The 452,873-nt window shown below is 70.7% G+C and carries 424 protein-coding genes, 1 tRNA gene, 2 pseudogenes and 2 riboswitches (2 of these 429 cut by a window edge); of the genes and pseudogenes, 250 read left to right on the top strand and 177 right to left on the bottom strand.

Annotated features, from left to right (window positions below; translation table 11 throughout):
* From ACWPQI_RS22160 to ACWPQI_RS22145, 4 genes are all read right to left on the bottom strand, one after another.
* Positions 1–922 carry the 5' portion of a bifunctional 3'-5' exonuclease/DNA polymerase gene (locus ACWPQI_RS22160; RefSeq protein ID WP_029540140.1) on the bottom strand. It extends 623 nt beyond the left edge of the window, so the window shows 922 of its 1,545 coding nt (coding positions 1–922); it begins with the start codon at positions 920–922; the stop codon falls past the left edge of the window.
* Between the two features lie 259 nt (positions 923–1,181).
* Positions 1,182–2,048 carry a 3-hydroxyacyl-CoA dehydrogenase gene (locus ACWPQI_RS22155; protein ID WP_017679708.1) on the bottom strand — a complete coding sequence of 289 codons (867 nt, stop codon included), beginning with the start codon at positions 2,046–2,048 and terminating at the stop codon, positions 1,182–1,184.
* On the bottom strand, positions 2,045–2,710 hold the full coding sequence (locus ACWPQI_RS22150; RefSeq protein WP_017679707.1) for a TetR/AcrR family transcriptional regulator: 666 nt from the start codon (positions 2,708–2,710) through the stop codon (positions 2,045–2,047). Before ACWPQI_RS22150 ends, ACWPQI_RS22155 begins: the two co-directional genes overlap by 4 nt.
* A 266-nt stretch (positions 2,711–2,976) precedes the next feature.
* Positions 2,977–4,311 carry a YhgE/Pip domain-containing protein gene (locus tag ACWPQI_RS22145; protein WP_048771577.1) on the bottom strand — a complete coding sequence of 445 codons (1,335 nt, stop codon included), beginning with the start codon at positions 4,309–4,311 and terminating at the stop codon, positions 2,977–2,979.
* 180 nt (positions 4,312–4,491) lie between these two features.
* Here ACWPQI_RS22145 and ACWPQI_RS22140 point away from each other — a divergent pair, with 180 nt between their 5' ends.
* From ACWPQI_RS22140 to fahA, 5 genes are all read left to right on the top strand, one after another.
* A complete protein-coding gene (locus ACWPQI_RS22140; RefSeq protein WP_010595649.1) occupies positions 4,492–4,920 on the top strand; it encodes a DUF4247 domain-containing protein in 429 nt (142 codons plus the stop codon).
* A 158-nt stretch (positions 4,921–5,078) separates the two neighbouring features.
* Positions 5,079–5,612 carry a MarR family winged helix-turn-helix transcriptional regulator gene (locus ACWPQI_RS22135; RefSeq protein ID WP_010595648.1) on the top strand — a complete coding sequence of 178 codons (534 nt, stop codon included), beginning with the start codon at positions 5,079–5,081 and terminating at the stop codon, positions 5,610–5,612.
* Positions 5,613–5,723: 111 nt separating this feature from the next.
* Positions 5,724–6,920, top strand: a complete 1,197-nt coding sequence (locus ACWPQI_RS22130) for a homogentisate 1,2-dioxygenase (RefSeq protein WP_010595647.1) — start codon at positions 5,724–5,726, stop codon at positions 6,918–6,920.
* A complete protein-coding gene (locus ACWPQI_RS22125; RefSeq protein ID WP_010595646.1) occupies positions 6,917–7,801 on the top strand; it encodes a hypothetical protein in 885 nt (294 codons plus the stop codon). The genes ACWPQI_RS22130 and ACWPQI_RS22125 overlap by 4 nt, the downstream gene beginning before the upstream one ends.
* A complete protein-coding gene (fahA, locus tag ACWPQI_RS22120) occupies positions 7,798–8,985 on the top strand; it encodes a fumarylacetoacetase (RefSeq protein ID WP_059174828.1) in 1,188 nt (395 codons plus the stop codon). Before ACWPQI_RS22125 ends, fahA begins: the two co-directional genes overlap by 4 nt.
* A gap of 80 nt (positions 8,986–9,065) precedes the next feature.
* Here fahA and ACWPQI_RS22115 read toward each other — a convergent pair whose 3' ends face one another.
* On the bottom strand, positions 9,066–9,791 hold the full coding sequence (locus ACWPQI_RS22115) for an MOSC domain-containing protein (RefSeq protein WP_040274702.1): 726 nt from the start codon (positions 9,789–9,791) through the stop codon (positions 9,066–9,068).
* Between the two features lie 84 nt (positions 9,792–9,875).
* Between ACWPQI_RS22115 and ACWPQI_RS22110 the strand changes: the two genes are divergently transcribed.
* From ACWPQI_RS22110 to ACWPQI_RS22090, 5 genes are all read left to right on the top strand, one after another.
* Positions 9,876–10,850 carry an LLM class F420-dependent oxidoreductase gene (locus tag ACWPQI_RS22110; protein ID WP_017679700.1) on the top strand — a complete coding sequence of 325 codons (975 nt, stop codon included), beginning with the start codon at positions 9,876–9,878 and terminating at the stop codon, positions 10,848–10,850.
* Positions 10,851–10,959: 109 nt separating this feature from the next.
* Positions 10,960–11,847: an alpha/beta fold hydrolase gene (locus ACWPQI_RS22105; protein WP_010595642.1), complete on the top strand. Its 888-nt coding sequence runs from the start codon at positions 10,960–10,962 to the stop codon at positions 11,845–11,847.
* Between the two features lie 10 nt (positions 11,848–11,857).
* Entirely contained in the window at positions 11,858–12,658 is an 801-nt protein-coding gene (locus tag ACWPQI_RS22100) for an enoyl-CoA hydratase (protein ID WP_010595641.1), read from the top strand.
* Positions 12,659–12,713: 55 nt separating this feature from the next.
* On the top strand, positions 12,714–14,231 hold the full coding sequence (locus tag ACWPQI_RS22095) for an acyl-CoA synthetase (RefSeq protein WP_210063084.1): 1,518 nt from the start codon (positions 12,714–12,716) through the stop codon (positions 14,229–14,231).
* A gap of 77 nt (positions 14,232–14,308) precedes the next feature.
* Positions 14,309–15,460, top strand: coding sequence for an acyl-CoA dehydrogenase family protein (locus ACWPQI_RS22090; RefSeq protein WP_210063083.1), 1,152 nt, complete (start codon positions 14,309–14,311; stop codon positions 15,458–15,460).
* Here the strand turns inward: ACWPQI_RS22090 and ACWPQI_RS22085 are convergent.
* Complete coding sequence (locus ACWPQI_RS22085; protein WP_119700107.1) at positions 15,441–15,953, bottom strand: MarR family winged helix-turn-helix transcriptional regulator; 513 nt, start codon at positions 15,951–15,953, stop codon at positions 15,441–15,443. The two genes, ACWPQI_RS22090 and ACWPQI_RS22085, sit on opposite strands and share 20 nt — an antisense overlap.
* 123 nt (positions 15,954–16,076) lie before the next feature.
* The gene (locus tag ACWPQI_RS22080) at positions 16,077–17,015 is read right to left on the bottom strand and encodes a DNA-3-methyladenine glycosylase family protein (RefSeq protein WP_140188966.1); all 939 of its coding nucleotides are present in this window, start codon (positions 17,013–17,015) and stop codon (positions 16,077–16,079) included.
* Between the two features lie 189 nt (positions 17,016–17,204).
* Here ACWPQI_RS22080 and ACWPQI_RS22075 point away from each other — a divergent pair, with 189 nt between their 5' ends.
* Positions 17,205–17,792, top strand: coding sequence for a ribonuclease H family protein (locus ACWPQI_RS22075; RefSeq protein WP_010595636.1), 588 nt, complete (start codon positions 17,205–17,207; stop codon positions 17,790–17,792).
* A 7-nt stretch (positions 17,793–17,799) separates the two neighbouring features.
* Here ACWPQI_RS22075 and ACWPQI_RS22070 read toward each other — a convergent pair whose 3' ends face one another.
* Both ACWPQI_RS22070 and ACWPQI_RS22065 read right to left on the bottom strand, forming a co-directional pair.
* Positions 17,800–18,804 (bottom strand): acrylyl-CoA reductase family protein, encoded by a 1,005-nt coding sequence (locus tag ACWPQI_RS22070; RefSeq protein WP_017679692.1) that lies wholly within the window; start codon positions 18,802–18,804, stop codon positions 17,800–17,802.
* Between the two features lie 145 nt (positions 18,805–18,949).
* On the bottom strand, positions 18,950–19,090 hold the full coding sequence (locus tag ACWPQI_RS22065) for a hypothetical protein (RefSeq protein WP_234420128.1): 141 nt from the start codon (positions 19,088–19,090) through the stop codon (positions 18,950–18,952).
* Here ACWPQI_RS22065 and ACWPQI_RS22060 point away from each other — a divergent pair.
* From ACWPQI_RS22060 to ACWPQI_RS22040, 5 genes are all read left to right on the top strand, one after another.
* Complete coding sequence (locus ACWPQI_RS22060; protein ID WP_234574863.1) at positions 19,083–19,940, top strand: siderophore ABC transporter substrate-binding protein; 858 nt, start codon at positions 19,083–19,085, stop codon at positions 19,938–19,940. The genes ACWPQI_RS22065 and ACWPQI_RS22060 overlap by 8 nt on opposite strands.
* A gap of 13 nt (positions 19,941–19,953) precedes the next feature.
* Positions 19,954–20,982, top strand: a complete 1,029-nt coding sequence (locus ACWPQI_RS22055; RefSeq protein ID WP_010595633.1) for an ABC transporter permease — start codon at positions 19,954–19,956, stop codon at positions 20,980–20,982.
* Entirely contained in the window at positions 20,979–21,965 is a 987-nt protein-coding gene (locus ACWPQI_RS22050; RefSeq protein ID WP_234420126.1) for an iron chelate uptake ABC transporter family permease subunit, read from the top strand. The genes ACWPQI_RS22055 and ACWPQI_RS22050 overlap by 4 nt, the downstream gene beginning before the upstream one ends.
* A complete protein-coding gene (locus ACWPQI_RS22045; RefSeq protein ID WP_010595631.1) occupies positions 21,962–22,717 on the top strand; it encodes an iron ABC transporter ATP-binding protein in 756 nt (251 codons plus the stop codon). The genes ACWPQI_RS22050 and ACWPQI_RS22045 overlap by 4 nt, the downstream gene beginning before the upstream one ends.
* An 83-nt stretch (positions 22,718–22,800) precedes the next feature.
* The gene (locus ACWPQI_RS22040) at positions 22,801–23,676 is read left to right on the top strand and encodes an amidohydrolase family protein (RefSeq protein ID WP_102031673.1); all 876 of its coding nucleotides are present in this window, start codon (positions 22,801–22,803) and stop codon (positions 23,674–23,676) included.
* A gap of 66 nt (positions 23,677–23,742) precedes the next feature.
* Here the strand turns inward: ACWPQI_RS22040 and ACWPQI_RS22035 are convergent, their stop codons facing one another.
* Complete coding sequence (locus ACWPQI_RS22035; protein WP_302070017.1) at positions 23,743–24,102, bottom strand: Rv2640c family ArsR-like transcriptional regulator; 360 nt, start codon at positions 24,100–24,102, stop codon at positions 23,743–23,745.
* A 91-nt stretch (positions 24,103–24,193) separates the two neighbouring features.
* Between ACWPQI_RS22035 and ACWPQI_RS22030 the strand changes: the two genes are divergently transcribed.
* The 4 genes from ACWPQI_RS22030 to ACWPQI_RS22015 all read left to right on the top strand — a co-directional run bounded on the left by ACWPQI_RS22030 (position 24,194) and on the right by ACWPQI_RS22015 (position 31,073).
* On the top strand, positions 24,194–24,694 hold the full coding sequence (locus ACWPQI_RS22030; protein ID WP_010595628.1) for an ArsI/CadI family heavy metal resistance metalloenzyme: 501 nt from the start codon (positions 24,194–24,196) through the stop codon (positions 24,692–24,694).
* A gap of 123 nt (positions 24,695–24,817) precedes the next feature.
* Positions 24,818–26,494: an NAD(P)-binding protein gene (locus ACWPQI_RS22025; RefSeq protein WP_302070014.1), complete on the top strand. Its 1,677-nt coding sequence runs from the start codon at positions 24,818–24,820 to the stop codon at positions 26,492–26,494.
* Positions 26,491–30,063, top strand: a complete 3,573-nt coding sequence (nifJ, locus tag ACWPQI_RS22020) for a pyruvate:ferredoxin (flavodoxin) oxidoreductase (protein ID WP_474738502.1) — start codon at positions 26,491–26,493, stop codon at positions 30,061–30,063. The genes ACWPQI_RS22025 and nifJ overlap by 4 nt, the downstream gene beginning before the upstream one ends.
* On the top strand, positions 30,063–31,073 hold the full coding sequence (locus ACWPQI_RS22015) for a dihydroorotate dehydrogenase-like protein (RefSeq protein WP_461872794.1): 1,011 nt from the start codon (positions 30,063–30,065) through the stop codon (positions 31,071–31,073). Before nifJ ends, ACWPQI_RS22015 begins: the two co-directional genes overlap by 1 nt.
* Positions 31,074–31,135: 62 nt before the next feature.
* Here the strand turns inward: ACWPQI_RS22015 and ACWPQI_RS22010 are convergent, their stop codons facing one another.
* From ACWPQI_RS22010 to ACWPQI_RS21985, 6 genes are all read right to left on the bottom strand, one after another.
* The gene (locus tag ACWPQI_RS22010; RefSeq protein WP_474738501.1) at positions 31,136–32,197 is read right to left on the bottom strand and encodes an ArsO family NAD(P)H-dependent flavin-containing monooxygenase; all 1,062 of its coding nucleotides are present in this window, start codon (positions 32,195–32,197) and stop codon (positions 31,136–31,138) included.
* 43 nt (positions 32,198–32,240) lie between these two features.
* Complete coding sequence (locus tag ACWPQI_RS22005; RefSeq protein WP_017679685.1) at positions 32,241–32,642, bottom strand: DUF2703 domain-containing protein; 402 nt, start codon at positions 32,640–32,642, stop codon at positions 32,241–32,243.
* Positions 32,643–32,760: 118 nt separating this feature from the next.
* Positions 32,761–33,177: an arsenate reductase ArsC gene (locus tag ACWPQI_RS22000; protein ID WP_006945074.1), complete on the bottom strand. Its 417-nt coding sequence runs from the start codon at positions 33,175–33,177 to the stop codon at positions 32,761–32,763.
* Positions 33,178–33,196: 19 nt separating this feature from the next.
* Positions 33,197–33,856: an arsenate reductase ArsC gene (locus tag ACWPQI_RS21995; protein ID WP_059174837.1), complete on the bottom strand. Its 660-nt coding sequence runs from the start codon at positions 33,854–33,856 to the stop codon at positions 33,197–33,199.
* 23 nt (positions 33,857–33,879) lie between these two features.
* On the bottom strand, positions 33,880–34,959 hold the full coding sequence (gene arsB, locus ACWPQI_RS21990; protein ID WP_140188962.1) for an ACR3 family arsenite efflux transporter: 1,080 nt from the start codon (positions 34,957–34,959) through the stop codon (positions 33,880–33,882).
* Positions 34,956–35,357: an ArsR/SmtB family transcription factor gene (locus ACWPQI_RS21985; RefSeq protein WP_029540137.1), complete on the bottom strand. Its 402-nt coding sequence runs from the start codon at positions 35,355–35,357 to the stop codon at positions 34,956–34,958. The genes arsB and ACWPQI_RS21985 overlap by 4 nt, the downstream gene beginning before the upstream one ends.
* A 71-nt stretch (positions 35,358–35,428) precedes the next feature.
* Between ACWPQI_RS21985 and ACWPQI_RS21980 the strand changes: the two genes are divergently transcribed.
* From ACWPQI_RS21980 to arsA, 3 genes are read left to right on the top strand one after another with little or no spacing between them, the layout of a single operon-like run.
* The gene (locus tag ACWPQI_RS21980) at positions 35,429–35,845 is read left to right on the top strand and encodes an arsenate-mycothiol transferase ArsC (RefSeq protein WP_474738500.1); all 417 of its coding nucleotides are present in this window, start codon (positions 35,429–35,431) and stop codon (positions 35,843–35,845) included.
* Between the two features lie 17 nt (positions 35,846–35,862).
* Positions 35,863–36,249, top strand: coding sequence for an arsenite efflux transporter metallochaperone ArsD (gene arsD / locus ACWPQI_RS21975; protein ID WP_010595618.1), 387 nt, complete (start codon positions 35,863–35,865; stop codon positions 36,247–36,249).
* Between the two features lie 26 nt (positions 36,250–36,275).
* The gene (arsA, locus tag ACWPQI_RS21970) at positions 36,276–38,066 is read left to right on the top strand and encodes an arsenical pump-driving ATPase (protein WP_210063079.1); all 1,791 of its coding nucleotides are present in this window, start codon (positions 36,276–36,278) and stop codon (positions 38,064–38,066) included.
* Positions 38,067–38,132: 66 nt separating this feature from the next.
* On the opposite strand, the gene ACWPQI_RS21965 is transcribed toward arsA, so the two are convergent.
* The 3 genes from ACWPQI_RS21965 to ACWPQI_RS21955 form a co-directional block, all read right to left on the bottom strand.
* On the bottom strand, positions 38,133–39,455 hold the full coding sequence (locus ACWPQI_RS21965; RefSeq protein ID WP_040274731.1) for a bifunctional o-acetylhomoserine/o-acetylserine sulfhydrylase: 1,323 nt from the start codon (positions 39,453–39,455) through the stop codon (positions 38,133–38,135).
* A 275-nt stretch (positions 39,456–39,730) separates the two neighbouring features.
* Positions 39,731–40,243 (bottom strand): OsmC family protein, encoded by a 513-nt coding sequence (locus ACWPQI_RS21960; protein WP_010593711.1) that lies wholly within the window; start codon positions 40,241–40,243, stop codon positions 39,731–39,733.
* A 174-nt stretch (positions 40,244–40,417) separates the two neighbouring features.
* Positions 40,418–41,530 (bottom strand): carboxylate-amine ligase, encoded by a 1,113-nt coding sequence (locus ACWPQI_RS21955; protein WP_040274733.1) that lies wholly within the window; start codon positions 41,528–41,530, stop codon positions 40,418–40,420.
* 260 nt (positions 41,531–41,790) lie between these two features.
* On the opposite strand from ACWPQI_RS21955, the gene ACWPQI_RS21950 reads away from it, so the two are divergent.
* A complete protein-coding gene (locus ACWPQI_RS21950) occupies positions 41,791–42,633 on the top strand; it encodes a DUF5996 family protein (RefSeq protein ID WP_234420220.1) in 843 nt (280 codons plus the stop codon).
* Positions 42,634–42,708: 75 nt separating this feature from the next.
* Here the strand turns inward: ACWPQI_RS21950 and ACWPQI_RS21945 are convergent, their stop codons facing one another.
* Positions 42,709–43,650 carry an AurF N-oxygenase family protein gene (locus ACWPQI_RS21945; RefSeq protein WP_064066806.1) on the bottom strand — a complete coding sequence of 314 codons (942 nt, stop codon included), beginning with the start codon at positions 43,648–43,650 and terminating at the stop codon, positions 42,709–42,711.
* A 159-nt stretch (positions 43,651–43,809) separates the two neighbouring features.
* Positions 43,810–44,844: an adenylate/guanylate cyclase domain-containing protein gene (locus ACWPQI_RS21940; RefSeq protein WP_210063077.1), complete on the bottom strand. Its 1,035-nt coding sequence runs from the start codon at positions 44,842–44,844 to the stop codon at positions 43,810–43,812.
* Positions 44,845–44,987: 143 nt separating this feature from the next.
* Here ACWPQI_RS21940 and ACWPQI_RS21935 point away from each other — a divergent pair, with 143 nt between their 5' ends.
* Together ACWPQI_RS21935 and ACWPQI_RS21930 are read left to right on the top strand one after the other, a co-directional pair.
* Positions 44,988–45,776: a DUF6319 family protein gene (locus tag ACWPQI_RS21935; RefSeq protein WP_010593706.1), complete on the top strand. Its 789-nt coding sequence runs from the start codon at positions 44,988–44,990 to the stop codon at positions 45,774–45,776.
* A gap of 44 nt (positions 45,777–45,820) precedes the next feature.
* Positions 45,821–46,483, top strand: coding sequence for a chymotrypsin family serine protease (locus tag ACWPQI_RS21930; protein WP_010593705.1), 663 nt, complete (start codon positions 45,821–45,823; stop codon positions 46,481–46,483).
* Positions 46,484–46,505: 22 nt separating this feature from the next.
* Here ACWPQI_RS21930 and ACWPQI_RS21925 read toward each other — a convergent pair whose 3' ends face one another.
* The 5 genes from ACWPQI_RS21925 to ACWPQI_RS21905 form a co-directional block, all read right to left on the bottom strand.
* Entirely contained in the window at positions 46,506–47,642 is a 1,137-nt protein-coding gene (locus ACWPQI_RS21925; RefSeq protein ID WP_017680821.1) for an Mrp/NBP35 family ATP-binding protein, read from the bottom strand.
* The gene (locus tag ACWPQI_RS21920) at positions 47,639–50,527 is read right to left on the bottom strand and encodes a molybdopterin-dependent oxidoreductase (RefSeq protein WP_474738499.1); all 2,889 of its coding nucleotides are present in this window, start codon (positions 50,525–50,527) and stop codon (positions 47,639–47,641) included. Before ACWPQI_RS21920 ends, ACWPQI_RS21925 begins: the two co-directional genes overlap by 4 nt.
* Positions 50,528–50,570: 43 nt before the next feature.
* Positions 50,571–52,091 carry a 4Fe-4S dicluster domain-containing protein gene (locus ACWPQI_RS21915; protein ID WP_474738498.1) on the bottom strand — a complete coding sequence of 507 codons (1,521 nt, stop codon included), beginning with the start codon at positions 52,089–52,091 and terminating at the stop codon, positions 50,571–50,573.
* Between the two features lie 82 nt (positions 52,092–52,173).
* On the bottom strand, positions 52,174–52,329 hold the full coding sequence (locus tag ACWPQI_RS21910; RefSeq protein WP_474738497.1) for a sulfurtransferase TusA family protein: 156 nt from the start codon (positions 52,327–52,329) through the stop codon (positions 52,174–52,176).
* Positions 52,330–52,354: 25 nt separating this feature from the next.
* Positions 52,355–52,858 carry a DsrE/DsrF/DrsH-like family protein gene (locus ACWPQI_RS21905; RefSeq protein ID WP_010593700.1) on the bottom strand — a complete coding sequence of 168 codons (504 nt, stop codon included), beginning with the start codon at positions 52,856–52,858 and terminating at the stop codon, positions 52,355–52,357.
* A gap of 170 nt (positions 52,859–53,028) precedes the next feature.
* Between ACWPQI_RS21905 and ACWPQI_RS21900 the strand changes: the two genes are divergently transcribed.
* Positions 53,029–54,174: an MBL fold metallo-hydrolase gene (locus ACWPQI_RS21900; RefSeq protein WP_474738496.1), complete on the top strand. Its 1,146-nt coding sequence runs from the start codon at positions 53,029–53,031 to the stop codon at positions 54,172–54,174.
* A 119-nt stretch (positions 54,175–54,293) separates the two neighbouring features.
* Positions 54,294–54,656, top strand: coding sequence for an ArsR/SmtB family transcription factor (locus tag ACWPQI_RS21895; RefSeq protein WP_026137777.1), 363 nt, complete (start codon positions 54,294–54,296; stop codon positions 54,654–54,656).
* Positions 54,657–54,709: 53 nt separating this feature from the next.
* On the opposite strand, the gene ilvD is transcribed toward ACWPQI_RS21895, so the two are convergent.
* Positions 54,710–56,404: a dihydroxy-acid dehydratase gene (ilvD, locus tag ACWPQI_RS21890; protein ID WP_040274818.1), complete on the bottom strand. Its 1,695-nt coding sequence runs from the start codon at positions 56,402–56,404 to the stop codon at positions 54,710–54,712.
* Positions 56,405–56,601: 197 nt separating this feature from the next.
* Positions 56,602–57,174, bottom strand: a complete 573-nt coding sequence (locus ACWPQI_RS21885; RefSeq protein ID WP_010593696.1) for a TIGR03086 family metal-binding protein — start codon at positions 57,172–57,174, stop codon at positions 56,602–56,604.
* 130 nt (positions 57,175–57,304) lie between these two features.
* Here ACWPQI_RS21885 and ACWPQI_RS21880 point away from each other — a divergent pair, with 130 nt between their 5' ends.
* Genes ACWPQI_RS21880 through ACWPQI_RS21870 form a run of 3 tightly spaced genes read left to right on the top strand, consistent with a single transcriptional unit; the run spans position 57,305 to position 60,254 of the window.
* Entirely contained in the window at positions 57,305–58,300 is a 996-nt protein-coding gene (locus ACWPQI_RS21880; protein WP_301914059.1) for an aldo/keto reductase, read from the top strand.
* A gap of 42 nt (positions 58,301–58,342) precedes the next feature.
* Positions 58,343–59,677: an MFS transporter gene (locus ACWPQI_RS21875; RefSeq protein WP_017680814.1), complete on the top strand. Its 1,335-nt coding sequence runs from the start codon at positions 58,343–58,345 to the stop codon at positions 59,675–59,677.
* Positions 59,649–60,254: a GTP pyrophosphokinase gene (locus ACWPQI_RS21870; protein WP_059174304.1), complete on the top strand. Its 606-nt coding sequence runs from the start codon at positions 59,649–59,651 to the stop codon at positions 60,252–60,254. Before ACWPQI_RS21875 ends, ACWPQI_RS21870 begins: the two co-directional genes overlap by 29 nt.
* A gap of 133 nt (positions 60,255–60,387) precedes the next feature.
* On the opposite strand, the gene ACWPQI_RS21865 is transcribed toward ACWPQI_RS21870, so the two are convergent.
* From ACWPQI_RS21865 to ACWPQI_RS21850, 4 genes are all read right to left on the bottom strand, one after another.
* Positions 60,388–61,236, bottom strand: coding sequence for a 3-hydroxybutyryl-CoA dehydrogenase (locus tag ACWPQI_RS21865; protein ID WP_010593692.1), 849 nt, complete (start codon positions 61,234–61,236; stop codon positions 60,388–60,390).
* A gap of 60 nt (positions 61,237–61,296) precedes the next feature.
* Positions 61,297–62,454 carry an acyl-CoA dehydrogenase gene (locus ACWPQI_RS21860; RefSeq protein ID WP_010593691.1) on the bottom strand — a complete coding sequence of 386 codons (1,158 nt, stop codon included), beginning with the start codon at positions 62,452–62,454 and terminating at the stop codon, positions 61,297–61,299.
* A 158-nt stretch (positions 62,455–62,612) separates the two neighbouring features.
* Positions 62,613–63,350, bottom strand: coding sequence for a TetR family transcriptional regulator (locus tag ACWPQI_RS21855; protein ID WP_040274761.1), 738 nt, complete (start codon positions 63,348–63,350; stop codon positions 62,613–62,615).
* Between the two features lie 72 nt (positions 63,351–63,422).
* Positions 63,423–65,066 (bottom strand): acyl--CoA ligase family protein, encoded by a 1,644-nt coding sequence (locus ACWPQI_RS21850; protein ID WP_474738495.1) that lies wholly within the window; start codon positions 65,064–65,066, stop codon positions 63,423–63,425.
* A gap of 149 nt (positions 65,067–65,215) precedes the next feature.
* Between ACWPQI_RS21850 and ACWPQI_RS21845 the strand changes: the two genes are divergently transcribed.
* The 3 genes from ACWPQI_RS21845 (at position 65,216) to ACWPQI_RS21835 (ending at position 68,561) form a co-directional block, all read left to right on the top strand.
* Positions 65,216–66,106 carry a helix-turn-helix transcriptional regulator gene (locus ACWPQI_RS21845; RefSeq protein WP_082061355.1) on the top strand — a complete coding sequence of 297 codons (891 nt, stop codon included), beginning with the start codon at positions 65,216–65,218 and terminating at the stop codon, positions 66,104–66,106.
* Between the two features lie 221 nt (positions 66,107–66,327).
* Positions 66,328–67,020, top strand: coding sequence for an ATP-binding cassette domain-containing protein (locus ACWPQI_RS21840; RefSeq protein WP_228287123.1), 693 nt, complete (start codon positions 66,328–66,330; stop codon positions 67,018–67,020).
* Positions 67,017–68,561: an ABC transporter permease gene (locus ACWPQI_RS21835; protein WP_010593686.1), complete on the top strand. Its 1,545-nt coding sequence runs from the start codon at positions 67,017–67,019 to the stop codon at positions 68,559–68,561. The genes ACWPQI_RS21840 and ACWPQI_RS21835 overlap by 4 nt, the downstream gene beginning before the upstream one ends.
* Before the next feature lie 13 nt (positions 68,562–68,574).
* On the opposite strand, the gene ACWPQI_RS21830 is transcribed toward ACWPQI_RS21835, so the two are convergent.
* The 3 genes from ACWPQI_RS21830 to ACWPQI_RS21820 are packed head-to-tail and all read right to left on the bottom strand — an operon-like array spanning position 68,575 to position 70,813.
* Positions 68,575–68,904: a cupin domain-containing protein gene (locus ACWPQI_RS21830; RefSeq protein ID WP_010593685.1), complete on the bottom strand. Its 330-nt coding sequence runs from the start codon at positions 68,902–68,904 to the stop codon at positions 68,575–68,577.
* Entirely contained in the window at positions 68,901–70,115 is a 1,215-nt protein-coding gene (locus ACWPQI_RS21825) for a sensor histidine kinase (RefSeq protein ID WP_010593684.1), read from the bottom strand. The genes ACWPQI_RS21830 and ACWPQI_RS21825 overlap by 4 nt, the downstream gene beginning before the upstream one ends.
* Positions 70,112–70,813, bottom strand: coding sequence for a response regulator transcription factor (locus ACWPQI_RS21820; RefSeq protein WP_026137774.1), 702 nt, complete (start codon positions 70,811–70,813; stop codon positions 70,112–70,114). The genes ACWPQI_RS21825 and ACWPQI_RS21820 overlap by 4 nt, the downstream gene beginning before the upstream one ends.
* A 205-nt stretch (positions 70,814–71,018) precedes the next feature.
* Between ACWPQI_RS21820 and ACWPQI_RS21815 the strand changes: the two genes are divergently transcribed.
* From ACWPQI_RS21815 to ACWPQI_RS21785, 7 genes are all read left to right on the top strand, one after another.
* On the top strand, positions 71,019–71,249 hold the full coding sequence (locus ACWPQI_RS21815; protein WP_010593682.1) for an SHOCT domain-containing protein: 231 nt from the start codon (positions 71,019–71,021) through the stop codon (positions 71,247–71,249).
* A 57-nt stretch (positions 71,250–71,306) separates the two neighbouring features.
* On the top strand, positions 71,307–72,836 hold the full coding sequence (locus tag ACWPQI_RS21810; protein WP_010593681.1) for a multicopper oxidase family protein: 1,530 nt from the start codon (positions 71,307–71,309) through the stop codon (positions 72,834–72,836).
* Positions 72,837–72,866: 30 nt separating this feature from the next.
* The gene (locus ACWPQI_RS21805; RefSeq protein ID WP_010593680.1) at positions 72,867–73,316 is read left to right on the top strand and encodes a hypothetical protein; all 450 of its coding nucleotides are present in this window, start codon (positions 72,867–72,869) and stop codon (positions 73,314–73,316) included.
* A gap of 171 nt (positions 73,317–73,487) precedes the next feature.
* Positions 73,488–73,694 carry a YgaP family membrane protein gene (locus ACWPQI_RS21800; RefSeq protein ID WP_010593679.1) on the top strand — a complete coding sequence of 69 codons (207 nt, stop codon included), beginning with the start codon at positions 73,488–73,490 and terminating at the stop codon, positions 73,692–73,694.
* Complete coding sequence (locus tag ACWPQI_RS21795; protein ID WP_010593678.1) at positions 73,691–73,942, top strand: hypothetical protein; 252 nt, start codon at positions 73,691–73,693, stop codon at positions 73,940–73,942. The genes ACWPQI_RS21800 and ACWPQI_RS21795 overlap by 4 nt, the downstream gene beginning before the upstream one ends.
* Positions 73,943–74,041: 99 nt before the next feature.
* Positions 74,042–75,160 (top strand): YVTN family beta-propeller repeat protein, encoded by a 1,119-nt coding sequence (locus ACWPQI_RS21790; RefSeq protein ID WP_010593677.1) that lies wholly within the window; start codon positions 74,042–74,044, stop codon positions 75,158–75,160.
* Between the two features lie 191 nt (positions 75,161–75,351).
* Positions 75,352–77,790, top strand: coding sequence for a heavy metal translocating P-type ATPase (locus tag ACWPQI_RS21785; protein ID WP_010593676.1), 2,439 nt, complete (start codon positions 75,352–75,354; stop codon positions 77,788–77,790).
* A 278-nt stretch (positions 77,791–78,068) separates the two neighbouring features.
* On the opposite strand, the gene ACWPQI_RS21780 is transcribed toward ACWPQI_RS21785, so the two are convergent.
* Positions 78,069–78,335, bottom strand: a complete 267-nt coding sequence (locus ACWPQI_RS21780; protein WP_010593674.1) for an SHOCT domain-containing protein — start codon at positions 78,333–78,335, stop codon at positions 78,069–78,071.
* 444 nt (positions 78,336–78,779) lie between these two features.
* Here ACWPQI_RS21780 and ACWPQI_RS21775 point away from each other — a divergent pair, with 444 nt between their 5' ends.
* A complete protein-coding gene (locus ACWPQI_RS21775; protein ID WP_017680803.1) occupies positions 78,780–79,493 on the top strand; it encodes a DUF305 domain-containing protein in 714 nt (237 codons plus the stop codon).
* Positions 79,494–79,595: 102 nt separating this feature from the next.
* On the opposite strand, the gene ACWPQI_RS21770 is transcribed toward ACWPQI_RS21775, so the two are convergent.
* The 4 genes from ACWPQI_RS21770 to lpqS all read right to left on the bottom strand — a co-directional run bounded on the left by ACWPQI_RS21770 (position 79,596) and on the right by lpqS (position 83,384).
* Positions 79,596–80,426, bottom strand: a complete 831-nt coding sequence (locus tag ACWPQI_RS21770; protein ID WP_010593672.1) for a F510_1955 family glycosylhydrolase — start codon at positions 80,424–80,426, stop codon at positions 79,596–79,598.
* 48 nt (positions 80,427–80,474) lie between these two features.
* Entirely contained in the window at positions 80,475–81,752 is a 1,278-nt protein-coding gene (locus ACWPQI_RS21765) for an MFS transporter (RefSeq protein WP_228287229.1), read from the bottom strand.
* An 8-nt stretch (positions 81,753–81,760) separates the two neighbouring features.
* Positions 81,761–82,876, bottom strand: coding sequence for a PLP-dependent cysteine synthase family protein (locus ACWPQI_RS21760; RefSeq protein ID WP_026137770.1), 1,116 nt, complete (start codon positions 82,874–82,876; stop codon positions 81,761–81,763).
* 97 nt (positions 82,877–82,973) lie between these two features.
* Positions 82,974–83,384 (bottom strand): putative copper homeostasis (lipo)protein LpqS, encoded by a 411-nt coding sequence (gene lpqS / locus ACWPQI_RS21755; protein ID WP_228287122.1) that lies wholly within the window; start codon positions 83,382–83,384, stop codon positions 82,974–82,976.
* A 221-nt stretch (positions 83,385–83,605) separates the two neighbouring features.
* Here lpqS and ACWPQI_RS21750 point away from each other — a divergent pair, with 221 nt between their 5' ends.
* Positions 83,606–84,616 carry a M23 family metallopeptidase gene (locus ACWPQI_RS21750; protein WP_474738494.1) on the top strand — a complete coding sequence of 337 codons (1,011 nt, stop codon included), beginning with the start codon at positions 83,606–83,608 and terminating at the stop codon, positions 84,614–84,616.
* Positions 84,617–85,047: 431 nt separating this feature from the next.
* Here the strand turns inward: ACWPQI_RS21750 and ACWPQI_RS21745 are convergent, their stop codons facing one another.
* Positions 85,048–85,464 carry an archease gene (locus ACWPQI_RS21745; RefSeq protein WP_010593667.1) on the bottom strand — a complete coding sequence of 139 codons (417 nt, stop codon included), beginning with the start codon at positions 85,462–85,464 and terminating at the stop codon, positions 85,048–85,050.
* A gap of 86 nt (positions 85,465–85,550) precedes the next feature.
* On the opposite strand from ACWPQI_RS21745, the gene ACWPQI_RS21740 reads away from it, so the two are divergent.
* Positions 85,551–86,972 (top strand): RtcB family protein, encoded by a 1,422-nt coding sequence (locus tag ACWPQI_RS21740; protein ID WP_010593666.1) that lies wholly within the window; start codon positions 85,551–85,553, stop codon positions 86,970–86,972.
* Positions 86,973–87,094: 122 nt separating this feature from the next.
* Here ACWPQI_RS21740 and ACWPQI_RS21735 read toward each other — a convergent pair whose 3' ends face one another.
* Positions 87,095–87,775, bottom strand: a complete 681-nt coding sequence (locus ACWPQI_RS21735; protein ID WP_474738493.1) for an exonuclease domain-containing protein — start codon at positions 87,773–87,775, stop codon at positions 87,095–87,097.
* Between the two features lie 324 nt (positions 87,776–88,099).
* Here ACWPQI_RS21735 and corA point away from each other — a divergent pair, with 324 nt between their 5' ends.
* Entirely contained in the window at positions 88,100–89,257 is a 1,158-nt protein-coding gene (gene corA / locus ACWPQI_RS21730) for a magnesium/cobalt transporter CorA (RefSeq protein ID WP_474738492.1), read from the top strand.
* A gap of 22 nt (positions 89,258–89,279) precedes the next feature.
* Here corA and lppU read toward each other — a convergent pair whose 3' ends face one another.
* Positions 89,280–89,888: an LppU family putative lipoprotein gene (lppU, locus tag ACWPQI_RS21725; RefSeq protein ID WP_010593663.1), complete on the bottom strand. Its 609-nt coding sequence runs from the start codon at positions 89,886–89,888 to the stop codon at positions 89,280–89,282.
* A 99-nt stretch (positions 89,889–89,987) separates the two neighbouring features.
* On the opposite strand from lppU, the gene ACWPQI_RS21720 reads away from it, so the two are divergent.
* The 11 genes from ACWPQI_RS21720 to ACWPQI_RS21670 all read left to right on the top strand — a co-directional run bounded on the left by ACWPQI_RS21720 (position 89,988) and on the right by ACWPQI_RS21670 (position 101,718).
* Positions 89,988–91,055, top strand: coding sequence for an ATP-dependent DNA ligase (locus tag ACWPQI_RS21720; protein WP_040274780.1), 1,068 nt, complete (start codon positions 89,988–89,990; stop codon positions 91,053–91,055).
* A gap of 33 nt (positions 91,056–91,088) precedes the next feature.
* Entirely contained in the window at positions 91,089–92,114 is a 1,026-nt protein-coding gene (locus ACWPQI_RS21715) for a DNA polymerase domain-containing protein (protein WP_040274821.1), read from the top strand.
* A 144-nt stretch (positions 92,115–92,258) separates the two neighbouring features.
* Positions 92,259–92,786: a DUF6764 family protein gene (locus ACWPQI_RS21710; protein WP_010593659.1), complete on the top strand. Its 528-nt coding sequence runs from the start codon at positions 92,259–92,261 to the stop codon at positions 92,784–92,786.
* A gap of 82 nt (positions 92,787–92,868) precedes the next feature.
* The gene (locus ACWPQI_RS21705) at positions 92,869–94,077 is read left to right on the top strand and encodes a serine hydrolase domain-containing protein (RefSeq protein WP_010593658.1); all 1,209 of its coding nucleotides are present in this window, start codon (positions 92,869–92,871) and stop codon (positions 94,075–94,077) included.
* 50 nt (positions 94,078–94,127) lie between these two features.
* The gene (locus tag ACWPQI_RS21700; protein WP_010593657.1) at positions 94,128–94,343 is read left to right on the top strand and encodes a dodecin; all 216 of its coding nucleotides are present in this window, start codon (positions 94,128–94,130) and stop codon (positions 94,341–94,343) included.
* A 121-nt stretch (positions 94,344–94,464) separates the two neighbouring features.
* Positions 94,465–96,144: an FAD-dependent oxidoreductase gene (locus ACWPQI_RS21695; RefSeq protein WP_210063069.1), complete on the top strand. Its 1,680-nt coding sequence runs from the start codon at positions 94,465–94,467 to the stop codon at positions 96,142–96,144.
* Positions 96,145–96,288: 144 nt separating this feature from the next.
* Positions 96,289–97,197, top strand: a complete 909-nt coding sequence (locus ACWPQI_RS21690; RefSeq protein WP_040274784.1) for a L,D-transpeptidase — start codon at positions 96,289–96,291, stop codon at positions 97,195–97,197.
* Between the two features lie 112 nt (positions 97,198–97,309).
* Positions 97,310–98,368 (top strand): carbohydrate ABC transporter permease, encoded by a 1,059-nt coding sequence (locus ACWPQI_RS21685; RefSeq protein WP_040274786.1) that lies wholly within the window; start codon positions 97,310–97,312, stop codon positions 98,366–98,368.
* Positions 98,365–99,252, top strand: a complete 888-nt coding sequence (locus tag ACWPQI_RS21680) for a carbohydrate ABC transporter permease (protein ID WP_040274788.1) — start codon at positions 98,365–98,367, stop codon at positions 99,250–99,252. The genes ACWPQI_RS21685 and ACWPQI_RS21680 overlap by 4 nt, the downstream gene beginning before the upstream one ends.
* A gap of 19 nt (positions 99,253–99,271) precedes the next feature.
* A complete protein-coding gene (locus ACWPQI_RS21675) occupies positions 99,272–100,579 on the top strand; it encodes an ABC transporter substrate-binding protein (protein ID WP_010593652.1) in 1,308 nt (435 codons plus the stop codon).
* An 8-nt stretch (positions 100,580–100,587) separates the two neighbouring features.
* The gene (locus ACWPQI_RS21670) at positions 100,588–101,718 is read left to right on the top strand and encodes an ABC transporter ATP-binding protein (protein WP_010593651.1); all 1,131 of its coding nucleotides are present in this window, start codon (positions 100,588–100,590) and stop codon (positions 101,716–101,718) included.
* A gap of 111 nt (positions 101,719–101,829) precedes the next feature.
* On the opposite strand, the gene ACWPQI_RS21665 is transcribed toward ACWPQI_RS21670, so the two are convergent.
* Positions 101,830–102,444: a flavodoxin family protein gene (locus tag ACWPQI_RS21665; protein WP_048773707.1), complete on the bottom strand. Its 615-nt coding sequence runs from the start codon at positions 102,442–102,444 to the stop codon at positions 101,830–101,832.
* 142 nt (positions 102,445–102,586) lie between these two features.
* On the opposite strand from ACWPQI_RS21665, the gene ACWPQI_RS21660 reads away from it, so the two are divergent.
* Complete coding sequence (locus ACWPQI_RS21660) at positions 102,587–102,991, top strand: OsmC family protein (protein WP_017680791.1); 405 nt, start codon at positions 102,587–102,589, stop codon at positions 102,989–102,991.
* A gap of 86 nt (positions 102,992–103,077) precedes the next feature.
* Here the strand turns inward: ACWPQI_RS21660 and ACWPQI_RS21655 are convergent, their stop codons facing one another.
* The 3 genes from ACWPQI_RS21655 to ACWPQI_RS21645 form a co-directional block, all read right to left on the bottom strand.
* The gene (locus ACWPQI_RS21655; RefSeq protein WP_474738491.1) at positions 103,078–104,490 is read right to left on the bottom strand and encodes a serine/threonine-protein kinase; all 1,413 of its coding nucleotides are present in this window, start codon (positions 104,488–104,490) and stop codon (positions 103,078–103,080) included.
* A 154-nt stretch (positions 104,491–104,644) separates the two neighbouring features.
* On the bottom strand, positions 104,645–106,132 hold the full coding sequence (locus ACWPQI_RS21650; protein WP_017680789.1) for a flavin-containing monooxygenase: 1,488 nt from the start codon (positions 106,130–106,132) through the stop codon (positions 104,645–104,647).
* Between the two features lie 532 nt (positions 106,133–106,664).
* Positions 106,665–107,885: a glycosyltransferase gene (locus ACWPQI_RS21645; RefSeq protein ID WP_010593646.1), complete on the bottom strand. Its 1,221-nt coding sequence runs from the start codon at positions 107,883–107,885 to the stop codon at positions 106,665–106,667.
* Positions 107,886–108,234: 349 nt separating this feature from the next.
* Between ACWPQI_RS21645 and ACWPQI_RS21640 the strand changes: the two genes are divergently transcribed.
* Positions 108,235–109,326: an Rv2629 family ribosome hibernation factor gene (locus tag ACWPQI_RS21640; RefSeq protein ID WP_017680786.1), complete on the top strand. Its 1,092-nt coding sequence runs from the start codon at positions 108,235–108,237 to the stop codon at positions 109,324–109,326.
* 9 nt (positions 109,327–109,335) lie between these two features.
* Here ACWPQI_RS21640 and ACWPQI_RS21635 read toward each other — a convergent pair whose 3' ends face one another.
* On the bottom strand, positions 109,336–109,710 hold the full coding sequence (locus ACWPQI_RS21635; RefSeq protein WP_010593643.1) for a DUF1330 domain-containing protein: 375 nt from the start codon (positions 109,708–109,710) through the stop codon (positions 109,336–109,338).
* A 145-nt stretch (positions 109,711–109,855) separates the two neighbouring features.
* Here ACWPQI_RS21635 and ACWPQI_RS21630 point away from each other — a divergent pair, with 145 nt between their 5' ends.
* From ACWPQI_RS21630 to ACWPQI_RS21620, 3 genes are read left to right on the top strand one after another with little or no spacing between them, the layout of a single operon-like run.
* The gene (locus ACWPQI_RS21630) at positions 109,856–110,299 is read left to right on the top strand and encodes a response regulator (protein WP_017680784.1); all 444 of its coding nucleotides are present in this window, start codon (positions 109,856–109,858) and stop codon (positions 110,297–110,299) included.
* Between the two features lie 51 nt (positions 110,300–110,350).
* A complete protein-coding gene (locus ACWPQI_RS21625) occupies positions 110,351–112,819 on the top strand; it encodes a molybdopterin oxidoreductase family protein (protein WP_040274801.1) in 2,469 nt (822 codons plus the stop codon).
* Entirely contained in the window at positions 112,816–113,304 is a 489-nt protein-coding gene (locus ACWPQI_RS21620) for a hypothetical protein (protein WP_010593640.1), read from the top strand. The genes ACWPQI_RS21625 and ACWPQI_RS21620 overlap by 4 nt, the downstream gene beginning before the upstream one ends.
* Before the next feature lie 57 nt (positions 113,305–113,361).
* Here the strand turns inward: ACWPQI_RS21620 and ACWPQI_RS21615 are convergent, their stop codons facing one another.
* Both ACWPQI_RS21615 and ACWPQI_RS21610 read right to left on the bottom strand, forming a co-directional pair.
* Positions 113,362–114,549, bottom strand: coding sequence for a flavin reductase family protein (locus tag ACWPQI_RS21615; RefSeq protein ID WP_010593639.1), 1,188 nt, complete (start codon positions 114,547–114,549; stop codon positions 113,362–113,364).
* 56 nt (positions 114,550–114,605) lie between these two features.
* Positions 114,606–116,036 carry an MFS transporter gene (locus ACWPQI_RS21610; RefSeq protein WP_040274803.1) on the bottom strand — a complete coding sequence of 477 codons (1,431 nt, stop codon included), beginning with the start codon at positions 116,034–116,036 and terminating at the stop codon, positions 114,606–114,608.
* Between the two features lie 165 nt (positions 116,037–116,201).
* Here ACWPQI_RS21610 and ACWPQI_RS21605 point away from each other — a divergent pair, with 165 nt between their 5' ends.
* The 3 genes from ACWPQI_RS21605 to ACWPQI_RS21595 all read left to right on the top strand — a co-directional run bounded on the left by ACWPQI_RS21605 (position 116,202) and on the right by ACWPQI_RS21595 (position 118,635).
* A complete protein-coding gene (locus tag ACWPQI_RS21605) occupies positions 116,202–117,500 on the top strand; it encodes an amidase (protein ID WP_010593637.1) in 1,299 nt (432 codons plus the stop codon).
* 99 nt (positions 117,501–117,599) lie between these two features.
* On the top strand, positions 117,600–117,896 hold the full coding sequence (locus tag ACWPQI_RS21600; protein ID WP_040274806.1) for a hypothetical protein: 297 nt from the start codon (positions 117,600–117,602) through the stop codon (positions 117,894–117,896).
* Positions 117,897–117,984: 88 nt separating this feature from the next.
* The gene (locus ACWPQI_RS21595; RefSeq protein WP_102031656.1) at positions 117,985–118,635 is read left to right on the top strand and encodes a response regulator transcription factor; all 651 of its coding nucleotides are present in this window, start codon (positions 117,985–117,987) and stop codon (positions 118,633–118,635) included.
* Here the strand turns inward: ACWPQI_RS21595 and ACWPQI_RS21590 are convergent.
* The 7 genes from ACWPQI_RS21590 to ACWPQI_RS21560 form a co-directional block, all read right to left on the bottom strand.
* A complete protein-coding gene (locus tag ACWPQI_RS21590; RefSeq protein ID WP_017680778.1) occupies positions 118,629–119,579 on the bottom strand; it encodes a PDR/VanB family oxidoreductase in 951 nt (316 codons plus the stop codon). The two genes, ACWPQI_RS21595 and ACWPQI_RS21590, sit on opposite strands and share 7 nt — an antisense overlap.
* A gap of 70 nt (positions 119,580–119,649) precedes the next feature.
* The gene (locus ACWPQI_RS21585; protein ID WP_082061354.1) at positions 119,650–120,408 is read right to left on the bottom strand and encodes an SDR family NAD(P)-dependent oxidoreductase; all 759 of its coding nucleotides are present in this window, start codon (positions 120,406–120,408) and stop codon (positions 119,650–119,652) included.
* 9 nt (positions 120,409–120,417) lie between these two features.
* A complete protein-coding gene (locus ACWPQI_RS21580) occupies positions 120,418–120,921 on the bottom strand; it encodes an aromatic-ring-hydroxylating dioxygenase subunit beta (protein WP_010593632.1) in 504 nt (167 codons plus the stop codon).
* Positions 120,914–122,194 (bottom strand): aromatic ring-hydroxylating oxygenase subunit alpha, encoded by a 1,281-nt coding sequence (locus ACWPQI_RS21575; RefSeq protein WP_010593631.1) that lies wholly within the window; start codon positions 122,192–122,194, stop codon positions 120,914–120,916. The genes ACWPQI_RS21580 and ACWPQI_RS21575 overlap by 8 nt, the downstream gene beginning before the upstream one ends.
* On the bottom strand, positions 122,191–122,727 hold the full coding sequence (locus ACWPQI_RS21570) for a nuclear transport factor 2 family protein (RefSeq protein ID WP_017680775.1): 537 nt from the start codon (positions 122,725–122,727) through the stop codon (positions 122,191–122,193). The genes ACWPQI_RS21575 and ACWPQI_RS21570 overlap by 4 nt, the downstream gene beginning before the upstream one ends.
* 3 nt (positions 122,728–122,730) lie before the next feature.
* Positions 122,731–123,093, bottom strand: coding sequence for a hypothetical protein (locus ACWPQI_RS21565; RefSeq protein WP_010593629.1), 363 nt, complete (start codon positions 123,091–123,093; stop codon positions 122,731–122,733).
* Between the two features lie 53 nt (positions 123,094–123,146).
* Complete coding sequence (locus ACWPQI_RS21560; protein ID WP_010593628.1) at positions 123,147–124,331, bottom strand: acyl-CoA dehydrogenase family protein; 1,185 nt, start codon at positions 124,329–124,331, stop codon at positions 123,147–123,149.
* A 154-nt stretch (positions 124,332–124,485) separates the two neighbouring features.
* Between ACWPQI_RS21560 and ACWPQI_RS21555 the strand changes: the two genes are divergently transcribed.
* The 5 genes and pseudogenes from ACWPQI_RS21555 to ACWPQI_RS21535 all read left to right on the top strand — a co-directional run bounded on the left by ACWPQI_RS21555 (position 124,486) and on the right by ACWPQI_RS21535 (position 130,195).
* Positions 124,486–125,967, top strand: a complete 1,482-nt coding sequence (locus tag ACWPQI_RS21555; protein ID WP_010593627.1) for a PAS domain S-box protein — start codon at positions 124,486–124,488, stop codon at positions 125,965–125,967.
* Positions 125,968–125,997: 30 nt separating this feature from the next.
* Positions 125,998–127,231, top strand: a pseudogene (locus tag ACWPQI_RS21550) (cation:proton antiporter domain-containing protein).
* 133 nt (positions 127,232–127,364) lie between these two features.
* Positions 127,365–128,750, top strand: a complete 1,386-nt coding sequence (locus tag ACWPQI_RS21545) for a DUF2254 domain-containing protein (RefSeq protein ID WP_017680771.1) — start codon at positions 127,365–127,367, stop codon at positions 128,748–128,750.
* A complete protein-coding gene (locus tag ACWPQI_RS21540; protein ID WP_234574855.1) occupies positions 128,735–129,634 on the top strand; it encodes a potassium channel family protein in 900 nt (299 codons plus the stop codon). Before ACWPQI_RS21545 ends, ACWPQI_RS21540 begins: the two co-directional genes overlap by 16 nt.
* A 153-nt stretch (positions 129,635–129,787) precedes the next feature.
* On the top strand, positions 129,788–130,195 hold the full coding sequence (locus ACWPQI_RS21535; RefSeq protein WP_026137764.1) for a four-helix bundle copper-binding protein: 408 nt from the start codon (positions 129,788–129,790) through the stop codon (positions 130,193–130,195).
* A 76-nt stretch (positions 130,196–130,271) separates the two neighbouring features.
* On the opposite strand, the gene ACWPQI_RS21530 is transcribed toward ACWPQI_RS21535, so the two are convergent.
* Positions 130,272–131,615, bottom strand: a complete 1,344-nt coding sequence (locus ACWPQI_RS21530) for an APC family permease (protein ID WP_052455352.1) — start codon at positions 131,613–131,615, stop codon at positions 130,272–130,274.
* A gap of 238 nt (positions 131,616–131,853) precedes the next feature.
* On the opposite strand from ACWPQI_RS21530, the gene ACWPQI_RS21525 reads away from it, so the two are divergent.
* Both ACWPQI_RS21525 and ACWPQI_RS21520 read left to right on the top strand, forming a co-directional pair.
* A complete protein-coding gene (locus tag ACWPQI_RS21525; RefSeq protein WP_010593620.1) occupies positions 131,854–132,552 on the top strand; it encodes a response regulator transcription factor in 699 nt (232 codons plus the stop codon).
* Positions 132,549–133,676 carry a sensor histidine kinase gene (locus ACWPQI_RS21520; protein ID WP_302069272.1) on the top strand — a complete coding sequence of 376 codons (1,128 nt, stop codon included), beginning with the start codon at positions 132,549–132,551 and terminating at the stop codon, positions 133,674–133,676. Before ACWPQI_RS21525 ends, ACWPQI_RS21520 begins: the two co-directional genes overlap by 4 nt.
* An 84-nt stretch (positions 133,677–133,760) precedes the next feature.
* Here the strand turns inward: ACWPQI_RS21520 and ACWPQI_RS21515 are convergent, their stop codons facing one another.
* Positions 133,761–134,444: a ferritin-like domain-containing protein gene (locus tag ACWPQI_RS21515; protein WP_302069273.1), complete on the bottom strand. Its 684-nt coding sequence runs from the start codon at positions 134,442–134,444 to the stop codon at positions 133,761–133,763.
* A 283-nt stretch (positions 134,445–134,727) separates the two neighbouring features.
* On the opposite strand from ACWPQI_RS21515, the gene ACWPQI_RS21510 reads away from it, so the two are divergent.
* Entirely contained in the window at positions 134,728–136,149 is a 1,422-nt protein-coding gene (locus ACWPQI_RS21510; RefSeq protein ID WP_017680767.1) for a DUF1254 domain-containing protein, read from the top strand.
* Between the two features lie 2 nt (positions 136,150–136,151).
* Here the strand turns inward: ACWPQI_RS21510 and ACWPQI_RS21505 are convergent, their stop codons facing one another.
* Positions 136,152–136,949 carry an SDR family oxidoreductase gene (locus ACWPQI_RS21505; protein ID WP_010593616.1) on the bottom strand — a complete coding sequence of 266 codons (798 nt, stop codon included), beginning with the start codon at positions 136,947–136,949 and terminating at the stop codon, positions 136,152–136,154.
* Positions 136,950–137,047: 98 nt separating this feature from the next.
* Here ACWPQI_RS21505 and ACWPQI_RS21500 point away from each other — a divergent pair, with 98 nt between their 5' ends.
* Positions 137,048–137,335 (top strand): hypothetical protein, encoded by a 288-nt coding sequence (locus ACWPQI_RS21500; protein ID WP_474738490.1) that lies wholly within the window; start codon positions 137,048–137,050, stop codon positions 137,333–137,335.
* Here ACWPQI_RS21500 and phoU read toward each other — a convergent pair.
* Entirely contained in the window at positions 137,286–137,957 is a 672-nt protein-coding gene (phoU, locus tag ACWPQI_RS21495; protein WP_102031651.1) for a phosphate signaling complex protein PhoU, read from the bottom strand. The genes ACWPQI_RS21500 and phoU overlap by 50 nt on opposite strands.
* Before the next feature lie 197 nt (positions 137,958–138,154).
* Between phoU and ACWPQI_RS21490 the strand changes: the two genes are divergently transcribed.
* Together ACWPQI_RS21490 and ACWPQI_RS21485 are read left to right on the top strand one after the other, a co-directional pair.
* Positions 138,155–139,441, top strand: coding sequence for an ATP-grasp domain-containing protein (locus ACWPQI_RS21490; protein WP_010593613.1), 1,287 nt, complete (start codon positions 138,155–138,157; stop codon positions 139,439–139,441).
* The gene (locus ACWPQI_RS21485) at positions 139,441–141,492 is read left to right on the top strand and encodes a CocE/NonD family hydrolase (protein ID WP_474738489.1); all 2,052 of its coding nucleotides are present in this window, start codon (positions 139,441–139,443) and stop codon (positions 141,490–141,492) included. The genes ACWPQI_RS21490 and ACWPQI_RS21485 overlap by 1 nt, the downstream gene beginning before the upstream one ends.
* A 57-nt stretch (positions 141,493–141,549) precedes the next feature.
* On the opposite strand, the gene ACWPQI_RS21480 is transcribed toward ACWPQI_RS21485, so the two are convergent.
* Positions 141,550–143,316: a thiamine pyrophosphate-requiring protein gene (locus tag ACWPQI_RS21480; RefSeq protein WP_450152247.1), complete on the bottom strand. Its 1,767-nt coding sequence runs from the start codon at positions 143,314–143,316 to the stop codon at positions 141,550–141,552.
* Positions 143,317–143,454: 138 nt separating this feature from the next.
* On the opposite strand from ACWPQI_RS21480, the gene ACWPQI_RS21475 reads away from it, so the two are divergent.
* The 4 genes from ACWPQI_RS21475 (at position 143,455) to ACWPQI_RS21460 (ending at position 148,084) form a co-directional block, all read left to right on the top strand.
* Complete coding sequence (locus tag ACWPQI_RS21475; protein WP_010593610.1) at positions 143,455–143,946, top strand: metallophosphoesterase family protein; 492 nt, start codon at positions 143,455–143,457, stop codon at positions 143,944–143,946.
* 71 nt (positions 143,947–144,017) lie between these two features.
* A complete protein-coding gene (locus ACWPQI_RS21470; protein WP_102031649.1) occupies positions 144,018–145,316 on the top strand; it encodes an alpha/beta hydrolase family protein in 1,299 nt (432 codons plus the stop codon).
* A gap of 139 nt (positions 145,317–145,455) precedes the next feature.
* Positions 145,456–147,045 carry a transposase gene (locus ACWPQI_RS21465; RefSeq protein WP_064066684.1) on the top strand — a complete coding sequence of 530 codons (1,590 nt, stop codon included), beginning with the start codon at positions 145,456–145,458 and terminating at the stop codon, positions 147,043–147,045.
* Positions 147,046–147,373: 328 nt separating this feature from the next.
* Positions 147,374–148,084, top strand: a complete 711-nt coding sequence (locus ACWPQI_RS21460) for a M23 family metallopeptidase (protein WP_010593608.1) — start codon at positions 147,374–147,376, stop codon at positions 148,082–148,084.
* A 52-nt stretch (positions 148,085–148,136) separates the two neighbouring features.
* On the opposite strand, the gene ACWPQI_RS21455 is transcribed toward ACWPQI_RS21460, so the two are convergent.
* Positions 148,137–150,110: a M13 family metallopeptidase gene (locus ACWPQI_RS21455; protein ID WP_237211325.1), complete on the bottom strand. Its 1,974-nt coding sequence runs from the start codon at positions 150,108–150,110 to the stop codon at positions 148,137–148,139.
* Positions 150,111–150,246: 136 nt separating this feature from the next.
* On the opposite strand from ACWPQI_RS21455, the gene ACWPQI_RS21450 reads away from it, so the two are divergent.
* On the top strand, positions 150,247–151,641 hold the full coding sequence (locus ACWPQI_RS21450) for a WS/DGAT/MGAT family O-acyltransferase (RefSeq protein ID WP_064066685.1): 1,395 nt from the start codon (positions 150,247–150,249) through the stop codon (positions 151,639–151,641).
* The gene (locus tag ACWPQI_RS21445; RefSeq protein WP_268965763.1) at positions 151,641–152,849 is read left to right on the top strand and encodes a serine hydrolase domain-containing protein; all 1,209 of its coding nucleotides are present in this window, start codon (positions 151,641–151,643) and stop codon (positions 152,847–152,849) included. Before ACWPQI_RS21450 ends, ACWPQI_RS21445 begins: the two co-directional genes overlap by 1 nt.
* Positions 152,850–152,905: 56 nt before the next feature.
* On the opposite strand, the gene ACWPQI_RS21440 is transcribed toward ACWPQI_RS21445, so the two are convergent.
* The 3 genes from ACWPQI_RS21440 to ACWPQI_RS21430 all read right to left on the bottom strand — a co-directional run bounded on the left by ACWPQI_RS21440 (position 152,906) and on the right by ACWPQI_RS21430 (position 155,694).
* Positions 152,906–153,814 carry a PaaI family thioesterase gene (locus ACWPQI_RS21440; RefSeq protein ID WP_017681966.1) on the bottom strand — a complete coding sequence of 303 codons (909 nt, stop codon included), beginning with the start codon at positions 153,812–153,814 and terminating at the stop codon, positions 152,906–152,908.
* 82 nt (positions 153,815–153,896) lie between these two features.
* A complete protein-coding gene (locus ACWPQI_RS21435; RefSeq protein ID WP_017681965.1) occupies positions 153,897–154,670 on the bottom strand; it encodes a pirin family protein in 774 nt (257 codons plus the stop codon).
* A 55-nt stretch (positions 154,671–154,725) separates the two neighbouring features.
* Complete coding sequence (locus ACWPQI_RS21430) at positions 154,726–155,694, bottom strand: pirin family protein (protein WP_474738861.1); 969 nt, start codon at positions 155,692–155,694, stop codon at positions 154,726–154,728.
* A 445-nt stretch (positions 155,695–156,139) separates the two neighbouring features.
* On the opposite strand from ACWPQI_RS21430, the gene ACWPQI_RS21425 reads away from it, so the two are divergent.
* Positions 156,140–156,592, top strand: a complete 453-nt coding sequence (locus ACWPQI_RS21425; protein WP_474738488.1) for a VOC family protein — start codon at positions 156,140–156,142, stop codon at positions 156,590–156,592.
* A 9-nt stretch (positions 156,593–156,601) separates the two neighbouring features.
* Here the strand turns inward: ACWPQI_RS21425 and ACWPQI_RS21420 are convergent, their stop codons facing one another.
* On the bottom strand, positions 156,602–157,597 hold the full coding sequence (locus ACWPQI_RS21420) for a sigma-70 family RNA polymerase sigma factor (protein ID WP_010593599.1): 996 nt from the start codon (positions 157,595–157,597) through the stop codon (positions 156,602–156,604).
* 167 nt (positions 157,598–157,764) lie between these two features.
* On the opposite strand from ACWPQI_RS21420, the gene ACWPQI_RS21415 reads away from it, so the two are divergent.
* A complete protein-coding gene (locus ACWPQI_RS21415; RefSeq protein ID WP_010593598.1) occupies positions 157,765–159,165 on the top strand; it encodes an ABC1 kinase family protein in 1,401 nt (466 codons plus the stop codon).
* 116 nt (positions 159,166–159,281) lie between these two features.
* Here the strand turns inward: ACWPQI_RS21415 and ACWPQI_RS21410 are convergent, their stop codons facing one another.
* Together ACWPQI_RS21410 and thiD are read right to left on the bottom strand one after the other, a co-directional pair.
* On the bottom strand, positions 159,282–159,980 hold the full coding sequence (locus ACWPQI_RS21410) for an SDR family NAD(P)-dependent oxidoreductase (protein WP_017681964.1): 699 nt from the start codon (positions 159,978–159,980) through the stop codon (positions 159,282–159,284).
* A gap of 178 nt (positions 159,981–160,158) precedes the next feature.
* Positions 160,159–160,971 (bottom strand): bifunctional hydroxymethylpyrimidine kinase/phosphomethylpyrimidine kinase, encoded by an 813-nt coding sequence (gene thiD / locus ACWPQI_RS21405; RefSeq protein WP_017681963.1) that lies wholly within the window; start codon positions 160,969–160,971, stop codon positions 160,159–160,161.
* Between the two features lie 247 nt (positions 160,972–161,218).
* Here thiD and ACWPQI_RS21400 point away from each other — a divergent pair, with 247 nt between their 5' ends.
* Both ACWPQI_RS21400 and ACWPQI_RS21395 read left to right on the top strand, forming a co-directional pair.
* Entirely contained in the window at positions 161,219–161,926 is a 708-nt protein-coding gene (locus tag ACWPQI_RS21400) for an SOS response-associated peptidase (RefSeq protein WP_010593595.1), read from the top strand.
* A gap of 62 nt (positions 161,927–161,988) precedes the next feature.
* Complete coding sequence (locus tag ACWPQI_RS21395) at positions 161,989–162,777, top strand: alpha/beta fold hydrolase (RefSeq protein WP_268965761.1); 789 nt, start codon at positions 161,989–161,991, stop codon at positions 162,775–162,777.
* Between the two features lie 16 nt (positions 162,778–162,793).
* On the opposite strand, the gene ACWPQI_RS21390 is transcribed toward ACWPQI_RS21395, so the two are convergent.
* Both ACWPQI_RS21390 and ACWPQI_RS21385 read right to left on the bottom strand, forming a co-directional pair.
* On the bottom strand, positions 162,794–163,255 hold the full coding sequence (locus ACWPQI_RS21390) for an acyl transferase (RefSeq protein ID WP_474738487.1): 462 nt from the start codon (positions 163,253–163,255) through the stop codon (positions 162,794–162,796).
* A gap of 81 nt (positions 163,256–163,336) precedes the next feature.
* Positions 163,337–163,579 (bottom strand): DUF2630 family protein, encoded by a 243-nt coding sequence (locus tag ACWPQI_RS21385; protein WP_010593592.1) that lies wholly within the window; start codon positions 163,577–163,579, stop codon positions 163,337–163,339.
* A gap of 101 nt (positions 163,580–163,680) precedes the next feature.
* Between ACWPQI_RS21385 and ACWPQI_RS21380 the strand changes: the two genes are divergently transcribed.
* From ACWPQI_RS21380 to ACWPQI_RS21305, 16 genes are all read left to right on the top strand, one after another.
* Positions 163,681–164,106 (top strand): hypothetical protein, encoded by a 426-nt coding sequence (locus ACWPQI_RS21380; RefSeq protein WP_395705095.1) that lies wholly within the window; start codon positions 163,681–163,683, stop codon positions 164,104–164,106.
* 93 nt (positions 164,107–164,199) lie between these two features.
* Complete coding sequence (locus ACWPQI_RS21375) at positions 164,200–164,451, top strand: hypothetical protein (protein ID WP_040274862.1); 252 nt, start codon at positions 164,200–164,202, stop codon at positions 164,449–164,451.
* A 214-nt stretch (positions 164,452–164,665) separates the two neighbouring features.
* Positions 164,666–165,022, top strand: coding sequence for a PadR family transcriptional regulator (locus ACWPQI_RS21370; protein ID WP_010593589.1), 357 nt, complete (start codon positions 164,666–164,668; stop codon positions 165,020–165,022).
* On the top strand, positions 165,022–166,362 hold the full coding sequence (locus tag ACWPQI_RS21365) for a permease prefix domain 1-containing protein (RefSeq protein WP_203011142.1): 1,341 nt from the start codon (positions 165,022–165,024) through the stop codon (positions 166,360–166,362). Before ACWPQI_RS21370 ends, ACWPQI_RS21365 begins: the two co-directional genes overlap by 1 nt.
* 145 nt (positions 166,363–166,507) lie before the next feature.
* Complete coding sequence (locus tag ACWPQI_RS21360; protein WP_010593587.1) at positions 166,508–167,317, top strand: crotonase/enoyl-CoA hydratase family protein; 810 nt, start codon at positions 166,508–166,510, stop codon at positions 167,315–167,317.
* A 47-nt stretch (positions 167,318–167,364) separates the two neighbouring features.
* Positions 167,365–168,522, top strand: coding sequence for an acyl-CoA dehydrogenase family protein (locus ACWPQI_RS21355; RefSeq protein WP_010593586.1), 1,158 nt, complete (start codon positions 167,365–167,367; stop codon positions 168,520–168,522).
* A gap of 32 nt (positions 168,523–168,554) precedes the next feature.
* Positions 168,555–170,105: an acyl-CoA synthetase gene (locus ACWPQI_RS21350; RefSeq protein ID WP_048773751.1), complete on the top strand. Its 1,551-nt coding sequence runs from the start codon at positions 168,555–168,557 to the stop codon at positions 170,103–170,105.
* Positions 170,102–170,725, top strand: a complete 624-nt coding sequence (locus ACWPQI_RS21345) for a TetR/AcrR family transcriptional regulator (protein ID WP_048773753.1) — start codon at positions 170,102–170,104, stop codon at positions 170,723–170,725. Before ACWPQI_RS21350 ends, ACWPQI_RS21345 begins: the two co-directional genes overlap by 4 nt.
* Before the next feature lie 23 nt (positions 170,726–170,748).
* A complete protein-coding gene (locus ACWPQI_RS21340; protein ID WP_026138049.1) occupies positions 170,749–171,897 on the top strand; it encodes an acyl-CoA dehydrogenase family protein in 1,149 nt (382 codons plus the stop codon).
* The gene (locus ACWPQI_RS21335) at positions 171,897–172,961 is read left to right on the top strand and encodes an acyl-CoA dehydrogenase family protein (protein WP_026138048.1); all 1,065 of its coding nucleotides are present in this window, start codon (positions 171,897–171,899) and stop codon (positions 172,959–172,961) included. The genes ACWPQI_RS21340 and ACWPQI_RS21335 overlap by 1 nt, the downstream gene beginning before the upstream one ends.
* An 89-nt stretch (positions 172,962–173,050) precedes the next feature.
* Positions 173,051–173,818 (top strand): tyrosine-protein phosphatase, encoded by a 768-nt coding sequence (locus ACWPQI_RS21330; protein WP_048773755.1) that lies wholly within the window; start codon positions 173,051–173,053, stop codon positions 173,816–173,818.
* Positions 173,815–175,032, top strand: a complete 1,218-nt coding sequence (locus tag ACWPQI_RS21325; RefSeq protein ID WP_064065888.1) for a CaiB/BaiF CoA transferase family protein — start codon at positions 173,815–173,817, stop codon at positions 175,030–175,032. The genes ACWPQI_RS21330 and ACWPQI_RS21325 overlap by 4 nt, the downstream gene beginning before the upstream one ends.
* A 94-nt stretch (positions 175,033–175,126) precedes the next feature.
* Entirely contained in the window at positions 175,127–175,771 is a 645-nt protein-coding gene (locus ACWPQI_RS21320; RefSeq protein WP_268965758.1) for an FMN-dependent NADH-azoreductase, read from the top strand.
* Positions 175,772–176,038: 267 nt separating this feature from the next.
* Positions 176,039–176,182 carry a hypothetical protein gene (locus tag ACWPQI_RS21315; RefSeq protein ID WP_302069281.1) on the top strand — a complete coding sequence of 48 codons (144 nt, stop codon included), beginning with the start codon at positions 176,039–176,041 and terminating at the stop codon, positions 176,180–176,182.
* A 1-nt stretch (position 176,183) separates the two neighbouring features.
* Positions 176,184–177,110 carry an ATP-binding cassette domain-containing protein gene (locus tag ACWPQI_RS21310; RefSeq protein ID WP_474738486.1) on the top strand — a complete coding sequence of 309 codons (927 nt, stop codon included), beginning with the start codon at positions 176,184–176,186 and terminating at the stop codon, positions 177,108–177,110.
* Positions 177,107–177,919 (top strand): ABC transporter permease, encoded by an 813-nt coding sequence (locus ACWPQI_RS21305; protein ID WP_010593577.1) that lies wholly within the window; start codon positions 177,107–177,109, stop codon positions 177,917–177,919. The genes ACWPQI_RS21310 and ACWPQI_RS21305 overlap by 4 nt, the downstream gene beginning before the upstream one ends.
* 253 nt (positions 177,920–178,172) lie before the next feature.
* Here ACWPQI_RS21305 and ACWPQI_RS21300 read toward each other — a convergent pair whose 3' ends face one another.
* The 3 genes from ACWPQI_RS21300 to ACWPQI_RS21290 are packed head-to-tail and all read right to left on the bottom strand — an operon-like array spanning position 178,173 to position 180,337.
* The gene (locus ACWPQI_RS21300) at positions 178,173–178,487 is read right to left on the bottom strand and encodes a WhiB family transcriptional regulator (RefSeq protein WP_010593576.1); all 315 of its coding nucleotides are present in this window, start codon (positions 178,485–178,487) and stop codon (positions 178,173–178,175) included.
* A gap of 13 nt (positions 178,488–178,500) precedes the next feature.
* Positions 178,501–179,508: a MaoC family dehydratase gene (locus ACWPQI_RS21295; RefSeq protein WP_010593575.1), complete on the bottom strand. Its 1,008-nt coding sequence runs from the start codon at positions 179,506–179,508 to the stop codon at positions 178,501–178,503.
* A 1-nt stretch (position 179,509) separates the two neighbouring features.
* Complete coding sequence (locus tag ACWPQI_RS21290) at positions 179,510–180,337, bottom strand: HpcH/HpaI aldolase/citrate lyase family protein (RefSeq protein ID WP_010593574.1); 828 nt, start codon at positions 180,335–180,337, stop codon at positions 179,510–179,512.
* A 260-nt stretch (positions 180,338–180,597) separates the two neighbouring features.
* On the opposite strand from ACWPQI_RS21290, the gene ACWPQI_RS21285 reads away from it, so the two are divergent.
* From ACWPQI_RS21285 to ACWPQI_RS21275, 3 genes are read left to right on the top strand one after another with little or no spacing between them, the layout of a single operon-like run.
* A complete protein-coding gene (locus tag ACWPQI_RS21285) occupies positions 180,598–181,749 on the top strand; it encodes an acyl-CoA dehydrogenase family protein (RefSeq protein WP_010593573.1) in 1,152 nt (383 codons plus the stop codon).
* Between the two features lie 28 nt (positions 181,750–181,777).
* On the top strand, positions 181,778–182,533 hold the full coding sequence (locus tag ACWPQI_RS21280) for a GntR family transcriptional regulator (protein ID WP_040274957.1): 756 nt from the start codon (positions 181,778–181,780) through the stop codon (positions 182,531–182,533).
* A gap of 17 nt (positions 182,534–182,550) precedes the next feature.
* A complete protein-coding gene (locus ACWPQI_RS21275; protein ID WP_010593571.1) occupies positions 182,551–183,003 on the top strand; it encodes a MaoC family dehydratase in 453 nt (150 codons plus the stop codon).
* Here ACWPQI_RS21275 and ACWPQI_RS21270 read toward each other — a convergent pair.
* Positions 182,931–183,626, bottom strand: coding sequence for a pyridoxamine 5'-phosphate oxidase family protein (locus ACWPQI_RS21270; protein WP_010593570.1), 696 nt, complete (start codon positions 183,624–183,626; stop codon positions 182,931–182,933). The two genes, ACWPQI_RS21275 and ACWPQI_RS21270, sit on opposite strands and share 73 nt — an antisense overlap.
* Before the next feature lie 79 nt (positions 183,627–183,705).
* Between ACWPQI_RS21270 and pdxR the strand changes: the two genes are divergently transcribed.
* The gene (gene pdxR / locus ACWPQI_RS21265; RefSeq protein ID WP_017682373.1) at positions 183,706–185,148 is read left to right on the top strand and encodes a MocR-like pyridoxine biosynthesis transcription factor PdxR; all 1,443 of its coding nucleotides are present in this window, start codon (positions 183,706–183,708) and stop codon (positions 185,146–185,148) included.
* A 39-nt stretch (positions 185,149–185,187) separates the two neighbouring features.
* On the opposite strand, the gene ACWPQI_RS21260 is transcribed toward pdxR, so the two are convergent.
* Complete coding sequence (locus ACWPQI_RS21260) at positions 185,188–186,258, bottom strand: alanine racemase (protein WP_010593568.1); 1,071 nt, start codon at positions 186,256–186,258, stop codon at positions 185,188–185,190.
* Between the two features lie 117 nt (positions 186,259–186,375).
* Between ACWPQI_RS21260 and ACWPQI_RS21255 the strand changes: the two genes are divergently transcribed.
* Genes ACWPQI_RS21255 through ACWPQI_RS21240 form a run of 4 tightly spaced genes read left to right on the top strand, consistent with a single transcriptional unit; the run spans position 186,376 to position 190,251 of the window.
* Positions 186,376–188,274 carry an N-acyl-D-amino-acid deacylase family protein gene (locus ACWPQI_RS21255; protein ID WP_102031638.1) on the top strand — a complete coding sequence of 633 codons (1,899 nt, stop codon included), beginning with the start codon at positions 186,376–186,378 and terminating at the stop codon, positions 188,272–188,274.
* Positions 188,271–188,906, top strand: a complete 636-nt coding sequence (locus ACWPQI_RS21250) for a TetR/AcrR family transcriptional regulator (RefSeq protein ID WP_010593566.1) — start codon at positions 188,271–188,273, stop codon at positions 188,904–188,906. Before ACWPQI_RS21255 ends, ACWPQI_RS21250 begins: the two co-directional genes overlap by 4 nt.
* The gene (locus ACWPQI_RS21245; protein WP_017681947.1) at positions 188,906–189,784 is read left to right on the top strand and encodes an alpha/beta fold hydrolase; all 879 of its coding nucleotides are present in this window, start codon (positions 188,906–188,908) and stop codon (positions 189,782–189,784) included. The genes ACWPQI_RS21250 and ACWPQI_RS21245 overlap by 1 nt, the downstream gene beginning before the upstream one ends.
* Complete coding sequence (locus ACWPQI_RS21240; protein ID WP_010593564.1) at positions 189,769–190,251, top strand: nitroreductase/quinone reductase family protein; 483 nt, start codon at positions 189,769–189,771, stop codon at positions 190,249–190,251. Before ACWPQI_RS21245 ends, ACWPQI_RS21240 begins: the two co-directional genes overlap by 16 nt.
* A gap of 145 nt (positions 190,252–190,396) precedes the next feature.
* Here the strand turns inward: ACWPQI_RS21240 and ACWPQI_RS21235 are convergent, their stop codons facing one another.
* Positions 190,397–190,780 (bottom strand): DUF5313 family protein, encoded by a 384-nt coding sequence (locus tag ACWPQI_RS21235; protein ID WP_010593563.1) that lies wholly within the window; start codon positions 190,778–190,780, stop codon positions 190,397–190,399.
* Positions 190,781–190,928: 148 nt separating this feature from the next.
* Between ACWPQI_RS21235 and ACWPQI_RS21230 the strand changes: the two genes are divergently transcribed.
* From ACWPQI_RS21230 to ACWPQI_RS21220, 3 genes are all read left to right on the top strand, one after another.
* The gene (locus ACWPQI_RS21230; protein ID WP_026138044.1) at positions 190,929–192,155 is read left to right on the top strand and encodes an acyl-CoA dehydrogenase family protein; all 1,227 of its coding nucleotides are present in this window, start codon (positions 190,929–190,931) and stop codon (positions 192,153–192,155) included.
* A gap of 83 nt (positions 192,156–192,238) precedes the next feature.
* Positions 192,239–193,141 (top strand): alpha/beta hydrolase fold domain-containing protein, encoded by a 903-nt coding sequence (locus ACWPQI_RS21225; protein ID WP_017681945.1) that lies wholly within the window; start codon positions 192,239–192,241, stop codon positions 193,139–193,141.
* A 108-nt stretch (positions 193,142–193,249) separates the two neighbouring features.
* Entirely contained in the window at positions 193,250–193,966 is a 717-nt protein-coding gene (locus ACWPQI_RS21220; protein ID WP_017681944.1) for a TetR/AcrR family transcriptional regulator, read from the top strand.
* A 6-nt stretch (positions 193,967–193,972) separates the two neighbouring features.
* Here the strand turns inward: ACWPQI_RS21220 and ACWPQI_RS21215 are convergent, their stop codons facing one another.
* A complete protein-coding gene (locus ACWPQI_RS21215) occupies positions 193,973–195,043 on the bottom strand; it encodes a class I SAM-dependent methyltransferase (protein WP_010593559.1) in 1,071 nt (356 codons plus the stop codon).
* A gap of 203 nt (positions 195,044–195,246) precedes the next feature.
* On the opposite strand from ACWPQI_RS21215, the gene ACWPQI_RS21210 reads away from it, so the two are divergent.
* Positions 195,247–195,645, top strand: a complete 399-nt coding sequence (locus ACWPQI_RS21210; protein ID WP_026138043.1) for a VOC family protein — start codon at positions 195,247–195,249, stop codon at positions 195,643–195,645.
* Here ACWPQI_RS21210 and ACWPQI_RS21205 read toward each other — a convergent pair.
* Both ACWPQI_RS21205 and ACWPQI_RS21200 read right to left on the bottom strand, forming a co-directional pair.
* Positions 195,642–196,463 (bottom strand): alpha/beta fold hydrolase, encoded by an 822-nt coding sequence (locus ACWPQI_RS21205; RefSeq protein ID WP_010593557.1) that lies wholly within the window; start codon positions 196,461–196,463, stop codon positions 195,642–195,644. The genes ACWPQI_RS21210 and ACWPQI_RS21205 overlap by 4 nt on opposite strands.
* Positions 196,460–197,995 carry an ABC-F family ATP-binding cassette domain-containing protein gene (locus ACWPQI_RS21200; protein ID WP_140188928.1) on the bottom strand — a complete coding sequence of 512 codons (1,536 nt, stop codon included), beginning with the start codon at positions 197,993–197,995 and terminating at the stop codon, positions 196,460–196,462. Before ACWPQI_RS21200 ends, ACWPQI_RS21205 begins: the two co-directional genes overlap by 4 nt.
* A 236-nt stretch (positions 197,996–198,231) precedes the next feature.
* On the opposite strand from ACWPQI_RS21200, the gene ACWPQI_RS21195 reads away from it, so the two are divergent.
* From ACWPQI_RS21195 to ACWPQI_RS21185, 3 genes are all read left to right on the top strand, one after another.
* Positions 198,232–200,022, top strand: a complete 1,791-nt coding sequence (locus tag ACWPQI_RS21195) for a penicillin-binding transpeptidase domain-containing protein (RefSeq protein ID WP_010593555.1) — start codon at positions 198,232–198,234, stop codon at positions 200,020–200,022.
* An 83-nt stretch (positions 200,023–200,105) separates the two neighbouring features.
* Positions 200,106–201,782, top strand: coding sequence for an NTF2-like N-terminal transpeptidase domain-containing protein (locus ACWPQI_RS21190; protein ID WP_048773127.1), 1,677 nt, complete (start codon positions 200,106–200,108; stop codon positions 201,780–201,782).
* Between the two features lie 54 nt (positions 201,783–201,836).
* Positions 201,837–202,574 (top strand): sulfite exporter TauE/SafE family protein, encoded by a 738-nt coding sequence (locus ACWPQI_RS21185; RefSeq protein ID WP_040274960.1) that lies wholly within the window; start codon positions 201,837–201,839, stop codon positions 202,572–202,574.
* A gap of 74 nt (positions 202,575–202,648) precedes the next feature.
* Here ACWPQI_RS21185 and ACWPQI_RS21180 read toward each other — a convergent pair whose 3' ends face one another.
* The 5 genes from ACWPQI_RS21180 to ACWPQI_RS21160 form a co-directional block, all read right to left on the bottom strand.
* Positions 202,649–204,115, bottom strand: a complete 1,467-nt coding sequence (locus ACWPQI_RS21180) for a peptide MFS transporter (protein WP_010593552.1) — start codon at positions 204,113–204,115, stop codon at positions 202,649–202,651.
* A 93-nt stretch (positions 204,116–204,208) separates the two neighbouring features.
* A complete protein-coding gene (locus ACWPQI_RS21175; RefSeq protein ID WP_010593551.1) occupies positions 204,209–204,586 on the bottom strand; it encodes a DUF3054 domain-containing protein in 378 nt (125 codons plus the stop codon).
* A gap of 73 nt (positions 204,587–204,659) precedes the next feature.
* Entirely contained in the window at positions 204,660–205,220 is a 561-nt protein-coding gene (locus tag ACWPQI_RS21170; RefSeq protein ID WP_010593550.1) for a YceI family protein, read from the bottom strand.
* 105 nt (positions 205,221–205,325) lie between these two features.
* Complete coding sequence (locus ACWPQI_RS21165) at positions 205,326–206,459, bottom strand: lysylphosphatidylglycerol synthase transmembrane domain-containing protein (protein WP_040274897.1); 1,134 nt, start codon at positions 206,457–206,459, stop codon at positions 205,326–205,328.
* A gap of 70 nt (positions 206,460–206,529) precedes the next feature.
* Positions 206,530–207,999 (bottom strand): adenylate/guanylate cyclase domain-containing protein, encoded by a 1,470-nt coding sequence (locus tag ACWPQI_RS21160; protein WP_010593548.1) that lies wholly within the window; start codon positions 207,997–207,999, stop codon positions 206,530–206,532.
* 168 nt (positions 208,000–208,167) lie between these two features.
* Here ACWPQI_RS21160 and macS point away from each other — a divergent pair, with 168 nt between their 5' ends.
* From macS to ACWPQI_RS21130, 6 genes are all read left to right on the top strand, one after another.
* A complete protein-coding gene (gene macS / locus ACWPQI_RS21155) occupies positions 208,168–209,376 on the top strand; it encodes a MacS family sensor histidine kinase (RefSeq protein ID WP_010593547.1) in 1,209 nt (402 codons plus the stop codon).
* A gap of 31 nt (positions 209,377–209,407) precedes the next feature.
* Positions 209,408–210,061, top strand: coding sequence for a LuxR C-terminal-related transcriptional regulator (locus tag ACWPQI_RS21150; RefSeq protein ID WP_225223230.1), 654 nt, complete (start codon positions 209,408–209,410; stop codon positions 210,059–210,061).
* Between the two features lie 89 nt (positions 210,062–210,150).
* Positions 210,151–213,021: an AfsR/SARP family transcriptional regulator gene (locus ACWPQI_RS21145; RefSeq protein ID WP_234574850.1), complete on the top strand. Its 2,871-nt coding sequence runs from the start codon at positions 210,151–210,153 to the stop codon at positions 213,019–213,021.
* Between the two features lie 53 nt (positions 213,022–213,074).
* On the top strand, positions 213,075–214,484 hold the full coding sequence (locus tag ACWPQI_RS21140; protein WP_302069287.1) for an FAD-binding oxidoreductase: 1,410 nt from the start codon (positions 213,075–213,077) through the stop codon (positions 214,482–214,484).
* 61 nt (positions 214,485–214,545) lie between these two features.
* On the top strand, positions 214,546–215,220 hold the full coding sequence (locus ACWPQI_RS21135) for a DUF1707 SHOCT-like domain-containing protein (RefSeq protein ID WP_017681937.1): 675 nt from the start codon (positions 214,546–214,548) through the stop codon (positions 215,218–215,220).
* A gap of 73 nt (positions 215,221–215,293) precedes the next feature.
* Entirely contained in the window at positions 215,294–217,141 is a 1,848-nt protein-coding gene (locus ACWPQI_RS21130; RefSeq protein WP_048773134.1) for a DUF2339 domain-containing protein, read from the top strand.
* Positions 217,142–217,193: 52 nt separating this feature from the next.
* Here ACWPQI_RS21130 and ACWPQI_RS21125 read toward each other — a convergent pair whose 3' ends face one another.
* From ACWPQI_RS21125 to trmB, 3 genes are read right to left on the bottom strand one after another with little or no spacing between them, the layout of a single operon-like run.
* Complete coding sequence (locus tag ACWPQI_RS21125; RefSeq protein ID WP_237211332.1) at positions 217,194–220,328, bottom strand: MMPL family transporter; 3,135 nt, start codon at positions 220,326–220,328, stop codon at positions 217,194–217,196.
* A gap of 9 nt (positions 220,329–220,337) precedes the next feature.
* The gene (locus ACWPQI_RS21120) at positions 220,338–221,030 is read right to left on the bottom strand and encodes an NYN domain-containing protein (protein WP_010593540.1); all 693 of its coding nucleotides are present in this window, start codon (positions 221,028–221,030) and stop codon (positions 220,338–220,340) included.
* Positions 221,027–221,809, bottom strand: coding sequence for a tRNA (guanosine(46)-N7)-methyltransferase TrmB (gene trmB / locus ACWPQI_RS21115; protein ID WP_172603663.1), 783 nt, complete (start codon positions 221,807–221,809; stop codon positions 221,027–221,029). The genes ACWPQI_RS21120 and trmB overlap by 4 nt, the downstream gene beginning before the upstream one ends.
* A gap of 144 nt (positions 221,810–221,953) precedes the next feature.
* On the opposite strand from trmB, the gene ACWPQI_RS21110 reads away from it, so the two are divergent.
* The 4 genes from ACWPQI_RS21110 to ACWPQI_RS21095 all read left to right on the top strand — a co-directional run bounded on the left by ACWPQI_RS21110 (position 221,954) and on the right by ACWPQI_RS21095 (position 226,515).
* Positions 221,954–222,613: a hypothetical protein gene (locus tag ACWPQI_RS21110; protein ID WP_082170390.1), complete on the top strand. Its 660-nt coding sequence runs from the start codon at positions 221,954–221,956 to the stop codon at positions 222,611–222,613.
* The gene (locus ACWPQI_RS21105) at positions 222,613–224,052 is read left to right on the top strand and encodes a hypothetical protein (RefSeq protein WP_010593537.1); all 1,440 of its coding nucleotides are present in this window, start codon (positions 222,613–222,615) and stop codon (positions 224,050–224,052) included. Before ACWPQI_RS21110 ends, ACWPQI_RS21105 begins: the two co-directional genes overlap by 1 nt.
* A 10-nt stretch (positions 224,053–224,062) precedes the next feature.
* Positions 224,063–224,407 (top strand): DUF6802 family protein, encoded by a 345-nt coding sequence (locus ACWPQI_RS21100; RefSeq protein WP_010593536.1) that lies wholly within the window; start codon positions 224,063–224,065, stop codon positions 224,405–224,407.
* A 278-nt stretch (positions 224,408–224,685) separates the two neighbouring features.
* Complete coding sequence (locus ACWPQI_RS21095) at positions 224,686–226,515, top strand: phosphoenolpyruvate carboxykinase (GTP) (RefSeq protein ID WP_010593535.1); 1,830 nt, start codon at positions 224,686–224,688, stop codon at positions 226,513–226,515.
* Between the two features lie 90 nt (positions 226,516–226,605).
* Here the strand turns inward: ACWPQI_RS21095 and ACWPQI_RS21090 are convergent, their stop codons facing one another.
* Entirely contained in the window at positions 226,606–227,082 is a 477-nt protein-coding gene (locus ACWPQI_RS21090) for a VOC family protein (protein ID WP_064066765.1), read from the bottom strand.
* A 251-nt stretch (positions 227,083–227,333) separates the two neighbouring features.
* On the opposite strand from ACWPQI_RS21090, the gene cysK reads away from it, so the two are divergent.
* A complete protein-coding gene (gene cysK, locus ACWPQI_RS21085) occupies positions 227,334–228,269 on the top strand; it encodes a cysteine synthase A (protein WP_003939081.1) in 936 nt (311 codons plus the stop codon).
* A gap of 7 nt (positions 228,270–228,276) precedes the next feature.
* Complete coding sequence (epsC, locus tag ACWPQI_RS21080; RefSeq protein WP_010593533.1) at positions 228,277–228,855, top strand: serine O-acetyltransferase EpsC; 579 nt, start codon at positions 228,277–228,279, stop codon at positions 228,853–228,855.
* 87 nt (positions 228,856–228,942) lie between these two features.
* Here epsC and ACWPQI_RS21075 read toward each other — a convergent pair whose 3' ends face one another.
* From ACWPQI_RS21075 to ACWPQI_RS21050, 6 genes are all read right to left on the bottom strand, one after another.
* The gene (locus ACWPQI_RS21075) at positions 228,943–230,391 is read right to left on the bottom strand and encodes an aldehyde dehydrogenase (RefSeq protein WP_474738485.1); all 1,449 of its coding nucleotides are present in this window, start codon (positions 230,389–230,391) and stop codon (positions 228,943–228,945) included.
* A gap of 29 nt (positions 230,392–230,420) precedes the next feature.
* Positions 230,421–231,560 carry an Rv3169 family protein gene (locus ACWPQI_RS21070; protein ID WP_301914017.1) on the bottom strand — a complete coding sequence of 380 codons (1,140 nt, stop codon included), beginning with the start codon at positions 231,558–231,560 and terminating at the stop codon, positions 230,421–230,423.
* Positions 231,557–232,702: a phosphotransferase family protein gene (locus ACWPQI_RS21065; RefSeq protein WP_017682248.1), complete on the bottom strand. Its 1,146-nt coding sequence runs from the start codon at positions 232,700–232,702 to the stop codon at positions 231,557–231,559. The genes ACWPQI_RS21070 and ACWPQI_RS21065 overlap by 4 nt, the downstream gene beginning before the upstream one ends.
* Before the next feature lie 69 nt (positions 232,703–232,771).
* On the bottom strand, positions 232,772–233,686 hold the full coding sequence (locus ACWPQI_RS21060) for a dienelactone hydrolase family protein (RefSeq protein WP_010593529.1): 915 nt from the start codon (positions 233,684–233,686) through the stop codon (positions 232,772–232,774).
* A 79-nt stretch (positions 233,687–233,765) separates the two neighbouring features.
* Positions 233,766–234,650 (bottom strand): ROK family protein, encoded by an 885-nt coding sequence (locus tag ACWPQI_RS21055; protein WP_301914015.1) that lies wholly within the window; start codon positions 234,648–234,650, stop codon positions 233,766–233,768.
* Positions 234,650–235,405 (bottom strand): class I SAM-dependent methyltransferase, encoded by a 756-nt coding sequence (locus ACWPQI_RS21050; protein ID WP_029539964.1) that lies wholly within the window; start codon positions 235,403–235,405, stop codon positions 234,650–234,652. The genes ACWPQI_RS21055 and ACWPQI_RS21050 overlap by 1 nt, the downstream gene beginning before the upstream one ends.
* A gap of 155 nt (positions 235,406–235,560) precedes the next feature.
* Between ACWPQI_RS21050 and ACWPQI_RS21045 the strand changes: the two genes are divergently transcribed.
* A complete protein-coding gene (locus tag ACWPQI_RS21045; protein WP_140188924.1) occupies positions 235,561–236,796 on the top strand; it encodes a glycosyltransferase family 4 protein in 1,236 nt (411 codons plus the stop codon).
* Here the strand turns inward: ACWPQI_RS21045 and ACWPQI_RS21040 are convergent.
* Positions 236,701–238,458 (bottom strand): MmpA family trehalose lipid delivery protein, encoded by a 1,758-nt coding sequence (locus tag ACWPQI_RS21040; protein ID WP_474738484.1) that lies wholly within the window; start codon positions 238,456–238,458, stop codon positions 236,701–236,703. The genes ACWPQI_RS21045 and ACWPQI_RS21040 overlap by 96 nt on opposite strands.
* A gap of 89 nt (positions 238,459–238,547) precedes the next feature.
* Here ACWPQI_RS21040 and ACWPQI_RS21035 point away from each other — a divergent pair, with 89 nt between their 5' ends.
* Positions 238,548–239,774: a polysaccharide biosynthesis protein gene (locus ACWPQI_RS21035; protein ID WP_048773155.1), complete on the top strand. Its 1,227-nt coding sequence runs from the start codon at positions 238,548–238,550 to the stop codon at positions 239,772–239,774.
* Between the two features lie 125 nt (positions 239,775–239,899).
* On the opposite strand, the gene pgfA is transcribed toward ACWPQI_RS21035, so the two are convergent.
* Complete coding sequence (gene pgfA / locus ACWPQI_RS21030) at positions 239,900–241,120, bottom strand: cell envelope lipid trafficking protein PgfA (RefSeq protein ID WP_029539962.1); 1,221 nt, start codon at positions 241,118–241,120, stop codon at positions 239,900–239,902.
* 191 nt (positions 241,121–241,311) lie between these two features.
* Between pgfA and ACWPQI_RS21025 the strand changes: the two genes are divergently transcribed.
* Complete coding sequence (locus tag ACWPQI_RS21025) at positions 241,312–242,481, top strand: acyltransferase family protein (protein ID WP_010593522.1); 1,170 nt, start codon at positions 241,312–241,314, stop codon at positions 242,479–242,481.
* Here the strand turns inward: ACWPQI_RS21025 and ACWPQI_RS21020 are convergent.
* The 4 genes from ACWPQI_RS21020 to ACWPQI_RS21005 all read right to left on the bottom strand — a co-directional run bounded on the left by ACWPQI_RS21020 (position 242,417) and on the right by ACWPQI_RS21005 (position 248,676).
* Entirely contained in the window at positions 242,417–246,649 is a 4,233-nt protein-coding gene (locus ACWPQI_RS21020) for an alpha-(1->3)-arabinofuranosyltransferase domain-containing protein (protein WP_395705423.1), read from the bottom strand. The two genes, ACWPQI_RS21025 and ACWPQI_RS21020, sit on opposite strands and share 65 nt — an antisense overlap.
* 109 nt (positions 246,650–246,758) lie before the next feature.
* Complete coding sequence (locus ACWPQI_RS21015) at positions 246,759–246,932, bottom strand: DUF2613 domain-containing protein (protein ID WP_003939230.1); 174 nt, start codon at positions 246,930–246,932, stop codon at positions 246,759–246,761.
* A gap of 149 nt (positions 246,933–247,081) precedes the next feature.
* Positions 247,082–248,164 (bottom strand): isochorismate synthase, encoded by a 1,083-nt coding sequence (locus ACWPQI_RS21010; RefSeq protein WP_010593520.1) that lies wholly within the window; start codon positions 248,162–248,164, stop codon positions 247,082–247,084.
* Between the two features lie 44 nt (positions 248,165–248,208).
* Positions 248,209–248,676: a universal stress protein gene (locus ACWPQI_RS21005; RefSeq protein ID WP_010593519.1), complete on the bottom strand. Its 468-nt coding sequence runs from the start codon at positions 248,674–248,676 to the stop codon at positions 248,209–248,211.
* 203 nt (positions 248,677–248,879) lie between these two features.
* On the opposite strand from ACWPQI_RS21005, the gene ACWPQI_RS21000 reads away from it, so the two are divergent.
* Entirely contained in the window at positions 248,880–250,061 is a 1,182-nt protein-coding gene (locus ACWPQI_RS21000; RefSeq protein WP_010593518.1) for a glycoside hydrolase family 3 N-terminal domain-containing protein, read from the top strand.
* A 65-nt stretch (positions 250,062–250,126) separates the two neighbouring features.
* Positions 250,127–250,735: a TetR/AcrR family transcriptional regulator gene (locus tag ACWPQI_RS20995; protein WP_010593517.1), complete on the top strand. Its 609-nt coding sequence runs from the start codon at positions 250,127–250,129 to the stop codon at positions 250,733–250,735.
* A gap of 102 nt (positions 250,736–250,837) precedes the next feature.
* On the opposite strand, the gene ACWPQI_RS20990 is transcribed toward ACWPQI_RS20995, so the two are convergent.
* From ACWPQI_RS20990 to ACWPQI_RS20965, 6 genes are all read right to left on the bottom strand, one after another.
* Positions 250,838–252,076: an NAD(P)/FAD-dependent oxidoreductase gene (locus ACWPQI_RS20990; RefSeq protein WP_010593516.1), complete on the bottom strand. Its 1,239-nt coding sequence runs from the start codon at positions 252,074–252,076 to the stop codon at positions 250,838–250,840.
* Positions 252,073–252,258 (bottom strand): rubredoxin, encoded by a 186-nt coding sequence (locus tag ACWPQI_RS20985; protein ID WP_003939212.1) that lies wholly within the window; start codon positions 252,256–252,258, stop codon positions 252,073–252,075. Before ACWPQI_RS20985 ends, ACWPQI_RS20990 begins: the two co-directional genes overlap by 4 nt.
* A gap of 1 nt (position 252,259) precedes the next feature.
* Entirely contained in the window at positions 252,260–252,421 is a 162-nt protein-coding gene (locus ACWPQI_RS20980) for a rubredoxin (RefSeq protein WP_003939211.1), read from the bottom strand.
* Positions 252,421–253,644, bottom strand: a complete 1,224-nt coding sequence (locus ACWPQI_RS20975; protein WP_119700082.1) for an alkane 1-monooxygenase — start codon at positions 253,642–253,644, stop codon at positions 252,421–252,423. The genes ACWPQI_RS20980 and ACWPQI_RS20975 overlap by 1 nt, the downstream gene beginning before the upstream one ends.
* 272 nt (positions 253,645–253,916) lie before the next feature.
* Positions 253,917–254,774, bottom strand: coding sequence for a MaoC family dehydratase (locus ACWPQI_RS20970; RefSeq protein ID WP_040274936.1), 858 nt, complete (start codon positions 254,772–254,774; stop codon positions 253,917–253,919).
* Positions 254,774–256,120, bottom strand: coding sequence for a 3-oxoacyl-ACP reductase (locus tag ACWPQI_RS20965; RefSeq protein WP_040274939.1), 1,347 nt, complete (start codon positions 256,118–256,120; stop codon positions 254,774–254,776). Before ACWPQI_RS20965 ends, ACWPQI_RS20970 begins: the two co-directional genes overlap by 1 nt.
* Before the next feature lie 143 nt (positions 256,121–256,263).
* On the opposite strand from ACWPQI_RS20965, the gene ACWPQI_RS20960 reads away from it, so the two are divergent.
* Positions 256,264–257,577 carry an acetyl-CoA C-acetyltransferase gene (locus ACWPQI_RS20960; protein WP_301914005.1) on the top strand — a complete coding sequence of 438 codons (1,314 nt, stop codon included), beginning with the start codon at positions 256,264–256,266 and terminating at the stop codon, positions 257,575–257,577.
* 244 nt (positions 257,578–257,821) lie between these two features.
* On the top strand, positions 257,822–260,365 hold the full coding sequence (locus tag ACWPQI_RS20955) for a VanW family protein (protein WP_474738483.1): 2,544 nt from the start codon (positions 257,822–257,824) through the stop codon (positions 260,363–260,365).
* A 98-nt stretch (positions 260,366–260,463) separates the two neighbouring features.
* Here the strand turns inward: ACWPQI_RS20955 and ACWPQI_RS20950 are convergent, their stop codons facing one another.
* From ACWPQI_RS20950 to ACWPQI_RS20940, 3 genes are all read right to left on the bottom strand, one after another.
* Entirely contained in the window at positions 260,464–262,299 is a 1,836-nt protein-coding gene (locus ACWPQI_RS20950) for an acyl-CoA dehydrogenase (RefSeq protein WP_017679808.1), read from the bottom strand.
* A 101-nt stretch (positions 262,300–262,400) separates the two neighbouring features.
* Positions 262,401–263,009, bottom strand: a complete 609-nt coding sequence (locus tag ACWPQI_RS20945) for a class I SAM-dependent methyltransferase (RefSeq protein WP_210063039.1) — start codon at positions 263,007–263,009, stop codon at positions 262,401–262,403.
* Between the two features lie 30 nt (positions 263,010–263,039).
* Positions 263,040–264,098: a DUF4185 domain-containing protein gene (locus ACWPQI_RS20940; RefSeq protein WP_225222666.1), complete on the bottom strand. Its 1,059-nt coding sequence runs from the start codon at positions 264,096–264,098 to the stop codon at positions 263,040–263,042.
* Between the two features lie 262 nt (positions 264,099–264,360).
* On the opposite strand from ACWPQI_RS20940, the gene ACWPQI_RS20935 reads away from it, so the two are divergent.
* Positions 264,361–265,383: a beta-ketoacyl-ACP synthase III gene (locus tag ACWPQI_RS20935; RefSeq protein WP_010593505.1), complete on the top strand. Its 1,023-nt coding sequence runs from the start codon at positions 264,361–264,363 to the stop codon at positions 265,381–265,383.
* Positions 265,383–266,114, top strand: a complete 732-nt coding sequence (locus ACWPQI_RS20930) for an HNH endonuclease family protein (protein ID WP_010593504.1) — start codon at positions 265,383–265,385, stop codon at positions 266,112–266,114. Before ACWPQI_RS20935 ends, ACWPQI_RS20930 begins: the two co-directional genes overlap by 1 nt.
* Positions 266,115–266,120: 6 nt before the next feature.
* On the opposite strand, the gene ACWPQI_RS20925 is transcribed toward ACWPQI_RS20930, so the two are convergent.
* Positions 266,121–267,095, bottom strand: coding sequence for an HAAS signaling domain-containing protein (locus ACWPQI_RS20925; RefSeq protein ID WP_010593503.1), 975 nt, complete (start codon positions 267,093–267,095; stop codon positions 266,121–266,123).
* Positions 267,096–267,223: 128 nt separating this feature from the next.
* Between ACWPQI_RS20925 and ACWPQI_RS20920 the strand changes: the two genes are divergently transcribed.
* Together ACWPQI_RS20920 and ACWPQI_RS20915 are read left to right on the top strand one after the other, a co-directional pair.
* Positions 267,224–269,332, top strand: coding sequence for a thiamine pyrophosphate-dependent enzyme (locus tag ACWPQI_RS20920; protein WP_202637489.1), 2,109 nt, complete (start codon positions 267,224–267,226; stop codon positions 269,330–269,332).
* Positions 269,333–269,583: 251 nt separating this feature from the next.
* Positions 269,584–270,801 (top strand): NAD(P)/FAD-dependent oxidoreductase, encoded by a 1,218-nt coding sequence (locus tag ACWPQI_RS20915; protein WP_010593501.1) that lies wholly within the window; start codon positions 269,584–269,586, stop codon positions 270,799–270,801.
* Positions 270,802–270,816: 15 nt separating this feature from the next.
* On the opposite strand, the gene ACWPQI_RS20910 is transcribed toward ACWPQI_RS20915, so the two are convergent.
* Entirely contained in the window at positions 270,817–272,166 is a 1,350-nt protein-coding gene (locus tag ACWPQI_RS20910; protein WP_017679813.1) for a cytochrome P450, read from the bottom strand.
* 92 nt (positions 272,167–272,258) lie between these two features.
* Between ACWPQI_RS20910 and ACWPQI_RS20905 the strand changes: the two genes are divergently transcribed.
* Positions 272,259–272,876: a TetR/AcrR family transcriptional regulator gene (locus tag ACWPQI_RS20905; RefSeq protein WP_010593499.1), complete on the top strand. Its 618-nt coding sequence runs from the start codon at positions 272,259–272,261 to the stop codon at positions 272,874–272,876.
* On the opposite strand, the gene ACWPQI_RS20900 is transcribed toward ACWPQI_RS20905, so the two are convergent.
* On the bottom strand, positions 272,860–273,924 hold the full coding sequence (locus ACWPQI_RS20900) for a TerC family protein (RefSeq protein WP_026137555.1): 1,065 nt from the start codon (positions 273,922–273,924) through the stop codon (positions 272,860–272,862). The two genes, ACWPQI_RS20905 and ACWPQI_RS20900, sit on opposite strands and share 17 nt — an antisense overlap.
* Positions 273,925–274,142: 218 nt before the next feature.
* Between ACWPQI_RS20900 and ACWPQI_RS20895 the strand changes: the two genes are divergently transcribed.
* Together ACWPQI_RS20895 and ACWPQI_RS20890 are read left to right on the top strand one after the other, a co-directional pair.
* Positions 274,143–274,463: a helix-turn-helix transcriptional regulator gene (locus ACWPQI_RS20895; RefSeq protein ID WP_017679815.1), complete on the top strand. Its 321-nt coding sequence runs from the start codon at positions 274,143–274,145 to the stop codon at positions 274,461–274,463.
* A gap of 79 nt (positions 274,464–274,542) precedes the next feature.
* Entirely contained in the window at positions 274,543–275,451 is a 909-nt protein-coding gene (locus ACWPQI_RS20890; protein ID WP_371851044.1) for an alpha/beta fold hydrolase, read from the top strand.
* A gap of 112 nt (positions 275,452–275,563) precedes the next feature.
* Here the strand turns inward: ACWPQI_RS20890 and ACWPQI_RS20885 are convergent, their stop codons facing one another.
* On the bottom strand, positions 275,564–275,887 hold the full coding sequence (locus tag ACWPQI_RS20885) for a hypothetical protein (RefSeq protein WP_010593495.1): 324 nt from the start codon (positions 275,885–275,887) through the stop codon (positions 275,564–275,566).
* Between the two features lie 94 nt (positions 275,888–275,981).
* Here ACWPQI_RS20885 and ACWPQI_RS20880 point away from each other — a divergent pair, with 94 nt between their 5' ends.
* Complete coding sequence (locus ACWPQI_RS20880) at positions 275,982–277,592, top strand: hypothetical protein (protein ID WP_043822247.1); 1,611 nt, start codon at positions 275,982–275,984, stop codon at positions 277,590–277,592.
* On the opposite strand, the gene ACWPQI_RS20875 is transcribed toward ACWPQI_RS20880, so the two are convergent.
* From ACWPQI_RS20875 to ACWPQI_RS20855, 5 genes are all read right to left on the bottom strand, one after another.
* On the bottom strand, positions 277,593–277,886 hold the full coding sequence (locus ACWPQI_RS20875; RefSeq protein ID WP_010593493.1) for an ANTAR domain-containing protein: 294 nt from the start codon (positions 277,884–277,886) through the stop codon (positions 277,593–277,595).
* A 250-nt stretch (positions 277,887–278,136) separates the two neighbouring features.
* The gene (locus ACWPQI_RS20870; RefSeq protein WP_010593492.1) at positions 278,137–278,775 is read right to left on the bottom strand and encodes a dienelactone hydrolase family protein; all 639 of its coding nucleotides are present in this window, start codon (positions 278,773–278,775) and stop codon (positions 278,137–278,139) included.
* Positions 278,776–278,785: 10 nt separating this feature from the next.
* Entirely contained in the window at positions 278,786–279,166 is a 381-nt protein-coding gene (locus ACWPQI_RS20865; RefSeq protein WP_003939188.1) for a hypothetical protein, read from the bottom strand.
* Positions 279,167–279,239: 73 nt separating this feature from the next.
* Positions 279,240–279,986, bottom strand: coding sequence for a pentapeptide repeat-containing protein (locus ACWPQI_RS20860; protein WP_010593490.1), 747 nt, complete (start codon positions 279,984–279,986; stop codon positions 279,240–279,242).
* 121 nt (positions 279,987–280,107) lie between these two features.
* Positions 280,108–280,725: a TIGR03086 family metal-binding protein gene (locus tag ACWPQI_RS20855; RefSeq protein ID WP_010593489.1), complete on the bottom strand. Its 618-nt coding sequence runs from the start codon at positions 280,723–280,725 to the stop codon at positions 280,108–280,110.
* 436 nt (positions 280,726–281,161) lie between these two features.
* On the opposite strand from ACWPQI_RS20855, the gene ACWPQI_RS20850 reads away from it, so the two are divergent.
* The gene (locus ACWPQI_RS20850; protein WP_010593488.1) at positions 281,162–281,476 is read left to right on the top strand and encodes a helix-turn-helix domain-containing protein; all 315 of its coding nucleotides are present in this window, start codon (positions 281,162–281,164) and stop codon (positions 281,474–281,476) included.
* 382 nt (positions 281,477–281,858) lie between these two features.
* On the top strand, positions 281,859–282,797 hold the full coding sequence (locus tag ACWPQI_RS20845; RefSeq protein ID WP_010593487.1) for a ScbA/BarX family gamma-butyrolactone biosynthesis protein: 939 nt from the start codon (positions 281,859–281,861) through the stop codon (positions 282,795–282,797).
* Between the two features lie 17 nt (positions 282,798–282,814).
* Here ACWPQI_RS20845 and ACWPQI_RS20840 read toward each other — a convergent pair whose 3' ends face one another.
* A complete protein-coding gene (locus ACWPQI_RS20840) occupies positions 282,815–283,459 on the bottom strand; it encodes a ScbR family autoregulator-binding transcription factor (protein ID WP_026137557.1) in 645 nt (214 codons plus the stop codon).
* Between the two features lie 44 nt (positions 283,460–283,503).
* On the opposite strand from ACWPQI_RS20840, the gene ACWPQI_RS20835 reads away from it, so the two are divergent.
* The 4 genes from ACWPQI_RS20835 (at position 283,504) to ACWPQI_RS20820 (ending at position 287,032) form a co-directional block, all read left to right on the top strand.
* Positions 283,504–284,472 carry an NAD-dependent epimerase/dehydratase family protein gene (locus ACWPQI_RS20835; RefSeq protein WP_268965743.1) on the top strand — a complete coding sequence of 323 codons (969 nt, stop codon included), beginning with the start codon at positions 283,504–283,506 and terminating at the stop codon, positions 284,470–284,472.
* A gap of 77 nt (positions 284,473–284,549) precedes the next feature.
* Complete coding sequence (locus ACWPQI_RS20830) at positions 284,550–285,371, top strand: SDR family NAD(P)-dependent oxidoreductase (RefSeq protein ID WP_017679820.1); 822 nt, start codon at positions 284,550–284,552, stop codon at positions 285,369–285,371.
* Positions 285,372–285,396: 25 nt separating this feature from the next.
* On the top strand, positions 285,397–286,311 hold the full coding sequence (locus ACWPQI_RS20825) for a TIGR03619 family F420-dependent LLM class oxidoreductase (protein ID WP_017679821.1): 915 nt from the start codon (positions 285,397–285,399) through the stop codon (positions 286,309–286,311).
* 46 nt (positions 286,312–286,357) lie between these two features.
* Positions 286,358–287,032 (top strand): hypothetical protein, encoded by a 675-nt coding sequence (locus tag ACWPQI_RS20820; protein ID WP_237211341.1) that lies wholly within the window; start codon positions 286,358–286,360, stop codon positions 287,030–287,032.
* Between the two features lie 38 nt (positions 287,033–287,070).
* Here the strand turns inward: ACWPQI_RS20820 and ACWPQI_RS20815 are convergent, their stop codons facing one another.
* Positions 287,071–287,910 carry a class I SAM-dependent methyltransferase gene (locus tag ACWPQI_RS20815; protein WP_010593481.1) on the bottom strand — a complete coding sequence of 280 codons (840 nt, stop codon included), beginning with the start codon at positions 287,908–287,910 and terminating at the stop codon, positions 287,071–287,073.
* Between the two features lie 49 nt (positions 287,911–287,959).
* Between ACWPQI_RS20815 and ACWPQI_RS20810 the strand changes: the two genes are divergently transcribed.
* Entirely contained in the window at positions 287,960–288,544 is a 585-nt protein-coding gene (locus ACWPQI_RS20810) for a helix-turn-helix domain-containing protein (protein ID WP_010593480.1), read from the top strand.
* A gap of 87 nt (positions 288,545–288,631) precedes the next feature.
* Here the strand turns inward: ACWPQI_RS20810 and ACWPQI_RS20805 are convergent, their stop codons facing one another.
* Together ACWPQI_RS20805 and ACWPQI_RS20800 are read right to left on the bottom strand one after the other, a co-directional pair.
* On the bottom strand, positions 288,632–290,314 hold the full coding sequence (locus ACWPQI_RS20805; protein ID WP_140188911.1) for a PHA/PHB synthase family protein: 1,683 nt from the start codon (positions 290,312–290,314) through the stop codon (positions 288,632–288,634).
* A gap of 296 nt (positions 290,315–290,610) precedes the next feature.
* A complete protein-coding gene (locus ACWPQI_RS20800) occupies positions 290,611–291,108 on the bottom strand; it encodes a GNAT family N-acetyltransferase (RefSeq protein WP_230831744.1) in 498 nt (165 codons plus the stop codon).
* 425 nt (positions 291,109–291,533) lie between these two features.
* Here ACWPQI_RS20800 and ACWPQI_RS20795 point away from each other — a divergent pair, with 425 nt between their 5' ends.
* The 5 genes from ACWPQI_RS20795 to ACWPQI_RS20775 all read left to right on the top strand — a co-directional run bounded on the left by ACWPQI_RS20795 (position 291,534) and on the right by ACWPQI_RS20775 (position 294,978).
* On the top strand, positions 291,534–292,190 hold the full coding sequence (locus ACWPQI_RS20795) for a TetR/AcrR family transcriptional regulator (RefSeq protein ID WP_017679826.1): 657 nt from the start codon (positions 291,534–291,536) through the stop codon (positions 292,188–292,190).
* Positions 292,191–292,257: 67 nt separating this feature from the next.
* The gene (locus ACWPQI_RS20790; protein ID WP_407041093.1) at positions 292,258–293,412 is read left to right on the top strand and encodes a hemerythrin domain-containing protein; all 1,155 of its coding nucleotides are present in this window, start codon (positions 292,258–292,260) and stop codon (positions 293,410–293,412) included.
* Between the two features lie 122 nt (positions 293,413–293,534).
* Positions 293,535–293,699, top strand: coding sequence for a hypothetical protein (locus ACWPQI_RS20785; protein ID WP_234574845.1), 165 nt, complete (start codon positions 293,535–293,537; stop codon positions 293,697–293,699).
* Positions 293,700–293,886: 187 nt separating this feature from the next.
* Positions 293,887–294,564 carry a hypothetical protein gene (locus ACWPQI_RS20780; RefSeq protein ID WP_225222675.1) on the top strand — a complete coding sequence of 226 codons (678 nt, stop codon included), beginning with the start codon at positions 293,887–293,889 and terminating at the stop codon, positions 294,562–294,564.
* A gap of 36 nt (positions 294,565–294,600) precedes the next feature.
* The gene (locus tag ACWPQI_RS20775; RefSeq protein WP_192811065.1) at positions 294,601–294,978 is read left to right on the top strand and encodes a hypothetical protein; all 378 of its coding nucleotides are present in this window, start codon (positions 294,601–294,603) and stop codon (positions 294,976–294,978) included.
* 329 nt (positions 294,979–295,307) lie between these two features.
* Here the strand turns inward: ACWPQI_RS20775 and ACWPQI_RS20770 are convergent, their stop codons facing one another.
* From ACWPQI_RS20770 to ACWPQI_RS20745, 6 genes are all read right to left on the bottom strand, one after another.
* Positions 295,308–295,835 (bottom strand): nuclear transport factor 2 family protein, encoded by a 528-nt coding sequence (locus ACWPQI_RS20770; RefSeq protein ID WP_010593472.1) that lies wholly within the window; start codon positions 295,833–295,835, stop codon positions 295,308–295,310.
* Positions 295,836–295,848: 13 nt separating this feature from the next.
* Positions 295,849–296,307 (bottom strand): nuclear transport factor 2 family protein, encoded by a 459-nt coding sequence (locus ACWPQI_RS20765; protein WP_010593471.1) that lies wholly within the window; start codon positions 296,305–296,307, stop codon positions 295,849–295,851.
* Positions 296,304–297,182, bottom strand: a complete 879-nt coding sequence (locus ACWPQI_RS20760) for an aldehyde dehydrogenase family protein (protein WP_191902475.1) — start codon at positions 297,180–297,182, stop codon at positions 296,304–296,306. Before ACWPQI_RS20760 ends, ACWPQI_RS20765 begins: the two co-directional genes overlap by 4 nt.
* A gap of 43 nt (positions 297,183–297,225) precedes the next feature.
* Positions 297,226–298,365 carry an oxidoreductase gene (locus ACWPQI_RS20755; protein ID WP_017679832.1) on the bottom strand — a complete coding sequence of 380 codons (1,140 nt, stop codon included), beginning with the start codon at positions 298,363–298,365 and terminating at the stop codon, positions 297,226–297,228.
* A gap of 188 nt (positions 298,366–298,553) precedes the next feature.
* Positions 298,554–299,306, bottom strand: a complete 753-nt coding sequence (locus ACWPQI_RS20750) for an SDR family NAD(P)-dependent oxidoreductase (RefSeq protein ID WP_026137560.1) — start codon at positions 299,304–299,306, stop codon at positions 298,554–298,556.
* Between the two features lie 17 nt (positions 299,307–299,323).
* On the bottom strand, positions 299,324–300,262 hold the full coding sequence (locus ACWPQI_RS20745; protein ID WP_010593466.1) for a 3-oxoacyl-ACP reductase: 939 nt from the start codon (positions 300,260–300,262) through the stop codon (positions 299,324–299,326).
* 282 nt (positions 300,263–300,544) lie between these two features.
* On the opposite strand from ACWPQI_RS20745, the gene ACWPQI_RS20740 reads away from it, so the two are divergent.
* The gene (locus tag ACWPQI_RS20740; protein ID WP_040275002.1) at positions 300,545–302,167 is read left to right on the top strand and encodes an acyl-CoA synthetase; all 1,623 of its coding nucleotides are present in this window, start codon (positions 300,545–300,547) and stop codon (positions 302,165–302,167) included.
* Between the two features lie 65 nt (positions 302,168–302,232).
* On the opposite strand, the gene ACWPQI_RS20735 is transcribed toward ACWPQI_RS20740, so the two are convergent.
* Both ACWPQI_RS20735 and ACWPQI_RS20730 read right to left on the bottom strand, forming a co-directional pair.
* Positions 302,233–302,727 carry a nuclear transport factor 2 family protein gene (locus tag ACWPQI_RS20735; protein ID WP_010593464.1) on the bottom strand — a complete coding sequence of 165 codons (495 nt, stop codon included), beginning with the start codon at positions 302,725–302,727 and terminating at the stop codon, positions 302,233–302,235.
* Positions 302,724–303,623 (bottom strand): TIGR03619 family F420-dependent LLM class oxidoreductase, encoded by a 900-nt coding sequence (locus tag ACWPQI_RS20730; RefSeq protein ID WP_040275007.1) that lies wholly within the window; start codon positions 303,621–303,623, stop codon positions 302,724–302,726. The genes ACWPQI_RS20735 and ACWPQI_RS20730 overlap by 4 nt, the downstream gene beginning before the upstream one ends.
* Before the next feature lie 245 nt (positions 303,624–303,868).
* Between ACWPQI_RS20730 and ACWPQI_RS20725 the strand changes: the two genes are divergently transcribed.
* The 10 genes and pseudogenes from ACWPQI_RS20725 (at position 303,869) to ACWPQI_RS20680 (ending at position 313,548) form a co-directional block, all read left to right on the top strand.
* Positions 303,869–304,762, top strand: coding sequence for an IclR family transcriptional regulator (locus ACWPQI_RS20725; RefSeq protein ID WP_010593462.1), 894 nt, complete (start codon positions 303,869–303,871; stop codon positions 304,760–304,762).
* A gap of 253 nt (positions 304,763–305,015) precedes the next feature.
* Positions 305,016–305,144, top strand: a pseudogene (locus tag ACWPQI_RS20720) (zinc transporter permease); the annotation flags it as partial.
* A gap of 76 nt (positions 305,145–305,220) precedes the next feature.
* On the top strand, positions 305,221–305,430 hold the full coding sequence (locus ACWPQI_RS20715; RefSeq protein ID WP_010593460.1) for a hypothetical protein: 210 nt from the start codon (positions 305,221–305,223) through the stop codon (positions 305,428–305,430).
* A 248-nt stretch (positions 305,431–305,678) separates the two neighbouring features.
* On the top strand, positions 305,679–306,644 hold the full coding sequence (locus ACWPQI_RS20710) for a GTP-binding protein (protein WP_474738482.1): 966 nt from the start codon (positions 305,679–305,681) through the stop codon (positions 306,642–306,644).
* A 554-nt stretch (positions 306,645–307,198) separates the two neighbouring features.
* A complete protein-coding gene (locus ACWPQI_RS20705; RefSeq protein WP_010593458.1) occupies positions 307,199–308,164 on the top strand; it encodes a thiamine pyrophosphate-dependent dehydrogenase E1 component subunit alpha in 966 nt (321 codons plus the stop codon).
* A gap of 14 nt (positions 308,165–308,178) precedes the next feature.
* Complete coding sequence (locus ACWPQI_RS20700; protein ID WP_010593457.1) at positions 308,179–309,210, top strand: alpha-ketoacid dehydrogenase subunit beta; 1,032 nt, start codon at positions 308,179–308,181, stop codon at positions 309,208–309,210.
* Position 309,211: 1 nt separating this feature from the next.
* Complete coding sequence (locus ACWPQI_RS20695) at positions 309,212–310,762, top strand: 2-oxo acid dehydrogenase subunit E2 (RefSeq protein WP_474738481.1); 1,551 nt, start codon at positions 309,212–309,214, stop codon at positions 310,760–310,762.
* A 10-nt stretch (positions 310,763–310,772) separates the two neighbouring features.
* Entirely contained in the window at positions 310,773–312,173 is a 1,401-nt protein-coding gene (gene lpdA / locus ACWPQI_RS20690) for a dihydrolipoyl dehydrogenase (protein ID WP_048773193.1), read from the top strand.
* Between the two features lie 75 nt (positions 312,174–312,248).
* Positions 312,249–313,253 carry a lipoyl synthase gene (gene lipA, locus ACWPQI_RS20685; protein WP_474738480.1) on the top strand — a complete coding sequence of 335 codons (1,005 nt, stop codon included), beginning with the start codon at positions 312,249–312,251 and terminating at the stop codon, positions 313,251–313,253.
* A 4-nt stretch (positions 313,254–313,257) separates the two neighbouring features.
* The gene (locus tag ACWPQI_RS20680; RefSeq protein WP_124258348.1) at positions 313,258–313,548 is read left to right on the top strand and encodes a DUF3263 domain-containing protein; all 291 of its coding nucleotides are present in this window, start codon (positions 313,258–313,260) and stop codon (positions 313,546–313,548) included.
* Between the two features lie 92 nt (positions 313,549–313,640).
* Here the strand turns inward: ACWPQI_RS20680 and ACWPQI_RS20675 are convergent, their stop codons facing one another.
* Positions 313,641–314,768, bottom strand: coding sequence for a GAF domain-containing protein (locus ACWPQI_RS20675; protein WP_010593452.1), 1,128 nt, complete (start codon positions 314,766–314,768; stop codon positions 313,641–313,643).
* Positions 314,769–315,144: 376 nt separating this feature from the next.
* Positions 315,145–315,239: riboswitch (TPP riboswitch) on the top strand.
* A gap of 200 nt (positions 315,240–315,439) precedes the next feature.
* A riboswitch (TPP riboswitch) is annotated at positions 315,440–315,532 on the top strand.
* Between the two features lie 54 nt (positions 315,533–315,586).
* Between ACWPQI_RS20675 and ACWPQI_RS20670 the strand changes: the two genes are divergently transcribed.
* Complete coding sequence (locus ACWPQI_RS20670; protein WP_040274193.1) at positions 315,587–316,351, top strand: 3-oxoacyl-ACP reductase; 765 nt, start codon at positions 315,587–315,589, stop codon at positions 316,349–316,351.
* On the top strand, positions 316,351–317,658 hold the full coding sequence (locus ACWPQI_RS20665; protein ID WP_010593450.1) for an LLM class flavin-dependent oxidoreductase: 1,308 nt from the start codon (positions 316,351–316,353) through the stop codon (positions 317,656–317,658). The genes ACWPQI_RS20670 and ACWPQI_RS20665 overlap by 1 nt, the downstream gene beginning before the upstream one ends.
* 43 nt (positions 317,659–317,701) lie before the next feature.
* On the opposite strand, the gene ACWPQI_RS20660 is transcribed toward ACWPQI_RS20665, so the two are convergent.
* The gene (locus tag ACWPQI_RS20660) at positions 317,702–318,205 is read right to left on the bottom strand and encodes an FBP domain-containing protein (RefSeq protein ID WP_395705388.1); all 504 of its coding nucleotides are present in this window, start codon (positions 318,203–318,205) and stop codon (positions 317,702–317,704) included.
* A 27-nt stretch (positions 318,206–318,232) separates the two neighbouring features.
* Here ACWPQI_RS20660 and ACWPQI_RS20655 point away from each other — a divergent pair, with 27 nt between their 5' ends.
* The 12 genes from ACWPQI_RS20655 to ACWPQI_RS20600 all read left to right on the top strand — a co-directional run bounded on the left by ACWPQI_RS20655 (position 318,233) and on the right by ACWPQI_RS20600 (position 331,646).
* Positions 318,233–318,934 carry a TetR family transcriptional regulator gene (locus ACWPQI_RS20655; RefSeq protein WP_432794381.1) on the top strand — a complete coding sequence of 234 codons (702 nt, stop codon included), beginning with the start codon at positions 318,233–318,235 and terminating at the stop codon, positions 318,932–318,934.
* Positions 318,935–319,188: 254 nt separating this feature from the next.
* Positions 319,189–320,478: an ATP-grasp domain-containing protein gene (locus ACWPQI_RS20650; protein ID WP_010593448.1), complete on the top strand. Its 1,290-nt coding sequence runs from the start codon at positions 319,189–319,191 to the stop codon at positions 320,476–320,478.
* Complete coding sequence (locus ACWPQI_RS20645; RefSeq protein ID WP_010593447.1) at positions 320,475–321,323, top strand: hypothetical protein; 849 nt, start codon at positions 320,475–320,477, stop codon at positions 321,321–321,323. The genes ACWPQI_RS20650 and ACWPQI_RS20645 overlap by 4 nt, the downstream gene beginning before the upstream one ends.
* The gene (locus ACWPQI_RS20640) at positions 321,320–322,393 is read left to right on the top strand and encodes a PLP-dependent cysteine synthase family protein (RefSeq protein ID WP_010593446.1); all 1,074 of its coding nucleotides are present in this window, start codon (positions 321,320–321,322) and stop codon (positions 322,391–322,393) included. Before ACWPQI_RS20645 ends, ACWPQI_RS20640 begins: the two co-directional genes overlap by 4 nt.
* A complete protein-coding gene (locus tag ACWPQI_RS20635; protein WP_026137564.1) occupies positions 322,390–323,418 on the top strand; it encodes an enolase C-terminal domain-like protein in 1,029 nt (342 codons plus the stop codon). Before ACWPQI_RS20640 ends, ACWPQI_RS20635 begins: the two co-directional genes overlap by 4 nt.
* Positions 323,415–324,671, top strand: a complete 1,257-nt coding sequence (locus tag ACWPQI_RS20630) for an MFS transporter (RefSeq protein WP_010593443.1) — start codon at positions 323,415–323,417, stop codon at positions 324,669–324,671. The genes ACWPQI_RS20635 and ACWPQI_RS20630 overlap by 4 nt, the downstream gene beginning before the upstream one ends.
* Positions 324,668–325,492: a class I SAM-dependent methyltransferase gene (locus ACWPQI_RS20625; protein WP_026137565.1), complete on the top strand. Its 825-nt coding sequence runs from the start codon at positions 324,668–324,670 to the stop codon at positions 325,490–325,492. The genes ACWPQI_RS20630 and ACWPQI_RS20625 overlap by 4 nt, the downstream gene beginning before the upstream one ends.
* A gap of 56 nt (positions 325,493–325,548) precedes the next feature.
* Positions 325,549–327,117, top strand: coding sequence for an ABC transporter substrate-binding protein (locus ACWPQI_RS20620; protein WP_474738479.1), 1,569 nt, complete (start codon positions 325,549–325,551; stop codon positions 327,115–327,117).
* Positions 327,117–328,064 (top strand): ABC transporter permease, encoded by a 948-nt coding sequence (locus ACWPQI_RS20615; protein ID WP_458603298.1) that lies wholly within the window; start codon positions 327,117–327,119, stop codon positions 328,062–328,064. Before ACWPQI_RS20620 ends, ACWPQI_RS20615 begins: the two co-directional genes overlap by 1 nt.
* Positions 328,061–328,897 (top strand): ABC transporter permease subunit, encoded by an 837-nt coding sequence (locus ACWPQI_RS20610; protein WP_474738478.1) that lies wholly within the window; start codon positions 328,061–328,063, stop codon positions 328,895–328,897. The genes ACWPQI_RS20615 and ACWPQI_RS20610 overlap by 4 nt, the downstream gene beginning before the upstream one ends.
* Positions 328,894–330,333, top strand: a complete 1,440-nt coding sequence (locus ACWPQI_RS20605) for an ABC transporter ATP-binding protein (RefSeq protein WP_043822259.1) — start codon at positions 328,894–328,896, stop codon at positions 330,331–330,333. The genes ACWPQI_RS20610 and ACWPQI_RS20605 overlap by 4 nt, the downstream gene beginning before the upstream one ends.
* A gap of 107 nt (positions 330,334–330,440) precedes the next feature.
* A complete protein-coding gene (locus tag ACWPQI_RS20600) occupies positions 330,441–331,646 on the top strand; it encodes an enhanced intracellular survival protein Eis (protein WP_040274217.1) in 1,206 nt (401 codons plus the stop codon).
* A gap of 56 nt (positions 331,647–331,702) precedes the next feature.
* On the opposite strand, the gene ACWPQI_RS20595 is transcribed toward ACWPQI_RS20600, so the two are convergent.
* The 6 genes from ACWPQI_RS20595 to ACWPQI_RS20570 all read right to left on the bottom strand — a co-directional run bounded on the left by ACWPQI_RS20595 (position 331,703) and on the right by ACWPQI_RS20570 (position 335,721).
* Complete coding sequence (locus ACWPQI_RS20595) at positions 331,703–331,918, bottom strand: hypothetical protein (RefSeq protein WP_225222681.1); 216 nt, start codon at positions 331,916–331,918, stop codon at positions 331,703–331,705.
* Between the two features lie 100 nt (positions 331,919–332,018).
* Positions 332,019–332,486, bottom strand: a complete 468-nt coding sequence (locus ACWPQI_RS20590) for a hypothetical protein (protein ID WP_040274224.1) — start codon at positions 332,484–332,486, stop codon at positions 332,019–332,021.
* Positions 332,487–332,505: 19 nt separating this feature from the next.
* Positions 332,506–333,648 (bottom strand): DUF6745 domain-containing protein, encoded by a 1,143-nt coding sequence (locus tag ACWPQI_RS20585; protein WP_040274226.1) that lies wholly within the window; start codon positions 333,646–333,648, stop codon positions 332,506–332,508.
* A gap of 241 nt (positions 333,649–333,889) precedes the next feature.
* Positions 333,890–334,330, bottom strand: coding sequence for a VOC family protein (locus ACWPQI_RS20580; RefSeq protein ID WP_017679858.1), 441 nt, complete (start codon positions 334,328–334,330; stop codon positions 333,890–333,892).
* A 273-nt stretch (positions 334,331–334,603) separates the two neighbouring features.
* Positions 334,604–335,113, bottom strand: a complete 510-nt coding sequence (locus ACWPQI_RS20575) for a ClbS/DfsB family four-helix bundle protein (RefSeq protein WP_026137567.1) — start codon at positions 335,111–335,113, stop codon at positions 334,604–334,606.
* Between the two features lie 80 nt (positions 335,114–335,193).
* Positions 335,194–335,721: a flavin reductase family protein gene (locus ACWPQI_RS20570; RefSeq protein ID WP_040274228.1), complete on the bottom strand. Its 528-nt coding sequence runs from the start codon at positions 335,719–335,721 to the stop codon at positions 335,194–335,196.
* Between the two features lie 241 nt (positions 335,722–335,962).
* On the opposite strand from ACWPQI_RS20570, the gene ACWPQI_RS20565 reads away from it, so the two are divergent.
* The 7 genes from ACWPQI_RS20565 (at position 335,963) to ACWPQI_RS20535 (ending at position 342,067) form a co-directional block, all read left to right on the top strand.
* Positions 335,963–336,832: an alpha/beta fold hydrolase gene (locus ACWPQI_RS20565; protein WP_017679861.1), complete on the top strand. Its 870-nt coding sequence runs from the start codon at positions 335,963–335,965 to the stop codon at positions 336,830–336,832.
* A gap of 116 nt (positions 336,833–336,948) precedes the next feature.
* Positions 336,949–337,734, top strand: coding sequence for a 2-keto-4-pentenoate hydratase (locus ACWPQI_RS20560; RefSeq protein ID WP_017679862.1), 786 nt, complete (start codon positions 336,949–336,951; stop codon positions 337,732–337,734).
* 66 nt (positions 337,735–337,800) lie between these two features.
* Positions 337,801–338,649 carry an acetaldehyde dehydrogenase (acetylating) gene (locus ACWPQI_RS20555; RefSeq protein WP_474738860.1) on the top strand — a complete coding sequence of 283 codons (849 nt, stop codon included), beginning with the start codon at positions 337,801–337,803 and terminating at the stop codon, positions 338,647–338,649.
* A 39-nt stretch (positions 338,650–338,688) separates the two neighbouring features.
* Positions 338,689–339,711, top strand: a complete 1,023-nt coding sequence (dmpG, locus tag ACWPQI_RS20550; protein WP_017679864.1) for a 4-hydroxy-2-oxovalerate aldolase — start codon at positions 338,689–338,691, stop codon at positions 339,709–339,711.
* Between the two features lie 32 nt (positions 339,712–339,743).
* On the top strand, positions 339,744–340,922 hold the full coding sequence (locus ACWPQI_RS20545; protein WP_124258337.1) for an acyl-CoA dehydrogenase family protein: 1,179 nt from the start codon (positions 339,744–339,746) through the stop codon (positions 340,920–340,922).
* Positions 340,923–340,953: 31 nt separating this feature from the next.
* On the top strand, positions 340,954–341,865 hold the full coding sequence (gene bphC / locus ACWPQI_RS20540) for a biphenyl-2,3-diol 1,2-dioxygenase (RefSeq protein WP_017679866.1): 912 nt from the start codon (positions 340,954–340,956) through the stop codon (positions 341,863–341,865).
* A gap of 70 nt (positions 341,866–341,935) precedes the next feature.
* A complete protein-coding gene (locus ACWPQI_RS20535) occupies positions 341,936–342,067 on the top strand; it encodes a hypothetical protein (RefSeq protein WP_017679867.1) in 132 nt (43 codons plus the stop codon).
* Between the two features lie 352 nt (positions 342,068–342,419).
* On the opposite strand, the gene ACWPQI_RS20530 is transcribed toward ACWPQI_RS20535, so the two are convergent.
* The 3 genes from ACWPQI_RS20530 to ACWPQI_RS20520 are packed head-to-tail and all read right to left on the bottom strand — an operon-like array spanning position 342,420 to position 344,643.
* Positions 342,420–343,211 (bottom strand): SDR family NAD(P)-dependent oxidoreductase, encoded by a 792-nt coding sequence (locus tag ACWPQI_RS20530; protein WP_474738477.1) that lies wholly within the window; start codon positions 343,209–343,211, stop codon positions 342,420–342,422.
* Positions 343,212–343,232: 21 nt separating this feature from the next.
* A complete protein-coding gene (locus ACWPQI_RS20525) occupies positions 343,233–343,490 on the bottom strand; it encodes a hypothetical protein (protein ID WP_017679868.1) in 258 nt (85 codons plus the stop codon).
* On the bottom strand, positions 343,468–344,643 hold the full coding sequence (locus ACWPQI_RS20520; protein WP_003934712.1) for a 3-ketosteroid-9-alpha-monooxygenase, oxygenase component: 1,176 nt from the start codon (positions 344,641–344,643) through the stop codon (positions 343,468–343,470). The genes ACWPQI_RS20525 and ACWPQI_RS20520 overlap by 23 nt, the downstream gene beginning before the upstream one ends.
* A 231-nt stretch (positions 344,644–344,874) precedes the next feature.
* Here ACWPQI_RS20520 and hsaA point away from each other — a divergent pair, with 231 nt between their 5' ends.
* From hsaA to ACWPQI_RS20475, 9 genes are all read left to right on the top strand, one after another.
* Positions 344,875–346,041, top strand: a complete 1,167-nt coding sequence (hsaA, locus tag ACWPQI_RS20515) for a 3-hydroxy-9,10-secoandrosta-1,3,5(10)-triene-9,17-dione monooxygenase oxygenase subunit (protein ID WP_017679869.1) — start codon at positions 344,875–344,877, stop codon at positions 346,039–346,041.
* Between the two features lie 170 nt (positions 346,042–346,211).
* Complete coding sequence (locus ACWPQI_RS20510) at positions 346,212–346,856, top strand: TetR/AcrR family transcriptional regulator (RefSeq protein WP_010596079.1); 645 nt, start codon at positions 346,212–346,214, stop codon at positions 346,854–346,856.
* Positions 346,857–347,076: 220 nt separating this feature from the next.
* Positions 347,077–348,237, top strand: a complete 1,161-nt coding sequence (locus tag ACWPQI_RS20505) for a steroid 3-ketoacyl-CoA thiolase (RefSeq protein WP_474738476.1) — start codon at positions 347,077–347,079, stop codon at positions 348,235–348,237.
* 28 nt (positions 348,238–348,265) lie between these two features.
* Positions 348,266–350,458, top strand: coding sequence for an acyl-CoA dehydrogenase family protein (locus ACWPQI_RS20500; RefSeq protein ID WP_040270143.1), 2,193 nt, complete (start codon positions 348,266–348,268; stop codon positions 350,456–350,458).
* A gap of 56 nt (positions 350,459–350,514) precedes the next feature.
* Positions 350,515–351,705 carry a lipid-transfer protein gene (locus ACWPQI_RS20495; RefSeq protein WP_052455247.1) on the top strand — a complete coding sequence of 397 codons (1,191 nt, stop codon included), beginning with the start codon at positions 350,515–350,517 and terminating at the stop codon, positions 351,703–351,705.
* Positions 351,706–351,707: 2 nt separating this feature from the next.
* Positions 351,708–352,580: a MaoC/PaaZ C-terminal domain-containing protein gene (locus ACWPQI_RS20490; RefSeq protein ID WP_040270147.1), complete on the top strand. Its 873-nt coding sequence runs from the start codon at positions 351,708–351,710 to the stop codon at positions 352,578–352,580.
* Positions 352,577–353,227 (top strand): PaaI family thioesterase, encoded by a 651-nt coding sequence (locus tag ACWPQI_RS20485; protein ID WP_010596073.1) that lies wholly within the window; start codon positions 352,577–352,579, stop codon positions 353,225–353,227. Before ACWPQI_RS20490 ends, ACWPQI_RS20485 begins: the two co-directional genes overlap by 4 nt.
* 10 nt (positions 353,228–353,237) lie before the next feature.
* The gene (locus ACWPQI_RS20480) at positions 353,238–354,026 is read left to right on the top strand and encodes an SDR family NAD(P)-dependent oxidoreductase (protein ID WP_040270149.1); all 789 of its coding nucleotides are present in this window, start codon (positions 353,238–353,240) and stop codon (positions 354,024–354,026) included.
* A 128-nt stretch (positions 354,027–354,154) separates the two neighbouring features.
* Positions 354,155–355,309 (top strand): biosynthetic peptidoglycan transglycosylase, encoded by a 1,155-nt coding sequence (locus tag ACWPQI_RS20475; RefSeq protein ID WP_432375187.1) that lies wholly within the window; start codon positions 354,155–354,157, stop codon positions 355,307–355,309.
* Positions 355,310–355,377: 68 nt separating this feature from the next.
* On the opposite strand, the gene casG is transcribed toward ACWPQI_RS20475, so the two are convergent.
* A complete protein-coding gene (gene casG, locus ACWPQI_RS20470; protein ID WP_040270152.1) occupies positions 355,378–357,042 on the bottom strand; it encodes a steroid-24-oyl-CoA synthetase in 1,665 nt (554 codons plus the stop codon).
* Positions 357,043–357,259: 217 nt separating this feature from the next.
* Here casG and ACWPQI_RS20465 point away from each other — a divergent pair, with 217 nt between their 5' ends.
* The 10 genes from ACWPQI_RS20465 to ACWPQI_RS20420 all read left to right on the top strand — a co-directional run bounded on the left by ACWPQI_RS20465 (position 357,260) and on the right by ACWPQI_RS20420 (position 367,729).
* A complete protein-coding gene (locus ACWPQI_RS20465) occupies positions 357,260–358,453 on the top strand; it encodes an NADH:flavin oxidoreductase (RefSeq protein ID WP_010596069.1) in 1,194 nt (397 codons plus the stop codon).
* Positions 358,454–358,467: 14 nt separating this feature from the next.
* Entirely contained in the window at positions 358,468–360,165 is a 1,698-nt protein-coding gene (gene casI, locus ACWPQI_RS20460; RefSeq protein ID WP_304433722.1) for a steroid-22-oyl-CoA synthetase, read from the top strand.
* 3 nt (positions 360,166–360,168) lie between these two features.
* Positions 360,169–361,035 (top strand): SDR family NAD(P)-dependent oxidoreductase, encoded by an 867-nt coding sequence (locus ACWPQI_RS20455; RefSeq protein WP_048773239.1) that lies wholly within the window; start codon positions 360,169–360,171, stop codon positions 361,033–361,035.
* Complete coding sequence (locus ACWPQI_RS20450) at positions 361,032–361,916, top strand: LLM class F420-dependent oxidoreductase (RefSeq protein WP_017679879.1); 885 nt, start codon at positions 361,032–361,034, stop codon at positions 361,914–361,916. Before ACWPQI_RS20455 ends, ACWPQI_RS20450 begins: the two co-directional genes overlap by 4 nt.
* A 99-nt stretch (positions 361,917–362,015) precedes the next feature.
* Positions 362,016–363,182 (top strand): acyl-CoA dehydrogenase family protein, encoded by a 1,167-nt coding sequence (locus tag ACWPQI_RS20445; RefSeq protein WP_017679880.1) that lies wholly within the window; start codon positions 362,016–362,018, stop codon positions 363,180–363,182.
* Positions 363,179–364,177: a bifunctional MaoC family dehydratase N-terminal/OB-fold nucleic acid binding domain-containing protein gene (locus tag ACWPQI_RS20440; RefSeq protein ID WP_048773243.1), complete on the top strand. Its 999-nt coding sequence runs from the start codon at positions 363,179–363,181 to the stop codon at positions 364,175–364,177. The genes ACWPQI_RS20445 and ACWPQI_RS20440 overlap by 4 nt, the downstream gene beginning before the upstream one ends.
* A complete protein-coding gene (locus ACWPQI_RS20435; protein ID WP_010596063.1) occupies positions 364,178–365,290 on the top strand; it encodes an acyl-CoA dehydrogenase family protein in 1,113 nt (370 codons plus the stop codon).
* Positions 365,287–365,727: a MaoC family dehydratase gene (locus ACWPQI_RS20430; protein ID WP_010596062.1), complete on the top strand. Its 441-nt coding sequence runs from the start codon at positions 365,287–365,289 to the stop codon at positions 365,725–365,727. Before ACWPQI_RS20435 ends, ACWPQI_RS20430 begins: the two co-directional genes overlap by 4 nt.
* Positions 365,724–366,899: a lipid-transfer protein gene (locus ACWPQI_RS20425; protein ID WP_302069321.1), complete on the top strand. Its 1,176-nt coding sequence runs from the start codon at positions 365,724–365,726 to the stop codon at positions 366,897–366,899. The genes ACWPQI_RS20430 and ACWPQI_RS20425 overlap by 4 nt, the downstream gene beginning before the upstream one ends.
* Before the next feature lie 17 nt (positions 366,900–366,916).
* A complete protein-coding gene (locus ACWPQI_RS20420) occupies positions 366,917–367,729 on the top strand; it encodes a MaoC/PaaZ C-terminal domain-containing protein (RefSeq protein ID WP_010596060.1) in 813 nt (270 codons plus the stop codon).
* Positions 367,730–367,770: 41 nt separating this feature from the next.
* Here the strand turns inward: ACWPQI_RS20420 and ACWPQI_RS20415 are convergent, their stop codons facing one another.
* The gene (locus tag ACWPQI_RS20415) at positions 367,771–368,547 is read right to left on the bottom strand and encodes an SDR family oxidoreductase (RefSeq protein WP_119700054.1); all 777 of its coding nucleotides are present in this window, start codon (positions 368,545–368,547) and stop codon (positions 367,771–367,773) included.
* 173 nt (positions 368,548–368,720) lie between these two features.
* On the opposite strand from ACWPQI_RS20415, the gene ACWPQI_RS20410 reads away from it, so the two are divergent.
* Positions 368,721–369,482 (top strand): SDR family NAD(P)-dependent oxidoreductase, encoded by a 762-nt coding sequence (locus ACWPQI_RS20410; protein WP_010596058.1) that lies wholly within the window; start codon positions 368,721–368,723, stop codon positions 369,480–369,482.
* Positions 369,483–369,545: 63 nt separating this feature from the next.
* Here ACWPQI_RS20410 and ACWPQI_RS20405 read toward each other — a convergent pair whose 3' ends face one another.
* The 3 genes from ACWPQI_RS20405 to ACWPQI_RS20395 form a co-directional block, all read right to left on the bottom strand.
* The gene (locus ACWPQI_RS20405) at positions 369,546–370,382 is read right to left on the bottom strand and encodes a mycofactocin-coupled SDR family oxidoreductase (protein ID WP_048773248.1); all 837 of its coding nucleotides are present in this window, start codon (positions 370,380–370,382) and stop codon (positions 369,546–369,548) included.
* Between the two features lie 104 nt (positions 370,383–370,486).
* Positions 370,487–370,837: a hypothetical protein gene (locus ACWPQI_RS20400; protein ID WP_017679884.1), complete on the bottom strand. Its 351-nt coding sequence runs from the start codon at positions 370,835–370,837 to the stop codon at positions 370,487–370,489.
* 97 nt (positions 370,838–370,934) lie between these two features.
* Positions 370,935–372,242: a type I glutamate--ammonia ligase gene (locus tag ACWPQI_RS20395; protein WP_301913981.1), complete on the bottom strand. Its 1,308-nt coding sequence runs from the start codon at positions 372,240–372,242 to the stop codon at positions 370,935–370,937.
* A gap of 311 nt (positions 372,243–372,553) precedes the next feature.
* On the opposite strand from ACWPQI_RS20395, the gene ACWPQI_RS20390 reads away from it, so the two are divergent.
* Positions 372,554–373,825, top strand: coding sequence for an NADH:flavin oxidoreductase (locus tag ACWPQI_RS20390; RefSeq protein ID WP_474738475.1), 1,272 nt, complete (start codon positions 372,554–372,556; stop codon positions 373,823–373,825).
* Positions 373,826–373,913: 88 nt separating this feature from the next.
* On the opposite strand, the gene ACWPQI_RS20385 is transcribed toward ACWPQI_RS20390, so the two are convergent.
* Complete coding sequence (locus tag ACWPQI_RS20385) at positions 373,914–374,930, bottom strand: agmatine deiminase family protein (protein ID WP_017679887.1); 1,017 nt, start codon at positions 374,928–374,930, stop codon at positions 373,914–373,916.
* A complete protein-coding gene (locus tag ACWPQI_RS20380) occupies positions 374,927–375,892 on the bottom strand; it encodes a nitrilase-related carbon-nitrogen hydrolase (RefSeq protein WP_017679888.1) in 966 nt (321 codons plus the stop codon). Before ACWPQI_RS20380 ends, ACWPQI_RS20385 begins: the two co-directional genes overlap by 4 nt.
* A gap of 107 nt (positions 375,893–375,999) precedes the next feature.
* Between ACWPQI_RS20380 and ACWPQI_RS20375 the strand changes: the two genes are divergently transcribed.
* Positions 376,000–376,611: a TetR/AcrR family transcriptional regulator C-terminal domain-containing protein gene (locus tag ACWPQI_RS20375; RefSeq protein WP_017679889.1), complete on the top strand. Its 612-nt coding sequence runs from the start codon at positions 376,000–376,002 to the stop codon at positions 376,609–376,611.
* A gap of 35 nt (positions 376,612–376,646) precedes the next feature.
* Here the strand turns inward: ACWPQI_RS20375 and ACWPQI_RS20370 are convergent, their stop codons facing one another.
* From ACWPQI_RS20370 to ACWPQI_RS20355, 4 genes are all read right to left on the bottom strand, one after another.
* Positions 376,647–378,188, bottom strand: coding sequence for an APC family permease (locus ACWPQI_RS20370; RefSeq protein ID WP_304563469.1), 1,542 nt, complete (start codon positions 378,186–378,188; stop codon positions 376,647–376,649).
* A 52-nt stretch (positions 378,189–378,240) separates the two neighbouring features.
* Positions 378,241–379,131 (bottom strand): universal stress protein, encoded by an 891-nt coding sequence (locus tag ACWPQI_RS20365; RefSeq protein WP_268965710.1) that lies wholly within the window; start codon positions 379,129–379,131, stop codon positions 378,241–378,243.
* Between the two features lie 78 nt (positions 379,132–379,209).
* On the bottom strand, positions 379,210–380,637 hold the full coding sequence (locus ACWPQI_RS20360) for a gamma-aminobutyraldehyde dehydrogenase (protein ID WP_474738474.1): 1,428 nt from the start codon (positions 380,635–380,637) through the stop codon (positions 379,210–379,212).
* Positions 380,638–380,904: 267 nt separating this feature from the next.
* Entirely contained in the window at positions 380,905–382,317 is a 1,413-nt protein-coding gene (locus tag ACWPQI_RS20355) for a flavin monoamine oxidase family protein (RefSeq protein WP_124258867.1), read from the bottom strand.
* Between the two features lie 128 nt (positions 382,318–382,445).
* Between ACWPQI_RS20355 and ACWPQI_RS20350 the strand changes: the two genes are divergently transcribed.
* The gene (locus tag ACWPQI_RS20350) at positions 382,446–383,111 is read left to right on the top strand and encodes a TetR family transcriptional regulator (protein ID WP_228287100.1); all 666 of its coding nucleotides are present in this window, start codon (positions 382,446–382,448) and stop codon (positions 383,109–383,111) included.
* 84 nt (positions 383,112–383,195) lie between these two features.
* On the opposite strand, the gene ACWPQI_RS20345 is transcribed toward ACWPQI_RS20350, so the two are convergent.
* On the bottom strand, positions 383,196–384,641 hold the full coding sequence (locus ACWPQI_RS20345) for an NAD-dependent succinate-semialdehyde dehydrogenase (RefSeq protein WP_017679895.1): 1,446 nt from the start codon (positions 384,639–384,641) through the stop codon (positions 383,196–383,198).
* Entirely contained in the window at positions 384,638–386,026 is a 1,389-nt protein-coding gene (gene gabT / locus ACWPQI_RS20340; RefSeq protein ID WP_048773259.1) for a 4-aminobutyrate--2-oxoglutarate transaminase, read from the bottom strand. The genes ACWPQI_RS20345 and gabT overlap by 4 nt, the downstream gene beginning before the upstream one ends.
* Before the next feature lie 134 nt (positions 386,027–386,160).
* Here gabT and ACWPQI_RS20335 point away from each other — a divergent pair, with 134 nt between their 5' ends.
* The 3 genes from ACWPQI_RS20335 to ACWPQI_RS20325 all read left to right on the top strand — a co-directional run bounded on the left by ACWPQI_RS20335 (position 386,161) and on the right by ACWPQI_RS20325 (position 389,302).
* On the top strand, positions 386,161–387,663 hold the full coding sequence (locus ACWPQI_RS20335) for a PucR family transcriptional regulator (protein WP_474738473.1): 1,503 nt from the start codon (positions 386,161–386,163) through the stop codon (positions 387,661–387,663).
* Between the two features lie 434 nt (positions 387,664–388,097).
* The gene (locus ACWPQI_RS20330; RefSeq protein ID WP_108754953.1) at positions 388,098–388,607 is read left to right on the top strand and encodes a helix-turn-helix domain-containing protein; all 510 of its coding nucleotides are present in this window, start codon (positions 388,098–388,100) and stop codon (positions 388,605–388,607) included.
* Positions 388,608–388,831: 224 nt separating this feature from the next.
* Entirely contained in the window at positions 388,832–389,302 is a 471-nt protein-coding gene (locus ACWPQI_RS20325) for an RES domain-containing protein (protein WP_474738472.1), read from the top strand.
* 328 nt (positions 389,303–389,630) lie between these two features.
* Here ACWPQI_RS20325 and ACWPQI_RS20320 read toward each other — a convergent pair whose 3' ends face one another.
* Positions 389,631–392,666 carry an NAD-glutamate dehydrogenase domain-containing protein gene (locus tag ACWPQI_RS20320; protein ID WP_474738471.1) on the bottom strand — a complete coding sequence of 1,012 codons (3,036 nt, stop codon included), beginning with the start codon at positions 392,664–392,666 and terminating at the stop codon, positions 389,631–389,633.
* Between the two features lie 122 nt (positions 392,667–392,788).
* The gene (locus tag ACWPQI_RS20315; protein WP_474738470.1) at positions 392,789–393,748 is read right to left on the bottom strand and encodes an intradiol ring-cleavage dioxygenase; all 960 of its coding nucleotides are present in this window, start codon (positions 393,746–393,748) and stop codon (positions 392,789–392,791) included.
* Positions 393,749–393,958: 210 nt separating this feature from the next.
* Here ACWPQI_RS20315 and ACWPQI_RS20310 point away from each other — a divergent pair, with 210 nt between their 5' ends.
* The gene (locus ACWPQI_RS20310; protein WP_006935226.1) at positions 393,959–394,156 is read left to right on the top strand and encodes a DUF4177 domain-containing protein; all 198 of its coding nucleotides are present in this window, start codon (positions 393,959–393,961) and stop codon (positions 394,154–394,156) included.
* Positions 394,157–394,166: 10 nt separating this feature from the next.
* On the opposite strand, the gene ACWPQI_RS20305 is transcribed toward ACWPQI_RS20310, so the two are convergent.
* The gene (locus ACWPQI_RS20305; RefSeq protein WP_017679902.1) at positions 394,167–394,772 is read right to left on the bottom strand and encodes a TetR/AcrR family transcriptional regulator; all 606 of its coding nucleotides are present in this window, start codon (positions 394,770–394,772) and stop codon (positions 394,167–394,169) included.
* A 189-nt stretch (positions 394,773–394,961) separates the two neighbouring features.
* Between ACWPQI_RS20305 and ACWPQI_RS20300 the strand changes: the two genes are divergently transcribed.
* From ACWPQI_RS20300 to ACWPQI_RS20270, 7 genes are all read left to right on the top strand, one after another.
* A complete protein-coding gene (locus ACWPQI_RS20300) occupies positions 394,962–396,326 on the top strand; it encodes a flavin-containing monooxygenase (protein ID WP_017679903.1) in 1,365 nt (454 codons plus the stop codon).
* Entirely contained in the window at positions 396,323–397,246 is a 924-nt protein-coding gene (locus ACWPQI_RS20295) for an alpha/beta hydrolase (RefSeq protein ID WP_064065702.1), read from the top strand. Before ACWPQI_RS20300 ends, ACWPQI_RS20295 begins: the two co-directional genes overlap by 4 nt.
* 4 nt (positions 397,247–397,250) lie before the next feature.
* Positions 397,251–398,849, top strand: coding sequence for a fatty-acid--CoA ligase FadD1 (gene fadD1 / locus ACWPQI_RS20290; RefSeq protein WP_124258862.1), 1,599 nt, complete (start codon positions 397,251–397,253; stop codon positions 398,847–398,849).
* A 68-nt stretch (positions 398,850–398,917) separates the two neighbouring features.
* Positions 398,918–400,342 carry an aldehyde dehydrogenase family protein gene (locus ACWPQI_RS20285; protein WP_017679906.1) on the top strand — a complete coding sequence of 475 codons (1,425 nt, stop codon included), beginning with the start codon at positions 398,918–398,920 and terminating at the stop codon, positions 400,340–400,342.
* 46 nt (positions 400,343–400,388) lie between these two features.
* Positions 400,389–401,504 carry an NDMA-dependent alcohol dehydrogenase gene (locus ACWPQI_RS20280; RefSeq protein ID WP_010596031.1) on the top strand — a complete coding sequence of 372 codons (1,116 nt, stop codon included), beginning with the start codon at positions 400,389–400,391 and terminating at the stop codon, positions 401,502–401,504.
* A gap of 19 nt (positions 401,505–401,523) precedes the next feature.
* A complete protein-coding gene (locus ACWPQI_RS20275; protein WP_017679907.1) occupies positions 401,524–402,573 on the top strand; it encodes a TIGR03617 family F420-dependent LLM class oxidoreductase in 1,050 nt (349 codons plus the stop codon).
* Between the two features lie 111 nt (positions 402,574–402,684).
* On the top strand, positions 402,685–404,064 hold the full coding sequence (locus ACWPQI_RS20270) for a hypothetical protein (RefSeq protein WP_308072019.1): 1,380 nt from the start codon (positions 402,685–402,687) through the stop codon (positions 404,062–404,064).
* 9 nt (positions 404,065–404,073) lie between these two features.
* Here ACWPQI_RS20270 and ACWPQI_RS20265 read toward each other — a convergent pair whose 3' ends face one another.
* Entirely contained in the window at positions 404,074–404,406 is a 333-nt protein-coding gene (locus tag ACWPQI_RS20265; RefSeq protein ID WP_010596027.1) for a hypothetical protein, read from the bottom strand.
* A gap of 190 nt (positions 404,407–404,596) precedes the next feature.
* Here ACWPQI_RS20265 and ACWPQI_RS20260 point away from each other — a divergent pair, with 190 nt between their 5' ends.
* The 5 genes from ACWPQI_RS20260 to ACWPQI_RS20240 all read left to right on the top strand — a co-directional run bounded on the left by ACWPQI_RS20260 (position 404,597) and on the right by ACWPQI_RS20240 (position 409,568).
* On the top strand, positions 404,597–404,836 hold the full coding sequence (locus tag ACWPQI_RS20260; protein ID WP_010596026.1) for a hypothetical protein: 240 nt from the start codon (positions 404,597–404,599) through the stop codon (positions 404,834–404,836).
* Positions 404,837–404,937: 101 nt separating this feature from the next.
* A complete protein-coding gene (locus tag ACWPQI_RS20255) occupies positions 404,938–405,978 on the top strand; it encodes a HoxN/HupN/NixA family nickel/cobalt transporter (protein WP_010596025.1) in 1,041 nt (346 codons plus the stop codon).
* An 84-nt stretch (positions 405,979–406,062) separates the two neighbouring features.
* Positions 406,063–407,379, top strand: a complete 1,317-nt coding sequence (locus ACWPQI_RS20250; protein WP_102031562.1) for an MFS transporter — start codon at positions 406,063–406,065, stop codon at positions 407,377–407,379.
* Complete coding sequence (locus tag ACWPQI_RS20245) at positions 407,372–408,037, top strand: ArsR/SmtB family transcription factor (RefSeq protein ID WP_102031561.1); 666 nt, start codon at positions 407,372–407,374, stop codon at positions 408,035–408,037. Before ACWPQI_RS20250 ends, ACWPQI_RS20245 begins: the two co-directional genes overlap by 8 nt.
* A gap of 118 nt (positions 408,038–408,155) precedes the next feature.
* A complete protein-coding gene (locus ACWPQI_RS20240) occupies positions 408,156–409,568 on the top strand; it encodes an alkaline phosphatase PhoX (protein ID WP_010596022.1) in 1,413 nt (470 codons plus the stop codon).
* On the opposite strand, the gene ACWPQI_RS20235 is transcribed toward ACWPQI_RS20240, so the two are convergent.
* From ACWPQI_RS20235 to ACWPQI_RS20205, 7 genes are all read right to left on the bottom strand, one after another.
* Positions 409,515–409,976 (bottom strand): TIGR03668 family PPOX class F420-dependent oxidoreductase, encoded by a 462-nt coding sequence (locus ACWPQI_RS20235; protein ID WP_040270206.1) that lies wholly within the window; start codon positions 409,974–409,976, stop codon positions 409,515–409,517. The genes ACWPQI_RS20240 and ACWPQI_RS20235 overlap by 54 nt on opposite strands.
* A 28-nt stretch (positions 409,977–410,004) precedes the next feature.
* A complete protein-coding gene (locus tag ACWPQI_RS20230) occupies positions 410,005–410,271 on the bottom strand; it encodes a hypothetical protein (RefSeq protein ID WP_010596020.1) in 267 nt (88 codons plus the stop codon).
* Positions 410,272–410,354: 83 nt separating this feature from the next.
* Positions 410,355–412,175 carry an ATP-dependent zinc metalloprotease FtsH gene (gene ftsH / locus ACWPQI_RS20225; protein ID WP_102031980.1) on the bottom strand — a complete coding sequence of 607 codons (1,821 nt, stop codon included), beginning with the start codon at positions 412,173–412,175 and terminating at the stop codon, positions 410,355–410,357.
* Between the two features lie 292 nt (positions 412,176–412,467).
* Complete coding sequence (locus ACWPQI_RS20220) at positions 412,468–412,842, bottom strand: hypothetical protein (protein ID WP_228287096.1); 375 nt, start codon at positions 412,840–412,842, stop codon at positions 412,468–412,470.
* Between the two features lie 656 nt (positions 412,843–413,498).
* The gene (locus tag ACWPQI_RS20215; RefSeq protein ID WP_102031560.1) at positions 413,499–414,854 is read right to left on the bottom strand and encodes an MFS transporter; all 1,356 of its coding nucleotides are present in this window, start codon (positions 414,852–414,854) and stop codon (positions 413,499–413,501) included.
* A 139-nt stretch (positions 414,855–414,993) separates the two neighbouring features.
* The gene (locus ACWPQI_RS20210) at positions 414,994–416,046 is read right to left on the bottom strand and encodes a beta-keto acid cleavage family enzyme (RefSeq protein WP_010596804.1); all 1,053 of its coding nucleotides are present in this window, start codon (positions 416,044–416,046) and stop codon (positions 414,994–414,996) included.
* 52 nt (positions 416,047–416,098) lie between these two features.
* The gene (locus ACWPQI_RS20205) at positions 416,099–416,995 is read right to left on the bottom strand and encodes a TauD/TfdA dioxygenase family protein (protein WP_102031559.1); all 897 of its coding nucleotides are present in this window, start codon (positions 416,993–416,995) and stop codon (positions 416,099–416,101) included.
* 678 nt (positions 416,996–417,673) lie between these two features.
* On the opposite strand from ACWPQI_RS20205, the gene ACWPQI_RS20200 reads away from it, so the two are divergent.
* The 7 genes from ACWPQI_RS20200 (at position 417,674) to ACWPQI_RS20170 (ending at position 426,321) form a co-directional block, all read left to right on the top strand.
* On the top strand, positions 417,674–418,819 hold the full coding sequence (locus ACWPQI_RS20200) for an acyl-CoA dehydrogenase family protein (RefSeq protein WP_010596806.1): 1,146 nt from the start codon (positions 417,674–417,676) through the stop codon (positions 418,817–418,819).
* Positions 418,820–419,039: 220 nt separating this feature from the next.
* Positions 419,040–420,560, top strand: coding sequence for a long-chain-fatty-acid--CoA ligase (locus tag ACWPQI_RS20195; protein WP_040270209.1), 1,521 nt, complete (start codon positions 419,040–419,042; stop codon positions 420,558–420,560).
* Complete coding sequence (locus ACWPQI_RS20190) at positions 420,557–422,266, top strand: PHA/PHB synthase family protein (RefSeq protein ID WP_432375234.1); 1,710 nt, start codon at positions 420,557–420,559, stop codon at positions 422,264–422,266. Before ACWPQI_RS20195 ends, ACWPQI_RS20190 begins: the two co-directional genes overlap by 4 nt.
* A gap of 17 nt (positions 422,267–422,283) precedes the next feature.
* Complete coding sequence (locus ACWPQI_RS20185; protein ID WP_010596809.1) at positions 422,284–422,736, top strand: MaoC family dehydratase; 453 nt, start codon at positions 422,284–422,286, stop codon at positions 422,734–422,736.
* On the top strand, positions 422,733–423,557 hold the full coding sequence (gene phaZ / locus ACWPQI_RS20180) for a poly(3-hydroxyalkanoate) depolymerase (RefSeq protein WP_474738469.1): 825 nt from the start codon (positions 422,733–422,735) through the stop codon (positions 423,555–423,557). The genes ACWPQI_RS20185 and phaZ overlap by 4 nt, the downstream gene beginning before the upstream one ends.
* Positions 423,558–423,653: 96 nt before the next feature.
* The gene (locus ACWPQI_RS20175; protein ID WP_010596811.1) at positions 423,654–424,688 is read left to right on the top strand and encodes an AraC family transcriptional regulator; all 1,035 of its coding nucleotides are present in this window, start codon (positions 423,654–423,656) and stop codon (positions 424,686–424,688) included.
* A 631-nt stretch (positions 424,689–425,319) separates the two neighbouring features.
* Positions 425,320–426,321 carry a YeiH family protein gene (locus ACWPQI_RS20170; RefSeq protein ID WP_059175000.1) on the top strand — a complete coding sequence of 334 codons (1,002 nt, stop codon included), beginning with the start codon at positions 425,320–425,322 and terminating at the stop codon, positions 426,319–426,321.
* Between the two features lie 97 nt (positions 426,322–426,418).
* On the opposite strand, the gene ACWPQI_RS20165 is transcribed toward ACWPQI_RS20170, so the two are convergent.
* Positions 426,419–426,489 (bottom strand) — tRNA-Gly (locus tag ACWPQI_RS20165).
* 232 nt (positions 426,490–426,721) lie between these two features.
* Here ACWPQI_RS20165 and ACWPQI_RS20160 point away from each other — a divergent pair.
* Positions 426,722–427,999 (top strand): esterase/lipase family protein, encoded by a 1,278-nt coding sequence (locus ACWPQI_RS20160; RefSeq protein WP_124258840.1) that lies wholly within the window; start codon positions 426,722–426,724, stop codon positions 427,997–427,999.
* On the opposite strand, the gene ACWPQI_RS20155 is transcribed toward ACWPQI_RS20160, so the two are convergent.
* Complete coding sequence (locus tag ACWPQI_RS20155) at positions 427,950–428,771, bottom strand: oxygenase MpaB family protein (RefSeq protein ID WP_048773280.1); 822 nt, start codon at positions 428,769–428,771, stop codon at positions 427,950–427,952. The two genes, ACWPQI_RS20160 and ACWPQI_RS20155, sit on opposite strands and share 50 nt — an antisense overlap.
* A 90-nt stretch (positions 428,772–428,861) precedes the next feature.
* On the opposite strand from ACWPQI_RS20155, the gene ACWPQI_RS20150 reads away from it, so the two are divergent.
* Positions 428,862–429,479 (top strand): TetR/AcrR family transcriptional regulator, encoded by a 618-nt coding sequence (locus tag ACWPQI_RS20150; RefSeq protein ID WP_010596815.1) that lies wholly within the window; start codon positions 428,862–428,864, stop codon positions 429,477–429,479.
* A 26-nt stretch (positions 429,480–429,505) separates the two neighbouring features.
* Here ACWPQI_RS20150 and ACWPQI_RS20145 read toward each other — a convergent pair whose 3' ends face one another.
* Entirely contained in the window at positions 429,506–431,047 is a 1,542-nt protein-coding gene (locus ACWPQI_RS20145; protein WP_064065711.1) for a SulP family inorganic anion transporter, read from the bottom strand.
* Between the two features lie 204 nt (positions 431,048–431,251).
* Here ACWPQI_RS20145 and ACWPQI_RS20140 point away from each other — a divergent pair, with 204 nt between their 5' ends.
* Positions 431,252–431,629: a MerR family transcriptional regulator gene (locus ACWPQI_RS20140; RefSeq protein WP_064065712.1), complete on the top strand. Its 378-nt coding sequence runs from the start codon at positions 431,252–431,254 to the stop codon at positions 431,627–431,629.
* 40 nt (positions 431,630–431,669) lie between these two features.
* Here the strand turns inward: ACWPQI_RS20140 and ACWPQI_RS20135 are convergent, their stop codons facing one another.
* Positions 431,670–432,833 carry an alpha/beta fold hydrolase gene (locus tag ACWPQI_RS20135; RefSeq protein ID WP_040270216.1) on the bottom strand — a complete coding sequence of 388 codons (1,164 nt, stop codon included), beginning with the start codon at positions 432,831–432,833 and terminating at the stop codon, positions 431,670–431,672.
* Between the two features lie 94 nt (positions 432,834–432,927).
* Between ACWPQI_RS20135 and dcd the strand changes: the two genes are divergently transcribed.
* The gene (gene dcd / locus ACWPQI_RS20130) at positions 432,928–433,518 is read left to right on the top strand and encodes a dCTP deaminase (protein WP_003934612.1); all 591 of its coding nucleotides are present in this window, start codon (positions 432,928–432,930) and stop codon (positions 433,516–433,518) included.
* Positions 433,519–433,548: 30 nt separating this feature from the next.
* Here dcd and ACWPQI_RS20125 read toward each other — a convergent pair whose 3' ends face one another.
* A complete protein-coding gene (locus tag ACWPQI_RS20125; protein ID WP_017679926.1) occupies positions 433,549–433,803 on the bottom strand; it encodes a hypothetical protein in 255 nt (84 codons plus the stop codon).
* Between the two features lie 358 nt (positions 433,804–434,161).
* Here ACWPQI_RS20125 and ACWPQI_RS20120 point away from each other — a divergent pair, with 358 nt between their 5' ends.
* The 9 genes from ACWPQI_RS20120 to ACWPQI_RS20080 all read left to right on the top strand — a co-directional run bounded on the left by ACWPQI_RS20120 (position 434,162) and on the right by ACWPQI_RS20080 (position 444,252).
* Complete coding sequence (locus tag ACWPQI_RS20120) at positions 434,162–435,193, top strand: patatin-like phospholipase family protein (RefSeq protein WP_474738468.1); 1,032 nt, start codon at positions 434,162–434,164, stop codon at positions 435,191–435,193.
* Positions 435,194–435,197: 4 nt separating this feature from the next.
* Positions 435,198–435,629 carry a PPOX class F420-dependent oxidoreductase gene (locus ACWPQI_RS20115; protein WP_048773289.1) on the top strand — a complete coding sequence of 144 codons (432 nt, stop codon included), beginning with the start codon at positions 435,198–435,200 and terminating at the stop codon, positions 435,627–435,629.
* Positions 435,630–435,650: 21 nt separating this feature from the next.
* Positions 435,651–436,526, top strand: coding sequence for an alpha/beta fold hydrolase (locus tag ACWPQI_RS20110; protein ID WP_017679929.1), 876 nt, complete (start codon positions 435,651–435,653; stop codon positions 436,524–436,526).
* Between the two features lie 147 nt (positions 436,527–436,673).
* Complete coding sequence (locus tag ACWPQI_RS20105; RefSeq protein WP_474738467.1) at positions 436,674–438,218, top strand: ABC transporter substrate-binding protein; 1,545 nt, start codon at positions 436,674–436,676, stop codon at positions 438,216–438,218.
* Between the two features lie 50 nt (positions 438,219–438,268).
* Positions 438,269–439,792 (top strand): ABC transporter substrate-binding protein, encoded by a 1,524-nt coding sequence (locus tag ACWPQI_RS20100; protein ID WP_102031481.1) that lies wholly within the window; start codon positions 438,269–438,271, stop codon positions 439,790–439,792.
* A 38-nt stretch (positions 439,793–439,830) separates the two neighbouring features.
* Positions 439,831–441,366: an ABC transporter substrate-binding protein gene (locus ACWPQI_RS20095; RefSeq protein ID WP_040270226.1), complete on the top strand. Its 1,536-nt coding sequence runs from the start codon at positions 439,831–439,833 to the stop codon at positions 441,364–441,366.
* Positions 441,367–441,419: 53 nt separating this feature from the next.
* Complete coding sequence (locus ACWPQI_RS20090; RefSeq protein ID WP_026137578.1) at positions 441,420–442,367, top strand: ABC transporter permease; 948 nt, start codon at positions 441,420–441,422, stop codon at positions 442,365–442,367.
* Positions 442,364–443,269: an ABC transporter permease gene (locus ACWPQI_RS20085; RefSeq protein ID WP_017679934.1), complete on the top strand. Its 906-nt coding sequence runs from the start codon at positions 442,364–442,366 to the stop codon at positions 443,267–443,269. Before ACWPQI_RS20090 ends, ACWPQI_RS20085 begins: the two co-directional genes overlap by 4 nt.
* Positions 443,266–444,252, top strand: a complete 987-nt coding sequence (locus ACWPQI_RS20080; protein WP_237210661.1) for an ABC transporter ATP-binding protein — start codon at positions 443,266–443,268, stop codon at positions 444,250–444,252. Before ACWPQI_RS20085 ends, ACWPQI_RS20080 begins: the two co-directional genes overlap by 4 nt.
* Positions 444,253–444,287: 35 nt before the next feature.
* Here ACWPQI_RS20080 and ACWPQI_RS20075 read toward each other — a convergent pair whose 3' ends face one another.
* The gene (locus tag ACWPQI_RS20075) at positions 444,288–445,451 is read right to left on the bottom strand and encodes an RNA-guided endonuclease InsQ/TnpB family protein (RefSeq protein ID WP_474738466.1); all 1,164 of its coding nucleotides are present in this window, start codon (positions 445,449–445,451) and stop codon (positions 444,288–444,290) included.
* A gap of 115 nt (positions 445,452–445,566) precedes the next feature.
* On the opposite strand from ACWPQI_RS20075, the gene ACWPQI_RS20070 reads away from it, so the two are divergent.
* Complete coding sequence (locus ACWPQI_RS20070) at positions 445,567–446,556, top strand: ABC transporter ATP-binding protein (RefSeq protein WP_474738465.1); 990 nt, start codon at positions 445,567–445,569, stop codon at positions 446,554–446,556.
* 20 nt (positions 446,557–446,576) lie between these two features.
* Here ACWPQI_RS20070 and ACWPQI_RS20065 read toward each other — a convergent pair whose 3' ends face one another.
* From ACWPQI_RS20065 to ACWPQI_RS20055, 3 genes are all read right to left on the bottom strand, one after another.
* Complete coding sequence (locus ACWPQI_RS20065) at positions 446,577–447,638, bottom strand: bifunctional alpha/beta hydrolase/OsmC family protein (protein WP_010596831.1); 1,062 nt, start codon at positions 447,636–447,638, stop codon at positions 446,577–446,579.
* A gap of 79 nt (positions 447,639–447,717) precedes the next feature.
* Positions 447,718–448,548, bottom strand: coding sequence for an SDR family NAD(P)-dependent oxidoreductase (locus ACWPQI_RS20060; RefSeq protein WP_210063009.1), 831 nt, complete (start codon positions 448,546–448,548; stop codon positions 447,718–447,720).
* Positions 448,549–448,561: 13 nt separating this feature from the next.
* Positions 448,562–449,041 (bottom strand): nuclear transport factor 2 family protein, encoded by a 480-nt coding sequence (locus ACWPQI_RS20055; protein ID WP_474738464.1) that lies wholly within the window; start codon positions 449,039–449,041, stop codon positions 448,562–448,564.
* A gap of 171 nt (positions 449,042–449,212) precedes the next feature.
* Here ACWPQI_RS20055 and ACWPQI_RS20050 point away from each other — a divergent pair, with 171 nt between their 5' ends.
* The 3 genes from ACWPQI_RS20050 to ACWPQI_RS20040 all read left to right on the top strand — a co-directional run bounded on the left by ACWPQI_RS20050 (position 449,213) and on the right by ACWPQI_RS20040 (position 451,581).
* Positions 449,213–450,469: a lipase family protein gene (locus tag ACWPQI_RS20050; protein WP_010593417.1), complete on the top strand. Its 1,257-nt coding sequence runs from the start codon at positions 449,213–449,215 to the stop codon at positions 450,467–450,469.
* 61 nt (positions 450,470–450,530) lie between these two features.
* Positions 450,531–451,013 carry a nucleoside deaminase gene (locus ACWPQI_RS20045; protein ID WP_040270242.1) on the top strand — a complete coding sequence of 161 codons (483 nt, stop codon included), beginning with the start codon at positions 450,531–450,533 and terminating at the stop codon, positions 451,011–451,013.
* A gap of 151 nt (positions 451,014–451,164) precedes the next feature.
* Positions 451,165–451,581 (top strand): hypothetical protein, encoded by a 417-nt coding sequence (locus tag ACWPQI_RS20040; RefSeq protein WP_010593415.1) that lies wholly within the window; start codon positions 451,165–451,167, stop codon positions 451,579–451,581.
* 168 nt (positions 451,582–451,749) lie between these two features.
* Here ACWPQI_RS20040 and ACWPQI_RS20035 read toward each other — a convergent pair whose 3' ends face one another.
* The gene (locus ACWPQI_RS20035) at positions 451,750–452,583 is read right to left on the bottom strand and encodes an alpha/beta fold hydrolase (RefSeq protein ID WP_474738463.1); all 834 of its coding nucleotides are present in this window, start codon (positions 452,581–452,583) and stop codon (positions 451,750–451,752) included.
* A protein-coding gene (locus tag ACWPQI_RS20030; protein ID WP_010593413.1) for a DODA-type extradiol aromatic ring-opening family dioxygenase crosses the window boundary here: on the bottom strand, positions 452,580–452,873 show its 3' portion. It continues 828 nt past the right edge of the window; the window shows 294 of its 1,122 coding nt (coding positions 829–1,122); its start codon lies beyond the right edge, outside the window; the stop codon is at positions 452,580–452,582. Before ACWPQI_RS20030 ends, ACWPQI_RS20035 begins: the two co-directional genes overlap by 4 nt.

Below are 452,873 nucleotides of genomic sequence, written 5' to 3'. Positions count from 1 at the left end.
CGGCGATCACGAAAACGTGGCCGGGCTCGGCGATCACGCTCGACCGCAACGCCTTCGGAATCTGCAGGGCCCCACCGCCGCGGCTCGCCCAGCGCCCGGACACCACGGCACCGGGCACATAGACCGGGCGGAACCGGCCGTCGCGCACCCAGGTGTCGAGCCAGTGCCAGCCGTTGGTGCTGTGCAGCTTCGACAGATCGCGGTGCTGCAGGAGCAGCGGCACCGCCGGATGGTCGAGTTCGCGCAGTACCCATTTGCGGGTGGACGGCACCTCGATGCCTTCCCGCCGGAACGCGTCGAGCACCTCGGTGTGCGAGGCCGGGTTGAGCGCACGACCGAAAACCGCACCGATCCGGGCGTTCAGTTCGGTTATCCGAGGCGGCAATCCGTCGTCGGTGGGGCGCGGGCCGAGGGTGCGCTCGAGCACCCGCCGGTGGGCGTCGGCGGAGAAGGGCAGCCCGTCGAAGCTCATCTCGGCGGCGGCCAGCGTGCCCGCCGATTCGGCGGCGACGAGCAGTTCGAGCCGGGCGCGGCCACCGAGTTCGGCCCGCTGCCGGGCGAACTCGGCGAGCACCGAGTCGAGGTCGGCGGTGGGAGCGACGTCGAACAGTCCCGGTCGCTGGTCGATCGGCTGTCCCGGCGGCGCGGGAATCCCGGCGCGTACGTTGAGGATTGCGCGGGTGGAGGCGAGGTCGTGGCATCGGCGCACGCGGGCCCCGCCGCGCAGCAGTGCGGGGTAGACGGAGGCGGTGCCGGTCCAGATCCAGCGCGGCGGGTTCGTCGCCTCGCACGTCCGCACGAATGTCGTCAGGTCGTCGTGGTGCTCGGCAGCGGCGAGCGGTCGTCCGTCGGGGTCGACCGGAACGGTCCACCCGCCGGGCGACTGCCCGCCGGCGGTGTCGGGAACCAGCACGGTGCGCACCGGTCCAGTCTGCACCGCCGTGCCGACACCGCCGGCGGACGGTCCCGTCCACGTCCGGCTCCGCACCCGCACGGCGGAGCCGGACGTCGCTCTCGGGGAAGTCCGTGATCGGGAAGGCGGCTCCGGACGGGGAGGCGAGCCCGGCCCGGGGAACCATGCGCTGTTCTCGTCCACCCGTGGGGGCTTACGGGGCCGTGCGCATGCTTCGTGGTTCCACTGCCGTCGTACCCGAGTCGCCGCCCTGTCGCGGCATCTGCCTCTACCGGCCGTCGGAGTAGGAGTAGAACCCTTCGCCGGTCGCCACGCCGAGCTTGCCGGCGTCGATGTAGTTCGCCTTCAACCACGCGGCGATCTTCCGGTCCTTCTCGTCGCCGTGGGACAGGATGTTGTACGGCGTGGTGAGTCCGATGACGTCGTAGATCTGGAAGGGGCCCATGGGTGCCCCGGTGGCGATCCGCCACACCTTGTCGACGTCCTCGGGGGCGGCGAAGCCGCCCGCGGCGAGCTCACCGGCGGCGTTGAGGAACGGCACCAGCAGCGAGTTCAGGACGTAGCCGGCCTTCTCCTTGTGGATCGGGATGGGGACCATGCCGATGGCCGCGGCGAAGTCGACGACCCGGTCGAATACCGCGGGGTCGGTGTCGTCGGTGCCCATGACCTCGGCCGTGTTGAACTTCCACACTTGGTTGGCGAAGTGCAGCGCGAGGAACTTGTCGGGACGGCCGGTGAAGTCCTTGATGTCGCTGGGCAGGAGCGTGGAGGAGTTGGTGGCGAAGATCGTCTCCGCGGGTGCGACGGCGCCCAGCTTCGTGTAGGTGTCCCGCTTGATGTCGAGGACCTCGGGTACGGCCTCGACGACGAGGTCTGCGTCCCGGACGGCGTCCGCGAGGTCGGAGGACAGGCGGATGCCGGTCGCAGCCGCCTCCGCCTTCCCGTCGCCGGCACCGGGAACCTCACGCTTGTACGTCTCGGCGAGCTCGCCGAAGCGCTTCTGCGCGTTGGTCAGGGCGTCGTCGCTGATGTCGTAGGCGGTGACGTCGAACCCGCTGTAGGCGGACTGGAACGCGATCTGCGCACCGAGGACACCGGTCCCGAGGACCGTCACCTTGCTGATCCGGCTGGTCATGATTCCTTCTTTCGTTGGGGTGAGGACGTGCCCGGTTGCGGCGTGCCGCGGGCCGGGCGGTCGTCGTCGAGTGCTGCGAAGAAGCCCGTGACGATCTGGTCGATCTGGGCGTGCAGGTCGGCTTCGGGGTCGTTGTGTGGATGCGCACCGGTGAACGCGCGCGCAAGGATCAGGTGCAGGATCGCGAAGATGCTCCGGCCGGCGTGCCGGGCCCGGTCCTCCGCCTGCCTCTCGTCCAGCCCGCGGTTGCGCGCGGCCTCGACGAGCCGGCACGCGACCGTCTCCTCGAAGAGGGCGACGAGATCGAGTCCCTCGGAACGGTATTTCTCGCTTGCGGAGCCGAACAGCAGCTCGCGTTGGTAATTCACCGTGTTCTCGACGTTGCTGTCGGCCGCCTCGAGAATGGGCCGGACGAGGGCCAGTACGGCGTCCACCGGGTCGCGCCGCGAGCGTGACTCGCGCTCGCCGATGCTCAGGGCCGCCCGGAACTGCTGGTTGTAGACCATCATCAGCAGTTCGCCCTTGGACGTCGCGTAGCGGAACAACGTTCCGGCCGCGACGTCCGCGCGTTCGGAGATCTGCTGTGTCGTGACCCCCGCGAAGCCCTTCTCCGCGAACAACGATGAGGCGGCAGCGAAGATTCGGCTCTGCTTGTCACGCATGTTCCGGTCTCGGCGACCCGGCGCTCCCGCCGATTCGACCATTTCGCGCCTCCCGGAATGAGTGGACTCATTAATGAGCATACTCCGCTATCGGTCCGCGGGCATCCGCTGGCCCGCTCGGTCACGCTGCTGCCGGCGACGCCGCAGCCGGGGACAGTTTCATCCCCCGTTTCACCCCGGCGCGGCTGGGCCGGGCGGAATCGGAACGCTACCTTCGAGACCCGGGACCCCGCTGCTCTGCCCTCGAGGAGCAGCGGGGTCCTGTCTCACGTGTCCTGCGCCGGAACGAGTGCGGGGTCGGCGTCGCTGCGGCGGTGGAACCCGCGCACGTCGTAGATCCGAGTCACCACCGCCCCGAGCGCGAGGCCGATCCCGAGACCCAGCAGGGTCATCAGGGCGCCGCGGGTCAGCCCCGCGGGGCCACTGCCGTCGAAGTACAGGATGGCCCGGGTCGCGATGTACACCTGATGCATCGGTTCGAAGGTCGACAGCCACGTGTACAGCGGGGGCATCGCCTCGAGCGGCACGGTCCCGCCCGACGACGGCAGGCCCAGGATGATGAAGATCAACAGGTTCACCAGCAGTCCGGCGGAACCGAACACGGCCATCACCGAGATCGAGGTGACGCCCACGGCCGTGATCGCGAGGGCCCCGTACTCCCACAGCAGCAGGGCGCGGGTCACGGGCATGCCGAGCAGGGTGGCGATCCACAGGTAGAGCGCCGACACGATCAGCCCCAGGATCACCATGATCGCCCACTTCACGAGCAGCACCCGGAACCGCGACAGATGCGCAGTCTTCCGGTCGACGTACCACGGCCCGTACTCGGTGGGGACGAAACCGAGGGCGCTGTCGACGAGCGAGTTGACGATGGTGGCGCCGGTGAAGCCCGCGAGGATGAGCAGCAGTGTGTAGTAGAACGCGGACAGGCCCAGTCCGGTGCCGTCGGGCAGCGGCTTGTGCTCGACGAAGCGGACATCGATCGGATCCGCCAGCGTCAACCGGCTGCCGCCGGACAGCTGCAGATCCGGGGCGCTGGTGGCGAGGGTGTCGGTGACCGTGGTGGTGAGTTGTTCCCCGACGGTGGCGTTCACGGTGGTCAGGGCGCGGTCGGCGATCGATTCGACGATGCCCTTGCCGAAGGTGCCGATGCGGGGGTTGGTGTAGACGGTGATGATCGGCTTCTCGATGTCGCCGGGGATCACGCTGCCCTGCGCCAGGATGGACGTGCGTTTGGTGAAGTCGCTCGGAATCACGATCGCGCCGTAGAGTCGGCCCGAGTCGAGACCCGAGATCGCCCCGGAGATCCCGACCTGCTGCAGGTCGATCTCCGCCGGATCGACCCCGTCGGCGACGGCGGCGGTGATCTCGGCGCCGAGATTGCGCTGCTGGTCCGAACCGGGCAGCACGTCGCCGACGTCCTGGTTGACGATGGCGACCGGGAACCTGTGCAGATTGTCGGCCGGATTGATCATGCTGCCGATGTAGAGGGCCGCCAGGGCCGCCATCACGGCGGTCACCACGACGACCGGCGCCAGCCAGAAGTGGGGGCTGCGCAGGGTGCCGGCGTGCGGGTCGGCGCTGATCTCCGTCGAACTCATTCCAGGCCTTCCGTGATGCGTCGAGTCGGTGCGGTGCCCTTCAATTGTGCACACCCGTAGTCAGATGCGGATGCTTCCCCGCCGCCTCGTGGTACGAGACACGAAACGTGCACGCCCGCGAGGCAGCTCACTCCCGGACTGTATGGTGCCCCGCGGAACAATTCGATACGGGGGGATTTCATGGGGGAAATCGTGCGCGCGGGCCGGGCGTCCGTCGCGAAACGGGCGGTGCCGGTGCTCGTGTCGTCGCTGCTGCTCGTGGGCTGCGGCGGCGAGAGCCGGGACCACATCGCCGAGACCTACGAGCATCGGGAGACGAGGAGAAACACCGAGGTCTACCACTCGCCGGATCCGGTGCAGGCGACGGTCGACGCGATCGTGCGCAGGCAGGAGCCGACCGCGCAGACGGTCGATCGCGGCCGGTGGGAGCTGCGATTCCCCGGCGACGTCGTGATCGTCGAGGCCGCGGCCGAGGGCGGCAGCACAGTCATCGTCCGGGACCTCGACCGGCGACCGCGCCGGGGTCTGTTGCAGCGGCTGGGGGCGCTGTTCGGCTCCGACGCGTCCGGAGCGGGGCACCGGTCGGGGTCCGAACGAGGGGCGAGGTAGGAGCGTAGGCGGGCGGTCGATCGGGATGATCCGGCCGACCCGCGCGTGAGCCGTGGTCGTTCGGCCGCCGGTGCCCTCCGATGCTCTGCCGGGTCGGGGGGCACACCCATGTAATTAATACGTGTACTAAATTATCGAGCTCGGATAAGGTGAAGGCCATGACCGAAGCGGACGCCCGCGACCTCGACTACTGGTCCTTCGTCGAACTCGCGAACCGGCGCCTGAGCAACCGATACGGCGACTACCACGAGCAGGCCACCGAGGTGCTGCTGACGCTGAACCGCGCTTCCGACATCGTCACGTACGACCTCGAGGCGGCCGTGCACCGCCCGCGGGGGCGGTCGTGGTCGGCCTATCGGCTGATGTTCGTCACCTGGCTGGCCGGTCCGATCGAGCCGAAGATGGCCGCCAAGCTCACCGGCATGAGCCGTGCCGCCGTCTCCAATCTGGCGAAACCGCTGGTCGAGGCGGGTCTGTTGACGCGAACCCCGGATCCGGAAGACGGCCGGTCGGTCCGCTTGTCGCTCACCGGGGCCGGCGAGCGGGAGATCATGGAGACGTTCCGTGCCCAGAACGAGCGGGAAGCGGCATGGGTGGACGTGCTGAGCGAGGCGGAGCAGCAGATTCTCGTCATGCTCCTCAACAAGCTCATCACCAAGCGCAGCCAGTTCGACATGCGCGACCGCAACTGACGACCGATCGGGCCGATGTGGTTGCGCTCACGCCCGAAAAGTAGTTAAGGTGTTTATCAACACCGCGGCCTCCCGCGGATCCGCCACGAAGAGCCCGAGGAGCTGAATCTCATGGCGTTCTACCGACAGCTCGGCGTCATCCCGCCGAAGCGCCACACCCAGCACCGCAACGAAGACGGCGGGCTGTTCTACGAGGAGCTGATGGGCGAGGAGGGCTTCTCCTCGGACTCGGCGCTGCTCTACCACCGGCACATCCCGTCGGCCATCGTCGACGCCACCGAGTGGAAGCTGCCCGACCAGGCCACCACCCCGAACCACCCGCTCAAGCCGCGCCATCTGAAGCTGCACGATCTGTTCCCGCAGACCGTCTGGGCCGAGACCGACGTCGTCACCGGCCGCCGGCTGATCCTGGGCAACGCGGACGTGCGCCTGTCGTACGTCGTGGCGGCGAAGGAGTCGCCGCTCTACCGCAACGTCGTCGGCGACGAGATGGTCTACGTCGAGTCGGGAACCGCCCGCGTCGAGACCGTCTTCGGTGTGCTCGACGCGAAGGCCGGCGACTACGTGCTGCTGCCGATGGCCACCACCCACCGCTGGATCCCCACCGGCGACGAGCCGCTGCGCGCCTACGTCATCGAGGCCAACAGCCACATCGTCCCGCCGAAGCGCTTCCTGTCGCGGTTCGGCCAGTTCCTGGAGCACGCGCCGTTCTGCGAACGCGACCTGCACGGCCCGACCGAGCTGATCCAGGTCGAGGACAGCAACGTCGAGGTCCTGGTCAAGCACCGCACCTCGCACGGCATCGTCGGCACCCGCTACCTCGTGCCCAACCACCCGTTCGACGTCGTCGGCTGGGACGGCTGCCTGTACCCGTACACCTTCAGCATCCACGACTACGAGCCCATCACCGGCCGGGTCCACCAGCCGCCGCCGGCGCACCAGGCGTTCGAGGGCAACAACTTCGTCATCTGCAACTTCGTGCCCCGCAAGGTGGACTACCACCCGCTGGCGATCCCGGTGCCCTACTACCACTCCAACGTCGACTCCGACGAGATCATGTTCTACTGCGGCGGAGACTACGAGGCCCGCAAGGGCTCCGGCATCGGCCAGGGATCGATCTCCGTCCATCCCGGCGGCCACGCCCACGGCCCGCAGCCCGGCGCCTACGAGCGCAGCATCGGCGTCGACTTCTTCGACGAGCTCGCCGTCATGGTGGACACGTTCCGGCCGCTCGAACTCGGCGAGGGTGCGCTCGCGTGCGAGGACGCGGCCTACGCCGGAAGCTGGAACCGGGGGCTGCAGAAGTGAGCACTCTCGGAGCCCTGCTGACGGAACTGTGCGACGACGCCGCGCTGTTCCCGCCCGGTAACGCCCCGCTCGATCGCGCCCTGCCGGCCCATGCCGCGCACCGCATCGCCGACCATGCCGGGCTGGTGGGCACGTTCGTGTTCCCGGCGCCGCGGATCCCGGAGTTGCTCGAGGCACTCGGACAGCGCCCGTTCGGGGGCGACCTCACCCTGAGCCTGACCGTTCCGGGCGGGCCGTCCGCGGTCGTTCCCGCAATGGAGAGCCTGCGCGACGTCGACGGCGTCACCGTGGCCGCCCTCGAGATCGCCGTGCCCGCCGGGGAGAGCCCCGCCGGTGTGCTCGTCGCCCTCGACCTGATCGCCGCAGAGTACCCCGGAGTCGCACTGTTCGTGGAGGTTCCGCGCGACGAGCGCCGCGCCGAGATCCTCCAGGGACTCGTGGGATCGCGTTACGCGGCGAAGTTCCGCACGGGCGGGGTGGTCGCGGAGGCGTACCCCGACGAACGGGAACTCGCCGACGCCCTCTCGACCGTGGTCCGCACGAAGGTCCCGTTCAAGGCCACGGCGGGCCTGCACCACGCGGTCCGCAACACCGACCCGCACACCGGGTTCGAACAGCACGGATTCCTCAACGTGCTCGCCGCCGTCGACGCCGTGCTCGACGGTGCGGACACCGCGGCCGTCGCGGCGGTGCTCGCCGACCGGGACGGCGCCGGCCTGGCCGCCCGGCTGCGCGACCTGTCGCCTGCTCGAATCGAGGAGCTGCGCAACAGCTTCCGCTCGTTCGGCACCTGCAGCATCGTGGAGCCGCTCGCCGATCTCGTCGAGGTCGGCCTGGCTCCGCCGACGATGTCCCCGATCACCGAAGGATCTCTCGCATGACCGTCATCGACATCCCGGAAGGTTCGCTCTTCGGCGCGAACAACCTGCCCTACGGCGTGTTCTCCACGGCCGGAACGCAGCCGCGCGTCGGCGTGCGTGTCGGTGACTCCGTTCTCGACCTGTCCGTCGTGTTCGACGATCCCGCGTTCGCCGCCCCGACCCTCAACGCCTTCATGGCGCAGGGCCGCGCCCGCTGGGACGAGGTGCGGGCCGCGCTGCAGGATCTCGTCGCGGGAGACGTGCCCGCCGAGGCCGTGCACGCCGTCGCGGACGTGACCCTGCATCTGCCGATCGACGTCGCCGACTACGTCGACTTCTACGCCTCGGAGAACCATGCGTCGAACCTCGGGCGCCTGTTCCGGCCCGACAATCCGTCGCCGCTGATGCCGAACTGGAAGCACCTGCCGGTCGGCTACCACGGCCGGTCGAGCACCGTGGTCGTGTCGGGAGTGGACATCGTGCGTCCGTGCGGACAGCGCAAGGGCCCGAACGATCCGGCGCCCGTGTTCGGCCCCTCGATCCGCCTCGACATCGAGGCCGAGATGGGCTTCGTCGTCGGCGTCGGGTCGCCGATGGGATCGTCGATCTCCCCGGACGAGTTCGCCGACCACTGCTTCGGGGCCGTCATCCTCAACGACTGGTCGGCCCGCGACATCCAGGCGTGGGAGTACGTGCCGCTCGGTCCGAACCTCGGCAAGTCGTTCGCGACCTCGATCTCCCCGTGGGTCGTGCCGCTGGCCGCGCTCGAGGCTGCCCGCGTCGACACCCCGGTGCAGGACCCGGAACCGCTGCCGTACCTGAAGGGCACCGAGAAGTGGGGCCTGGACATCGATCTCGAGGTCGAGTGGAACGGTCACGTCGTCTCGCGTCCGCCGTACGCCCAGATGTACTGGTCGCCGGCGCAGATGCTCGCGCACACGTCCGTCAACGGTGCCGCCACCCGCACCGGCGACCTGTTCGGCTCGGGCACCATCTCCGGTCCCGAGAAGGACCAGCGCGGGGCGTTCATCGAACTCACCTGGGGCGGTAAGGAACCCGTGCAGGTCGGCGACGAGACCCGGACCTTCCTCGAGGACGGCGACGAGATCTCGATCTCCGCCACCGCGCCCGGGCCGGACGGCACCCGCATCGGGTTCGGTGAGGTCCGCACCCGCATCCTGCCCGCGAAGGACTCGGGCCGCTGACCGACCCGGATCCGCGCGCCGGCTCGACAGCGGCGCGGTGAACTCCGCGCGTCGACGTCCGGTCGGCGCGCGGATCCGTTTCAGCGAACGGTCAGTGAGTCACCCAGCGAGAGAACGCCTTCCGATACGACGTCGGCGTACACACCGATGCACGGTGCCGGCCTGGCCTCGGGACGGTTCGGGACGCGGTTGCGGTCGGTGACGGTGCGCAGCATGTCGCGCCGCGCCGGCACCTCCTGGTGCGGCAACGTCACCATCACGCACCGCGCCGTGCGCTGCGTCGGCACGAGCGCGACGGAACCGGCCTCGAGCCGGCGGCCCAGCCAGCCGTCCTCGACGAAGCCGGTGCCGTCCGCCGAGACCACGACGTTGGGGCGGAAGCGCCGCAGCGCGACGTCGGCGGGGTCGCCCGTGCCGAGCGCGTCCACGGCTGCCGTCGTGAGCAGGTGCAGCGGCGCCTCGTCGTAGGTGCGCGGGCGGGCCTCCAACGTCAGTGCCCGCCCGGTCAGTTCCGACAGCAGCGCGGGGGTGCGCGGGTCGTCGCCGCGGGTGCACCGGCCGTCGGGCAGGGTGATCTCGAGGACGGCGGGATCCGACGGGTCGGCGTCGTCGAGCAGCCGGGCGCGGCATTCGAGCAGTCGCGACCAGGCGCGCACCTTCTTCGCCGTCGCGACGGCGCCGGTCTCGGCGTCGATCACCGCCCACAGGTGGTCGCCGCGCAGCCCGTCCGGCTCGATCGTCGCCGACGGCAGTTGCTCGCCGCCGAACGACTTGACCGGGTAACGCCAGAGCTGAGAGACCTGCACAACGGGCCAGCATACGGACCGGTGTGCCCTTTGGGCGGTCCTGGCAGCCCAAAGGACGCACCGGCGCAGCCTAAGGTGTGGCGTATGAGCGATGATGCGACGCCTCGCCGTTGGGGCCTGACGATCCCCCTCGACGGCATTGCCCTGCCCGACCAGCGAGATCTGATCGCCGAACTGCCCGACCTCGGCTACACCGACGTGTGGTCGTCCGAGAGCAGCGTGGCCGACGCCTTCACGCCCCTGGCGCTGGCGAGCGTGTGGGCCCCGACGCTGCGGCTGGGCACCGCGATCGTGCCGGTCTTCACGCGCGGTCCCGCCACCCTGGCGATCTCCGCGGCCACCCTCGCCGCCGCCGCCCCGGGCCGTTTCGTCCTCGGCGTGGGCACCTCGTCCAACGTGATCGTCGAGAAGTGGAACAGCACCCCGTTCGAGGAGCCGTTCAAGAGAGCCCGCGACACCCTGCAGTTCCTGCGTGCCGCGCTCGCCGGCGAGAAGATCAGCCACAAGTACGACACGTTCGAGGTCGGCGGGTTCCGCGCCGGACTCGTCCCCGATCCCGCCCCGCCGCTGCTGCTCGCCGCCCTGCGCCCGGGGATGTTGCGCCTCGCCGGACGCGAGGCCGACGGCGCGATCGTCAACTGGCTCTCGGCCGACGACGTGCGCACCGTCGCGCCGTACGTGCACGAGGGAGGAGCGGGCAAGGAGATCGTCGCCCGCATCTTCGTGCTGCCCGGTTTCGACGCCGAAACCGCCCGCAGCATCGGTCGTCGCATGGTCGCCGCCTACATGAACGTCCCCGTCTACCGTGCCTTCCACGAATTCCTCGGACGCAGCAACGATTTCGAGGGCATGTGGCGGTTGTGGGCGGAGGGGGAGCGGTCGGCGGCCCTCGCTGCGATCCCGGACCACGTGGTGGACCAGCTCGTCGTGCACGGGCCGCCGGAGGCGTGCCGCGAGCACATCGAACGGTACGTCGAGGCGGGCGTGACCACTCCCGTGATCGCGATGACCACCGCCGGCGACCCGACGGAGATGATCCGGGCCCTCGCCCCGCGCTGACCATCGGTCACGATTCGGTCGCGGCCGTAACGCGCGGCTCGGGCATCGACGACATTCCCGGCAGATCGACCGCTGGGAGGCCGCGATGCCTGGACCGGATCCGCGCCGGGTGACCGTCGCCGCCGACGACGGTGTGCCCCTGTCGGTGCGGGTGCACGGACCCGTCGACGCGCTCGTCACCGTCGTGCTGGTGCACGGCCACTGCCTGCACACCGGCAGCTGGTCGGCGGTACGCGAGCGCCTTGCCGGGCAGGCCGGCGCGGGGGTCCGCATCGTCGCCTACGACCAGCGCGGGCACGGCCGGTCGGGGATCGGCGCGCCGGAGACGTACACCATCGAGCAACTCGCCCACGACCTCGACGTCGTCCTGCGCACCGTCGTGCCCCCCGGGCCGGTGGTGCTGGCGGGGCACTCGATGGGCGGCATGGTGGCGATGGCCTACGCGCGGCTGTACCCGGAGCGGATCGGCAGCCGCGTCGTCGGTGCCGCCCTCGTCGCGACCGCGGCGAGTGGCCTGGCCGAGTCGGGGCTCGGCCGTTATCTGCGGCACCCGGCGGTGTCCGTGCTGCACCGCGCGGTGCGACGCGCGCCGCGGGTGATGCAGGGATCGATGCGGATCGGCGGGCGCATGTGCGGTCCTGTGGTCCGTCGCGGCGCCGCGGACTCGTGGGCACGGTCGCTGGCGACGGCCCTGGCCACCGAGACGTCGATCGTGACGCTCTCGCGCTTCCTGGCGGCGTTCGCCGTGCTCGACGAGTCGGCGGCCCTCGCCGTGCTGGCTGCGATACCGGTCCTGGTGCTCGGCGGCTCGGCGGACGAGCTGACGCCGTTCGCGCACTCGCGGGCCATCGCCGCGCGGCTGCCCGCCGCCGAACTGGTGCGGGTCGACGGGGCGGGGCACTCGGTGATCGTCGAGCGCGCCGACGAGGTGGCGGCCGCGCTGCTGCGACTGCTCACCCACGTTCGGGGGGTGGCCGCCCCCGTCGCGGTGGTGTAGGCAGGAGCGCATGACCGACACGCGCACCGACCAGCCCGCCGCCGTACTCATCGCCGTCGACGAGGCGTCCGGGATCGGCCTGCTCACCCTGAACCGTCCCGATCAGCGAAACCCGTTGTCCGCGTCGGCGATGCGCGAGGTCACGATGGGGCTGCGCGCGCTGTCCGCGGAGTCCGCGACCCGGGTGATCGTGATCCGCGCCGAGGGCCCGGTGTTCTCGGCGGGCCACGACCTGCGCGAGATGATCGGCCGGACCCTCGAGGACGAGCGGGTCATCTTCGACACCTGTACCGAGATGATGCAGACCGTGCAGTCGGTGCCGCAGCCGGTGATCGCGTCGGTGCAGGGTGCGGCCGTCGCGGCCGGCTGCCAGCTGGTGGCGTCGTGCGACCTGGCGGTCGCGTCGTCGGACGCGGTGTTCGGCACCCCGGGGGTGAAGATCGGCCTGTTCTGTTCTACGCCGATGGTCGCGCTCAGCCGGGCTGTGGGGCGCAAGCGGGCCATGCAGATGCTGCTCACGGGCGAGACGATCGACGCGGCGACGGCGGCGGACTGGGGGCTGATCAACTTCGTCGTCGACCCGGCGGCCCTGGAATCCGAGACCGCGGCGCTGGCCGCGAAGATCGTCTCGGCGTCCCCGGCGACGGTGCGGATCGGGAAGGAAGCCTTCTACCGGCAGATCGAGCTGCCGCAGGAGCAGGCCTACGAGGCGATGGCCGAGACCATGGCGACCAACGCGATGATCTGCGACGCCCAGGAGGGCATGACGGCGTTCGTGGAGAAGCGCCGGCCGGTGTGGCAGGGTCGCTGACGCTATCGATCGATCGGTCTGGTCAATTGGTTGGACGTCCTATAACCTGTCGGCCATGAGCCTCGACCCGCGCGCGAACACCGTCGACGGCGTGCTGCACCGCAGCGCCGTCCGCTTCCCCGACCGCACCGCCCTGCGGTTCGGCGACCGCACCCTCAGCTACCGCGAGCTCGACGACGCGGTCACCCGGGCGGCCGGACGGTTGCGCGCGCTGGGCCTGGACCAGGGCGATCGCGTCGCCGCGTACGGCACCAACTCCGACGCCTACGTCGTCGGGTACCTCGCGGCCGCCCGGGCCGGCCTCGTGCACGTGCCGATCAACTACGCCCTGCGTGGCGAGGAACTGAGCTACCTGCTCGGCCAGTCCGGGGCGCGCGCCGTCCTCGTCGATCCTGCGTTGCGCGAGAACCTCGACGCGGTCCTCGGCGACGTCCCGGCCGAGCATGTGGTGCCGCTGCGCGACGCCGACGACTCGCTCCTCGCCGTCGCGTGCACGGGCGAGGTGCCGGAACTCGACGTGACCGTCTCCGACGCCGACCTCGTGCAGCTGCTCTACACCTCCGGCACCACTTCGAAACCCAAGGGCGCCATGATGCCCCACCGGGCGCTGGTGCACGAGTACACCTCGTCGATCGTCGCCCTGGACCTGGCGGCGGACGACAATCCGCTGATCTGCATGCCGCTGTACCACTCCGCCGGCATGCACGTGTTCATGCTGCCGTACCTGGCCGTCGGCGCCACGGTCACGCTGCTGCCCGCCCCCGACATCCCGGAGATCCTGCGGCTCGTCGAGTCCGAGCGGATCGGCTCGCTCTTCCTCGCCCCGACGGTGTGGGTGCCGCTGGCGAGCCACCCCGACCTCGAGACCCGCGACCTGTCGTCGCTGCGGAAGGCGCAGTACGGCGCGTCGATCATGCCCGTCACCGTGCTGAACCGGCTCCGCGAGCGCTACCCGGACCTCGGGTTCTACAACTGCTTCGGTCAATCCGAGATCGGGCCGCTGGCAACGGTTCTGCGCCCAGAGGAGCACGCGGACCGGCCGTCGTCGTGCGGGAAGGCGGTGCTGTTCGTCGAGACCCGCGTCGTCGACGCCGACGGCAACGACGTGCCCGACGGCGAACCCGGCGAGGTGCTGTACCGGTCGCCGCAGCTGTGCCTGGGCTACTGGGACAACCCGGACGCCACCGCGGAGGCGTTCCGCGACGGGTGGTTCCACTCCGGCGATCTCGTCACGCGCGACGCCGAGGGCTACATCACCGTCGTCGACCGGATCAAGGACGTCATCAACACCGGCGGCATCCTCGTCGCGTCCCGGGAGGTGGAGGACGCCCTCTACACCCACGAGGCCGTCGCCGAGGTCGCGGTCATCGGCACCCCCGACGAGAAGTGGATCGAAGCCGTCACCGCCGTCGTCGTGCTGCGCGCCGGCGCGGACACCGACGAGAACGAGCTGATCGACCACGTCAAGCAGCGCCTGGCGCCGTTCAAGGTTCCGAAGCTCGTCCGGTTCGTGGACACCCTCCCGCGCAACCAGAGCGGCAAGCTTCTCAAGCGCGAGCTGCGCCCCCGGTGACCGAATGTCACATGGGTTCGATCGAATCGACGCGGTGTGACATTCGGTCACGCCGGACGGAAGGTTGAAGGACACCGATGGTGACGAAGTACGTGCCGTCCTGGCACGACGACGAGGTACAGGCCGTGTCGGAACTGGCCCGCGACTTCTTCGAGCGCGAGGTCATGGCCCACGCCGAGAAGTGGGACAGCCAGCGGCGCATCGACCGCGAGGTGTGGCTCGCGGCCGGCAAACTGGGACTGCTGCTGTGCTCGATCCCGGAGGAGTACGGCGGCGGGGGCGGCACCTTCGCGCACGACCTCGCGGTCTTCGAGGCGCAGGGCTACTCGGGTGACCTCGCCCTGGGCATCTCGGTGCACAGCGGCATCGTCGCCCACTACATCCTCGAGTACGGCAGCGAGGAGCAGAAGCGAACCTGGTTGCCCGGCATGGCAACCGGCGAGATCCTCGGCGCGATCGGCATGACCGAGCCGGGCGCCGGGTCGGACCTCAAGGCCATCAAGACCACCGCGCTCCGCGACGGCGACGAGTACGTGGTCAACGGCTCGAAGACCTTCATCACCAACGGTTCGTCGGCCGACGTCATCGTGCTCGCCGTCAAGACCGACCCGAAGGCCGGCGCCAAGGGCGTCTCCCTGCTGATCGTCGACCTGCGGGACTGCCCCGGCTTCGCGGTCGGGCGGGTGCTGGACAAGGTCGGCCAGCACGGCGCCGACACCTCCGAGCTGTCGTTCACCGACGTGCGGGTGCCGATGTCGAACCTGCTCGGGGAGAGCGAGGGGCAGGGTTTCGCGCAGCTGATGGCGCAGCTGGTGCAGGAGCGGCTGATCATCGGCGCGCAGGCGGCCGGGGCGATGGACCGCGCGGTCGAGGAGACCGTGCGCTACACGAAGGAGCGGCAGGCGTTCGGGCACAGCCTGTTCGAGTTCCAGAACACCGCGTTCGAGCTGGCGGAGTGCCGAACCATCGCCCGCACCTGCCAGGTGTTCCTCGATCACTGCATCGAGCAGCACCTGAAGGGTGAACTCGACGCCGCGGACGCCGCGATGGTCAAGTACTGGCTGACCGACAAGCAGTGCGAGGTCATCGACCGCTGCGTGCAGCTGCACGGCGGCTACGGCTACATGCGCGAGTACCTCATCGCCCGGATGTACGAGGACGCCCGCGTGCAGCGGATCTACGCCGGCGCGAACGAGGTGATGAAGCAGATCATCGCCCGCTCCCTCTGAGTCCGTCGGAGGTGGAGGGCTCCCGCGAGGAGCCCTTCGTCTGCCGGGTGTGGTGCGCGAGCACCTTCGTGAGCAGGACGGCGAGCTGGTCCCGCTCGGCCGGGTCCAGCGACGCGAACGCCTCGTCCTGCGCCGCGACGAGGACGTCGTCGAGGGTGCGCAGGTGTTGCCGCCCACGGCGCGTGACGCTGATGATGTTGCGGCGCCGATCGGTGGGATCGGGACTGCGATCGACGAACCGCCGATCGGCCAGCTCGTTGACGGTGGCGACGATGTCGCTGCGGTCCATCCCCGCCCGTCGGCCCAGATCCGCCTGACACAGCGAGCCGTACTCCTCGAGCGCCGCCAGCGCGCGGTAGTGGTAGCCGCGGGCGTCGGCCAGGCCGAGCCGGCCGGACACCACTCGGTGCACGTGGCGCGCGGACTGGGTCAGCAGCCAGCTCGGGAGCCGCGCGAGTCGCGTGGGCGCGGTCGAAATGTCTGGGTCGGACATGCCACCAGGGTACGGTCCGGCGGCCGAAATCCGACGGTCAGCCGTCGGCGCCGCGGCAGCGCAGCCCGGCGGTACCGGGCCGACGACTCCGGCCCCGGCGGCGCGACCGGCGCGGGGACCTGCTCAGTGCCGACGATGATCGGTGATCGGCGTGCGCGGCCCCCGCCGCGGGACCCGCCCCGCCCCGCCGGTCGCCATGATCAGCCGCACGGCCCGGTAACGATGTGGCCGAAGGGGTTCCAGGTACTCCACCATGCCGGCGTCGTCGAGCGGCGCGCCGAGCAGCGACCAGCCGACGATCTTCGCGAGGTGGTAGTCGCCCACCGACAGCGCGTCCGCGTCTCCGAAGGCGCGCTGCGCGACCTCGGCGGCGGTCCAGATCCCCACGCCCGGGATCGAGTGCAGTCTGCGCTGTGCCTCGACGGGATCGAGGTCGACGAGCCGCTCGAGCCGGTCGGCCAGCTGGGCGCAGCGCACGACGGTGCGGGCCCGGCCGGGGTCGACGTTCGCCCGGTGGAACTCCCACGACGGAACGCGGCGCCACGTCTCGGCGGCCGGCGGCACCCGCATCCCCTCCGGTGCCGGTCCGGGAGGGTCGTCGCCGAACCAGGTGACGAGCCGCCGCCACGACGCGAACGCCGCGACGGCGTGCACCCGCTGTTCGAGGATCGCCGGGACCAGCGCCTCGAGCACGCGGCCGGTGCGCGGGATCCGCAGGGCCGGGAGACGTCGATGGGACTCGGCCAGGCGCGGATGCTCGGGCCGGAACCCGGTCGGATCGTCGTCGGCGCCGAGCAGGGTGGGAAGACGGTCTGCCAGTTCCGCGGCTCCGGGACCCCACGCCTGGCAGCGCACGCCACGTGGACCGTCCTGCACGAGCCGGTAGGTGACCGGCCCCGACGCCAACCGGGACGTGCGCCACACCGCGTGCCCGTCACGGCGGTGGCAGGGGTCGTAGGGGCCGCGCTGGAGCGGCTGCAACGTCAGCGCGACGTCCACCGGCCGGGGCAGCTCGGCGCGGACGACGAGCGCGCCGGTGCTGGGTGGAGCGGGGACGGGCACCGGTCCACCGTACTGTGCCGCCGTACCGTGCCGCCGTACCGGGCGACGAGGTGCGGATCGAAGGCGGCGACCCGCCGAGTGTGCGCTTCTCGTGCCGACACGCCGAGGAGCGCCGCGATTTCTGCACAGCCGCGGCGCGTCGGTGCCTCGGGCGCGACGTCGCCTCTGCCACGGGATATGGTCTGGCACATGATCATCGTGAGCACCGACGGTTCGTGCCTTCGAAACCCGGGCGGCGCCATCGGATGGGCGTGGGTCAATCACGAAGGGCCGAGCCGGGCCGGCGGGGAACGCTCCGGCACCAATCAGATCGCCGAGCTGCGGGCGCTGCTCGAGGCGCTGAAGGCCCACCCCGGTCCGGAACCGATGATCATCGAATCCGACTCGCAATACGCCATCAAGTGCGCCTCGGAGTGGCTGCCCGGATGGAAGCGCAAGGGCTGGAAGACGGCGACGGGCGCGCCGGTGAAGAACCTCGACCTGGTCCAGGCCATCGATCGCGTCCTCGCCGAGCGGTCCGGGCCGGTGCGGTTCCGGTGGGTGCGCGGGCACGTCGGCAACCACTTCAACGAACTCGCTGACAAACTGGCGGGCGAGGCGGCACGCGCCCAGGGGGCGGCCCCGCCCGCTCCGAAGGCGCCCGTCTCCGAACCGGCCGGGCCCGAGCCGACCCCCGCGCCCGCGCGGCCCGAGCCGACCCCCGCGCCCGCGCGGGCGAAGAAGGCGGTGCGCCGGACGGTGAAGGTGGTCGAGGAGGTCGAGCTCACCCTCTTCTGACGAGCCGTCAGAATCCGTCGGCGACCTCGATCACCGCGCGGCCGGTGAACTTGCCGGCCCGCACGAGATCGAGCACGGACACCAGCTCCCGGGCGGGGATGCGGCGCATGATGTCGGCCAGGTGCCGGGGACGCAGGTCGCCCGCGAGGCGCTCCCACAGCTCGCGCCGCGGGACGATGGGCAGCTGCACCGAGTCGATTCCCAGTAGCGCGACGCTGCGCAGGATGAACGGCATCACCGTGGTCTGCAAGGCGGCGCCGCCGGTGAGCCCGCTCGCGGCGACCGCGCCGCCCCACTGCACGGTGCTGAGGACATGGGCGAGGGTCGCGCCGCCGACGCAGTCCACGGCCCCCGCCCAGTGCGCGTTGCCGAGCGGTCGCGGCTTCGCGTCGGGGTCCTCGGGCAGCCGTCCGATCACCGAGGCGGCGCCCAGCTCGGTGAGCAGGTCGTGGGCTTCCGGCTTGCCGGTCGAGGCGACCACCTCGAATCCGGCCGCGGCGAGCAGGTCGACGCTGACGGTGCCCACGCCGCCGGAGGCGCCGGTGACGACGATGGGTCCGTCGTCCGGGGTCAGGCCGTGCCGCAGCAGCGCCTGCACGCTGAGCGCCGCGGTGAAGCCGGCGGTGCCGATGGCGGCGGCGTCGGCCGTGGAGAGCTCGCCGAGCCGGACGAGCTGGTCGGCGGGGACGCGGGCGTACTCGGCGTAGCCGCCGTGCCGGCCGGTGCCGATCTCGTAGCCGTGCGCGAGGACCCGGTCGCCCGGCGCGAAGTCGGGGTGATCCGAGGTGACGACCTCACCGGCGAGGTCGATGCCGGGAATGATCGGGTAGTTGCGGACCACGCCGCCGCGCGGGACGACGGCGAGGGCGTCCTTGTAGTTGACGCTCGAGTGCAGGACGCGGACGGTGATGCCGTCGTCGGGCAGCATCGTCTCGTCGACGGTCTCGGGGGCGAAGTCGATCGCGCCGTCGTGCTCGCGCGCGACCCAGGCGGAGAACGTGGTTGAGGTCATGATCCGACCGTAGTGGCGGCGCGCTCGTCCGTGTGGAGACACGACTCTTGCCAACGGTAAGTAAAGGCATGCTAAGTTAGGCAACGCTTCGCTGAGTTCGGGGTGGCGGCGGGACCGCACGAGCGGCTTCGCCTACCCCGGAAGTTCAATTTTCAAGGAGATTGCCCATGCGTATCCGGTTGTCCGCCGCCGTCGCGTTAATCGCGGCCGCCTCGCTCGGGCTTTCCGCCTGCTCCTCCGACACCTCCTCCGACACCGCGGCGGACACCGGCGCGACCGTGGTCATCAGTCACGCCCAGGGCGAGACCGAGGTGCCCGTCGATCCCGAACGGGTCGTGGTCTTCGACCAGAGCGTCCTGCAGTCCATGATCGACCTCGACCTGCCCGATGCCGTCGGCGTCCCCGCCCTCACGAACTGGCCCGAATCGTTCGCACGCTACCGGGGCGACGACGTCGCCAAGGTCGGATCGCTGTTCGAGCCCGACTTCGAGGCCGTCAACGCCCTCGAGCCCGACCTCATCATCGTCGCCGCCCGGTCGGCCACCAGCTACGACGCGCTCAGCGAGATCGCCCCGACCGTCGACCTCTCCGTCGACTCCAAGGACTTCCTGAACAGCGTCGAGACGCAGAACCGCAACCTCGCCACCATCTTCGGAGCCGAGGACGCGTTCGAGGAGAAGTTCGCCGGCATCGAGGAGTCGTTCGACGCCGTGTCCGCGGCGGCCGCACAGGCGAATCTGCGCGGGCTCATCGCGCGCGTCGAGGCCGCCGAGGTCACCGCGTACGGACCCGGCTCCCGGTACGGCATCATCCACGACCTCGGCGTCAAGCCCGTGTCGGAGACCTTCGCCGACGACGTCGCCCACGGGGACGCCGTGTCCTTCGAGTACATCGCCCAGGCCGATCCCGACATGATGTTCGTCCAGGACCGCGAGGCACCCCTCGGCGACACCACCGGCCCCAACGCGTCCCGAGTCCTCGACAACCCCCTCGTCGGCGGCACCACGGCCGCGAAGGAAGGCCGGATCACCTACCTCGACCTGTACACCTGGTACATGGCGCCGAGCGCGCTGAGCTCCGTCCAGTCCCAGATCGACGTCGTCGGGCAGGCCGTCGGCACGGCCGCGGCGGCATGACCTCCTCCCGCCCGTGAGCGCCCCGGTAACGACCGGCAGGGCCGGCGACCGCACCCCGCGTGCGGCCGCCGGCCCGGCCGTGCGTCTGCGTCCCGTCCTGCTGGGCGCCGTGCTGCTCGCCGTCGCCGCCTTCGCGTCCCTGTTCGTCGGCGTCGCCGACGTCACGCCCGCAGACCTGCTGCGCGGCGACACCGCGACCCTCGAGGTGTTCTTCGTCTCGCGCGTGCCCCGACTGATCGCGATCCTGCTCGCCGGCGCCGCCCTGAGCGTGTCCGGCCTGATCATGCAGCACCTGACCCGCAACCGGTTCGTGGCGCCGGACACCGCCGGCACCGTCGAATGGGCCCTGCTCGGCATCCTCGTCGCGACCCTGTTCCTCGGCGGCCAGTCCGTGCTCGGCAAGATGCTCGTCGCCGTCGCCTTCTCCCTCGTCGGCACCTTCCTGTTCCTGCGGCTGCTGCGCCGTGTCCGGTTCACCGACATGATCGTCGTGCCGCTCGTCGGCCTCATGTTCGGCGGCGTCGTCATGGCCGTCACCACGTTCTTCGCCTACCGGCTCGAACTGATGCAGGCCCTGAACACGTGGACCAGCGGCGACTTCTCCGGCATCCTGCGCGGCCGCTACGAGATCATCTGGGTCGTCGTCGCCGTCATGGCCGTCGCCTATCTGTACGCCGACCGCTTCACCGTGGCCGGCCTCGGCGAGGGCTTCGCGAAGAACCTCGGCGTCCCGTACCAGCTGGTGATCAACATCGGGATGGTCGTCGTCGCCGTCACCACCGCCGTCGTCACCGTCGTCGTCGGCGCCATCCCGTTCCTCGGCCTCGTCGTGCCCAACCTGGTCACCATGGCGCTCGGCGACAACCTGCGCCGCGTCCTGCCGATCACCGCGCTCGCCGGCGCCGGATTCGTGCTCGCCTGCGACGTCGTCGGCCGTGTCATCCGCTACCCGTACGAGATCCCGGTCGGCACCGTCGCGAGCGTCGTCGGCGCCGTCGTGTTCATCGCGCTGATCCTGCGCACCCGGCGAGGTGCGCGATGAGCCAGGTCCTCGCCGCACCCCCCGCGACCCGTCGCCGGAACCCTGCCCGCGTGCTCGTCGTGCTCGGCGTCGTCGCCGCACTGGCGGTGTGCGCCTACCTGTTCCTCTTCGTCACCGGCTCGTGGGACTTCGCCATGAAGATCCGCAGCCGGCAGGTGCTGTCGATGGTGCTCGTCGGCTACGCCACTGCCTTCGCCGCGGTGATCTTCCAGACCGTCACCAACAACCGCATCCTCACCCCGGGCGTGATGGGCTTCGACAGCCTGTTCATGCTGCTGCAGACCCTCGTGGTGTTCCTGTTCGGCGCGAGCGCCCTCGCGACACTGGATCCGCGCCTGAAGTTCGGGGTCGAGGTGCTCGCCATGGTCGCCTTCGCGCTCGTGCTGTTCCGATGGCTCTTCGACCGCGGATCCCGCGACCTGTACGTGCTGGTGCTCGTGGGTATCGTGCTCGGCGCCCTGTTCGGGGGGCTGTCGTCGCTGGTGTCACGGCTGATCGACCCCAACGACTTCATGACCCTGCAGGACGTGCTGTTCGCCAGCTTCAACAACGTGCAGGTCGACCTGCTCGCCGTGTCGGCCCTGCTCGTCGTCGCGGCGACGGCGTTCTCGGTGCCGCTGCTGCGTCAGCTCGACGTCGTCGCGCTGGGCCGCGAGCACGCGGTCGGCCTCGGCGTCGACCATCGGCGCGTCGTCACTCGCGCGCTGATCGTCGTCGCGGTGCTGGTCTCGGTGTCCACCGCGCTCGTCGGGCCCATCACGTTCCTCGGGCTGTTGGTGGCCAACCTGGCCCGGGAACTCGTCGGCACGTTCCGGCACCGCTGGACGGTGCCCGCCGCGACGCTCGTCGCGATCGTCGCGCTGGTCGGCGGGCAGTTCGTCCTCGCCCGGCTGCTCGACTACAACTCGAGCCTCATCGTCGTCGTCAACTTCGTCGGCGGCATCTACTTCATCTCCCTGCTCGTGAGGGGTGCACGCCTGTGATCACCGTCCGGGATCTCGCCAAGAACTACGCCGGCACCACCGTGCTCGGGCCCGTCGATATCGACGTCCCGCGCGGCGGGCTCACGTCGATCATCGGTGCCAACGGCGCCGGCAAGTCGACACTGCTGACCATCGTCGCGCGGCTGCTCGACTCCGACGCCGGATCGGTCAGCATCGACGGGCTCGACCTGCGGGCCACCCCCTCGGACGCGCTGGCGAAGAAACTGTCGGTGCTGCGCCAGGACAACACCACCGCGGTGCGGTTGTCGGTGCGTGAACTCGTCGAGTTCGGGCGCTTCCCGCATTCGAAGGGCCGGCTGTCGGCGTCCTGCCACGACGCGGTCGACCGCGCCATCGAGTACACCGGCCTGGGCGGGTTCGAGCACCGCTTCCTCGACCAGCTCTCCGGCGGGCAGCGGCAGCGGGCGTTCGTCGCGATGGTGCTCGCGCAGGACACCGACTACGTGCTGCTCGACGAACCGCTGAACAACCTGGACATGAAGCACTCGCAGCACATGATGCAGCTGCTGCGACGGATGGCCCACGAGATGGGCAAGACCGTGATCCTGGTGATCCACGACATCAACTTCGCGTCGTGCCACTCCGATCGCATCGTCGCGATGCGCGACGGTGCCGTCGTCGCCGACGGGGACGTCGACGAGATCCTCCGGCCCGAGGTGCTGCGCAAGGTCTACGACATGGACATCGCCGTGCACGAGATCGACGGCCGTCGCATCGCCGTGTACTTCTGAGGCGCCTTCGGCGCCGGTGTGTCCTTCGGGCGGCTGGGGCAGCCCAAAAGGCGCACCGGCGGTGGGGTCGCTACCTTCGGGGGATGGACGAAGCGCAGCAGGTAGCCGACTTCCGGGACCGGCACGGCCTCGACGGTCTGATCGACGTGCACACCCACTTCATGCCCAAGAGCGTCATGGACAAGGTGTGGGGATACTTCGATTCCGCCGGACCGCTCGTGGGACGCGAATGGCCCATCACCTATCGGCACGCCGAGGAGGAACGCGTCGAGCGGCTGCGGCGTTTCGAGGTCCGTCGATTCACGGCGATGCTCTACCCGCACAAGCCCGCGATGGCCGCGTGGCTGAATTCCTGGGCCGTGGACTTCGCGGCCCGCACCCCCGACTGCCTGCACACCGCGACGTTCTACCCCGAGCCCGAGGCGGGTGACTATGTCGCCGCGGCGCTCGAGCACGGCGCACGGGTGTTCAAGTCGCACATCCAGGTCGGGGACTACGACCCCAACGATCCGCTGCTCGATCCGGTGTGGGGCCTGCTCGAAGACGCCGGGGTGCCGATCGTCATCCACTGCGGCTCGGGGCCGGCGCCGGGCGCGCACACCGGGCCCGGGCCGATCGCCGCGCTGCTGGACCGGTTCCCGCGGCTGGCGCTGATCGTCGCGCACATGGGCATGCCCGAGTATCGCGAGTTCCTCGAACTGGCCGAGAAATATCCGTGGGTGCACCTCGACACGACCATGGCGTTCACCGACTTCACCCAGGAGTCGATGCCGTTCCCGGAGGACGAGCTGCCGCGGCTGCGGGCACTGGGCTCGAAGGTGCTGTTCGGCAGCGACTTCCCGAACATCCCGTACCCGTACATCCATCAGCTCGAGGCGGTCGAACGGCTCGATCTCGGCAGCGAATGGGTCCGCGCGGTGTGCTGGGACAACGCGGAGGCACTGTTCGGCGCGGTGTGAGCGGGGGCCGTCCGGCCGAATGTCACACCGGTTCGATGTGATCGAACCGGTGTGACATTCGGCCACTCAGGTGCAGCAGTGGGGGTCGAGGACGAGGCGGAGTGCCTGCAGTGCGTCGCTGCAGGCACGGTGGTGGACGTTCATGCCGCGGCGGGTCGATTGCACCATCCCCGCCTTGCGCAGCTGGCCGAGGTGGTGGCTGACGGTCGACTCCGTCAGCCCGACGGCCGACGCCAGATCGCACGTGCACACGTCGTCCTCACGGGTGGTGAGCAGGATCGACATCAGCTGGATGCGGGTCGGGTCGGCGAGCGCCTTGAGCCGCAGCGCCACCTCGAGGGCGGCTGCCTCGCTCATCGGTGCCGCCGAGACCGGCGCGCAGCAGATGGGGGCGGAGACGTCGATGACCGGGAGCGGCTTGGGCATGCCCCCATCATCCACCCCTCTTGACATATGTCAAAAAGGTGACGACAGTGAAACCAGCAATTCGACGTATGTCTCACAGGTGGAGGTCATCATGTCCCGCGTCCAGCTCGCCCTCAACGTCGACGACCTGCAGGAGGCCGTGACGTTCTACACCAAGCTGTTCGGCACCGAGCCGGCCAAGCTGAAGCCCGGCTACGCGAACTTCGCGATCGCCGAGCCGCCGTTGAAGCTCGTCCTGATCGAGAACGCGGGCAAGGGCGGCTCGATCAACCATCTCGGCGTCGAGGTCGACTCGAGCGAGAAGGTGCACTCCGAGATCGCCCGCCTCACGGACGAAGGCCTGTTCACCGACGAGGAGATCGGCACCACCTGCTGCTTTGCCACCCAGGACAAGGTGTGGGTCACTGGCCCGGCGGGGGAGAAGTGGGAGGTCTACACCGTCCTCGCCGACAGCGAGACCTTCGGCACGAGCCCGAAGCTGCTCGACCAGGACGAGAACGCGGAGGGCGTGTGCTGCGGCTCCGCCGCTGAACGGGAGCAGGAATCGGCGACCGGCACCGAGAAGGCGCCGGCCGCGACGACGTGCTGCTGAGCGACACCCACGGCCCCGCTCCGGGCCCCCGCCCGTAGGCGGGCCCGAGCCGGCGCGTCGTCGGCATGCCGGCGCCGCCGCAATCCGGTGCCGGACACCCGGCCGGAGCCCTATCGTGAGGGGATGACTGCCGACGAGCGCAGTGGCGGGGCGACGGGCGGGCGTCCGGCCCGGCCGTCGGAGGAGCTCACGCCGCTGCCGGATCTGGTGCACGGCCGTCCCCGCGCGGGGCCGGTGCGCCGGCGTCGGCCCGTGTATGTGGATCTGCTGCCGCCGTGCAACGCACGGTGCCCCGCCGGGGAGAACATCCAGGCCTGGCTCGCGCACGCGAAGGCCGGCCGGTACGAGCAGGCCTGGCGGCAGCTCGTCGCCGACAATCCGTTCGCCGCCGTCCACGGCCGGGTGTGCTACCACCCCTGCGAATCCGTCTGCAACCGCGCCACTCTGGACAGCGCCGTGTCCATCCATTCGGTGGAGCGTTTTCTCGGCGACCGGGCACGCGAGCAGGGCTGGATGTTCGAGCCGCCCCCCACCCGCACCGGCAAGCGGGTACTGGTGATCGGTGCCGGGCCGAGCGGGCTGTCCGCCGCCTGTCACCTCGCCCGCCGCGGCCACGACGTCGAGATCCGCGACGCCGGCGCCGAGCCCGGCGGGATGATGCGCTACGGCATCCCGAACTACCGGCTTCCGCGCGACGTGCTCGAGGCGGAGCTGGAGCGGGTCGCGGCACTGGGTGTGCAGCTGACCTGCAACCACCGGGTCGAGGATCTCGCGGCGGAACGCGCGGAGGGCGGTTTCGACGCGGTGTTCGTCGCGGTCGGCGCGCATCTGGCCAAACGGGTCGACATCCCGGCCTGCGACGCGGGCACGATGATCGACGCGGTGTCGTTCCTGCGCGGTGTCGCCTCCGGGGAGAACCCGCCCGTCGGGCGGCACGTGGCCGTCTACGGCGCCGGCAACACGGCGATGGACGCGGCCCGGGTGGCCCGCCGGCTCGGGGCCGAGGACGCGGTCATCGTCTATCGCCGCACCCGCGAGCAGATGCCCGCCCACGTGGGGGAGGCCGAGGACGCCGAACGCGAAGGCGTGCGGATCAACTGGCTACGCACGGTCACCGCCTTCGACGGGCCCGAACTGCAGGTCGAGGTCATGGAACTCGACGAGTCCGGTCGTCCACGGCCCACCGGCCGTTTCGAGACGCTGGCCGCGGACACCCTGATCATGGCGATCGGCCAGGAGACCGAGTCGGCGTTCATGCGCACGCTGCCCGGGGTCGAGTTCGAGCGGGACGGCAGCGTGCGGGTGGACGAGTCGCTGATGACCGGCTGCCCCGGGGTGTTCGCAGGCGGCGACATGGTGCCCGGCGAGCGCACCGTCACGGTGGGGGTGGGCCACGGGAAGAAGGCGGCGCACCACATCGACGCCTGGCTGAGTCGAGTGTCCGGCAAGCGACCCGCCAAGCATCCGATCGCGACGTTCGACCAGCTGCACCTGTGGTACTTCGCCGACGCGGATCGGCGGGTCCAGCCGGAATTACCTGTCGAGGAACGTCTTTCCGGATTCGACGAGGTGGTCGGCGGAGTGTCGGCCGAGGCGGCGACCTTCGAGGCGGGCCGGTGCCTGTCGTGCGGCAACTGCTTCGAGTGCGACGGCTGTCTCGGCGCGTGCCCGGAGGACGCGATCGTCAAGCTGGGTCCCGGCCACGGCTACCGGTACGACTACGGCAAGTGCACCGGCTGCGCGGAGTGCTTCGAGCAGTGCCCGGTGCACGCCATCGAGATGTTTCCGGAGCCGACATGACGCGTGCCACGGTGGACGGTAACGAGGCGGCCGTGTCGGTCGCCTACCGGCTCAACGAAGTGTGCTGCATCTATCCGATCACCCCGTCGTCGGCGATGGCCGAGCTGGCCGACGAATGGTCCAGCCGGCACCGGCCGAACCTGTGGGGCACCGTGCCGAGTGTGGTGGAGATGCAGAGCGAGGGCGGCGCGGCGGGCGCGCTGCACGGCGCGCTGCAGGGCGGGGCACTGGCGACGACGTTCACCGCGTCGCAGGGCCTGCTGCTGATGATCCCGAACATGTACAAGATCGCCGGCGAGCTGACCTCGGCGGTCATGCATGTTGCGGCCCGGTCCCTGGCCGCGCAGGGACTGTCGATCTTCGGGGACCATTCGGACGTGATGGCGGTGCGCCAGACCGGGTTCGCGTTGCTCGCCTCGGCCTCGGTGCAGGAAGCACACGACCTGGCGCTGGTGGCGCAGGCCGCGACCCTGCGGACGCGGGTGCCGTTCGTCCACTTCTTCGACGGCTTCCGCACCTCGCACGAGCTCAACACCATCGAGACGCTGACCGACGACGACCTGCGGGCACTGGTGCCCGAGGAACTGATCCACGAGCATCGCGGACGCGCGTTGTCGCCGGAGCGGCCGTTCATCCGGGGCACCGCGCAGAACCCGGACACCTACTTCCAGGCACGGGAGACGGTCAACCCGTTCTACGCCCGGGTTCCGGCGGTGGTGGACGAGCTGATGGCGCAGTTGGGTGAGCGCACCGGCCGCGGCCTGCGCATCGTCCAGTACGCCGGGCACCCCGAGGCGGAACGAGTGCTGGTCTTGATGGGATCCGGGGCGCAGACCGCATCCGACACCGCTGCCGCGCTCGCCGCCCGCGGTGAGCGCGTCGGGGTGGTGCAGGTGCGGCTGTACCGACCCTTTCCCGCCGAGGCGCTGCTGGCGGCGCTGCCGGCGACGGTGCGCGCGATCGGCGTGCTGGACCGCACCAAAGAGCCCGGGTCGCACGGCGAGCCGCTGTATCTCGACGTCGTCGCGGCACTCGCGGAGGCACATGCCGACGGTGAGCGAGCCGTCATGCCCCGGATCTGCGGCGGCCGCTACGGCCTGTCGTCGAAGGAGTTCACACCCGGGATGGTGGCCGGCGTCTTCGCCGAGCTCGCCCGTGAGCGGCCCCGACGCCGGTTCACCGTCGGCATCGACGACGACGTGTCCGGCACCAGCATCACCTACGACCCGTCCTTCGACATCGAATCCCCCGACACCGTGCGGGCGATCTTCTACGGCCTGGGCTCGGACGGGACCGTCGGGGCCAACAAGAACACCATCAAGATCCTCGGCGACGAGGAACACCTGCACGCGCAGGGCTACTTCGTCTACGACTCGAAGAAGTCCGGCTCGCAGACCGTCTCGCATCTGCGTTTCGGACCGCGGCCCATCCGCGCACCGTATCTGGTGAGCCGCGCGGACCTCGTCGGCTGCCATCAGTTCCGATTCCTCGACAAGATCGACGTCCTGGGACCGGCCGCACCGGGAGCGACCCTGCTGCTGAACTGCAGACACCGGCCGGACAAGGTCTGGGACGCGCTGCCCCGCCGGGTCCAGGAACAGATCCTCGACAAGGGGATCACGCTGTACGCCGTCGACGCGGGCCGGATCGCTCGCGAGGTCGGGCTCGCCGGGCGGATCAACGTCGTGCTGCAGACCTGCTTCTTCGCGATCTCGGATGTGCTGCCGCGTGAGCAGGCCGTCGCCCGGATCAAGAAGTCGGTGGAGAAGACCTACGGCAACCGTGGAGCCGACGTGCTGCGACGCGAACTGGCCGCGGTGGACCGGGCGTTGGACGAGCTGCACCGGATCGAGGTGCCCGGCCGGGTGACCACCACCCGAGTACCGGCGCCGATCGTGCCGGAGCACGCGCCCGAGTTCGTCCGCACCGTCACCGCGGAGATGATGGCCGGGCGTGGGGATGCCTTGCCGGTCAGCGCGTTTCCTGTCGACGGGACCTATCCGAGTGGCACCACCGCCTACGAGAAGCGCAACATTTCGGAACTGGTCGCAGCATGGGACCCGGACACCTGCATCCAGTGCGGTAACTGCAGTTTCGTCTGTCCGCACAGCGTGATCCGCACCAAGTTCTACGACAGGTCCCACCTGGACGGTGCCCCGGAGCAGTTCGGCTCGGCGGCACTGGGGGCCGTGGGTCTGCCGGATGCCCGGTACTCCCTGCAGGTCTACGCCGAGGACTGCACCGGGTGCGGGCTGTGCGTCGAGGCCTGTCCTGCCGTGACTCCCGGCGCGACGGTCACCAAGGCCATCAACCTCGCACCCCGCGAACCGCGAGTGGCCGCCGAACGCGAGAATATCGCCTTCTTCGAGACGCTGCCGACGGCCGACCGGGCCCGGGTGGACTTCGGCACCGTCCGCGGAACGCAGTTCCTCGAGCCGCTGTTCGAGTTTCCCGGCGCCTGCGCGGGCTGCGGGGAGACCCCGTACCTCAAGCTGCTCTCCCAACTGTTCGGCGACCGGTTGATGATCGCGAACGCCACGGGCTGCTCGTCGATCTACGGCGGCAATCTGCCCACCACCCCCTGGGCGACCAATGCGGACGGCCGCGGCCCCGCCTGGTCCAACTCGCTGTTCGAGGACAATGCCGAATTCGGGCTGGGGTTCCGGCTGGCCGCCGACGAGCACACCCGGCTCGCCCGGCGGCGCCTGACCGAACTGCGGGAGGCGGTCGGTGCCGACCTCGTCGAGAGCATCCTGACGGCGCCGCAACTGCGCGAGTCCGAGCTGCGCGCCCAGCGGGAACGGGTCGCCGAACTCGAAACCCGTCTCGCAGAGCTTGATCCGACCACGACCGCCGACCTGCGCAGTGTGCTCGACCACCTGGTGCGGCGCAGCGTGTGGATCGTCGGCGGCGACGGCTGGGCCTACGACATCGGTGCCGGGGGTCTCGACCACGTCCTGGCCAGCGGTCACAACGTCAACGTCCTGGTCCTCGACACCGAGGTGTATTCCAACACCGGGGGACAGATGTCCAAGGCCACCCCGCTCGGCGCGATCGCGAAGTTCGCCGCAGCCGGCAAGACGGTTCCGATGAAAGACCTTGCGTTGCAGGCCATCGCCTACGGAAACGTCTACGTCGCCCGGGTCGCGATGGGTGCCGATCCGCAGCACACCTTGCAGGCGATGCGGGAAGCCGAAGCCTACGAGGGCCCGTCGCTCGTCATCGCCTACAGTCAGTGCATCGCGCACGGTATCGACATGCGTCACGGGATGGACCAGCAGTACCGCGCGGTGGCCAGCGGGCACTGGCCGCTGATCCGCTACGACCCGGTGTTGCGGGCGGCCGGGGAGAATCCGTTCCTGCTCGATTCGCACCGGCCGAGGATTTCGCTCGAGGACTACCGCAGCCGCGAGCTGCGGTACCGCGCGCTCGCCAACACCGACCCGGCGGAATACGAGCGGCTTCTCGGCCTCGCCGAGGAGGCGATCGCTCAGCGCTGGGACCGGTACGAGGACATGGCATCGCAAGGGTCGCACCACTTCACCGCCGACGCCCGCAAGGATCGCTGATGGACCTGTCGACGCGCTACCTGGGCCTGGACCTGCCGAATCCCCTGATGGCGGCGGCATCCCCACTGTCCCGCACGGTCGGTGGGGTCCGCCGGCTCGCCGACGCGGGCGTCGGTGCGGTGGTGCTGTGTTCGCTGTTCGAGGAGCAGCTGCTGCGTGAGGCGGAACGCAATGCGGCACTGACCGAGCACGGTTCGCAGAGCTACGCCGAGTCCTTGTCGTACTTTCCGGACGACGCCGTCGAGGACCACGGACCGCGCCGCTACCTGAGCCTGCTCGAACGCGCCGCGCAGGCGGTCGCCGTCCCGGTGATCGGCAGCCTGAACGGCGTCACCCCGGGCGCGTGGGCGGGCTACGCACGCTCGATGCAGGACGCCGGTGCGGCCGCCATCGAGCTGAACATCTACTACCTGCCCGGTGATCCGCACATCAGTGGCCGGGACGTCGAACAACGACACCTCGACGTCCTGGCCCGGGTCGCGGACGCCGTCACCGTGCCGGTGGCGGTCAAGATGAGCCCCCAGTTCAGTTCGATCGGCGAGATGGCGCTCCGTCTCGACGAGGCCGGGGCCGACGGACTGGTGCTGTTCAACCGGTTCCTGCAGCCCGGCATCGATTCCGAAACCCTCACGGTGGTCCCGGCCGTGACCCTGTCGACCCGCGCGGAGACCCGGTTGCCGCAGACCTGGATCGCGTTGCTGCGGGGACGGGTGCGCGCCGACCTGGCCGCGACCACCGGCGTCGAGGACGCCACCGACGTGATCGAGTATCTGCTCGCCGGTGCGGACGTCGTGCAGTCCGCCTCGGCATTGCTGCGCCACGGACCCGAGTACGCCGCCGTCCTGCTCGACGGTGTGCGTGAGTGGATGCGCCGCAAGGGATATCACAGTGTCGACGAGTTCCGCGGCGTGCTCGCCGTGTCGTCCGGCGCGGACGGGACCGGCCGCGGACGCGGTGACTACGTCGGCGCGCTCCGCGAGGCCGACCACCGCGCCTACGGCATCGTGTGAGGCTTCCGGTCCCGCTCGAGCCCCGGGGGTGCTCATAGGGGCGTTCCGGCCGCGGTGCCGGCTCAGAGGTCCAGCGCCAGGCCGGCGACGGTGGCCTTGGCGGTGCGCCCGACCCCGATCAACGTGGCCGAGCCGGGGCCGGTCCAATCCCCGTAGCCGAGCAGATGCAGCTTGGGTTCCTCCAACGCCTGGGTGCCCGCCACAGCGATCGAACCGTCGGGCCCGCGCAGGTGCAGCGGCCGCAGCGGCGCCAGGGCGGGGCGGAATCCGGTGGCCCAGACGATCACGTCCGCGCGCCGGCTCTCCCCGGTGTCGTCCCACGAGATGCCGTCCCGGGTCAGCCGGTCGAACATCGGCAGCGGATCCAGCGCGCCGCGGTCCCGGGCCGCGAGGATCTCCGGAACCATCACGATGTCACCGAGGTCGGTGATACCGCCCGGATCGGGGCGCCCGGCAGCCAGCGCCAGCGCGCGCCGCGAGGCCATCTCGAACAACACGCGTCCGTCGACGTCGTCCGGCAGGAACCGCGGCGGCCGGGTGGTCACCCAGGTGCTGTCGGTGACCTCCGAGATCTCGGCGACCAGCTGGGCGCCGGAGTTGCCGCCGCCGACCACCACGACCGCCTTACCGGCGAATTCACCCGGGGTGCGGTACTGCACGGTGTGCAACTGTCTGCCCGCGAAGCCGCGGGCTCCGGGACAAGCGGGCCAGAACGGCTGCTGCCAGGTGCCGGTGGCGCTGATCACCCGCCGTGCCCGCCACACCCGCTCCGCGGTGTCCACCCGCAGCCGCTCCCCGTCGTCGTCGCGGGTGACCGCCCGCACCCGCACCGGCCGCCGCACCGGCAGGCCGTAGCGGCGCTCGTACGCGGTCAGATACTCGATCACGTGCCGGGCGGGTGGGAACCCGTCCCGCCACGGCGGCATCGGCCATCCCGGCAGCGACGCATACTCCGCGGGGGAGAACAACCGCAGCGACGGCCAAGTGTGCGGCCACGCGCCGCCCGGTGTGGGCTGATCATCGAGGACGACGAACTCGAGCCCGGCCCGGCGCAGGTAGTACCCGGCGGCCAGGCCGGCCTGCCCGCCCCCGATCACCACGACGTCCACCTCGACCGTGCTCATCGTCTCCCTCGGCATCGCGTGCGCAGATCGTCGATCCCGGCCGTCAGGGGTGACCGGGGGCGTCGAGCAGGCTCGCCGCGGCGATCAGGGCGGCCTTGACGATCAGTCGTTCGGGGATCTCTTCGAAGGTGACCGGTCCGAGTGCCACTGTCCGGCACGGGGAGTCGCCGCACACCGAGCAGCAGCGGCTGCTGCCGACGTCGGCGTCGAGCCAGTCCTCGAGCGGGCGGCCGGCGATCCAGATGCGGTTGGATTCGGCCGGGTCCGCGGCGAAGGCGGCGTCGTCGAGTTCGCGGACCTCGAGGTGCGGTGCGATGCCGAGCGGGCGCAGGACCTGCTCGAGCGTGCCGATCGCGTCCTGGACCTGCTCACCGGTGCCGGCGCAGCGGCGGCACGTCTGTCCCTGGCTGACCAGGCGTTGCCAGACGATGGGCAGTGCCGTCATCGCGCACCCCTTCTCGGTTCGCGGGGAAGGTGGGAGTCGACCCGGCTCCAGTGTGGCCGACCCGGCCGGGCCGCAGGGCGTGTCCCGGTGGATCCGGCCGGACACGCCCTGCGCTCGGTCAGCTGCGGACGGCGCCGGGGACGAGTTCGGCGATCAGTGCCTCGACCCGCGTCTTGATCTCGTCGCGGATGGGGCGGACCGACTCGACGCCCTTGCCGGCCGGGTCCTCGAGCACCCAGTCGCGGTAGCTCTTGCCGGGGAAGACCGGGCAGGTGTCGCCGCAGCCCATGGTGATCACCACGTCGGAGGCTTCGACGGCGTCGGTGGTGAGGATCTTCGGGGATTGGGTGGAGATGTCGATGCCGAGCTCGGCCATGGCCTCGACGGCGGCGGGGTTGACCTGATCGGCGGGGGCGCTGCCGGCGGAACGGACCTCGACGGCGTCGCCGGCGAGGGCGGTGAGGAATCCGGCGGCCATCTGGGAGCGGCCGGCGTTGTGCACGCACACGAACAGCACGGACGGCTTGGTGGTCATCGAGGGAACCTTTCGGGTGTCAGGCGGTGGGAACGGCGGTGAGGTCGGCGAGCAGAGCGCGGACCCGGGCGTCGACGTCGTCACGGATGGTGCGGACGACCTCGAGGGATTGCCCGTCCGGGTCGGGGACGGTCCAGTCGAGGTAGCGCTTGCCGGGGTAGACCGCGCAGGCGTCGCCGCAGCCCATGGTGACGACCACGTCCGCGGCGGCGACGACGTCGTCGGTGAGCGGTTTGGGGAACTCTGCGCCGAGATCGAGGCCGAGCTCGGCCATGGCCTCGACCACCACCGGGTTGATCGCCGCGATCGGCGCGGAGCCCGCGGAGCGGACGTGGACGCGGCCACCGGCGTGGTGATCCAGCAGGGCGGCGGCCATCTGGGAGCGGCCGGCGTTGTGCACACAGACGAACAGCACCTCCGGAACGTCCTTGGCGACGGCGCCTTCGGCCTGGGCCAGTGCGGTCAGGCGTTCGGCGGCGAAGCGCGGGGCGAGCGCGGTCAGGTGGGTGTAGACGGTGGCGGTGCGGCGCAGCGCCGCATAGGACTCGAACACCACCCGTTCGACGGTCTGCGGGGAGAAGACCCCGTCGTACTTGTCAGCGAGGTGCTCGGCGGCACGCTGGAGTACCGCCTGCGGCATGAGCAGTTCGGGCTGGTGGCGGTCGGAGTGGTCGGACATGTCGGCTCCCTGGCTCTCGGGCTTCACGAAGCGGCGGGGGTGGTGGAGGGGGCGAAGCGCTTACGCAGGGCGAGCGAGACGTAGACGAGGCCGACGAGCACGGGCACCTCGATGAGCGGTCCGACCACTCCCGCGAGGGCCTGGCCGGAGGTGACGCCGAAGGTGGCGATGGCCACGGCGATGGCGAGTTCGAAGTTGTTGCCGGCCGCGGTGAACGCGAGGGTGGTGGTGCGCTCGTAGCCCAGGCCCATCGCCGCGCCCAGGAGGTAGCCGCCGCCCCACATGATCGCGAAGTACGCCAGCAGCGGCAGGGCGATGCGGGCGACGTCCCACGGGTGGGAGGTGATCTGCTCGCCCTGCAGCGCGAAGAGCATCACGATGGTGAACAGCAGGCCGTACAGGGCCCACGGCCCGATCCTGGGCAGGAACTTCTGCTCGTACCAGGTCCGGCCCTTGGCCTTCTCGCCGAAGTGGCGGGTGAGGAAGCCGGCGAGCAGCGGGATGCCGAGGAAGATGAGCACCGACTTGGCGATCTGCCAGGGCGAGACGTCGAGGGTGGTCTGTTCGAGTCCGAGCCAGCCCGGCAGCACCGAGAGGTAGAACCAGCCGAGGCCGGCGAACATGATCACCTGGAAGACGGAGTTGAGTGCGACGAGGACGGCGGCGGCTTCGCGGTCGCCGCAGGCGAGGTCGTTCCAGATGATGACCATGGCGATGCAGCGGGCCAGACCGACGATGATCAGTCCGGTGCGGTACTCGGGCAGGTCGGGCAGCATCAGCCAGGCCAGGGCGAACATCAGCGCCGGCCCGACGATCCAGTTCAGGACCAGCGAGCCGATCAGCATCCGCCGGTCGCCGGTGACGGTGTCGAGCCGGTCGTAGCGCACCTTGGCCAGCACCGGGTACATCATGATCAGCAGGCCGAGGGCGATCGGCAGCGAGATGCCGTCGATCTCGACGGTGGAGATGATGTCGCCGAGGCCCGGGATCAGGCGGCCGAGCAACAGGCCGGCGACCATGGCGACGCCGATCCACACCGGCAGGAACCGGTCGAGGGTGGACAGCTTGCCGACCACGGCCGGGTGGTCGCGGGTGGTGGTCACGAGGCGACCTCCTCGAGGGTGCCGGCGGGCGCGCACGACGAGGTCGCGACGAGCCCGGATTCGACGGACAGCACCGCGGACAGCTGGGCCAGGGCGGCGGGGACGACCCGGTAGTGCACCCAGGTGCCGCGACGTTCGCAGTCGAGGAGGCCGGCCTCCCGCAGCACCTTCAGATGATGCGAGATGGTCGGTTGCGACAGGTCGAAGGACGGTGAGATGTCACACACGCAGCACTCGCCACCCTCGTGGCTGGCGATCAGGCTCAGCATCCGCAGGCGCACCGGATCGCCCAGGGCCTTGAACATGCGGGCCAGGTCACCGGCCCAATCGGAGGTGAGCGGCTCGCGGCTGAGCGGCGGGCAGCAGGGCTCGTCCCCGCGCGGCGGTTGATTCGGCATGCGTCTATATTGACGGTTGTCGAAACACGGCGTCAAACGGACAGCCGGCCCGGTCGAAAGGAAACCCTCCCGTGCACACACCCTCGGTGCTGTTCGTCTGCGTGAAGAACGGCGGCAAGTCCCAGATGGCCGCCGCGCTGATGCGCAAGGCGGCGGGTGACCGCATCGTCGTGCACTCCGCCGGAACGGCACCGGGTGCGGCGCTCAACGCTCTCTCGGTGCAGGTGCTCGAGGAGGTCGGCGCACCGGTGGCCGGCGAGTACCCCAAGCCGGTCGATCCGCAGCTACTGACCGAGGTCGACCTGGTCGTCACCCTCGGCCGCGACGCCCGCGTCGACGCGGCGCACGCGGAGAACTGGGACACCGACGAGCCGTCCGAGCGCGGCATCGACGGCATCGAACGGATGCGCCTCGTGCGCGACGACATCGCCGCCCGAGTCGACGCCCTCGCCGCCCGGGTGCTCGACTCCGCTTCCCCCACCCGCTGATCCGACCAGGAGAAACCATGAGCACCATCGCAGTCTTCGAACCGGCCCTGTGCTGCAACACCGGCGTGTGCGGCGACGACGTGGACCGCAACCTCGTCACCTTCACGGCCGACATGCAGTGGCTGAAGGATCAGGGTGCCACCATCACCCGCCACAACCTGGCCAACGATCCGCTGGCCTTCGCGCACACTCCCGCCGTCAAGCGCTTCCTCGAGGTCGCCGGCTCCGCCGGTCTTCCGCTCGTGCTCGTCGACGACGTCACCGTGCTCACCGGGCGCTACCCCGATCGGACCCAGCTCGCCGCGTGGGCGGGACTCGACGTCGCCGAGGCACCCGTCGGCGCGACGATGCTGAATGTCGCGGACGATGCCTGCTGCACACCCGGCGACGCCACCTGCTGCTGAGCCGTCGAGGACGAGGAGATCACCGGATGACCACCCCCACGTTTCTGACCGACCCGCCGAGGTTCGTGTTCTTCACCGGCAAGGGCGGCGTCGGCAAGACCTCCATCGCCTGTGCGAGCGCACTGCGTCTCGCCCGCGCCGGGAAGAAGGTGCTGCTGGTCTCGACGGACCCCGCCTCGAACGTCGGTCAGGTCTTCGGCCTCACGATCGGCAACGCCCTCACCGCGATTCCCGCGGTGCCCGGCCTGTCGGCGCTCGAGATCGATCCCGAGCAGGCCGCCGACGCCTACCGGGAACGCATCGTCGGGCCGGTGCGGGGATTGCTGCCCGACGCCGAGATCGCCTCGATCACCGAGCAGCTCTCCGGTTCGTGCACCACCGAGGTCGCCTCGTTCGACGAGTTCACCTCGCTGCTGACCGACACCGACGGCGAGATCGCGTCGTTCGACCACGTGCTGTTCGACACCGCCCCCACCGGACACACCATCCGGCTGCTGCAGCTGCCCGGGAACTGGACCGAGTTCCTCGCGGCGGGCAAGGGCGACGCGTCGTGCCTCGGACCGCTCGCCGGGCTCGACAAGCAGAAGGCCATGTACGCCGCCGCGGTCGACGCCCTGGCGGACCCGCGGCGCACCCGGCTCGTGCTCGTCGCCCGCGCCACCCGCTCCGCTCTCGCCGAGATCGACCGCACCCACGGCGAACTCGCCGCGCTCGGGCTGAGCCGGCAGCACGTCGTCGTCAACGGCGTCCTGCCGGCGCCGTCCGGCGACACGGACCCCCTCGCCCGCGCGATCCACCGCCGTGAACAGGCCGCGTTGGCGGGCATGCCGGCGGCGCTGAAACCCTTGCCGCTGGACCTGATCGAGCTCAAGGCCGCGAACATGATCGGTCTCGAGGCCCTCGGGACGCTGTTCGAGACGGCCGACGTCGGCACGGACCTCCCTCCGGAGATCGGTGCGGTGCCGGACGTCGCGGATGCACCGCTGCGCGCCCTGATCGACGACATCGAGCGGGACGGGCACGGTCTCGTGATGTGCATGGGCAAGGGCGGGGTCGGGAAGACCACGGTCGCCGCGGCCGTCGCCGTGGCCCTGGCCGAACGCGGGCACGAGGTCCACCTGACCACCACCGACCCTGCCGCACACCTGACCGAGACCCTGCACGGCGACGTCGAACACCTCCACGTCTCGCGCATCGATCCCGCCGAGGCCACCCGCGCCTACCACGAGCGGGTGATGGCCACCAAGGGTGCGCACCTCGACGAGCAGGGCCGGGCGACCCTCGCCGAGGACCTGCGCTCCCCGTGCACCGAGGAAGTGGCGGTGTTCCAAGCATTCTCGCGGGTGATCCAGGAGTCCCGGCGCAAGTTCGTCGTCGTCGACACCGCGCCCACCGGCCACACCCTGCTGCTGCTCGACGCCACCGGGTCCTACCACCGCGACGTCACCCGGCAGCTGGGCCCGGGCCTGCACGCCGTCACCCCGATGATGCGCCTGCAGGACCCGGCTTCGACCAAGGTCCTGTTGATCACCCTCGCCGAGACCACTCCCGTGCTCGAGGCCGCGGGGCTCCAGGGCGACCTCGAACGTGCCGGCATTCACCCCTGGGCGTGGGTGATCGACAACTCCGTGGCCGCCGCCGCGCCCACCGCACCGCTGCTGCGCCGCCGCGCCGCCGCCGAACTCGGGCAGATCGACAAGGTCCGCACCGAACTCGCCGAGCGCTACGCGGTCGTGCCGCTGCTCGCGACCGAGCCGGTGGGAGTTCCGGCGCTGCGAGCACTCGGCGAGGCCACCACCCGCGTCGCCGCCCGGTAGATCACGGCCACGAAAGGCACGGCCCCACCCCGGTATCCGGGGTGGGGCCGCGTGTGGGAGGCAGGATCAGGCGCCCGCAGCCTCGAGGCCGGTGGTGAGGTCGGCGAGGATGTCGTCGATGTGTTCGATGCCGACGGCGAGGCGGACCTGGCCGGGGGTGACGCCGGCGGCGAGTTGTTCGGCGGCGGTGAGCTGGGAGTGGGTGGTCGAGGCGGGGTGGATGACCAGCGAGCGCACGTCGCCGATGTTGGCGACGTGGCTGTGCAGGGTCAGCGCGTTCACGAACTTCTTGCCGGCGTCGACGCCGCCGGCGAGTTCGAAGGTGACGATCGCGCCGGTCCCGCGCGGGGCCAGGGCCCGGCCGCGCTGGTACCAGGGGGAGGAGTCGAGGCCGGCGTAGGCGACGGCGGTGACCTCGGGGCGGCGGGCGAGGAAGTCGGCGACCCTGCCGGCGTTGGCGACGTGGCGTTCCATGCGCAGGCTCAGGGTCTCGAGGCCCTGGGCGATGAGGAAGGCGTTGAACGGGGAGACCGCGGCGCCGAGGTCGCGCAGCAGTTGCACGCGGGCCTTGAGGGCGTAGGCGGGGGCGCCGAGGTCGGCGTAGACCACGCCGTGGTAGCTGGGGTCGGGGGTGGTGAACTGGGGGTGGCGGGCGGTGCCGTCGGGTCCGGCGGCGGTCCAGTCGAAGGTGCCGCCGTCGACGATGACCCCGGCGATGGCGGTGCCGTGGCCGCCGAGGTATTTGGTGGCCGAGTGCACGACGATGTCGGCGCCGTGCTCGAGGGGGCGGATCAGGTAGGGGGTGGCGACGGTGTTGTCGACGATCAGCGGCAGGGCGTGCTCGTGGGCGACGGCGGCGACGCCGGGGATGTCGAGGAGGTGGTTTTTGGGGTTGGCGATGGTTTCGCCGTAGAAGGCGCGGGTGGTGGGGCGGACGGCGGCGCGCCACTGGTCGAGGTCGTCGGGGTCGTCGACGAAGGTGACCTCGATGCCGAGGCGGGGCAGGGTGTAGTGCAGCAGGTTGTAGGTGCCGCCGTAGAGGTAGGGGCTGGCGACGAGGTGGTCGCCGGCGGCGGCGAGGTTGAGGATGGCGTAGGTCTCGGCGGCCTGGCCGGAGGCGAGGAGCAGGGCGGCGACGCCGCCCTCGAGGGCGGCGATGCGTTGTTCGACCGCGTCCTGGGTGGGGTTCATGATGCGGGTGTAGATGTTGCCGGGTTCGGTCAGGCCGAACAGGGCGGCGGCGTGGTCGGTGTTGTCGAAGGTGTAGCTGGTGGTCTGGTAGATCGGCAGGGCGCGGGCGCGGGTGTCGCCGCCGGCGGGCTGTCCTGCGTGGATCTGCTTGGTCTCGAAGCTCCAGGAGGCTGCGGGATCGATGGGGATTTCGCTCATGGGGTTGCTGCTCCGTTGTTCGGTCGACGATCGTCTCGGGGTGACGTGACGGTTCCCGCCCGGGACGAGACACGGGGACGCCACGTCGATGCACACTCGGGATGCCCGGTACGGGCGAGGATCGGGTGCGGCCGGTCAGACGGCCGGACACCCGCACATACACATGCGCACGGCGTGGCAGCGGGCGGAGGGCCCCGGCATTGCCTGAATTCGTGTCCGGCTCACGCGCCCGACACTATCTGCTCCGCGGGACGCCGACCAGTGCGCCCCGAAATTCACGCGATCTCGACCACGGTTCGCACCGGGGTCGGGTTGCGCGTCAGATCGAGGACGGGGCAGTGGGCGTCCACCGCTTCCTGCAGTTCGAGGTAGCGTTCGCGCGGCTCCGGTCCCGACAGCGTAACGGCGACCCGCACCTCCCCGAATCCGGGGCGGACGTCGCCGAAGCCGAAGAACCCGCGCACGTCCAGATCGCCTTCGGCGCGCGCCGAGATGTCGTCGACGCGGATCCCGAGCTGCTCTGCCCAGACGCGGTAGGTCACCACCTGGCAGGACAGCAGCGAGGCGAGGTAGTACTCGACGGGGTTCGGCGCGGTGTTCTCCCCGCCGAGAGCCGGCGGTTCGTCGACCTCGACGCTGAACCTGCCGAGGGCGACGGTGCTGGCGACGGCGTCGTGCCCGTGCGCTTCGGCGCGGAAGACGGCGTGAGCCCGGGTGGGGTCGCCGGCGATCGCCTCACGATTCGTGTCGACGACGGCGCGCAGGTGGGTGGACGGAGCAGTGGTCATGAATGTGCTTCCTCGACAGTCGGTTCGGGGGAGAGACGGGCCTACGGGCACGGACACGTGGACGTCGCCGTGCGGGCGAAGTCGATGTGGCGGCGACGGGTCAGCAGGAGCACGGCGCAGACCGTAACCAATTCCCGACCGGAAAGCTAGGGATAGGTGAGTGTGTTCCGCGGCTCAGTGGGTGCACCCGGCGGACGTCAGTTCGGCCAGCCGGGCGATCACGTCCTGGGCGGTGCCGCCGGCGGCGAACACCCGTCGCTGCCGGACAGCCCCGTTTCCGCACGCCAGCACGGTGTGCAGGCCCTCGCGGGCGTGCTGGTAGCTGCCGAGATCCTCGAGGGCCGGCCGGACGTGCTCGATCATCGCCCGGAGCAGGTGCGCGGCCGGGCGGCGGGCGGTCGAGGGCAGGTCGATGCCGTCGCCGGGCAGGCCGTCGCGCGCCGCGCGCCAGTACGCGGCCCGCAGTACTTCGGAGGAGAAGGCCACGGCGGTGCGGCCCGCTTCGAGATCGCGCAGAGCCGTGAGCACCAGAGCGCGAACGAGGACGGCGACGAGGACCGTCTCGGCGACGGTCACGGGGACGTCGCACACCCGCACCTCGACGGTGGGGAAATTGGTCGACGGACGGACGTCCCAGTAGACCATCGCCTTGTCGAGGATGCTGCCGCACTCCAGCATGGCCGCGACGGTGCTGTCGTACTCCTCCACCGACGAGAAGTACGGTGGTGGACCGGCGCTCGGCCAGCGCGACCACAGGATCGAGCGCCAGCTCGCGTACCCGGTGTCGACTCCCCGGTGGATCGGGGAGTTCGCCGACAACGACAGCAAGGTGGGCAGCCACGGCCGGAGGTGATTGCTCACCTGCACGGCGGTCGCCCGGTCCGGCACGGCCACGTGCACGTGACAGCCGCAGATGCCCTGTTCGCGGGCCAGCATGCCGAAGTGGCGTTCCATCCGCAGGTACCGCGGCTTCTCCGTGACCGGAAGCTCCCGGGACCCGACGACCGGGACACCCACCGCCACCAGCCGGGAACCGCAACGGCGGGCGGCCTCGGCGACGAGGGATCGCCGGGTGGACAGGTCGGTGTACAGCTCGTGGGCGTCGTGGCAGACCCCTGACGCCGTTTCGACCTGGCACCGGTCCAGTTCGTACTGCAGTTCCACCCCGAGGGCGCGGGCCTGCTCGACGACGTCGGAGTTGTTGACGGCGGGTTCTCCGGTTTCCGCGTCGACGAGGAGGAATTCCTCTTCGACCCCCACCGTGGGGAGGTCGGACGATGTGGCCATGGTGCCCCCGGCGGGAGTCGCGGTTCGTACCTGAATTCTGCGCCGCCGCCGACGGCGGCGCAGCACTTGTCCGGATACGCGTTCCCGGAGCGGGTGCGCCGGCGACGGGATTCCGTCGAGGAGGCCCGGCGGACGGCCCGGCCGAGTAGGGTCGTTTCCCGAACCGGGGAGGCGTGGTGAACGAATCGGCATCGGTTCCGGGCGAGGCGTGGCCGCGATTGCGCACGGCCGACTGGGCCGCGACTCGGGACACCCTGCACATGTGGTTGCAGATCGTCGGCAAGATCCGGCTGGCTCACGCGCCGATGGTCAACCACTGGTGGCAGGCGACGCTGTACGTCACGCCTCGCGGGCTGGGGACCTCGTCGATTCCTTACCGGCACAACGTATTCGACATCGAGTTCGACCTCTGCGAGCACATCCTGCGCATCCGCTCGAGCGACGGTGGCAGCGGCTGCGTCCCGCTCGCTGCGCAGTCGGTGGCGGATTTTCACGGACGCGTTCTCGGCACCCTGGACGAGTTGGGCATCGCCACCCGGATCCAGGGCACCCCGAACGAGGTGGATCCGGCGATTCCGTTTGTGCAGGACCACGAGCACAACACGTACGACCCCGACGCGGCCCACCTCTTCTGGCGGCAACTGCTCGAGGCCGATCGCGTCCTGCACGAGTTCCGAGGGGACTTCCTCGGCAAGGTCAGTCCGGTGCACTTCTTCTGGGGCGCGATGGATCTCGCCTGCACGCGCTTCTCCGGGCGCACCGCGCCACCGCACCCCGGAGGCATCCCCAACTGCGCCGACTGGGTGATGACCGAGGCCTATTCGCACGAGCTCAGCAGCTGCGGATTCTGGCCCGGGGGCGCGGACGAAGGCGCCTTCTATTCCTACGCCTATCCGGCGCCGGAGGGTTTCGCCGAGTATCCGGTGCACCCGGACGCCGCGTACTACTCCACCGAACTGGGCGAGTTCCTGCTGCCGTACGAGGCGGTGCGGACCGCGGCCGACCCCGACGCGGAACTACTGCGGTTCCTGCGCAGCACCTACGAGGCGGCCGCCGATCTCGGCCGCTGGGAGCGAGCCGATCTCGAGCGGCCGACCGGATGAGGGTGCGTGCCGGCGACCCCGACCGGACGGGTCGCGCGAGACCCCACGACCTCGCGCGACCCCGCCGGTGACGGCTCAGAGCAGGTGGACCTTCTTGTAGAGAATCTTCGACGGCCCACCGATCAGGCCGACGCTGTCGAGGAACGTCATGAGCTTGGCGCCGGACTTGCGCACGCGGTCGTGGTAGTGGGTGTTGTTCGCGGCCTCGGCGAGTGCGCGGTCTCGGTCGAGTCCCGCGTTGTTGTACACGTCGGGATGGATCATGCTCTTGACCACGAAGTACACGGTCACCGCGGTGTTGATCCGCTCGAACTGCAGGCGGGCGCGGCTCGCCCCGGCCAGCCGGCGCGCGACCTCCTCGCGGGCGAACCGGATGTGCCGGGCCTCTTCGAGGACGTGGATCTTGCTGACCGTGCGGGTGACCGGCTGGACGCGTTCGTCGCGCATGAAGTCGCGCTGCATCATGTCCAGGATCTCCTCCGCGGCCATGACGCTCGCGTAGGCGTTGGCACCCCGGAAGAACCCGCCCCACACCCGGCCGAGGCGGTGGATGTAGCGGGCCGGGCCGTAGTCCGGCATGCCGAGGCGTTCCCCGGCCCGGCCGAACATGACGGAGTGGCGGCACTCGTCGGCGACCTCGGTGAGGGCGAACTGCACGTGGCGGGAGTGCTTGTCACGGTTGTAGACGTCGCGCAGCAGCATCTGCATGAGCAGGATCTCGAACCACAGGCCCACGCTCGAGACGCTCGCGGCCTCGTGCTTGGTCAGTTCGATGCGCTGTTCCTCGGTCATCTCGTCCCACAGTGCCGTGCCGTACAGCGTGCTCCACTCGGGGGTCATGCCGTACTTGTCGGTGGGGACGGGGGCGTCCCAGTCGACCTCCACCGTCGGGTCGTAGGACTTGCGGGCCGACGAGGCGAGCAGGCGCTGCGCGGTCTCCTCGCGCTCGGACAGCGGGACGCCGGGGACGAAGCCCTTGCTCTCGGCTTCCGACGGGCGGGTGAGCGATGCGGTCATGTCTCCACCTTTTAGTGTGACGACTGGTAACTGTTAATCCGAGGTTACCTCGACAGCCGTCGGTGCACAACGGGTGCGTGCGGATCGGGGCCGTGAGGGCCCGTGCGCGTCCGCCCCAGCAGTGCGTCGACGACACACCGCCGTGAATCGGGGCGCTGCTCAGCCCTGGGCCGGCCGCAGCACCGAGGGGCGCAGCCGATGGAAGTCCTTGACCCGCAGCGCCCGCAGGGGACGCAGCCGGAAACGGTCGTCGCCTTCGAGCACGTCGGCGAGGGTCGAATCGACCAGCACCGTCCCCGGTCGTGCGGCGCCGGTCAGTCGCGCGGCGATGTTGACCGCCGAGCCGAACATGTCCCCGAACCGGGCCAGGACCGGCCCCTGCGCCATGCCCACCCGCAGATCCGGGGCGTCGGGTCGCGAAGTCGACGACTCCTGCAGCGCGAGCGCGATCCGCGCCGCGTCCGCCGGATCCTCGGCGGCGAACATCACCTCGTCGCCCACGGTCTTGATCACCCAGCCGCCGCCCTGGGTCACGATGCCCGTCGCGGTCGACTCGAAGTCCTCGAGCAGATCGTTGAGCTCGTCGGCGTCGATCCGACGGGTCAGGCGGGTGTACCCCACCATGTCGGCGAAGCCGACCACCAGGACCCGGCCGGCGGACTCGCCCCCGGCCCGCACCACGTTGCGCCCGGTCGTGGCCACCAGGTGCCGGCGCCACACGTACAGCTGCAGGTTCTCGGTGAGCGGCAGCACCCGTTGCAGCAGGCCGTCGACGAACGACCGGATCTCCTCCTCGGACGGGGTGGCTCCGGTGTACTCGGTCTCGAGCCGGTCCAGGATGTGGGTGTTCATCAACGTCACCTCCCACTCGGCCAGTCGCGACATGGACTGCCCCAGCGACCGCGCGGCCGCGAGCTCCAGGTCGGGGTGCAGGGCGCCGCTGCTCACGATCGCGTCGATGTTGCGCAGAGCCGCGACGTCACCGTCCGTGAACGTCCGCGCGTCCGGGTCCGGGTCCACGGTGAATCCCAGCGCCTGCCAGAGCCGTTGGGCGCGTTCGAAGTCCACGCCGGCCAGGGCGGCGCTCTCCTCCTGGGTGTAGCGGCGTTCGCCGCCGAGCAGGGTCCGTTCGAGTTCGGCCTGCACGGCCTGCAGGAGCTCGGTCCCGAGCTCCGGTTGCTCCGACGCGCTCACGTCGCTCCTTCCCGGCCGCCGAAGGTGACCGGCCGACCCAGCATCGCCCACCACAGTTCGGGTGCGCAACGAATTCGCGAGAGTGTCGCACCTGTGTGCGACAGTGATCGCGCCTCCTGCACCCCCAGCACGAAAGGACGCGCATGCCGCCCCGCAGACGAGCCGGCGCCACCGGCCCGGATCACCTCACCGACGAGCAGCTCGCCGAGCTGACCTCCGCCGTCGCGGACGGTCGCCGTGCCACCGTCTATCTCATCGAGGGCATCCCGAGCCTGGGCATCGCGCCGGGCGCGTCGGCCCGGGCTGTGTCGGTGGCGGGCCGCACCGTCACCGTCCGGCCCAAGGGCGTCGACGACGAACTGCCCTTCGAGGCCGAGGAGTTGCGCCTGACGAAGGAGCCGGCCCGCAAGGCCGCGGATCGATCCACCCCGCGCCCCACCGCCCCGCGCCCCACCGCCGCGCGCCCCACCGCCCCGCGCACCCCCGCGCCGCAGCCGGCGGCATCGGGGGCCGCCCGCGGTCCCGCCCCGACGAGCTCGTCCCCGGCGTCCCCGCCCGCCACGAAGGAGACCACCGCCGTGCCGCCCACCGCACCCGAACCGCAGACCGGCGCGACCCCGAAGCCCAAGGCCGCGCCGCGCCGGGCCAAGAAGCAGCCCGGAGTGACCGTCACCATCACGATCGATCCCGAGCAGGAGTGGACGGTCGGTGTCGCGCAGGGCACCAGACGTCTGAGCAAGGCCAATCCCGTCAGCCCCGACGCCGTCGAGCGCGCCGTGCTCGAACTCGGCGACGAGGCGGCCCTCGAAGCGGTCCGGTCGGTGATCGACGCGGCGCGTCAGGCGGCGGAGGAACGCGTCGCGCAGCTCAGCCGTGAACTCGAGGAGGCCAGAAAGGCGTTGGAGAGCCTGGGGTCGGGTTCGACCGGGTAGGCTGACCCGCTGATGCGGCCGGAACCGGCCGGGCGGGAGGGCTCATGTTCAAGCGCGTTGCGATGGCGATCGTCGCAGGTGTTGCACTGCTGGCAGGTGGGACGGGCGTCGCGGTCGCGGCGCCGCCGGTTCCGCTCGGGGGCGGGTCGGGCATCACGCTCGGCAACGGTTCCGAGGATCTGTTCGACTGCACGCTCGCCACGATCGGCAACGACCGGGCCGGCCGGCTCGTCGGCTTCACCGCCGGACACTGCGGCGGACCCGGGACGACCGTGAAGTCCGAGATGGACCTCGGCGCCGGCGTCCTCGGCCGGATCGTCGGGACCAACGAGGTGCTCGACTACTCGGTCATCGAGTTCGACCGCGGCCGAGTCGCACCGGTGAATCGGGTCGGCAACGTCACCATCACCGGCGTCGGCACCCCCGTGGGGTTCCCCAACGTGGCGTGCAAGGAGGGCCGCACCACCGGCAACACCTGCGGTGTCGTCTGGGGCGACGTGTTCAACTCCCAAGAGACCTGGACGCAGGTGTGCGTCGTCGAGGGCGACTCCGGTGCCCCGCTGGTCGTCGGCACGACCCTCGTCGCCATGGTCAACGCGTACCTGCTCACCCCGTGCATCGGCCCGGAGGTGGGCACCAACTTCGTCACGATCCTCGGCGACGTCGACGCCCGCGGCGGCGTCGGTGCGGGGTACCGCCCCATCTGACGTACCGGCGCGGGCTCGTCGGCTACGGGACCGACAGCGGTAGCGGCCGGCCGACGAGGCTCCGTCTCGGGGCCGGCAGGGCCGCGGCGATCTGCCGGATCTGCGAGACGGAATGGGCGTGCGGCGTCGCCACCACGGCCGGGACGCCACTGTCTCCCGCCGCGCGTAGCTCGATGTCGAGAGGCACCTGCCCGAGGAGCGGTGCCGCGATGGCCCGGGCCAGGCGCTCGCCGCCTCCGGTACCGAACAGCGGTGTGCTCGCCTGGCAGGACGAGCACACCAGGGCCGACATGTTCTCCACGACGCCGGCAACCGGCATCCGCAGGTCACGCGCCATGCGGCCCACCCGCTGGGCGACGGTCTGGGCCGCCGGTTGCGGCGTGGTGACGGCGAGGAGCGCCGCATCCGGCACGAGTTCGAGCAGCGAGAGGGTGACGTCTCCGGTGCCCGGGGGCAGGTCGACGAGCAGGACGTCGAGCTCACCCCAGTACACGTCGCGCAGGAACTGTTCGATCGCCTTGTGCAGCATGGGGCCGCGCCAGACCACCGGCTCGTCGTCGCGGACGAAGAACCCGACCGACATGAGAGCGACGCCGAAGGCTTCGACCGGCAGCATCGTTCCGTGCAAGGCGACCGGTGCGCGGCGCACTCCGAACAGATGCGGAACGGAGTAACCCCAGACGTCGGCGTCGAGAACGCCGACCCGCTTGCCCTGCTGGGCCAGCGCCACCGCGAGGTTGGCCGTGAGCGTCGACTTGCCGACACCACCCTTGCCGGAGGCCACGGCGTACACCCGGGTCGGCGAATCCGGACCGAAGGGGGGAGCGTCCGTGGGTTTCGCGCCGCGCAAGCGGGCGGCGAGTTGCCTCCGCTCGGTTTCGTTCATCGTCGCGAAGTCGACCTCGACGCCGGTCACGCCGGCGACTGCCCCGGCGGCCGCGGCGACGTCGGCGGAGAGGGTGGCCCGCATCGGACACGAGGCGGTGGTGAGCCGGACGGTCACCCGGACGAGTCCGGAGCGATCGATCTGCACCTCGCCGAGCATGCCGGCCTGCTCGAGCGGCAGATGCAACTCGGGATCCTCGACCCGGGCCACCGCGGCCCGCACCGCCGCCGCGGAGACTGCCGGGCCGGACGTCCTCCGCGACAGCAGACTCATGCTCGCTCCTCCGCCCCGGGCGCGCGGAAGGCACGCCGACGGGGTTTGACCGGCCGCATCAGGAACTCCGGGCGGCGCAGCCCGGACCGGCTGGGCCCGGGCCGGGTGCACTCCATCCAGGTGCGGTAGACCTCCCGGGACCGCCGGGTGTCCACCACCACGTCGCCGTACCGGTCGTCGGTGCGGGCCTTCTCCACGCGCACCTTCTGGTGCCAGCAGTGCATGCCCGACAGGGGGTCGGGGTGCACGGCGAAGGCGAGGTTCTGATGCACGCCGGGATCGTCCCAGTAGATCCGCTCGCTGTCGGGATCGTCGCTGCGGAACGGCTGTACCCCCTGCTTGTAGCGCAGCCGCCACACCCCGTTTCCGTCGTTGTCGAGATCGACGAGGCCCATGGCCCACCGGGAGCCGGCGTTCTCGGACGTGCGCCAGCGGCCCATGTGGTGCGAGAGCGCGAGGACGCCGGGGCGGATCGCCTCGGTGGCCCACACCCGGGCCACGAAGTACCCGATCTCGGTGTTGATCCGGACCAGATCGCCCGTGCCGACGCCGAAGCGCGCGGCGTCCGCGGGATTCGTCCACAGTGGATGCGTGTTGCTGATCTCGTTGAGGTACTTCGCGTTCCCGGAGCGAGTGTGGACCAGGGTCGGCAACCGGAAGGTCGGTACGAGCACGATCTCGTTGTTCGCCGGGTCGATCGAGCGGTGCCCGACGTGGGACTCGATGTAGCCCGGGGTGGCGTACTCCTCCCACCCGAAATCGACCATGGTCTCGCTGAACAGCTCGAGTTTGCGCGACGGGGTGAGCCACCCCGCGGTCCTGCTGCCGTCCTCGTGGACGACGCCGACCGCACCCGCCTCGCCGACGAGAGGTGGGGTCGAGTCCAGGGTCACGGCTTTGCGCAGGACCCCGTGCTCGTCCGGGTCCGCCCCCTCGGTCTCGGCGGCCGTCAGCGGCCGCTCGTCGAGTCGGTAGGTGTCCTTGGCGACCTCGAAGACGCCGTATCTGCGCATGTACTCCAGCGGGGTGAGCCCTCGGTCGGCTGCGGCCTTCGGCAGACCCGGCACGCTGTTCTCGAACACCCACCGGTAGTACTCGTCGACGGTGACCTTCTCCCCGGGCCGGTAGGGGGATTCGAAGAACTTGCGGATCCCGAGGCTGCCGTCGGGGTCGATGCGCCAGGACAGCTCGAACCAGAACTCGTTCTCCTCCCACACCTCTCCCGGATTGGACTCGCGGGAGTCGGACACGCTCCGGCCCATGCGCTCGAGCGCCACCCGGGTGACGGGCTGACGGAACCCGAGCCACTTGCCGGCGTACTGCTCGTAGGACTGGGTGTCGTGCCGCTCGGTGCTGTGGCCCATGGGCAGGACGTAGTCGGCGAAGGTGGCCGTCTCGGACCACGTGGGGGTCAGCGCGACGTGGCAGCCCACGAGCGATTCGTCGGTCAGAGCCTCCAGCCAGCTGAAGCCGTCGGGGTTGGTCCACACCGGGTTGTAGACGCGCGAGAAGTACATCGACAGCGTGCCGCGGCCGTCCCGGAGCAGATGCGGCAGCAGGATCGACATCTCGTTGGTCGACAGGGGGAACTCGGCGGGCCAGAGCAGCTCGTTCCAGGACTCGTGTCCCTGCGGCACGTTCGGGCCGTGCGCGATGATCTTGTCCCAGCCGTTGGGGCTGGTGCCCCCCTTGGTGCCGACGCTGCCGGTGAGCACGTTGAGGAAGAACAGGGCCCGCGAGACCTGCCACCCGCCGAGGTTGCCGGCGGTCGCCGCCCGCCAGACGTGCGCCGACAGGGCCGAACCGGCGGTGGCGACGATCCGGGCGAGCTCGGCGATCTGCGCCTCGGGAACCTGCGCTTCCTGTGCGGCGTAGGCGAAGGTGTACCCGGAGTAGTCCTCGGTCAGTGCGCCGACGAACGCGTCGAAGTCGTCGGCGGGCAGTTCGGGGTGGCGGTGCTTCATGTAGGTGGACCAGTTCACGCAGCGACGCAGGAAGGCCCGGTCGATGCGGTCGGTGCGCAGCAGATGCGATGCGACGGACAGCAGGATCGCGGCCTCGCTGCCGGGCCACGGGGCGATCCACAGGTCGGCGTGCGACGCGGTGTTCGACAACCGCGGATCCAGGACGACGACCTTGGCGCCGCCCTGGATCTTGCCCTCCATGATCCGCTGCGCGTGCGGGTTGAAGTAGTGCCCGGTCTCGAGGTGGCTCGAGATCAGCAGGATGACCCTGGCGTTCGCGTAGTCCGGGGAGGGCCGGTCGTAGCCGCCCCACAGGGAGTAGCCCAGCCGGGCGCCGGCGGAGCAGATGTTGGTGTGGCTGTTGTGCCCGTCCACGCCCCACGCCAGCAGGAACCGCTCGGCGAAGCCGTCCTCGCCGGGCCGGCCCACGTGGTAGACGACCTCGTCCCGGCGGTCCTCCACGATGGCGGCCCGGATCCGGGCGGCGATGTCGTCGAGGGCCTCGTCCCAGCCGATGCGCTCCCACTGCCCACTGCCGCGGGCACCGACGCGCTTGAGCGGGTGCAGGATGCGCTCGGGGTCGTTGATCTGGTTGATCGTCGCGGGACCTTTGGCGCAGTTGCGCCCGCGTGAGCCCGGATGGGCCGGGTTCCCTTCGAGTCGCTTGATGGACAGATCGGACTTGTCGACGTACGCGAGCAGACCGCATGCCGATTCGCAGTTGAAGCAGGTGGTGGGCACCAGCATGTACTCGTGCGGAACCTTACGCGGGTGGGCCTTGGCGTCGTATTCGACGTGATGGTCCCAGTTCTCGACCGGAGGAAAGTTCCGCAGCCGCTCGTGCGTGCGCTGACCGGGCAGCACCGGCTCGGCCGCGATGTGTTCCGGCTCGGCCGCGATGCGCTCCGTCTCGGCAGTCATGGCAGTTCCCTTCGGATGGATGGGCGGGTGCCCGGTGGGCCCCTCACGACAGCGGCGGATCCTGACCCGCCCGGACGAACACCGTCTCGTAGGCCAGCAGCGCGACCTGCGTCAGCAGACCGGCGGCAATCAGGAGGACGGCACCGGCGGAGCCGTTCCACGACGGGGCGGCCAGCGCGGCCGCCACCACTGCCGGGGCGATCGCCCCCAGCCGGAACAGCCGGGCGTAGCGGCCTCGGGTGACGATGTGCGCGGCGACGGTCGCCTGCCGGCTCGCATGCCTGCCGGAGTACTCGATGCCCAGCATCAGCAGATGCAGCACGGTCGAGATCACGAAGACGCGGACGAGGAAGGCGACCGCACCGTCGGTGAGACCCGCGAACGGCGCGAGGACGAGCAGTGCCCCGGTCCCGACCATGTCGGCCTGGACCAGCAGGTGCCAGAACAACAGCGGTGACTGCCACAGGTCGCGCCCCTCGGCCTGCCCGAAGAGGAACCCGGTGTAGCCGGCGACGAGCGCGCCGGAGGCGAGGGCGGCCCAGGCGAGTACCGTTGTCGCCCAGCTTGATTCGAGCAGGCTGGCGAGGACCCACAGGGCGGCGACACCGCCGAAGACGGCCAGCGCGTACGCGCCCCACACGAGCCACGAGGACCAGTTGGATTTGAGGAAGATGTTGAGAAAACGCTCGGGCCGCTTCAGGTCCCAGATCAACAGCACTCCGGTGAGCGCCGCGCCCGCCATGGCCACCACGGGGGCCGCGTAGTCGCCCAGCCACCCCAGGTCGATGCCGAGGAGGTGGGCCAGCCCTGCGACGGCGAGGGCGCCGGCTCCGACGGCCTTGGTCCACAGGTAGGTCGTCACGCGCCATCCCCACGGCCGCGGATGGGCCGTGTTCAGCGTGGTGCGCGCCTTGGTCGTGCGATCCCTGGGCAGGTCGGCGGCGGTCTCGCGGCGGTGCGCGTCCGGCTCCGCCCAGATGTAGGTGTCGGCGACCGGCGCGGCCAACGGATCGAGGACCGCCCGGTCGGCACCGAGATAGAAGACGTTCGGCCCGGTGTTCTGCTCCGGGGAACGCACGGTGGTCTGCTGCGTGCTGACCAGGGTGGCGATGCCGCTCGTCGGATCGTCGAGGTCACCGACCCAGATCGAGTGGGTGGGGCACACCACGACGCAGGCAGGCTCCATCTCGTTGTCGATACGATGCGCGCACATGTTGCACTTCGCCGCGGTGTGGGTGTCCTGATCGATGTAGATCGCGTCGTAGGGGCACGCCTGCATGCAGCTCTTGCACCCGATGCAGCGCTCGTTGTCGAAGTCGACGATCCCGTCGTCGCGCTTGAACAGGGCTCCGGTGGGGCAGATCTTCACGCACGGCGCATCGGTACAGTGGTTGCACCGCATGACACCGAAAGATCTTGTGGTGTTCGGAAACTCGCCGGAATCGACGTACTTCACCCACGTACGGAACTGGCCGAGCGGCACCTCGTGCTCAGTCTTGCAGGCGACCGTGCAGGCGTGGCAGCCGATGCACGTGCGCTGGTCGATCGCGAAGCCGTAGCGCACCGAATCACTTCTTCCGGATGAGGTAGCGGTGGATGCCGTCTTCGCTGTTGTTGTCCAGCAGTTCGTTTCCCGTGTCGTTCGCTCACGAGGGGATGTCGCGTCTCGATCCGCCGTCGGTGGCCTCGACGAGCAGGATCTGCCCCGACTCGAGCTTCTTGATCGCGCGCGAGGCGAGCAGCACCGGCATCGGGCACTTCTGCCCCTTGGCGTCGACGACGACGTCGATCTGGTAGTCCACGGTCGGCTCCTGTGTCGGGAACGGATCAGATGAACAGGCTGATCTGGGACCTGCTCATGGCGGAGAGGGCGGTGGCTGCACCGACGGGCTCGCCGACGCCCTCGATGAGCTGGTCGTGGCGCACACCGAGCAGGTCCATGCTCATCTCGCACGGCCACAGGTTCACCCCCATTTCGGTGCACATCTCGACCAGCTCGGCGGGATGGGCCACATTCTTCTGGCGGGCAAGCTTTTTCATCATCCACGGGCCGGCGCCACCCAGGTGGAGCTTGGACAGTTTCATGTGCTGCATCCCGGGCCGGTTCATGCCGGCCAGCGCCTTGGTCATCGCGTCGGTCCCGGTGATCCGGACGTCGTCGCGCACCAGGGGGAACAGTCCCCAGAAGGTGAAGAAGATCGTGGTGGACATTCCGTAGGCGGCACCGGTGGAGCCCAGGATCAGCGCCGGCCACATCCTGTCCAGATCGCCGCTCCAGGCCACGATCGTCATGCTCTCGTCGTCGACGTCACGCTGCGGGTTGTCCGACATGCGCCGGCCCCTTTCGTGGTTGCCGGGGAGGCCTTGTCCGGCCTTCGCGCGGAGTGTTGCGATATGTGATCCAGGACACTACATTCGTGTATGCGCATACCGCAAGATGGTTCGGAAAGTCGCCCTCCCGGTGTGCGGACCACCCGCCCGTTTCGTCCCTGGGAGGACACGTGGCCGATACCGTCACCGCATCGGAGCTGTTTCTCGGGCTCCGGGCGGGCACCGTTCCCGAGATCCTCGACATCCGCAGCACCGAGGATTTCCGGGCCGGCAGGATCGAAGGACCCCGGCCCGTTCCCACTCGCCACGTCCCGGTCTATCGGGTGATGGAAGAGCTCGAGGAACAGGCCGCCGCCACGCGGTCGGGTGCCGTCGTCGTCTGCGGGCAGGGCAACGGCTCCGAACTGGTCGCCGAGGAATTCGAGACGCTGGGCCTGCGCACCCGTTCCCTCGAGGGCGGTACCGACGCGTGGAACCGGCTCCTCGTTCCCGTCGAGATCACCGGACTGCCCGGCGACGTGCGCATCTGGCAGTTCCAGCGCCCGGCGAAGGCCTGCCTGTCGTACCTCGTCGGCGTGCCCGGCGGCCGCGGCATCGTCGTCGACCCCGCCAGGTCGACCGAGGCATACCTGGAACTCGCTCGAAAGCAAGATGTTTCGATCGTGCACGTCGTGGACACCCACGTGCACGCGGACCACGTCAGTGGTGGCCCGGCGCTGGCGGCCCGGCTCGATGCGGAGTATCACCTGCCGCCGGAGGACGCCGGCGGCATCGTCCCGTTCCCCAACCGGCCGCTGAAGGAGGGCGACGAACTCGACCTGGGATCCGCCGCCGTCCGGGCCATGACCATGCACCTGCCGGGCCACACTCCCGGCACGACGGCACTGCTGATCAGCGAATCGGTCCTGCTCGTCGGCGACACCGTCTTCGTCCGGGGCCTCGGCCGGCCCGACCTGACCGGCCGGGCCGAGGAGCTGGCGCGGGATCTGTTCCGCAGCGTGCACGACAGGCTGCGGCCCCTCGACCCGCGAACGACGATCGCCCCGGCCCACTGGTCGAGCAACGAGGAGATCAACGCCGACGGACTGGTCGTCACCACGCTCGAAGAGATCTTCACCGCCACACTGCTGAACGAGCACGCCCTCGAGCGCTTCGTCGAGCAGATCGTGAACTCGCTGCCCGCCGCCCCGGACACCTACGAGACGATCCGCCGCGTGAACGCCGGACAACTCGCTCCCGCCGACGACGAGATCGACGTCCTCGACGTCGGCCGCAACCAATGCGCGGCCTCGACCTCCCTGAAGGCCGCCCACTGAGCGGCACGGCCGCCGACGACACCATCACGCTCGCCGCGCTCGCGCCCCGGCCGCGATCCGGGACGCCGCTGCCCCCCGACCGGCACACCTATACTCGGCACCCGACGTTCGGAGGAGTGATGGAACAAGACATCGCGGCACAGTTGCAGGAACTCCACGCCCGAGTCTGCAAGGCCATCGCCGACCCCAAGCGACTGCTCATCATCAACGAACTCCGGGACGGTGAACTCAGCGTCGGTGACCTGTGCGAGGCGCTGGGCTTCAGCCAGTCCAACGCCAGCCAGCACCTGTCCGTTCTCCGCGAGCGCGGGATCGTGAACGCGCGACGTTCCGGCAACAACGTCTTCTACTCGCTGCGCAGCCGGAAGATCGTGCAGGCGGTGGACCTGCTCCGGGAATTCCTGGCCGAAGACCTGGCCGACCAGGCGAACCTGCGGGGCGCCCTCGACGGCCGGAAAGTCGACCTCGGCCTCGATCGGTAGGGCGCCGTCGCGCAGGCCGATTCTCCACCGTCCCGACGGATCCGCGAATCGGGTCAGCCGCAGACCGCCCCGCCCGACGCCGAACCGACCAGCTTCGTGTACTTGGCCAGCACCCCGCGCGTGTAGCGGGGAGGCAGCGGCTCCCACCCCTGCCGGCGGGACGCGAGTTCGTCGTCGTCGACCAGCACGTCCAGGGTGCCGTTCGCGACGTCCAGCCGGATCGGGTCGCCGTCGCGGACGAACGCGATCGGGCCGCCGTCCACGGCTTCCGGCGCCACGTGCCCGACGCACAGGCCCGTCGTGCCCCCGGAGAACCGGCCGTCGGTGAGCAGCAGCACGTCCTTGCCGAGCCCGGCGCCCTTGATCGCGCCGGTGATGGCGAGCATCTCCCGCATTCCCGGCCCACCCTTCGGGCCCTCGTACCGGATCACCACCACGTCGCCCGCCGTGATCGTGCCGTCCTCGAGGGCATCCATCGCCGCCCGCTCGCGCTCGAAGACCCGGGCGGTGCCCTCGAACACCGACTCGTCGAAACCGGCGGACTTCACCACCGCCCCGCCCGGGGCGAGACTGCCCTTCAGGATCGTGATGCCACCCGTGGGATGGATGGGCTCACCCAGGGCGCGCAGCACCTTGCCGTCCGGATCGGGCGGGGCGATCTCGGCCAGGTTCTCGGCGACGGTCCGCCCCGTGACGGTGAGGCAGTCCCCGTGCAGCAGACCCGCGTCGAGCAGCGCCTTCATGATCACCGGGACGCCACCGATGTGGTCGACATCCTTCATCACGTGCCGGCCGAACGGCTTGACGTCGGCCAGATGCGGAACGCGAGCACCGATGCGGGAGAAATCGTCCAGCGTCAGCTCGACCCGCGCCTCGTGCGCGATCGCCAGCAGGTGCAGCACCGCGTTGGTCGACCCGCCGAACGCCATCACCACGGCGATCGCATTTTCGAACGCCTCCTTCGTGAGGATGTCGGAGGCCGTGATGCCGCGGCGCAGCAGGTTCACCACGGCCTGGCCGCTGCGGCGGGCATATCCGTCGCGGCGGCGGTCCGTCGCCGGCGGCGCCGCACTGCCCGGCAGCGACATACCGAGCGCCTCGGCTGCGCTGGCCATCGTGTTCGCCGTGTACATGCCGCCGCACGCGCCCTCGCCGGGGCAGATGGCCCGCTCGATCGCATCGACGTCCTCCCGGCTCATCAGCCCCCGGGCACACGCGCCGACCGCCTCGAAGGCGTCGATGATCGTCACGTCGCGTTCGGATCCGTCGGACAGCTTCGCGACGCCCGGCAGGATCGACCCCGCATACAGGAACACGGCCGCCAGGTCGAGACGCGCGGCGGCCATCAGCATCCCGGGCAGGGACTTGTCGCACCCGGCGAGCAGCACCGACCCGTCGAGCCGCTCCGCCTGCATGACGGTCTCCACGCTGTCGGCGATCACCTCGCGTGAGACCAGCGAGAAGTGCATCCCCTCGTGGCCCATCGAGATGCCGTCGGAGACGGAGATCGTGCCGAACTCGAGCGGGTAGCCGCCGGCGGCGTGCACGCCGTCCTTGACCGCCTGCGCCAGCCGGTCCAGCGACAGGTTGCACGGGGTGATCTCGTTCCACGACGAGGCCACCCCGATCTGCGGCTTGTCCCAGTCGTCGTCGCCCATGCCGACCGCACGGAGCATGCCGCGTGCGGCGGTCTTCTCGAGGCCGTCGGTGACGTCGCGGCTGCGGGGCTTGATGTCCGGCTCGGTCACACTGCTCGCCTCCGGCTCGGTCACACTGCTCGCCTCCGGCTCGGTCGCCCTGCTCGCCTCCGGCTCGGTCGCCCTGCTCGCCTCCGGCTCGGTCGCCCTGCTCGCCTCCGGCTCGGTCGCCCTGCTCGCCTCCGGCTCGGTCGCCCTGCTCGCCTCCGGCTCGGTCGCCCTGCTCGCCTCCGGCTCGGTCGCCCTGCTCATCGCGTTCCTCCCGGCCGGGGGTCGCGCCCGGTCAGCGCCAGCAACCGGTCCTGCAGGGGCGCGTCGTCGGGCATCGGCACCGGCGGCGCGAACAGCCCGCTCGCACCCAGCATCTCGCGCTGTGGCTGCAGGTCCTCCCAGACGGCCGTCACCAGGTCGGGGTCGAGGGTCTCGTCGGCGCCGACGGCCCGCGCCAGATCCCAGGTGTGGATCGCGATGTCGCCCACCTGCTGTCGCAGATAGTCCCGCGCGGGGACCATCCCGTACGACAGGTGTACCTGTCTGTCCGGATCGGTGGACGCCCACGCGACGGACGCGTCGACCGCGTGCCGGTCCCACTCGGCCGACAGGTCGTCGCCGAGGGGGACGAGGTCGGCCTCCGCCTCGGCGATCGTCTTTCCGGCGAGGAGGGGCGGCACCCACCGTTGCTCGTCCACCACATGCCGGACCAGCGTGGCGACGTCCCATTCGGTGTCGGGGGTGGGGGCGGACCAGTCGGTGACCGCCGAGAGCCGGTTCTCGAAACCCTGCCGGGCGATGCGCTGCAATTCGAGCCAGTCGTACGACATGGATTCAGCGTAGGCGGGTGGTGGCGACGGCACCGGGTTTCCCGGACGTGCGCCGGATGCCGATGTTCGGAAGGATCGAGCAGGCGCGCCCGGCGCGCCTCCCGCTCGTCCGACATGCACTGGAGAATTCATGCCCGTCCCCACCGTCGCCCTCGCGCCCGGCCTGACCGTCAGTGCCCAGGGATACGGCGCGATGTCCGTCTCGCCCGCCTACGGCCCGGTCGACCTCGACGAGGCCCTCGCCACGCTGCATCACGCGGTCGATCTCGGCATCACGTTCGTCGACACCGCCGACGTCTACGGCGACGGCACCAGCGAGCGGGTCGTCGGGAAGCTGCTGAAGGATCGCGGCGACGAGGTGCAGGTGGCCACCAAATTCGGCCTGGTCGGCGCGCTGGGTACCGGCAACCGCGGTATCGACGGCCGCCCCGAATACGCGAAGCGGGCGATCGACCAGTCCCTGAGCCGGCTCGGGGTGGACAGCGTCGACCTGTACTACCTGCACCGCGTGGACCCGACCGTCCCGATCGAGGACACCGTCGGCGCCCTCGCCGAGCTGGTGCAGGCGGGCAAGATCCGGCACATCGGCCTGTCCGAGGCCACCGGCGACGAGTTGCGGCGCGCGCACGCCGTGCACCCGATCGCCGCGATCCAGTCCGAATGGAGCATCGTCTCCCGGGACGTCGAGAAGAACGTCGTGCCGACGGCCGCCGAGCTGGGCATCGGATTCGTGCCGTACTCCCCGGTCAGCCGGGGTCTGCTCACCGACGACTTCGACGCCGGACAGATCGGCGACCGGGATCTGCGCCGGCGTTTCCCCCGGTTCGACGCCGACGCGCTGCCTGCCAACCTGCAGGTGCGCGCCGCGGTGCGCGCGGTCGCGGACGAGGCGGAGGCGACCGTCGCCCAGGTGGCGCTGGCGTGGCTCGACGCCAGGGCGCGGCAGTTCGGGTTGTCGTCGGTCGCGATCCCGGGCAGCCGCTACGCCGTGCGTGTCACCGAGAACGCCGGGGCGCTCGACGTGCAGCTCACCGACGAGCAGCTCGTCCGGCTCGACGCCCTGGCCGACACCGTCGTGGGCGGGCGGGCCGCGGACCCGACCTGGGTGTCGTGGGGCCGGGAGTGACTACCGGCGGGTAGACGCCTCGCCGCGTAGGGTCGTTTCATCATGAAACGGGTGTGGTGGGTGTGGGGCGTGGGTGTCTTCGCCTATGTCGTGGCCGTCATGCATCGCACGTCGTTCGGCGTGTCCGGTCTCGCCGCCACCGAACGTTTCGACATCACTCCGGCCGTGCTGTCCGGATTCGTGGTCCTGCAGATCGTGGTGTACGCGAGCATGCAGATCCCGGCCGGGGTGTTGCTCGACCGGTTCGGTTCCCGGGTGATGATCGCCTCGGGTGCGGCGATCATGGCGTCGGCGCAGCTGGTGCTGGCGTTCACCGAATCCCTGCCCGCCGCCTATGCGGCCCGAGTCTTCGTCGGCGCGGGCGACGCGCTCACGTTCATCTCGGTGCTCCGACTGGTGCCGGTGTGGTTCGACGTGCGACGGGTGCCGCTGGTCTCCCAGCTCACGGGCATCCTCGGGCAGCTGGGACAGGTGCTCTCGGCGCTGCCCTTCGTGCTGATCCTGAACGGTTCGGGGTGGAGCGCGGCCTTCGCGAGCGCTGCCGCTCTGGGGGTGCTCGCGTGCGTGCTCGCCGTGGCCGTGGTGCGCGATGCACCGCCCGGCGTGGTCGTGCGGACCCAGGCTGCGGGGATGCGGCAGGTGCTCGGGCAGCTCGGGGTGGTGTGGCGCCGGCCGGGGACGCGGCTCGGGTTCTTCACCCACATGGGGACCCAGTTCTCCATCACCACGTTCGCGTTGTTGTGGGGCATGCCGTATCTCCAGTCGGCGCAGGGACTGTCCGCGGCCGCCGCCGGTTCGCTGCTCACCCTCTCCGTGGTGTCGGCGATCGCGGCCGGCCCGGTGCTCGGGATCCTCAGCGGCCGCTTCCCGCTGCACCGCTCGTGGCTGGTGCTGTCGATCATGGTGAGCAACGCGGTGATGTGGACGATCGTGCTGCTGCTGCCGGCGCCGGCCCCGATGTGGCTGCTCGTCCTGCTGATCGTGATCATCTCGGTCGGCGGGCCCGGGTCTATGATCGGATTCGACTATGCGCGGACATTCAACCCGAGCACCGCGCTCGGCACCGCCCAGGGCATGGTCAACATCGGCGGATTCCTGGCGTCCCTGCTGGTGATCCAGGCGATGGGGGTGATCCTGCAGCGTCTCGGTGGCTACACCTTCGAGGCGTTCCGGGTCGCCTGGCTGGCGCAGTATCCCGTGTGGATCGTGGCGATCGTCGGGGTGCTCGTCACCCGCGGCAAGGCTCGCCGCGAGGCGGGCGTATCGCCGCGGACGTTGCGGCAGGTGCTGCGCGACGGTCGTCGCGCAGGGCCGGCGAATCCGCAGACGCGCGTCGAGGAGGCTGGCGATGACGGGGATCGGACCCGAGCGGACTGACAGCCCCCGACGGGATCCGGCCGGTGTCGGCAGGTCCGGCGGGTTCGCCCTGGAGGACTTGCGGACCAAGGTCGGAATCGTGCGGGACGAGTTCGCCGATCGTCACGGCTACGACCCCGTCGAACACGTCGAGTCGTGGACAGCCGCTGCCGCATCGTCGTCCGGGCTCGCCGGAATCCGCATCACGTGCGGAGTGAACGCCGACGTGTACCGCCTGCGGGATCTGCTCGCCGTCCGGCGGGACGTGCGGGTGGTGGAGGCGCGGGACTACATCAGACGCGCGGGTCCCGACGGATACCGGGGTCTGTGCCTCGTCGTGGAGGTTCCGGTGGCACGGTCGGACGGCGTGCGCGCGGTGCGCGTCGAGGTGCAGATCCGCACCGGGATCATGGAATCGTGGGAGTTCGTGGCGACCCGGCTGCGCACCGGATTCGCCGATCACCTGCCTCCGGAGATGCTCGACGAGCTGGGCGCGGCAGCCGAGCGTGCCCGCGACCTCGACTCGCGGATCGGCGCCCTGCACCGGCGCATGGAGGACCGCATCGCCGGGTCGCAGCAGGAGGCGCCGCCGGCCTAGGCCCGGCCGTGCACTTGCGCGCGCAAAACCCTGTCGCGCGGGCATTTACGGGCGCATACAGCACCAAACCGCGCGGCGACGACGACAGCACGGACCCCCGCCGAGAACTCGACGGGGGTCCGCGGTGTGGGGCTCAGTTGTAGCTGTAGAAGCCCTGGCCGGTCTTGCGGCCGAGACGGCCGGCGTCGACCATGCGGCGCAGCAGCGCCGGCGGCGCGTAGTGCGGCTCGGCGAACTCGTCGTACAGCGACTGGGCGGCGTTGAGCGTGACGTCGAGGCCGACGGTGTCGATGAGGGTGAGCGGACCCATCGGGTAGCCGCAGCCGCCCTTCATCGCGGCGTCGATGTCTTCCTTCGTCGCATAGCCCGACTCGAGCATCCGCACGGCGGAGGTCAGGTACGGGATCAGCAGCGCGTTGACGATGAAGCCCGCGCGGTCGCCGGCGCGGACCGTCGTCTTGCCGAGGGTGTTCTTGACGTAGTCGAAGACGGCGTTCGCCGTCTCCTCCTCGGTGGTCAGCGCCGAGATGATCTCCACCAGCGGCATCACCGGCACCGGGTTGAAGAAGTGCACACCCACGACCTGACCCGGACGCGACGTCGCCTGGGCCATCTTGATCACCGGCAGCGACGAGGTGTTGGTCGCCAGGATGCCGGACGGCTTCACGACCGCGTCGAGCTTGGTGAAGATGTCGACCTTGAGCGACTCGATCTCGGGCGCCGCCTCGATGACGAGATCACGGTCGGCGAGATCGGTGACGTCGGTGGTGACGCGGACCCGCGCGACGGCGGCGTCGGCCTCCTCCTGCGTGATCTTGCCGCGGGCGACGCCCTTGCCGATCGAGCCGGCGACACGCTTGCGTGCCGCCTCGGCGAATTCCTCGCTGGTCTCGAGCACGATGACGTCGCTGCCGGCCTTGGCGCACACCTCGGCGATGCCGGCACCCATCGTGCCGCCACCGACCACGCCGATCAATTCCACTGCCACGGGGGATTCTCCTCGTTACGAAGGTTGGACCAGGGTGAACTTACTGCCGCGGGGTCAGCGCAGCAGCGCGCGGGACATGACGACCCGCTGGATCTGGTTGGTGCCCTCGTAGATCTGGGTGATCTTGGCGTCGCGCATCATGCGCTCGACCGGGAAGTCGGTGGTGTATCCGGCGCCGCCGAACAACTGCACGGCGTCGGTGGTGACCTCCATCGCGACGTCGGACGCGAAGCACTTGGCGGCGGAGGAGATGAAGCCGAGGTTCGGCTCGCCGCGCTCGGCGCGTGCCGCCGAGGTGTACACCATCAGGCGTGCGGCCTCGACCTTCATGGCCATGTCGGCGAGCATGAACTGCACGCCCTGGAAGTCGGAGATCGGCTTGCCGAACTGCTTGCGGTCCTTGGTGTAGGCGATCGCGGCGTCGAGCGCGCCCTGGGCCAGGCCCACGGCCTGCGCACCGATGGTGGGCCGGGTGTGGTCCAGCGTGGCGAGGGCGGTCTTGAAGCCGGTGCCGGGCTCGCCGATGATGCGGTCGCCGGGGATGCGGCAGTTCTCGAAGTACAGCTCGGCGGTCGGGGAGCCCTTGATGCCGAGCTTCTTCTCCTTGGGACCGACCACGAAGCCCTCGTCGTCCTTGTGGACCATGAAGGCGGAGATGCCGTTGGCGCCCTTGTCGGGGTCGGTCACGGCCATGACGGTGTACCAGCTGGACTTGCCGCCGTTGGTGATCCAGCACTTCGAGCCGTTGAGGATCCAGTCGTCGCCGTCGGCCTTGGCACGGGTACGCATGCCCGCGGCGTCGGAGCCGGCCTCCCGCTCGGACAGCGCGTACGACGCCATCTCGCCCTTGACCAGGTCGGGCAGGACCTTCTGCTTGAGCTCCTCGGAGCCGGACAGGATCAGGCCCATGGTGCCGAGCTTGTTCACGGCCGGGATCAGCGAGGACGAACCGCAGACGCGCGCGACCTCCTCGATGACGATGCAGGTGGCGACGGAGTCGGCGCCGTCGCCGCCGTACTCCGTGGGGACGTGGATCGCGTTCAGGCCGGACTTGTTGAGGGCGTCGAGCGCCTCCTGCGGGAAGCGGGAGTTCTCGTCGACGTCCTTGGCGAAGGGTGCGATCTCCTTCTCGGCCAGCGCGCGGATCGCGGCGCGAAGCTCGTCGTGCTCCTCGTTCAGCTTGAACAGACCGAACTCCGGGTTGAAGGCCATGACGGCGGACTCCTATCGGCACGCAGTGCCAGTATCTGAGTTGGTGTCGCCATCACCCTAGCGAACGTAGGGCGCGCGACGTCACGAAATTGCATCAAGTGAAGCACGGCACTCAGTGCCAAGTCAATGGCTGTGCTGGTCGGTTGTCCCCCGCGACGTCAGTCCGGTGTCCCCTCGAGCTGCGCCTGCACCCGGCGGGCGACCTCCGCCGGCGGGGTACCCGGCGGATAGGTCACGACCGTGATCGCCCGCTCGCCGGTGGCGGGCGCGGCCTCGGGGGCCCCGCCCTGTCCCGGTGCGACACCGAACGACCGTCGCACCTCGAGCAGCGCGCGGCGCAGTTCCTCCGCCGTCGCGGACTCGTCGCCGCGGATCATCGCGCGCAGCAGGAAGTTGTGCGTCGCGGTCATCGCGGCCGCGAAGCTGACGATCCGCACCCCCGACTCCGACGGCACGGCGGAACGCAGGTAGTCGGTGAACAGCCGCTCGTAGCGGTACGTCGTGACCAGCTCCCGCTCACGCAGCGCGGGCACCCGCTGCACCACCCGGTACCGCCACACCGCAAGCTCCCGCTTGTCCCGGAAGTGCCCGAACACCAGCTCCGCGGCCTCGGCGGTGGCCGCCCACGGATCCGCGAAATGCCCCGACAGGTACCGCGCGACCTGCTCGAGCAGCGACTCGTGATCGGCGAAGATCACGTCCTCCTTCGAGCGGAACTGCCGGAAGAAGGTCCGGCGCGAGACCCCCGCGGCCGACGCGATCTGCTCGACGGTGGTCGACTCGTAGCCGTACTCGGAGAACAGGCGGATCGCCTGCGTCACCACGTGCACCCGGAACTGGGCGGGATCGGGGCCGGTCGCGTCGATGCGGCGGGTGGAGTCGGGACCGAGTGCCATGGTTGTCAGTATCCAATCCGCCGCATCGAAGTCGAAACGGCCGCGCCGCCGATCCTTGCGCCGCGGCCGGCCTCAGGCCTGCGGCGAGTGCGCGGCCCGCAGCTCGAACTTGAGGATCTTGCCGGTCGGCGTGCGCGGCAGATCCAGCGGGAACACGATCTCCCGCGGCACCTTGTACCCGGCGAGCAACGTGCGGGTGTAGGAGATGAGTTCCTCAGCCGTGACGGTCTCGTCCTTCTTCAGGATCACGAACGCCTTGGGCCGCTCGCCCCACTTCTCGTCGGGCACGCCCACCACCGCGACGTCCAGCACGGCCGGGTGGCTCACGATGGCCTGCTCGACCTCCACGGTGGAGATGTTCTCGCCCCCGGAGATGATGATGTCCTTCGCGCGGTCCTTGAGCTGGATGTAGCCGTCCGGGTACATCACGCCCAGGTCGCCGGTGTGGAACCAGCCGCCCTCGAACGCCTTCGCCGTGGCTTCCGGATCCTTGAAGTAGCCCGCCATGACGTTGTTGCCGCGCAGCACGATCTCGCCCATCGTCTGCCCGTCGGCGGGCACGTCGTTCATGTTCGCGTCGACGACCCGCGCGTTCTCCGCCTGCAGCATGCCCACGCCCTGACGCGACAGCAGCGCCGCGCGTTCCTCGGCGGGCTTGTCGTCCCACGAGTCCTGGTACTCGCAGATCGTGTACGGCCCGTAGACCTCGGTCAGGCCGTACACGTGCACCACGGTCACGCCGATCTTCTCGAGCTGTGCGATCACCGTCGGCGACGGCGGCGCGCCCGCCGTGGTGATCCGCAGCGGCCGGTCCAACCGGTGGGCCTGCGGGGCTTCGGCGATGGTCGAGCACACCGCCGGAGCGCCGCACAGGTTGGTGACCCCGAGGTTGTCGATTGCGTCCCAGATGGCGTCGGCCCGCACGGCGCGCAGGCAGATGTGTGTACCGCCCGCCGCCGTCACCGCCCACGGCGTGCACCACCCGTTGCAGTGGAACATCGGCAGGGTCCACAGGTACTGCGTCTTCCCGTCGAACGCGTTGTGGAACGTCTCGCCGAAGGAATTGAGATACGCGCCGCGATGCGTGTACATCACGCCCTTCGGCTTGCCGGTGGTGCCCGACGTGTAGTTCAGGGTGATGACCTGTTCCTCGTCGTCGACGCCCCAGTGCAGCGGGGTGTCGTCGAGCCCGTCGGCGGCAGCGAGGAACTCGTCGTACCGGGCGGTGACGATCCCGGCCGGAACGTCCGGGTACGGAACCGTCGAATCCGGCACCTCCACGACTTCGGTCAGCGACGGCACGCTGTCCGCGAGACCCGCGACCGATCCGACGAACTCCGAGTCGACGAACAGCAGCGACGCCTCGGCGTGACCGAGGATGTACTCGAGCTCGGGTCCGGCGAGCCGTGAGTTCAGCGCGATGAGCACCCCGCCGGCGAGGGGCACCGCGAAGTGCGCGATGAGCAGTTCCGGCACGTTCGGCGCCAGGAACGCCACCCGGTCGCCGGGCTGGATGCGGCTGCGCAGAACCCGTGCGAAGCGCTGTGCCTCGTCGGCGAACTGCGCGTACGTGTAGCGGCGGTCCCCGTGGATGATCGCGGTGCGATCCGGGAACACGGACGACGATCGCTCGAGGAACCGCAGCGGGCTGAGCGGGGTGTGGTTCGCCGTTCGGGCGGCGGTGCTGGACGTGAGGGTGGACGACGGGGTGGACACGGATACCTCCGGAACTTCGGCACTCGGTCGGTGTACGCCATTGTGATCGCTGCAACACCGGAACGGGTGGAGGCTATGGGTCACGGGAGATCCCCCGCTACCCTCCGAAGTGGGTATTCGTGGTCTCGGAGGTGGTTCCGGTGAGTTCTGTGTCGGAGAGGCTCGGGGCGTCGACTGCTGCGCCGACGGGTCGGCACGCGCAGCTGCGGCCGAGCGACGAGGACGCGCTGCGCGCCGAGCTGCGCCGCCTCCAGACCTCCACGGGGATGCCCGTGCTGTTCGGCGGCACCGTGCACGGCGGGGACATGTTGCTGTCCGGGTTCGTCGGCACGCGCAGCGGCATCCTCCGCGACCTGGTGATCAGCTCCGAGTGCGGGCTCGGCGGCAAGGTGGTCGCCGAGCAGCGGCCCGGCGCGGTGTCGGACTACTTCAACTCCCGCCAGATCTCCCACGAGTACGACCGCGAGGTCGCGGGGGAGGGCATCGAGTCGCTGCTCGCCGTGCCGGTGGTGGTGCGCCGCCGCACCCGCGCCGCCCTGTACGGCGGCCTGCGCACCAACCTGCCCATCGGCGACGTCGTCGTCGAGCAGGTGCTGCGCTCGGCCCGCACCCTCGCCCGCGAGATCGAGATCCGCGACGAGGTGGACCGGCGGGTCGCTCTCATCGACAACGCCCGTGCCGCCGCCCCGCCGGCCGTGTCCGCGGCGGTGTCGGAGGGCATCACCGAGAGCTACCTGGCCCTGCGGGAGATCGCGGCACAGACGTCCGACCCGGCGATCGAAGCGCGCCTGCGTGAGGTCGAGGAGAAGCTGCGGACACTGACCGGCGGCAATGCGGCACCGGCGGTGCGGCTGTCGGCGCGGGAGCGGGATGTGCTGGCGTACGTGGCGCTCGGGTGCCGCAACGCCGAGATCGCCGAGCGGCTGGCGCTGAGTGTGGAGACCGTCAAGAGCTACATGCGCAACCTGATGGGCAAGCTCGAGGTGGGCAGCCGGCACGAGGCGGTCGTCGAGGCCCGTCGGCAGGGCCTGCTGCCCTAGCGAAGCTTTGTCGCAGCCCACCTGCGTAGCGGACCGAGTCGGATTCCCGGCTCGGCGCCAGCCGGTAGCGGTGGGCAGCACCGGTATCGGATGAGCTTCTTCAACAGATCTTCACGGGATTTCGTGCCCGACTACAGAAGTGGACACCTACGGTGGGTGAACCCGCCGCAACCGCGGTCGGAGAAGGCGCCGGTGGCGCGCGCATGCCTCCGAGGTGAGAGATGTCTGCACCCGAAGCTGGTTCTGCGGAATCCGTAGGTGGATCGGGTGGTTCGACCCAGGCCCCGCTGCTGACGGCAGAGGGGGTCGAGAAGAGTTTCGGTCGTGGCTGGTGGCCGCGGCGGCACCGCACCGCGGTGCTGCGCGGGGCGGAACTGGAGTTGCACCCCGGCGAGGTGGTGGGGTTGGTGGGGGAGAACGGCTCGGGCAAATCGACGCTGATGAAGATTCTCGTCGGGGATCTGCGGGCCGATGCCGGCAGTGTGCGTCGTCCGCGGCGACTGGGCTATTGCCCGCAGCAGCCGGTGGTCTACGACCGGCTCACCTGCGACGAGCACTTCGAGTTGTTCGGACGGGCGTACCGGATGAGTCCGGAGGCCGCGCACCTCTCCCGCGGCCGCCTGTACACCGCGTTGGGGTTCGACCGCTACGCCGGTACCCGTGCCGACCGGTTGTCCGGCGGGACGCTGGCGAAACTGAACCTGGGGCTGGCGCTGCTGGCCGATCCGGAGGTGTTGTTGCTGGACGAGCCGTATGCCGGGTTCGACTGGGACACCTATCTGCGGTTCTGGGAGATCGTGGCGCAGCGTCAGCAGGCGGGTCGCTCGGTGCTGATCATCAGTCATTTCGTGGCGGACGAGCAACGGTTCGATCGCATCGTCGATCTGCGGGAGGGGCGGACGGTGCCGCGATGATCCTCACCCCCACCGCGCGGTCCGCGGTCGACGATGTCCGGGCGCTGAGCGGCCGGTTCCTGGCCGACTACGCCCGCAACCCGGTGAATCTGCTGGTGCTGGTGGTTGTGCCGGTGGTGTTCGTGATCGTTGCGGCCGGCGCGATGGCCGATGCGGCCCGGCTGCTCGGGGGTGCGAGCGGCCCGGCGGTGGAAACGGCGACGGCCGGGTGGGCGGCGGGTTTCCTGGCCGGGATCGCGATGTACTTCCAGATCAATGCCGCCCGCGCGGCGGACCGTCGACTGGTGTCGGCGGGCCTGACGGCACGGCGGCTGGTGCTGGCCCGGCTCGGTACCGGAGTGGTGTTGGCGGTGCTGGTCTCGGCGGTGGCGTTGCTGGCGCTGGCGGTGCGGGTCGGAATCGATGCTCCGGTGCGGGTGACGGTGGGCACGATGATGTTCGCGGTGATCTATCTGGCCATCGGGGCGATGGTCGGGGCACTGGTGCGCAACCCGGTCAACGGCACCGTGCTGATCCTGTTCGTTTGGATCGTCGACGTGTTCTTCGGGCCGGCGATCGGCTCGGCGCAGCGGGTGGCCACCCGCGGATTTCCCACCCACTTCGTGACGCTGTGGATGGTGGATGTGCCTTCCCGACACGGCGGGAAGGTCGGGGACCTGGGATGGGCACTGGTGTGGATGGCCGGGGCGCTGCTGCTCGGGGCGATGGTGGTCACCGCCACCGTCGGGGGATTGCACGGGCACCGCAAGCGCACCGGCCGGGGTGGGCGGGCGGACCGGTTCTCGGTCGGTCTGACCATGGGATTGCGGGACTGGCGCCGCAATCCGGTGCTGTGGGTGCTGCTGGTGGTGGTGCCGATCGTGTTCATCGCCTTGTCGAAGGCGATGACCGTCCCCGAGTTCGGAATGTTCTCCCTGGTCGAGGACGGACAGGCGGTGACGGAGGTGTTCTGGCTGCCGGACGTGCATGCCGGGACCATGACTCCGATCGCGATTGCGTCGCTGTCGGCGCTGGCCGGGTTGTTCGTGGTGCTCGATGCGCGCAGCGGTGATCGGCGACTGTCGCTGGCCGGCTTCGGCGCCGGGGTGCTGCTGGCGGTCCGGTTGACGGTGATCGCGGTGGCGGCGATGGTGGTGACCGCCTCGTCGTTGCTGGTCACCGCCGCGGTGTTCGATGCCCGTCAGTGGGGCCTGTACGCGGCCGGGAATCTACTGCTGGCATGGACCTACGGGCTGGTGGGCGTGTGCCTCGGGCCGCTGTTCGGGCGGGTCGGCGGCGTGTTCATCGCGTTCTTGGTGCCCTTCCTGGATCTGGGGATCGGGCAGAGTCCGATGCTTCGTCCGCAGCCGCCGCAGTGGGCGCAGCTGCTGCCCGGCTACGGCGCGACCCGGATGATCCTCGACGGCGGGCTGACCGACAGCTTCGACACCGCCGGCCCGCTGCTGGCCGCGTTGGGGTGGCTGGTCGGGCTCACCGCGGTGGCGGCCTGGTTGTTCCGCCGGGCCCCGGCAAGCACACCGCGGCCCGGCGCCGGGCTCTGAACCACCCGGCAGGTCAGTAGCTGGCAACGGTGAGCAGCGCGACCGTGTCGGCGACGGCGTCGATCCGGTGCCGGGTGCGGGGCAGGGCGATCAGGTCCCCGCCGCGCCCGTCCCAGCTCGCCTGGTCGGCGACGACCCGCAACCGCCCGCGCAGGATGTACACCGTTGCCTCACCGGGACCGACGTGCTCGGCCGTGGACTGCCCGGCCTGCAACACCATCAGAGTCTGCCGCAGCACATGGTCGTGCCCACCGTAAACGGTTTCGGCACTTCGACCGCTGGATGCGGTGGCGGCATGCGCGGCCAGGTGCCGGGCGAGCGCGTCGAGCGAGAGCTTCCTCATCGCCGCCCCCGTCCGCTGGTGCCGGCCTGCGCGGTACCGCGGGCAGGGATGGTGCGCGCGGTGCTGCGGGCACCTGCGGCGGCGGTGGCGGGCAGGCGCACGGTGAATCGGGCGCCGGTTCCGGGTCCGCCGCTGGAGGCGGTCAGCGTACCGCCGTGGGCCTCGACCAGGGCGCGGGCGATGGTCAACCCGATGCCGCTGCCCCCTTCTTGCCGGCGACGGGAGGGGTCGGCACGGTAGAACCGGTCGAACAGGTGTCTCAGGTGTTCGGGGGCGATGCCGTCGCCGGTGTCTGTAACGGTGATCTCGACGTCGCTGTCGACGGTGGTGGCGGCGAGGGTGACCGTGCCCCCGGTCGGCGTGTGCCGCAGGGCGTTGTCGAGCAGATTGCCCAGCACCTGCCCGATCCGATCCGGGTCGGCCGTGACCGCGTCGGGGTGCTCGACGTCTTCGACAAGCGCAACGCCCTTGGCGGCGTAGCGGTCGGCGGCGACGCGGACGGCGGCGTCGACGAGGGAGCGGGTGTCGGTGCGCGCGGGCGTGACGGACAGCCGGCCTTCTTCGGCACGGGAGACGGCGCCCATGTCCTCGGCAAGCCGTCCGAGCCGGGCAGTGCTCGACCGTAGGACCGCGAGGGTCTCGGCGTCGGGAACCCGGATGCCGTCTTCGAGGGCCTCGATGTGGGCATCGAGTGTGGCCAGCGGGGTGCGCATCTCGTGCGCGAGATCCGAGAGCATGCGCCGCCGGGTGGTTTCCACCGAGTCCAGCCGATCGGCGAGCTTGTTGAATGTTTCGGCGAGCTGGTCGAACTCGTGGCCGAGACCGGGGCCGGGCAGACGCACGTCGTAGTGGCCGCCGGCGATCTCGGTGGCCGAGGTGGCCACGCCGGTGACCGAGCGCTGCACCCTGCGGGTGAAATACCAGCTCACCGCCAGCGCCATCAGCGCCGAGACCACCAGCGCGATGGCCAACGAGATGATCATCGCCGAAGTGAACGCCTCCTCGACGTGCGCCGCCTCGGTCGAGACGTGCTCGATACCGGCCTGCTGGAGGTGATTGTGGAACAGTCCCGGGGCGACGGCGGCGGCCACCAGCCAGGCGCTGATTGCGCCGCCGACGACGACGATCGCTTGCGCGGCCAGTAGTCGGCTGCCGAAGCCTGCACTGCGACGCCCGGACCTCCGTCCTGCGGCCGCGGGTGGGGTCGTCATTGCCCGGCTCCCATGCGGTATCCGACCCCACGCACGGTGCGGACGAACACCCCGCGGGTGGCGTCGTCACCGAGCTTGCGACGCAGATGCCCGATGTGCACGTCGACCAGGTGTTCGTCACCGACCCAGCTCGGCCCCCACACCGCGGTGATGAGCTGCGCCCGGGTGAACACGACGTGGGGGTGCGCCGACAGCGCAGCGAGGATGTCGAATTCGGTGCGGGTCAATGCGATCGGGACGCCGTCGACCCACACCTCGCGTCCGGCGGCATCGAGGGTCAATGATCCGAAGGTACGGCGGCCGGTGTCGGCGCCGGACGACGCAGACGCAATGCTGTCGCCGGTCGAGGGCCGGGGGCGACGCAGCATTGCCTGGATGCGGGCGATGAGTTCGCGGGGGCTGAAGGGTTTGGTCATGTAGTCGTCGGCGCCGACCGAGAGCCCCACGAGGGTGTCGATCTCGTCGGCGCGGGCGGTGAGCATCACGACATAGGCATCGGAGAACGTGCGCAGCTGCCGGCACACCTCGATCCCGTCCAGACGCGGCAACCCCAGATCGAGCACCACGACATCCGGATCGACCTGGCGGGCACGCTCGACGGCAGCGAGCCCGTCGTGTACGAGCGTGATCTCGAAGCCGGCGCGTTCGAGGTAGGTGCCTACCACCGTGGCCAGCGCCATTTCGTCTTCGACGACCAGCGCCCGCAGACCGGTCGGGGGGCCCGGTGCGGTCGCGGCGGGTACAGGGACGAGCTGATCGGAACCGGAGGCCATGGTCCTATCGTGGCCGTCGCAGCAGGCTGGTGGCGACGTTCTTCAGCGAACCTTCATCGAACCCCCACCCCCGGCGTCGGGTAACGCACCCAGACTCGGATGCGAGACTTTCGAGAAGGGAGCAGCCGTGATGTGGGGTACGGGTGCGATGGGCTGGGCCGGCTGGATGGTCATGGGGCTGGTGATGATCGGTTTCTGGGCCCTGGTGGTCTTCGGCATCGCCGCAGTGTTCCGCACCGGTAAGCCACCGCGCCCGACATCGGGGGATCCACTGCGCGTCCTCGACGACCGGTTCGCCCGGGGCGAGATCGACGCCGAGGAGTACCGGGCCCGGCGTCGGGCCCTGCGTCCCCAACCGTGAGTGGCGCCGACCCCGTGTCGTGCGTTGTCGTCGCCAGTCGATCCAGGAGATCGTGTGATGCAGATGTCCCGCCGTTCGTTTCTGCTCGGTGCGTCCGCAGCCGCCGGGGCGATGGCCCTCGGTGGGCTGACCGGCTGCGCCCGCCCCGGTGTGGCGGGAGATCCGGTCGGGCCGAGTGCCGAGGTGGTGCGCCGGCTCGAGGCCCAGCGCCGTACCGCAGGGCAGACGGTGGTCGCCGCGCAGGTGACAGCGCGGCCGGTGCAGGTCGAACTCGGCGGTGCGGTGGTGTCGACCTGGGGATACGGTGACTCGTTGCCCGGTCCGCTGCTGCGAGCCGGAGCCGGAGATCTGCTGCGAGTGCAGGTCGACAATCGGCTCGACGTCGACACCAGCATCCACTTCCACGGCATCGCGATGAGCAACGACATGGACGGGGTCCCGGGACTCACGCAGCAGCCCATCACGGCCGGGGAGTCGTTCACGTACGAATTCACCGCCCCGCACCCAGGCACCTACTTCTACCACTCGCACAGCGGGCTGCAACTCGACCGCGGACTGTACGGAGTGGTGGTGATCGACGATCCGGCCGAGCCAGGCGGTTACGACGACGAATGGGTCGTCGTGCTCGACGACTGGGTCGACGGCACCGGTCGAACCCCCGAGGATGTCGCCCGCGAGCTCGGCATGCCGGCCCCCGGCCGGCCCGCCCCCCGCACGGGTGGGATGGGCTCGATGATGGACCACGGCGCGATGGGCGACATGGGCTCGATGATGGGTGCAGAGAGCATGCGCTCGGACCTGCTCGGCGGCGCCGGCGATGTGAACTACCCGTACTACCTGCTCAACGGCCGCACCCCTGTCGACCCGGTGACCTTGACCGCCGCGCCGGGACAGCGGGTGCGGATCCGGCTGGTCAATGCCGCCTCGGACACCGCCTTTCGCGTCGGGCTCGGCGGACATGCGATGACCGTCACCCACAGCGACGCCTTTCCTGTGACACCGGTCGACACCGACGCGGTGTTGCTCGGCATGGGCGAACGGTTGGATGTGCTGGTCACCCTCGCCGACGGGGTGTTCCCGCTCTTCGCCGACGCCGAAGGCAAACCCGGTCATGCGGTGGCCGTTGTGCGCACCGCCGCCGGGACAGCCACCACCGATACCCGGCCCGACGAGCTGGATCGACTGGTGCTGCTCGGTACCGACCTGTCCCCGGCCGAGCAGGTTCGCCTGCCCCGACGCTCCCACGACAACTACCTGAGCGTCGACATGGGCGGCACGATGATGCCGTACCGGTGGATGCTCAACGGCGCCACCTTCCCCGACGCCGCGCCGCTGACCGTCGCCGAGGGACAACGGGTGCGGATGCGGCTGCGGAACATGTCCGACATGTTCCATCCGATGCACCTGCACGGCCACACCTTCGCCCTGGTCGACGGCGGAGCCCGCAAGGACACCGTGACGGTGCGCCCGATGCAGACCGTGGAGATCGAGTTCGACGCCGACAACCCCGGCCAGTGGGCCCTGCACTGCCACAACGCCTACCACCAGGAAGCCGGGATGATGACGACCCTGTCCTACCGCGCCTGAAGAAGCGCCTGGAGACAACGGAGCCTGCGTATGACAACTCCTCCCGGTGACCGTCCCGGCACCGCCGAAGCCACGAGTATCCCCTCGGCGGCCCTGCCGTCACACAAGCGTCCGCTGGCCGCAGCCTGGAACGCCGTGTCCGCGACCCTCGGCGCGGTGATGGGGCTCGTGCCGCACGTGCTGCATCACGTGGGCCTGATCGCCGGCGCCGCGCTGGTCACCGGAGCCGGGGGCAACCTGTTGTTCTTCGCCCTCGGGGTGGTGCTCTCGATTCCGTTGCTGCGCCGACTGTATCGGCGGTTCGCCACCTGGAAGGCCCCAACGATCGCCCTGGTGGTGTTCGCGGTGATGTTCGCGTTGTCGGCGTTCGTGATCGGACCGGCCCTGACCGGCCGCTCGGATCCCGATCCGGCGCCGGGACCGAGTCCGGTGCCGACCTCCACCGTTCCGGCCGACCACGGCGAACACCACGGCGGTTGAGCAACTGGCACCGCAGGATCGGCCGGTACGGGTCCGGGCCACCTGCGATGCCCACCTCCGAATCTTCAACCGATCTTCACGGAACCGCCAGCCGAAACACGTACCGGGACCGGAAGAGTCATCGGTGGGCGTGGTACTTCCACCCGCACATCGCCGATCCGAGGAGGCGAGATGGTCGACGCGCCGGGAGTGAACATCACCGGAGTCGAACGCGTGGGGCGGATGTTCCTCGGCGGCGCCACCGGATGGACCGTCGTGCCGGCGGTGCTGCCGCCGGCGGCCGGGGTGGACCTGCCGGTCACCGCAGCGATCGGACACTGGCCGCTGTACCACGAGTTCAGCTGCGTGCCGACGTCGTCGAGGACGGAATCGCGATGAACGAGACGAACGCACACGACTGGCGTCCCAGGGAATCGGTGGCCTCCGACCCCCCGACGGAACCGGCGGGCACCGGGGGACGGATCCGTCACCGCTGGATGATGCTCGTCTGCTGCGTACCGATGTTGATCATTGCCGGGGTGCTGGTAGTGACCGGAAATGTGAGCGTCGGCGGGCTCGTGTTCGCGGTCGTCTGCGTGGCGATGATGGCGATGATGATGGCCTCAGCCGGCAGTCACCGCCATTGACCGTCCCCGAACTGCTGCCGGAGGTGCAAGGTGAACGTCATCGGTGAGCCGGTTGCGTCCCGACCGTCTCTTCGGTCCCGACGTCGGCGCCGGAGTGCGGTGACCGCCACGGTCTTTCTCACGGCGGTGGCGCTGGCAGGGTGTTCCGAGGAAAGCGGTCCCACCCCGGGTCCGGCCTCGACGGCGGCCACCTCCGGCCCGCCCGGGCCTGTGACCGGGTCGGTGTGGGTCGCCGACGAGGACGGCAACAGCCTCACGGTCCTGGACGCGGCCACCGACGAGGTGGTGACGACCGTGACCGGGGTGGACTCCCCGCACAATGTTCAGGTCGGGCGCGACGGTGCGACCGTGTACACCGTCAGCGGTGACGACCGGGTGATCGAGATCGATCCCGCCACCTATGCGGTGCGCGCCGTCGCGCCCACCGGTGCAGCGCCGGCACACGTGATCGACGCACCCAACGGCAAGGTGTACGTCACCGATGCGGGGAACGGCACGGTCTCGGTGTTCGCGACCCCCGGACTGCAGCCGGCAGGGCGAATCGAGCTCGGCGGGATGCCGCACGGTCTGCGGCCCGCGGCCGGCGGCTCGGTGATCGTGGTCGCCGACACCGCAGCCGGCGTGGTGCACGTGATCGACCCGGCCGCCGATCGGGCCATCGGGGCGGTACCCGTCGGCGCCGCCCCGGCTCAGGTCGCGGTCACCGGCGACGGACGGTTCGCCTACGCCGGGACCACCGAGCCGGCCGCGGTGGTCAAGGTGGATCTCGCTGCCCGCCTGGTCGTGGGTGCCGCTCCGGTGCCGGCCGCGCCCGTGCAGCTGTACCTGTCCCCGGACGAGAAGACCGTGGTCTCCGCAGACCAGGGCACCCGGCAGCAGCCCGGGAGCACCCTCTCGGTGATCGATACAGCCGAGATGACGATCCGCGGGGCGGTCGGCACCGGCGCCGGTCCGCACGGGGTGGTGATCGATCCCTCGGGTACGCGGGCGTGGGTGACGAACACTTACGACGACACGGTGTCCGTGGTCGATCTGCCCAGCCTGTCCGTGGTGGCGACCGTGCCGGTGGGCGAGCGGCCCAACGGGGTCAGTTTCTCTCCCCGCTCGCCTGCGGTGGCCGGCAGCCGCACCCAGTTACCGCTTCCCACGTCGACCACCCCCGGTCACGGCACCGACGAGGGGGCCGAGCGAGAGCATTCGGACGAACACGGACCCTGACCCGAGACCCGGAGTTCTTCAACGAATCTTCATCCAACCGCCAGAAGATGCCACGGCGGGGCCGAGCAGACTCGGACACGGTCGGCGACGAGCGTGTATCGGTGCCGACCATCGGTAGCGGTATCGGAGCATCGCACCGCGCAGAGGGCGGGCATTGCGTGCCCGGCCATGAGAGGGAGGGACCGGATCGTATGAACCGAACCACCGTTCTGGAAGTAGGCGGCCTGCACTGGGCGACGTCGACGTCGGCCATCGAATCCACCTTGCTGCGCCGACCGGGGGTGTCCGCGGTGGAGGCGAATGCGGTGAATCAGACCGCCACTGTCACCTACGACTCCGACCGCACGTCGGTGGTGGAGCTGTCGGGGTGGGTGCGGGACTGCGGCTATCACTGCGCCGGACGGTCGGTGCCCGAGCACGTGTGCGACCCGATGAGCGAACCGGCTCCCGGCCCCGGCGCACCCGCACATCCCCCGCACCCGGCGGCGCACAGCCACGTCGAACAACAGGGACCTGCCGGGAAGGAGCACCGCCCCCACGCCGAGCACGGCACCCGCTCCGCCCAGGAGATGATGGGTCACGGCGGGCATGCGGGGATGTCGATGGATGCGATGGTTCGGGACATGCGCAACCGGTTCCTGGTGGCGCTGGCGCTGTCGATTCCGATCATGTTGTGGTCGCCGATGGGCCGCGACATGTTCGGTTTCACGACGCCGGCGCCTTTCGGGTTGCGCGACGACGTGTTCGCCCTGGTGCTGAGCCTGCCGGTGATCTTCTATTCGTCCTGGATCTTCTTCGACGGCGCCTACCGGGCTCTGAAGGCCCGGACCCTGGACATGATGGTGCTCGTCGCCGTCGCCATCGGCGCCGGCTGGCTCTACAGCGTGGGCGTGACCCTGACCGGCGGCGGCGAGGTGTTCTACGAGGCCGCTTCCGTGCTGGCGAGTTTCGTGTTGCTCGGGCACTGGTTCGAGATGCGTGCTCGCGGCGGCGCCAACGATGCCATCCGCACCCTGCTCGAACTCGCGCCCCCGAAGGCGGTGGTGCTGCGCGGCGGTGAGCCGGTGGAGGTCCCCACCGCCGAGGTCGTGGTCGGGGATCTGCTGCTGATCCGGCCGGGGGCGAAGATCCCGGTCGACGGTGTCGTCGTCGAGGGCAGCTCCGAGGTCGACGAGTCGATGGTCACCGGTGAGTCCCTGCCGGTGACCAAGGCCGAAGGCGCGGAGGTGATCGGTGCGTCGATCAACACCACCGGCACCCTGCGGGTCCGGGCGACCAAGGTCGGCTCCGACACGGCCCTCGCCCAGATCGTCGCCCTGGTGCAGGAGGCGCAGAACTCGAAGGCGCCCGGTCAGCGCCTGGCCGATCGGGCCGCGTTCTGGCTGGTCTTGGTCGCCCTGATCGGCGGGGTGAGCACCTTCCTGGTGTGGTGGCTCGTCGACGGTGACGTGCAGAGGGCGCTGCTGTTCGCGATCACCGTCGTGGTGATCACCTGCCCCGACGCGCTGGGGCTGGCCACCCCGACGGCGATCATGGTCGGCACCGGCCTGGGCGCCAAGCGCGGCGTGCTGTTCAAGAACGCCACCGCCCTCGAGACCTCGGCGCGGATCGACACGGTCGTGATGGACAAGACCGGCACCTTGACCAAGGGCGAGCCGGAGGTCACCGACGTCGTGGCCGACGGGCTGCCGGAGGACGAGATGCTGGCCTTGGTGACCGCGGTCGAACGCGAATCGGAGCATCCCCTGGCGGGGGCGATCGTGCGCTACGCGACCGCCCGTGACATTCCAGAGGTGTCGTTGGGGCACTTCCGCAACGTGCCCGGTCACGGCGCGGTCGCCGAGGTGGCGGGCCGGCGGGTGGCCGTGGGCAACCGCAAGCTGATGGTGGCCGAGAACGTCGACTTCGGCGCGTTGACGGACCGGCGCGACCAGCTGGCCTCGACCGGGCGTACCGCGGTGCTCGTGGCGGTCGACGGCCGCGGCGTCGGGGTGGTCGCCCTGGCCGACGCCGCCCGGGAGACCTCGGCCGAGGCGGTGGCGTCGCTGCACGATCTCGGCATCGAGGTGGTCATGCTCTCCGGCGACAACGAGGCCACGGCCCGGCGTATCGCCGGGCAGTTGGGCATCGACACCGTCATCGCCGAGGTGCTGCCCGGTGACAAGGCCGACAAGATCGCCGAACTGCAACGCGGCGGGAAGAAGGTCGCGATGGTCGGCGACGGTGTCAACGATGCCCCGGCCCTTGCGCAGGCGGATCTGGGCATTGCCATCGGTGCCGGCACCGATGTCGCGATCGAAACCGCCGACCTGGTGCTGATGCGTTCGGACCCGCTGGATGTGCCGATCGCGCTGCGCATCGGCCGCGGCACCTTGCGCAAGATGCGGCAGAATCTCGGTTGGGCGATCGGTTACAACACCATTGCGCTGCCGATCGCCGCCGGCGTGTTCGAACCCGCCTTCGGACTGGTGCTCCGCCCGGAGATCGCGGCGCTGTCGATGTCCGGCTCGAGTCTGATCGTCGCGGTCAACGCGCTGATGCTCAAGCGGCTGCAACTGCCGTCCCCACCGCAGGAGCAGCCGGCCCCGCGCCCGGCGCCGGAGCCGATTCCCACCAGTCCGCGCCGCTGATCCTTTTCGGGCCGCTGATCCTTTTCGGGGTGCCGGTGCATCAGTGGGCACCGACGAGAAGTCGGGTGGGCCGGCGTGGCGGTAGAATCGGTGGTGTGGTCCTCGTATACGAGATCGCGCTCGTGCTGGTGGCCGTGCTGATCGTCTGGTTCTCGGTCTATGTGCTGTACCGCCTGGTCACCGACGACTCCACCGGTCGCCACTACCGTCGCTGACACCGCCGCTTCCGGTCCCTGCGCAGCGGACGTGGGCGGAGCGATCGAATCCGATTGCAGGGGTCACGCTTTCGGGTCCGGACGATGGGTGTGCAAGGCGTCGAGACGGCGCCGGTATTCGTCCTCGTCGATCTCGCCCCGGGCGAAGCGCATGGCTACGACCTCTTCCGGCGTCGGGGCATAGCCCGACGGGGGCGGTGTCGACCGGGGAGCCGCGGCGCGCACCAGCATCACGATTCCGACGATCACCAGGGCCCAGAACGCCACCATCCCGACTGTCATGAGCACATAACCCCAACCGCTCATGCCGTCGCCGTACCAGAACATCATCGTCAACCACCCTTCCTCGGTCGGTGCCCGTGCACCGACTGTCCGGCCCCCGCACAGGGCCCACAGTGCCGGTCCCGTGCTCAGCGGCGCGATCCCGGTTCTGCGCTGTCCACGGTGCCCGGCCCGGGTGCGTTCTTCTCCGTCGTTTTCGTGAAGATCTGCTCAAGAACTCCGGTGACGGCCGCTCGGACGCCCGGGTGGAGTTCTTCAGGAAATCTTCACAGAATGGTCCGGGCTGCCACCGGGTGCAGCTGCCAGGCTCGGATCCGAACAAGGTGCACCGGCTCACCGGCCGGTCTGCAGCGCCGGCGCCCGCAGTGGTCCGCGTCCCGACGAGGGGCCCGTAACGGGACCGGGTTTGCCGCCTCCCCTGTGAGGGGATGCTTGCGATATCGCCACCGCGGGGCCTGCCGGTGCGCGTACACAACGGAAAGGAATGTGCTTGTGAGGAAGAAGTCCCTGGCCACCGGCGCGGTGGCAGTTGCCGCGGCGCTCACCCTGGCCGCCTGCAGCGACTCCGGCAACGATCAGGCCTCGCAGGCGAGCCCGTCGGCGACGGCGACCGCGAGTGCCTCCGCCGAGGCTGCCGCCGACCACAACCAAGCCGACGTGACCTTCGCCCAACAGATGATTCCGCACCACAGCCAAGCCATCGAGATGAGCGATGTCATCCTGGCCAAGGAGGGCATCGACCCACGGGTCACCGAACTCGCCCAGCAGATCAAGGCCGCCCAGGGTCCGGAGATCGAACAGCTGCAGAGCTGGCTCGCCGACTGGGGGCAGCCCACCATGCCCATGGGCACGACCAGCATGCCGATGACCACACCGAACATGCCCATGTCGTCACCCGGCATGGAGATGCCCGGTCACGACATGCCCATGCAGTCCACCCCCATGCCCGGCGGCGGACAGATGGGCGGCGGCATGAGCGGAATGATGTCGGCCGAAGACATGGCCGCGCTGCAGAACGCGGAAGGCGTCGACGCCTCCCGCCTGTTCCTGACCCAGATGATCGAACATCACCGCGGCGCGATCGAAATGGCGCAGACCGAGATCGATACCGGGCAGAATCCCGAGGCGGTGGCCATGGCCCGCACCATCGCCGAGACCCAGCAGCAGGAGATCGCGACGATGGAGAACATCCTGTCCTCGTTGTGATCACGAGAGAGTCGGTGAGCTCGCGGGACCGACACGGCAAGGCCCGGCACACACGTGTGCCGGGCCTTACCGGTTTGCTGGGCCGCAGCGCGGCCGGTCGCGTCAGGTCAGGGTGTACAAGGCCTCGGCGGTAGCGGCGTAGGCGGTGTCGAACCCTGTGGCGGTCAGCGCCTCCACCGCCCCGACGAAGACCCGCTGCTCCCAGGCGGCTCCGTCCCGGCTGCGCCAGGCGTAGCCGTCGGTGTCGATGCCCCACAGTCCGTCGCCGGTGCCGGTGAGCAGCACGAGGGCGGGTGTGTCCTCGACCGGGGTGAAGGTGTGTGCCAGGTCGGTGCTGCGCTCGAGCCCGGCCGGCGTGATCGCCCACACCGTGGCCGGGGTCAGCGCCAGGGCCGCAGCCGCCACGGGAGCACCGGCGCTCCAGGTGGTGCCGGCGTCGGTGGATACCCGGATCCCGCGGGTGCCGTCGAAACCGACCACCACCGTGCCGTCCGTGGCCAGAGCATGAAAGTCCACCTCTCCGACCAGGGACCGATCGGTCCAGGTGCGCCCGCCGTCGTCGCTACGGCGCAGTCCCAGCGGGTTCGGACCGGGGTTCGACGGCCCCGGGTGGCCCGAGGCGACCAGGACGTCGCTGCCGGGCACCCCGGCCAGCCCCATCAAGTCGTCGTCGGAGGTGCCGACCTCGGTGGTGGTGCCGGACGGCGCGAGAGCGACCAGTCCGCTGTGGGTGCCGGCCAGGATAGTGCCGGCGGAATCGACGGTCAGCCCGTGCACGTGATCGAGCGTCGGGGACAACGCAACGTGCGGTGCGACGACAGCGCCGGGAGGTGCGGTCGCCGCGCTCCGGGTGTCGGGGGACGAGCACCCTGCCACGAGCAAGGCGGCTGCGGCAATTGCCGACACGGCGCCCGGCAGGCGGGACACAGACATACGGGGATTCCTCTCTTCGGGCCGGACGAAAGGGTGCCGGCGGGGGCATCATGCCGAGGCCGAGACCTGCTCGTCGGTCGGCGTCGGGGGTGGCGCGGTGAGCCGGCCGGTGCGGTGGAGCAGAAACAGCGCTGCCGCGCACCCGATCCCGATCGCGGTGAGCAGCACCCAGATCAGCCATTCCAGGCCGGCGTCGGCGGCCCACCCGAACACCGCCCCGGTGCCGAGGTTGCCCAGCAGGATGCCGACCCCGACGACGGTGTTGTAGAACCCGTAGTGGGTGGCCACAAGCCGGTTCCCGGAGAGTGCGACGACGGTGTCCATCTCGAACGGGAACACCGCCGCCGTACCGACGGAGAGGATCACCGCCGACAGCACCAACGCCCCCGCGGCCATCGCCCAGCCGGTCCCAGTGGGGGAAGAGAACACCGCTACGGGTACGAACGCGGTCGCCATGACCACCATCCCGACGGCCAGGCTGCGTCCGGGTCCCCACCGGTTGCCGCACCAAGAAGTGATACGTAGCTGCCCGGCGATCGCCACCAGCCCGGAGACCGCGAACAGCGAGGTCACGAGCACCGTGGCCGATACCTGGTCCGGGGCGACGACCTCGGCCTGCAGCGGCAGGGCCAGATACACCTGGAACGAGAGAACGTACGAGCCGATCATCGCCGCCGCGAACAGCACGAACGACCTGTTGGTCACCACCGTGCGCCAGTCGTCGAGTATCGAGGGGCGGGGTCCGGCAGGGGTAGTGGCCTCGACGGTCTGCGCCGGCAGCGCTCGGATCTGCGTCAGCGTCAGCGCCGCGAATACCGCCGCTGCCACCAGCGCGGTGATCCGGAAGTCCACCGCGGTCAACGCCAGACCGACCAGCGGACCGAGCAGGATCCCGGCCTGGTAGAAGACGTTGAACACCGCGAAGGCCTCGACGCGGCGGGGCCCGGCGTCTGCGGCCAGGTATGCCCGCACCGCGGGGTTGAACAACGCGCCGGCGAATCCGGTGGCTGCTGCGGCCACCAGCACCGCCGGCAGCGAGTCGACGGCGGCGAGCAGCACGAACCCTGCGGTCCGTAGCAGGCAACCGGCGACGATGAGCGGCTTGTAACCCAGCCGGTCGGCCAGGGTGCCGCCCACCAGGAACATGCCCTGCTGGGAGAAGTTGCGCACCCCCAGCACCAACCCGACGGCCCAGGCTGCCAATCCGAGCGGTCCGGCCAGGTAGCTCGCCAGGTACGGCATGAGCATGTAGAAGCCGACGTTGATGGAGAACTGGTTGACCATCAGCACCTGGCTGGGGCGGTCGAAACTGCGGAATCGGGTGATCAGCGCCTTCACGACCGCAACTCCGCGGGGTCGACGACGGTGGCGCACCGCGTCCACGAGCGTACGACGCGGTCGGTGGGATGGTCGATGGTCATCGGTTCGGTCGGCGCCGGTCCGTCCAGCAGGCCGTGCTCGGCGCAGAAGTCGTCGTTGTAGACGGTGTCGAAGTACCGCTGGGGGCCGTCGGGGAAGATCGCGGCGATCCGAAGGTCGGGGGCGTGGGTGCGGGCGAGCCAGCCGGCGGCCAGGGCGACCGCCCCCACACTCCAGCCCCCGCTGGCGTGGTGAGTGGCGGCCAGGGTGCGGCACGACCACACCGCTTCCCGCGGAGCGACCCAGTGCACCTCGTCGAACGCGCCGTAGTCGATATTGCCCGGATGGATGCTCGAGCCCAACCCGCGCATCAGGCGGGAGGTGACCGGCTGGCCGAACAGGGCCGAGCCGACGGTGTCGACGCCCACCAGTTTCAACTGGGGGCAGAACTGGCGCAGCACCCGGGCGATGCCGGCCGAATGCCCACCGGTACCGACCGAGCAGACGAGTATGTCCACGCGACCGAGCTGGCCGAGCAGTTCCAGGGCCAGTGACTGGTAGGCCTCGACGTTGTCGGGGTTGTTGTACTGATCCGGGCACCAGGAGCCGGGGTGGGCCTCGAGCAGCTGACGCACCCGGTCCCGCCGGGCTTGTTGCCATCCGCCGGTCGGGTGCGGTTCGGTGACGAGCTCCACGTCGGCACCATAGGCGGCGAGCATGCGACGGATGATCGGTTCGAGACCGGGGTCGGTGACCACGGTCACCGGGTGACCGTGGACGATGCCGGCCAGCGCCAGGCCGAGTCCGAGAGTGCCGCTGCTCGACTCGATGATGCGGGCCCCGGGGGCCAGCTCGCCCCGGCTGCGGGCGCGTTCGACCATGTGCAGGGCGGGGCGGTCCTTCATGCCGCCCGGGTTGTTCCCTTCGAGCTTGGCCCAGAACCCGGCGCCGGCATCGGCGAAGGGTTCACCGATCCACAGCACCGGCGTGTTGCCGACCATGGTGGTCGGCTCCGGGCAGCACGGGGCAGAGGTCAACAGCCGAGCCGACGATTGCGGCGGAGTGGAAACGGGGAAGACAGCACTGTTCATGACGAGTCATCTCTGTGGTGGCGCGCAATGAGCGCACGATGCGATGGGCAGCACGAGACGGGCCGACAGGGGGTCCCTGCGGCCGGTCCGCTGCCGATCAGCACCTGCTGATACAGAGTTCGTCGAGGATCGCCCGGCCGCTGCGGGCCGGGGCGGGCGCCGGTGGCGGGGCCCGCGACAGGGTCGGGGCGTGCCGCCGGGCGATCGCGGCCGTAACCACCACCGCGACCACCGTGACCACCGCGATCGGACGCCCGGCGTTGTCCGCACGAGGGCCGAGGAACAGTTGATCGTGGTGAGGATCGAGGCCGGACGAGTCGTGATCGACATGGGCATGCCCGGGCGCCGTTTCCGCACCGGGTTGCGCGGTCGCACTCACGTGCACATCGTCGTGATGATGGCCGTCCGCCACGGTGAGACCGCACTGCACCAGGGTGTAGCCGAGAAGGTAGAGGACGACCAATGCGACCGCGGTCCGCAGGGGCGGAGAAGTCGATCGGGCCGTCACAACTTCCCGACTGTAGCAGTGCAGCACCGGCGACCCGGCCGACCGTACATCCCGTCGCCCCGTTTCGGCACCCGCTCCGACACTGCTGGGTCAGTGGGTGAGGATGCGATTACAGAGACACAAGTGATGAAAGTGCACTAGCGTTACGGTGTGTCGCCTTGACAAACCCCCATATACCTCTCCAATCGGACATTTCTCGTGAGGCGGCGGGAGGAAGTGCCATGCACCGCACGCACAGCGGCCGGTGGGCCGCGTTGATCCTGGGAGCGTCGACGGCGGGACTGACGGTCCCGTTGCTCACGGCCCCGACGGCCGGAGCGACGCATCTGTCACCGGAGCCGGTGGCGGCGTCCGTGGCCGATGCGCTGACCATCACCGGAGCCGACCCGGCCGGGCAGGTGGTCGATCCCGCTCGATGGCAGACGGTGGCGAACATCGCCGCCGCCGGCGTGCGCGCCGCCCGGGACAACGGCGCACTCGACGACACGGTCGCCACCCTGCAGTCCCTGGCCGGCTGCGCGGCCCGATGGAGCGCCCAGGGCACCGGGGCAAGCCTGTTGTCGGTGTGCCGCACCGAACTGGCCGGACTGGATTACAGCATCGCTCCGCGTCTGCTGGCAGCGTTGGCCGCCGACCCCCGTACACCTACGGCACCGGGTCGTCACGGCCCCCCGGCACCGGAGCCCGGGACGCCACCCGAGGAAGACGATGCGCCGGCTGCGGGCGCACCCGATACGGCCCCCGGGAACGAGGGCGCCACCCGGCTGGAAGACCCCGGCGCCGCACCGGCAAGCCCTACCCCGCCGCGCCCGGCCGAGGGCGGGCGTTGGGGTGGGACCGGCCGGCCCGTCGCCCCGACCGCCGGGGTGATCACCTCCACCTTCGGTGACGGGCGCGGACACGGAGGCATCGACATCGCCAACACCATGGTCGCACCGATCGTCGCCGTCGCCGACGGAGAGGTCGTCAGCGCCGGACCGGCACAGGGTTACGGGTTGTGGGTACGCATCCGGCACGACGACGGCACGGTGACCACTTACGGCCACAACAACGCCAACCTGGTGAAGGTCGGGCAACGAGTCGAAGCCGGGCAGAAGATCGCCACCATCGGAGATCGCGGCAACTCCACCGGACCCCACTTGCACTTCGAGGTCGAAGACCCCTCCGGCGCCAAGACCGACCCGGCGCAGTGGCTGGCCGACCGCGGCACCCCCCTCATCGCTGCGGACTGACCTCCGAGCGGGCAACCGCACCTCCTCCTGCCGTGCCGGGACCCCGATGGTCGAGATCCCGTGAAGATCTGTTGAAGATCCCGGATCTCGCACTCGAGGCGGCACATCGGGATCGTCGGCGGGCGATAGTGGGACGATCCCTCCCCGAGGACTACTCGGCTCCAGGAAAGGTCACGGCCGTGAACATGATGGGCATGATGGACCAAGCGCACACCCTGCTGCACCAGCTGATGATGTGGCTCCACGAGATGGGTGGGATGCCCATGATGAACATGCCGATGTAGCGCCACCGCTCGTCGCATCTCGCCGACTGTCCGGGGCCCGCCCCAGCCGGCAGTTCCGGCCGTCTACAGTGGAAGATCCCAGGCGGGAACACCCCCACGGTCGCCTGCGCGGCGCGCCGCAACAGGGACCGCGTGTGCGGCGCCGGTTCACACATCCAGCGTCACCGAACACGACCATCCTCCCGGTCCGCGCTCGAGGCGCAGCCCGTGCAGCGACACGGCCTTCGGGACCGCACCCACCTGTGTGACCGAGGCGACGTCGGCCATCGAGAACCGCACTTCCGCCGTGCCGGCACCGGAGTCGACGGCCACATCGACCGGGACCTCCCCGGCCGCGTCGAGCAGGTAGACGATCTCGTCGAGTACCGCGACGAGCAGGTCCTCGTCGCCGTCGGCTGTCAGCCGGCGGGTGCGCACCCGGACCGGCCCGGCGGAGGAGGTTTCCGCGAAGCTCGCGACGGCGCCGTGCACCGCCTGCGCGATGCACTCGTCACGGGTGGGTGCCCACGCCTCGATGCGCAGGTCCGCCGTGTGCGGCACCGACCGGTATCCGCTTTCGTTCATGACGCGCTCCTGTGCAGCGGGCATTGCAGATTCTATGGTGGAACGAAGCCGCCGACGCCGCGTTCTCCGCCCCGGATCGGACAGTGATGAGGATCGTCGAGGAGACCCAGTACCGGTTCCGGATCGACCGGACCGGCGCGATGCGCGTACCCGGGATCGTCTTCGCGGCCCGGTCCCTGCTTCCCGCCGCGGAAGGAGACGAGGCGCTGACCCAGGTCGCGAACGTCGCGACCCTGCCGGGAATCGTCACCGCGTCGTTCGCCATGCCGGACGTGCACTGGGGTTACGGCTTTCCCATCGGTGGAGTTGCGGCGACGGACATCGACGACGGCGGCGTCGTCTCTCCCGGTGGGGTGGGCTTCGACATCTCGTGCGGCGTGCGGCTGCTGATCGCGCGTGACGCCGACCGGTCCGCGCTCGCGCCGCGCCTCGGGCTGCTGATGGACCGGCTCGGTCACGTCGTGCCCCGTGGCATGCAGACCCGGGGCGTGTGGGAGCTGCCGAACCGCAGCGTGCTGCATAGGGTGCTCGAGGGCGGCGCCCGGTTCGCGGTGGACCAGGGGCACGGTGTCGTCCGCGATCTCGAGCGGTGTGAGGACCGGGGCGTGTTGGCCGGCGCCGACTCGGCCGCGGTGAGCGACCGGGCCGTCGAGCGGGGCCTCGGTCAGCTCGGCAGCCTGGGGTCGGGCAACCACTTCCTCGAGGTGCAGGCCGTCGAGCAGGTCTTCGACCCGGCCGTTGCCCGGCCGATGGGTCTCGACGTGGGCACGGTGTGCGTGATGATCCACTGCGGGTCCCGCGGTCTCGGCCACCAGATCTGCACCGACCACGTACGTGAGATGGAGAAGGCGATGGGCCGCTACGAGATTCACGTTCCCGACCGACAGCTGGCGTGCGTGCCGGTCCGGTCACCGGAGGGGGAGGCGTATCTCGGGGCGATGGTGGCGGCGGCCAACTACGGCCGGGCCAACCGGCAGTTGCTCACCGAGGCGACCCGCCGGGTCTTCGAGGACACGGCCGGTACCACTCTCGACCTCCTCTACGACGTCTCGCACAACCTGGCGAAGATCGAGCGGCACGAGGTGGACGGGCAGGTCCGCACCCTGTGCGTGCACCGCAAAGGCGCGACGCGATCACTGCCGCCCCGCCATCCCGACGTCCCCGAGGACCTGGCGGACGTCGGTCAGCCCGTGCTCATTCCCGGCACGATGGGCACCGCCTCGTACGTGCTCGCCGGTGTCGCCGGGAACCCGGCGTTCTTCTCCACCGCGCACGGGGCCGGCCGGGTGCAGAGCCGGCACCGCGCCGCTCGACACACCGACGGCCGGGCGGTACGCGACGCGCTCGAGTCCCACGGCGTGCTCGTGCGGGGGAGTTCGTGGCGGGGACTGGCCGAGGAGAAGCCGCAGGCGTACAAGGACATCGACGCGGTCACGGAGGTGAGCGAGCGGGCCGGTCTGGCCCGTCGGGTCGCACGGCTCGTGCCGCTCGGCGTCGTCAAGGGGTAAGCACCCCCGCCCTGGGCCGAATGTCACATTCGGTCGACTACATCGATGCGATGTGACATTCGGTCGCCCCGCCGGGCGGTGTCGTGAGGGTCGACGTCGAAACCCGGGCGCGGCAACAGCTCTCAAGCGATACCGCGAATGGGCCACTGCGGGTCCACATCCGACACGTCGCGCCCGAGACCCGCGAGATACTCGGCGAACGTGCGTTGCCGCTCCGCGTGCCAGGCCGCCTGGTCCGTCATGATGTCCAGGTCGGCGAGCTGCGGGAAGCGGGTGCACAGCGCCCGCGCCAGTTGCCCCGCCGCGAGGGCGTCCGCCTCGGCCTGATGCGCGGCGGTCAGCGCGATGCCGTACGCATCGCAGACCGCCTGCAGGGTGCGGCTGCCCTCGCGGTCGCGGTCCATCTCGCGGTCGACGACGTACGGGTCGAACACCAGGCCCGTCTCGAGTCCCGGCAGGCCCAGCCGGCGGCCCTCGGCGTCGACCACCGTGAGGTCGTAACTGGCGTTGAACGCCACGACGATGTGATCGCGGACCCACGCCTCGTACAGCGCCTCGCGGATCTGGGTGTAGCCGGCCGTGTACTCGAGGCCCTCGGCGCGCGCCCGCTCCGTGGTCACGCCGTGGATCGCCGCCGTCTCCTCCGAGATCTCGATGCCCGGATCGAGCAGCCACGTCCGCGACGAGACGGTGTCGCCGTCGAGGACGACGACGGACGCAGTCACGATGCGCGCGACCCGCGGATCGCGGTCGGTGGTCTCGAGGTCGAACGCGCAGATCGGTCGATCGGGCCAGTGCGTCATCGGGGGGTCCTGTCGTCGGTCGGTCGGGTCGGTCACGGCGATTGTGGCCGCAGCCACCGACACCGCGCGCGGCGCGACGCCGTGCACGGGACCGGCTGGCTCCGCACGGCACGAAGGCGTACGCTGCTGGGGGTTCGTCAGGCCCCCGGCACGGTTCCGGGTGATGTGGAGGAGGTGGGACTCGCGATGCGCAGTCGACCTCCGAGTACCAGCTGACGGCAGCCCGTACGCGCCCTGTCGGTGCGCGACGGTTGCCGTCGCGTGTGCGTCCCACGGCGACCACCCTCGCCGTCGCCCTCCGTGCCTCCGAAAGGCCGTGCCGACATGCTGCCCAACCGTTCCGTCCGTGCCCTGCTGCCGTGTCGCTCCGCCCCGGCGACCGCCGACCCGTCCGCCGGTTTCGGCGCGTCCCTGAATCCTGCCGCCGCGCAGAGCCCCGGCCGGGACGGTGCGGCGCGGGCGGAGAACAGCATCGTCGACAGCGCGGTCTACCGGGACGGCCGCCGCGTCGCGTCGCCGGCGACACTCGCGCAGGCCCTCGATTGCCTGCCCGAGCCCGGTTCGATGGCCTGGATCGGGATGTACCGGCCCACCGACGCGCAACTCCATGCCGCCGCAGAGCAATTCGGACTGCACGAACTGGCCGTCGAGGATGCCATCGCCGCCCACCAGCGCCCGAAGCTCGAGCGCTACGGCGACACCCTGTTCGTCGTGCTGCGCGCTGCCCGCTACGTCGACGAATCCGAGCGGGTCGACTTCGGTGAGGTGCACGTCTTCGTCGGACCGACGTTCGTGCTGACGGTCCGGCACAGCGAATCGCCCGACCTGTCGGCGGTGCGGGACCGGATGGAGAGCGAGCCCGATCTGCTGCGGCTCGGTCCCGAGGCGGTTCTCTACGCGATCCTCGACGCCGTCGTCGACGGGTACGCTCCGGTGGTCGCGGGCCTGCAGAACGACATCGACGAGATCGAGACGGAGGTCTTCAGCGGGGATCCCGGGGTCTCGCGCCGCATCTACGAACTCTCCCGCGAGGTCATCCAGTTCCAGCGCGCGGCCAAACCGCTGCTCACCGTGCTGTCGGGTCTGTCGTCGGGCTTCGCCAAGTACCGCACCGACGACGAACTGCAACGCTACCTGCGGGACGTCACCGACCACGCGACGACGGTCGTCGAGCAGGTCGACAGCTTCCGGCAGTTGCTCGGCAACATCCTCACGGTCAACGCGACGATGGTGTCGCAGATGCAGAACGAGGAGATGCGCAATCTCAGCCGGGCGAGCATCGAGCAGAACGAGGAGATCAAGCGTATCTCGGCGTGGGCGGCAATTCTGTTCGCGCCCACGCTGATCGGCACGGTCTACGGGATGAACTTCGACACCATGCCGGAATTGCATTGGGCCGCAGGCTATCCCATGGCCCTGTTGATGATGGTCATGACGTGCGCGGGTCTCTACGCGATCTTCCGCCGCCGCGGCTGGCTGTAGCCGGCCGCGGCGGACGGCGGCCTCAGAGCGTGTCGGTGCAGACCACGAAACGACGCTCGCTGTAGACGAATCCACCCTCGGAGACGGAGCAGTCGTTCACGTTGTCGGTGTTCTGCAGGATCTCGGTGACCTTCTCCGTTTCGGGGCCGGGTGCGGCGCAGTCGATGCGCTGCGGGTCCTCGCCGGAGATGTCCATGCAGCTGTCGACCACCCAGTCGACGTCGAGGCACAGGGCACCCACCTCGACCCCGGCGGAGGACTCGTAGTAGGTCTGGTCGGCGTCCGAGACGCACTGATCGCTCGTCTCGACGATGTCGATCACCTTGTAGTTCGAATCCATGCTGCCGCAGGTCGCATTCTCGATGGTCGCGTCGTCGACGGTGCCACCGAGGCGCACGCAGTCACCGATCTCGACGTCGATGTCCAGACCGGAGGAGCCGGGGGACGTCGGTGCCGTGGTGGTGGTCGGACGGCCGGTGGTCGTCCGGGTATCCGATGCGCTCGCCGACGTGGTCTCGGACCCGGGCTCGGGCACCGCCCGGGGCTCGACGTCCGATCCGCACGCGCCGAGCACCAGAGCCGCCGCAGCCACCGCGACGACGGTGCCGCTCACCCGTCGAATGAAGTTCATGGGGGGAGAGTACGGAATGTCCGCCTCGGGCGGGAACCGTAGGGCGATTTCTCACAGATCCGGCGGGCACGTGTCGGCCCCGGGTGCGACCATGAGCCGGTGCAGCTGCCAGTCGAACCGCCGATCGCACCGATGCTCGCCAAGGCCGTGCCCGAGGTTCCGGCCCAGCCTGCCGACGGCGACCCCGAGTGGTCGTACGAGCCGAAGTGGGACGGCTTCCGGGCTGTCGTGTTCCGCGACGGCGACGAGGTGGTGCTGAGCTCGCGGGGCGGGAAGGACCTGGTGCGCTACTTCCCGGAACTGACCGCCGCGGTGCGGGCGGAGCTGCCCGCCCGGTGCGTGGTCGACGGGGAGATCGTGGTGCCGCGCCCGCACGACGGCCGCAGTCGGCTCGACTGGCAGGCCCTGTCGGAGCGTATCCACCCGGCGGCGAGCCGCATCGCGCTGCTCGCCGAACAGACCCCCGCGCAGTTCGTCGGCTTCGATCTGCTCGCCCTCGGCGACGAGAACCTGATGGAGACGCCGTTCGCGCGGCGCCGGGAGCGGCTGCGGGCGGCGGTCGGGGGCGGCCCGAGCTGCCATGTCACCGCCGCGACCCTCGACGCGCAGATCGCCGGCCGATGGTTCGCCGAGTTCGAGGGCGCCGGCCTCGACGGGGTCGTCGCCAAGCGTCTCGACGGACCCTACGTGCCGGACAAGCGGGAGATGCGCAAGGTCAAGCATGCCCGCACCGCCGACTGTGTGCTCATCGGCTACCGCCCGCACAAGAGCATCGACGGGGTCGGGTCCCTGCTGCTGGGGCTGTACGACGGCGGGGACGAACCGGTGATGGTCGGGGGCGCGTCGGCGTTCACCGTCGAGCAGCGCCAGGAGTTGCTCGCCGACCTCGCGCCGCTGCGGGTCGGTGCCGACGTCGTCGCCGAGGGCGAGCCGAGCCGGTGGCGGACGGCCGCGGACCGCCGATGGATACCGCTGCGGCCCGAGCGGGTCCTGGAGGTGGCCTACGACCAGATGGAGGGCAACCCGGAGGCCGGCCTGCGGTTCCGGCACGCGGCTCGGTTCCTGCGGTGGCGGCCCGACCGCGATCCGCGCAGCTGCACCTTCGAGCAGTTGGACGTGCCGGTGCGGTACGACCTCGCCGACGTCCTCGACCGGACAGGAGTGTGACCTGCGGTGCCCGATGCGAAGCGCTCTCCCGCGATGGAACTGGACGTCGGCGGTGTGCCCGTCCGCCTGTCCAACCCCGACAAGGTCTACTTCCCCCGCCTCGGTGAGGCCGGCAGCAAGCGCCGCCTCGTCGAGTACTACCGGACCGTCGCGACGGCCGGCTCGGCGCCGCTGCTGCAGGCGCTACGGGAACGGCCCACGCACCTGCAGCGATTCCCGGACGGGATCGAGGGCGAGGAGATCTACCAGAAGCGGGTACCTGCCCGCCGGCCCGACCACATCGCGACATGCGAGGTCACGTTCCCGTCCGGCCGCACCGCCGACGTGCTGCGGGTGCGCGCCGCCGCGGACGTCGTGTGGGCGGCGAACCTGGGCACCGTGACGTTCCATCCGTGGGCGGTGCGCTGCGGGGACGTCGACCGCCCCGACGAGTTGCGCATCGATCTGGACCCGCAGCCGGGGACCGCCTTCGACGACGCCCGAGCGGTCGCCCTCGAGGTGCTGCGGCCGCTGCTCGACGAACTGGGTCTGGTCGGGTTTCCGAAGACGTCGGGGGGCCGTGGCCTGCACGTGTACGTGCGCATCGTCCCGGAATGGGACTTCGTCGGCGTGCGCCGCGCCGGGATCGCGCTGATGCGGGAGGTGGAACGTCGCAGCGGCGGACGGGCCACCACCGCGTGGTGGAAGGAGGAGCGTGGGCAGCGCATCTTCCTCGACTTCAACCAGAACGCCCGGGACAAGACGATCGCATCGGCCTACTCGGTGCGGCGTACCCCGATCGCGACGGTGTCGACACCCCTGACGTGGGACGAACTCGCCGACGCCGATCCGGACGATTTCACGATCGCGACCGTGCCGGGGCTGCTCGAACGCCGCGGTGACCCGATGGCCGCGATGGACGAGACCGCGCAGACGCTCGACGTGCTGCTCGAGATGGCCGAGCGGGACGCCGCCGCAGGCCTCGGCGACCTGCCCTACCCGCCCACCCACCCGAAGATGCCGGGCGAGCCGAAACGGGTGCAGCCGTCGCGCGACACGGATCGCAAGCGGCCCGGTTAGGCATTCCGCTGGGCGTAGTCACCGGAGCGGTGACGTCCCGTGACCGCATCGATGCCCGCGCACCCGGTGAACCGGGGCGCGTCTCCGTAGACTCCCCTGAGGGGATTCGGTTTGCGGGGGACGAGGCCGGAGGAGGCAGTCGCCGTGTCGGTGGTAGCGGATGCACGGAAGTCGGTTCGGGTGCTCGGCGGTGGTGCGGTGGTGGTCGCGGGTGTCGCGGCCGCACTCGTCGCGGCACCGCCCGCCCAGGCGGTGACGTGCGCGGCGCCCCCGGGTTCGGCGACCTCGGTCACCCAGCTCGACGGGCGGACCGCGTGCGGTGCGGTCGCGGATGCGCCGAGCGGCGCGTGGGGCTACGGCGACGGCGGAGTCGGCTTCGCCGACGCCCGCACCGGGGCGCGCGTGCTCGCGGCCGGACTGGCTGGGGGTGTCGGGGCGGGCGAAGCTGCGGGAGGTCCTCTCGCCGCCGTCGGCTACGGCGAGAACGCCCTGGCACTGGGGATCGTCGAGGAGCCCGCGGCCGCGCTCGTCGTGGCCGGCCCGCAGTCCCAGGCGTTCATCGGTGACCTGCGCGATCCGGTGCTGTGCGAAGGGTCCGCCGCGACCGCGGTCAACCTCACCACGGGACGGGGCTGCGTCGTGCTGGGGACGTTCCGGTACGTCGCCCCCTGACGGGACCCTTCGGCAAAACCCGTTCGGGAACGGACGCTGCGACGTAGCCTGGCGGCACGAAGTCGACTGGGAGGTATCACGGATGACAGCCCGACCGGTGCGGGGCGCGGCGGCGGTCCAGGACCCGCCACCGACCGAGATGCACGTCGACCGGCGATTCCTGCCGCTCGCGGATCGCTTCTTCGACCTGTACCGGCTGCCCCGGCACGGCGGCGGTGCCCTCGCCGCCTACCTGGACGGCGAGAAGGTACTCGACATCTGGGCGGGCTGGGCCACCCGCGACCGGCGGTGGAACCGCGACACGGTGTCGCTGTCCTTCTCCACCGGCAAGGGCGTGGCGTCGACCGTGGTGCACCGCCTCGCAGACCGCGGCCTGATCGACTACTTCGCGCCGGTCGCCCGGTACTGGCCGGAATTCGCGGCGGCCGGTAAGGAGCACGTCACCGTCGCGGACGTCCTCACCCACCGGGCCGGACTGCACCGGGTGCGCAACCTGCGGCCCGGCCGGATGGGCATCGTCGACTACGACGCGACGGTTCGTGCGCTGGCGGCGGCGCCGCCCGATTCTCGGCGGCTGAGCGGACCGGGGTACCACGCGGTGACCTACGGCTGGCTCGTCGCGGAGATCGTGCAGCGGGTGACCGGGCTGCCGTTCGTCGACGTCGTCCGGCAGGAGATCGCCGAACCCCTGGGCACCCCCGAATTCTGGTTCCGGGTTCCGGAGGACCAGCGGCACCGCATCGCCAAGCTGTTCCCGCGGATCAATCCCGCCGGACTGCACTGGGGGATGACCGCTTCGGTGCTGTCGCGGGTGAGCCTCACCCGCGGTCTCGCGGAGGCTGCGATGCCGGAGGAGTTCGACGAGCTGGTGCGTGATCCGTCGGTGCACGACGCGGTGATGCCCGGGTGGAACGGAGTGTTCTCGGCGCGGGCGCTGGCACGGATGTACGGGGCGATCGCCGCGGGCGGCACGATCGACGGAGTGCAGTTCCTGAAGCCGGAGACCGTCGAGGCCATGAACGAGGTCCGGGTACGCGGGCGCGACTACGTGCTCGGCGTCCCGATGGCGTGGCGCCTCGGCTACCACCAGCCGGTGTTCGTCAGCCGGGAACGGCCGCGCGGGGCGCTCGGCCACTACGGGGTCGGCGGTTCGGGCGCCTTCGCCGACCTCGACACCGGCCTGTCGCTCGCGTTCACGACGAACCGACTGGGCAGCGGCCCGATCGCGCTGGGCGATCTGCGGCTCGCGCGACTGGGTGCGGTGGCGCGTGAACTCGCCCGTCGCGCGTGAGAGGACGGCCACGAGTGTTCGAAGCAGTTCGATACGGAGGGAGCGAAGCTGTGAGCCACGTGTACCGGGTGATCGAGGTGGTGGGGTCGTCGACGGACAGCGTCGACGACGCGATCAAGCAGGCCGTCGCGCGGGCGGCGGAGACCACGCGCCATCTCGAGTGGTTCGAGGTGATGAACGTCAGGGGCCACATCGACGACGGGGCCGTCGCGCACCTCCAGGTGACCGTGAAGATCGGCTTCCGTATCGAGCCGAGCGACGGCTGACCCCCGGCGCGGGGGACACGCCGGGAGAGCAGGTGCAGCGAACCGGATCTCGACCGGAATTGGAACACGTTATAGTCTGGGGGGGTCGTCGAACCCCCGGCACTTCAGGCAGGTATCCACCGTGGTTTACGTGATCACCCAGGCGTGTTGCAACGATGCCTCGTGCGTCGAGGTCTGCCCCGTCAACTGCATTCACCCCACGCCCGACGAGGCGCCGTTCGCCACCACCGAGATGCTCTACATCGACCCGGACACCTGCATCGACTGCGGCGCGTGCGTGGACGAATGCCCGGTGGACGCGATCTACGCCGACAACGAGCTTCCCGCCGAGCACGAGCCGTACCTGAAGATCGCCGAGGACTACTACCGGCGCTACCCGATCGGACCGGACTGGCCCGAGGAGCGCGACCGCACCAAGATCCCCGCCGAACTCGGCTCCCTGCGGGTCGCGATCGTCGGTTCGGGCCCGGCCGCCTGCTACGCCGCGCTGGAGCTGACCAGCCGGTCCCGCGTCGAGGTCGACATCTTCGACCGTCTGCCCACCCCGTACGGACTCGTCCGCGCCGGTGTCGCCCCGGACCACCAGAGCACCAAGTCCGTCGGTGAGCTGTTCCGCAGCGCCCTCGGCCACAAGAAGAGCCAGTGCTGGTTCAACGTCGAGGTGGGCACCCACATCAGCCACGAGGAACTGCTCGCGCACCACCACGCCGTGATCTACGCCGTCGGTGCCGCCGCCGACCGGCACCTGGACGTGCCCGGCGAGGACCTGCCCGGCTCGCACGCCGCCACCGAGTTCGTCGCCTGGTACAACGGGCACCCCGACTACGCCGACCGCACCTTCGACCTGTCCGGCGAACGCGCGGTGATCATCGGCAACGGCAACGTCGCCCTCGACGTGGCGCGGGCACTGGTCGCCGACCCGGACGAGCTGGCGAAGACCGACATGGCCGATCACGCCGTCGCCGCCCTGCGCGCGTCGAACATCCGCGAGGTCGTCGTCGTGGGACGGCGCGGACCCGCCCAGGCCGCCTACACCAATCCGGAACTGCTGGCCCTCGGTCAGCTCCGGGGCGTCGACGTCGTCGTCGACCCGGCCGACGCCGAACTCGACCCGGCCAGCCGGGCCCTCGTCGACGACCCCGCCGTCGAACCACGGATCGCACTGAAGGTCGAACAGGTCCAGGGCTTTGCCCGCCGGACCCAGACCGAGGGCAACAAGCGGATCGTGCTGCGCTTCCTCGCCGCACCCGTCGCGCTGAGCGGGGACGGCCGGGTCGACTCGATCACCCTCGAACGCACCGAACTGGCCGAGACCAACGGCCGCCTCGAGGCGCACCGCACCGGGCAGACCGAGACCCTGCCCACGGGCCTGGTCCTGCGGTCGGTCGGCTACCGGGGGCGTCCCGTCGCCGATCTGCCGTTCGACGAGACGCGCGGCATCCTCCCCAACGAGGAAGGCCGGGTCGTGGACCCGGAAACGAACGAGCCCCTGCCCGGGGTGTACACCGCAGGCTGGATCAAGCGCGGGCCCACCGGCGTCATCGGCACCAACAAGCAGTGCTCCGCGCAGACCGTCGAGCACCTGGTCCAGGACTTCGTGGCCGGCCGCCTCGTCGCCCCCGTCGCCGACCGGGAGAAGCTCGCGGCGCTGATCTCCGAGCGCCGGCCGGACTACGTGGACTACCGGGGCTGGCAGCAGATCGACAAGCAGGAACGCGCCCGGGGCGGTGCTGCGGGCCGCTCCCGCGTGAAGTTCGTCGCTGTCGACGATCTCCTCGCTGCCTCCCGAATCGAGTCCTGACCTGGCGTCGAGCTCCCGACGGGCCACCGGACGGGCGCGGTCGAATTGCCCGCCCGCAGGTGTGCTGTGTCTAATGGGTGCGCCAAGTCGTCGCTGTCGGGGCGGACGTGGGTGCGACGGCACGAACGAACGATGGGTTGTCGAATGTTCGAGAAGAAGGGTCGGCCGAACAGTCGCGGCCGCGCCGGACGCTGGTCCGGCCGTGTCGTCACCGCGCTGGTGGGCGTCGGCGCCGCCACGCTCACCATGACCGGACCCGCCGCCGCGGTACCCCTGTGGCCCGGCGGACCCGAACTGCCGAGCGTGCAGGAACTCGTCGAACGGCTGCCCGGCCAGGCGCCGGAACCCGCCCCGTTCTCCGCCCCGTCGATCAACCCGTCGAACGGTGAGACGGTGGGCGTCGCGCAGCCGATCATCATCCGCTTCGACGAGCCGATCACCGACCGCGCCGCCGCCGAGCGGCACATCGAGGTCCAGGCCGACCCGCCCGTCGACGGGCACTTCTACTGGGCGTCGGACCGGCAGGTGCGCTGGCGGCCCTACGAGTTCTGGCCCGCCCACACCCAGGTCACCGTGAACGCCGGGGGCACGCAGTCGTCGTACACCGTCGGCGACGCGCTGGTCACCGTCGCGGACGACGCCACCAAGACCATCACCGTCACCCGCAACGGTGAGGTCGTCAAGACCATGCCGACGTCGTTCGGCAAGCCGGGCTACGAGACGCCCAACGGCACCTACATCGTCGGCGAGAAGTTCCGTGACATGTACATGGACTCGTCCACGTACGGCGTGCCGGTGGACTCGCCCGAGGGGTACCGCACCTACGTCGAGTACGCGACCCGCATCTCCAACAGCGGCATCTTCGTGCACGCGGCGCCGTGGTCCGAGTGGGCGCAGGGCAACACGAACGTCAGCCACGGTTGCCTGAACGTGAGCACCGAGGACGGCCGCTGGTTCTTCGAGAACGCCCGGAAGGGTGACCCGGTGATCGTGCAGAACACCGGGGGCGGCATCCTCAACGGCTGGGACGGCCTCGGCGACTGGAACCTCTAGCCGGACAACGGCCGGCGCCGGCGAGCACTTCGTACCTCGACGGTGACGAGAGTACTCGTCGGCGCCAGACCGGCGTAACCTCCGGTTCGTCCGCGGCAGACACACTGCCGCAGTGCGCTCGAGTCCGGAAAGAGTACTGCCCCGAACCGACCGGGGTCCGTGGGGACGCCCGTGGGGCGACTACGCGCTGTTCGCCGCGCTGATCGGGCCGAATCTCGCGCTGCTGGTCCTGTTCACGTACCGGCCGCTCGTCGACAACATCCGACTGTCGTTCTTCGAGTGGAACATCTCGAGCCCCACCGCGACGTTCGTCGGACTGGGCAACTACCGCGAGTGGTTCGGCCGTGCCGACACGTGGCAGATCGTCGGCAACACCGTCGTCTTCACCGTCGCGACCGTCGCGGGCTCCATGCTGCTCGGACTGGCGCTGGCGCTGCTGCTGGATCGGAAACTGCTGGGCCGCAACCTCGTCCGGTCCGCACTCTTCGCGCCGTTCGTCATCTCCGGTGCCGCGGTGGGGGTGGCGTTCCAGTTCGTGTTCGATCCCAACTTCGGCCTCGTCCAGGATCTGCTGGGCAGGCTGGGGCTCAACACCCCGGACTTCTACCAGGATCCGGCCTGGGCGCTGGTGATGGTCACCCTCACCTACCTGTGGAAGAACCTCGGCTACACGTTCGTCATCTATCTGGCGGCCCTGCAGGGCCTGCGTCCCGAACTGTCCGAGGCCGCCGCGATCGACGGCGCCTCGTCGTGGACGGCCTTTCGGCGCGTCCTGCTGCCGCAGCTCCGTCCCACCACGTACTTCCTGTCGATCACCGTGCTGCTCAACTCCTTCCAGGTCTTCGACATCATCAACGTGATGACCCGGGGCGGGCCGCTCGGTACCGGCACCACCACGATGGTCTACCAGGTCTACAACGAGTCCTTCCGGAACTTCCGGGCCGGCTACGGTGCCACCGTCGCGACGATCATGTTCCTCGTGCTGCTGGCCGTCACGGTCTACCAGGTGCGCCTGATGGACCGCGACGACACTGCGCGCCCCGCCCGCCGTCCCCGGCGCGCGCGTGGGGGTAGGCGTGGGCGTGGGCGTGCGACCGAATGTGACACGCGTTCGATCACATCGAAGCCATGTGACATTCGGTCGGTCCAGCGGACGGGGGGTGCGGAATGACGACGCTCCTGGAGCGCCCGGTCACGACCACGGAACCGGCAGCGGCGCAGCCGTATCGGCGTCGCGAGCGCACGATCCGGGTACTCGCCTACGCCGCGATGGTCGTGGCACTGCTCGTCGTGGCGCTGCCGCTGTACTGGATCGTGGTGACCTCGTTCAAGCAGCGACCCGACATCTACACGCTGCCGGTCACCTGGTGGCCCTCCGTGTTCCATCCCCGGAACTACACGGAGGCAGTCACCTCGGTGCCGTTCGGCACGTTCCTGCGGAACTCGTTGATCATCACCACGGTGCTGTCGAGCGTGAAGTTCGTCCTCGGCATCCTGAGCGCCTACGGTCTGGTGTTCCTGCGCTTCCCCGGCAAGAACCTCGTGTTCCTCGGTATCGTCGCCGCGCTGATGGTGCCGAACCAGATCACTGTCATCTCCAACTACGCGCTGGTGGCGGAATGGGGGTGGCGCAACACCTTCCAGGGGATCATCGTGCCGCTGGCAGGTGTGGCATTCGGAACGTTTCTGCTGCGCAACCATTTTCTGTCCATTCCCGCCGAGATCATCGAGGCGGCGCGGATGGACGGGGCCGGGCACGTCCGCCTGCTGTGGCGGGTCGTGCTACCCGTGTCCGGACCGACCCTGGTCGCGTTCGCGCTCATCACCGTGGTCAACGAGTGGAACGAATACCTGTGGCCGTTTCTCATGGCCGACGACGCGTCCGTGGCGCCGCTGCCGATCGGGCTGACCCAGCTGCAGAACAACGACGGCGTCACCAACTGGGGGCCGGTGATGGCCGGCACGGTGCTGGCCATGCTGCCGATCCTCGTGATCTTCCTCGCGCTGCAACGTCACATGATCAAGGGCCTCACCTCCGGTGCGGTCAAGGGCTGAACTCTCCAGGAGCAACTTCGTGAACATCGACAGGCGTGGATTTCTGGGACTGACCGGGCTCGTCGCCGCGAGCGCCGCGCTGGCGGCGTGCGCCGGCACCGGGTCGTCCGGGTCCTCGGAATCCGCATCCGCGGCGAACACCATCAAGTTCTGGTCCAACCACCCGGGCAAGTCCCAGGACGTGGAGCGCGAGCTCATCGCCCGGTTCGAGGCGAAGTACCCGGACCTGACGGTCGACCTGATCGACGGCGGCAAGAACTACGAAGAGGTGTCGCAGAAGTTCAACGCGGCCCTGTCCGGAGGCGACCTGCCCGACGTCGTCGTCCTGTCGGACGTGTGGTGGTTCAACTACGCGCTGACCGGCGCGATCACCCCGCTCGACGACCTCTTCGCCGAGGTCGGCGTGGACACCGGGGACTACGTCGATTCCCTGCTGGCCGACTACCTCTTCGAGGGCCGTCACTTCGCGCTGCCCTACGCCCGCTCGACGCCGCTGTTCTACTACAACCGGGACGTCTGGCGGCAGGCCGGTCTTCCCGACCGCGGACCCGCCACCTGGCAGGAGTTCGCCGAGTGGGGTCCCGAACTGCAGCGGGTGGTCGGGTCCGGCAAGCTGGCACACGGCTGGGGTAACGCCAAGGACTACCTCGGCTGGACGTTCGAAGGACCGATCTGGACGTTCGGCGGAGCCTACTCCGACGGCTGGCGGCTGCGTTTCGGCGACGCGGAGACGATCGCCGCGGGTCAGTTCCTGAAGGACATGATCCACACCGGGAGGTACGCGGGCGTGTCCACGGACATCGCCAACGACTTCTCCGCCGGGATCATCGCGTCCACCATCGCCTCGACCGGCGATCTGTCCGGCATCACCGCGAACGCCGCGTTCGACTTCGGCACCGCGTTCCTGCCCGCCCCCGACGGGACGCCGGGATGCCCCACCGGCGGTGCGGGACTGGCGATTCCGGCGAACATCTCCGACGAGCGGAAGCGCAACGCGCTGAAGTTCGTCGACTTCGTCACCAACGGGGAGAACACCGCCTACTTCTCGCAGAAGATCGGCTACATGCCGGTGCGCAAGTCCGCCACCGAGGATCCCGGGATGAGAGCATTCCTCGAGCAGAACCCCAACGCCCGCACCGCTGTCGACCAGCTCGCGCGCACCCGGTCACAGGACTACGCGCGCGTCTTCGTGCCTGGCGGCGACCAGATCATCGGTACCGGCCTCGAACAGATCGCACTGCAGGGGGCCGACGTGCCGACGGCGTTCGGCGACGTCGCGCGGCAGCTGCAGCAGATCATCGACCGTCAGATCACCCCGAATCTGTAGGGAAAGCCTTGGCAAGCATACGTTTCCGGTCCGTCACCCACCGCTACCCCGGTGCCGATCGGCCGTCGGTGGACCGCCTCGACCTCGATGTCGCGGACGGGGAGTTCCTGGTCCTGGTCGGGCCGTCGGGCTGCGGGAAGACCACGAGCCTGCGCATGCTCGCGGGCCTCGAGGCGGTCGACGACGGTCGCATCGACATCGGTGGGGCCGACGTGACGGGACTGCCGCCCAAGGCCCGCGACGTGGCGATGGTGTTCCAGAACTACGCGCTGTACCCGAACATGACCGTGGCCGAGAACATGGGTTTCGCGTTGCGCAACGCCGGCGTCGGCAGGGTGGAACGGACGACGCGGGTGCTCGACGTCGCGCGGATGCTCGAACTCGAGCCGCTGCTCGACCGCAAACCGGGCAAGCTCTCGGGTGGGCAGCGACAGCGCGTGGCCATGGGCCGGGCGATCGTGCGACGGCCCGCGGTGTTCTGCATGGACGAACCGCTGAGCAACCTCGACGCGAAGCTGCGCGTCAGCACGCGTTCGCAGATCGCCGGACTGCAGCGGCGACTCGGCACGACGACCGTGTACGTCACCCACGACCAGGTGGAGGCCATGACGATGGGGGACCGGGTGGCCGTCCTCGACGGCGGTCGCCTGCAGCAGGTCGCCGCACCCCGCGTCCTGTACGACAACCCCGTCAACACCTTCGTCGCCGGGTTCGTCGGTTCGCCCGGCATGAACCTGCTCGACGCACCCGTCCGCGACGGCGCGGCCGTGCTCGGCGCCCTACGAGTGCCGGTTCCGGCCGACGTCGGCGCCGACCGGATCGTCGTCGGGGTGCGGCCCGAGGCATGGACCCCCGTGGGCGCGTGGCGGTCCGGGACGCTGTCCCTGACGGTGGACCTGGTCGAGCAGCTCGGCGCGGAGGCCTTCGTCCATGCGACGGCGACCGGGCCGGCCGACTGGTCGAGCGCGACGGGCAAGGTCGTCGTACGGGTGGATCGACGAGTTGCGATCGGTCCGGGGGAGCAGGTGCACCTGCTCCCGCAGCCGGGGGAGGTCTACTTCTTCTCCGCGACGACCGGTGCTCGCCTCGGTGTCGGCGACCGAATGTCACATACGTTCGATTCGATCGAACGCGTGTGACATTCGGTCGAACCGGCGGCATGCGGGCGAACCGGCGGCATGCGGGCGAACCGGCGGCATGCGGGCGAACCGGCGGCATGCGGGCGAACCGGCGGCATGCGGCGGGCGGGCTCAGTCCGGATACGGCGGGTACTGCCGTTCGCGCAGCACGGTGCTCAGATGGACGGCGTTCCGTGCCAGTGCCTGCGTGGTCGTGGATACCTGTTCCGGAACCTCGGACAGGTCCTTGAAATCCGTGCCGGACATCGCTTCCCCGTTCCAGTAGGTGCAGCCCTGGGCCGGGATGCTGAACCCGATGTCGTTGAGACCCTGGAACAGGTCGGCGACGATCTTGTGCGCACCGTCCTCGTTGCCCACGACCGCGGCGACGGCGACCTTCCCGACCATGCGTGGCCGGTTCTCGTCGTCGGTGCTCGACAGTTCCGCGTCGAGGCGTTCGAGCACGCGCTGGGCGACGCTGGACATGTGGCCCACCCAGGTCGGCGTGGCGACGATCAGGATGTCGGCGGCGGCGACGCGTTCGAGCAGGCCCGGCCACTCGTCGCCGTCACCCATGTCCGCCTCCACACCGGGACGGACGTCGTGGTCGACGACGCGCACCGATTCGGTGGTCACGCCGTGCCCGGCGAGCGCGGACAGGACATGCGACACCATCAGGTCGGTGCTGGACTCCGCCGGGGACGGTTTGAGTGTGCAGTTCAGGGCGAGGGCACGAAGGGTGGTCATGGGTGCGGTTACCCGGTCCGGTGGGTGTCAATCCCCGGCCGCGGGTTTCCCCGGGCTCGGTTCGGGCACCCGGGTGATCGCATCGGTGCCGTAGCGAGCGGCGCCGGCGCTCAGAGCGAAGTGCGGACCGGAGGAACACCTGATGACAGAGCCGAATTCGTATCGATACACCGCAACGGCCGAGGACACCTCGGTGCGCATCGACGGGCATTCACCGGACCTGCGCGTGACGACGCCGGACAACGCCGCCGGGTTCGACGCGGTGACGCCCGAGCAACTGTATGCGGCGGCATTGGCGGCGTGCGTGTACCAGACCCTCATCGCGACGGCGTCGGCCGGCGATCACGACCTGGGGGAGTGCGCCGTGGACGCCCGCGTCGAACTCACTTCACGGGGCAACCAGGAGTTCGATCTCTCCGCCGAGGTCGACGTGCGGCTGCCTCGTGTCGAGGATCGTGATGCCAGGGAAACCCTCGCGTTGCGGGCCGTCGAACGGTGTCCGATGGCCAAGTCGGTCCAGGTGCGACTCGCCGGCGCGCACGCGTAGTGACGAGCACGAGCCGGAACGCACGGTGACCGCGCCGTCCGGATGGAGCGGACGGTCGAGCGCTACCGCTCCGCGGCGGCCGGCGCCTACCCGGCGGGAAGGCACGGTCCGTCGGGCGGCGGGGTGTGTTCGTAGCCGGGGTAGCAGGGCAGTACCTGTGGTGCTGCGGGCGCCGGTGCAGGTGCCGGGGCGGGCGCGGGAGCCGACCCGGCGGGAAGGCACGGTCCGTCGGGCGGCGGGGTGTGCTCGTAGCCGGGGTAGCACGGCAGTACCTGTGGTTCTGCCGGTGCAGGTGCAGGTGCAGGTGCAGGGGCGGGCGCGGGAGCCGACCCGGCGGGAAGGCACGGTCCGTCGGGCGGCGGGGTGTGCTCGTAGCCGGGGTAGCACGGCAGAACCTGTGGTCCTGCGGGCGCAGGTGCCGGAGCCGGGACGGGGGCAGGGGCAGGAGCCGGCGGTGCCGATCGAGGCACCGGCCTCGCGGGGGCGGCGTCCTGGGGTGGAACTTCGCCGTCCTGGGCTGGAACCTCGGCAGCCTGGGACTCCGTCCGAGGTGGCGTCGGCTCCTGTTCCGCGGCTGTCGAGGTGGTCGGTGCGGCCGAGGGCGTGGACGTCGGAGAGGCCGGCTGCACCGCGATGGGGACGGGCGTCGGGTCGGCGTCGTCGGACGACACGGCCCCGAGGGCCACGCCGCCGACGACGAGGACGGCGACGATCGCCGCGAGAACCGGGATCATGACGCGCCGGTTCCGGGTGAGCGGAGCGACCGCGGGAACGGACCTGCCGGTGGGATGTGACGGCGCGGCCGCGGCGCGTGCCGCCGCGGCCAGCTCGCTCACCGATCCGTAGCGCCGCGCGGGTTCGGGTGCCGTTCCGCGTGCGACGACCTCGACCATGCCGGCCGGAAGATCCGAGACCGCCGACGACGACTGCGGGGCCCCCGCTCGTCCACCCGAGGACTGGAAGAGTCTGCCGGTGAGGCATTCGTACAGCACCGTCGCCAGGCCGTAGACGCCCGTCGCCGCGCCGGGATGCGGGGGGAACCCGACGTCGGTGAGGAGAACATTTCCGTCGCCCTGCACCAGGACGTTCGCCGACGTCACTTCCTGTTCGACCAGCCCGGCCGCGTGCACGGCCTCGAGCGCCGACGCCAATTGCTCGACGACACCGACTGCCCGCGGGACGTCCATCGCGCCGGTGGACCGGAGCATCGTCTGCAGATCGGTGCCCTCGACGACGGGCGTTGCGAGGAAGAGCCGGGTGCCGATCTGCCCGAAGTCGTGGATCGGGAGCACACGAGGGTTCCGGATCCGGGCGGCGATCTCGGCTTCGCGTTCGAAACGAGCGCGGTACTCGTCGTCCTCGGTCACCTCGGGTGGCAGCGCCCGCACCGCGACGTTCCGGCCGGTGGTGGTGTCGAACGCGGCCCATACCTCGCCCGTCGCGTCCACCGACAGTGGACGGTCCAGGCGATACCTGCCGAACAGGGCACCAACTTGCATCTGTCACTCTCCGCCCCTGGAAGTAGCTGTGGCTGCGGATCCGTGCACCGGAAGGATCGACCGCCTCCTCCACCGGAAGTCTATGCGGCGGATGTGCGCAGTGTCGCGCTCGGCCTCGAACCGCGCTCCTACGCTGGTTCTTTCGCCCGCGACCTCAGGCCACCGACTGCGCCGTTGCCGGAAGCGCTGCCCGGGAGAAGCGCACGGCGCCGTCCTCGAGTCGTCCGCGGCGCATCATCACCAGGTCCCGGACGTAGTTCTGGAACAGCCGCCACGGCGCCGCGGGGCCCTGCCTGGGCATCGAATCGATGCTGCGCAGGACGTACCCGGACGCGAGATCGACCAACGGGGACGTCGCGGTCGTGGTCGCGGGGGCCGTCGGGGTGCAGTAGGCGTATCCGCGGGCGTCCATGTGGCGCAGCAGGCGGCACACGTATCCGGCGACGAGATCGGCCTTCAACGTCCACGACGCATTGGTGTATCCGACGGTGAATGCGAGATTGGGCACCCCGGAGAGCATCATCCCCTTGTACGCCAGCGTCTTTCCCATCTCGACGTCGCGACCGTCGACGCTCACGGCCATCCCGCCGAGCAGAAGCAGGTTCAGTCCCGTCGCGGTGACGATCACGTCGGCGGCGAGTTCCTGCCCGGATTCCAGGCGGATCCCGTGTTCGGTGAAGGTGTCGATCGTGTCGGTGACGACCGTCGCCCGGCCCTCCCGCAGCGCCCGGAACAGGTCGCCGTCGGGCACGAAACAGACGCGCTGGTCCCACGGGTCGTATCGCGGCCGGAAGTGCACGTCCACCTCGTAGTCCGCGGGCAGGTGGCTCTGCACGCCCTTGCGTAGCAGCCGCTTGACCAGATCGGGCCGGCGCCGGCTCAACTGGAAGAAGGCCATGCTGCCCAGCACGTTCGCCCAGCGGACGACAGGGTAGGCCAGCTTCAGCGGTATCCGGCCGAGCAACGCGCCGGCGACCGGGTCGATCGAGGGACGCGACATGACGTAGCTCGGGGAGCGCTGCAGCATCGTCACGTGTGCGGCCGTCCTCGCCAGTGCTGGGACGAGAGTCACGGCGGTGGCGCCGCTGCCGACGACGACGACGCGCTTGCCGGTGCAGTCCAGGTCCTCTGGCCAGTGCTGTGGGTGTACGAGGGTGCCGGTGAACCGTTCCACGCCGGGAAACTCGGGGGTGTAGCCCTCGTCGTAGCGGTAGTAGCCCGAATTGACGAACAGGAAGCCGCACGTGAGGCGAACTCGTTCCCCGGTGTCGGTGCGCTCGGCCGTCACGGTCCAGCGGGCGGCCGGCGTGGACCATTCGGCGCGGACCACGCGATGCCGGAACCAGACCTTCTCGTCGATGCCGCGATCCCGTGCGGTGCGGCGGACGTAGTCGCGGATGGACGGGCCGTCGGCGAAGGTCTCGGGCTCGGCCCACGGCTCGAACGAGTACCCCAGGGTGAACATGTCGGAGTCGGACCGGATGCCCGGGTAGCGGAAGAGGTCCCAGGTGCCGCCGATGACGTCGCGTGCCTCGAGGACGGTGAAGGTCTTGTCCGGGCATTCGTCCTGCAGGTGACAGGCCGCGCCGATACCGGAGAGTCCGGCGCCGACGATCAGGACGTCGACGTGTTCGTCGTGCATCGCGCTTCTCCGTTCCCGGGGGTCTGGGCGACCGGGGCAGCTGACGCAGACACTACCAACGCGCCGAGCACTCGGCGGCGACGCCGCTGTGGAATCAGCGGCGACGCCGCTGTGACATCGGCGGCGACGCCGCTGTCGTATCGGCGGTGATGCCGCTGTGGAATCAGCGGCGACGCCGCAGCGCCCCCTGCAACGCTGCGGTGCCGCCGATACCTGCTGCCAGCACGAACAGCAGCAGGACGACATTGGCGGTCACGGCTGCACCTGCCGTGCCGCGCTTCGGAGACCGCACCCGCGGGGTGTGGTCAGGATGGCGAGCAGATGGACCATGGCTGTTCCTCCGTCGACACTTCCGACTGCTGGAGCAACGCCCGTCCGGGCAGGGAGCGCAGCAGTCGCCTCTACGAGACGAAACCGGCTGCTTCTCAACCTTGTTTGCAAGAGTAACGTCTCCGCGGCGTGCCCGTAGGCCGAATCCGTGAAGATTCCGTGAAGATCCCGGAAGTCCCGTCGCGGCCGTGGCCCGAGCATCTCAGCGGGCTCCGGAGCGTACGGACCGCACCGACCGCGGATCCGCCGGGACGCACCTCTCGTAGGTGCGCACGGCGTCGGCCGCGGAACGGTCCCACGAATAGCGGGTGCTCGCCCGGTCGTGGCCGGCGAGACCGAAGGCGGTGCGCTGGACGTCGTCGGTGAGCAGGGTGTGTACCGCCGCCGCGACCGCGTCGGCCGCGTGCGGGGGCACCAGCGTGCCCGTGACCCCGTCGACGACCGTGTCGAGCAGGCCGCCGACCGCGGTGGCCACCACCGGCCGCCCGCATGCCATGGCTGCGAGCGGCACCAGGCCGAGCGGTTCGTACCAGGGCGTGCATACGACGACGTCCGCCGACCGCAACAGCGCCGGCATGTCCGTCCGGGACACGTGCCCGGTCATGTGCACCCGGTCGAGCACGCCGTGGTCCCCGGCGACGGCGCGCAGACGTGCGGCCTCGTCGGGGGCGCCGTCGTCCGCCGGTCCGCCGGCGATCACCAGTTCCGTGCCGGGGAGCAGGGCCAGCGCCCGGATCGCCACGTCGAAGCCCATCCGCGGCACGAGCGGCCCGACAGCGACGATGCGGCGCCCCGGCCCGCGCGCCGGAGCCTCGGGGCCGGTGGGCGCGAACTGCGCGAGGTTCACCCCGCAGGGCACGACGGACGTGCGGGTGCGGGGCAGGCCCAGCGCGGCGAGCTCGAACACCTCGTCCGTGCAGGTCGCGGCGACCCGGCTCGCGCCGCGCGCCAGGAGCCGCTCGATACGGATCCGGTTCGGCGACCCGGTCTGCGCCCCGCCCCGGTGCCGGCTCTCCACCACACCCAGGGTGTGGAAGGTCTGCACCGTGGGCACCGTGACGGTGCGGGCGGCGAGCTGCGTCGCGATCCCCGGCATCCAGCAGTGGGCGTGGGCGACGTCGGGCCGATCCCTCGTCCATTCCCGTTCGAGGAAGGTACCGAGCTCACCCATCCGTGGGAGCAGCTCGTCCGCCGGCAGCGGAGCCGGCGGACCGGCGGGGACGTGGACCACCTCGTACCCGTCGTCGGTCGGGACTCGCTCGGGTATGTCGGGGTCGTCGCGACGGGTGTAGACGGTCACGTCGTGTCCTGCGCGCACCAGCGCCGCCGACAGCTCGGCGACGTGCACCTTCCGGCCGTCCGCATCGACGTCGCCGGGGACCGTGAAGGGGCTTGCGTGATCGGACACCATCGCGATCTTCATGGCCCTTCCCTTCTGCGGATCGTCGTGCCCGTCGCCTCGCCTGACAGCGCCTCGCCTGACAGCCTCGTCGCGCCGCCCGACCGCGCGTACGACCCGCGGACCCACCGCCGGTCGTGGTGCAGGTCCGGACTCCGAACGTGCGGGGGCATCACGTGCGGGGGCATCGACGAGCCGTGGACGTGCCACGACGGCACGTTCACCGAGGACGCCATGGGTGCAGGGTTGCCGATTCTGCGGCAGGCAAACCGCGCGGACGGAAATTGCCGCCGGATCGGTGCGGGCACGTTTACTCGCGCGGGTCGGGGGCACACGAATCGAGAGACCGTGAGGCACCGACGAAGGAGTAGCTGTGCACGCCGATCGATTCGCAGACTTCACCACCGCGACCGGCCCGTTCGCCTCGGTGTACTACGAGGATTCGCACGCGACCGAGGATGCGGCAAAGGTTGCGGAACTGACCTGGCGTTCCATCGCGGAGCAACTGGAACAACTCGGGACTCCGCGGGCCGTGCTCGGCCACGTCGAGCGCGCGGTGACCGAGGCGCCGGCGGCGGTCGGCAGCGGTGGCCGCGCGATCGTCGCGAACCCGGACGGGGTACTCGTGCACGAGCGGCTCGTGCGCCCGCCGCTGCGCACCGAGGTGCGACTGTCCGACATGCCTTACCTGCTCCCGCTGGTGGAACACGGCACGAGCGGCCGGCCCTACCTCGTGGCCGCCGTCGACCACGCGGGCGGCGACCTGACCGTCTACGACCGGCACGGCGGCGTGCTCCACGAGGAGACGGTCGCCGGGGAGGGCTACCCGATCCACAAGGCGGCCGGCGCCCAGTCGCCCGGTTACGGGGATCCCGAACCCAACGTCGAGGAGCAGCGGCGCCGCAACATCGCCGCCGCCGCCGACCGCATCACCGAACTGGCCGACGAGCACCACGCCGAGCCGGTGTTCGTGATCGGCGAGGTCCGCTCCCGCACGGACCTGGCGGAGGCCCTGCCCCAGCGCACCGGCGACGTCCTGGTGCAGGTGCAGACCGGTTCTCGCGCCGACGGCTCCGACCGCGAGCGGATCCGGGATGTCATCCAGGAGGAACTGGCGCAGCGTCGCCTCGCCGAGATGGACGACGTGGCCGAGCGCTATCGGGCCGGCGCCGGAACCGGCCTGGCCGTCGAAGGGGTGACCGAGGTGACGGCGGCGCTGCGCGAACGGCGGGTCGACACGCTGATCCTGGGGGACCTCGACGACACCACGGTGCTCGTGGGCGACGACCCGTCGCTCGTGGCCGCCGACGCAGGAGCGCTGTCCGAGATGGGTTCGGGCAGCGAGCGCGTCTGCCGCGCCGACGAAGCCCTGCCGTTCGCGGCCGTGGCCACCGGCGCCGCCGTGCTCCGCATGGACGAGCGCCTCACGCCGGCGGACGGCATCGGCGCCCTGCTGCGCTACTGACGGCCGGTGTCAGGACTGCACCGGCCACGGCACCGTCGCCTGCAGGACAGCCTCCTGCAGCGCGTCGGTGCGCCACGCCGTGACCCGCTGGTACTCGGGGTCGGCGACCATCTCGGAGAAGGCACGCCGCGTCGGGTAGCGCACGAGCAGGACCGCGTCCCAGTCCTGCCCGGTCTCCGCCACGAGCGCGGTCGACCCGTCGCCCGCGTAGAGCACCTCGCCGCCGTAGCGCGGCAGGAACGTCTCGTGGAGGGCGTCGGCGTAGCGGGCGTAGATCTCGCGACCACCGGTGCCGAACCGCAGCAGGTTCAGCATCACCACCGGCCCGCCCGGGTCCTCGGCGAGAAAGCGCTTCAGGTCGGCACCACGTGGATCGACAGCCATGTTCCGGAGTCTGGCACAACATCGGACACGCCGTGCTCTCCGACTGCCGGCGCGGCGGCCGGTCATGGGGGCCGAACCGCAGTCGCTGCCGTACCGCGTACGGTCGGAGAACGTTCCGTGCACCCCTGGTTCAGGAGCCCACCACATGACCGAGCCCGCCGAACCCATCGTCGTTCTGCTGGTCGAGGACGACGCCGGCGACGAATTGATGACCCGCGAGGCCCTGGAGGACCACAAACTGACCAACGCACTGCACGTCGTACGCGACGGTGAGCAGGCGTTGAGCTTCCTCTTCCGGCGCGACCCCTACGCCGACGCGCCGCGGCCCGATCTGATCCTCCTCGACCTGAACCTGCCCCGCTACGACGGCCGGGAGGTCCTCGCACAGATCAAGGCCGACCCGGAACTGCGGCACATCCCGGTGGTGGTGCTCACCGCGTCCGCCGCCGAGGAGGACCTGCTGCGCAGCTACCGGCTGCACGCCAACGCCTACATCACCAAGCCGGTCGACTTCCCGCAGTTCGCGGAGGTGATCCGGCGGATCGACAACTTCTTCCTCCACATCGTGCGCCTTCCTCGTTCCCACTGAGTTCCGTCGGCGGCAGGTTTGGTTCGTTGCGCAGGGGGTAGCGCCTCCGGTATGACGCGTACGGACCGGATCCGGGACCCGTGGGGTGCTCGCACTCCCTACGGTCCCGGTGAGACGTGGCCGACCAGGGTGGACATGTATCTCGCCGAGGGGGTGGACGAGGACGACGTCGACACCTGGGTGCAGTCGGCGACGATCCTGCACTCGAACGGGGACGGGCTGGACATCGCCGTCGAGAACGGGCGCATCGTGGGCGTGCGGGGCCGGGCGGTCGACCGGGTCAATCACGGCCGGCTCGGTCCGAAGGACCTGTTCGGCTGGCAGGCGAACCATTCGCCGGATCGGTTGACCACACCGCTGATCCGGCGCGACGGTGCGCTCGTGGAGACGGACTGGGACACGGCGATGGACGCCGTCGCCGGGCGCACGAAGGAGTTGCTGGCCGAACGCGGTCCGAGTTCGATCGGCTTCTACACCACCGGTCAGCTCTTCCTCGAGGAGTACTACACGCTGGCGCTGATCGGACACGGCGGCATCGGCACCAACCACATGGACGGCAACACCCGGCTGTGCACGGCGACGGCGGCCGCGGCGCTGAAGGAGTCCTTCGCGTGCGACGGTCAACCGGGGTCGTACACCGACATCGACCACGCCGACGTGATCGCCCTGTACGGGCACAACATGGCCGAGACCCAGAGTGTGCTGTGGACCCGGGTGCTCGACCGGCTCGCCGGCCCGAACCCCCCGGCGATCGTCTGCGTCGACCCGCGGGAGACGCCGGTGGCGCGCGCGGCCACCGTGCACCTCGCACCCCGGCCCGGCACCAATGTGATGCTGATGAACGGGCTGCTGCACGAGATCGTGCGGCACGGCTGGATCGACCGCGACTACGTCGACGCCCACACCGTCGGCTTCGACGAGCTGGAGAAGCAACTCGAGGGCTACCCGGCGGAGAAGGTCGCGCAGGTGTGCGACGTCCCGCTCGCCGACCTGCGGGCGGCCGCCCGGCTCCTGGGCACCGCCGAACGGTTGCTGTCCACCGTGCTGCAGGGTTTCTACCAGTCCCATCAGGCCACCGCCGCTGCCGTCCAGGTGAACAACGTGCACCTGATCCGCGGCATGCTCGGCAAGCCGGGGTGCGGGGTGCTGCAGATGAACGGCCAGCCCACGGCGCAGAACACCCGCGAGTGCGGGGCCGACGGCGACCTGCCGGCGTTCCGGAACTGGGCCAACGACGAACACATCCAGGAGCTGGGGCGGGTGTGGAACATCGACCCGATGCGGATCCCGCACTACACCGCGCCCACCCACCTGATGCAGATGATGCGGTACGTCGAGGACGGTTCGATCCGGTTCCTGTACGTCAACGGCACCAACCCGGCGGTGTCGTTGCCGGAACTCGGCCGCATCCGCGAAATCCTGTCCCAGAAAAGGCTTTTCCTCGTCGTGCAGGACATCTTCCTGTCCGAGACCGCGCAACTCGCGGACGTCGTGCTGCCGGCCGCCACGTGGGGGGAGAAGACCGGCACGTTCACCAATGTCGACCGCACCGTGCACCTGTCGGAGAAGGCCGTCGACCCGCCCGGGCAGGCCCGGCCCGATCTGGACATCTTCCTCGACTACGCCCGCCGGCTGGGACTGCAGGACAAGGACGGGCAGCCCCTGGTCAAGTGGTCCACGCCGGAAGAGGCGTTCGAGGCCTGGAAGCAGTGCACCGCGGGACGGCCGTGCGACTACACCGGCCTCTCGTACGACAGGCTCCGCGGCGGCAGCGGCATCCAATGGCCCTGCAACGACGAGCACCCCGACGGCACCGAGCGCCTCTACGCCGACGGGAAGTTCTGGAGCGCACCGGACTACTGCGAGAGCTACGGTCGCGACATGGTCACCGGCGCCCCGCTCGAACCGACCGAGTACAAGGCGATGAACCCCCTCGGCAAGGCCGTGATCAAGGCAGGGGAGTACCTGCCCCCGCACGAGGTGGTCTCCGAGGAGTTCCCCTACCTGCTGACCACCGGGCGGACCCTCTATCACTTCCACACCCGCACCAAGACCGGGCGGGCACCGCAGCTGCAGAACGCCGCCCCCGAGGTGTGGGTGGAGATGTCCGCCTCCGACGCCCAGCGGCACGGCTGGGGGGAGGGCGACCTGCTGCTCATCACCACCCCGCGTGGCCGGGTGGAGGCACGGCTGCGGATCAGCGGCATCCGCCCCGGCGTGCTGTTCCTGCCGTTCCACTACGGCTACTGGGACACCCCCGGCGGGCACGAGCCGGGCGACTCCGAGGGCCGCGCCGCCAACGAACTGACCGTCACCGACTGGGATCCGGCGTCGAAACAGCCACTGTTCAAGACCGGCGCCGCCCGGGCCGAGCGTCTCCTGGCCGGGGACGGCACACCGTCCGCCGCGCCGACGACCACCGCCTCACGACCGGTGGGCACCGACGTTCCCGACACCGTGGGCGGTCCTTCCGGCACCGCGACCGAGACCGTCGTCGACACGAGCGGAGGCGCATCGTGAACAAGGTAGGTCTGGCAATCCGCGAACTGCACCGCGCCGAGAACGACCTGGCGGGGGAATTGCTGCAGATCTCGGACCGGCAGAAGGCCGACCACGAGATCTTCTACCTCGGACGGGATCTCGCACGCTGGTCCCAGGAACACGTGCGCGAACTCGCCCGGGTCGGGCGCGACTACGACCTCGACCTCGACGCCGAACCGGAGGACGACCACACGATCCTGGCCCGCCTGCGGCAGAAGGGCAGCGAACTGCTCGGCCGGCGCCACGAGCCCGGCCTGCTGCTCCTGCACGACCTGCGCGAGATCCACCGGATGGCAGCCGGGGTCTCACTGGACTGGGAGATCCTGGCCCAGACCGCGCAGGCCATGCAGGACCGGGAACTGCTCGCCACGGCCGAACGCTGCCACCCGCAGACCCTGCGTCAGTTGCGCTGGGCCAACGCGAAACTCAAGGAGAGCGCCGCGCAGATCATGGTCACGGGCTGACCGGTACTCGTCCACGAGCACCGACTCCCGTGGTGAAGACAATTCCGCGGGAACGGATTACCTGTCGGAACCGCCCCCGAGTTCGAGGATGTCGACAACCTTCTCGGCCCGGGCGATCCACTCCCGTACTCGCGTCCCGGAAACCCGGCGGGGAAGCTGCCCCAAACGCAGCGTGCGCGTGTAGCCGCCCGCTCGGTCGCGAACCGGCAGTACGACGGAACCGATGTCGTAGGTTTCCTCTTCCTCGAGGTCGCGCAACGTGTAGTCGACCGCCGATTCGACCACGCGCTCGCGGATGTTCCGCTCCTGCGCCGGGGTCAGTCTCCCGTTCGCATAACGGTGGGTGGCGTCGCGCATCCCTTCGTATGCGGCTCCGCCTTCCCGAGGAAGGAACGACAGCAGGAACCCGTGTGCGCGGACGAAGTCGAGACGGTCCCGGTAGAGCTGCCTCCCGGGCTCCTCGACGCCGTGGGCCTTGGCGAGCCACCGCTCCTGATCTTCCGGCGGGAGATCGAACACGAGCGAGTCACCGATCGGGGGCACGATCGGAACTCGCTGCGCCAGGCCGTTCTCCGGATCGACTCCGGGAGCCGACGCCGAGAGTACCGTTGCCATCTCGTCCCGACCGACCGCGGTGTAGACCGTGACCTCGCAACCGATGTCGTGCGCGAGGTCCTCGACGGCCGTCCGTGCGCAGTCCGCCTCCCGAATCGCCGACAGCAGCCGGTGCTCCATCCGAGCCATCAAGGAGGTCCCGACGAAACTCCCGTAACCGCCCTGGAAGAAGATCAGCGGGGCCACCGGGTTGGTGACGGCCATGTCCGCCACAGCGCACAGGACGATCCAGTGATCGCCCGCCTCCACCGTGTCGGTGATGCGGGTGTCGATCCATGCCACCGAGTCCGCCAGCACCGGATCCCCCGACGGGGACGGGAACCAGTCGATTCCGTCGAACTTGTTCTCCCAGCGCCGGGCGAGGGTGGAGACCAGTTCCTCCTGCTCACCGCCCACGATGTTGATGCACAGCGACGCGCACTCCCGCATCTTGGCGAACGTCTTCGACGTCTTCATCGGCATGAAGGAGACGAGGGGCGGATCGAGAGACACCGACCCGAAGGTCCCGACCACCAGCGCCAGCAGTTCGCCGTTGTCCGCACGGCCGGTCACGACGGCCACTCCGGTCGGGTAGTGCCCCATCACCTCCCGGAAGAGCCCTCGGTCGACCGGGGTCGCGATATCCGTCATTGCGGTCCTCCTGATCTCGGGGACGGGATGGCTCCGGCGTGCATCGAGATGCCGGTTCAATGCTTGACGTACTCGGACTGCAGTTTCCGGCCGAGGCTCTCGGGCCGGAGGAACAGGATGCAGAGCACGCCGCCGACGAGGAGGATGATGCCGGTGATGGTGAATGCCTGGTGCACACCGACCGCCATGTTCGTCGCCATTTCGGGAGCCAGTGTGCTGCCGGCAGGGGGCGAGACATAACCGGCGCGGGCCATCAGCCAGCCCACGAGCGTCGGGGAGACGATGGCACCGATCGAGGCCACGCCGCCGAGCGTGGCCATGAGAATCGGTCGCTGCTTGGCGCCGACCGCATAAGCGATCGCAGAGGCGGTCATCGGGTACGCGAGGCTGCAGCCGGCGGCGAGGCACAGCAGGGCGACGGCCGGCACACCCGACGTCGTCTGGACCAGGATGAAGCAGATTCCGGCCACCAGCGCTGCGATACCGAACGGGACCGCGATCGCGCGATGCGCGTTGTGGCCGTGCTTCATCAACCGGTGGCCGAGGAAGCCGAGCAGCAGCAACACGGCGGCACCGAGGATCCAGGGAATGGTGGTGACGGTGCCGACCTGAGGAAGTGACAGGCCGACCACGGTGCCGAGGTACTGAGGCAACCAGGTCGTGACGAAACCCTGGACCCAGAAGTTGGAGGCCCCTCCGATCACCGCGGCGAGGAAGGTCATGCTGAGCAGGGCGCGCCATACGACGACCGGCTTCTGCTCGTCCACCTCGGCCGTGGCGACCTCCGCGGTGCCCTGCGCCGGCTTCCGGTCGCCGGTACGGTCGTTCGCCGGAGTGTGCTTGCCGTGCCCGGCGAACGGTCCGTCGGCGGCGATCAGGAGCCAGGCGACGACCCACACGAATCCGACGATGCCGAGGACGCCGAAGGCCCAGCGCCAACCCCAGGCGACGATGACCCAGGCGAGGGCAGGCGCGGCGATGACCGGTCCCAGGGTCGAGCCGGCAGCAACCAAGTTGGACGGCAATGCGCGACGACGCGGCTCGAACCACGAATGAGCCGAGGTGAGGGACATCGCCGTCGCGGGGCCTTCAGCGCCGCCGAGGACGATGCGGGTCATCAGCAGCACCGCAGCACCGCCACCGAGGAGCATCGGGAACTGCATGACCGCCCAGACGACGCCCATCGTGAGGATGATCCACTTGACCGAGAATCTGGCAGCCAGGAAACCCGTGATCACGGAGACCACTGCGTAGAGGAAGAAGAACGCACTGCCGATGAATCCGAACTCGACGGCGGAGATTCCGAGATCGGGCATGGCCTCGGAGGCCACCAGGCCTAGTACGGCCTTGTCGGCGAAGGCCACGATCTGGAAGAGGACGAGCAGCGCCGTCACTATCCACGCCTTGCGGTTCATCCTGTGGAAGTCGATCCTCTTCTCCCCGTTTTCCGGGGAGGCGGAGACATCGGGCGCCACGGTCGAAGCCATGAGCAGCCACCTTTCCTAGCGAGCCGCGGATGCTGAATCCGTCGGCGAGTCGACAGTGGTTCAGAAGCTATTTCCACGCATCCCTACTGCGGTAGGAGGGAAACCTTTACTGTCGGCTCCCGCCGTGTTCACCCAGAATGAAGGGGTCGAGACCGGAGGAGGACTATGAGCACGCGCGCGTCGGACCTGTCCCTGGGTGAGCAGGTCGGGGCTGTCCGAACCGGGTCGGTGACGGCCGAGGACCTTGCTACGCAGGTTAGACGAGCGATCGAGCTGCGGGAACCGGAACTCGGTGCGTGGGTGTGCCTGTCGTCGACGATTGCGGAGCAGGCCCGTGCCGTCGACCGGGACCCCGGCTCTGCACCGTTGGCCGGGCTGTCCGTCGGAGTCAAGGACCTCATCGACGTCGCCGGGATGCCGACGCGCGCCGGTTCCGCAGTGACCTCCCCGAATCTGGTCGGCACCGACGCCGCCTGCGTGAGCCGCCTGCGTTCCCTCGGTGCGATCGTCCAGGGCAAGACCGTGACGACGGAGTTCGGCTACTTCACCCCCGGGCCCACCCGCAACCCGCACGCTCTCGGTCACACCCCCGGCGGGTCCTCCAGTGGCTCTGCTGCGGCCGTCGCAGCGGGGACCGTGCCCCTCGCGCTCGGCACCCAGACGGCCGGCTCGCTGACCCGGCCGGCCTCGTACTGCGGAGCCGCCGGCATGGTTCTCGCGCACGGCACCACGGACATGTCCGGCATCACCGGTCTGAGCGAGTCACTGGACGCCCTCGGCCTGCTGACCCGGTCCGTGTCCGATCTTCGCTTCGTGCACAACGCATTCAGCGGCCACGGGCACTCGGAGGTCCCGGCTCCGGAGCCGGTGACTCGGGGCCTGGTCTGGAACGCCGGTGCCCTCCACCCCGTGGAGCCCCCAATGTCGGCGTTGCTGGAACATGTGCCCGCCCTGTTGGAGGAGATCGGGGTGAAGGCCGAGCCTCTCGACTGGGACGATCATGTCCAGACCTTGTCCGAGGACCACGTCACCGTCATGTCGTACGAAGCCGCGCGGGCGCGGGCCCACGAATTCGACGAACACGCGGGTGCACTGAGCGCGCCGATCCGGGATCTGCTGGAGAACGGCCGCAGGATCGCCGGAACCGAGTATTCCGCGGCCCTGACCCGTCGGGACCGCTCCCGGGAACTGCTGGACGCGATTCTGGCCTCCGATCCGATCATCGTCGGCCCTGCAGCGCTGGGACCGGCCCCGCTCGGTCTGTCCGCAACCGGGTCGCCGATACTCAGCCGCCCGTGGCAGCTGCTCGGATTGCCGGTCGTGGTCGTGCCAGGTGCCCGCACGTCCGCGGGACTGCCACTGGGTCTTCAGATCGTCGGGCTACCGGGGCACGAGGACCGGCTGCTCGCCGTGGGCGAGAAGCTCGAAGTGCTCCTTCGCGAACTGCCGGAGATTGCCGTCTGAGCCGGCAAGCTCGCTCGGCTCGGTGAATCTGCTCGCTCGGCTCGGTGAATCTGCTCGCTCGGCTCGGTGAATCTGCTCGCTCGGTAGAAAGGACCGCTCATGCTCGAACCCCGCCCGACCAACCATCACAGGATGTTCCTCACCTGCTACGAGGACACCTTCGACCGCGGTTGGCACCACGTCGATCTGTTCGTCCACGACGAGCACGGCCGTGAGGTCAACTGGGTCCACTGGACAGTGGAAGCTGACGGCCCGGAGGCGGCCGACGAGTCGGTCCACAGAGAGGAACCGCTCCTGCGACGGACCACCGAGTGGCGGCACCGAGTGAGCGCCGCGGGAATGGACTATTGGACTGCCGATGCCTGCTGGGACGACGCTCCGGCGGACGTTGCGTGAGCCGGTCGTTCCCGCCGGGCGGGGGCGGGGACAATGTCGGGAGTCGGGGAGAAGCCCTGGCTCCCGAATTCGGAGGTGGTGACGACCCATGGCGGAGAGTGCGGAAGACCTCCGAGCCGAGACGACGGTGTACGTGGTCGACGACGACTTCGAAGTATGCGAATCCGTCGACTGGTTGCTGGAGAGCATCGGGATCAGACCGGTGGTCTGCCACAGCGGCGAGCAGTTCCTCGACGCCTACGACGGCAGCCGGCCGGCCTGCATCGTCCTCGACGTGCGCATGCCCCGTATGAGCGGGACGCGGTTGCAGGAGAAGCTCAACGAGTTCGCGCCGCACGTCGCGATCATCTTCGTCTCCGCCCACGGTGACATCCGGATGTCCGTCTCCACCCTGAAGGCGGGTGCTCTGGATTTCCTCGAGAAGCCCTACGATCCGCAGCGGCTGTTGGACGCCGTGCAGGCCGGGGTGGAGAAGGCCCGCCTCCGTTTCACCGATCACGTACTGCGAGAATCGGTGCGGAGCAAGGTCTCGTCCCTCACCCCGCGCGAGCGCCAGATCCTGGCCCTGGTGGTCGAAGGTCTGCCCAGCCAGAACATCGCCCGGAAACTCGGCATGAGCGTGAAGACCGTCGACGTCCACCGCGCTCGCATCAAGAGCAAGACCGACGCCGACAGCATCAGCACCCTCGTACGGGACGTGCTCCGGTACGGGGTGGACGTGCCGGTGGAGGATCAGTAGTAGTCCAGCACCAGGCGCTCGCCGGCGGCCCGCGACACGCAGACCGCCATGACCTCGCCGGACTCCTTCTCGGACCGCGTGAGAACGTTGTCCCGGTGGACCGGAGTCCCTGCGACCACCTGCATGATGCAGGTACCGCAGATGCCCTCCTGGCAGGACGTGTCGACGTCGCAGCCGTTCTCCTGGAGCACCTCGACGATGCTCCGGTCGGCCGGGACCCGATAGGTCTCCCCTTCCAGTTCCACCTCGAACGCGGAGTTCTCGGATGCGTCCGGCTGTTCCGTCGCGTGGAAGTTCTCGAGGTGGATCGATCCGGCCGGGACGTGCCGGCTCGCGAGCGCAACGACCTTGGTCATGAACCCGTCGGGTCCGCACGTGTAGACGTGGGTTCCGGGATCCGTTCCCGCAAAAATGGTTCCGAGAATCTCGTCCTGCTCGTCCCGGCCCACCCCGAGATGGGCATGGAGCTTGTCCGGGCAGCGCTCGCGCAGCAGCGGCAGGAAGGCGGCTTCCGTCTCGCTGCGGGCGAAGTAGTGCAGTTCGAAGCTGATGCCGTGGACGTCCATGTAGCGTGCCATGCTCAGCATCGGCGTGATGCCGATGCCGGCCGCGACCAGGACGTGGTGCGTGGCGTCCGCCGCGATGCTCAGCAGATTCCGTGGCGGGCTGATCCGGAGAGCGTCGCCCACCCGCAGCTCGTGGAGGGCCGCTGAACCCCCGCGGGAGTTCTCCTCGCGCTTGACCGCGAACGCGAACGAATCCTGCGCATCGGGTGTGCTGAAGAGCGAGTACTGACGGGTGATCGAGGTGGGTCCGACGACGTCGATGTGCGCACCCGGCCGGTACGTACCCAGTGGCGACCCATCGGTCTTCGTCAGCTTGAACGATCTGACGGTGGGTGATTCCTGAACGATCTCGGCGACGGTGACGTCGATGAGTGCCATGTCCGTTTCTCCTCGTGAATTTCTCCGGACGGAAGTGCCGACCGGACCCTCCCGGGCAGGAGGATTCCGGTCAGCGCAGATACAGTCCGCCGTTGACGTCCCAGCAGGCGCCCGTGACGAAGTAGGCGTCGTCCGAGGTGAGCAGCCCGACCATGTCGGCCACGAACGACGGATTTCCCAAGCGTCCCACGGGGATCCCGGCGACGATGCCTTCGAGTCTGTCGGGGGGCACCGTCGCGCGCACGACCGGGAGGTCGTGCGGGCCGGGAGAGATCGCGTTGACGGTCACTCCCCGGCCCGCCAGCTCGCGCGCGAAGACCTTGGTGGTGGTCAGGATCGCTCCCTTGGAGGCCGCGTAGTGGCCCCCGGTCGCCGTCCCGCCGTTCTGTCCGGCGAGCGACGCCATGTTGACGATCCGTCCGAAGCCCCGCTCGGCCATGGCCGCACCGAACACCTGGCAACCGAAGAAGATGCTGTTCACGTTCGTCGTGAGGACGCTCGTGAAGTCCGCCTCCGCCAGGTTCATCAGATCCGCTGCCTGCGTGACGGCGGCATTGTTGACGACGATCGTGGGGACGCCCCAGATCTGCCGGCAGGTCGCCAGCGCTTCCTCGAATCCGTCCTTGCGGCTGACGTCGAGTTCGAGGCCACGTGCGGTCGACCCGTCGCCGGACAACTCCGCTGCGAGGGCTTCGACACCGGCCGTGTCGATGTCGGTGAGCAGAACCCTCCTACCGTCGGTGTGGAGTTTCCGGGCGATCGCCGCACCCATACCTCCGGCCGCGCCCGTGACGACGGCGATGCCGGGTCCGGTGGACTGAGAGATCACATCGGCCCCCTACAGCAGGTAACCCGAGGCGCTGACCGCGTCCTCGCTGTCGATGAGCCGCACGACCTTGAGAGCGATCGCGTCCCTGTCCTCGCCGAGAGCGATCCGGTGGGTCAGCTCGGCACCGACGGTCGTGAACTCGTTGCGCTTGAACGCATTGAGGATCTGGGCCGACCGGAGGGTGACCGACGTGTCGGTGACGTCCTCCACGGTGAACCGCGAGACGATCCGCACGGTCCGGGCCGCGGCCACCGCAGAAGGCGAATAGCCCTGCATCATCCGCTCGACGCGCAGGTGCCGCATGCGCTTGTCGTCGTAGACCATGTTCAGGCCTGCGGCGAAGTCGTCGGTGTGCGGATCGATGGGAATCACGTAGTGAGCGTCGTCCGTGTACATCTGCTCCCAGGTCCGATAGTCCTTGGCATCGAGGACCTGTGCTTCCTTCCAGACGAGCTCGATCGCGCGGAGGGTGCGGGAGTCCGTCAGGGTCGACATCGTCAGGGCCTCAGTCATTGCTCATCATCTTCTTCCACATCGCGTAGGCCTCCCGCATGCCCGTCTCGTCGGTGACATGTGAGGTGGGCCAGCCTTCTTCGGTCGTGTACTCGCGTCCCTCGCCGCGGTTGACGAGGATCGGCATGTTCGGATTGCCGCCGGCCCCGATCTGCACCCGGATCCACCCCTCGGCGTCGTCGGGGCTGCCGAAACCGAACGGGCCCTGGAAGTGCTCGTGGATCCTCAGCCGCTCGCGGTTGATGCTCTCGGGTCCGCCGTCCATTCCCAGTGCCATGTGCCAGATCTCGGTCTCGTCGACGGAGAGGGGGATGAGGACGCGGAAGAACGACGACGACATCGCGACGTTCGGGAAAGTGTTGAGATTGAAGCCGCAACCGTGCATGGACCGCATGTAGCGACGGATCCGTTCGGGGCTTTCTCCCGCGGCGGCGAGCTCGTCGACCAGGTGCTGGAACCGAGGCTGGATTTCCTCGCTGCCGTCGTCGATGTCGAGATCCGCGTGGGCTGCGGCCATGATCGCGACGCTGTGTCCGTTGCCGAGGGCGTGGGTCTCGGCCGTGGGGTCGTCCATGAACGACATCATGTCCGCCGTCTCGGCGTCGACCGAGGCCATCCACGACTTGTGCACCATCGGGAAGTGGTAGCCGTCCGTGGTGTTCTCGAGCTGGATCTTCCAGTTCCCCTTGAAACGGAACTTGTGAACTCCGATCACCTTGGTCGGAAATCCGTTGCTCTGCTTGAAGAAGCGCTCCATCCAGATCTTCGCGTCCCCCAGGAAGTCCTCGAGGGGTTCGATGTCCGGGTCGAATGTTGCCCAGATCATTCCCAGGTAGCTCTCGGTACGCAGGGTCTGGAGCGGGAAGTCCTTCTTGTCGACGACGCCCTCGTATCCGTCCGGGTAGGGAATGCCACGAAGGCGTCCGTCGAGTGCGTAGGACCAGTTGTGGTACGGGCACGTGAAGCCGTTGGCCTTACCGCTGCGCTGATCGCAGACCGTCGCACCGCGATGCCGGCACCGGTTCAGCAGGGTGTTGAAGTTGCCCTTGCGATCCCGGGTCACGATGACCGGCTGATCCCCGACCTGGGTGGTCTTGAACGAACCCGCTTCCGGGATCTCGCTCTCGTGTGCCACCCACACCCAGGTCTTGTAGAAGATCCTCTTCATCTCCTCCTGGAAGATGTCCGGGTCGGTGTACAGCCGGCCCGCGACCCGGTCCTTCGCGACGAGGTCCGCGTAGGTGCGTGCGGTGGGTTCTTCTGTCGTCGTCATGTCATCCTTCGTTCGTGAGGTCGGGCGGTCGCCCCGGATAGGTGGGCCATCGCGTCGGTCGGCAGCGGCGCGGCGAACATCCGCCGGGTGCGGAATCGGCTCATGCGGGCCGCCGTCCGTCCGGATGCCCGGTCCAGGTCGAAGTCGATCGTGAGCCGGGCGCAGAGAAGTTCGGCCGTTCCCGTCGGATGGAGCGACAACTGCTGCATGATCCACCGTCCGCTCGCACGGTTGCCGTCGAGACGGATCTGCTCGCTGCCGAGGAGGTGCACGTTGCGGAGGAAGTGGTCGGCCGGCGGCAGGTACCGGGACACGAGAGTGACGACTTCGTCTCGCCCACGGGCGATTCCGAACTTGTCGGCGTACTCCGGACCCAGCCCTTCCCACGTCGCGTCGTCGGTGAACAGGACGCCGAGCTGCTCCGGGCTCTGCAGAGGTCCGGGCACATCGCACAGGTCCAGGTAGCGAGCGATGCAGTCACGGACGGCGTCCTTCGCCTCGACGACCTCGAGGCGCTGGTCGGTGCCGGTCACGGGTCAGACCGCGACGTCCGCGCGGATCGTCAGTTCCCGGCCCATGCGGGCCTCGATCTTGAAGTACTTCCACAGGGCGTACTCGCCGATCATCGTCGTCCGCAACAAGTTGCACGCGGCCCGGACGGTTTCCTGGTCCTTCACGTCGGCCAGGACGTAGCAGGTCCAAGGCCAGCCGTCGGACGGGCCGACCATGTGGGCGTCGTCGTCGAAGGTGCCGATGACCTGGACGCCGTCCATGTTCGCGAGAGCCGAGAGCATGGTGGAGATGCCGACCCACACCGGGCCGATCTCCGCCTTCGGCAGGTCGAAGAAGTTCTGGTTGTTGCCGATGCAGAACAGGGTGCGCAACGGTTCGGCGGTCATGGGCGTCCTTTCGCGGGGAAGGCAGGAACTGGTCTCGAACGGTCGTGTCCCGGTCAGGGGAAGCTGGGAATGCCGGGGTCGAGGCCCAGCAGGACGGCTCCGGCCGCCTCGAAGGTGTTGGTCTGAAGCATGGCGTGCTGGGCCGGGACGAGAGCGTCCCGCAGGTAGCGCTGCAGCGGGTGGCTCTCGTAGATCGCCCCGGTGCCGGCCAGGTCGAACGCGGCGAGCACGACATTGCGGCCGACGTGGGCGGCCTGGGTCGCTCCCAGGCGGAGCAGGGCCGTGTGTTCGGCGGTGATCTCGTCGCCGCGGACCGCCAGATCCCACACCTCGTCGGTGATCTCGTAGAAGAAGGCCCGAGCGGAGCGGAGATCGGCCTCGGCGCGGGCCAGCCCGGTCTTGTACGCGGGACGGTTTCCCTTGCTGTCACCGCCGGTGATGCTGGATCGCACCGCCCCGACCTCGTGGGCGTAGTCGAGAGCCCCCCGTGCGGCACCGAGAGTCACCACCGCCAGCACCTGGGCCGCGTAGGCGAGCGTCGGATACCGGGTGAGCGGCTCGTCGATTCGGGGAGCACCGCCGCGGACGAACGTCATCTCCTCGGGGACGAAGAGTCTGTCGGCCTTCACTGCGTGTGATCCCGTCGCCTTCATGCCTGCGACGTCCCAGTTCTCCACTATCTCGACGTCGGCGGGGTCGACGAGGGCGGTCAGCGGCTTGCCGTTCGTTTCCGGACCGCCGGCGAGGCCGATGCCGAGGATGTCGGCGCCCAGGCATCCGCTGGCGAACTGCCAGAGGCCGCTGCACAGGTAGCCGCCGTCCACCTTCTCGGCCTTCTGCATGGGGAACAGCCCGCCCGCATAGGCGACGTCCGGGCCGTCGGAGTAGATCTTCTCCTGGGTTTCGACCGGCAGGGCCGCGAAGTACACGAGTGAGGACCCGAAACTTGCCACCCAGCCGGTGGCCGGATCCACCGCGGAGATCCGCTCGACCTGCTTCATGAAGGAGGCGGGGGCCATCGGTTCGCCGCCGAACTGTGCGGGGGTCGACGCGCGGTAGAGCCCGGCGCGCTTGAGGAGCGCGACGAAGTCCCTCGGTACGAATCGTTGCCGGTTGAACTCGTCGCGCCGGTCCCGCAGCACGGCGAGAGCGTCCTCGAAGGCCTTCTCCCGCGCGGGGCCCGCTGTCGCGGCCCGCACTGGATTCATCGTGCTCCGGATCGCCATCGTCGTCTCCATCCACCTCGTCGTGTCGCGCTGAGGAGAACGCTAGGAAAGGTTCGGACGAGGCGGTATCGGGATTTCCTCCGCCGGTCATAAAGCAATCCCCTATGGTCGATCCGCCGATCGTGGGTCGACAATGAACCGTCACGGCACCCGGAAGTGAGGATCGATGTTCCCGACAGGCCGCGACTTCCAGGAGATGGTGGAGAAGACGGAGACGGGGATCCTCATCCACGAGGCGGCGTCGAAGAACATCCTCTGGGCCAACCCGGCTGCGTGCCGGATGTTCGGTTTCACGCTCGAGGAGCTGCGACCGCTGAAGGCCCACCACATGAGCAGCCAGGAGCGTCAGTACCGGCGCTCGGTCGGGGTGGCGTGGCTGCAGGACGCCGTCGTACGTGGTTCGAGCCGCAGACAATGGAAGTACCGGACCAAGGACGGGCAGGACTTCCTGGCCGATGCGGTCGCCTCACGCCTGACGTTCCAGGACGGGCAGGTCGTGATGGTCGAGTTCCGCAACATCGCGGAAGAGGTGGAGCTGCAGGAGGAACTCAGCTGGGTGTCGCAGTCGCTGCAGCGCATCATGACGCACACGTCGGCGGGCATCGTGGTGCTCGACGAGACGAACTGCATCGAAGACATCTCGCCGCTCGCGGCCCGGCTGTTCGGCAGAACCCCGGACGAACTGTCCGGGGTGTATCTCGAGGATCTGGGCCGTTGTGAGCCCCGGCTGACCGCCGAGCCCGTCGTGGCCAAACTGGACGCGGCGGCAGGACCGGTGGGCATCATGCAGGAGATCGAGAAGAGCGACGGGACGACCACCTGGTTGTCCGGCTTCCTCGAGGCCGTGGTGCACGACGGAATGACGTCACGGGTGCTGACGATCCGAGACGTCACGGATCGTGTGGAGTGGGAACGCCGTCATGCCTACCAGGAGGCCAACCTCCAGTACCTCAGCCGGTACAACGCAATGGGGGACATGGCCATGATCCTCGCTCACGAACTCGGGCAGCCCCTCGCGGCCTCGACGAACTACCTGAGCGGCCTCAAGGCACGGATCTCCGATGGATCCCTCGACCCCGAGGCCCTGAGCTACGGGCTGGACAGGATGGAGAAGCAGCTCGGCCGGGCGGCGGAGATCGTGTCCTCCGTGAAGCGCTATGTGCGGCGGATCGAGAGCACCAAGGCCGCCATCGACCTCAACGAGACGGTCGACGAGAGCCTGTACTTCGTTCGGCTGCGGGCAGCCGAACGGGGGGTGCACATTTCGCTCGACAGGTCCCGTTCGCCGTTGCCCGTGGTAGGGGAGAGCGTGCTGATCGGGCAGGTGGTGATCAACCTCTGCTTCAACGCGATCGACGAGATCGTGTTGCCCTCGACCGCCGTCAAGGAGCTCACCGTCCGGACCGCTCGGCGTGGAGAGTGGGCCTGTGTCTCCGTTTTCGACCAGGGACGGGGCATGGATGATGCCTCGGGAAACCGGCTGGCCTCCGGGGCGTTCTCGGCCAAGCAGGACAGTTCCGGCATCGGTCTGATCATCTCGGAGCACATCGTCGAGCGACACGGGGGCAGCATCCGCTATCTGCCCAACGACCCGCACGGCACCGAAGTCCGGATGTGCCTGCCCCTCTCCGAATCCGGAGAGGATTGACGGTGCCGTCCTCCGGGCAACACTGCACGCATGAGCATCGACATCGTTCTCGCCACCGTCGGGGTGCTGGGGGTCGGTGTGGCGGCGTTGTCGGCGAAGATGCGCCGCCTGCCGCTGTCCGAACCCCTGCTCGGACTGGCAGCGGGTGTGCTGCTCGGACCGTACGTGCTCGATGTGCTGTCCCTACCGCCGCTGACGGCCGAGCACGGGTTGTTGCACGAGGCGAGCCGGATACTGCTGGCGGTATCGGTGATGGCGGTGGCGCTGCGGTATCCGATGGCGGACGTGCTCCGGCAATGGCGTCCCGTCGCCGTGTTGCTGGCCGTAGCGATGCCGGTGATGGCGGCCGTCACCGCCGGGTTGGGGTGGGCGTTGCTGTCCATGCCCCTGGCCACGGCCGTGTTGCTGGGCGCGGCCCTGTGCCCGACGGACCCGGTTCTCGCCTCGAATGTCGTCACCGGAGAGGCGGCCGAGGAGGATCTGCCCGCCCGGAACCGGCAGGTCCTCTCGCTCGAGTCCGGGGCGAACGACGGTCTGGCGTTGCCACTGGTGCTGGCCGCGGTCGCCGTCGCCGGAGGCATGGGAGCGGGCACGGCGGCACTGGAGTCGCTGTGGCAGGTGGCCGGGGCCGTGCTGATGGGGGCCGCGAGCGGATGGGCCGGTGGCCGGGCCCTGCGCTGGGGTGAAAGGTACGGGGCGACGGATCCGGCGCCGGCCCTGTTCTTCACCGTCGTGCTCGCGCTGGGAATTCTGGGTGTCGCCGGGTTGATCCATGTCGACGGGGTGCTGGCGGTGTTCGTCGGCGGGCTGGCATTCAACCTCACCAGTACCGGCAGCGAGCGGACGGCAGAGGTGCCGATCGACGAGGCGATCAACCGCTTTGCGGTGTTGCCGCTGTTCGTCCTGCTGGGGGGCGGCGCTGCCCTGGCCGCAGTGGGCCGAGCTGGGCTGGGCGGGGGTTGGTCTCGTGGTGGCGGTGCTGGCGTTGCGCCGGGTGCCGGTTCTGCTGTTGCTGCGCCGTCCGCTGCGCTTGTCGATGCCGGATGCTCTGTATCTGGGCTGGTTCGGTCCCATCGGGGTGTCGGCGCTGTTCTACCTGACGCTCGAAGCGGAGCGGATGGGTGCGGACGAGACGGTGCTGGCGGCGGGGTCGCTGGTGCTGGCGGCGAGCACGGTGATCTTCGGTGTCACCGCGGTGGCCGGCCGGGTGCTGTACCGGCGGGCCACGGCTCCGGCGGCGCGGTCCCCCGAGCGGCACCGGTGAGCGCCGCCCCGGTTCCGAGTGTGATTGCCGGGCCGTTCCCGGGGTATTCGCAGGAGATGTGGTTCGAGACGTGGTCGGAAATTGTGCGGGTGCTGCTGGTGGGCTCGGTGATGCAGCACCGAGTGAGCCTGCGATGACCGACGACTCCCGGACCCGGACACGACAGGGACCGATCGGGGCTGCGCTGAAACGCCGGCAGGTGTTCGTCGAAGCGATACGGTCGCGGCTGTGGCCGGTCCCGGCAGCTGCGGTGCTGGTGGCCGTGCTGGCCGGCATCGGCATACCCGAGCTCGACGCCGCCATCGACGACCGGCTGCCACCGACGGTGGCGGGGTATCTGTTCGGTGGTGGTGCCGACGCCGCCCGCGAGGTGCTGAGTGCGATCGCCGGCTCGCTGATCACCGTCACCTCGCTGACGTTCTCGCTGACCCTGGTGACCCTGCAGCTGGCCAGTAGTCAGTATTCACCGCGGTTGCTGCGCACCTTCGCCGCCGACCGGGTCGTCCAACGCACCTTGGGACTGTTCCTCGCGACGTTCGTCTACGCGCTGACCGTGCTGCGCACGGTCCGCAGCGGCACCGACGACACCGACGACAGTGCCTTCGTCCCCCAGCTGGCGGTCACGACGGCGTACCTGCTCGCGGTCGCCAGCGTCATCGCCCTCGTGCTGTTCCTCGGGCATCTGGTCCGGCAGATCCGCGTCGAGGCCGTGCTCGAACAGGTGCGCGCCGACACCTGCGAGACCGCCGCCAGGTTGCTACCTCCGGATCGGCAGGATCGGCCCACACTGCCCGTCCCCCCGCCGGCCCCGCATGTCGTCGAAGCGGACTCGTCCGGATTCCTGGTCGAGCTCGACGAGTACGCGCTGCTCGCGGCGGCCGAGGAGGCCGAGGCCGTGGTGTGGGTGAACCGACCGGTGGGCAGCCCGGTGCTGGCGGGCACACCGGTCGCGTCGTGGTGGTCCCTGCGTCCGCAGCCCCTGACCGAGGACCAGGCCCGAAGGCTGTGCGACCGGGTGCGCGGTGCCCTGCGCACCGGTAGCGAACGCACCGCCGTCCAGGACCTCGGGTACGGACTGCGGCAGCTGACCGACGTGGTGGTGCGGGCCCTGTCACCCGGCATCAACGATCCGACCACCGCGGTGCACGGCCTGGTCTCGTGCACCGCGGTCCTGGGCGAGCTGCTCGACCTCGAGCTCGGCCCGTACCCCCTGTGCGACGAACACGACCGGGTCCGGGTGGTGCTGGCGCGACCGACCTTCGCCGAACTGCTGGACCTGGTGTGCACTCAGCCGCGGCTCTACGGCGCCGACGATCCGGTCGTGCTGGACGCGTTGCTGTCGATGCTGCGGGAGCTGGCATGGAAGGCCACCACTGCGGAACAGCGTGCGGCGATCACGGACCAGCTCGGTCGACTGCGGGAGCACATCCCGGGCCACGGTACCGCGACGCGTGGGCACTTCGACGAGCTCACCCGGCAGGTAGGCGACGCCCTCGAAGGACGATGGCAGACATCATGATCTGGATCTCGAGCATCGTGGGCGCGGCGTTGATCGTCGGGGCACTGCGGGACATCTTCGTCACGTTGTGGCATCCCCGGGGATTGGGCACGATCTCCCGGGGGGTGTTCGTCGTCCTGTGGCGTGGGGCGCACCACGCCGGGCGACGAGGGCGGCTGCTGGGCTCGGTCGGGCCGGCCGGACTCGTCGTCACCGCCGGGGTGTGGGCGACGATGATCGTGCTCGGCTGGGCACTGATCTACCTGCCGCACATGCCCGACGGGTTCTACTTCGCCAGTGCGCTGCGCCCGTCGGCCGCGTCGGACCCGGTCATGGCGCTGTATCTGTCCCTGGTGACCGTCGGCACCCTCGGTTTCGGGGACATCACCCCTGCCTATCCGGCGCTACGACTGCTGATTCCGTTGCAGGCGCTGATGGGGTTCGTGCTGTTCACTGCGGCCATTTCCTGGGTGCTGCAGATCTATCCGGCGCTGAGCCGTCGCCGCGCCACCGCCCGCCGGCTCGTGCTTCTGACGGCCACCGGCACCGAGCAGATCCTTCCCGCCGCCGAGGCGAGCATCGCCGTGCAGTGGCTCGACTCGGTCACCGAGTCGCTGATCACGTGCGAACTGGACCTGATGCAGTACGGCGAGACCTACTTCTTCCGCGAATCCGACGCGGACCTCTCGTTCGCCGCCGCTCTGTCGTACGCACCGCGACTCGCGGCCGCGGGCGCCGGGTCGTCCGCGGTCGAGGTCCGCCGAGCCGCGGCGATCCTCGACGAACAGACCCGTCGCCTCGCCGGGCGTCTGGACACCGGGTTCCTCCACACCGGCGGAACCGTCGACGAGATCTGCGAACGCTTCGCTGACGACCACCGGCATCGGCCGGTGAGCGCCTCGTAACAGGACGCCCTGCAACTGGAATCGCCTCGGGGAACGAATCGTGTGTCTGGTGTTATCTCGTCGATCCTGTGGGTACGCGAGTCGGTACCGGATCTCGGTCGACACCGATCCGGATCAGCCGAACAACGAGTCCCCACGAAAGGACGCACATTCATGAGCACTGCAGCGACCATGCTCGACAGCTACCCGAAGGACCTCGGCGGCGTCGACACCGGCAAGCTCGCCGCGTGCATCGAGGCGTGTATCGAATGCGCTCAGGCGTGCACCGCCTGCGCCGATGCCTGCCTGAGCGAGGATTCGGTGGCGGAGTTGATCAAGTGCATCCGCACCGATCTGGACTGCGCCGACATCTGCGAAACCACCGGCCGGGTCCTCTCGCGCCATACCGGCTACGACGCCGACCTGACCCGTTCGGTGCTCGAGACCTGCGCGGCGGCGTGCAAGTCCTGCGGGGACGAGTGCGCCCAGCACGCCTCCCGTCACGCGCACTGCAAGACGTGCGCCGATGCGTGCCGGCGATGCGAGCAGGCCTGCCGGGACCTGATCGGTTCCCTCGGCTGAGAGTCCGCCGTCACCACCCTTGCCGCGAACACCGGACGCTCGGCCGCTGGGCTGGACGATCGGCGGGTGCCCACCGTCATTGCGCCGAGCGTCCGGTGGACCGCCGGCGGTGTGCCACGTGGCGGCGCACGATCAGCCATTGGCTCGCGAAGACGGCTGCGGCCACCACCGCGGTGACAACCACCGTGAACAGATCCGTGCGCACCTTCATGATCACGAACGGCACGAGCACGAGCACGTCGAGCGCGATCGCCACGGCCGGGACCCAGGTCGCGAACTCGACCTCGTCGCGCAGGCGGCGGACCATGCCCCAGTGGATGGCGATGTCCATCGACAGGTACAGCATCGCCCCGAGTGAGGCGATCTGACTCAGGTCGAACACCGTCGCCGTCACCAACGCCAGCGCGGCCGTGATCAGCAACGACTGCCGGTTCACCGACCCCGGCAACCCGGGCACCTGTCCCATCTCCCGCAGCATGTCGTACAGCCGCGACACGGAGAACAGGCTCGCCACCAAGCCGGACAGGGTCGCGACCACCGCCACCGCCACCGTCAGCCACACGCCCCAGGACCCGAACAGCGGCTCGGCGGCCTCGGCCAGTGCGTAGTCCCGGGCGGCGACGATCTCCGGCACCGACAGGCTCCCGGTGACCGCGACGGTCAGCAGCAGATACAGCACCGTGCACACCGCGATCGCGATCACGATCGAGCGCGCGATGTTGCGCTGGGGATCGCGCAGATCGTCACCCTGATTGGTGATCGTGGTGAAGCCCTTGTACGCCAGGATGCACAGAGCGATGCCGGCCAGGAATCCGAGCAGTCCGCTGTCCGGCGGCGTCGCGTCCGCACCCCCGGTGACCAGCCGGGAGAAGGCCGACACCCCGGTGGCGGCGATCCCGGCCACCGCGAGCGCCGCGATCCCGACGATCTTGATCGCGGCGGTCACCGTCGCCGACCCTTCCACCCACCGGTTGCCGACCAGGTTGACCACCGTCGCGGCCGCGATCGCCACCACGGCCAGGACCGGCACCCACACCGCCGAGCCCTGCATCCCGAACGGACGCAGCAGGTACGTGCCGAAGGTCCGGGCCAGCAGGCTCTCGGCCAGGATCATCGACACGTACATGAACAACGAGAACGACCCGGCCACCACCCCGGGGCCGTAGGCGGCTTTCAGGATCATCGCGATCCCGCCCGAGGACGGGTTCGTGCTCGAGTACCGCACGTACGAGTAGGCACTGAAGGCCACCACCACCGCGCCCGCGACGAACGCCCAGGGGACCCAGGACCCGGCCAGTTCCGCCACCTGCCCGACCAGGGCGAAGATGCCCGCGCCGATCATCACCCCGGTTCCCAGCGCGACCGACCCGGTCAGCGACAACTTCTTCTTCTGCTCGGTCTCCGACGGCACGCGTTCCACCTCGTCTCACGTCCACAACCTCGTCACCTCGACCTCCGGGCGACCGGTGATGCGAGCCCCACCGAACGGCGCACACATCGGCGGACGCACCGGGGACGGAGCGTGCGACGGCAACTCCACGGAGGACTGCACGGCTGGATTACCCTCGGTCTGCCCGTCGAACACCTCGACGGACCCTCCTGTCCACAGCTGTCCGGACGCCCGGCCGAACCGGTCCGTCGGATCGAAAGGGGAGACGGTGCCCCACAGCGTCCTCGTCGTCGACGACGAACCTCACATCCGTCGTGTCCTGCGCGGCTATCTGGAGGCGGACGGCTACGACGTCATCGAAGCCGCAACAGGCTCACAAGCGTTGACATCGGTGCAGTCCCGCCGCCCCGACCTGGTGTTGCTCGACATCCGCCTTCCCGATCTCGACGGCCTCGAGGTGCTGCGCCGGATCCGCGGGTTCTCGGACGTGTACGTCGTGCTGGTCACTGCCCGCGCCGAGGAGGTCGACAAGCTGGTGGGACTCGCGGTCGGCGCCGACGACTACATCACCAAACCGTTCGCGCCTCGCGAGGTCGCGGCCCGCGTCCGTGCCGTCCTGCGCCGCGCCCGCGGCACCGGCGGGGCGCCCTCCCGGGTCGTGGCCGCCGGTCTGACGGTGGACCCCGAGACCCGGGAGGTGACGGTCGACAGCATGCCCGTGGAACTGTCCGCGCTCGAGTTCGATCTGCTTCTGGCCCTGGCGCAGGCCCCGGGCCGGGTGTACTCGCGGCGGCAGCTGCTCGAGAAGGTCTGGGGCGGAGACTTCTTCGGCGACGAGCGGGTCGTGGACGTGCACATCCGCAGCATCCGCCGGGCGCTCGGCGACGATGCCACCGCCCCTCGTTTCATCGGGACGGTCCGCGGTGTCGGCTACAAGTTCGTGGCCGCGAGCGAGGTCGACCGGTGAACCGCGGTCTCCGGCTCCCGGTGCCGAGCCTGACGATGCGACTGTTCGTCTCCCACGTGCTGGTGGCGGTGGTCGGAGCGCTCGTCACCTTCGCCGTCGTCCGCGCCGCGGCACCGGCGCTGTTCGAAGAACGCGCCGCCGGCCCCGGCAACGGCCGCGGTCGTGCGAACGGGTCTGGGCCGTTGCGGGAGGTCGTGTCCGATGCCGTGACGACGGCATTGCTGCTCGGGGTGCTCGCCGGAGTGATCGCGGCCGCCGCGCTGGGTCTGCTGGCGTCCCGCCGCCTGCTGCGGTCGCTGCGGTCGGTGCGGTCGGGTACCCGGGCAATCGCCACCGGTGACTACCGGCACCGTATCCCGGTGCCGCCGGAGTCCGAACTCGCCGCGGTCGCCGGCGACGTCAACGATCTCGCCGTCCGACTCGCCGACACGGAAGCCCGGCGGGTCCGGCTGCTGTCGGAGGTGGCGCACGAGATGCGCACCCCGCTGACCGTGATCGACGGCTACGCCGAGGGCGTCCTCGACGGGGTCTTCGCGCCGGCAGAGCTGGTCCGGATCGAAGCCGAGGTGGGTCGACTGCGCAGGCTCGCCGACGATCTGTCCACCCTGTCCCGGGCGGAGGAGGGCCGGCTGGACCTGCAGCCGGTCGAGGTCGACCTGTACGGGCTGGTGACCCAGGTCGCGGGCCGGCTGCGCCCCCAGTTCGACGACGCCGGCCTGACCGTGACCGTACTCCCGCCGTCCCGCCCGGTCGTGGTGTGGGCAGATGCCGACCGGATCACGCAGGTGCTGACCAATCTGCTCGGCAATGCCCTGGCCGCCACGGAGACCGGCGGGGTGAGCATCGGCGTCACCGCCGGTCGGGACGTCGCCACCGTGACCGTCACCGATACCGGCGAGGGACTCGAGCCCGACGATGTGGAACGGATCTTCGAGCGGTTCTACCGTGTTCCGTCCCGGCGCCGGCAGGAGCACGATCCAGGTTCGGGCATCGGCCTGACCATCAGCCGGGGAATCGCCCGCGCCCACGGCGGCGACCTGTCCGCCGAGTCCCCCGGCCGCGGTCACGGATCACGGTTCACACTGCAGTTGCCCACCCGAAACCGCCATCCGGCCGGAGACTGACGCCGGGCCGGTCCGAGTCGGACCGGCCCGCGTGCCGTAGGTTCCCGGCGGGCTGCACTCCGACAGCGAGCCGGCTGCCAGGTGTTACTCCGAGTGCTGCGGCCCCTGGCCGTGCCCCTGCCCCTGGCCGTGCCCCTGTCCCTGGCCGTGCCCCTGCCCCTGCCCCTGGCCGTGCCCCTGTCCCTGGCCGTGCCCCTGGCCGCCGGGTAGCTCCTCGCCGGCCGCGGCTGCCTGGAAGGCCTGCAGGTGATGCTCGGAACCGGTGCGCAGCCTGCCGTACACGCGGTCGATCGCGTCCTCGTCGCTGACATCGATCGCGCGGGACAACTCGGCGATATCGGCGGCCTCGAGTTCGGCGCCGACCGCGTACGCCTCCTCGACGGAGGTCAGACCGCGGGCCAGCCAACTGTCGTAGGCGCCCTGCAGTCGAGAGTCGCCGTAGGTTCCCGCCGCGAGCCCGGCCGACGGATCGCTCACGCCGTACCGGTCGAGCAGACCGCCGACGGCATCGTAGTGGCGCTGTTCGCTGTCGGAGATGCGCTCGAAGGTCTGTACCCCCCACTTCTGCGCGAACTGCTGGTACAGATCTCGCGCCAGCCGTTCCTCCTCGCGCATCGTCACCAGATCGGACTGCTCCTGCGTGGACAGCGCATCGCCGCTCGTATTGCCCTCGGGCGCTTGGGCGGTCGCAACGGCCGTTCCGAATCCGGCGATTCCGATCGCCACCCCTGCCGCGAGTGCGGCCACAGTCCTGCGCCGTGTGTTCATTGCCGGCACCACCTTTCTCTCCCCACCGAGTCAACGCACCGTCGGTGAAGACTTCCCGTTCCGGAATGTGAAGCTTGTGTGAGAGCACCCGTCGTCCCTCCTCCCGGCGGCCTCGGATCCGAGCCCGGCGACACGAGCGGGACCGCCTACGCTGCGGCGTCACCGAACGCCGATCCTCAGGGGCGAACGACGGGCAGGGGCCGAACTGTGGGCTTTCGGCCCTTGAGGGCCGGTGCAGGGATTCGTAGCGTCGGAGTCGGGCATCGTGACGAGGAGGCCGGCGATGACGAAGGCAACCCCCATCCCGCCCGGCATCGAGTCGCCGGACCAGGTGCACACCCGGGTGGGCACCTTGCGGTTCTTCGACGGCGTTCCGGACGACGCGACGGTCCGGACGTTGTTCGACAACCTGGACTTCCAGCGCGCCGTCCAGGCATACCTGCTGGCTCTGCCGGTGCTGAACATACAAGCAATGCGCACGGCCCTGCTGAAGTGGGGCCCGGTCAATTCGACGGCGTACGTCTTCGAAGACCTGATGCACCCGTGCACCGTCTGGCTCACGGCGAACACGAGTACCTCCTACACCGCCATCTGGATCGACCTGCGCGACGGTCCGCTCGTGGTCGAGGCGCCGCCCGGTGTGCTGGGGGCGATCAACGACAGCTGGGGACGCTGGGTGGCCGACGTCGGCGTGTCCGGCCCCGACAAGGGTGAGGGCGGCGCCTACCTGCTGCTGCCCCCGGGCTACGACGGTGAGGTCCCCGACGGCTACTTCGTGGTGCGGACCGACAGCTTCGGGATGGTGCTGTTCGCGCGGGGTTTCCTCGACGAGCACGGCGATCCCCACCCCGCCGTCGAGGTCGTCAAGGCCCGGACCCGGGCCTACCCTCTCGCCCTCGCCGATCGTCCACCGTCCATGCGGTTCGTGAACGTGTCGCCGGAACCGATGGTCGGCGTCCCGCCCGCCGACTTCCGGGCGTGGGAAATGCTCGACGAGGTGGTGCAGTCCGAGCCGGCCGAGTCGTCGGATCCGCTCACCCTCGGATTCTTCGCCTCGATCGGCATCCGGCGTGGCCGGCCGTTCGACCCCGACGAGCGCATGCGGGCGATCCTCACCGAGGCCGCCGCGGTGGGCGACGCCACCGGTCGCGCCCTCACCTACCGGTTCCGGGAGCCGGCGGCCTACCGCCACCCGGGCGGTGCCTGGCGCGCCATCTTCCTCGGCGGCCACCGGTTCGAGGAGGACGGGGTCGCCCTGCTCGACGCGGCCGCGCAGTTCAACTTCTCGGTCATCGGCATCAGTCCGGCAGAGGACGTCGAGAAGGTCGGCGCCGGCTCCCAGTACGTCGTCGCCTGCGTCGACTCCGAGGGGGCCCCGTTCGACGGCAAAAGCGCCTACCGGCTCCGCGTCCCTGCGGACGTTCCGGCAGCCGATTTCTGGTCGGTCCTCGTCTACGACACCCAGACCCGGTCCATGCTGCAGACCGGGCAGGAGTGGCCGTCGGTGACGAGCCAGGACCGCGATTTCACCACGAACGACGACGGTTCCGTCGACATCCACTTCGGTCCGGAGCAGCCCGAGGACGGCCACAACTGGATCCAGACCGTGCCCGGCAAGAGCTGGTGGGCCATGTTCCGGCTGTACGGTCCCCTCGCACCGTGGTTCGACAGGACGTGGCGGCTGCCGGACGTCGAGCCGGTGTGACGTCAGATCTCGCGCCAGCTCTCCTCGGTCATGTCGTGACCGTGCGCGGCCATGAGCATCAGCCCCCCGTCGACGGGGATCGAACCGCCCGTGAGGTACGACGAGCGCGGCGAGGCGAGAAACGCGATGGCCGAGGCGACTTCGTGGACGTGCCCGGGCCGGCCGACCGGATTTCCGGGACGGTCCTCGTGAAACGCCTGCGACTCGTCCATGCCCGTCATCGGTGTCGAGATCTCGCCGGGCGCAACCGCATTGACGAGGATCCCGTGCCGGCTCAGCTCCAGTGCGAGGCACTTGGTGAGCATGCCCAGGCCGGCCTTGGCGCTGCAGTAGGCGGCGGCCCCGAGCCGGGGGATGTGCTCGTGCACGCTCGTGACGTTGATGATCCGGCCCCCGCGGCCACCGGCGATCATCCGGCGGGCCGCGCGCTGGGCGCACAGGAACGGACCGTCGAGGTCCGTCGCGAGCACCTCGCGCCACGTCTCGTAGCCGAGGTCGAGGACCCGGTCCATGTGCCCGGTTCCGGCGTTGTTGACCAGAACACCCAGCCCGCCGAGCTTCTCGGCGAGCGTGTCGACGACGTCGGCGGTGTCCGGACTGGTCAGATCCTGGCGGACGACGAAGCAGCGCTGGCCGCGCTCCTCGATCCCCTCCCGGGTGTTCCGGGCGCCGGCGTCGTCGGTATGGAACGTGATGCCCACGTCGAATCCTTCCGACGCCAGCGCCTCGGCCGTGGCTTTGCCGATTCCGGAATCGGCACCGGTGACGATCGCGAGCCGCTCGTGTGCGGGAATGCTCATGACCGGCGAGTACCCACTCGCCGGGCGCCGACACGTCATCGGTGGTCGGCGGGTGGTCGTCTCGAGTAACCTCACGCGGGGGAGCACAGGAGGCGCACATGACCACCTTTGCCGTGACCGACACCGGCGACGGGCTGGACGTCACACTGAACGGCACGACCCACCGTCTCGACGTGGCGGACGCGAGCCGGCTGGCGCACCGGATCCTCGACGTCGTCCATGCCGCCTACTCCGAGCGCACGGGCCGGGGCCTGGAATCGTGGCCCACGGAGCGCGTGGAGGAGTTCGTCGCCGACCTCGAACGGACCGTGAACCCGGACCGGCCCGGGCATATTCTCAGGGCCGCCCGGGTAGAGCTGGATCGCCGTCGGGGCGACGTCCGGTGATCAGGAAGACGACCCGTTCGGCCACGTCCACGGCCTGGTCACCGAAGCGTTCGTAGAAGCGTGCCACCAGGGCGAGGTCGACGGCGGGGGTCACGCCGTGCGTCCAGGACGGGTCCTGCAAGGTCCCGAGGACGCGGGCGTGGACGAGGTCGAGTTCTGCGTCGGTGTTCCGGATCTGCGAGGCCGGCTCCAGCTTCGGCTCGCGGAAGGCATCGCACAGGGCGCGGACCATCGTGGCCGTGAGCTCACCCATCCGGGTGATGTCGCCCCGGACCTGATCGGGGACGAGCTCGCCGGGGGTGCGGCGCCGGGCTGCGCGCGCGATGTGCAGGGCGAGCTGGCCCATACGCGCCAGATCGCTGCTCATGCGCACCGCGGAGAACACGAACCGGAGATCCCCGGCCACCGGATGCTGCAACGCGAGGATCGCCACGGCCCGCTCGCTGCACTCCGTGTGCAATGTCTCGATGTCCTCGCCGAGGTCGAGCGCTTCCTCGGCCGCGACGACGTCGCCGTTGAGCAGCGCGCGTGTCGACAGCTCCAGCGCCTTCGCCGCGAGTTCGGCGAGGCCCCGGAGCCGATCGGTGAGATCGCGCAACTGCTGATCGAACGAAGCCCTCATGTGTACCGATCCACTGCGCTGTCCTCCGTTGCTGTCGGGAAGACATACCCCGAGCCGGCCGCCGGTATACCCGCATCGACGAGTTGTCCCCGAACCGGCCGTCGACCGTCGCGGCACGAAGTCCGACGATCTCCGCAATACGGTCCGAACGGACGGCCGAGGTTTCGGGGCGACCGGACGGGGATAGCCCGTTCACGATGAGTAAGAACATTTTCGTACCCGGACTGACCGATCTGCAGCGCGGAGAGCTCGGCACCGTCGAGGTTCCCGAAGGGTTCACCCTCCACGGGTTGCTCGACTACGAGTCGCTGGTCTCCGCCGACAGCTTCGACTTCGACGCCTTGCTCGAGAGAGCGGACAAGGAGCTCGATTCCTTCGAGGGCAGTGTCGACGCGATCATCGCCCACTGGGACTTTCCGACCAGCGTGCTCGTGCCCGTTCTCGCGGCCGAACGCGGTCTGCCGTCCCCGAGCCTCGAGAGTGTGATCCGCAGCGAACACAAGCTGTGGAGCCGCATCCTGCAACGCGAGGTCGTGCCCGAGTGTGTGCCGGCCTTCGACGCCTTCGATCCCTTCGACCCCGAGGCACTCGACAAGATCGACGTCCCGTTCCCGTTCTGGGTCAAGCCGATCAAGGCGCACTCGTCCCAGCTGGGATTCGAGGTCTCGAACGCCGAGGAGTTCGCCTCCGCCACCGCCCGCATCCGAGAGGAGATCGGCCGCATCGCGAGTCCCTTCGACCAGGCGCTGGCTCACGTGGACGTCCCGGCGGAGGCGCGTGCCGCGGGCGCACGCACTTGCCTGGCCGAACAGATCGTCACCGGGACGCAGGCTGCACCGGAAGGGTCGATCTTCCAAGGGGAGTTCGGGGTGCACGGCGTGTTCGACATGCGCAAGGACGAGGCCGGCCACAGCTTCGATCATCTCGACTATCCCGCGCGCACCGTCCCGCCCGAGGTGCAGCAGCAGATGATCGACGTCACCGAGCGCTATCTGCGGCACACCGGTTACGACAACGGCTGCTTCAACTCCGAATTCATGTGGGACGCCGACACGGGCAAACTGTGGCTCATCGAGGTGAACACCCGCATCTCGCAGTCGCACAGCGACCTGTTCGCGAAGGTGGACGGAGCGTCCAACCACGCGGTGGCCATCGACGTCGCCCTCGGCCGCCGGCCGCGGATGCCGCACCGGCAGGGCGAGTTCGCGGTGGCGGCCCAGTGCATGGTGCCCCGCTACGACGACGGCATCGTCACCCGCGTCCCGAGCGAGAGTGAGATCGCCGCGCTGCAGGCACGTTTCCCCGGTACGGTCGTGCGGATCGATGTGCGGCCCGGCACCCGGCTGTCGGACCTGCCCAACCAGGACGCCTACCGGTACAAGCTCGCCACCCTCTACCTCGGCGCTTCCGGTCACGACGAACTGGAGCAGCGGTACCGCGACTGCCTCGAGGCACTGCCCTTCGAATTCGAGGAGGTCACCTAGTGCACACGGTCGAGTCGTTCCCGTACGAGGTGCGAGACGTCGAGAACGTGTTCATTCCCATGCGCGACGGCGCGCGTCTAGCCGCCCGGATATGGCGACCGATCACCGACGAACCGCTCCCGGCGGTGCTCGAGTACATCCCGTACCGGAAGCGGGACCTGACCCGGGCGCGGGATGCCCTCAACCATCCCTATCTCGCCGGGCACGGCTACGTGTCCGTGCGCGTGGACATGCGCGGCAGCGGCGACTCCGACGGGGTGCTCGCCGACGAGTATCTGGACGCCGAGCACGACGACGCCTGCGACGTCATCGCGTGGCTCGCCGAACAGCCGTGGTGCGACGGCAACGTCGGCATGATGGGCATCTCGTGGGGCGGGTTCAACAGCCTGCAGGTGGCCGCCCGCCGCCCGCCGGCGCTCAAGGCGATCGTCAGTGCCTCCGCCACCGAGGATCTGTACGTCGACAACATGCACTACATGGGCGGATGCCTGCTCTCGGACAACCTGTCCGAGGCAACGGTGATGTTCGCGTTCAACAGCCTGCCCCCGGATCCGGCGATCGTCGGTGACCGGTGGCGGGAGATGTGGCACGAGCGCCTGTCCGGCAGCGGATTGTGGATCGAGAAGTGGCTCGGGCATCAGCACCGCGACGACTACTGGAAGCGCGCGTCGGTGAACGAGAACTACGGCGACGTGGAGTGTCCGGTGCTCGCGGTGGGCGGCTGGGCCGACGGCTACACCAACGCGATCTTCCGGTTGCTCGAGCATCTCCACGTTCCACGTCTCGGTCTGATCGGCCCGTGGGGGCACCGGTATCCGCACCTGGGCGTGCCCGGGCCGGCGATCGGGTTCCTGCAGGAACTCGTCCGCTGGTGGGACCACTGGCTCAAGGGCCGCGACACCGGGATCATGGACGAGCCGGTGTTGCGGGCCTGGATGCAGGACAGCATCCCGCCGCAGCCGTCGTACGCGGACCGGCCCGGTCGCTGGGTGTCGGAACCGTGCTGGCCGTCCCCGAACATCGAGGACCGGCGATACACCCTGACCCGGCATTCGTTGTCCGACAAGCCCGCCGAGGAAGCCGATCACCATCGGATCCGGCTGCAGTCGCCGCTCAGCGTGGGCATGTTCGCCGGCAAGTGGGCCTCGTATGCCGCGACGCCGGACCTGCCGGGCGATCAGCGGGAGGACGACGGCGGATCGCTGGTGTTCGAGACCGAACCGCTCGGCGACACCTTCGAGGTGTTCGGGCTGCCGACGCTCGAGTTGGACGTGTCGGCGGACCGGCCCAATGCGATGGTGGCGGCGCGTCTGTCGGATGTGGCGCCGAACGGCGAGGCCACCCGCGTCACCTACGGCCTGCTGAATCTCACCCACCGCGACGGCAGCGGCGACCCGCAACCCCTCGAGCCGGGCCGGACGTATCACGTGCGTGTCCCGCTCAACGGAATGGCGCATTCGTTCCCCGCCGGCCATCGCATCCGGTTGTCCGTGTCCTCGTCGTACTGGCCGCTGGCATGGCCGTCGCCGGAACCTGTGATGCTGACGGTGAATACGGGAACCAGCACCCTGACGCTGCCCCACCGCCCCCAGCGTCCCGGGGACGACGAGAGACTACGAGCGTTCGGTCCCCCCGAGGTTGCTCCCGAGGCGCCCGCGACGCGCCTGGAACCGGGCAGGCACCACTGGAAGGTCGAACGGGATCTGGCGACCGGGGTCTCCACCCTCGAGATCGAGAACGATCAGGGCACGATCCTGCTCGACGACGTCGGCACGACGGTCCGCCGCGCCACCACCGATTGGTTCAGTTTCCGGGGCAACGACGTCGATTCCGTACGGGGCGAGACGCGGACCGTGCGCCGCCTCGAACGCGGCGACTGGCGTACCGAGATCACGACGAACACCGTGCTGCGCTGCACGGCAGACGAATTCATCATCGACGCGCGACTGGACGCGTTCGAGTTGGGGAATCCGGACGTCGATCCGCGGCCGGTGGAGAATCGGGTCCACTCGCAGAACTGGCACCGCCGGATCCCGCGAAATCTCGTCTGACCGCCGAGGTGGAACCTCGTCCGACCGCCGAGGTGGGATCTCGTCCGACCGCCGAGGTCAGTTCGCTGTTTCCTGCTCGCGCTGCCGGCGCAGCCGCTGTGCGGCCGTGTGGGCGCCCTCCCGCTCGAGGGCGTCGAGCATCGTCTTGACCTTGTCGGCGGAGGCACGCGGTGGCAGCAGCGGGGTGGCCGGGTCGACGACCGCCTGGATCAGCACCGGACGGTCGGCGGTCAGGGCGGTGCGCCATGCCTCGTCGACGTCCTCGGGCCGATCGACCCGGATGCCTTCGAGACCGAGCAGGCGGGCGTAGTCGGCGTAGGGGAACGGCGGGACGGTCTGCGAGGCGGGGATGCGGGCGTCGCCCTCCATTTCCCGCTGCTCCCAGGACACCTCGGTGAGGTCGCCGTTGTCGAGGACGAGGACGGCGAAGCGGGGATCGGCCCAGTCACGCCAGCGGTGGGCGAGAGTGATGAGCTCCGAGATGCCGTTCATCTGCATGGCGCCGTCCCCGGCCAGCGCGACCACCGGGCGATCCGGGTGGGCGAGCTTGGCGGCCAGCCCGTACGGCATCGCGGACCCCATCGAGGCGAGGGTGCTCGACAGGTGTGCCGGCACCCCCGGTGGCAGTCGCAGGAACCGGGCGTACCAGTACACGACCGAGCCGACATCCACGGCCACCTGGGCGTCGGGTGGGAGGTGATCGGACAGGGCCGCGACGACCGCCTGCGGATCGAGCCCGTCCGCGGGCTCCGCGCATCGTGCGGCGGCGATCCGCCGCCAGGTCCGGACCATCTGCTCGACATTGCGGCGCCACGGACGGTCGGTCCGGTGCAGCCGCGGCAGCAGGGCATGCAGGGTTTCGCGGGCGTCCCCGGCGAGCGGCACCTCGACGGGGTACTTGGCACCGAGGTTGCGGGCCTCGATGTCGATCTGCACGGCCCGCGCCTGGCCCGGAGCGGGATAGAACTCCGTCCACGGGTCGTTGCTGCCCACGATCAGCAGGGTGTCGCAGCCGGCCGTCAGGTCCGCCGCGGCGGTGGTGCCGAGATGCCCCATGACACCACAGGCCCAGTCCCGGGACTCGTCGATCACCGGCTTGCCGAGCAGCGATGTCGTCACCCCCGCACCGAGCAGGTCGGCGAGTTCGTCGATCTCCCGGGCCGCACCGTATGCGCCCTGGCCGACGAGCAGCGCGATCCGCTGCCCGGAGTTCAGCAGGTCGGCGGCCCGGTCGAGGTCGGCGTCGGTGGGCAGGACCCGCGGGACCGCGACCGTCGCGGCGCTGGGAACCACGCCGTGCGTGTGCTCGTCCTCCGCGACGCCCGCCTGCTGCACGTCGTGCGGGACGATCACGCACGTCGGGCTCGAGGTCGCCCGGGCGGTGCGGAACGCGTTGTCGAGTACCGCGCCGAGTTGTTCGGGGGTGTCGAGAGTCTGCACGTATTGGGCGCACACGTCCTTGAACAGGGTGGGCAACGCGACTTCCTGCTGGTAGCCGCTGCCCTGGGCCGTCGTCACCACGTGCCCGACGATCGCCACCACCGGCTTGCCGTCCAGTTTGGCGTCGTACAGCCCGGTGAGCAGATGCACCGCTCCCGGTCCCTGGGTGGCCAGGCACACCCCGACCTCGCCGGTGTACTTGGCGTGGCCGGTTGCCATGAACGCGGCCATCTCCTCGTGCCGGGCCGTGACGAGTTCGATGTGCTCGCCCGCGCGGTCGAGCGCGGCCAGGATGGGGTCGATACCGTCTCCGGCGTAACCGAAGACGCGGTGCACGCCCCAGGCCCGGAGCCGGTCGACAATCCCGTCGGCGACGTTGGCCATGGTGTTCCTCCCGGTGGTGCCCGCCGTCCGCCGTGGGCATCGTTCGTCGTGTATGCGTTCGTCGCGTACTCGGGGGCCGGGTGCCCGGTGGGAGCCGTGCGAAACCTCGGATGTCCCGGTGGGCGGCACACTGGTCGCATGAGGTTGCTGCTGCTGGCCGACACCCACGTCCCCGTCCGCGCGCGGGACCTGCCGGCGCGGGTGTGGGAGGAGGTCGACCGCGCCGATGTGGTGCTGCACGCCGGTGACTGGGTCGACATCGCCCTCTTCGACGCCCTGTCCGAGCGGGCGGCCCGGTTGGTCGCGTGCTGGGGCAACAACGACGGTGCCGAATTGCGGGGCCGGATGCCCGAGATCGCACGCGTGACGCTGGAGGATGTGCGCTTCGCGGTCGTCCACGAGACCGGAGCCTCGGCGGGCCGCGACCGGCGGATGTCGGCGGCGTATCCGGACACCGACGTCCTGGTGTTCGGGCACAGCCACATCCCGTGGGACACCACCACGGCCACGGGGCTGCGGCTGCTGAACCCGGGGTCGCCGACGGACCGCCGGCGACAACCGTTCTGCTCCTTCATGACCGCCGCCGTCGCCGACGGCGCACTGGGCGAGGTCGCACTGCACCGCCTGTGACCGGAAATCGAGCCGGACGACCGGTTCGGGCGTACGGTGGGTGTGCCCCGCCACCGCCCGAGGGAGCTCACATGCCCGCATCCTTCTTCGCGCATCCCCACCAGGCGTTCACGGCAGGTTTCTACCGCGACGAGGACTTCGACTTCGACGTCCGCTTCCTGCTCGGGCAGGCCGTGCACGGCGCGGCGGACGTCGGCGAAGTGCTCGCCACGATCGCCCCGCTCGGCGAGAAGGACCACGAGAAGTGGTTCGACGCCTGGGTTGCGCTCGGCACTCGCGTCCGACGCCTCGCCGATGCCTCCGCCGAGGCCGGGCACGCGGTCAGTGCCGCGGGCGCATACCTGCGTGCGGCAACGTATTTCGCCACCGCGGTCAACTCCGTCGACGGGCTGGGCGACGACGGCCCGCTGCTGCCGACGTTCCGGCAGCATCGGGCGGCGTGGGACCGGTTCGTCGAGACCACCCCGCACCCGGCCGAACGGGTCGACATTCCCTACGAGGACGGCTTCCTGCCGGGCTACCTGCTCCGTCCGCTCGGTGAGGAGACCCGCGAGCCCCGCCCCACGCTGATCCTGAACAACGGCAGCGACGGACCGATCAGCAGCCTGTGGACCGCCGCCGGGGCCGGCGCCCTGGCGCGCGGCTACAACGTGCTGTTCTTCGACGGACCGGGCCAGCAGTCCATGCTGTTCGAGCGCGGCGTGCCGTTCCGGCACGACTGGGAGGCGGTGATCACCCCGATCGTGGACTTCCTCCTCCGATACCCGGAGGTCGACGACTCGCGCATCGCCCTCTACGGGATCAGCCAGGGCGGATACTGGGTTCCGCGCGCACTGGCCTTCGAGCACCGGATCGCCGCCGCAATCGCCGACCCGGGTGTGGTCGACGTGGCCGCGTCGTGGCTCGCCCACATGCCGAAGAACATGATCGAGCTGCTCGAGAAGGGCGACCGGGAGAAGTTCGACCGTGACATGGCCTTCGGCATGCGGCTGTCGGGCCGGCTCGAACGCACCTGGCGGTTCCGGGCGCGCCCCTACCGTCGGATGGACTCGTACTTCGACACCCTCACCGAGGTGCTGAAGTACCGGCTCGGCGACCTCGCCGGCTCGATCACGACGCCGCTGTTGGTCACCGACCCGGAGGACGAGCAGTTCTGGCCCGGCCAGTCCCGCCGGCTCGCGGACGGGCTACCGGGGGTGACGGAACTCGTCGCGTTCACCGCTGCAGAGGGCGCCAACTTCCACTGCCAGCCCCTCGCCCGCGCTCTCACCGATCAGCGGATGTTCGACTGGCTGGACACGGTGCTGGCCGAGCGGGCCCGCACCCGGGCTTCCGACGGCGGGTCGTCGCGTCAGGTGGCGGACGGCTGAGCGAGGCGGCCCCCGGCGGGAGCCGGCCGCTGTGGACCGAATGTCACATCGCGTCGGTCTGAGGGGTTGTTGCAGAATCGTGGGTCGGCCCCGTCATGTCACGGCGGGGCTGACCTGCGGTTTCGTGTAGAATCCGTTGGTGGCCAAAGGATATCGACCCGTCGATCGTGACCAGCAGTTCCGGATCCCCCCGGACATGCGCGACTGGCTCGGCACCGACCATCCCGTGTGGACGGTCATCGACATCATCGACCGGATCGACACCACCGCATTCCATCGGACCGCCAAGACCGGTGGCGCCGGCCGTGCCGGCTACCACCCGGACATGCTGCTCACCTTGCTGGTGTGGGCCTGGTCCCGCGGGGAACGCTCCTCCCGCCGCATCGAACGGCTGTGCACCGAGGACGTGGCCTACCGGGTGATCTGCGCCCAGGACATCCCCGATCACGTGACGATCGCCCGGTTCCGCAAAACCCACGCCACCGCCTGCGAAGACCTGTTCACCCAGGTCCTGCTGCTGGCTGCAGCCCTGGGACTGGGCCGGCTGGAGACCATCGCGTTGGACTCGGTCAAGATCGCCTCCAACGCCTCGGCCGGCGCCAACCGCACCGAATCGTCGGTGCGGGCCGAAGCCGCCGCCCACGCCCGAGCAGTGGCGGCGGCAGCGGTGGCCGCGCATGCGGCCACCGATGCCGCCGAAGACGAACCCCACGATCACGGCGACCGCGGTCCCGGTTCGGTCCCACCGGCGTTGACCGACCCCCGGTCACGGGCAGCGCGGATCAGCGAGGCGATCGCCGCACTCGACGCTGCCCGCGCCGCCGACGAGCAGGCCCGGGCCGACAAGGACACCTCGGCCCGTCTGTATCTCGAGCAGGCCCGCGGCGGGCAGATGCCGATGGGTGCCCCGCCCGCCTCGGCGGCGGTCGCGGCAGCGGAACTGGCGTTGGAGAAGACCCTGGCTGCCCATGCCGCGAAAGTTCGGCGGTACGAGCAGCGGCGGGCCGAAGCGGCAGCGAAAGGCCACCGATACGGTGGCTGGGTGATCCGGCCGGCCGGGCAGGACCCGAAGGTGATCAAGGCCCGGGCACGTCTGGCTCGTGCCACCGCCGCAGCGGCGGCGGCGACTGCGGTCGCGGCGGCACGAGCCGATGCCGACACCGAGGGCCGGCCCGAGCGGGTGGTCAACACCACCGACCCGGAGTCCGGGTTGCAACCGTTGCGTGGTGGCGGCTGGGTGCAGGGGTTCAACTGTCAGGCCGTGACCAGCGGTGACGGGCTGATCATGGCGGTGTCGGTGGCGGCCAATCCCACCGATGCGCCGACGTTCGTGCCGATGATGCAGGCGGCGGTGGCCGCTGCCGGGTACTTCTCCGAAGCCAACATCACCGCGCCGGGACCGGACCGGTTGATCGCCCGCGGCAAGGCCCGCCACCTCGAACACGCGGCCCGGCACACACCGGTGTCTGGGCCGGCGCCGGTCGAGGCTTCACCGGTCGAGGTGATGGCCCACCGGTTGCGCACCGAGGAGGGAATCGCCACCTACCGCAAGCGTTCTCACATTGCCGAGACTCCGTTCGGGCATGCCAAACACAATCTGAATTTTCGGCGGTTCACCGGCCGGGGACTGGTCCGTGCCCGTGGTGAGTGGAGTTTTCATGCCGCGGTGCACAACATCGGCAAGATCCTCGCTGCGGTGGGTGGGGGCGGGTTGCCGGCCGCTGTGTGAGGCGGTGGTCCCGGGGCGGGAGACCCCGCCCCGGGACCGGCGCTTTGGTTCGCGGTCGCGGACCCTCGGCGATTTCGCAACAGCCCGCTGAACCGACCGGATGTGACATTCGGTCAGGTAGGAGGCGCTACCCACAGCCGCAAGCATGCGCTAATCTGTGACTCGACCGTGACCAATCCGTTATTGAACGGACTACTCGAACGTCGAGGACAGCAGTTTGGCCCCGTACGCCCGCCCCGATGGTGACAACTTCAGCGAAACACTCGAACCCGCAGCGCCTCGGCGTGGGGCACACCGACGCTCGACCCGGACCGGGCCCGCGCGTCGATTGCTGACCATTCCCCTGGCGGTCGGCGCCGTGCTCGCGGCCGGCAGCGCCGCGGCCCAGGCCGCCCCCGGGCAGCCCCGGGCCGAGGCCGCCCCCGAACGGCAGCAGCCGACCGTCGGGCTCTCGACCGCACCGCAGGTGCTGCAATTCCCGGACGCCGGCACCGACCGGTACGTCGACCAGTTGCAGCGCGCCGCCGAGCGCGAGACCGCCCGCCTCGCCGCGGAGGCCGAGGAGCGCCGGCGTGAAGCCGAGCGCCTCGCCCGGGAGGAAGCCGAGCGGATCGCGCAGGAACTCGCGAGCCGCCCGAGTGCCGTCTTCCCCACCATCGGGGCGCTGACCTCCGGGTTCGGGCCCCGCTGGGGAACGGCGCACAACGGCATCGACATCGCCAACGCCATCGGCACGCCGATCAAGTCGGTCACCGACGGCACCGTGATCGAATCCGGCCCCGCCTCCGGCTTCGGACTATGGGTGCGCATCCAGCAGGACGACGGCACGATCGGCGTCTACGGGCACATCGACCAGTCGCTCGTGTCGGTCGGCCAGCAGGTGCGGGCGGGCGACGTGATCGCCACGATGGGCAACCGCGGCCAGTCCACCGGGCCGCACCTGCACTTCGAGGTGTGGCAGCCGGGCGGCGCCAAGATGGACCCGCTGGCCTGGTTCGGCTCGCGCGGGGTATCCGTACCACAGTCCTCGCGTTCCTAGTCGGACGCCGGTACGCCGCCCCGTCGGGGGGCGCGGCGCACCGGCGTCCGGCTCACCAGATCCGCACGCGCTGCGCGGGCTCGAGATACAACTCGTCGCCGGGGTGCACGTCGAACGCCTGGTAGAAGGCGTCGATGTTGCGCACCACCCCGTTGCAGCGGAACTCCGGCGGGGAGTGCGGGTCCACGGCGAGCCGGCGCAGCGCCTCCTCGTCGCGGACCTTGGTCCGCCACACCTGCGCCCAGCCGAAGAACACCCGCTGCAGGCCCGTGAGGCCGTCGATCACGGGCGGTTCGGCTCCGTCGAGCGCGATCTCGTACGCCTTCAGCGCGATGGACAGCCCGCCGAGATCGCCGATGTTCTCGCCGATGGTGAAGCTGCCGTTGACGCGGTGCCCGGCGAGTCCCTTCGGTTCGAACTCGTCGTACTGCGCGATCAGTGCCGCGGTGCGCTTACCGAACTCGGTGCGATCGTCGTCGGTCCACCAGTTCTCGAGATTGCCGTCGCCGTCGTACTTGGCGCCCTGATCGTCGAAGCCGTGCCCGATCTCGTGCCCGATGACGGCCCCGATCCCGCCGTAGTTGGCGGCGTCGTCGGCATGCAGATCGAAGAACGGCGGTTGCAGGATCGCGGCGGGGAACACGATCTCGTTCATGCCCGGGTTGTAGTAGGCGTTCACGGTCTGCGGTGTCATGAACCACTCGTCGCGGTCCACCGGGCCGCCGAGCTTGGCCAGGTCGCGGTCGTACTCGGCGGCGTAGCCGCTGCGGTAGTTGCCGACCAGGTCGTCCGCGGCGACGGTCACGGCCGAGTAGTCGCGCCACTTGTCGGGGTAGCCGATCTTCGGCGTGAACTTCTCCAGCTTGCGCAGCGCCGCCTCACGGGTCTGCGGGCTCATCCACTCGAGCTCGGCGATGCTGCGCCGGTACGCCTCCTGCAGGTTGGCGACGAGCTGCTGCATGCGGTCCTTGGCCTCGGCCGGGAAGTGCCGTTCGACGTACAGCTTGCCGACAGCCTCGCCGAGCAGGTCCTGGACGAGCGCCACGCCGCGCTTCCACCGGTCGCGGATCTCCTGCGCCCCGGTGAGGGTGCGGCCGTAGAACGCGAAGTTCTCGTCGACGAGCTTCTCGGTGAGGTACGGCGCGCGGGAGTGCAGGACCCGCCAGGTGGCCCAGGCCTTCCAGTCGTCGAGGGCCGCCTCGGCCCACAGCTGCGCGAACGTGTCGAGAAAGCCCGGTTGGCGGACCACGATCTCGGCCCACTGTTCCTCGGTGGCCCCGAGCGCGCCGATCCAGCCGCGCCAGTCGAAACCGGGTCGCTCGGACGTCAGCGCCTCGAACGTCACCAGGTTGTAGGACAGGTCGGCGTCGCGCCGCTTGACCACGTCCCAGTGCCCGGCCGCCAGGCGGGTCTCGAGGTCGAGCACCCGCTGCGGGTCGTACCCGATGCCGGCGAGCTCGAACATGCGCCCGATGTGCGCGACGTACTGTGCCCGGATCTCGGCGTGACCGTCCTCGCGGTAGTACGACTCGTCGGGCAGGCCCAGACCGGACTGCGTCGTGTGCATCAGGTAGCGCGCCGAGTTCTTCGCGTCGGTGTCCACGTAGTGCCCGACGGCGCCGCCGATCCCGACGCGCTGCAACCGGCCGAGCACCGCCGCGAGCGCGTTCCGGTCCGCGGCGTCCGCCACGGCGGCCAGTTCGCCGGCGATCGGGTCCAGGCCCGCCGCCTCGACGGTCTCGGTGTCCATGAAGCTGGCGTACAGGTCACCGATGCGCTGCGCGTCGGTGCCCGGCTCGGCCGAGGACGCGGCCGCCTCCTCGATGAGGGTGCGGACGTCGACCTCGGCCTTGTCGAACAGGGTGCGGAATGCGCCGTCGAGGGCACGATCGGCGGGGATCTCGTGTTCGGCGAGCCAGCGGCCGTTGACGTGCTCGAACAGATCGTCCTGCGCTCGGGTGCGCTCGTCGAGGTGGGTCAGGTCGATGCCCGAGTGTCGGGCCCGGGGATGCTCCACGATGGTCATGCCGTCCATCCTTACACCCATTCCCCGCACCCGGCACGGGCCTGCGTACGGGCGACGGGCCGTCTCCGCCCGCGACACGCCGCGCTCGAGTTACCGTGACCGAAGCCACACAGACACGTGGAAGCGGGGTGGGCGAGTGGGTCTGATGGACCCGATCGACGCGGTTCTCATGACGGCAGAGCTGCTGGCGAACCCCATGCACGTCGGGGTGGTGCTGATCCTGAACCCACCCGAGGACGCCGGCTCCCGATTCGTCGACGACGCCTACCGGGACGCGCTCGGCCGGGGCGACGAGGTGGATCCGGTGCTGCGACGCCGGGCGCACCGGGGTGTGGACACCGGCGGGTGGTGGGCCTGGCGCGACGTGGACGACATCGATCTGAGCTACCACGTGCGGCGGGCGTCGCTGCCGCCCGGCGCCGGACGGGACGCGCTGTGGCAGCTGGTGGGGAAGCTGCATGCCGAACCGCTCGACCGCTCCCGCCCGATGTGGGAGGCCCACCTTGTCGACGGCCTTCCCGACGGCCGGTTCGCGCTCTACACGAAGGTCCACCACGCGGTGCTCGACGGGATCGCGGGCCTGCGGATGATCGAGGAGTCGATGTCGCCCGACCCCGATCGCCGGTCGATGTCCCCGTTCTTCGCCACCGGCGGGCACCCGCGGCCCGACGCCGCGCCCGGTGGCCTTCCGACGCCGCTCGGCCTGGCCCGTTCGGTCCTCGGGGCGCTCACCTCCGGTGTGGGCCTGGTTCGCCGGACGGTCGAGGGGCAGGTCGGGGCCACGGTGCAGGGTCTGACCACCGACACCACCGTGCTGCCGTTCGGGGCGCCCCGCACCCGGCTCAACGGTCCACTCGGAGCCGGACGCGCCTTCGTCGCCGCCGGCTGGCCGAAGTCGCGACTGCGCGCGATCGAGCGCGCTGCGGGCGTGACCGGCAACGACGTCGTCACGGCCGTGGTGGCCGGGGCGTTGCGCTCGTGGTTCGGCGAGCACGGCGAACTCCCCGGCGACTCCCTCGTGGCGATCTGCCCGGTCTCGGTGCGCGGACGGCAGGACGGCGCGACGGCGGGCAATGCGTTCGGAACGGCGGTGTGCACCCTGGGCACCGATCTCGCCGACCCGGCCGACCGGCTGCGGCTGATCCACCGCTCGATGCAGGTCGCCAAGGACCGCGTCGCAGCGCTGGGGCCGGTGCCGTCGCTGGTGGTGACGGCACCGAGCATCCTGCCGACCATCCTCGCCCCGATGCTTCCGTTCGACCCGGGGCTGCGGCCCGGGTACAACCTGCCGATCTCCAACGTGCCCGGTCCGCGCACCGAGCTGTACTGGAACGGCGCCCACCTCGAGGAGATGTACCCCGTCTCGATCGTCTACGACGGGATGGCCCTCAACGTCACGGTGTGCTCGTATGCCGACCGGATCGGTTTCGGATATGTGGCCGGCGGGGAAGCAATACCGGACATCGCGACGTTGATACCTCTGACGGAGCGGTCTCTGTCGGAGTTGGAGACTGCGGTAGGAGTGGCGTGATGAGTTCCGATACCGGAGCGGCCAGGCGGGTGGACGGCGAGCACCCCCGGACCGAGATGATCGTCGACCCCCGCTTCCTGCCGGTCGCCGACCGCTTCTTCAAGATGTTCCGCGACACCCGGAACGGCGGCGGGGCGCTCGCGGCGTACCTGCACGGCGAGCCGGTGCTCGACATCTGGGCGGGCTGGGCGTCCCGGGACAAGCGGTGGACCCACGACACCGTCGCGCTGTCGTTCTCCACGGGCAAGGGCGTCGCGAGCACCGTGCTGCACCGGCTCGCCGAGCGCGGGCTCGTCGACTACGACGAACCCGTCGCGACGTACTGGCCCGAGTTCGGGGCCGCCGGAAAGGAATCCATCACCGTCCGGGAACTGATGTCCCACCGCGCCGGTCTGCACCGCGCGCGGGGCCTCGTCCCGGGACGCTTCGGGCTGCTCGACTCCGATGCGGTGGCGGCCGCGCTGGCGGCCTCCGTGCCGGACCCGCGGCGGCTCGCCGGCCCCGGCTATCACGCCGTCACCTACGGCAACCTCGTCGCCGAGATCGCCATCCGGGTGACCGGCCTGTCCTTCACCGAGCTGGTCGAGCAGGAGATCGCCGGCCCGCTCGGTCTGCGCGAATTCTGGTTCCACGTGCCGCAGGACGAGCGGCACCGGATCGCCCGGGTCTTCCCCCGGCTGAACCCGACCCCCGCGCCGTGGGCGGTCACCGGCACCGTGCTGTCGCGGCTGCCCGGGCTGCGTGGCGTCGCCGAGGCGGGCATGGCCGAAGGCTTCGACGAGCTGGCCCGCAGCCCCGCCGCGCACGACGCGGTGATGCCGGGATGGAACGGGGTCTTCACCGCCCGCGCGCTGGCCCGGATGTACGGGGCGCTGGCGAACGGCGGCGAACTCGACGGAGCGCGGCTGCTGAAGGCGGAAACCCTCGAACAGGTCCTCGAGGTGCAGACCCGGCGCCGCGACTACGTGCTCGGTATCCGCCCCAACTGGCGGCTGGGCTACCACCCGGGCTGGGTCGCCCTGCGGGAACAGCCGCTGCAGTCGATCGGTCACTTCGGCTTCGGCGGCTCCGGCGCGTTCGCCGATCCGGAGACGGGCTTGTCCATCGCCTTCGTCACCAACCGCCTCGGCAGTGTCACCCCCATCTCGGACATGCGGTTCCCGCGGCTCGGGGCCGCGGGCGTCGTCGTCGCACGGCGGGCGGCCTGACGGCCGACGCCCGTTCCGTCACCGGTCCTCCGTCCGGCCGCGCTCGTGAGCCGTCGTCAGGGCGCCAGCAGCTGCACGCTCGCCTGGGCCCGGACCAGGACCGCGCCGTCGGGTGCGGTGAGATGCGTGTCGATCGAGGCGAGCCGTCGGCCGGCCCGGGTGACCCGGGCCTCGACGAGAAGGTCGGGGCCGGGTGCCGCGGGGGAGCGCAGGTAGTCGAGCGTCAGGTTCAGCAACCGGTACTCCTGTCCGGCAGCGGTGAGGGTCTGCGCCGCGAGTTCGGCGACGGTGCCGGCGACGGAGACCAGGACCCCACCCTGCACGGCGCCCATCGGATTGGCCATCCATTCCGCGGGTGGTACGACCGCGGCGACGCGTCCCTTCTCGACGGCGCCGACGCGCAGATCGAGCAGCCCGGCGAGCGGGCCCCGGGCCACGGTTCCGGCGGCGATGCCGGAGACCGTGTCGAGGCCGGTGCGCTCGGCGAGTTCCGAAGGGTCCGTCCAGGGTTCGGGGGCGGGCCGGACCAGTCCGGACGCGTCCGCGAACGCGTCGAACACGGCGGGACGATCCACGACCATCGACCGTCCCGTCAGCTGGATCACCAGATCGCCTGCGTCGTCGCAGATCTGCGCGGTGCTCAACGCGGTGGCGTCGTCCACGTGGACGGCGCGGCCGGTGCCGTGCAGAGCCCCCCGGGCCGGCATCGGATTCGCGGTCGAGGCGCTGAGCTGGCTCAGGACGGACCGGGTGTCGCGGCCCTGCCCGCGCCACACGAGGTGCGGGGCGGCGCCGAGAAGGACGTCGGTGAACACGCCGACGGATCCGACGGTGGTGCGGCCGCGGTGGTCGACGAATCGGGCGCCCAGCGGCTGGCGGAACGACACCGTGCCCGGCTCCCCGCTCACGGTGTCGATGCCCATGAAGGCGTTGAGACGATCGGTTTCGGGGGCGGTGACGGTCACGGCGACATCCTGAGGTCGAGCGGAGCGAGGGTTCGCTCGGTCACGGTACCGAGGCCGGGGCCGGGCGTTGCGCCCACCCCGGTCAGCCGATGCGGGCGTGCATCTCCCACACGAGGATTTCCGCGGCCGTGTCGGTGTGGACCCGCTGTCCGCCGGAGCCGGTCAGCCGCACGGCGTCGCCCTCCCGCAGGATTCCGGCGCCTTCGAGCTCGGCTGTGCCCTGGGCGACGAAGAGGTGCAGGTAGGGGGCATCGGGCAGGACGACCGGCCGGCCCGGCTGCAGGCGGGCGACCGACAACCCGGCGTACTTGTTGTGGATGCGGATGGCGGCGTGATCGCGGTGCTCGGGGATGCCGGTGGCGACGGGCACCAGGCCGCCGCGCATGAGCTCGTCGTCGATCTCGAGTTGCTCGTAACCGGGGGTGATGCCCGATTCGTCCGGCACCACCCACATCTGGACGAAGCGGACCGGCTCGGCGTGCTCCGCGGCGTGCACGCCGGTGGCGCCGGGCAACCGCCAGGAGTCGTTCTTCTCCGAGTGCAGGATGCCCGTTCCGGCGCTCATCCGCTGTGCCAGGCCCGGATAGATGACGCCCGAGTGCCCGATCGAGTCCTGGTGCACGAGGCTGCCGCGCAGCACCCAGGTCACGATCTCCATGTCGCGGTGCGGATGCGTGTCGAAGCCCTGACCGGGCAGGACCGTGTCGTCGTTGTTGACCAGCAGCAGCCCGTGGTGCGTGTTGTCCGGGTCGTAGTGGTGGCCGAACGAGAACGAGTGCTTCGAGTCGAGCCAGGAGATGTTCGTCGTCAGCCGGTCCTCGGCGCGCCGGATGTCGAGAGTCGTGGCGTCGGTCATGGATTCTCCTCGGTGAGGTGCGGCGGGTTCAGGGTACGAGCGCGTCGGCGCAGCGTCAGGGCAGCTGTTCGTGCCCGGCCGGGATGGTCCCGAGACGTCCCGCCTGGAAGTCCTCGAACGCCTGGATGATCTCGGCCTTGGTGTTCATCACGAACGGCCCGTACATCGCGACGGGCTCGCGGATCGGCCGTCCGCCGAGCAGGAACACCTCGAGGGACGCGGTGCGCGAGTCCTGGGTGCGGTCGGCGGTGAACGTGACGCTGTCGCCGTCCGGGCCGAACACGGCGGTCTGTCCCGCCCGGATGGGGGCGTGCTCGGCGCCGACGGTGCCGTCCCCGGCGAGCACGTAGCCGAGCGCGTTGTACTCGCGATGCCAGGGCAGGGTCACCGACGCGCCCGGCGCGACGGTCAGGTGTGCGAGGGCGATCGGGGTGTGGGTCACGCCCGGGCCGCGGACACCGCCGATCTCACCGGCGACGACGCGGACGAGGGCGCCGCCGTCGGGCGAGGAGAGCAGGGCCACGTGGCTGCCGGCGATGTCCTGGTATCGCGGCTGCGCCATCTTGTGGTTCCGGGGCAGGTTCACCCACAACTGCACGCCGTGGAAGAGGCCGCCGCTGGCGACGACGTGTTCCGGCGGCGCCTCGATGTGCAGGATCCCCGAGCCCGCGGTCATCCACTGGGTGTCGCCCCCGCCGATGGTGCCGCCCCCGCCGTTGGAGTCCTTGTGTTCGAGGATCCCGTCGATCATGTAGGTGACGGTCTCGAATCCACGGTGCGGGTGCCACGGGGTGCCCTTGGGTTCGCCGGGGGCGTACTGCACCTCGCCCATCTGGTCCATGTGGATGAACGGGTCGAGGAAGCGCTGGTCGATACCTGCGAATGCCCGGCGCACCGGGAAGCCCTCGCCCTCGTATCCGACGGGAGCGGTCCGCACGCCGAGGACCGGACGGGCGGTCGCGTCGGGTGCGGGGGCCGGGATGCGGGGCAGGGTGAGGATGTTGTCTACGGTCACCGCGGGCATGGCGGGCTCCTTCGGCATGTAGTTGACTATGCAACTACTCTAACCGACGGGCCGGGGGATTTGTTCCTGCGCTCCGAGCGGTGTGCAGGCGGACCCGAGAGACGACGAAACCCCCTGCCCGAGGGGAGGGAGGGCAGGGGGTCCGCGCCGGGCGTGTGACGCCCGGCGCCACGTCCCGCCTTCGGGGGGAGGGAGGAGGGACGCGGTGTCGGTGGCGGCCGATCGTCTCCGTCGGCCGGGTGAGGCCAGGATACATACCCGCAGGGGTATGGTCCATCACCTCGGCGCGCAGAGCACCGGGCGCAGAGCATAGTTTCTCGCTCCGATGCGTGCCGGGGTTTCGGCGATCCCGTCCGGCGCGATGAGTTTTCCGGAGCCGGACGGTCTACCTTCTCGACACCTCACACGAGGTGCCGGCCGTCCGCTCACACACAAGGAGTTGAAGATGTCCCGCATGCTCTTCGCCAACCTGTCCGTCAAGGACGTGGTTGCCGCCCGCACGTTCTTCGATGCTCTCGGCTTCACCTTCAACGAGATGTTCTGCGACGACAACACCGCCTGCCTCGAGATCAACGACCAGACCTACGTCATGCTCCTCGAGGAGGCGCGCTTCCGCGACTTCATCACCGGCGACATCTGCGACACCGCCACGGCCCGCGAGGTGCTCCTGAGCGTGTCCGCCGAGAGCCGCGACGACGTCGACCGCCTCGTCGATGCCGCGCTCGCCGCCGGTGGCAGCGACTGGATCACCGCCGGGTCGGAGGAGATGAAGACCGACTTCATGTACGGCCGGGCCTTCCGCGACCTCGACGGGCACGTCTGGGAGGTCATGTGGATGGACGTCCAGGCCGCGGCCGCCGCGATGGGACCGCAGGCCGAGACGTCCGCGCAGGCGTAGCGGCCGGCGTCAGGGGTGCTCGGGTAGTCCGAACAGGGCGAACAGATCGGTGTCGAAGAACACGGTCACATGCACGACCCGGTCACCCACGACGTCGAGCACCTGCAGCTGGAACGGATGGTGCTGCCCGTCCTCGCCTCGCATGTAGAGGCCGAGGGCGGGCTGCCCGTTCGCCACCGTGGGCAGCAGAACCTGGTCGCCGGGACCGCTCGCCGGGCAATGCGTCCGGATGAGGTTTCCGATCGCCTCGGCGCCGCGGTACCAGCCCTCGAACGGCGGCATCTCCCACACCGCCTCCTGGGTGAGCATCTCGACGATCGAATCGATGTCGTACTTCTCGAACCCCTCGACCCAGCGCCGCACCAGCGCCTGGGCCTCCGGACTCTCCGGCTCGACCAGATCGTCCTTCGTCACCTGCGCCTGCTCCAGCTGCGCGCGGGCCCGCTGGAGCAGACTGTTCACCGCGGCCGTCGAGGTGTCCAGCGCGGCGGCCACCTCGGTCGCCCGCCACTGCAGGACGTCCCGCAGCAGCAGCACTGCCCGTTGCCGCGCCGACAGATGCTGCAGCGCCGCGACGAACGCCAGGCGGATGGACTCCCGCGAGGTCACGATCGCCGCCGGGTCCGTCGGATCGTCCGGCCGGCCGTCGTCGCCGAAGGACCCGCCGGGAATCGGCTCGAGCCACGGCACCTCCCCGCGCTCGACGAGGTCGTCGGCCGGATCCGAGCTCGGCGCCCCCAGCCCCGTCGGCAGCGGCCGGCGCGACCTGCCCTCGAGCGCGGTCAGGCACACGTTGGTCGCGATGCGGTGCAGCCACGTCCGCAGCGACGAGCGGCCCCCGAAGTTCGCGTAGCCGCGCCAGGCGCGCAGGTACGTCTCCTGCACGAGGTCCTCCGCGTCGTGGATCGAGCCGCTCATCCGGTAACAGTGCGCCAGCAGCTCCCGCCGGTACGGACCGGCCAGCGTCAGAAAGTCGTCCTGCGAGTCGAGAACCTGCTCCGTCATGTCGTACCCCCGCCTGCCCGTCGCTGCCGAAGTGCAGTTACGAGCGTGAGCGTAGTCCCGGGGGCCGACAGGAAACAGGGTCTCGAACTATCTGTGCACTCCGGGTACCGTCCAGTAACTGCCCCGGCCGACAGCCCCGCCGGCAGGCAGAAGGACGAAGGTGACCCGTGCCCGACATCGCGCCCCGACCGACAGGCCCGTACGCCGGGGGACCGCCCGCGTCGGCGCTGCATGTCGACATGCCCCCGCTCGAGCGTTTCGGCCTGCGCGAAGCCGGTCGCACGGTCGTCATCGGGGTGGTGCTCCTCGTCAGCGTCCTGCTGAAACTGCTCGCCTGGCCGCTGCGGCCCGACGGCCGCGGCCCCGCCGATGCCGCTGCCGAGGGCACCGTCGATGCGTTCGAGATCCTCGGTCCCACATTCGTCAAGCTCGGCCAGCTCATGGCGTCGTCGTCCGGGGTGTTCCCCAGGCCGCTGGCCGACGCGTGCCTGCGCTGCCTCGACGACGTCGCACCCGTGCCCGCGGACCGGGCCCGCGCCGTGATCGAGGAGGACCTCGGCCATCCCGTCGGCGAACTGTTCGCCCGGTTCGACGACGTCCCGCTGGCCGCCGCGTCCGTCGGCCAGGTGCATGCGTGCGTCTTGCACGACGGCCGGGAAGCGGTCGTGAAGGTGCAGCGGCCCGGCATCGCCCACCGCATGCTCGTCGACCTGCGGGCGGCCTACGTCGGCGCGCGTCTGCTGCAGGCGTTCGAGTTCTTCCGCATCGCCAACGCCACCGCCATCATCCGCGACCTGCACTCGTCCACGATGACCGAACTCAACAGCGCGGTCGAAGCGGACCGGCAGAGCCGATTCCGGGAGTGCATCGGCGCGTTCGGGGACAACACGACCGTCACCACGCCGCAGGTGTACTGGGACTACTGCGGCCCGCGCGTGATCTGCATGGAACGGCTCCGCGGTGTGCCCATGGACCGGGTGCCCGCCGACTCGGCGATCGACACCAGTCTGCTCATCCGCCGCGGGGTGAAGGTATGGATCGAATCGGTCGTCCTGCACGGACCGTTCCACGGCGACGTGCACGCCGGCAACCTGTGGCTGCTCGACGACGGCCGTCTCGCCTTCCTGGACTTCGGCATCGTCGGTGAGCTGCCCGAGCACTGGCGCGCCATCCTGCGCGACCTGTTCCGCGCGACCGCCATCGACGGGGACTTCGCCCGTGTGGCGCGCGGCATCCGCGCACTCGGCTACACCAGCGGGCTCGACGCCGACGACGCCGAGATCGGCCGCCAGGTGGCGCAGGCGCTCGCTCCGATCCTCGGGCGCGACCTGGGACAGCTGCGGCTCAGCGACCTCATCGTCGCGCTGATCCGGCTCGGCAAGCAGTGGGGGATCGCCAGCCCGGAGGAACTGGTGCTGTTCGGCAAGCAGCTCGGCTACTTCGAGCGCTACGCCACCGCCCTCGCCCCCGGCTGGGTCATCGGCCGGGACCTGTACCTGCTGCGCAACGTCTTCCCCGAGGAGGTGGCGCGCCGCGCCGCCGAACAGGGGCTCGAGCTACCCGCCTGACACGGAGGCGCCGGGCCGCGGAGCGTGCGGACCCATCGCCCAGCTCCGCACGCCGGCGGCATGGTCCGTTCGCTCGGTTCCAGCCGGCCCGGGCGGGGCGTGGTGTGTCCGGCGCGTCAGCCCACGTGGGTGACGGGGATCGAAGCCCCGGTGACGGCGGCGCCGTCGTCGGAGAGCAGGAACCGGATCACCCGCGCGACCTCGGCCGGCCGCGACCACGAGCGCCGGTCAGCATCGGGCATCGCCGCCCGGTTCGCGGGTGTGTCGATGACGACGGGCAGCAGCGCGTTGACCCGGACACCGTCGCCGGCGTACTCGACGGCCAGGGTCTCGGCCAGTGCGGTCACGGCAGCCTTCGACGCGACGTACGCGGCACCCCCGGCGAACGGCCGTTTCGTCGCCGCGGTGGACATGCAGACCACCGACCCGCCGCCGCCCGCGAGCAGGTGCGGCAGCGCCGCGCGGGTCACGGCGTAGGCGGTACGCAGGTTCAGATCCAGCTGGGCGTCGAGGACCTCGACGGGCGTCTCGTGTACCCGGGAGCCCGAGGTGAACCCGCCCACCAGATTCACCACGCCGAACAGCGGCGCGGAGTCGTCGGCGGCCGCGAGCGCGACGGCCTGCCGCAGCTGCGCGTCGTCCGACACGTCCGCCTCCACGAGATGCAGACTCGGATGGTCCCCGAGCCGCCCGAGTTCGGTACGAGCCACCCAGGGGACCACGACCCGCCAGCCCGCCTCGAGCAGATGCGTCGTGACGGCGGCACCGAGACCGCCGGTGCCGCCGGTGACGAGCGCGGACCGGGTCGTGGTCATCGAAGATCCTCTCGGCGAGCGGACGGATGCCCGTCCACGATAGGCGCCGGGCGCACCCGCGCATCGCGATACCGGGCTACGCGCTCCGGTTCCCGACATCGACAACCGTCCCGACGGTTGTCGACGTCCGGATCTGCACTCCGGTAGGCGAATTCGGCCCGCCGGCGGAGAGGGGGCCCTACGCGGAGCGCGACGCCGCGTACGCGCCCTGCCACACCGTGTCGAACGGGGTGTGCGCCCCGACCCGGCCCTCGATACCGGCGGTGACGAAGTCCTTCGCGAGCGCGACGGCGGCCGGCACGTCGGCGCCCTTGGCGAGTTCGGCGGTCACGGCCGCGGCGAGAGTGCAGCCGGCACCCGACACCCGTTCCCGGCCGACCTTCGGCGCGGCGAGGACGGTGACCTGCTCGCCGTCGAAGAGCACGTCGACGGCATCGTCACCGGCGAGTTCGACGCCGCCCTTGGCCAGGACGTACCGCGGGCCCAGGGCATGGATGCGGCGAGCGGCCTCGACGAGGTCGTCGACGGTGTCGATGCGGTCCATCCCCGCCAGGGTGCGGGCCTCGAACAGGTTGGGGGTGACCACCGTGGCCAGGGGAAGCACGGACTCACGCAGCGCGTTGTCGGTGTCGAGCGCCGCCCCGGGTTCCTGACCCTTGCAGATCAGCACCGGGTCCAGAACGACGTGCCGCCACGACCGGCCACGCAGACCTTCGGCCACTACGTCGATCGTGGCGGGGGTGCCGAGCATGCCGATCTTGACGACGTCGAGGTCGTGGGCCGCGGTGGCCGCCTCGATCTGGTCCGCGACGACCTCGGGCGCGATCGGGACGAAGCGGTGCGACCAATTGTTGCGGGGGTCGAAGGAGACGATGCAGGTCGTGGTGCCGACGCCGTAGACGCCCAGCTCCTGAAACGTCTTCAGATCCGCCTGCAGCCCTGCGCCGCCGGTGGCTTCGGACCCGGCGATGACATAGGCGAGGTCGACCACGGTGTACTCCAATCCGATGGGGGACAGACTGCGTGCCGGACCGAGGAGCCCGCACGTCCGGGGAGACCACGGCTGTCCGCGACGTCGTCGCCGGATTCGCGACCGGTCCCGGCACCCAGGCTAGCGCGCCCGGTCCGGCGTCCCGGCCGGACGGCCCCCGCCGATGACCGGCGTCACACGCGTGTCGGTGCGGTGCGGCACCATGGGAACCGACCGGTCGAGGCCCGACGACGGAAGGTGGGTGCCCATGTGCGGTCGGTATGCGAGCACGGTCACCGATCAGGAACTGCGCTCCCTGTTCGACGTGGTGGAGACGGTGGGCGAGCCGCTGCCCCCGTCGTACAACGTCGCGCCGACGCAGACCGTGCGGGTGGTGCTCGAGCGCGCCCCGAAGGGCGAGCCCGGCGCGGAGGCGGTGCGGCAGCTCCGGTCCGCCCGGTGGGGGCTCGTGCCGTCGTGGGCGAAGGACCCGAAGATCGGCAACCGGATGATCAACGCCCGCTGCGAGACGATCACCGAGAAGCCGTCGTTCAAGGCCGCCGCTTCGCGGCGACGGTGCATCCTGCCGGCCGACGGGTACTTCGAGTGGCAGAAGCGCGAGGACGGCACCAAGATCCCGTACTTCCTGCACGGCGACGGCGTGCTCGCGATGGCGGGACTGTACGAGCTGTGGCCCGATCCGGACCTGCCCGACGACCATCCCGACAAGTGGCTGTGGACCGTCACCGTGCTGACGACGGAGGCCACCGATGCGGCCGGGCAGATCCACGAGCGGTGTCCGCTGGTGCTCCCGTCGTCCTTCCACGACGTGTGGCTCGACCCGGCCCTCACCGACCGCGACGACGTCGACGCGCTGGTCGCCTCGGTACCGGAACCTCACCTGCATCCGTACGAGGTCAGCACCGAGGTCAACAACCCCCGCAACAACCGTCCGGAGCTGCTCGAGCCGGTGTGACGGGGCCGGGTCCCCGGGCGTCCGGGTGGCCGCACCCTCCCGGTCCGGGCAGGATGGGCACGATGCACACTCCTCGATTGGCCTGTCGACGTGCCGGTTCCGGCGAGCCGCTGCTTCTCCTGCACGGGATCGGCGCTACTCGCGACGACTTCGCCGAACTCGTTCCGCGCCTCGCCGAGCACTTCGACGTCCTGGCCGTGGACCTTCCCGGCCACGGATCGTCGCCGATGCTGCCGACCCGTCCCACCGTCGAGTCTCTCGGCGCTGCCGTCGCGGCGGACCTCGACGCCCACGGGCTGGATCGGGTGCACGTCCTGGGCAACTCCCTCGGCGGCCGTCTGGCGTTGGACCTGGCGCGGCGCGGACGCGCCAGGTCGGTGGTGGCGCTGTCCCCGTCCGGTCTCGGGTTGCCGCCGGAGCGGGCGTTCCAGGGACTGCTCATGGCCGTCGCGCGGATCGTCAACAAGGCACGCAGCCCGTTGATCGAGCGGATGTCGGACAGCGCCGTCGGGCGCACTGCGCTCACCGCCGGGCTGCGGGCCCTGCCGTGGCGCACCTCGAAGGCTGAATCCCTGTCCGTGAAGGGAGGTTTCGCGGAATCGGAAGGTTACTGGTCGATGCTGTGGAATGCCGTGCTGACGGACGTGCCGACGGGTCTCGACCGCATCTCGTGCCCCGTCACCCTCGCGCAGGGCGTGCTCGACGTCGTCGCATCCGCGCAGACGGTGCGGTACGTCCCACTGATTCCCGGGGCGCGGTTCGTGCCGCTGCCGTGGGCCGGGCACGCGCCGCAGTCGGATGCTCCCGTCGCGATCGTCGACCTCGTGCGGCGGACCGCGGCGCAAGCATGATTCCGGTGCGGGTTCCTCAGTCGATCCGGACGCCGTCCGTGACGACCCAGATGCCGTCGGCCCCCTCGCGGACGGGCTGGCGCAGCTGAAGCACCACGATGCTGCCGTCCGTCCGGTCGGTCACCTCCACGGTGTGCGGGTCGGCCGTGCGCGCCTCGGTGTCGCTCCAGCCGAACCGGTCCGCCACGAACGCCTGCGCGACCAGGGGCGCATCCAGCCGCCACGGCTGGCTGCCCGCGTCGACCGCACGCTGAAGTTCCCCGGCCTCCTCCGGGGTCAGGTTCTCGCCGGGAAAGGACGCGTCGGTCGGTGAAGTGGTGTCCTCGGTCGCTGTGGTCGGCGAGGTGTTCGGCATGGGGGTGCTCTCGGCCGTCGTCGCCGTCACCGGTGCCGGTGACGACGCGGGCACGCCGGTGGTCGGCGCCGGGCCCGGCGGGGTGTCGCCGCACGAGGTGACCAGTCCGAGCGAGAGGGCCACTGCAGCAAGAGTTTTCGATGCTCTGAGCCGCACGCTTTCGAACCTCACGCCGTCCCCCTCGCGGTCCCGGTCACGAGGTCCTCACTGGCGGTAGGACTCGACCTCCCCGACCGGCCGCGCCTCCGCCTCGTCCGGGTCGTTGCCGAACTCGGCTTTCGCGCGGCGTTGCCGGAGCAGGTCCCAGCACTGGTCGAGGCGTTCCTCGACGGCGCGCAGGCGCTGCCGGTCCTGATCGCTCATGCCGTCGCCGCTCGACTTCGAACGCAGCGCCTTCTCCTCGTCCACCAGTTCCTCGATGTGCTGGAAGAGGTCGTTCTCGTCCATGGGAAGACTCCCTCGCTGTGGTCGTCTCCCCGGCATATCCGGCCTCCGACCCCGGTAAACCTGCGCGTTTCCGCGTTCGCCGGCTCGGGTACGTCACAGTCATGAGTATCGAAGACGGCCCCGGCGACACCCTCAGCCCCAGCGAGGGCCTCGACTCCGACGAAGTCCGCAACGACGACGGTGACGAGGTCGTGGACCCGCCGGAGGGCTGGAGCGGTGCCGACCGATTCGGCACCACGCAGCGGGAGGAACAGGAGGGCGAGTTGCTGGACGAGCGCCTCGCGGAGGAGGAGCCCGACGTGGCACCCGCGGAGCCGCTCGAACGGCCGGTCGCGGCCATGCCCGACGACGAACTGACCGAGGATGTCGTCGACGAGGTGGTCGACGGGGACGCCGCCGTCGCGGGCGGCGGTGGGAAGCACGCCGAGGTGGTCGAGGGTGTCATCGTCGAGGACTCGCGCGTCGATCGAGGGCAGATCGACGGCAGTCCCGAGGACGGCGACTCCCTCTTCCCGATCGTCGAGTGAGTCGGGCCGTGAGGAGGTGCCGAAGCCGACACGGAGGGCGCCGAACCGCCGTTGGGGTGTCCGCGGGCGCATTAGCTGTCATGATCATTTGTTATGAGTGACAACTCGGGAGACGCAGGTCGCGGCGGGCTCACCGTCGGCTCGCGGGTGGTGGTGCGCCGCGGCGACGAGAAGAGCCGTGCACCCGGTGTAGTGGTCGAGGACTATGCCAGCGAGGCTGCCCAGGCCGGCGAGCAACTCGGACGGGACTGGGCGCCGGTGCGCCGTTGGGCCGTCGCGCTGGACGACGGCCGGTTGGTCTTCGCCGACGACGACGAGGTGGAGGCGGAGCCGAAGAAGGGCTGACCGCGTCACCGGAGCCGCCTGCCGAACGGGTGGTACCCGGCAGTACGGAGCAACGCAGGCCCACCGCGGGGAGGGCGCCGGACCCCGGCGCCCTCCCCGCGCTGTGCAGAGCGTGCGACGGGCGTTTCGGACGCGCAGTCCGCAGCCGAAGACCGGCCGGCCTATGCCTAGGTCTGCTAGGTTCATGCCTAGCAGACCTAGGCATAGGAGACCTATGTACATCGAGAAGGACCTCGTGGCCGCGTCGGCGACCCCGCTCGTGCTCGGAATCCTCGCCGAGGGCGATTCCTACGGCTACGCCATCCTCAAACGCGTCAAGGACCTGTCCGGCGGACGGATCCAGTGGACCGACGGAATGCTCTACCCCCTGCTGCACCGGCTGGAACGGTCCGGATACGTGTCGGCATCGTGGGGGAGTTCCGACACCGGACGACGACGCAAGCACTACGCGATCACCGACGCGGGACGGAGCGCGCTCGCCGAACGGCGCAGCCAGTGGGACGTGGTCGCGGACGCGCTCGACCAGGTCTGGCGCTGCGCGGAGATGCCCGCGGCCCCCGGGTGGTCGTGATGGACGCCGCGCTGGAGACGCAGATCGGCCGATGGCGAGGTTACGTCGAACGGCGTCGCGTGATCTCCACCGCCGACGCCGACGAGATGGAAGATCATCTGCGGGACCAGATCTCGGATCTGTCCGCCGCGGGACTGGCGGCCGACGAGGCTTTCCTGGTCGCGGTCAAGCGCATGGGCAGCGTGGACGACATCTCCCGGGAGTTCGCGCGCGAGCATTCCGATCGGCTCTGGAAGCAACTCGTCCTGACGTCCGTCGCCGCGGACGGCAGCGGTCCCCGGCCCAGGCGTGAGTTGCTCGTCGTTCTCGCGCTCGCCGTCGGCGGCGCCGTCGCACTGAAGGCGGGACTGGCGACCCTGGACGAGGGCATCGTCGCGCGCAACCTCGGCCTGCTCGTGCTCCCGTTCCTCGCCGCCTACTTCGCGTGGAAGCGCCGGATGTCGCCCCGCGGCGCCGTGGCGCTGCTGGTGCCGTTCGCGCTGGCGGCGGCCGTGACGAACGGATACCCCTTCGTCCCGAGCGGTTCGACCGAGGTGATCGTCGCGATCCACACCCCGATCGTGTTGTGGTTCGTCGTCGGTCTCGCCTACGTCGGTGGCGAGTGGCGGTCCGACCGGCGCCGGATGGACTTCATCCGGTTCACCGGCGAATGGGTCGTCTATCTCACCCTTCTCGCCCTCGGCGGGGGTGTGCTGGTGGGTCTGACGATCGGCGCGTTCGATGCGCTCGGCACGGATGCCGAGTGGGTCGTCGAGGAGTGGGTGCTGCCGTTCGGCGCGGCGGGCGCGGTCGTCGTCGCCGCCTGGCTGGTCGAGGCGAAGCAGAACGTGGTGGAGAACATCGCGCCCGTCCTCACCCGCGTGTTCACCCCCGTCACGATCGTCATGCTGCTGGTGTTGCTCGCGGCCCTCGCGACGACGGGAAGCGTCGTCGACGTCGACCGGAATCTGTTGATCCTGATGGACCTCATCCTCGTCGTCGTCCTGGGCCTATTGCTGTACGCGGTCTCCGCCCGCGAGCCGCATCTGCCGCCCGACCTGTTCGACCGCCTGCAACTCGTCCTCGTCGTCCTTGCGCTCGTGGTCGACGTGCTCATGCTGACCGCCATGCTCACGCGAATCGCGGAGTTCGGTTTCACTCCGAACAAGGTGGCCGCACTCGGGATGAACCTGGTTCTGCTGGTCGGTCTCACCTGGTCGGCTCGGCTCCTGTTCGGGTTCGTCCGTGGCCGCCGCGGTTTCGGCTCCGTCGAACGCTGGCAGACCCGCTACCTGCCGGTCTTCGGGATCTGGGCGGCGCTGGTGGTGTGCGTGCTCCCACCCCTGTTCGACTTCGCGTGAGCGCGGGCGTTCGACTTCGCGTGAGCGCGGCCGGCCCGGCCGTCGCGGCGTCCCCCTCTTTACAACGGGTCCTCGGCACAGTAATTTGAACGATCGTTCGACCTAATCTGCTGCCTGCCGTTCCGTCGGCCGAAAGGACCTCCGCATGAGCGCACCCGAGGACGTCGTACTCTCCAGCCGCGAAGGCCACGTCACGACGTGGACGATCAACCTGCCCGAGGCGCGCAATCCGATCTCCGGCGACGACGTCGTCGAGCGGCTGGTGCAGCTCGTGGACGAGGCGAACGCGGACTACGAGACCCGCGTGGTGATCCTCACCGGCGCCGGGAGCGCGTTCTCGGCCGGCGGCAACGTCAAGGACATGGCCGACCGTACGGGGATGTTCGGGGGTGCCCCGCATCAGCTGCGGGAGGGCTACCGTCGCGGAATCCAACGGCTGCCCAAGGCGATCTACCACTGCGAGGTGCCGATCATCGCCGCCGTCAACGGTCCCGCGGTCGGCGCCGGCTGCGACCTGGCCATGATGTGCGACATGCGGATCGCCTCGAACACCGCGTTCTTCGCCGAGAGCTTCGTCAAGCTCGGCATCATCCCCGGCGACGGCGGCGCCTGGCTGCTGCCCCGCGCCATCGGTGCGGCGCGGGCCGCGGAGATGGCCTTCACCGGCGACCGCGTCGACGCCGCCACCGCGCTCGAGTGGGGCATGGTCTCCCGGGTCGTCGAACCCGATCAGCTGCTCGCCGCGGCCGGTGAGCTCGCCGCCCGCGTCGCCTCGAACCCGCCGCACGCACTGCGCATGACCAAGAAGCTGATGCGCGAGGGGCAGCGCCAGGATCTCGACAGCATCCTCGAGCTCTCGGCGGCGTTCCAGGCCCTCTCGCACCACACCGCCGACCACGGCGAGGCCCTCTCGGCGTTCCTCGAACGCCGCGGCGGGAACTTCACCGGGAACTGACCGCCGCGCCCTCGCGGGTCGCCGCACGCAACGAAGGGAATACGGCCGTGGAGCGGACGATCTTCAGCCGGGAGCACGACGAATTCCGGTCCATGGTGCGCGATTTCATCGCGCGAGAGGTGCTGCCGCATCGCGAGGAGTGGGACGAGCTGGGCCGGCCCCCGCGCGAGTTCTTCCACCGCCTCGGTGAACTCGGCATCCTCGGCATCCAGGTGCCCGAGGAGTTCGGCGGTGGCGGCGAGGCGAGCTTCAAGTACAACGCCATCGTGTTCGAGGAAGTGGCGCGGGCCGGGGTGTCCTTCGGCTCCTACACCGTGCACTCCTGCCTGATCCTGCCGTACCTGCTCGAATACGGCACCGACGAGCAGCGGAAGCGCTGGTTGCCGGACTTCGCGTCCGGGCGGATGATGACCGCCGTCGCGATGACCGAGCCCGGCACCGGCTCAGACCTGGCCAACATCGCCACCACGGCCACGCTGTCCGCCGACGGCTCGCACTACGTCGTCAACGGCGCGAAGACGTTCATCACCGGCGGCGTCACCGCCGACCTGGTCCTCACCGTGTGCCGCACCGCCCCGTTCGACCCGGAGGACCGTCGCGCCGGACTGTCGATCCTCTGCGTCCCCACCGACGCCGAGGGGTTCTCCGTCGGCCGCAAGCTCGACAAGCTCGGTCTGCACCAGCAGGACACCGCCGAGCTGTCGTACCAGGACGTGAAGGTGCCGGTGGAGAATCTCCTCGGCGAGGAGGGCAAGGCCTTCGGCTATCTCGCCCACAACCTGCCCCAGGAACGTCTGAGCATCGCGTTGAACCAGGTGGGCCAGGCCGCGGCCGCGATCGAGCATGCCCTCGCGTACACCCGGGACCGCACGGTGTTCGGCAAGGCGGTGGCCTCCTTCCAGAACACCAAGTTCGTTCTCGCGGAATGTTCCGCCGAGGTGCAGGCGGCGCGGGTCTTCGCCGACCACTGCCTCGAGCTGCTCGACCGGGGCGAGCTGTCGGTCGCCGACGCCGCCCGGGCGAAGCTGTTCTGCACCGAGGTCGCCGGTCGCGTGATCGACAGGTGCCTGCAGCTGCACGGCGGGTACGGCTACATCACCGAGTATCCGATCGCCCGTCTCTACGCCGACACCCGCGTCAGCCGGATCTACGGCGGCACCAGCGAAGTCATGAAGACGATCATTGCCAAGGACCTCGGCCTGTAACCGTACTGCCAGGGCAGGTGGAAGGAGCTCGGATGTATCCCGGACGCTACGCGTCGGTCACCCCGGACAAGCCGGCGGCGATCGAGGCCGCCACCGGCCGTGTGGTGAGCTACCGTGAGCTCGAGGACCGTTCGGTGCAGTTCGCACACTGGCTCCGCGCCCACGGCCTCGGCCTCGGGGACCACCTCGCGGTGCTGTCGGTCAACGACGCCACCGCATTCGAACTGTACTGGGCGGCAGTACGTTCCGGAATGTACGTGACGTTCGTCAACACGCATCTCGCCCCCTCCGAGGTCGCCTACATCGTCGACGACTGCGACGCCACCGCCCTCGTGGTCTCCGCGCCGCTCGCCGACCTGGCCGTCGCCGTTGCCGACGACACACCGAAGGTGCGGCACCGCTTGGCATTCGGCGGCGACATACCCGGACACCTCGGATACGAAGCCGAGATCGCCGCGATGAGCACCACCCCGCCGGCCGACCAGCCCGGCGGCACGGACATGCTCTACTCGTCGGGCACGACCGGCCGGCCGAAGGGGATCAAGCCCGCGCTCAGCGGAGTGCAGGTCGGTGAGCAGGCGGCCTCCAACGCGGTCGGGCTGCTGCAGAGTTTCGGCTTCGACGACGGTTGCGTGTACTACTCCCCGGCGCCGATCTACCATGCTGCGCCGCTGCGGTTCGGGGCCGCGGCGCAGGCCCTCGGGGGCACCGCGATCGTCGCGGGCAGGTTCGACGCCGAGACCTGCCTCGCCGACCTCGAGCGCCACCGCGTCACCCACAGTCAGTGGGTGCCCACGCATTTCGTCCGGTTGCTGAAGCTGTCCGAACGAGCCCGCGGCCGCTACGATCTGTCCGCGATGCGGGTGGCCATCCACTCGGCCGCGCCGTGCCCGGTCGAGGTCAAGCGCGCCATGATCGACTGGTGGGGCGAGCGGATCTACGAGTACTACTCGTCCACCGAATCCGTCGGCAGCACCCTCGTCTCGCCGCGGGAGTGGCTCCGCAAACCCGGCACCGTGGGCCGCACCGGTCACGGCCACCCCAGCCGTGCCCACATCTGCGCCGAGGACGGAACGGAGTTGCCGCCCGGGCAGATCGGGTCGATCTACTTCGAACGTCCCGGGTACAGCTTCGAGTACCACAACGATCCGGAGAAGACGGCCGAGTCGCGCCACCCGCTCCACCCCACCTGGGCGACGACCGGGGACATCGGATATCTCGACGAGGACGGCTACCTCTTCCTCACCGACCGGGCCATGTTCACCATCATCTCCGGCGGGGTCAACATCTACCCGCAGGAGATCGAGAACGCACTCGCCTTGCACCCCAAGGTGTTCGACGTCGCAGTGATCGGCGTGCCGGACGCCGAGATGGGCGAATCGGTCCGGGCGGTCGTCCAGCCGGCGGTGGGCGTCGCCGGCGACGAGGCGCTCGCCGCCGAGTTGATCGCCTACTGCCGCGACCGCATCGCCGGGTACAAGTGCCCGCGCAGCGTCGACTTCGTCGACGCGCTGCCCCGGACGCCCACCGGCAAGCTCGTCAAGGGGGCGCTGCGCCCCGTGACCGCCGGAGGTGACCGATGAGCGTCCGGCGGGGAACGTATGCACGACACGGAGACACCGTCGTCCCCTCGGAGCGGCAACGGGTGTTCATCGAGGCGGCCCGTCGCGAGTTCGTCCGCAACGGATACGGGGCCTCGTCGATCCGGACGATCGCCCAGGAAGCCGGCGTCAGCCTGTCCGCGCTGTACTACCACTACAAGAACAAGCAGGACCTGCTGCTGGCCATCCTGATCGACGGCGTCAACGCCTTCGACGCGATGTGCGACGAGGAACTCTCGCGTGTCGGGGACGACCCGGTGGAGCGACTGCGGGCCCTGGTGTTCGCCCTCGTCCGGTTCCGCACCACCTGCCAGGAGCAGAGCCTGATGATCGGCACCGAGGTCCGCAACCTGGAACCGGAGAACGCGGCGGTCTACGAGCAGCGGCGACGTTCCGGAAACGAGTTGCTGGGCAGCATCATCGAGGACGGCGTGAAATCCGGAGCGTTCACCACCCCGTACCCGGAGGATTGCCGTCGCTCGATCCTGGCGATGACGACCTCGATCGCGAACTGGTACGACCCGGACGGTCCGGACACCCCCGCCGACATCGCGGCCCGGTACGGCGACCTGGCCCTGCTGCTGCTGCAACCGCGACCCTGACCCCCTCACGGAAGAAGACGACGATGCGTACATCACTGGTGCCGTCCGCCGGTGCCCCCGACCCGAGCCTCGCCGCGTTGCGAGCCGAGGTGCGCGCCTTCCTGCGCGAGCAGATCGACGCAGGCGTGTTCACCCCCGGCGTGGACACCTGGCTCGCCCGCTGGAACACCGACTTCACCAAGGCCCTCGCCGCCCGCGGCTGGGTCGGCATGACCATCCCCACCGAGTACGGCGGGCACGGCCGCACCTTCATGGAGCGTTTCGTCGTCACCGAGGAACTCCTCGCGGTCGGCGCACCGGTCGCCGCCCAGTGGGTCGCGGACCGGCAGGCGGCGCCGTCGCTGCTCAAGTACGGCACCGAGGAGCAGAAACGGCGGTTCCTGCCCGGCATCGCCCGCGGCGAGATCTGCTGGGCCATCGGCATGAGCGAACCCGAGTCCGGATCCGACCTGGCGAGCGTGAAGACCAGGGCCGTGGAGGTCGACGGCGGCTGGCGCATCACCGGCACCAAGCTGTGGACCTCCGGCGCCCACCACGCCGACGCCTTCTTCGCGCTGGCCCGCTCCGCGCCGCTCGACCCGGCGCACCGGCACGCCGGACTGAGCCAGTTCATCGTCCTGCTGGACTCGCCCGGCGTGGAGATCCGGCCCGTGCTGTCGATGTCCGGTGAGCACCACTTCAACGAGGTCGTCCTCGACGACGTGTTCGTGCCCGACGACCTCGTGCTCGGCACCGTCGGCGACGGCTGGGCGCAGGTCACCTCCGAACTCGGCTACGAGCGCAGCGGCCCGGAACGCTTCATGTCCACGTTCGGGGTGCTCGCCGGGGCGGTGGACGAGGCCGGCGCCGGCCGTCTGCCGGCCGACCCCCGCATCGGCGCGTTCGTCGGCCGGATCTTCGGCCTGCACCACATGTCCCGCGGGGTGTCCGAGGCACTGCAGCGGCACGAGAACGCGGAGGTCGCCGCGTCGGTGGTCAAGGTGCTCGGCACCCAGACCGAGGGCGACATCGCCGACCTCGCCGACGAACTGGCCGACGAGAGCGACACCGCCGGGGAGGGGTTCGCCGAACTGGTCCGAGCCGGCGTCATGCAGCGTCCCGGATTCACCCTCCGAGGCGGCACGAGTGAGATTCTGCGCGGGGTCATCGCGCGGGGATTGGGGATGCGCTGATGAGTAACGCGACTACTGGCAACGACGTCGAGATGCGCGAACTCGCGCAGATGCTCGAACAGCTCTTCGGTGAGCGCCGCGGCGACGATCACCGCCTCGACGGGCCGCTGCGTCTCGACCGCGAACTGTGGTCGACCCTGGCCGAACTCGGTCTCGCCCGGCTCACCGGTCCGGAGGCGGACGGGGGCAGTGAGGCGGGCTGGGCCGAAGCCGCCTACCTGCTCGGCGCCGCGGGCGCCGGTGCCGCGGCGGTGCCGGTTGCCGAGAACGACCTCCTCGCCGGCTGGCTGCTGCAGCTGTCCGGCTGCGAGCGCGCGGTGACCGATCCGGCGGCGGCACGCACCGCCGCCGTGCTGACCGCCGACGGCTCGGCCCGGCACGTGCCGTGGGCCCGCGACGTCGACGCCGTCGTCGTGCTGTGGGAGGCGGACGGCACGTGGCGGGTCGCCGACGTCGCCCGCGCCGACGTCGAGGTCACCGAGGCGGTCGACGTCGCGTCCGAGCCGCGCGACCACATCCGCGTCGACGTCGCCGCGCTCTCCGGTGCCGAGGTGCCGGACGGCACCGCGGAGGAGTTCCTGCGCCGGGGCGCGCTCGCCCGGGCGCTGGCGATGAGCGGCGCGATGGAGCGGGTGCTCGACCTGGTGGTCGGCCACACCACCGCCCGCGTCCAGTTCGGCCGTCCGCTCGCCAAGTTCCAGGCGGTGCAGCACCTGGTGTCGGACATCGCCGCCGAGGGGGCGCTCGCCCGCGCCGCCGCGCAGGCCGCCGTGACGATCGCCGAGGATTCCGGATTCGGCAGCGACGAAGCGGGATTCGCGATCGCCGCCGCGAAGTCCTGTGCGGGGCACGCCGCGTCGGTGGTGGTGCGCAACGCCCACCAGAGTCTCGGCGCGATCGGCTTCACCATGGAGCACGAGCTGCACCGGCACGCGAACCGGCTGCTGTCGTGGCGCCGGGAATTCGGCTCCGTCCGGTTCTGGGACGACAGGCTCACCGCGGCGGCCGTCGAGGCCGGTTCCCGGGGGCTCTGGCCGCTGATCACCGACGGCCGGCCGGAGTAGTCCGTACCGGGACCCCGCTGGACAGGGACCGCCGGTCGGGTATCGACTGTGGGGCGACGGGGCACGGGGTCCCGGACGAACGAGAAGGGGTGCACGTGCAGGACGAAGAGCAGTCCGGACCCGGGCCGGTGAACCTGCGGGACCTCGGTGGGCTGGCGCTGACCGACGGCGGCCGCACCGCCGCCGGTGTGCTGTACCGCGGCGATGCCTGCTACACCGGCGACGTGGTTCGCGGACTCCTCGCCGAGCGGCCCCCCACGACGGTCGTCGACCTGCGCTCCGACGCCGAGCGCGGCCACCGCACCTACACCTGGCCGGACGGCACGCACGTGCACCGGCTGTCGCTGCACGCGGACGCCGCGCCGGGCGGGCGCACCGGCCTCGCCGAACTCTACGGCCGCGTGGTCGACGTGGCCGCACCGCTGTTCGCCGGGCTCGTGCCGGTCGTCGCGCGGGCCGCGGGCCCGGTCCTCGTGCACTGCACCGCCGGCAAGGACCGCACCGGCCTCGCCGTCGCCGTCCTGCTGCTCGCGGCGGGGGTGGAACCGCAGGCCGTCGTCGACGACTACGTGGCCACCGACACGAACATGCCCCGTCTGTACCGTCGCTGGGAGGCCGTCGGCCTGCGCGTGGGCGGCTCGTCCCCGGGCGGTGGCCGGGCGGTACCGTCGGAACTGTTCCGCGCGCCCGCCGAGGCGATCACTCCGATCGTGGAACGCCTCGTCGCGCATCCCGGCGGGCCGGAGGCGTGGCTGATCGACCACGGCGCGCCGGAGGACGATGTGCGACGGTGGCGCTGCCGTGCCCGGGGAGAGGCCGCGACGGCATACGAAGACAGGAAGGCGCACACGCGATGAGCGAGCACAGCGAGCCGGGAAGCGAGGCATCGACGGGCCTGCCGCTGGCGGGCATCACCGTCGTCAGCCTCGAGCAGGCGGTCGCCGCCCCCATCGCGACCCGCCACCTCGCCGATCTCGGCGCCCGCGTCATCAAGATCGAACGCATCGGGGAGGGCGACTTCGCCCGCAACTACGACGCCGCCGTCCACGGGCTGGCGTCGCACTTCGTGTGGCTCAACCGCGGCAAGGAGTCGATCTGCATCGACCTCAAGGCCGCCGAGGGCCTCGCCACGGTGCGTCGCCTCGTCGACGACGCCGACGTGGTGCTCCAGAACTTCGCGCCCGGCGCGGCGGCGCGGCTCGGGCTCGGCGCCGACGAGCTGCGGCGCGCGCGGCCCGAGCTGATCGTGGTGAACATGACCGGTTACGGCACCGAGGGCCCGCTGCGCGAGCGCAAGGCCTACGACATGCTGGTCCAGGCCGAGACCGGGCTGTGCTCGATCACCGGCACCCCGGAGACCGCCACGAAGACCGGCATCCCGACCTCCGACATCGCCGCCGGCATGTACGCGCTCACGTCGATCCAGGCGGCGCTGTTCCGGCGCGAGCGCACCGGAGCGGGTGCGACGATCGACGTGTCGATGTTCGATGCGACCGTCGAGTGGCTCGGCCACCCGATGTACCTGCAGATGTATCAGGACACGCAGGTCCAGCGGATGGGTCTGAGCCACGCGTCGATCGCGCCCTACGACGCGTACCCGACCGTCGACGGGAAGATCCTCATCGGCGTGCAGAACGACCGCGGCTGGCGGGCGCTGGTCACCGAGGTGTTCGGCCGCCCGGATCTCGCCGGGCACCCGAAGTTCGCGACGAACATCCTGCGGGTGCAGCACCGCGCCGAGACCGACGCGGTCGTCGCCGAGCACACGCGCCGCTTCGAGACCGCCGAACTCGACAAACGGCTCGCCGCCGCGGGGGTACCCGCCGCCCGGCTGAACGAGATGAAGGATCTGATCGAGCACCCGCAGCTCGAGGAACGGAACCGCTGGCGGGAGGTGGGCACCGAGGCGGGCCCGGTGCGGGCCGTGCTGCCGCCCATGACGTTCTCCGACGTGGAGATGCGCATGGGGGCGGTCCCGGCGCTGGGCCAGCACACCGACGCGGTGCTCACCGATCTCGGCCTCACCGACGAGCAGATCGCCGGGCTGCGTGCCGCCGGCATCGTGCAATAGCCGGTAGCCGACCCGGCACGGTCATCGACCCGGCGCAGTGATCCACCGGCGCAGTGATCCACAGGTGCAGTACTCGAACCCGAAGGAGCCCGACGTGCCCCAGCTGTTGCAGCTCGATTCGTCCGCGAACCTCGAGATGTCCGTCTCCCGCGAGCTGACCCGTCTCTTCGCCGACACGTGGCGCCGGCGCGGACCCGGCCACACCGTGATCCAACGGGACCTGCACCGAGACCCGGTCCCGCATCTCGGGGACGCGGAACTGCACTACGCGCCACGCCTGCGGGCACCCGGCGCCTCCGTCGATCCCGCGGCGGAGGCCTTGCAGACGGAGCTGATCGCCGAGGTCCGGAGCGCCGATGCCGTCGTGATCGGTGCCCCGATGTACAACTGGTCGCTGCCGTCGACGCTGAAGGCGTGGATCGACCACATCCACGTACTCGGCACCACCGTGCCGTTCGACACCCCGGACCAGCCGTTCGCGGGCACGCCCGTCGTCGTGATCTCGAGCCGCGGGCTGGCCTACGGCCCCGGCGACCCGGACGAGGGCCTCGACCACACCGTGCCGCCGCTGCAGCAGGTGCTCGGCACGTCGCTGGGCATGGACGTCACGGTCGTGACCGCCGAATACACCCTGGCGGGACGTATTCCGGCACTGGAGCCGATGACCGAGCGCTCCACGGCAAGCCTGGACGCGGCGCGCGAACGGGTGCAGCGGCTCGCGCACGGTCTCGGCGCCTGAGCCGGGCGCGGCCGGTCCTCTCGTCGGCTCTCAGGCGAATCCGGCGGCGGCTCCGAGGTCTTCAAAGGTAGTTCCGCGCCAGTGACTGCGCTGGGAGATGCGTCGTTTATGGCTGGCCGACGGGGCTCCCCCTCACGTCCATTCGTTCGGTTCTTCCGGGCCGCGCTCGAGCGGTCGCTGTCGGTGTGATGCGTCCAAATCGCGGGTCGCTCGTCAGAGATGTCGACTTCCCAACCCAGGGGAGCGCCGTCTCGGAAGGACCCTCAGATGACGACCATCCGTGTCCACATCGCGCTCGACGCCGACGACACCGACGCACCACCCCTCCTTGCGGGGGTGCCCCGACGTCCGGGCCGGCGACGCCGGAGCGCGCTGGCAGTGCACGTGCCCGGCACCGGTTCGGAGGCGTGAGATGAACGCCCCTGCAGTAGTAGTGGACGATCTCCATGTCGCCTACGACAAGACGTGGGCGCTCGACGGCCTCGACCTCGAGGTGCGGGCGGGCACGACGCTCGGCGTGCTCGGCCACAACGGCGCCGGTAAGACGACCTTGATTCGCGTGCTCACCACGCTGGTGCGGCCGACCGTCGGCCGGGCGCTGGTCGAGGGCCTCGACGTCGTCACCGACGCGATGGACGTGCGCCGCCGGATCGGAGTCACCGGCCAGTATGCCGGACTCGACGAGTTCCTCACTGCCCGAGAGAATTTGGAACTGATAGGCCGCCTCGCCGGTCTGCGCGGCCGGGCACGGGCTCGGGCCGACACTCTGATCGACCGGCTCGGGTTGCTCGACCTCGCGTCGCGGCGGGTCGGTGAACTCTCCGGTGGGTCACGACGTCGGGTCGACCTGGCCGCCAGCCTGGTCGGATCTCCGTCGGTACTGTTCCTCGACGAGCCGAGCACCGGCCTGGATCCCATCGCCCGCAGCGCGCTGTGGGACGTCGTCGACGAACTCACCACCAACGGCACCACCGTCGTGCTCACGACCCAGTACCTCGAAGAGGCCGACCGGCTTGCCGACCACATTGTCGTGCTCAACCGGGGGCGGGTCGCCGCCCGCGGTACGCCCGCCGAGCTGAAGCGGATTGTCGGCGGCAAGGTGGTGACCGCCACGATTCCCACGCACCAGCTCGGCGGCCTGCCGTTCGGGCCCGAGACCGAGAATCCCGTCGACGGCGGTCGGGTCCGTGTCTCGCTCACCGTCGGCGACGCGATGACCGCTGCCGAACTCGTCGCCCAGCTCGCCCGGGACCGCGTCGACGTCAGCGACCTCGATGTCGCCTCGCCCAGCCTCGACGACGTCTTCACCCACCTCACCCACGACGGAGCCACCCCATGAACGCCATGCTCACCACCCGATCCGGGCGGTCACCCGCCGCAGACCAGCTCGCGGCCCTTGTGGTCCGCAATCTGCGCACCAGTGCCCGCGTCCCGCAGTTGCTGATGTTCTCGCTGACGATGCCGATGGCGATGTTGGTCCTGTTCAGTCAGGTGTTCCGCAGTGTGGCGGCCGGACCCGGTTTCCCTCCCGGGGTCAGCTACATCGACTTCCTCACCCCCGCCATGCTGGCAGTCTCCACCGTGATGGCCGGCACCAACGCGGGGGTGTCCGCGGCGATCGATCACACCAACGGCCTGCACGACCGCTTCGCCGCGCTTCCCATGCGGGCGGCGCTGCCCGGTGTGGCGCGCACGCTCAACGAAGCCGCGTTCACACTCGCCCGGGCCGCGCTCCTCGGTGTCGCCGCCGTCGTACTCGGGTTCGAGTTCCATGGCACCGTCGTCGACGCCCTGGCCGGCATCGTCGTGCTCGCCGTGCTGGCCGCGGCGATGAGTGCCCTGTTCGGGCTCATCGGTGACCGGCTCCGCCGTCCCGATGTGGTGCAGTTCGCCGGGATGATGGTGATGATGCCGCTGATGTTCGTCTCGAGCGCGTTCGCCCCGCTCGAGACCATGCCGGGTTGGATGCAGGCCGCCGCGACGCTCAACCCGGTCGCCCACGCCACCGATGCCCTGCGCGGATACGAGCTCGGCACCGCCACGTTCGGCGACACGGCCACTGCCGTTGTCGCCGCGGTCGCGCTGTGGGCGACGGTGACGCTCCTGCCCGGCATCGCGCGCCGGTTGCGCGCGTCGGTCGCGCGTTGAGCCTGCCCACCTGGGCGGTGCGCTGCCCGGATGGTTCATACCCGCGATCGGACTGACCGTCCACGGGACTGGAAGGTCGTCGTCGGTCGAACAGATCGCTCGACTGTGTAGTCGAGAGAAGGCGCAGGAGGCGAAGATCGCGCCCTACCTGAACGACCTCGTCATGCAGCGCGGACGCACACGCCGTGGGCGCTCGAATGGGACCTGCGACGAGATCGCCACGCCGGGGGGGAGTGAGCGACCGCGGGTAGGGTCAGCCGGCCGCCGACGTAGCACGGTCCGGCAGCCAGCGGACGTACCGCAGTCCGCGGCGTTCCCTCTCGGTGAGTCCGCCCCAGATTCCGTGCTGTTCCTTGTTCTTCACGGCATGGTCGCGGCACGCGATACGAACGGGGCAGGGTGCGCAGATGTCCCGGGCCGCTCGTTCCCGGCGTTGCCGCTCGCCCAGGGTCTCGCCCTCGGGGGCGTAGAAGGTGTCCGGTCCGATGAACCGGCAGCGGGCGTGCAGACGCCAGTCGGGTGCGTCGGGGGCGACGATGGGGTCCGGTGCCGGGGCAGGAGAAGTCATGTCGGTTCCGGGGTCAGGCCATGAGTGCGGTGAAGCGCCAGTCCAGCACGGCTGCCGGCGCGTCGGTGCCGCGGTGGGCGTGGACGATCGAGCGCAGTTCGAGGACGCCCCCTCCGCTGTCGAGGGGGTGGGCGGACTCGACGTGCAGGTCGCTGGTGAGGGTGTCGCCCTCGTGGACCGGGCCGGTGTGGTCGCACGAGTGCCAGCCGAGGACGGTGACGAGGTTCGGCAGCGCCCGGGTGGCCTGGGCCAGGGCGAGACCGATGGTGTGACCCCCGTACACCAGTCGTCCTGCGGCACCGACACGTTCGTCGTGGTGGGTGGCGGCGATGTTGAGGGTCAGCCGCGCCAGCTCGGGTGCGCTGGTCACGACGTCGCCGCTCGACCGCAGCACCGCACCGGCCAGCGACGGATCGAAATGCGTTCCTGGAACCCGTGTCCGGTAGGCGGCGAGATCCCAGTCGGCGGGCGCGGACCACCGCGGCGGCTCCTGCGGGCCGATCGCGGACAGGTCGTCGGCGGCCACGACGCGTTCGGGATCGGGGTTTTCGTTCAGCGGCAGCATCGCGCACCGGTAGAAGTCGAGGACGGTCCGTCCGTTCTGGTCGACGGTGTTCATCCGCAGCGCCGCCAGGCCGGTGGGTTTGCGGCCGGGCTTGACCGAATTCTCCTTCAGACCAACCACTTCGGTGGTCGTGTAGAGCGTGTCACCGAGGTGCGGGAAGCGGTGGAAGCGCAGGCCGCGGTAGAACAGGTTGGCCTTGACGTGGTGGGTGACCAGGGTGGACTGGCCGATCGCGAGATCGGTGACGAGCCCGGCGTGCGCGACGGGCCCACCGGCGACGGCCGCCGACAGGTGCGCATCGAGGGGCAGGCGCAGCCGGTCGCCGAGGATCGCCTGGTGGGCGGCGGCGAGGCCGTCGGTGATCGTGACCGCGGGGGCGGTGTCGAAGACCTGGCCGACGGTCAGCTCGTCGAAGTAGGGGCCGCCGACCTCGGTGGCGGCGTTCGCGGTGGTCATCTCAGTTCTCTCCGATCAGGGCGAGGGTGCGGCGGGCGGCGACGGCGACCGCCTCGTCGAGCATCTGTCCGTCGAGCTGGGCGGCGCCCGCGCCGCGGGCCTCGGCCTCGGCCAGGGCGGCCAGCACCCGCCGCGCCTGCTCGGCCTGCTCGTCGTTCGGGGTGAAGGCCGCTGCGGCCGAGTCGATCTGGGCAGGGTGGATGACCCATTTGCCGTCGAAGCCGAGGTCGGCGGTCCAGCGGGCGGCGTGACGGAACCGATCGTCGTCGGTGATGCCGAGGAACGGGCCGTCGATCGCCTGCACGCCCGCGGCGCGGGCGGCGTGCAGGATCCGGTCCTGCACGTACAGCCAGTGCTCGGGGGCGGCGGTGCGGGTGCGGCCGAGCGCGGCGCCGAGGTCGGCGTAACCGAGGATCACCGCGGCCAGTCGCGGGCCGGTGACGATCTCGTCGAGGCGGGTCACCCCGGCCGGCGTCTCGATCAGCGCCTGCACGGCCAGGTCGGTATCGCCTGCCGCCGTGAGGATCCGGTCGGTCTCGGCGAGGTCGGCCGGGCCCTCGACCTTGGGCACCACCACCGACGACAGGGCCGATCCGAGGGCGGCGCAGGCGCGCAGGTCGTCGGCGAACCACGGCGTGCCGGGACCGTTGACACGCACCGCGATCGTGCGACCGGTGCCGTGCGTGGACACCAGGTCGGCGACGAGGTCGCGGGCGGTGTCCTTGTGGCCGGTGGCGACGGCGTCCTCGAGGTCGAGAACCACCTCGTCGGCCGGGGAGGCCAGAGCCTTGCCGGCCTTGCGGTCGTCGGAGCCGGGGGCGACGAGCACGGCTCGCCGGCGGCGGGGCTGGGCGAGAGTCACGGATCAACCTCTGCTGTGGGGCGGTCGGGAACGCGCTAAATGTACGGCCATTGTCCGGTCCGGCGCTACCCGGAGCGGACCTATAGGCGACGGCAGGGTCGACGTATAGGCGGTTCGAGGGGTGTCGTGCGACCGGATGGTGTTGACACGGCCGGGTGCGCCACGAAAAATGGCCGTACAAATGACGGGTGGGATCGCAGGTCCCGTGTCGATTCGAGGATTTTTCCGTGAGCTACCTGAGCGACGAAGAGACCTACCTGGTCAAGACGGTGCGCGAGTTCATCGACCGGGAGGTCAAGCCGTCGGTGCAGGAGGTCGAGCACTCAGGCGAGTACCCCGAGAAGTGGATCGAGCAGATGAAGCAGATCGGGATCTACGGGCTGGCCGTGCCGGAGGAGTACGGCGGGATGCCGGTGTCGATGCCGTGCTACGCGCAGGTCACCGAGGAACTCGCCCGCGGCTGGATGAGTCTGGCCGGGGCGATGGGCGGGCACACCGTCGTCGCCAAGCTGCTGGTGCTGTTCGGCACCGAGGAGCAGAAGCAGCGTTGGCTGCCGAAGCTCGCGACCGGTGAGGTGCGCGCGACGATGGCGCTGACCGAGCCGGGCGGCGGCTCGGACCTGCAGGCGATGACCACCACCGCCCGCCGGGACGGCGACGACCTGGTGATCACTGGCGCCAAGACGTGGATCACCAACGCCCGTCGCGCCGGGCTGATCGCGCTGCTGTGCAAGACCGACCCGGCCGCCACCCCCCGGCACAAGGGCATCTCCATCGTCCTGGTCGAGCACGGGCCCGGCCTGACCGTCTCGCGGGATCTGCCCAAGCTCGGCTACAAGGGCGTCGAGTCCTGTGAGCTGAGCTTCGACGGCTACCGCGCCCCGGCGACGGCGATCCTCGGCAGCGAGCCCGGCCGGGGTTTCGGGCAGATGATGAAGGGCCTCGAGACCGGCCGCATCCAGGTCGCGTGCCGCGCCCTCGGCGTCGCCGCGGCCGCGCTCGAGGACTCCCTGGCCTACGCGCAGCAGCGCGAGAGCTTCGGCCAGCCCATCTGGAAGCACCAGTCGATCGGCAACTACCTGGCGGAGATGGCCACCAAGCTCACCGCGGCACGGCAGCTGACCCGCTACGCGGCCGAGCGCTTCGACAGTGGCGAGCGGTGCGACATGGAGGCCGGCATGGCCAAGCTGTACTGCTCGGAGATCGCGATGGAGATCGCGCTGAACGCGGTGCGCATCCACGGCGGCTACGGCTACTCCACCGAGTACGACGTCGAACGCTACTTCCGCGACGCCCCGCTGATGATCGTCGGCGAGGGCACCAACGAGATCCAGAAGGGCGTCATCGCGTCCCAACTGGTGGCCCGCGGCGGCCTGTGACCGCCCGTCACTAGGATCCGTGATCGTCATGGGCGAACGCGACACGGAACCGGCGTACGCGCAGCTGTCGCGACGGCTGCGCGAGGCCGTCGACGCCGGCGAGTACCGCGGCGGCGTGCGGCTGCCCACCGAGGCCGAACTCGCGCAGCGCTACGGACTGAGCCGGCAGACGGTGCGGCGGGCGTTCCAGGACCTCGTCGCCGACGGCGTCGTCTACCGGGTGCCCGGCCGCGGCACATTCGCCGACGAGGGCGGGCGGCGCTACCGGCGCCAGCTCGGCTCCATCGAGGACCTGCTCGACCTCGCCGCCGACACCACGATGGAGATCGTCGCGCCACTGAGACGCGGCGTGCACATCGAGGCCGCGAGCCGGCTGCGACTGGACACCGATCTGGTGCATTCGGTGGCGCTGCGCCGCGTGCACGACGGGATCCCGTTCGCGCTGACCACCGTGTACCTGCCCGATCACGTGGCCGCGCACGTGCTCGATGCCCCGGAGCTCGCGGCCGGGGCGTCGAGCCGGAACACTGTGATGGGTCTGCTCGAACCGCACCTCGAGCATCCCATCGTCGAGGCGGCACAGACGATCACCGTCGCGCGGGCCACGGACGAGGTTGCGCGCGAGCTGAACTGCACCGCGGGGCATCCCCTGCTGCGGGTGGACCGGCTGTACTCGAACGATCTGGGCGAACCCGCCGAGCTGTCCGTCAGTTACTTTCTGCCCGAGCACTACACGTATCGCGTCACCCTCCGTCGCGCCGGACACCGTCCGCAGCGGCCCTGACCCAGGAGAAACGAATCATGCGCACCTTCCACGGAATCGACGAGATCGAGGCGGCCGTCGGCGAGGATCTCGGCCACAGCGAGTGGCTCGAGATCACCCAGGAGCGGGTGAACCTGTTCGCCGAGGCGACGGGGGACCACCAGTGGATCCACGTCGACCCCGAGCGCGCGAAGGACGGACCGTTCGGCACGACCATCGCCCACGGCTACCTCACCCTCTCGCTCCTGCCCGTCCTCGGATCGCAGATCTTCGCCGCCGAGGGACTGAAGATGCGGATCAACTACGGTGCCAACAAGGTTCGATTCCCGTCGCCGGTTCCGGTGGGATCGAAGGTGCGGGCGACCGCGAAATTCACCTCGCTCGAGCGCACCGCGAAGGGCGCGAACCTCACCGTCACCTACGCCGTCGAGGCCGAGGGCGCCGAGAAGCCGGCGCTCGTCGCCGAGACCATTGCCGTGCTCGTGGCGTAACGGTCCACCAGCCTGCGGACGGACTCGGGAACCGGTACGTCGTCCGCGACCCACGGCGCGGCGACCGGACGGTCCGCGACCGTCCGCAACGGGACCACACCCGCCCACGAGCCGTCGCTCACGTCGGGCGCGGACGGGGGTGCGTCGCGGATCTTGACCGTCCACTGTCCGGCGCGGATGGGCAGGACCAGGGTGGCGGTGGCCGCCAGTTCCTTCCTGGTGTGTGCCCGGGTCTCGGTGCTGCGCCCCGGAATGAGGCCGTCCGACAGGGCATCCAGGGCGGCGGCGGACTCCTCCGCGGGCAGGGCCGTGACTTCGCCCCGGACGACGGCGGATCGGAAGTTCGCGGACGAGTGGAACAGATCCTGCGCGACGACGACACCGTCGAGGAGCGAGACGCACACGGCCACCGGCGCACCGGATGCGGCCAGGCGCAGTGCGCCCGCGCCGGTGGAGCCGTGCAGCAGGATCCGGTCGCCGTCGCGCGCGTACAGCATCGGTACCACCCACGGCAGGCCGTCGACGACGGTCGCGAAGGTGCAGGTGACGGCCGCGTCCAGCACCGCGTCGAGGTCGGCCCGTCGGGTGCGGGCCCGTTCGGGATAGCGCCTGATGTTCTCCATGCCGGTGAGTCTGTCGGTTATCCGGTCCACTGAACAGGTCCACAAAGCGCGCACAGTCCAGGACCAGTATCGTGGCGCCGTGCCCCGTGTCGCGCCCCCGGTCCATCCGGCCTTCGAACTGCCCGACACCGACGCGCCCCTCCGGCAGCGCCTCGCCGAGGCCGTCGTCGACCAGATCCGGTACGGCCGCATCCGGGTCGGCGATCCGCTGCCGTCGACCCGCGTGCTGGCCGCCGAGCTCGGGGTGTCCCGCGGGTGCGTCGTCGACGCCTACGACGAGCTGTGTGCCTCGGGATTCGCTGTGGCGCGGGCGGGTTCGGGCACGCGCGTCGCGCCCGGTGCCGACGTCGCGGCGCGGGCGCACGCCGCATCCCATCCCGTCGTGCCCGCGGCGGCGACGGAGCCGGATCCGGTGCGGCGCGCGCCCGCACTGGACCTGCGGCCGGGGATCCCGGATCCGGCGCTGATCTCGGAACCGGAGTGGCGTCGCGCGTGGCGGGCGGCCGCCGCGGCGCCGCGGGCCCTCGGCGTCGCGGATCCGGAGGCTCATCCGGATCTGCGCCGGGCGCTGGCCGACCATCTCCGGCGGACGCGGGGCCTCGCCTGCGGGGCGGACGAGATCGTCGTGCTGCCGGGCGTCGCCGCCGCGGTGCGGGTCCTCGCAATCGCGGCGCGGCTGCGAGACCGCGACGTCGCGTTCGAGGATCCGGGATACCTCCGTGCGCGACGGGCGCTCGTCGGTGAGGGCGCCCGGCCGCGTCCGGTCCCGGTGGGGGAGGACGGTCTGGATCCCGACCTGCTGCGGGACACGGACGCCGCGGTGTACTGCACGCCCGCACATCAGTATCCGTTGGGGGCGCGCATGCCCGTGTCCCACCGCGCCCGGCTCGTTGCCCGTGCCGCCGAGAGCGGAACGATCGTCGTCGAGGACGACTACGACGGGGAGTTCCGGTACGACGTGTCGGCCCTGCCGGCGCTGCGCAGCATCGACGGCGGCCGCGAGTGCGTCGCCTACGTGGGGACGGCCTCGAAGATCCTGTCGCCGGATCTGCGGCTCGCGTGGCTGATCCCACCGGCCCCGTTGCGCTCGCGCATCGCGGCGGCCGTGGCCGAGAGCGGGGAGGTGGCCGGCTCGGTCGCCGCGTCCGCGCTGGCCCGACTGATCGAGTCGGGGGCGCTGTCTCGGCATCTGGCGCGTGCGTCCCGCACCTACCGCGCCCGTCGGGCGGCGTTCGTCGGTGCGCTTCATGGTCTCGAACGGTCCGGGGTGTCGGTGACCGGCATCGAAGCGGGTCTGCATGTGGTGCTCCGGTTTCCGGAGGGTGTCGACGACGTCGCGATCGCCGCCGCAGCGCGACGGCTCGGTGTGGAGACCACGCCCCTCAGCAGGTACAGCGCCGGCCCCGGTGGTCCGAGCGGCCTGGTGTGCGGGTATGCGCGGTTGCCGGAATCGCGGGCGGCGGCCGCCGCCGACGCGATCGGAGCCGCCCTACCCGGCGGTGTGCCCTTTGGGTTGCCCTAGCAGCCCAAAAGGCACACCGGCGGCGGAGCCGCCTGCGTGCTACGTGTTGCGGCCCCGCGCGGCGACTGCCCACCGGTCGACCGCCGTGTCCCCGGCGACGACAGTCAGGTCGTCGGCGAGGTTGACCGTGGAGCACACGTGGTTGGGGATCACCCGGAGGCGTGTGCCGAGGGTGGGGCGGTCGGAGTCGTCCGGCCACAGCACGGTGGCGTGGTGTTCGGACAGCGCGACGATGCGCGCGTCCGGGGCGCCGAGGATGCGGCCGTAGCCCGTCGCCCACGGGGCGCGGTCGGCGCCGAGCACCTTGCTGCCGGCGTCCAGCACGACGGTGTCGTCACGCGCCGACACCACCGTCGCCAACGCGGTCAGCGCGATCGCGTCCTCGTCGATCGTGCCCAGTTCGAGCTGCTGGGCGTCGCCGAAGACGTACACGCCCGGGCGCAGTTCGGTGGCGGCCGGCACGTCGAGGTGAGCGGTGGGGGTCGAGCCGCCGCTGATCACCTCGGCGTCGTGCCCGGTGGCCTCCAGGGCCGCCACCGCCCGGCTCAGCGCTGCCGCCTCGTCCGTCGCCGCGACCGCCGGCCGTCCCGGGCCGTACGAGTGCCCCGGAAAGGTGAACACGCCGCGCACCTCGAGCCCGACGGACGCCGCCGCGACGGCGACCGACCCGGCCCGCTCCGGCGCGACGCCGGTGCGGTGATGACCGCTGTCGACCTCGACGAGCACGGTCAGGCCCGGCCGGGCGTGCTCGGCGAGGGCCCGCGCGCCCTCCGCCGAGTCCACGCCCACGGTCAGCCGGACCTCCGCGGCGAGCGCGCGCAGCCGGGCACCGCGCGCGGCATCCGTCCACAGCGGATACGCGACGAACAGGTCGCGGAAGCCGGCATCGGCGAAGACCTCGGCCTCGGAGACCGTCGCGACGGTGAGCCCGACGGCGCCGGCGGCGAGCTGACGCCGGGCGATCTCGACGCACTTGTGGGTCTTCGCGTGGGGGCGCAGGGCCACCCCGCGGGTACGTGCCGCGTCGGCCATCCGCGCGATGTTGCGGTCGAGGACGTCACGGTCGACGAGGAGGGCGGGGGTGGCGGGAACCGCCGGGAACGCGGGCATGGCCGCACTCTATTCGCGGCGCTGTCCCGCGCCGGTCCGCACCCCGGGTTGCCCGAAAATAGAGAGCGGTCGTCCTCTTTCTGTCTATGCTTCGTGCATCGACGTGAGGGAGATCACATGAACACGACACCGGCGCCCACCGAGTTCGACCTGGTCGTCCGCGGCGGACTGTGGTTCGACGGCACCGGCGCCCCCGGCGTGGTCCGCGACCTGGGCATCAAGGACGGGGTGGTGGCGACGGCGAGCGCCGACCCACTGCCCGTCGGACCGGGCACCGAGGTGATCGAGGCGGCCGGCCGCTGGGTGATGCCCGGCTTCGTGGACCCGCACACGCACTACGACGCCGAGGTGCTCGTCTCGCCCGGCCTGCCGGAATCGGTGCGGCACGGCGTCACCACCGTCCTCATGGGCAACTGCTCGCTCTCGACGGTGTTCGTGCCGCCGCTCGACGCCGCGGACCTGTTCAGCCGGGTCGAGGCGCTGCCCCGCGAGCACGTCCTGACGGCACTCGAACAGGGCCGGACCTGGTCGTCGCCCCGGGAGTACGTCGCCGCGCTGGACGCCCTGCCGCTCGGCCCGAACGTCGCCGCGTTCATCGGGCACTCCGACGTGCGGGCGGCCGTCCTGGGCCTGGGCCGCTCCACCGATCCCTCGAGCCGGCCGAGCCGGGCCGAACTCGCCGCGATCGAGGCCGGCGTCGAGGACGCCCTCGACGCCGGCTTCCTGGGCGTGTCCACCATGACGAATCCCTGGGACAAGCTCGACGGCGATCGCTACCGCTCCCGCACCCTGCCCTCGACCCACGCGTCGTGGTCCGAATTCCGCCGGATCCACCGCATCCTGCGCCGCCGCGGCCGCGTCCTGCAGGCTGTGCCGAACCTCAACACCAAGTACGACGTGGCCTTCTTCGCCCTCGCCACCACGGGTGTGGGCCGCAAGCCGATGAAGGCGGCCGTGCTCGCCGCCGCCGACACCAAGGCCGAGCGCTGGGTGCACCGCATCTTCGGTCCGATCGCCTTCGCCGCCAACCGGATCGGGCGCGGCGCGTTCCGGTGGCAGCACCTGCCCACCACGTTCGAGGTGTACTCCGACGGGATCGACCTCGTCGTGTTCGAGGAGTTCGGTTCGGGGCGCGCCGCGCTGCACCTGAAGGAGGAGGTCGCCCGCAACGAACTGCTGCGCGACGAGGCGTACCGGCGCTGGTTCCGGCAGGACTTCGACAAGAAGTTCTCGCCGCGCGTGTGGCACCGCGACTTCGACGACACCACCATCGTCGGGTGCCCCGACGCGTCGCTCGTCGGTCGCTCGATCGGCGACGTGGCCCGCGACCGCGCCGTGCATCCGGTGGACACCTTCCTGGACCTCGTCGTCGAGCACGGACGGAAGTTCCGCTGGCACACGGTGATCGCGAACGACCGGCCCGAGGTGGCCAACCGGCTGCTCCGGCAGCCCGGCGTGACCGTCGGCTTCTCCGACGCCGGTGCGCACCTGCGCAACATGGCGTTCTACAACTACGGCATCTGCATGCTGCGCCGCATCCACGAGTACGCACGGCGCGGCAAGCCCGTCATGCCCTTGGAATCGGCGATCCACAAGCTCACCGGCGAACTCGGCGACTTCTACGGCATCGACGCCGGGCACCTGCGCGTCGGCGACCGGGCGGACCTCGTGGTCGTCGACCCGGCCGGGCTGAACCAGGACACCGACGCCTACCACGAGGCGCCCATGCCCGAGTTCGGCGGGCTGAGCCGCATGGTCAACCGCAACGACGCCGCCGTCACCGCGACCGCGGTGGCCGGTCGCGTGGTGTTCCGCGCGGGCGAGTTCGTCCCCGGGTACGGCGCCACCGTCGGCACCGGCCGGTTCCTGCGCGCGGGCACCGACGCGCGCGGACCCGTGCCGGCGCGACGCCCCGCTCCGCCCGCCGCCGCTCCGCCCGCCGCCGCTCCGCCCGCCGCCGTTCCGCCCGCCACCGTTCCGCCCGCCACCGCCCCGGCCGGCAGCGCGGCGCCGTGACCGGGACCGCGGCACCGTCGCGCCGCACCCAGCAGCAGCGGCGCACGGCGACGATCGAACGGATCCTCGACGCGACCGTCGCGTCGCTGGGCGAGCTGGGTTACACGGCCACCACCATCGGGGAGGTGTGCCGCCGCTCGGGGGTGTCCTCCGGAGGGGTGTTCCGGCACTTCCCGACCCGGCTCGACCTGATGATCGCGGCCGCCGACGCCGTCCGCGAACGGCAGTTCGCGAACTTCCGGCTGGGGTTGACGCAACTCGGCGGGCCCGACGAAAGCCCCGAATCGGTCCGCGAGTGCCTGCGCCTGCTGCGGGCCGCGTGCCGTGCCCCGATCAACGCCGCCTGGTACGAACTGCTCGGCGCGGCGCGCACCGACCCCGCGCTGCGCGAACGCCTGGCCCCCATGGCACAGCGGTACCACGGCCGGATCGCCGAATTCGGGCGCACCCTGCCGATCGCCTCGCGATTCGAACCGGCGGAGTTCGACACGCTGCTGTTCACGCTGGTGCACCTGCTCGACGGGGAGGCCGTCGCGGCGGTGGTGCACCCGCAACCCGAGCAGGAGGAACCGCGCCTCGAACTGATGGCCCGCCTGGTGACCGGGGCCACGCCACGCAGTAGATTCAGGTAATGAGCATCGACAACGATTCGGCGCCGAAGTGGTTCGTCGAGGCCCTGTCCGCGCCGGTGGAAACGGGCAGCGTCGAGGTCGACGGCGCCTCGATCGCGTATCGCGCGTGGGGTGAGGAGGGCCGCCCCGGCATCGTGCTGGTGCACGGCGGGATGGCGCACTCGCGCTGGTGGGATCACGTCGCACCCCAGCTCGCCGAGGACCGGCGCGTCGTCGCGCTGGACATGAGCGGGCACGGGGACAGCGACCACCGCGAGCACTACTCCCTCGAGACGTGGGCGCGCGAGGTGCTCGCGGCGGCGCAGGCGGGTGGGATCGCCGGAGCGCCGGTCCTGGTCGGGCACAGCATGGGCGGGATCGTGTCCTTCGTGGCCTCTCACCTGTACGGCGACCGGCTGGACGGGGTGATGATCCTCGACTCGCCGATCCGGGACCTGACGCCCGAGGAGATCGAGATGCGCGCTCAGGTGGCCCGCGAGCGCAGCGGCACGAAGGTGTATCCGACGGCGGAGGAGGCGATGGCCCGTTTCCGGCTCGTCCCGCCGCAGGACACCGCCGAGCCGTACGTGCTCGAGCACATCGCCCGTCAGTCCATGCGGCAGGTGCCCGGCGGCTGGAGCTGGAAGTTCGACGCCCTGCGGATGACGAAGGACCGGCGCACCAGCCTCGAGAGCTTCGAGGCGAAGTGCCGCGTCGCCTATTTCCGTTCCGAGAACGGGATCGTCGCCCTCGATCTGCTCGGTCGCATGCGGCCGCAGTTCGGTCCGGGTGCGCTCGTGGCCGAACTGCCCGCCGCGGGGCACCATCCGATGATCGACCAGCCGCTCGCGGTGGTGACCGCCGTGCGGACGGTCCTGGCCGGATGGGCGGCGCCGTGAACCCGCTGCGTCCCGTCGCGGTGCAGCTCGGCCGGCAACCGTGGCTGCCGCGGTTCACCCCGCAGATCGTCACCGTCGACCACACCCTCCAGCGGGTGACGTCCGGCCGGGTCACGCTGTTGACGCTCGCCGGGCTGCCGGAACTGGTGCTCACGGTCCGCGGCCGCAAGAGCGGGGTGGAGCGCCGCACCCCCCTGCTGTGCGCTCCGCGCGACGACGGCTGGCTCGTCGCCGGAAGCAACTGGGGGATGCCCGAACTGCCGGGCTGGGCGCACAACCTCGAGGCCGCCGACGAGGCACTGGTGACCTACCGGGGGGAGGACACCGTGGTCGTGCCGCGCCGCGCGCGCGGCGTCGAGCGCGACGTGCACTGGGGGGTGCTGGTGCAGGTGTGGCCCAATTACGAGCTGTACGCCCGGCGCACCGAGCGGGAGATCCCGGTCTACCTGTTGACACCGAAGGACTGAGGGACTCACCGCCCTCGGGGTCCACGGAAATTCCTGCGCCGAACCGGAATTCGCCCCCGCCGCGGCGCGAGCGGATTCCGGATCGGCGAGCAGATCCGGAACGGCTCCTGCAGCCCGGTACCCGGACGGCCGTGCGTCGGGGCCGTCAGCCGGCGCGCATCGCGGAATGCATCGCCTCGTAGGCGGCCTTCTCGGCGTCGCGCTGCCGGACGCGCCGGGGGTTCTCGAGGTCGCCCGGCAGGCCGTTGCGCTCGAGCCGGCGACGACGGTTCTGTGCCATGTAGGCGGCGGAGAAGAACAGGGCGAGCGCGACGCCGAGCCCCATCGTCGACAGGCGCAGCCACACCGGGCCGGGTAGCAGCAGGAAGGCGGCGTACAGCGGGAGGAACGGGATCTGGCTGCGGATCATGTGGCGGGCGACGGCGTGGTCGCCGACCAGGTCGTTGCGCACCCATTCGCGCATCGAGGCCGGGAGGGGACGGCCGAAGGCGTAGGCGAGCCATTGGAACGGTCCGGGGCGGGTGTGCATTCTCTCGGGCCTTTCGTGCGGGAGTGGCACCTCGGAGTCTAGACATTTAGATAGTGCGTTAACTAATAGCAGGCTAAATATGTCAGACGTCACGCTCACGCCGCGCCGGCCTGTGTACCTTTTCGAGAACGTGTTCTATATTTCGTTCATGTACGCGTGGTCCGACACCGATCTCATGTTCCGTGACGCCCTGCGCGGATTCATCGAAAAGGAGATCCGCCCGCACGTGGATCGGCTCGAGAGCGGTGAGCTGCCGCCCTACGACATCATCCGCAAGCTGTTCGCCGCCTTCGGCATCGACGAGCTCGCCCGCGACGGCCTGAACAAGGCCCTCGCCCGGGAGGAGGCCGGTGAGGTGCCGTCGGCAAAGTCGGGTGGCGGCATGGGCTCGGGCGGCATGGCGGCCCTGCTCAACAGCGAGATCGCCGGCGTCAGCCTCGGGCTCGTCGCCTCGATGGGGGTCAGCCTCGGTCTCACCGCCGGCACCATCCGCAGCCGCGGCACCCTCGCCCAGAAGAAGCGGTGGCTGCCCGAACTCGTGACGTTCGAGAAGGTCGGCGCCTGGGCCATCACCGAACCCGACTCCGGGTCGGACGCCTTCGGGGGGATGAAGTCCACGGTCCGGCGCGACGGCGAGGACTACATCCTCAACGGGCAGAAGACGTTCATCACCAACGGTCCCTACGCCGACGTCGTCGTCGTGTACGCCAAGCTCGACGAGGGTGACCCGAGCGTCGACCGGCGCGACCGCAAGGTGCTGGCCTTCGTGCTCGAGAAGGGCATGGAGGGGCTCACCCAGAGTCCGCCGTTCAAGAAGATGGGCATGAACTCCTCACCCACCGGCGAGCTGTTCTTCGACAACGTGCGCCTCACGCGCGACCGGCTGCTCGGTGAGACCGAGGAGGGTGGCCGCAGCGACGGCAAGGAGAGCGCGCGGGAGTCGTTCGCTGCCGAGCGGATCGGCATCGCCTACCTGGCCCTCGGCATCATCGAGGAGTGCCTGCGCCTGTGCAAGGACTACGCGCGCAGCCGCACCCTGTGGGGCCGCGAGATCGCGCAGTTCCAGCTGATCCAGCTCAAGCTCGCCGAGATGGAGATCGCCCGCATCAACGTCCGCAACATGGTGTTCAGCGCCATCGAGCGTGCCGAGGCCGGTAAGCCCGTCGCTCTCGCCGAGGCGTCGGCGATGAAGCTGTACTCCTCGCGTGCGGCCACCGAGGTCGCGATGGAGGCGGTGCAGCTCTTCGGCGGCAACGGCTACATGGCCGAGTACCGCGTCGAGCAGCTCGCGCGGGACGCGAAGTCGCTGATGATCTACGCGGGCAGCAACGAGATCCAGGTGACGCACATCGCCAAGGGTCTGCTCTCCGGGTGACCGCGGTCCGGGCCGCGCCGTGCGGTCCCGGTACCCGGGACAGGTATCTGCACTCGGGCTGCAGGTTCCACTATCGTGTCGCCATGCCCGAGCTCATGCCGGACTCGCCCGACGTCGACCCCGTACCGGCCGACGCGACACCCTTCCCCGACCCGGTCCTCGCGGCCCCCCACACCACCGGTGTCACCGTCGAGGAATGGCTCGTTCCCGGCGCGCTCGGCGACCCCGAGGTGCCCGTGCGGATACACACGCCCGACGCCTGTCCGGACGGCAACCCCGCGGCGCGGCCCGTCGTGCTCGAGATCCCCGGCCGCGGATCGGGCCCCGGCAGCGCCGCCCCCGACGAGGCCTTCGCCGCCGCCGTCGCCCGCGCGACCGGCGCGATCGTCGTCTCCGTCGACTACCGGCTCGTGCCCGAGGACCCTCCCGCTGCGGCGGACGACTGCTACGCGGTCCTCGAGTGGGTTGCCTCCGGCGCGGCCTGCCTGGACATGGATCCGGACCGCATCGTCGTCCTCGGCGACGCCGCAGGCGGCGCCCTCGCCGCGGCCGTCGCCCTGCGGGCACGGGACGAGGACGGCCCGCACATCGCGCTGCAGGCCCTGCTCGAACCCGAACTCGACGACCGGACCGGCTCCGTGCGCGACGGTGCCGCCGGACGGGACGACCTCGACGCCACCCGGGACCGGCGGCACCACCTCGGCGGCCGGGAGGCCACCGAGCAGTCCGGGCCCGCGCACCGGATCGACCTGACCGGACTGCCGTCGACCTACCTCGCCGTCGACGAGCACGGCCCCTTCCGGGACGCGGCAACCGACTACGCCCGACGGCTCCTGCAGGCCGGCGTGCCCGTCGAACTGCACTGCCACCGCGGCGCGTTCCCCGGATCCCTCCTCGCCCGGGATGCCGGCGCCCGTGCCACTCGCGCGCTGTGCGACGCGATCGTCCGGGCCACGGCCCGCACCCCCGTTCTCGATCCCGACTGAACCGCCCCCCCGCGCGGCGCCGCGCTCCTCGGTGACACAGGCCCTGGCACAATTGGGTTCGCCGCACCGGTTGGGAGGAGCCGGTCGGCGACACGGGAGGAGAGACACGTGACCGTCACCGACGGACGCGTCGCGCGGGCCGAACGGACCCGCCACGCAGTGATAGAGGCACACATCGCCCTGATCGAGGCCGGGGAGCTGAAACCGACGGGGGCGCAGATCGCCGCCCGGGCCGGGGTCTCGCTCCGGGCGCTGTGGGCGAACTTCAACGATCTGGAGACGCTGTTCGCGGAGACCGGGGCGGAGTTGCTGCGGCGACAGGACTCCGCGTTCGCCCCGGTCCCCGTCGACCTGCCGCTCGGCGAGCGGATCGACGCGTTCTGCCGGCAGCGCGCCGAACTGCTCGAACTGATGGCGCCGTTCGCGCGCTCGTCCGCGATGAGAGCGCCGCAGTCCGAACGGATCCGGCGAAACAAGTTGCGGCACATCGCCCGGGTGGTCGAAGAGGTCGACGCGCTGTTCGCGGCGGAGCTGACCGCGCTCGACCCGTCGCACCGGGGCCGGCTGGTGCGGTCCGTGGCGGTGGCGAGCACCTGGGGATCGTGGGTGGCGCTGCGCGACGTGCTCGGCCTGCCGGTCGCCGAAGCCACCGAGCTGATGAAGCACACCGTCACCGCGCTGTTGTCCGAGGCCGGCTCGCCGGCACTGTCCGAGGCCCGCCCGCCGGCACTGTCCGAGGCCCGCTCGCCGGCACTGTCCGAGGCCGGCTCGCCGGCACTGTCGGAGGCACACCCGTCGGAGGCACGCCGGCCGGCGTCGTGCTGAGACCGGTCAGGGGGCCAGCCGGTAGAACCGCCAGAACCCGAAGTCCTCGATCGGCAGCACCGACACGTCCGAGAAGCCCGCGTCGAGCGCATACCGGCGCAGGGTGTCCGCGCGCATCACCGTGCCGGTTCCCGCGCTCGGCGGATGGCTCATGCCGTCCGGCAGGCAGCACACGATGCTGAACCCGTACATCAGCCGCTCGACCTCGTCGCCGGGCGCGGTGAACCGGTCGGCGACGGCCTCGTCCATGACGACCATGACACCGTCGGGCGCGAGTGCACCCCGCACCGCGGAGAGCACCTCGACGGGGCGCGGCATGTCGTGGACGCACTCGAAGGCGAACGCGGCGGTGAAGCGTTCGTGGGGCAGGCCGGCCGCGTCGGCCTCGACGACGGTGACCCGGTCGGCGACGTCGGGGCACGCCGCGACGTTCGTCCGGGCCAGGGCGACCGTCGCCGGATCTATGTCGACGGCGAACAACCGGGCCTGCGGGTACGCGCGGGCCAGCGCGATCGTGGACCATGCTCCGCCACAGCCGATGTCGGCGATCACGGCCCCCGGCCGGCGTAGCAGGGCGTCCAGGTCCGGCACGGACGCCAGGGCACCCGGAAGCGCCTTCTCGTACCACGGCCGGTTCATGTCCGCCTGGCTCTCGCGCGCATCGGTGCCGAGCTGCGCCCAGCTCACGCCGCCGCCGGTGCGGTAGGCGTCGAGCAGAGCCGGGAGTTGCACGGACACCCCGGCGAACATGCGGGCCAGCGGCCCGAGGTAGTTGAGACTCTGCTCGTCGGTGAGGACCTCGGCCACCGCGGGCGGGAGCGTGAAGCGCGGCGGATCGTCGTCGTCGACCTCGAGCAGACCGGTCACCGCCTGCTGCTCGAGCCACTCGCGGGCGTAGCGCGGGTCGGTTCCGGTGCGCGTCGCGAGTTCGTCGGCGGCGGCGGGGCCGTCGGTGACGAGGCTGCGGTACCAGCCGAGCCGGTCGCCGAGGTAGATCGCGATCAGATCGACGGCGCCGAGCGCGGAGTCGAGGACGCGCTGAGCAGCGGTGTCGACGGGGGAGACGGTGTGCGTCACGGTGGGGCCTTCCGGAGGGGACAGGGGTGATTCCGAGAGTCCTCCGACTCCGGGCGGCGGACAACACCCCCTTGGGGGCCGAATGTGACATCCCGTCGATCAGATCGAAGCGATGTGACATTCGGCCACTCCCACGCAGCGGGGTGCGGGAACCAGATGCGTCCGCCGGACGTTCGGAGTCGTGCAACCGGAAGGAGTTCACCGTGCAGATCACCGCCAGTGCCCTGTCCCTCAACGTTCCCGACGTGGCCGCGTCGGCCGACTTCGCAACCCGCCACCTCGGGTTCACCGAAGCGATGGCCGAGGACGGGTTCGTCTCCCTCACCCGTGAGGACGCCGGCTTCAACCTCGTCTTCCTGCGGACCGGGCTCGGCAGCTTCAAGCCCGCGAGCATCGCGGGCGACGCCGGGCAGGGGACGCTCGTCGCCTTCGTCGTCGACACGATCGACGACGAGTACGAACGCCTGCGGGCCGAAGGAGTACCGATCGTCACCCCGATCGAGACCGAGCCGTGGGGCGAGCGGTACTTCCAGATGCGCGACCCGAACGGCATCGTCTACCAGCTCGTGCAGTGGGTGGACGAGCCGTCCTCGGCGAGTTAGCCGGACGAGTCGTCGGCGTGCGCCGCGAGGAACGGTTCGATCACGGACAGTACCTCCGGCGCCGCCGCGATCGTCGTCGCGTGGTCGTACCCCCGGATGACGGCGAGCAGGGCCCCGGGGATCGTCCGCGACAGCTCTCGGGTGTCGTCGATCCGTTCGCCGTCCTCCGAACCGACGAATGCCAGCGTCGGCACGTCCAGCGCGGCGAGGGCGGCGTCGTCGATGCCGGGTTCGCGATCCGACCGCCGCATGTACGCGGCGAGGGCGGTTGCGTCGTTCGCCCGGAACGCGGCCTGTGTCGCCGCGTCGACGGGTGCACCGAGGTGTTCCGCCCATGCCTCGAGGAACCCGTCGATGCCGTAGTGACCGAGCACGTCGGCGCATCCCGGGAAGAACAACCGGTCGAACGTCCCGGCCTGCGCACGGGCGCTGCCACCGCCCACGGTGAGCGTCCGTAGCCGCCCGGTGTCCCGCACCGCCAGCGACAGGCCGACCCGGGCTCCGAACGAGTATCCGAGGTAGTGGACGCGGTCGGTGCCGGCGGCGTCCAGTACCGCCAGCACGTCGTCGACGATCAGGTCCATCGCGTAGGCGTCCGGGACGTGGGGCTTGTCGCTGCGGCCGTGTCCGCGCAGGTCGGGCAGGATGAGCCGGTACCGCTCCCGCAGGGGACGCACGTACCCGAATCCCCGCCAGATGGCGGACGAGAGGGCGCTGCCGTGCGCGAGCAGCAGCGACGGGCTGCCGGCGCCGGCGTCGGAGTCGATCACCGAGAAGGCGATGCGGGTTCCGTCGACAGGGTTGATCGCATGGCTCACCGCTCCAGTCTGACCGACCGGGTCACGCCGATGTCGGCCAGGAACCGCTCGTCGTGGCTGACCACCACGAGGGCGCCCCGGTAGGCACGCAGCGCCTGCACCAGGTGTGTGAGGCCGGGCAGGTCCAGGTTGTTGGTCGGTTCGTCGAGGAGCAGCAGCCGCGGCGCCGGGTCCGCCGCCAGCAGGGTCGCCAGCGCCGCCCGCAGGCGCTCGCCGCCCGAGAGGGCGGCCGCCGGCACGTCCGCGTCGGCACCGCGGAACAGGAACCGGGCGAGCAACGCCCGGACCTGCTGCGCCGACAGGTGCGGGGCACGCAGCGCGACGTTGTCCGCCACCGACAGCGTCCCGTCGAAGATGTCCAGCCGCTGCGGCAGCACCGCGAACGGCACCCGGGGGCCGGCCGCGACGACGGCGTGCAGCAACGTCGTCTTGCCCGAACCGTTGGGTCCGCGCAGCGCGATCCGCTCCGGGCCGACGATCTCGAGCGGACCCTCGGCGACGCGCGCCCCGGCGTGCACCTCCGTCTCCGGCAGGTCCACCCGGATCTCCCGGTCGTCGCGCACGGTGTCCTGGGCCTGCTCGAGGGTCTCACGCGCGCCGGCGAGCTTGCCCTCGTGTTCGCGCCGCAGCCGGCCCGCCGACTCCTGGGCCTGCCGCTTGCGGGCGCCCATCACGATCTTCGGCTCCCGCTTGTTCTCGAACATCTTGCGGCCGTAGCGCTCTCGCCGGGCGAGCTTGATGTGCGAGTCGCGCAGTTCGCGCGCCTGCCGGCGCACGTCCGCGCGGGCGTCGCGCACCGCGGCCAGCGCGGCCTCCTGCTCGGCCGCGACGATGCGTTCGTACTCGCTGTAGTTGCCGCCGAACAGCCGCAGGTCTCCGTCCCGTACCTCGGCGACGGTGTCGACCCGTTCGAGCAGGTCGCGGTCGTGGGTCGCGACGACGAGGGTCCCGGGGAACTCCCGCAGGACGTCGTACAGACGCGTGCGGGCCGCCGGATCCAGGTTGTTCGTCGGTTCGTCGAGCAGCAGGACGTCGGGCTCGTCGAGCAGACGGGCCGTGAGGGCCAGCAGGACGGTCTCGCCGCCGGAGAGGGTGCCGACGGTGCGATCGAAGTCGCTGGGGGATCGGACGATTCGGTCGAGGCCGAGGTGGTGCAGGGTGGCCAGGGCGCGCTCCTCGACGTCCCAGCGCTCGCCGACGGTGTCGAAGTCGCGGGCGGCGGTCGAGCCGGCCTCGATGCGCCGCAGTGCCGCACGCACGCCGTCGATGCCGAGGACGGCGTCGACGGTGCGGTGCCGGTCGAGGACGATGTCCTGCGGCAGCAGCGAGACCCGGCCACGTATCGTGACGGAACCGCGGGTCGGGGGCAGATCGCCCGACATGATGTGCAGCAGAGTCGATTTGCCGGACCCGTTGCGCCCGACGAGTCCGGTGCGGCCGGTGGGGAGGGTGGTGTCGAGACCGTCGAACACCACGGTGCCGTCCGGCCAGGTGAACGCGAGGTCCGAGAGAATCGGGGAAGGGTGTGACATGGCTGCTCCCGGCAGTAGGTGACGACGTACCGCGCGCAGGGTGCGGCGCGGCGGGCGAAACCTCTACAGGAGCAACGGCCTTCTCCGATCGGCGGGAACGTGACGAGAATCCACGGTAGATCGGTGATCGCGGAGCGGCAACCGGTTTTCTGCGCGACCGCGACCCGCGTCACAACGTGCCGCCTGTACGGCACGCCCTCCCGGGTCGTGCCCGACGGCACCGTCCGAATTCGGGCATGATCGTGGTCGTGCCCATCCTTCGACGCCGACCGGTTCCGCTCCTGACGACCGTAGTCGCCGCGCTCGCGGCCGCCGGGTGCTCCTTCGGGCCCGACCAGCCCGAGACCGTCGTGGGCGAGTTCGCGGCGGCGCTCGAGGCCGGCGACGTGCAGGCCGCGGCGGACCTCACCACCGACCCCGCGGCGGCGGCCACGACGATCGGCGACGTGTTCGACGGTCTCGGCGTCGACGGGTCCGGCACGGTCCGCCCCGACGTGAACCTAGCCGGCACGGGGGACGCGGGCACGTTCGACCTCGACGTCGCGTGGACCTTCGGCGCCGGGCGGGACTGGGCGTACCGCACGTCCGGCAGTGCGGTGGACCTCGACCCGCAGGGCTGGCGCATCGAGTGGGATCCGGCGCTGCTCGCCCCGGACCTGACCGCCGGCACCACCCTGAGCTACACGACCACGGTGGGTCCGGCGCCGTCGGTGCTCGACCGCCGCGGGCAGCCGATCCTCGAACAACAGGTCGTGACGCTGGTGAGCCTCGATGCCACCGCCGACCCGGCGGCCGTCGCGCCCCTGCTGGCGACGGCCGCGCCCACGATCACCGCGCAGTCGCTCGCCGCCGACGTCGCCGCCGCGGCGGGCAAGCCCGTGACGGCGGTGACCCTCCGGGAGACCGACCTCGCGCCGATCGAAGCGCAGCTCGCCGCGCTGCCCGGGGTGACCCTCGTCCGGCAGACCCGGTTGCTGACGGTCGACCGAACCCTGGCCTCGCCGGTGCTGTCCGGGCTGGGCGAGCTGTGGCAGGAGGGGCAGGACGCGTCCGCCGGTTGGGCCGTGCGGCTCGTGTCCGGGGACGGCAGCGCGCGCCGCGTCGCCGGGGCCGACGGTCCACCGGCGCCGGACCTGCAGACCACGCTCGACCTGGACCTGCAGACGCGCGCCGAGGCGGTCCTGGCGCCGATGCAGCAACCGGCGGTGATCGTCGCGATCGAGCCGTCCACCGGGGCGGTGCGGGCGGTGGCGCAGAACGCCGCCGCCGACGCCGAGGGGCCGCTCGCCCTGACCGGGCTGTATCCGCCCGGCTCGACGTTCAAGACCGTCACCACCTCGGCCGCGCTGCAGGCCGGGGCCACGACCCCCGACACGGTGGTGCCGTGCCCCGGGACCGCGAACATCGAGGGTCGCGTCATCCCCAACGACGACAGCTTCGACCTCGGCTCCGTCCCGTTGCACACCGCCTTCGCCTTCTCGTGCAACACCACGATGGGCCGGCTCGCCGTGGGACTGCCGGCGACCGCGCTCACCGACGCGGCCGCACAGTTCGGGCTCGGGGTGGACTACGTCACGCCCGGACTGGTCACGGTCACCGGCAACGTGCCCGAGGCGCGGACGCCGGCGGAGCGCGTCGAGTCCGCGATCGGCCAGGGCCGGGTGACGGCGTCCCCGTTCGGGATGGCACTCGTGGCGGCGTCCATCGCGCACGGGTCGACACCGCTGCCGATGCTCGTCGAGGGCCGGCCGGGGGTGGCCGATCGCGCGCCCGGCGCCGCGCCGGAGGAGGTCACTGCCGCGTTACGGACGATGATGCGGGAGACTGTCACGGGGGGAACCGCGAGTGCGCTGCGGGACATCCCCGAACTCGTCGGTAAGACGGGGACGGCAGAGTACGGTGATGGCACCGGTGCCCACGGGTGGTTCGTCGGCTCGCAGGGAGACCTCGCATTCGCGGTTTTCGTTGCGGGAGCGGGCAGTTCGGCGCCGGCAGTGGACGTGGCGGGACGCCTGCTGAGGGGGTGATACGCGGTTCGAGGCGCAATCGTGATCGCATCGTAGGCAGGACGTGCTTGTTGCTGAAGTGACAGAAGTGAAAGTTGGTCGTTATGGGTTTTCGGGACTGGCGCAGGATGCGCGGCCGCGTGACAGCCCTGGTCTCCGTCGTGGTTCTCGCCGCGGGCATGGCGTCCTGCGTGTTCGACGACTCCCGGAGCGACGCGCAGCGACTCGTCGACGACTTCGTCGCGGAACTGAACGAACGCGACGCCGCCGGCGCGGCCGCCCTCACCTCGTACCCGAACGCCGCCGAGACGTCGATCAGCCAGATGTTCGAGGGCATGAAGGACGGTGACGTCGAGTTCGACGTCGCCCAGTTCGTCGAACTCAACGAGCAGACGGGATTCTTCTCCCTCGGAGCCGACTGGAACTTCGGGCCCGGCAAGGACTGGGGCTACCAGGTGGACGGCGTGGCCAAGAACCTCGCCGTCGGCTGGCGGATCTCCTGGGACCCGCAGGTGCTGGTGCCCGACCTGAACCGGACCCGCACCGTGCACCACGTGCGCACCGACGCCGCCCCGCCGAAGATCTTCGACCGCACCGGTCGGCTGCTCATGGCCGAACAGACCATCAACGCCGTCGTCGTCGACCCCGCCCTCACGTCCGATCCGGTCGACACCACGACACGGCTCGCGAAGGTACTCGAACCGGTCGCCCCGGTCATCACCGCCGACCTGCTGCAGCGCAACCTCGCGGCCGACCCGGGCGCGCGCATCACCGCGGTGAAGCTGCGCGACCAGGACTACCAGTTCCTCGAGGACGACATCGTGTCCATCCCGGGCGTCGTGGTGGTCGAGACACCGACCCTGATCAGCGCGGACCGGCGGATCTCCACACCCCTGCTCGACCCGTTGCGCGCGGCCTGGCAGCTCGAACGCGACGCCACCGCCGGCTGGGCCGTCACCCTCGAAGAACCCGGCGCCGACCCCGTGCAGCTCGCCGGCTTCCAGGGCCCGCCGCCGCCGGACCTGCAGGCGACCCTCGATTCGCACGTCCAGCTCGCCGCCAAGGAAGCCGTGGTCAGCGTGGGTACCCCCGCGGCCATCGTGGCCATCCAGCCGTCCACCGGCGGCGTCCTGGCCCTGGACGTGAACAACTGGGCGATGGAACTCGGACCGGTCGCCTCGCGCGGGCTGTACCCGGCCGGACAGGTACTGGATCCGGTGCGCCTGGCCGCGGGCCTCGACCGGGGCGTCGATCCGGTCTCGGTGAGCACCGACGATCTGGCCGCCACCGCCCGCCGGCTCGGGCTCGGACTCGACTACGACGTTCCGGGGTTCGACTTCGAGACCGCGCAGATCGGGGACAACCGGTCGGGCGTGGTGCAGTTCTCCGGCTCGGACGGCGGCAGCGAGGCGCTCGTCAGTCCGTTCGGGGCCGCGCTGCTCGCCGCGTCCGTCGCGCGGGGGGAAGCGCCGCTGCCGGCGATCGTGCAGGGCAGGTCGGCGAAGGTCGACGAGACCGTCGAACCGCTGCCACCGCAGGTGACCGACGCGTTGCGCGCCGCGATGGCCGAGAACGTGCGCAGCGGCCCCGCATCGTTCCTGAAGGGTCACCCGGGTCTGGCCGGCATCGCGGCCGCGAGCGGCGACGACCGGTGGTTCTACGGATACACCGGCGATCTGGCGTTCGCGGTGTTCGTCGCCAACGCCGACGGCGGCGACCGTGCGGTGAAGATGGCCGACATGTTCCTGCGGGAGCTGGCCAAGCCGCCCACCGACGGCTGACCGCCGCGGACCTCGACGGTCCCGTCGGAGCGGACCCGGGTACGTTTGTCGCTCGTGACCCCCGTCGACCTGCTGCTGCTCGCGGTCGCGGGGTTCTTCGCCGGGCTCATCGGGTTCGTCACCGGCCTTGCGTCCATCGTGTCGTACCCGGCGCTGCTCGCCGCGGGGCTGCCACCCGTCGCCGCCAACGTCACCAACACCGTCGCGATGGTGGGGGTCGGCGTGGGGGCACTCGCCAACTCGACCCGCGAGGTCGTCGACACCGGCCCACGGCTGTGGCGGTGGACCGCGTACTCGGCGCTCGGCGGCCTCGTCGGCGCCGTCGTGCTGCTGTGGGCGCCGGCGGGGTCGTTCGAGGCGGTGGTGCCCTACATGGTGGCGTTCGCGGCTCTCGCGCTGCTGCTCCAGCCGCGGATCCGCGCCCTGTCCGGCGGCCGGGACCTGCCGGGACCGTACTCGGCGCTGCTGTTCGTCGTCGCCGTGTACGGAGGCTACTTCGGGGCCGGGGCGGGCGTCGTCTTCCTCGCCGTGACCCTGATCTGCACCTCCGAGCACATCTGGCGCGCCACCATCCTCAAGAGCTACCTGCTCGGGGTGGCCAACCTCGTCGCGGCGATCGGGTTCGCCGCATTCGGCCCGGTGCACTGGGGTGCGGCCGCGGCGATGGCGCTGGGGGCCGTCGCGGGCGGGTGGTGCGGACCGCCGGTGGTCCGGCGCATCCCGCCCGACGTGCTGCGGGTGGGGGTCGCACTCGCCGGATTCGGGCTGGCGGTGTGGCTGGCCCTCCGGTGAGCCCGCCGCGCCCGTGCACACCGTCGACCTACGGTCGGTGACATCGTCGACCTACGGTCGGTGACACCGCCGGGTCAGTGCACCCCCTGCATCTTCCGCCGGATCCAGGGCGACAGCAGCGCCAGCACGACGCCGATCGCGATCGAACCGAAGCCGATCCACGCGAAGTACGGCTTCTCGTTCGCCTCGTCGTAGTACTTGGCGAGCGTGCCGGCCATCGCCGTGCCGAGTGCGACGGACAGGAAGAACAGCGCCACCATCTGGGTGTGGAAGTTGCGTGGGGCGAGCTTCGTCGCGAGGGACAACCCGACGGGGGAGAGCAGCAGCTCGGCGAACGTGAACAGCAGCAGGATGCCGGCGAGACCGAGCACGGGAGCACTGTTGGGGCCGCCGCCGGACATCGGGACGAAGCACAGGAATGCGATGCCCATGAGCATCGTGCCCATCGCGAACTTCGCCGGCGACGACGGCTGCCGGGGCCCGAGCCGGGTCCACAGCGCGGCGAACACACCGGCGAACACGATGATGAACACGGGGTTGATCGACTGCACCCATGCCGGCGGGAAGTCCCAGCCGAACAGGTTGCGGTCGAGGCGCTTGTCCGCGTAGACCGCGACGGTGGTGAACTGCTGCTGGAACAGCGACCAGAAGGCCGCGCTGGCCAGGAACATCGGGATGAAACTGACCACCCGGCTGCGTTCGGCCGGGGTGATCTGCCGACTGGACAGGATCACCACGAAGTAGACGACGGAGGCCGCGACGATCGTGCCGACCACGACGTCGGACAGGTTGTCGACGGTGACCAGTCCGGTCGCGAACAGCACCGCGATCAGGGCGAGCACGACGAGGGCGATCCCGGCGGCGCGGACCCGCTGGGTGGCGGGCAGCGGGTGCGGGGGCGTGGCGCCGATCCCGCGCAGGTGCTTGCGGCCGAGGGTGTACTGGATCAGGCCGAGCGCCATGCCGATCGCGGCCAGGCCGAATCCGTAGTGGAAGCCCAGCTCGGTCTGCGCCCACCCGGTGAGCAGCGGACCGATCAGCGCCCCGATGTTGATGCCCATGTAGAAGATGGAGAACCCGGCGTCGCGACGGGTGTCCTGCTCGTCGTAGAGATCACCGACGAGCGACGTCGCATTGGCTTTGAGGCCGCCGCTGCCGACCGCGACGAACACCAGGCCGACCGCCACTCCGGCGAGTCCGGGCAGCAGAGCCAGCGAGATGTGGCCGAGCATGATGAGGATCGCGCTGTAGAACAGCGTGCGTTCGGAACCGAGCAGCCGGTCCGCGATCCAGGCGCCGAGGATCGTCGACAGGTAGACCGTGCCGCCGTACGCGCCGACGATCGACGTCGCGGCCAGCTCGCTGATCCCCAGTCCACCGTCGGCGGCCGAGTAGTACAGGTAGTAGATCAGGATGCCCTGCATGCCGTAGAAGGAGAATCGCTCCCACATCTCGACACCGAACAGGTTGGCCAGGGCGAAGGGCTGGCCGAAGAAGGTTCGTTCCCGAGTCCGTTCGGGCGGCGGCGCGGTCTCGCTCATGGCTGTCACTCTCGCACAGCCCCGGTCTCCCGGACGGCGTTCGCCCCGGACCCTGTCCGATATGCGCACTACGGCTCGGACGGGGCGGAACGGTCAGGCGGCGTCGACGCGTCGGCGCGCCCAGAGGCCCGCCAGCAGGCGCCACCCGAGCAGGAACACCGCGAGCACGATCGATGCGACGACGATGAACGACCCGGCGGTGCCCTGGCCGGTGACGACCCGCAACAGCATCCCGACGACCACGGTGGACAGCCAGGCGAGCACGCCGGTCGGGACGACCAGCCACGGATCGAACTTCTCCTTGTAGAGCGCAGCCGTCGCGATCCATCCCGCGGTCAGGCCGGCCAGGAACGGCCATGCCGTGCTCGCGAGTCCGACCAGATCGACCCCCTCGTCGTGACTCGCGCGTCCGAGCGCGGCGAACACGATGACCAGGACGACGTCGATCAGGGCGGGTGCGTACTTCTTCACGTCGTCCAGCGTAGGGCGACGACGACAGCGAGCGCCCTCCGGGACGGGAGAGCGCTCGCTGTGCGGGACGGGATCAGGCCTGCAGGCCGGCCTCGATCTCGAGGTTGATGGTGATCTTGTCGCCGACGACGGCGCCGCCGCCCTCGAGCGGCATGTCGATGGAGATGCCGAAGTCCTTGCGGTTGAGGACGGTGGTGGCCTCGAAGCCGGCGACCGGGCCCTGGCCCATACCCGGGTTCACTCCGTTGAACTCGAGCTTCAGTTCGACGGGCTTGGTGACGCCGTGCAGGGTGAACTCGCCGTCGACCACGTAGTCGCTCCCGGCGGTGCGCACGCCGGTGGACCGGAAGGTCGCGGTCGGGAACTGCTCGGCGTCGAAGAAGTCGGCGGAGCGGATGTGGGCGTCGCGATCGGCGTTCCTGGTGTCGATGGACGCGACCTGGATCTCGGCGGCGACGGCGACCGTGCCGTCCTCGGCGACGGTGACGGCGCCCGAGAAGTCGTCGAACGTGCCGCGCACCTTGCTGACGACGAGGTGCCGGACGGTGAAGCCCACCGTGGAGTGGACCGAGTCGATGACCCAGGTGCCGGCGGTGAGCCCGGGGAAGGTGGCGGTGGTGGCGGCGGTGGTCATGGGTGCTCCTCCTGGTCGAGTATTGGTTGAAGTTTCAACCTTCGATGCAGTCAACGATCGCATCCAATGGTTGATTCCGCAACTACTTTTGATGTGAGGTGGATCTCACTCCGGCGCGGGGGTGCCCTCGCTCGCGGCCCGGCCGCGACGTCGTTCGAGCACCGAACGGGCGTGTTCCTCGCGTTCGAGATCGGCGTCGATGTCCTCCTCGTGCCGGCTCGTCCGGAACTTGAAAGCCACCACCGTCCACCCCACCAGTGCGACCAGGATGAAGCTCACGCCCCGGTACACGAACACCGCCGCCAGGGCCTGCGAGGCACTCATCCCGGCCGCGGTGAGCGTGGCGATCAACGTGCCGTCGACGAAACCCAGCCCGCCGGGCGCGAGCGGAATGCTCCCCACCGCCTTGGCGGCCGCGAACGCGATCAGCAGTCCCGGCAGCGACGGCTCCCCGCCCACCGCCCAGCACGCGAACCCCAGACACGCGACGTCGAAGACCCGGTGCACGGCCGACCAGCCGATCGTGGCGAGCCCGTCGCGCCGACCCAGGTGCACCGCCTCGATCTGCCCGAGGACCTGCTCGAACTTCTCCAACCCGGTGTCGGCCGGCTTGCGCAGCAGGCGGTTGACGCGCGCGAGAACCCACGCCCCGGCCGACTCGACGGACGACGGATTGCGGGACGCGTACCGGACACCGACGATCAACGCGATCACCCCGGCCACCGACAGCACCAGCGTCACCGGGCTCACCCGCGTACCGACCGCGAACGCGCCGCCCACGCCGACCGCTGCGAGCGTCACCGCCGCGATCACCCCCGAGACCGCGAGTTGCCACGACGCCACCACCGGCGTCGCACCCCAGCGCCGGGTCTGCTGGTAGGTGAACGCGGTGGAGAACACCGGACCGGCCGGCAACGTCACCGCCATCGCCGTGCTCGCATAGATCACCGACGCCGAGCGCACGTGCCCGACGACGACCTCCCCGGCGCGCAGCAGCCGTCGCTGGACTTCCGCGAAGCCGCTCAGCGACAGGGCCTGCGCGAGGATGCACGCGGCCAGCCAGCCCCAGTGCAGTTCGGTCAGAGCGCGCCAGGAGTCGGCCAGCGTCGGCCACAGGTAGATGCCCTCGACGACCAGCAGGGCGACCAGCGCCACGGCGAGCAGCCACTTCACCCGCCCGAAGCGACCCCGGCGCCGCGTGGCGTCGGGTGCTGGCGGATCACGTCGGGGCTGCGCCACAGGATTCAGCGTAGCCAAGCGGACCGGAGGGTGGATCGTCCTTTTCGTCGCCGACTCGTCCGGCCGTCCGTCACTCGTGGCCCGATTCCGGATACCGCACCGGCCAGGCGAGATGCGTCACCCGGCGGCGGCCCCGCAGCTGCACCTCGTCGCCGAGCTCCCAGTGGGCCCGTTCCTCGTCGTCGGCGAAGTACAACGCGCTCGACGACGCGAGCACCCGGCTCGGCCGCAGCTTCGCCAGTTCGGTCAGCCGCGACGCCTCGTTCACCGGATCGCCGATGACGGTGTACTCGAACCGTTCGGCCGCGCCGATGTTGCCGGCCACCGCCAGCCCCGCCGAGACCCCGATGCCGATGTCGAGATCGGTGATCTCGTCCAGCGCGAATCGCAGCTCCCGGGCCGCCGCGAGCGCGGCGGTGGGCGCGTCGGGCCGGTCCAGCGGAGCGCCGAAGATCGCCAGCGCCGCGTCGCCCATGAACTTGTTGACGAAGCCGTGGTGCCGGTCGACGACGTCCACCACGACCCGGAAGAACTCGTTGAGCAGCTCGACGACCTCGCCCGGCGGGCGTTCGGCCGCCGTCGCCGTCGATCCCACCATGTCCACGAACAGCACTGCGACGTAGCGGGTCTCCCCGCCGAGCTCGGTGCCGTACTGCAGGGCACGGCGGGCCACGTCCTCGCCGACGTGCTGACCGAACAGCTGGCGCAGCCGCCGCCGCTCGTCGGACTCGGCCATCATCCGGTTGAAGCCGACCTGCAGGCGGCCGATCTCGCTGCCGTCGAACACCTCGACCTGCACGTCCGTCGCGCCGCGCTGGACCCGCTCGATGGCCCAGCGCAGCTGCTTGACCGGGTCGGAGATCTGGGCCGCGGTGAGCGACGACAGCACCCCCGCCAGACCGATCGCCATCACCGACAGGGCCAGCACCGCCCAGGCCATCGCGTCCACCGGGAACTCGACGTCGGTGGTCAGCTGCGTGACGCACAGCAGGGCGATGCCGCCGGCCGGCATCAGCGTGCCGAGCCCCCACGTCATGGCGAGGCGCGTACCGACACCCGGCGCGAGGGTCCGGTCGAACTCCCCCTCGCTCAGGGCCCGCGCCGCCACCGGCCGCAGGATCCGCTCGCCGAGCATGTACGTGAACCCGAACGTGCTCGTGGCGGCCATCGCGACGGTGATCGCCACCGCCACCGCCAGCTCCGGCATCTCCTCCGCGGTGAGGAACACGAACAGCACGCCGCCGAGGATCCACAGGACCAGGTGCACGATCGCCTGCCGCAGCGGCGCGTGCAGCGCGGACATCTGCTCGGATCGGGTCGGCGGGCCGCCGCGCAGCTGCCACCGCACCACCGCCCGCAGCATCAGGGCCGCGGCCGTCAGGCTCACGATCCCGGCGAACACCAGATACACCGCGAACACCGCGAAGTTGCGGACCCGGTCCGCGATGATGTTCTCGTTCTCGGACAGCGGGATGCCGTACCGGACGAACGCGAACACCAGCAGCGCGCCGAACAGGTTCGACGCCCCCATCGAGGCCATGTAGAGCGGCCAGCGACTACGCAACGTCGCCGCGACGGCTCGATAGGACCCCAACACGACATCAAATCAAACCACTGTGCCCACCGTCACAGCGCACCATGGTCGTGATCCGGGCGTTTCGGGCGGTTACCCTCGGCGCGACGACCGACCGGGAAGGGGAACGTCCGCATGGTCCGGCGCAGAGCCGACGACAGGCCGCCGCGTCGCGTCGCCGTGCCCGCCGCACCCGCCCGGGACCGGATCGGCGCCGACCCGGACGCGCCGCTGTGGCGGGCCGCGCAGGTGTTCCGGCTCGTCACCGTCGTCTACGCCGTGAGCTCCCAGTTCTCCACCGTCACCCACTACACCTCCCCGCAGCTCAGCTGGTTCTTCGTCGCGCTGCTGGCGGTGTGGTCCGGCGTGTCGGCGGTGCTGCTGTCGCAGGGAGTCGGCCGGCGCGCCGTGGTGGTCGGGATGGATCAGGTCGTCGCGGTCGCACTCATGGGCGCGACGCGGCTCGTCGCCGACCACGACTGGTACAGCGCCCATCAGACGCTGCCCACCACCCTCTGGGTCGCCAACGCGGTGCTCTCGGCCGCGATCCTCGGCGGTCCCGCCGCCGGCGTGGCATCCGCGCTGGCGATGGCCTCGGTCAGCGCGGTGGTCCGCGACCAGATCAACCTCGACCTGTGGCGGGACGCGACCGCCCCCGTCCTCGTCGCGGTCGGCGTCGCGATGGGATTCGCCACCACCACCGCCCGGCGCGCGCACCGGCAGCTCGAACAGGCCGTGCGGGTGGCGGCCGCCACCGAGGAACGCGACCGGCTCGCCCGCGAGGTGCACGACGGGGTGCTGCAGGTCCTGGCCCTGGTGCGGCGCCGGGGCACCGCTCTCGGCGGGGAGGCCGCCGAACTCGCCCGGCTCGCCGGGGAACAGGAGGCCGCGCTGCGGATGCTCGTCTCCGAACAGGGCACCCGGCTCGACCGCGGCGACGAACTCGTGGACCTGCGGGCGCTGCTGCGGGGCCAGGCCGGTGCCGGCGTCACCGTTTCGGCGCCCGCCGACCCGGTCCTGCTCGACCGCGTCCGCGCCGCGGAACTGGCGGCGATCGCCACCACGGCGCTGACCAACACCACGCTGCACGCGGGTGCCGGGGCGAAGGCGTACGTGCTGGTCGAGGACCTCGGCGACGAGGTGATCCTCAGCGTCCGCGACGACGGGAAGGGCATCGCGGACGGGCGGCTCGCCGAGGCCCGCGCCGAGGGCCGGATGGGTGTGTCGAAGTCGATCGTCGGCCGCGCGCAGTGGCTCGGTGGCGTCGCGGTGCTCGACAGCGCGCCCGGTGCGGGCACCGAATGGGAGATCCGGATTCCGAAGAGGGGAGCACGAGGTGGGTGAGGACAGCGCGACGAGCGGCCCGATCACGGTGATGGTCGTCGACGACCACCCGATGTGGCGCGACGGCGTCTCGCGGGACCTCGACGCGGCCGGCTTCCGGGTCGTCGCCACCGCCGACGGCGTCGGTGCGGCCGCGCGCCGGGCCGCGGCGGTGCAGCCGGCCGTCGTGCTGATGGACATGACGCTGCCCGACGGCACCGGCACCGAGGCCACCGTCGCCGTGCTCCGGGCCTCCCCGGCCAGCCGCGTGCTGGTGCTGTCCGCGTCCTCCGAGCGGGACGACGTCCTCGGGGCCGTGAAGGCCGGTGCCTGCGGGTACCTGGTCAAGAGCGCGTCGGCCGCCGAGCTGGCCGAGGCCGTGCGGGCGACCGCTGCCGGGCAGGCGGTGTTCACGCCCGGCCTGGCCGGTCTGGTCCTCGGCGAGTACCGCCGCATGTCCTCCGGCGAGTACCGCCGCATGTCGTCGGACTCCGGCCGGCGCGCCCCCGCCCCGCCCACCCTCACCGAACGCGAGACCGAGGTGCTGCGGCTCGTCGCGAAGGGACTGTCGGCCAAGCAGATCGCCGCCCGGCTCACCCTCAGCCACCGCACGGTGGAGAACCACGTCCAGGCCACGCTGCGCAAGCTGCAGCTGGCCAACCGCGTCGAGCTGACCCGGTACGCGATCGAACAGGGACTGGACTAGCGCACCGGGCGTCACCGGTCCTCTAGAATTCGACCGCTTCCGCAGTCCGGTTGCGGCGGTGGCGTGCTCGATCGAAAGGCGGAGCGCGGATGACTACCCCTGGCGTGGCGCTCGGCGTACTCGGAGGCTTCGCCGTCAGCGTCGACGGACGACCCGTCGACCTCGGTGGCATCCGGCAGCGCGCCCTGCTCGCCGCGCTCGTCGTCGCGTTCCCGGGCGACGTGTCGGGTGAGCGGCTGCTCGAGCAGGTCTGGCACGACGTCGACGACCCGAAGACGAGCTCGCTGCACTTCGCCGTCTCCAAACTGCGCGACCGGCTCAGCCCGCAGCGGCCGCGCGGGGACGAGGGCGTGATCGTCCGGGAGGGCTCGCGGTACCGGCTCGCCGTCGCCGCCGAGCAGATCGATGCCGTCCGGTTCACCGACCTCGTCGCGCGGGGCGACCGGCTGCGCGAGCAGGGCGCCGCTCAGGCCGCCGCCGAGGCGTACGCGACAGCCCTCTCGTGCTGGCGCGGGTCGCCCTACGCCGACGTCGCCGACGCCGAGTTCGTGCGCCCCGAAGTCGCCCGGCTGACGGCGGTCGAGTTGCGCACCCGCAAGGCCCTGCTGCAGATCCGGCTGGACCTGGGCGGCGCCGACGTCGTCGAGACCGCCGAGCGGCTCGTCGCCGCGCACCCGCTCGACGAACGGGCCTGGGAACTGCTGGTCGTCGCCCTCTACCGGGCGGGCCGGCAGGCGGACGCGCTGGCGGCGCTGCGCCGCGTGCGCACCGTGCTCGACGGTGAACTCGGCATCGAACCGGGCACCGGACTGCGCGAACTCGAAACGGCGGTGCTGCGGCAGGACGACGCGCGGCTGCTCGGCACGGCGATCCCGCCGGCGGCCGCGGCCCCGCGGAACCCGAACTCCACTCTGCCGTGCCCACGCACCGCCCTCGTCGCCCGCGGCCGTGAACTCGCGGAGGTCGGTGCGGCGGTGGCCCGGGAACCGTTGGTCACGCTCGTCGGCCCCGGCGGGGTCGGCAAGACACGTCTGGCGGTGGAGGTGTGCCGCCACGGCGGTGAACGCCGCGCCGACGGACCGTGGTTCGTGGACCTGGGGGCGGTGCGCGCCGACGCGCTGGTCGCCGCGACCGTGGCGGCAGCCCTGCAGATCCTCGGCCCCGGAACCGTCGATCACCTGGCGACGGTCCTCGCCCCCCGCGAGTTCGTCCTCGTCCTGGACAACTGTGAGCACCTGCTCGACGGGGTCGTGGAGCTGGTGACGGCGCTGCTCGAGCGCTGCCCCGGCGTGCGGATCCTGGCGACGAGCCGGGAGCCGCTCGGCCTCGACGGCGAATGGGTCTACGAGGTGCCGCCGTTGGACGAGGACGCGGCCGTCGAGCTGTTCGGCGTCCGGGCCGCCGGGGTGGTGCCGGGCTGGACGATCCACGACGCGGTGACCGAGCCCGTGCGCCGCATCTGCACCGAGCTCGACGGGATCCCGCTGGGCATCGAGCTGGCGGCGGCACAGCTGCGGGTGCTGTCCGAGCAGCAGATCGCGGAGGGGCTGAGCGACCGGTTCGCGCTGCTGCAGGGCGGCTCTCGCACCGCTCCGCCTCGGCAACGCGGACTCGCCGACGCGATCGAGTGGAGCTACCGGCTCCTCGACGACGAGCAGGCGCGGTTGCTGCGCGAGGTGGCGGTGTTCGCCGGCAGCTTCGATCTCGAGGGCGCCGCCGCCGTGCACGGCAGCGCGCCGCCGCTGAGCGTCCTGCCGCCGCTGACCGCCCTCGTGCGACGGTCGCTGCTACGCGTGGAACCGGCGTCGTCGCCGCGGCGGTACTCGATGCTGCAGACGATCCGGGAGTTCGCCCTGGAACGCGTGGACGCGTCCGAACGGGACCGGACCGCCGTCGTGCACCGCCGGTTCGTGCTGCGGCGGGCCCTCGCGGCGACGCCGCACCTGCGCGGCTCCCGGGCGCGGCAGACGTTCGACGCCCTGACGGCGGACATCGCCGAGCACCGCGCCGCGGCGGCGTCCGCCGCAGCCGCCGGCGACGCCGTCTACCTGCTCGAACTCGCCGGAGCGCTCTACTGGTTCTGGTACCGGCGCGGGCACATCCGGGAGGGCCTCGGGGTGATCTCGGCGGGGCTCGGGGCGGTGGAGGGGTCCGCCGCCGTCGTCCCGGATGCGACCCTGTCGTCGGCGCTGACCGGACTGGGCGGACTCACCTACCTGGCGGGCGACCCGGCCACCGCGGCGGCCGCGCTGCTCCGGTCCGCCGAGACCGCGGCGCGCACCGGCGATGCCGTCACCGAGGCATGGATGCGCTCCTGGTGGGCGTACTGCTCCGCGATCACGGGACCGTCCGAGGAGTTCCTGCGCGCAGCCCACGAGAGTGCCGACGTCCTGCGCCGGGAGGGTGCCGTGTGGCAGCGCGCCGACGCGCTGCTCATCGAGGGCATGATCCTGCGCTTCCTCGGCCGGCCCGAGCGGGCCCAGCAGGTGTTGCGCGAGGCCGTCGAGACGGGCGAGCGCTGCGGCCACGGCTGGGCGGTCGGCTCGGCGTCGTGGACCCTCATGCGCACCGCGATGGACGTCGGGGACACGGATGCGGCGCTCGACGCGGTCCGGGTGATGCAGCCGGTTCTCGAGGCCGAGGGTGACGTGACGTCGTGGCTGGTACTCGTCCACAGCGCCGCGGCCCTGGTGGCCCGGCTCGGCACACCCGACGTCGGCGCGATGCTGCTCGGCGCGGTCCGTGCCCTCGGTGGCCGCATCGGCTTCCTGCCCGAGGTGATGGATCCCGTCGACGGGCCGCGCGAGGTGGCGGTCGTCCGCGATGCGCTCGGGGGGACCGAGTTCGAACGGTACGTCGGTCTCGGCGCCGGCCTGGACCGCGCGGAGGTGAGCGCGCTGCTCGACCGGCTGTGCCGGACGGGGCACGTCGGTGCCCAGCCGGAGCTAAGCGGCAGCTAAGCCCCGTTCGCTGTCCTGGAGGGGACCCCGAGTCGTCCCCACCGAGGAGCATCATGTCCCACCAGCCGTCCCCGACCCTGGCCGCCACGTCCGTCGCCGACCGCCTCCGCACCGCCGTCGCCGGCGCGGTCCACGCCCCCGACGACGAGGGGTACCGCCTGTCCGCCACCGGCTTCAACGTCGCCACCGTGCACCGCAGCGCCGCGGTGGTGGTCGCCTCGAGTGCCGCCGACGTCGCCACCACCGTCCGGATCGCGGCCGAGTGCGGACTGACCGTCGCGGTGCAGGCCACCGGCCACGGCGCGGCCCCCGCACCGGAGAACAGCATCCTCGTCGACACCGCCCTCCTCGACGGGGTGAGCATCAACCGGGCCGAGCGCACCGCCACCGTCGAGGCCGGGGTCCGCTGGCGGCAGGTGCTCGATGCGGCCGCCCCGCACGGGCTGGCACCGCTGGCCGGGTCGTCGCCCGACGTCGGCGTGGTGGGGTACACCCTCGGCGGTGGTCTCGGACCGATCGCCCGCACCCACGGCTTCGCGGCCGACCGGGTGCTGCGGATGGAGGTCGTCACCGCCGACGGACAGCTGCGGCGGGTCACCCCCGACGAGGAACCCGACCTGTTCTGGGCGCTGCTCGGCGGCGGCGCGGCGTTCGGGATCGTCACCCAGATGACCTTCGAGCTGCTCCCCATCCAGACCCTCGACGGCGGCGGCCTCTTCTACGACATCGCCGACGCACCGGCCGTGCTGCGCCGCTGGCGGGACTGGATTTCCGCCGCGCCGATGTCCGTGTCCAGCTCGCTGGCGATCGTCAACTTCCCGCCCCTGCCCGTCCTGCCCGAGCCGCTGCGCGGCCGCACCGCCGTGCACGTGCGGTTCGCGCACGTCGACGACCACGAGGACGGGGTGGCAGTGCTCGCCCCGATGCGGGCGGCGGCCACCCCGATCCTCGACACCGTCGCCGAGATCGTGTACCCGGCGCTGGGCTCGATCCATGCCGACCCCACCGATCCGATGCCCGCCGCGGAACGTTCCGTGTTGTTGCGGGAACTCCCGGACGCCGCCCTCGACGCCCTGCTCGCGGTCGCCGGTCCCGCCGGCGGGCTGCCGATCGCGTTCGCCGAGCTCCGCGCGATGGGTGGCGCCCTGAGCGCGCCGCCGGAGACCGCCAACGCGGTCGGGGGTCGCGACGCCGCGTTCAACCTGTTCACGGTCGGTGTGCTGGCGCCGCCCGTCGCCGACGCGGTGCCCGGTGCCCTCGAGTCCGTCGTCGGGGCACTCGCGCCGTGGGGAACCGGGGGTGCATCGACGAACTTCGCCGGCGCGGCGGACGGTGTCCCTGCCGCTCGGGTGGCGAGGGCGTGGACCCCGGCCCAGCGTGCGCGGCTCGCCGGGATCCGCGCGGCCTACGACCCCGCCGGGGTCTTCGCGTCCGCGGCGCGGTGGCCCGCCTCGGTGGTCTGAGCCCGACGATTCCTCGCTTCATGATCGTCCGGCAAGCGCGGCAGCGCCTACCCTGTCGATCATGGAGTCGAGGGATCTGCGTGTTTCGGACGCCGAGCGCGAACACGTCGGAACGTTGCTGCAACGGGCGGTGGGGCAGGGGATGCTGTCGCTGGGGGAGTTCACCGAGCGGATGGACACCGCGCTGGCCGCGAAGACCCGCGGAGAACTGAACGCCGTGCTCGTCGACCTGCCCGGCGTGCAGGTGCGGCCCGAATACCTGCCGCACCCCGCCCAGCCCGGTCCCGTCCCGGCGCCACCCGTGCCCGGCCCGGGGCATTCCGCCCCACCCGTGTCCGGCCCGGTGTATCCCGCGCCGTCCCCGCACATGCAGGTACCCACCATCCGTGGCCGGATGTCCACCCTCAGCCGCAAGGGCCGGTGGGAGGTGCCACCGGTGCTGCGGCTCGACACCCTGATGTCCTCGGTGACCCTCGACTTCACCGAGGCCGTCATGCGCACCCAGGTCGTGCGGATCCAGGTCGACGACTACCTCAGCTCCCTCACCCTGATCGTCCCCGCCGAGGCCACGGCCGACATCAACGGTCTCGACACGGTCGCCGCGAGTGCCCAGTCGAAGGTGCGCAACGGACCCCCGTTCGGTCCGCTGCACCTGATCGTCGACGGGACCGTCCGCCTCGGTTCCGTCAACGTCAAACACCCGCTGGGGACGACCCTACGCAAACTGCTGGGCTAGGCAGCAGTACCCGAGCCGCATGTGCGGTAGTGATACTCATGCCCACGGACGCCGGGCCGCGGACCATGTAGGCATGAGTACGCCGACTCCGCCCGGTCTCGATCCGCGGCTCGTCGCCCAGCTGTCCGGCGAGTGCTACGCGCTCGAACAGCACCTGCACGCCGTCGGCGCGCACGTCGCACACCTACGGGCCCAGCTCGACCGCCTCGCTGTCGTACCGGCGCCCGTACCGGCCCCGACCCCGAGCCCGGTGCCGGCCCCGCCGCCGGCGCCGTCCATGACGCGGACCCCGCCGCCACCCCGACGGCCGGTCCCGCCGGTGGCCCCACCGAAACCGTCGGCACCGGCGCGGGAACCGTGGTGGCAGCGCGACGGCGTGATCAGCCGCCTGCTCGCCGTCGCCGGGGTGGCGGTCACCCTCATCGGCGTCGTGATGCTGCTCGTGCTCGCCGCACAGGCCGGGATCTTCGGTCCCGTGCCCCGCGTCGTCTCCGGTGCGGTGCTGTCGGCCGCGCTCGTGGCTGCCGGGATCCGGGTGCACCGCCGCGAGGGCGGACGCGTCGGCGGGGCCGCCCTGGCCGCGACCGGTTTCGCGGGCGGCTACCTGGTGGTCTTCGCCGCGACCGCGTACTACCGGTGGGTGCCGGCGGTCGTCGGTCTGGCCGCCGCGCTCGTCGTCGCCGGCGCGGGCGTCGCGCTCGCGGTGCGCTGGTCGGACCGGATCCTGGCCGTGCTGCTCGTGCTCGGTGCCGCACTGCTCGCCCCGGTCCTGTCGGAGGGCGACCCGCTGCCGCTGCTCGGCTTCCTGCTGGTGTTGCTCGTCGCGAGCTTCCCGGCCCAGTGGCAGCGCAACTGGGCGCTGCTGCATCTCGCGCGGGTCGTGCCGATCGTCGCGGTCCTGCAGGCGACGATCGGCGGGGGCGAATTAGCCGACCGCGGCGAGCAGGCCTGGCTGGTCGGATTCCCGGTGGCGGTGGCCGTCTTCGTCGCCGGCACCGCGGTGCTGCTGCTGCGCCGGGACCCGGGCGACGTCGTCGCCGCGGTGTGCCTGGCGATCGCGGCACTGCCGCTGCTCACGGTCGGAACAAGGCTGGACCGGTGGCCCGCCGTCGCACTCGAAGCCACGGCCGCCGCCGGGTACCTCGCGCTGTTCGCGCTCGCCGGCCCCCGGTCGCGCCCGCTTCGGGTGGCGTCCGCCGCGGTGGCGGCGTTCGCGCTGCTGCACGCATGCCTCACCGGTGCGAGCCCCGACGCGGCCGCCACCGTCCTGCTCGCCGTCGCCGCCGGTTATGCAGGCGCGGCCGCATCGATGCGCTCGCGTCTGCTGTTCGTCGCCGGCCTCGGCTTCTGGGTGCTCGGCGGCGCGATGTTCTACGACGGGGCCGAAATCGACAATCTCACCGACCGGATGCAGGCGGTGGACCGCCTCGACGTGACCACGCTGGTCACGGCGGTCCTGCTCGCCGCGGTCACGCTGCTGTTCGCGTGGACGGCGACACGACTGCATCTCGTCCGGGACCGGGGCGTGCCCTGGGTGTGGAGCGGCGCGGCGCTCGTGGTGCTGTACGCGGTGACCACCGCCCTCGTCACGGCCGGCGTCCTCCTGGGCGGCGCGGATGCGGGGTTCGTCGCCGGGCACGCCGCCGCGACCATCTGCTGGATGATCGCGGCGACCGCGATGCTGGCGTTCGGTCTCGCCCGCACCGAGTATGCGCATGCCGCGCTGGCCGCCGGGCTGTCGCTGACCGGTGCCGCCCTCGCCAAGCTCTTCCTCTTCGACCTCGCCGCCCTCGAAGGGGTGTGGCGGGTCGTCGCCTTCATCGTCGTGGGCCTGCTACTGCTCGCGGTCGGCACCCGCTACGCCAAGGCGTTCGCCGGCCGGGAAGCCGGCTCGTCGGAGTCGGGGCACGACGAGGACTGATCCGTGCGGGTCAGTCGCGGCGGGTCAGTCGCGGCGGGTCAGTCGCGGCGGGTCAGTCGCGGCGCTGCCGCGCGATCAGTTCGCTCACGCTGATCGACTGGCTGTTCTCGGCTCCGCCGTGCCGGCCGCCCTGCGCGTTCTGCTCGTCGGCCTGCGCCCGCTGGGCCGGGGCGTCGTCGGTGGGGGCGCCGGTCTCCGCCGGCGGTGTCGTCTGCGTCCGATCGCCGGTGACCGGCTGATCCGCCGTCCGCGGATTCGCCCGGCGCAGCTGTGAGAGCCAGTTCTCGATCGCCTGCGGGTCCCGGACGGGTGCGCCGGAAGAGCGCGGTTGCGGCGGTTGTGGACGCACGTAGGTCTGCGTCACCGGGGGTGGCACGTCGCCGCGTTGCCGACGGGGCAACGGGGGCGTGGCGGGCCGCCCCGCGGGGGAAACGCCGCCCGGCTCGCCGCTCGGGGCCGGGGACGGCGCCTGCGGATCCGGGGCCTGCTGCGGGCGGGGCCGCTGGGGCAGGGGACGTTGCGGCAGCGGTTGCGGCGCCTGCGTCGGCTCGGCGCGCGGTGGCCGCGGTTCGGGTGCCGGCGGACGGGGACTGTCCTGGGCGGGCGGACGGGGACTGTCCTGGGCGGGCGGACGGGGACTGTCCTGGGCGGGAGCCGGCCGGGGTGGCGTCGGTGCCGGGATCCGGCCCGACGGATTCTGGGCCGCCGGTTGCTGCGGCCGTGCCGGCGGCGAGGCCGGGGCGGCACCGGTCGGGCGGCGGGGCGGCCGGTCCCGATCCTCCGGTGCCCGTGCCGGGGGCTCCACCGGGCGTGAGGGGCGCGGCGGCGCCGACCGGCGGACGGGCGGCTGGAGGTCGCGCACGCGTCGCTGTTCGGCGGCCGAGCGGGGTGCGGCGATCTTCGGCAGCGGCTGCGTCATCGGATCGTCCAGGGCGACGCCGGCGACGGTCGGCAGTCGATGCGATCCGGTGGCTGCGACGGTGGCCGGGCCGAACATGCCGACGGTGATCAGCTCCGGCACGTCCTGCGGCATGAGCTCGTTGTCGAGGATCGGTTCGGCGAGCCCGATCTTGGCCTGGATGCGTTTCATCCACGCCGGCGCCCACCAGCAGTCGTCGCCGAGCAGTTTCATCGTCGCCGGAACGAGCAGCATGCGGATGACGGTGGCGTCGATGATCAGGGCCGCGATCATGCCGTAGGCGATGTACTTCATCATCACCAGTTCGGAGAAGCCGAAGGCACCGGTCACGACGATCAGGATCAGCGCTGCGGCCGTGATGATGCGGCCGGTGTGGGCCGTGCCGATCCGGATGGACTCGGTGGTGCTCGCCCCCTGCGAGCGGGCTTCGACCATGCGGGAGAGCAGGAACACCTCGTAGTCGGTGGACAGGCCGTAGATGATCGCGATGATGAGCACGAGCACCGGCGACATGATGGGGCCGGGGGTGAAGTTCAGTGGGCCGGCCCCGTGGCCGTCGATGAAGATCCACGTGAGGATGCCCAGGGTCGAGCCCAGGCCCAGGGCGCTCATCAGCGCCGCCTTGATCGGCAGCACCAGCGACCCGAAGGCCAGGAACATCAGCAGGGTCGTGAGCACCACGACCACCGTCACCATCAGCGGCAGTGTGTTCATCAGGGCGGCGATCGAATCCTGCTCGATCGCCGGTGTCCCGCCGACGAGTACCTCCACGCCGTCGGGCCACTGCGCCGCATGCAGGTAGTCGATGGTCTCCGCGGAGTTGTTGCGGTCCTCGAGGCCGGCCTTGACGACGCGGACGCCGTCCCGGGCGGGGCCCTCGATGGTGAACTTCTCCACCAGGCCGGGGGCCGAGCTGGCCGTCTGGATGATCTGGTTGAGGTCGCCCCCCTCGGCCCCGCGGACGACGATGCGTACCGGCTCGGCGCGCTGGCCGGGGAACAGGTCGTCGAACTGCTCCTGGGCGAGCCGTGTCGGATGGTCGGGCGGCAGGTAGGTCTCGTTGATGCCGCCGAACTTGATGCCGGTCAGCGGCACGATGAGCAGCAGCAGGCCGATCACGGTGGGAATCGTGACCTTGAGCGGGTTGCGCATCACCCAGCGGGTGATGCGTCCCCAGATGCTGTTCTCGATCTGTTCGTTGGACTGGATCTGCCCGAACCGGGACCAGCCCCACTTGTCGATGTTCCTGCCGAGGATGGCCAGCATGGCGGGCAGCAGTGTGATCGAGGTGATCGCCGCGAGGGACACCGTCGCGATCGCGCCGTAGGCGACGGACTTGAGGAATCCCTGCGGGAACAGCAGCAGGCCGCCGAGGCTGGTGACGACCATCGTGGCGGAGAACACCACGGTGCGTCCCGCCGTCATCACCGTGCGCCGGATCGCGGCGGGCGTGGCGTAACCCTCGGCGAGTTCCTCCCGGAACCGGGACACCATGAACAGGCCGTAGTCGATCGCCAGACCCAGGCCGATCAGGGACACCACCGGGGCGACGAACGAGTTCACCTCGGTGAAGTTCGTGATGAGCCGCACGATGCCGTTGGCGGCGACGACCGTCAGTCCGCCGGTGATCAGCGGCATCGCGGCCGCGATCACGCCGCCGAAGACGAAGAACAGCAGGATGCCGACCGCCGGAATGGCGAGCAGTTCCATGCGCTTGATGTCCTGCGCCATCGTGTCGTTGAGGGCGCCGGAGATCGGTTGCAGGCCGGCGAGCTGCACGTCGACCCCGTCGATGAGGAACTCGTCCTTCACGTCGCGGAAGTTGTTGGTCAGCTCGGTGTCGTTGTCACCGGCGATGGCGATCGACGCCACCGCGTGCTGCCGGGACTCGTCCGCGAGGGCGGGCACCGCGGGCGCCCCGTTGGTCGGCCAGTACGCGCCGTTGATCTTCAGGATCTGCTCGGAGTGGTCCTCGACCAGCGAGTTCAGGCTGTCCTTGACCTTCGCCGCGAACTCCGGATCGTCGACCGTCCGGCCCTCCGGCGCCGTGTACAACGCGAGGACGTCGCCGTTCGTGTCCCGGCCGAAGGTTCCGTCGGCCAGCTTCGCCGCGGCGACGGACTCCGAGCCGGGATCGTCCCAGCCGCTCTGGCTGAGATGATCGCTCAGGCCCGCGCCGTACCCGGCGAGCCCGAGCAGACCGGCGACCATCACCGCGATGACGGTGAAGCGCGCGCGGTGGACGAGCTCTCCCCAGCGGTCGAACACGAAACTCTCCTATTCGGCCACGCTCTTGCGGCCCACGAGCAGGGCGGACAGCGGTCGGAACGGCTGCAACCAGGCGCCCTCGTCGGGCAGCGAGTCCAGGCTCACGCGTGGCAGCGGCTCGCGGAACACCCCCGGGATGTCCTCGAGATCGAGGAAGTCGAGCACCTCGGACGTGACCGCCCAGCTGGCGTGCTCGCGGAAACCGAGGACCTGCACCGCCACGCCGGTGGCGGCGATCTCCTCGAGCGGTTCCCGGAACGCCTGTCCGTCGGCGGAGGCGACCATCACCCCCGCCAGACCCTCACTGCGTCGCAGCGCGATGTGCCGCAACATGTCGGAGTCTACGTCGCTGTCCTCGTCGATCTTCGGCTTGGCGAACACCGCGAAACCCACGTTGCGCAACGCCTCGACCCACGGGCGCACCACGTCGGCGCTGCCCGGCGCGATGTTCGTGAACACCGTCGCCTCGGGTTCGAGGGTGGCCGTCGTGGTGCGGGAGAGTTCGGCCGTGCGGCTGAGCAGCCACCGTCCGAGCGCGTCGAACCGCGGCCGGTACGCGGCGGTGGGCCGGCCACCCAGAATGGCACCGAGACCCATGTCCAGGTTCGGGGCGTCCCACACGAGCAGCACCCGCTCGCGCCGCTCGGTGCCGTCCGCCGTGGGAGCCGCGGACACGTCGGACAGTTCTTCGTGGACGCTCATGCCCTGATCTTCCCCCACACGAGCTCCGTGATGCTGCTGCCCACCCGCTGCGCCTTGTCCTCGAACTTCGTGACGGGGCGTTCGTGGCTGATGGGGGAGTCCCAGTCGAGGCTCGTCAGCAACGGCTCGGCGTTGCCCGCCTCGGCGATGGCTTCGGCGTACTCGGCGTGGTCGGTCGCCACGTGCAGCACGCCACCCGGCTGCAGCCGGCTCGCGATCAGGGCGAACGTCGGCGGCTGCAGGAGCCGGCGCTTGTGGTGGCGGGCCTTGGGCCACGGGTCGGGGAAGAACACCCGCACTCCGGTCAGCGACTCGGGCGCCACCATGTGCTCGAGCACCTCGACGGCGTCGCCGCGCAGGATCCGCAGGTTCCGGATCGGCGTGTCGGTGTCGTAGGTGCGCTCGATCTGCTGCAGGGTCTGCGCGATCCCGGGCTTGTAGACCTCGACGGCGATGAGGTTCACGTGCGGTTCGGCGCGGGCCATCGTCACCGCGGCGGTGCCGGTGCCGGAGCCGATCTCCAGCACGACCGGAGCCGAACGGCCGAACCAGGCGTCGACGTCGAGCCGGTCGTCGCCGACGTCGCGGCCCAGCTCGGGCCAGCAGCGGTCCCACGACTCCTGTTGCGGAAGCGTCAGCGCACCCCGCCGCGAGCGGAAACTCGTCACCCGCGGGTACAGACGGTTTCCTCGGGTCGGGCCCTGCTCCAGCGTCTCGGTCGTGTCCAGATCGGCGTCGTTCACCCGACCATTGTCGCGTATCGACGGAGTGTGTGGCAGGAGGGACTGATGTGACCACAGTGTTTTCTCAGGGTGCCCCGGGATTTCTCGGGGTGCCCCGGGTTTTCTCGGGGTGCCCCGCCCCGGGCCGCTGCCGTCGGCGGCCCCCTCTGCCAGAATCGGCGGCGACACACGGGGGTGGTCATGGTGGGGGATGCGGGGGCCGCGCACGCTCGGTGGCGGCAGATCGTCGAGGACATCGGCCGGTTCGACGCCGGAGCCGGCCGACAGGCCCAGTGCGCCCTCGAGCGGCACGACGCCCCGCTGCGGGTGCAGATCGCCGGCCGCGGCGGTGCGGTCCGTCCCACCCTCCGCACCGCCGTCGAGTCGGCGGTCGCGACGGTCGCGCACGTCGAAGCCGCGCACGTCGAAGCCGCGCACGTCGAAGCCGCGCACGTCGAAGCCGCGGAACTCGACTCGCCGGACCGGCCCGAACCGGTCCTCGACGCGGACGTCGTCCTCCTCGTCCTCGCCGCGCGGGCACACCCCGCCGATCTGGCGGCCCTCGCCCGCTCCGCGGATCCGGCGGCACCGGTCCCGGGCCGCGACGAGCGCCTCGTCGTCGTGCTCGATCGGACCGAGGGACTCGACGACGCCGACGCCGCGTTCGCCCGTGCCGCCGCGCAGGTGCGACGGCCGGTCCTCGCGCCCGGGTCGGCGCCGGCGGCGGTGGCCGACCGGCTCGGATCCGCGCGCCGCCGCCGGGCCGCCGCGCTCGCCCGCGACCTGGCCGGCATCGCGGCCGGCCCGCGGGCCCGCGACGTCATCGAGGCCGCCCTCGACGATCTCCTCGGGACGGCGTGATGAGCCCGGCCGACGTCGGCGACGTCGTGCGCCGCTGGAACCCGGACGGATGGACGCGGCTGCACGCACCGTCGGGCCCGCCGCGGGTCCGGGTCGCCGGGGTGGACGGCTGCGTTTGCGCAGCGCTCGTCGACGAACTCTCCGCGCTCGACGCGGCCCCGGAGTACGTCCGTGACGGCCGCGCGACCGTCGTGCTGACGGTGTTCGAGGCCTCGGCCTACCTCGGCCGGACCGAACTCGCCGTCCTCGAGTCCGCCGGACGGGGCGCCGGCCGCGTGGTGTGCGCCCTCACCGGCATCGACGCACACCCGGACTGGCGGGAGGTGCACGAACGGGACGTCGCGCTGCTGCAGCGGCACGCGCCCTGGCTCGGTCCGGTGACCCTGCTGCCCGTCGGGACGTCGCTCGCCGCCCGCGCCCGCGTCGTCGGCGGCGACGCGGGCGCGGTGCTGCGGCTCGAATCCGGGATCGTGGACCTGCACGAGGCCCTGACAGCGGCGCTCGTCGCGGGCCCGCACACGGACCGGGCCCTGCGCACCGCCGTCGTCGCCGAGACCCGCCACCTCGTGGCCCGCGCGGCCGCCGAGTTGCGCGCCGGCGACGACACCGCGGCGCTGCGCGCCGAACGGGCGCGGTGGAGCCTGCGCGCGTCCACTCCCGCCGACGACGGCGGTCTCCGCGCCGAGCTGCAACGGGCCCGTCTCGACACCGCACAGGCCGTCTCGGCGGCCGTCCGGGCGGCGTCCGCCGAGGTCCGCGACGCCCTCGAGTCGGTGGACCCGGCGCGCGTGCCGGACCTGCTCGGCGACGCGGTGCGCGACCTGTACGTCCGGGTGGATGCGGTCGTCACCGCGCGGCTGGCCCGCATCGGTCCGGCCGAACAGCGACCGGACGGACCGCCGGTGGCGCCCCCGCGTCTCGCGCCGCCGTCCCCGCGACGTTCCGTGGAGGACCGCCTCACCGTGGTGATCGGTGCTTCGGCGGCGGCCGGGCTGGGGCGGGTCGCGGTGTCCCCGCTGTCCCTGGTGCCCGGGCTCGAGCTGGCGACGGTACCGCTGAGCCTGCTGCTCGGCGCGGCGGCGGCGTGGTGGCTGGTGCGGATCCGGCGCCGGCTCGCCGAACGGGACCGGATGCGCCGGTGGGCGCTCGAGGAACTCGTCGACGTGCGGGCCGAGCTCGAGGCAGTCGCGCTCGAGCGGATCGTCGACGCCGAGGCGCGGCTCGGGGCCGCCGTCGCCGCCGGGCGCGCCGCCCGGATCGCCGCCGCCCGGGAGCGCATCGCCGCCGTCGACGACGAACTGCGACGTCGCGCCGAGGACCGGGCCGGGAAGCTGGTGGCCTGCGAGCGCGATCTCGCGGTACTCGCCCGGGCGGGAACCGGAGGCCGGGCGGGCGCGTCCAACGCGATGACGGCGTCCGACGGTGTGACGCGGGAGTGAGGAGCGCACGATGGTGGACGGTTCGATCGGTATCGACGACGGGGAACCCGACCCACCCGCCCCGGGACGTCCGGCGTTCGTCCCGGGACTGGCCCCGGCGCTGCTCGACCCGGCCGGTCCGGGTGCGCTGCCCCCGGCCGTGGACGTCGACGGCGACGGGTTGCCCGAGACCGTCACGTTCACCACCGCGGAGGCTCTCGTCGTCGCCTCGGACACCGACGCCGACGGCTGGTTCGACCGGGTCACCGAACTCGGCGACGACGGACGGTTCGGCGTGTGGCAGTTCCGGCGCGACGTCGACGGGGCAGAGTCCTGGACCCGGATTGACGAAGGTCACCTGGACGGGGGAAAGTGAGGCAAATCGCCTGTGCCGGGAGGGTGTGATGCGGGTACGCTGTCGCCCCTCTGAATCGTTTCTGTGACATTTCCGACCGGCCCCGATTGCCATCACCCCGAAGTCCGGCGTTAACCTCTATGAATAGGACATCCGGCGCCCGCCTCGTCCGTTCGGCCACGGAGGAAGCGGGTGGTACCCCTGCCGAGAGGGGGAGTCCGGGTCCGCCGCTGGTCCCTGGGACGGTTCGTCGCAGGTCGGGGGAGGGATCCGGTTCCGGCGCACCCCAGGAGAGTTTGATGACCTCAGTGACCATTCCCGGTCTGAACGGCACCGACGGCACACCCCCGACCCAGCATGCCGAGCTGCTCGCATGGGTCCAGGAGGTCGCCGAACTCACTCAGCCGGACCGGGTCGTCTGGGCCGACGGGTCCGACGAGGAATGGGACCGGCTGACCACCCAGCTGGTCGAGGCGGGGACCTTCACCCGCCTCAACGACGAGAAGAAGCCCAATTCCTTCCTGGGTAACTCCGACCCGTCGGACGTCGCGCGCGTCGAGTCGCGCACCTTCATCTGCTCGCGCAACGAGGTCGATGCCGGACCGACCAACAACTGGATGGATCCGGCCGAGATGCGGGCCACCATGACCGAGCTGTACCGCGGCAGCATGCGCGGACGCACCCTGTATGTGGTGCCGTTCTGCATGGGCCCGCTCGGCGCGGACGACCCGAAGCTCGGCGTCGAGATCACCGACTCGGAGTACGTCGTCGTCTCCATGCGGATCATGACCCGCATGGGTGCCGCGGCTCTGGAGAAGCTGGGCACCGACAAGCCGTTCGTCAAGGCCCTGCACTCCGTGGGTGCGCCGCTCGAGCCCGGCCAGAAGGACGTGCCGTGGCCGTGCAACGACACCAAGTACATCACCCACTTCCCGGAGGACCGCGAGATCTGGAGCTACGGCTCCGGCTACGGCGGCAACGCCCTCCTCGGCAAGAAGTGCTACTCGCTGCGGATCGCGTCGGCCATGGCGCACGACGAGGGCTGGCTCGCCGAGCACATGCTGATCCTCAAGCTGATCTCGCCGGAGGACAAGGCCTACTACATCGCGGCCGCGTTCCCCAGCGCCTGCGGCAAGACCAACCTCGCGATGATCCAGCCGACCATCCCGGGCTGGCGCGCCGAGACCCTCGGCGACGACATCGCCTGGATGCGCTTCGGTGAGGACGGCCGGCTGTACGCGGTCAACCCGGAGTACGGCTTCTTCGGCGTCGCGCCCGGCACCAACCACGGCTCCAACCCCAACGCCATGAAGACGATGGAGGCCGGCAACACGCTGTACACCAACGTCGCGCTGACCGACGACGGCGACGTGTGGTGGGAGGGGCTCGAGGGCGATCCGCAGCACCTCACGGACTGGAAGGGCAACGACTGGACGCCCGAGTCCGGCACCCCGGCCGCGCACCCGAACTCGCGGTACTGCACCCCGATGTCGCAGTGCCCGATCCTCGCCCCCGAGTGGGACGATCCGCAGGGCGTGCCGATCTCCGCGATCCTGTTCGGCGGTCGCCGCAAGACGACCGTGCCGCTGGTGAGCGAGTCCCTCGACTGGCAGCACGGCACCTTCCTCGGTGCGACGCTGTCGTCCGAGCAGACCGCCGCCGCGGAGGGCAAGGTCGGCACCGTCCGTCGTGACCCCATGGCGATGCTGCCGTTCATCGGCTACAACGCCGGCGACTACCTGAACCACTGGATCAACATCGGCAAGTCCGCCGACTCGGACAAGCTGCCGAAGATCTTCTACGTGAACTGGTTCCGTCGCGGTGACGACGGCCGTTTCCTGTGGCCGGGCTTCGGGGAGAACTCCCGTGTGCTCAAGTGGATCGTCGACCGCATCGAGCACCGGGCCGGCGCCCAGTCCACGCCGATCGGCTTCGTGCCGTCGGCGGCGGACCTCGATCTCGAGGGCCTCGACGTCGACCGCGACGACGTCGACGAGGCCCTGAAGGTCGACGTGGCGGAGTGGAAGGAAGAGCTGCCCCTGATCGAGGAGTACTTCGAATTCCTCGGTGAGAAGGTGCCCTCCGGCATCCGTGACGAGTTCGAGGCCCTGAAGCAGCGCCTCGGCTGACGCCTGACCGACCGAATACTCGACCGAATGTCACATCGGATCGCTTGGATCGATCCGATGTGACATTCGGCGTTTCAGGGTGCCGGTTGCTCAGGACGACCGGCTCGTGAGCCATTCGTCGATGCGACGTCGTGCCTCCTCGGGCGCGACGTCCTCGACCCGCGTCATGATCGCCCACCGGTGCCCGAACGGGTCGAGGATCGTCCCGAACCGGTCGCCGGTGACGAATGTCGACGGTTCCTCGAAGACCTGCGCCCCTTGCTCGACGGCGCGGGTGAACGTCGTGTCGACGTCGGTGCAGTACAGCACGTAGGAGTGGTCGACGACGTTCGTCCCGTCCGGGGCGCGCAGGCCCATGGCCGGCGCGGGGTCGCTCAGCTGGAGCCGGCCGCTGCCGAAGTCCAGTTCGGCGTGCGCGATCGTGCCGTCGGGCCCGTCGGTGCGATCGACGACCTCGGCACCGAACACGGTGCGGTAGAACTCGACGGCGCGGGCCGCACCGTCCACGACGAGGAACGGGGTGAGGGCGGTGTAGCCGGTGGGAATCGGTTTCACGGAATGCGTCATGCGACCAGTCTCGGGTCGTCACCACCCGCAGTATTGGACGTTTCCGACATCGTTCGCCCGGCCCACGGACCGAATGTCACATGGGTTCGATTCGATCGAAGCCATGTGACATTCGGTCCGTTCCGCGGCGACGGGTTCGCCGTGGCACGCCGTGCGGCTCCCCACGTGAATCGGACATCCGGCGGAATGATGCAATAGGTGACGACGGAACCAATCCGGTCGGCACTGCGACCGGGAGGAGGATCGGGCCCATGAGCGGTATCTACAACAATGTCACCGAGCTGGTCGGGCGAACCCCGATCGTGCGGCTGAACCGGCTGACCGAGGGGCTCGACGCCCAGGTCGCGGTCAAGCTCGAGTTCTACAACCCGGCCAACAGCGTCAAGGACCGGATCGGCGTGGCGATCATCGACGCGGCCGAGAAGTCCGGCGAGCTGCGTCCCGGGGGGACGATCGTCGAGGGCACCAGCGGCAACACCGGCATCGCGCTGGCGATGGTCGGTGCCGCGCGCGGCTACAAGGTCATCCTGACGATGCCCGAGACGATGTCCACCGAGCGGCGGGTGATGCTGCGTGCGTTCGGCGCCGAGATCGTCCTGACCCCCGGCTCCGAGGGCATGGCCGGGGCGGTGTCGAAGGCGGAGGAGATCGTCGCGAAGACCGAGAACGCGATCCTCGCCCGCCAGTTCGCGAACCCGGCGAACCCGGAGATCCACTACAACACCACCGGTGAGGAGATCTGGAAGGACACCGGCGGGGAGGTCGACATCTTCGTCGCCGGCATCGGCACCGGCGGCACCATCACCGGTGCGGGCCGCAGGCTCAAGGAATACAAGCCGGAGGTGAAGATCGTCGGCGTCGAGCCCATCGATTCGCCGATCCTCACCGGCGGGCAGCCGGGCCCGCACAAGATCCAGGGCATCGGCGCGAACTTCGTGCCCGACGTGCTCGATCGCGCGGTCTACGACGAGATCGTCGACGTCTCGTTCGACGACGCCGTGCGCGTGGGCCGGGATCTCGGTACGCAGGAGGGCATCCTCGGCGGCATCTCGTCCGGCGCGATCGTGTGGGCGGCGCTGGAACTGGCGAAGCGCCCGGAGAACGCCGGCAAGCTCATCGTCGCCGTGGTCTGCGACTTCGGCGAGCGGTACATCTCCACTCCGCTGTTCGAGCACATCCGGGACTGAACGAATCGTGAGTGTTCTGCGCACCCTCCGGGAAGACCTGCAGGCGGCCCGGGGCCACGATCCGGCCTCGCGTGGTGACATGGAGAACGCCCTCGTGTACTCGGGCCTGCACGCGATCTGGTCGCACAGGCTGGCACACCGGATGTGGGCGCGACCGGCGCTGCGGGGACCGGCTCGCGTCCTGGCGCAGTTCACCCGCTTCCTCACGGGCATCGAGATCCACCCCGGCGCGACGATCGGCCGGCGATTCTTCGTCGACCACGGCATGGGCGTGGTGATCGGGGAGACCGCCGAGATCGGCGACGACGTGATGATCTATCACGGCGTCACGCTCGGCGGGCGGTCGCTGGCACGGACCAAGCGGCACCCGACCATCGGCAATCGGGTCACCATCGGCGCGGGGGCGAAGGTCCTCGGGCCGGTGGTGATCGGCGACGACGTCGCGATCGGCGCGAACGCGGTCGTCACGCGCGACGTCCCCGCCGACTCGATCGCCGTCGGCATCCCGGCGACGATCCGGCCCCGCAAGTCGCACGAGGAACTCGTCGACCCGGCGTGCTACATCGATCCCGCGATGTACATCTGACGTCTGCCGCCGCGTGACGGCCGAATGTCACATCGGGTCGATTCGATCGACGCGATGTGACATTCGGCCGAAGCCCGCGAGAGTCCGTCAGGCGCCGTAGCCGGGCGGGTACAGCACCGACTTGGTCTCGCAGAACGCCTCGACGCCCTCGGGGCCGTTCTCCCGTCCGATGCCGGAATTCTTGTAGCCGCCGAACGGTGAGCCCGGATCGAAGGCGTACCAGTTGATGCCGTAGGTGCCGGTGCGCACCCGCGACGCCACCTCGAGGCCCTTGTCGACGTCGGTGGTGTAGACGGAGCCGGCGAGGCCGTAGTCGGAGTCGTTGGCGATCTTGATCGCCTCGTCCACGCTGTCGTAGGGGATCACGCACAGCACGGGGCCGAAGATCTCCTCGCGCGCGATGGTCATGGAGTTGTCGACGTCCGCGAAGATCGTCGGTTCGACGAAGTACCCCTTGTCCAGGCCTGCGGGCCGGCCGCCGCCGAGCACCAGTCGCGCGCCTTCCTCCTTGCCCGTGGCGATGTAGCCCTCGACGCGGTCGCGCTGCTTCGCGGAGATCAGCGGTCCGAGTTGCGCCGCCGCGTCGTCGGGCATGCCGACGGGGAAGAACGCGGCGGTCGCCACCATCTTCTCGACGACCTCGTCGTAGCGCGAGCGCGGCGCGAGGATGCGGGTCTGGCCGACGCAGGCCTGCCCGGTGTTCATCAGGCCGGACATCACGAGCATCGCGATCGTCGAGTCGAGGTCGGCGTCCTCGAGGACGATGGCGGCGGACTTGCCGCCGAGCTCGAGTGAGCAGCGGGTGAGGTTGCGTGCCGCGATCTCGCCGATGTGCTTGCCGACGGCGGTCGAGCCGGTGAAGGTGATCTTGTCGATGTCCGGATGCGCGACGAGGTACTCACCGGTCTCGGCACCGCCCGGGACGAGGGAGAGCACGCCTTCGGGCAGGCCCGCCTCGGCGAAGATCTCGGCGACCGCGTTGGTGGTCAGTGGCGACTCGGGCGCGGGCTTGAACACGACGGTGCAGCCGGCGAGCAGGGCCGGGCCGAGCTTGTTGATCATCAGGAACAGCGGCACGTTCCACGCGATGACGGCGGCGACCACGCCCACGGGTTCGCGCGTCACCCGGGAGCGTCCGAAGGCGCCGGTGCGCTCCTCCGTCCACGGAAACGAATCGGCAAGGCCCGCATAATAGTTGATCGTCGCCAGCGACGGCGTCACCTGCATCATCTGCACCGAGGCCGGCGGCTGGCCCATCTCGGCGGACAGCGACGCCGCGAGGTCGGCGCTGCGTTCCTCGATCAGCTTGGCGGCCTTGGCGAGCACCTGGGCGCGCTCGGACGGCGAGGTGCGGGACCACGGTCCGTCGTCGAAGGCGCGACGGGCGGCGGCGACGGCGGCGTCGATGTCCTGCGGCCCGGCGACCGGCACGGAACCGACGCGTTCCTCGGTGGCCGGCGAGAACACCTCGAGGCGCTCGTCGGTGGATGGGGCGGCCCAGCGTCCGCCGATGAAGAGCTTGTCGTAATCGGTCATGTCACCTTTCCTCAACAATCCAGGGTTGCTCACTTGTCCGACCGGGCTGGGTGGGTGTCGACGAACCCGGTGAAGCCGTACTGCCGGTGCGGTCCGATCACGGCGACCTCGAACAGTCCCGTGCCGACGGCGTCCGACCCGGTGATCCGGAACCGCGCGAGATGGTCGGTGGGGCAGAACAGCAGCAACGCCGGGTCGATCTCGCGGACGTCGCGGCGCAGCGCCTGCACCACCAGCTCGCCCTGCCACATGCCGTGCCGCCAGTCCTGCTCGAGCCCGTAGCCGGTACCGACGGCGAGCAGGTTCGGCACCAGCAGTTCGCAGTCGACGGTCACGACCTCGGACCCGGGCCGGTGGAACGTCAGCACCGCCCCCGTGACGTTGCGGGTGCCCGGCGCGAACACCAGCCGGTGCTCCGGCCGGCCCAGCCACTCGGGCTCGGCGCCGGGCCGGATCCGGATCGCCTCCTCGACCAGACGCCGACCCTGGTCGTCCTCCTGCACGATCGTGACGAGCGTGTCGTTCTCGAACTGCATCACCGAGTAGATCCAGAAGAAGCCGGGCGTGCCCTCGTGCGCCTTGCGTCCGGGCGGCTCCGGTTCCCCGACCGGGCGCACGCCCCACGAGCGGTCGCGGTTGCCGAGCCACGTGCGCGGATCCACGTGCCGCGTCTGCCCGTCGACCGTGAGGGTGCCCGACCATCGGCCGGATTGGACGAACCGTGACGTGTCCATGACGACGCGCTCGAGCTGGCGCAGTCGCTGCGGTGTCTCCTCGGTGGCCGGGACGGTGCCCTCGAAGGTGAGATCGAAGGAGAGGTCGGCGGTCTCGGCGTGGCCGGGTTCGAGGACCACCCGCAGCCGCCGCAGCCCCTCCAGCACCTCGACGCGCAGCGGTCCGACGGCCGTGTCGGCCCGATCGGTGCCCAGTGCCTTCGACGCCCGGACGACGAGGTGGTCGTCGCCGCGGCGCAGCACCGCGAAACCGTCGGCCACACCGAGATTCGGGTACTGGCCCATGCCGACGATCAGGAACAGGTCGGCGGTGTCGGCGGGGTAGCAGTTGAAGTAGTACCGGTCGTAGAAGTTGCGGTCGGACGTCGCGACGCGCCGGATCGGTTCGGCCGTCTGGTGGACGGGGTAGTCGTCCAGGGGGGACAGGGAGCTCACGACGCCGACCCCTGCCGGTCGGTGCCGTCGAGCATCGCCTCGAGGGTGGCGCGGTGCATGATCGCGTCGTCGGGGTCGTGGGGTGGCTGCGCCTGCCCGAAGTGCACCGCGCGAGTGTGGATGCGCAGCATGATGATCGCGTGCTGCAGCGCCGCGTGGACGGTGTAGAAGTGCAGGTCGCGCGGGACGTGACCGGTGCGCTGCGCGTACGTGCGGGCGACGTCGTCGAGACGCAGGAAGCCCGGCAGACCCGGGAGCCCGGCGGAGGCGGCGATGTCCTCGAAGAACCGGTGCAGGAACGTCATCCAGGCCAGGTCCATCTCGCGGGCGCCGAGGGTGGCCAGTTCCCAGTCGAGCACCGCGACGGGCCGGAACCCGTCGAAGAGGATGTTGCCGATCCGCGCGTCGCCCCAGCACAGCACCGCGGGGGAGGGGTCGTCGGGACGGTGGGCGTCGAGCCAGGTGAGCGCCCGCTCGACGAGCGGGGAGCGGGGGCCACCGGTGCGGGTGGTCCATTCGTAGTAGGCGCGCTGACGCTCCAGGTGCGCCCGGACGGCGTCGGCGACGGTGCCGGCCGGTCCCAGCCCGGCGCTCGCCGGCGGGACGTCGTGGACACCGGCGAGCACCTCGACGCAGGCGTCCTGCATGGCGGCGCGCTCGGTGTCGCCGGCCTCGGTGACCCAGGAGCCGAAGTTGTACGGCATGACGTCCGGCGGTACGCGACCGGCGACGCGGGTCATGACGAAGAACGGGGCCCCGAGCGGGGCGGGGTCGGGTTCGTACCAGTGCACGGCCGGGACGGGGACGCGGGAGTGCTCGGCGACGGCGCGCATGACACGGGCCTGGCCCTCGAGGTCATAGGTGGGGAAGACGGGCACGGCGGTCTCGGCCGGGGCGACGCGGGCGACCAGCGGACGGTCGGTGCCGTCCCAGCGGGCGTCGAACAGGAGCGTCTCGCTGGACATGCCGGTGGTCTCGGGGATGTGCACGTTCTCGACGACCGGGTCGGTCACCTTCGTCGCGAGCCACGATCGCAGGTTCTCCCGGACCTGCTCGGGATCGCGCCGGGAGTCGCTGGGCCGCGCGACCTCGGCGTCGTGGCCGGCGGCGCCGGACGTCGACGCGGCAGGATCGATGCTCACGCGCTCTCCTTCCGGCCACCGGGACTGTGACCTCGAACACTAGAACACGTTACAAGTTTTCGGAAGGGGTCACCCCAGGTGAGTCCCGAACCAGGCGAGCATCCGGTCGTACGCTCCCGCGGCCGCGTCCGCGTTGTACCGGGGGCCGGTGTCGTTGAAGAAGGCGTGGTCGGCGCCGGGGTAGGTGACCACCTCGTGCGCCAGGCCCGCCCGCTCGAGCGCCGCGGTCGCCGCGTCCCGCGAGGCGTTCACGCGCTGGTCGAGTTCGGCGTAGATCGCGAGGACGGCGGCTCGGGAGCCGGCGAAGTCGGCAGCGTCGGGCAGCGGTCCGTAGAACGGGACGGCCGCCGCGACGCGCGGGTCGCCGGTCGTCAGCAGCAGCCACGTCATGCCGCCGCCGAAGCAGAACCCCACGGCCCCGACGCCCCGATCCGGCACCCGCCGGGTCAGCTCGTCGATGCCCGACCGCATGTCCTGGGAGAACCGTTGCGGCGGAACGGTACTCAGTGCCGCCGTGGCCTGCGCCGGGTCCGTGAACACGGCCGTGCCCCCCTCCTCGGAGAGCAGGTCGATCGCGAGCGCCGAGTAGCCGGCCCCGGCCAGGCGCCCGGCCACCGAGCGGATGTGATCGTTGAGTCCTTTGTTCTCGTGGATCACGAGCACGGCACCCCGGGGCTCCGCCGCCGGCGCCCATGCGCCCTGCAGCGTCCGTCCTTCCGGGCCGGGGAACGTGATCGGCTCCGTCGCAACGGCCGTCGCGCTACCCGGCGGTGTCCGGTCCGGGGATGCGGAAGCCGCCCCAGAAGGGCTGGAAGGTGTTGCGGTCGAACCGTTCTCGTTCGAGCAGGCCGCCAGCAGGGCGGATGCCGCGGTGAGGCTCAGCCCCATCAGCCCCAGCCGGCGCAGCGCCTCGCGGCGGGTGAGCAGACCGTCGGCGTGGTCCACCGCGATCTCCTCGGCGATGTAGCGCTGGAAAGGCGTCATGGCCGCTCCCGTCCCGAGGGCAATACCCTCGTATTGTGACGCGGGAAGGGGCCGCGGCGCGGGCGATTCGCGTCGAAGCTCAGCCCGCGACGGCGAGGAGCCCGGCGCCCGTCAGGGTTCCCGCGGCGGCGAGCCGCGCCGGGACGAGCCGCAGCCCGGACAGGAACGGCAGCCGGGCGTGCCGGGCCGCGGCCGCGCGCATCGGCCGCCACAGCGGCGCGCCGGCCTGCGCGAATCCCCCGCCGACCACGACGAGGTCCACGTCGACCAGCGCCGCGGCCGACGCGATCACCTCCCCCAGGGCCGTCCCCGCCCGTCCCAGCGCCGCCACCGCGACAGGATCGCCCGCCCCCGCGTCGCGGGCCAGCGCCGCACCGTCGGCACCGGACCAGCCGTGCCCCCGCGCCCACCGCACCGCGGCGGGCCCGCTCGCCACGGTCTCCACGCACCCGGCGCCCCCGCACGCACAGGCCTCGGTACCCGCGCCCGACACCATGTGCCCGATGTGGCCCGCGTTGCCGGTCCGGCCCCCGGCGATCCGGCCGCCCAGCACCAGACCACCGCCGATGCCGGTCGAGACCACCACACCGACGAGGTCGGCCGTACCCCGGCCCGCCCCGAGCCGGTGCTCGGCCAGCGCGGCCGCGGCCCCGTCGACCGCGAGCCGCACCCCCGCGCGCGGGAACAGTCCGCGCACGGCGTCGGCCAGATCGAAGCCGCGCGCCCATTCGTCGATGTTGATCGGCGCCACCGAGCCGGCGCCGGTGTCGACCGGGCCGGCACTGGCGATCCCGACGGCGGTCACCTCGTCCCCCGCGGCGACCTGCCGCAGCAGCTGCGCGCACGCCGCCCACACCCCGTGCACGGGCGTCGGCACCGTCCGCGGTGGGTCGAGCGTGCCGTCGGCGCGAACGCGGGCGGCGGCCGTCTTGGTGCCGCCGACGTCGAGGGCGAGCGCGACCATCAGCGCCGGCGCAGCACGAGCACCAGGTTGCTGACCAGGAACTCCCGTAGCGCGGGGACCCGAACCAGCCACCACGCCCAGTGCGGGTGGTACCGGGGGAACGCGGCCAGCAGCTCCCCGTGCGGCGTCGACCGTGCCCAGTGCAGCCCGTCGCGGCAGCCCACCTCGAACAACGAGACCCCGTACCGGTTCTTCGGTTCCCGGCCGTGCCGGCGGGCGTACCGCCGGGCCGCGTACTCACCGCCGAACGCGTGCCACGGGCCGGTCTCGTGCCCCCCGAACGGACCCCACCACAGCGTGTACGACAGCACCGTCAGCCCGCCCGGCCGCGTCACCCGCAGCATCTCCTCGGCCATCACCCACGGCTGCGCCACGTGCTCGGCGACGTTCGACGAGAAGCACACGTCCACCGACCCCGTGCGCAGCGGCAGCGCGAGGCCCGAGCCGCGGACCGACCCGCCCACGGCGAGGCCGGCCGCGTGCATCTCCGACGGATCCGGCTCGACCGGCACGTAGCGGGCACCCGCCGCGCCGAACACCTCCGCGAAGTATCCCGGTCCGCCCCCGACGTCGACGACGGTCGTGCCGGTGAGGTCCCGGTCGGTCAGGTCCGCGTACAGGTCACCGATCAGGTCGACGGTGTCGCGCGCGAGCGCCCCGTAGAACAGCTCGGGTGCGGACTGCTCGTGCCGGAAGTCGCCGAGCAGCCCGACGGACCGGCGCAGGGTGGCGCGCCGGGCGAAGGTGCGGGCCACCGGGGGAACGGGCAGGGTCGGAACAACCACGAGGAGCAACCATAGCGGCCCCCGCACTGCACTACCCGCCGGTAACCCTCCACCGCGGGTGCCCCTGCACCCGTTAGTGTGTTCCGGGATACATCCGTCGACGACGAACCACAGGGGGTCGCCACGTGCGCGAGGTTCTGTTGCTGTGCTGGCGCGATACCGGGCACCCCCAGGGCGGAGGCAGCGAACGGTACCTCGAGCAGGTCGGAGCCCAGCTCGCCGCGCGCGGCATCCGCGTCACCCTCCGCACCGCCGCCTACCCCGGTGCCCCCCGCCGCGACGAGATCGACGGCGTCACCGTCAGCCGCGGCGGCGGACGGCTCACCGTCTATCCCCGGGCCCTCGCCGCGATCGCCGCCGGCCGTCTCGGCGTCGGCCCGCTGCGTCACCTCCGGCCCGACGCCGTGATCGACACCCAGAACGGCATCCCGTTCTTCTCCCGGCTCGTCGCCGGGGCGCCCGTGACCGTGCTCGTGCACCACTGCCACCGCGAGCAGTGGCCCGTCGCCGGGCGCGTCATGGCCGCGCTGGGCTGGTGGATCGAGTCCACGCTGTCGCCGCGCGTGCACCGCGACGACCAGTACCTGACCGTGTCGCTGCCGTCCGCCGACGAGCTCATGGCCCTCGGGGTCGACCGCGACCGCATCGCCGTCGTTCGCAACGGTGCCGACGCCGTCCCCGCCGGCGTCGAACCCGGCGACGAACACACCCGCACCGCGCATCCCACCGTGTGCGTGCTGTCGCGGCTCGTACCGCACAAGCAGATCGAGGACGCCCTCGTCGCCGTCGCCGCGCTGCGCGACCGCGTCCCCGGCCTGCACCTCGACGTCATCGGCGGCGGCTGGTGGGAGCGGAACCTGCGCGCAGCCGCCGCCGACCTCGGCATCACCGACGCCGTCACCTTCCACGGCCACGTCGCCGAGGACCGCAAGCACGAACTGCTCGCCCGATCCTGGGTGCACGTGATGCCGTCCCGCAAGGAGGGGTGGGGGCTCGCCGTGGTCGAGGCCGCCCAGCACGGTGTGCCCACGATCGGCTACCGCAGTTCCAGGGGCCTGACCGACTCGATCATCGACGGCGTCACCGGCGTGCTCGTCGACTCCCCGGACGAGCTCACCGGTGCCGTGGCCGACCTGCTCGCCGACGCCGACCGCCGCCGCACCCTCGGCGGCAAGGCCCGGGTGCGCGCCGCCGAGTTCTCCTGGTCCGCGACCGGCGACGGGGTGCACGAGGTGCTCGCCGCGACGGCCGCGGGCCACCGCGTCTCAGGACTGTTCCCGCGCCCCGCGCAGGCCGCCGTCGTGCTCGCGGCGCCGGACGCGCCGTCGCAGGACCAGCAGGCCCACGAGCCCGCCTGCTGACACCGCCGCCCACAGCGCGTGCGCGGCGATCGCCGCCGTCCGGTCGTCCGACCGGGTCCCGGCGACCCCGCGCACCCGGTACAGCGACAGCGCGGCGTCGGTGACCACCGGCTCGAGCTGCTCGAGCGTGCGGGCCGAGTCGCCGAGATCCCCGGGCGTGCCGTGCTCGACGAGCACCCACCCCACGCCGTGGGCCGCGAGGTCGGCCGGCGCCGCGCCCGCCAGCAGCAGGCGTTCCACCTCCGCGGCCCCCCGGCCCTCGCCGGCGACGGTGCCGCCGGCGACGATCAGCTCCCCGGACTGCAGCACGTCGGCGCGCAGCATCCGGGGGGCCGGATCGAGAACCGGTGCGGCGCCACTGAACTCGAATCGCCGGAACATACCCGCCGGCAGCACCGCCACATCGCCGTCGCCGGGTGGCACCGTCGCCGCGACCCGCTGCCACGCGTCCGGATACTGCACCGGGCGTACGCGCCCGCCCACGCCCCACGCCAGGTCCGGAAGGGCCAGCAGCACCGCCAGCGCGGTCGCCGTGGCCCAGACGCCGGCCCGCCCGCCGAAACGCGTCCGCAACGTGCCGACCCCCGCCGCGGCGGCCAGCGCGTACAGCGGCACCGCCCAGGCCACCCACTTCTGCGTGTCGCGCAGCAGACCTGCACCCGGGACGTGCACCATCGCCCACTCCCCGGCCCGCAGCCCCGGCCCCGTCGCCGCGAGGGCGGGACCGAGCACCGCGACCGCGGCCAGCGCCGTCAGCACGCCGAGCACCGGGTTGCGCCGTCGCCGCCACAGCGCCGGCACCCCGCACACCACCACCAGCAGCAGCGCCGCAGTACCGACCAGCGCCCACACCGTCGTCCGCGACGCGGGCACCGCGTCGGCGTTCCAGATGCCGCCGAGCCCCGCCACGCTGCCGAGCGTGCCCAGCGCGGGCTCGGCCCGTGCCGCGAAGGCGCGCACCCCCGCCGGATCCGATCCGTCGCCCGCGCCGCCGGAGACGGCCGTCGCCACCAGCCACGGCGCCGCCACCGCACCCGCCAGCGCCACCGCGCCGGCCAGCCGCGGCACCCGCCGGGACCGCCCGCCCGGGGGCGCGAGCACGGCCAGCGCCGTCCCCGACGCCAGCAGCGCACCCGTCGGGGTCAGGCCCGCCACGCCCAGGCACACCGCCAGCGACGGCCACCCGGAGCGGTCGCCCCGCCGCACCGCCACGGCGGCCACCACCGTCCACGGCAGCGCCGCGTAGCCCACCAGCAGGCTCCAGTGCCCCTGCAGCAGCCGCTCCGCCACGTACGGGTTCCACACGCCCACCGTCGCCGCCACCAGCCGGGCCGGCAGCCCGGCCGTCGGCAACAGCATCGCCACCAGCCGGGCGCTGCCCCAGCCGGCCGCCCACAGGGCGCCGGTGAGCAACGCCGTCACCACCAGGCCGCCGTCCGCCACCGAACTCGCCGCCGCCAGCAACGCGTCCTGCGGGACGGCCCGCGCCGCGGCATCGGTCAGACCCAGCGCCGAGTCCGTCGGAAACGACCGCGGGGTGCTCACCGCGTCGCGCAACAGCAGGTAGCCGGGGGAGGTGAGCAGCGGCCCGAGCACCACGGCCGCCAGCGCGAGGCTGTAGAGGGCCGGGACAGCGGGACGCAGCGACACCGGCCTGGGCATGGCCGCACAATACCCATCTCGCGCCGGTGTCCCGCGCCTCGTCGCCCGCACCCGCCGCGTGCAACCATGGTCCGATGCCGCGACCTGAGATGCCGCGCCCGGCCACCGGAACCGCCGTCGCCGGGATGACGATGGTGACCGCCGGTGCCATGACCGCCAACCTGGCGTCCTATCTGCTGCACCTGCCGGCGGCCCAGTGGCTCGGACCCGCGGGATACGGGGAGTTCGCCAGTCTGCTGGCCGCCCAGCTGGTCCTGGCCGTGCCGGCGCTCGCCCTGCAGACCGTCGTCGCCCGGGAGACCGTGCGCGGTGCCGGCACCGCGGCCCTGCGCCGTCTCGGCTATCGCTGCGCCGGCCTCGCCGGGTTCGTCGCGCTCGCCGTCGTGCCCCTCGTCGCGTGGGCCCTCGACACCAGCGTCGCCGGTGCCCTCGGCTCGCTCGTCACCGCACCCCTGCTCGTGCTGCTCGCCGCCGAACAGGGGCTGCTGCAGGGCCGGGGACGGTTCGGCGCGCTCAGCGTCGTCCTCGCCGCGGCCGGCGTGGCGAAGGTCGTGCCCGCCGTCGCGGTGCTCGCCGTCGGCGGCGGACCGGGGGCGGCCCTGTTCGCCGGCGCGGTCGGCACCGGGTTCGTCGCGGCCGCGGCCGCCACGCTCGTGTCGCGCTCCCCGGCGGGGCCCGGATCCGGGACCGCCCCGGCGGTCGGCGTGCTCGCGGTGCTGCGCGCTTCCCAGGTGCAGCTGGCGCTGATCGCCCTGACGTCGCTGGATCTGCTGCTCGCCCGCACCGTCCTCGACCCGCAGGACGCGGGATTGTATGCGCTCGGCGCCGTCGCGACGAAAGTCGCGTTCTGGCTGCCGCAGGCGGTCGGGGTGGTGCTGTACCCGCGGATGGCCGACCCCGCCCAGTCCGCGGCCGCGGTCCGCTCGGCCCTGACCGTCCTCGTCGGGATCGGTGCGGCGCTCGTCGCGGGCGCAGCCGTGGGCGCGCCGCTCGTGCCGCTGCTCGTCGGTGACGCCTACGCCCCGGTGCAGTCGCTGCTGTGGCTGTTCGCCCTGCAGGGCGCGTGCCTGGCGGTCCTGCAGGGCGCACTGCTGTCCGCGATCGCGGGCGAACGCACCCACCTCGCGGCCGTCGCGTGGGTCGGTCTCGCGGTGGAGGCTGCCCTCATGCTCACCGTCGCCACCACCACGAGGCAGTTCGTGCTCGTCGCTGTGGCCGTCGCGGCGACGACGGCGGCGGTGGTCTCCGTCCTCGCCGTGCGCGCCGCCCGCACCGTCGGGCCGGATACGCGGCCCGCCCCGTCGGGCCGAATGTGACATCGGTTCGATCCAACCGACGCGATGTCACATTCGGTCACACGCCGGTGCCCCTCCCGATCGGGAGGCCACACGCCGATGCCCCTCCCGATCGGGAGGGGCACCGGCCGGGTACCTACTGCTACCTACTGCTGCGGCGGTTCCTTGCGCAGGTCGGTGCGCGGGATCTCCTGCGTCTGGTCGGTGGTCCAGTCCCGCTGCTGCGGGGGAGCGTCCGTGCGGGGGATCTCCTCGGTGCGGTCGCTGGTCCAGTCGCGCTGGGCCGGGGCGGCGTGGGCCGGTCCGGCCGGTGCGGTCGGGCCGCCCGTCGCGGCGACGGGACGGCCGGTGCGGCCGCTGCCGCCGCGCAGGCCGAGCACGATGCCGGCGATCAGCGCGAGCAGGCCGAGGATGCCGAGGATGATCGGCACGGTGCGACCGAACAGGTTCAGGGTGTCGATACCGTTCTTGGCCTGTTCCACCTGGAACTCGATGGTGTCCTCGTTGAACGGCAGGGACACCTGCAGCACCGTCACCTCGGGACGGCTCGCCTCGCGGGCGTAGTACTGGTACTGCTGCTCCTGGCCCTTGATGACGACGCCGGTCTCCGGCTCGACCCACAGGTCACGGACGTTGGTGTACCAGCGGGTCATGGTCACCGGCGTCTCGCCGCCCTCGACGCCCCACGTCGAGGCGGGCAGGCTCAGCTTGTAGGTCGGCACCGACGGATCGACCGCGGACAGGTCGACGGGCTCGATCTCGTGCCGGAAGTGGTAGACCTTGACGCCGTTGATCTCGGTCTCGTCGATGTAGTCGATCGGGTAGGTCTCGCGCGCATTGAGGTCGAAGTACGGGTAGGACTTCTGCTCGGTGCCGAACGGGAAGCGGTACTGCAGACCGTCGCGGTTCGGGATCTCCGTCGGCGGAGCCGTGGCCGAGGTCTGGATGGTGCTGACCGCGTCCGGGTTCTCCTCCTTGGTGACCGGCATGCCGCTGACCCGGTCCACCGTGACCCGGTCGACGGTGGCGGAGACCAGACCCGTGTCGCCCTGCATGTCCAGGCGACGGACCGTCTGGCCCGCCTGCAGGGTCATGATGTCCGCATTCGACGGGTCCTCGACGGTGACGAACCGCTGCGCCACGATCGGCACGTCGGTGTCGACCTGCGCCCGCCCCGACAGCAGCGCCCGCGCGTTGAGGATGTCGCCGGTGCCCTCGGCGACCGTGGTCACCTCGAGGTCCAGCGGCGTCTTGGCGAGTTTGCCGACGGTATACGTCGGGATCAGTATTGCCGCGACGATGAGGAAGGCGCCGAGGCCCACCAATGCCAATGCCAGTTTCCGGCCCGAGCCCGAACGCTCAGCCATGCTGTGTCTCCTCACTCAACGGTTCCATCGAGTACCCCCACCGGCAGCCGGTCTGCACGGATCGCCTGGCATCCGGCTCGCGAATACCACGTGAGCCCAGACACTAACAGGGCATCCGCCCGGCGCGCGCCACCGTTCGGACTCGAGATCCCGGCTTCCCCGCCCCGAAGCGACCGGGCAGACTGTCGTCGATGACCAGCAGTGCCCCGCCCACCGCCTCGGCTCCCGCCGTCTCCGGCTTCCTGCCGGCGCTCGAGGGCATGCGCGGATTCGCGGCCGTCGGCGTCCTGATCACGCACGTGGCATTCCAGACCGGCGCCGTGCACGACCCGGTGCTCGGCCGCATCTGGGGGCGGTTCGACCTCGCCGTCGCCCTGTTCTTCGCGCTGTCGGGCTTCCTGCTGTGGCGGCCGCACGCGGCGGCCGCGCGTGGTCTCGGGGCCGCGCCGACCACCGGGCGCTACCTGCTGTCCCGGGCCACCCGCATCCTGCCTGCCTACTGGGTGGTGGTGTGCATCGTGCTGCTCCTGCTGCCCGAGGCGGGCGGCGGGTGGCGGCTGTGGCTCGCGAACCTGACCCTCGTGCAGGTGTTCGTGCCGCTGAGTCTCACCGAGGGGCTCACCCAGATGTGGAGCCTGTCGGTGGAGGTGGCCTTCTACCTGCTGCTGCCGCTGTTCGCCGCGGCGCTCGCCGGTCTGCGTGGCGCACGGGCCCGGTTCCGCGTCCCGCTGTTGCTCGCCCTGAGTGCGCTGTCGCTGGTGTGGGCGTGGCTGCCGGTTCCCACCCCGGACCACATCAACCACGACAACTGGCTGCCCGGCTATCTGCCGTGGTTCGCCGCCGGCATGGTGCTCGCGGAGCTCGTGACGGGCGAGCGGACCTGGGTGCACCGCCTCGCGGCGCACCGGGTGCTCATGGCGGTGGTCGCCGTGGCCGCGTTCGCGCTGTCCACCACGGCCCTCGGCGGGCCGGAAGGACTCGTGAAGATCGATCCGTGGCAGTACAACGGCAAGATCCTGCTCGGCGCCCTCATGAGCTTCGCACTGCTGGCGCCCCTCGTCCTGGCGCCGCGCGCCGAGCACCGCATCCTGGCGAGCGGTCCGGCGCTGACCGTGGGCCGATGGTCGTACGGCATCTTCATCTGGCACCTGGCCGTGCTGTCCATCGTCTTCCCGGTCTTCGGTCTCATCCCGTTCCAGGGCGACTTCTGGTTCGTGCTCACGGTGACTCTGGTGCTGAGCATCGCCGTCGCGTCGGTCAGCTACGCCCTCGTCGAGGAACCGGTGCGCCGGGAGGTCAGGCGCCGTCAGAGCCGCGTCGCCTCCACCGCAGAACGCGTCGCAGATTCCGCCGCGCCCTGACCGAGACCGGCAGCGCCGCGATTCCCAGCGCGACGAGCCCGCACAGCGCGGCGAACTGGACGGCGACCGAGTGCCCGACGTAGCCGTCCGGCGCCCGCCACGGCCCGGTGGACAGCAACGCCATCGCCGTCATGGTGGCGCATCCGGTCACGACGACCAGCGTGCGGGCAGCCACGTCGCGGCCCCAGCGGGCGCCCACCGCCACGATCGCCGCTGCCGCCACGACCGTCGTCGCCGCGCCCACCGCGCCGGCCGCGAGGACCGCGACGGCCAGCACGCCGGCGAAGCCGACGGTGGTACTGCCCCAGACCCGGGGCGACGGCCCCGGATCGGCGACGGGGCGCCGGCGCGGCCACGCCGCGAGCGCGAACAGCGGCAGCAGCAGGAGCAGGCCGCCGAAGATGCCGAGGCGATACCACCGGTCGGTGGCGAATTCGAGGGTCACGGTGCCGCCGGTCCCGGCGGGCACGACCCAGCCCTGCTGCCAGCCGTCGACCACCACGGGTGTCAGTTCGGTGCCGTCCGCGGCCGTGGCGACCCAGCCGACGTTGGTGCTCTCCGGCACGACGACGAGCCGGTCCCGTTCGGACGCGGGCACCTCGAGCTCGCGCAGGTTCTCCGTCCAGGTGCCGACGGCGAGTTCGGTGGGTTCGGCTGCCGGCGGGCTCGCGGCGCCGGGAACCGGGAGCCGCAGCGTCCCGACGGTGAACGCCTGGCCCGGGTCGATCTCGACGTCGACGCGCCCGGCGGGCAGCGGCGCGACGGTCTCGTCGCACAAGGTGGCCGGCACCTCGACACCGGCGGCGAGGTCCGCGACGGTCGCGGTGACCGAGGTCCGGTAGCTGCGTCCGTCGACGGTGAGCACGGGCCCGGTGTCGCAGCCGACCGTGACCTGCCGGTCGTACACCGGATCCTGCGGACCGATCGGACCGTCCGGGCCGAGGACGGTCACCTCCGCCAGACCCGGCGGGACGACCTTCGCGAAGCCGAGCACCGTCTGGTCCAGCACGTCCTCCCAGCCGACCAGGCCGAGCACCACCCGATCCGTCACGTGTGGTTCGAGATCAATTGTCGTCGTTGATGATTCGACGTCGCGCACCTGCGGTCCGCTGCCGAGGTCGACGGCGACGCGGGTCGGGCGCGCCGGCAGCGGTCCCAGGCCCGCGGTCACCTCCAGGCCGGTCACCAGCTGCGGGGACGGCAGGTCGAGCGTGACGGTCGGTCGCGGCGCGCCGGGGCGCACCGACTCCTCCGACGCCGTCCACGTGGTGCGCGGATCACCGTCGGTCGCGGCGAACGCGGAGCCCTGCAGGTCGACGACGTCGGCGGCGCCGCGGGCGACCACCCGGTCCGGCAGCGCGGCGATCTCGGCGAGGGCCGGGCCGGGCCGGGCCCGCACCCACGGTTGCGGCGTCACCGACGTCGCGTCGGGCACCGACAGGGTGCGGGTGAAGAGGTTCGGCTCCTCGGCTGCGACGGCCAGACCCCGCGCACACCGCACCCGATCGGGGGTGTCGACGCAGCCGCCGCGGCCGGGCAGTTCCTGACCGAGATTCCAGCCCCGCACCGTCGCCCCGGCGACGACGTCCGGCAGCACGATCCGCTGCCGGATGTCGACCGGCCGGGGGTTGTCGCGGTCGGTGAAGTCGTCCACCGCCACCTCGGTCAGCCCGAACTGGTTGCCCACCGACCCGTCCTCGGTGCGGGTGGAGGTGATCCGGATCCAGGTCGTCCGTCCGAGCGGCAGCGCCACGGTCTGTTCGCGGCCGGGTTTCTCGACGCGCACGGCCGTGCTGCCGCGGTCGGTGGTCACCTCGAGCCATTTCACCGCGGGGCCGAGCGCGCCGGGGCTGGTGCTCAACCGCAGCAGCCCGGCCTCGAGGGGCCGGTCCAGGTCGAGCTGCAGCCACTGGCCGACCGCGGACTCGAGGCCGTTGCTGTGCCAGCCGGTGGTGGGATCGCCGTCGACGGTGGCCGCCGGTCCGCTGCCCACGGAGGTGCCGCCGAGCTGGGTGGCGTCGGACGCGGAGCTGGACACACTGATCCGGGCGCCCTCCCATTCGGCATGCACGAGGTCGGTGTCCGGCACCGGATAGTCCGGTACGAGGTTGTAGGTGCGCCGCGGGTCGCCGGCGGCACGGATCGCCGAGCTGTGGTGGTCGACCTGGCCGTAGTCGGTCTCACGGGCGGTGGGGGTGTCGGTGACGAGGACGTCGTCGACGGGCAGACCCGCGCGGTTCGCGTCGGCGGCGAGCAGGGCGGGGCCGGTGCTGCCCGGCTCGGCGTCGTCGAGGCGCAGCAGGGCCTCGGGGCCGCCCTGCACCCGGGGCACGTCGGCCGCGTCCACCGCGTACGGCCCGACCGGAGCGCCGGGCAGGTCCACGCGGTAGATCTCGACCGCCGGGTACGCCGGCCGCAGGTCGGAGTCGGCGGTGAAGCCCTCCTCGAAGTTCCGGGTGATCTCGTTGCCGAACTCCGCGACCCGGACCAGCCCGGGGGAACCCTCGATCGCCCGGTGCACGAGCACCGGCCGCGCCGACGGCGACGTCTCCGGGTCGAGGTCGTTGCGGATCACCACGTACCCGATGCCCTGACCGCGCAGCGTCGCCGCCAGCCCCGGGGTGGGCCGGCCGTCGGCGATGTGCCGCTGCACCGAGTCCAGGGCCCGGATCGCGCCCGGCGGCACGAGGGGCACGGCGTCGCGGGAGGCCCACGGCGTCGACGCGAGCGCCTGGAGGGGCTCGTCGCGGGTCAGGCCCCAGATCTGGCTGCCGAAGGGGGCGCCCGGCACGATCAGCGCGCGTTCCCCACGGGTGTGCTCGTCGAGCCACGCGGCGGTCTCGTGCCAGTATCCGGGCACCGCATCGTAGGCACCGCGCGGGGCGAGCCGGCCGGTCCACGCGAGCGACGTCGCGAGGGTCAGCGCCACGAGGATCAGGGTGGCGAACGCGACCATGGGCTGCCGCTCGGGATGCGCGAACGCGGTCCGGGCCTGCCGCCACGGCACCGCGCCGGGCAGCGGCACCCGGCGCAGCAGATGCGCGAGCCCGAGCACGAGCGGCAACCGCACCAGCGGCTCGAGCTTGTGCACGTTGCGCAGCGGGGCGCCGGTCGAATCCAGGAAGTGCCGGACCTGCTCGGCGATCGGCGAGCCGAGGTCACCGACGTACCCGGCGGCCAGCCCGGCGATGCCGGCGAACAGGATCAGCGTCCACCGCCCCCGGGCGGGCATCGAACGCATCGCCAGTCCCGCCAGGCCCGCGGCCGCGAGCAGACCGGTGACGAGGACCGCCGCGGGCTGGGTGACCAGCACCGCGCCGGCGATGCGCTCGGGGGAGACGAACGGGGTCCAGCTGTCGGTGCCGCGCAGCACCTCCGCCAGCGAGGTCCACTGCGTGGTCACCCCGGACGATTCGATGTAGTCCAGGAACGGCGGGCTGACGCGGCCGAGCAGCAGCAGCGGCACGATCCACCACAGCACCGCGACGACGCAGGCCGGGATCCACCACAGCGTGAACCGCCACCATCGCCGGTTCGGGCGGTGTGCCAGCCACCACAGCCCGGCGACGAGGCACGCGGCGACGGTGGCGACGGCGTTGATCGCACCCATGAGCGCGACGGCGACGGCGGACTGCGCTGCCGCTCGTCGAGCGGAATACGACGCTGCCGCTCGTCGAGCGGAATACGGCGCTGCCGCTCGTCGAGCGGAATACGACCCGTCGCCGTCGAGGTAGCGCACGAGCGGCAGCAGCACCCACGGCGCCAGCATCATCGGCAGCGTCTCCGACGAGATGGATCCCAGGGTGGTCAGCACGCGGGGGGAGAGCGCGAACGCCGCCGCGGCGATCAGCCGGGAACCACGGTTACCGACGCCGAGCGCCTCCGCGAGCCGCACCACGCCCCAGAACCCGGCGAGCAGCAGCAGCGCCCACCACACCCGCTGGGTGATCCACGGGGGGATGTGCAGGAGCTGGCCGACGGCGAAGAAGGAACCGTGCGGGAAGAAGTAGCCGTACGCCTGGTTCTGTACCTGGCCGAGCGGCGCGATGCTGCTCCACTGGTGGGCGGCGCGGGTGAGGAACCCGAGGGGATTCTGGGTCAGGTCGTACTTGGTGTCGGCGACGATCAGGCCGGGGGCCTGCGCGAACGCCAGCAGCAGCGACACCACGGCGGCCCCGTACAACCACCGCCTGGAGAAGGGGTCGGCGGACGGTGCCCCACCGGGGTGGGGTGCCGTGCCGTGGGAAGTGCGTGAACTCGTCGCGTGGACGGCGCCGTCAGCGGCTGCCGTACTCAACCTGGTTCAGCAGGGAGGAATCGGCGTTGCCGCTGCGGTCGACCTGCGGGCGGGTGTTCTCCTGAACCGCCGCCGTGACGCCGAACACCGCCACGGCGCCGAGGACGGCACCGATCGCCGCGCTGGCCAGGCCCGGGCCCACGAACTTCGCCATACCCATCTCCCCATCGTCCATCGTCGGCTCCCGTGTGAGCCGACATCCGTCGCGCGCGCCCGTCGCCGGATCCGAACCGGCGTCGTCGCGCTCCGCGTCAAGGTATCACCCGCACGGGGACAACTGTGGCGTGCTCCACTCGTGGCGGCCTAGAGGCCGAGCACGCCGAGCAGTGTGCGCAGCTTCGCGGTGGTCTCGTCGAGTTCGGCCTGCGGATCGGATGCCGCGACGATGCCCCCGCCGCCCCACGCGAGGGCACGCCTGCCGTCGGCGCTGAGTTCGGCGCAGCGGATCGCCACCAGCCAGTCCCCGTCGCCGTTCGCGTCGCACCACCCCACCGCTCCGCCGTAGAAGCGACGGTCGCCCTCCGTGCCGCGGATCGCGGCGAGCGCGGCCTCGGTGGGAGTGCCGGCCACGGCCGGGGTCGGGTGCAGCGCCGCGGCCAGGGTCAGGACGTCCGTCCCGGGATCGCGCAGGGTGCCGGTGATCGGGGTGGCCAGGTGCCACACGTCGCTCGTCGCGGTCAGCACGGGCGTGCCGGGGATCTGCAGGTCACCGCAGAGCGGGGCCAGGCGGGCGCGGATCCACTCGATGACGAAGGCGTGCTCGGCGAGGTTCTTCGCCGAGGCGAGCAACTGGCGGCCCGCCTCCCGGTCGGCGTCCGGGTCGGCGCACCGCGCGGCGGTGCCGGCGAGCGGACGGCACGTGACGGCGTCGCCGCGACGGCTGACCAGCAGCTCGGGCGTCGCACCGACCAGGGTGTGGCCGCGGTACCGCTCGCCGGCGGCGCTCAGATCCACCGCGTAGACGTGCGCGGTGGGGTGGCGTTCGGCCATCCGGGCCGCGAGGGCGAGCGGGTCGACAGGGGTGTTCGCGACGAGCGTGACCGAGCGGGCGGCGACGACCTTGTCGAGTTCGCCGCGGCCGAGCCGGTCGCGCAGTGCAGCGACCCGCGCGACGTGTTGCTCCGGCGCCGGGGTCTGCGCGGCGATCCGCACCGTGGGCAGGCCGGGCAGGGCGTCCGGCGGCTGCCACGCCGCGCCGGTCACCTCGGCGGTTTCGGGCTGGGTCAACGCGGCCGGACGCTCGGGATCGAACGGCAGCGCGCCCACGATCAGGTCGGCCTCACCGCGGCGCAACGCGAGGGAGGCCTCGGCGATGTCGGTGAACCGGCGGCGCGTCCCGGTGGTGTGCACGGTGCGATCGGCGCGGGAGAGCAGGAAACCGTCCATGGTGGGTCGACGATATCCTCGCCCGCGTGCGGTTCGCGCCGCGGCTAGCGTCCCGGCGGGACGATCAGCACGGGCCGGTGGCTGTGCCGCAGCACATGGTCGGCCACCGAGGACTGCAGCAGCGAGCGCAGGCCGGTGGTGCCGCGGGTGCCGGTGACGATGATGTCGACGTTCAGCTCGTCGGCGGCCTCGACGATGGCGGTCCACACGGCACTGACCACCTCGAGGGTGCGGCCCTCCGCGGCGAGGCCGGCGGAGCGGGCCAGGTCGAGTCCCTCCGCGTTGATCACCTTCGCGTCGGTGAGGGCGACGTCCTCGGTCTCCTCGTCGGGGACCCACTCCGGCTGCATCACCCCCGACAGCCCGGACATGCGGGCGGCCTGACGGACCATCGGTTCCCAGGCCGTGACGACGACGGCGCGGCACGAGGCGAGGAATCTCCCCGCATATTCCACGGCCCGCTTGGCGTTCTCGGAGCCGTCGTAGGCGATGAGGATGAGATCTGCGGGCATCACGAATCCCTGCTGTCGTGGCGGTCCTTGGGGGACACTTTACCGGCCGCCGTGGGCCGCGGGGACCACCCGCCGCCGCGGGTCGTGGGGACCACCCGCCGCCGCGGGTCGTGGGGACCACCCGCCGCCGTGGGCCGTGGGGACCACCCGCCGCCGCGGGTCGTGGGGACCGGCACGGTGGTGGTCGGCTACCGTCGGAGGCCATGCGGATCCGTCACACCCTCACCGTCGCGGTCGCGGCCGTCCTCGCCGTCGCCGGGTGCGGAGGACAGGACGCTCCCCGGGCCGCCGAGTCCACGGCTGCGCCCACGTCGCAGGACACCTCGGCCGTCGCGCAGCCACCGTCGCCCGCCCCCATGGCGACCGCGTCCGCCGCACCGGCGTGCGGCGACGAGCTGCTCGCGTCGCTGACGGTGCGGCAGCGGCTGGCGCAGCTGCTCAACGTCGGCGTCACGGGCACGGCCGACGCACTCGAGGCGGTGCGGTCCGAACAGATCGGCGGGATCTTCGTCGGCAGCTGGACCGATGTGTCGATGCTGGCGAACCGGGAGATCCCGCAGGTGACGGCGGCGAGCCGGCTGCCGCTGATGGTCACCATCGACGAGGAGGGCGGCCGGGTCTCGCGCGTTGGGGCGCTGCTGGGTCCCGATCCGTCGGCGCGGGTGACGGCGCAGACCATGACGGTGGAGGAGACCTACCGGATGGCGCTGGAGCGGGGCCGTGAGCTCCGCGAGCTCGGCGTCACCGTCGACTTCGCCCCCGACGTGGATGTGAGCAGCCAGCCCGACGACGCGGTGATCGGCGACCGTTCCTTCTCCGCCGATCCGCAGGTGGTGGTGCAGTACGCCGGCGCCTACGCGCGCGGGCTGCGCGACGCGGGAATCCTGCCGGTGCTCAAGCACTTCCCGGGCCACGGTTCGGCGTCGGGCGACTCGCACACCGGTGCGGTCACCGCGCCGCCGCTCGACCAGCTGCAGCAGGTGGACCTGGTGCCGTACCGGGAGCTCGTCGATTCCGGGGTCGCGGTGATGCTCGGGCACTTGGACGTGCCGGGTCTGACCGAGGGCGTGCCGGCGAGCATCAGCCCGCAGGCCGTGCAGTTGCTGCGTTCCGGAACGGGCTACGGCGCCCCGCCGTTCGACGGGGTGGTCTTCACCGACGACCTGTCGGGGATGCGGGCCATCACCGATACGTACGACATCACCGAGGCGGTGCAGGCGGCGCTCGCCGCCGGGGTGGACCAGGCGCTGTGGCTGTCCACCGACGACGTCCCGCGGGTGCTCGACCACCTCGAGCAGGCGGTGGCGACGGGGGAGCTCCCGGCGGCGCGGGTGGACGACGCGGTGCGCACCGTCGCGCGCGCCAAGGGCGCGCTGGACTGCTGAATCGACGTCGGAAACCCGATCCTTACTCTAGAGTAAGGATCGGAGCATCGGGACTTGGAGGAGACATGGCCGGCGGTACCAAGCGACTGCCTCGCGCGGTGCGGGAACAGCAGATGCTCGATGCCGCGGTGGAGGTCTTCTCCGAGAACGGATTCCACAATACCTCGATGGACGCCATCGCGGCCCGGGCGCAGATCTCCAAGCCGATGCTCTACCTGTACTACGGCTCGAAGGACGAACTGTTCGCCGCGTGCATCAGCCGCGAGGGGCAGCGGTTCGTCGAGGCGCTGACACCCGCCGGCGACCCCGGGCTCACGCCGCGCGACCAGCTGCGGGTGGCGCTCGAGTCGTTCCTCGGGTTCGTCGACGCCCACCGCAACTCGTGGATGGTGCTCTACCGCCAGGCGATGTCGCAGCAGGCGTTCGCCGGGCAGGTCCGCAGCAGCCGGGACCGGCTCATCGAGCTCACCGCGCATCTGCTGGAGTCGAGCACCCGCGACCCGGAGCCGGGAACGGACTTCGCCATCATGGCGGTGGCGCTGGTCGGTGCCGGTGAGGCGGTCGCCGACCGCATCGCGGGCGGCGAGATCGACGTGGAGAAAGCCGCCGACCTGCTCGAGAACCTCGCCTGGCGCGGACTGGCCGGCAAGAAGCGCACCGACCAGCACGGCTGAGACGCCCCGAGGCCCTGTCGGGGCAGTCCGGAGACGGCCCCGGCAGGGCCTCGGGGGAGCCTTCCGCCGGACGTCGTCCGGGCGAGCCGAGGTGGCTGCCCGTTACAGCGAGGCCGGCACGGCCGCGCCCCGACCGGCGACGTCGCCCAGTGCGACGGACTCGTCCGCCAGGGCGGCGCGGTCGATCGGGGCGCCGGCGGCCACGAGCCGGCGCACGATGCGGATGTCCTTCGGACGGCCGAGGGCGATCGCCCCCACGAGCCGGTCGCCGCGCAGCGCGAGCGCCGTGAAGTCGCGGTCCTCGATCGACCCGCGCACCACGTAGTCGTCGTCGTGCCGGGACCAGCCGGCGAACTGCAGGTTGTGCCCGTACTGGTTGGACCAGCCCCACGGCACCTCCGCGGCGCCGAGCGGCTGCCCGAGAACGGATTTCGCCGCGGCAAGGCCCTGCGCCCGGGCGCTGTTCCAGTTCTCCGTGCGGTGCCGGCCGCCGAGTACCGGGTCGGGTTGCTCGATCACGTCGCCCGCGGCGTACACCCCGGCGGCCGAGGTGCGGTAGGCCTCGTCGACGACGATGCCGTCGCCGACGGTGAGCCCGGCCGCCCGGGCGAGCGCGGTGTCCGGCACCGAGCCCACCGCGACGAGCGCGGTGCCCGCCGTCCAGGAGCGGCCGTCCTCCGCGACGGCGTGCACCCCGTCGTCGCTCCCGGTGAGGGAGCGCAGCGCGACGCCGGTGTGGACGGGCACGTCGTGTTCGGCGTGCAGGCCGACGTACATCCGGGCCACCGCGGGCGGCACGATGCGGGCGAGCGGCGACGGCGCACTCTCGAGCACCGTGACCTCGGCTCCCAGTTCTCGTGCGGTGGAGGCGACCTCGCAGCCGATCAGGCCGGCGCCGACGACGAGGAGCGCTCGGTGCGACGCGATCGCGGCCCGCAGCGGCGCGACGTTCTCCGCCGTGCGCAGGCTCAGCACCCGGTCCCCGGCGTCGTGCTCGAGGTGACGGGCGCGCGCACCCGTCGCCAGGATCACCGCGTCGTACTCGACGATCTCGTTGTCCCACAGCCGGAGTCGGTGACGTTCCGGGTCGAGTTCGACGACCCGGGTCTCGGTGCGCAATTCGATGTCGTGGTCGGTCCAGTAGCCGGCCGGTTCGAGTTGCGCCTTCTCGTCGGTGATCCTGCCGGCGAGCAGGTCCTTCGAGAGCACCGGCCGCCGGTACGGCAGTGCGGCCTCCTCGCCGATCAGCACGACACGGCCGGCGAAGCCTTCGTTGCGCAGGGTCTGTGCGGCGGTCGCGCCGGCCACCCCGGTGCCGACGACGACGATCGTCTCGGTCACGTCCGGCTGACCTCGACCATCTCGAAGTCGGACTTGGCGGCGCCGCAGTCCGGGCAGGACCAGTCGTCGGGGATGTCGTCCCAGCGGGTGCCGGGCTCGATGCCGTCCTCGGGCCAGCCCTCGGCCTCGTCGTACTCGAATCCGCACTGCAGGCAACGGAACAGCTTGTAGTCGGTGGTCATCTCAGCGTCCTTCGAAGTCGATCTTCTCGCGGACCCCGCAGTCGGGGCAGCACCAGTCGTCGGGAATCGCGTCCCAGGGGGTGCCGGCGGGGAAACCCTCGCGCGGCGCGCCGGCGGTCTCGTCGTAGACGTAGTTGCACACCGGGCATTCGTAGGCGGCCATCACTGTGCTCCGTACTGCGCGAGAACCTTGTCGCGCTTGCGAGGCTGGATGTTGGCTCGGGTGAGGTCGCCGTCGTAGTGCTCGACGACGCGATGGTCCATCACCTTGCGCCACAGCGGCGGAATGTAGGCGAGGCCGATCATGCTCGCGTAGCCGCTGGGCAGGTTGGGGGCGCCGTCCATGCTTCGCAGGGTCTGGTAGCGGCGCGTCGGGTTGGCGTGGTGGTCGCTGTGTCGCTGCAGGTGGTACAGGAAGATGTTGGTGACGATGTGGTCGGAATTCCAGCTGTGCGCGGGGGTGCAGCGCTCGTACCGGCCCGAGGCCGTCTTCTGCCGCAGCAGTCCGTAGTGCTCGAGGTAGTTCACCGTCTCGAGCAGGGAGAAACCGTAGACGGCCTGCAGGATCAGGAACGGAACGATGACCGGGCCGAACACCGCGACGAGCACGCCGAACAGGACCACCGACATCGCCCACGCGTTGAGGACGTCGTTGCGCAGGGTCCACGGGCTCTTGCCGAGTCGCTGCAGGCGGGTCTTCTCGAGCTCCCACGACGACTTCAGGCTGCCCCACACGCTGCGCGGCAGGAACGCCCAGAACGATTCGCCGAAACGGGCCGAGGCCGGGTCCTCCGGGGTGGAGACCCGCACGTGGTGGCCGCGGTTGTGTTCGATGTAGAAGTGGCCGTAGCCGGTCTGGGCCAGGGTGATCTTCGACAGCCACCGTTCGAGGTCGTCCTTCTTGTGGCCGAGTTCGTGGGCGGTGTTGATCCCGACGCCCCCCATCACGCCGACGCTGAACGCCAGGCCGATCTTCGAGACCAGACCCAGGCCGCCGTCGATCCCCAGCCAGGACAGGTCCGTGGCCGACCACAGGTAGCAGGCGAAGACGAGGCTGGCCAGCTGGAACGGGATGTAGGCGTAGGTGCAGTACCGGTAGTACTTGTCGTTCTCGAGCATCCCCATCACCTCGTCGGGCGGATTCTGCCCGTCGGGGCCGAAGAACCGGTCGAGGATCGGCAGCAGCACGTACACCAGCAGGGGACCGATCCACCACCACACCGACGAGACCGCGGTCCAGCCGAGTTGGTTGAATCCCCAGACCAGCGCCGTCGCGAGGAAGATCGCCGTGGGCGGGATCAGCCCCATGAGCCACAGATACCGCTTGCGATCGCGCCACTGTTCCACCGGCGTGTGCGCGTGCCGGCCGATGTCCGACGTCGTCACCGTTCGACCTCCCTGTCCCGTGATCCGCGGAGGAGCTGGTATGAGCCAGCTCACTGTCTCTTGGACAGTACATCAGTTTGGGTCGGCGCGGTAGACAAAGGAGAAGATTTGTAAATAGAGCCACTTCGCGACGCGGACGTCTTCGGAATGAGGGACGCCAGAGTCAGCGACGCCGTGCGTGTTTTCGGTAGTCGGTACTACCGAAAACACGCACGGCGGTGGCGGTGCGTCGATGGTTCAGCGTGTGAGTGCGGACTGCGGCGCAGCCGCTCTCAGCGCAGGGTGGCGGTGAGGTGCGGGTAGCCCTTCTTCGGGTCGCGCAGCGCCAGGTCCCAGCCGGCGGCGGCGCGCGCGGCGTACAGATTCACGGTCGCGGGCAACAGGACCGGCTTGCCGAACCGGACCGAGTACGTCGCGTGCGACGGGATGCGGCCCTCCACGGCCCGCAGTGCCGCGGCCGCGCTCCACATGCCGTGCGCGATGGGCCTGGGGAACCCGAACGCCTTGGCGCCGAGCCGCGAGACGTGGATCGGGTTGCGGTCACCCGAGATCGAGGCGTAGCGGTCGATCGTCTTCTGGTCCACCCGCAACGTCGACGTCGGCACCGGCGGGATCTCCTCGGCCTTCGGTTCGGGCTTCGGCTGATCCGACAGCGAGGTGCGCTGCTGGCGCAGGAACGACGACGTCTGCCGCCACACCGGCTCCCGGCCGACGCTGATCTCGCTCACCAGGTCGACGAGCAGGCCCTTGCGGTGTTCCCGCAGGTTCTCGGCATGCACCCTCAGATCCAGCGGCTCGGTCACGGACACGGGCCGCAACTGCTCGATCACGTTCTCGGCGTGAACGGAACCGACGGCGGGGAAAGGGAAGCCCTTCGACACCATCAGCTTCATCACGACGGGAAACGTGAGGGTGAACGGGTAGGTCAGCGGCAGTGTGTCGCCGAAGCGCAGCCCGCACACCTTCGTGTACCCGGCCAGGTTGTCCGGGTCCACGCGCAGGCCGCGCAGCACGAGGGTGTCGTCGGGCAGGCTGTCGCCGGAAGCACCCACGACCGGCAGCGCCGAGAGCACCGCCCGGGAGTAGACGTCGAGAGTCGAAGGGCGCGAAGAAAGTTCGACGACAGCCATCACGCCCCCAGCATGGACTGGCCGCACACGCGCACGACCTGGCCGGTGACCGCGCTCGACGCCGGGTTGGCGAACCAGGCGACGGTCTCGGCGACGTCGACGGTCTGCCCGCCCTGCTGCAGCGAACTCATCAACCGGCCGGCCTCGCGGGTGGCCACCGGGATGGCTGCGGTCATGGCCGTCTCGATGAAGCCGGGCGCGACGGCGTTGACGGTGATGTTCTTCTCGGCCAGCACGGGCGCGGTCGCCTGCACCATGCCGATGACGCCCGCCTTGGACGCGCCGTAGTTGGTCTGGCCGCGGTTGCCGGCGATGCCGGCGATCGACGACACGTCGACCACCCGGCCGCCCTCCTTCAGTGCGCCCCGCTCGACAAGTTTCTCGGTGATCTTCTGGGGGGCGAGCAGATTCACGGCCATGACGGCGTTCCACCGCGCGGCGTCCATGTTGGCGAGCAGCTTGTCGCGGGTGATGCCGGCGTTGTGGACGATGACGTCGGCGCCGCCGTGCCGCTCGAGCAGGTAGTCGGCGAGCTTGTCGCCCGCGTCCGGGGCGGTGACGTCCAGTGCGAGGGAGACCCCACCGACCTTGTTCGCCGTCTGCGACAGGGCGTCGCCGGCCGCCGGCACGTCCGCGCAGACGACGTGCGCGCCGTCGCGGGCGAGTACCTCGGCGATCGTGGCGCCGATCCCGCGGGCGGCGCCGGTCACGACGGCCACCTTCCCGGCGAGCGGACGCTCCCACGATTCGGGCGCCGTCGCGTCGCCGGCTCCGACACGGATCACCTGACCGGAGACGAACGCGGACTTCGCGGACAGCAGGAAACGCAGCGTGGATTCGAGACCGGAGAGTCCGGTGGCGGCGTCGGGGGAGACGTACACCAGTTGCGCCGTGGCCCCCCGGCGCAGCTCCTTGCCGACGCTGCGGGTGAAGCCCTCGAGCGCGCGCTGGGCGATGCGCTCGTCCACGGAGGACGCCTCCTCCGGGGTGGTGCCGAGCACGACGACCCGTCCGCTCGGACCGAGGCCCTTGATAGCGGGCTGGAAGAAGGTGAACAGCTGTTCCAGCCCGGCGACGTCCGTGATGCCGGTGGCGTCGAAGACGAGCGCGCCGTACTCGGTGTCGGCGGGGTCGGCGAAGGGGTAGTCGGACAGCAGCGTGCGGATCGGTTCGACGAGGCGGCCGTTGCCCCCGAGGAGCAGCGGGCCCGCCAGCGGCGGCTGCCCCGGCTCGTACCGGCGCAGCTTCTGCGGCTGCGGCAGGCCGAACTGCTTGGCGAGGAATGCTCCGGGCGCGGACCCGATCAACTGGGCGTAGAGGCCGGGGGCGGTCTTGGTTTCAGCCACGATTCCACCTTCTCTGGTTCGGACGTCGGTATTGTCGGGAGGGGCCGACGATGTGGTGTCGACAATGAACTTACTCGCGAGTAAGAATAGTAGCGAGAGCCTGTACTCACCGCCATCATCCACCAGCATCCCGGGAGACGTCAGTGACCACCACCGCCCGTTCCACGCAGCTGCGCCGTGTCGCAATCCTCGGCGGCAACCGGATCCCGTTCGCCCGGTCGGACCGCAAGTACGCCCGCGCCTCGAACCAGGACATGTTCACCGCCACGCTCGACGGCCTGGTGAGCCGGTTCAATCTGCAGGGTGAGCGGCTCGGTGCCGTCGTCGGCGGTGCCGTCCTCAAGCACAGTCGCGACTTCAACCTGATCCGCGAGTGCGTGCTCGGCAGCGCCCTGAACCCCCACACCCCCGCCTGGGACCTGCAGCAGGCCTGCGGCACCGGCCTGCAGTCGGTGATCTCCGTGGGGGACGCCATCGCCGCCGGCCGCATCGAGGCCGGCATCGGCGGCGGAGTCGACACCACCTCCGACGCCCCCATCGGTGTCAACAACGAACTGCGCGAGTTCCTGCTCTCCCTCAACCGGGCCCGTTCGACGGGAGACCGCATCAAGCTGCTCGGCCAGGTCCGGCCGTCGATGCTCGGTGTCGAGATCCCCCGCAACGGCGAGGCCCGCACCGGGCTGTCCATGGGGGAACACGCGGCCGTCACCACCAAGGAGTTCGGCATCTCCCGCGAGGCGCAGGACGAACTCGCCGCCGCGAGCCACCGCAACATGGCCGCCGCCTACGACCGGGGCTTCTTCGACGATCTCGTCACCCCCTTCCTGGGCCTCACCCGCGACGACAACCTGCGCCCGGACTCGACCGTCGAGAAGCTCTCCGGCCTGAAGCCGGTGTTCGGAGTCAAGCTCGGCGACGCCACCATGACCGCGGGCAATTCGACCCCGCTCACCGACGGCGCGTCGGCGGCGCTGCTGTCCTCCGAGGAGTGGGCCGCGGAGCGCAGGCTCCCCGTGCTCGCCTACCTCGTGGACTCGGAAACCGCGGCCGTCGACTACGTCCACGGAGGTGACGGCCTGCTCATGGCCCCCACCTACGCGATCCCGCGCCTGTTGCGCCGCAACGGCCTGACCCTCCAGGACTTCGACTTCTACGAGATCCACGAGGCGTTCGCCTCCGTCGTGCTGGCCACGCTCCAGGCGTTCGAGTCGGAGGAGTACTGCAAGGGCCGGCTCGGCCTGGACGCTCCGCTCGGGTCCATCGATCGCACCAAACTCAACGTCAACGGCTCGTCGCTGGCGGCCGGGCACCCGTTCGCCGCGACCGGCGGACGCATTCTCGCGTCCCTGGCGAAGATGCTGCATGAGAAGAAGCAGGAGACCGGCAAGCCCGTGCGGGGCCTGATCTCCATCTGCGCTGCAGGTGGGCAGGGTGTGACCGCCATTCTCGAGGCCTGAGTCCCGCTTCCTGCGGTCCCGTCCGGAAAAAATCTCGGAAGTCTGTAACGCCCGGGCGGGACCACCGATAAACCAGGCGACCTCGCGTTGCTGCCTGACCCCCGACCTGGCGGCAGCGCGAGGTCTTTCGCTTCTCCGTGCGCGCTCCGGCCGCCCGTCCGATCGGGAGCGCTCGGAATCCGACATTAGGCTGGATACCGAGTGGTGCGCCCGAACCGGGGTGCACCCCGGTGAAAGGACACGGGTGAGCGGCAAGAACGGGACGAACGACCCCGAGGACGGTCAGGACGACGCTCGATCGGTCGTCCCCGAACCGGAGGCGGCGGCTCAGGACGCCGCCGGTGACCGGTCGGAGGCAATCCCCGGGGAGAGCCCCGAGCACACCCCGCCGTCCGTCGCCGACGACGCTGCGCCCGAGCCCGCCCGGTCGGGCCCGGACGCCGAGCCGGCACCGCCGGCGGAGGTACCGCCCTGGGAGGCGCCCACGGCCGTGCTGCCCGTCGTCGGGCCGGCGACGGACCGCACCGACGCCGTCGGGCCGGCGACGGACCGCACCGACGCCGTCGGGCCGGCGACAGACCGCACTGCGGCCGACGTCGAGACCGAGGTCCTCCCCAGCCTGTCGGACGACGCCGCCCGCGAGCCCGCCGTCGCGGGGGACGCGACCGCCCGCTCGGCGACGCCGTCAGAGGTACCGGACACCCCCCCGCCTGCCGGACCCCCGCCTGCCGGACCCCCGCCTGCCGGACCCCCGCCTGCCGGACCCCCGCCTGCCGGACCCCCGCCTGCCGGACCCCCGCCTGCCGGACCCCCGCCTGCCGGACCCCCGCCCGCCGGGCCCCCGCCCGCCGGGCCCACACCCGAGGAGCCGGCGCCCACCGGACCCGGGGGCGACAGCGGCCCGCCCTGGCGCCGCATCGCCCTCGTCACCGGTGGAGTGTTCGCCGTGCTCGCGGCCCTCTATGTCGGTGACCTCGTCGTCTCCTCGGGGAACGTTCCGCGCGGCGTCACCGTTGCCGGCATCGAGATCGGCGGACGGTCGGTTCCGGAAGCCGAGCAGATCCTGCGGGCCGAACTCGGTCCGCGCACAGACGAGCCCGTCACCGTCACCGCGGGCGACGTGACCGCGCAGATCGTGCCGGCGCAGGCCGGTCTGGACGTCGACTGGGAGCACACCCTCGACCGCATCGGATCGCAGCCGCTCGATCCGATCACCCGCGTGACGTCGTTCTTCGGTGGCGGTGACGAGATCGGTGTCGTGTCCACCCGCGACGACGCCGCGCTGTCGGCCGCGATCGGCGGCGTGCGTGCGGTCGCCGACCGTGCACCCCGCGAGGGCAACCTCGTGTTCGACGGCGCCACGCCGGTGCCGGTGGCGCCGCTGCCCGGGCAGACCCTCGATGCGGAGGCCTCCGCAGACCTGTTCGCCGAGCGGTGGGCGTTCGGCGACGTCGAGTTCCCGGTCGAGACGGTCGACGTGACGGTCACGCCCGAGGGACTCGAGCGCGCACTGCGGGAGGTCGCGGATCCGGCCGTCGCCGGCGACGTGACGGTGCGCGGACGGGACGGGGCCGTCGCGACCCTGCCCAGCGACCGGATCGGCGCCGTGCTGACCTTCGTGCCGGACGGCAACGGGGGCCTGTCCCCGCAGTACGGGATCGAGGCCGCGACCGAGATCCTCCGGCCGCAACTGGCGGCGACCGAGGTCGAGCCGAAGGACGCCCGGATCGTGCTCGAAGGCGGCGGCCCGACGGTGATCCCGTCGGTCGCCGGCGAGCTCGTCGACTGGCCGGTGAGTCTCGAGTCGCTGCCGCAGCTGCTGGCCGGGCCGGGCGAGCGGGTGACCGACGCCGTGTACAAGCCGGCCGAGCCGGCGCTGACCACGGAGGCCGCCGAGAAGCTGGGCATCCGCGAGGTGATCGGTGAGTTCACCACCGGGGGCTTCGAGTACGCGTCGGGTGTGAACATCCGCCTGGCGGCGTCGGAGATCAACGGTGCGCTGGTGAAGCCGGGGGAGACGTTCTCGCTCAACGGCTACACGGGCCCGCGCGGCGCGGCGCAGGGGTATGTCGAGTCCGGGATCATCAACAACGGGCGCCCGTCCAAGGCCGTGGGCGGCGGCATCAGCCAGCTCGCGACCACCCTGTACAACGCGACGTACTTCGCCGGTATGGAGGACGTCGAACACACCGAGCACAGCTACTACATCTCGCGGTACCCGGCGGCCCGGGAAGCGACGGTCTACGAGGGCGCGATCGACCTGAAGTTCCGCAATCCCTCCGACACCGGGGTGCTGATCCAGGCGATCGGCACGTCGTCGGACATCACGGTGCGGATCTGGGGCACCAAGACCGTCGACGTCGAGTCCGTGACCGGTTCCCGCACCAACTTCACGGCACCGAACACGATCACCCTGCCGGCCGGGCCGGGATGCATCCCGTCGAGCGGTGCGCAGGGGTTCACGGTGAGCGACACCCGCATCATCACCGACGCGGCCAGCGGCCGGCAGATCTCGAGCACCACCCGCACGGTCCGCTACGACCCGGTGCCCGTGGTGCGCTGCGTCAGCGCCGAGCCGGAGCCCGAGCGGGAGTCGGCGCCGGCCGCACCGTCGCAGCCGGCACCCGGTGAGGCGGAGACGCCCGGCGGTGGCGCGGAGGAACCTGCCGGCGCGCGCCCGGCCGTGTCGACGACCCCGCAGCCTGCGCCGAGCGGCGCGGACGAGGCGGAGGAAGTTCCTGCCGCGGCGCCCGCGGCGGCATCGCCGACTGCGGCCGATACGGAGTAGCCGCGGCAGTCCCTGCACACAGCACTGTGCCCTCCCGTCGTGCGACGGGAGGGCACAGTGCTTTCTGTCTGCGTACTCGGTTCCGCCCGAGAGCCGGCTCAGAAGGCCGCTTCGTCGAGCTCCATGATGTCGAGGTCGACGTTGGCGACGATGCTGCGCACGGCGGTCAGCTCGGGCAGGACGTTCTTGGCGAAGAAGCCGGCGACGGCGACCTTGCCTTCGTAGAACGCCTTGTCCTTGGAATCCGGGCCGGCGTCGAGGGCCGCGAGGGCGATCTCGGCCTGCTCGAGCAGCCGCCAGCCGATGAGCAGGTCACCGACGGCCAGCAGGAACCGCACCGAGCCCAGGCCCACCTTGTACAGCTCGGTGGGCTGTTCCTGAGCACCCATGAGGAAGCCGGTCAGGGTGGCGGTCATGGCCTGGACGTCCTCGAGCGCGGTGGCCAGCAGGGCCCGCTCCGACTTGAGGCGCTCGTCGGCGCTGTCGGAGGCGAGGAACTTCTGGATCTGGCCGGTCACGTGTGCCAGGGCGACGCCGCGGTCACGCGCGATCTTGCGGAAGAAGAAGTCCTGCGCCTGGATCGCGGTGGTGCCCTCGTAGAGGGAGTCGATCTTCGCGTCGCGGATGTACTGCTCGATCGGGTAGTCCTGCAGGAAGCCCGAGCCGCCGAACGTCTGCAGCGAGTCCGTCAGGTACTGGTAGGCGCGCTCGGAGCCCACACCCTTGACGATCGGCAGCAGCAGATCGTTGACGCGGTGCGCCAGCTCGTGGTCGGCACCGGAGATCTGCTCGGCGACGACGTCGTCCTGATGCGCGGCGGTGTAGAGGTAGACCGCGCGCAGACCCTCGGCGTAGGCCTTCTGCATGGCCAGCGAGCGTCGCACGTCCGGGTGGTGGGTGATGGTGACCCGGGGGGCGGTCTTGTCGGTCATCTGGGTCAGGTCGGCGCCCTGCACGCGCTCCTTGGCGTAGGCCAGGGCGTTGAGGTAACCGGTCGACAGCGTCGCGATGGCCTTGGTGCCCACCATCATGCGGGCGTGCTCGATGACGTCGAACATCTGGGCGATGCCGTTGTGGACCTCGCCGACGAGCCAGCCCTTGGCCGGGACGCCGTGGCCGCCGAAGGTGAGCTCGCAGGTGGCGGACGCCTTCAGGCCCATCTTGTGCTCGACGTTGGTGACGAACACGCCGTTGCGCTCACCCATCTCGTTCTTCTCGAAGTCGAAGTGGAACTTCGGGACGAAGAAGAGCGACAGGCCCTTGGTGCCGGGGCCGGCGCCTTCCGGGCGGGCGAGGACGAGGTGGAAGATGTTCTCGAACAGGTCGTCGGAGTCGGCCGAGGTGATGAACCGCTTGACGCCCTCGATGTGCCAGGTGCCGTCGTCCTGCTTGATCGCCTTGGTGCGGCCGGCGCCGACATCGGAGCCGGCGTCGGGCTCGGTCAGCACCATGGTGGCGCCCCAGCCGCGTTCGACGATGGTCGCGGCCCACTGCTTCTGCTCGTCGGTGCCGTTGGCGTGGAGCACACCGGCGAAGGAGGGGCCGGCGGCGTACATGAAGGCGGCCGGCTGGGCGCCGAGCATCATCTCGTTGACGGCCCAGCTCAGGGCGCGCGGTGCGGGCGTTCCGCCGATCTCCTCCTCGAGGCCCATGGACCAGTAGCCGGCCTCGTACCAGGAGTTGAACGCCTTCTTGAAGCCCTCGGGCAGCGAGACCGAGTGGGTCTCGGGGTCGAAGACCGGGGGGGTGCGGTCGGTCTCGGCGAAGGACTCCGCCGCCGGGCCCTCGGTGAGGGTCTTCACCTCGGCCAGGATGCCACGAGAGGTCTCCTCGTCGAGGTCGCCGAACTTTCCGGCCTCGAGGAGCGTCTGAATCCTCAGCACCTCGAAGAGGTTGAACTCCAGATCCCGGAGGTTGCTCTTGTAATGGCCCATGTCTGCGCTACTCCCAGTGAGATGGTGCGGTCAAGCTGTGTTCGAGTACCGCCCAAGTTATTACTCGTCGGTAACATCCGCCTATGTTACCCGTCGGGCAACTAACTGCCAAGAGTTGGTTTGCGGGCCACCACCAACGCATCGATCGCCATTCCGGCGTCCGTTTCCCGCATTCTTCGTTCGGCGGTCCGGATTTGCAGTCGGCCATCGATTTCCGCGACGACATCTGCTGGGGTGTAGAGGATTTCGGGATCCCGGGGGCCGCCGGCACCCTCGGTGGGATTGAGCGAATCGTGGCCCAGAAATATGAGGATTCCGTCAGGTTTCAGGGCCGCGATCGCATTGTCGATCAATGCCCGTCGCTGTGGTGGAGGGAAATGGAGATAGGCCGAGAGGACGAGATCATATCGAGCCTCGAAAGTGGCCCCGGTCACGTCGGCGCACTCGTACGTCAGGCGTTCGCGCACCCGCCGTGGCGCCTGCGCCGCGATCGCCCGGGCCTTGTCCACCGCCACGCGGGAGAAGTCGAGTCCGGTCACCTCCCAGCCGCGCGTGGCCAGCCAGAGCGAGTGCCGGCCCTCGCCGCAGCCCAGATCCAGAGCCCGGCCGTGCGGCAGCGACGTCGCGAACTCGACGAGCACCGGGTTCGGCGGCACCCCCCACACCGTCTCGCTCTTCGCGTACCGCGCATCCCACTCCTGTGCGTCCATGGACGCACGGTAGCCCGGACGCCGCGCGGGTCAGGGGTGGAGCGTGGTGCGCAGCAGGAGCACGTTGTAGTTCTGGTGCACGGTCGTGAGGAAGTACAGGTCCGGGCCCGACGACCACGGGTGGATGTACGCGCCGTACGCCGTCGGCAGTTCGCGGGTGTCGAGGACGACCTCCGGCGCGCTCCACGGCCCTGTCGGCGACGGTGCCCGGCGCAGCACGACGGAGTTGTGCGCGTCGGTGGTCAGCAGGACGAACTGCCCGAGGTGGTCGTTCCACTGCACCGACAGTTCCGCCGCACCACCCGTCATCACCGGGCGCGCCGCGTTCACGTCGCGGACCCACGCGCCGCCGTCCCAGTACTCGTACGCCGCGAGGTCGAGGATCTGCTGTTCCGGTACCCGTGCCAGGTGCACCGGCCCGCCACGACCGGGCGGGGTTCCGTACTGATAGACGAACCCGCCGTGCCGGACGAAGGCGCCCATCTGGAAGTTCCGGTTCCCGTCGGCGTTCGGCCGCTCGGTCTGCGGCGCCACCGTCCAGTTCTCCCCGTTGTCGTGGGAGAAGGCCAGGCCGGAGAAGTTGGTCTCCCACGAACCGGCCGGCCCCCAGTTCTTCACCGACATCAGGCTCAGGAACTGGGTGTCGCCGACGGCGATCCCCGCGGTGGGGATCCGGCTGATCTCCACGAACGGGATCTTCGGGCTCGGGACGAGTTCCTTGGCCTGGCCGAAGAAGTCGCGGGCCGCGCTGTCGAACGTCATCCCGTCGGCGAGGTGGCGGTCCGAGCTGCGGAACAGGGAACTGCTGCGCCAGGCCCAGATACTGCCCGACAGCAGATTGGGCACGCCGAGGCCCGCGGTGTCACCGAACGCGGTCAGCACCTGGCCGCGCCCGTTGTCCCACATCACGCCCAGGTCGGTGCCCAGGACGTTCAGATCCTGGGTGCGGTTGGTGCTGAGCATCCCGGTCTGCTGTGCCACCACCTGGGTGCGGCCGCGCAACTCCGGCAGGCCGTTGACCCCGTTGAGGCCCGGGATGGGATTGATCGCGTTCGGGTTCGCCGCGGAGGTGCCCGCGAACGGGACCAGGGCGACGACCGCACAGGTCAGTGCGGTGACCCCGACTCGGAGCGAGGCACGTCGGTAACCCCCATTACGTGTGTGCACGGCCACAGACGGTAACAGCGAGTGACAACCGTCACACGTCCTTCGGTGTCCGTCGGCGTGTCCTGGCGGTACTCGCACGAGGCCCGGGCCGACGGGTGGGCTCCGCTACGATTCGCGCGCGCGTTACCGTGTCAGGGACGCGATGCACTGACGAGCAGTGCACGAAGCAGAGGAGATTCGCCTGATGGGTGCACAGATCGCCGGTCCCGCCCCGCTGCGGAACACCGCACTGCTCGGGCTGGGCGTGCACCGCCCCGAGCGGGTCGTGACCAACGACGAGATCTGCCAGCAGATCGACTCGAGCGACGAGTGGATCCAGTCGCGGTCCGGCATCAAGGAACGGCGCTTCGCGAAGCCGCACCCCGAGGAGTCGGTGGTGGACATGGCGATCGCGTCGGCCCGCAAGGCGCTCGAGGCCGCCGACATCACCGGTGATCGTGTCGGTGCCGTCATCGTGGCCACCTCGACCTACCCGAATCAGACGCCGCAGTCCGCGGCGCTGGTCGCGCACGCCCTGGGCACCGGGGGCGCGGCCGCTCTCGACATCTCGGCCGGGTGCGCCGGGTTCTGCTACGCGCTCGGCGTGGCGTCCGACATGGTGCGCACCGGGACCGAGGACTACGTGGTCGTCGTCGGCGTCGAGCGCATGAGCGACACCACCGAACCCACCGACCGCTCGGTGCGGTTCATCTTCGGCGACGGCGCCGGTGCCGTGGTCGTCGGCCCGTCCGACGAGGTGGGTATCGGTCCCACCGTGTGGGGGTCGGACGGCTCCCAGGCCGACGCCATCCGCCAGGAACCGGACTGGGTGAGCTTCGCGGACAACCCCGATCAGAAGCGGCCCTGGATCATCATGGAGGGCACCGCGGTGTTCCGCTGGGCTGCCTTCGAGATGGGGAAGATCGCCCGCCAGGTCGCCGACAAGGCCGGTGTCGAACTCGCCGCCCTCGACGCGTTCGTGCCGCACCAGGCCAACCTGCGCATCAACGACGTCATCGTCCGGCAGCTCGACCTGCCGGAGACGGTGGCCGTCGCCGACGACATCATCGAAACGGGCAACACCTCCGCCGCGTCCATCCCCCTCGCGATGGAGAAGATGCTGCGCACCGGCCAGGTCCGGCCCGGCGGGCTCGCCCTGCTGCTCGCCTTCGGCGCCGGACTGTCCTACGCGGGGCAGGTCGTGAAGATGCCGCAGCTCGCGCAGTAGTGGCCGCGGCGAACTCGACCGGTCGTCGTCGCTGGTTGTGGTTGCTCGCCTACGTGCTCGCCTTCGTCGCCTTCGTCGTCCTCCAGCAGACGTACGGCGGCGACGAGGCGGGTCCCGGCGGGTCCACGTCGGCGCCCGTCCCGGCCCCGTCGTCGGCCGCCGCCGCCGAGGCGGTCGAACTGCTGAAGAGCCTCGCCGTGCGGGAACCGGACCCCTCCGGCGGGTACGACCGTGCGCTGTTCGGGCCGGCGTGGACCGACGACGTGACCGTCGCGGGCGGGCGCAACGGCTGCGACACCCGCAACGACGTCCTGAAGCGGGATCTGGTGAACATCAAGCTGGCACCGGTGACGAAGGAGTGCACCGTCGAGGCGGGAACCCTGTACGACCCGTACACGGGCCGGGAGATCTACTTCCGGCGCGGGGTGGACACGTCGTCGGCGGTGCAGATCGATCACGTCGTCGCCCTGTCGGACGCGTGGGAGAAGGGTGCGCGCCTGCTCGACGCACAGGCCCGCAAGAATCTCGCGAACGATCCCCGGAACCTCCTTGCCGTCGACGGACCGACGAACCAGGGCAAGGGCGACAAGGACGCGGCGCAGTGGCTGCCCCCCAACCCCGAGTACCGCTGCACCTACGTCTCCCGGCAGATCGAGGTGAAGGCCGAGTACGGACTGTGGATCACGCCGGACGAGAAGGATGCGATGGCCGGCGTCCTGGCCACCTGCTGACCGGTCTCAGGCGCGGCGGTGCGCGACGTGCTTGCGGACCGCCGTCACCACCCCGACCGCCGAGGCGACGATCACCACGATGCACACGATGCCGACGGCGAGGTTCAGCTGAGCCGTCAGGTCCGAGCCCGCGCGCTCGCGCAGGTCGGACAGGAACTGCGGGGAGAAGTACGGCCGGTGCACGAGCACGGCCGTGGCCACCGCGACGGCGAGCAGGTCGGAGACCACCGACAGTGCGGTGACGACCGTCGTCCAGCTGCGCACGGCCAGCGCGACGCTCGCCGAGACCACCCACAGCACCGCGACGGCCACCATCGCGGGCACCAGCCGGTCGGTGAAACTGGGGTCGAGCGCCTCGTACCCGGCACCGAAGAACGACGGCGCCAGCGACGGGGACAGGCCGGCCACGCCGATCAGCACGACCACCGCGAACACCAGTTCCGCGACCGCCTCCCCGACCGGGATCTCCCGGCCGTGCGGCACCGCGGGCAGATCGTCCGGATCCCACCGCCCGAGATCCGTGCCGGCGGGCGCGGTGCGTTCGATCACCGCGAACACGACGGTCACCCAGAAGGCGGCGTACACACCGCCGGTCAGGGCCGCATCGATCGCGTCCCACACGACGTCGGCGCCGTCGAGGGGCGCGGCCGCGGGGTCGGTGGCCTCGGTCAGGGCGGCGAGCAGGGTCAGACCGCCGAGCACCGCCGCCACCACGCCGACGACGGGCCACAGCACCCGCAGATAGGTGTCGTAGAACCTCGGGCCGATCAGGTGCCGCGGCGCGCCCCGGTAGGTGCGGGCGAGATCCTCCGGGGACCCCAGGTCGGCGAGCACCGCACGCGTCTCGTGCTCGGCACCGGCGTCCTCGAGGCGACGGCGCAGGTCGGCGGCCACCTCGGCGCGCCGGGACCGGGGCAGGTGGACGAGGACGGCGTGCAGGTACCGCTCGACGAGTTCCCCGTCGGTGAGGCGGGTGGACATCCCGGTGTTCCTTTCGTTCGGTGCCGGCCCGCGAGCGGCCGGCGCGACGACCCGCGCCGCCCGGGGCCGGGCGGTACTGTGCCGGTACACAGTATTGGGCAGGACCTGCGAGGGTGTGGGGCAGCGCGATGACGGCCGAGCCGCTCGACGAGTACTTCACCGCCACCGTCCGCGGCTGGAGCGCCGGGGCCGGGCAGGCGTCGAACGAACCGGTGCTGCGGTACTTCGACGCGCAACTGCAGTCCCGTCACCTCGACTTCGCGGCCCGCGAGATGCAGCGACGCGGTGCCGGGTTCTACACCATCGGTTCGTCCGGCCACGAGGCGAACGCCGCGCTGGGGCTGCTGTCGCGGGTCACCGATCCGGCGCTGCTGCATTACCGGTCGGGTGCCTTCTACGCCGCGCGGGCGGCCCAGGTGCCGGGCACGACGCCGGTGCGGGACGTGCTCGCCGGGTGCGCCGCCTCGACGCTCGATCCGATCTCCGGCGGCCGGCACAAGGTGTTCGGCAACGCCGAGTTGAACATCCTCCCGCAGACCTCGACGATCGCGTCCCATCTGCCGCGCGCGGTGGGGGCGGCGTTCGCCCTCGCCCGCGCGTCCCGGTTGGGCCTGCAGTGCCCGTGGCCCGCGGATTCGGTGGTGCTGTGCAGCTTCGGGGACGCCTCCGCCAACCATTCCACCGCGGTCGGTGCGCTCAATGCGGCTGCCTACTGCGCGTACCGGGGCCTGCCGCTGCCGCTGCTGTTCGTGTGCGAGGACAACGGGCTCGGCATCAGTGTCCGCACGCCGGAGGGCTGGACGGAACGGGCCCTCTCGTCGTACCCGGGGGTGAGCTACCGCGCGGCCGACGGCGCGGACCCGGTCGGGGTGCTCGCGGCCGTCGCGGACCTGCTCGTCGCCGTCCGGACCGCACGCGCACCGGCCGTGCTGCATCTGAGGGCGGTACGGTTCCTCGGCCACGCCGGCTCCGACGCCGAGACCGCGTACCGCAGCCGCGAGGAGATCGCCGCCGACTACGCCCAGGATCCGTTGCTGGCCACCGCACGTATCCTCGTCGACCACGGAACGCTCACCCCCGCACAGGTGCTCGAACGATACGAGGCGGTGCGCGCCGTCGTCGCCGCGGAGGTGGACGCCGTCGCGGATGCCCCCCGGCTGGGGTCGGCCGCCGAGGTGATGCGGCCGCTGCACATGCACGGCCGGCGCCGGGTTCCGGACGGGCCGGAGCCCGCGACGACGGAGCCCTGCACGCTCGCCCAGGCCGTGAACGGCGCGCTCGCCGGAATTCTCGACGAGATCCCGGAATCGTTCGTGTTCGGGGAGGACGTGGCCGAGAAGGGCGGGGTGTACGGCCTCACGCGTGGCCTGCTCCGCCGATTCGGGCCGCGGCGCGTCTTCGATACCGTCCTCGACGAGCAGACGATCCTCGGCACGGCACTGGGATTCGCGGTGACGGGCCTGCTGCCGATTCCGGAGATCCAGTACCTGGCCTACCTGCACAACGCCGAGGACCAGTTGCGCGGCGAGGCGGCGAGCCTGATGTTCTTCTCCGACGGCCGCTTCCGCAACCCGATGGTGGTGCGCATCGCCGGCCTCGCCTACCAACGGGGGTTCGGTGGGCACTTCCACAACGACAACTCCGTCGCGGTGCTGCGCGACATCCCCGGTCTGGTGCTCGCGGTGCCGAGCCGCCCGTCGGTCGCCGGGGCACTGCTGCGCAGTTGCGTGCACCTCGCGCGCAGCGAGGGCCGGGTGTGCGTGTTTCTCGAGCCGATCGCGCTGTACCACGAACGCGACCTGTACGACGAGGGCGACGGGCTGTGGCGTGAGCCGCCCGATTCCGTTGCGGTACAGCCCGGTTCGGTGCGGGTGTACGGCACGGGCGAGGACGTGCTGCTCGTGACGTTCGGCAACGGCGTCCGGATGAGCCTGCGTGCGGCTCGTCGGCTGTCGGCGCGCGGTGTGCAGGCCGCGGTGCTGGACCTGCAGTGGCTGGCCCCGCTGCCGCTGGCGGAACTCCTCGCGTGCGCACAGTCCTTCCCGCGCGTGCTGGTGGTGGACGAGACGCGGCGCAGCGGCGGGGTGTCGGAGGCGGTGGTCACCGCGCTGGTGGACGCGGGCTACCGGGGCCGGATCTCGCGGGTCACCAGCCGGGACAGTTTCGTGCCGCTCGGCCCGGCGGCGGCCGAGGTGCTGCTGTCCGAGGACGACGTCGTCAGCGCGGCCGCCGAGTAGCGGCGCCCAATCGGTGGGCCCCGGTCGGTGGGCCCCGGTCGGTGGACCCCGGTCGGTGGGCCGTGGTCCGCCCGGCCGGGACGAAGGTCCCGGAAAGCAGGGACCTTCGCCGGGCGGAAATACCCGCCGGGGTACTTGAAGAGCCGACGCCGCGCGCCTACAGTCGTCGTTGAATACCCCACCGGGTATCTAGGGGCGTGGAGGCCCAGCCCGCGTCCGCGCCTGCGTCACGGACGGAAAGGACTGTTCACATGTCGCTCCATTCAGGCAACGGTGCCGCGCGACATCGAGTACTCGTCGTCGGAGGTGGCACGGCCGGAATCGCGACCGCTGCGCGCCTGCGCCGGGCCGGCGTCACCGACATCGCGGTGATCGAGCCCTCCGACGAGCACTGGTACCAGCCGCTGTGGACACTCGTCGGCGGAGGCCAGGCGTCGCTGGACGAGACCCGCCGCGCCGAGGAGAAGCTGATCCCCAAGGGCGTCCGGTGGATCCGGGCCGCCGCGACCGCCGTCGACCCCGACGCGCAGACCGTCACGACCGACCGCGGGACCGTCGTCGGCTACGACTACCTGGTGCTCGCCACCGGACTGCACCTCGACTGGGACGGTGTGCCGGGCCTCGCCGACGCCGTCGGGCACGGTGCCGTCTCGAGCAACTACTCCCCGCGGTACGCCCCCTACACGTGGGAGCTGATCCGCAACATGCGCTCCGGCACGGCGATCTTCACGCAGCCGGCGGGACCGATCAAGTGCGCCGGCGCGCCGCAGAAGATCGCCTACATCGCCTCCGACTACTGGCGGCGGCAGGGCCTGCTGGACGGGATCCGCGTCATCCTCGTCCTGCCCGGTGACTCGATGTTCGGCATCCCGTCCTGGCGGCGGACCCTCGAGGGGGTCGCCGCGCGGTACGGCATCGAGGTGCGCCTGAGCTCGGAGATGACCGCGCTCGACGGGGCGTCGCGCAAGGCGACGATCGTGAACAACGCCACCGGAGACGAGGAGATCGTCGGGTTCGACATGCTCCACGCCGTGCCTCCGCAGCGCGCGCCCGGCTGGGTCGCGGCGAGCCCGCTCGCCAACCCGGCGAGCCCCTTCGGGTACGTCGAGGTCGACAAGCACACGCTTCAGCACCGCCGGTACCCCAACGTGTTCGCGCTCGGCGACGTCGCGGACCTGCCGACGTCGAAGACCGGCGCCGCCGTCCGCAAGCAGGCGCCCGTCCTCGTCGCCAACCTGGTCGCCGAGATGCGCGGGGTCGGCAAGCGCAAGAGCTACGACGGGTACTCGTCCTGCCCGTTCGTCACCGCCCGGGACAAGATGATGCTCGCGGAGTTCGACTACGAGCTCGAGCCGTCCCCGAGCATTCCGGTCATCGACACCACCAAGGATCGCCGCGACATGTGGCTGCTCAAGCGCTACGGCCTGCCGGCGATGTACTGGCACGGAATGGTCAAGGGCCGCGTCTGACCCCCGCAGTCTGCGTCACCGCAGGCGGCGCAGCGTGATCGGCTGCCCGTCGGACGGGTACGGCAGCGACGTGAAGTTCAGTGGGGCAACGTAATCGGACGGCACATGCCAGCTGTACCCGAGCAGCAGGTGGTGCAGCACCGTCTTGATCTCGGCGCCGGAGAAGTACATGCCCAGGCAACGGTGCTCTCCGGCGCCGAACGGCGTCCACGCGAACTTGTGCACTCGGTCCTCGCGGCGTTCCGGGGAGAAGCGGCCGGGATCGAACTTCTCCGGCTCCGGCCACAACTCGGCCATGTGGTGGCTGTAGTGCAGCCCGACGTTGATCAGGGTGCCGCGCGGCACGAAGTGGCCGAGGATGTCGGTGTCGGCGGTGGTGTACCGGACGATGCCGGGCACCGGCGTCACGAGCCGCTGGCATTCCTTGATCACCAGGTCCAGGCTGGTGAGCGATTCGAGGTCCGTCAGGGTCGGGGTCGTCGTGCCGAGCGCCTGCGACTCCTCCCGGCACAGTTGCTGCCACTGGGGGAACTGACCGAGGTATTGCAGCACGGTGGACAGCGTGATCGTCGAGGTGTCGTGCGCGGCCATCATCAGGAAGATCATGTGGTTGACGACGTCCTCGTCCGAGAACCGTTCGCCGTCCTCCGATTCCACGTGACACAGTGCGGTGAACAGGTCGTCGCCGTCGCCGGCGCGACGCGCCGGCAGGTAGCGCCGGAAGAACTCCTCGAGCCGGCGACGGCCCACCACGCCACGGCGCCAGCGGGTTCCGGGCAGGGGGTAGCGCACGATCGCGGTGGCCGCCTGCACGCACCCGATGAAGGCCTTGTTCACCTCGGCCATCTCCGTGGCCGACGAGCCCTCGGCGCCGCCCATGAAGATCGAGGTGGCGAGCCCGAGCGTGAGTTCCTTGAGCGCCGGGTAGGCGCGGAAGTCCTCGCTCGGCGTCCACGAGTCGAGGGCCCGGGCGATCGCGGGCTGCATCGAGTCCGTGTACCGGGCGAGGCGGTCCCGGGTGAAGGCCTGTTGCATGATCCGGCGGTGCGTGCGGTGCTCGTCGCCGTCGAGCAGCATCAGGCCGCGATCGAAGAACGGGCCGATGAGGGTGCGCCAGCCCGGACCGTTCGCGAGTGCCCGGTCGCGGTTCTGCAGCGCGGCGCCGCAGGCGTCGGGGCCGAGCAGCACCACCCAGGGCCGGCCCGCGAACCGGAACCAGGACACCGGCCCGTGTTCGCGGTAGCGCCGGTCGTAGGCCCTCAGCGGGTTGCGCATGTAGTCGAGGGCGTACCCGACGTACGGCAGGCCGGCGTCCCCGGGAACGGCGGTCAGACCGGGCGGGGAGGGTGCGAGCACTTTCGTCATGGGGTCTCCGATTCGTCGGACCGTATCTGACATGAAGCTCTGTCAATTGACTGTAGCGTGGATCACAGGCCGTGATCTGTCAAGATTCGACTATGGACCGGCCCAGTCGTCAGTACCGCGGAAAGAGCGCCGAGCAGCGCACCGCCGACCGCCGCGAGCAGTTGCTCGAGGCCGGTCTGACGGTGTTCGGCCGCGACGGTGGCGACCGTGCCACCATGACCGCGATCTGCCAGGAGGCCGGGCTCACCGAACGGTACTTCTACGAGAGTTTCTCCGGCCGGGACGAGCTGCTCGTGTGCGTCGTCGAGCGGATCGCCGACGAGATCCGGGAGCGCGCGCTGGCCGCACTCGCCGAATCCGAGCGCGGACCGGAGGAGCGGGCCCGCGCCGCCATCGCCGCGTTCGTCGCGGTCCTGACCGACGATCCCCGCAAGGGCCGGGTCGCCGTCGTCGAGTCCACCGGGTCCGAGCCCGTGCGCGTCCGCCGCCGGGAACTGCTGCGCCAGTTCGCCGGCCTCGTCGCCGTGGAATCCCGCGAACTGTGGGGCGACCGCGCCCTGCAGCCGCCCCACGATCAGATCGCCGCGCTCCTGTTCGTCGGGGGTCTCGCCGAGCTCACGACCGCCTGGCTCGGCGGGGAGATCGACGTGACCCCCGATCAGATCGTCGAGTCCGCGACCCGCCAGTACGTGTTCACCGCTCACCGCTGAGGCTGTCGTCGCGCTCGGTCCGCTCCGCGCGCCGCCGGGCACCCGGCAGCCGCCACACGGGCTCGAGCGCCGCGGTCTCCTCGGCCGTGGCCACCCGGAACGGCGGCGTCGTGGGCGCTTCGAGGCCGCGACGGCCCTGGCCGCGGGTGGCGCGCAGGCTGGCGACGATCGATACGGTCAGGATCGTGGCGACGACGGCCAGCGAGATCGGCGTCGGAATGTAGAACACGTCGATCTTGAGCAGCATCTTGATGCCCACCCACACCAGCACCAGAGCCAGCCCGATCTTCAGGTACACGAAGCGGTGGATCAGGTCTGCGAGCAGGAAGTACATCGCCCGCAGTCCGAGCACCGCGAATGCGTTGGCGGTGAAGACGAGGAACGGTTCGTCCGTGACGGCGAAGATCGCGGGGATCGAGTCGACCGCGAAGACGATGTCGGTGATCTCGATGAGGACGAGTACCGCAAGCAGTGGGGTGGCCAGCAGCGCACCCCCGCGACGGACGAGCAACTTCTGTCCGTGGTAGGCGTCGGTCATCGGCACGTGGCGGCGGAACAGCCGTAGCGCCCGGGACTTCTCGGGATCGAGGTGCTCGTCGCGCTGCCGGATCATCCGGTAGCCGGTGTAGAGCAGGAACGCCGCGAACAGGTAGAGGATCCAGCCGAAGCTCGCGATCAGCACCGATCCCGCCGCGATGAACAGACCCCGGAACACCAGGGCGCCGAGCACGCCGAGGAACAGGACCCGGTGCTGGTACTCGCGCGGCACGGCGAAGTACGTCAGGATGATCGCCCAGACGAAGACGTTGTCGACGGCGAGCGACTTCTCGATCAGGTAGCCGGAGAAGTACTGCTGGCCGAACTCCGAGCCGTACTGCCACCAGATCAGCGCGCCGAATCCGACGCCGGTACCGACCCAGAACACCGACCAGCCTGCGGCCTCGCGCACACCGATCACGTGAGCACGCCGGTGCGCGAACAGATCCACGGCCAGCATCGCCACGATCGCGGCGAGCACCGCCGCCCACAACCACAACGGAACGGTCATCAGGACCACCTTTCAGCCTCGAACGGCCGAAAGTCTTTCCCGGCTCCGGTGAGCCCGCTCCGCCGGAGAGCCGGCGGACGGCTCCCGAGTTGACGACGAAGCGCGGAGGGATACTCCCTTTCGCGAACTTAGATTAGTGAAGAGTATTTCCGGTTAATTGTCAAGGGGGCAGGACACGGAAGTGAAGAGCAATACCGGAAACCGTGGTGCCCTATGGTGTGCAGGTGACCTCCTCCGCCCGCTCGTCACCCGCCGTCGGCGAGGACCGTGCCCGGGGCTGGACGTTCCTGACCAACCACGCGCACGTGCTGCTGTGTGTCGCGCGGGGCGGACAACCCACCGTCCGCGAACTCGCGCAACGGATCGGGATCACCGAGCGCTCCGTGCAGACGATCCTCGCGGATCTGGTCGACGGCGGGTACCTCACCCGCACCCGGGTGGGCCGCCGCAACACCTACTCGCTGAATCCGGAGGGGCGGCTGCGGCATCCGCTCGAATCCGCGCACACCGTCGGCGAACTGATCGACGCGCTGCGCTGAGCGGCCGGGAAGATGTCCGGCACGCGCCGTCACGGACACCTGCCTCGTGTGGCCGCCGTCACGTGGCATGCTGGCGCTCATGATCGACGTCGAACGTCCCAAGCTGGAAGGCACCGTCGCGGTCGGGGGCAGCCGCCGGATCGGGTTCGCCGAGTTCGGATCGGCCCAGGGCCGAGCCGTGTTCTGGCTGCACGGCACCCCCGGGGCGCGCCGGCAGATCCCCGTCGAGGCACGCCGCTACGCCGAGCGTGAGCACGTCCGGCTCATCGGCCTCGACCGCCCCGGCATCGGCTCGTCGAGCCCGCACCGCTACGAGAACGTCCTCGCCTTCGCGGACGACCTGCGGATCGTCGCGGACACCCTGGGGGTGGACCGGATGGCGGTCGTCGGGCTCTCCGGCGGCGGGCCCTACACCCTCGCCGCGGCGCACGCGATGCCCGAGCGGGTCATGGCCGCCGGGGTACTCGGGGGTGTCGCACCCGTCGTCGGCCCCGACGCGATCAGCAGCGGCCTGATGCGGCTCGGCACAATGGTCGCGCCGCTGCTCGCCGTCGCGGGCGTCCCCATCGGCATGGGCGTGACCTCGATCATCCGGGTCGTGCGCCCGTTCGCGTCGCCGATCATCGACCTGTACGGCCGGCTCTCGCCCGAGGCCGACCGGCAGTTGCTGGCCCGCCCCGAGTTCAAGGCGATGTTCCTCGACGATCTGCTCAACGGCAGCCGCAAGCAGATGGCCGCCCCCTTCGCCGACGTCGTGGTGTTCACCCGGGACTGGGGCTTCCGCCTCGAGGACGTCAAGGTGCCGGTCCGGTGGTGGCACGGCGACACCGACCACATCGTCCCCATGGAACACGGCCTCCACGTGGTGGGCCGGCTCCCCGACGCCCAGTTCCACCACCTGCCGGGAGAGAGCCACCTCGGCGGTCTCGGCGTGTCCGAGGACATCCTCTCGACCGTCCTGCGGATCTGGGACGACGCCGACCGCTGAGCTGCTGCCGTGGCGACCGAATGTCACACCCGTTCGATCACATCGAACGCGTGTCACATTCGGTCGCCACCGCGAGCGGGTGCGCACGGCGGGTGCGGATCCCGCGTGCCGATCACAGCCACCGGCGGGGTGGCTTCTTCACCCACATGATCTTCTCATCCGTGGCGGTGGGGGAGGCCGCGGGATGGTCGGGATGCTGCGCGGCCCATGCCGACTTCTCGTCGAGCAGCCGCGCGACCAGCGTCCACGTCTCCATCGTGCGCGGCGGATGCGCCCCCGCCGCCCGTGCCAGCTTCCGGCGCACGTCCTCGCTCAGGGCCAGCAACTCCTCCGCGGTGATCCCGCGATCCCAGGCGAACCGGGCGAGGACGATCGCCTTCTCCCGACGGTTGCGGGCCGCCTCGTCGGTGTGCGCGAAGTCCTCGTCGGTGGCCATGCCCTACAGGATTGGCCGCCGGCCGTGCCGTTGACAACCCACCCCGCGCGGCTCACGCTCGGAGCAGGCGCAGCTGCGGCCCGGGGAGGACGACATGCCGGTGACTCCGATGGATCTCCCGGACGGCACGCCCGAGGACGTGCGGGTGCGCGCGGCGTCCGCCCCCCGGGTGCCGGTGTCGGATCCCGCGCTCGGACGGGACGTGCAGGTCGACGCCCGTGGTGTCCCACCGCACCGGCTCGTCGCGATCGGGGATTCGGTGCTGCAGGGGTTCCAGAGCGGCGCCGTCTTCCACACCGACGTCTCGGTGCCCGCGATCGTCGCCTACGAACTCGGCTGGCTGCGCCGGTTCCGCTACCCCCGCTACGCCGGTCCGGGCGGGTTGCCGCTCAACATCGAACTGCTTCTGCGCGACCTGGAGCGACGCTTCGGGTCCTCGGTGAACGTGTGGGAGACGCCCCTCGCGCTGTTCGCCGTGCGTGCGCTGATGGACGAGGTGGAGGACTACTGGGAGCGCGGGCCCGGTCGGGACGCGCCGCTGCCCGCGACGTATCGGCACAACCTGTCCTGCTTCGGCTGGGACCTGCGCGACGCCCTGAGCAAGACCGCCGCGACGTGCGAGGCGGCGATCGCCACGCCGAAGGACGACCTGCTCGACCAGATCGTGCAGAACAACGGCGAGCGGGCCGCGTTGCGGGTGTATCCGCGCTGGAGCGACGAGGCGAAGTCGATGACGGTGTTCGACGCGGCCGCGGCCCTGGGCGACGACCACGACGACACGACGGAAGCCGGGATCGAGACGCTGGTCGTGTTCCTCGGCTCCAACAACGCGCTCGGAACGGTCACGGACCTGCGTATCTCCTGGAGCGGCCCGGACTTCCGCGACCTCACCGCGAAGGACGCCTACACCATCTGGCGGCCCGAGCATTTCGCGGCCGAGTTCGCGGAGGTGGTCGATCGGGTGGCGGCGATCCGGGCGCGGCACGTCGTGTGGTGCACGATTCCCCACGTCACCATCGCCCCGATCGCCAAGGGGCTCGGCCACAAGATGGAACCGGGTTCGCCCTACTTCCCCTACTACACCCGGCCGTGGATCGAGGAGTCCCGGTTCGACCCGGCCCAGGACGAGCACATCACGGGTGCCGGCGCGTACGCGGTGGACGTCGCGATCGATCTCTACAACGAGCACATCGAGCAGGCGGTCGCCGACGCCCGCGCCGGTGCGCACGGCCCGGCACGGGACTGGTATCTGCTGGACGTGGCCGGTCTGCTCGAGCGCCTCGCGTCCCGGCGCTTCGTCACGGATGTCGGTGCCCGTCCGGCGTGGTGGACCCCCTACCCGCTCCCGCCCGCGCTCGCCGCGCTCGACCCCGTGCCCGATTCGCGGTTCCTGACGGCCGACGGCCGGGGCGGCCGGGCCGCGGGCGGGCTGTTCTCCCTCGACGGTGTGCACCCGACGTCGGTGGCGAACGGGATCCTCGCGCAGGAACTGGTCAACGTGATGCGTCGCGCGGGGGTGCGGTTCCACCATGCCAACGGTGGCGTGCGCCCCGATCCGGTGACGGTGGACTTCGAGCGGTTGATCCGCAGGGACACCCTCGTGCGGACGCCACCGGGGAACATCGACTCGACGCTCGGCATTCTCGCGTGGGCGGACGAGGTCGGTGACCTCGTCCGTCGCACGCTCAGCTTCCGCGTCCGGTGATCAGTTCTCGACGGTGGTGGCACTCCGGTCGATCAGCGCACCCCACAGGTCGGTCGCGACGGTGTGGGCGCGCCGGTGTGCCGGGACGGTGTCGGAGGTGGTGGTCAGGTCGGTGAGGGCTTCGCACAGGTCGACGATGTCGACGTGGAAGCGCATCGAGGCGTCGAGCAGTTCGTCGAACGCCTGGTCTTCGCTGTAGGAGCGGCCCCGTGCGGAGCGGAGAAGGGTCTGCGCGGTGTCGAGTGCCGTCAGGCGTCGTACCGCGGGGATGTCACGGTGTGCTTCGATCGTCAATTGTCCGCCTCTGAGGTGTCGCCACTGGGCGTGTGTCAACTCGTTGTAGTGCGGGTACCCCGCCGGTTCGGCAGCTACCCGGTCTTGTGTCCTCCGTCACAGTACGAGGACTGTGCCGTCGTGTCCACCGTACCCGTGTTTGCCCAGCACAGCCCGGTGAGGCGACGCCGCGTCCGCGGGTGTTCCGTCCTCGATGTCCGAATTCGTCGCAGCTGCACAGGTTTCCGACATCATGTATGTTGCGCGCCGGTCAGGCCGGAGGGTGGTGGTCGAGGAACCAGTCCCGCGCCTGCTGCGCCACGACCTCGAGCGTGCCGGGTTCCTCGAACAGGTGCGTCGCCCCGCGCACGATCCGCAGGTCGTGTTCGCACCGCAGGGCCGCGGCAGCCTGCCGGTTCAGTTCGATCACCGTGCGGTCCAGGCCGCCGACGAGCATGAGCGTGGGGGCACGGACCCGGCCGAGCCGAGGCATCGCGAGATCCGGCCGTCCGCCGCGGGAGACGACGGCGGCGATCTCCCGGTCCGGGTCCGCAGCGGCCCACAGCGCCGCGGCAGCGCCCGTGCTGGCCCCGAAGTAACCGATCCACGCGGCCTCCGTGCGGACGAGGTCGGTCACCTCGCCGAGCCGGCCCGCGAGCAGCTCGATGTCGAAGACGAGGGTGCGGTCGCCCTCCTCCCCGGCCGTCAGCAGGTCGAACAGCAGCGTGCCCAGACCGGCGGCGTTCAGTTCCCCGGCGACGTACCGGTTGCGCGGGCTGAACCGGCTGCTGCCGCTGCCGTGCACGAAGATCACCAGGCCGTCCGAACCGGCGGGGACGGTCAGGGTGCCGGCCAGGGCCACGTCGCGGAGCTCGAGCTCGACGTCTCGCGCGCTGTCGGCGGTGCTCATCGGGTTCGGCTCAGGCCAGGGTGACCGTGCGGGTGTGCGAGCGGACCGCGTCCTGCAGGTCCTGGCGCGACAGGGTGTGCGGGCCGCACGCGCAGCGCGCGGGCACGTCGTCGTCCTCGAACTGCGTCGTCTCGAGAGTGTCGACGAACTCGGAGCCGAGGGAGCCGCCGTGATGTGCGGTCTCGGAGCGGTCGCGATTGCCGTGTGCCGTCGGCCCACCGCCGGCGACGAGCACCGGCCCCTCCGGCGTGCGGTAGACGGTGGCGACGTTGTGGCTGGCGGGGCACTTCACGCGGACGAGGGCGTGGTCACTGCGCTGGGTACCCAGCGAATCCACGGCAGCACGAGCCATCCGGCGGCGGTCTGTGGGAAGGAGGTCGGGGATGTTCATGGGACCTATTGCACACCCGATCGCGGCCGGATCGAGGGCTTTCGCGGGCAACGGGCCCGATTCGCCCGTTGCGCTACCAGTGCTTCGGCGTGGTCACTGTGGCGGGCAGCCGGGTGCGGCCGTCGCCCCGCGCGGAGTCGAGCTGGGACTGGACGAGGAACAGGCTGCCGGTGAGATCGGCGCCGCGCAGATCCGCATCGCGCAGGTCGGCGCCGATGAGGTCGGCGCGGCGCAGGTCGGCCTCGCGCAGATCCGCGGCGACGAGGAGGGCGCCCCGCAGGCTGGCGCCCCGCAGGTTCGCCTGGCGGAGTTTCGCGCCGACCAGGTCCGCACCGCGACGGTCCTTCCTGCGACCGGGCACGGTGGCCCGGGCGAGTTCGCTCGCATGCAACAACAGGGTGTTGATCTGCTGCCGGTGTGCCGCGACGTCGAGGCGGGCGAGCGCGCCGGCGTCGCCGTTGCTCAGCCGGTCGGTCGCGGCCCGCGCAGCGCGCAGGTCCGTGCGGATCGGCCCGGAGGTGGGCAGGGCGGCCGCCTCGTCGAGATACCACAGCAGCTCGTGCAGTTGGCGCACGACGGGGAAGACGTCGAACATCTGCCGGGCGAGCTGCGGCGAGCGCCGCCAGTCCTCCCCGCCGAAGGTGAGCTGTGAAACCTTCTGGCCCGCACCGAAGCAGTCGTAGACGGTGCACCCGGTGAAGCCCCGGCTCCGCAGGTCCCGATGGATGCCGCAGCGGAAGTCGTCCTGCAGGTTCGGGCAGGGCCGGCCCGCGTCCTTGTCGATCGCGAAGTCCGACGACGCGGCGAACGGCAGAGCCACGCAACACAATCCGAAGCAGTCGGCGCAGTCGGCCAGTAGTTCCGGGCGGGGAGTGGGGTGGTCGGGCAAGGAATGCGTGCCTTTCTGGGCGGGCGGACTGTGGTCGGGGCGCCCGCCGAGCCTAGTCCGGACCGTCGCGCGGGGTCGGCTCCCGGCGGTCGTGGGGCGGACGCCACGACGGGTCGCGTCCGCTGAGCCCGATCAGGCGGTCGAGATCCGGGGCGTCGTCGGGAACCGCGACGGCCGGCCCGAAGAGCCCGCCGGCTGCGCGTTCCTCGTCGGTGGTCGCGGCGACGAACGTCAGGCACGCGGCCAGCGCGGCGGGATCGCAGGAGAACTTCCGGCCGCAGGCGGTCGCGATGTCCCAGCCGTGGATCACGAGTTCGTCGAGCGCCACGACTCCCGCGACGTACCCGGGCAGGTCGACGCCGCCGGCCCGGGTGGTTCCGGTCCATGCGCCGGGGTCGTGCCACGCCTCGGCGAGGGCGAGGACCTGGCCGGGGATCCTGACGCGCCAGTCGTCACCGAGCCGGGAGGCATCCGCCGACGGTCTGTGATCGCCGACAGCTCTACCCGCGGCGGCGGTGAACGCCAGGGACAGCCCGCCCACGTGATCCACGAGGTCCCCGACGGTCGTGCCCGCGCACGGGGTGGGACGGGCCAGTTGCTCGTCTGTGAGCGCGCCGACGAGCCGTGCCATCTCGTGGGCGGCCGGTGCCAGGTCGAGGATCTCGGGCATGAGCGTTCCTTCCGGCGGCGGTGCGCTCATGGTGCCGCACCGGTCCGACAGGATCAAAGGGCGGCCTTGCGGCAGCCGAAAGAAACTGCAGTCGCAACAGTAGACTTTCGATAGCGCGGCCGATAATATCGAGGGCGTCAACGCGAAGGATCCGGAAGAGGGGCAACCGACGGGTTGCCGGCGAAGTTGAAGTTGCAGAGGGGTGGAGCCGCACTCGGTTCTGCGGCTCCACCCCGACGGCGCGACGGGGCGGACTCTGGGAGGCCGACCACGTCGCCACCGGAGAACAGAGCGAGAGGCTGGTGATGCGTATCCATCGGGATTGCGAACTCGTGTATGTCATTTCCTCGTGCCGGTCGAGGCCGGCATTGTCATAACCGTCACGAACCCCGGCGCTGCACGTGCCGGGGTTCCCTCTCGTAGCAACGAAGGGCACGTGGATCCGACCGACGACCGCACTCCCGCGGTCACCAACGAACTCGACAACGACGACTACCCTGCCTTCAGCATGGGCCGCGCCGCTGCGGCACTCGGCGTCACCCCCGCCTTCCTCCGTAGTCTCGATGCCCCCGGCCTCGTGGTTCCGCACCGTTCCGAGGGAGGCCACCGCCGCTACTCCCGCAACCAGCTCCGCATCGTCGCGCGGGTGCGGGAACTGGTCGACAGCGGCACGGCGGTGGACGCGGCGTGCCGCATCGTCTGCCTCGAGGATCAGCTCGCCGAAGCGCGGAGCCGGATTCCGAGTAATTAGAGCACCCGGGGCAACTGGAGCACCGGGTTCCGGCCGGGCGGGTACAGGCTCGATGCGGGGGCAGACACGCCTCCGCGCCGCTGGGACTACCCCTCGTATAGTCCCGGCGACGCGGAGGTGCCGTGATCTCGGGTCGATCGGAAACACCCCTCCGCGTGCTCCACGGCCGACCCTTTTTGTTTCCCGACTGCACTACACGTTAGCATAAACCGGTCGATCGGTTTGTGGAGTTCGAAGAATTCATCCGCGCGATCGACGGGGGACGGAAACCGTTCCCCACGAGGGTGCCGGCTACCGGACGCGAGCGTCTCCCGATTCGTCCCGGTCGTCTATAGTCCCTCGATAAAAGCAGTCCGGCCGGTTTGCAATGAAAGAAGCGACAATGACCGTGGATGCGGACGCAGTGCCCCGGAACAGTCCCGTCCTCGGTTTCGAGTCGACGGTGCCCAGGCGGTACGTCCATCGGCAATCGGTGTCGGAGGTGTTCCTGACGGACTGCACGTCCGTCGGCGTCGCCCACCGATTCCTTCTGGGTGCCCAATGGCCACGGCTGCACGGTTTCTACCGGACCGAAACCGGCCGCTACGACGCCATGCTGATCGCCGAGACTCTGCGCCAGACGGCGATCTACTTGGGGCATACGCAGTATCGTGTGCCGCTCGGCCATCCGTTCGTCATGCAGACCCTGCGGGTGGACGCGGCGGTGGACGCGCTGGCCATCGGGGCCGGAGCCGCAGAGGTCGTGCTCGACGCCTCCCTCGACGACCCGGTCTATCGCGGCGGGTTGCTCTCCCAGTTCGACCTCACGGTGGTGTTCGCGATCGACGGACAGCGGGTGGGCACGGGGGAGGGGGTGGCCAACGTCCTCACCCCGGACGCCTACCAGCGGCTGCGCTGGAACGGCGCCGGCCCCCGCCGGATCGGGGATCCCGTCTGCCCCCCGCCGATTTCCCCCGTCGTCGTCGGCCAGTCCCGGCCCGTGGACGTCGTCCTCGGACCGCAGTACGCCGAGAACCGCTGGCGTCTGCGGGTCGACGATCGGCACCCCGTCCTGTTCGACCATCCCAGCGACCACGTGCCCGGAATGCTCCTCCTCGAAGCGTTCCGCCAGAGCGCCCGCGCCGCGTGCGGGTGTCCGGACGCGGATATCGCGCTCATCGAGGCCACCTATCACCGGTTCGTGGAACTGGACGAGCCCGCGAACGTGGTGGCGCGAATCGATGCGCACGATCCGTGGATCGTGCGCACCACCGTCGAGCAGTGGGGCGAGGTCCTGGCGAGCGGCGTCGTGCGGCTCGCGCCGGACCGGTCGCGATGCTGACCGCCGGCGACCGTCGTTCAGTCGCCGGACGGCGGCGTCCAGCGGGCCGCGCGGATCCGCGGCATCTCACCGTGGCGGTCGGCAGGCATCACGGCGGGCAGCAGCAGGATCCACATCTCGTCGAGGCGCTGCTCGAGATCCTGCCGGTGGGTGAGCACGTTGGACACGAGCTGGACACCGTTGTAGGCGGAGATCACGAACCGGGCCAGCATGGCCGCGTCGATCGTGTCGAGGATGTCGCCCTGGGCGATCGCCTGCTCGGTGAGCTTCTCGCAGGCGGCAATCCAGTCCAGGTACGGACCGGTGGGCCCGTCGGTGGCACTGAGTTCGAGGGTCAGACGGATTCCGGCCCGTACGATCGGCTCGTCGATCATCTGGCGCGCCATCTCGTGCGAGAGCATCACGATCTGTTCCAGCGCGGGAATGTCGAGGTTCGCGATGGCCTCGACCGCGGCGATCGAGATGCGATGCTGCTCCTCGATCACGACCTGCGCGAGCTCGTCCTTCGACCGGAAGTGGAAGTAGAGAGCACCCTTGGTGATACCCGAGCTCTCGACGATCGCCCCGAGGCTCGCGCCCTCGTAGCCCGATCGTTCGAAGTTCTCTGCCGCGCCCAGGACGATCTGCTGCCTGGTAGCCACCGCCCGCGCTTGCTGAGCCATCCGTCCTCACTCCGTTCCCACCCTGTGTTCCGACGAGGTGCATCGTGACGAACCCCATCGGGTTTCCCCCACCCGGCCGAATCGTACCCGCCGCCCCGGAATGCCGCCGCGACGAACCTTCGGCGCAGCACCCGCGAATCGCGGTGATCGGCGCGACCGGCTTCGTCGGCGGCGCCGTGCTGGCCGGGCTCACGGAGGCGGGTGTGCCCGGCACGGCCGTCGCGCGACGACCCGACGACGTGCCCGCCGCGGCGACGCGACGGATCGCGGCGGACCTGACCGAACCGCCGTCCCTGGGCACCGTGATCGCCGCCGCCGACGTGATCGTGCATGCGGCCTCGTACACCGGATCGGACCCGCAGACGTGCGACGAGGTGAACCGTGCCGGGACCGAGAACCTGCTGGCGGCAGCGAACCGACAGCACCGGCCCCACGTGATCTACGTCAGCACGATCGGAGTCTACGGACCGGGCCCGCACCGCGGCGTCGCCGAGGACGCCGTCGTGCCGAACCCGGTCTCGGTGCTCAGTGCGAGCCGGCTCGCGGCCGAGCTGGCCGTGCGGGACTACGGGGGCACGGTGGTGCGCGCCGCCTTCGTCCACGGACCCGGAGACCGCTGGTTCGTGCCCGGAATCGCGCAGATCCTCACTCGTCTCGGTGCGTGGGTCGAGGACGGACGCCCGTTGCTGTCGGTGATCTCGGTCGGTGATCTCGGCCGCCTGATCGCGGCACTCGCGGTTCGCGGCACCCGTCCCGGGGCCGGCGGCGCTGTCCTGCATGCCGCCCACCCGGAGCCGGTGAGTGTGCGCGCACTCGCCTCGGCCGTCGCGCGCGACGCCGGATTCGACCTGCCCAGCACCAGTCTCGGGTACGACGAGGCCGTGGCCCTCGCGGCGGAGCGGGGACTGACGGAGCGGCACATCGATCTCGCCGGTCACGACCACTACTACGACGCGACGCGCATCTGGCGGGAGACCGGGCTGCGCGTGCCACCCCCGGCCTTCACTCCGTAAGGGGTGGGCACGGCGCCGTTCCCGGCCACCGGGAAACCGCCGGATGCCGCCGGGGCGGGACGGCTACCGTCGCGACGGTGACCACCGTGCCGAGCTCGAACACTCCGTCGCATCCACTGCTGTCCGGACGGACCGCGGTCGTCACCGGAGGAGCGAACGGCATCGGCGCGGCCGTCGTGCGGTTGTTCGCCGAGCACGGTGCCCGCGTCGTCCTCGTCGACACCGATCGCCGGGCGGCCGAGCAGCTCGCCGCCGAAGTGCCCGCCGCGGTTCCGATCGTCGGTGACGCAGCGGACCCGGCGGTCGCGACGGAGGCCGCCGCCCATGACCCGGACGTGCTCGTCAACAACGTCGGCGACTTCCTCCGCGCCGCGACGCCCTTCGCGGAGGCCGACGAATCCGAGTGGGAAGCCCTCGCCCGCGTCAACCTCGACCACGCCCTGCGGATGACCCGCGCCGTCCTTCCCGGCATGATCGACCGGGGGAGGGGCGGTTCCGTCGTCAACGTCACCACGGTCGAGGCGCACCGGGGCATTCCCGGGCACGTCGTGTACGGCACGTACAAGGCCGGGCTGCGGCACTTCACCCGCAGTCTCGCCCTCGAGGTCGGCCGGCACGGCATCCGGGTGAACGCGATCGCACCCGACCTGATCGAGACGCCGCAGGTGCCGTACGAGCGGCTCGTGCCCGAGGCGGACCGGCACCGCTGGCCGGGCTGGGCGCCGCTCGGCGGTCCGGGCCGGCCCGAGGACGTCGCCGGGCCGGCTCTGTTCCTCGCCTCCGACCTCTCCCGCTACGTGACGGGGTCCACGGTGCACGTCGACGGTGGCAGCTACGCGGCCGGCGGCTGGTTCGCCCGCGCCGACGGATCGTGGACCAATCGTCCCCTCGCGCCCTGATCCCTACCACCGAAGGACCTTTCGCGTGAATCCTCCCACCCTGAGCGTCAACCTCCCCAACTTCGGCGACGTGCTGGCCCGCGACAACTACGCCCACCTCGTGGACGTCGCGGTCCGGGCGGAGGAGAGCGGGGTGGACCGGGTCAACGTCACCGACCACGTCGTGATGGGGTCCGACACCTCCGGTTACGCGTGGGGACCGTTCGCCACCGAACCCGATGCGATGTGGCTCGAACCCATGACCGTGCTGGCGGTGATCGCCGGCCGGACCCGCACGATCCGCCTCGGCACCGGCGTGATCATCGCGGCGTTGCGGGGCGCGGCCGTGCTCGCCAAGACCGCGGCCACCCTGGACCACCTGTCCGGCGGGCGGCTCGACCTGGGCGTCGGAACCGGCTGGCAGGAGAAGGAATACGAGGCGGCCGGGTTGAGCTTCCGCGAGCGCGGGCCGCTGCTCGACGACACGCTCGCCGCCTGCCGGGCCCTGTGGGAGCACGCCCCGGCCTCGGTGCAGCGGCCCAGCGTGGCCTTCACCGAGGTGTACTGCTCGCCGCGCCCCGGAGACCGGCGGATCCCGGTCTGGGTCTCGGGATCGTTGTCGAAACCGGTGATCCGCCGGCTCGCCCGATGGGGCGACGGGTGGATCCCGATCATGGGTGCCGGACCGGACGAGCTGCAACGGGGCCGCGACCTGCTCCGTGCCGCGCTCGAGCGGGAGGAACGCGACCCCGACCACCTGCAGATCCGCGGGCGGCTGCAGGTGGTGCACGAGGCGAGCGGCGAGATCGCCGTGCCGGAGACCGCTCGGGCGGTGAAAGAGCTCCTTGCCGTCGGCGTCACCGATGTGATGGTCCCGCTGACCATGGTGCATCCCGATCCGGACCGGGCCGCGGACCGGCTCGCGACGCTCGTCACGGTGCTGCGGGAGGCGGCAGCCTAGAGCGACGGTCCCACCACGACCTGCGGTGCGGTGGCATCATGCCGGGGTGGAACGTGCATGGATGCAGCCGCTCGCCGAACTCGGCGCGGGCACTGTCACCGCGCTGGTCCCCGACACCCTCGTCGACCTGCTCGGCCGCGGTCTCGCCCTCCGGTACGCCGGCCGTCCGGTCGAGACGACCGTGCAGGGAGCGCCGCTGCGTGCCGTCGTCGACGGCGTCCGAATCCGTCGTGACCGCGCGCATCTGCGCGCCCGCGTGCGGCTGAGCCGACTCGACTGGGACGACCGGCGCATCGACAGCCTGACGGTGACCGCACACGGGCTGCGGATCGTGCCGGGCTTGTCCACCCGGATCAGCGCGGCGCGTCTCGACGTGCAGGGCGTCGCACCGATCACCGTCGTGCTGGACTGGTTCAACTCCCTCGACACGCCGTGGCGGCTGAGTCGCGGGGACGACATCCGCGCCGATCACCGTCGGCTGAACGTCAGCGCCGTCGTGGACGGGGCGGTCGTCGACGACGTCGCCTACGTGGAGTTGCTGCGCCTGCGCTGCTACGGCCTGCTCGTACCGGTCGTCGCGGCTCGGCGGGTTCCGTTGCCGCCGTTGCCGGCCGGGATTCGCAAGGTGTACGCCGCCCGACTAGGCGACGACGTGCGGTTCGGTTTCGAGATCGCGGACGTCGACGGTGTGCTGCCCTTCGGGGACAGGCCACGCAGGTAGTCGCGCACTGTTCGCCCTCCGAAGCGGACGGTGTCGGGTCAGGGCCGCCGGGCGGCCCACGCCGTGCGGACGCTGCGGACCGTCAGATCCGGTCGCCGCGCCAGGTGTTCGGGGCTGCCGGGCGACAGCAGGCGATCGAGCCGGTCGAGGTCGTCCCTGTCCAGCCGATCGTCGAGCGCGTCGCGGATGCGGGCCAGGTAGGTCGATGCGTACCGCACCGTGCTCGGTTGTGCCGCAGTGGCTTCCGTCGAGAACCGTTGCCGGTCGGCGACCTCGAACCCGGCGCGCTCGAGATGGGCGTGCCAATCGGGGTGGGCGTTCCACCCTGCCTCCGTGAGCGCCCGAAGGCAGCGCTCCTCGAGGCCGGGCCGGTCCTGTCCGGTGTCGTCGGGCAGGAAGCGCGGCAGCTCGTCCATCTCGACGACGACGAGCAACCCGCCGGGCGTCAGGCCGGCGTGGAGGTCGCGCAGCACCCGATCCGGGTCGGCGACCTCGTGCAGCGACGAGGCCGCCCACGCGAGGTCGACCTCGTCGACCGGAAGGCGGGTGGTGTCCAGGTCGGCGAGGACGGTCCGGATGCGTTCGGCGAGGCCGTGTTCGCGGGCGGTGGCGCGGACGCGGTCGAGCATCGATGCCGACCGGTCGACCGCGACGATCTCCGCGTCGGGGAATCGACGGGCGAGAGCCACGCTGCCGGTTCCGGTTCCCGCCCCCACATCGGCGATCACCCGGGGACGGACCGGGGCGTACGGTTCGGCCCACGCCGTCACCTCGTCCAGATACGCGCCGAGCACCTCGGCGTCGAGGTCGAGGAGGTCCGCCAGGCCGGCCTCGTGATGCGTGTGCGGGTGGCCCGGAGAGTGGGTGTGGTGCGTCATGTCGCTCACGATAGCGGCCGTGGTGCCTATGACGCATACCATCTTGCGTATGACGCAAGATCTGGACGCCGTGATCCGCCGCCGCATCCGCAGCCTGCGCCTGGCCCGCGGCTGGTCGCTCGATTCGCTGGCGGCCCGCTGCCGGCTCAGCCCGTCGACGCTGAGCCGCATCGAGACCGGCAACCGCCGGATCGCTCTCGATCAACTGGTGCCGATCGCCCGGGCCCTGGGCACCACGCTCGATCAGCTCGTCGAATCCGCCGAGGACGAGGACGTGGTGATCCGGCCGCAGCCCGAGCACATGCCCGGGGTGACGACGTGGCTGCTGTCCCGGGAGCGGGCCCTGCACGGCGTGACGGTGGCCAAGATGCGCATCACCCCCGACCGGCCCACCGGAACCGGTGCGGCGGCGGTGCATCCGGGCCGGGAGTGGTTCACCGTGCTCGCCGGCACGGCCCGGCTGCAATTGGGCGAGCGGACGGTGCTGGTGCGGACCGGCGAGGCCGCCGCGTTCTCGACGATGGTCCCGCACGTCATCGGTGCCCACGACGGTCCGGTGGAGATCCTCACGATCTTCGACCACGACGGCGAGCGTGCCCACCTCCACGGTGAGCACGGCTCGTCGCGGCCGTGACGCCGGCGCTACCGCGACATCACCGACGGCCCCTCGGCCCCGACATGCATCGTGTCGTCACCGAGATGTGATCCGTGAGAGACACGTTCAGTCGGGGGGTAGGTCGCGTACGTATCGGCCGGGGGCGGCCTCGAGCGGGGGATGCCGGGCACTGCCGGGCGCGCTCGGCGCGGGCATCTCCTCCCCGCTGTGGGCGAGCACCCAGTCGGCCCAGGCCTGCCACCAGCTGCCCTGCTGCCGCTCGGCGCCCTTCAGCCAGTCATCGGGGTCCGGGCCCGGTGTGCCACCGGTCCAGTAGTGCGCCTTCGGGTTGCCGGGCGGGTTGACCAGGCTGGCGATGTGCCCGGAGAAGCTGAGCACGAACTCGGTGTCGCCGCCGAGCAACTCGGTGGTGCGGTAGCAGTTGCGCCACGCGGTCAGGTGATCGGCGATCGCGCCCGAGACGAAGGTGGGTACGGTGATCGACGTCAGGTCGAGGGGCGTGCCCAGCACGGTGAACGCGCCGGGTTCGACGAGCAGGTTGTCCCGGAAGAGGTCGAGGAACTGCCCGTGCAGGGCGCCGGGCAGGTTGGTGCCGTCGGCGTTCCAGGCGAGGATGTCGAAGGCCGGCGGGGTGCGCCCCATGAGGTAGTTGTTGACCACGTAGTTGAACACCAGATCGTTCGGGCGCATCCAGGTGAACGCCGAGCCCATGTCCCGGGCGCTGATGAGGCCCTTGCGGCGGGACCGGCCCTTGGCGAACCGGATCAGGGCAGGCCGGGCGAACGCGCCGAGCAGTGCCGGATCGCCGAAGTCGAGCATCGTCACCGCATACGCCATGCTGTGCACCCGGTCGTCGCCCCGGGCGGCCAGATGGTTGAGCACCGTGGTGGCGAGGATCCCGCCGGCGCAGAAGCCGATCAGATTCACCTCGTCGCTGCCGGTGATCTCCCGTACCTCGTCGATCGCGCGCAGCACCCGCCCGGCGTAGGTGTCGAAGTCCCAGTCACCCTGCTCGGCGGTGGGATTGCGCCACGACAGCAGGAAGGTCTGCCGGCCCCGGCCGACGCTGTACTCGACGAAGCTGCGTCCCGGGCGCAGGTCCAGGAAGTAGTACCGGCCGATGGGCGGGGGCACCGCGAGCACCGGCCGGCGGCGGACCGTCGCCGTGGTCGGGGTGTACTGCAGCACCTCGGCGACCTCGTCGCGGGAGATCACCGCCCCCGGGGTCACCGCCAGGTCGGTGCCGACGGTGAAGGCGCCGCGTCGGACCATCGACGGCATGCCCCGGTTCTCGACCACATCGGAGACGAAGTGCTTCGTGCCGCGCACCAGGCTGAGGCCGGCGGTGTCGAACGCCTCCTTCAGCGCGGCGGGGTTGGTCCACAGGTAGTTCGTCGGCGCCAGGGCGGCGGTGAGGATGTCGGCGGCGAATTTGGCCTCGGCGGCCCGGCGTGGGTCGATGCCGCGGCCGACGTCGGCGACGACGCCGTCGACGGCGTCGGTGGCGGCCAGGTAGGTCTGCTCGAGCCGGCGGTAGGCCGGGTGCGTGCTCCACGCCGGATCGGCGAACCGGCGGTCCCCCTCGGCGGGGGCCACCGTGGATCGACCGGCGGCGATCTTCGCCAGTTCCTTGCCGAACGCCGCGCCGTGCCGGGCCACGGTCCGGCCGTGACCGAACACGTCGGCCAGGGCACCGACGGCCGCCCCGAGCCGCGGCGGCGCGACGTCCTCGCCGCCGCCGATCGACTCCTCGACGCTGTCCCCGATCACCGATCGTGTCTGGGTCATCTCGCGCCTCCCTTCGACACCTGGATTGTCGCACCGGATCGGTGTCCCAGCGGCCGGGTATTGCGTAGGCGACAGGTGCAGTCGTCGGAACCGGGCCACTCGGGCCGGTACCGGCCGTGCCGGGCCCCCGTCCGGTGATCGTGACAAGCGTCCAGTTCGCAATCACGTCCACGTGTTACGAGCCGGTCGGCGGGGCGCCACCGCCACTCGGGGCGGAGTCGTCGTTGCATGTGCGGTGGCAAGTGATGCCCGCATCGGGCGGCGTGTGCGCATCACTTGCTCGGTATGAGGGGCAGCTATCGGACGAGTCGGACCGCGACCAGAGGGGCGTGCGGGAAGATCTTCTCCGTACCGTCGGGCATGAACCCGTTACGGCGATAGAAGCTGTGGGCGCGGGGATTGTCCTCGGCAACCCACAGTTGAGCGGGTTCTCCGACGAGAACGGCATCGAGAAGTAGTTGCCCGGCACCGCTTCCGTGGTGTTCGGGGAGGAGATAGAGGGTGTAGAGCTGGAGGTCTCGGACGGGGTCGTCGTCCTCGATCGGTGGGCCGGCAGCAGCGAACCCGACGATGTCTCCGTGTGTTTCGGCGACGCGGAGTCGTGGCGGACGGTGCAGCCCGTTCAGTACGGAGCGCCACATGGCTGTGCGCTGCTCGAGCGCGGTGGCGTCGAAGTACGAGCTGGGGAGGAGGCTGCCGTAGGTTGCCTGCCAGGTGGCGACCTGCACTCGAGCGATCGCCTCGGCATCGGCGGGCTCCGGTTCCCGCACGTGAAACCTCGCAGCCTCCTGCACGGTTCGAGACTACCGTTCGTCCCGAACATGACGGCGCAGACGTGCATCGCTCCGTCTACGGACGTCCGGAACTGTCTGGCGCTCACCGTGGGGCCCGACGCTCGAGGGCACCGGCCGCGGCGACAGCGACCACCCTTCGGCCGCGGGGCGTGAGTTCGAGTTCGGCACCCCGATCGGGGAGCCGGCGATCACCACGGATCTGTTGCTGCACCGGCGTGGTGCAGTGTATGTCACTGTGTGCGAACGGGATTGCGGCCGACCGGCCGTCGAACAGTCGATGGTCCGTTCGGCCGTCCCGGACCACTGTGCCGCCCGACCCAGGGTGACGAAAGGGGTGGTGCTATGGATGTATTCGGATTCGAGTGGGGCCCGGAAATCACTGGAACAGTATTGTATCGAAAACGCGTACGTTCTAGAATAGGGGTATGGCCACGGTCGAGTACGACTCGACGGCCGGCGGCTCCGGAACTCGCCGGTACCGCTCTTCGCTGCGCCGGATGCAGGCAGCCCAGACGCGGAGGGTCGTGCTCGAGGCCGCCACCCGCTTGTTCGCCGAGCGCGGCTGGGTCGGCACCGGGATGCGCGAGGTCGCGCGGACCGCCGGGGTGTCCGTCGAAACCGTCTACGCAACGTTCGGATCCAAGGCGGATCTGTTGAAGTCGGCGCTGGACGTCGCCGTCGTCGGCGACGACGCGCCGGTGCCACTGGCCGCCCGGCCCGCCTACACGGAGATCGGTTCCGGACGAACGACCGGCGAGCGCATCGAGATCACCGCGCGCATGATTGCCCTGATCAACGAGCGCCTCCATCGCCTGGCCGCGGCACTGCGCCAGGGGGCGACGGTCGATCCCGCGCTCGCCGCGGTGGTTGCCGATCTGGAGCGGCAACGCAGGCTCTCGATCGCCGACGTCGCCGGCGTGATTCTGGGCCGCCACCCGGATCCCGGTCAGGTCGACGAATTGTGGGTTCAGGCCGGGGACCAGGTCTACGCCCTTTTCATCGAAGGATGCGGCTGGAGTCGGGTCCGCTACGAGGCGTGGCTCATCGACCGCATCGAAGAAATTCTCGATCGCCCGGGGTGAGACTCGGGTGCCCATGGCTGGAGACGAACATGACAACCGACACTCTGCCCCCGCCGACACGCGGATCATGCGTGTCGTGCACAGCGCGCTGCGCCGCGATCTGACGCGCGCCGCCCAGGTACTGCGTACCGCGCCTGCGCCCGAACGGACCCAGCGGGTCGCCCTGGCCGATCATCTGGTGTGGATGATGCAGTTCCTGCACCTGCACCACAGCGGCGAGGATCAGGGACTGTGGCCCCTGGTGCGCGCCGTGAACCCGGCCGCCGAGGCCCTGCTCGACGAGATGGACGCCGACCATGCGCGGATCGGCCCCGAGATCGAACGGGTGACCGCTGCGGCCACCGACTACCGTGCCGATCCCGCGGCCCGAGAAGATCTGGTGCATGCCCTCACCGCACTCGAACAGGTACTGCTGCCGCATCTGCAGCGCGAAGAGGACGAGATGATGCCGGTCGTCGCCCGGACCCTGACCCGTCGTCAGTGGGACGAGGTGGAGCAGAAGGTGTTCATTGCCTCGAAGACGAAGCGGGAGTTGGGGATCGAAGCTCACTGGGTGGTCGACGGGGTCGATCGGGAAGACTACGACGTCGCCGTCGGCAAGGTCGGCCCCGCTACTCGGTTCCTGCTGCGGCATGCGTTCGCACGACCGTATCGGCGGGCATGCGCCGCTCGGTGGGGCGCCGACGTCGATGTCGGCCCGCGGCTGCACCGGCCGCCCCGCACCGAGGGGTCGGTGGAACTGCGGATCGACACCCCGGCCCGGCAGCTGTACGACGCGGTCGCCGACGTCACGCGCATCGGGGAGCGCAGCCCCGAGTGCCGCAGCTGCGAGTGGCTGCCGGGACGATCGCCGGGGACGGTGGGGGCCCGCTTCCGCGGACGCAACCGCGCCCATCACACCCGCTGGTCCCGGGTCTGCGAGGTGACCGCCGCCGATCCTGGCGAGAGGTTCGAATTCCACACCGTCTCGGACCGGCGCAACCCGCTCTACCACGACTCGACCACCTGGTCCTACGTGTTCCGGACCGACGGTGACGGGACCCGGGTGACGCACTCGTACCGGATCGACGTACTGCCGTACCGCCCCCTGCTCGCGCTCTACTCCCGCCTGCATCCGCAGCACCAGGACATGCGGCCACAGATGCGACAGAACCTGGAGACGCTGCGGCGGCAGGCCCGCGCCGGCACGCCTACAGGGCCGACTCCTGCCTCATACACCTGACGCGCATGCCACGCCGATCTGTCCGAAGGGTGCTACGAGGGCTCGGTGCCCTGATCCTGCCGGTGCGACATTTTCGACGTGCACTCCACGAAGGCGCCGACCGCGTCCGCGGTCTGCTCCCGATGGTGTTCGCGGCCGGCCCGGCGAACCGGTCGGACGGCTTCCTCGAGCTGAACCTGCTCGCGTGCGAGGGGTGCATCGATCCCGACGACGAGGAGATCGGCGCGGTGTGGGCCGCCGTGGACCGAGCCGACCGGAAGCTCGCTCCCCGGCAGCATCTGGCGTGACCCCCGGTTCGTCCCGACCGGTGCCGCGATCGAGGCGCTCCCGCGTGGCATCCCCCATGTCGTGCCATGTTCGACGGCCCGGTGCGAGTGGGGATCCGCCTGCGCTGCAGAGGTGGAATAGAAACGGGATTGAAGTGGAAATATTGCGTTATATGGTCGCAGTCGAGACTATATATGAGTGAAGGAGATGTCCGTAGCGGCCGCAGCTGTCGAACTGGGAGTCAGCAGGCGACAGGTCGCCCGCTTGGCTCGCGCCGGCGAAGTGGTGGTAGCGCGTGAGATCGGTGACATGCTGCTCCTGGATGCCGGCTCGGTGCACCGTCGTGCACAGTTGCGCCCGGTCCGCGGGCGGCCCTGGAACGAAGACGTCGCCTGGGCGGCGTTGACGCTGCTGTCCGGGGAGGACGTGGACTGGATACCGGCGGCGCAGATGGCCCGGCTCAAGCACCGGCTCCGGCGATCCAGCGCGCAGGAAGTCGCATTTCTCGCGCGTCGCCGTGCGGCGGTTCATCGCATGCGTGGATGGGCCGGCAGCGCGGCGAACCTCTCCGAGTATCTGGTGCTGACCGGCGCAAGCGCGCTGGTACGACGCCCCGTCGCGAGCAAGTTCGGTTTGGCTGCGAGCCGGAGAGGAATCGACGGATATGTACTGGCGGAGGAGTACGACGGTCTTGTCGATCACTTCGGTTTGACCGTCGACGGGGATGGTGACATCACTGTGCGGGCGGTGACGATCGCGGATGCCTTTCGTGGGGGAGAGGTGCCGCTGGCAGCTGTCGCAGTGGATCTGATGGACTCTCTCGACACTCGCGAGCGTAGCGCCGGCACGCGGGTGCTACAGAATTTGCTCGATGACGTCCGGTGACCGGCCGAGATGGGAAGTGCCGGCTCCTGTCGGCGGGTGGACGCCGCCGTGACCCCAGGTAGCGGAACTGTCCCGGACGATCTCGCGCCCCGTCATCGACCGAAGGTGGCCGGCCGTGAGGTATTCGCCGTGCCTGCAGGAACTTCGGCTCTCCGCAAGACCGTCGACTGCATCGTCGAGTACGACGACGGATCGATCCGGCTGAGCGTTCCTGACGTCCTCGGTGCGCTGGTGCTGAAAGGTGCTGCCTACAAGGAGGACGCACGGGACCGAGCGCGGCACCTCGACGACGCGGTGGTGTCGGCGTGTGCGATGAACGATCCGTTGGGCGACAGCCTACGCATGGAAGGCAGTGATCGTGGACGGGTCCGGGTCTTGGCCGACGCATTGGCCGCAGAGTCGCATCCGTCCTAATTGCAGGTTCCCGAACAGTTCCGAAGTCAGGGGTGCCACGCACTTCTTCGAGTGGTCGAAGAGCCGAATCCTGTTCCGCCGCAGCGGAGACTGGGGAGGTAGGGGCGAGCGCAATGTGCTCGGTGGCAGCAATTCCGTTGCTCTGGAGCGATTTCCGCCAGAGACGTCACGAAGACGTTCCACGTGCGCTGCCCTCGGCTCCGCAAGAGAATTGCTGGGCCATCCGTGGCGTGTCGACGAGGACCGAGAGCCGGTGAACCGACGAGACGCGTTACCGCGAAAGGCGCTCCGTCACCATCTCGATCCCCGAGACGGCAACCGGCGAAGTCCTACCGGAGCGGCTTCAGAAAGTCGAAGAACCCGGGTGTGTGCACCTGCCGCAGCCGGGTGAGCTTGCGGTAGCTGATCAACCACACGCCGTCGACCTTCCGGTACTCCTCGTGGTAGTGGCCCCAGCCGTGCAGGTGTTCCTCGACGGTCCCGTTCGTCCACCACAGTTCGTCCTCCATCGCCCAGATGGCGGTCGCGGTGGTGTCGCCGGTGAGGGTGATCTCGGGAGTGTGACCGTGGTGCGCACTGGTGACCGGAGTGCCTCCGTCGAGCAGGTTCTCGATGGCGCGCCGCAACGGTTCGCGGCCCACGACCCGATTGGACCGTCCACCGGTGCGCGGCTGGGTGTCCTCGGGCAGACCGCCCCAGGTCTCGCTCACCACGTCCTCGGTGTGCAGGGTGGGGTACAGATCCCACTGCTTGGTGTCCATCACCCGCAGCCGTGCGGCGAAGAGCCGCTTGATCTCCTCGACGGCCAGCAGTTGTTCCGCGGCGCTCAGTGTCAGGCCCGCGTCGGTCTGTGTCACGAAGGTTTCCCCCTCACTCGGATCGGAGCAACGTCACTTCACGGTCGGCGGTGAGATCGACGACCAGTTCCCGGCGCGAGATGCGCCAGCCGTCCGGCTCGCGCCGGTACTCGTCCCGATAGCGGACGGACACCGTGTAGTCCCGGTAGCCGTCGCCGCTCGGGTACACGTGGTGCGCCTCGCAGTACAGCTCGCCCCGGGCGCGGTCGCCGTCGAGGTCGATCACGTGCTGGCCGAGGACGTGGCGTGTGGAGTGCAGGTGCGCGACCGCGGCGAGCACCCCGTCGGCGATCGGTCCGGCACCGGTGAGCACCGGGTCGTGTCCGCGACGGACCAGCCCGGGCGGCTGCACGAACTCGGCGTCGTCGGTGAAGAGCGAACGCAGCACGGCCGGCTCGCGGCGGTCGACGGCACGGGCGTACCGTGCGACGACGTCCGTGAGCGCGAGGCGATCCTCGAGTGGGCTGCTCATGCGGGCATTCTCCATCGCTCGACGTCCGGCGCGCGCTCGTCGTCCCACTGATCGGTCGGCGACGAGGCCGCTCCGGGGCGGGTGAAGCGCAGGACCGGGCAGCTGCCCGGGTGGTCGGCGACGGTCACGACGAGACCGGGGTGGTCGGTGACGGCGGGCAGCAGCACGGCGTACGTCGTCGCAAGCGCGTCGGCGAACGTGCGCCGGTGCGGACTCACCGGTCCCGCAGCGCCGGGGCGCAGCACGGACGTCGTCGCGGTCCCGCCGGGCGGCGACGCGTGGTGCTCGCCGGTGACCACGACGTGGTCGAAGCGGTCGGCGGTGATCTGATCGTCGTGGTTCTCGATCCCGACGAGCACCGCGATGTGGGCGGGGTCGAGGAGGGACTCGGCGGCGTCCGCCAGCACTCGCACCGTGCGCGGCAGCCCGTGGGCCGGCATCAGCACGGCGCGGTGGCCGGTGCCGATCGCGCTGACCCACGGTCCCAGCAGCGAGAACAGGGGTGCGGTGCGGCTTCCCACGATGGCCACCGTCCCGGCGTCGTGGTGCGGGCCGCAGTGCCACAGCGCCCCCGACGGCCCGGGTATCCGGTAGGTGGGCCGACCGGCGCTACCCCAGCCTTCCAACGACTCCCGCACCCGGTGCAGTGCCGTCAGGGACGTGAGGATGTCGTCCATGACCACGTGGGTCGGCAGTTGTCCGTCGAAGTCGGCGTGGACCGCCTCGGTGAGCGGCTTGTGGTGCTGCACGAGCAGATCGATCATGGCGCGGACGGGCCGGACCCGGTGGCCCGGATCGGTGGCCGACGCCGTGGACGGCGTCCGGCGCTGCCGATCGAGCACAGCGGAAAGTTGCTCGGGGAACGAGGATCCCATGGAGGCCTCCTGTCGTCACCGCCGCGCACCCGCCCCGTTCGGGTCAGGTCAGCGACGCTTCGTGGATCGCGCGGTCGAATTCGGGCAGCGGCCCCCCGGCTTGCAGGGTGGTCGCGAGGGCCGGGTCGGCCAGGTGCAGGCGGCCGACGGCGATCAGGTCGAATTCGCCGCTGTCGATCCGTCGTTCCACCTCGTGGACGTTGTCGTCGATCGGTGCCGAGCCGCTGATCCGGCTCTCCCGCAGCGACTTGCCGATGCCGACGCTGCCGACGGCCATGGTGGTCACGCCCGTCAGCTGCTTGGCCCAGCCGGCGAGCGAGAGGTCGCTGCCCTCGAAGGCGGGGGTGTCGAAACGGCGGATGCTCGCGTCGAGGATGTCGACGCCGGCCTCGACGAGAGCGCCGAGGATCACCTTCAGCTCGTCGGGCGTCTCGGCGATGCGCGCGGTGTAGTTCTGCTGCTTGTGCTGCGAGAAGCGGAACACGATGGGCAGATCGTCGCCGATCTCGGCGCGGATGGCCGCCACGACGGCCGCGGGGAATCGGGTGCGCCGCTCGAGGTCACCGCCCCACGCGTCGGTCCGGGTGTTGGTGCCCTCCCACAGGAACGAGTCCAGCAGGTAGCCGTGCCCGCCGTGCAGCGCGATGCCGTCGAATCCGGCCTCGGCGGCTGCGGCGGCGGCGCGAGCGTAGGCCGCGATCACGTCGGCGATGTCCTGCTCGGTCATCGCCTCCGTCGGCCGGGTGGCCCACGCGACGTAGTCCTCCGGGTACGAGGTGATGCCCAGGGTGCCCCAGCTGCCCGACGGACGCATCGGCTTCAGTGCGGGATCGACCGCGCTCATCGCGCCCCACAACGGTCCGACGTGCCACAACTGCGGGACGATCCGGCCCCCGGCGTCGTGTACTTCGTCGACGACCCGGCGCCACCCCGCGAGTGCCTCGGTGCCGTGCATGCGCGGAACACGCGGATTGTCCACGGCCGTCGGGTGATCGATGGCGACACCCTCGGTGACGATCAGGCCCGTCCCACCCGCGGCCCGCCGCCGGTAGTAGGCGGCGACGTCCTCACCCGGCACACCGTCGATCGAGTACGACCGCGTCATCGGTGACATCACGATGCGGTTCGCCAACTCGAGCGAACGCACACGGAGCGGGCGGAAGAGCGGGGAGGAGGAAGCCATGCGGTCGAAACCCTCTCTCGGACGGTACGGACGTGGCTGCCGTGCGGCAGACCGGATATGGATGCGGCCCGCCGGCCGGGTACGACACCGGCCGGCGGGCCTGTAGGACGCAGATTTCCACGCGGCACCGCCCCTGTCGATCGGGTGTCCCACTCAGTGCGATGGAACCCGGCGCGAGAGAACCCCGCTCACCGCAGCTTGATGCTGCCCCCGTCGGCCATCAGCGTCTGCCCCGTCATGTACTTCGAGTCGTCGGAGGCGAGGAACACCACCACCGGCGCGATGTCCGTCTCCGGGTCGCCGATGCGCTGCAACGGCACCTTCGCCGCCGCGGCGGCCGCCCGGTCGGGGAACGCCTGCTGCCAGGCCTGCACGCCTTCGGTCGCGGCGAACGGGCACACGACGTTGACGCGGATGCCGTCGGCGGCCCATTCGTTCGCGGCCACCCGGCTGACCGCCCGGATCGCCTCCTTCGCCGCCGCGTACGACGTCTGCGTCGGCATGCCGTCGAGGGCGGACCCGGAGCCGAAGTTGACGACGGAACCCCGGGCCTGCTTGAGCTGCGGGTAGCAGGCCTGCATGAGGTGCACGGTGGGGTAGAACCCCGTGCCGAACGACAGCTCGAACATCTCCGGGGTGTGCTCGACCAGCAGTGCCTGGCGCGACGCGTGCGCGTTGTTGACCAGGATGTCGATGCCGCCGAACGCCGCGACGGCGGCGTCGCGGATCTGGTCCGCGCTCTCGCGCCGGGAGATGTCGGCCTGCAGGAACTTCGCCTCACCGCCGGCCCCGGTCAGCTCGGACTCGAGCGCGCGCCCCCGATCGTCGTCGACGTCGACGAACAGCACGCGGGCGCCCTCGCGGACGAACACGCGGGTCACCGCGCGGCCGATCCCGCCCGCACCGCCGGTGACGACGGCGGTCTTCCCGCGCAGTTTCACGGCCACGTCCCTTCCACTCATGCGCCGACGGGGTCGCCCGTGGCGAGCGCGACCTTCTCCAGTTCGGCCACACTGTAGGCGGCGTAGGTCTCGTACGGGCCGCGACCGGAGAAGTAGGACGAGAGCTGGTCACCGAGTTCGTCGACGGTGAACGCGGAGCCCGCGGCGTCGAAGCGGTGCTCGACCTTGGGGGCCTCCATGAGCGCGACCATCTTGCCGTACACGACGAAGACCTGACCGTTGACCTCGTCGGAGGCGGGGGAGGCGAGGTACCGGACCAGGGTGGCCACTCGCTCGGGCGCGAGCGGGTCCAGACCCGACGCGCCGGTGTTGTTCTCGCCGAATGCGTCCGCAGTCATGGCCGTGCGGGCGCGCGGGCAGATGGCGTTGGCCCGCACCCCGTACCGCGACAGGCCCTGGGCGGTCGACAGGGTCAGGGCGGTGATGCCGGCCTTGGCGGCCGAGTAGTTGGGCTGCCCGGCCGAGCCGAACAGGAACGCCTCGGAGGAGGTGTTGATCACGCGGCCGTAGACGGGGCCGTTCGCGTCCTTCGACGCCTGCCGCCAGTGCACGGCCGCGGCGCGCGACGTCGCAGCGTGGCCCTTGAGGTGCACCCGGATCACGTCGTCCCAGTCCGACTCGGACAGGTTGAAGATCATCTTGTCGCGCAGGATGCCGGCGTTGTTGACCAGGATGTCCATCGATCCGAACTCGGTGACCGCGGTGCGGACGAGTTCCTCGCCGAGCGCCCAGTCCGAGACGTCGCCGGTGACGGCGACGGCGCGGCCTCCGGCGGCGCGGATCTCGTCGACGACGTCGTGGGCGGCGGCGCCCATGTCGTTGACGACGACGGCGGCCCCGGCGTCGGCGAGGGCGAGGGCTTCGGCACGGCCGAGGCCGGCGCCTGCTCCGGTGACGACGGCGGCGCGGCCGTCGAGGGTCAGGTTCTGGGTCATGATGGGCTCCTTGGGTCCGTGCGGGAGTGCAGAACGGTGACTGAAAACTAGTATTCATTCTAGTACCTGCACAAGGGTGTTCTCCGGCCGCACTCTCGCGAGCCGAGGGTGTTCCCGTAAGTCCGCAGGCAACCGTGGGGCCTGGCCTTCGCGTCATCATCCGGCCGTTGATCCCGGAACAGGAATATGTTCTACTGAATTTGCTGTGATCCGCGGCACACCCGCGACGATCGCGTGGTCGTGCGCGTCCTGCCCCACCCACGAACCCCGGAAGGACCCGCGATGTCTCTGAACCTGGCCGATCTCACCGAGGCCGTCGTCGATGCGATACCCGACCGGACGGCCCTGATCTGCGGGGACGAGTCCCGGACGTACGCCGAGTTCGACGCGCGCGCCAATCGGGCCGCGCACCACCTCGCGGCCGTCGGAGTGACGGCAGGTGATCATGTGGGCCTGCACATGCGCAACAGCCTCGAGTTCCTGGAGGTCATGTTGGGCTGCTTGAAGATTCGCGCGGTGCCCGTGAACATCAACTTCCGCTACGTGGGTGCCGAGCTCGTGCACCTCTACACCGATGCGGACCTCGTGGCACTCGTGGTCGACGACGAGTTCGCCGACGTCGCGGCGCAGGCCGTGCCGCACACCTCACGGCTGCGGCACATCACCGTCGTCGGAAGCGCCGAGACGGCGGCGCTCGAGCAGGCCGCGGCAGCTGTGGACGCGACCGTGGCGCGGTACGCGGAGGCGGTGGAGAGCGCCTCGGGGGAGAGGGATTTCGGTGCGCGGAACGGCGACGACCGGTACATCCTCTACACCGGCGGCACGACGGGCATGCCCAAGGGCGTGATGTGGCGGCACGAGGACTTCTACTTCGCGGCGCTGGCCGGCGGCAACCCCTACGGCGAACCGCACCGCAGCCCTGCCGATCTCGCCGCGGCCGCCGCGGCCAACGAGCACCCGATGTCCTATCTCGTCACGGCGCCGCTCATGCACGGGGCCGCGATGTACTCGGTGCTGATGGGGCTGTTCACGGGTGCGAAGCAGGTGCTGATGCGGTCGTTCGATCCGATCGAGGCGCTGCGCCTGATCGACCGGCACCGGATCGCGATCGTGATGGTGGTCGGCGACGCCATCAGCCGGCCGCTGGCCGACGCGGTCGCCGCCCGCGGCACGGAGTTCGATCTGAGCTCTCTGCTGGTCATCGGCTCCGGCGGGGCGCTGTGGTCGGCGAGTGTGCGCGCACACCTGGCGGAGCTGCTGCCGAACGTCTACCTGCGCAACTCCTTCGGCTCGTCGGAGGCGGGCGCGACCGGCACCCTCGACGCCGGCTCCGACGGCCGTGCGCGGATCTCCCCGTCGCCGACGCTGCGGGTGGTCGACACGGATCTGGCCGAGGTCGAGCCCGGCTCGGAGACCATCGGTTACCTCGCCCGCATCGGCCACGTCCCCCTCGGCTACTACAACGACCCGGACAAGTCCGCGGCGACGTTCCCCGAGCGTGACGGTGTGCGCATGTGCCTGCTCGGGGACCTGGCCACCGTGGAGCCGGACGGTGCGATCGTCGTGCTCGGCCGCGGGTCGGCCTGCATCAACACCGGCGGCGAGAAGGTCTACGCGGAGGAGGTCGAGGAAGCCGTCAAGAGCCATCCGGCCGTCCTCGACGCCGTGGTGGCGGGGATCCCGGATCCGCTTCTGGGCGAGCGGGTCTCGGTGGCCGTCCAGTTCCGTCCCGGTGTGGACGCGCCCACGGCCACGGAACTGGCCGACCACTGCCGGACCCTGATCGCCGGGTACAAGATCCCGAAGACGATCGTGCCGGTTCCCGAGGTGCTGCGTTCGCCCGCCGGGAAGGCGGACTACCGGTGGGCGAGGGCGACGCTCGAGAACGCGACCGTCGACGCCTGACGTCGTCGGACGAGGAACGGCCGGCCCCACATTCGGTGCCGGCCGTTCCCGGTGTCCGGGGCGGGTCAGCGACCGGCGCGGGCGAGCAGCTCGCGCGACTCGTCGCGGCCGTCGAGCACCCGGGCGGTGCGTCTGCGGATCCGCCACCGGCCGTCGTTCTTGACGAGTTCGAAGCGGTTGGCCGTCACGCGCCAGACCCGGAAGCCGTTCTCGTCGTGGCGCAGCAACTGCGAATGGCAGGTGGCCACGGCCGTGTCACCCTCGACCCGGATGTGCACGGGATCGAGGAGGTGTCCGCATCCTTCGTGGATGTAGTCCTGGTGCGGCCGTGTGCGCACCATCTCCATGATCTCCTTGCGGCCGTTCATGGTGCGCATGTCGACGTCGTAGACGGCGTCCTCGGTCCACAGTTCGCCCACCGCGTCGGCGTCGCCGGCATCGACGGCCGGGCCGTAGGCGGTGACGATCTCCTGGACGGCGATCTTGTCCTCGAGGAGCTGGACGCGGGCGAGGAGGGACCGGACGAGTTCTGCGGTGTCGGTCTCTGCGGTGTCGGTCATGGGGTCTCCTGTTCGGATGGTTCGGCCGGGGCGAAGTCCAGCCCCAGATCGGTGCCGAGTGCCCGCAGGCACTCGAGTTGTTCGCAGTAGTGTTCGACGCCGGTCGCGGCGACGGTCGCTCCGACCACGGTGGCGCCGGCCTCGCGACGGCGATCCAGCGACCGGGCGGTGCGCTCGCGCGCGCCCAGCGGGTCGAGGGGCGCACCGGTGTCGAGGACGACGTCGAAGCCCTCCGGGCGGTCCACCCGGCCGAGCATCGCGGTCAGGTCGGGCAGGGGCAGGCCGAACGGCACCCAGCCGTCGCCGTGGGCGACGGCGCGGCGCAGCGAGCGCAGCGTGCGGCCCCCGATCCACAGCGGGACGCGGGGTTGGACGGCGTGCGGCTCGACGAGCAGGTTCTGGAATTCGTAATAGGACCCGTGGTACTCCGGCAGTCGTCGGGACAGTGCGGCGCGCAACGCGGCCAGGGCGTCGTCGGCGCGGGCGCCCCGGTCCTCGAACGGTGCGTCGAGGAGGTCGAACTCCTCGCGCAGGCTGCCCACCCCGAGGCCGAGCGTCAGCCGGCCGCCGCTGAGGACGTCGAGGGTGCCGTAGCGCTTGGCGATCTCGAGCGGGTGGTGGTAACCCAGGACGAGCACCTGAGTGGCGAGCCGGATGCGTTGCGTCCGGGCAGCGAGATAGCTGAGCGTGGCGAGGGGGTCCCAGTAGGTGCCCCCGCGGGTGGCCGCCACGTCCACCGGGACGGCGACGTGTTCGCTGCAGGTCAGATGGTGGAAGCCAAGGAGATCGGCGGTTCGGGCCACCCGGGCGAGGTCGTCGATGCCGGCGGTGCGTTCCCACGGTGAGTGCACGCCGGGGTGCTGGACCACGACGGGGCTGACGATTCCGATGCGCATGCGAGCCTCTCCGCTGCCGGGACTGGGAGGGTGTCGGTCCGTTGTACCGGACGGCATCGTTTCGTCGCGGCCGACGTTCCGATCAGCGGGATCCGCGTCGACCGCGGACGCGAGGCGCGTCAGGGTCGCAGGGGGAGATTCGCGCCGCCGATCACTACTGGCGACGAGAGTGAGCTGATACACTTTCAGAATTCATTTCAGTTTTCCCGCTCCCATCCGGGGGCAGAAGTATCGGGAGGCCGCAGATGGCAGTCGTCGAAGCAACGGAACCGACAGCTACCACCGCCCCGCGGCGCGACGTGCCGCCGTCGATGGTCGAACGGATGACGCTCATCCTCGACGCGTTCGAGGGCAGGTCCTCGCGCCTGACGCTGGAGGAGGTGGCCTGCCGCACCCGGCTGCCCCGCTCGACCGTGCACCGCATCCTCGATCAGCTCGTGAAGCTGAACTGGGTCGACCACGCATCCTTCGGCTACTGCCTCGGCCGGCGGGCGCTCGGTCTCGGCGGCGGGGACGGTGGCCACGGGGAGATCCGGGCGTCGGCGGCGCCGCTCCTGCACGAGCTGCACATGCAGACTGGCATGGTGGTCCACCTCGCCGTCCTCGACGGCGCCGAGAGCGTCTACCTCGACAAGGTCGGCGGCCGCTTCGCCGCGGCGCTGCCCTCGCGGGTCGGCGGCCGGGCCCCGGCGTACACCACCGCCGGTGGCAAGGCGATGCTGGCCTGGCTCGAACCCGAGCGCGTCGACGACCTGTACGAGCGGCGCCTGGCCCGCCGCACCGAGCACACCATCGGTGACCTCGCGACCCTGCACCAGGAACTCAGCCGGATCCGGCAGAGGCGCGGTCTGTCGTTCGAGCGCAGCGAGTCCGTGCGCGGCGTCGCGTGCGTCGCCGTCGCTGTGCGCGGGCACGACGGTCCGGTCGCCGCGATCTCGCTGTGCGGCGACGCCCGCACCGCGCAGCTCGAGCGGGTCGCACCCCTCGTGGTGGACGCCGCCCGAGAGGTCTCCCGCAGCCTCTACCCCGAACTCGGCGCCCCGCGCCGGGGCCGCCGGGCGCCCGAACCGCCCGAGAGCACGTGGTCCCCGGACGCGATGGACCGGCTGCTGTCGGTCCAGAGCGGTCAGTGGCTCTGAGGGACTTGTTCGAGGCCTCATGCCGCGAGCTGGCTGCGGTGGTGGGCTTCGTGCCGGTCTCGTCCTGAGGGTCCCGCTTCGACGCGTGCCGCGTCGGTGCCCTACGGACCCCTCGCTCCGTCCCGGCCCGCGAACAGTGCCCGAGGTGAGTGCTTGAGTCGGGTGTCCGCCCCCGGTCGCGGTGGGATACTGGACGAGGGGTGACGGTTCCCGACGGAGGAGTTCTGCGATGACCGAGACCGACCACCGCGAGCATGCAGGCCACGACCACACCCATGGCGAGGGTTGCGGGCATGTGGCCGTTCCGCACGGTGACCACATGGACTACATCCACGAGGGGCACCGGCACGCCGCGCACGAGGGGCACTACGACGACCACTGACCGGCAGGACTCGCCCCGGGGCGCAACCGACCCGCGCATCCGGGAGTTCTGTGAGCGCAATCTGCACTGGAGATGGGTGCTGCCGGGCGGGATCTGCAGCATCGGGGCACTGCTGGGGGTCACGCCGATCCGTGTCGCGGTGGTCGGCGCCTGGCTGATCCTGCTGGGTATCGCGGTGTTCTCTTTGCTCCACCGGCCGATCGGAGCATCGGTGGCCTCGTTCGGCCTCGGAGTGCTGACACCGGCCGCCGTTCCGACGGCGCTGGATCTGCTCGACTCGCTGTGAGTTCCATTCATGGTCTGGGAACCACGGCACCGGCCCACTCCGGGGAGGGCGACAGCGGCCGCCGCCGAACTCGGGGTCGACGAATCGCAGGGCGAGGTCCGAGGCCACGCTCGACGTCGCACACCGACTCCCACGGGGTGCGTGGTGGCGATGGTCGGGACGGGACCGACGATGCCCCCGGCCCTGGCCGTCGCCGGCGGCCCGGTCGCACGGATGGTGATCGAGATCGCCGATGTCGCTATCTGCGCGTGCACCTCTTCTTCACGCAACAGGCGGCAGCCGTCGCGTTGCGCCGCGCTCTGGGCCCGTCGGCTGCGGACCGGCTCGTCGAGTTCGACGCCTTCGTGCCGCACCTGCGCTCGGCCGCGGACGTCACCGCTACCGACGCGCTGTTGCAGTGCCGCGGGGACGCCGGCGCGCCGCACGTGATCTCCGAATTCGTCTCTGCCCGCGACGAACATCCCCGGGGCCTCGCCCTCGCCTCGGTCGTCACTACCGTCGACGCCCTGACATTGTGGGATATGTTGGTTGCCCCTGCCCTGTACCGGAGGCGAAACCCGGGGGCGTCGCTCGTGGCGACCGCGACGCAGATCGAGCACGCCACCGTCGTGGTGTTCACCGCATGGACATCGCTGGCAGTGGACGATCTCCATCTGCTCGTGGCGCTGGTCGGGCACCTGAACCCGGCGGCGACGGTGGTGCTGCTCGGAGCCGACGCCCCCTTGGCGCTCGATCGGCACGGATTCGACGACGCCGAGGCGAGCCTCAACCGCGCGGGTTGGATGCACGTGCTCAGCGACACCTTCGCCCCGCGCAGTGTCCACGCACGGGTGTCCACCTCCCGGTATCAGAATCTTCGCCCGTTTCATCCCGGCCGTCTGGCTGCGTTGTTCGATGCAGGTCCGGACTCGCCTGTCGGGGCGAATGTGGTACGGGCGGTGGGCTTCTGCCAGCTTGCATCGCGCCCCCACACGGTGGTGCTGTGGGATCAATGTGCCACCGCGTTGCAGTTCACGGCCATGCACACCGACACCGACGCCTGCGCGGAGGAATCGCTCGCCTTCGGCCAGGACATCGCATTCTTCGGCGTCGACCTCGATCCTGCCCGGCTGCAGGACGTACTGGATGCGTGCATCCTCGATGACGACGAGTTTCTTGCCGGGCCTGCAGGCTGGACGGCTCTGCCGGATCCGCTGCCGCGGCGGGAGACGTAGATCCCGTGCCCGCGCCGGGGCCCGGCGCTGGTGCGGTCCCGGGCTGGTCCGGGAGCAGACTCGGGTGACCGTGGGCCGGTCGGGTAGCAGCGGTGTTCACCGCATCGGCGGAAACACCAGATTCTCGCTGCTGCGGCCGTCGCTACGCGCCGGGTGGCCATCGAACGCTGAGTTCGTCAGGAAAACCGTGGTATTCACCAGGGACATCACCGAATCGGGCAAACCGGCACATCGGCGCCATCGGCGATGTCGTCGTCGCAGGGACCCTGTCGGGGCCTCGGATCGATCCGTCCCCTTTCCCGGGTGCTCTCCCGCTTTTCCATGGGCGGTATCCAGCCCGCGCGCGTTCCGTGCGGCAACCGACCCGGCTGCGACCGCGAGTGTTCGTGCCGGGCCCGGGCTGCAATCCGCCGCAACGTTGAGCGGGCTCGCTCCCTCTCCCTACATTCGTGACCCGGGTTACACGGCGTGAGACGAGGACCGTCCCGAAGTCTCGTCACGCTCGGGGCTCGGCCCTGTGCGGCAGGCCCTCAGGCAGAAAGTAGAGGAGAGCAATGGCGCTGAACAAGAGTGCATTACTGAGCGCGTATCGGAAGATGTCGGAGATCCGCGAGTTCGAGGACCGGTTGCACGAGGAGAACGCGACCGGCGACATCCCGGGGTTCATCCATCTGTACTCGGGGCAGGAAGCGATCGCCGTCGGTGTGTGCGAGAACCTGCACGACACCGACTACATCGGCTCCACCCACCGCGGACACGGCCACTGCATTGCCAAGGGGTGTGACCTCGACGGGATGATGGCCGAGATCTTCGGCAAGAACGACGGACTGTGCCACGGCAAGGGCGGATCGATGCACATCGCCGACCTGTCGGTGGGCATGCTCGGCGCGAACGCGATCGTCGGCGGTGCCCCGTCGCTGGCGATCGGCGCTGCGCTGAGCGCCAAGACCCTGGGGAACGGCGGTGTCGCGGCCTCGTTCACCGGCGACGGCGGATCCAATCAGGGCACCGTGTTCGAGGCCATGAACATGGCGGTCGTGCTCGAGTTGCCGATCGTCTTCGTCATCGAGAACAACGGATTCGGTGAGGCCACCGGCCGCGACTATGCGGTCGGCACACCGAGTATCGCTGCGCGCGCCGCGTCGTTCGGGATGCCCGCCACCACCGTCGACGGTACCGACTTCTTCGAGGTCCACGAGGCGGCGCGCGAGGCGGTCGAGCGCGCCCGCAGGGGAGGCGGTCCTTCCACCATCGAGGCGGTGGCACACCGCTGGCACGGCCACTTCGAGGGCGACGCCCAGCTGTACCGCACCGCGGACCAGGTCGCCGAACTCCGAAGAACCCACGATCCGCTGGTGAAGTTCCGCGCGAAGGTCGACGGCAAGAAGGTCACCGCGAAGGAACTCGATGCGATCGACGCCGAGGCTCGTGAACGGGTCGAGGTCGCCGTCACGAAGGCGCGCGCTGCCGAGTATCCGCCGTTGACGAACCTGCTGACCGACGTCTACGTGTCGTACTGAGAGAGAGAACGAAAATGACCACGTCGAAGACGACATATCGCGAAGCGATCAAGGCCGCACTCGCACAGGAGATGCAGCGGGACGCGACGGTCGTGCAGATCGGTGAGGACCTGCGCGGCGGTCACGCCGGCACCAATCCGGAGCTCGAGTCCGGGAAGGTGGAGGCGTTCGGCGGTGTGCTGGGGGTGACGAAGGGTCTGTGGACCGAGTTCGGTTCCGACCGTGTCATCGACACCCCGATCACCGAGTCCGCGATCATCGGCATGGCAGCCGGCGCTGCTCTGACCGGGCTGCGACCGGTGGCCGAGTTGATGTTCATGGACTTCTTCGGAGTCTGCTACGACGCGCTCTACAACCAGGCCGCGAAGTTCCGGTACATGTTCGGCGGCAAGGCCCGTACCCCGATGGTGGTGCGGGGCATGATCGGCGCCGGATTCTCCGCTGCCGCCCAGCACTCGCAGTCACCGTACAACGTGTTCGCCGCCGTTCCCGGCCTCAAGGTCGTCGCCCCGTCGAATGCGTACGACGCCAAAGGCCTGCTGATCCAGTCGATTCGCGACGACGATCCCGTCGTGTTCTGTGAACACAAGACACTCTACGACGTCAAGGGCGAGGTTCCGGACGAGCCGTACACGATCCCGTTCGGTGTCGCCAACTACACCCGTGAGGGCACGGACGTCACGATCATCGCGCTGTCGGCGATGGTGAACGCCGCCAACACCGCCGCGGACAAGCTGGCAGCCGAGGGGATCTCCGTCGAGGTCGTCGACCCCCGCACGGTGTCGCCGCTCGACGAGGAGGGCATCCTCGAATCCGTCGCCTCCACCGGCCGGGTTGTGATCGCCGACGAGTCCGCGGCGCGCTGCGGGTTCGGTCACGACGTCGCCGCGCTGATTGCGACGCGTGCGTTCGGGTCACTGAAGGCGCCGATCGAACTGGTCACCCCGCCGCACACCCCGGTGCCGTTCTCCCCGGTCCTCGAGCAGGCGTGGCTGCCGAATGCCGCTCGGATCGAGGCCGCCGTCCGCAAGGTTGTGAGTGCCTGACATGAGTGAGATCAAACTGATCGAAGTTCCCAAGTGGGGCCTGTCCATGGAGGAAGGCACCGTGGCGGAGTGGCTGGTCGAGGAGGGAGCGTCCTTCTCGAAGGGCGACCTGATCTGCGAGATCGAGACCAGCAAGATCGCCAACCAGTTGGAGGCGCCGTTCGACGGGGTGCTCCGACGGGTCGTCGCCAAGGCGGGGGAGACGTTGCCGGTCGGTGCGGTGCTGGCGGTGTCGGCCGAGGCCGCGGTCTCCGACGCCGAAATCGAGGAATTCCTCGCCGGCATCGGGGCAGATCAGGTGCCGGCACCGGCCGAGTCCGGCCGGTCACCGGGCGGACAGCCCACCGTCGCGCAGCCGGATCTCGAGAGCAGCCCGCCGGCGCCGGCGGCCCACGAATCGGTACCGGCGACCGGGGCGGCCACCGGGTCCCGTCCACGTCCCGGCGCGACGATCGTTCCCGATGCCCTGCGCGGACGGACGAACGGTGACGTGTTCGCGACCCCGCACGCCCGCCGCCTGGCGGACGAGTTGTCGATCGACCTGGCCCGTGTGACGGGGACCGGCCGGGAGGGCCGGATCTCCGTTGCCGACATCCACGACTCGATCCGTGCGGCCGGTGGAACCGTCGCACCACCGCCGTCGCCGACGCGGTCGGGTGTACCGGGACGTTCCTTCGAGGACGACACCGCCGTCCCGGCCACCCCCGTGGCCCGACGTCTGGCCGCGTCCCTCGGGATCAATCTGCACGACTGCCGCGCCACCGGTTCACGTGGTCGGGTGTGTGAGGCCGACGTCCGCGAGGCCGAGCGCCGGTTCCGGCTGCAACCGGAAGTCGTCGCCGCGCCCGAACCCGTCGCGGAGGCGGCGTTCGAGACGATTCCGTTCACCGCGATGCGCAAGGCGATCGGGCAGCGGTTGCAGGAGTCGAAGCGCAGCGCCCCGCACTTCCGGCTCACCGCGGACCTGCAGATCGACGATCTTCTTGCCTTGCGGACGAAGATCAATGCGACCGTGCCGGCCGTCAAGCTGTCGGTCAACGATTTCGTCCTCAAGGCGTGTGCCGCGGCGCTGCGGAAGGTGCCCGATGTCAACGTTCAGTTCGACGAGGCGACACAGTCGGTGCTGCGCTACGCGAGTGCCGACATCTCGGTGGCTGTCGCACTGCCGTCGGGTCTGATCACCCCGATCGTGCGCGGGGCCGATGGCAAGACTCTCGCCGAGATCTCCGGGGAGGTGCAGTCGCTGGTGACCAAGGCCAAGACCGGGAAACTGACGGCCGACGAGTTCCAGGGCGGCACTTTCACGGTGTCCAATCTCGGCATGTTCGGTGTGCGGGAATTCGACGCGATCATCAACCCACCGCAGGGCGCCATCCTCGCAGTCGGTGCCGGACAGGAGCGTCCCGTCGTCGTCGACGGTCAGGTCGTTGCGCGCACGATGCTCACCGTCACGCTCTCGTGCGACCACCGGGTGATCGACGGCGCGCTCGGCGCCACCTTCCTGCGAGAACTCCGGCGTTTCGTCGAGTCACCCGCGCTGATGCTCGTCTGAGAGGTACACCATGACAGAGAAATACGACGTCATCGTCGTCGGGAGCGGGCCGGGTGGCTATGTCGCCGCCATCCGCGCCGCGCAGCACGGTCTGCGCACCGCCGTCGTCGAGCGGGACCGGCTCGGGGGGATCTGCCTGAACTGGGGGTGCATCCCTACCAAGGCGTTGCTGCACGGTGCCGATGTCGCCCACACGCTGGCGAACCTTCGGCCGCTCGGATTCAGCGCGAGCGGTGTGGAATTCGACATGGCACGCCTCGTCGAGTTCAGCCGGTCGGTGTCCGGGCGACTGTCCGACGGCATCGGCTACCTGATGAAGAAGAACGGCATCGACGTCGTCCGGGGGTCGGCGCGGCTGCTCGACAAAGGCGTCGTCGCCGTGACGGCCGCGGACGAGTCGGTGTCCGAGTACCGGGCCGACCACATCATCCTGGCCACCGGAGCCCGGCCGCGATCGGTACCCGGTGTCGTCCCCGACGGCGACCGGGTCTGGACATACTTCGATGCCCTGGTCCCGTCGGAGCTTCCGAAGTCCTTGCTGGTCATCGGCTCCGGCGCCATCGGCGTCGAATTCGCGAGTCTGTACAACGATCTCGGCACCGACGTCACCCTCGTCGAGGTGGCTCCGCAGATCATGCCGGTCGAGGATGCCGCCGTCGCGGGCCACGTACGGCGGCAGTTCGAGAAGCGAGGCATCAGGATTCACACCGGCGCCTCGGTGTCCGAACTGACGGTCGGCACGAACGCCGTCACCGTGGCCGTCCGGTCGGCCGACGGAACGATCGACGAGTCGACCGTAGACAGGGTTCTCGTTGCGGCCGGAATCCAGGGCAACGTCGAGGACCTCGGCCTCGAGGAACTCGGCGTCGAGGTCGAACGCGGATTCGTCACCACCGACCAGTGGTGTCGCACCACCGCGTTCGGCGTGTACGCGATCGGTGACGTGGCGGGCGCACCCTGCCTCGCCCACAAGGCAAGCCACGAGGCCGTGCTGTGTGTGGACAAGCTCGCCGGTGCGGATCACGTCCGGCCGTTGGACCGCGACTACGTTCCGGGCTGTACCTATGCGAGGCCGCAGGTCGCCAGCCTCGGTCTCACCGAAGAACGAGCGCGTGCGACCGGCCGCCGCCTCCAGATCGGGCAGTTCGACCTGCAGGCGTCCGGGAAGGCGCTCGCGATCGGTGAAGCCGACGGGTTCGTGAAGACGATCTTCGACGCCGACAGCGGCGAACTCCTCGGTGCCCACATGGTCGGCCCGGATGTCACCGAGCAGATCCAAGGATTCGGTATCGCTCGATCCCTGGAGGCGACCGCCGACGATCTCGCCGAGGTCGTCTTCGCGCACCCGACACTGTCGGAGGCGATGCACGAATCGGTTCTGGCCGCACTGGGCCGCCCGATCAACATGTAGCAAGTCCCGCCGAACCGCGGGCCCGCGTGGGACCGTGGTTCGGCGGGAACCCCACGCCCAGGAATCGAACGAAACGTGAATCCCACCCCTGGAACATCACCCGAGGCGCCGGCCCGGTCGGGCCGCACATTGCTTCGACTGGAGGTCCGCAACGCGCAGACCCCCATCGAACGCAAGCCGAACTGGATCAAGGCGCGCGTCAAGACGAGTCCTGCGTATGCCGAACTCGAGAGTCTGGTCGAACGCGAAGGGCTGCACACGGTGTGTGCGGAAGCCGGCTGCCCCAACATCTTCGAATGCTGGGCAGACCGCGAAGCCACGTTCCTGATCGGCGGGCGGCAGTGCACGCGCCGCTGCGACTTCTGTCAGATCGACACCGGCAGACCCACCGACCTCGACCGGGACGAGCCCCGCCGCGTCGCCGAGTCCGTGCACGCGATGGGACTTCGGTACTCCACCATCACCGGGGTCGCCCGCGACGACCTGCCCGACGGCGGCGCCTGGCTCTACGCCGAAACCGTCCGGCAGATCCACGCCCTCAACCCCGGCACCGGCGTCGAGAACCTCGTCCCCGACTTCGGCGGAAAGCCCGACCTGCTGGCCGAGGTGTTCGACTCCCGGCCCGAGGTGCTCGCCCACAACCTCGAGACCGTGCCGCGGCTCTTCAAGCGGATCCGCCCCGCGTTTCGCTACGAACGCTCGCTCGGTGTGCTCGCCGCCGCCCGCGACTTCGGCCTGATCACCAAATCGAACCTGATCCTCGGTCTGGGCGAGACCCCACAGGAAGTGCATCAGGCGATGATCGACCTGCACGATGCCGGCTGCGACATCCTCACCATCACCCAGTATCTGCGTCCCTCGCCGCGGCACCACCCAGTCGAGCGGTGGGTCGCGCCGGAAGAATTCGTCGAGCACGCGAAGGCCGCCGAGGAGATCGGTTTCGCCGGCGTCCTGGCGGGGCCGCTCGTGCGTTCCTCCTACCGCGCCGGCCGCCTCTACGCCGACGCCATGGCCCACCACCGCCGTCCACTCGCGGCTGCTCTCAGCCGTCTCGCCGCAGCGCACCCGCCAGGAGAGTGACCACATGAGTTCCGCCGTCGAAGACGACCGCATCGTCGAGTTCGCCCGCCGCTGGCTGCCCTACGGGGGCGGAAGTCCCGGAGACCTTCTCGTCGAATTCGGTATGACCCCCGCGGGATATCTGACCCGGCTGGGTGAGATCCTCGACAGCCCCGCCGCCATACGGCTGCACCCCCGACTGCGCGCGGACCTGCGCAACTTCGTCGCTGCGCGCACCGTCGCCTCGCGCGCCGCCGAATCAGCGCCGACCCGGAGGGACGATGTTCCGAGAGAAGCCCGGTCCGCCCCGCTGTGAGTCCCGGGGAGCAGGGCGCGCGTGCCGCTCCTACCCGGATTCGTCGACGCGGAGACGGCGGGAGCTCCGAGCGAGATCTGCACAGGCGGATCTCACCTGACCACACGAACTTCGACACCGTCAGCGAACCGGTACGGCTGGGGCGTCAGCACGGGACCGAGGCTCTTACGCAGGCGGGAGACCTCGGCACGGACGGCAACGATGTGGTCCCGGTCGCCGAACAGGGCCTCGCTCAACGACGCGGCATCGATACCGGCCGACCGGGTACGTGCCAATACCCGCAGAATCTGCGCGTGCCGCGGTGACAGGGCGCGCGTCCATTCCGTCTCCCCCCGCACCGTCGCCCGCGGAGCCGCTCCCAGGTCGAGTTCGAGTTCGACGGCCGCCCGTTCCGCTCGGCGCCGCACCAGCCATGCGTCACCGAGCGGTTCGGGCACGCAGAGTCCGAGACCGGGCACGAGCAGCGGCCGGTCGCCGCCCGGCGGTGCCAGTCGTTCGGGAACGCCGATTCCGCTGGCTGCCACGACCCAGCCGTGACCGTCCACGACGACGGCAGGCCCACACGTCGCTGCGAGCACCGGTGCCGCATCGGCACGGAGCCTGTCGAGGTGGGCGGCATGCTCGCGCCAGAGCATCGACTCGGCCAATCGCACAGCCGTCTGCACGAGGGCCACGGTGGCCGGATGCACCGACATCGCGGACCCGCTGATGTCCAGTACCCCGAGTACCTCGCCGGAGCGTGGATCGTGGACCGGTGACCCCGTACACGACCAGCCGTAGTGGGACCGCGCGTAGTGTTCGGCCGAGAAGAGCTGCACCGGAGCGTCCTCGACCAGCGACGTGCCGACCGAATTGGTGCCCACCGACTTCTCCGACCACCGGGCGCCCTCCACGAATCCGAGGACGTCGGCTTCCCTCTGCACGTCGCGTGCACCCTCTCGCCACAACACCACCCCGTCCGAGTCTGCGACGACCACGATGAAGTTCGCGTCGCTCGCCACCTCGGTCAGGGTGCCGCGTAGCTCGGGCAGAACCGATCTCAGGGCACTTCGTGCACGGCGCGCCTCGAGTTCGGAAGTGTCCGCGAGTACGACGTCCTCACACCGGGCGGGACTGACACCGTCTGCCCGAAGACGCGACCACGACCGGGCGACGACGTCGCGCGGCGGCACCGGCGGCGTCCGACCGGACATCACCGCGTCGTGGACGTCGCTCAGCAATCGGGCGCGGCGCGACAAGTCTTCACCGGAACCGGAAGCGAGCAACCGTTGGCGCGCCGAACTGGCCTTACTCACGCCGTCCAGCCTACCGTCAGGAGTGTGAGCCACACCATGGCCCCTGCCGTCTGCGGCCGTCACGAATGCGGAATTCGTCGACGATCTCGCACACTCGCCGAGAAGTGGGTCGACCGGCACACTGCCTGAGCAAGATCGTTCCGCACGAACGCTTTCGGGCCCCACGCACGCCACCACAGGTCGACACACCCGCGGGAAGCGGACCGCACCGTGTACGGCGTGGCCCCGGCCGGCTCGCCACCGAACCCGTCCATCTCCCGCGGCCCCACCGAGCCGCCGAACGACGTCGACGCCTTATGATCCTCTCGACACGGGGTGCCCTGGAGGAGGGCTGAGATCACACTCGTCGAACCTGCTCTAGTTCGTACTAGCGAAGGGATGTCCGAACGACGATGTCTGCTTGTCCACCGCCGCGAGTGTTGTCCGTTGCCGGTTCGGATTCCGGAGGACAGGCAGCGCTTCTTCTGGACCATGTTCAGGCGACCCACTGCCGCCGGATCGTCCTCGTGCCGGGCGGGGATCCTTCGCAGCCTGCCGAGTTGTCCGATGTGACATCGAAGTTCGACGTGCAGGCACAGCCGGGGTAGTCTTGCGACGGACTCGACACGGGGTGCCGGAAACGGCTGAGAGACAGACCCGTCGAACCTGATCTCGATCATGCGAGCGAAGGGATGCCGAGCCGGCGCGGCCGTGTGGTCCGTCGCTGCGGTGAACCCCTTCCCACCGAAGGGAAAGAACAGACAATGCTCCTGCAGAACCAGACTGTCCTCGTCACCGGCGCCGGGCGCGGTCTCGGTCGCCACCTCGCGCAGGCGTTCGCCGACGAGGGCGCCGCCGTCGTGGTCAACTACCGCAACAGCAGCGACGCCGCCCACGCCCTCGCCGAGAAGATCGGCCCGGACCGTGCGATCGCCCTGCCCGCCGACGTGACCGACGCCGCGCAGGTAGACGTCCTGTTCACGCAGGCCCGGAAACAGTTCGGCCGGCCGGTCACCACCGTGGTCAACAACGCGCTGCCCGACTTCTCCTTCAACGGCGACGCGCGCCGCAGAGCCGACGAGATCGGCTACGGCGACTTCGCCGCTCAACTCGACGGCATCGTCGGCGGCGCTGTCAACACGATCCAGGCGGCCCTGCCCGGCATGCGCGAGGCCGGCGGCGGCACCGTCATCAACATCGGCACCAACCTGTTCCAGAACCCGGTGGTGCCGTATCACGACTACACCGCCGCCAAGGCGGCACTGCTGTCGCTGACCCGCACGTTCGCGGCAGACCTCGGGCCCGAAGGCATCCGCGTGAACATGGTCTCCGGCGGGCTGCTGCGCACCACCGACGCATCGGCAGCGACCCCCGAGGAAGTATTCGACCTGATCGCCGCCTCCACGCCCCTGCGGAAGGTCACCACCCCGGCGGACGTCGCCGCCGCCGTCCTGTTCTTCGCTTCCGACTGGTCGCGAGCAGTGACCGGCCAGAACCTGGTGGTCGACGGTGGACTGGTGATGAACTGATGCCGGAGCCCCGCACCCTCCATCTGAACGCCTTTCTCCACGGTGTCGGCCACCATTCGGCGGCCTGGCGGCATCCATCGTCCGCGGCGGAGCGAATCGGCGACATCGCCTACTACGAGGAACTCGCGCGGACCGCCGAACGCGGCTGCCTCGATGCGGTGTTCTTCGCCGACGGACACTGCGTGAACCCGGGCTACACGGCCGGGACCACGTGGTTTCTCGAACCCCTGACCGCGCTGTCCGCCATGGCGCGCAGGACGAATCGCATCGGGCTGGTCACCACGGTGTCCGCGAGCTTCCATACACCGTTCCATGCGGCGCGGATGCTCGCCTCGCTGGACCACATCAGCGGTGGACGGGCCGGGGTGAACATTGTGACCTCGATGTTCGACGCGGAGGCGCGCAACCACGGGTTCGACGCGCTGCCGGACCATGCTGAGCGTTACGGCCGCGCCGAGGAGTTCATCGAGGTGCTGACTGCGCTGTGGGACTCGTGGGACGAAGCCGGCATCCTCGTCGATCGCGCGGCCGGTCGATACCTCGACGCCGATGCCATCCGTCGGATCGACCATCGCGGTCAGCACTTCCGCGTCGACGGGCCGCTCACCGTGCCGCGTTGTCCGCAGGGGCGTCCGGTGCTGTTCCAAGCGGGCGCGTCGGAGACCGGACGCAACCTCGCAGCGCGGCACGCCGAAGCGGTGTACTCGGTGTCGTGGGATTCGGCCGCGGCGCTCGACTTCGCCACCGATCTGCGTGGCCGCGCTGCCGCCGCCGGACGAGATCCCGCGTCGATTGCGATATTGCCGGGCCTCGTCCCCTACGTCGGTCGCACCGAGGACGAGGCCCGGGCGAAGAAGGCGACCCTGGACGCGTTGCTCGACATCGACGCTGCGCTCGCCCAGCTCGGTGTCTTCACCGGTCAGGACTACACGGGCCACGATCTCGACGCGCCGGTGGACGACCTGCCGTCCCTCGATCAGTTCTCCGGCCCGCAGGGCCGCTACGCGACGGTACAACGGATCATCGAAACGCACCGGCCCACTCTGCGTGAACTGCTCGGCTACCTCGCGGCCGGAGGAGGACATGCGACGATGATCGGCACGCCCGAGGCGATCGCGGATGGGATCGAGGAGTGGTTCGTCGCCGGCGCCTGCGACGGATTCAACCTGATGTGTCCGGCGTATCCGGATTCGCTGGACGACTTCGTCGACCTCGTCGTCCCGGAACTGCAACGCCGCGGCCTGTTTCGCACCGCATACCCCGGGGCCACCTTGCGCGACAGTCTGGGACTGTGGTCCTTCGCGTGAAGGCACCCGGGTGACGGCGCCGCTCGGGTAGTGCACAGCGCGGTCAGGGGTCCTGCTCGTCGAGCACCCGCCCGACGAAGCCACCGAGTCGAGTCCCGAGCCGGCGGATCCGAGTCTCGGTGGGCAGTGCTCGATCGGGCTGATTGCCGGGCAGAGGCGCCAGCTCCCGCACATACAGTGAGCATGCGAAGTTGCTGCACATGTAGGTTCCGATGCTGTTTCCGGCCTTGCCGCCGGCGCCGGCCTTGCGCGCCGTGAACAGCGACGTTCCGCCGGTGCGGTGAACGGCGTGGCAGAGGGTGCACATCGTGCTGCGCCTTCGGGACCCGTCGGTGTCGGCCTGGCGCAACTCGATTCCGACCACCCGCTCGGCGTGCCGGGCGATCAGGTACGCGCGAAGCGGAGCTCGGGGGTCCGTCCAGCCGAGGAAGTCGAGTTCCGCCCAGCGCACCGTGTCGAAGTCGGGTGGGAACGTCACCGTCCTGATCCTGCTGCGCGAGCTGTTGACGAACGACCCGAGGATGTCGTCGCGGGACAGTGCCTGCATCACCATTTTTCCTTCCACGTCTGATTCATGAAACGCGTGGAGTATAAACTCGCCGGCATGGGTCGCCACAAGGATGTCGAGCGTCGGCGCGCACTCCTCGAGGGCTGCTGCTCCTACGCCGAGGAGCACGGGCTGTTCGGTCTCACTCTGCGTCCGCTGGCCGACCGGCTCGATACGTCGACCCGAAATCTCCTCCACCACTTCGGCAGTCGTGAGAGCCTGATCGCCGAGATCGTCGACCGCACCCTGGTGACCCATCTGGCCGCCTCGCGGGAGCTGCTCCTGCGGATCCGTGATCTCCCGGCGGGCGAGTCGTCGCCGTCGGTGACTGCCGCCCACGTGACCGCCGTGATCTCGCAGGGGCTCGAGCTGGCCTGGGCGGAAGCGCACACGCCGGATGGGCGCCGGCGAACCGCCATGTTCTTCGAGATCTATACCGCGGCGACGCGGGATCCCGAGCTGCAGCAGACATTCCTCGTCCCGGTGGTGACCGAATGGCTCGACCCCATGGCCGCGGCGATCGAGGCTGCGGGCGCGGCACCGGGCGCGGCCCGGTCCGTCGCCTCGCGCATCCTCGCGGTCCATCGAGGTCTTCTCCTCGAGGATCTCGCGCTCGGCTGCAACGTCGCCACCGATGCAGCGCACCGGGACGCCGTCCTGGCGATCCGTACCGAGATCTCCCGTGCGACTTCCTCGGACGAGGAAGGGGTCCGTGACCCGGCCGAGTGAGCAGCCCGCCAATCGTTCGTCGCGACCCCGTTCGCACCGCTGTTCCGGGCTTTCCCGGCGTCGCCGGGGTCGCCGACCGGCCTGGGATCGAGCCCGGCTCGATCGGCGGATCGGCACGAGCTGCCGGACCTTCGTGGGCCACCGTTCTCATCGGCCTCGCAATCGTCCGGCACAACCAGTCTTGCTAACGATAACGATTATCAGTAGCTTCTGTGGCGCTGGGTACTACGGAGGATGCGAGCGGAAGGCCACGTGTGGCACACCTACTGCTGGTCGAGAGCTGGGTCGGGGCAATGGGAACGTTGCTGCCGAGAGCGATTGCCGACCTGGGAGTCGAGTTCACATTCCTGACCCGACGACCGGGGCACTACCCGGACACCCTGCCGGACGGCTCCCCGCATCCGCTGCGTCTCGGTCGCGCGGTGGCGACTGCCGAGACCAACGATCCGGCTGCCGCACTCGAGGCGGCGCGGCGGATCGATGCCGAGGCAAGGATCGACGGCGTCCTCACCAGTTGCGACTACTACCTGCCGACGGCCGCGCGAATTGCCGCCGCGCTCGGACTTCCCGGTCCGACACCCGAGGCGATCGAGACCGCCTGCGACAAGGCGCGCACCCGGGCGGTGTTGGATTGCGTCGGTGTCCCGGGGCCGCGGCACACCACCGCCTCGGTCGACGACCCGATCCGGCTCCGTACCGCGGCCGAGTTGGTGGGATTCCCCTTGGTGGTCAAGCCCACCGATCTGTGTGCGGGAATGTTCGTGCGACGCGCGGACAGTTGGCTGGATGTCGAGTCGGCGGTGCACGCGCTGCGCGGGTTCGAGATCAATGCGCGCGGGCAGCGGCGGAGTCCGGTGGTGTTGCTCGAGGAGTTCCTCGCCGGACCGGAATTCAGTGTGGAGAGCTGGATTTCACGCGGAAACGTCCACACGGTCGGCGTGACCGACAAGAGCCTGGGTGGGACGTCGGGTTTCGTGGAGACCGGGCACATGTTTCCGGCCGACCTGGCTGAGGGGGACCGCGCGAAGGTGGTGGCCGCCGCGGAGGAGGCGATCGACGCGGTGGGCCTCGATCACGGTGTGGTGCACACCGAACTGCGTCTGACCGCCGCCGGGCCGCGGATCATCGAGATCAATCCACGGCCGGCCGGCAATCAGATCACCGAGCTGATCCGGCATGTGAGCGGAGTCGACCTGCCGCGGGTGGCGGTCGAGCTCGCACTGGGACGCGAGCCGATCGTCCCGGCGGTCCCGGACGAGCACCGTGACGGCGGACGGCCCTCGAGCGCAGCCGTGAGCATGCTGGTGCCGACGAGGGCGGGTGTCGTCACCGGAATCGAGGGAGTGGACACCGTCGCAGCCGATCCGTCGGTGGTCTCGGCGGCGTTCAAGGGGCCCGGTCACCGAACCACGCCGGGAATGGACAACAACAGCTACCTGGGCAGCGTCGTCGTCATCTCGCCGGAGCGGTCCGGGGCCCGCCCGCTGGCGGAGCGCCTGTTGTCGTCGATCTCCGCCACATACGGCGAGGAGCCGGCGTCGTGACCGCCACCTCGGCGATCGATACCGCGACGAACGGGCGCCTGGCTGCGCTTCTCGAGTGCTACCGCACCGACCCTGCCCGGCGTCCCGCGCGCGACGTGGTGGTGTCGGTTGCGTTCACCACGTCACAGGGGGTACGGCACGGCGGGCGCAGTGGCGGCTACCGCAACCAGGTGATCTCGCTGCGGGTGGGGGCTGCGACGGGCTCGTGCGCGGTCGAGCCGGGCTCGGTGGATCCGGAGATCGTGCACGCCTGCGCAGGGGTGGCAGTGGCCGATCTGCTGCACCATGCCGAGATCGCCGTGCAGATCGCCGCACTCGACGCCTACCTGACGCACCAGCGCCCGCACTCGGATGAGCCCCGCGCAGTGACGGTGCAGCTGGATTCCGGGGATTCGCTGCAGCGCTCGCTGGCCCGGGCGCATCACGTGACCGGGCTGGTCGACGCACCACCCGGCGGGCGGGTGCTGGTGATCGGAGTGGTCAACTCGCTGCTCGTCAGCTTGCGCGAGCGCGGGCTGCGGTACGTGCCGTGTGATCTGAAGGGCGGCACCACCGAGTGGGGTGAGCCGATCGTTACCGACTTCGCCGAGCATCTCGACGAGTGTGATGCGGTGCTGGCCAGCGGAATGATGCTGGGCAACGGCACCGTCGACACCTTGTTCGCGCGGGTGGCAGCGTCCGGCCGGCGGATTCCGATCACGATGTTCGCCCAGAGTGGCGCCGCGGTCGCCCGGGAGTTGCTCGGACACGGCATCGACGCACTCTCGGCCGAGCCGTACCCGTTCTTCTGGCTGACCGGGGACGCCGGCCCGATCTACCTGTACCACGGGTCGAGGGCACGATGACTGTGATCGATCTACCGGCGCGGGTGGGGAACAGCCCACTCGTCCGCATCCTCACGCCGGTGCCGACCCGGCATCCGGGCTACTTCGCGAAGATCGAGGCGCTCGGCCTCGGTGGGCTCAAGGCGCGGTCGGCCCTGTCGATGCTGGTCGGCGCCCGGCGACGCGGGGAACTGCGGGACGGCGCGCGGATCGTCGAATCGACCAGCGGCACTTTGGGAGTCGGGTTGGCATACGTGGCACAGCCACTCGGCCACCCCGTGACCCTGGTGGTGGACTGCGAGCTCGAACCCGCCATGCGCAATTTGCTGTGCGCGCTGGGTGCCACCGTGGAGATCGTGGACCGTCCGCACCCGGAAGGCGGGTGGCAGCAGGCCAGGCTCGACGTCCTGCACCGGATTCTTGCCGCCGACCCGGATGCGTACTGGCCCAACCAGTACGACAATCCCGACAACGCCGTGGGCTACCACGGGCTCGCCGACGAGATCGTCGCGGGCCTGGCCGCACAGGGTATCGAGCGGGCCGAGGTGCTTGTGTGCAGTGTGGGCACCGGCGGCCACAGCAGCGGAGTGGGTCTGCGGTTGCGCCAGGCGTGGCCGGACCTGCGGATCATCGGGGTCGATGCGGTGGGGTCGACGATCTTCGGACAGCCCGCCGCCTGCCGGGTCATGCGGGGACTGGGCAGCAGCGTGCATCCGCGCAATGTGCGATACGAGATGTTCGACGAGGTGCACTGGGTCGGCCCGCGCGAGGCCGTGCACGCCTGCCGCAGCCTGGCGCGGGACGGGTTCCACACCGGCGGCTGGTCGACGGGTGCGGTGGCCACGGTGGCCGGGTGGGCGGCCACCCGCTGGCCGGGCTCGGTGGTCACCGTCTTTCCGGACGGCCCCGACCGCTACCTGCGCACCATCTTCGACGACGACTGGTGTGCTCGGCACAGCCTGCTCGCTCCGCCGCGAACACATCCGCACGAGATCGCCGAGTGCGGTGACCCGGCGGAGTGCTGGACGCGGTGCGAATCCGTGCGGGCCCCGCACCCGGGGGCGAGGGACCGGATGGAGACGGCGCGATGAGCCTGACCTGGTCGGTGAGCACCCTCGCCCTGGCCCGGCCGTTCCGGATCAGCCGGGCGGTGATGTCGTCCCGCCAGGCGATCACGGTCACCGTGACCGATCCCGACACGGGATCGTGCGGCCGCGGCGAGGTCGTCACCTCCGTGTTCGCGGGCCTGGACGTGCACCTCGTCGAGGCCCAACTGCGGGCGGTCGCGGCGTGCTGCGGTGCCCGAGGGATCCCCGAAACGATTCCGGCACACGTGCACCCGGCGGTCGCCGGCGCCGTGTGGTCCGCCGTCGCCGACTACCGGGCACGCGTGAACAGGCAGACGGTCGCTGCGCACCTCGGGCTGCCGCTGCCCGCCGAGATCCCGATCTCCCGCACCCTCGGAATCGGTGCGCCCGAGGACATGGCCGCCGAGGCCGCCGAGTTGTCCGGGTGCGGGTTCGCTCTGCTGAAGGTCAAGACCGACGCCGACCCGACCGAATCGGTACGGCGGCTGGCCGCCATCGCCGCTGCCGCTCCAGGCGTGGACCTGATCGTCGACCCGAACGAAGCGTGGACCGCCGCCACCGCGCTGTCGGTACTCGCCGACAGCGGTGGTCTGCCGATCGTCGCGCTCGAACAACCGCTGCCGGTGCACGACCGCGACGGAATGCGGGAGCTGCGCAGCCGCACCGATCTTCCGCTCGTCGCGGACGAGGCCGTCCACGACCTGACGGACCTGGACGAGCTGACCGGCCTCGCGGACGTGGTGAACATCAAACTCGCCAAGTGCGGCGGCATCTACCGCGCCCACGCACTGGCCGAGGCGGCCGGCGCGCGCGGAATGGAGGTGATGCTCGGCTGCCTGGTGTGCAGCTCGCTGGGTATCGCCCCCGCGGTTCAGCTGGCGTCCCTGGCCCGATGGTGCGACCTGGACGGGCACCTGCTGCTCGCCCGAGACCCGTGGGCCGGCCTCGGGGGCGGAGACGGAAAGCTGCGCCCGAGCGGCCTGCCCGGACTCGGGGTGTACCGACCCGACAACGAGGAAACGCGATGACCGCCACCGACTCCCCGGCAGGGACCTTCGCTCTGCTGCGCAGCTTCCCCCGCTCGGTACAACTGCTGGTGCTCAACCAGTACGGCGTCAACACCGGCTTCTACATGCTGGTGCCGTACCTGTCGATGCATCTGACCGGGAACCTGGGTCTGTCCCTGGCGATCACCGGCCTGGTCCTCGGGGCGCGCACCCTCAGCCAGCAGGGGTTGTTCCTGATCGGGGGCACCGCTGCCGACCGGCTCGGACCCCATCGGGTCATCATCGCCGGCTGCGCACTACGGTCGGTGGGCTTCGCGGTGTTCGCTGTGGGCACCAGCGTGCCGCTGCTGCTGCTCGCCTCTGTTCTGTCGGGATTGGCTGGGGCTCTGTTCAATCCGGCCGTGCGCTCCTACATCGCCGTCGCCGAACCCCGGCGCCGGGCGGAGGCGTTCGCGGTCTTCAATGTCTTCGCACAGGCGGGGGCACTGTCCGGGCCGCTGATCGGCAGCGCGCTGCTGACGGTGGACTTCCGTACCGTCGCCGTCGCCGCGGCGGCCGTCTTCGCCGCCCTCACCCTGGCGCAGCTGCGGTTTCTGCCCGCCCACCCGGTGGACCGCGCCGAGACGACGGTGCTCCGCGGCTGGGGTGCGGTGCTGGCCGACCGCCGGTTCGTGCTGTTCACCGTGACCATGCTCGGGATGTTCGCCCTGCAGACGCAGATGTATCTGGTGTATCCGGTGCTGGCCGGGCGGATCACCGACTGGAGTGGGGCAGTGGCGGTGCTGTTCCTGTCCACCACCGTCTTCGGTCTGCTCGCTCAGGTGCGGCTGACCCGATGGTTCGATCGCCACACCAGCCGGGGCACCGCGATCACGGCGGGGCTGATGCTGATGGGCGCCGCGTTCGTGGTGGCACTGCCGGTCCTGTGGGGCGAACCCTCCCACGGCGCGGGACGGATCGCCCTGACGCTGGCACCGCTGTTGCTCTCCGCCCTGATCCTCGAAGCGGGCATCCTGATCGCGCAGCCGTTCGTGATGGAACTGATCCCGGCATACGGGCCGTCGAACATGTCCGGAACTCTGTTCGGGATGTTCTACCTGGTCTCCGGGGTGGCCGCCGCCGGCGGCAATGCGCTGATCGGATACGGCCTCGACCTGGGCAACGGGTGGCCCGGAGCGCTGGTGTGCGTCGCCCTCGCATGGGGTTCGGCCACCGGGATCTGGCTGTTGCACCGCCGCGGCCTGCTCGCCGACCCGGCCGGAGCGCGGACATGACCGCGGCTGCAGGGGCTCGGAACCTGTTGACGGACAACCCCGCTCTGTACGAGGCACGATTCCCCGACCCGGACCACAGCGCCGCCCGGTTCGTCGACGACATTCTCGCGACCTACCTGACCTCCGACGATCCGGCGCCGCGGACACACCCCGCGACAGTGCTGGACCTGGGCTGTGGCACCGGCCGCGACCTGGGATACCTGGCCCGGCGGGGATACCGCTGCCTGGGCATCGACCAGTCCCCGGCGATGGTGCGGTACGCGCAACAACAGTATCCGGGCGTGAGAGCCGCGGTCGGCGACCTGCGCACCTTCGAGGTCGACGCGAGCGTCGACGCCATCGTCTGCCTCGACAGTGCCCTGCTGTACTGCCACACCGACGTCGAGCTGGAATCGTGCCTGCGCTGCTGCCGCAGGCACCTACGTCCCGGTGGGCTGCTGATCGCGGAAATGCGCAACGGCGCCTTCTTCCTCGGCAACACCGAACTCCTCGACGGGCCCACCCGCTCGTCCTTCTCCTGGCACGGCCACACCTGGCGGGCGGAGACCACCCTGTGGATCGACCACGCCGCGCAGCTGCTACGCCGCCGCCGGCGGTGGCAGATCCCCGAGTCCGCCGAGCCCCTCGTCCAGACCTCGGCGTGGCGGCTGCTGTTTCCGCTGGAGCTGACCGGCCACCTGCAGCGCGCCGGATTCGTGGTGCGGGCACTGTTCGACACACCCGGACCCCGCACCGAGACCGGCTGGCCGGGGCAAGGAACCGATCTCGGCGGTACTGCGCTCTGCGGCGACCGGCTGCACGTGATCGCCGAGGCCGTCTGACTCACCCCCACTCTTCACCCCGACCCGCTCGATCCACTGCCCGAGGAGATACCCCGATGAATCCGATTGCCCTGCCTCCGCGTCCGCACCTGAGCCGGCGCTCGTTCCTCGGCCTCGGCGCCGCCGCCGGCGCCGTACTGCTCGGGGCATGCAGCACGAGCGGCGAGACCGCCCCCGCGGCCACCGCCGGGCCCCGGGACGGCGGCCGACTGCGAGCGGTGTTCGCGGGCGGTGGCGCACAGGAGGTGTTGGACCCGCACAAGACCAACCTGTACGCCGACGTCGCCCGCGCGAACGCGCTCTACGACAAGCTCGTCGAATACGGCGACGACCTCGGCCCGGTACCGCGGCTCGCCACCGCCTGGCATCCGAACGCCGACGCGACCACCTGGACGGTGGAGCTGCGCCCGGCGGTCTTCCACGACGGCCGGCCGGTGCGCGCCGCCGACGTGCTGTACTCCTACCGGCGGATCCTGGACCCGGTGAACGCACTGCGCCCGCGGGCCTCTCTCGAGGTGATCGACATCGCCCGCTCCCGCGCCCTCGACGACCACACGATCGAGTTCGTCTGCGCCCGCCCGTGCGGGGAACTGGCGAACGTGCTGGCCGCGTTCGGCGCCTACATCATCCCGGAGGGCACCACCGACTTCAGCCGTCCGATCGGCTCCGGGCCGTTCACGTTCGTCTCGTTCGAACCGGGGCGCTCGCTCGTCACCGCGCGATTCCCCGACTACTGGGACGGTGCCCCCCATGTGGACGAACTCGAGATCCTCACCGCTCCGGACGAGACCGCACGGATCAACGCCCTGCTCGGTGGGCAGGTCGACTACGCCGACGACCTCGGTGTCACCTCGGCGCGCACCTACGAAACCGATGCCCGGATGCAGATCCTGCGGTCGCCGCGCAGCGCGATGTCGGCGTTCGCGATGAAGGTGGACCGGCCCCCCTTCGACAACGTGGATCTGCGGCGGGCGATGTTCGCCCTCGTCGATCGCGACGAGCTGGTCACCACCGTGCTGGGCAGCACCGGTGTGGTCGGCAACGACCTGTTCGGCAAGGACGCCAAGTACTACGCGGCCGACCTGCCGCAGCGCACCCTGGATCTGGACGAGGCCGAGGCCCTGATCCGCAAGGCCGGCGCCCGGAACGCGACCATCGAACTGCAGACCACCGGCGCCACCAACGGCTTCGTCGAGGCCGCCAACATCCTGGCCGAGCAGGCCGGACGCGCCGGACTGAAGATCGATGTGAAAGTCGGTAAGGGATCGACCTATTGGACGCGCACCCTCGACGAGGGTGTGTTGTCGAGTTTCCGCTCCGGGGCCATGCCCATCGAAACGCACCTCGCGCAGCGGATGCTGTCGACCTCGGCGAAGAACTACACCCAGTGGCGCCGCCCCGAGTTCGACGCCTTGTTCGCCACCGCCAGCGAAACCACCGACGAGAACGTCCGGGCCCGCGCATATCAGCAGATGCAGTCGCAGCTCCACAGCGAGGGCGGTCTGCTGGTGTGGGGCCTCTCCGACGGCCTGCACGGGATGGCGCCGCATCTGGCGGGGATGGCCGAGAATGCGCCCAGCAACACCCTCGGGTACGCCCGTTTCGACAAGGCCTGGCTTTCGTGATGCTCGCCCGCTACGCCGGTACCCGCCTCACGGTGGGACTGACCCAGGTGCTGGGCGTACTCGTCGTCGTCTTCGCGATCGCCGCCCTGCTGCCGGGGGACGCTGCGGTGGTGATCGCGGGCGATGACGCAGATCCGCGGCGGATTGCGCAGTTACGCGAACTCCTCGGGCTGGACCGGCCGCTGTCCGTGCAGTTCGGGGACTGGCTGACCGATCTGCTCGGCGGCGACCTGGGCACCTCCGTGGTATCCGGCCGCCCCGTCACCGCGATGCTGGGCTCGGCGCTGGCGCCGACGCTGACCCTCGCCGCCCTGGCGTTCGTGGTGCTGGTCCCGCTGGCACTGCTCCTCGGGGTGGTCGCCGCGGTGCGCCGCGGCCACCGGATCGACCGGGCCGTCACCGCCCTGACCGTAGCGTTCTACGCGGCACCGGAATTCGCGTTGGCGATCGTGCTGGTGGCAGTGTTCGCGGTCGGGCTGGGATGGTTCGCGCCCACCGCGGTCGGCGCCGGTGGTCCGTTGCTGATGCAACCGGAGCTGTGGGTGCTGCCCGTACTGGTGCTGGTGATCCGCCCGGTGTGCTCGCTGTCGCGGTTGGTGCGCTCGTCGCTGATCACCACCCTGGACTCCGAATACATCCGGCACACCCGTCGCCTCGGTGTGCCCGTGCGGCGGGTGATCTGGCGGCATGCCCTGCCGGGCTCGCTCACCCCGGCGACACAGCATCTCGCGCGGGTCGCCGATTGGCTGCTCGGCGGGGTCGTGGTCGTCGAGGCGGTGTTCGCGCTCGGCGGTCTCGGGCAGCTGCTGGTCAGCGCGGTCAGCAGCCGCGACATTCCGCTGTTGATGGGATTGGTGACGGTGTTCGCGGTGATCACGGTGGCGGTGAACACGGGCGCGGACATCGCGGCGTTCCAGCTCAACCCCACGGCCGGATCGGCATCGTGACCGGCTCCACGTTTCGCGAGCGTGCGGGTGGGCGGTCCCGGGTGCGCGTCGGGGCTGCCCTGACGGCGGTCCCGCTCGCGGTCGCGCTGCTGGGGCCCTTGTTCACCGAACCCGGTGCCCGTGGCCCGGCGTTCACCTACGGGGACCAGTGGCTTCTGGGAACCGATTCCGAGGGGCGCGATCTGCTCACGCAGGTCCTGCTCGGGGGGCGTTCGCTGGTGCTGGTGGCCGCGGCGGCCGTGGCCCTGACGTACCTGCTCGCCGTGCCGTGGGGGATAGCTGCCGCGACCGCTCGGGTACCGATCGTCGACGAGATGCTGATGCGCCCCCTGGATCTGCTGCTGTCGTTGCCGTCGATCATGGTGCTGCTGCTGGCCGTGGCGCTCACCGACGCCGACCTGGTCGTTCTGACAGTCACCGTGGCGGTGCTGCTGTTCCCTGATGCGGCGCGTCTGGTGCGGGCGTCGGCGCTGCACACCGCGCACACCCCGGCCATGGAGGCGCTGCTCCTGCAACGCGAAACCTGGTGGCGCCGGCACCTCGGCTATCTGGGACGATCGCTGCTCCCGGTCCTCGCGGCAGACGCAGGGCTACGGTTCGTCGGGGCGATCTACCTGGTCGCCTCGGCCAGCTTCCTGGGGGTGAGCGCGGACTCCGCCGGCACCGACTGGGCCGTGATGATCGACCGCAACCGCGCGGGCCTCGCCCTCGTCCCGTGGGGTGTCGTCCTGCCCGCGGCCCTGATCATCGCCTTGGCGATGGGGGTGAATCTGCTGTTCGACTCCGGTGCTCGCGCGGCAACACGCGAGGTGTCGACGAGGAAGTGGCGATGACCGAGGTGATCCCCGCGGCCCCGGCCGCCGCTGTGCCCAGCAGCGCCATCCGAGTGCGCGGTCTGACCGCACGGACACGGGATCGGCTCCTGGTCGACGGCGTCGACCTGGACATTCCCGCCGGGGTGGTCACCGCGCTCGTCGGGGCTTCCGGGAGCGGCAAGACCACCACCGCGCTGGCATTGATGGGCGAGCGCCGCCCGGGGGTCGACGTGACCACGACCGTTCTGGACACGGGCGGGGCACGGTTCGGGTACGTGCCCCAGCACCCCTCCTCGGCGCTGAACCCGGCCCTGCGGATCGGTACCGTGCTCGACGACATCGCTCGTGCCGGCCGACGGCACGGGCATCCGGTGACCGTGGCCGACGCACTCGCACGTGCGGGATTCGCCGACGATCCGGGCATGCTGCGCCGTTACCCGCATCAACTGTCGGGCGGACAGCAACAACGACTGGTCATTGCCCAGGCTCTGCTGACCGACCCGACATGCCTGATCCTCGACGAACCCACTACCGGGCAGGACCCGGCTCGTCGGACGGCGGTCCTCGACGAGATCACCCGACTTGCCCGGCAGGGCCTGACGATCGTGCTCGTCACCCACGACCTGGACGCAGTCCGCGCGGTCGCCCAGCGTGTGATCGTCATGGGCGGCGGCCGGGTGCTCGAGACCGGTGACGCCGGGATCCTGCCGGTCGCCGCCCCGCGGATCCCGCAGACACGCGCCGACACTGCGGATCGCCGCCCGACCCGGGCCGACGCCCGGTTGATCCTGGACGCCGTCTCGGCGGGGTACCGCAACAACCGGGTTCTGCAACGCTTTTCGCTCTCGCTCCAGCCCGGCGAATGTCTGGCACTTCACGGCCCCTCGGGCTGCGGCAAGACCACCGCGGCCCGGGTCGTCGCGGGCTTGCACCCACCCACGGCCGGACGGGTTCTTCTCGACGGCCACCCGTTGGCCGCATCGGTACGGCGACGGACCCGGCACCAGACGGCGGCGATCGGGTACGTCTTCCAGGACGCCAAGGCGGCCTTCGACCCGTATCGCAGCGTGTGGGAGCAGATCCTGCGCGGTCCGGCACGCCTGCGCGGTGCCACCGGCCCGGAATCGGCCGCGGCGGCCCGTCGCGCGCTCGACCAGGTGGGTCTGGCCGAACGGATCACCCGGCAGCATCCGTCCGCCCTTTCCGGCGGCGAGGCCCAGCGCGCCGCCCTCGCCCGTGCCCTGGCGGTCGAGCCCTCGCTGCTCATCTGCGACGAAGTCACCACGGGACTCGATCCCGCATCCCGACAGCGGGTGCTCGACATCTTGTCCGATCTCGTACGAACACAACGCATATCCCTGCTGATGATCAGCCACGACGGCGCTGTGGTGGATGCGATCTCCGACCGGGTCGTCGACATGACCCTCCCGGCCACGAACGGGGAACCGCCGTGAGCGCGCCTCGCCGCGTCCGTCGCCGAGGAAACCCGGCTGTCTCCGCACCGAGCCGAACCGGACAAATCACTCGCGTTCGAGGGGTCGGTTGTGTCAGTCTCTCGGACATGACCGTGCACGACGCCCTCACCATCCGTACCGCCACCGATGACGACTGGCCGGCCCTGGAGCTGCTCGACTCGGTGGCGTTCGGGTATCACCCCATCGATGCCGATCGGACACTGCTTCGTCCGATGTTCCGCACGGAGAACATCGTGGTGGCGACCGAGCGGGGCGCGCCGATCGGTCAGGCGCTGTATCTGGACATGGAGGTCACCGTGCCCGGCGGGCACCAGGTCCCGGCATGTGGCGTCAGCTGGGTTTCGGTCGCTCCCACGCACCGTCGCCGCGGCGTGCTGCGGTCGATGTTCACCGAGCTGCACCGCCGGATGGAGGCGACCGGGGCACCGCTGGCCGCCTTGACCGCCAGCGACGCCGGCATCTACGGGCGTTTCGGATACGGTCCGGCCACCGTCGCCACCGAGGTCACCGTCGATCGGCGCTTCGCCCGCTTCCGCGAGGACGCCCCCGATCCCGGCGGGGTGGTCCTTGCCGACGCTGCGACGGCGGCGGTCCGGTTGCCGGAACTGTACGACCGGTGGCGGCTGTGCACGCCGGGAGCGCAGGCCCGTCCGAAAGCCGAGTGGGACTACACTTTTGCCGATCCCGAGGAGCGCCGCGACGGCGCCTCGGCGCTGTTCTTCCTGGTACACCCCGACGGGTATGCCACCTTCCGCCGCAAGGGATCCGACGCCGAGCCGGTCGCGGTGGTCGAGGAGCTGGTCGCGATCACCGACGACGCCCACGCCGCGCTGTGGCGCACCCTGTGCGGACTGGACCTGACCCACCGCATCGAAGCCGTCCAGCATCCCGACGATCCGCTGCGCCTGCTGCTGACCGACTACCGCCTGCCGCGCACGACCGCCCGGGTGGACGAATTGTGGCTGCGGATCATGGACGTGCCGGCCGCGTTGACCGCCCGCGACTATGCCGCCGACCTGGACACCGTGCTGGCGGTCCGTGACCCGTTCCGCAGCGCCGGGGGCACTTTCGCGCTGACGGTCCGCAACGGCCGGGCCCGGTGCGTCCGCACCGACGCGGCGCCGGTGATCACGCTGGACCTGGACGCGCTGTCCGCGTTGTACCTCGGCGCGCACAAGGCCCGCACGTTTGCCGCCGCCGGCCGGGTGGAGGCGCACAGCGCCGGTGACATCGCCGGCCTGGACCGCGCATTCGACGTCGCCCGCCCCGCAACACTGGGCTGGCACTTCTGAATCGAGAGCTGCCCTGTGTCATGTCGACACAGCCTTGTCGACACAGTGTGGGATTCTCATGATCCGGTCGGAATCCTCCGGTTGCGACCTGCACCAGTCGGCAGGCCGGCGACGTCGACGGTGGCCGCCGATGCCGCGGCCAGCCACACCAGCACGAACACTCCCGCCGCCGCCCATGCGGCCACCAGCAGGCCGAACCCTGGCAGACACTGCGTGCCGGTGCGGACGCACTCGCCCCATCCGGCGTCTGCGACCACGCTCCCGGTCACCATCACGATCACCGAGACTACCGCCGCGAGCTCGCCACACCTCCGGACCGCGCGGACCGGCGACGCGTCAGGTCGGCGACGTCGATCGAGCGACGTGTACAGGTCAATCGGCGACCAGTCGCGCCGACCCGTACCGTCCTGCGCCGTGCTCGCGTTGTCGACGGATCACGTAGCAACCCGGAGCGATCCCCGTCGCCCCGTGCTCGGGGTGAAGAAGATACGCCGTCCCGGTGGTCTCGACGATGCCCAGAGCGAGGCCCATGGTGTCCCGGACGGCGGTCGTCCACGTGCAGGTGCCCTCGTCGGCGACGAGGGAGTGCGGGTTGCCGCCGGCGGCGCTCCGCAGCAACTCCACTCCCGACCGTGGCACCCGGAGGGAGCGCGCCCACGGTGTGCGTTCGACGGCGGCACCGACCACCGGGTAAGGGATGACGATCAGATCGCCTTGAGCCTGGAGACCACCGGTCACCGGGACGGTGACCTCCCGGTCCAGGTGGTCGAGGACGTCCAACCCGCTGAGAATCGTGAGATCGGACAGTGTGAGTTCGGACAGTGTGAGTTCGGAATGCATGGGATCACCTTGGTGGAGTTCAGGTTCGGCGAACGAGTTGGGCATAGTCGGTACCGCTGATGCCGTAGGTCCAGCCCGCGGCGTCCAGTGCGGAGGGAACCCAATCGGGGACGTGCAGGCCGTACCGGCGCCGTTGCCCGTCGCGTTCGGCGGAACCGTTGACGACGAGCAGGATCCGGCTGGGCCGACCCCAACCGGTCGGGGATGCATACAGTCCGAGCGTGCATCCCGGGTTTCCCGGATCGTCGGCACGGTCCACGAGTTCGAGCGCAGCCATGTCGATGTACCTGTCCCAGCCGATTCGCTCGATGGCGCATCGGCGGACCTCGATATTGCGCTCGTCGTTGATCCGCTCGACGGTGGGATCGAGGACGACCCAATCGGGAACGATGGTGCCGTGATGCACGAAAACATGGCTGCCGTCCGAGAATTCGAGTGCCGGACGATCGGGGTGGTGTAAGCGGCGTTCGTTGTGGACGCCCTCGGGTGTGGGTTCGGTGTGTAGTGCGGTAGGCCGTTCGGCCATGACGCAGACTCCGCCGAACGCCCACCACCACCCGGTGGCGCGGACCAGTGCGGCCTGAAGATCGAGGAGGTCGTCGTCGCGCGACTCGAAGCTCGCGAGGCCGAAGCGTCGGACCGTGTCGTAGTACGCGACCCGATGTGCCTCCTGTTGCCCGTACCAGGTGACACCGGGAGTCGGGCGCGGCCACAGTGTGCGTATCGCCGTCGCGACACCGACGTACAGAGACGTCCGCAACGAATCCCACACGGCCGCACGAAGGAGCGGGTCCTGCCGCCGAGGTGTGCGGGCGTCCATCCGGTCACGGGACGCGGACCAGAGTGCGGCGATCCCCGCCGAAGGGTGTGCCGGCTTTCCGAAGCGCAGCGGGGGGACGGAGAGGCCTTCGTCGGCAATCGACTGCAGTGCCGCTGGGGGAGAGGGGACCCAGACGAACTCCGGTTCGTCGAATCCCGCTCGTCGGTAGAGCTCTGCGACGGCGGATTCCGCGGCGGGCTGGTCGGAAGGCCTCGTACACAGTCCTTGCGCGAGCCAATGGTCGCGCCGGGCGGACGCGGCGGCGGCAAGGGCGTGCGGATCGGTGATTCCGGTGGACAGGGTGCGGTGCGGAACCGCTGATGAGATCGGCACGGCGCTCACCGGATGGTGGCGGTGGCCGCCTTTCCTGTAGTCATGGTTATCGAGGATGGCACGGGAAGGCTCTGGGCGCAAGCAAGTGTCCCCGCCCAGGCGTTCGGGCGTGGACGAAGACCGACGTTTACGTCATCGGCCGAGCGGGACCGTCGTCGATCGTCGTACGGGACTGCTGCAGAAGGGCATTCTCGGAACTACCGCCGCGACCCGGGCAACGGATCGGCACGCGGGCAACGGCGCCCGCGCGTCAGCCGATCTGCTCGAAGAGCGACACGATGATCCCTTCGGGTCCACGCACGTAGGCCATCCGCACGCTGTTCTCGTACTCGCCGATGCCGCCGACGAGCCCGTAACCGTCCGCAGCCACCGCGTCGACGGCCGCCTGGAGGTCGTCGACCTCGAAGGACACGTTGCGCAGCCCGAGCTCGTTGGGCATCGCCGTGGGTGATCCGGGCCCGTGGTCGGGCGTGACGAAGGTCGCGAGCTCCAGCCGGGTCCCTCCGTCGGGCGGCCGGAGCACGGCGATCTCACAGTGCGCGCCGGGGATGCCGCAGACGGTCTCCACGAACTCGCCCTCCACGGATCCGGTGCCCTCCACCTCGAGACCCAGTCCGACGAAGAACGCCGTCACCGACTCGAGGTCCGCGACGGTGATGCCGATGTGGTCGAAACGTTTCACGTGTGCCATGGGACCCATCCTCCGAGTGTCGTCGTGCCGATGCTGGGACGGAGACGGGTCCGGGATCTCGACATGTTCTTGCCGCAGAGCCGCGGTCGACCCGTGGTATCGAAAGGTCGCTGTTGTCCTGCATGGACCGGACCTCGCCGGTCGTGGGCACGCATCCGGTGTTGTCCCGGGTGCTACCGAACCGGGGAAATGGCACGCGAGCGACCGGGCCGTCCGCGACGTCACCGAGGAGCTCGGCGAGGAGTGATCACCCGGCCGGCGACGGCGGGCGGCTCACAGGCCCTCGGCGCGTAGCCAGGTGCGGAGGCGGCGCCGGGCGTTGGTGTACGGGGAGGAGGTGTTGAGCTGGATCATCCGTCCCGCGGTGTACGTGCGATACCAGGGCGCGCCGTAGAGTTCGTCGTTGTCGAGCCCGCGCACCAGGGCAACGATGCGGTCGTGGGCGGCATCGAGCCGCTGCAGCAGCTGCGGCCACGGTACGTCGGCATGATCGCGGTAGAACTTCTGCGCCAGCGGGCCGAGTCGGTTCCAGGTGAATCCCGGTGCCGGGAGGTGCGGGTCGATGCCGCGAGCGCGGTCGTCGTGCCACGAAACGACCAGTTCGCTCCATCCGATCAGGTACGCCACCAGATCGGCCGGGCTCATCCGGGTTCCGGCGCGGTGCCCGGGCAGCGACGCCTCCCGGGCCCGTTCGGCAGGCACACGCTGCAGCTCGCGCGTGAGCGCGCCGTACGTGTCGGCGAGGGCGTGCAGCAACTCGTCCTTGGTGTGCGGTACCGGCATGCGTGTCTCCGTGTGGCGGGCGGTGGTGCCGGCATGCACGGTATCGGCGACGGTGGGTCTGTGCCCGGCGACGGGCCCGGTCAGACCACCGGCGCCGGGCTCTCGATCCCGAACCGGCCCCGGAAGAACACCATGGGACGCTCCTCGCACACGGTGTCCAGCTCCAGCACCCGGCCGATGATCACGTCGTGGTCGCCGGCGACGTGGACGTCGTGCACCTGCGCGTGCACGCGCATCAGCACGTCCGGCAGCGCCGGCGTTCCCCAGCGGGACACCTCCCAGGCAAGATCCTCGTACTTGCGCCCCCGGCTCGAGCCGAACCGGGCGCACAGGTCGGACTGGTCCTCGCGGAGCACGTTGACGCTGAACCGCCCCGTCGCCCGGATCCGGGGCCACGCGCGGCCGCGGTGGTCGGCGCAGAACAGGATGAGCGGCGGCTCGAGCGACACCGAGGCGAACGACTGGCACGCGAACCCCACCGGGCCCTCGTCGTCCAGTCCCGTCACCACCGTGACCCCGGTGGCGAACTGTCCCATCACCCGGCGCATGTCCTCCGGGCTGGGCGCGTCGGCTGTCGATGGTGCGAGGGTCGTCGTCTCGAGGGGCATGAGTCCACCTCCGGGTCGTGGGGACGGATCGGCGTGATCACTGGTCGATGGGCGACGCTAGGTCAGGGCCGGGGCGGTCCGAGCGAGCGTCCCGCTGAGCGGACGGGGTCGGCGGCGCCGCCGTCGACCGAGCGGTGATCTCGCTGAACGGGATGGTGTATGGCCGTCGTCGATCAGGGCTGGCAGCCTGCGGTTCGAATGGGCGGTGTGCCCGGCACCACGGCGACGAACAGGGACGACGATGACCGAAGTGAGCTACGAGGGGACCCTGAAGGAACTTCCCACCGATCAGGGTGTGCTGCGCTACCACGAGGCCGGCGACGGACCGCCGCTGCTGCTGCTGCACGGCTCCGGCCCGGGGGTGACGGGGTGGCGCAACTACCGCGGCGTCCTCGCCGACTTCGCGCGGCACTTCCGCTGCCTGGTGCTCGAGTTTCCCGGTTTCGGCGTCAGCGACCCCGGCGACGGCCATCCGATGGCGATGGCGCAGGGGGCCGTGGGCACCTTCCTCGACGGCCTCGGTCTCGGTGCGGTGGACATGGTCGGCAACTCGATGGGCGGGATCGTCGCCGCCAAGGTCGCCATCGACGAGCCGCACCGCGTGCGCAGGCTCGTCACGATCGGCGGGATGGGCAAGAACGTCTTCGCGCCCGGACCGGGCGAGGGCATCAAGCTGCTCATGGAGTTCACCGACAACCCCACCCGCGAGGGCCTCGTCCGCTGGCTGCAGTCCATGGTCTACGACCCCGCCGTGGTCACCGACCAGCTCGTCGAGGAACGCTGGGCGCTCGCCACCGAACCGAAGACCCTCGAGATCGCCCGCCGGATGTACAGCTCGAAGGCGTTCGCCGCCGGCGCCGCCGCGGCGGCCGCCTCGAACGTCACCCCGTACTGGGCGCAGCTGCACAAGATCACCGCGCCCACCCTGCTGACGTGGGGCCGCGACGACCGGGTCAGCCCCGTGGACATGGCGATGCTGCCGATGCGCGACATCCCGAACTGCGAGCTGCACACGTTCCCGAAGTGCGGGCACTGGACGATGATCGAAGCCCGCGACGCGTGGCTGTCGGCGGTCCTTGCGTTCCTGCTGCGCGACGACGATCGCAGCTAGCCCACGATCCCGCTGAGCGGGAAGACTTCCGTCCTCCCACCTGCGCATATGCCACCTTCGAGACAACCGATCGGCGCGACGACGCGCGGATCATCGACCAGTTCCAGGAGTGCACGATGCTCGACGGTTCCCGGCGACTCGCCGCCGCCGATCTTCTGTGGGCCGCCGAGCGCGACCGCGCCGCGATCGCCCCGCTGACGGAGACCTTCCCCGACATCGACGTGGTGGATTCGTACGAGATCCAGCTGATCAACATCCGCCGCCGGCTCGAGGCGGGCGCCACCGTCTACGGCCACAAGGTCGGCCTGTCGTCCGAGGTCATGCAGAAGATGATGGGCGTGGACGAGCCCGACTACGGACACCTGCTCTCGACGATGGTGTACGCCGAGGACGAGCCCATCGACACGGCGCAGTTCTGCTACCCGCGCATCGAGGTCGAGATCGGCTACGTCCTCGGCGAGACCCTCCCCGGCGAGGACTGCACCGAGGCGGACGTGCTCCGGGCGACCGAGTACATCGTCCCGAGCATCGAACTCATCGACTCGCGCATCGTGGACTGGCGGATCGGGTTGGCGGACACGATCGCCGACAACGCCTCGTCCGCGGGAGTGATCCTCGGGGCGGGCCGCATCGAACCGGACCGGGTCGACATCGGAGCGATCTCGGCGGTGCTGTACCAGGGCGACGAGGAGATCGCGCGCGGCGAGGCGGCGGCGGTACTGGGCGACCCGACCCGTGCCGTCGCGTGGCTGGCCCGCAAGGTGGCGAGCTTCGGGGTGCGGCTCGAGGCCGGGCACGTGATCCTGCCCGGCTCGTGCACCCGCGCCGTCGATGCCCGCCCGGGCGACGTCTTCCGCGCTGATTTCAGCGACATCGGCTCTGTCTCAGTAGAATTCAAGTAAGGAAGTGCACCAGTGACGAAGGCTACCGCCGCGATCGTCGGGCCGGGCAACATCGGCACCGACCTGATGTACAAACTGCTGCGCTCGGACGTCATCGAGCCGCGGTGGATGATCGGTGTCGACCCCGGCAGCGAGGGTCTCGCCCGCGCGGCGACCGAGGGCCTGGTCGCGAGCCACGAGGGGGTGGACTGGCTGCTGTCCCAGGACGAGCGGCCCGACGTGATCTTCGAGGCCACCTCGGCCTACGTGCACCGCGCGAACGCACCCCGCTACGCCGAACTCGGCATCCAGGTCGTCGACCTCACCCCGGCCGCCCTCGGGCCGGCCGTCGTGCCCGCCGTGAACATGGGCGAACACGAGGACGCACCGAACGTCAACCTCATCACCTGCGGCGGCCAGGCCACGATCCCGATGGTGCACGCCGTCTCCCGCGTCACCGAGGTCGAGTACGCCGAGATCGTCGCGAGCGTCGCCTCCCCGTCGGCCGGCCCCGGAACCCGCGCCAACATCGACGAGTTCACCATCACCACCAGCCGCGGCATCGAGACGATCGGCGGCGCCCGCAAGGGCAAGGCCATCATCATCCTCAACCCGGCCGAGCCGCCGATGCTCATGCGCGACACCGTGTTCTGCTCGATCCCCGAGGACGCCGACCGCGACGCGATCGCCGCGTCGATCCACGAGGTGGTCGCCACGGTGCAGGGCTACGTCCCCGGCTACCGCCTGCGCGCCGAGCCGCAGTTCGACGACCCCACCCCGATGAGCGGCGGACGCGCCCGCGTGGCGATCTTCCTCGAGGTCGAGGGCGCCGGCGACTTCCTGCCGCCGTACTCGGGCAACCTCGACATCATGACCGCGGCCGCCACGAAGGTGGGCGAGAGCTTCGCGGCCAAGCTGCTCACCGCCCGCGTGTAGAACCCCACCGCAGACCGTACTTTCGAAGGAACACAGTCGATGCCCTACAGCGCAGATCTCGACATCCGGATCACGGACTCGTCGTTGCGTGACGGCTCCCATGCCAAGCGTCACCAGTTCACCGTCGAGGACGTGCGCTCGATCGTCGGTGCACTCGACGCCGCCGGTGTGCCCGTCATCGAGGTCACCCACGGCGACGGCCTCGGCGGCTCGTCGTTCAACTACGGCTTCAGCCGCACCCCCGAGCAGGAGCTCATCAAGGCGGCCGTCGAGACCGCGACGCAGGCGAAGATCGCGTTCCTGATGCTGCCGGGGCTCGGGGTCCGCTCGGACATCCGCGAGGCCGCCGACAACGGCGCGTCGATCTGCCGGATCGCCACGCACTGCACCGAGGCCGACATCTCCGCCCAGCACTTCGGTCTGGCCCGCGAGCTCGGACTCGAGACCGTCGGATTCCTGATGATGTCGCACAGCCAGCCGCCCGAGGTGCTCGCGAAGCAGGCGCGCATCATGGCCGACGCCGGCTGCCAGTGCGTGTACGTCGTCGACTCGGCCGGCGCCCTCGTCCTCGAGGGAGTCTCCGACCGGGTCGCGGCCCTCGTCGCCGAGCTCGGCGACGACGCGCAGGTCGGTTTCCACGGGCACGAGAACATGGGGCTCGGCGTGGCCAACTCGGTGCTCGCGGTGCGTGCCGGCGCACTGCAGATCGACGGCTCCACCCGCCGGTTCGGTGCCGGCGCCGGCAACACCCCCGTCGAAGCGTTCGTCGCCGTCGCCGAGAAGCTCGGTATCCGAACGGGTATCGACACCCTGAAGATCATCGACGCCGCCGAGGACGTGGTGCGGCCGATCATGGACGGCGAGTGCCTCCTCGACCGGATGTCGCTGACGATGGGGTACGCCGGGGTGTACTCGAGTTTCCTCAAGCACGCCGCCACCCACGCCGATCGGTACGGGGTCTCCGGCGCGGAGATCCTCATCGAGGCCGGCCGCCGCAACCTCGTCGGGGGCCAGGAAGACCAACTCATCGAGATCGCCGTCGGTCTCGCCGCCCAGAAGTAGACCCTCGGGTCCCGAGCAGAGAGCTGACAGTCATGGGCCAGGTTTTGGACAACATCATCCAGTACGCGGACGAGATCCGCGCCGAGGGCGCCGAGGGCGACAAGCTCATGCGCCTGACCGACAACAACGCCAAGCGGCTGCGCAACGCCGGTGTGATCCGCATGCTGCAGCCCAAGGAGCACGGCGGCCTCGAAGTCCACCCGCGCGAGTTCGCCGAGACCGCGATGGCGATCGGAGCAATGGACGGCGCCACCGGCTGGGTCGCCGGCATCGTCGGCGTACACCCGTGGGAGCTCACGTTCTTCGATCCGAAGGCGCAGAACGAGATCTGGGGCGAGGACCCCGACATGTGGATGGCCTCCCCGTACGCGCCGATGGGTGTCGCGGTTCCGGTCGACGGTGGCTACATCCTCAACGGCCGCTGGTCGTTCTCCTCGGGCACCGACCACTGCGGCTGGATCATGATCGGCGCCGCGGTGGGCGACAAGGACGGAAACCGGCTGAACCCGCCGCAGGTCCTGCACGTGCTGCTGCCGCGCTCGGACTACGAGATCGACCAGGACAGCTGGAACGTCGTGGGCCTGCGCGGCACCGGCTCGAAGGATCTGATCATCGAGGACGCCTTCATCCCCACCTACCGCACCCTCGACGCCGACGTCGTCCTCAGCGGCAACGGCTGGCGGCACGCCGGGCGCGACGAGACCCTCTACAAGTTCCCGTTCTCGTGCATCTTCCCGCTGGGCATCACCTCGTCGCTGATCGGCATGGCCGAGGGCGCGCTCGCGTGCTACATCGCGGCCCAGAAGGAGCGCGTCGCGGTCACCGGTATCCCGATCAAGGAGGACCCGTACGTCCTCTATGCCCTCGGTGAGGCGGCCGCCGAGATCGCCGCGTCGCGCGCCGCGATCCTCGAGACCGTCGACCGCTTCTGGGACAAGACGGACAAAGGCCAGGAGGTCACCTTCGACGAGCGTGCCATCGGGCGCCGCACCCAGACCGCTGCCGCGTGGCGGGCCGTCCGCGCCGTCGACGAGATCTTCGCCCGCGCCGGTGGTGGCGCGATGCACCTGAAGTTCCCGATGCAGCGTTTCTGGCGCGATGCGCACGTCGGTCTGTCGCACGCGATCCACGTCCCCGGCTCGATCTTCCACGCGTCTGCGCTGACCCAGCTCGGCGGCGAGCCGCAGGGCGTCCACCGCTCGATGATCTAGCTCTCCCGCGAACGTCCCGGAAGGAACACATATGACGGATATTCGAGGACTCGGATACCTCCGGATCCAGACCACCGACGTCGCGCGCTGGCGTGAACTCGTCGTCGACGGCCTCGGCATGGCCGTCGGCTCCGGCCCCGAACCGGACGGCCTCTACCTGCGGGTCGACGAGCGGCGGGCACGCCTGATCGTGCTGCCCGGCGAATCCGACAAGGCACTCGCGGTGGGCTGGGAGGTGCGCGATCAGTTCGCCCTCCAGCGGGTCCGCGAGACCGTCGAGAAGGCGGGCGTCACCGTCGACGTCCTCTCCCAGGAGGAATGCGACTACCGCGACGCCGAGCAGGTCATCGCGTTCGACGACCCGATCGGCACCCGCGTCGAGGTGTTCTTCGGCCCGGTGCTCGACCACAGCCCCGTCGTCACCCCGCACGGCGGCCGGTGGGTCACCGGCGAGCAGGGCCTCGGCCACGTCGTGCTGCCCGCCACCGATTTCGACGCGGCGCATGCCTTCTACACCGAGGTGCTCGGCTTCCTGCCGCGCGGCGCGATCCGGCTCCAGGCTCCCGGCCCGGCGCGGCGCGTGCGCTTCCTCGGCGTGAACCAGCGTCACCACAGCCTGGCCCTGTGCCCGGCGCCGCCGACCGAGGAGCCCGGCCTCGTGCACCTGATGACCGAGGTCGACACCCTCGACGCCGTCGGTCAGGCACTCGACCGCGTACGTAAGCTCGGGTTCTCCATCTCCTCGACGCTGGGCCGGCACACGAACGACAAGATGGTCTCGTTCTACGTGCGCGCGCCGGGCGGCTGGGACCTCGAGTTCGGCACCGAGGGAATGCTCGTCGACGAGGCGTACTACACGGCCGAGGAGATCACCGCCGACAGCTACTGGGGCCACGACTGGTCCGGGTCCGAGCCGCTGGCGGCGTTCAGCCCGAAGTCCTAGCTCGCAGAGGGAACACGAACAAAGGCCCGGCCGGGGATCACCCCGGCCGGGCCTTCGTCGTCGAGCCCTGGTGCTGGGCCGCACCTCGCACGGCATGGTTCCTGCCGTGCTGCTCGGCGTCGTCGCGACGCTGCTCGCGACGAATTTGTCGGTGCGGCTGCGACGGTGCGCCCGCGCCGCGATCTGTCATGGCTCGTCGTGATCGTCGGCTACGGCTGCGCCATGACCCCGGTGCGCCTGCAGGGCAGGATCGTCGGCGCTCTGCGCGGAGCGCATTGGCGGTCCGCCCCACCGACGTCGCACCGAGTTCACAGATCCCGCCGGCGCGGCCGTCGACCCGGCCGGTGCTCCGACCCGCACAGAAACGAACTGCCCACCCGCCGTGCTCGGCGGATGGGCAGTTCGGAGACGAGAACCGATCGGGCCGGCCGTCCTGCGCAGCAAGTCGACGGTGGACCGACTGTCATGGAATGTGCGCAGTCCGGCCGACCCGATCGTGTGTAAGGTACCCCCGCGTCGGTGCTTTCACACCGACGCCCCGGAAATCCGTTCGGTCAGCTCCTGTTCAGCAGCTTGCGCATCGCCTCGGCCGCGCCCCGGACGAGCTTGTCGCGGGGGAATCCGCTGCGCTTGACCGCGGCCTCGTAGTTGCCGCCGGCCACCCACACCGGTCCGTCGGTGAGGTGATCGAGGCCCTCCCGGGCCACCTCCTCCGGCTCGGCGACGAGCATGCCGGGGATGTCGAAGTTCAGTCCGGCGCGGATCATCGCCGGGGTGCGAGTCACGCCGAGGACGAGTTCGACGACATGCACCCCGTGCGGGGCCAGTTCGAGCCACAGGCTTTCGGCGAAGACCCGGCTGAACGCCTTCGACGCCGCGTAGATGCTCTGGTGCTCGGACCCCATGTATCCGGCGAGCGAGCCGAGCAGCATGATGCCGCCGCGCCCGCGCTCCTTCATCTTCGACCCGAACAGGTGCGAAAGTTCCAGCTGCCGATCGATGTTGAGGGTGATCACGCCACGGAAGCCGTCGAGGTCGCCGGAGACGAACTCGTGACCGTAACTGTTGGCGCCGGCGTTGAAGATGAGCAGACCCACCTCGACGTCGGCGGTCGCCCGCCGGAGCTGCTCGACCGCGTCGTCGGCGAGCAGATCGAGCGCGAGGGTGCGCACCTCGACCCCGTTGCCGCGGACCTTCTCGGCGGTCTCCTCGAGCGGGCCGGGCTTGCGGGCGACGAGCACCAGGTTCAGCCCCGCCTTGCTGAGCTCGTCGGCGAACGCGGCACCGACGCCCTCGGAGCCGCCGGCGATGACGGCCCACGGGCCGTACTGCTTGACGTCGATCACGAAAGTTCCTTTCCGGCTGACTTACTGGATGATCGGCCCCGGGACCGGGGTGTCGTCGAGGACGGTGAGGCGGCCTTCGGTCGCGGCCCACGTGATCGTCTCGGCGAGCTTCGCGCAACCACGGCGCGGCGCCCCGGGCCGGGAGTCCTGCCCACCCTGCTCACGCATCTCCGGGCACCGAGACCGCGCCTCCTCGTTCCACTGGACGGAGGTGTGCTCCCAGCTGTTCTTGGCGACGAGAACCCGGGCGCCGCACTCAGTGCACTGCAGGGGTTGCATCGGTGGTCGCCGCCTCCTCGGCTGCCGTCTTGCGGGCGAGGTTCTCCTCGACCTCCTTCATCCACGCCGCCACGGGGCGGGTGGTGTCCATCTCGAACTCGAACCGCTCGGTCATCTCCGGCTTGACGTCGGCGGCGTCCACGTAGAACTGCTCGTACCAGCGGCGCAGCTGGTAGACCGGGCCGTCCTCGTCGCACAGCAGCGGATTCTCGATGCGCGTCTTGTTCTTCCAGATCTCGACGTCCTGCTCGAAGCCTCGGGCGATGAAGTCACCGAACTTGCGGGCCGTCTCGTCGGCCGAGTCGCCGAGGGCGTCCGACTTCTTCACGATGATCCCGTACATCAGGACGAACTTGTTCTCGCTGACGGGGTAGTGGCAGTTGAGCAGCACCGAGTCGATGTCGTAGCCCTCGTACTTGTACTGCAGGTCGTCGATCATGAACGACGGACCGAAGTACGCCGCCTCGGAGCGGCTGCCGACGAGCTTCGGCTGGCCGTCGGCGTGCGGCCGCATGTCCTCGCGCGCCTGACCGTGCATGATCTGCGTCGCGACGTGGCCCTCGAAGATGTTCTTGAAGTACGTGGGGAACGAGTAGTGCACGTAGAAGAAGTGCGCCATGTCGACGATGTTGTCGATGATCTCGCGGCAGTTGGTGTCGACCTCGGTGGTGTACCAGACCCAGTCGGTCCACTCGTCGCTCGTCGCGCCCTCGATGCGGGGGATGGTGACGTCGGCGGGCGGCGGGTTGCCCTCGGGATCGTGCCAGACGAACAGCATTCCGTCCTGGTCGAGGGTGTGCCACGCGCGGGTCTTCGCGATCGGCGGGACGCGCCGCGCGTAGGGGATCGAGGTGCACCGGCCGTTGCCGCCCCAGCGCCAGTCGTGGAAGGGGCAGGCCACCGAGTCGCCCTTGATCGTGCCCTGGCTGAGGTCGCCGCCCATGTGCCGGCAGTACGCGTCGAGGATCTTCAGGTTGCCGTTGCTGTCGGCGAACACCACGAGCTTGGTGCCGAAGGCGTGGATCGAATGCGGCTTGCCGTCCTTGAAGGACTCGGACAGGCCCAGGCAGTGCCATCCCCGGGCGAACCGGGTGGGAGCGGCACCGGCCACGATCTCGCGAACTTCGACGTCGTCGGACTTGCTGGAGCTCACTGTCGTCCGTCCTTTCGGAGGAAATGTGGTATCGGATGGAGCACCTCGGTGCTGTGCGCGGGTGGGCCGGGGGACGGCAGCCGCCTGCGACCTGTGGGATCGACGCTAGGTGAGGCCGGTCACCGGGGGTGCGGCGATCCCACTGTCCGGGACACGTTCCGGCGGGCCGCGGCGCCGGCGCCGCACGATGGGGGAGCCCGTACCCGCCCCGGTCACGAAGGAGTGACGCCGATGCCCGACGACGTGCTGACGAAGGTGCGCGAACTGCTGCCGTCCATCGCGGAGCGCGCGCAGACGGTCGACGACTCGCGCCGGGTGCCGGACCAGACCGTGCAGGACCTGGCCGCGGCGGGGGTGTTCCGGATGCTGCAGCCCGCCCGGTACGGCGGTCTCGAATGCGACCCCGTGCGCTTCTACGAGGTGGTGCGGGAGATCTCGGGGGCCTGCGGGTCGACGGGCTGGGTGACGTCGATCCTCGGGGTCCACTCCTGGCACCTGGGCCTGTTCGACCCGCAGGCCCAGGACGACGTGTGGGGGCAGGACGATTCGACGCTGCTGTCCTCGTCGTACGCGCCGGTCGGCGAACTCGTCCCGGTCGACGGTGGTTTCCGGCTGTCGGGCAACTGGCGGTTCTCGTCCGGGTGCGAGCATGCGACCTGGGCGTTGCTCGGGGCGCTCGTCGTCGGTGCCGAGGGCCGGCCGGTGGACTTCATGACCGTCCTGGTGCCGCGCAGCGACTACCGGATCCTGGACGTGTGGGACGTCGTGGGCATGCGCGGAACCGCCAGCAACGAGATCTCCGTCGACAAGGCGTTCGTGCCGCACCACCGCACGGTGCGCAACTACGACCTGGCGCAGCTGCGGGCCCCCGGGCACGCGGTGAACCCGGGACCGTTGTTCCGGCTGCCGTTCGCCGCGATCTTCACCACCGCCGTCGCCGCGCCGGTGATCGGAACGGTCGCCGGGTGCTACGAGCAGTATCTGGGGGCGATGCGGAACCGGGTGCGGTTGAGCCTGGGCGGGGGCCGGTTCGCCGAGGACCAGTTCGCGCAGGTCGCCGTCGCCCGGGCCGCCTCGGAGATCGACGCGGCGATCCTCCAGACGGACCGCAACATCCGGGAGTTGTACGAGCTGGCGGTGGCGGGGCAGCCGCTGCCGACGCGGCTGCGGCTGCGGCTGCGCCGCGACCAGGTGCGGGGCACCGAGCGTGCCGTCGAGGCGATCGATCTGCTGTTCAAGACCTCGGGCGGCAACTCGCTCGGCCGGGGGACCCCCGTCGAGCGGGCGTGGCGTGACGCACACGCGGGCAGCGTGCACGTCGCCAACGATCCCGAACGCGCCCTCGCGATGTACGGACGGGGCGCATTCGGCCTGCCGGTGGAGGACAACCTGATCTGAGCCGCCACCTGCTGGAACGAGGGGTGCCCGGGATCGATGTATCCTCCCTCTCGTGCGCCGAGCACGCGCGCGTCCCACTGAGCGGAAGATCTCCGGCGGCTCGGCGCGGAACGCGGGATGCTGGGCGGCGCGGCATCGCCGCAGAGACGAGACGACGGAGGAGGACCCCCGTGCCCAGAGTTGCCGAAGCGCGGGACGCCGCGGAGCCGACGTCCGCCGAGCAGCGCGCGCGGTTCGGGCGCATCCTCGACGCCGCTGCGAGCCTGGCGACCGAGAAGGAACTCGAACGGGTGCAGATGCACGAGGTCGCGAAGATGGCCGGCGTCGCCATCGGCACCCTGTACCGGTACTTCCCGTCCAAGACGCACCTGTTCGTGGCGGTCATGGTCGATCAGATCGATCAGATGAGCGAGCGGATGGCCCAGCGCACCAATCCGGACGCCACCCCGCAGGAGGCCGTCTACGAGGCGCTCGTGCGGGCGACGCGGGCGCTGCGGCGACGGCCGTTGCTGGCGACGGCGATGATCCAGTCCACGAGCACCGCCAAGGCCACCTCCATTCCCGACGTCGCGAAGATCGACCACCGCTTCCGCGAGGTGCTCTATCGGGCGGCCGGGCTCGAGTACGTCACCGAACGGGACGCGACGCTGGTGCGGGTCCTCGAGCAGGCGTGGTTCGGGATCATCCAGTCCAGTCTCAACGGCCGGATCTCGGTTCCCGATGCGGAGTCCGACCTGCGGGTGGCGTGCGAGCTGCTGCTCGCGGGCCTGTCGAACGCGAGCCCGGCGAACGCGAGCCCGGCACCCTCCGTCTGACCTCCCGGTCGCGCACCCGTGTCCCGAACCTCGGCGTGCCTGCGTAACTGAAATGAATTCTCATTCCGTCCGCGGGGCGTAGACCTGCATGGGGTCCGAAATAGGCCATTGCCGTGGCGTAGAAAATGGAATACATTCCAAAAGTGAACGCGTTCCGGTTCTGTGCGCCGGCGCGTCCCATCGACATTTGCCCAGCACTCATGTTCCGAGGAGCCAGCTCATGACCGACGTAGTCATCGTCGACGCGGCCCGTACCCCCGTCGGCCGCCGCCGCGGCGCCCTGTCCGGTCTGCACCCGGCCACCCTGCTCGGCACCGCCCAGCGCGCCGTCCTCGAGCGCGCCGGCCTCGCCCCCGACCAGGTGGGGCAGATCGTCGGCGGCTGCGTCACCCAGGCCGGCGAACAGTCCAACAACGTCACCCGGCAGGCCTGGCTGCACGCCGGCCTGCCCTACACGACGGCCGCCACGTCGATCGACTGCGCGTGCGGCTCCTCCCAGCAGGCCGTCCACATCGTCGCCGGTCTCATCGCCTCCGGCCAGATCACCGCGGGCATCGGCTGCGGCGTCGAATCCATGAGCCGGGTGTTCCTCGGCCAGGCCCTCACCCCCGAGACCGGCAACCCCTACCCGGACGACTGGACCATCGACATGGGCGACCAGTTCACCTCGGCCGAGCGCATCGCCGCCAAGCGCGGCATCAAGCGCGGCGACACCGACGCCTTCGGCCTCGAGTCGCAGCGCCGCGCCGCCGCCGCCTGGGCCGAGGGCCGGTTCGACCGCGAGATCGTCCCCACCGAGGCGCCCGTCCTCGTCGACGGCGTGCCCACCGGCGAGACCACCGTCGTCACCCGCGACGGTGGCCTGCGCGAGACCACCGCCGAAGGCCTGGCCGCGCTGAAGCCGGTCGTCGAGGGCGGCATCCACACCGCGGGCTCCGCGTCGCAGATCAGCGACGGCGCCGCCGCGGTCCTGCTCACCAGCGCCGAGCGCGCCCAGGAACTGGGCCTGCGGCCCCGTGCCCGGATCGTCGCCTCGGGCATGGTCGGGTCCGACCCGTACTACCACCTCGACGGCCCGATCGACGCCACCCGCCACGTGCTCGGCAAGGCCGGGATGACGCTGGACGACATCGATCTCGTCGAGATCAACGAGGCGTTCGCGTCGGTCGTCCTGTCGTGGGCGCAGGTGCTCGACGCCGACATGTCCAAGGTCAACGTCAACGGTGGCGCCATCGCCCTCGGCCACGCCGTCGGGTCGACCGGTGCCCGGCTCCTCGCCACCGCCCTGCACGAGCTCGAGCGGTCCGACCGGTCGACGGCACTGGTCACCATGTGCGCGGGCGGCGCACTGTCCACCGCCACCGTCATCGAACGCATCTGACCACCACCATCGAATTCGCGAGGCCGACATGACCATTGGACTGACAGACGAGGACCGCGACCTGCGCGACGCGGTGCGCGGCTGGGCCGCCCGCCACGTCACCGCCGACGTGGTGCGCCAGGCCGTCGAAGCCAAGACCGACACCCGTCCCGCGTTCTGGGGCTCGCTCGCCGAACTCGGTGTGCTCGGGCTGCACCTGCCCGAGGAGGTCGGCGGCGCCGGCTTCGGTCTGGTCGAACTCGCGGTGGTCATCGAGGAACTGGGCCGGTCGATGGTGCCCGGCCCGTTCCTGCCGACCGTGCTGACCGCCGCGGTGCTGCGCGAGGCCGGCCGCACCGCCGAACTCGCCGGTCTCGCGGACGGCGCCACGCTCGCCGGCGTCGCCCTCGACCCGGGCACGTTGCGGGTGGGGCGCGGCTCGGCCGGCACCACCCTGTCCGGACGGTCCGGATTCGTCCTCGGCGGCCACACCGCCGACGTGCTGCTCGTCGCGGCCGAGGACGCCGGCAACCGCGCCTGGGTGCTGCTGCACCGCGACCGGGTCGACGTCGAGGATCTGCCCAGTCACGACGTGGTGCGCGGCAATTCGCAGTTCGAGGTGGACCGTCTGGCGCTCGGCGCCGACGACGTGCTGCGGATCGACCCGCAGCGCGTCACCGATCTCGCGGCCGCCCTGTTCGCGGCCGAGGCGTCGGGCATCGCGGACTGGTGCGTGCGCACCGCCGCCGAGTACGCCGCGGTGCGCCGCCAGTTCGGCCGCCCGATCGGCCAGTTCCAGGGCGTCAAGCACCGCGCCGCACGCATGCTCGCACTCGCCGAGCAGGCCCGCGTGTGCGCGTGGGACGCCGCCCGCGCCCTGACCCCCGGCGGTGCCGAGGCGGACGAGGCGTCCCTCGCGGCCGCCGTCGCCGGCGCCACAGCCCCCGAGGCCGCGTTCGCCGTGGCCAAGGACTGCATCCAGATTCTCGGCGGCATCGGCTACACGTGGGAACACGACGCGCACCTGTACCTGCGCCGCGCCCAGTCGCTGCGGATCCTGCTCGGTTCCACCGCGTCGTGGCGCCGGCGGGTCACCGACCTCACCCGCGGCGGCACCCGCCGCGTCCTCGGCATCGACCTGCCGCCGGAGGCGGAGCGGATCCGGGACGAGGTGCGCGGCGAACTCGCGCCCGCCGCCACGCTCGACGGCGCCGAACGCACCACGTACCTCGCCGAGAAGGGCTACACCGCACCGCATCTGCCCGCGCCGTGGGGCAAGGGCGCCGACGCGGTCACCCAGCTGGTGATCGCCGAGGAACTGCGCGCGGCGAGCCTGAGGCCGCACGACATGATCATCGGCAACTGGGTGGTGCCGACCCTGATCGAGCACGGCAGCCCGGAGCAGCTCGAGCGGTTCGTGCCGCCGTCGCTGCGCGGCGACATCGTCTGGTGCCAGCTGTTCTCCGAGCCCGGCGCGGGCTCGGACCTGGCGTCGCTGACCACGAAGGCCACCAAGATCGACGGCGGGTGGATCCTGCAGGGGCAGAAGGTGTGGACCTCGATGGCCCGCGACGCCCACTGGGGCATCTGCCTGGCCCGCACCGACGCCTCCGCTCCCAAGCACAAGGGCTTGTCGTACTTCCTCGTCGACATGCGCGGCAGCGAGGGTCTCGACATCCGCCCGCTGCGCGAGATCACCGGCGAGGCGCTGTTCAACGAGATCTTCATCGACAACGTCTTCGTCCCGGACGAGTGCCTCGTCGGCGAGCCCGGCGACGGCTGGAAGCTCGCCCGCACCACCCTCGCCAACGAACGCGTCTCCCTCTCGCACGACTCGTCCCTCGGCTCCGGCGGCGAGGCCCTGCTCGACCTGGCCGCCGAACTGCCCGGCGGACTCGACGACGAACAGGCCACCGTCCTCGGGAAGGTGCTGTGCGACGCGCAGACCGGCGGGCTGATGGCGTTGCGCACCACGCTGCGCTCCCTGGCCGGTGCCCAGCCCGGTGCCGAGTCCTCGGTCGCGAAGCTGCTCGGCGTCGAGCACATCCAGCAGGTGTGGGAGGTCGCGATGGACTGGGCCGGACCGCGTGCCCTGCTCGGCGCGCAGGACCGCCGGTCGGCGACGCAGATGTTCCTCAACTCCCAGTGCATGTCGATCGCCGGCGGCACCACCAACGTTCAGCTCAACATCATCGGGGAGCGCCTGCTCGGCCTGCCCCGCGACCCCGAGCCCGGGAAGTGAGCACCGCCGTGACGTCGGCGCGGCAGGGACGCCGCGTGTTCGTCGTCGGCGTGGGGATGACGAAGTTCGAGAAGATCGAGACCAGCGGCCGGGAATACCCCGAGATGGTCCGCGAGGCCGTCGACATGGCCCTCGGCGACGCCGGCATCGGCTACGGGCGGGTGCAGCGGGCCGCCGTCGGTTACGTGTTCCAGCCGTCCACCGCCGGTCAGCGCGCCCTGTACGAGGTGGGACTGACCGGCATCCCGATCGTCAACGTCGACAACAACTGCGCCACCGGCTCCACGGCGCTGATGACGGCGCGGGACTGGGTGCAGGGCGGGCAGGCCGACGTCGCGCTGGCCGTCGGGTTCGAGAAGATGACCCGCACCTCCCTGACCGGCACCGGCGAACTGCCGAAGGTCACCACGCTCGACCACCACCTGAACGTCATGACCGACCTGCACGAGTGGGGCACCGGCCCGATGACCGCCCAGCTGTTCGGCAACGCCGCGGTCGAGCACATGGAGCGCTACGGCACCACCGCCGAGCAGATCGCCGCCGTGGCGGTGAAGAACCACCGGCACTCGGTGCACAACCCCTACGCGCAGTTCCGCGACGAGTACACCCTCGAACAGGTGCTGGGCGACAAGATGATCCACGCGCCGCTCACCCGCTCGCAGTGCTCGCCCACCTCCGACGGCGCCGGCGCGGCGGTCCTGGTGAGCGAGGCCTTCGTGCGCGAGCACGGCCTCGAGGACCGGGCCGTCGAGATCGTCGCGCAGGCGTTGACCACCGACACCGGCGAATCGTTCGACAGCCGCTCGATGATCGACGTCGTCGGCGCCCCGATGACGGGAGCGGCCGCCGCCCGGGTGTTCGCCGAGTCCGGGCTCACCGTCGACGACGTCGACGTGATCGAACTGCACGACTGCTTCGCCATCAACGAGATCATCACCTACGAGGGGCTCGGGCTGTGCAGCCCCGGCGAGGGCGGCAAGCTCGTCGAGTCGGGTGCCACCACCCACGGCGGCCGGTGGGTGGTCAACCCGTCGGGCGGCCTGCTCTCCAAGGGCCATCCCCTCGGCGCCACCGGCCTGGCCCAGTGCGCCGAACTCACCTGGCAGCTGCGCGGCGAAGCCGGCGGCCGTCAGGTCGACGGCGCCCGCGTGGGCCTGCAACACAATCTGGGGCTCGGCGGCGCGTGCGTGGTGACGCTGTACCGGGCCGGAACCCTCACCGGAACCGCGGACGAGAAGGAGAACTGACCGTGCCCATCGACCCGAAGACCGCACTGTCCGCCGAACCCACTGTGCGCGAAGCGGTCTGGACCAACCGCGACGTCATGCTGTACCACCTCGGGCTCGGCGCCGGCGGCGACGGACTCGACCCGGCCGAGCTGCGCTGGGTGTACGAGAAGGACCTGCGGGTGCTGCCGACGTTCGCGATGGTGGCCGGCCAGGGCATCTCGGCCGGCGCGCTGAAACCGGCCGGCATGAACCTGCCCGGCATCGACATCGACCTGCGCCGCATCCTGCACGGCGGGCAGTCGCTGCAGCTGCACGCCCCCATCCCCGCCTCCGGGACGGCGCACATCTCGTCGCGCGTGGCGCACGTGTGGGACAAGGGCAAGGCCGCCGTCATCGTGCTCGAACAGGCGGCCACCACCCCGGAAGGTGCGCCGCTGTGGACCACCGGCATGCAGATCTGGGCCCGCGGCGAGGGCGGCTTCGGCGGCGAACCCGGCCCGGAGACGCCGCACACGGTGCCCGACCGCGACGCCGACACCGTCCTCGTCTCGCCCACCGGCACGCGGCAGGCCCTGCTGTACCGGCTCAGCGGCGACATGAACCCGCTGCACGCCGAGCCCGCGTTCGCGCAGGCCGCCGGTTTCGACCGGCCCATCCTGCACGGTCTGGCCTCCTACGGGATCGTGTGCAAGGCCGTCGTCGACGGCCTGCTCGACGGCGATCCGGCACGGGTGCAGAGCTACTCGGTGCGGTTCGCCGGCTCGCTGTTCCCGGGCGAGACCATCGAGACCGCCGTCTGGCACGACGGCGACCGGCTGACGTTGCTGGCGACCTGCCCGGAGCGCGACGGCGCCCCCGTCCTCACCCACGCCGTCATGGAGGTGCGTCCGTGAAGGTCGGAACCCATCCCACCGCCGCCACCCACGCCCACGGCACGGTGCTGACCTCGGCGCCGCAGGACGCGCCGGTGGACCGGGCGACCGCCGCCGCGCGCCGCGTCGTCGACGCCATGCTGCGCACCGACCGCGGCAACGCCAACCTCGACCGGGTCGCGGAGGAACTGAACAGCATCGCCGACCACCTCGAGGAACACGCCCCGGAGGTCGCCGAACGACTGATCGACATGTGGAACGGTGAGGGCGTCACCCGGCACGACCCGGTCACCGGCCCCGAGAACGCCATCGCCCCGCCCCTGGTCCTCGAGGGCCTCGAGGACGGCTCGGTGCAGGGCACGGTCACGCTGACGATGCCGTACCAGGGTCCGCCCGGGTGCGTCCACGGCGGGGTGTCGGCCCTGATCCTCGACCACGTGTTGGGTGTCGCCAACGCCTGGGGCGGCAAGTCCGGGATGACGGCGAAGCTCGAGACGAACTACCACCGGCCCACGCCGCTGTTCGAGCCGCTCGTCGTCACCGGCCGGCTCGTCTCCGTCGACGGCCGCAAGATCCGCACCGTCGGCAGCATCACGACGGCCGACGGACAGCTGTGCGTCTCGGTGGAGGGACTGTTCATCGACAAGACGGTTCCGCGTCCCCGATAGGAGAATCCGCATGGGAGCACTCGACGGTCGTGTCGCGCTGATCACCGGCGCCGGCATGGGCATCGGGCGCGGCATCGCCGCGGCGTACGCGCGGGAGGGCGCGGACGTCGTCGTCGCCGAGATCGACGAGCAGGCCGGCGATGCCACCGCCCGGTGGCTGCGCGACGAGTGGGGTGCGCGCGCCCACTTCGTGCGCACCGACGTCACCGACAAGGCCCAGGTCCACGCCGCGGTCGACGGCGCGGTCGAACGGTTCGGCCGCCTCGACGTCCTCGTCAACAACGCCTGGCGCGGCTCCGGGTACGCCCGGTTCGAGAACATGACCGACGAGCAGCTGCGTGCCGGGTTCGACACGGCCGTGATGGCGGCGTTCTGGGCGATGCAGCGGGCCCTCCCGGAACTCGAGCGCCACGGCACCGGCCGGGTGATCAACCTGTGTTCGCTCAACGGCGTCAACGCGCACATGTACTCCGTGCAGTACAACGCCGCCAAGGAGGCGCTGCGCACCCTCACCCGCACCGCGGCGCGGGAATGGGCGCCGAAGCAGATCTGCTGCAACGTGATCTGCCCCGGCGCGCAGAGCGAGGCGTTCCGGCGGGTGGCCGAGACCGACCCGCAGATGGCGGCGGCGTCGGCGCAGGCCAACCCGATGGGCCGAATCGGTGACTCGCTCGACGACATCGGACCCGTCGCGGTGTTCCTCGCGAGCGACGGTGCGCGCTACCTCACCGGCAACACCTTGTTCGTCGACGGCGGCGCGCACATCAACGGCGTCCAGTGGGCGCCGCGGGTGGACTGAGCATCCGGTCCCGACCCCCGAGACCGGCCCGTGACCGTCGGCGACGAAGATGAAGAGGTCGTGTCGGTGACCAGCGGGAGGCGTGTACAACGATGAGGCCGGGCAGGTGCGCAGCGTGCGGGCGGATCGTGGGTCCGTTCGAGCGGCGGGTCGACGGCCGGTGCACCCGGTGTGTCGCCGCCCGCCTCCGCGCCTGGGCGGCGGCCCCCGAGGTGCCGGTGCGCCGGGAACCGCAGGACCGCGGCCCGAAGCTGCGCCGGCTGCGTCGTCCCGCGGTGCAGTGGCCCCGCCTGCGTCGCCCCGCGGTGCAGTGGCCCCGCCGGTCCGAGCCGCAGCCTCGTCGCGAACCCGAGTACGCGGGAGTGCGTCGCCCCGAGCCGCCGTGGCCGCCCGTCGCCCGGCCCGGGCCGCCCCCGCTGCCGGCGCAGCCGCCCCGCAATCCGTGGCCGACGCGGGCGAAGCGGGCCGGCGCAGCGGTCGCGGCGCTCGTGCTGATCGCGCTGACGGCCACCGCGTCGCTGCGGGTGTGGACGCCGGCGTCGTCGCGGTTCATGCGCATCGACGACGGCCCGGTCACCTACCAGTACGTCTCGCTCGACCACGTCAGCCGCTACATCGTCGCCTCGGTGATCGCCCACGAGGACGACCAGATGGGTCTTCGTGCGCAGGCGTTCCACTGGGGCGACTACGCCGACCGCGCCCGCGCCCACCTGACGGGTGAGCCGCAGCAGACGTACTCGACGATCCCGCAGCAGCTCGCGAAGAACATGTTCTTCACCCCCGACCAGAGCGCGATCCGCAAGGCCGTCGAGACGGTGCCGTCGATCCTGTTGAGCAGCACCCTGCCCGACGCCCGCATCATGGAGCTGTACCTGAACTACGCGCAGTTCGGTCCCGACCTGTACGGGGTGTGCGCGGCCAGCTGGTACTACTTCGACACCGCGCCCTGGGAGATGTACCAGTACCACGCGATGCAGCTCGCGGGCATGCTGCCCAATCCGGAGGACGTCGTGCGCCTGCCCGGCGGGGGCGTCGCCACGCCACCGGACGCGCCGTATCCGAGCGCCGCGTTCCACATCAACGGTGCCGCCAACGTCGATCTGCCCGCCCGCTTCGCCGGGTGGGGCGGCTGGGAGAACATCGTCGCGTCGGTGGGCATCGAGGATTCGGCCGCCGACCACGCCGACGACCGGCCCAGCGCGGATTCGTGCTCGACGATGCCCGAGCCGGTGCGTCAGCGTCTGGCGGTCGAGGACCCCGGGTTCGTGTCCCGGTCGCAGTAGCCGCATCCGCGACCGGCGGTGCTTCTCGCGCGCGTGAGAACGCGCGCAAGAAGCACCGCCCCGCGCAACTAGATGCTGACCTCGCGACGCACCGTCTTGCCCGTCGCGTTGCGGGGCAGCAGGTCGGAGGTGATCCGCCAGCGGGTGGGAACCTTGAAGTACGACAGACGCTCGGCCGCGTACTCGCGCAGCTCCTCCTCCGTCACGCTCGCCCCCTCGGCGAGGACGACGACCGCCGCCACCTCCTGACCGAGGTCGGGGTGCGGGACGCCGATCACGGCGCACTCGCGCACGGCCGGGTGCTCGTCGAGGGTCTGCTCGATCTCGGTGGGGTAGACGTTCTCGCCGCCGCGCAGGATCAGGTCGGAGCGACGGCCCGTCAGGCGCAGCCGGCCGTTCTCGATGACGCCGTAGTCACCGGTGCGCAGCCACCGGTCCGGGGTGATCGCCGCGGCCGTGGCCTCCTCGTCCTCCCAGTAGCCGAGCATGACGAACGGGCTGCGCACGCACACCTCGCCTTCGACCCCGTCCGGCAGCCATTCGCCGAACGGATCGCGGATCTCGAGGCTCACCGTGATGATCGGCCGGCCCAGGGTGCCGGGGAACGCCTCGATGTCCTGCGAGTTGGCGACCGCGATGGCGGTGCTGCACTCGGTGAGCCCGTAGCTGTCGACGAGGGCGTCGCGCGCGAAGGGCACCTTCTCGCGCAGCCGGTCCTTGAATGCGATCGACGACGGTGCCGACGCGAGTGCGAACGCCGTCAGCGACGACAGGTCGTACTTGTCGAGGTTGTCGTGCTCGAGCAGCCGCGACGCCATCGTCGGCACCGCGCCCCAGTTGGTGACGCGTTCGCGTTCGATCAGGCTCAGCACCTTGTCCACGTCGAACGAACCCTGGTGCATGATCACCGCGCTGCCCGTCGCCAGCCGCGGGATCACCAGGTTGTGCAGGCTCGCGATGTGGAACAGCGGCGAGGTGAGCAGGTACCGCAGGTCGCTGGGGACGTCGTCGCTGTAGGTCCGGCCGGTGAACGCCGCGAGCAGGGCATCGCTGAACCGGTGGTAGTCGACGACCGCCAGCAGGTTGCGGTGCGAGTGCAGCGCGCCCTTGGGCCGGCCGCTGGTGCCGCTGGTGTAGAGGATGACCGACGGGTCGTCCTCGTCGATGTCGACGCGCGGCGGCTCGGCGCCGGGGTACTGCGCGATCAGCCGGGGCAGGTCCTCCTCCATCGTCAGGACCGTGATCCCGGTGGTGTCGACGTCCGCGAGGGCCTCGGCGCGCTTGGCGTCGACGACGAGGACCTTCGGCCGGCTGTGCTCGAGGCCGTACTCGATCTCCCGCGGCACCCACCAGCCGTTGAGCCCGACGGTGATCGCGCCGAGCGTCTGGCTCGCCCAGAACGCGATCACCCACTCCGGGGTGTTCGCGGCCAGGATCGCGACGCGATCGCCCTTCTCGACGCCGTAGTCGCTGCGCAGCGCCCGGGCGAGGGAGTAGGCGGCGGCGGCGTGCTCGGCGAAGGAGAGCCGGCGGTCGGCGGTGACGAGGTAGTCGCGGTCCCCCCAGCGCAGGGAGTCGGCGAGCAGCTCGCCCACGGCCTTGCCGCGGTTCTTCATCACCGGCATCGAGGCGCCGAGCACCTCTTCCTCGACGATCTCGAACCGGCCACCCGGGCCGGTCAGGCGGGAGACGACCTCGTCGAGGTACAGCCGGGGATCTGCGGACGCAGTCATGCGGGGACCTTTCCTTCGTGTCACGTGAATACCGTGTCACCTGCGGCGATAGACCTGTGACCTCACCCTGGCCGCGGCCGCGTGTGAGGCGTGCCACTGCAATTTCTCACGTCGGGCCGTGGGTGCGGTAGTGGTTACCACTGAGCGGGACTCACCGTGATCCACCCGACAGCCGGGGCTACGTTCGGCGCAGAATCGCTGCCGGAGGAGCAACCGCATGTCCACATTTCTCGATACCCCGACGACAAGGATCGATCCCTTCGCCCCCGCGAAGCTCGGCCCGCTGACCCTGCGCAACCGGGTGATCAAGGCGGCCACGTTCGAGGGCCTGACCCCGAAGGGGCTCGTCACCGACGAGCTCATCGAGTTCCACCGCCGGCCCGCCGCCGGCGGCGTCGGCATGACGACGGTCGCCTACTGCGCCGTCGCACCCGACGGCCGCACCGCCCCCGGTCAGCTGCAGTGGACCGACGAGACCCGGCCCGGCATGCGCAAGCTCACCGACGCGATCCACAACGAGGGCGCCGCGGTCTCCGCGCAGATCGGCCACGCCGGTCCGGTCGCCGCCGCGAAGTACCTCGGCACCCCGGCCCTCGGGCCGAGCCGCGCCTTCCGCATGACGACCCAGAACTTCAGCAAGCCCGCCACCAAGGCGGACATCGCCCGCATCACCGAGGGCCACGCCGAGGCCGCGCGCCGCGCCGTCGAGGCCGGCTTCGACGCCGTCGAGATCCACTTCGGGCACAACTACCTCATCAGCTCGTTCCTGAGCCCGAAGATCAACAAGCGCAAGGACGAGTACGGCGGGTCGCTGGAGAACCGCGCCCGCTTCGCGCGGGAGGCCGCCCGCGCCGTCCGCGACGCCGTCGGCGACAAGATCGCGATCCTCGCCAAGCTCAACATGGACGACGGCGTGCCCGGCGGCTTCTGGCTCGACGAGTCGATCCAGGTCGCCAAGTGGCTCGAGGCCGACGGCTCGCTCGACGCCCTCGAGCTGACCGCCGGCAGCTCGCTGCTCAACCCGATGTACCTGTTCAAGGGCGACGCGCCGCTGCGCGACTTCGCCGCCGTGATGCCGCAGCCGACGAAGCTGGGAATCCAGTTGGTGGGCAAGCACTTCCTGCGTGAATACCCCTACCGCGACGGCTACCTGCTCGAGGACGCCAAGCAGTTCCGGTCGCAGCTGAAGATGCCGCTGGTGCTGCTCGGCGGCATCACCAACCGGGCGATCATCGACGAGGCGATGGCCGAGGGCTTCCAGTTCGTCGCCGCCGCGCGGGCGCTGCTGCGCGACCCGGACCTCGTCAACCGCATGCAGGAGGACGCGGACGCCGCGTCGCTGTGCAACCACTGCAACAAGTGCATGACCGCCATCTACGGGGGCACCCACTGCGTGCTCCGGACGGCGTGAAGGGAGCCGCAACGATGACGAGCACCGTGAACCCCGGCACCGCCGCGACGGAAGCGGGCGTGCAGCGCGCCACCATCGCCGAGATGCTGCTCGACCGCGTCGGCGACGACCGGCTCGGCCTGCGGACCCGGGAGCAGGACTGGACGTGGGACGCCGTGGTGCGCGAGAGCGCCGCGCGTGGCGCTCTCGCGCGGTCGCTGCGCGGCGACGGCCCGTTCCACATCGGGATCCTCCTCGACAACGTCCCGGACTTCCTGTTCTGGCTCGGCGGGGCCGCGCTGGCGGGCGCGACGGTCGTCGGCATCAATCCCACGCGCGGCGCGGCGGAACTCGAGGCCGAGGTCCGCTACGTGGACTGCCAGCTCATCGTCACCGACACCGCCGGGATGGCGAAGCTGCGCGGCCTCGACCTGGGCCTCGGCGAGGACCGCTTCCTGCTGATCGACGATCCCGGCTACGCGGCCCGCCTCGAGCGGGTGGAACCGGCGATCGCCGACGGCGTCGACGAGGACAGCCTGTTCCTGCTGCTGTTCACCTCCGGCACCACCGGCCGGTCCAAGGCCGTCAAGTGCTCCCAGGGCCGGTTGTCGCGGCTCGCGTACGCCAACACCGCCAAGTACGGGCACCACCGCGACGACGTGGACTACTGCTGCATGCCGCTGTTCCACGGCAACGCGCTGATGGCGCTGTGGGCCCCGGCCCTGGCCAACGGTGCGACGGTGTGCCTGACCCGCAAGTTCTCCGCGTCCGGGTTCCTGCCCGACGTGAAGTTCTTCGGCGCGACGTTCTTCACCTACGTCGGCAAGGCCCTGGCCTACCTGATGGCCACCCCCGAACAGCCCGACGACGCCGACAACCGGCTCGAGCGGGGATTCGGCACCGAGGCCTCGCCGGAGGACAAGGCCGAGTTCGTGCGCCGGTTCGGCGCGGTGCTGTACGAGGGGTACGGCTCGAGCGAGGGCGCCGGTTCGGTCCGGCTCGATCCGGCGGCGCCGGAGGGCGCGCTCGGCCGGCCCGCGCACGCCGGGATCGCGGTGGTGAATCCCGACACGTTCGCCGAGTGTGCCCGCGCGGTGCTCGACGAGCACGGCCGGGTGCTCAACCCGGACGAGGCGATCGGCGAGATGATCAACAAGGAGGGCGCCCGCGCCTTCGAGGGCTACTACAAGAACGACGTCGCCGACGCCGAGCGGATCCGCAACGGGTGGTACTGGACCGGCGACCTCGGCTACGTCGACGAGGCCGGCTTCATCTACTTCGCGGGCCGCAAGGGCGACTGGATCCGGGTCGACGGCGAGAACACCTCGGCGCTGATGATCGAGCGGGTCCTGCGCCGGCACCCGAAGGTCGTGACCACCGGTGTCTACGCGGTGCCGGACCCGCGGTCGGGCGATCAGGTGATGGCGGCGATCGAGGTCGCCTCGCTCACCGACTTCGACCCGGCCGAGCTCGCCGAATTCCTCACCGGCCAAGCCGATCTCGGGTCGAAGGCGATTCCCCGGTTCGTGCGGGTGTCGACGAACCTGCCGGTGACCGGCTCGAACAAGGTCCTCAAGCGCGAGCTGCAGGCGCAGCGCTGGCACACCACCGAGCTCGTGTACCGGTGGGTGGGACGCGGCGCGCCGGAGTACACCGCGATGAGCGAGGCCGACAAGGCCGCCCTGGACGAGGAATTCGCCGCACACGGCCGGCAGCGGCTGCTGAGCGTGTAGCCGATGCCCGGCACCCGCGTCGCCCTCGTCACGGGCGCCAGCCGCGGCATCGGACGCGAGACCGCCCTCTCGTTCGCCCGTGCGGGCTTCGACGTCGCCGTCACCGCCCGCACGGTCCGCGAGGGCCAGGGCGCCGTGCCGCCCCGCAGCCGCCGCGACGGCGACGAACCCATCGCCGTGCCCGGCAGCCTCGAGACCACCACCGCGGAGATCGAGGCACTGGGAGTGCGGGCGCTGCCCGTCCCGATGGACCTGCTCGACGTCGAATCGGTGCGCGGCGCGGGCCGGCGCGTCCTGGACGCGTGGGGCCGGGTCGACGTGCTGGTCGCCAACGCGTACGCGCAGACCGCGGGGAACATGGACCGGCTGCTCGACATCGACCTCGCCGACGCCGCAGCCATGATCGACGGCAACTACCTGCACCAGGTGGCGTTGATGCAGACGGTGCTGCCGGCGATGCTCGACCGCGGCAGCGGTGTGGTGATCGATCTGGTGTCCGGGTCGGCGGCGATCGACCCGCCCGCCCCACCCGGGGAGGGCGGTTGGGGCCTGTCGTACGCCGCGTCGAAGGCCGCGTTCGCCCGGATCGCCGGGATGATCAACGCCGAGTACCGGGGCCGCGGGATCCGGGCGTTCAACCTCAGCCCCGGGTTCGTCGTCACCGAGGCCGGCCGGGCCCGGGGCGGCACGCGCGCCGTCGAGGACGCCGGATTCGAGGCCGTGCCGGCGACGGTGCCCGCCGCCGCCGCGGTGTGGCTGGCGACCGCGCCCGAGGCGGACCGGCTGCTCGGCAAGGTGGTGTGGGCGCCGAAACTGATCGAGGAGACGACCGCTCGGGGAGCGGCGGCACGAGAGGACGGACGTACGTGAAGCTGGGTGTGGTGGTGCCGATCGAGCTGGGACACAGCGGGGACCCCGAGTGGATCCTCGAATTCGCGCGTGCCGCGGAGAAACTGGGGTTCGACGAGATCTCCGCCGTCGAGCACTCCGTGGTGATCGCGAACACCGGCAGCGCGTATCCGTACTCGCCGACCGGCAAGTCCCACCTGCCCGACGACTGCGACCTGCCCGACCCGCTCGAGCTGCTGTCGTTCGTCGCCGGTGCCACCACCGACCTCGGTCTCGCCACGGGCGTGCTGGTGCTGCCCAACCACCATCCGGTGGTGCTGGCCAAGCGCCTGGCCACCCTCGACCGGCTCTCCCGCGGCCGCGTCCGGATCTGCCTGGGGCTGGGCTGGATGCGGGAGGAGATCGAGGCGTGCGGCGGCGACTTCGACCGGCGCGGAAAGATCGCCGACGAGGCGATCGCCGTGATGCGCACCCTGTGGGCCGGCACCGACCCGGCGGGTGCGGACTTCGACGGCGAGTTCTACTCCTTCCGCGGCGCCCACAGCTGGCCGAAGCCGCACCGCGTGAGCGGGGTGCCGCTGTACATCGGCGGGCACAGCGCCGCCGCGGCCCGCCGGGCCGGCCGCCTCGGCGACGGATTCCAGCCGCTCGGCCTGGCCGGGGAGGATCTCGATCGGGCGATCGGGCAGATGCGCCGCGCCGCCGAGTCGGCCGGCCGCGATCCCGGCGCCGTGGAACTGGTGCTCGGGGCGACGCTGCCGCGGCTCGACGAGGCCCGCATCGACCGGGCCCGCGCCCTCGGGGCCACGCGGATGGTGCTGTCGGCGTCGCCGAAGGCCGGGACGCTGAACCGGGTCGTCGACGAGATGGCCGCCTGTGCCGAACGCCTCGGCCGGGTGTGACCGGGCGGTTCCCGCTGTCCGAGACGGTCCGCCCGCTCGGCGGCCCCGCTGACTAGCGTCCGAGGTCACAACGACATTCGGTCGCTAGGAGAATTCGCGATGGATCTGAAGGAATCCCCGGAGCAGGTCGCGCTCAGGAGGGAGCTGCGCGCCTACTTCGCGTCGCTGCTGCCGGAGGACAAGCGTCGCCGCGCCGGTGAGCAGGGAGTGGGGGGCGAGCACTTCCGCGAGGTCGTCACGCTGCTCGGCAAGGACGGCTGGCTGGGGATCGGCTGGCCCACGGAGTACGGCGGGCAGGGCCGGTCCATCGAGGAGCAGTTCGTCTTCTTCGACGAGGTGCAGCGCGCGGGCCTGCCGTTCCCGTTCGTCACCGTCAACACGGTCGGCCCGACCCTGATGAAGTACGGCACGCAGGAGCAGAAGGACCGCTTCCTGCCCGGCATCCTCTCCGGCGACATCGTCTTCGCCATCGGCTACACCGAGCCGGAGGCCGGCACCGACCTGGCGTCGCTGAAGACCCGCGCGGTGCGCGACGGCGACGAGTGGGTGGTCGACGGCAACAAGATCTTCACCTCGGGCGCCAACACGGCCGACTACGTGTGGCTGGCGTGCCGCACCGACGCCGACGCCCCCAAGCACCGCGGGATCTCGATCCTCATGGTGCCGACCGACGCGCCCGGGTTCTCGTGGTCGCCGATCCACACCGTCGGCGGCCTGTCGGTCACCGCCACCTACTACAGCGGCATCCGCGTCCCCGTCCGGGACGTGGTCGGGGAGATCAACGGCGGCTGGCCGCTGATCACCGCCCAGCTCAACCACGAGCGCATCGGCCTGGCCGCGATCGGCGGCCGCACCTACGGGCTGTGGCATCAGGTGCTGGACTGGGCGAAGGAGAACGGCGCCATCGAAATTCCCTGGGTGCAGCAGGAATTCGCCCGCACGCACGCGAAGCTCGAGGCGATGCGGCTGCTGAACTGGAAGATGACCGCCGCCGTCGCGGCCGACACCCTCTCGGGCGCGGACGCCGGTGCCACCAAGGTGTACGGCACCGAGACCCACGTCGACGTGTACCGGACGCTGCTGGGCATCCTCGGCGCGGCCGGTCGCATCCGTCCCGAATCGCCGGGCGCGGTGCTGGCCGGTCAGATCGAGCAGATCTCCCGGCAGGGCATGGTCAACACGTTCGGCGGCGGCGTCAACGAGGTCCTGCGCGACATGGTCGGCACCATGGGCCTGGGCCTCGTGCGGGAGAAGAGGGTCAAGTGAGCGAACTGCTGACCACGCTGCGGGCGTTCGAGGGGCAGACCCTGACCCCCACCACGTGGGGGCCGGACGAGGTCAACACCCCGATGATCCGGCACTGGGTCGAGACGATGGGCGACACCTGCCCGATCTACCTCGACGACGAGGCCGCCCGCGCCACCGGCCGTGACGGTGCCGTCGCCCCCGCGCTCATGACGCAGGTGTGGACGATGCGCACCTTCACCGACAAGATGGCGAACAACGACCCGTCGCAGGTGTGGACCGACCTGATCGCCACCCTGGACGCCGCCGGGTTCACCTCCGTCGTCGCCACCGACTCGGACTTCGAGTTCTTCACCGAGCTGCGCCCCGGCGACCGGGTCTCGCTCACCGAGGTGATCGAGTCGATCTCGGAGGAGAAGAGGACCGGGCTCGGTGCCGGGCACTTCGTGACCACGCTCAAGACGTACCGCAACGGCGCCGGCGAGGTCGTCGCCACCCAGCGGTGGCGCACCCTCCGTTTCCGGCCGAAGGACACGGCGCAGCCGAAGGACACGGCGCAGCCGAAGGACACGGCGCAGCCTGACGATGCGGCGCAGGCGAAGCCGAAGGGGCTGCGTCCGCGCCCGGCGCTCAACGCCGACAACGCCTTCTGGTTCGAGGCGGCGAAGGAGCACCGGCTGGTGATCCAGCGCTGCACGTCGTGCGGCACCCTGCGGCACCCGACGGGACCGATGTGCGGGCAGTGCCGCTCGCTCGACTGGGACACCGTCGACGCGTCGGGCCGCGGCACCGTCTACAGCTTCGTGGTCAACCACCACCCGCAGATTCCCGGCTTCGAGTACCCGCTCGTCGTGGCGACGATCGAACTCGAGGAGGGCACCCGCCTGATCGCGAACATGACCGGTGTCGCGCCGGACGCGGTGGAGATCGGCATGCCGGTGGAACTGGACTGGATCGACGCCGACCCGGATTTGACGCTGCCCGCGTTCCGGCCGGCCGCACGGGAGGACTCGTAGATGGATTTCAACTTCAGCGAAGAGCAGGAAGCGATTCGCGGCCTCGCCCACGAGGTCTTCACCGGCAAGGCCGGCATCGACCGGGTCAAGCAGGTCGAGCTCGGCGACGAGCGCGTCGACCGGGAGCTGTGGCGCGAACTCGCCACCACCGGTCTGCTCGGCGTCGCCCTGCCCGAGGAGCTCGGCGGCGGCGGTCTCGGATTGTCGGAGCTGTACGTGCTGCTCGAGCAGCAGGGCCGGCACGTGGCGCCCGTCCCGATCTGGCAGTCCGTGCTCGCCGCCCTGGCGGTGGTCGAGTTCGGCACCGACGCGCAGCGCACCGCGCTGGTTCCCGGCGTCGCCGACGGCAGCCGGTTCCTGACGATCGGGCTCGAGGAGTTCGGCCCGTACGTCGACGGCGCTCCGGCGACCACCGCGACCGAGACCGGCGGCGGGTGGCACCTGACCGGCGCCAAGGCCGCCGTCCCGGTCACCCACGTCGCGGAGCGCGCGATCGTGTCGGCGACGACGCCGGCCGGTGCCGCGCTGTTCGTCGTCGACCTCGCCGGTGACGGTGTCGCCGTGGAGCAGACGCAGTCCACCACGTGGGAGATCTGCGGCAACGTCACGTTCGACGCGGCGCCCGCCGAGCTGCTCGGCCCCGCCGACGGCACCGCGGTGCAGTGGTTGCTCGACCGCGTCGAGCTCGCGCTCGCCGCCCTGCAGCTCGGTGTCGGTGCCGGGGCGGTCGAGCAGGCCGTCACCTACCTCAACGGGCGCATGCAGTTCGGGCGTCCGCTCGCGACGTTCCAGGCGGTGGGCCATCAGCTCGCCGACTGCTACATCGACCTCGAGGCCATGCGGGTGACGCTGTGGCAGGCGGCGTGGCTGCTCACCGAGGGCGCGGACCCGGGCACGTCGGTGCTCGTCGCCAAGTGGTGGGCCACCGACGGCGGTCAGCGCGTCGTGCACCGCACGACGCACGTGCACGGCGGAATGGGCGTCGACACCGACTATCCGGTGCATCGGCACCTGTTGTGGGGCAAGCAGATCGGCGCCACCCTCGGCGGGTCCGCGTCGGATCTGGCGCGGCTCGGTGCCCAGCTCGCTGCCGGGGTCGAGGTGGTGGCATGACCGCCACCGTGTCCACGGACCGCAGCTACGACGACATCGAGATCGGCGAGGTGCTGCCCGAACTCGCGATCCCGCTCACCCGCACCCTGATCGTCGCGACCGCCCTCGCGACCCGCGACTTCCAGGACGTCCACCACGATCCCGAACTCGCCCGCGAGCGCGGATCGAAGGACGTGTTCATGAACATCCTCACCAGCAACGGCCTGGTGGGCCGGTTCGTCACGGACTGGGCCGGTCCGTGCGCCGTGGTGCGGCGGGTGAAGATCCGCCTGGGCGCACCGAACTACCCCGGCGACACCATGACGATGACCGGTGAGGTGGTCGGCAAGTCCGACGGGCTCGTCGAGGTCCGCGTCCGCGGCGCCAACAGCCTCGGCGACCACGCCGCCGGCACCGTCACGATCGCCTTCACCGACCGGCCGGGAGGAACCCGATGACCACCCCGCTCTCCGGTGCCGCCGCGATCGTCGGCATCGGCGCCACCGAGTTCTCCAAGAAGTCCGGCCGCTCCGAGCTGCAGCTCGCGTGCGAGGCGATCGTCGCGGCGCTGGCCGACGCCGGCATCGACCCGTCCGAGGTCGACGGCCTGGCCACCTACACGATGGAGACCAACGGCGAGATCCTCGTCGCCCGCAACTGCGGACTCGGGGAACTGAAGTTCTTCTCCCGCATCGGGTACGGCGGCGGCGCGGCCTGCGCGACCGTGCAGCAGGCCGCGATGGCCGTCGCGACGGGCGTCGCCGAGGTCGTCGTGGTCTACCGTGCGTTCAACGAACGTTCCGGGGTCCGGTTCGGTCTCGGCCAGCACGACCGGCCGATGGATTCGACCGCCGACCGCGCGGCCTACGCGTGGCTGACCCCGCAGGGACTGGCGACTCCCGCCCAGTGGGTCGCGATGTTCGCCCGCCGGTACATGCACCAGTACGGTGCCACGAGCGAGGATTTCGGCCGGGTCGCCGTCGTCGCCCGCAAGCACGCCGCGAACAACCCCGCGGCGTGGTTCTACGGCAAGCCCATCACGCTCGAGGACCACCAGAACTCGCGGTGGATCGCCGAGCCGCTGCACCTGCTCGACTGCTGCCAGGAAACCGACGGCGGGCAGGCGCTCGTCGTCGTCCCCGCCGAGCGGGCCCGGGACCTGCGGCACACACCGGTCCTGGTCAAGGGCGCCGCGCAGGGCTCCGGCAAGGACCAGCACATGATGACCAGCTACTACCGTCCGGACATCTCCGGCATCCCGGAGATGGGTCTGGTCGGCCGCCAGCTCTACGCGCAGAGCGGCCTGAGCCCGGACGAGATCGACGCCGCGATCCTCTACGACCACTTCACCCCGCTGGTGCTGCCGCAGCTAGAGGAACTCGGCTTCTGCCGCCCCGGCGAGGCGAAGGACTTCATCCGCGAGGGCAATCTCGAGCTCGGCGGCCGGTTGCCGTCCAACACCCACGGCGGGCAGGTCGGCGAGGCGTATCTGCACGGCGTCAACGGCATCGCCGAGGCGGTGCGCCTGCTGCGCGGTACCTCCACCAACCAACCCGACGGCGTCGAGAACGTGCTGGTGACGGCGGGAACCGCGGTTCCCACCTCCGGCCTGATCCTCGGCGCGGCCTGAACCCGGAAGGACACGACATGACGGCAGTGGAGCAGAAGGCCGGTGCGTGGCGCGGCGCCGACCTGGGCACCCGCACGGTGAGTTACGACGAGCGCGACGCGATCCTGTACGCGCTCGCCGTCGGCGCCCAGCCGGCCACCGACCTGGACCTGGTGCTCGAGGACCGGCTGCGGGTGCTGCCGACGTTCGCGCTGACCCTCGCCCAGTGGGCGCCGGACGAGCTGGGCTCGCGGGGCGCGTTCGACACCGGCACCGCGCTGCACGGCTCGCAGGAGCTGACCGTGCTGGCTCCGCTGCCGCGCCGCGGCGAGGTGGAGCTGCGGGCGTCGGTGGGTGAGGTGTGGGACAAGGGCGCCGCGGCCGTGTTCGAGGTCCGGGTCGAGTGCGAGTACTTCGTCGCGACCTGGTCGATCTTCGCGCCCGGCGCGGGTGGGTTCGGCGGCGAGCGCGGCCCGTCGAAGCCGGCGGCCCCGCAGGGCGAGCCGGAGCTGACCGCGCCTCTGGTCACCGCCGCCAACCAGGCCGCGCTCTACCGGCTCACCGGCGACCGGCACCACATCCACATCGACCCGGAGGCGGCCGCGCGGATCGGGCAACCGCGTCCGATCATGCACGGGCTGTGCACGCTCGCGGCGGCGACGTTGCCGCTGGCGCGGCTCGTCGGTGCGCATCCGGCGGATCTCACCGCGCTGCAGGGCCGCTTCGCGGCGCCGGTGTTCCCCGGCGACGTCGCCGAGTTGCGGGCCTGGGGTGGACGCGACGACGTGGCGTTCGAGGTGGTCGGGGACGGACGGGCCGTGATCTCGGGGGCGCGGGCGTCGTTCGCGTGACGTGGGATCGGTGCCCGGCATCCGGGCACCGATCCGCGCGGTCACTTCCCGTGCAGGGCCATGTACCGGGCCGGGAACTCGCCGCCGCCGTGGACGGCGAGGTCGGCGCCGTTGACGTAGGCCGCGAGGTCGCTGCCGAGGAACAGGCAGGCCCGGGCGATGTCCGACGGGACCGCCATCCGCTCCATCGGCAGGGTCCGGGTCACGGCGGCGCCGCCGTCGTCGCCGTACACCGACGCGGCGGCCTCGGTGCGGATCAGGCCGGTGGTGATGTGGTTGACGCGCACCTTCGGGGCCCATTCGAGGGCGAGAGCCTTCGTCAGGCCCAGCAGGCCGGCCTTGGCGGCGGTGTAGGCGGCGGTGCCGGGCTGCGGGTCGTGCGCCGAGACGCTGCCGATGTTGACGATCGCGCCGCCCTCGGGCTGTTCCTGCATCACCCGGTTGGCGGCCTGCGCGGCGTAGAACGGGGCGAGCAGGTTCAGTGCGACGATCTTCTCCACGAAGCGCGGGGAGACGGTGGCGGCGTCGGCGTCCGGCGACCCGCCGGCGTTGTTGACGAGCACGTCGAGCCGGCCGAACCGGGCGACGGTGTCGTCGACGAGGCCGGCCACGTCGGCCGGGTCGCGCACGTCGACGGCCCGGAACGCGGCGCTGCGGCCGTCGACCGCGGGCAGCGTCTCGGGTTCGTTGCGGGCGCAGACCAGGACGTCGGCGCCGGCGGCGAGGAAGTGCTCGGCGACGACGAAGCCGATGCCCTTGGTGCCGCCGGTGACGATCACGGCGCGCCCGGTGTGGTCGGCAGGATTGGGAAGGTGCACGTGGCTACCTTTCTGCGAGTTCGGAGCGGTTCGAGACTGCTTGCCGTCCGACGCTTTTCGCGGGCGACGGTGGAAACCGACATAGACAAGCAAGTGCTTGGTCAAGGATAGTGGACGGGGAGCCTGGGACGCACCAGGACTTCCGAAGTGGCGAGAGAACCGGAGCAGGACACATGAGCAAGCTGGACGGCAAGGTCGCGCTCATCACGGGCGCGGGGCAGGGGATCGGCCGGGGCATCGCCCTCGCCCTCGCCAAGGAGGGCGTGCGGATCGCGGCGGCGGGCCGCACCGAATCCAAGGTGATCTCGACGGCCGAGGCGATCGAGGAGCTCGGCGGCAAGGCACTCGCCGTGCGCTGCGACGTCAGCAACCCCGACGACGTCGACGCGGCGGTCCAGCGCACCGTCGAGCACTTCGGCGGCGTGGACATCCTGGTCAACAACGCCAACGACTGCCGGCCCGGACCGCTGCTGTCGTTCACCGACGACGAGTTCGAGCGGTCCTTCGCCACCGGACCGCTCGCGACGCTGCGGCTGATGCGGGCCTGCTACCCGGTGATGAAGGAACGCGGGGGCGGATCAATCGTCAACCTCGTCACCTCGGCGGCGGTCCGGTGGGACGCGAGCAACTACGGCGTCTACGGATCGATCAAGGAGGGCATGCGGTCGCTGACCCGTGCCGCGGCGTGCGAGTGGGGCGTCGACGGCATCCGCGTCAATGCCATCGCCCCCCACGCCCTGTCGCCGGGACTCGAGCGGTGGATGGAACGCAACCCCGAGGAGGCCGAGGAGTTCCGCGCCGGAATCCCCCTGCGTCGCATCGGCGATCCCGAGACCGACATCGGCCGGGCCGTCGTCTTCCTCGTCGGCGAGGACGCCGGCTACCTCACCGGCGCGACCATCCCCCTCGACGGCGGTCAGTCCCGCTGGGGCTGACGCCCCCGGTGCGTCCTTTGGGCTGCCCTGGCCGCCCAAAGGACGCACCGGCGCCGGAGGCGCCTATCCGGTCACCCGGCCCGCGTTGCCGGCGTCGACCGGCAGCACGGTGCCGCTGATGTGGGCGCTCGCCTCGGCGGCGAAGAACAGCACCACGCGGGTGATCTCCGCGGGATCGAGCCACGGCACCGGCTGTGCGTGCAGGCTCTGGAAGACCGGCGCCACGTCGTCGGCGCCGGGGTGCTCGAGGTCCGGGCGCATCAGGCCGTAGAGGAAGTCGTTGTGGATCATCGGCGTCGAGATGTTCCCGGGGGCGATCGCGTTCACCGTGATCCCGTGCGGAGCCAGATCCAGCGCGGCGCTCTTGGTCAGGCCGATCACGCCCCACTTCGACGCGCTGTACGCCGCCATGTTGGTGCTGCCCGCGCGCCCGAGCATCGACGAGATCGTCACGATCCGGCCGTACCCACGCTCCACCATGCCGGGTGCCACCGACCCGACCGTGTTGAACACCCCGGTCAGGTTCGAGCCGATCGCCTCGGCCCACTGTGCCTCGGTCATCGACTGGATCGGGGCGGCGACCGACACTCCGGCGTTCGCCACCGCGATGTCGATCCGGCCGAACTCCGCGTGCGCCCGCGCGACGAGTTCGTCCATCGCCGGGCGGTCCGCGGTGTCCAGCTTCGCGGTGAGGCACCGGCGCCCGGTCGCGCGCACCGCCTCCGCGGTCTCCTCCAGGTCGGCCTCGGTGGCCAGCGGGTACGGCACCACCGGGCTGTCGGCACACCGGTCGCACAGCACGATGTCGGCGCCGCGCTCGGCCAGCGCCACCGCGTGGCTGCGTCCCTGCCCGCGTGCCCCGCCCGTGATCAGCGCGACCCGGCCTTCGAATTCACTCATCGATTCACTCCTCCTACTCGGTCAGCAGGTCGATGCTGCTGCCCCGGGAGGGCGGCGACACTCCGGCGATCCCGCTCAGCGGGAGGAGGGCAGGTCGTGGATCCTCACGCGACGGCTGCGACGGGCACGGACGCAGCGCCCATGCCCGACGGTGCGTAACCGGGCCGGTACGACGGTTGCGACCGGTTCCCCGAGACGAGTACCGCGACGACGACGAACGCGACCGCCAGCAGCACGGCCAGCACGCCGACGACCGTCCACAGATCCGGTCGCCACGAGCGCCCGCGGGGCTCGTCGCCGTAGGTGAGCCGTTTGACGCGTCGGACCTCGGCGCCGGAGGCCGGGACCCGCGCCGCGGAGTGCGACGCCGGCGCCGCGGCCGGCTCGCCCGGGACGAGCAGCTTGGCGATGGGCTGGGTGGACGCGAGGGGGTCCACCGACTCGGGATTGTGCATGGTCGTCCGTTCTCCACAGGTGTCGACTGTCCGCAGTTGCCGACGGCCGTAGATCGACAAACCCGGCACGCCCGTTACGGTGAAATTCGCCACGCCCTCAGGTGGTCCATGCGAAACGGAACCGCTCCGCGAGTTCGGCGGGTGGCCGCGCGCGGTACTCGCCGTACTCGTAGCTCTTCACCGCGAGCAGCGCCTCGCGCAGCGACGGCCCGAACAGGTCACCGGCGAGCCGCGACGAGGCGAGGGCCGCGAGCAGGTCGTCGGGGCTCGTGGGCAGGAGGTCGACCCCGAGCGCGGCGCGTTCGGCGTCGGTCAGCCGGACGGGATCGACCGGGACCTCCGCCGGCAGCGGCAGTGCACCGACGAGGCCGGCGTGCGCGGCCCCGAGGATCGCCGCGCAGGCGAGGTACGGGTTCGCCGACGGATCCACCGGCTTGACCTCGAGATGCGCGCCGTGCGGATTCCCAGGCGTGAGGGCGCACAGCCGCACCGCGGCCTCGCGGTTCTCGAGTCCCCAGCAGCACCAGGCGCCCGCCCACATGCCCGGCCGCAGCCGCAGGTGCGAGAGCACGGACCCGGTGAGGACGGCGCCGAGGCCGGGGAGGGCGCGCAGGATGCCGGCGACGACGCTGCCGCCCGCGTCCGTCATCCCGTGCGGGCCGGCGCCACCGGACAGCAGCGGCCGCCCGTCCCGGGTGAAGGACACGTGGACGTGGGCGCCGTTGCCCGACCCGCCGGCGACGGGCACGGGCGAGAACGACGCGCGCATCCCGTGGGCGCGCGCGGTGCGACCGATCAGGATGCGCGCGAGAACGAGGTCGTCGGCCGAGCCGACCGGGTCGGTGGGGGACAGGGACAGTTCGAACTGCTGCGCGCCCGCCTCGGCGTGGATCTGCTCGATCCCCAGTCCGGCGCCTGCGGCGGCACGCAGCAGGTCGGCGACGAACTCGTCCTGCCCGAGGACGGCGCCGAGTCCGTACGCGGCCCACTCGCCGTGCCCGCCGACGAGCGTGAACTCCACCTCGTGCCCGATCCGGGCGTGCACCCCGATCCCGGCGAGAGCGTCGACGACGCGTTCGAGCACCCCGCGGGTGCACAGCGACGACCGTGTCCCGTCCTGGTCGTACAGGCCGGCAGGAGCCCATCGGATCCCGTCGCCGACGGGCCGGAGCCGGTCGCGGTCGATCCGCAGCCGCAGATCACCCGTCACCGACAGGGACGGTGTGAACGCCAGGTGGTCGTCGACGCAGAACACCGCCCAGCTCGGCGACGCCCCCGCACCGACCTCGACGAACCACGAAAGCATGTGCGCGGGAAAAGCTTTGGCGCGCGAGATCCCGGTCGAGTCGACGATCGAACCGACGATCCGATCCGCCGCCCCGGTATCGAGCCGTTCCTCCGTCACAGGAAACCTCCCGCACGCGCCGTGGGCCGTCCCGAGGACACAGTAGAGGGGGGACGGGTCACGGGGGCCGTCTTCGCTGACACCGGACAGCGCCGGCGACGACCGTCGCGGTCGGTGCTCGGTGACGCAGTGGATGTCGCCCCGCGGTGGAAGGGCGGCCCTCTTCGTCGCGCACCGTCGCCGGGGTCCGCCGTCCGGACGAGCGCCGAGCCCGCGCGGTGTCCGCTGAGAGGGACGCTCGTTGACACGGCCACGGCTGCCTGCGGAATGTAAGTGGGGTCACATCCACTCAGTCGGGAGGGCTGCTCGCCATGACCGTTTCGGAAACCTCGACCGGGTCGGCCAAAGCGCCCCGGGATCCGTTCGCCCCCGCGACGTTGGGCCCTGTCCGGCTCCGCAACCGCATCGTCAAGGCCGCGACATCGGAGGGGCGTTCACCCGAAGGTCTGGTCACCGACGACCTGATCGACTTCCACCTCGGCTTCGTCCGCGGTGGGGTGGGCATGACGACGGTCGCGTACTGCTGTGTGGCTCCCGAGGGCGCCAGCGCGCCCGGTCAGATACTGATGAACCGGCAGGCGCTTCCCGGCCTGCGGAAGCTGACGGATGCCGTCCACGAGGCCGGTGGCGCAATCTCCGCTCAACTCGGCCACGCCGGTGTGGTGGCCTCGAAGAAGATCACAGGCGTCACCGCGATGGCACCGAGCCGGGTGATCAACCCTTCGTCTTTCGAGTACTGCCGCGAAATCGATCGAGCCGAGATCCAGAAGGTCGTCGATCAATTCGGTGAGGCGTCCGCCGTCGCGGCCGAGGCCGGGTTCGATGCGATCGAACTGCACTTCGGCCATCTGTATCTGCCGAGCTCGTTTCTCAGTCCGCTTCTGAACCGCAGGAAGGACGAGTACGGGGGCAGCATCGACAATCGCTCCCGCTTCGTCCGTGAGATCGCCCACCGGGTGCGGGAGGTGGTCGGCACGCGAGTGGCTGTCACCGCGAAGATGAGCATGGACGACGGGATCCGCGGCAGCATCTGGCTCACCGAGTCCCTTCGCACAGCGCAATTGCTCGACCAGGACCGCAACCTCGATGCGCTCGAGCTGACGCAGGGCTCGTCCTTCTTCAAGCAGATGTACCTGTTCCGCGGCGACGTGCCTGTCGACGAGTTCGCGTCGGTCATGAAGGAACCCTTCAGGACGGGTGTGCGCCTGTTCGGCAAACGGGCGCTGGGTTCGTATCCCTACGAGGATCTGTACATGCTCGAGTCCGCTCGCCAGTTCGTTCCCGTCATGGAGCACACCGCGTTGATCCTCCTGGGCGGGATCAACAACTACGACCACATCACCACCGGAATGCGGGAGGGGTTCGACTTCGTCGCCATGGGGCGCGCGCTGCTGCGGGAGCCGGATCTGATCGAGCGCATCCGCGCGGACCACACGGTGACCGGACGGTGCAACCACAACAACAAGTGCATGTACACCGTCTACGGCCGTACCCACTGTGTGCTCGTCCCCGATGAGCGCCCGGGGAACGTGGCGATCACGGGTCCGACGCCCTTCACCGCGTCCCGTACGGCCGCACGGTAGCGAACCACCGACCCGGCCCGGGAATCTGCTCCGGGCGCTGTTCAACGGACGGGCCGGCGGTGCCGGCGCGGCGGCACCGCCGGACCCGTCACCGCGGTTGGTGCTGGGTGATGCAGTGGATGCCGCCCCCGCGGCGGAAGAGCGGCCGGGCGTCCACTCCCACGACGCGCCGGCCCGGATACGCGGCCGCCAGGATCTCCGCGGCCTCGTCGTCGGCGGGGTCGCCGAAGCGGCAGGCGATCACCCCGCCGTTGACGACGTAGTGGTTGATGTAGCTGTAGTCCACCCAGCCCTCGTCGTCGCGCACCGTGGCCGGGGCCGGCACCCGGACGATGCACCACGGCTCGCCGCGGACGTCGGTCGTGTGCTGCAGCCGGTCGACGATCTGGGCGGTGACGTGGAAGTCCGGGTGGTCCCGGTCGCGCTGGTCGTGGACGAGGACCACACCCGGGGACGCGATCGCGGCGACGATGTCGACGTGCCCGCGGGTGCCGTAGCGTTCCTGGTCCCGCGTCAGCCCGCGCGGCAGCCAGATCGCGCAGGTCGCGCCGAGGGTGCGCCGCAGTTCCGCTTCGACCGCGGCCTTGTCCAGGTGCGGGTTGCGCCCGGGGTCGAGCTGGACGGTCTCGGTGAGCAGGACGGTGCCGAGACCGTCGACCTGGATGCCGCCGCCCTCGTTGACCAGCATCGAGGCGACGCGCTCGACGCCGGCGCGCTCGAGCACGAACGACGCGATCCGGGCGTCGTGGTCCCAGCGGGCCCAGTCCTGGGCGCCCCACCCGTTGAACACCCAGTCGACCCCGCCGCGGCGGCCGTCGTCGTCGAGGACGAAGGTCGGCCCGATGTCGCGCATCCAGGCGTCGTTCAGCGGAGCCTCGATCAGTTCGACGTCGCGGGACAGGTATCGGCGCGCCGCGTCGACCTGGCCGGGATCGGCCACCACCGTGACGGGTTCGAACTCGGCGACGGCATGCGCGACCGCGGCCCACGTGGCGCGGGCCTCGTGGTGCTCCTCCGCGGTGTCGCCCAGCGAGTATCCCTCGGTGGGGAAGGCCATCCACGTGCGCTCGTGCGGTTCGCCCTCCGCGGGCATGCGCCAGCTCATCGCGTGGCCCCGAAGGGGGCGTGCGCATCCACCGGCGCGGTCAGCGAGCCGTAGGTGTCCGGGCGGCGCGTGGTCAGGAACGGGAACAGCGACAACCAGTCCCGGCGCTGCGCGAGGTCGAGATCGGCCACCAGCACGGCGGATTCGTCGCGCGGTGCCTGCACCAGGATGCGGCCGTACGGATCGGAGACGAACGAGGAGCCGTAGAAGGTCACGGCTCCCTCGCAGCCGTACCGGTTCGGCACGATCATGAACGTGCCGTTGGCGATGCCGTTTCCGACGATCACCTGCTGCCACAGCGGACGGGTGTCGAACTCGGGATGGTCGGGTTCGGAACCGATCGCCGTCGGGTAGACGAGGATCTCGGCCCCGGCGAGCGAGTACGCGCGCGCCACCTCCGGGAACCACTCGTCCCAGCAGGTCGGCATGCCGATGCGGGCGCCGTCGAGGCCGTCGGGGGTGTGGACGGGATACGGGTCGGTGGCCGGTCCGCCCCGGAAGTAGGTGTCCTCGTGATATCCGGCGGTCACGGGGATGTGCAGCTTCCGGGTGCGGGCCACCGGCTCGCCGGCCGGGGAGACGAGGACGGCGGTGTTGTAGCCGAGTCCGTCGGAGCCGTCGGCGCGTTCGTAGAGGGAAGCGTGCACGAACACGCCGTGGGCGGAGGCGGCGGCCGCGGCGAAGGCGACGGTCGGGCCGGTCCGCAGGTCTTCGGCGGTCCGGGCGGCGTCGGTGCCGCCGGGTGTGTCGGCCGGGTAGCGGCTGAGGGTGAGTTCGGGCAGGAACACGACGCGTGCGCCCAGGCCGGCGGCGGTGGCGATGCCCTCGGTGAGTTCGGCGCGCAACGCCCGTTCGTCGTCGTGCCAGCGGTGCTGGACCAGTCCGACGCGCAGCGGCGGCCGATCGGGGGTGTCCACTCGGCACAGCGAGTCGGGCGGCGTGGTGGCGGTGATGGTGAGCATGGGGTCCTCGGGAATCGGTCCGGGGGATAAAACGAATGTGATTCGTTAAGTATGGTGGACGAGCGCGTTCCGGGCAAGAGCCCACGACGATTTCGAGGAGTGTCCGTATGCCACGACCGCCCACGCGGCTGCTCTCGCCCGAGATCATCACGGACGCCGCCATCCGGATGGTGGACACCGCGGGCGACTTCACCATGCCCGGACTGGCCGAACGGCTGAAGGTGCGGCCGTCGTCGCTGTACAACCACGTGTCCGGGCGCGCCGAGATCGTCGAGGCCATGCGGGCCCGCATCATGTCCACCATCGCCGTGGGCGCCCCGGCCGGCGACTGGTCCGAGACCGTCGCCGCCCTCGCCCGCGAGTACCGTCGCGCCTACGCCGCGCATCCGCGGCTGATCCCGCTGTTCACCGCGCAGACCGTGCAGTCGCCGGTCGCGTTCGGGCTGTACAACGCTCTGGCACAGGCATTCACCGATGCCGGGTTCACCCCGGCGCAGGTGCTGCATGCCGTCACGACGGTGGACAGCTTCGTTCTCGGCTCGGCGCTCGACCTCGCCGCGCCCGAGGTGGTGTGGGCGAACGTCCCCGAGACCGGGGACGCGATGCGCGCCGCGCTGCAGACCGCGGGCCCCAATCCGCAACGGGCCGATGCCGCCTTCGAATTCGGCCTGCGCGCACTGGTGGCCGGCCTGGTCGCACAGACGCCGGCCGGGCGCTGAGCGGCCCGGCCGGCGGTGATCGGTGCGGTCCGAGGTCAACCGCGGTCGGTGGAGAGCACGTCCGTCTCACCGGTGAGCGCGGCGGTGCTGCGCGTGAGGGTCTCCCCGCGGAAGAACTGCGGGTTGCGGGCCCGCATCACCAGCATCAGGACCGCACCGAGCAGCAGGATCCCGAAGCCGAGGAAGAACACCAGTCCGATGCCGCCGATCTCGGCGCCGCTGCCGTTGTCGGGATTCATGCTCTCGCCCACGGAGATCGCGAAGACGGCGGCGAGCATGATCCCGCCCGAGAGGGGGAAGGCGAAGCGGAACACGGCGTTGCGAGCGCTGGTGAACAGCCGTCCCCGGAAGTACCAGACGCACGCGAACGCGGTGATCCCGTAGTACCAGCAGATCATGATCCCCAGCGCCGCAATGGTGTCGAGCAGGGTCCGTTCCGACAGGAACGTCACGCCGGCGTAGAACACCGCGGTGACGACCCCCGCGACGACCGTCGCGTACGAGGGCACCAGGAAGCGGGGGTGCACCGCCGCCAGCCGGCGCGGGAACGCGCCGTAGGCGCCCATGGCGAGCATCGTCCGCGCCGCGGGCAGGAAGGTGGTCTGCAGGCTCGCCACCGACGAGACGAAGATCGCGAGGAAGAGCAGCAGGCCGCCCCACTGACCCAGGACGGGATCGGCGAGGGCGCCGAAGATGTTCTCGGAGTTGTCGGGATTGCCCAGCCCGAGACCCGTCGTACCGACGCCGGCGTACATCATCGCCGCGACCGACACCAGCAGGTAGGTCAGCAGGATCGTGGCCACGCACAGCAACCCGGCCCGGCCCGGGGTCTTCTTCGGGTCGCGGGACTCCTCCCCGAGGGTCAGGCACGTGTCCCATCCCCAGAACGCGAAGATCGAGCCGGTCACGCCGATCACGAAGGCGCCGAGTGCGAGTCCGTGGAACGGGTCGAACCAGGAGGCGTCGAGCGAGAGCCCGGCGGGCGCGTCGCCCGCGCCGACGTGCACGAGCGCGGCGACCGCGAACGCGAGCAGAAGCACCATCTGGAAGCCGACGAGCGCGTACTGGACGCGCTCGCTGGTGGTGATGCCGCGGCTCGCGATCCACGTCGCGATCGCGATGAACACCAGGGTCGTGCCGACGTTGACGAGCTTGTTCCCGGGCAGATCCGCGAGCGCGGCGTCTCCGGTGATCCGCGCCAGGAACAGGTAGAAGAACTGGACGGCGATCGCGGCCAGGTTGGACAGCACGATGATCGTCGCGATCACCATGCCCCAGCCGCACATCCACCCCACGTACGGGCCGAAGGCTTTCGTCGACCACGTGAACGACGCTCCGCAGTCCGGTGATTCGGAGTTGAGTTCGCGGTAGGCGTACGCGGTGAGGAACATCGGGACGAACCCGGCGATGAAGATCGCCGGCATCTTCAGTCCCACGGCCGCGACGATCAGGCCGATGCTCGCGGTCAGCGTGTAACCCGGCGCGACGGACGAGATGCCCAGGACGGCACCGCCGAAGGTGCCGATCCGGCCGGCGGCCAGGCCCTTCGAGACGACACCGTCGGTGGGTGCGGCCATCGGGGGGACCTCCCGGATCTCGGTGGTGGGAAGCGAATTCGTCATGACGGGTCTACTCACTGTTCTCGAACTCGTGCTTGGGAACGACGATCATGGGCACCGGAACGACCCGCAGCATCTTCGCTGCCGTCGAACCCAGGAAGAGCCGGTGCGGTTGGGCGAGCCGGCTGGAGCCGACCATCACGACGTCGCCGTCGTGCCATTCGAGCTTCGCCACCGCCGATTCGACGGTGTCCCCGTCCGCGACGAGCGACCGGACCGGGTAGTCGCCGGGAAGCTCGGCGCGGGCGGTGTCCAGAAGGGTGCGCGCGTGGGCCCGCGCCGACTCGAGGGCGAGTTCGTGCGACTTGCGCGCGTCGCGGCCGAGACCGTGCGGATCGAGGGCGACGAGCGAGACGAGCCGCAGCGGCGTGCGCATCCGCTCGCAGGCGCGGACCGCGGTCCTGAGCAGGACGTCCGCTCCGGTGCGGGTGCCGAGTGCGCACGTGACCTCGCGGACGCGGGGCGCGGCCGAGTGTCGGAATCCGCGCGGTGCCAGGGCCAGCGGCACGGGCGCGGAATGCAGCAGCTCGGACGACACCGTGCCGATGGAGTGCCGGCCGAGGAGCCCGTCGCCCGCGGCCCCGAGAACGACGGCGCGCGCACCGAGCCGGGCGACCTCGTCGAGCAGGCCCTGCGCGAAGGATTCGTGGAAGCTCAGGTGCGTGTGCGCCCGCACGTCGTCGGGCACCGTGGCCGCCGCCTGGGCGAGCCATGCTTCGCCCGTGCCGGCGAGGACGTCCTCGTACCCGGGTTCGGCGGGCACCCGGGAGGGCACCGGGCGGTCCGGGGGCAGGACCATACAGATGTCGAGTTCGGCGCCCAGGCTGCGGGCGAGCTGGACGCCGAGCGCCAGCCCGTCCGCGCCGCTGGGGGTGGCGAGGTATCCGACAACCAGTCTCATGGGATTCCGATCCGGTAGGGGAAGCCGGCGGGAGGGTGCCGCCGGCTTCCGGCAACGGCGCGGTCGGGCCGCGGCAGGTCAGTCGTGGGTGCTCATCACGTGCTTGATGCGGGTGTAGTCCTCGACGCTGTAGGCGGAGAGGTCCTTGCCGTAGCCGGACTGCTTGAACCCGCCGTGCGGCATCTCCGCGACGAGCGGGATGTGGCAGTTGATCCACACCGCGCCGAAGTCGAGCGTGGCGGACAGCCGCTGGGTGCGCCCGTGGTCGCGGGTCCACACGCTCGCGGCGAGCCCGTAGCGGACGTCGTTGGCCAGCGCGACGGCCTCGTCCTCGGTGGCGAAGGACTGCACCGTCAGGACCGGGCCGAACGTCTCGTCCTGCACGATGGGGTCGTGCTGGCCCACGCCGGTGACGATCGTCGGTTCGAAGAAGAAGCCCTTCTCGCCGGCGCGCCGGCCGCCGGTGACGATCGTCGCCGAGGCGGGCAGGGCGGCGATCTTGTCGGTGACGCGCTGGAAGTGCGCGGCGTTGTTGAGCGGGCCGTAGAAGGCGTCCGGGTCGTCGGGGCGGCCCGGGCGCAGCAGCTCGGCCTGCCGCGCCAGCGCGTCGACGAGGTCGTCGTGGATCGACTCGTGGACCAGTACCCGGGTGGCGGCCGTGCAGTCCTGGCCGCCGTTGAAGAAGGCGGCCGCCGCGACGGCTTCGGCGGTCTTCGGCACGTCGGCGTCGTCGAAGACCAGGACGGGGGCCTTGCCGCCGAGTTCGAGGTGCGCGCGCTTGAGCTGCCGGGCCGCGGAGACCGCCACCTCGGTGCCTGCGCGGACCGAACCGGTGATCGACACCAGGCCGAGCGCGGGATGCTCGACGAGGGCGGCCCCGGTGGCGGCGTTGCCGAGCACGACGTTGAAGACGCCGTCGGGCAGGATGCCCCGGGTCAGGCGGGCGAGCACCAGCGTGCTGTCGGGGGTGGTGTCGCTGGGCTTGAGGACGATGGTGTTGCCGGCCGCGAGCGCGGGTCCGATCTTCCACAGCGCCATCATCAGCGGGTAGTTCCAGGGCGTGACCTGACCGACCACGCCGATCGGCTCGCGCCGCACGTAGGAGGTGTGGCCCTCCATGTACTCGCCGGCCGCCTTGCCCTCGAGCATGCGGGCCGCGCCGGCGAAGAAGCGCAGCTGGTCCGCGCCGACCTTGACCTCCTCGTCGGCGATCATGGACTTCGGCTGGCCGGTGTTGCGGCACTCCGCCTCGACGAGTTCGTCGCAGTGCTCCTCGAGGGCGTCGGCGAGCTTCAGCAGCGCCGTCTGGCGTTCCTTGGGGGTGGTCCTGCCCCAGGTGCGGAACGCGCGCTGCGCGGCCGCCACCGCGGCGTCGACGTCGGCGGCGGTCGACACCGGGATCGAGCCCACGAGGGATTCGTCGACCGGGTCGATCAGCGGCAGGGATTCGGTGGCCGTCGAGGGCACGAATGCGCCGTCGATGTAGTTCTCGCGGAGAGCGGTCATGGCTGGGTTCCTCTCGGAGGCCTGCCCGGCCGGGGCAGGGACTGTGGTGATCAGTGTGGGCCGCACCGACGGTGCCGGGCCAGGGATCCGGCGGCCGGATCGGGTGCGAAAGGTTCGGAGGGCGGCGGCGCTGCCGGAGGGCGGCGCCGCCGGGACCGGAATGCTCACCTCGTCGTGAGCGGGTCGGACGCCGAGACGGGCGCCGAGCGAGCGTGAAAACTGTTGTGAAACCGGATCTTCGGATCTGCCGGGGGAAGGGCGGGGCGGTCAGTGCGCCGGGGCGCCGGCCGCCGCGGTCGCGCGGGAGCCGAGGGCGTCGAGAATGCGCCGGGCCGTGTCCTCGCCCATGCGCACGGCGCCGTCGACGTGCTGGTAGCCCTCGGCGGCCAGGTCGGACGACGAGAAGAGGATCGGTCCGACGGGTGTGAGCTGGTCCTTGCCGTAGCGGTGCAGGCCGCCGAGATCGTAGCTCGCCGCGTAGGCCCCGCGGGTCCACTCCTCGGAGCCCCAGTCGGATTCGTAGTAGACCACCGGGTTCTGGGCCTTCTCGCCGAGATAACCGGCCATGGACGAGAGGATCGCGGCCTTGCGTTCCGCGGCGGAGAGTTCGAAGACGGCGTCGGCCTTCTCGTCCGCCACGAACGCCACCAGGGTGCCCCGCGGATCCTCGAAATTGGTGTTGTCGTAGATCTCCTGGACGAGCGCTCCGGCGCCGAAGCACGTGCCGGACAGGCCCTCCTCGCGCCAGAACGGCGTGTCGTACACGGCGTGCACCTTGATGACGAGCCCGAGGGACTGGTGCTGGTGCATCTGGTGCTGGCGGCGCGGCAGCGGCGGGACGTAGGAGATGCGGGAGTACAGGTTCGGCGGCACGGCCAGCACGGCGAACCGGGCGTCGACGGCGACCCCGTCGGCCACCGCGCGCACGCGCCCCGGCGCCCCGGCCTCCGCGCCCTCGGACCAGTGCAGGGTCCGCACCGGATTTCCGAGAAACACGTCGTCGCCGAGCCTTTCGGCCAGCCGCTCCGACACCTGCTGCATACCGCCGACGACGCGCTTGTCGAGGATGAAGTCCTCGTCCACGAGGTTGCTGAACGAACCCGCGGATGCCGCCATGAGGATCGCCTGCAGCGCGGAGAACGCGTGGGCCGGCTTGGTGAGCATGCCCCCGGCGATGAACAACCCGATGTTGGCGCACGCTTCCTCGTCGTCCGAGTTGGCCCGGAGCCAGTGGTGGAAGGAGACGGTGTCGAGTTCCCGCGCCCGCGGATGCGCCCACGGCTCGTGGGGGCCGATCTCGGCGGCGAGCGCGTCGAGCAGCGCGATCAGCTTGTCCATCTCGGCGCGGGTGTGCTCGGAGGTCGGGAACGTGTCGCCGCGGTACCGGACGGGCCGGCCCTCGGCGTCGAGGTAGATGTTCTCGCCGTCGCGGTAGCGGGCGAAGGTGCGCAGACCCAGTTCGTCGAGGAGGGCGATCAGGGCGGTCTGGTCGGGGGACACCCACTGACCGCCGATCTCGAGCATCGCTCCGTCGATCGTGTCGGTCCAGGTGCGGCCGCCGACGCGGTCGCGGGCTTCGAGGACGGCGACCCGCAGGCCCGCCTGTCGCAGGCGGTAGGCGGCGGTCAGGCCGGACGGTCCCGCCCCGACGACGACGACGTCACGCTCGATGGATTGCATGGGATTCCCCTTCGAGAAAATGAACGACATTCATATGTGTCGCATCACACTGTAACCTCATCGAGGCGCGAGGAGAAGACCCTCGCGGCAATTCGTGGCCGGAAATCGTGAGACGGAGGGGGAGCGGCGTGGGAGAGGGGACGCACCGGCGCGCCGGCCGGCCGTCGACGAAAGTGCTGTCTCGGCAAGCGATCACCGACGCCGCACTCGACGTGATCGAACACGGCGGCTACGACGCCTTCACCGTCGCCAAGCTCGCCCGCGCCCTCGGGGTGGCCCCGTCCGCCCTGTACAACCACGTGCGCTCGAAGCAGGACGTCCTGCTGTGGGTGCAGGAAGATCTCATGACCAAGGTCGACGTCAGCGGGTTCGGCACCGAGCCGTGGGCCGTGGCGACACGGCGCTGGGCCCTGTCCTACCGGGACGTGTTCGCCCGGCACGCGCCGCTGGTCCCGGTGATCGCCGTGATGCCCGTCGCGGGCGCGCCCCGCACCCTCGCGGTCTACGAGGCGGTGGCCGCGGGCTTCGCCGAGGCCGGGTGGCCGATCGGGACCATCGTGCCGGTCGTCGTCGCGCTGGAGTCGTTCATCTTCGGCTCCGCGCTCGACGCCAACGCCCCGGCCGACATCTTCGACACCGCCGACCTCGCCGGCGTCAGCCCGGTGTTCACCGCGGCGATCGACGCGTTCGCCGGCTCGGGCGGCGACTACACCCCGGACGCCGGTTTCGACGCCGGCCTCGACGCGATGATCGCCGGACTCGAGGCGCGCCTGGATCGGCTCCGGAATGACTGAGTCCCAATAGGATACGGCTCGGCCCGGGAGCGCGACGTGCCGCGCTCCCGGACCGAGCCGGTATTCGGATTCCTGATGGTCCCGCTACAGGGCGATGTACTTGGTGTCGAGGTACTCCTCGATGCCCTCGGCCGCGCCCTCGCGGCCGAAACCGGACTCCTTGACGCCGCCGAAGGGGGCGGCGACGTCGGAGATGACCCCGCGGTTGACCCCGACCATGCCGGTCTTCAGTGCGCCCGCCACGCGCATCGCGCGGTCCAGGTCGCGGGTGTAGAAGTAGGCGGCCAGGCCGTACTCGGTGTCGTTGGCGGCGGCGACGGCCTCGTCCTCGGTGTCGAAGACGGTGATCGCCGCGACCGGGCCGAAGATCTCCTCGCGCAGCAGCCGCGCGTCGGCCGGCACCTCGTCGAGCACGGTCGGCGGGTAGAACGTGCCGGGCCCGTCGGGGATCTGCCCGCCGGTGCGGACCCGGGCGCCGCGCTCGACGGCGTCGCGCACCAGCGCGTCGACCGTGGCGCGCTGCCGGGCGGTGATGAGCGGGCCGAGGTCGGTGCCGTCGTCGAGGCCGTGGCCGCTGCGCAGCGCCGCGATGCGGGCGGTGAGCTTGTCGGTGAACTCGACCGCGACACGGCGGGCGACGTGGAAGCGGTTGGCGGCGGTGCAGGCCTCGCCGCCGTTGCGCATCTTCGCGGCCATCGCGCCGTCGACGGCGGCGTCGAGATCGGCGTCGTCGAACACCAGGAACGGGGCGTTGCCGCCGAGTTCCATCGAGGTGCGCAGCAGCCGGTCGGCGGACTGGCGGACCAGCAGCTTGCCGACGCCGGTGGAACCGGTGAAGGTGATCTTGCGCAGCCGCGCGTCGGCGAGCAGCGGCCCGGTGAGCGCCGCGGCGTCGGTGGCGGGCAGGATCGACAGCACCCCGGCCGGCAGGCCGGCGTCGGCGAAGACCTGCCCGAGCAGCAGCATCGTCAGCGGGGTCTCGGCGGCCGGCTTGACCAGGATCGGGCAGCCCGCGGCCAGGGCCGGGCCGATCTTGCGGGTGGCCATCGCCAGCGGGAAGTTCCACGGGGTGATCGCCAGGACGGGCCCGACCGGTTCCTTGGTGACGAGGATGCGCCCGTTCCCGGCGGGGGCGGTGGCGGTGCGGCCGCCGATGCGCACGGCCTCCTCGGCGAACCAGCGCAGGAACTCCGAGCCGTAGTTCACCTCGCCGCGGGCCTCGGCGACGGTCTTGCCCATCTCGAGGGTGATGACGCGGGCGAAGTCGTCGGCGCGGGCGTGGACGAGTTCGAAGGCGGTGCGCAGGATCTCGCCCCGCACGCGCGGCGGGGTCGCCGCCCACTCGGCCTGCGCGGCGACGGCGAGGTCGAGGGCGCGCAGCCCGTCGTCGGCGGAGGCGTCGGCGACGTCGGCGAGCACCGCGCCGGTGGCCGGGTCCTCGACGGGGAACGTCGCGCCGGTGGACGAGTCGGTGAGCTTGCCGCCCAGCCAGAGGCGGGTCGGGACGCCCGCGGGAAGGGTGTGGGTCATCGGGTGACTCCTGCCAGGGTCGGGCGCACGCCCGCGACGTCGCGGACGGCGGCAGCGAGAACGTCGAGGCCGTCGGTGAGCAGCTCGTCGGAGATCACCAGCGGCGGCAGCAGGCGGACGACGTTGCCGTAGGTGCCGCAGGTGAGCACGATGACGCCCTGCTCGAGCGCCTTCGCGGCGATCGCCTTGGTGGCCTCCGGGTTCGGCTCGCGGGTGCCGGGCCGGACGAACTCGACGGCGAGCATCGCGCCGCGGCCGCGGACCTCGCCGACGATGTCGACGTCCGCGGCGAGCGCCCGCAACCGATCGGTGGCGATCTGCTCGATGCGCCGGGCGCGGCCGCACAGGTCCAGCTGCTCGATCCGGTCCAGGGTGGCGAGCGCCGCGGCGCACGCGACGGGGTTGCCGCCGTAGGTGCCGCCGAGACCGCCGCCGTGGACGGCGTCGATCAGTTCGGCGCGGCCGGTCACCGCGGCGAGCGGCATGCCGCCGGCGATGCCCTTGGCGAGGGTCATCAGGTCCGGGACGATGTTCTCGTCGTTGCCGGCGAACCAGTCACCGGTGCGCGCGAAGCCGGTCTGCACCTCGTCGGCGACGAAGACGATGCCGTTGGCCTTCGCCCAGTCGACGAGGGTGGGCAGGAAACCCTTGGCCGGCACGATGAATCCGCCCTCGCCCTGGATGGGCTCGAGCACGATCGCGGCGACGTTGTGCGCGCCGATCTGCTTGTCGATCTGCGAGATCGCGCGGTGGGCGGCCTGCTCGCCGGTGACCTCGGTGCCGTCGTAGTTGCGGCCCTCCCGGAACGGGTAGGACGCCGGCACACGGTGGATGTCCGGGGCGAACGGGCCGAAGCCCTCCTTGTAGGGCTGGTTCTTCGCGGTCAGCGCCATCGTCAGGTTGGTGCGGCCGTGGTAGGCGTGGTCGAAGACCACCACGGCGCTGCGACCGGTGGCGACGCGGGCGATCTTCACCGCGTTCTCGACGGCCTCGGCGCCGCTGTTGAACAGCACCGTGCGCTTGGCGTGGTCGCCGGGGGTCAGGGCCGCGAGCTTCTCGGCGACGGCGATGTAGCCCTCGTAGGGGGTGACCATGAAGCAGGTGTGCGTGAAGTGCGCGACCTGCTCCTGTACCGCCGCCACGACCGCCGGGTCCGAGGCGCCGACGCTGGTGACCGCGATACCGGAACCCAGGTCGATCAGGGCGTTGCCGTCGACGTCGACGACGATCCCGCCGTCGACGTCGGCGGCGTAGACCGGCACGGAGGACGCCACACCCGCCCCGACCGCCGTGCGGCGACGCTCGGTCAGTGCCGCCGAGCGCGGGCCGGGCAGCGCGGTGACCAGGCGACGCTGCTGTGGAAGGCGGTATTCGATGCTCGTCATGGGGGACTTCCTCGGGCTCGGCGGCGTAGAGACGATTCGAGTATGGGAGCGGCGGCGGACCCGAGACAGGGCCGATCCGTACAACTCGGCGAATCGCACCGCGCCATTTCGTCGAGGCGTCCTACGATGGCCCCATGAGCGTCGGCATCGCCTGGCTACTGCGGCAACCGGGACTGGGATTGACCCTGCGCGGTGGCCGAGCCGGGATGGACCGGAAGATCGGCTTCGTCCAGCCCACCGAACTGCTGGACCCGCGGCCGTGGCTCTCCGGCGGGGAACTCGTCCTCACCATCGGCCTGGGATTGGAGCCGGCGGCGGGCGGCGACTACGTGCGCCGCCTCGCGGAGGCGGGCGTCGCCGCCCTCGGCTTCGGCACCGGGCTGTCGCACGAGCGGATTCCGCAGTCGGTCCTCGAGGCGGCCGACGCGGTGGGGCTGGCTCTGTTCGAGGTGCCGTACACGACGCCGTTCGCCGCCGTGAGCCGTGCCGTCACCGCCCGGCTCGCCGAGCAGCAGTACGAGCTCGTGCGGCGCGCCGCCGACACCCAGGTGCGCATCACCCGTGCCGTGCTGCGTGGCGGTGTGCCGGCCGTCGTGCGGGAACTGGCCGTCGCCACTCACACCGCCGTCGCCTACCTGGACGAGCGCACCGGGGAGGTGGCCGCCCACCCCGAGGCCGCGGCGGAGCTGGCGGAGCAGATCCCGGAGTTGCGCCGGGACGGCGCCGGCTCGGTCACCACGAGCCGGCCCGGCCGGACGCTGACGGTGCAGCCGGTCACGCACGCCGGCGTCGTCAGCGGATACCTGGCCGTGCAGGCCGACCGGCCGCTCGAGAACGTCGAACTCGTCCTGATCGGCCACGCCGTCTCCCTCGTCACCCTCGAGCTGGACAAGCCGCGGCGGCTGCGGGCGGAACGGAACGCGCTGGGCGCGAAGGTGTTCGGTCTTCTCGTTGCCGGTGCCCTCGACTCCGGCGACGCCTCGGAGTATCTCGCCGACGCGGTCGGCACCCGCAACCGAATCCGGATCCTGCAACTGCACACTCCGACCCCGGCCGACGTGCGGCGCGTGCTCGACGCCGGTCTCGGTGCCCGGCAGCGGCCGCTGTACGCGCGCAGCGACGACGAGACGCTCACCGTGCTGCTGCGCGGCGAGGACACGCTGTCCGACGTGGCGGCGCTGCTGGCGGACCTGTCCCCGCCGCAGGCCCGCACCCTCCGCGGCGGCCTCAGCGCCGCGCACCGGCTCACCGACACCCGCCGCGCCGTCGAACAGGCCGAGCATGCCGTCGCCGCCGCGGACGCGGCCCACCGCCTCGTGGAATTCGACGCCACCCACGGCACCGCCCTGCTCGCGTCCCCGGCGGTGCGGGCCGTTCTCGAATCCGTGGCCGCGTCGACGGTGTCCGCTCTCGCCGACTACGACCGCGGCCGCGGGACCAGGCTCGTCGCGTCGCTGCGGGCCTTCCTCGAGGCGAACGGGCAATGGGAGGCGGCGGCCGCGGCCCTGGAGGTGCACCGGCACACCCTGCGCAGCCGGATCGCCAAGGCGGAGCAGGTGCTCGGCGTGGACCTCGGTGATGCCCGCGTCCGGGCAGAGCTGCTGCTCGCCTTGCTGATCGGGGAACCGGCGCCTTAGATCACCGGCCTCATCGTGAAAGGAAGAGCCGTGACCAGGCAGTTCGTGCGTGTACCTGAAAGTGCCGGCGCAGCGCGGCGAGGAGTGTCATGGTGCCTCGACAAGTTCGGGTGGTCCGCCGATCCCGAATCCGACCCCAGGGAAACTCCAGGGAAGTCGATGCGCATCCACATCGTCGAGCCGAGGCAGTCCCCTCCTTCGCTTTCTTTTCTTGTTTATCTTGTTCAGAGGCGTAGCCTGGGGATATGAGCACGAAGCGGACCGGTCGTACGAACATCGGGTCGGCCTCGACCGCGCGCACGAAGGACAGGGGTCGGGCGGCCGGGACGAAGTCCCGCACGTCGACCCCGCGGACGACGCCGCCCGCGTCCGGCGCTGCAGGTACCACGACTTCGGCGCCGGGTGCAGCGGGCTTTTCCGCGGTGTTGAAGGACGTGCTCGGCAGTGTGCCGGAGGCGGAGCGGGAGAGTTTCGTGCTCGGCGTGGTCGGGGACGAGGGTGAGGGGCTGGACGCAGGGTTGTGGGGGCGGGGTCCGTCCCCGGCCGAGCGTAGACACGCCGCATTGGAGAACCTGCGCCGGCAGTATCGGGCCCGTCGCGCGGTGGTGGCGGAGTCCCTGACCCGACCGGAGGCCGCGGAGCTGCTCGAGGTGTCCGAGCAGGCGGTCCTCGATCGTCTCAAGGCGGGGGATTTGATCGGGGTGAAGAAGGGCCGGGAGTGGCGACTGCCGTCGTGGCAGTTCGACGCCGACACCGAGCAGGGCTTCGTGCCCGGCCTGGCCCGGGTGAGTCGGGTGTTTCCCGGGGGTGCGGTGTCTTTGACCGAATGGGCCCTGAACGTGAACCCCGACCTCGACGGCGCGACCCCGGCCGAAGCGCTCGCCGCCGGGCGCATCGACGACGTCGTGCGGGCGGCCGAGGCCGGCACCGCAGCCGCGTGGTAGCCCCACTTCCCGCACCGACGCGACCGCTGCATGGCGGACGAGCATGGGTCTGGCGGTGGCGCGAACCGAGCCCCGGCCACCCGTGGCGCTGGTGCCGCATCTACCACCCGTCCCCGCACACCCCGAACGGAACCACCCACCGGCACTTCGGGCCGTTGCACCGACTGGACCCGCATCTGCCGGCCCCCGACGGTGCGCCGCGGACGTGTCCGGACGGGCGGTCGGTGCTGTACGTCGCCGGCAACTTGGCCACGGCGCTCGGCGAGGTCTTCGGGGATTTCCCTGCGGCGGCGGTGTGCCCGCGCTACCGGGTGGCGCTGCTGCGACCGACCGCCCCGGTCACCGTGCTCGACCTGCGCGGGCAGGGCGCGGCGATGCGCATCGGTGCGCTGCCGTCGCTGGCCACCGGCGACTATCCGCGCCCGCGCACCCAGCAGTGGGCGCGGGCGATCTACGAGGATCAGCCCGTGGCTCGACGGCGTATCCACGGTGTCTACTATGACGCCGCGCATTCCAACGGTCCTGCGTTGGCGTTGTGGAACACCGAGGACCGGCTCGAGGTACCGGCCGACTCGCGCGGCGCGGTACAGGACTTCGCGCTGGCGGAGCCGCGGATGTGGCCGCGCGTGGTCGATGCTGCGGTGAGTCTGGGCATGCGCGCCGACCTGGTCGCCCACTGCCCCACCTGCTCGTAGTGGGGACCATCCAGGAGAGGCTGTGGCAGAAGGAGTTTCAGCCTCCTGCGTGTACGGCCTGCCCGCCGCGCGGGTGTTCTCGACCCGCTGTACGCTCCGAATGGCCCTCTCCTCCCTGCCCCACCTGAGTGGGGTCGCGGATTCTGTCCGTAGGGGATGAGGCGAGGCGATGCGACGAACCGCGGCGCGGCTTGCGGTGGCGTATCGGGCCCCGGGACACCGACCGCGCGGCACATCCCGGTGCCGGGGCCGGGTCCCGGGAACGCAACGCATCATCCACGACATGCGTCATGCCGCACGCAAGAGCCGATCCATAAGAGACACCCGCTCAGCGGTCGAGCAGGCGCAGCTCCCCGGCGATCACGGCCAGCCGGGCGGTGTCCACCGCGTCCTCACCGCGGAGCCGGTCGAGGAGCCGCACGAGCCGGTGCGCGCGATCGGGCAGGTCCGCGGCACGGCCGTCGAGCGCGGTGACGACGAGCGCGTCGAGCCGGTCGGCGATCTCGTCGCGCAGAGCCGCCGCACCCATGGCCTCCCAGTACGGGCCGCGCACCCGGGTCACGAAACCGTCCAGGAGCCGGCGAATGTGGAGGAGGTCGGCCAGTTCGTCGCGGGCCGCGGCGACACGGGCGGGGTCGATGCCCAGGCGCAGCGCCACCGCGGCGTTCGCGAAGGCGCCGCGGCAGTCCTCGGCCGAGGGCCGGTCGCCCAGGGCGGCGGCGACGGGCGCGGCGAAGACCGCGACGAGAGCCTCCGGTGTGTCCGCGTCGGTGCACGCACCCGCGAGCACGTCGCGGAGCGTCCGGCGGGCGGTGTGGCGCAGCAACCACGCCATCTCGGCCTCGACGACGCGCGCGAGCGCGCTCAGTTCCGCCACCGTGGTGCGCGCGTCGGCGCCCGCCGCGAGGATCCGGGCCCGGATGTCCTCGGTGTGCAGCACCCGGCTGACCACCACGTAGGCGAGCGCCGAGTCCTCGGTGGCGGCGCCGAACCGTTCCTCGAACCGGTACAGGGCGCCGGGGCCGAGCCGGTTGACGAGTTCGTCCGCGAGCGACGCGACGACGATCTCCCGGCGCAGGGGATGCTCGGCCACGCCGCTCGCGGCGCGGGCCCGGATCTCGGCGGGGAAGTAGCTCTCGGCCCACGGGGCGCAGGCCGGGGAGTCCGGCAGCGACGACGCGGCCAGCTCGCTCGCGACGACGTTCTTCGACTGCGCCAGGAGCACCGCCAGCTCCGGGCGCAGCAGGCCCGTGCCCGCTCGCCGCCGCTCCCGGATCTCGTCCGTGGTGGGCAGGCTGTCGTCGCTGCGGGGGATCCGGCCGGCCCGCGCCAGGTCCTCGATCAGGCGTTCGTGCTGGGTGAGCAGCGCCGGGGCGTCGTGCTCGCCGGCTCCCAGGGCGAGCACCTGATCGCGGGAGGCCGTGAGCACCGCCGCGGCCACGTCGTCGGTCACCGCGGCGAGCAGGGTCTCCCGCCGCCCGGGCGCCAGCGTCCCGGCCGCCACCGCGCGGTCGACCGCGATCTTCATGTTGACCTCCCGGTCCGAGGTGGCGACGCCGGCGGCGTTGTCGACGAAATCGCCGTCGCAGCGGCCGCCGCAGCGCGCGTACTCGATGCGGGCGGCGCGGGTGAAGCCCAGGTTGCCGCCCTCCCCGACGACGCGGGCCCGTACCTCGCGGGCGTCGACCCGGACCCGGTCGTTGGCGGGATCGGCGGCGTCGCCGTGTGTTTCGCCGGAGGCCTTCACGTACGTGCCGACACCGCCGTTCCACAGCAGGTCCACGGGCGCTTGCAGGACGGCCTTGATCAGCTCGTCGGGTGTCAGCGTCGCGGCGTCGATCCCGAGGGCCGCGCGGGCAGGGGCGGACAGCGGCACGGATTTGGCGGTGCGCGGCCACACGCCGCCGCCCGCAGAGATCACCGCGGGGTCGTAGTCGGCCCAGGACGAGCGCGGCAGCGCGAACAGCCGCGCCCGCTCGCGGTGGGCGGCGGCGGGGTCCGGGTCGGGGTCGAGGAAGATGTGCCGGTGGTCGAACGCGGCGACGAGGCGGATGCGGTCGCTGAGCAGCATGCCGTTGCCGAAGACGTCACCCGACATGTCGCCGATGCCCGCGACGGTGAAGGTCTGCGTGTCGACGTCGTGGCCGAGCTCGGCGAAGCGGTGCCGCACGGCCACCCACGCGCCGCGGGCGGTGATGCCCATCGCCTTGTGGTCGTAGCCGGCCGACCCGCCCGAGGCGAAGGCGTCGCCGAGCCAGTAACCGTATTCGGCGGCCACGGCATTGGCGGTGTCGGACATGCGGGCGGTGCCCTTGTCGGCGGCGACCACCAGGTAGGCGTCCGCGCCGTCGTAGGCGACGGTGTCGGGCGGGGTGACGGGCGAGCCGTCGACGATGTTGTCGACGACGTCGAGCAGGCCGCGCACGAACGTGGTGTAGGCGGTGGTGAGGTCCGCGCCGGAGCCGGGCCGGAGCACGAACGCGCCCTTCGCGCCGCCGGGGACGATGGGCGCGTTCTTGACGGCCTGGGTCGCCATCAGCCCGAGGACCTCGGTGCGGTAGTCCTCCGGGCGTTCGGAGAATCGCAGTCCGCCGCGCGCGACGAGCTCGGCCCGCACATGCACGCCCTCGACGTCACGGGAGTGGACGTAGATCTCCCGCACCGGCACGATCGCTGCGCCGACGCTCAGCGCGGACGGATCGAGCTTGAACGACGCGTACGATCTGCTGCCCCCATGCTGGAACCAGTTGGTGCGCAGCGTCGCGTCGACGAACGAGCGCAGCCCCCGCAGGGTCCGGTCCAGATCGAACGTCGCGGCACGATCGATGTGGCCGGCCACCGCCGCGCCCGCGGCGGCCACGGCGCCGTCCCGGTCGGGCAGCCCGGGCCGGAACCGGGCGTCGAACAGCGCGGCGAGGTCCGCCGCGAAGCCGGGGGTGGCGGTCAGGCAGCCGAGCATGTACGCCGGCGACAGGCCGATCCCGGCCTGGGCCAGGAACCGGACGGCCGCCCGCACGAGATCGACCCACCTCCACGAGATTCCCTCCTGCAGAACGAGAATCGAGAAGTCGTCGATCTCGGTGCGGCCCTCGGTGCCCGCGACGAACGCGTCCGCGATCAGCTCGAGCACCCCGGGATCCGGAGCGACGGTTGCGGCCGGTGCGATCGTGAAGTGGTGCGTCCCCGGCTCGTCCAGCGGCCGGTGATCGCTGACGTGGAGGCCGAAGCGCCGCAGGACGTCGACGACGTCGGTGAGGGTGAACCGGTGGTCCGGCCAGGTCGCGACACAGCCGAGCGGAGTGCCGTCGGCAGGATCGAGGAAACGCAGGGTCGTCGTGTGCTGGGACAGGGAGGGGGCGCTCACGGGGGGTCCTTTCCGGGGCGGCGGCGATGGGGCGAGTCTGCCGCCGTCGCACCCCCACAGGGCAGGGCCGAAATGGAGCGGACGAAGCGTAAGGGCACGCCGAATCGGCGCGGGCGGTCCCGTCACTGCCCGGCCGGCGGACCTGCCGGGCGGCCCCCTGCCGGGCCACCACCCATCCCGCCCTGCGGCGGCATGTCGGACTGGACGTTCGCCGATTTCTCGGCGACACCGATCGTGATGTCGACGGCGTAGCCGGTGTCGATGCTGCCGCTGACGGTCGCGAGTTCGGCGTCCCAGCCGTCGCCGAAGACGTTGTCGGAATCGAGACCGACCTGCGCGAGGTTGCGGGTGCTCTGCGAATAACCTTCGGCCTGCGCGTACACCGTCTCGCACACGTCCTGGGGGAGGGCGATCTGCGACGTCAGCCGGGCGTTGTCACCGGCGACGGCGACCTCGAGGGAGTCGTAGACCTCGAAGTGGATGTGCGGCCAGCGTCCCGAATAGCAGGCCGGGAAGATCGAGGTGAACGAGACGGTGCCGTCGGCCCCGGCCACCTGCACGCCGCGCAGGTAGTTCTGCTCGGTGACACCCTCGCTGTAGAGCGAGTAGTTGCCGTCGCGGTCGCAGTGCCACAGGTAGACCGCCATGTCCGCACCGGCGGCGCAGTCGGCCGCCAGATCCTGCAGGTGCAGCGTGACGGTCGTCGGCACGCCCTCGGCGGTGCCGGTGTAACTGCCGAAGCTGGTGGTGAGGTCGCGCCGCACGATTCCCGACTCGATCAGGACGTTGGGCCCGTTCGATCCGTCGCCGGGATACGGTCCGGCGGTCTCCTGCGGTGCGGCCGCCACGCACCCGCCCGTGGCCGCCGCGGTCGTGCTCGACGCCGTGGTGGCGGAGGCGGCCTCCGAGGTGGACGTCGACCCACCCGTCGAGCACGCGGCGAGGGCGGCGGTGCCGGCCACGCCGAAGACGGCCAGCATCCGCCGGCGCGACAGCATCGTCCTCATGTCGTGGGCCAGGCCCAGGTCGTGCTCGTGGAGGTCGGGGTCGGTGGGAACGCGACGCGCCCGGCGTGAACTCATTGCGGTGTCCTCTCGGTTCGGTTCGGTGAGGTTCACGCTACGAAGCGATGCTGGGGAAACTGTGGACGGAAGCTGGGAACCTGCTGACAGCCTGGCTCGGGTGGATTCGTACTTCCGTCGTCGAGCGCGGCTCGCACCGGGTGGGCGCGAGTAGGATGCGAAGGGTCGGCGCCCCTGCTGATTCCCGATCGCCACGACATGAGGAATGCGATGTACTCGTACAAGGTCGTCGAGGTCCGCGAGAAGATGCTCGGCGGGAAGATGTCCGGTGACAAGCTCGAGGATCTGCTCAACGAGCATGCCCGGCAGGGGTGGCGCCTGAAGGCCATCACGTCCGCCGAGATCAAGGGCCGCGTCGGCCCGGGCGGGGTCGAGGGATTGCTCGTCACCTTCGAACGCGAGGGCTGACGGGCGCCGATCAGCGCGGCGCGGCGGGCGACAGGCCGGCGAGCACGTAGCGCCGCACGTAGCGCAGCACGGCGGCGTCGTCGTCGGGGTCGAGGGTGTTGCCGGGCACCGTCGCGAGGCTGATGAGCGAGCGCGCCACCCACTCCGCGGCCTCGACGGGCTCGGCGTCGTCGCGGACCTCCCCGCGTTCGATCGCCGCGACCACGAACTCGAGCCAGAACGCCGCGAGGTCGGGAACGAGTTCGCGGACCCCCGCGCCGGCGCACGCCGCGAACTCCTCGGGCTCGGCGGCGCGCAGCCGGAGCGGCAGCGCCCCCGGATCGTCGTAGGTGGCCCGGCCGATCCGGACGCCGGCCGCGAGCTGCTCGACGAAGGTGCCGTAGCCGGCGAGGGCCGTCCTGGCGGCGGTCCAGTACGCGTCGTCGAGCCGGACGATCACGCTGCCGACCAGGCTCACCTTGTCCGGGAAGTGCCGGTACAGCCAGGCCCGGGACACCCCGGCCACCTCGGCCACCTCCGCCATCGTCGTCGCCCGGATTCCCTTGGCGCGCAGGACTTCTTCGGTCGCGGCGAGCAGCCGCTCGCGGACGCTTCCGGGTGTCGTCTCGGTGGGCACGCGCTGTTCCTCTCGGCTCGCGGACCGCCGGCCCGCGAGCCGACCCTACGCGCAGTAGACACTTTCCGAAAAGTGTCTACACCCGCGGTGAACATGTTCTACATTGGGGTCGTCGTCACCGGACGCGTTCGCGCCGGCGATCGGACCGGCTCACCGGGGGGCCGGAACCTGCACACGAGGAGCTGCGACATGCCGGCACCGACCACCGCCGTCATCGGCGCGGGAATCAGCGGTCTGACCGCAGGAAAGATGCTCGGCGACTACGGCGTGCCCTACACGTGCTTCGAGTCGTCGGACCGGATCGGCGGCAACTGGGCGTTCGGCAACCCCAACGGTCACAGCAGCGCCTACCGCTCCCTGCACATCGACACGTCGAAGCACCAGCTGTCGTTCAAGGACTTCCCGATGCCGGAGTCCTTCCCCGACTTCCCGCACCACACCCAGATCAAGCAGTACCTCGACGGATACGCCGCGGCGTTCGACCTCGAGTCCCGGATCGAGTTCCGCAACGGCGTCGTGCACGCCCGCCGGGGCGACGACGGCCGGTGGGAACTCGACACCGAGGACGGGCGCACCCGGTACTTCGACTACCTCGTCGTGGCGAACGGGCACCACTGGGACCCGCGGATCCCGGACTTCCCGGGAGAGTTCACCGGCACGTCGCTGCACTCCCACCACTACATCGATCCGCGCACGCCGATCGACTTCTCCGACAAGCGCATCCTCGTCGTCGGGATCGGCAACAGCGCCGCCGACATCGCGGTGGAGCTGTCGTCGAAGGCACTCGGCAACGAGGTCACCCTCTCCACCCGTTCGAGCGCGTGGATCGTGCCGAAGTACATCGCCGGGCGGCCCGCCGACAAGTACTACCGGACCAGTCCGCACCTGCCGCTGTCGTGGCAGCGCAAACTCGCCCAGCTCGGCCAGCCACTCCTCGCCGGCCGGCCCGAGCGGTACGGACTGCCCACGCCCAACCACAAGTTCTTCGAAGCGCACCCCACCCAGTCGGTGGAACTGCCGCTGCGTCTCGGCTCCGGCGACGTCGTCGCCAAACCCGACATCCGGTTGCTCGACGGCGCGACGGTGCACTTCGCCGACGGCACCTCCTCGGACTTCGACGTCGTCGTCTACGCCACCGGGTACAACATCACCTTCCCGTTCTTCGACGAAGACTTCATCGCCGCACCCGGCAACCACATCCGGCTCTACAAGCGGATTTTCGCGCCCGGCATCGACAACCTCGCGTTCGTCGGCTTCGCGCAGGCCACCCCGACCCTGTTCCCCTTCGTCGAGTGCCAGGCGCGGCTCGTCGCGGCCCACGTGATCGGCCGGTACCGGCCGCCGCCGCCCGACGAGATGGAACGAGTGATCGACGCCGATCAGCGCAAGTACACCGGGCACATGCTCGACCGGCCCCGGCACACCCAGCAGGTCGACTACTTCCTCTACGAGCACGACCTGCGGGTGCACGAGCTGCCCGACGGACTGAAACGTGCTGCGGCCCAGAACTCCCCACGCCCGGTGGGCAACGTCCCGGAAGGGGCACGCCGATGACGCCCCGGAACCTGACCTTCCGCTCCGGCGACGCCGACTGCGACGCCTGGCACTTCCCCGGCCGCGGCGACGCGTTCACCGGCGACGACGGACGGCCGGCGGTCGTGATGGCGCACGGCCTCGGCGGCACCAAGGATTCCGGACTCCGCGAGTTCGCCGATCGCCTGGCCGACGCCGGCCTCGACGTCGTCGCCTTCGACTACCGCGGGTTCGGCGCCTCCGGCGGCACGCCGCGGCAACGGGTCGACCTGCGCGGCCAGGCCGACGACTACCGGGCAGCCCTCGACGCGGCCGCGGCGCTCGACGGTGTCGACCGGAATCGACTGGTGCTCTGGGGAGTATCGCTCTCCGGTGGGCATGTGCTCACCGTCGGCGCCCACCGCTCCGACGTCGCCGCCGTCGTCGCCGTCACCCCGCTGGTCGACGGACCGGCCGCGGGACGGCTGGCCGGCCGGCACCACTCCGCACGGACGATGATGCGGTCCGCGGCCACCGGCGCTCGCAGCCGGGTCTCGACGCGGACCGGCCGCGGACCCGTCACCATCCCGGTCGTCGGCCGGCCCGGGGAGACCGCGGCACTCACCCTCGACGGCTACTTCGAGGACTACACCGTCCTGGCCGGACCGACGTGGCGCAACGAGATCGACGCCCGCATCGCACTCGAACTCGGCACCTACCGTCCCGGCAAGGACGCCGCCGGGCTGCGCTGCCCGCTGCTCGTCCAGATCGCCGACTTCGACCGCAGTGCGCCGCCGCGCGCCGCCGCGCTCGCCGCCGAGCGGGGCCGCGCCGAGGTCCGCCACTACCCGTGCGACCACTTCGGCGTCTGGCCGGGGCACGAATGGTTCGACGCTGCTGTCGCGCACCAGATCTCGTTCCTGTCCCGGCACCTGACCACCGACCCCACGACGACGAGGTGAGACCGTGGCAGACACCGTCCAGCAGGCACTGCGCGCGCGACTCGGCCAGACCGGCACCGCCGTGGTGTACGGCGACCGCGCCTGGACGTGGCAGGAGCACCTCGGTCGTGCGTCCGCGCAGGCCGCCGCCCTGCTCACCCTCGCGGACCCGAACCGCCCGATGCACGTGGGAACCGTGCTCGGCAACACCCCCGACATGCTCGAGGCCCTCGCCGCGGCCGGACTCGGCGGATACGTCCTGTGCGGCATCAACACCACCCGTCGCGGCGACGGTCTGGCCCGCGACATCTCGCGCGCCGACTGCCAGATCGTCGTCACCGATCGGCAGCACCGGCCGCTGCTCGACGGCCTCGACCTACCCGGGGTGCGGATCCTCGACACGTCGACGCCCGAGTGGGCGGATCTGCTCGCCGGCGCCGGCGAGCTGCGCCCGCACCGCGAGGCCGAGGCGATGGACACGTTCATGATGATCTTCACCTCCGGCACGAGTGGCGACCCGAAACCGGTCCGCGTCGCGCACCTGATGGTGCTGTTCGCCGGCCAGAACCTCATCGGGCGGTTCGGCATCACCGACCGGGATGTGTGCTACCTGTCGATGCCCCTGTTCCACTCCAACGCCGTGCTCGCCGGGTGGAGCGTCGGCGTCGGCAGCGGCGCGGCGATGGCCCCGGCCACGTTCTCGGCGTCCCGGTTCCTCGGCGACGTCCGCCGCTACGGCGCGACGTACATGAACTACGTGGGCAAACCTCTCGCCTACGTGCTCGCCACCCCGGAGCGGCCCGACGACCGGGACAACCCACTGCGGGTGGCGTTCGGCAACGAGGCCACGGACCGCGACATCGAGGAGTTCGCGCGTCGGTTCGACTGCACCGTGTGGGACGGCTTCGGATCCACCGAGAACGCCGTCATCGTCACCCGCGAACCGGGCACCCCGCGCGGCTCGATCGGCCGGGGTCTCGAGGGCGTCGCCGTGTACGACTCCGCCACCGTCACCGAATGCCCCGCCGCGGAGTTCGACGACACCGGCGCCCTGCTCAACGCCGACGAGGCGATCGGCGAACTCGTCAACACCCACGGCGCCGGGTTCTTCTCCGGGTACTACAACGACCCGCAGGCCACCGACGAGCGACTCCGGCACGGCATGTTCTGGTCCGGCGATCTCGCCTACAAGGACGCCGACGGCTGGATCTATCTCGCCGGCCGCACCGCCGACTGGATGCGGGTCGACGGCGAGAACCTGACCGCCGCCCCGATCGAGCGGATCCTGCAGCGGCTCCCGGCGCTGAGCCGCGTCGCCGTCTACGCCGTGCCCGACGCGCACGTGGGCGATCAGGTGATGGCCGCGCTCGTCCTGCGGGACGGCGCCGAGCTGACCCCCGACCGGTTCGAGGAGTTCCTCGCCGCGCAACCCGATCTGTCGCCGAAGGCCTGGCCCCGCCACGTGCGCATCGCCCCCGACCTGCCGGTGACCGCCACCAACAAGATCCTCAAACGCGAACTGGTCCGGCAGGGGCCGACCCCGGGTGACGGGGTGCTGTGGACCCGGCGGGACCGACGTGCCCCCGGCACGGGGGAGGGGTGCGCGTACGTCGCCACCGACTGAGCGGGTAGCGGTCTCGCTCAACGGGACTGCGCCGGGGACCGGCCGGCACCGCCCATAGCATCCGCGCCATGACCGCAACCATCGGCACCGACGTGCACGCGCTGCTCGAGAACCAGCAGAGGGAGTTTCGCGCACGACGGACCAGCTCCGCGGCGCAGCGCCGCGCCCGGATCCAGCGGGTGATCGACATGCTCGTCGCCCGCCGCGGGCGGATCGTCGAGGCGATCGACGCCGACTTCGGTGGCCGCCACCCGGGGTACTCCACCGTCAACGACGTGCTCGGCTCGCTGACCGCGCTGAAGTACTCGCGTGACCACCTCGAGGAGTGGATGCGGCCCGAGCACCGGTCGGTCTTCGCCCCGTACGACCAGCTGGGCGCCACCGCCTCGGTGCAGTACCAGCCGAAGGGGTCGGTGGCGATCATCGGAACCTGGAACGCGCCGGTGTTCACCCTCCTGAGCCCGCTCGCCGGGGTGCTGGCCGCCGGGAACCGGGCTGTGCTCAAGCCGTCCGAACTCGTCCCCCGCACCGCACAGGTGCTGGCCGAGGCGGCCGCCGAGTTCCTCGACCCCGCCGACGTCGCGGTCGTCACCGGCGGTCCCGACGTGGCGCAGGCCCTGACGGCACTGCCGTTCGACCACATCGTGTTCACCGGCGGCCAGGCCGCGGGCCGCTCGGTGCTGGAGAACGCCGCCCGCAACCTGGTGCCCGTCACGCTCGAGCTCGGCGGCAAGTCCCCGACGATCGTCGGGCGTTCGGCCGACCTCGCCGCCGCCGCCTACCGGATCGCGGTCGGCAAGGCCACCAACGCCGGTCAGCTGTGCGTCAACCCGGACACCGTGTACGTCCCGTCGGAGAGCCTCGAGCCGTTTGTCGCCGCGGTCCGCGCGTCGTATCTCGAACTGCTGCCCACCGCCGCCGGCAACGCCGACGCCACGGCCGTCGTCACCGAGCGGCACGCGGCACGCATCGACGGCTACATCCGCGACGCCGAACAGCGGGGGGCACGCATCGAGACCGTGCCGGCGGAACCGATCGACGCGACCGACCGGCGCCGCCCCCTGCGGCTGGTCGTCGACCCGCCGGCGGACGCGGCGATCTCGCAGGAGGAGATCTTCGGACCGGCCATGGTCGTGCGCACCTACGACGACCTCGCGGACGTGATCGCGCAGCTCAACGCCGGGCCGAAACCGCTGGCCCTGTACTACTTCGGGAAGGACGACGACGAGCAGCGCACCGTCGTCGAATCCACCACCTCCGGGGGCGTGACGATCAACGACGTGATGATGCATCCGGGCATGCTCGACGCGCCGTTCGGCGGGATCGGTGCCTCCGGCACGGGGCATTACAACGGCCGCGAGGGCTTCCTCGAATTCAGCCACGCCCGAACGGTGTTCGTCGCCCCCGACCAGGATCCGCGCCGCGAGTGGGGGATGCTGCCGCCGTACGGCGACGGCTACCGCGCCGCGATGGACGCCCAGGTCACCCCCTGACGGTGCACCGAACCCGGCCACCGTCCCACCCATCCGAAGGAACCCGATGAGAACCCGTGGCGCGATCATCCGCCAGGCACCCGGCACGTACGAGATCGCCGACCTCGAACTGGACGAGCCGCGGCGCGGCGAACTGACGGTGCAGATGGTGGCGGCGGGCCTGTGCCACTCCGACGACCACATCGCCACCGGCGACCACGCGGTCGGCAGTTACCCGATCTGCGGCGGCCACGAAGGCGCCGGCGTCGTCGTGCAGGTCGGGCCCGAGACGTCCGGCTGGAGCGAAGGCGACCACGTCGTGTTCTCGTTCCTCGCCGCGTGCGGCCGGTGCCGGTGGTGCGCCAAGGGACTGCAGAACCTGTGCGACCGGGGTGCGGCGATCATGACCGGCAGCCGGCCCGACGACCCGGCGAGTTTCCGGCTCAGTCTCGACGGGGCGCCGGTCGCACAGACCTGCGGCCTGTCCACCTTCAGCGAATACACCACGGTGAGCGTCGATTCGGCGATCAAGGTCGACAAGGACCTGCCGCTGGACAAGCTGTGCCTGCTCGGCTGCGGGGTGGGCACCGGCTGGGGCGCGGCGGTCAACTCCGCCGAGGTGTATCCGGGGCAGACCGTGATCGTGCAGGGCGTCGGCGGCATCGGCATCAACGCCGTCCAGGGCGCCGCCCACGCCGGCGCGGCCCGGATCATCGCCGTCGACCCGGTGCCGTTCAAGCGGGAGAGCGCGCTGCGGTTCGGTGCGACGCACGCCGTCGCCGACATGGCCGAGGCGACGGAGATCGCCCGCTCCTGCACCGACGGTCAGGGCGCCGACGCCGCGATCGTCACCGTGGGCGTGACGACCGGCGAGCACATCGCGCAGGCGTTCGCCGCGATCCGCAAGGCCGGCACGTGCGTGGTCACCGGTCTCGGCGCGATGAGCGACGTGGGAATCCCCGTCAGCCCGATGGAGCTGGTGCTGTACCAGAAGCGGCTGCAGGGTTCGCTGTTCGGCGCCTCGGCCCCGACCGCCGACATCCCGTGGATGATCGAGCTGTACACCTCGGGCAAGCTGAAGCTCGACGAACTGGTCACCGCCACCTACAAGCTCGACGACATCGCGCAGGGCTTCACCGACATGCACGAGGGACGGAACCTGCGCGGGATCGTCGTCTTCTGATCGACACGGAGGTCCCGAGATGGAAGTGGTGGCATCACTGCCGGCGGACACGCCGCTGAGCCGGGTGGCCGAGCGGGTGCGCCGGATCGAGGCCCTCGGATACGACACCGTGCACGTGTCGGAGACGGTGCGCGATCCGTTCGCGGTGTGCGCCCTGGCGCTCGAGCACACCTCGCGGCTGACGGTGCGGACCAGCATGGTCGTGGCGTTCGCCCGCAGCCCGATGGTCACCGCGTACTCCGCCTGGGAGCTGGCCCGCTTCTCCGGGGGCCGCTTCCAGCTCGGGATCGCGACGCAGGTCCGCGGCAACATCGTGGGCCGCTTCTCGATGCCGTGGAGCGATCCCGCCGCGCAGCTGCGCGACTACCTCGACTCCCTGCGGGCGATCTTCGACGCGTTTTCCACCGACAATCCGTTGTCGCACAGCGGAACCCACTACACGTTCGACCGGTTGCAGCCGTACTTCCGGCCCGGCCCGCTCGACGTCGCGGCCCCGCAGTTGTGGACCGGTGGGGTCAACCGCCGCATGTGCGTGCTCGCCGGGGAGCGCTCCGACGGCTTCGTCACCCACCCCACGAATTCGCATCCGCTGTTCCTGCGCGAGCGGGTCCTGCCGGCACTGCGGGAGGGCGCCGCCCGCGCCGGCCGGGGCGACGGCGGTCCCCGCGTCGTGGTGGTCCCCAAACCGATCACCGGACGCGACGACGCCGCCGTCGCCGCCGCCACCGACGCCGCACGCTCGGAGTTCGCGTTCCTGTACTCGACCCCCGCCTACCGGCGCACCCTGGAGATGCACGGTCTCGCCGGTCTCGGCGAGCGGCTCGGTGCGCTCGCCCGGGACCGGCGCTGGGCGGAGATGGCCCCGCTGATGACCGACGACGTCCTGCACGCCCTCGTGCCGTGCGGCACCTACGCGCAGCTGCCGGAGGTCCTCGGCTCCTGGTACGGCGGGCTGTGCGACGGCCTGGCGATCGACCCGCCGGCGGAACCGTCGGGCGACGACGGTTTCGCGCGCCTGCTCGATCGTCTCCGCGCGTTGCCGGAACGCCGCGCGGCCGAGGATCGGTGAGACGGACGCGGCAACTGCCGACCGGCGCGCCGATGCCGAAATCGTGCACTTCCGGCAGCGCCGCGATGGACAATGACGGCCAGGGACCCGGATCCGGGGAGGGGATCGTCGATGACCGAGAACGACGGTGCGGCTCCGGGTGAGCCGCCGAGTCGGCAGCCGGCGGCCGGGTCGCGCGTCGCGGACGGACGCTATGTTCTGGTCGATCGGCACGGAACGGTCGACGGCCTGCAGTGCTGGCGCGGACACGACACCGTCATGAACCGCACCGTCGCGCTGACCGTCGCCCCGCGACCGGCGGGCGACGACGGTGCCTTCTTCCACGCGCTGTGTGCGCGCACGGCCTCGGCCGCGTTCGGACGGGTAGGAGCGGCGGCCCGTGTCTTCGATGTCGCCGACCACTCCGCTTGCTGCGTGGTCGTGTCCGAATGGACGCCAGGCCGGTCGCTGCCCGACGTCGCCGGGGACCGTCCCGATCCGGCCGCCGCGGCGCGCATCATGCTTCGTCTGGCCGAGACGGTGCGTGCCGCGCACCGGCAGTCGACGATCCTGGGCCTCGACGATCCGGTGCGCATCCGGGTCGACGAGTCCGGCGCCGCGGTCCTGGCCTTCCCCGCGACGCTGCCCGGCGCGGACGAGACGACCGACGTCGCCGGTCTCGGCGCGGCCCTGAGGTGCATGCTCGGAGACCGGGGTGGTGCACCGGCGATGCGGGCACTGGCCGACGAGGCGGTCGACGGAAGTGTGTGCACTGCAGCAGTGTTCGCCGAGCGGCTGGGACGGCTGCTGCCGGGGGCGCCGCCGCACCGTCCGGAACCGGTGGCCGAGACCGCGGCACCCGCACGGGAGCCGGAGCCGCCCCCGGCCACCGCCCGTCGCAGTGCGGCGGTGCCGGCCGTGGTGGCGCTGGTGGGCGTGGCGTGTCTCGCGGCGGTCGGCTGGGTGGCCGGCACCGCGCTGAGCGGACCGCGTGCCGAGTCGGCATCGCCGGCGACGCTTCCGGTGGTCGCCGCCGCGTCGCCCCCGACGGAGGGCGGGACCGCCGGCCCCGTCGTCCCCCGCGCGGTGCGTGCCCATGCGCAGGAGGGCGCGGCGGACAACGCCGTGACGGCCGACCTGGCGGTCGACGGGAACCCGAACACGGCGTGGAGCACCGAACTGTATCCGCGTCAGCTCCCCGCGGGACGGGCCGGACTGGGTCTGACAGTCGCGTTCGCGCAACCGGTGCGGCTCGATGAGGTGTGGATCGACAGTCTCAGCGCCGGTTCGCGCGTCGAGATCCGGACGGCCCCGGCCGGGGGCGGTCCCCTCCACCTGTCCCAGGTGGTCGGCACCGCCACGCTCGACGAGGGCATCACGCGCATCCCGGTGGCGGCGACGGCGGCACCGATGTCGGAGGTGCTGGTGTGGATCACCCGGCTCGGACCGGCCGGGGACCGCTTCCGCACGTCGCTGTCCGAGGCGGGATTCACGGCCTTCGACGGCCCGTGAGCCCGGCGGTCAGTCGCGGGCGCAGACGTGCCCGATCAGCACGTGCGGCCCGTACAGGACGCGCGCCCGGCCCAGCAGGGCCGCGTGCACCTGCTCTTCGGTCACGCCGGTCGGCAGGGACAGCACCAGGGGATCGAGGCGGCGATCCGGATCGGTGGGGTCCTCGACGAGGCCGGTCCAGTCGAACGTTCCGCCGTCGCGTCTGCGGGCCGCTTCGATCCGGGCGGCGTGGACCTGGCCGCTCCGCTCGAGCACGCCGTCCGTGGGGTTCTCTCCCACCAGCCGATCCAGATGCTCGTCCGACCACCTGTGCACACCGAAGCTCTGCCGTCCCGGATCCATCTCCCCACGCCTCCCCGCGGTGCATTACCGGTAGCTCGGCGGTGATTATCCCACTCGGGCAAGGATCGCACAGGTGATTCCGCGGGTCGATCCGGTCGAACCGGCGCGGGCCGAATCCGTGGCGCCGGCTCTCCCGGTCCACCACGATGGGGGCACACCCCGCGCGTCGACTCGAAGGACGGTCCCGCCCATGAGTACTCCCGAGCTGGCCCGGCAGGCCTCGCAGTTGCGTGCGGATCTGCACGGGTTCGACCGGCGGATCCAGGAGCTCAGCGAGGAGTTCGGACGCATCGACCGGCATTCCCACGGCGACTCCGCCGAAGCCGCGCTCCTCGAGATCCTCGACCTCCTCGCCGACGCGCGACTCGACCTGCGCAGCGTCGATCGGCACCTGGAGACGACGGTCCGGCACGCGGAAAGCCTGCGCTGACCCACCTCGATCGCCCGCGGCGGGTGTGCCCGTGCACTCGCGGTCGGCCCACGCCGGCATCGCGGTGAGTTTCGACAGACGACCGGAGAAGGGAGACCGGGATGCCGCAACCGGGTTCGCCGCCGTGGCACTACGTGCGCTCGGACGTCCGCACCCACGCCCCCGCCCGGGTGCGTGTCGCCGCCACGGTGGCCGCGGTCGTCCTGGTCCACGCGCTCGGTTTCGGGCTGCTCGGTCTGGCCCGTCTCACGGCCGGCGACGCGCTCACCCTCGGGGTGGCCCTGTCGGCCTACGGTCTGGGCGCCCGACACGCACTCGACGCGGACCACATCGCGGGCATCGACAACGCGATCCGCAAGTTCGTCGCCGAGGGGCGCCGCCCCGTGGGGGTGGGGCTGGCGTTCAGTCTCGGCCACAGCAGCGTCGTGCTGCTGGCGACGTCGGCGGTCGTCGCCGGGATCGGGTCGACCACCGGTCTGCTGGCGGGCGAGGGTGCGACCGCCACCGCCCTGGGGACCTTCGGTGCCGCCGTGGCGGGCGGCTTCCTGCTGCTCGTCGCCGGGGTCAACGCGGTTGCGTTGCGCGGCACGCTCGCCGCCCGACGTTGCGGTACCGACGAGGTGCACTCGTCCGCGGCGGCGCGGGTCCTGTCGGCGCCGCTGCGACGGGTGCGTCATCCCCGCCACGTCTACGTCCTGGGCTTCCTGTTCGGTCTCGGTTTCGACACCGCCTCGTCGGTGGGTCTGATCGCGCTCGCGGTGACGGCGAGCCTCTCGGGCGCCGCCACCTGGCTGGTGCTGTGCCTGCCGCTGTGCTTCGCGGCCGGGATGACCGCCGTCGACGGGGTCAACGGGATCGCCATGGTGCGGATGTACGGATCGGCGCAGATCCCCAGCCGCGATCGGCAGATGTTCAACGTCGTCGTCACCGCCGTGTCCGTGGTCGCCGCCGGTGTGCTCGGCGCGATCATCACGCTGTCCGCGGTCGACGAACTGCTGCCGGGGTATCAGCCCGTCGCGTCCTGGGCCGCGGGCGTGGACCTCGCGCACGCGGGGTGGTGGCTCGCGGCGGGGTTCGCCGCGATCTGGGTTGCGGCCGCGGTGACGCTGTGGGCACGCCGGGGCTCCGCGGTCGTGAGCTGACCGCGGCGGGCACTCCGGGACATTCCATAATTCCGTAGAATGTTGTATCGTACGGTCCGATACGACAGGTCCCGGAAGGCGTTCATGAACACCTCCACGCCACCCACCGCCCCGCCCGACAAGCAGATCGGACTGGGCCTGCGCCGCAACCTCGCCCAGTTCACCCTGCTGGTGGTCGTCAACGCGCTCGTCGGCGGCATGCTCGGTCAGGAACGCACCGTGCTGCCGCTGCTCGCCGAGGAGGAATTCGGCATCCGCGCCTACACCGCCGGGCTGTCGTTCATCCTCGTCTTCGGCCTGTCGAAGGCGATCACCAACTACTTCGCCGGCACCTTCTCCGACCGGTACGGGCGCAAACCGGTGCTCGTCGCCGGGTGGCTGGTCGCCCTCCCGGTGCCGCTGCTGCTCATCTGGGCACCCTCGTGGGGCTGGGTGATCTTCGCCAACGTGCTGCTCGGCATCAGCCAGGGACTGACCTGGTCCACCACCGTGGTGATGAAGATCGACCTCGTCGGCCCGGCCCGGCGGGGATTCGCGATGGGACTGAACGAGGCCGCCGGGTATGCCGCCGTCGCCGCGACCGCGCTGGCCACCGGGTATCTGGCCGAGGCCTACGGGCTGCGGCCCGCGCCCTTCCTGCTCGGCATCGCCTTCGCGGCTCTCGGTCTGGGACTGTCCACCCTCGCCGTGAAGGAGACCCGCGAATACGCGCGTCTCGAGGCCGTCGGCCACGTCGCCCGCGCCGACGGACGCCACGACCACCTGCACGACAAGCTCACCGACCGGCAGGTGCTCGTCCAGACCAGCTTCAAGGAACCGGCCCTGTCCTCGGCCAGCCAGGCCGGGCTGGTCAACAACCTCAACGACGGCCTCGCCTGGGGGCTGTTCCCCATCCTGTTCGCCGCGGCCGGCCTGTCCGTCGGCCGGATCGGCATCCTCGCGGCGCTGTACCCGGCCGTGTGGGGAGTCGGCCAGCTGGTCACCGGTGCACTGTCGGACCGGTGGGGCCGCAAGTGGATGATCGTCGCCGGCATGTGGCTGCAGGCGCTCGCCCTGGCCGTGATCGCCGTCTCGGACTCCTTCCTGCCGTGGGCGATCGCCGCGGCCGCGCTCGGCGCGGGCACCGCGCTGGTCTACCCGACCCTGCTCGCCTCGATCGGCGACGTCGCCCATCCCGCCTGGCGGGCCCGGGCCGTGGGCGTGTACCGGCTCTGGCGCGACGGCGGCTTCGCGGCCGGCGCCCTGCTGGCCGGTGTCGTCGCCGACGCGTTCGGCATCCACGCCGCCGTGTGGGTCGTGGCCGCGCTGACCGCCCTGTCCGGACTGGTCGTCGCGGTGCGCATGTACGAAACGCATCCCCGGCCCACCCGCGCCCCACAGGAAGGACCCATCCGTGGCTGACCGAGCCGCCAAGGACGCGCTGTACACCGAGTTCGCCGCCGTCGGCAAGGTGCTCGGCAATCCCGCACGTCTGGAACTGCTCGACCTGCTCGCGCAGGGACCGCGCAGCGTCGACGAGCTCGCCGCCGCCGCCGGGCTCGGCGTGAGCACCTGTTCGGCGCACCTGCAGACCCTGCGCGCGGCCGGGCTGGTGCGGTCCCGCCGCGACGGCAAACGGATCTTCTACTCGCTCGCCGGGGACGACGTCGCCGAACTGTGGGACACCCTGCGTCGCGTGGCCCAGCGGCACCGCCCGCACACCGAGCTCGCCCGGCGCGCCTACCTCGGCCCGGACGACACCGCCGCCGTCGACACCGAGGAACTTCTGCACCGCCTCGAGACAGGCGAGGTGGTCCTGCTCGACGTGCGCCCCGCCGCCGAGTACGCCGCAGGGCACCTGCCCGGCGCACTGCACGTGCCGCTGGACGAGCTGACCGAGCGGCTCGCCGACCTGCCGGCGGACCGGCAGATCGTCGCCTACTGCCGCGGCCGGTACTGCGTGCTCGCCCACGACGCCGTCCGGCTGCTGCGCACCCACGGTGTGCCGGCCCGGCGCGCCGCCGACGGTGTGCTCGAGTGGCGACTCGCCGGGCTGCCCGTCGACTCCGACGTCGCCTGACCGCCCCCGCGACGTTCGCCTCCGGTTCGATTCGCGGTCACTCGCCGGCCACGGAACCGGGCTTTCCGGCACCTACGGTCCGGAGGACCCGACCGCATCGATGGAGGTATCGAGAACAGTGACGACGGCACCACTGAACCGCCGGGGATTCCTCGGGCGCACCGCACTGGCCGGCCTCGGCGTGGCCCTCGCCGGCAGCGTCGAGGCGCTCGTCCGTCCCGGACTCGCGTCCGCAGTCCCCGGCGGGGCGATCGGCTACGGCCCGCTCGTCCCGGATCCCCAGCGCATTCTCGCTCTGCCCGTAGGGTTCTCGTACACCGTGGTGTCGCGCTCCGGGGAGACGACCCTCGACGACGGCACGCCCGTCCCCAGCGATCCCGACGCCAACGGTGTGTTCGCGCACGGCAACGGTTCCACGATCGTGACCAACCACGAGATCGGCAAGGACGAGCCGTTCGGCGTGCCCGTCGTCGACGGCCTGACCTACGACCCCGGCGCGCGCGGCGGCACCACCACCGTCACCGTGAGCCCGAACGGGCAGCGCACCGGCCAGTACGTCAGCCTCGCCGGCACCGTGAACAACTGCGCCGGCGGCATCACCCCGTGGGGCACGTGGCTGACGTGCGAGGAGACCGAGGACCGGGCCGGCTCGAAGGGATTCACGCTCGATCACGGCTACGTGTTCGAGGTCGACCCCGCGAGCCAGGACGCCAACCGCGGCAAGAGCCCGGTGCCGCTGAAGTTCCTCGGCCGGTACGCGCACGAGGCGGTCGCCGTGGACCCGGCCACCGGCGCGATCTACCTCACCGAGGACGCCGACGAGCCCAACGGCCTGTTCTACCGGTGGACGCCCCCGCAGGGTTTCCGGGGCGGGCCGGGTGCCCTGCGTGAACTCGCCCAGTCGCCCGGCGGCGACACCGCGGGCAGCCTGCAGGCGATGGCCTGCTTCGACGGCGGCGCGCACGTGCCCGACCTGTCGCAGGCCACCGAGCCGGGGGTGCGCTACACCGTGCGGTGGGTCGACGTCCCCGACCGCGACGCCGCCACCACACCGGTGCGCGAGCAGTTCGCCGCCGACCAGGTGACCCGCAGCCGCAAGCTCGAGGGCCAGTGGTGGGGCGACGGCGGCGCCTACTTCGTCGCCAGCTACGCCCGCACGAGCGACGGCAGCATCGCCGAACACGACGGCCAGGTGTGGTTCTTCGATCCGGCCTCGCAGACGGTCACGCTGAAGACGCTGTTCGGGGTCAACCCCGACCCGTCCGTCGACACCGGCAACTACGACGGTCCCGACAACATCACCGTCTCGCCGTACGGCGGGGTGATACTCGCCGAGGACGGCGACGGCATCAGCCACCTCATCGGCGTCACCGCCGAGGGGAAGCCGTTCACGATCGCACGCAACGAACTCAACGACAGCGAGTTCTGCGGGCCCGCCTTCAGCGCCGACGGCAGGACCCTGTTCGTCAACATCCAGTCACCCGGCCTGACCCTCGCGATCACCGGGCCGTGGCGTCGCCCGATCGGCTGAGCCGCCGCCCGCGGACCACGACCGCCAGCGCAGCCCGTCGATCCGGAGCACCGGTCCCGACGGGCGCGCCGCGCGGTACTGCGCGTACTTGACGGCCAGCGCCGCGAGACCGGCCGAGCCGAGCTCCGAGCGCGGATCGTGGACGGTGGCCGTGCCGTCGAGACGGACCCACCACAGCCGGGACCAGTCGTCGTCGTAGTGGTCGACGAGCACCGCCACCCGCGGGTCGTTCTCGATGTTGCGCAGGCGCCGCAACCGTCTCGTCGTCTTCGGCTTGTCGTCGACGCAGGTGTAGAGCGCGTCGCCGACGAGCGCGAACACGATCGGCACGAGGTGCGGCCGCCCGTCCGGTCCGGTCGTGGCCAGCCGGGCGACGCGGGCCGTGGTGACGAGAGCACGGGCGTCCACCTCGTTTACGGTAGGCGCATGCCGGCGGTCATCTCCTCGGCCCGGGCATGCCCCGGTCGGGCCCGAACCGCGAGCCCGTGAGCCCCGGGGGCACCGGCCGCCAGTTGTACAGGTTCTGCGGCGGCGGAGATTCCAGGTCGGCGCAGGCCTCCCGCGCCCAGGCCTCCGCCTCCGGGCCCGGCCCGAAATCGATGCCGAGCGACGGATCGTGGGTGCCGATCACCCACCGGTGACCGTCGGGGGTCGCATGGATGCGGTAGCGCCGGATCGTCGCGGGGTCGGGGAGAGGTGCCATGCAGACCGGTTTCCCCACCGCGCGGCAAATCATGTCGGCGCGGCAAATCATGTCGGCACAGTGCGATCCGGCCCGCGCGCCGCTCAGGTGGTGCCGAGGCGCTGCGGCCGGGCGCCGTCCGCCTCCGCCCGCAGCACGTCGAGTACGACCTCGCCGTCGACGGTCTCCTCCTCGACGAGGATCGCGGCCAGCCGGTCCAGCGCCGCCCGGTGCTGCGTCAGGAGCGCGACGGCCCGTTCCTCGGCGGCCCGCAGCAGCCGGGCGACCTCGCGGTCCACGAGCTGCTGGGTGTGTTCCGAGTAGGGCCGCACGAGGCTGCGCTCACTGGTGTCGGCATGCAGGTAGTTGGGGTCGCCCGACCCGTACCCCACCGGGCCGAACGCTTCGGACAGCCCGAATTCCCGCACCATGCGCACGGCGATGCGGGTCGCGCCGCTCAGGTCGTCGGCGGCACCGGTCGACCCCTCCCCGAACACGACGAGCTCCGCGGCCCGCCCCCCGACCCGGACGGTGAGCAGGTCGTTGAGATATCCCTCGCTGTAGAGGTGGCGTTCGACCTCGGGTAGCTGCTGGGTCGATCCCAGGGCCATGCCCGCGGGCAGGATCGTCACCTTCGCCACCGGGTCGGCGTGCGGGCACAGGGCCGCGAGCAACGCGTGGCCCGATTCGTGGACCGCCACCGAGGTCCGTTCGTCGGGGAGCAGGGCATTGGCGCTCTCGCGGCGTCCGAGCAGCAGGCGGTCACGCGCGGACGACAAGTCGTCGGCGCAGATGACGGTGCGGTCGTCCCGGACGGCATTGATGGCGGCCTCGTTGACCAGGTTCGCCAGATCCGCACCCGAGAAGCCCGGGGTGGCCCGGGCGAGCACGCTCAGATCGACGTCGGGTCCGAAGTGTTTGCCCTGCAGGTGCACCGCCAGGATCGCGGCCCGTTCCGACTGGGTGGGCAGGGGGATCACCACCGTGCGGTCGAACCGGCCCGGCCGCAGCAGGGCCGGATCGAGCGCCTCCGGGCGGTTCGTCGCCGCCAGCACCACGATGCCGACGCTCTGGTCGAAGCCGTCCATTTCGGCCAGCAACTGATTGAGCGTCTGTTCCCGCTCGTCGTTCCCGGCGTAGGTCCCGACGCCGCGCTTGCTGCCGATGGCGTCGATCTCGTCGATGAAGATGATCGACGGCGGGCTCTTGCGGGCCTGCTCGAACAGGTCCCGCACCCGGGAGGCACCGACCCCGACGAACATCTCCACGAACTCCGAGCCCGTGACGGACAGGAAGCGCACCTCCGCCTCGCCGGCCACCGCGCGGGCCAGCAGTGTCTTGCCGGTGCCCGGCGGGCCGATCATCAGCACCCCGCGGGGGCCCTTCGCGCCGGCGGCCGCGTACTTCTCCGGATCCCGCAGGAAGTCGACGACCTCGCTGACCTCCTGCTTGACGCCGTCGTACCCGGCGACGTCCGCGAAGCGCGTGGTCGGCCGGTTCGCCTCGATCACGCGGGCCTTCGAGCGGCCGAACGCGCCCATGCCCCCGATGCCGCCGCCGCTGAAGGCGCGCTGTGCCCGGCGGCCGACCCACAGCAACAGCCCCGCGAACACGACGAAGGGCAGCATGCTGAGCAGAATCGCGGCCCACGGGCTGTCGTCGGTCTGTTCCGCGCTGACCTGGACCTGCTTCGCCCGCAGCTTCGCGTCGAGCCCGGCGAGGTTCAGTGCGGTCGGCAGCTGGGTGACGAATTCCGTGCCGTCCGAGAGGGTTCCGTAGGCCGATCCGCGGTCGTCGATCGTCACCTGCTGGACGGTGCCCGCGTCGACCCGGTCCACGAAGTCGCTGTAGGACAGGGTGCTCGACGTCGGGGTCTGCAGCGCCAGGGCGACCACCAGACCACCGAGCAGGACGGCGACGGCCACCAGTTGCCACCACAGGCCCGACGACGGCGCCGGCGGCGGCGGCGGGTCCGGGGGCGGCCCCGATCGCGCCGACCTCGAGAGATGAACGGAGAAGAATCTCGTTCGCGTGATCATCCGGCGCTCCCCTGACCTGTCCGTGTCGGGTCCACGGTATCCGGCCGCGCCGAGGTCCTCACTCGGGTCGCCGGGATCGGCGAGTGGTACGAAGAGGCGCTCGATGCGACGCATCGGTTCGGCCTGCGGCGCTTCCCGCCTCCCTTCGACGGGGGCGCTGTCGTCGTAGGCCGTTGAGTCAGGAATTCACCAGCTGGTGGACGCGCTGGAACGACACGCCCAGCACCTCCCCGATGTCGCGGAGGGTTGCACCGCGTGCTTGAAGCGCTCGGGCCGCGGCGACCTGCGCCGAGGCTGCGCGGGCGCGTGCTTCCTCCGCGGCGTGCTGGGCCGCGTGGAACTCACGAACCGCGGCCGCCAGGTCTTCGGGCAATTCGATCTCGATCTCGATTTCGTCGACCGGCGATCCCGTCATGATGTGTACAAGGTCGGCCGCCATCTCCTTGACCTCGCGCAGGTGGCGGGCCTGGGTGGTGCGGTCCACTTCGGGCACGTGGACCGACCACCATCCGTCGTCGCGGGTCACTTGTGCGGTGTACTTCACTTCTTCCACCAGTTTCTTCCGAGCTTGACGCGGCCTCTTTGTAGATCGCCGTCGTAGTCAGTTCCTTGATTTCGTTGTGGCGTGGGACTGGGATCACAAGGCCGTCGATGTCGACGATGGTGTGTCGCCCGCCCTCGGTGACTTCGATGGGTAGGCCTGCGGACTCGGCGGCGGTGCGGAGGCGTTTCAAGATGTCCCTACGCTTCGTCACCAGTGTAGTCTATTCAGGCTAGACAAACCAAGTCAAGGTTGACTAGACGAAGATTGCGGCGCGCTGGGCTCCACGTTTTCATCGAGCAAGGACGGCGACGGCCACCAGCTGCCACCACAGGCCCGACGACGGCGCCGGCGGAGGCGGCGGGTCCGGGGGAGGACCCGATCGCGCCGACCTCGAGAGATGAACGGAGAAGAACCTCGTTCGCGTGATCATCCGGCGCTTCCCTGACCTGTCCGTGTCGGGTCCACGGTATCCGGCCGCGCCGAGGTCTTCACCAGGGATCGACGTCGAACGGCGACCGTGGCGGCGAACCCCAGGGGGTTCGCCGCCACGGTCCGGGGTCAGCCCGCGACGGGGACCGGTGGGAGCTGCGGAGCCTCGGCGAGTTCGCGGACGGCATCCTCCGCGGCGGGCCGGTGGCCGTAGCCTGCCTCGGGTTCGGGAGTGTTCACTGCTCGGTTCCGGTCCGTTGCGCGGAGGCGGCGGACACGGTGGCGAGCTTGCGGACGCCGGCGGGGTAGACGCGCTTGCCGACCAGCAGCGCCACGACGGCCCCCAGGTAGACGAGCGGCGCGAGCTGCAGCGCATTGGCGAGGCTGATCTTGTCCGCGAGGACGCCGACCACGAACGGGCCCGCAGCCAGCCCGAGCAGGCTGTTGGCCAGGGTGGTGGTGCCGAACGCCGAGGCCCGCACGGTGGGGTGGGTCAGGTTGGCGACCATCGCGGTGACCGCGCCGGTGGAGCCGGCGGAGAAGAACGCGCCCAGTCCGAGCAGCACCAGCTGCGGGGTGCCGACCGGCAGCTGGAACCCGACGATGAGCAGTACTCCGGCGGCGAGGCTGATCGCGATCGCGACCGTCCACTTGCGGGCCGGGTCGATGCGGGCGGCCCGGTCGGCGACGAAGCCGCACACGATCATGCCGGCGCCGATCAGCAGCACGAAGACCGCGGCCATCGCGGCGGCCTTGTCCGCGGCCAGCCCGTAGGAGCGCCCGAAGAAGCTGGGCAGCCACGCCATCAGCGCGGCGGCGGTGAACATCTGCAGCCCGCCGCCGATGTAGGCGCACAGCACCGCGGGGTTGGTGAACAGGCTCGAGATCGGGGCACGTGCAGCCGTGCCGGGCGCAGCGGTGTGGGTGGTGTTCGCGTCGTCGTCGACGGCGTGGCGGGCGAGCTTGCGTTCACTGACCAGCGCCCAGAACAGCGCGACCAGGACCAGCCCGAAGACCGCCATCGACGCGAAGGACCAGCGCCAGGACAGCTGTACGGCGATGACCCCGCCGAATGCGACGCCGATCACCGACCCGAACGAACCGCCGGCCATGAATGCACCCGAGAGCGAGGCTCGCAGCCGCGGGGCGAACACGCTGAGCACGACTGCGATACCGACGCTGCCGTAGGCGGCCTCACCGACCCCGACCAGGAACCGGGCGCCGAGCATCTGCTCGTAGGAGCCCGCCACCGCGCACAGCAGGGTCGCCACACTCCACAACGCGGCCATCACGACGAGGCTGCGCACCCGGCCCCACCGGTCGGCGAGCATCGACAGCGGCAGGGTGAGCAACCCCACCATCAACGCGACCACGCTGTTCAGCGATGCGAGATGCGAATCCGAGAGCGCCCATTCGGCTTTCAGAAAAGGGAACACCGCACTGAGGACCTGTCGGGACATGTAGTCCGACAGCAGCAGTCCGAAGGTGAGCGCGAACACGAGCCACGGGTAGAACCGGGATCGCCCGCTGCGGCGCGACGGCGCCGAAACGGCCGCGGGCCGCTCCGGCGCGGTGGTGGTGACAGACGACATGATCTTCCTGAATCTGGGTGAGGGGACGAGCTCGACGGCCGAGGTGGAACCGATGACGTTGGCTGCTAGGGGGTTTCGCGTGCCCGGGGGCGCGGCACCGGGTTGTGGTGTCGCGCCCACCGGTCACGCGGATACCGCGTCAGGCGTGCTGGGTGAAGCCGCGCTGACCGGGGCGGCGGTTGGGCGCAAAGCCGATCCTGGCGAGGGTCTCGTCGGCGTCGGTGTAGTGCTCGTCGAGGCGGTAGATCTCGCGGGCCTCCTTGCCGGTGGCAACCTCACGACCGAGTTCGTTCGCGATGCGGACGAGCTGTTCGACCTGGGCGACGGAAGTCATCTTCTCGCCCTTGCGGCCCCAGAGGGTGTCCTCGGTGCCGCAGCGGGCGTGCAGACCCATTGCGATGGCCATGGTGTTGACCGGCAGCACGCTGCGCATCAGGGTTTCCAGGGTGAGCACCGCGCCGTCGGGGGTGCGGCGGACGAACTCCATCATGTTGTACGGATTGGGGCCGTCGAAACCGCCGCCGATACCGACCCAGGTCACCATCAGCGGGCCGGTGTAGACGCCGCGGCGGATCAACCGCTCGACGGTTTCGAGCTGGGCGATGTCGGCGAGCTGGAAGTGCGGCTGGATGCCGTTGGCCTGCAGCCGGCGCAGGTGCTCCTCGACCCAGCCCGGCCCGGCCGGGACGGTCATCTCGCGGTAGGCCTCGTACACCTCGGGGCGCTCGAAGGAGGTGCCGGCGATGTCGTCGGCGGTCATCAGCTCGACGATGTTCATCTGGTTTGTGTTGATCGCGATGGTGACCTGGTCGGGCTTGGGGTCGAGTTCGGCGAGCATGTGGCGGGCGTCGTCGGAGAGCCACTTCGCGTCCGCGCCCTCGCCTTCGGGGGCGAACGAGATCGAGCCGCCGACCTGCAGGATCATCTCGGGCACCGCCTCGCGCAGCCGTGCCAGCAGTTCGTTGAACTTCGAGAGCCGCTTGGAGCCCTTGCCGTCCAGTTCACGGACGTGGATGTGCAGCACGGTGGCTCCGGCGTCGTAGCAGTCCACCGCCTTCTGCACGTGCTCGTCCATGGTCAGTGGCAGATCCTCGGCGAAGTCGTCGATGTCCCACTCGGGGCCGTAGGGGGCGACGGTGATGACCAGCTTCTCCTGGTTCTCGGGGAACAGGGCGTCGTCGTGGAAGTGCATGGTGATGCTCCGATCGGAGTTGTCGTGAGAGTGGGGAGGGTGAGAGGGCGGTTCAGAAGGTGGGGTCGCCGACGATGCCGGCGCGTTCCATCCTGCGGACGGCGGGCCAATAGTCCTGCACCGCATAGTGTTGCGTGGATCGGTTGTCCCAGATGGCGACGCTGTTCTTCGTCCAGCGCCACCGCACCTGGTATTCCGGGATCGTGGCCTGGCTGATCAGGTAGCGCAGCAGATCCCCGGCGCCGGGGGCGTAGTCGATCCCGAAGCGCACATTGTCGGGGGTGTGGTAGTTGACGATGTGCGTCGTGAAGGCGTTGACGAACAGGATCTTCTCGCCGGTTTCCGGGTGCGTGCGCACCACCGGGTGCTCGGCGTCGGGGAACCGCCGGTGGAGGGCGTGGCGTGCCTCGACGGGCATGTTCGCACCGAAGCTGGCCTCGATGCTGTGCCGGGCGCGCAGTCCCTCGATCCGCTCCTTCACCGACTGCGGCAGCCGCGTGTAGGCCTGCGCCATGTTCACCCAGATGGTGTCGCCGCCGACCGGCGGGATCTCCACCGCGCGCAGCACCGAACCCATCGGAGGGTTCGCCCGCCACGTGGCGTCGCAGTGGTAGGCGTTCTCGTAGTGCTCGGGCGGGCTGTCGAGGTCCTTGTAGATCCGCACCAGGCCGGGATGGTCGGGGTCGCTGCCGGCCACCGGGTGATCCTCGAGCGGGCCGAACCGCTCGGCCAGGGCGACGTGCTCGGCGCGGGTGATGTCCTGCCCGCGCACGAACAGCACCTTGTGCTCGAGCAGCAGTGCCCGCAGCTCGGCGAACAGCGCGTCGTCGCGGGACACCTCGCCCAGGTTCACGTCGGACAGCTCCGCGCCGATCGTGGCGGTCAACGGCTCGACCCGGAACGGGGTCACCGTTCGTGCCCGCCGGGGCGTCTCGCTCGTGACAGACATTTCGTTGTCTCCTAGATGAATTGGGGTGGAGTACGGTGTCGGGTGGCTCGCGGAAACGAACGATGTTCGCCCGCGGATCTCCCTCGTCGGTCCGGGCCCCACACGTCCTGACGCCAACTCGATTCGAAATAACTGGGTGTACAACAGTTTTCACGTTCGTTCGGTTGTGTCGGTTCGGGATGTGGGGTCGGTCACCGACCTGCTCCTCTTGTGATGGACCTAACACTACGTGCCCGTTCCCGGCATTACTTTTCCTGGTGGGACATCAACTATTCACTTCGAGACGCTGCAGCCGGATCCGGTCCGATCGACGGGCCTGAGATGTCGACGTCGCCTCCGGGCGGTGTGGGCGGCGCGGGGCGGAACGGTGTCGGACGATCGCGTCGACCGGGCGCCCGTGCCGGCGGGGTGCTCGTCGGATTCGTGCGGCAGGCAATGCCATCGGCGCAGGTACGCTCCTGTCCCGATTTGAACAGTCTGCCGACCCGAAGGGATAAGTGCGGGAAGTGCGGTTCCACTACTGTGGAGTCGCAACCCGAAGACCCGCATGGGTTCTCGATCGAATCCCGCACTCGACGGGCCACATCACCAGCTCCGAGATCGTCGCTGCAGCCGGCAGGCGCAGCCACCTGCCCGGCCTGCTCGGACGCCACCGTCGCCACCCCACCAGGAAGACCGATGACCAGGACCATCTACGCCGCCGACCACCTCGCCTTTCGTGACACGGTCCGTGATTTCACGCAACGCCACCTGATTCCGGAGCACGAGCGGATCATCGAGCAGCGGTTCATCGACCGCGAGATCTGGATCGAGGCGGGCAAGCTCGGCCTACTCGGTTTGGAGGTACCCGAACAGTACGGAGGCAGCGCGGCGGGGGACTACCGGTTCAACGCGGTGGTAGGGGAGGAACTCTCGCGGGTGAGTGCGGCGATCGCGTCGAGTTTCGGAATCCACTACGACATCGTGGCGCCGTATCTGGTGGAGCTGACCACCGAGGAACAGAAGCAGCGGTGGCTGCCAGGATTCTGCACCGGGGAGCTGGTCACGGCGATCGCGATGACCGAACCGGCCGCGGGATCGGACCTGGCCGGGCTGAAGACCACGGCCCGACGCGATGGGGACGACTGGATCCTCAACGGTTCCAAGACGTTCATCACCAACGGTTACCACGCCGACCTGGTGATCGTGGCAGCAAAGACGAGCCCGGAGAAGAAGGCCAAGGGCATCACCCTGTTCGCAGTCGAGACCGGCATGGCGGGCTTCGAACGGGGCCGCAAGCTGGACAAGGTCGGTCAACCGGAGTCCGACACCGCCGAGCTGTTCTTCACCGACGTCCGGGTCCCCGCGGCGAACGTGATCGGCGAGGTCGACAGCGGGTTCGCGCACATGATGCGAATGCTGCCGCAGGAGCGGATCTGCGCGGCGGTGTCGAATCTCGCGCACGCCGAGGCGATCCTGGGCGAGACTCTGGACTATGCCCGGGAGCGCAGGGCGTTCGGCCAGGCGATCGGTTCGTTCCAGTACAACAAGTTCCTCTTCGCCGAACTGGTCACCACGCTCGAGGTGGCGCAGGCATTCGTCGATCGGTGCGTGCAGGCGCATACCGAAGGCCGGCTGAGCGCGGTGGACGCCGCGAAGGCCAAGTGGTGGAGCTCGCAGGTGCAGAACCAGATACTCGACAGTTGCGTGCAACTGCACGGCGGCTACGGGTTCATGAACGAATACCGGGTTGCGCGGGCATGGAAGGACGCGCGGGTGACCAAGATCTGGGCCGGGTCCAACGAGATCATGAAGGAGATCATCGGACGGGACCTCGGACTGTGAGCATCACCGCGCCGACCACTCACCCGGCCGAATCCACCGAATGGCTCGCTCGTCCGAGGCCCACCCGGCTCGACGCCGGCGCACGCATCGCGTGGCTGGCCTGGGTGCTCGGCTCCATCCGCTGGGCTCCGGCGCTGTGCGTGCCCCCTCGGCCCCGCGCCGGCTCGGATACGACCATTGACCACGACCCCTTTCTCGAACCACACCGGAGACCCACCACATGACCAACCTCAGTACCAATCTCGTTGTGTCGGCGCGCAACTACCCCGACAAGACCGCCCTGCGGTGCGGCGAGGACACGCTGTCGTTCGCGGAGTTCGACGCGGCCGCGGCGCGGGTGGCAACCCTGCTCGCACGGGCGGGGATCGCACCCGGTGACCGGGTCGCGGTGATGCTGCCCAACACCGCGGCGTTCGCGATCGTGTTCTACGGCATTCTGCGCCGCGGGGCGGTCGCGGTGCCGATGAACCCGCTGCTGAAGGCCCGCGAGATCGAGTTCTTCCTGACGAACACCGCCGCGGCGGCGCTGTTCGCGACCCCGGTGTTCGCCGAGGAGGCCCGCGCTGCGGCCGATGTGGCCGACGCCCGGTTGTGGCTGGTGGACGACGACGCCCTCGCCCGGCTGATCGCCGACCTGCCGGCGCAGGCCGCCCCGGTGCCGCGGGCGGGTGAGGACACCGCGGTGATCCTGCACACCTCGGGTACCACCGGCAAGCCCAAGGGCGCCGAACTCACCCACGCCGGACTGGCCGGCAATGCCGAGGTGACCGCCCGCACCCTGATCCAGGTCGGAGCCGACGACGTGGTGATGGGCGCACTGCCGCTGTTCCACGTCTTCGGACTCACGTGCGGGCTCAACGCCTCGGTCCTCGTGGGCGCCATGCTCACCCTGGTGCCGCGCTTCGACCCACGGACCGCGCTCGAGGTGATCGCCCGCGACCGGGTCACCGTGTTCGAGGGCGTGCCGACGATGTACGCCGCGATGCTGGGTGTCGCAGAGGAATTCGACGCGGCGGCGACGGCGAGCCTGCGAGTGTGCGTGTCCGGCGGTGCATCGTTGCCGGTGGCGGTTCTCGAGGACTTCGAGCGGACCTTCGACGCGGTGATCCTGGAAGGGTACGGGTTGTCGGAAACCTCGCCGGTCGCCTCGTTCAATCACCCGGACCGCGTCCGCAAGACGGGCTCGATCGGCACCCCGATCGAGGGGGTGCGGATGCGCGTGGTGGACGGCTCCGGTGTCGAGGTACCGGCCGACCGACCCGGCGAGATCCAGATCGCGGGACCGAACGTGATGAAGGGCTACTGGAACCTGCCCGAGGCGACCGCGGCCGCGATCGACGCGGCCGGTTGGTTCGCTACCGGCGACATCGGCCGCATGGACACCGACGGCTACTTCTACATCGTGGACCGAAAGAAGGACCTGATCATCCGCGGTGGGTTCAACGTCTACCCCCGCGAGATCGAGGAGGTTGTCTACGAGCATCCTGCCGTGGCGGCGGCCGCGGTGGTCGGCATCCCGCACGACACCCTCGGCGAGGAGATCGGCGCCGCGGTCACGCTCAGAGTCGGCATGAGCGCCGACCCCGTCGAGATCGTGAAATTCGTCAGACAGCGCGTCGCCGCCTACAAGTATCCGCGCCACGTCTGGATCCTCGACTCCCTGCCCCAGGGCCCCACCGGCAAGATCCTGCGTCGCGACATCACCATCCCCACATTCGAAAGCAGCAGCAACCGAGCATGACCACCACCGTCACCACCACCGAGCCCGTGCACCGTTCCGACGAACCCGCCGCGCCGGTGGACCTGCTGCTGGCCGGCTCGGCCCGCGGCCTGGCCCGCCGGATGCTGCCCGATCGAGGCTGGGCCCGGCTCGCGGGCGGACTGGCCGCGCGCCCCGGCACGCTCGCGCACCGCGGCGGAACCCTGGCCAGGGAACTCGCCGCCGTCGCCGCCGGCCGCGCCGACCGCGCACCCGCCAAGGGCGACAAGCGATTCACCGACCCGGCATGGCAGCACAACCCGTGGTTGCGTCGCAGCATGCAGGCCTACCTCGCCACCGCCGACACCGCCTATGCCCTGCTCGCCGACGCCGGCCTGGACTGGCGCGACACCGAACGGATGCGGTTCGTGCTCGACAACCTCGTCGAGGGTCTCGCGCCGAGCAACAATCCGGTACTCAACCCGCTCGGATGGAAGGCGCTCATCGACACCGGCGGACTGTCCGCGCTGCGCGGGGCGCGTGCATTCGCCTGCGACATGGCCACCAAGCCGCGGGTGCCCGCCATGGTCGAACCCGGTGCCTACACCCTCGGCGAGACCGTCGCGGTGACACCCGGGGCGGTGGTGCTGCGAACCCCGGTACTCGAGCTGATCCAGTATGCGCCGCACACCGACACCGTGCACGAGGTGCCGCTGTTGATGGTGCCCCCGGTGATCAACAAGTACTACATCACCGACATCGCCCCAGGCCGCAGCATGATCGAGTACTTCGTCGCCCAGGGCCAGCAGGTGTTCACCATCTCCTGGCGCAACCCCCATGCCGAACACCGGGACTGGGACCTCGACACGTACGTCACGGCGATCGTCGATGCGATGGACGCCGTCCAGGCGATCACCGGGACCGGCCGCACGCACCTGCAAGGCAGCTGTTCGGGCGGGATCCTGGCCGCGACGACCGCCGCGTACCTGGCCGCTACCGGACACGGCGACCGGGTTGCCGGGCTGACCCTGGCGGTGACCGTGCTCGACCAGGCGCGGGCCGGGTTCGCCGCCGCCGCCCTCGACGAACGCACCGCCGCGACTGCGATCGAACGCTCGCAGTCGAGGGGCTACCTGGACGGGGACGAGCTGGCCGAGGTGTTCGCCTGGCTGCGCCCGACCGACCTGGTGTGGCGCTACTGGGTCAACAATTACCTGCAGGGCCGCCCGCCCGCGCCGTTCGACGTGCTGCACTGGAACGCCGACACCACCCGGATGGCCGCCGGCCTGCACCGCGACCTGGTCCGCATCGGCGTCACCAACGCGCTGGCCGCCCCCGGCACGATGGAGCTGTCGGGTACCCCGATCGATCTCGGCGCGGTCACCGCCGACGCGTACGTGATCGGCGGGATCGCCGACCACATCTCGCCGTGGCAAGGCTGCTACCGCAGCGCCGCCCTGCTGGGCGGTGCGGACACCCGGTTCGTGCTCTCCACCAGCGGGCACGTCGCCGCGCTGGTCAACCCCCCTGGAAACCCCAAGGCGTCCTTCCGGATCGGGACCGTCGACGCGGACACCCCGGAGCAGTGGCTCGACCGCGCGGAGGTCACCCGAGACTCGTGGTGGCCCGACTACACCGCCTGGCTCGCTGCGCGCAGCGGCCCCACCGTTCCTGCCCCCACCACCGTCGGCGGTGCCGCCCACTCCCCGCTCGACGCCGCACCGGGCACCTACGTTCACCACAGCTGACCCCAGGAGACGACATCATGACCACCACACTCGACAACCCGCGCGCGCTGCTCGATCTGGTCGGGCGCGAACTCGGCCGCACCGACTGGCGCGAGATCACCCAGGAACAGGTGGGCCGGTTCGCCGACGCCACCGGTGATCACCAGTGGATCCACACCGAGCCCGAGTTGGCCGCGGCCGGACCGTTCGGCACCACCATTGCTCACGGCTACCTCACCCTGTCGCTGACGCCGATCGTGCTCGCCGAGGTACTGGTCTTCGACGACCTCGGTATGGCAGTGAACTACGGGACGAACAAGGTCCGGTTTCCTGCGCCGGTGCCGGTCGCATCGGAACTGCGCGCCACGGTCACCCTCACCGCCGCGGTGGAGAAGCCCGCCGGCATCGAGGCGGTGTTCACGCTCACCTACGAGATCCGGGGCGGGGTGCGGCCGGTGTGCGTGGCCGAGGTCGTCATCGTCTACCGATGACCGGCGGCGCTCGTACCACGCGGCACGAGATCCTCGTGGGCCGGCAACGCATCCGGGTCCACGTCCGGCACGGGTTCGGAGTGCCGCTGGTGCTGTGCAACGGGATCGGCGCCGGGTTCGAGGTGCTCGACCCCTTCGTCGCCGCCCTCGATCCGGCCACCACGATCGTCCGGTTCGACGTCCCCGGCGCCGGGGGGTCGCCGCCCGCGCTCGCGCCCTACGGGTTCGGCTACCTTGCGCGGCTCCTGGGGCGGGTGCTCGACCGGCTCGGTATCGGCACGGTGGACGTGCTCGGCTTGTCCTGGGGCGGGGCGCTGGCCCAGCAGTTCGCGTTCCAGAACCCGCGCCGGTGTCGGCGACTCGTGCTCGTCGCCACTGCCACCGGGGCGCTCATGGTGCCCGGGCACCCCCGGGTGCTCGCCAAGATGGTCACCGGTCGCCGGTTCACCGACCCCGGGCGTGCGGCGGCGATCGCCGGCCGGATCTACGGCGGTACCGCGGCAGACCGCAGCCACGACATCGCCGCCCTCTTCGGCGCCCAGACCCACGCCGGATCGGCGATCGGCTACCTGCATCAGCTGCTGGCCGGTGCCGTGTGGACCAGCCTGCCGCTGCTTCCCGCCATCCGCCAGCCCACTCTGATCGTCGCCGGCACCGACGATCCCATCGTCCCGATCGCCAACGCCCACATCCTGCACCGACTGCTGCCGCACGCCACCCTGCACCGGCACGACGGCGGGCACATCGAACTGATCACCGACGCGGACGGGCTCGCCCCGGTGATCGAGGCCTTTCTCCACGAAGCCGGACGACGGCCGTGACGATCACCGAGGCATGCCCCCGCCCGCCCGTGCCGGGGCGAGCGTATCTTGAGGTGACCTGGGTTGTTCCCTCTGGGACGGGATGTGGGGTCGGACATGAAGCCGTTGGCCCGCTACGCCGCCATCACCGGGTATGCCGACCTGTGCGCCTCGCTCGGAATGGACCCCACGCCGTTGCTGCGCAGCGTCGGGCTCGATCCCACGGGTTTGGGTCTGCCGGACCGGTGGATCCCTGCCGTCGCGATCGCGCGCCTGCTGGAACGTTCGGCGGCCGCCGCCCGCTGCCCCGACTTCGGGCTGCGGCTCGTCGAGCGACGGCGCTTCGCCAGCCTCGGCCCGGTGAGTCTGGTCCTCCGGGAGGAACCCGACGTCCGCAGCGCGCTGAAGTTCCTGATGCGCTATCAGCACATGTACAACGAGGCCCTGCGGATGCGGTTGGTCGAGGCCGAGGACGTGGCGACCATCCGGGTGACGCTCGAGTTGGGTGAACCTGCCGACACCCGGCAGGCCATGGAACTGGTGATGGGGGTCCTGCACGGGCTGTTGCGCGATTTCCGCGGTGGCCGCTGGCGGCCATTGGCGGTCTGCTTCACCCACCTCGCCCCCGAGGACATCAGCACCCACCTCGACGTGTTCGGGCCCATGGTCAAGTTCGACCAGGAGTTCACCGGAATCGTCCTCTACACAAGCGATCTCGACGCTCCCAATGCCATGTCGGGTCCCTCGATCGGTCCGTATGCCCGCCAGTACCTCGACAGCCTCGACACCCGGCCCGACGCGATGCTCGTCACTCGGGTGCGCGAGCTGATCGAACTGCTGCTGCCCACCGGGCGATGCTCGGTCGAGCAGGTCGCCCGCAGCCTCGGGGTGGACCGGCGCACCGTGCACCGTCACCTCGCCGAGGCCGGGCAGAACTACACCGCGGTGCTCAATGCCACCCGCGTGGACCTGGCCGAACACCTCGTTGCCGGTCGGCGCTACTCGCTCACCGAAGTTGCCGACCTGCTCGGCTTCTCCTCCCCGAGCAACTTCTCCCGCTGGTTCAGCAACGAATTCGGTTGCAGTCCGCGACAGTGGCGTGCCGAGCACCGGACCGATGCCGGCGTCGGAGCCGGGGACGTGCCGGTATGAGCGGGAGCTTCCGGACCGACGGTTGTGCGTGTCTTGCCAAGGCATTTCGGTCCGGCAACGGCGCCATGGCGACCCGGCCCGAATCGTGAGTCGGCCCCGGCGTGTTTTCGCCCGTCCCGGCGACGAGTCCCCACGCTGATCCGGGTCGCCTCCCGGCATCACACCGACTCCCCGGGCGGTGTGTCACGTCGTCGATCGACGTGGCTCGGTAGTCGGGGGTTCGAGAATTGCGCTTCGGTGCGTCCCGTATCGAATACACCGTGTCCCGCTGGGAAAAGTATGCCGTGCCGGATCCGGATACTGTGAGGTACGTCGCATTCGGGGTCCCGTAGGGGGATCCCTCGGCGGGGCCGCTCGACCGTGGCCCGCTCGATCACGGCGACGTCCGAACCGGCCACAGGCCCGAATATCTCGGCCGGGCCGGGTCCTCGTGCCGACACGTGGAAGAAAGAGAGTGTGCAGCGTGCAGGGTGCTACCGCAGCCGCGGAGACCGACCGCACAGATCCCGAACACGACAGGTCGGCCGGGCCGGACACGCGACCGGTCGCGGACGAGGTTGCCCAGCCGGGGGACCGGGGACGCAACGGCGGCCGTGGTACGGGAGTCACGCGGCACGTCTCGCTCGAGCGCGTGCGTGCATCGCTACCCGGATTGGTGTTGTCTGCCGCGGCGGCGGCAGTGGCCGTTGTCGCGGCACGCGTGTTCGGCGGGATCAGTCCGCTGCTGATCGCGATCCTGCTCGGCGCAGTGGTCGCGAATGTGAGGACCCTGCCGGCGGTCTTCGAACCGGGTGTGACCGTCGCGTCGCGGCGACTGCTCCGCATCGGAGTCGCGCTGCTCGGTCTGCAATTGCTGCTGCCGAACGTGCTGGCGCTGGGATGGGGGACGCTCGCGGTGGTCGCTGCCGTGGTCGGCCTCGGCATCGCCGGGTCGATGGTGCTCGGGAGGATGCTCGGGATCGGCTGGACGCAACGGCTGCTGATCGCGTGCAGTTTCTCGATCTGCGGTGCCGCCGCCGCGGCTGCGGTCGACGGCGTGGTGAACGCACGCAAACGGGAACTGGTGACCACGGTCGCGCTGGTCGTCGTCTTCGGCACCGTGATGATTCCGGCTCTGCCCGCGGCTGCGGCCGCCCTGGGCCTGGACTCGGCCCAGGCAGGGATGTGGGCCGGCGCCGCGATCCACGAGGTGGCGCAGGTGGTCGCTGCCGGCGGCGCGCTCGACGCGGGGTCGTCGGCCGCGGCGGTGGGCGGCGGCGCCCTGGCCGTTGCGGTGACGGTCAAGCTGGCCCGGGTGGCGCTGCTGGCGCCGGTGGTCGCATGGATCGGGGTGGCGTCACGACGCCGCGCCGCCACTCTCACACAGACGAGGCGGCCGCCCCTGGTGCCGCTGTTCCTGATCGGATTCCTCGCCTGCGTGGCGTTGCGGGCCACCGGCGTTCTCGGACCGGCGTGGCTCGACGCCGCGCGAGTGACCCAGACCGCGCTGCTCACCGCCGCGATGTTCGCCCTCGGTACCGGGGTCCGGCTGTCCGTGTTGCGTGGTATCGGATGGCGACCTTTCGCTCTCGCCGCCGCCTCCACGGTCATCGTCGTCACGATCGCGCTCACCGGAGTTCTGCTGGTCGGCTGAGCCGTGCATCGTCCCGCGGGCCCGAGTCGGCGCGCCGAGTCGGACCGACGGCGAAGGGCCCCGGCTGCGCGGTGCGCCGGCCGGGGCCCTTCGGGAGAGCCGATGACGGGAATCGAACCCGCGTATTCAGCTTGGGAAGCTGATGTTCTACCATTGAACTACATCGGCACGCTGGGCTTTTGCCGATTTCTCGGCGTCGTCCCAAGCTCGTCGCACACTGTAGCAGACTCCGCGCGGCCGTTGTCACACCGACCGGGACGTTCCTGCGTCGAACGGGGCGTGGCTGCGGCAAACGCCGAGTGGCGACGTCCGGAACCGCCCGTTCGTCGCGAGATCCTCCCGCTCGGACAAGATGCTCGGACAAGACGACAGCGACGCGCCGTTCCCGCACACTGAAGGCATGAAGGCCACGGCGGGGCGGTCCGAGGCGTCCGAGCTGGCTCGGCTGCTGCTCGACGAGGTGGGCGCGGCGACCGGCGGCGTGCAGGCGGTGCACCGCCGCATCGCGGACCGGGTGTTCGGGACGGTCGCGCTGGGGGTCGGGACGCCGGCGCTGGCGGTCAAGGCCGCGCACGACGCGATCACCGACGGGGTCTATTCCGTGATCCGGGAGGCCGCGTCGGCGACGGCGGCACTGGCCGAGTTCGGGTTTGCGGAGTCCGCCGGGGACCGGGCGCCGTCGGAGACCGTTCGCGGCGCGATGGCGATCGCCGCGGTCGACGGCCTCATCGGGGACGTCCTCGAGTCGGAGGGATCACCGCTGGCGCTGCCCGTGTCGGTGCGGGTGGACGGCCGGGCCGTGCCGCTCACGGCCGACGCCCTCGCTCGCGCGCTCCCGCACGCGACGAACCGCGTGGTGGTGTTCGTGCACGGGCTGATGGAGACCGAGGCGACGTGGCGGTTCGGCGGCCGCCGAACCTACGGCGAACGGCTCGTCGACGATCTCGGCTGCACGTCGGTGTTCGTGCGCTACAACACCGGCCGGCACATCTCCGTCAACGGGCGCGAGCTGTCGGAGCTGCTCGACGCGCTCGTGCGGGCGTGGCCGCGCGAGGTCGAGCAGATCGCCCTCGTCGGTCATTCGATGGGAGGACTCGTCGCGCGCAGCGCCTGCTTCTACGGCACCGAGAAGGCGTGGTCTCGCCGTGTGCGCCATGTGGTTTCGCTCGGGTCCCCGCATCTGGGGGCGCCGCTCGAGCAGGCGGTGCACTATGCGAGCGCGGCGCTCGTCGCGATCCCGGAGTCGAAGCCGTTCGGGACGCTGCTGCGACGGCGCAGCGCCGGCATCCGCGACCTGAACCGGGGCGCGGTGGTGGACGAGGACTGGTCCGGTCGCGACGCGGACGACCTGCGGCGCGCCGTGTGCCGGGAGGTGCCGCTGCTCGACGGAGCGATGCACTGCTTCGTGTCGGCGACCCTGACTCGTAGTCCCACGCATCCGCTGGGCCGGTTGCTCGGGGACGGACTCGTCCTCGTGCCGAGCGCGTCGGGGAACGGCCGGACCCGGCGCATCGGCTTCCGTGCGGAGGACGGGATGCACCGGGCGCCTGCGCACCATCTGACGCTGCTCAACGACGACGAGGTCTACCGGCAGTTGCTGAGGTGGCTGCGCACCGGTCCCGGAGCGCCTAGACCAGGGGACGACCGGTCCGGATCCGCCGGCGCAGATCGGCCATGAGCAGCCGGTAGGGCGCTTCCCGCAGCGCCACCGGAATCCGCGAGTTGACCGCCCCGAGGGTGCGCGTGAGCCGGTCGAAGCGGCGCTGGTCGCGCGGGCTCCACGGCAGCCGCATCCGGTCGCGGAACATCGGGGGCAGGAAGCCCGTGGTGAGGAACAGGTTGAGCCGGCCGAACAGCAGCGACACCGGCCGGGGCAGGAAGCGCATGGTGGCGATGGCGTAGAGGTGCTCGCGCACGACGTCGTCGATGTCGACCCGGGCGAGCGCGTCGTTCCAGTACTTCTCGAACGCCTCGCGGTCCGCGGGCCACATATCAGGCTTCACCTGCAGGGTGGTGCCGAACGCGGCGCCCTTGCGGTAGTACCAGTCGACGGCCTCGGCGGGGATCGGCCCGTAGAGCGCGTTGTGCACGTCCTCGAATCCGCGGTAGATGCACGCGGCCACCCACAGCTGCAGGTCGGGGTCGAACGCGTTGTACTCGACCGGGCTGGTCTCGGTGGAGCGGACGTGCCGGTGGGCGGTGTTGACGGCCTTGCGGTAGAGCTTCTTCTCCTCGTCGGTGCCGGTGGCCGCGACGGCCAGGTAGGTGAGGGTCGTGCGGGTGCGCTTGATCGGGTGGTCGAACAGCCGTCCGGAGGCGACGCGGCTTTCGACGACGCCGTAGCCGACGCCGGGGTGGGACAGCTGCATGATGACGTTCGCCGCGCCGGCCATGAGGCCGAGCCCGTCCATGACGTCGTCGAACTCCGCAGGCTTCTCGAGGGTGGTCACGAGTTCGATCCCTTCGTCCGTCCTATATGTGAACACGACTGTAGTCACATATATGACCGGGGTAAAGGGGTCGCCTGCGAAGATGGACCGATGGTGACAGGACGGCTCTACGGAGGACGCGGGGGAGAACAGCGGCAGGCGGAACGACGGGCGCAGCTCATCGAGGCCGGGCTCGACATCCTCGGCGGACCCGACGGCGATCACACGCTCTCCGTCCGCGGCGTGTGCAAGCGCACCGGCCTGGCCTCCCGCTACTTCTACGAGAACTTCGCCGACCGCGACGAACTCACCGTCGCCGTGTACGACCACGTCATCCAGCGCATCGCCGAGAGCACCCTGCGCGCGGTGACGGAGGCGCCGCGCGACGAGCGGGCGGTGGTCCGCGCCGGCGTGGAGAACATCGTCCGTGAGGTCGCCGAGGACCCGCGCCTGGGCCGGCTCGTCTTCTCCGTCAGCCAGGCGAATCCACACCTGGTGAGCCGGCGACTGGAGTCGTCACGCATGTTCGCGGGCCTGGTGACGGCGCAGGCGGTGGACTTCTTCGAGGTGAGCTCCACGCCCCGGCTCGATCTCGCCGCCCACTTCGTCGTCGGCGGCCTCGCCCAGGTCCTCACGGCGTGGCTCGAGGGTGACAGCCCGCTCGGCCAGGACGAGGTCATCGACGCGTGCACCGACTTCCTGCTCACCATGTCGTCGCAGGCGCGCTGACGCAGCCGCCGTCCGCCCGGCGGCGGTCAGTGGCCGTCGCCGAGTCGGCCGGAGAGCCGGTCGAGGCGGTCGAGGCTGGCGCCGTCGAGGCCGACGATCTCCACGTGCTTGCCCTTCGCGGCGTACTTGTGCCGGATCGCATCGAGGGTGGCCACGGTGGACGCGTCCCATATGTCGGCGCCGGTGAGGTCGATGACGACGTTGCGCGGATCCCCGACGTAGTCGAACTGGTAGATCAGGTCGTTGCTCGAGGCGAAGAACAGCTCGCCGTGCACCTTGTAGACACGGGTGTCGACCGTGCCGTCGTGGTCGGTGTCGGCCTCGGAGACCTTCTCGATGCTGATCATGTGGGCGACGCGGCGGGCGAAGAGCACCATCGCGGTGACCACCCCGAGGATCACCCCGATCGCGAGGTTGTGGGTCGCGACGGTCGCGACGACGGTCACCAGCATCACCAGGGTTTCGCTGCGCGGCAGCAGTTTCAGGGTGCGGGGGTGAATGCTGTGCCAGTCGAGGGTGGCGACCGAGACCATGATCATCACCGCGACCAGGGCCGCCATCGGGATCAGTGCGACGATGTCGCCGAGGGCCACGACGAGGATCAGCAGGAACACCCCGGCCAGGAAGGTGGAGATGCGGGTGCGCGCCCCGGAGACCTTCACGTTGATCATGGTCTGGCCGATCATCGCGCAGCCGCCCATGCCGCCGAAGAACCCGGTGACCAGGTTCGCCACCCCCTGGCCCCAGCCCTCGCGGGTCTTGTTCGAGTGGGTGTCGGTGATGTCGTCGACGAGCTTGGCGGTCATGAGCGATTCGAGCAGGCCGACCAGCGCCATCGCCAGCGCGTAGGGCGCGATGATCGACAGGGTCTCGGTGGTCAGCGGCACGTCGGGGACGAACAGCGCCGGCAGCGACTCGGGCAGCTCACCCTCGTCGCCGACGTTCGGCACGTCCCAGCCGAAGACGAGCACGGCGGCGGTGAGCGCCACGATGGCCACCAGCGGCGCCGGCACCACGGAGGTGAGCTTCGGCAGCAGGAACATCACCGCCAGCCCCACCGCGACGAGGGGATAGACCAGCCACGGGACGTCGATCAGGTGCGGCAACTGCGCGGTGAAGATCAAGATGGCCAGGGCGTTGACGAAGCCGACCATGACACTGCGCGGGATGAACCGCATCAGCTTGGCCACCCCCAGCACCGAGAGCACCACCTGGAAGATTCCGCCCAGGATGACGGTGGCGACGAGGTAGTCGAGGCCGTACTCGCGGGTCACCGGCGCGATGACCAGCGCGATCGCGGCGGTGGCGGCGGAGATCATCGCCGGGCGGCCGCCGACGATGGAGATGGTCACGGCCATGGTGAACGAGGCGAACAGCCCCACCCGCGGGTCCACCCCGGCGATGATGGAGAACGAGATCGCCTCCGGGATCAGCGCCAGCGCGACGACCAGTCCGGCAAGGACCTCGGTCTTCAGGCGTTTCGGGGAGCGCAGGGCGCCGCGCACCGAGAAGGCGGGGTCGGCGTCCGCCTCGGGAACGGCCGGCGCGCTGCCGGCAGGAGTGGTCACAGTCGGGTCTTCTTTCCGGCGCCGGGATGGGGAACCGGGGGCGAGGCACCCCCGTGCGCGGGCGGGACGGCATCGTCGCGTCCGCGGAACCCGCCGAACTCTACCCTCCGGTGAGGGTAGAGTTCGAATCGAGGGTCGGGCCGCTCGCTACGGTGGAGACGACCGGGAGGAAAGGGTGCGGCTGTGACCATCGATTCGGGGCATATGCAGATCGGGCAGGTGGCCGCGCGCACCGAACTGTCGATCAAGACCATCCGTCACTACGACGAGGTGGGCCTGGTCACCCCGTCCGCCCGCAGCACCGGCGGGTTCCGTCTCTACACCGACGACGACGTACGGCGCCTGCTGGTGATCCGGCGGATGAAGCCGCTCGGCTTCACCCTCGAGGAGATGCGCGAGTTGCTCGCCGCTCTCGATCGGATCGCCGACGCCGCGCCCTCCGGACAGGCGGCCGCCGGCGCCCGCGGCGTGCTCGCGGAGTTCCACCGGCGCGCCGAGGACAGCTGCGCCCGTCTGCGCACCCAGCTCGCGTACGCGGAGGAACTGACCACCATCCTGGGCGAGCACGCCACCGGCGCCTGACCCTCCGTCGGCGCCGCGCGGAGGTCGACCGCGGCGTCGGTCACCGCTCGCTCGCCCGCACCGGCCGCGTGTCCCGTTCGGCGAGCCGATCGACGAACGGCACGATCTTCGTGGCGACGGCGGCGTCGTAGGCCTGCGGCTGCTGGATCGGGTTGGCGTGCCCGGTGCCGGCCAACCGGACCACCAGCAGCGAACCCCTCGAACCGCCGACCCGCTCGAACAGCACCCGCTGGCTGTAGTCCACGTCGACGACGTCGTCGTCGGTGCCGCGCCCGGGACGCACGAACACCACCGCCGGCCCGCGACTGTCCCCGCGCCGCGACGCCAGCGCCCGCAGATCATCGAGCGCACCCGAGGCGACGATGGCCTCGAACTGGGACTCGATCAGCCCGGTGCTGGCCACGTCGCGGTCGAAGATCTTGTCCTCGAGCACCTCGGTGACCGCGTCGACCAGCCCGCCGGGATCGACGGTGGGGAGGCCGTGCGGATGCGGAACGACGTAGCGGTCCTTGCGGGCGGCGGTCTCGACCACCAGCCGCAGGGTGCGGCTCTCACGCGCCCCGGGCACCCACCCCACCCAGCGCAGCAGATCCTCCCCGGTGTCGCGCTTGTCGGCCCGCACCGCGTGCAGATCGACGGGAGTGCAGTCCAGGATCACCGCCAGCAGATCCAGGTCCGGGTCGGCGACGACGTGGCCGGCCACCTCGAGGGCGATGATGCCGCCCATGCTGTGCCCGGTCAGCACGACGCGTTCCACCCCGGCCTGCTCCGCGTGGTCGACGATCATCCGGCTGATGACCGCGGTGTCGAGGCCGGTGTTGTCGTACTGCACCGCCCACACCTGCCCGAGCGCGGCCAGCGCCGGTAGAGCACGGGCGGTGTCGGTGGCATCGAGATTGCCGAGTCCGACCATGCTCACCACCGCGGTGGCGCGATCGGCCGGATCCGCCGCGTCGAAGATCGGATGCAGGTGCGGCCGGGTGTGGGCCAGCCGGTCGCGTTCGGGGGCGACGTCGTGGATCCAGTACTGCCCGCCCAGGATCGAGACCGGAACCGTCAGCAGCGCCAGCCACGCGAGACCGCGGCGCACGCGCCCGAACCGCCGCCAGCGGTGCCCGAGCCGCGTGGAGCGCAGGCACGCTTTGCGGCGCTCGTTGCTCCAGTCTGTCACCGGGCACGGCGCGAGGGACCGATCGTGCACCATGTGGGGCCGAGCTTAGTCGCCGCGCCCGGCCGCCGGCGCCCGCCCGGCGCGCGAGCCGCGGGGCGGCCCGGGGCGGGTTGTTAGTCTCTACCCCGTGCTGCTCTCCGATCGCGACATCCGCGCCGAGGTCGCCTCCGGGCGTCTCGGCATCGACCCCTTCGACGTCGCGATGGTGCAGCCGTCGAGCGTGGACGTGCGGCTCGACAGCCTGTTCCGGGTCTTCAACAACACCCGCTACACGCACATCGACCCCGCGCTGCGGCAGGACGAACTCACCTCGCTCGTGCAGGCCCCGCCGGGCGAGCCGTTCGTCCTGCACCCGGGCGAGTTCGTGCTCGGGTCGACGATGGAGACGTGCAGCCTGCCCGACGATCTCGCCGGTCGCCTCGAGGGCAAGTCGTCGCTCGGCCGGCTCGGGCTGCTCACCCATTCCACGGCCGGATTCATCGACCCGGGTTTCAGCGGGCATATCACCCTCGAGCTCTCCAACGTGGCCAACCTGCCGATCACGCTGTGGCCGGGGATGAAGATCGGGCAGCTGTGCCTGTTCCGGTTGACCAGCCCCGCCGAGCACCCCTACGGCAGCGCCGCCGTCGGCTCCAAGTACCAGGGCCAGCGCGGGCCGACGCCGTCGAAGGCGTATCTCAACTTCGTGCGCGAACATCCCGACGCCCGGCCGAGCTGACCGGGCGCCCGCGGCGCCGGCTCGTCCCGGTCAGCCGCCGAGATTCGCGACGGTCGCCTCGAGCGTCGTGGCGTGGAGTTCGAGATCGGTGTCGTTGTAGTCCCGGTCCTTCGGCAACTGCCCGCGCAGCTCGTCGCGGGTGACGATCACCAGCGCGCGGTTCTCGTCGGTCAGGTCGTCCGCGGCGACGACCTGCGGCCGGCCGCCCTGCAGGATCAGCGTCGCACCGTCGAGCGACGACTCGAGCAGCGTGCGCAGCGTGTCCGCGGTGACGTGAGTGTTCACGGGCTTGTCTCCTCCGGTCGTGGTCTTCGCTGCCGGAGGCGTACCCGTCCGGTTGCGATTCAATCGCAACGACCGTCCCTGTGCCCGGTTCCGCGACCCGAGGAACCGCTCGCCACCTGGATCCGGATGATCCGGCGCACGGAGAGCCGGCACGCGCCGTCCCGCATCATCGCCGCCCTCGACAGCATCGTGGGTTGAACGGGACACGCTGCGATTACCGCCGACGCTCCGCGGTGCGCGGCATAGGGTGGGAGCACGGGGAGCCAAGACTCCTTTCCCGGAAGCTGCAGGAGGGGGCGGCCATGGACGGGTGTGAACGGATCGTTCCGAGCGGCGGACGCGGCCTCGGGGGCGGGCGATGACCGCCGACCCGGGCCCCGCCGACCTCGTCCTCGCCGGCGGCGGGGTGAAGGGCATCGGGCTCGCCGGCGCCGTCGTGGCGCTCGCCGACGCCGGCTACCGGCTCAAACGGGTCTCGGGCACCTCGGCGGGCGCGGTGGTCGGCGCCGTCGTCGCGGCCGGATCGAAGGCCGGGTGGACGGGGGAGCAGATGCGCGACGCCGTCTTCGGAATCGAGTACGACAAGTTCCTCGACCCGGGACCGGTCGAGCGGATTCCCCTGTTCGGTCCCGCGTTCGGGGTGCTGCGCGGATCGGGCCTCTATCGTGGCGACTACGCGCACGCCTGGATCCGGGACACGCTGAAGGACCTGGGCGTCAGCACCTTCGGGGATCTGCGGACGGACGACGAGGACCTCCCCGAGGAGCGACGGTACCGGCTGGTGGTCACGGTCACGGACATCACGCGAGGGTTGCTGGTCCGGCTGCCGTGGGACTACCGCTCGGTCTACGGCCTCGATCCGGACGAGCAGTCGGTGGCCGACGCGGTGCGCGCGTCCATGTCGATCCCGTTCTACTTCCGGCCCGCGACGCTCACGGCCACGTCCGGATTGCGGTCGACGCTGGTCGACGGCGGGCTGCTGTCGAACTTCCCCATCGACTCGCTCGACCGGATCGACACCGACCAGCCCCGCTGGCCCACGTTCGGTGTCACCGTGTTGCCGAACCTGCCCGCCGGCAACGACAAGGTCCTGCCCCCGCTGCGGCTGCTGCGCCCGTTCTCGGCGCTCGGTGACTCCCCGGAGCTGATCGAGGGCATCGTCACCACCGTCCTCGTCGGCCGCGACCAGGCGCATCTCAATCAGCCGTGGGTGAGCGCCCGCACGATCCGCGTCGATTCCACCGAGGTCGGCGTCCTGGACTTCGACATCGACAAGTCCGAGATCGAGGCGCAGTTCGCCAAGGGGTACGAGGCGGCGCAGGGCTTCCTGTCCACCTGGAACTGGGTGGAGTACGTCAAACGCTACCGATCCCACGGAAAGCGCTGGTGAGGTCGTGACCGCCGACAGTCTCGAAACGCTGTTCGCCACTTCGACGATCGGTGCCCTCGTCACCCTGAAGAGGGACGGGCGGCCGCAGCTGTCCAACATCGTCTACCACTACGACCCGGGCACACGGACCTTCGCGGTCTCCGTCACCGACGGCCGCGCCAAGACCGCGAACGCGCGCCGCGACCCCCGGGTGAGCCTGTACGTCAGCGCCGCCGGCGGCTGGGCGTACGCGGTCGCCGAGGGCACGGCCGAGCTGTCGCCCGTCGCGGCGGACCCGCACGACGACACCGTCGAGGACCTCGTCGCCCTGTACCGGAAGGTGCAGGGCGAACATCCGGACTGGGACGAGTTCCGGGACGCGATGGTCGCCGACCGCCGGCTCGTGCTGCGGATGCGGGTGGAACGGTTCTACGGGATGGCCGGACCGACCGGCTGATCCGGACGAAAGGGGGAGACGATGCCGCGCGCGTCGACGACAGGGTTCGCAACCACCACCGAGGGGGAACGGTTCCTCCGCGCCTACGATGCCGTGCTGGCGAAATGGCCGGCAGACGTCCGTCCGGTGACGGTCGAATCGGACTTCGGCACAACGCATGTCACTGTCTGCGGCAGCGACGACGCGCCGCCGGTCGTCCTGCTGCCCGGCGGGGGAGCGACGTCGACGGTGTGGTTCGCCAACGCCGCCGCGCTCGCCGGCCGGTACCGGGTGCTGGCCGTGGATCCGATCGGTGACGTGGGTCGGAGCGTCGCGCACGGAAGGCCCGTGCGCGACGTGGACGACCTGCGGTCGTGGCTCGACGGCGTCGCCGCGGCGCTCGGCCTGTCCTCGTTCCACCTGGCCGGCCACTCGTACGGGGCCATGGTCGCGCTCGCCTACGCACTCGAACGCCCCGAGCGGATCCGCAACATGGTGTTGCTCGATCCGAATTCGTGCTTCGCCCGGATGCGCGCCGGATACCTGGCTCGCGCGGTCCCGCTGCTGCTGCGGCCCAGCGGAGACCGCCAGCGACGATTCCTGCGCTGGGAGACCGGCGGCCGGTCACTCGACGAGGACTGGCTCGAGCTCGTCGCCCTCGGTGCCGAGCACTTCCCGGCGGGCAAGCTCGTCGTCCCGAAACGTCCCGCCCGCCGCGCCCTCGCCGGACTCGCCGTGGACACGACGGTCGTCCTCGCGGCCGGCAGCAAGGTCCACGACAGTGCGACGGTGGCGGCCACGGTCGAGGCCGCGAGTCCGCGGCTGCGCCCGGTGCTCGTCGAGGGCGCGACGCACCACACGATGCCCATGGTCCCGGCCGCGGAGGTGAACGCCGCCGTTCTCGGCGCGCTCGGCTGACCACCGGCTGCCGCACGGTCTCGTTCAGTGGGAACGGCGATGTGCGGCACGTCACAAGCCCCTACGTTCGGTCGGCAACAGGGCCGTGCGCATCGGCGTCCGTCCTGAAATCGATTGTGCGCGCGAGCGCTTCGAGGAAGGGGCGAGATGCCGGTCGCAACGGGCAGGTTTTCCATCCGGCGGTGGACGGCCGCCCTCGGAACGTGCGCGGTGCTCGTGACCGCGTGCGGCTCCGAGGTGTCCGAGAATTCGGGCGTCGCCGACCCCGCGATCCCGCTGCGCTACGCGACGGTCTTCGGCGCGTCCTCCTTCGACCCGCACAAGACGAAGATCACCAGTGACGCCACGATGCTCAACCTGGTCTACGACCGGCTCGTGCACCGCGACGTCGACGCGCAACCCGTCCCCGGCCTGGCCGAATCGTGGGAGCTGACGGACGAGTCCCTCACCCTGCACCTGCGCGAGGGGGTGAGCTTCGCCGACGGTTCCCCCGTGGACGCGGCCGCCGTCCAGGCCAACCTGAACCGCGCGCTCGAACCGGACTCGGTGACGGCACCGATGCTCGCCGGGGTCACCGGCATCACGACTCCCGACGAGCGCACCGTCGTGCTCGCCCTGGACCGGCCCGGCGCGCAACTCGTCCTCGCGCTGTCCGACCTGCCGGGAATGATCGTCGACCCCGACGCATTCGGGACACCGGAGAAGGACGCCGCGCTGGCCCTCGCCCCGGCCGGTGCCGGCCGTTACACGGTCACCCGCGCGCAGCCGGGCGCCGAGTACGAGTTCACCGCGCGGCCCGGCTACTGGGATCCCGACGCGGTCCGCACCGACAGCGTGGTGTGGACGGTGATGACCGACCCGCAGGCCCGCCTCGCCGGCGTCACATCCGGAGACCTCCACGCCGCCATCACGACCCCGCTGACCATCGATGCCGCCGAGCAGCAGGGCCTGCGGGTCGAGACGGCGCTGCGGCTCGACCACATGGCCGTCAACCTCAACCGCTCGCGCGGGGAGTTCGGCAAGCTCGAGGTGCGGCAGGCGCTGGCGCACGCGATCGACCGGCAGGCCATCGCCGACACGGCGATGGAAGGTCACGCCGAGGCCGCGACGCAGAACTTCCCGAAGGACTACTTCGCCTACGAGCCCGACCTGGCCGGCGCCTACCCGTACGACCCGGACAGGGCACGGCAGCTCCTGGCGCAGGCAGGACTGCCGAACGGGTTCTCCTTCACCGCCATCCTGCTCAACCTGCCCGAGAACGTGCAGGTCGCGCAGATCGTGCAGCAACAGCTCGCCGAGGTCGGCATCGACATGCAGCTGAAGCCGATGCCGCCGTCCGAAGCCTCCCCGACGTTCAACCGCGGGGACGCCGACGCCCTCGTCACCACCTTCACCGGCCGGTCCGATCCCGCCCTGCTGTTCTCCTCGCTGTACGGGGCGCAGTCGCCGCAGAACCCTTCCCGCAGCACGGCCCCCGGATTCCAGGAGGCTCTGGATGCGGCCAACCACGAGTCCGAACTGCAGGCGCGTGCCGACAAGCTCGGCGACGTGTCGAAACTGGTGAGCGACAACGCGCTCGCGATCCCGCTGGTGTTCTTCGAGCTCGGCTCCACCCTGACCGATCAGGTCGTGGGCTACGAACCCACCCTGCTCGTCGACGAGTGGCGCGGCGTCGGCGTCGCCGCCCCGTGAACCCGTCGACGACCCGAATCACCCCGAGGACTGTCATGTTTCGCAGATCGATGAAGGCCGCCCTGTCCGTGCTCGCCGTCGCCGTCGCGGTGGCCGGGTGCGGCAGCTCCGCGGCGACGGACGCCGCGCAGACCGCCGACCCGAACGCGACGTTGCGCTACGCCACCACCTACGGCGCGTCGTCGTTCGACCCGCACAAGACGAGAATCACCAGCGACTCGATCATGCTCAATTTGGTCTACGACCGGCTGGTGCACCGTGACCGGGACGCGAACCCGATTCCCGGCCTGGCCGAGTCGTGGGAGTTCGCCGACGACGGCTCCACCCTGACGCTGCGCCTGCGGCAGGGCGTGACGTTCTCCGACGGCACCCCGTTCGACGCGGCCGCGGTGGTGGCCAACCTCGAACGCGCGATGCAGCCCGACTCGATCACCGCCGCCATGCTCGCCGGTGTCGCCGCGGTCGAGGCCCCCGACCCGCAGACCGTGGTGCTGCGGCTCGACGGACCAGGTGGGCAGCTCGTGCTGACCCTCTCCGATCTGCCCGGAATGATGGTCGATCCCAACGCGTTCGGCACCCCCGACAAGGACGCCGCCCTGGTGCTGACTCCCGCCGGCACCGGCCGCTACACCGTCGCGCAGGCACAGCCCGGTGCGCAGTACGAGTTCGTCGCCCGGGACGGCTACTGGGATCCGGACGCGGTGCAGGCCCGCGCCTTCGAGTGGATCGTGATGACCGATCCGCAGACCCGGGTGAGCGCGGTGGCCTCCGGTCAGCTCGACGCCGCGATCGCCACGCCGCTGTCCGTCGACCCGGCCGAGCAGCAGGGCCTCGAGTCGCACGTGCAGACCACCCTCAACAACTACGTGCTCAACCTCAACCGGACCCGCAGCGAATTCGGCCGCCTCGAGGTGCGGCAGGCCCTCGCCCACGCCGTCGACCGGGAGGCCGTGGTCGAAACCGCCCTCGAGGGGCACGGCGAGGCGGCCAGCCAGAACTTCCCCACGGGGTACTTCGCGCACAACGCCGCCCTCGACGGCCAGTACGCCTTCGACCCCGAACGCGCGAAGGCCCTGCTCGCGCAGGCCGGCGTGCCGAACGGGTTCTCGTTCGTCGCCGGTGCGTCGAACCTGCCGGAGAACCAGCTCATCGCGCAGATCATGCAGGAACAGCTCGCGCGGGTGGGCATCACGATGGAGATCCGGTCGATGACGCCGACCGACCTCAATCCCGCGTTCAACCGCGGCGAACTCGACGCCATCCTCACCACCCTGACCGGGCGCGCCGAACCGTCGCTGCTGCTGACCTCGTACTACGGGCAGGACTCGCCGCAGAACCCGTCGCACGACGACATCCCCGGCTTCCGGGCGGCGATGGAGGCGGCCAACCGGGCCACCGACCCCGACGAACGTGCCGCCCTGCTCGGGGAGGTCAACGCCGTGGTGATGGACCACGCCGCGATGCTGCCCGTCGCGTTCGCCGAACTCGGCGCGATCACCTCCGGCACCGTCGTCGGCTACGAGCCGAGCCGGGTGCTCGACGAGTGGCGCGGAGTGGGAGTGGCCGCGCCGTAACGCCCGTCTCCATCCCCCGCCGAGAAACGGAGAACATCATGGCTCGTCGCACGAGACTCGCCCTGGGCGCCGCGCTGGCCGTCGCGCTCCTCGCCGGGTGCGGTTCCGCCGGCACCGCGCCGTCCGACGTCGTCGATCCGCAGGCGACGCTGCGGTACGCGACCACCTACGGGGCGTCGTCGTTCGACCCGCACAAGACCCGGGTCGCGCAGGACAACATCATGCTGACCCAGGTGTACGACCGGTTGGTGCACCGCGACCGGGACGCGAATCCGATTCCGGGACTGGCCGAGTCGTGGGAGTTCTCCGACGACGGGCGCACCCTCACCTTCCGTCTGCGGGAGGGCCTGCAGTTCCAGGACGGCACCCCGCTGGACGCACAGGCGGTCCGGGCCAATCTCGAACGCGCCCAGGAGCCGGACTCGATCACCACGACGATGCTCGCTCCGGTCGAGGCGATCGAGACCCCCGATCCCACCACGGTGGTGCTGCGGTTGAACGGGCCCGGCACGCAACTCGTCCTGACGCTGTCCGATCTGCCGGGAATGATGGTCAGCCCGAATGCCTTCGGCACGCCGGACAAGGACGCCGCCCTGGTGCTGCGGCCGGTCGGTGCGGGCCGGTACACCGTGGCCGACGCGCAGCCCGGCGCGTCGTACGACTTCGCGGCCTGGGACGGTTACTGGGATCCGGCATCGGTGACCGCCGAGCGTTTCGAATGGGAAGTCGTCACCGACCCGCAGACCCGCATCAACGCGCTGGCGTCGGGCGAACTCGACATCGCGATGGCCACCCCGCTCTCGATCGACCCCGCTGCCGCCCAGGGGCTGAACTCGCAGGTGCAGACGAGCCTGAACCACTACGTCCTGCACTTCAACCGCACCCGCAGCGAATTCGGCAAGGTGGACGTGCGCCGGGCGCTGAGCACCGCGATCGATCGGCAGGCCCTCGTCGGCTCCGCCCTCGAAGGTCACGGCGAGGCGGCCAGCCAGAACTTCCCGCAGGGCTACTTCGCCTACAACCCGGAGCTGGCCGACCGCTACGCCTACGACGAGCGGGCCGCCCGCGAGACACTCGCGGCGGCCGGACTGCCGGACGGGTTCACCTTCACCGCCGGGGTGATGAACCTGCCCGAGAACGAGCGGATCGCGCAGATCGTCCAGCAGCAACTCGACGCGATCGGCGTCACCATGCAGATCCGGCTGCTCAGCCCCGCCGAGATGTCGCCGGTCTTCAACCGCGGTGAGCTCGACGCCGTGCTGACCACCTTCTCCGGACGGGCCGATCCGTCGCTGCTGCTGACCACGTACTTCGCCCCGGACTCGCCGCAGAACCCGTCGCACGACGTCACCCCCGGTTTCGCCGAGGCCCTGGCCGCCGCGAACGCCGAACCGGACCAGCAGGCCCGCGGACAGCTCCTCGGCGAGGTCTCCGCCACGGTCGTGGACCAGGCACTGATGATCCCCCTGGCCTTCTCCGACCTCGGCGCCACCCTCACCGACCGGGTCGTCGGCTACCAGCCGTACCGCGCACTGGACGAATGGGGCGGGATCGGCCTCACCGCCGCCGAATGACCGCGGCGGCACCGCCCCGAGCGACACCTCGACAGATGTAAAGGACCGGCAGGATGCTTCGATTGATCGGGCAACGGCTGCTCGCGGTGCTACCGCTGCTGCTGATCGCCACCGCCATCACCTTCGGCCTGATCTTCCTGATCCCCGGCGATCCCGCACACCGGATCGCCGGTGAGACCGCGACACCCGAACAGATCGAACTGGTGCGCACCGAACTCGGGCTCGACCAGCCCGTCGTCGTGCAGTACGCCGACTTCCTCGGCGGACTGGTGCGGGGTGATCTGGGCACCAGCTTCACCTACAAGGCGCCCGTGCTCGAGATGATCGTCGACCGGCTGCCGGTCACCGTGTCCCTGACCCTGGTGGCGGTGCTCGTCGCGCTGGCCGTCGGCATCCCGGCCGGCATCGTCGGCGGCAGCCGGCCGGGCAGCTGGCAGGACCGCGCCACCAGCGTCGGCTCCACCCTGGGCGTCGCGACCCCGAACTTCGTCCTCGGCCTCATCCTGGTCCTCGTCTTCGCGCTGCAACTGAGGGTGCTGCCCGCCACCGGCTACACCCCGCTCGCCAAGGGCGTGTGGCCGTGGCTCAGTCACCTGTTGCTGCCGGCGATCGCGCTGGGCCTCGCCGCCGCCGCCGAGATCGCCCGCCAGTTGCGCAGTTCCATGATCGAGGTGATGCAGCAGGACTTCGTGCGCACCGCCACCGCCAAGGGACTCGGGCGGCGCTCGGTCCTGTGGAAGCACGCCCTGAAGAACGCGTTCATCCCCACCGCGACCGTGCTCGGCATGCAGATCGCGTTCCTGCTCGGCGGCACGGCCGTCATCGAGTCGGTGTTCGGGCTCAAGGGACTCGGCGACTTCGCCGTGCAGGCGGTGCTGTCCGGCGACCTGCCCGCCATCCAGGGCGTCGTCATCTTCGGTGTCTTCGCCACCGTCGTGATGAGCCTGCTCGTCGACATCTCGTACGGGTACCTCAACCCTCGGACCAGGAGCGCGGCATGAGCGACACCCTCACCCCCTCGCAGCCCGTCGTGGAGGCGGCGCCGGCCGCCGTCGAATCGCCGCGCCGCAGGTTCCTGCGCCGGTTCCGGGGCCGGCGGGCCGCCGTCGCCGCGGCGGTGTTCCTGGCCCTGATCACCGTGCTCGGGCTCGCCGCCCCGTTGATCGCCCCGCACGACCCGCTGGTGCAGGAACTCACGGCCCGCCGGCTGCCGCCGCTGTCCGACGGCTACCTGCTCGGCACCGACAACCTCGGCCGGGACACCCTGTCGCGGTTGCTGTACGGCGCCCGCGTCGCGGTCACCGCCGCGGCGATCTCGGTGACCGTCGGCCTGCTCATCGGCGTGATCCCCGCCCTCGTGGCCGGGTTCCTCGGCGGCCGCTGGGACGCGCTGCTCTCCCGCATCGCCGACGCGTTCCTCAGCTTCCCGCCGTTGCTGCTGGCGATGGCGATCGTCGGCGTCATGGGACCCGACCTCACCAACGCCATGTTCGCGATCGGAATCGTGTTCGGCCCGAGGTTCTTCCGCGTCGTGCGCGGCGCGGTGATCGCGGTGCGGGAGAACACCTTCATCGAGGCGTCCCGCAGCATCGGCACCCCCACCGCGCGGATCGTGCGCCAGCACATCCTCCCGCACACCCTCTCCCCGCTCATCGTGCAGATCAGCCTCGCGTGCGGCTTCGCGATGCTCGCCGAATCCTCGCTCAGCTTCCTCGGACTCGGCGTGCAACCACCGGACCCGAGCTGGGGGCGGATGCTGGCCGAGGGCCGCGAGGCGTGGAACTACACCGCCTGGCCCGTGCTGATCCCCGCCGTCGCGATCATCCTCGCCGTGCTCGCCTGCAACACCCTCGGCGACGGGATCCGCGATTCGGTGGGCCGCGAGAATCGGAGCGAGAAGTGACCGAACCCCTGTTGAGCGTCGACGGTCTCGGCGTCGAGTTCGCCACCGCGTCCGGCTGGACGCCGGTGCTGCAGGACGTCTCCTTCGACGTCGCGGCCGGGCAACTCGTCGGCCTCGTCGGCGAATCCGGCTCCGGCAAGTCCGTCACCTGCTCGTCGGTGCTGCGGCTGCTGCCACCCCGGCAGTCCCGCACCGTCGCCGGTCGCATCCGCTTCCAGGGCCGCGACCTGCTGAACATGCCGTCGCGCGAACTGGAAGCGGTGCGCGGCAACGACATCGCCATGATCTTCCAGGAGCCGATGACGAGCCTGAACCCGGTGTTCACGGTCGGCGACCAGATCGCCGAAGTGGTACGGCGGCACCGCCGCGTCAACCGGAAGGCGGCGACGGCCCGCGCGGTCGAGGTGCTCGACCTCGTCGGCATCCCCGACGCCGCCCGCCGGATCCGGCAGTACCCGCACGAGTTCTCCGGCGGCATGCGGCAGCGGGTGATGATCGCGATGGCGCTGGCGTGCGAACCGAAGCTGCTCATCGCCGACGAACCCACCACCGCGCTCGACGTCACCATCCAGGCGCAGGTGCTCGACCTGATCCGCGAGATGGCCGGCCGGTTCGGGATGGGCGTGCTGTTCGTGACCCACGACCTCGGGGTGGTCGCCGACCTGTGCACCGAGGTCGTCGTGATGTACGCGGGGCAGGTCGTCGAACGAGCACGGACCGAGCCGCTGTACGCGACGCCCCGCCACCCGTACACCGCAGGCCTGCTGCGTTCGGTGCCCGACGTGGGCGGGCGCAGCGAACTGCACACCATCGCCGGCTCACCGCCGCCGCCCGGCTCGATCCCCGTCGGCTGCCGCTTCGCGCCGCGCTGCCCCCACCGGGCCGACGAGTGCGCCGCCGACGTGCCGCTGCTCGCCGTGGGCGACGACCGGACGGCGCGCTGCGCCCGGGTGACCGATCTGATCCTGGAGGGGACCGCTTAACGTCTCTCCTTCCCTGAAGGCAGGAGATTCCCGACTCAGACCGCAACCGCACCACCACCCGGAGGGAGGTGATCCGCTTGACTCACGTCGTCGACACCGGTGTGGCCACGCTCCGCCACAGCCAGAATCACTCTGGCAGCGTTCCGGTCCCGGCACGCGGTATGCCCGCACGCCCAGCACCGGAAGATACGTTCCCCGAGTCCGAGGCGTTGCTTGGCTCTCGCGAAACACCTCGAACACGTCATGGTCGTGTACGCGGGCCGCACCAGCACCACCTTCCGGCCGGCCCGCCTGCCCCGCTCGAGCAACTCCCGTTTCACCGTCGCGACCGCGGCATCGGCGGCCGTGCGCGCCATCGTCGACCTCGACAGGAATTTGGGTCGGAAATCCTCCACCGCGACCAGACGATGCGCCTCGACCACGGCCCGGGCCCAGATCCGGCCGTCGTGCCGGCTGCGCCGGGCCGCTTTCTTCTGCACCTTCGCGGCCCGGGTGCGGGCCCGCCGATAGCCCCTCGAGGGCGGGTGCCCCGTGCCTCGGCGGCGCCGCGCCATCGTCCGCTGCGCTCTCGCCACCTGCGCCGCACACCGTCTCCGGTGCCCGTGCTGCGGCAGATCGAACCGCTCCTCGGTGGCCGTCGCGGTGCGGGCCACGCCCCAGTCGATCCCGACCGCGCTGTTCGGGTCGGCGGCCGGGATCGGCTCCACCTCGCGGGTCACCACGAACGAGGCGTACCAGTGCCCCAGGCAATCGCGGGTGATGCGCACACTCGACGGCGCCGCCGGCAGTGCCCGCGACCACACCACCGGCACACTCACGCCTTTGGGCAGCACCAACCGGCCGTCGCGGATCCGGAACCCGCGGCGGGTGTACTCGAGCGAGGGCCGGGTCTTCCTCCGCGCCTTGAACCGCGGCCGGCCCCGGCCCTCGACCGTGAACGACGCGTCCAACGCCTGCGCGTAGGTACGCAGCATCTGCTGCTGGGCGACCTGGGAGCCGTCCCGCAACCACGACGAGCGGGCCCGCGCCTCGGTCAACTGCTTGGCCAGCTTCCCGAACGTCGGCCTGCCACCGGCCTTGTGTTGGTGCACCGCCTCGTTCCACAGGAACCGGCAGCGATGCCACTCCTGCATCAGGGCATGTTCGGCGATGGTGCCCGGCCGCAACCGGTAGTTGTAGCGCACCACCTCGACCCCCATGCCGGCACGCTAACCGACCCCACCGACAGGTTCGCCCGACCCCACCACTCCCCCCGAAAGGAGGACGGCGCTTCCTCTCCCTCGTGAACGAGGCAGTATCCGCGCCGAACATCAGATGACCATCGTCGAGAAGGACAGGAACGCACCGCTGCTGAGCGTGCGGGGTCTGCGGGTCGAGTTCCCGGTGCGGGGGCGCGCGTTCGCGAAGAAGCGCACGATCCGCGCGGTGGACGAGGTGGGGTTCGACATCCGGGCCGGCGAAACCTTCGCCCTGGTCGGAGAATCCGGCTCCGGGAAGTCCACCACCGCGCGCGGCATCCTGCGGCTGGTGGACGTCGCCGCCGGGTCGGTGGTACTCGACGGTGTCGACGTCACCGCCCTGGGAAAGTCGGAGCTGCGCACCGCGCGCCGCGACATGCAGATGGTGTTCCAGGACCCGTACTCGTCGCTGGATCCGTCGCGCACGGTCGGCGACGCCGTCGCCGAACCGCTCGAGGTGCACACCGACCTCGACGCCGCTGCCCGCCGCCGCAAGGTCGAGCAGCTGCTCGAACAGGTGGGGCTGCGGCCCGAACACGCCGAGCGCTACCCGTACGAGTTCTCGGGCGGGCAGCGCCAGCGCATCGCCATCGCCCGGGCCATCGCGGTGGAGCCGAAACTGGTCGTCGCCGACGAGGCGGTGAGCGCCCTCGACGTCTCCACCCAGAACCAGGTGATCGCGCTGCTCGAGGAGCTCTCCGCCGAGCTGGGCATCGCGTACCTGTTCATCGCGCACGACCTCGCGGTGGTCCGGCACATCGCCCACACCACGGCGGTGATGTACCTGGGCCGGATCGTCGAGTGGGGTCCGTCGGAGCGGCTGTTCACCGAGCCGGCGCACCCGTACACGCAGGCGCTGCTGTCGGCGGTGCCCGTGCCGGATCCGGCACGGCAGCGCCGCCGCGAACGGATCCGGCTCACGGGCGAGCTGCCCGACCCGGCGAACCCGCCCGCCGGGTGCGCATTCAGTACCCGCTGCCCGAAGGTGCTGCCGGTGTGCCGGGAACGCCGCCCCGAGATCACCGAGGTGCCCGGGGGCGGGCAGGTGGCCTGCCACCTGGCGTGACACCCGCTGACGGACGGCGCTCAGGGCGGCGGCACGTCGTCGGTCCGATCACCGGCTGCCAGGGCGGTGTCCACCACGATCTCCGAGTGCAGGGTCCGGTGCACCGGACAGCGGTCGGCGATCTCGAGCAGGCGCTGCCGCTGTTGCTCGTCGAGATCACCGGCGAGCCGGATCACGCGTTCGACCCTGTCGAGCCGCCCCGTCCGGGTCTCGCAGTCCTCGCAGTCGGCGGCGTGGATGCGGCTGTGATGCAAGGAAACCGACACGTTCTCGAGCGGCCACTGCTTGCGGTCGGCGTACATGCGCAGCGTCATCGACGTGCAGGCGCCGAGGGAGGCGAGCAGCAGGTCGTACGGTGACGGCCCGGTGTCGTCGCCTGCGGGAGGGGGTTCGTCGGCGGTCACCAGGTGCCGGCCCATGGTGATGCGCTGCCCGAACCGGGTGGCTCCGTTCCACGAGACGTCGACGACGCCCTCGGCCGGGGACGGCTGCGGCGCGGTGTGCTCGTCGAGGTATCTGCCCACCCAGACCGCCAGCGTCGAGGCGACGAACCGGGCGTCGGACTGCCGGGTGAGCAGGTGGTCGGCGCCGTCGACGGACAGGAAGGACTTGGGGTGACGGGCCGCCTCGAAGATCTGCCGGGCGTTGTCGATGTCGACGGTGTCGTCGTCGGGGGAGTGCATCACCAGCAGCGCGGCACCGAGCTTGTCGATCTGCTCGGTCGCCGCAGGGGCGCCGATCGTGACCACGGCTCGCGCCTCGGGCACGTGCTCGGTCGCCGCGAGGACGGCCGCGCCCCCGAAGGAGTGGCCGATCAGGACGCTGGGAGCGGCGTAGTGGTCGCGTAGGTGATTCGCGGCGTGCACGAGAGCGGCGACCTCGGACTCCGAGGCGGTGCCCTGGCAGCCGACGCGCAGGACGCCGAGGCCGTGCTCGGTGAGGGTCTCCGAGATCCGCGACGCTGCCGTGCCGGAGCGGTGGGCGAACAGTGCGAACGCGCGCGGCGGGCCTCCCGGCAGATCCAGCACCGCCGTCGATTCCGTGCCGCCGGAGCCGGCGACGGGGATCTTCTCGCTGTGCATGGTGCCCGCCCTCTCGCCCTTTCCCGGAGGCTATCTCGTTCCCGGGAGGGACCACAGAGGATTCGGCGCCCTCCGCGGATCAGTACAGCGGGCCGCCGCCGAACGCCCCCCGGTGCGAATCCGGTTGATTGCCTTCGACGTCGACGACCCCGTAGTCGAGGGCGGTCTCGGCGGTGATCAGGGTGTGCCCGCTGCGCTTGTTCACCTTCGGGTCGTTCGCGAGCGCGACGATCACCCGTCCGACGAATTCGGGGGTCTCGGCGTTGGCGAGGGAGAAGCCCTCGAAGTTGTCGATGCCGCGGGCGAGCATGGCCTCGTTCTTGACCAGCCCCGGCCACACCGACAGGGCGGTCACACCGGTCCCGCGCAGGTCCACGGCCATGTCGGCGGCCATCTTGTCCAGCCCCGCCTTCGAGATGCCGTACAGCACCGAGTGCAGGTAGCCGCGCGTGCCGAACGAGGAGATGTTGACGATCGTTCCGCTGCCGCGCGGCACCATGAGCTTCGCCGCCTCGACGGACGCGACGTAGTGCGCACGCAGCCCGAGGCCGACGAGCGAGTCCCAGTCCGAGAGTGGGCGCTGCCAGAACGGCTCGGAGAAACCCGCGAAACCGGGCGGCCCGGCCCACACGTTGTTCACCAGCAGGTCCAGCCGGCCGCCCTGCTCGTCGGCGATGCGCCGGAACAGCGCCTGGATCTGCTCGTCGTCGGTGTGGTCGCACTGCACGGCGATGCCGGTCCCGCCGCGGGCGGTGACCTCGGCGGCGGTGCGGTCCAGTGGGCCGTCGGTGCCGACCGGGCCGCGGGCGGTGACGTAGACGGTCCAGCCGTCGGAGCCGAGTGTGCACGCAACGCCCTTGCCGACGCTGCGGCTCGCGCCGGTGACGAGGGCTACCTTGCGTTCGGTCATGTCTTCGGGCATGTCACTGCGCCACTTTCACGTCGTCGGTCAGTGGGCGTTCGATGGACCAGTGCACCCGCACGTGGCACCGGGCGATCTTCCATTGTCCGTCCTCGACGACGTAGTCGTCGTCGTAGTCGAGTGCGCTGACCCGCTCGGTGCGGGCCCGCAGATCGACCTGCCGGAACCGCAGCGTCCACGCCCCGGTGGCGGTGCCGTCGCCGGTGATCTCGAGGCTCGGGTGCATGCCGTGGTGCATGTCGAGGATGACGTACCGGTCGTCGACGCGTTCGAGGGCGCGACGGGCGTAGACGGCGACGAGACCGTCGGCGTCGTCGAAGCTGCCCAGTGCGGGGCCGTAGTAGATGTCGGCGCCTTCGGCGACGAAGCAGTCGCGCATGCCCTCCGGGTCCTTGGCGTCGCACGCGCGGAAGTACCGGTGCTTGAGCATCCGGATCTCCTCGAGCGCCTCGAGCCGGGCCAGTCGCTCTTCGACGGTCATGGTCGCGTCCCTTCCGTCCTGCGGATACAGCGGAGACCCGGACCCTAGCCGCGGCGGGAGAATGCCGGCGGCGCTCGTCCCGCTCATCGGGCCGCAGCACCGGAACGATCGTAGAACTCGTTTCAGAAACCTCGTCGCGGCGCCTTCCTTCGGAGTACATATGTGTGCAGAATGCTCGGCATGCCGACGCCCACCGCCCGCCTGTTCACCGCCGCCCTGACGATGCTGCTGGCGCCACTCGTCGCAGGGTCCGTCGCGGCCGCCGCTCCCACGGGGTCCGCATCGGGCCACGACGCGTTCTACCTCCCACCCGATCCGCTGCCCGGCGGCGCGTCCGGCGACGTCCTGCGCGCCGAGCCCGTCGTCGCCCCGGCGCTCGACGCCCTCGCCACCCGGGTGATGTACCGCAGCGAGAACGCCACGGGCGGCCCGATCGCGGTCACCGGCACGGTATTCGTGCCGTCGCGGCCCTGGGCCGGCGACGGTCCGCGCCCGACGGTCGTCCTCGGTCCGGGCACGCAGGGCATGGGCGACCAGTGCGCGCCGTCGAAGTTGACGAACCACCTCCAGGAGTACGAATACCTGCACATCGTGCCGCTGCTCGCGCGGGGCTACGCCGTCGCGATGACCGACTACGAGGGCCTCGGCACGCCCGGTGGGCATCCCTACCTGAACCGCGTCTCGCAGGGGCACGCCATGCTCGACATGGCTCGTGCGGCGCTGCGACTGACCGACCGCGGTATCGACGAGGGCACCCGCATCGGCTTCTGGGGCTACTCGCAGGGCGGCATGTCGTCGGCGGCGGCCGCGGAGCTGGCCGACACCTACGCCCCCGAACTGCCCGTCGTCGCCGCGGTCGCGGGTTCCCCGCCCGCCTCGCTCGCCGACCTCGCCGTCGCCGGCGACGGATCGCTGCTCTCCGGCGGGATCGGCTGGGTGGTCAACGGCTTCGCCGCGGCCTATCCGCAGGTCCGCGAGGAACTGTTCGGGGCGTTCAATCCCGCCGGACGCGACATTCTCGCGCGTGCCGAGACCTACTGCGTCTACGACGCGCCCCGCATGAATCCGTTCTTCCCCACGGCCTGGTACACGGTCGACGGCCGTCCCATCGCCGACCACCTGGCCGCCGAACCGTGGGCGTCGCTGGTGCGTGAGCAGGAGCTCGGCAACATCGCCCCCACGATCCCGACGTTCGTCGCGCAGAACGCGACGGACGACTTCGTTCAGGTGAGCGGCGTCGACGCGATGGTCGGGAAGTGGTGTGCGGGAGGAACATCCGTCACCTATCGCCGCTACGCCGTTCCGCCGGTGCTGCGCGGGACCGGCGCGGGTCACGGGATCGGCCTGCTGCCGGCCGCCGTGGAAGGCCTGGACTGGATGGACCGGCGGTTCGCGGGAGCGCCCGACGAGGGCACCTGCGCGGGCTGAGGACGGTCCACCGGCCGCGGTGGCATGATGCGGTCGACGGCCGCGACACCGGGAGGACCACGTGATCGACGAATCGGAGATGACGCACCTGCGGCGGTGTGTGGAACTGGCGCGGGAGGCGCTGGACGCCGGCGACGAACCGTTCGGCTCGGTGCTGGTGGCGGCCGACGGCACGCGCCTCGCCGAGGACCGCAACCGCGTCGCGGGCGGGGACCGGACCAGGCATCCCGAGTTCGAACTGGCCCGCTGGGCCGCCGCACACATGAGCGAGGCCGCGCGTGCCGGCGCGACGATGTACACCTCCGGGGAGCACTGCCCGATGTGCGCGGCCGCGCACGGCTGGGTCGGGCTCGGCCGCGTCGTGTATGTGGCCTCGTCGGCGCAACTCGCCGGCTGGCTGGAGGAGATGGGCGTGCCGCCGGCGCCCGTCCGGTCACTGCCGATCCGGGAGGTCGCGCCCGCGGTGACCGTCGAGGGCCCGGTGCCGGAACTCGTCGACGAGGTGCGTGCCCTGCATCGTCGGTGCCACGGGCACGCGGCGTGACTGTTCCGTGACACGCCCGGTCACGGCCGGGTGACAGTCGGCCGATGTTGATCACGGGTTGTGTTCGACTGCGGCGCTTTGCAGTTCCTGTACCCGTTCCTGGGTCGACCATTGAACCGGTCGGGCTGGTCGACGGTCGAAAGGAACGCCCATGAAGGGCTCGAAGCTCGGACGCGCGGCGGTCGCCCTCGCGGCGCCGCTCGCATTGATGACGGGCCTCGCGCCCACGGCATCAGCAGTGGATCCCTACCCGTACGGCAGCTGGAGCGTGAGCGTGCGGGAGAACACGATCACGGTCAAGTTCATCTACTACCGGGCTCCCGAGGCGGACTACCCGCACTACTGCAACGCGGTGATCGACGGAATCCCCGACGTGCGAGTGGCCGAGATCTACTACGCCGACTACGAAACCGTGAAGTTCGAGAACGTGCCCGACGGCGACTACACGGTCGACGCGGACTGTCAGGACGACGACCACGTGTACCGGAGCGTCGGGTCGATCGACGTCTCGATCCCCGGCCCGGCGCAGACCCGGTTCGTCGGCAGCCACCACTTCTCCTTCGGCTGAGTCCTGACCGCTCACCGGAGCGGGAGGTGTCATAGACAACGGCGGCCCGACTCCACGCGAGTCGGGCCGCGGTTCCCGCTGTCCGGCGTCCCGAAGTCCCTCGCGTGGTCGCTGCCAACGGACGCAGCCGACAACGAACTCTGTGCTCCGCACAGTGGGTGACGGCGCTCAGCCCCGCAGGAAGTCCGCGACGAGTTCGTTGAATTCCGCGGCCCGCTCGATCTGCGTCCAGTGCCCGCAACGAGCGAAGACGTGCAGGTCCGCGTCCTGCAGCAGGTGCAGCATGGTCCACGAGACCTCCGGCGGCACGACCTTGTCCTCCCTTCCGTGAATCAGGAGCGAGGGCGTGCGGATCGACCGCACTTGCTCCTCGGTGATACCGAGTTCGTTGCCTTTGTGCCGGGGGTCGAGGAACATCGCGCGATAGGCGTCGAAGGTTTCCAGGCTCGCCTCGTAGCGAATGCGGACCAGCTCGTCGGTGATGATGGACGGGTTCACCGCAAAGTAGTCGAGCAGCAGCGCCCGCATGTTCTCCAGGGAGGGTTCGTAGGCGCGCAGAGCCTTCAGCCCGTCGGTCACGGTCATCCCGACGCCGGGCGAACCCATGAGGACCATTCGGGAGATCCGTTCCGGATGGCGTTCGGCGAGGTCGAGCGCCATCCGTCCGCCCAGGGAGTTGCCTACGAGCGACACCCGATCGAGTTCCAGCACGTCGAGCAGGCCGAGGATGTGGTCGCTCCAAGTGCGAAGTGAGTAGACGATGTCCCCGGGACGCGAGGTGGCCCCGTATCCCACGGTGTCCGGTGCGATCACTCGGAAGTGCTCGGCCAGCCCGGGAATCGTGTGCTGCCAGTTCGCCCAGCCCGACACCCCGGGGCCGGATCCATGAAGCAGCACAACGGGATCGCTGCTGCCGGCCTCGAGGTAGAACGTATCGATGGGCTCGGCGGTAACACCGGGCACGGCGACTCGGCGGCCCTGGGCGAGGTCGGTGGTGGTCATCGTGGTTCCTGTCCCGCCCGGCCACCGGCACCGCCGGCGTAGGCATCGTCGGGCTTGCCGGAGAACACGGCGAAGCACTTGTTGGAGTTGAATACGTCGGTGGTGACGAGGGTGGACCATGTAAGGGGCAGCCCGAGTTCGTGCATTGCGCCGAGCAGGCAGTACCAGTTGAGCATCTCGTGCTGGCCGGACTCGACGATCTCGGCGCCGCTCACTGCACGCCAGGTGTCGACGTCCCCGTGCACGAAGGCGTCGTAGAGCCGCTCGTCGACCGGGGTGTCCGGGCGGAG

It is taken from the genome of Rhodococcus sp. LMD, from assembly GCF_056108245.1.
This window is presented reverse-complemented; position numbering and strand designations above follow the sequence as displayed.

Coding starts and splice junctions, on each gene's coding strand:
- ACWPQI_RS20040 (WP_010593415.1), top strand. CDS start 451,165: ATGAAGGGCTCGAAGCTCGGACGCGCGGCGGTCGCCCTCGCGGCGCCG.
- ACWPQI_RS20635 (WP_026137564.1), top strand. CDS start 322,390: ATGAGCCTGACCTGGTCGGTGAGCACCCTCGCCCTGGCCCGGCCGTTC.
- ACWPQI_RS20250 (WP_102031562.1), top strand. CDS start 406,063: ATGAACACCTCCACGCCACCCACCGCCCCGCCCGACAAGCAGATCGGA.
- ACWPQI_RS22065 (WP_234420128.1), bottom strand. CDS start 19,090: ATGACCACGGTCGCGCCGGTGTCCGCCGCGGTGTCGGAGGAGGTGTCG.
- ACWPQI_RS20745 (WP_010593466.1), bottom strand. CDS start 300,262: ATGACCCAGAACCTGACCCTCGACGGCCGCGCCGCCGTCGTCACCGGA.
- ACWPQI_RS22005 (WP_017679685.1), bottom strand. CDS start 32,642: ATGACGGCACTGCCCATCGTCTGGCAACGCCTGGTCAGCCAGGGACAG.
- ACWPQI_RS21830 (WP_010593685.1), bottom strand. CDS start 68,904: ATGAGGAAGCTCTCGCTCGACGCGCTCGCCCGGCACCTGGCCGCGCAT.
- ACWPQI_RS21855 (WP_040274761.1), bottom strand. CDS start 63,350: ATGGCACTCGGTCCCGACTCCACCCGCCGCATCGACGCGACCGGCCCC.
- ACWPQI_RS20905 (WP_010593499.1), top strand. CDS start 272,259: ATGGACCGGCCCAGTCGTCAGTACCGCGGAAAGAGCGCCGAGCAGCGC.
- ACWPQI_RS21945 (WP_064066806.1), bottom strand. CDS start 43,650: ATGACCGCATCGCTCACCCGCCCGTCGGAAGCCGAGAGCAAGGGCTTC.
- ACWPQI_RS20670 (WP_040274193.1), top strand. CDS start 315,587: ATGCTCCTGCAGAACCAGACTGTCCTCGTCACCGGCGCCGGGCGCGGT.
- ACWPQI_RS20640 (WP_010593446.1), top strand. CDS start 321,320: ATGACTGTGATCGATCTACCGGCGCGGGTGGGGAACAGCCCACTCGTC.
- ACWPQI_RS21280 (WP_040274957.1), top strand. CDS start 181,778: ATGGGCGAACGCGACACGGAACCGGCGTACGCGCAGCTGTCGCGACGG.
- ACWPQI_RS21470 (WP_102031649.1), top strand. CDS start 144,018: ATGCCCGCATCCTTCTTCGCGCATCCCCACCAGGCGTTCACGGCAGGT.
- ACWPQI_RS20390 (WP_474738475.1), top strand. CDS start 372,554: ATGACCGTTTCGGAAACCTCGACCGGGTCGGCCAAAGCGCCCCGGGAT.
- ACWPQI_RS20070 (WP_474738465.1), top strand. CDS start 445,567: ATGACCATCGTCGAGAAGGACAGGAACGCACCGCTGCTGAGCGTGCGG.
- ACWPQI_RS21930 (WP_010593705.1), top strand. CDS start 45,821: ATGTTCAAGCGCGTTGCGATGGCGATCGTCGCAGGTGTTGCACTGCTG.
- ACWPQI_RS20870 (WP_010593492.1), bottom strand. CDS start 278,775: ATGAGCACCGCCGACAGCGCGCGAGACGTCGAGCTCGAGCTCCGCGAC.
- ACWPQI_RS20755 (WP_017679832.1), bottom strand. CDS start 298,365: ATGGCTTCCTCCTCCCCGCTCTTCCGCCCGCTCCGTGTGCGTTCGCTC.
- ACWPQI_RS21500 (WP_474738490.1), top strand. CDS start 137,048: ATGACCACCTTTGCCGTGACCGACACCGGCGACGGGCTGGACGTCACA.
- ACWPQI_RS20315 (WP_474738470.1), bottom strand. CDS start 393,748: ATGAGTTCACGCCGGGCGCGTCGCGTTCCCACCGACCCCGACCTCCAC.
- ACWPQI_RS21625 (WP_040274801.1), top strand. CDS start 110,351: ATGACGCGTACGGACCGGATCCGGGACCCGTGGGGTGCTCGCACTCCC.
- ACWPQI_RS20445 (WP_017679880.1), top strand. CDS start 362,016: ATGGATCTGAAGGAATCCCCGGAGCAGGTCGCGCTCAGGAGGGAGCTG.
- ACWPQI_RS21715 (WP_040274821.1), top strand. CDS start 91,089: ATGGAACTGGACGTCGGCGGTGTGCCCGTCCGCCTGTCCAACCCCGAC.
- ACWPQI_RS20120 (WP_474738468.1), top strand. CDS start 434,162: ATGACCGCCGACCCGGGCCCCGCCGACCTCGTCCTCGCCGGCGGCGGG.
- ACWPQI_RS21750 (WP_474738494.1), top strand. CDS start 83,606: ATGCACCGCACGCACAGCGGCCGGTGGGCCGCGTTGATCCTGGGAGCG.
- ACWPQI_RS20735 (WP_010593464.1), bottom strand. CDS start 302,727: ATGACCGACACCGCAGAGACCGACACCGCAGAACTCGTCCGGTCCCTC.
- ACWPQI_RS22040 (WP_102031673.1), top strand. CDS start 22,801: ATGGACGAAGCGCAGCAGGTAGCCGACTTCCGGGACCGGCACGGCCTC.
- ACWPQI_RS20705 (WP_010593458.1), top strand. CDS start 307,199: ATGGCGCTGAACAAGAGTGCATTACTGAGCGCGTATCGGAAGATGTCG.
- ACWPQI_RS20910 (WP_017679813.1), bottom strand. CDS start 272,166: ATGACGAAAGTGCTCGCACCCTCCCCGCCCGGTCTGACCGCCGTTCCC.
- ACWPQI_RS21540 (WP_234574855.1), top strand. CDS start 128,735: ATGGCAGACATCATGATCTGGATCTCGAGCATCGTGGGCGCGGCGTTG.
- ACWPQI_RS21230 (WP_026138044.1), top strand. CDS start 190,929: ATGTACGCGTGGTCCGACACCGATCTCATGTTCCGTGACGCCCTGCGC.
- ACWPQI_RS21770 (WP_010593672.1), bottom strand. CDS start 80,426: ATGTCTGTGTCCCGCCTGCCGGGCGCCGTGTCGGCAATTGCCGCAGCC.
- ACWPQI_RS20385 (WP_017679887.1), bottom strand. CDS start 374,930: ATGAGCTGGCGCATGCCCGCGGAGGGCGAACCGCACGAGCGCACGTGG.
- ACWPQI_RS22015 (WP_461872794.1), top strand. CDS start 30,063: ATGGACCTGTCGACGCGCTACCTGGGCCTGGACCTGCCGAATCCCCTG.
- ACWPQI_RS20555 (WP_474738860.1), top strand. CDS start 337,801: ATGTACAAACTGCTGCGCTCGGACGTCATCGAGCCGCGGTGGATGATC.
- ACWPQI_RS21680 (WP_040274788.1), top strand. CDS start 98,365: ATGACGACGCTCCTGGAGCGCCCGGTCACGACCACGGAACCGGCAGCG.
- ACWPQI_RS21545 (WP_017680771.1), top strand. CDS start 127,365: ATGACCGACGACTCCCGGACCCGGACACGACAGGGACCGATCGGGGCT.
- ACWPQI_RS21235 (WP_010593563.1), bottom strand. CDS start 190,780: ATGCACACCCGCCCCGGACCGTTCCAATGGCTCGCCTACGCCTTCGGC.
- phoU (WP_102031651.1), bottom strand. CDS start 137,957: ATGAGGGCTTCGTTCGATCAGCAGTTGCGCGATCTCACCGATCGGCTC.
- ACWPQI_RS21260 (WP_010593568.1), bottom strand. CDS start 186,258: ATGCCCGCGTTCCCGGCGGTTCCCGCCACCCCCGCCCTCCTCGTCGAC.
- ACWPQI_RS21645 (WP_010593646.1), bottom strand. CDS start 107,885: ATGAAGATCGCGATGGTGTCCGATCACGCAAGCCCCTTCACGGTCCCC.
- ACWPQI_RS21225 (WP_017681945.1), top strand. CDS start 192,239: ATGCCCGAGCTCATGCCGGACTCGCCCGACGTCGACCCCGTACCGGCC.
- ACWPQI_RS21240 (WP_010593564.1), top strand. CDS start 189,769: ATGGGCGGCGCCGTGAACCCGCTGCGTCCCGTCGCGGTGCAGCTCGGC.
- ACWPQI_RS21345 (WP_048773753.1), top strand. CDS start 170,102: ATGAGCGTCCGGCGGGGAACGTATGCACGACACGGAGACACCGTCGTC.
- ACWPQI_RS21300 (WP_010593576.1), bottom strand. CDS start 178,487: ATGACTTCTCCTGCCCCGGCACCGGACCCCATCGTCGCCCCCGACGCA.
- ACWPQI_RS21835 (WP_010593686.1), top strand. CDS start 67,017: ATGATCCTCACCCCCACCGCGCGGTCCGCGGTCGACGATGTCCGGGCG.
- ACWPQI_RS20135 (WP_040270216.1), bottom strand. CDS start 432,833: ATGGTGCACGATCGGTCCCTCGCGCCGTGCCCGGTGACAGACTGGAGC.
- ACWPQI_RS20630 (WP_010593443.1), top strand. CDS start 323,415: ATGACCGCCACCGACTCCCCGGCAGGGACCTTCGCTCTGCTGCGCAGC.
- ACWPQI_RS21395 (WP_268965761.1), top strand. CDS start 161,989: ATGCACACTCCTCGATTGGCCTGTCGACGTGCCGGTTCCGGCGAGCCG.
- ACWPQI_RS20560 (WP_017679862.1), top strand. CDS start 336,949: ATGCTCGACGGTTCCCGGCGACTCGCCGCCGCCGATCTTCTGTGGGCC.
- ACWPQI_RS20495 (WP_052455247.1), top strand. CDS start 350,515: ATGACGAAGTTCGAGAAGATCGAGACCAGCGGCCGGGAATACCCCGAG.
- ACWPQI_RS20405 (WP_048773248.1), bottom strand. CDS start 370,382: ATGAGTGAATTCGAAGGCCGGGTCGCGCTGATCACGGGCGGGGCACGC.
- ACWPQI_RS21780 (WP_010593674.1), bottom strand. CDS start 78,335: ATGATGTTCTGGTACGGCGACGGCATGAGCGGTTGGGGTTATGTGCTC.
- pgfA (WP_029539962.1), bottom strand. CDS start 241,120: ATGGCTGAGCGTTCGGGCTCGGGCCGGAAACTGGCATTGGCATTGGTG.
- ACWPQI_RS20620 (WP_474738479.1), top strand. CDS start 325,549: ATGAATCCGATTGCCCTGCCTCCGCGTCCGCACCTGAGCCGGCGCTCG.
- ACWPQI_RS21420 (WP_010593599.1), bottom strand. CDS start 157,597: ATGACGGAGCAGGTTCTCGACTCGCAGGACGACTTTCTGACGCTGGCC.
- ACWPQI_RS20085 (WP_017679934.1), top strand. CDS start 442,364: ATGAGCGACACCCTCACCCCCTCGCAGCCCGTCGTGGAGGCGGCGCCG.
- ACWPQI_RS21475 (WP_010593610.1), top strand. CDS start 143,455: ATGAGGTTGCTGCTGCTGGCCGACACCCACGTCCCCGTCCGCGCGCGG.
- ACWPQI_RS21350 (WP_048773751.1), top strand. CDS start 168,555: ATGTATCCCGGACGCTACGCGTCGGTCACCCCGGACAAGCCGGCGGCG.
- ACWPQI_RS20465 (WP_010596069.1), top strand. CDS start 357,260: ATGTCCACATTTCTCGATACCCCGACGACAAGGATCGATCCCTTCGCC.
- ACWPQI_RS20430 (WP_010596062.1), top strand. CDS start 365,287: ATGACCGCCACCGTGTCCACGGACCGCAGCTACGACGACATCGAGATC.
- ACWPQI_RS22155 (WP_017679708.1), bottom strand. CDS start 2,048: ATGACCAGCCGGATCAGCAAGGTGACGGTCCTCGGGACCGGTGTCCTC.
- ACWPQI_RS20425 (WP_302069321.1), top strand. CDS start 365,724: ATGACCACCCCGCTCTCCGGTGCCGCCGCGATCGTCGGCATCGGCGCC.
- ACWPQI_RS20210 (WP_010596804.1), bottom strand. CDS start 416,046: ATGCACTTCCACGACGACGCCCTGTTCCCCGAGAACCAGGAGAAGCTG.
- ACWPQI_RS21805 (WP_010593680.1), top strand. CDS start 72,867: ATGACAACTCCTCCCGGTGACCGTCCCGGCACCGCCGAAGCCACGAGT.
- ACWPQI_RS20575 (WP_026137567.1), bottom strand. CDS start 335,113: ATGCCGGTACCGCACACCAAGGACGAGTTGCTGCACGCCCTCGCCGAC.
- ACWPQI_RS21305 (WP_010593577.1), top strand. CDS start 177,107: ATGAACGCCATGCTCACCACCCGATCCGGGCGGTCACCCGCCGCAGAC.
- ACWPQI_RS20500 (WP_040270143.1), top strand. CDS start 348,266: ATGACCATTGGACTGACAGACGAGGACCGCGACCTGCGCGACGCGGTG.
- ACWPQI_RS21515 (WP_302069273.1), bottom strand. CDS start 134,444: ATGAACACACGGCGCAGGACTGTGGCCGCACTCGCGGCAGGGGTGGCG.
- arsA (WP_210063079.1), top strand. CDS start 36,276: ATGACCACCCCCACGTTTCTGACCGACCCGCCGAGGTTCGTGTTCTTC.
- ACWPQI_RS21630 (WP_017680784.1), top strand. CDS start 109,856: ATGACCGAGCCCGCCGAACCCATCGTCGTTCTGCTGGTCGAGGACGAC.
- ACWPQI_RS20765 (WP_010593471.1), bottom strand. CDS start 296,307: ATGAGCAGCCCACTCGAGGATCGCCTCGCGCTCACGGACGTCGTCGCA.
- ACWPQI_RS21010 (WP_010593520.1), bottom strand. CDS start 248,164: ATGGACGGTTTCCTGCTCTCCCGCGCCGATCGCACCGTGCACACCACC.
- ACWPQI_RS21610 (WP_040274803.1), bottom strand. CDS start 116,036: ATGGCTTCGACCGTGGCGCCCGATGTCTCCGCCTCCCCGGAAAACGGG.
- ACWPQI_RS20060 (WP_210063009.1), bottom strand. CDS start 448,548: ATGACCGAACGCAAGGTAGCCCTCGTCACCGGCGCGAGCCGCAGCGTC.
- ACWPQI_RS21745 (WP_010593667.1), bottom strand. CDS start 85,464: ATGAACGAAAGCGGATACCGGTCGGTGCCGCACACGGCGGACCTGCGC.
- ACWPQI_RS20880 (WP_043822247.1), top strand. CDS start 275,982: ATGCCGGTGACTCCGATGGATCTCCCGGACGGCACGCCCGAGGACGTG.
- ACWPQI_RS20945 (WP_210063039.1), bottom strand. CDS start 263,009: ATGGACGCACAGGAGTGGGATGCGCGGTACGCGAAGAGCGAGACGGTG.
- ACWPQI_RS20150 (WP_010596815.1), top strand. CDS start 428,862: ATGGTGACAGGACGGCTCTACGGAGGACGCGGGGGAGAACAGCGGCAG.
- ACWPQI_RS21005 (WP_010593519.1), bottom strand. CDS start 248,676: ATGCCCGCAGATCTCATCCTCATCGCCTACGACGGCTCCGAGAACGCC.
- ACWPQI_RS20505 (WP_474738476.1), top strand. CDS start 347,077: ATGACCGACGTAGTCATCGTCGACGCGGCCCGTACCCCCGTCGGCCGC.
- ACWPQI_RS20995 (WP_010593517.1), top strand. CDS start 250,127: ATGGCCGGCGGTACCAAGCGACTGCCTCGCGCGGTGCGGGAACAGCAG.
- ACWPQI_RS22010 (WP_474738501.1), bottom strand. CDS start 32,197: ATGAGCACGGTCGAGGTGGACGTCGTGGTGATCGGGGGCGGGCAGGCC.
- ACWPQI_RS21840 (WP_228287123.1), top strand. CDS start 66,328: ATGTCTGCACCCGAAGCTGGTTCTGCGGAATCCGTAGGTGGATCGGGT.
- ACWPQI_RS22035 (WP_302070017.1), bottom strand. CDS start 24,102: ATGCCCAAGCCGCTCCCGGTCATCGACGTCTCCGCCCCCATCTGCTGC.
- ACWPQI_RS21000 (WP_010593518.1), top strand. CDS start 248,880: ATGCGGATCCGTCACACCCTCACCGTCGCGGTCGCGGCCGTCCTCGCC.
- ACWPQI_RS20780 (WP_225222675.1), top strand. CDS start 293,887: ATGTCCGTAGCGGCCGCAGCTGTCGAACTGGGAGTCAGCAGGCGACAG.
- ACWPQI_RS21040 (WP_474738484.1), bottom strand. CDS start 238,458: ATGCCCAGGCCGGTGTCGCTGCGTCCCGCTGTCCCGGCCCTCTACAGC.
- ACWPQI_RS22090 (WP_210063083.1), top strand. CDS start 14,309: ATGGTGACGAAGTACGTGCCGTCCTGGCACGACGACGAGGTACAGGCC.
- ACWPQI_RS21100 (WP_010593536.1), top strand. CDS start 224,063: ATGGTGGACGGTTCGATCGGTATCGACGACGGGGAACCCGACCCACCC.
- ACWPQI_RS21885 (WP_010593696.1), bottom strand. CDS start 57,174: ATGTCGTACGACTGGCTCGAATTGCAGCGCATCGCCCGGCAGGGTTTC.
- ACWPQI_RS20055 (WP_474738464.1), bottom strand. CDS start 449,041: ATGACCGTCGAAGAGCGACTGGCCCGGCTCGAGGCGCTCGAGGAGATC.
- ACWPQI_RS22130 (WP_010595647.1), top strand. CDS start 5,724: ATGGCGTTCTACCGACAGCTCGGCGTCATCCCGCCGAAGCGCCACACC.
- ACWPQI_RS21120 (WP_010593540.1), bottom strand. CDS start 221,030: ATGAGCGTCCACGAAGAACTGTCCGACGTGTCCGCGGCTCCCACGGCG.
- ACWPQI_RS22050 (WP_234420126.1), top strand. CDS start 20,979: ATGAGCCAGGTCCTCGCCGCACCCCCCGCGACCCGTCGCCGGAACCCT.
- ACWPQI_RS21445 (WP_268965763.1), top strand. CDS start 151,641: ATGAGTTCCGATACCGGAGCGGCCAGGCGGGTGGACGGCGAGCACCCC.
- ACWPQI_RS20260 (WP_010596026.1), top strand. CDS start 404,597: ATGAGTACTCCCGAGCTGGCCCGGCAGGCCTCGCAGTTGCGTGCGGAT.
- ACWPQI_RS21510 (WP_017680767.1), top strand. CDS start 134,728: ATGACGAAGGCAACCCCCATCCCGCCCGGCATCGAGTCGCCGGACCAG.
- ACWPQI_RS21190 (WP_048773127.1), top strand. CDS start 200,106: ATGGGTTTTCGGGACTGGCGCAGGATGCGCGGCCGCGTGACAGCCCTG.
- ACWPQI_RS20300 (WP_017679903.1), top strand. CDS start 394,962: ATGCCGGCACCGACCACCGCCGTCATCGGCGCGGGAATCAGCGGTCTG.
- ACWPQI_RS20370 (WP_304563469.1), bottom strand. CDS start 378,188: ATGGCCGCACCCACCGACGGTGTCGTCTCGAAGGGCCTGGCCGCCGGC.
- ACWPQI_RS20105 (WP_474738467.1), top strand. CDS start 436,674: ATGCCGGTCGCAACGGGCAGGTTTTCCATCCGGCGGTGGACGGCCGCC.
- ACWPQI_RS21385 (WP_010593592.1), bottom strand. CDS start 163,579: ATGGACGAGAACGACCTCTTCCAGCACATCGAGGAACTGGTGGACGAG.
- ACWPQI_RS20680 (WP_124258348.1), top strand. CDS start 313,258: ATGAGTTCCGCCGTCGAAGACGACCGCATCGTCGAGTTCGCCCGCCGC.
- ACWPQI_RS21435 (WP_017681965.1), bottom strand. CDS start 154,670: ATGACCGACGCCACGACTCTCGACATCCGGCGCGCCGAGGACCGGCTG.
- ACWPQI_RS20845 (WP_010593487.1), top strand. CDS start 281,859: ATGACCGTGGATGCGGACGCAGTGCCCCGGAACAGTCCCGTCCTCGGT.
- ACWPQI_RS20935 (WP_010593505.1), top strand. CDS start 264,361: ATGGGTGCACAGATCGCCGGTCCCGCCCCGCTGCGGAACACCGCACTG.
- ACWPQI_RS21955 (WP_040274733.1), bottom strand. CDS start 41,530: ATGGCCACATCGTCCGACCTCCCCACGGTGGGGGTCGAAGAGGAATTC.
- ACWPQI_RS20625 (WP_026137565.1), top strand. CDS start 324,668: ATGACCGCGGCTGCAGGGGCTCGGAACCTGTTGACGGACAACCCCGCT.
- ACWPQI_RS21650 (WP_017680789.1), bottom strand. CDS start 106,132: ATGCACGACGAACACGTCGACGTCCTGATCGTCGGCGCCGGACTCTCC.
- ACWPQI_RS21335 (WP_026138048.1), top strand. CDS start 171,897: ATGAGTAACGCGACTACTGGCAACGACGTCGAGATGCGCGAACTCGCG.
- ACWPQI_RS22075 (WP_010595636.1), top strand. CDS start 17,205: ATGATCATCGTGAGCACCGACGGTTCGTGCCTTCGAAACCCGGGCGGC.
- ACWPQI_RS20790 (WP_407041093.1), top strand. CDS start 292,258: ATGCGTGTCGTGCACAGCGCGCTGCGCCGCGATCTGACGCGCGCCGCC.
- ACWPQI_RS20665 (WP_010593450.1), top strand. CDS start 316,351: ATGCCGGAGCCCCGCACCCTCCATCTGAACGCCTTTCTCCACGGTGTC.
- phaZ (WP_474738469.1), top strand. CDS start 422,733: ATGACCGGCGGCGCTCGTACCACGCGGCACGAGATCCTCGTGGGCCGG.
- ACWPQI_RS20595 (WP_225222681.1), bottom strand. CDS start 331,918: ATGGTGACCGGGAGCGTGGTCGCAGACGCCGGATGGGGCGAGTGCGTC.
- ACWPQI_RS21660 (WP_017680791.1), top strand. CDS start 102,587: ATGACAGAGCCGAATTCGTATCGATACACCGCAACGGCCGAGGACACC.
- ACWPQI_RS20985 (WP_003939212.1), bottom strand. CDS start 252,258: ATGACCACCGACTACAAGCTGTTCCGTTGCCTGCAGTGCGGATTCGAG.
- ACWPQI_RS21605 (WP_010593637.1), top strand. CDS start 116,202: ATGAGCACGCGCGCGTCGGACCTGTCCCTGGGTGAGCAGGTCGGGGCT.
- ACWPQI_RS21920 (WP_474738499.1), bottom strand. CDS start 50,527: ATGACTGCCGAGACGGAGCGCATCGCGGCCGAGCCGGAACACATCGCG.
- ACWPQI_RS21860 (WP_010593691.1), bottom strand. CDS start 62,454: ATGGCCTTCAACCCGGAGTTCGGTCTGTTCAAGCTGAACGAGGAGCAC.
- ACWPQI_RS21600 (WP_040274806.1), top strand. CDS start 117,600: ATGCTCGAACCCCGCCCGACCAACCATCACAGGATGTTCCTCACCTGC.
- ACWPQI_RS21690 (WP_040274784.1), top strand. CDS start 96,289: ATGTTCGAGAAGAAGGGTCGGCCGAACAGTCGCGGCCGCGCCGGACGC.
- ACWPQI_RS21195 (WP_010593555.1), top strand. CDS start 198,232: ATGATCGTGGTCGTGCCCATCCTTCGACGCCGACCGGTTCCGCTCCTG.
- ACWPQI_RS20740 (WP_040275002.1), top strand. CDS start 300,545: ATGTCTCTGAACCTGGCCGATCTCACCGAGGCCGTCGTCGATGCGATA.
- ACWPQI_RS20525 (WP_017679868.1), bottom strand. CDS start 343,490: ATGCAACCCCTGCAGTGCACTGAGTGCGGCGCCCGGGTTCTCGTCGCC.
- ACWPQI_RS21025 (WP_010593522.1), top strand. CDS start 241,312: ATGACCAGCAGTGCCCCGCCCACCGCCTCGGCTCCCGCCGTCTCCGGC.
- ACWPQI_RS20110 (WP_017679929.1), top strand. CDS start 435,651: ATGCCGCGCGCGTCGACGACAGGGTTCGCAACCACCACCGAGGGGGAA.
- ACWPQI_RS21760 (WP_026137770.1), bottom strand. CDS start 82,876: ATGAACAGTGCTGTCTTCCCCGTTTCCACTCCGCCGCAATCGTCGGCT.
- ACWPQI_RS20190 (WP_432375234.1), top strand. CDS start 420,557: ATGACCACCACCGTCACCACCACCGAGCCCGTGCACCGTTCCGACGAA.
- ACWPQI_RS21455 (WP_237211325.1), bottom strand. CDS start 150,110: ATGACCATCGTGGAGCATCCCCGGGCCCGACACTCGGGCATCGACCTG.
- ACWPQI_RS20605 (WP_043822259.1), top strand. CDS start 328,894: ATGACCGAGGTGATCCCCGCGGCCCCGGCCGCCGCTGTGCCCAGCAGC.
- ACWPQI_RS20950 (WP_017679808.1), bottom strand. CDS start 262,299: ATGGGCCATTACAAGAGCAACCTCCGGGATCTGGAGTTCAACCTCTTC.
- ACWPQI_RS21410 (WP_017681964.1), bottom strand. CDS start 159,980: ATGACCACGACCCGGTCCGCGCTCGTCACCGGCGGCACCGGCGGTCTC.
- ACWPQI_RS21295 (WP_010593575.1), bottom strand. CDS start 179,508: ATGACCACCGCGAACGCCGCCACCGAGGTCGGCGGCCCCTACTTCGAC.
- ACWPQI_RS21615 (WP_010593639.1), bottom strand. CDS start 114,549: ATGACGGATATCGCGACCCCGGTCGACCGAGGGCTCTTCCGGGAGGTG.
- ACWPQI_RS20580 (WP_017679858.1), bottom strand. CDS start 334,330: ATGGCACACGTGAAACGTTTCGACCACATCGGCATCACCGTCGCGGAC.
- ACWPQI_RS20660 (WP_395705388.1), bottom strand. CDS start 318,205: ATGCAGGCACTGTCCCGCGACGACATCCTCGGGTCGTTCGTCAACAGC.
- ACWPQI_RS20375 (WP_017679889.1), top strand. CDS start 376,000: ATGCCACGACCGCCCACGCGGCTGCTCTCGCCCGAGATCATCACGGAC.
- fahA (WP_059174828.1), top strand. CDS start 7,798: ATGACCGTCATCGACATCCCGGAAGGTTCGCTCTTCGGCGCGAACAAC.
- ACWPQI_RS21075 (WP_474738485.1), bottom strand. CDS start 230,391: ATGACCGATTACGACAAGCTCTTCATCGGCGGACGCTGGGCCGCCCCA.
- ACWPQI_RS20365 (WP_268965710.1), bottom strand. CDS start 379,131: ATGAGACTGGTTGTCGGATACCTCGCCACCCCCAGCGGCGCGGACGGG.
- ACWPQI_RS20205 (WP_102031559.1), bottom strand. CDS start 416,995: ATGTCTGTCACGAGCGAGACGCCCCGGCGGGCACGAACGGTGACCCCG.
- ACWPQI_RS21560 (WP_010593628.1), bottom strand. CDS start 124,331: ATGGAGACGACGATGGCGATCCGGAGCACGATGAATCCAGTGCGGGCC.
- ACWPQI_RS22000 (WP_006945074.1), bottom strand. CDS start 33,177: ATGACCACCAAGCCGTCCGTGCTGTTCGTGTGCGTGCACAACGCCGGC.
- ACWPQI_RS20050 (WP_010593417.1), top strand. CDS start 449,213: ATGCTCGGCATGCCGACGCCCACCGCCCGCCTGTTCACCGCCGCCCTG.
- ACWPQI_RS20280 (WP_010596031.1), top strand. CDS start 400,389: ATGAGAACCCGTGGCGCGATCATCCGCCAGGCACCCGGCACGTACGAG.
- ACWPQI_RS21875 (WP_017680814.1), top strand. CDS start 58,343: ATGAAACGGGTGTGGTGGGTGTGGGGCGTGGGTGTCTTCGCCTATGTC.
- ACWPQI_RS20090 (WP_026137578.1), top strand. CDS start 441,420: ATGCTTCGATTGATCGGGCAACGGCTGCTCGCGGTGCTACCGCTGCTG.
- ACWPQI_RS20865 (WP_003939188.1), bottom strand. CDS start 279,166: ATGAACATCCCCGACCTCCTTCCCACAGACCGCCGCCGGATGGCTCGT.
- ACWPQI_RS20545 (WP_124258337.1), top strand. CDS start 339,744: ATGGGCCAGGTTTTGGACAACATCATCCAGTACGCGGACGAGATCCGC.
- ACWPQI_RS20815 (WP_010593481.1), bottom strand. CDS start 287,910: ATGACGCACCACACCCACTCTCCGGGCCACCCGCACACGCATCACGAG.
- ACWPQI_RS20730 (WP_040275007.1), bottom strand. CDS start 303,623: ATGCGCATCGGAATCGTCAGCCCCGTCGTGGTCCAGCACCCCGGCGTG.
- arsD (WP_010595618.1), top strand. CDS start 35,863: ATGAGCACCATCGCAGTCTTCGAACCGGCCCTGTGCTGCAACACCGGC.
- ACWPQI_RS21555 (WP_010593627.1), top strand. CDS start 124,486: ATGTTCCCGACAGGCCGCGACTTCCAGGAGATGGTGGAGAAGACGGAG.
- ACWPQI_RS20600 (WP_040274217.1), top strand. CDS start 330,441: ATGACCGTGCACGACGCCCTCACCATCCGTACCGCCACCGATGACGAC.
- ACWPQI_RS20265 (WP_010596027.1), bottom strand. CDS start 404,406: ATGGATCCGGGACGGCAGAGCTTCGGTGTGCACAGGTGGTCGGACGAG.
- ACWPQI_RS20810 (WP_010593480.1), top strand. CDS start 287,960: ATGACGCAAGATCTGGACGCCGTGATCCGCCGCCGCATCCGCAGCCTG.
- ACWPQI_RS21325 (WP_064065888.1), top strand. CDS start 173,815: ATGAGCGAGCACAGCGAGCCGGGAAGCGAGGCATCGACGGGCCTGCCG.
- ACWPQI_RS20805 (WP_140188911.1), bottom strand. CDS start 290,314: ATGACCCAGACACGATCGGTGATCGGGGACAGCGTCGAGGAGTCGATC.
- ACWPQI_RS21310 (WP_474738486.1), top strand. CDS start 176,184: ATGAACGCCCCTGCAGTAGTAGTGGACGATCTCCATGTCGCCTACGAC.
- ACWPQI_RS20695 (WP_474738481.1), top strand. CDS start 309,212: ATGAGTGAGATCAAACTGATCGAAGTTCCCAAGTGGGGCCTGTCCATG.
- ACWPQI_RS21425 (WP_474738488.1), top strand. CDS start 156,140: ATGTCCCGCATGCTCTTCGCCAACCTGTCCGTCAAGGACGTGGTTGCC.
- ACWPQI_RS22150 (WP_017679707.1), bottom strand. CDS start 2,710: ATGCGTGACAAGCAGAGCCGAATCTTCGCTGCCGCCTCATCGTTGTTC.
- ACWPQI_RS21060 (WP_010593529.1), bottom strand. CDS start 233,686: ATGACGCCTTTCCAGCGCTACATCGCCGAGGAGATCGCGGTGGACCAC.
- ACWPQI_RS20255 (WP_010596025.1), top strand. CDS start 404,938: ATGCCGCAACCGGGTTCGCCGCCGTGGCACTACGTGCGCTCGGACGTC.
- ACWPQI_RS21565 (WP_010593629.1), bottom strand. CDS start 123,093: ATGACCGCCGAACCGTTGCGCACCCTGTTCTGCATCGGCAACAACCAG.
- ACWPQI_RS20335 (WP_474738473.1), top strand. CDS start 386,161: ATGAGCGTCGGCATCGCCTGGCTACTGCGGCAACCGGGACTGGGATTG.
- ACWPQI_RS20355 (WP_124258867.1), bottom strand. CDS start 382,317: ATGCAATCCATCGAGCGTGACGTCGTCGTCGTCGGGGCGGGACCGTCC.
- ACWPQI_RS21825 (WP_010593684.1), bottom strand. CDS start 70,115: ATGACGACCCCACCCGCGGCCGCAGGACGGAGGTCCGGGCGTCGCAGT.
- bphC (WP_017679866.1), top strand. CDS start 340,954: ATGACGGATATTCGAGGACTCGGATACCTCCGGATCCAGACCACCGAC.
- ACWPQI_RS21965 (WP_040274731.1), bottom strand. CDS start 39,455: ATGAGCGAAATCCCCATCGATCCCGCAGCCTCCTGGAGCTTCGAGACC.
- ACWPQI_RS21110 (WP_082170390.1), top strand. CDS start 221,954: ATGGTGGGGGATGCGGGGGCCGCGCACGCTCGGTGGCGGCAGATCGTC.
- ACWPQI_RS20925 (WP_010593503.1), bottom strand. CDS start 267,095: ATGTCCACCCGCCTCACCGACGGGGAACTCGTCGAGCGGTACCTGCAC.
- ACWPQI_RS21095 (WP_010593535.1), top strand. CDS start 224,686: ATGACCTCAGTGACCATTCCCGGTCTGAACGGCACCGACGGCACACCC.
- ACWPQI_RS21795 (WP_010593678.1), top strand. CDS start 73,691: ATGAACGAGACGAACGCACACGACTGGCGTCCCAGGGAATCGGTGGCC.
- ACWPQI_RS20065 (WP_010596831.1), bottom strand. CDS start 447,638: ATGCACAGCGAGAAGATCCCCGTCGCCGGCTCCGGCGGCACGGAATCG.
- ACWPQI_RS21880 (WP_301914059.1), top strand. CDS start 57,305: ATGCCCGTCCCCACCGTCGCCCTCGCGCCCGGCCTGACCGTCAGTGCC.
- ACWPQI_RS20160 (WP_124258840.1), top strand. CDS start 426,722: ATGAAGGCCACGGCGGGGCGGTCCGAGGCGTCCGAGCTGGCTCGGCTG.
- lppU (WP_010593663.1), bottom strand. CDS start 89,888: ATGAACTTCATTCGACGGGTGAGCGGCACCGTCGTCGCGGTGGCTGCG.
- ACWPQI_RS20980 (WP_003939211.1), bottom strand. CDS start 252,421: ATGGCCGCCTACGAATGCCCGGTGTGCAACTACGTCTACGACGAGACC.
- ACWPQI_RS21275 (WP_010593571.1), top strand. CDS start 182,551: ATGCGCACCTTCCACGGAATCGACGAGATCGAGGCGGCCGTCGGCGAG.
- ACWPQI_RS21575 (WP_010593631.1), bottom strand. CDS start 122,194: ATGACGACGACAGAAGAACCCACCGCACGCACCTACGCGGACCTCGTC.
- ACWPQI_RS21135 (WP_017681937.1), top strand. CDS start 214,546: ATGGAGTCGAGGGATCTGCGTGTTTCGGACGCCGAGCGCGAACACGTC.
- ACWPQI_RS20215 (WP_102031560.1), bottom strand. CDS start 414,854: ATGTCGTCTGTCACCACCACCGCGCCGGAGCGGCCCGCGGCCGTTTCG.
- ACWPQI_RS20795 (WP_017679826.1), top strand. CDS start 291,534: ATGGCCACGGTCGAGTACGACTCGACGGCCGGCGGCTCCGGAACTCGC.
- lpdA (WP_048773193.1), top strand. CDS start 310,773: ATGACAGAGAAATACGACGTCATCGTCGTCGGGAGCGGGCCGGGTGGC.
- ACWPQI_RS21505 (WP_010593616.1), bottom strand. CDS start 136,949: ATGAGCATTCCCGCACACGAGCGGCTCGCGATCGTCACCGGTGCCGAT.
- ACWPQI_RS20140 (WP_064065712.1), top strand. CDS start 431,252: ATGCAGATCGGGCAGGTGGCCGCGCGCACCGAACTGTCGATCAAGACC.
- casI (WP_304433722.1), top strand. CDS start 358,468: ATGACGAGCACCGTGAACCCCGGCACCGCCGCGACGGAAGCGGGCGTG.
- ACWPQI_RS20570 (WP_040274228.1), bottom strand. CDS start 335,721: ATGCCCCTCGAGACGACGACCCTCGCACCATCGACAGCCGACGCGCCC.
- nifJ (WP_474738502.1), top strand. CDS start 26,491: ATGACGCGTGCCACGGTGGACGGTAACGAGGCGGCCGTGTCGGTCGCC.
- ACWPQI_RS20175 (WP_010596811.1), top strand. CDS start 423,654: ATGAAGCCGTTGGCCCGCTACGCCGCCATCACCGGGTATGCCGACCTG.
- ACWPQI_RS21905 (WP_010593700.1), bottom strand. CDS start 52,858: ATGTCGGACAACCCGCAGCGTGACGTCGACGACGAGAGCATGACGATC.
- ACWPQI_RS21270 (WP_010593570.1), bottom strand. CDS start 183,626: ATGGAGAACATCAGGCGCTATCCCGAACGGGCCCGCACCCGACGGGCC.
- ACWPQI_RS21810 (WP_010593681.1), top strand. CDS start 71,307: ATGCAGATGTCCCGCCGTTCGTTTCTGCTCGGTGCGTCCGCAGCCGCC.
- ACWPQI_RS20565 (WP_017679861.1), top strand. CDS start 335,963: ATGACCGAAGTGAGCTACGAGGGGACCCTGAAGGAACTTCCCACCGAT.
- ACWPQI_RS20195 (WP_040270209.1), top strand. CDS start 419,040: ATGACCAACCTCAGTACCAATCTCGTTGTGTCGGCGCGCAACTACCCC.
- ACWPQI_RS21105 (WP_010593537.1), top strand. CDS start 222,613: ATGAGCCCGGCCGACGTCGGCGACGTCGTGCGCCGCTGGAACCCGGAC.
- ACWPQI_RS22085 (WP_119700107.1), bottom strand. CDS start 15,953: ATGTCCGACCCAGACATTTCGACCGCGCCCACGCGACTCGCGCGGCTC.
- ACWPQI_RS20915 (WP_010593501.1), top strand. CDS start 269,584: ATGTCGCTCCATTCAGGCAACGGTGCCGCGCGACATCGAGTACTCGTC.
- ACWPQI_RS21490 (WP_010593613.1), top strand. CDS start 138,155: ATGAGTAAGAACATTTTCGTACCCGGACTGACCGATCTGCAGCGCGGA.
- ACWPQI_RS21870 (WP_059174304.1), top strand. CDS start 59,649: ATGACGGGGATCGGACCCGAGCGGACTGACAGCCCCCGACGGGATCCG.
- ACWPQI_RS21785 (WP_010593676.1), top strand. CDS start 75,352: ATGAACCGAACCACCGTTCTGGAAGTAGGCGGCCTGCACTGGGCGACG.
- ACWPQI_RS22095 (WP_210063084.1), top strand. CDS start 12,714: ATGAGCCTCGACCCGCGCGCGAACACCGTCGACGGCGTGCTGCACCGC.
- ACWPQI_RS21595 (WP_102031656.1), top strand. CDS start 117,985: ATGGCGGAGAGTGCGGAAGACCTCCGAGCCGAGACGACGGTGTACGTG.
- ACWPQI_RS20285 (WP_017679906.1), top strand. CDS start 398,918: ATGACCGCAACCATCGGCACCGACGTGCACGCGCTGCTCGAGAACCAG.
- ACWPQI_RS21360 (WP_010593587.1), top strand. CDS start 166,508: ATGAGCGCACCCGAGGACGTCGTACTCTCCAGCCGCGAAGGCCACGTC.
- ACWPQI_RS21055 (WP_301914015.1), bottom strand. CDS start 234,650: ATGGTCGCGCTCGCCCTCGACGTCGGCGGCACCAAGACGGCCGCCGCC.
- gabT (WP_048773259.1), bottom strand. CDS start 386,026: ATGACGAGCATCGAATACCGCCTTCCACAGCAGCGTCGCCTGGTCACC.
- ACWPQI_RS21245 (WP_017681947.1), top strand. CDS start 188,906: ATGAGCATCGACAACGATTCGGCGCCGAAGTGGTTCGTCGAGGCCCTG.
- ACWPQI_RS21150 (WP_225223230.1), top strand. CDS start 209,408: ATGGTCGTCGACGACCACCCGATGTGGCGCGACGGCGTCTCGCGGGAC.
- ACWPQI_RS21180 (WP_010593552.1), bottom strand. CDS start 204,115: ATGAGCGAGACCGCGCCGCCGCCCGAACGGACTCGGGAACGAACCTTC.
- ACWPQI_RS21145 (WP_234574850.1), top strand. CDS start 210,151: ATGACTACCCCTGGCGTGGCGCTCGGCGTACTCGGAGGCTTCGCCGTC.
- ACWPQI_RS20655 (WP_432794381.1), top strand. CDS start 318,233: ATGAAACGCGTGGAGTATAAACTCGCCGGCATGGGTCGCCACAAGGAT.
- ACWPQI_RS20380 (WP_017679888.1), bottom strand. CDS start 375,892: ATGCTCACCATCACCGCCACCACGCCGCCCGACTCGCTGTGCCGAGTG.
- ACWPQI_RS21400 (WP_010593595.1), top strand. CDS start 161,219: ATGTGCGGTCGGTATGCGAGCACGGTCACCGATCAGGAACTGCGCTCC.
- ACWPQI_RS21035 (WP_048773155.1), top strand. CDS start 238,548: ATGCCGCGCCCGGCCACCGGAACCGCCGTCGCCGGGATGACGATGGTG.
- ACWPQI_RS20615 (WP_458603298.1), top strand. CDS start 327,117: ATGCTCGCCCGCTACGCCGGTACCCGCCTCACGGTGGGACTGACCCAG.
- ACWPQI_RS20760 (WP_191902475.1), bottom strand. CDS start 297,182: ATGGGATCCTCGTTCCCCGAGCAACTTTCCGCTGTGCTCGATCGGCAG.
- dmpG (WP_017679864.1), top strand. CDS start 338,689: ATGCCCTACAGCGCAGATCTCGACATCCGGATCACGGACTCGTCGTTG.
- hsaA (WP_017679869.1), top strand. CDS start 344,875: ATGCCCGACGACGTGCTGACGAAGGTGCGCGAACTGCTGCCGTCCATC.
- ACWPQI_RS21015 (WP_003939230.1), bottom strand. CDS start 246,932: ATGGCGAAGTTCGTGGGCCCGGGCCTGGCCAGCGCGGCGATCGGTGCC.
- ACWPQI_RS21950 (WP_234420220.1), top strand. CDS start 41,791: ATGTGGTTGCAGATCGTCGGCAAGATCCGGCTGGCTCACGCGCCGATG.
- ACWPQI_RS20885 (WP_010593495.1), bottom strand. CDS start 275,887: ATGGCCACCGACGAGGACTTCGCGCACACCGACGAGGCGGCCCGCAAC.
- casG (WP_040270152.1), bottom strand. CDS start 357,042: ATGACTGCGTCCGCAGATCCCCGGCTGTACCTCGACGAGGTCGTCTCC.
- ACWPQI_RS20920 (WP_202637489.1), top strand. CDS start 267,224: ATGACGGCCGAGCCGCTCGACGAGTACTTCACCGCCACCGTCCGCGGC.
- ACWPQI_RS21800 (WP_010593679.1), top strand. CDS start 73,488: ATGGTCGACGCGCCGGGAGTGAACATCACCGGAGTCGAACGCGTGGGG.
- ACWPQI_RS22110 (WP_017679700.1), top strand. CDS start 9,876: ATGAGCGATGATGCGACGCCTCGCCGTTGGGGCCTGACGATCCCCCTC.
- ACWPQI_RS21590 (WP_017680778.1), bottom strand. CDS start 119,579: ATGGCACTCATCGACGTCACCGTCGCCGAGATCGTTCAGGAATCACCC.
- ACWPQI_RS21170 (WP_010593550.1), bottom strand. CDS start 205,220: ATGACCACCGCCGCCACCACCGCCACCTTCCCCGGGCTCACCGCCGGC.
- ACWPQI_RS20200 (WP_010596806.1), top strand. CDS start 417,674: ATGACCAGGACCATCTACGCCGCCGACCACCTCGCCTTTCGTGACACG.
- ACWPQI_RS21995 (WP_059174837.1), bottom strand. CDS start 33,856: ATGTCCGACCACTCCGACCGCCACCAGCCCGAACTGCTCATGCCGCAG.
- ACWPQI_RS20185 (WP_010596809.1), top strand. CDS start 422,284: ATGACCACCACACTCGACAACCCGCGCGCGCTGCTCGATCTGGTCGGG.
- ACWPQI_RS20230 (WP_010596020.1), bottom strand. CDS start 410,271: ATGGCACCTCTCCCCGACCCCGCGACGATCCGGCGCTACCGCATCCAT.
- ACWPQI_RS21380 (WP_395705095.1), top strand. CDS start 163,681: ATGAGTATCGAAGACGGCCCCGGCGACACCCTCAGCCCCAGCGAGGGC.
- ACWPQI_RS20310 (WP_006935226.1), top strand. CDS start 393,959: ATGTACTCGTACAAGGTCGTCGAGGTCCGCGAGAAGATGCTCGGCGGG.
- ACWPQI_RS21740 (WP_010593666.1), top strand. CDS start 85,551: ATGAGGATCGTCGAGGAGACCCAGTACCGGTTCCGGATCGACCGGACC.
- ACWPQI_RS21315 (WP_302069281.1), top strand. CDS start 176,039: ATGACGACCATCCGTGTCCACATCGCGCTCGACGCCGACGACACCGAC.
- ACWPQI_RS21480 (WP_450152247.1), bottom strand. CDS start 143,316: ATGGCCAACGTCGCCGACGGGATTGTCGACCGGCTCCGGGCCTGGGGC.
- ACWPQI_RS21665 (WP_048773707.1), bottom strand. CDS start 102,444: ATGACCACCCTTCGTGCCCTCGCCCTGAACTGCACACTCAAACCGTCC.
- ACWPQI_RS20855 (WP_010593489.1), bottom strand. CDS start 280,725: ATGCCCGAGATCCTCGACCTGGCACCGGCCGCCCACGAGATGGCACGG.
- ACWPQI_RS21430 (WP_474738861.1), bottom strand. CDS start 155,694: ATGCCCGCGGTGACCGTAGACAACATCCTCACCCTGCCCCGCATCCCG.
- ACWPQI_RS21925 (WP_017680821.1), bottom strand. CDS start 47,642: ATGAGTCTGCTGTCGCGGAGGACGTCCGGCCCGGCAGTCTCCGCGGCG.
- ACWPQI_RS22030 (WP_010595628.1), top strand. CDS start 24,194: ATGTCCCGCGTCCAGCTCGCCCTCAACGTCGACGACCTGCAGGAGGCC.
- ACWPQI_RS21985 (WP_029540137.1), bottom strand. CDS start 35,357: ATGCCGAATCAACCGCCGCGCGGGGACGAGCCCTGCTGCCCGCCGCTC.
- ACWPQI_RS22100 (WP_010595641.1), top strand. CDS start 11,858: ATGACCGACACGCGCACCGACCAGCCCGCCGCCGTACTCATCGCCGTC.
- ACWPQI_RS20345 (WP_017679895.1), bottom strand. CDS start 384,641: ATGACCCACACCCTTCCCGCGGGCGTCCCGACCCGCCTCTGGCTGGGC.
- cysK (WP_003939081.1), top strand. CDS start 227,334: ATGAGCGGTATCTACAACAATGTCACCGAGCTGGTCGGGCGAACCCCG.
- ACWPQI_RS21160 (WP_010593548.1), bottom strand. CDS start 207,999: ATGGCCTCGATGGGGGCGTCGAACCTGTTCGGCGCGCTGCTGGTGTTC.
- ACWPQI_RS20360 (WP_474738474.1), bottom strand. CDS start 380,637: ATGACCGCTCTCCGCGAGAACTACATCGACGGCGCATTCGTGCCCTCG.
- ACWPQI_RS20410 (WP_010596058.1), top strand. CDS start 368,721: ATGAGCAAGCTGGACGGCAAGGTCGCGCTCATCACGGGCGCGGGGCAG.
- ACWPQI_RS20970 (WP_040274936.1), bottom strand. CDS start 254,774: ATGGCTGTCGTCGAACTTTCTTCGCGCCCTTCGACTCTCGACGTCTAC.
- ACWPQI_RS21375 (WP_040274862.1), top strand. CDS start 164,200: ATGAGTGACAACTCGGGAGACGCAGGTCGCGGCGGGCTCACCGTCGGC.
- ACWPQI_RS20900 (WP_026137555.1), bottom strand. CDS start 273,924: ATGACCGTTCCGTTGTGGTTGTGGGCGGCGGTGCTCGCCGCGATCGTG.
- ACWPQI_RS20275 (WP_017679907.1), top strand. CDS start 401,524: ATGGAAGTGGTGGCATCACTGCCGGCGGACACGCCGCTGAGCCGGGTG.
- ACWPQI_RS20420 (WP_010596060.1), top strand. CDS start 366,917: ATGACGGCAGTGGAGCAGAAGGCCGGTGCGTGGCGCGGCGCCGACCTG.
- ACWPQI_RS20785 (WP_234574845.1), top strand. CDS start 293,535: ATGGTGTTCGCGGCCGGCCCGGCGAACCGGTCGGACGGCTTCCTCGAG.
- ACWPQI_RS22025 (WP_302070014.1), top strand. CDS start 24,818: ATGACTGCCGACGAGCGCAGTGGCGGGGCGACGGGCGGGCGTCCGGCC.
- ACWPQI_RS20840 (WP_026137557.1), bottom strand. CDS start 283,459: ATGGCTCAGCAAGCGCGGGCGGTGGCTACCAGGCAGCAGATCGTCCTG.
- corA (WP_474738492.1), top strand. CDS start 88,100: ATGCTGCCCAACCGTTCCGTCCGTGCCCTGCTGCCGTGTCGCTCCGCC.
- ACWPQI_RS21895 (WP_026137777.1), top strand. CDS start 54,294: ATGGAACAAGACATCGCGGCACAGTTGCAGGAACTCCACGCCCGAGTC.
- ACWPQI_RS22140 (WP_010595649.1), top strand. CDS start 4,492: ATGGGGGAAATCGTGCGCGCGGGCCGGGCGTCCGTCGCGAAACGGGCG.
- ACWPQI_RS21635 (WP_010593643.1), bottom strand. CDS start 109,710: ATGGCTGTCGATCCACGTGGTGCCGACCTGAAGCGCTTTCTCGCCGAG.
- ACWPQI_RS22145 (WP_048771577.1), bottom strand. CDS start 4,311: ATGAGTTCGACGGAGATCAGCGCCGACCCGCACGCCGGCACCCTGCGC.
- ACWPQI_RS20075 (WP_474738466.1), bottom strand. CDS start 445,451: ATGGGGGTCGAGGTGGTGCGCTACAACTACCGGTTGCGGCCGGGCACC.
- ACWPQI_RS20295 (WP_064065702.1), top strand. CDS start 396,323: ATGACGCCCCGGAACCTGACCTTCCGCTCCGGCGACGCCGACTGCGAC.
- ACWPQI_RS21365 (WP_203011142.1), top strand. CDS start 165,022: ATGGACGCCGCGCTGGAGACGCAGATCGGCCGATGGCGAGGTTACGTC.
- ACWPQI_RS21255 (WP_102031638.1), top strand. CDS start 186,376: ATGAACACGACACCGGCGCCCACCGAGTTCGACCTGGTCGTCCGCGGC.
- ACWPQI_RS22070 (WP_017679692.1), bottom strand. CDS start 18,804: ATGACCTCAACCACGTTCTCCGCCTGGGTCGCGCGCGAGCACGACGGC.
- ACWPQI_RS21340 (WP_026138049.1), top strand. CDS start 170,749: ATGCGTACATCACTGGTGCCGTCCGCCGGTGCCCCCGACCCGAGCCTC.
- ACWPQI_RS21140 (WP_302069287.1), top strand. CDS start 213,075: ATGTCCCACCAGCCGTCCCCGACCCTGGCCGCCACGTCCGTCGCCGAC.
- ACWPQI_RS20700 (WP_010593457.1), top strand. CDS start 308,179: ATGACCACGTCGAAGACGACATATCGCGAAGCGATCAAGGCCGCACTC.
- ACWPQI_RS21580 (WP_010593632.1), bottom strand. CDS start 120,921: ATGACTGAGGCCCTGACGATGTCGACCCTGACGGACTCCCGCACCCTC.
- ACWPQI_RS20455 (WP_048773239.1), top strand. CDS start 360,169: ATGCCCGGCACCCGCGTCGCCCTCGTCACGGGCGCCAGCCGCGGCATC.
- ACWPQI_RS21090 (WP_064066765.1), bottom strand. CDS start 227,082: ATGACGCATTCCGTGAAACCGATTCCCACCGGCTACACCGCCCTCACC.
- ACWPQI_RS21815 (WP_010593682.1), top strand. CDS start 71,019: ATGTGGGGTACGGGTGCGATGGGCTGGGCCGGCTGGATGGTCATGGGG.
- ACWPQI_RS20890 (WP_371851044.1), top strand. CDS start 274,543: ATGATCGACGTCGAACGTCCCAAGCTGGAAGGCACCGTCGCGGTCGGG.
- ACWPQI_RS20725 (WP_010593462.1), top strand. CDS start 303,869: ATGGCAGTCGTCGAAGCAACGGAACCGACAGCTACCACCGCCCCGCGG.
- ACWPQI_RS20270 (WP_308072019.1), top strand. CDS start 402,685: ATGACCGAGAACGACGGTGCGGCTCCGGGTGAGCCGCCGAGTCGGCAG.
- ACWPQI_RS21935 (WP_010593706.1), top strand. CDS start 44,988: ATGCCGCCCCGCAGACGAGCCGGCGCCACCGGCCCGGATCACCTCACC.
- ACWPQI_RS21535 (WP_026137764.1), top strand. CDS start 129,788: ATGAGCACTGCAGCGACCATGCTCGACAGCTACCCGAAGGACCTCGGC.
- ACWPQI_RS22135 (WP_010595648.1), top strand. CDS start 5,079: ATGACCGAAGCGGACGCCCGCGACCTCGACTACTGGTCCTTCGTCGAA.
- ACWPQI_RS20095 (WP_040270226.1), top strand. CDS start 439,831: ATGGCTCGTCGCACGAGACTCGCCCTGGGCGCCGCGCTGGCCGTCGCG.
- ACWPQI_RS21735 (WP_474738493.1), bottom strand. CDS start 87,775: ATGACGCACTGGCCCGATCGACCGATCTGCGCGTTCGACCTCGAGACC.
- ACWPQI_RS21655 (WP_474738491.1), bottom strand. CDS start 104,490: ATGCAAGTTGGTGCCCTGTTCGGCAGGTATCGCCTGGACCGTCCACTG.
- ACWPQI_RS20400 (WP_017679884.1), bottom strand. CDS start 370,837: ATGCACAATCCCGAGTCGGTGGACCCCCTCGCGTCCACCCAGCCCATC.
- macS (WP_010593547.1), top strand. CDS start 208,168: ATGGTCCGGCGCAGAGCCGACGACAGGCCGCCGCGTCGCGTCGCCGTG.
- ACWPQI_RS20590 (WP_040274224.1), bottom strand. CDS start 332,486: ATGCATTCCGAACTCACACTGTCCGAACTCACACTGTCCGATCTCACG.
- ACWPQI_RS21960 (WP_010593711.1), bottom strand. CDS start 40,243: ATGACCACTGCTCCGTCCACCCACCTGCGCGCCGTCGTCGACACGAAT.
- ACWPQI_RS21200 (WP_140188928.1), bottom strand. CDS start 197,995: ATGTCACACCCTTCCCCGATTCTCTCGGACCTCGCGTTCACCTGGCCG.
- ACWPQI_RS21370 (WP_010593589.1), top strand. CDS start 164,666: ATGTACATCGAGAAGGACCTCGTGGCCGCGTCGGCGACCCCGCTCGTG.
- ACWPQI_RS20480 (WP_040270149.1), top strand. CDS start 353,238: ATGGGAGCACTCGACGGTCGTGTCGCGCTGATCACCGGCGCCGGCATG.
- ACWPQI_RS21705 (WP_010593658.1), top strand. CDS start 92,869: ATGACAGCCCGACCGGTGCGGGGCGCGGCGGCGGTCCAGGACCCGCCA.
- ACWPQI_RS20435 (WP_010596063.1), top strand. CDS start 364,178: ATGGATTTCAACTTCAGCGAAGAGCAGGAAGCGATTCGCGGCCTCGCC.
- ACWPQI_RS20035 (WP_474738463.1), bottom strand. CDS start 452,583: ATGACCACCACCGACCTCGCCCAGGGCCGCCGAGTCGCCGTGCCCGGT.
- ACWPQI_RS21130 (WP_048773134.1), top strand. CDS start 215,294: ATGAGTACGCCGACTCCGCCCGGTCTCGATCCGCGGCTCGTCGCCCAG.
- ACWPQI_RS20100 (WP_102031481.1), top strand. CDS start 438,269: ATGAAGGCCGCCCTGTCCGTGCTCGCCGTCGCCGTCGCGGTGGCCGGG.